General features: G+C 35.2%; 373 protein-coding genes, 8 tRNA genes and 8 pseudogenes (2 of these 389 running past the window's edge). 212 read left to right on the forward strand and 177 right to left on the reverse strand.

What is annotated here, in order from left to right:
• From FAF07_RS08905 to FAF07_RS08935, 8 genes and pseudogenes are all read left to right on the forward strand, one after another.
• Positions 1-1,335, forward strand: partial view of a glycoside hydrolase family 3 protein gene (locus FAF07_RS08905; RefSeq protein WP_142784775.1) — the 3' portion only. The gene continues 357 nt to the left of window position 1, outside the view; only the last 1,335 of its 1,692 coding nucleotides appear in the window; the start codon falls outside the window, past its left edge; it ends in the stop codon at positions 1,333-1,335.
• 47 nt (positions 1,336-1,382) lie between these two features.
• The gene (locus FAF07_RS08910; RefSeq protein ID WP_142784776.1) at positions 1,383-2,852 is read left to right on the forward strand and encodes a glycosyl hydrolase family 18 protein; all 1,470 of its coding nucleotides are present in this window, start codon (positions 1,383-1,385) and stop codon (positions 2,850-2,852) included.
• A 30-nt stretch (positions 2,853-2,882) separates the two neighbouring features.
• The gene (locus FAF07_RS08915) at positions 2,883-4,103 is read left to right on the forward strand and encodes an exo-beta-N-acetylmuramidase NamZ family protein (protein WP_142784777.1); all 1,221 of its coding nucleotides are present in this window, start codon (positions 2,883-2,885) and stop codon (positions 4,101-4,103) included.
• An 11-nt stretch (positions 4,104-4,114) separates the two neighbouring features.
• Positions 4,115-7,033, forward strand: a complete 2,919-nt coding sequence (locus FAF07_RS08920) for an FAD-binding and (Fe-S)-binding domain-containing protein (protein ID WP_142784778.1) — start codon at positions 4,115-4,117, stop codon at positions 7,031-7,033.
• A gap of 51 nt (positions 7,034-7,084) precedes the next feature.
• Positions 7,085-8,410: a sugar MFS transporter gene (locus tag FAF07_RS08925; protein ID WP_142784779.1), complete on the forward strand. Its 1,326-nt coding sequence runs from the start codon at positions 7,085-7,087 to the stop codon at positions 8,408-8,410.
• 42 nt (positions 8,411-8,452) lie between these two features.
• On the forward strand, positions 8,453-10,381 hold the full coding sequence (nagB, locus tag FAF07_RS08930; RefSeq protein ID WP_142784780.1) for a glucosamine-6-phosphate deaminase: 1,929 nt from the start codon (positions 8,453-8,455) through the stop codon (positions 10,379-10,381).
• Positions 10,382-10,504: 123 nt separating this feature from the next.
• The gene (locus FAF07_RS18540) at positions 10,505-10,651 is read left to right on the forward strand and encodes a hypothetical protein (RefSeq protein ID WP_185956547.1); all 147 of its coding nucleotides are present in this window, start codon (positions 10,505-10,507) and stop codon (positions 10,649-10,651) included.
• A pseudogene (locus FAF07_RS08935) lies at positions 10,650-10,946 on the forward strand (transposase); the annotation flags it as partial. The gene FAF07_RS18540 and the pseudogene FAF07_RS08935, both read left to right, overlap by 2 nt.
• A 336-nt stretch (positions 10,947-11,282) precedes the next feature.
• Here the strand turns inward: FAF07_RS08935 and FAF07_RS08940 are convergent.
• Positions 11,283-11,364: transfer RNA gene (locus tag FAF07_RS08940), tRNA-Leu, on the reverse strand.
• A gap of 146 nt (positions 11,365-11,510) precedes the next feature.
• Between FAF07_RS08940 and FAF07_RS08945 the strand changes: the two genes are divergently transcribed.
• From FAF07_RS08945 to pth, 3 genes are all read left to right on the forward strand, one after another.
• Positions 11,511-12,452, forward strand: a complete 942-nt coding sequence (locus tag FAF07_RS08945) for a ribose-phosphate pyrophosphokinase (protein WP_142784781.1) — start codon at positions 11,511-11,513, stop codon at positions 12,450-12,452.
• Between the two features lie 88 nt (positions 12,453-12,540).
• Complete coding sequence (locus tag FAF07_RS08950; RefSeq protein WP_142784782.1) at positions 12,541-13,200, forward strand: 50S ribosomal protein L25/general stress protein Ctc; 660 nt, start codon at positions 12,541-12,543, stop codon at positions 13,198-13,200.
• Positions 13,201-13,291: 91 nt separating this feature from the next.
• The gene (gene pth, locus FAF07_RS08955) at positions 13,292-13,918 is read left to right on the forward strand and encodes an aminoacyl-tRNA hydrolase (RefSeq protein ID WP_142784783.1); all 627 of its coding nucleotides are present in this window, start codon (positions 13,292-13,294) and stop codon (positions 13,916-13,918) included.
• Positions 13,919-13,925: 7 nt separating this feature from the next.
• On the opposite strand, the gene FAF07_RS08960 is transcribed toward pth, so the two are convergent.
• Complete coding sequence (locus tag FAF07_RS08960; RefSeq protein ID WP_185956548.1) at positions 13,926-17,369, reverse strand: zinc-dependent metalloprotease; 3,444 nt, start codon at positions 17,367-17,369, stop codon at positions 13,926-13,928.
• A 79-nt stretch (positions 17,370-17,448) separates the two neighbouring features.
• Here FAF07_RS08960 and FAF07_RS08965 point away from each other — a divergent pair, with 79 nt between their 5' ends.
• From FAF07_RS08965 to FAF07_RS09005, 9 genes are all read left to right on the forward strand, one after another.
• On the forward strand, positions 17,449-18,384 hold the full coding sequence (locus tag FAF07_RS08965; RefSeq protein ID WP_142784785.1) for a bifunctional riboflavin kinase/FAD synthetase: 936 nt from the start codon (positions 17,449-17,451) through the stop codon (positions 18,382-18,384).
• Entirely contained in the window at positions 18,377-19,705 is a 1,329-nt protein-coding gene (locus tag FAF07_RS08970) for an HTTM domain-containing protein (protein ID WP_142784786.1), read from the forward strand. Before FAF07_RS08965 ends, FAF07_RS08970 begins: the two co-directional genes overlap by 8 nt.
• A 127-nt stretch (positions 19,706-19,832) precedes the next feature.
• Positions 19,833-21,104 (forward strand): serine--tRNA ligase, encoded by a 1,272-nt coding sequence (gene serS, locus FAF07_RS08975; RefSeq protein WP_142784787.1) that lies wholly within the window; start codon positions 19,833-19,835, stop codon positions 21,102-21,104.
• Positions 21,105-21,625: 521 nt separating this feature from the next.
• Positions 21,626-23,401, forward strand: coding sequence for a tetratricopeptide repeat protein (locus FAF07_RS08980; protein ID WP_142784788.1), 1,776 nt, complete (start codon positions 21,626-21,628; stop codon positions 23,399-23,401).
• Positions 23,402-23,472: 71 nt separating this feature from the next.
• Complete coding sequence (locus tag FAF07_RS08985) at positions 23,473-23,796, forward strand: DUF4286 family protein (RefSeq protein WP_142784789.1); 324 nt, start codon at positions 23,473-23,475, stop codon at positions 23,794-23,796.
• Between the two features lie 71 nt (positions 23,797-23,867).
• Positions 23,868-24,662, forward strand: coding sequence for a 16S rRNA (adenine(1518)-N(6)/adenine(1519)-N(6))-dimethyltransferase RsmA (gene rsmA, locus FAF07_RS08990; protein WP_142784790.1), 795 nt, complete (start codon positions 23,868-23,870; stop codon positions 24,660-24,662).
• A 9-nt stretch (positions 24,663-24,671) separates the two neighbouring features.
• Positions 24,672-26,054, forward strand: coding sequence for a magnesium transporter (mgtE, locus tag FAF07_RS08995; RefSeq protein WP_142784791.1), 1,383 nt, complete (start codon positions 24,672-24,674; stop codon positions 26,052-26,054).
• A gap of 135 nt (positions 26,055-26,189) precedes the next feature.
• Positions 26,190-26,555, forward strand: coding sequence for a cupin domain-containing protein (locus FAF07_RS09000; RefSeq protein ID WP_142784792.1), 366 nt, complete (start codon positions 26,190-26,192; stop codon positions 26,553-26,555).
• Positions 26,556-27,491: a 2-hydroxyacid dehydrogenase gene (locus FAF07_RS09005; RefSeq protein WP_142784793.1), complete on the forward strand. Its 936-nt coding sequence runs from the start codon at positions 26,556-26,558 to the stop codon at positions 27,489-27,491.
• A 275-nt stretch (positions 27,492-27,766) separates the two neighbouring features.
• Here FAF07_RS09005 and FAF07_RS09010 read toward each other — a convergent pair whose 3' ends face one another.
• Positions 27,767-28,993, reverse strand: a complete 1,227-nt coding sequence (locus tag FAF07_RS09010) for a serpin family protein (RefSeq protein WP_185956549.1) — start codon at positions 28,991-28,993, stop codon at positions 27,767-27,769.
• 110 nt (positions 28,994-29,103) lie between these two features.
• Between FAF07_RS09010 and FAF07_RS19020 the strand changes: the two genes are divergently transcribed.
• From FAF07_RS19020 to FAF07_RS09045, 7 genes are all read left to right on the forward strand, one after another.
• Positions 29,104-29,559: a response regulator transcription factor gene (locus FAF07_RS19020; RefSeq protein WP_142784795.1), complete on the forward strand. Its 456-nt coding sequence runs from the start codon at positions 29,104-29,106 to the stop codon at positions 29,557-29,559.
• Positions 29,560-29,622: 63 nt separating this feature from the next.
• Positions 29,623-29,994 carry a VOC family protein gene (locus FAF07_RS09020; RefSeq protein WP_142784796.1) on the forward strand — a complete coding sequence of 124 codons (372 nt, stop codon included), beginning with the start codon at positions 29,623-29,625 and terminating at the stop codon, positions 29,992-29,994.
• A 17-nt stretch (positions 29,995-30,011) separates the two neighbouring features.
• Complete coding sequence (locus FAF07_RS09025; protein ID WP_142784797.1) at positions 30,012-30,518, forward strand: DUF4199 domain-containing protein; 507 nt, start codon at positions 30,012-30,014, stop codon at positions 30,516-30,518.
• A gap of 6 nt (positions 30,519-30,524) precedes the next feature.
• Positions 30,525-30,983 carry a DUF1801 domain-containing protein gene (locus tag FAF07_RS09030; protein WP_142784798.1) on the forward strand — a complete coding sequence of 153 codons (459 nt, stop codon included), beginning with the start codon at positions 30,525-30,527 and terminating at the stop codon, positions 30,981-30,983.
• Positions 30,984-31,073: 90 nt separating this feature from the next.
• The gene (locus tag FAF07_RS09035; RefSeq protein ID WP_142784799.1) at positions 31,074-31,460 is read left to right on the forward strand and encodes a VOC family protein; all 387 of its coding nucleotides are present in this window, start codon (positions 31,074-31,076) and stop codon (positions 31,458-31,460) included.
• Between the two features lie 148 nt (positions 31,461-31,608).
• Positions 31,609-32,418, forward strand: a complete 810-nt coding sequence (locus FAF07_RS09040; RefSeq protein WP_142784800.1) for a sulfite exporter TauE/SafE family protein — start codon at positions 31,609-31,611, stop codon at positions 32,416-32,418.
• A gap of 65 nt (positions 32,419-32,483) precedes the next feature.
• A complete protein-coding gene (locus FAF07_RS09045; protein ID WP_142784801.1) occupies positions 32,484-32,900 on the forward strand; it encodes a TM2 domain-containing protein in 417 nt (138 codons plus the stop codon).
• 323 nt (positions 32,901-33,223) lie between these two features.
• On the opposite strand, the gene FAF07_RS09050 is transcribed toward FAF07_RS09045, so the two are convergent.
• From FAF07_RS09050 to FAF07_RS09065, 4 genes are read right to left on the reverse strand one after another with little or no spacing between them, the layout of a single operon-like run.
• Positions 33,224-34,270: a carboxypeptidase-like regulatory domain-containing protein gene (locus FAF07_RS09050; protein ID WP_185956550.1), complete on the reverse strand. Its 1,047-nt coding sequence runs from the start codon at positions 34,268-34,270 to the stop codon at positions 33,224-33,226.
• Positions 34,257-36,089 (reverse strand): GNAT family N-acyltransferase, encoded by a 1,833-nt coding sequence (locus FAF07_RS09055; protein ID WP_142784803.1) that lies wholly within the window; start codon positions 36,087-36,089, stop codon positions 34,257-34,259. Before FAF07_RS09055 ends, FAF07_RS09050 begins: the two co-directional genes overlap by 14 nt.
• Before the next feature lie 22 nt (positions 36,090-36,111).
• Positions 36,112-37,362 (reverse strand): aspartate kinase, encoded by a 1,251-nt coding sequence (locus FAF07_RS09060; protein WP_142784804.1) that lies wholly within the window; start codon positions 37,360-37,362, stop codon positions 36,112-36,114.
• The gene (locus FAF07_RS09065; RefSeq protein ID WP_142784805.1) at positions 37,363-37,842 is read right to left on the reverse strand and encodes a GNAT family N-acetyltransferase; all 480 of its coding nucleotides are present in this window, start codon (positions 37,840-37,842) and stop codon (positions 37,363-37,365) included. It lies immediately after the preceding gene.
• A gap of 122 nt (positions 37,843-37,964) precedes the next feature.
• On the opposite strand from FAF07_RS09065, the gene fbp reads away from it, so the two are divergent.
• Positions 37,965-38,984, forward strand: a complete 1,020-nt coding sequence (fbp, locus tag FAF07_RS09070; protein ID WP_142784806.1) for a class 1 fructose-bisphosphatase — start codon at positions 37,965-37,967, stop codon at positions 38,982-38,984.
• 37 nt (positions 38,985-39,021) lie between these two features.
• Here fbp and FAF07_RS09075 read toward each other — a convergent pair whose 3' ends face one another.
• Entirely contained in the window at positions 39,022-40,488 is a 1,467-nt protein-coding gene (locus tag FAF07_RS09075) for a glutamate synthase subunit beta (protein WP_142784807.1), read from the reverse strand.
• 4 nt (positions 40,489-40,492) lie between these two features.
• Positions 40,493-44,992, reverse strand: a complete 4,500-nt coding sequence (gltB, locus tag FAF07_RS09080; protein ID WP_221930777.1) for a glutamate synthase large subunit — start codon at positions 44,990-44,992, stop codon at positions 40,493-40,495.
• A 463-nt stretch (positions 44,993-45,455) separates the two neighbouring features.
• On the opposite strand from gltB, the gene FAF07_RS09085 reads away from it, so the two are divergent.
• From FAF07_RS09085 to FAF07_RS09095, 3 genes are all read left to right on the forward strand, one after another.
• A complete protein-coding gene (locus tag FAF07_RS09085; RefSeq protein WP_142784808.1) occupies positions 45,456-46,460 on the forward strand; it encodes an outer membrane beta-barrel protein in 1,005 nt (334 codons plus the stop codon).
• Positions 46,461-46,541: 81 nt separating this feature from the next.
• Positions 46,542-46,880 carry a P-II family nitrogen regulator gene (locus FAF07_RS09090; RefSeq protein ID WP_142784809.1) on the forward strand — a complete coding sequence of 113 codons (339 nt, stop codon included), beginning with the start codon at positions 46,542-46,544 and terminating at the stop codon, positions 46,878-46,880.
• A 26-nt stretch (positions 46,881-46,906) separates the two neighbouring features.
• Positions 46,907-48,121, forward strand: a complete 1,215-nt coding sequence (locus FAF07_RS09095; protein ID WP_142784810.1) for an ammonium transporter — start codon at positions 46,907-46,909, stop codon at positions 48,119-48,121.
• 515 nt (positions 48,122-48,636) lie between these two features.
• On the opposite strand, the gene FAF07_RS09100 is transcribed toward FAF07_RS09095, so the two are convergent.
• Positions 48,637-51,228: a phosphoenolpyruvate carboxylase gene (locus FAF07_RS09100; protein WP_142784811.1), complete on the reverse strand. Its 2,592-nt coding sequence runs from the start codon at positions 51,226-51,228 to the stop codon at positions 48,637-48,639.
• 582 nt (positions 51,229-51,810) lie between these two features.
• On the opposite strand from FAF07_RS09100, the gene FAF07_RS09105 reads away from it, so the two are divergent.
• Entirely contained in the window at positions 51,811-52,269 is a 459-nt protein-coding gene (locus tag FAF07_RS09105; protein WP_142784812.1) for a hypothetical protein, read from the forward strand.
• 5 nt (positions 52,270-52,274) lie between these two features.
• Here FAF07_RS09105 and FAF07_RS09110 read toward each other — a convergent pair whose 3' ends face one another.
• Complete coding sequence (locus tag FAF07_RS09110; protein ID WP_142784813.1) at positions 52,275-53,444, reverse strand: DUF3095 family protein; 1,170 nt, start codon at positions 53,442-53,444, stop codon at positions 52,275-52,277.
• Positions 53,445-53,608: 164 nt separating this feature from the next.
• On the opposite strand from FAF07_RS09110, the gene FAF07_RS09115 reads away from it, so the two are divergent.
• The 6 genes from FAF07_RS09115 to FAF07_RS09140 all read left to right on the forward strand — a co-directional run bounded on the left by FAF07_RS09115 (position 53,609) and on the right by FAF07_RS09140 (position 59,005).
• Positions 53,609-53,905 carry a hypothetical protein gene (locus FAF07_RS09115; RefSeq protein ID WP_142784814.1) on the forward strand — a complete coding sequence of 99 codons (297 nt, stop codon included), beginning with the start codon at positions 53,609-53,611 and terminating at the stop codon, positions 53,903-53,905.
• 90 nt (positions 53,906-53,995) lie between these two features.
• Positions 53,996-54,550: a helix-turn-helix domain-containing protein gene (locus FAF07_RS09120; protein WP_142784815.1), complete on the forward strand. Its 555-nt coding sequence runs from the start codon at positions 53,996-53,998 to the stop codon at positions 54,548-54,550.
• Positions 54,551-54,562: 12 nt separating this feature from the next.
• Positions 54,563-55,009, forward strand: a complete 447-nt coding sequence (locus tag FAF07_RS09125) for a response regulator (protein WP_142784816.1) — start codon at positions 54,563-54,565, stop codon at positions 55,007-55,009.
• Between the two features lie 6 nt (positions 55,010-55,015).
• Complete coding sequence (locus FAF07_RS09130; RefSeq protein ID WP_142784817.1) at positions 55,016-56,803, forward strand: CHASE3 domain-containing protein; 1,788 nt, start codon at positions 55,016-55,018, stop codon at positions 56,801-56,803.
• Positions 56,804-56,952: 149 nt separating this feature from the next.
• Positions 56,953-57,519 carry a hypothetical protein gene (locus FAF07_RS09135; RefSeq protein ID WP_142784818.1) on the forward strand — a complete coding sequence of 189 codons (567 nt, stop codon included), beginning with the start codon at positions 56,953-56,955 and terminating at the stop codon, positions 57,517-57,519.
• 469 nt (positions 57,520-57,988) lie between these two features.
• Entirely contained in the window at positions 57,989-59,005 is a 1,017-nt protein-coding gene (locus FAF07_RS09140; protein WP_142784819.1) for a helix-turn-helix domain-containing protein, read from the forward strand.
• 184 nt (positions 59,006-59,189) lie between these two features.
• On the opposite strand, the gene FAF07_RS09145 is transcribed toward FAF07_RS09140, so the two are convergent.
• Positions 59,190-61,574 (reverse strand): hybrid sensor histidine kinase/response regulator, encoded by a 2,385-nt coding sequence (locus FAF07_RS09145; RefSeq protein WP_185956552.1) that lies wholly within the window; start codon positions 61,572-61,574, stop codon positions 59,190-59,192.
• A 150-nt stretch (positions 61,575-61,724) separates the two neighbouring features.
• Complete coding sequence (locus FAF07_RS09150; protein ID WP_142784821.1) at positions 61,725-62,057, reverse strand: single-stranded DNA-binding protein; 333 nt, start codon at positions 62,055-62,057, stop codon at positions 61,725-61,727.
• Between the two features lie 183 nt (positions 62,058-62,240).
• On the opposite strand from FAF07_RS09150, the gene FAF07_RS09155 reads away from it, so the two are divergent.
• Together FAF07_RS09155 and FAF07_RS09160 are read left to right on the forward strand one after the other, a co-directional pair.
• Entirely contained in the window at positions 62,241-62,630 is a 390-nt protein-coding gene (locus tag FAF07_RS09155; RefSeq protein ID WP_142784822.1) for a DUF1801 domain-containing protein, read from the forward strand.
• A gap of 5 nt (positions 62,631-62,635) precedes the next feature.
• On the forward strand, positions 62,636-62,986 hold the full coding sequence (locus FAF07_RS09160; RefSeq protein ID WP_142784823.1) for a hypothetical protein: 351 nt from the start codon (positions 62,636-62,638) through the stop codon (positions 62,984-62,986).
• A gap of 8 nt (positions 62,987-62,994) precedes the next feature.
• On the opposite strand, the gene FAF07_RS09165 is transcribed toward FAF07_RS09160, so the two are convergent.
• Positions 62,995-63,462: a CBS domain-containing protein gene (locus FAF07_RS09165; RefSeq protein WP_142784824.1), complete on the reverse strand. Its 468-nt coding sequence runs from the start codon at positions 63,460-63,462 to the stop codon at positions 62,995-62,997.
• A gap of 225 nt (positions 63,463-63,687) precedes the next feature.
• Between FAF07_RS09165 and FAF07_RS09170 the strand changes: the two genes are divergently transcribed.
• Positions 63,688-64,401: a hypothetical protein gene (locus FAF07_RS09170; protein WP_142784825.1), complete on the forward strand. Its 714-nt coding sequence runs from the start codon at positions 63,688-63,690 to the stop codon at positions 64,399-64,401.
• A gap of 68 nt (positions 64,402-64,469) precedes the next feature.
• Here FAF07_RS09170 and FAF07_RS09175 read toward each other — a convergent pair whose 3' ends face one another.
• Both FAF07_RS09175 and FAF07_RS09180 read right to left on the reverse strand, forming a co-directional pair.
• A complete protein-coding gene (locus FAF07_RS09175; RefSeq protein WP_142784826.1) occupies positions 64,470-66,560 on the reverse strand; it encodes a M13 family metallopeptidase in 2,091 nt (696 codons plus the stop codon).
• Positions 66,561-66,701: 141 nt separating this feature from the next.
• Complete coding sequence (locus tag FAF07_RS09180) at positions 66,702-67,220, reverse strand: hypothetical protein (RefSeq protein ID WP_142784827.1); 519 nt, start codon at positions 67,218-67,220, stop codon at positions 66,702-66,704.
• Between the two features lie 163 nt (positions 67,221-67,383).
• Between FAF07_RS09180 and FAF07_RS09185 the strand changes: the two genes are divergently transcribed.
• From FAF07_RS09185 to FAF07_RS09205, 5 genes are all read left to right on the forward strand, one after another.
• Positions 67,384-68,355 carry an NAD-dependent epimerase/dehydratase family protein gene (locus tag FAF07_RS09185; RefSeq protein WP_142784828.1) on the forward strand — a complete coding sequence of 324 codons (972 nt, stop codon included), beginning with the start codon at positions 67,384-67,386 and terminating at the stop codon, positions 68,353-68,355.
• 35 nt (positions 68,356-68,390) lie between these two features.
• Positions 68,391-68,981, forward strand: a complete 591-nt coding sequence (locus tag FAF07_RS09190; protein ID WP_142784829.1) for a HupE/UreJ family protein — start codon at positions 68,391-68,393, stop codon at positions 68,979-68,981.
• 232 nt (positions 68,982-69,213) lie between these two features.
• Entirely contained in the window at positions 69,214-69,645 is a 432-nt protein-coding gene (locus FAF07_RS09195) for a deoxycytidylate deaminase (protein ID WP_142784830.1), read from the forward strand.
• A complete protein-coding gene (locus FAF07_RS09200; RefSeq protein ID WP_142784831.1) occupies positions 69,645-71,234 on the forward strand; it encodes a S41 family peptidase in 1,590 nt (529 codons plus the stop codon). Before FAF07_RS09195 ends, FAF07_RS09200 begins: the two co-directional genes overlap by 1 nt.
• Positions 71,235-71,554: 320 nt before the next feature.
• On the forward strand, positions 71,555-72,916 hold the full coding sequence (locus tag FAF07_RS09205; protein ID WP_142784832.1) for an IS5 family transposase: 1,362 nt from the start codon (positions 71,555-71,557) through the stop codon (positions 72,914-72,916).
• A 91-nt stretch (positions 72,917-73,007) separates the two neighbouring features.
• On the opposite strand, the gene FAF07_RS09210 is transcribed toward FAF07_RS09205, so the two are convergent.
• From FAF07_RS09210 to FAF07_RS09230, 5 genes are all read right to left on the reverse strand, one after another.
• Positions 73,008-74,591 (reverse strand): IS1634 family transposase, encoded by a 1,584-nt coding sequence (locus FAF07_RS09210; RefSeq protein ID WP_142783905.1) that lies wholly within the window; start codon positions 74,589-74,591, stop codon positions 73,008-73,010.
• Between the two features lie 143 nt (positions 74,592-74,734).
• Positions 74,735-77,701: a TonB-dependent receptor gene (locus FAF07_RS09215; RefSeq protein ID WP_142784833.1), complete on the reverse strand. Its 2,967-nt coding sequence runs from the start codon at positions 77,699-77,701 to the stop codon at positions 74,735-74,737.
• Between the two features lie 17 nt (positions 77,702-77,718).
• Positions 77,719-78,714 (reverse strand): FecR family protein, encoded by a 996-nt coding sequence (locus tag FAF07_RS09220; protein ID WP_142784834.1) that lies wholly within the window; start codon positions 78,712-78,714, stop codon positions 77,719-77,721.
• A 95-nt stretch (positions 78,715-78,809) separates the two neighbouring features.
• Complete coding sequence (locus tag FAF07_RS09225; RefSeq protein WP_142784835.1) at positions 78,810-79,385, reverse strand: RNA polymerase sigma factor; 576 nt, start codon at positions 79,383-79,385, stop codon at positions 78,810-78,812.
• Positions 79,386-79,813: 428 nt separating this feature from the next.
• A complete protein-coding gene (locus FAF07_RS09230) occupies positions 79,814-82,777 on the reverse strand; it encodes a TonB-dependent receptor (protein ID WP_142784836.1) in 2,964 nt (987 codons plus the stop codon).
• Between the two features lie 338 nt (positions 82,778-83,115).
• On the opposite strand from FAF07_RS09230, the gene aspS reads away from it, so the two are divergent.
• The 3 genes from aspS to FAF07_RS09245 are packed head-to-tail and all read left to right on the forward strand — an operon-like array spanning position 83,116 to position 86,966.
• On the forward strand, positions 83,116-84,870 hold the full coding sequence (aspS, locus tag FAF07_RS09235; protein ID WP_142784837.1) for an aspartate--tRNA ligase: 1,755 nt from the start codon (positions 83,116-83,118) through the stop codon (positions 84,868-84,870).
• A 47-nt stretch (positions 84,871-84,917) separates the two neighbouring features.
• A complete protein-coding gene (locus FAF07_RS09240) occupies positions 84,918-86,705 on the forward strand; it encodes a chloride channel protein (RefSeq protein WP_142784838.1) in 1,788 nt (595 codons plus the stop codon).
• A gap of 24 nt (positions 86,706-86,729) precedes the next feature.
• Complete coding sequence (locus FAF07_RS09245) at positions 86,730-86,966, forward strand: hypothetical protein (protein WP_142784839.1); 237 nt, start codon at positions 86,730-86,732, stop codon at positions 86,964-86,966.
• 62 nt (positions 86,967-87,028) lie between these two features.
• On the opposite strand, the gene FAF07_RS09250 is transcribed toward FAF07_RS09245, so the two are convergent.
• The gene (locus FAF07_RS09250; RefSeq protein WP_142784840.1) at positions 87,029-87,478 is read right to left on the reverse strand and encodes a nucleoside deaminase; all 450 of its coding nucleotides are present in this window, start codon (positions 87,476-87,478) and stop codon (positions 87,029-87,031) included.
• Between the two features lie 42 nt (positions 87,479-87,520).
• Between FAF07_RS09250 and dxs the strand changes: the two genes are divergently transcribed.
• The gene (gene dxs / locus FAF07_RS09255; RefSeq protein WP_142784841.1) at positions 87,521-89,281 is read left to right on the forward strand and encodes a 1-deoxy-D-xylulose-5-phosphate synthase; all 1,761 of its coding nucleotides are present in this window, start codon (positions 87,521-87,523) and stop codon (positions 89,279-89,281) included.
• Here dxs and FAF07_RS09260 read toward each other — a convergent pair.
• Together FAF07_RS09260 and FAF07_RS09265 are read right to left on the reverse strand one after the other, a co-directional pair.
• Positions 89,254-89,967 (reverse strand): fibronectin type III domain-containing protein, encoded by a 714-nt coding sequence (locus tag FAF07_RS09260; protein ID WP_142784842.1) that lies wholly within the window; start codon positions 89,965-89,967, stop codon positions 89,254-89,256. The two genes, dxs and FAF07_RS09260, sit on opposite strands and share 28 nt — an antisense overlap.
• A gap of 34 nt (positions 89,968-90,001) precedes the next feature.
• Entirely contained in the window at positions 90,002-94,000 is a 3,999-nt protein-coding gene (locus tag FAF07_RS09265; RefSeq protein WP_142784843.1) for a thrombospondin type 3 repeat-containing protein, read from the reverse strand.
• Positions 94,001-94,128: 128 nt separating this feature from the next.
• On the opposite strand from FAF07_RS09265, the pseudogene FAF07_RS09270 reads away from it, so the two are divergent.
• A pseudogene (locus FAF07_RS09270) lies at positions 94,129-94,960 on the forward strand (transposase).
• Between the two features lie 78 nt (positions 94,961-95,038).
• Here the strand turns inward: FAF07_RS09270 and dgt are convergent.
• Positions 95,039-96,379 (reverse strand): dGTP triphosphohydrolase, encoded by a 1,341-nt coding sequence (gene dgt / locus FAF07_RS09275; protein ID WP_142786577.1) that lies wholly within the window; start codon positions 96,377-96,379, stop codon positions 95,039-95,041.
• 187 nt (positions 96,380-96,566) lie between these two features.
• Here dgt and FAF07_RS09280 point away from each other — a divergent pair, with 187 nt between their 5' ends.
• The 3 genes from FAF07_RS09280 to FAF07_RS09290 all read left to right on the forward strand — a co-directional run bounded on the left by FAF07_RS09280 (position 96,567) and on the right by FAF07_RS09290 (position 101,351).
• Positions 96,567-96,953, forward strand: a complete 387-nt coding sequence (locus FAF07_RS09280) for a carboxypeptidase-like regulatory domain-containing protein (RefSeq protein ID WP_142784844.1) — start codon at positions 96,567-96,569, stop codon at positions 96,951-96,953.
• Positions 96,954-97,256: 303 nt separating this feature from the next.
• Entirely contained in the window at positions 97,257-100,100 is a 2,844-nt protein-coding gene (locus FAF07_RS09285; protein ID WP_142784845.1) for a TonB-dependent receptor, read from the forward strand.
• A gap of 48 nt (positions 100,101-100,148) precedes the next feature.
• On the forward strand, positions 100,149-101,351 hold the full coding sequence (locus FAF07_RS09290; protein WP_142784846.1) for a multidrug transporter: 1,203 nt from the start codon (positions 100,149-100,151) through the stop codon (positions 101,349-101,351).
• A gap of 69 nt (positions 101,352-101,420) precedes the next feature.
• On the opposite strand, the gene FAF07_RS09295 is transcribed toward FAF07_RS09290, so the two are convergent.
• Positions 101,421-101,735, reverse strand: coding sequence for a toxin-antitoxin system YwqK family antitoxin (locus tag FAF07_RS09295; RefSeq protein WP_142784847.1), 315 nt, complete (start codon positions 101,733-101,735; stop codon positions 101,421-101,423).
• 383 nt (positions 101,736-102,118) lie between these two features.
• On the opposite strand from FAF07_RS09295, the gene FAF07_RS09300 reads away from it, so the two are divergent.
• The 3 genes from FAF07_RS09300 to FAF07_RS09310 all read left to right on the forward strand — a co-directional run bounded on the left by FAF07_RS09300 (position 102,119) and on the right by FAF07_RS09310 (position 106,781).
• The gene (locus FAF07_RS09300) at positions 102,119-103,321 is read left to right on the forward strand and encodes a porin (protein ID WP_142784848.1); all 1,203 of its coding nucleotides are present in this window, start codon (positions 102,119-102,121) and stop codon (positions 103,319-103,321) included.
• Positions 103,322-103,397: 76 nt separating this feature from the next.
• Positions 103,398-105,695, forward strand: a complete 2,298-nt coding sequence (locus tag FAF07_RS09305) for an inorganic phosphate transporter (protein WP_142784849.1) — start codon at positions 103,398-103,400, stop codon at positions 105,693-105,695.
• A gap of 255 nt (positions 105,696-105,950) precedes the next feature.
• On the forward strand, positions 105,951-106,781 hold the full coding sequence (locus FAF07_RS09310) for an OmpA/MotB family protein (RefSeq protein WP_142784850.1): 831 nt from the start codon (positions 105,951-105,953) through the stop codon (positions 106,779-106,781).
• 67 nt (positions 106,782-106,848) lie between these two features.
• Here the strand turns inward: FAF07_RS09310 and FAF07_RS09315 are convergent, their stop codons facing one another.
• The 4 genes from FAF07_RS09315 to FAF07_RS09330 form a co-directional block, all read right to left on the reverse strand.
• A complete protein-coding gene (locus tag FAF07_RS09315; protein ID WP_142784851.1) occupies positions 106,849-108,615 on the reverse strand; it encodes a Na/Pi cotransporter family protein in 1,767 nt (588 codons plus the stop codon).
• 133 nt (positions 108,616-108,748) lie between these two features.
• Positions 108,749-111,226 (reverse strand): ribonucleoside-diphosphate reductase subunit alpha, encoded by a 2,478-nt coding sequence (locus FAF07_RS09320; RefSeq protein ID WP_142784852.1) that lies wholly within the window; start codon positions 111,224-111,226, stop codon positions 108,749-108,751.
• Between the two features lie 205 nt (positions 111,227-111,431).
• Positions 111,432-112,412 carry a ribonucleotide-diphosphate reductase subunit beta gene (locus FAF07_RS09325; RefSeq protein WP_142784853.1) on the reverse strand — a complete coding sequence of 327 codons (981 nt, stop codon included), beginning with the start codon at positions 112,410-112,412 and terminating at the stop codon, positions 111,432-111,434.
• A gap of 382 nt (positions 112,413-112,794) precedes the next feature.
• Entirely contained in the window at positions 112,795-113,355 is a 561-nt protein-coding gene (locus FAF07_RS09330; protein ID WP_142784854.1) for a DUF3109 family protein, read from the reverse strand.
• Positions 113,356-113,469: 114 nt separating this feature from the next.
• Between FAF07_RS09330 and FAF07_RS09335 the strand changes: the two genes are divergently transcribed.
• From FAF07_RS09335 to FAF07_RS09350, 4 genes are all read left to right on the forward strand, one after another.
• Complete coding sequence (locus FAF07_RS09335) at positions 113,470-114,057, forward strand: MarC family protein (protein ID WP_142784855.1); 588 nt, start codon at positions 113,470-113,472, stop codon at positions 114,055-114,057.
• A 9-nt stretch (positions 114,058-114,066) separates the two neighbouring features.
• Positions 114,067-114,270 carry a hypothetical protein gene (locus FAF07_RS09340; protein ID WP_142784856.1) on the forward strand — a complete coding sequence of 68 codons (204 nt, stop codon included), beginning with the start codon at positions 114,067-114,069 and terminating at the stop codon, positions 114,268-114,270.
• Positions 114,270-114,875 (forward strand): FAD-dependent oxidoreductase, encoded by a 606-nt coding sequence (locus FAF07_RS09345; protein WP_142784857.1) that lies wholly within the window; start codon positions 114,270-114,272, stop codon positions 114,873-114,875. The genes FAF07_RS09340 and FAF07_RS09345 overlap by 1 nt, the downstream gene beginning before the upstream one ends.
• 85 nt (positions 114,876-114,960) lie before the next feature.
• A complete protein-coding gene (locus FAF07_RS09350; RefSeq protein ID WP_142784858.1) occupies positions 114,961-115,797 on the forward strand; it encodes an IS5 family transposase in 837 nt (278 codons plus the stop codon).
• 104 nt (positions 115,798-115,901) lie between these two features.
• Here FAF07_RS09350 and FAF07_RS09355 read toward each other — a convergent pair.
• Positions 115,902-116,096: pseudogene (locus tag FAF07_RS09355) on the reverse strand (transposase); the annotation flags it as partial.
• Between the two features lie 57 nt (positions 116,097-116,153).
• On the opposite strand from FAF07_RS09355, the gene FAF07_RS09360 reads away from it, so the two are divergent.
• The 3 genes from FAF07_RS09360 to FAF07_RS09370 all read left to right on the forward strand — a co-directional run bounded on the left by FAF07_RS09360 (position 116,154) and on the right by FAF07_RS09370 (position 121,612).
• Entirely contained in the window at positions 116,154-117,737 is a 1,584-nt protein-coding gene (locus tag FAF07_RS09360) for an IS1634 family transposase (RefSeq protein ID WP_142784860.1), read from the forward strand.
• Positions 117,738-117,978: 241 nt separating this feature from the next.
• Entirely contained in the window at positions 117,979-120,783 is a 2,805-nt protein-coding gene (locus FAF07_RS09365; protein ID WP_142784861.1) for a TonB-dependent receptor, read from the forward strand.
• 208 nt (positions 120,784-120,991) lie between these two features.
• Entirely contained in the window at positions 120,992-121,612 is a 621-nt protein-coding gene (locus FAF07_RS09370) for a short chain dehydrogenase (RefSeq protein WP_142784862.1), read from the forward strand.
• A gap of 72 nt (positions 121,613-121,684) precedes the next feature.
• On the opposite strand, the gene FAF07_RS09375 is transcribed toward FAF07_RS09370, so the two are convergent.
• The 5 genes from FAF07_RS09375 to FAF07_RS09395 are packed head-to-tail and all read right to left on the reverse strand — an operon-like array spanning position 121,685 to position 128,800.
• Positions 121,685-125,179: an efflux RND transporter permease subunit gene (locus FAF07_RS09375; protein ID WP_142784863.1), complete on the reverse strand. Its 3,495-nt coding sequence runs from the start codon at positions 125,177-125,179 to the stop codon at positions 121,685-121,687.
• 13 nt (positions 125,180-125,192) lie between these two features.
• Positions 125,193-125,570 carry a four helix bundle protein gene (locus FAF07_RS09380; RefSeq protein ID WP_142784864.1) on the reverse strand — a complete coding sequence of 126 codons (378 nt, stop codon included), beginning with the start codon at positions 125,568-125,570 and terminating at the stop codon, positions 125,193-125,195.
• A gap of 33 nt (positions 125,571-125,603) precedes the next feature.
• Positions 125,604-126,773 (reverse strand): efflux RND transporter periplasmic adaptor subunit, encoded by a 1,170-nt coding sequence (locus tag FAF07_RS09385; protein ID WP_142784865.1) that lies wholly within the window; start codon positions 126,771-126,773, stop codon positions 125,604-125,606.
• A 2-nt stretch (positions 126,774-126,775) separates the two neighbouring features.
• Entirely contained in the window at positions 126,776-128,191 is a 1,416-nt protein-coding gene (locus tag FAF07_RS09390) for a TolC family protein (RefSeq protein ID WP_142784866.1), read from the reverse strand.
• Positions 128,192-128,194: 3 nt separating this feature from the next.
• Positions 128,195-128,800, reverse strand: a complete 606-nt coding sequence (locus FAF07_RS09395; RefSeq protein ID WP_142784867.1) for a TetR/AcrR family transcriptional regulator — start codon at positions 128,798-128,800, stop codon at positions 128,195-128,197.
• Positions 128,801-128,925: 125 nt separating this feature from the next.
• On the opposite strand from FAF07_RS09395, the gene FAF07_RS09400 reads away from it, so the two are divergent.
• The 6 genes from FAF07_RS09400 (at position 128,926) to FAF07_RS09425 (ending at position 133,265) form a co-directional block, all read left to right on the forward strand.
• On the forward strand, positions 128,926-129,900 hold the full coding sequence (locus FAF07_RS09400) for a polyprenyl synthetase family protein (RefSeq protein ID WP_142784868.1): 975 nt from the start codon (positions 128,926-128,928) through the stop codon (positions 129,898-129,900).
• Positions 129,900-130,247: a hypothetical protein gene (locus FAF07_RS09405; protein ID WP_142784869.1), complete on the forward strand. Its 348-nt coding sequence runs from the start codon at positions 129,900-129,902 to the stop codon at positions 130,245-130,247. The genes FAF07_RS09400 and FAF07_RS09405 overlap by 1 nt, the downstream gene beginning before the upstream one ends.
• 68 nt (positions 130,248-130,315) lie before the next feature.
• Positions 130,316-130,750, forward strand: a complete 435-nt coding sequence (locus FAF07_RS09410) for an RrF2 family transcriptional regulator (RefSeq protein WP_142784870.1) — start codon at positions 130,316-130,318, stop codon at positions 130,748-130,750.
• 48 nt (positions 130,751-130,798) lie between these two features.
• Entirely contained in the window at positions 130,799-131,530 is a 732-nt protein-coding gene (ric, locus tag FAF07_RS09415) for an iron-sulfur cluster repair di-iron protein (protein ID WP_142784871.1), read from the forward strand.
• Between the two features lie 90 nt (positions 131,531-131,620).
• Positions 131,621-132,811 (forward strand): hypothetical protein, encoded by a 1,191-nt coding sequence (locus tag FAF07_RS09420; protein ID WP_142784872.1) that lies wholly within the window; start codon positions 131,621-131,623, stop codon positions 132,809-132,811.
• Positions 132,804-133,265, forward strand: coding sequence for a hemerythrin domain-containing protein (locus FAF07_RS09425; RefSeq protein WP_142784873.1), 462 nt, complete (start codon positions 132,804-132,806; stop codon positions 133,263-133,265). The genes FAF07_RS09420 and FAF07_RS09425 overlap by 8 nt, the downstream gene beginning before the upstream one ends.
• 215 nt (positions 133,266-133,480) lie before the next feature.
• Here FAF07_RS09425 and FAF07_RS09430 read toward each other — a convergent pair whose 3' ends face one another.
• The 22 genes from FAF07_RS09430 to FAF07_RS09535 form a co-directional block, all read right to left on the reverse strand.
• Positions 133,481-133,714: a cytochrome C oxidase subunit IV family protein gene (locus FAF07_RS09430; RefSeq protein ID WP_246067674.1), complete on the reverse strand. Its 234-nt coding sequence runs from the start codon at positions 133,712-133,714 to the stop codon at positions 133,481-133,483.
• Between the two features lie 96 nt (positions 133,715-133,810).
• Positions 133,811-134,392, reverse strand: coding sequence for a cytochrome c oxidase subunit 3 (locus tag FAF07_RS09435; RefSeq protein ID WP_142784874.1), 582 nt, complete (start codon positions 134,390-134,392; stop codon positions 133,811-133,813).
• Between the two features lie 11 nt (positions 134,393-134,403).
• Positions 134,404-136,179, reverse strand: a complete 1,776-nt coding sequence (locus FAF07_RS09440; protein WP_142784875.1) for a nitric oxide reductase activation protein NorD — start codon at positions 136,177-136,179, stop codon at positions 134,404-134,406.
• A 90-nt stretch (positions 136,180-136,269) separates the two neighbouring features.
• Complete coding sequence (locus FAF07_RS09445) at positions 136,270-137,043, reverse strand: CbbQ/NirQ/NorQ/GpvN family protein (protein ID WP_142784876.1); 774 nt, start codon at positions 137,041-137,043, stop codon at positions 136,270-136,272.
• A 304-nt stretch (positions 137,044-137,347) separates the two neighbouring features.
• The gene (locus FAF07_RS09450) at positions 137,348-138,619 is read right to left on the reverse strand and encodes an alginate export family protein (protein WP_142784877.1); all 1,272 of its coding nucleotides are present in this window, start codon (positions 138,617-138,619) and stop codon (positions 137,348-137,350) included.
• Between the two features lie 14 nt (positions 138,620-138,633).
• The gene (locus tag FAF07_RS09455) at positions 138,634-139,974 is read right to left on the reverse strand and encodes a cbb3-type cytochrome c oxidase subunit I (RefSeq protein ID WP_142784878.1); all 1,341 of its coding nucleotides are present in this window, start codon (positions 139,972-139,974) and stop codon (positions 138,634-138,636) included.
• A gap of 113 nt (positions 139,975-140,087) precedes the next feature.
• Positions 140,088-140,522, reverse strand: coding sequence for a c-type cytochrome (locus tag FAF07_RS09460; RefSeq protein WP_142784879.1), 435 nt, complete (start codon positions 140,520-140,522; stop codon positions 140,088-140,090).
• A 23-nt stretch (positions 140,523-140,545) separates the two neighbouring features.
• Positions 140,546-141,151 (reverse strand): SCO family protein, encoded by a 606-nt coding sequence (locus FAF07_RS09465; RefSeq protein ID WP_142786579.1) that lies wholly within the window; start codon positions 141,149-141,151, stop codon positions 140,546-140,548.
• A gap of 110 nt (positions 141,152-141,261) precedes the next feature.
• Positions 141,262-142,041 (reverse strand): formylglycine-generating enzyme family protein, encoded by a 780-nt coding sequence (locus tag FAF07_RS09470; protein WP_142784880.1) that lies wholly within the window; start codon positions 142,039-142,041, stop codon positions 141,262-141,264.
• A gap of 16 nt (positions 142,042-142,057) precedes the next feature.
• Positions 142,058-143,521 carry a copper-containing nitrite reductase gene (nirK, locus tag FAF07_RS09475; protein WP_142786580.1) on the reverse strand — a complete coding sequence of 488 codons (1,464 nt, stop codon included), beginning with the start codon at positions 143,519-143,521 and terminating at the stop codon, positions 142,058-142,060.
• Positions 143,522-143,660: 139 nt separating this feature from the next.
• Positions 143,661-145,214 carry an L-aspartate oxidase gene (gene nadB / locus FAF07_RS09480; RefSeq protein WP_185956409.1) on the reverse strand — a complete coding sequence of 518 codons (1,554 nt, stop codon included), beginning with the start codon at positions 145,212-145,214 and terminating at the stop codon, positions 143,661-143,663.
• The gene (gene nadA, locus FAF07_RS09485; protein WP_246067676.1) at positions 145,211-146,173 is read right to left on the reverse strand and encodes a quinolinate synthase NadA; all 963 of its coding nucleotides are present in this window, start codon (positions 146,171-146,173) and stop codon (positions 145,211-145,213) included. The genes nadB and nadA overlap by 4 nt, the downstream gene beginning before the upstream one ends.
• 596 nt (positions 146,174-146,769) lie before the next feature.
• The gene (locus tag FAF07_RS09490) at positions 146,770-148,581 is read right to left on the reverse strand and encodes a hypothetical protein (RefSeq protein WP_142784881.1); all 1,812 of its coding nucleotides are present in this window, start codon (positions 148,579-148,581) and stop codon (positions 146,770-146,772) included.
• Between the two features lie 637 nt (positions 148,582-149,218).
• Positions 149,219-150,001: an ABC transporter permease gene (locus tag FAF07_RS09495; RefSeq protein ID WP_142784882.1), complete on the reverse strand. Its 783-nt coding sequence runs from the start codon at positions 149,999-150,001 to the stop codon at positions 149,219-149,221.
• A complete protein-coding gene (locus tag FAF07_RS09500; RefSeq protein WP_142784883.1) occupies positions 149,994-150,701 on the reverse strand; it encodes an ABC transporter ATP-binding protein in 708 nt (235 codons plus the stop codon). The genes FAF07_RS09495 and FAF07_RS09500 overlap by 8 nt, the downstream gene beginning before the upstream one ends.
• On the reverse strand, positions 150,695-151,882 hold the full coding sequence (locus FAF07_RS09505) for a nitrous oxide reductase family maturation protein NosD (RefSeq protein ID WP_142786583.1): 1,188 nt from the start codon (positions 151,880-151,882) through the stop codon (positions 150,695-150,697). The genes FAF07_RS09500 and FAF07_RS09505 overlap by 7 nt, the downstream gene beginning before the upstream one ends.
• A 52-nt stretch (positions 151,883-151,934) precedes the next feature.
• Entirely contained in the window at positions 151,935-152,228 is a 294-nt protein-coding gene (locus tag FAF07_RS09510) for a cupin domain-containing protein (protein WP_142784884.1), read from the reverse strand.
• A gap of 7 nt (positions 152,229-152,235) precedes the next feature.
• On the reverse strand, positions 152,236-152,670 hold the full coding sequence (locus FAF07_RS09515; protein WP_142784885.1) for a nitrous oxide reductase accessory protein NosL: 435 nt from the start codon (positions 152,668-152,670) through the stop codon (positions 152,236-152,238).
• Between the two features lie 31 nt (positions 152,671-152,701).
• Positions 152,702-153,316 (reverse strand): hypothetical protein, encoded by a 615-nt coding sequence (locus tag FAF07_RS09520; RefSeq protein ID WP_142784886.1) that lies wholly within the window; start codon positions 153,314-153,316, stop codon positions 152,702-152,704.
• 165 nt (positions 153,317-153,481) lie between these two features.
• Entirely contained in the window at positions 153,482-155,443 is a 1,962-nt protein-coding gene (nosZ, locus tag FAF07_RS09525) for a Sec-dependent nitrous-oxide reductase (protein ID WP_142784887.1), read from the reverse strand.
• Positions 155,444-155,467: 24 nt separating this feature from the next.
• Entirely contained in the window at positions 155,468-156,043 is a 576-nt protein-coding gene (locus tag FAF07_RS09530; RefSeq protein ID WP_142784888.1) for a fasciclin domain-containing protein, read from the reverse strand.
• Between the two features lie 6 nt (positions 156,044-156,049).
• Positions 156,050-156,553, reverse strand: a complete 504-nt coding sequence (locus FAF07_RS09535) for a c-type cytochrome (protein ID WP_142784889.1) — start codon at positions 156,551-156,553, stop codon at positions 156,050-156,052.
• A gap of 119 nt (positions 156,554-156,672) precedes the next feature.
• Between FAF07_RS09535 and FAF07_RS09540 the strand changes: the two genes are divergently transcribed.
• Entirely contained in the window at positions 156,673-157,104 is a 432-nt protein-coding gene (locus FAF07_RS09540; protein ID WP_142784890.1) for an RrF2 family transcriptional regulator, read from the forward strand.
• Here the strand turns inward: FAF07_RS09540 and FAF07_RS09545 are convergent.
• Positions 157,101-157,610, reverse strand: coding sequence for an alpha-ketoglutarate decarboxylase (locus FAF07_RS09545; RefSeq protein WP_142784891.1), 510 nt, complete (start codon positions 157,608-157,610; stop codon positions 157,101-157,103). The genes FAF07_RS09540 and FAF07_RS09545 overlap by 4 nt on opposite strands.
• A gap of 175 nt (positions 157,611-157,785) precedes the next feature.
• Between FAF07_RS09545 and FAF07_RS09550 the strand changes: the two genes are divergently transcribed.
• The gene (locus FAF07_RS09550) at positions 157,786-160,527 is read left to right on the forward strand and encodes a 2-oxoglutarate dehydrogenase E1 component (protein WP_142784892.1); all 2,742 of its coding nucleotides are present in this window, start codon (positions 157,786-157,788) and stop codon (positions 160,525-160,527) included.
• Positions 160,528-160,589: 62 nt separating this feature from the next.
• Complete coding sequence (gene odhB, locus FAF07_RS09555; protein WP_142784893.1) at positions 160,590-161,801, forward strand: 2-oxoglutarate dehydrogenase complex dihydrolipoyllysine-residue succinyltransferase; 1,212 nt, start codon at positions 160,590-160,592, stop codon at positions 161,799-161,801.
• 449 nt (positions 161,802-162,250) lie between these two features.
• On the opposite strand, the gene FAF07_RS09560 is transcribed toward odhB, so the two are convergent.
• Both FAF07_RS09560 and FAF07_RS09565 read right to left on the reverse strand, forming a co-directional pair.
• A complete protein-coding gene (locus FAF07_RS09560; RefSeq protein WP_142784894.1) occupies positions 162,251-162,883 on the reverse strand; it encodes a response regulator in 633 nt (210 codons plus the stop codon).
• 40 nt (positions 162,884-162,923) lie between these two features.
• Positions 162,924-163,367, reverse strand: a complete 444-nt coding sequence (locus FAF07_RS09565; RefSeq protein ID WP_142784895.1) for a retropepsin-like aspartic protease — start codon at positions 163,365-163,367, stop codon at positions 162,924-162,926.
• A gap of 72 nt (positions 163,368-163,439) precedes the next feature.
• Between FAF07_RS09565 and FAF07_RS09570 the strand changes: the two genes are divergently transcribed.
• The 8 genes from FAF07_RS09570 (at position 163,440) to FAF07_RS09605 (ending at position 168,625) form a co-directional block, all read left to right on the forward strand.
• Positions 163,440-164,219 (forward strand): TatD family hydrolase, encoded by a 780-nt coding sequence (locus tag FAF07_RS09570; protein ID WP_142784896.1) that lies wholly within the window; start codon positions 163,440-163,442, stop codon positions 164,217-164,219.
• 3 nt (positions 164,220-164,222) lie between these two features.
• Entirely contained in the window at positions 164,223-165,254 is a 1,032-nt protein-coding gene (locus FAF07_RS09575) for an asparaginase (protein WP_142784898.1), read from the forward strand.
• Positions 165,255-165,324: 70 nt separating this feature from the next.
• A tRNA-Ser gene (locus FAF07_RS09580) sits at positions 165,325-165,412 on the forward strand.
• Positions 165,413-165,490: 78 nt separating this feature from the next.
• Positions 165,491-166,264 (forward strand): MotA/TolQ/ExbB proton channel family protein, encoded by a 774-nt coding sequence (locus FAF07_RS09585; protein WP_142784899.1) that lies wholly within the window; start codon positions 165,491-165,493, stop codon positions 166,262-166,264.
• Positions 166,265-166,284: 20 nt separating this feature from the next.
• Positions 166,285-166,722: a hypothetical protein gene (locus FAF07_RS09590; RefSeq protein ID WP_185956410.1), complete on the forward strand. Its 438-nt coding sequence runs from the start codon at positions 166,285-166,287 to the stop codon at positions 166,720-166,722.
• 2 nt (positions 166,723-166,724) lie between these two features.
• On the forward strand, positions 166,725-167,330 hold the full coding sequence (locus FAF07_RS09595; RefSeq protein WP_142784901.1) for an ExbD/TolR family protein: 606 nt from the start codon (positions 166,725-166,727) through the stop codon (positions 167,328-167,330).
• A 26-nt stretch (positions 167,331-167,356) separates the two neighbouring features.
• Positions 167,357-167,833, forward strand: a complete 477-nt coding sequence (locus tag FAF07_RS09600; RefSeq protein ID WP_142784902.1) for an ExbD/TolR family protein — start codon at positions 167,357-167,359, stop codon at positions 167,831-167,833.
• Positions 167,834-167,911: 78 nt separating this feature from the next.
• On the forward strand, positions 167,912-168,625 hold the full coding sequence (locus FAF07_RS09605) for a porin family protein (RefSeq protein ID WP_142784903.1): 714 nt from the start codon (positions 167,912-167,914) through the stop codon (positions 168,623-168,625).
• Here FAF07_RS09605 and FAF07_RS09610 read toward each other — a convergent pair.
• The 13 genes from FAF07_RS09610 to FAF07_RS09665 form a co-directional block, all read right to left on the reverse strand.
• Positions 168,620-169,225: a hypothetical protein gene (locus tag FAF07_RS09610; protein WP_142784904.1), complete on the reverse strand. Its 606-nt coding sequence runs from the start codon at positions 169,223-169,225 to the stop codon at positions 168,620-168,622. The genes FAF07_RS09605 and FAF07_RS09610 overlap by 6 nt on opposite strands.
• Positions 169,225-170,685: an RNA polymerase factor sigma-54 gene (rpoN, locus tag FAF07_RS09615; RefSeq protein WP_142784905.1), complete on the reverse strand. Its 1,461-nt coding sequence runs from the start codon at positions 170,683-170,685 to the stop codon at positions 169,225-169,227. The genes FAF07_RS09610 and rpoN overlap by 1 nt, the downstream gene beginning before the upstream one ends.
• Before the next feature lie 79 nt (positions 170,686-170,764).
• The gene (gene asnS / locus FAF07_RS09620) at positions 170,765-172,198 is read right to left on the reverse strand and encodes an asparagine--tRNA ligase (RefSeq protein WP_142784906.1); all 1,434 of its coding nucleotides are present in this window, start codon (positions 172,196-172,198) and stop codon (positions 170,765-170,767) included.
• 48 nt (positions 172,199-172,246) lie between these two features.
• Positions 172,247-174,640, reverse strand: a complete 2,394-nt coding sequence (locus FAF07_RS09625; protein WP_142784907.1) for an efflux RND transporter permease subunit — start codon at positions 174,638-174,640, stop codon at positions 172,247-172,249.
• Between the two features lie 46 nt (positions 174,641-174,686).
• Positions 174,687-175,961, reverse strand: a complete 1,275-nt coding sequence (locus tag FAF07_RS09630) for a hypothetical protein (RefSeq protein ID WP_246067677.1) — start codon at positions 175,959-175,961, stop codon at positions 174,687-174,689.
• 59 nt (positions 175,962-176,020) lie between these two features.
• On the reverse strand, positions 176,021-176,578 hold the full coding sequence (gene frr, locus FAF07_RS09635; RefSeq protein WP_142784908.1) for a ribosome recycling factor: 558 nt from the start codon (positions 176,576-176,578) through the stop codon (positions 176,021-176,023).
• Positions 176,579-176,625: 47 nt separating this feature from the next.
• Entirely contained in the window at positions 176,626-177,333 is a 708-nt protein-coding gene (pyrH, locus tag FAF07_RS09640) for a UMP kinase (protein WP_142784909.1), read from the reverse strand.
• Between the two features lie 233 nt (positions 177,334-177,566).
• Entirely contained in the window at positions 177,567-178,538 is a 972-nt protein-coding gene (tsf, locus tag FAF07_RS09645) for a translation elongation factor Ts (RefSeq protein ID WP_142784910.1), read from the reverse strand.
• Positions 178,539-178,622: 84 nt separating this feature from the next.
• Positions 178,623-179,576 carry a 30S ribosomal protein S2 gene (rpsB, locus tag FAF07_RS09650; RefSeq protein WP_221930748.1) on the reverse strand — a complete coding sequence of 318 codons (954 nt, stop codon included), beginning with the start codon at positions 179,574-179,576 and terminating at the stop codon, positions 178,623-178,625.
• A gap of 193 nt (positions 179,577-179,769) precedes the next feature.
• Positions 179,770-180,156, reverse strand: a complete 387-nt coding sequence (rpsI, locus tag FAF07_RS09655) for a 30S ribosomal protein S9 (RefSeq protein ID WP_142784911.1) — start codon at positions 180,154-180,156, stop codon at positions 179,770-179,772.
• Positions 180,156-180,611: a 50S ribosomal protein L13 gene (rplM, locus tag FAF07_RS09660; protein ID WP_142784912.1), complete on the reverse strand. Its 456-nt coding sequence runs from the start codon at positions 180,609-180,611 to the stop codon at positions 180,156-180,158. The genes rpsI and rplM overlap by 1 nt, the downstream gene beginning before the upstream one ends.
• Before the next feature lie 280 nt (positions 180,612-180,891).
• Positions 180,892-181,038: a hypothetical protein gene (locus tag FAF07_RS18550; protein ID WP_185956411.1), complete on the reverse strand. Its 147-nt coding sequence runs from the start codon at positions 181,036-181,038 to the stop codon at positions 180,892-180,894.
• A gap of 231 nt (positions 181,039-181,269) precedes the next feature.
• Positions 181,270-182,898 carry an FAD-dependent oxidoreductase gene (locus FAF07_RS09665; RefSeq protein ID WP_142784913.1) on the reverse strand — a complete coding sequence of 543 codons (1,629 nt, stop codon included), beginning with the start codon at positions 182,896-182,898 and terminating at the stop codon, positions 181,270-181,272.
• A gap of 113 nt (positions 182,899-183,011) precedes the next feature.
• Here FAF07_RS09665 and FAF07_RS09670 point away from each other — a divergent pair, with 113 nt between their 5' ends.
• Positions 183,012-184,964 (forward strand): YgiQ family radical SAM protein, encoded by a 1,953-nt coding sequence (locus FAF07_RS09670; protein ID WP_142784914.1) that lies wholly within the window; start codon positions 183,012-183,014, stop codon positions 184,962-184,964.
• 198 nt (positions 184,965-185,162) lie between these two features.
• On the opposite strand, the gene FAF07_RS09675 is transcribed toward FAF07_RS09670, so the two are convergent.
• Positions 185,163-185,528, reverse strand: coding sequence for an endonuclease domain-containing protein (locus FAF07_RS09675; protein WP_142784915.1), 366 nt, complete (start codon positions 185,526-185,528; stop codon positions 185,163-185,165).
• A 262-nt stretch (positions 185,529-185,790) separates the two neighbouring features.
• The gene (locus FAF07_RS09680) at positions 185,791-186,822 is read right to left on the reverse strand and encodes an IS630 family transposase (protein ID WP_142784028.1); all 1,032 of its coding nucleotides are present in this window, start codon (positions 186,820-186,822) and stop codon (positions 185,791-185,793) included.
• Positions 186,823-186,863: 41 nt separating this feature from the next.
• Here FAF07_RS09680 and FAF07_RS18975 point away from each other — a divergent pair, with 41 nt between their 5' ends.
• Both FAF07_RS18975 and FAF07_RS09685 read left to right on the forward strand, forming a co-directional pair.
• Complete coding sequence (locus FAF07_RS18975) at positions 186,864-186,992, forward strand: hypothetical protein (RefSeq protein WP_262710923.1); 129 nt, start codon at positions 186,864-186,866, stop codon at positions 186,990-186,992.
• Positions 186,971-187,363 (forward strand): hypothetical protein, encoded by a 393-nt coding sequence (locus FAF07_RS09685; RefSeq protein ID WP_142784916.1) that lies wholly within the window; start codon positions 186,971-186,973, stop codon positions 187,361-187,363. Before FAF07_RS18975 ends, FAF07_RS09685 begins: the two co-directional genes overlap by 22 nt.
• On the opposite strand, the gene polA is transcribed toward FAF07_RS09685, so the two are convergent.
• Positions 187,316-190,180 carry a DNA polymerase I gene (gene polA / locus FAF07_RS09690; RefSeq protein ID WP_142784917.1) on the reverse strand — a complete coding sequence of 955 codons (2,865 nt, stop codon included), beginning with the start codon at positions 190,178-190,180 and terminating at the stop codon, positions 187,316-187,318. The two genes, FAF07_RS09685 and polA, sit on opposite strands and share 48 nt — an antisense overlap.
• Positions 190,181-190,282: 102 nt before the next feature.
• On the opposite strand from polA, the gene FAF07_RS09695 reads away from it, so the two are divergent.
• Entirely contained in the window at positions 190,283-191,212 is a 930-nt protein-coding gene (locus FAF07_RS09695) for an isoaspartyl peptidase/L-asparaginase family protein (RefSeq protein ID WP_142784918.1), read from the forward strand.
• Positions 191,213-191,476: 264 nt separating this feature from the next.
• Here FAF07_RS09695 and FAF07_RS09700 read toward each other — a convergent pair whose 3' ends face one another.
• Positions 191,477-192,340: a cyanophycinase gene (locus FAF07_RS09700; RefSeq protein WP_142784919.1), complete on the reverse strand. Its 864-nt coding sequence runs from the start codon at positions 192,338-192,340 to the stop codon at positions 191,477-191,479.
• A 106-nt stretch (positions 192,341-192,446) separates the two neighbouring features.
• On the opposite strand from FAF07_RS09700, the gene cphA reads away from it, so the two are divergent.
• Positions 192,447-195,080: a cyanophycin synthetase gene (gene cphA / locus FAF07_RS09705; RefSeq protein ID WP_142784920.1), complete on the forward strand. Its 2,634-nt coding sequence runs from the start codon at positions 192,447-192,449 to the stop codon at positions 195,078-195,080.
• An 80-nt stretch (positions 195,081-195,160) separates the two neighbouring features.
• Here cphA and FAF07_RS09710 read toward each other — a convergent pair whose 3' ends face one another.
• Positions 195,161-195,526 carry a VOC family protein gene (locus tag FAF07_RS09710; RefSeq protein WP_142784922.1) on the reverse strand — a complete coding sequence of 122 codons (366 nt, stop codon included), beginning with the start codon at positions 195,524-195,526 and terminating at the stop codon, positions 195,161-195,163.
• A 522-nt stretch (positions 195,527-196,048) separates the two neighbouring features.
• Here FAF07_RS09710 and FAF07_RS09715 point away from each other — a divergent pair.
• On the forward strand, positions 196,049-197,281 hold the full coding sequence (locus tag FAF07_RS09715; protein ID WP_142784923.1) for a metallophosphoesterase: 1,233 nt from the start codon (positions 196,049-196,051) through the stop codon (positions 197,279-197,281).
• A 138-nt stretch (positions 197,282-197,419) separates the two neighbouring features.
• On the forward strand, positions 197,420-197,716 hold the full coding sequence (locus FAF07_RS09720) for a thioredoxin family protein (RefSeq protein WP_142784925.1): 297 nt from the start codon (positions 197,420-197,422) through the stop codon (positions 197,714-197,716).
• Here the strand turns inward: FAF07_RS09720 and FAF07_RS09725 are convergent.
• Both FAF07_RS09725 and FAF07_RS09730 read right to left on the reverse strand, forming a co-directional pair.
• On the reverse strand, positions 197,713-198,360 hold the full coding sequence (locus FAF07_RS09725) for a polysaccharide deacetylase family protein (RefSeq protein WP_142784926.1): 648 nt from the start codon (positions 198,358-198,360) through the stop codon (positions 197,713-197,715). The two genes, FAF07_RS09720 and FAF07_RS09725, sit on opposite strands and share 4 nt — an antisense overlap.
• Positions 198,361-198,363: 3 nt before the next feature.
• Positions 198,364-201,663, reverse strand: coding sequence for a glycosyltransferase family 117 protein (locus FAF07_RS09730; RefSeq protein WP_142784929.1), 3,300 nt, complete (start codon positions 201,661-201,663; stop codon positions 198,364-198,366).
• A gap of 151 nt (positions 201,664-201,814) precedes the next feature.
• Between FAF07_RS09730 and FAF07_RS09735 the strand changes: the two genes are divergently transcribed.
• Positions 201,815-201,887: transfer RNA gene (locus FAF07_RS09735), tRNA-Gln, on the forward strand.
• Between the two features lie 156 nt (positions 201,888-202,043).
• Entirely contained in the window at positions 202,044-202,778 is a 735-nt protein-coding gene (locus tag FAF07_RS09740) for a DUF2927 domain-containing protein (protein WP_142784931.1), read from the forward strand.
• 45 nt (positions 202,779-202,823) lie between these two features.
• Here FAF07_RS09740 and FAF07_RS09745 read toward each other — a convergent pair whose 3' ends face one another.
• Positions 202,824-203,648 (reverse strand): universal stress protein, encoded by an 825-nt coding sequence (locus FAF07_RS09745; RefSeq protein WP_142784932.1) that lies wholly within the window; start codon positions 203,646-203,648, stop codon positions 202,824-202,826.
• Between the two features lie 136 nt (positions 203,649-203,784).
• On the opposite strand from FAF07_RS09745, the gene rimP reads away from it, so the two are divergent.
• From rimP to infB, 3 genes are read left to right on the forward strand one after another with little or no spacing between them, the layout of a single operon-like run.
• Positions 203,785-204,246 (forward strand): ribosome assembly cofactor RimP, encoded by a 462-nt coding sequence (rimP, locus tag FAF07_RS09750; protein WP_142784933.1) that lies wholly within the window; start codon positions 203,785-203,787, stop codon positions 204,244-204,246.
• Positions 204,247-204,259: 13 nt separating this feature from the next.
• A complete protein-coding gene (gene nusA, locus FAF07_RS09755) occupies positions 204,260-205,492 on the forward strand; it encodes a transcription termination factor NusA (RefSeq protein ID WP_142784934.1) in 1,233 nt (410 codons plus the stop codon).
• 29 nt (positions 205,493-205,521) lie between these two features.
• A complete protein-coding gene (gene infB / locus FAF07_RS09760) occupies positions 205,522-208,341 on the forward strand; it encodes a translation initiation factor IF-2 (RefSeq protein WP_142784935.1) in 2,820 nt (939 codons plus the stop codon).
• 82 nt (positions 208,342-208,423) lie between these two features.
• Here infB and FAF07_RS09765 read toward each other — a convergent pair whose 3' ends face one another.
• Complete coding sequence (locus FAF07_RS09765; protein ID WP_185956412.1) at positions 208,424-208,813, reverse strand: SPOR domain-containing protein; 390 nt, start codon at positions 208,811-208,813, stop codon at positions 208,424-208,426.
• A gap of 298 nt (positions 208,814-209,111) precedes the next feature.
• Here FAF07_RS09765 and FAF07_RS09770 point away from each other — a divergent pair, with 298 nt between their 5' ends.
• The 14 genes from FAF07_RS09770 to queG all read left to right on the forward strand — a co-directional run bounded on the left by FAF07_RS09770 (position 209,112) and on the right by queG (position 231,719).
• Positions 209,112-210,404: a c-type cytochrome gene (locus FAF07_RS09770; protein ID WP_142784937.1), complete on the forward strand. Its 1,293-nt coding sequence runs from the start codon at positions 209,112-209,114 to the stop codon at positions 210,402-210,404.
• Positions 210,405-210,479: 75 nt separating this feature from the next.
• On the forward strand, positions 210,480-213,575 hold the full coding sequence (locus tag FAF07_RS09775; protein ID WP_142784938.1) for a TAT-variant-translocated molybdopterin oxidoreductase: 3,096 nt from the start codon (positions 210,480-210,482) through the stop codon (positions 213,573-213,575).
• Positions 213,576-213,660: 85 nt separating this feature from the next.
• Complete coding sequence (gene nrfD / locus FAF07_RS09780) at positions 213,661-215,112, forward strand: NrfD/PsrC family molybdoenzyme membrane anchor subunit (protein WP_142784939.1); 1,452 nt, start codon at positions 213,661-213,663, stop codon at positions 215,110-215,112.
• An 8-nt stretch (positions 215,113-215,120) separates the two neighbouring features.
• Positions 215,121-215,651, forward strand: a complete 531-nt coding sequence (locus tag FAF07_RS09785; protein WP_142784940.1) for a DUF3341 domain-containing protein — start codon at positions 215,121-215,123, stop codon at positions 215,649-215,651.
• A gap of 16 nt (positions 215,652-215,667) precedes the next feature.
• Positions 215,668-216,222 (forward strand): c-type cytochrome, encoded by a 555-nt coding sequence (locus FAF07_RS09790; RefSeq protein ID WP_185956413.1) that lies wholly within the window; start codon positions 215,668-215,670, stop codon positions 216,220-216,222.
• Between the two features lie 22 nt (positions 216,223-216,244).
• Positions 216,245-217,804, forward strand: coding sequence for a quinol:cytochrome C oxidoreductase (locus tag FAF07_RS09795; RefSeq protein ID WP_246067678.1), 1,560 nt, complete (start codon positions 216,245-216,247; stop codon positions 217,802-217,804).
• A gap of 29 nt (positions 217,805-217,833) precedes the next feature.
• The gene (locus FAF07_RS09800) at positions 217,834-218,901 is read left to right on the forward strand and encodes a cytochrome c oxidase subunit II (protein WP_142784941.1); all 1,068 of its coding nucleotides are present in this window, start codon (positions 217,834-217,836) and stop codon (positions 218,899-218,901) included.
• A gap of 28 nt (positions 218,902-218,929) precedes the next feature.
• Complete coding sequence (locus FAF07_RS09805; RefSeq protein WP_142784942.1) at positions 218,930-220,720, forward strand: cytochrome c oxidase subunit I; 1,791 nt, start codon at positions 218,930-218,932, stop codon at positions 220,718-220,720.
• Between the two features lie 229 nt (positions 220,721-220,949).
• Complete coding sequence (locus FAF07_RS09810) at positions 220,950-224,609, forward strand: gliding motility-associated C-terminal domain-containing protein (RefSeq protein WP_142784943.1); 3,660 nt, start codon at positions 220,950-220,952, stop codon at positions 224,607-224,609.
• Between the two features lie 118 nt (positions 224,610-224,727).
• Complete coding sequence (locus FAF07_RS09815) at positions 224,728-225,684, forward strand: PorP/SprF family type IX secretion system membrane protein (RefSeq protein ID WP_142784944.1); 957 nt, start codon at positions 224,728-224,730, stop codon at positions 225,682-225,684.
• A gap of 110 nt (positions 225,685-225,794) precedes the next feature.
• On the forward strand, positions 225,795-227,681 hold the full coding sequence (locus tag FAF07_RS09820; RefSeq protein WP_142784945.1) for an OmpA family protein: 1,887 nt from the start codon (positions 225,795-225,797) through the stop codon (positions 227,679-227,681).
• 474 nt (positions 227,682-228,155) lie between these two features.
• A complete protein-coding gene (gene ruvB / locus FAF07_RS09825; RefSeq protein ID WP_142784946.1) occupies positions 228,156-229,178 on the forward strand; it encodes a Holliday junction branch migration DNA helicase RuvB in 1,023 nt (340 codons plus the stop codon).
• A gap of 161 nt (positions 229,179-229,339) precedes the next feature.
• On the forward strand, positions 229,340-230,683 hold the full coding sequence (locus FAF07_RS09830) for a cytochrome-c peroxidase (protein ID WP_142784947.1): 1,344 nt from the start codon (positions 229,340-229,342) through the stop codon (positions 230,681-230,683).
• Positions 230,684-230,801: 118 nt separating this feature from the next.
• Entirely contained in the window at positions 230,802-231,719 is a 918-nt protein-coding gene (gene queG, locus FAF07_RS09835) for a tRNA epoxyqueuosine(34) reductase QueG (RefSeq protein ID WP_142784948.1), read from the forward strand.
• Positions 231,720-231,724: 5 nt separating this feature from the next.
• On the opposite strand, the gene FAF07_RS09840 is transcribed toward queG, so the two are convergent.
• The gene (locus FAF07_RS09840) at positions 231,725-232,759 is read right to left on the reverse strand and encodes a LacI family DNA-binding transcriptional regulator (protein ID WP_142784949.1); all 1,035 of its coding nucleotides are present in this window, start codon (positions 232,757-232,759) and stop codon (positions 231,725-231,727) included.
• 171 nt (positions 232,760-232,930) lie between these two features.
• On the opposite strand from FAF07_RS09840, the gene FAF07_RS09845 reads away from it, so the two are divergent.
• The 6 genes from FAF07_RS09845 to FAF07_RS09865 all read left to right on the forward strand — a co-directional run bounded on the left by FAF07_RS09845 (position 232,931) and on the right by FAF07_RS09865 (position 240,115).
• Entirely contained in the window at positions 232,931-235,558 is a 2,628-nt protein-coding gene (locus tag FAF07_RS09845) for a TonB-dependent receptor (protein ID WP_142784950.1), read from the forward strand.
• 202 nt (positions 235,559-235,760) lie between these two features.
• Positions 235,761-235,862, forward strand: a complete 102-nt coding sequence (locus FAF07_RS19070) for a glutaredoxin family protein (protein WP_185956414.1) — start codon at positions 235,761-235,763, stop codon at positions 235,860-235,862.
• Positions 235,863-235,882: 20 nt separating this feature from the next.
• Positions 235,883-236,011, forward strand: a complete 129-nt coding sequence (locus FAF07_RS18980) for a hypothetical protein (RefSeq protein ID WP_262710924.1) — start codon at positions 235,883-235,885, stop codon at positions 236,009-236,011.
• Between the two features lie 13 nt (positions 236,012-236,024).
• Positions 236,025-237,371 carry an MFS transporter gene (locus FAF07_RS09855; RefSeq protein ID WP_142784952.1) on the forward strand — a complete coding sequence of 449 codons (1,347 nt, stop codon included), beginning with the start codon at positions 236,025-236,027 and terminating at the stop codon, positions 237,369-237,371.
• Between the two features lie 60 nt (positions 237,372-237,431).
• Positions 237,432-238,370 (forward strand): carbohydrate kinase family protein, encoded by a 939-nt coding sequence (locus FAF07_RS09860; protein WP_246067679.1) that lies wholly within the window; start codon positions 237,432-237,434, stop codon positions 238,368-238,370.
• An 11-nt stretch (positions 238,371-238,381) separates the two neighbouring features.
• Positions 238,382-240,115: an alpha-amylase family protein gene (locus tag FAF07_RS09865; protein ID WP_246067680.1), complete on the forward strand. Its 1,734-nt coding sequence runs from the start codon at positions 238,382-238,384 to the stop codon at positions 240,113-240,115.
• A gap of 117 nt (positions 240,116-240,232) precedes the next feature.
• Here FAF07_RS09865 and FAF07_RS09870 read toward each other — a convergent pair whose 3' ends face one another.
• A complete protein-coding gene (locus FAF07_RS09870; protein ID WP_142784954.1) occupies positions 240,233-242,059 on the reverse strand; it encodes a hypothetical protein in 1,827 nt (608 codons plus the stop codon).
• Between the two features lie 308 nt (positions 242,060-242,367).
• On the opposite strand from FAF07_RS09870, the gene FAF07_RS09875 reads away from it, so the two are divergent.
• The 8 genes from FAF07_RS09875 (at position 242,368) to FAF07_RS09910 (ending at position 257,450) form a co-directional block, all read left to right on the forward strand.
• On the forward strand, positions 242,368-244,665 hold the full coding sequence (locus tag FAF07_RS09875) for an NADP-dependent malic enzyme (RefSeq protein ID WP_142784955.1): 2,298 nt from the start codon (positions 242,368-242,370) through the stop codon (positions 244,663-244,665).
• 50 nt (positions 244,666-244,715) lie between these two features.
• The gene (gene ruvA, locus FAF07_RS09880; protein WP_142784956.1) at positions 244,716-245,297 is read left to right on the forward strand and encodes a Holliday junction branch migration protein RuvA; all 582 of its coding nucleotides are present in this window, start codon (positions 244,716-244,718) and stop codon (positions 245,295-245,297) included.
• A gap of 6 nt (positions 245,298-245,303) precedes the next feature.
• Positions 245,304-252,524, forward strand: coding sequence for a T9SS outer membrane translocon Sov/SprA (sov, locus tag FAF07_RS09885; RefSeq protein WP_246067681.1), 7,221 nt, complete (start codon positions 245,304-245,306; stop codon positions 252,522-252,524).
• A gap of 69 nt (positions 252,525-252,593) precedes the next feature.
• Positions 252,594-252,974, forward strand: a complete 381-nt coding sequence (gene gcvH, locus FAF07_RS09890; RefSeq protein ID WP_142784957.1) for a glycine cleavage system protein GcvH — start codon at positions 252,594-252,596, stop codon at positions 252,972-252,974.
• Positions 252,967-253,344 carry a VanZ family protein gene (locus tag FAF07_RS09895; RefSeq protein WP_142784958.1) on the forward strand — a complete coding sequence of 126 codons (378 nt, stop codon included), beginning with the start codon at positions 252,967-252,969 and terminating at the stop codon, positions 253,342-253,344. The genes gcvH and FAF07_RS09895 overlap by 8 nt, the downstream gene beginning before the upstream one ends.
• 61 nt (positions 253,345-253,405) lie before the next feature.
• Complete coding sequence (locus tag FAF07_RS09900; RefSeq protein ID WP_142784959.1) at positions 253,406-254,125, forward strand: energy transducer TonB; 720 nt, start codon at positions 253,406-253,408, stop codon at positions 254,123-254,125.
• Between the two features lie 320 nt (positions 254,126-254,445).
• On the forward strand, positions 254,446-255,231 hold the full coding sequence (locus FAF07_RS09905) for an energy transducer TonB (RefSeq protein WP_142784960.1): 786 nt from the start codon (positions 254,446-254,448) through the stop codon (positions 255,229-255,231).
• 119 nt (positions 255,232-255,350) lie between these two features.
• A complete protein-coding gene (locus FAF07_RS09910) occupies positions 255,351-257,450 on the forward strand; it encodes an energy transducer TonB (protein WP_142784961.1) in 2,100 nt (699 codons plus the stop codon).
• A gap of 6 nt (positions 257,451-257,456) precedes the next feature.
• Here FAF07_RS09910 and FAF07_RS09915 read toward each other — a convergent pair whose 3' ends face one another.
• Complete coding sequence (locus FAF07_RS09915) at positions 257,457-258,317, reverse strand: MBL fold metallo-hydrolase (protein WP_142784962.1); 861 nt, start codon at positions 258,315-258,317, stop codon at positions 257,457-257,459.
• Between the two features lie 214 nt (positions 258,318-258,531).
• Between FAF07_RS09915 and cyoE the strand changes: the two genes are divergently transcribed.
• From cyoE to tsaB, 14 genes are all read left to right on the forward strand, one after another.
• Positions 258,532-259,359, forward strand: a complete 828-nt coding sequence (gene cyoE / locus FAF07_RS09920; RefSeq protein ID WP_394344974.1) for a heme o synthase — start codon at positions 258,532-258,534, stop codon at positions 259,357-259,359.
• A 1-nt stretch (position 259,360) separates the two neighbouring features.
• Positions 259,361-259,942 (forward strand): cytochrome c oxidase subunit 3, encoded by a 582-nt coding sequence (locus FAF07_RS09925; RefSeq protein ID WP_142784964.1) that lies wholly within the window; start codon positions 259,361-259,363, stop codon positions 259,940-259,942.
• A gap of 360 nt (positions 259,943-260,302) precedes the next feature.
• Positions 260,303-261,283, forward strand: a complete 981-nt coding sequence (locus FAF07_RS09930; RefSeq protein ID WP_142784965.1) for a cytochrome c oxidase subunit 3 — start codon at positions 260,303-260,305, stop codon at positions 261,281-261,283.
• Positions 261,284-261,301: 18 nt separating this feature from the next.
• A complete protein-coding gene (locus tag FAF07_RS09935; RefSeq protein ID WP_142784966.1) occupies positions 261,302-261,682 on the forward strand; it encodes a cytochrome C oxidase subunit IV family protein in 381 nt (126 codons plus the stop codon).
• A gap of 122 nt (positions 261,683-261,804) precedes the next feature.
• Positions 261,805-262,521: a hypothetical protein gene (locus tag FAF07_RS09940; protein WP_142784967.1), complete on the forward strand. Its 717-nt coding sequence runs from the start codon at positions 261,805-261,807 to the stop codon at positions 262,519-262,521.
• Between the two features lie 32 nt (positions 262,522-262,553).
• On the forward strand, positions 262,554-263,300 hold the full coding sequence (locus FAF07_RS09945) for an SCO family protein (protein ID WP_142784968.1): 747 nt from the start codon (positions 262,554-262,556) through the stop codon (positions 263,298-263,300).
• Entirely contained in the window at positions 263,293-263,826 is a 534-nt protein-coding gene (locus FAF07_RS09950) for a DUF420 domain-containing protein (RefSeq protein ID WP_142784969.1), read from the forward strand. The genes FAF07_RS09945 and FAF07_RS09950 overlap by 8 nt, the downstream gene beginning before the upstream one ends.
• A gap of 33 nt (positions 263,827-263,859) precedes the next feature.
• Positions 263,860-264,087: a hypothetical protein gene (locus FAF07_RS09955; protein WP_142784970.1), complete on the forward strand. Its 228-nt coding sequence runs from the start codon at positions 263,860-263,862 to the stop codon at positions 264,085-264,087.
• Positions 264,088-264,155: 68 nt separating this feature from the next.
• Positions 264,156-264,857, forward strand: coding sequence for an ABC transporter ATP-binding protein (locus tag FAF07_RS09960; protein ID WP_142784971.1), 702 nt, complete (start codon positions 264,156-264,158; stop codon positions 264,855-264,857).
• A complete protein-coding gene (locus tag FAF07_RS09965) occupies positions 264,850-266,079 on the forward strand; it encodes an ABC transporter permease (RefSeq protein WP_142784972.1) in 1,230 nt (409 codons plus the stop codon). The genes FAF07_RS09960 and FAF07_RS09965 overlap by 8 nt, the downstream gene beginning before the upstream one ends.
• 2 nt (positions 266,080-266,081) lie before the next feature.
• Positions 266,082-267,326: an ABC transporter permease gene (locus FAF07_RS09970; RefSeq protein ID WP_142784973.1), complete on the forward strand. Its 1,245-nt coding sequence runs from the start codon at positions 266,082-266,084 to the stop codon at positions 267,324-267,326.
• Positions 267,327-267,427: 101 nt separating this feature from the next.
• Positions 267,428-268,549 (forward strand): efflux RND transporter periplasmic adaptor subunit, encoded by a 1,122-nt coding sequence (locus FAF07_RS09975; RefSeq protein WP_142784974.1) that lies wholly within the window; start codon positions 267,428-267,430, stop codon positions 268,547-268,549.
• Positions 268,530-269,891, forward strand: coding sequence for a TolC family protein (locus FAF07_RS09980; RefSeq protein WP_221930749.1), 1,362 nt, complete (start codon positions 268,530-268,532; stop codon positions 269,889-269,891). The genes FAF07_RS09975 and FAF07_RS09980 overlap by 20 nt, the downstream gene beginning before the upstream one ends.
• Positions 269,891-270,562, forward strand: coding sequence for a tRNA (adenosine(37)-N6)-threonylcarbamoyltransferase complex dimerization subunit type 1 TsaB (tsaB, locus tag FAF07_RS09985; RefSeq protein ID WP_142784976.1), 672 nt, complete (start codon positions 269,891-269,893; stop codon positions 270,560-270,562). Before FAF07_RS09980 ends, tsaB begins: the two co-directional genes overlap by 1 nt.
• Here tsaB and FAF07_RS09990 read toward each other — a convergent pair.
• The 5 genes from FAF07_RS09990 to FAF07_RS10010 all read right to left on the reverse strand — a co-directional run bounded on the left by FAF07_RS09990 (position 270,559) and on the right by FAF07_RS10010 (position 275,156).
• The gene (locus FAF07_RS09990) at positions 270,559-271,374 is read right to left on the reverse strand and encodes a mechanosensitive ion channel family protein (RefSeq protein WP_142784977.1); all 816 of its coding nucleotides are present in this window, start codon (positions 271,372-271,374) and stop codon (positions 270,559-270,561) included. The two genes, tsaB and FAF07_RS09990, sit on opposite strands and share 4 nt — an antisense overlap.
• Before the next feature lie 85 nt (positions 271,375-271,459).
• Positions 271,460-271,813: a DUF1304 domain-containing protein gene (locus tag FAF07_RS09995; protein ID WP_142784978.1), complete on the reverse strand. Its 354-nt coding sequence runs from the start codon at positions 271,811-271,813 to the stop codon at positions 271,460-271,462.
• Positions 271,810-273,846, reverse strand: coding sequence for a thioredoxin domain-containing protein (locus FAF07_RS10000; protein ID WP_142784979.1), 2,037 nt, complete (start codon positions 273,844-273,846; stop codon positions 271,810-271,812). Before FAF07_RS10000 ends, FAF07_RS09995 begins: the two co-directional genes overlap by 4 nt.
• A gap of 142 nt (positions 273,847-273,988) precedes the next feature.
• On the reverse strand, positions 273,989-274,189 hold the full coding sequence (locus FAF07_RS10005) for a dodecin family protein (protein ID WP_142784980.1): 201 nt from the start codon (positions 274,187-274,189) through the stop codon (positions 273,989-273,991).
• A 64-nt stretch (positions 274,190-274,253) separates the two neighbouring features.
• Complete coding sequence (locus FAF07_RS10010) at positions 274,254-275,156, reverse strand: NifU family protein (RefSeq protein ID WP_142784981.1); 903 nt, start codon at positions 275,154-275,156, stop codon at positions 274,254-274,256.
• A gap of 164 nt (positions 275,157-275,320) precedes the next feature.
• On the opposite strand from FAF07_RS10010, the gene FAF07_RS10015 reads away from it, so the two are divergent.
• The gene (locus FAF07_RS10015; RefSeq protein WP_142784982.1) at positions 275,321-276,325 is read left to right on the forward strand and encodes a PorP/SprF family type IX secretion system membrane protein; all 1,005 of its coding nucleotides are present in this window, start codon (positions 275,321-275,323) and stop codon (positions 276,323-276,325) included.
• A gap of 369 nt (positions 276,326-276,694) precedes the next feature.
• Positions 276,695-277,210, forward strand: a complete 516-nt coding sequence (locus FAF07_RS10020; RefSeq protein WP_142784983.1) for a gamma carbonic anhydrase family protein — start codon at positions 276,695-276,697, stop codon at positions 277,208-277,210.
• A gap of 101 nt (positions 277,211-277,311) precedes the next feature.
• Here FAF07_RS10020 and murI read toward each other — a convergent pair whose 3' ends face one another.
• From murI to FAF07_RS10060, 8 genes are all read right to left on the reverse strand, one after another.
• On the reverse strand, positions 277,312-278,091 hold the full coding sequence (gene murI / locus FAF07_RS10025; RefSeq protein WP_142784984.1) for a glutamate racemase: 780 nt from the start codon (positions 278,089-278,091) through the stop codon (positions 277,312-277,314).
• Between the two features lie 78 nt (positions 278,092-278,169).
• Positions 278,170-278,676 carry an OmpH family outer membrane protein gene (locus FAF07_RS10030; RefSeq protein WP_142784985.1) on the reverse strand — a complete coding sequence of 169 codons (507 nt, stop codon included), beginning with the start codon at positions 278,674-278,676 and terminating at the stop codon, positions 278,170-278,172.
• Positions 278,677-278,706: 30 nt separating this feature from the next.
• Positions 278,707-279,708, reverse strand: coding sequence for an OmpH family outer membrane protein (locus FAF07_RS10035; protein ID WP_142784986.1), 1,002 nt, complete (start codon positions 279,706-279,708; stop codon positions 278,707-278,709).
• Between the two features lie 432 nt (positions 279,709-280,140).
• Positions 280,141-282,792 carry a BamA/OMP85 family outer membrane protein gene (locus tag FAF07_RS10040; RefSeq protein WP_142784987.1) on the reverse strand — a complete coding sequence of 884 codons (2,652 nt, stop codon included), beginning with the start codon at positions 282,790-282,792 and terminating at the stop codon, positions 280,141-280,143.
• The gene (locus tag FAF07_RS10045; protein WP_142784988.1) at positions 282,725-283,465 is read right to left on the reverse strand and encodes an isoprenyl transferase; all 741 of its coding nucleotides are present in this window, start codon (positions 283,463-283,465) and stop codon (positions 282,725-282,727) included. The genes FAF07_RS10040 and FAF07_RS10045 overlap by 68 nt, the downstream gene beginning before the upstream one ends.
• A gap of 1 nt (position 283,466) precedes the next feature.
• Positions 283,467-284,153, reverse strand: coding sequence for a type IX secretion system protein PorG (gene porG, locus FAF07_RS10050; protein ID WP_142784989.1), 687 nt, complete (start codon positions 284,151-284,153; stop codon positions 283,467-283,469).
• Between the two features lie 98 nt (positions 284,154-284,251).
• The gene (locus FAF07_RS10055) at positions 284,252-285,136 is read right to left on the reverse strand and encodes an NAD kinase (RefSeq protein WP_142786590.1); all 885 of its coding nucleotides are present in this window, start codon (positions 285,134-285,136) and stop codon (positions 284,252-284,254) included.
• A gap of 3 nt (positions 285,137-285,139) precedes the next feature.
• A complete protein-coding gene (locus FAF07_RS10060; RefSeq protein WP_142784990.1) occupies positions 285,140-285,799 on the reverse strand; it encodes a CBS domain-containing protein in 660 nt (219 codons plus the stop codon).
• Positions 285,800-285,888: 89 nt separating this feature from the next.
• Here FAF07_RS10060 and FAF07_RS10065 point away from each other — a divergent pair, with 89 nt between their 5' ends.
• The 6 genes from FAF07_RS10065 to clpX all read left to right on the forward strand — a co-directional run bounded on the left by FAF07_RS10065 (position 285,889) and on the right by clpX (position 291,517).
• Complete coding sequence (locus FAF07_RS10065; protein ID WP_142784991.1) at positions 285,889-286,602, forward strand: pyridoxine 5'-phosphate synthase; 714 nt, start codon at positions 285,889-285,891, stop codon at positions 286,600-286,602.
• Positions 286,603-286,663: 61 nt separating this feature from the next.
• Positions 286,664-287,443 carry an alpha/beta fold hydrolase gene (locus FAF07_RS10070; protein ID WP_142784992.1) on the forward strand — a complete coding sequence of 260 codons (780 nt, stop codon included), beginning with the start codon at positions 286,664-286,666 and terminating at the stop codon, positions 287,441-287,443.
• An 11-nt stretch (positions 287,444-287,454) separates the two neighbouring features.
• Complete coding sequence (locus FAF07_RS10075; RefSeq protein WP_142784993.1) at positions 287,455-287,799, forward strand: phage holin family protein; 345 nt, start codon at positions 287,455-287,457, stop codon at positions 287,797-287,799.
• Positions 287,800-288,034: 235 nt separating this feature from the next.
• Positions 288,035-289,366, forward strand: a complete 1,332-nt coding sequence (tig, locus tag FAF07_RS10080) for a trigger factor (protein ID WP_142784994.1) — start codon at positions 288,035-288,037, stop codon at positions 289,364-289,366.
• 168 nt (positions 289,367-289,534) lie between these two features.
• Positions 289,535-290,209 carry an ATP-dependent Clp endopeptidase proteolytic subunit ClpP gene (clpP, locus tag FAF07_RS10085; protein WP_142784995.1) on the forward strand — a complete coding sequence of 225 codons (675 nt, stop codon included), beginning with the start codon at positions 289,535-289,537 and terminating at the stop codon, positions 290,207-290,209.
• Between the two features lie 75 nt (positions 290,210-290,284).
• Positions 290,285-291,517 carry an ATP-dependent Clp protease ATP-binding subunit ClpX gene (gene clpX / locus FAF07_RS10090; RefSeq protein ID WP_142784996.1) on the forward strand — a complete coding sequence of 411 codons (1,233 nt, stop codon included), beginning with the start codon at positions 290,285-290,287 and terminating at the stop codon, positions 291,515-291,517.
• Between the two features lie 562 nt (positions 291,518-292,079).
• On the opposite strand, the gene FAF07_RS10095 is transcribed toward clpX, so the two are convergent.
• Entirely contained in the window at positions 292,080-293,594 is a 1,515-nt protein-coding gene (locus tag FAF07_RS10095) for a GH3 auxin-responsive promoter family protein (protein WP_142784997.1), read from the reverse strand.
• Between the two features lie 42 nt (positions 293,595-293,636).
• Here FAF07_RS10095 and FAF07_RS10100 point away from each other — a divergent pair, with 42 nt between their 5' ends.
• The gene (locus tag FAF07_RS10100; RefSeq protein ID WP_142784998.1) at positions 293,637-294,431 is read left to right on the forward strand and encodes a DUF2797 domain-containing protein; all 795 of its coding nucleotides are present in this window, start codon (positions 293,637-293,639) and stop codon (positions 294,429-294,431) included.
• A 108-nt stretch (positions 294,432-294,539) separates the two neighbouring features.
• Here the strand turns inward: FAF07_RS10100 and rpsU are convergent, their stop codons facing one another.
• The 4 genes from rpsU to FAF07_RS10120 form a co-directional block, all read right to left on the reverse strand.
• On the reverse strand, positions 294,540-294,734 hold the full coding sequence (gene rpsU / locus FAF07_RS10105) for a 30S ribosomal protein S21 (protein WP_142784999.1): 195 nt from the start codon (positions 294,732-294,734) through the stop codon (positions 294,540-294,542).
• A 31-nt stretch (positions 294,735-294,765) separates the two neighbouring features.
• Complete coding sequence (locus FAF07_RS10110) at positions 294,766-295,629, reverse strand: sigma-70 family RNA polymerase sigma factor (RefSeq protein ID WP_142785000.1); 864 nt, start codon at positions 295,627-295,629, stop codon at positions 294,766-294,768.
• A 109-nt stretch (positions 295,630-295,738) separates the two neighbouring features.
• A complete protein-coding gene (locus FAF07_RS10115; protein WP_142785001.1) occupies positions 295,739-298,429 on the reverse strand; it encodes an AsmA-like C-terminal region-containing protein in 2,691 nt (896 codons plus the stop codon).
• Between the two features lie 110 nt (positions 298,430-298,539).
• A complete protein-coding gene (locus FAF07_RS10120; protein WP_142786591.1) occupies positions 298,540-299,244 on the reverse strand; it encodes a queuosine precursor transporter in 705 nt (234 codons plus the stop codon).
• A 141-nt stretch (positions 299,245-299,385) separates the two neighbouring features.
• On the opposite strand from FAF07_RS10120, the gene folK reads away from it, so the two are divergent.
• Positions 299,386-300,516 (forward strand): 2-amino-4-hydroxy-6-hydroxymethyldihydropteridine diphosphokinase, encoded by a 1,131-nt coding sequence (gene folK, locus FAF07_RS10125; RefSeq protein WP_142785002.1) that lies wholly within the window; start codon positions 299,386-299,388, stop codon positions 300,514-300,516.
• 317 nt (positions 300,517-300,833) lie between these two features.
• Here folK and FAF07_RS10130 read toward each other — a convergent pair whose 3' ends face one another.
• The 3 genes from FAF07_RS10130 to FAF07_RS10140 form a co-directional block, all read right to left on the reverse strand.
• Complete coding sequence (locus FAF07_RS10130) at positions 300,834-301,601, reverse strand: hypothetical protein (protein ID WP_142785003.1); 768 nt, start codon at positions 301,599-301,601, stop codon at positions 300,834-300,836.
• A 180-nt stretch (positions 301,602-301,781) separates the two neighbouring features.
• A complete protein-coding gene (locus tag FAF07_RS10135) occupies positions 301,782-302,399 on the reverse strand; it encodes a class I SAM-dependent methyltransferase (RefSeq protein ID WP_185956416.1) in 618 nt (205 codons plus the stop codon).
• A 47-nt stretch (positions 302,400-302,446) separates the two neighbouring features.
• A complete protein-coding gene (locus FAF07_RS10140; protein WP_142785005.1) occupies positions 302,447-302,980 on the reverse strand; it encodes an RNA methyltransferase in 534 nt (177 codons plus the stop codon).
• A 393-nt stretch (positions 302,981-303,373) separates the two neighbouring features.
• Here FAF07_RS10140 and mutS point away from each other — a divergent pair, with 393 nt between their 5' ends.
• The 4 genes from mutS (at position 303,374) to FAF07_RS10160 (ending at position 307,494) form a co-directional block, all read left to right on the forward strand.
• On the forward strand, positions 303,374-305,986 hold the full coding sequence (mutS, locus tag FAF07_RS10145; protein WP_142785006.1) for a DNA mismatch repair protein MutS: 2,613 nt from the start codon (positions 303,374-303,376) through the stop codon (positions 305,984-305,986).
• 97 nt (positions 305,987-306,083) lie between these two features.
• Positions 306,084-306,155 (forward strand) — tRNA-Gly (locus FAF07_RS10150).
• A gap of 22 nt (positions 306,156-306,177) precedes the next feature.
• Positions 306,178-306,261, forward strand: a tRNA-Leu gene (locus tag FAF07_RS10155).
• Positions 306,262-306,420: 159 nt separating this feature from the next.
• Positions 306,421-307,494: a hypothetical protein gene (locus FAF07_RS10160; RefSeq protein ID WP_142785007.1), complete on the forward strand. Its 1,074-nt coding sequence runs from the start codon at positions 306,421-306,423 to the stop codon at positions 307,492-307,494.
• 335 nt (positions 307,495-307,829) lie between these two features.
• Here the strand turns inward: FAF07_RS10160 and FAF07_RS10165 are convergent, their stop codons facing one another.
• The 9 genes from FAF07_RS10165 to FAF07_RS10205 all read right to left on the reverse strand — a co-directional run bounded on the left by FAF07_RS10165 (position 307,830) and on the right by FAF07_RS10205 (position 316,754).
• Positions 307,830-309,677, reverse strand: a complete 1,848-nt coding sequence (locus tag FAF07_RS10165; RefSeq protein ID WP_142785008.1) for a P-loop NTPase fold protein — start codon at positions 309,675-309,677, stop codon at positions 307,830-307,832.
• 328 nt (positions 309,678-310,005) lie between these two features.
• Positions 310,006-311,163 (reverse strand): hypothetical protein, encoded by a 1,158-nt coding sequence (locus FAF07_RS10170; protein WP_142785009.1) that lies wholly within the window; start codon positions 311,161-311,163, stop codon positions 310,006-310,008.
• A gap of 186 nt (positions 311,164-311,349) precedes the next feature.
• Positions 311,350-311,958, reverse strand: a complete 609-nt coding sequence (locus FAF07_RS10175) for a hypothetical protein (protein ID WP_142785010.1) — start codon at positions 311,956-311,958, stop codon at positions 311,350-311,352.
• 33 nt (positions 311,959-311,991) lie between these two features.
• The gene (locus FAF07_RS10180) at positions 311,992-312,288 is read right to left on the reverse strand and encodes a hypothetical protein (protein WP_142785011.1); all 297 of its coding nucleotides are present in this window, start codon (positions 312,286-312,288) and stop codon (positions 311,992-311,994) included.
• Between the two features lie 8 nt (positions 312,289-312,296).
• The gene (locus tag FAF07_RS10185) at positions 312,297-312,572 is read right to left on the reverse strand and encodes a helix-turn-helix domain-containing protein (protein ID WP_142785012.1); all 276 of its coding nucleotides are present in this window, start codon (positions 312,570-312,572) and stop codon (positions 312,297-312,299) included.
• A 79-nt stretch (positions 312,573-312,651) separates the two neighbouring features.
• Positions 312,652-313,311 (reverse strand): hypothetical protein, encoded by a 660-nt coding sequence (locus FAF07_RS10190; protein WP_142785013.1) that lies wholly within the window; start codon positions 313,309-313,311, stop codon positions 312,652-312,654.
• Between the two features lie 11 nt (positions 313,312-313,322).
• Entirely contained in the window at positions 313,323-314,645 is a 1,323-nt protein-coding gene (locus tag FAF07_RS10195; RefSeq protein ID WP_185956417.1) for a tyrosine-type recombinase/integrase, read from the reverse strand.
• A gap of 486 nt (positions 314,646-315,131) precedes the next feature.
• Positions 315,132-315,380 (reverse strand): hypothetical protein, encoded by a 249-nt coding sequence (locus FAF07_RS10200; RefSeq protein WP_142785015.1) that lies wholly within the window; start codon positions 315,378-315,380, stop codon positions 315,132-315,134.
• Between the two features lie 111 nt (positions 315,381-315,491).
• Positions 315,492-316,754 carry a 3-deoxy-D-manno-octulosonic acid transferase gene (locus tag FAF07_RS10205; protein WP_246067682.1) on the reverse strand — a complete coding sequence of 421 codons (1,263 nt, stop codon included), beginning with the start codon at positions 316,752-316,754 and terminating at the stop codon, positions 315,492-315,494.
• 126 nt (positions 316,755-316,880) lie between these two features.
• Here FAF07_RS10205 and FAF07_RS10210 point away from each other — a divergent pair, with 126 nt between their 5' ends.
• The 7 genes from FAF07_RS10210 (at position 316,881) to FAF07_RS10240 (ending at position 327,947) form a co-directional block, all read left to right on the forward strand.
• Positions 316,881-318,035 (forward strand): DegT/DnrJ/EryC1/StrS family aminotransferase, encoded by a 1,155-nt coding sequence (locus FAF07_RS10210; protein WP_142785016.1) that lies wholly within the window; start codon positions 316,881-316,883, stop codon positions 318,033-318,035.
• The gene (gene galE, locus FAF07_RS10215) at positions 318,028-319,053 is read left to right on the forward strand and encodes a UDP-glucose 4-epimerase GalE (RefSeq protein ID WP_142785017.1); all 1,026 of its coding nucleotides are present in this window, start codon (positions 318,028-318,030) and stop codon (positions 319,051-319,053) included. The genes FAF07_RS10210 and galE overlap by 8 nt, the downstream gene beginning before the upstream one ends.
• 288 nt (positions 319,054-319,341) lie before the next feature.
• Complete coding sequence (locus tag FAF07_RS10220; RefSeq protein ID WP_221930750.1) at positions 319,342-320,817, forward strand: helix-turn-helix domain-containing protein; 1,476 nt, start codon at positions 319,342-319,344, stop codon at positions 320,815-320,817.
• A 232-nt stretch (positions 320,818-321,049) separates the two neighbouring features.
• On the forward strand, positions 321,050-324,211 hold the full coding sequence (locus FAF07_RS10225) for a SusC/RagA family TonB-linked outer membrane protein (protein WP_142785019.1): 3,162 nt from the start codon (positions 321,050-321,052) through the stop codon (positions 324,209-324,211).
• Between the two features lie 11 nt (positions 324,212-324,222).
• Entirely contained in the window at positions 324,223-325,713 is a 1,491-nt protein-coding gene (locus FAF07_RS10230; RefSeq protein WP_142785020.1) for a SusD/RagB family nutrient-binding outer membrane lipoprotein, read from the forward strand.
• A gap of 27 nt (positions 325,714-325,740) precedes the next feature.
• Positions 325,741-326,670, forward strand: a complete 930-nt coding sequence (locus FAF07_RS10235) for a hypothetical protein (protein WP_142785021.1) — start codon at positions 325,741-325,743, stop codon at positions 326,668-326,670.
• A gap of 65 nt (positions 326,671-326,735) precedes the next feature.
• A complete protein-coding gene (locus FAF07_RS10240) occupies positions 326,736-327,947 on the forward strand; it encodes a hypothetical protein (protein WP_185956418.1) in 1,212 nt (403 codons plus the stop codon).
• A 146-nt stretch (positions 327,948-328,093) separates the two neighbouring features.
• Here the strand turns inward: FAF07_RS10240 and lspA are convergent, their stop codons facing one another.
• From lspA to FAF07_RS10260, 4 genes are all read right to left on the reverse strand, one after another.
• Positions 328,094-328,579 (reverse strand): signal peptidase II, encoded by a 486-nt coding sequence (gene lspA, locus FAF07_RS10245; RefSeq protein WP_142785023.1) that lies wholly within the window; start codon positions 328,577-328,579, stop codon positions 328,094-328,096.
• A gap of 9 nt (positions 328,580-328,588) precedes the next feature.
• Positions 328,589-329,470, reverse strand: a complete 882-nt coding sequence (fabD, locus tag FAF07_RS10250; RefSeq protein ID WP_142785024.1) for an ACP S-malonyltransferase — start codon at positions 329,468-329,470, stop codon at positions 328,589-328,591.
• Between the two features lie 223 nt (positions 329,471-329,693).
• Positions 329,694-331,250 (reverse strand): NAD(P)/FAD-dependent oxidoreductase, encoded by a 1,557-nt coding sequence (locus FAF07_RS10255; RefSeq protein ID WP_142785025.1) that lies wholly within the window; start codon positions 331,248-331,250, stop codon positions 329,694-329,696.
• Positions 331,251-331,369: 119 nt separating this feature from the next.
• Entirely contained in the window at positions 331,370-332,302 is a 933-nt protein-coding gene (locus FAF07_RS10260; RefSeq protein ID WP_142785026.1) for a dihydrofolate reductase, read from the reverse strand.
• A 287-nt stretch (positions 332,303-332,589) separates the two neighbouring features.
• Between FAF07_RS10260 and FAF07_RS10265 the strand changes: the two genes are divergently transcribed.
• Positions 332,590-332,886: an isoamylase early set domain-containing protein gene (locus tag FAF07_RS10265; protein ID WP_142785027.1), complete on the forward strand. Its 297-nt coding sequence runs from the start codon at positions 332,590-332,592 to the stop codon at positions 332,884-332,886.
• 51 nt (positions 332,887-332,937) lie between these two features.
• Here the strand turns inward: FAF07_RS10265 and FAF07_RS10270 are convergent, their stop codons facing one another.
• The 5 genes from FAF07_RS10270 to FAF07_RS10290 all read right to left on the reverse strand — a co-directional run bounded on the left by FAF07_RS10270 (position 332,938) and on the right by FAF07_RS10290 (position 338,327).
• On the reverse strand, positions 332,938-333,762 hold the full coding sequence (locus FAF07_RS10270; protein ID WP_142785028.1) for a thymidylate synthase: 825 nt from the start codon (positions 333,760-333,762) through the stop codon (positions 332,938-332,940).
• A gap of 264 nt (positions 333,763-334,026) precedes the next feature.
• A complete protein-coding gene (locus tag FAF07_RS10275) occupies positions 334,027-335,778 on the reverse strand; it encodes a nucleoside transporter C-terminal domain-containing protein (protein ID WP_394344955.1) in 1,752 nt (583 codons plus the stop codon).
• Positions 335,756-336,379 carry a bifunctional nuclease family protein gene (locus tag FAF07_RS10280; RefSeq protein ID WP_142785030.1) on the reverse strand — a complete coding sequence of 208 codons (624 nt, stop codon included), beginning with the start codon at positions 336,377-336,379 and terminating at the stop codon, positions 335,756-335,758. Before FAF07_RS10280 ends, FAF07_RS10275 begins: the two co-directional genes overlap by 23 nt.
• 120 nt (positions 336,380-336,499) lie before the next feature.
• On the reverse strand, positions 336,500-337,459 hold the full coding sequence (locus FAF07_RS10285) for an electron transfer flavoprotein subunit alpha/FixB family protein (protein ID WP_142785031.1): 960 nt from the start codon (positions 337,457-337,459) through the stop codon (positions 336,500-336,502).
• A gap of 121 nt (positions 337,460-337,580) precedes the next feature.
• The gene (locus FAF07_RS10290) at positions 337,581-338,327 is read right to left on the reverse strand and encodes an electron transfer flavoprotein subunit beta/FixA family protein (RefSeq protein ID WP_142785032.1); all 747 of its coding nucleotides are present in this window, start codon (positions 338,325-338,327) and stop codon (positions 337,581-337,583) included.
• A 212-nt stretch (positions 338,328-338,539) separates the two neighbouring features.
• Between FAF07_RS10290 and FAF07_RS10295 the strand changes: the two genes are divergently transcribed.
• Both FAF07_RS10295 and FAF07_RS10300 read left to right on the forward strand, forming a co-directional pair.
• Positions 338,540-339,517 carry a pyruvate dehydrogenase complex E1 component subunit beta gene (locus tag FAF07_RS10295; protein ID WP_142785033.1) on the forward strand — a complete coding sequence of 326 codons (978 nt, stop codon included), beginning with the start codon at positions 338,540-338,542 and terminating at the stop codon, positions 339,515-339,517.
• A gap of 60 nt (positions 339,518-339,577) precedes the next feature.
• The gene (locus tag FAF07_RS10300) at positions 339,578-342,070 is read left to right on the forward strand and encodes a DUF5686 and carboxypeptidase-like regulatory domain-containing protein (protein WP_142785034.1); all 2,493 of its coding nucleotides are present in this window, start codon (positions 339,578-339,580) and stop codon (positions 342,068-342,070) included.
• Between the two features lie 185 nt (positions 342,071-342,255).
• Here the strand turns inward: FAF07_RS10300 and FAF07_RS10305 are convergent, their stop codons facing one another.
• The gene (locus FAF07_RS10305) at positions 342,256-342,759 is read right to left on the reverse strand and encodes an Imm63 family immunity protein (RefSeq protein WP_142785035.1); all 504 of its coding nucleotides are present in this window, start codon (positions 342,757-342,759) and stop codon (positions 342,256-342,258) included.
• Positions 342,760-342,855: 96 nt separating this feature from the next.
• Positions 342,856-345,090, reverse strand: coding sequence for a M1 family metallopeptidase (locus FAF07_RS10310; protein WP_142785036.1), 2,235 nt, complete (start codon positions 345,088-345,090; stop codon positions 342,856-342,858).
• A gap of 236 nt (positions 345,091-345,326) precedes the next feature.
• On the opposite strand from FAF07_RS10310, the gene FAF07_RS10315 reads away from it, so the two are divergent.
• The 3 genes from FAF07_RS10315 to FAF07_RS10325 all read left to right on the forward strand — a co-directional run bounded on the left by FAF07_RS10315 (position 345,327) and on the right by FAF07_RS10325 (position 349,488).
• Entirely contained in the window at positions 345,327-345,854 is a 528-nt protein-coding gene (locus tag FAF07_RS10315) for an inorganic diphosphatase (RefSeq protein ID WP_142785037.1), read from the forward strand.
• 131 nt (positions 345,855-345,985) lie between these two features.
• Positions 345,986-348,412: a sodium-translocating pyrophosphatase gene (locus tag FAF07_RS10320; protein WP_142785038.1), complete on the forward strand. Its 2,427-nt coding sequence runs from the start codon at positions 345,986-345,988 to the stop codon at positions 348,410-348,412.
• Positions 348,413-348,489: 77 nt separating this feature from the next.
• Complete coding sequence (locus FAF07_RS10325; RefSeq protein ID WP_142785039.1) at positions 348,490-349,488, forward strand: App1 family protein; 999 nt, start codon at positions 348,490-348,492, stop codon at positions 349,486-349,488.
• A 3-nt stretch (positions 349,489-349,491) separates the two neighbouring features.
• Here FAF07_RS10325 and FAF07_RS10330 read toward each other — a convergent pair whose 3' ends face one another.
• From FAF07_RS10330 to FAF07_RS10345, 4 genes are all read right to left on the reverse strand, one after another.
• Positions 349,492-350,106, reverse strand: coding sequence for a deoxynucleoside kinase (locus FAF07_RS10330; RefSeq protein WP_142785040.1), 615 nt, complete (start codon positions 350,104-350,106; stop codon positions 349,492-349,494).
• 4 nt (positions 350,107-350,110) lie between these two features.
• Complete coding sequence (locus FAF07_RS10335) at positions 350,111-350,830, reverse strand: hypothetical protein (protein ID WP_246067683.1); 720 nt, start codon at positions 350,828-350,830, stop codon at positions 350,111-350,113.
• A 93-nt stretch (positions 350,831-350,923) separates the two neighbouring features.
• Positions 350,924-351,607, reverse strand: coding sequence for a response regulator transcription factor (locus FAF07_RS10340; protein WP_142785042.1), 684 nt, complete (start codon positions 351,605-351,607; stop codon positions 350,924-350,926).
• Complete coding sequence (locus FAF07_RS10345; RefSeq protein ID WP_142785043.1) at positions 351,600-353,078, reverse strand: sensor histidine kinase; 1,479 nt, start codon at positions 353,076-353,078, stop codon at positions 351,600-351,602. The genes FAF07_RS10340 and FAF07_RS10345 overlap by 8 nt, the downstream gene beginning before the upstream one ends.
• Positions 353,079-353,199: 121 nt before the next feature.
• Between FAF07_RS10345 and FAF07_RS10350 the strand changes: the two genes are divergently transcribed.
• From FAF07_RS10350 to FAF07_RS10365, 4 genes are all read left to right on the forward strand, one after another.
• Positions 353,200-354,015, forward strand: coding sequence for a GLPGLI family protein (locus FAF07_RS10350; RefSeq protein ID WP_142785044.1), 816 nt, complete (start codon positions 353,200-353,202; stop codon positions 354,013-354,015).
• Positions 354,016-354,164: 149 nt separating this feature from the next.
• A complete protein-coding gene (locus tag FAF07_RS10355; protein WP_142785045.1) occupies positions 354,165-355,040 on the forward strand; it encodes a GLPGLI family protein in 876 nt (291 codons plus the stop codon).
• A 44-nt stretch (positions 355,041-355,084) separates the two neighbouring features.
• Entirely contained in the window at positions 355,085-357,823 is a 2,739-nt protein-coding gene (locus FAF07_RS10360) for a TonB-dependent receptor (RefSeq protein WP_142785046.1), read from the forward strand.
• A 107-nt stretch (positions 357,824-357,930) separates the two neighbouring features.
• Positions 357,931-358,012: transfer RNA gene (locus tag FAF07_RS10365), tRNA-Tyr, on the forward strand.
• 333 nt (positions 358,013-358,345) lie between these two features.
• Here FAF07_RS10365 and FAF07_RS19075 read toward each other — a convergent pair.
• Positions 358,346-359,124 (reverse strand): annotated as a pseudogene (locus FAF07_RS19075) (HpaII family restriction endonuclease).
• 164 nt (positions 359,125-359,288) lie between these two features.
• On the opposite strand from FAF07_RS19075, the gene FAF07_RS10380 reads away from it, so the two are divergent.
• On the forward strand, positions 359,289-360,329 hold the full coding sequence (locus tag FAF07_RS10380) for an IS4 family transposase (protein ID WP_246067684.1): 1,041 nt from the start codon (positions 359,289-359,291) through the stop codon (positions 360,327-360,329).
• Between the two features lie 120 nt (positions 360,330-360,449).
• Here the strand turns inward: FAF07_RS10380 and FAF07_RS19080 are convergent.
• Positions 360,450-360,662, reverse strand: a pseudogene (locus FAF07_RS19080) (HNH endonuclease); the annotation flags it as partial.
• Positions 360,663-360,688: 26 nt separating this feature from the next.
• Here FAF07_RS19080 and FAF07_RS10390 point away from each other — a divergent pair.
• The 4 genes from FAF07_RS10390 (at position 360,689) to FAF07_RS10405 (ending at position 362,480) form a co-directional block, all read left to right on the forward strand.
• Complete coding sequence (locus tag FAF07_RS10390) at positions 360,689-361,057, forward strand: TolC family protein (protein WP_142785049.1); 369 nt, start codon at positions 360,689-360,691, stop codon at positions 361,055-361,057.
• A gap of 157 nt (positions 361,058-361,214) precedes the next feature.
• Positions 361,215-362,039 carry a leucine-rich repeat domain-containing protein gene (locus FAF07_RS10395; RefSeq protein WP_142785050.1) on the forward strand — a complete coding sequence of 275 codons (825 nt, stop codon included), beginning with the start codon at positions 361,215-361,217 and terminating at the stop codon, positions 362,037-362,039.
• Between the two features lie 67 nt (positions 362,040-362,106).
• A complete protein-coding gene (locus FAF07_RS10400) occupies positions 362,107-362,289 on the forward strand; it encodes a CPXCG motif-containing cysteine-rich protein (RefSeq protein WP_142785051.1) in 183 nt (60 codons plus the stop codon).
• A 118-nt stretch (positions 362,290-362,407) separates the two neighbouring features.
• Positions 362,408-362,480, forward strand: a tRNA-Met gene (locus tag FAF07_RS10405).
• 494 nt (positions 362,481-362,974) lie between these two features.
• On the opposite strand, the gene FAF07_RS10410 is transcribed toward FAF07_RS10405, so the two are convergent.
• Positions 362,975-363,340 (reverse strand): winged helix-turn-helix transcriptional regulator, encoded by a 366-nt coding sequence (locus FAF07_RS10410; protein WP_142785052.1) that lies wholly within the window; start codon positions 363,338-363,340, stop codon positions 362,975-362,977.
• A 122-nt stretch (positions 363,341-363,462) separates the two neighbouring features.
• Here FAF07_RS10410 and FAF07_RS10415 point away from each other — a divergent pair, with 122 nt between their 5' ends.
• A complete protein-coding gene (locus FAF07_RS10415; protein ID WP_142785053.1) occupies positions 363,463-364,077 on the forward strand; it encodes an FMN-dependent NADH-azoreductase in 615 nt (204 codons plus the stop codon).
• 43 nt (positions 364,078-364,120) lie between these two features.
• Here the strand turns inward: FAF07_RS10415 and FAF07_RS10420 are convergent.
• From FAF07_RS10420 to FAF07_RS10445, 6 genes and pseudogenes are all read right to left on the reverse strand, one after another.
• A pseudogene (locus FAF07_RS10420) lies at positions 364,121-364,939 on the reverse strand (IS5 family transposase); the annotation flags it as partial.
• Positions 364,940-365,408: 469 nt separating this feature from the next.
• A complete protein-coding gene (locus FAF07_RS10425) occupies positions 365,409-366,020 on the reverse strand; it encodes a TlpA family protein disulfide reductase (protein WP_142785054.1) in 612 nt (203 codons plus the stop codon).
• Positions 366,021-366,029: 9 nt separating this feature from the next.
• The gene (locus FAF07_RS10430; protein ID WP_142785055.1) at positions 366,030-367,688 is read right to left on the reverse strand and encodes a bifunctional metallophosphatase/5'-nucleotidase; all 1,659 of its coding nucleotides are present in this window, start codon (positions 367,686-367,688) and stop codon (positions 366,030-366,032) included.
• 2 nt (positions 367,689-367,690) lie between these two features.
• Positions 367,691-368,116: a DsrE family protein gene (locus FAF07_RS10435; RefSeq protein ID WP_142785056.1), complete on the reverse strand. Its 426-nt coding sequence runs from the start codon at positions 368,114-368,116 to the stop codon at positions 367,691-367,693.
• Positions 368,117-368,122: 6 nt separating this feature from the next.
• Positions 368,123-368,521 (reverse strand): DoxX family protein, encoded by a 399-nt coding sequence (locus FAF07_RS10440; protein WP_142785057.1) that lies wholly within the window; start codon positions 368,519-368,521, stop codon positions 368,123-368,125.
• 121 nt (positions 368,522-368,642) lie between these two features.
• Positions 368,643-369,005, reverse strand: coding sequence for a hypothetical protein (locus tag FAF07_RS10445; protein WP_246067685.1), 363 nt, complete (start codon positions 369,003-369,005; stop codon positions 368,643-368,645).
• A gap of 355 nt (positions 369,006-369,360) precedes the next feature.
• Between FAF07_RS10445 and FAF07_RS10450 the strand changes: the two genes are divergently transcribed.
• Both FAF07_RS10450 and FAF07_RS18670 read left to right on the forward strand, forming a co-directional pair.
• Positions 369,361-370,590 carry an ISL3 family transposase gene (locus FAF07_RS10450; RefSeq protein ID WP_142785058.1) on the forward strand — a complete coding sequence of 410 codons (1,230 nt, stop codon included), beginning with the start codon at positions 369,361-369,363 and terminating at the stop codon, positions 370,588-370,590.
• 149 nt (positions 370,591-370,739) lie between these two features.
• Positions 370,740-371,000 (forward strand): transposase, encoded by a 261-nt coding sequence (locus FAF07_RS18670; protein WP_221930751.1) that lies wholly within the window; start codon positions 370,740-370,742, stop codon positions 370,998-371,000.
• Positions 371,001-371,115: 115 nt separating this feature from the next.
• Here the strand turns inward: FAF07_RS18670 and FAF07_RS10460 are convergent.
• A pseudogene (locus FAF07_RS10460) lies at positions 371,116-371,418 on the reverse strand (ATP-binding protein); the annotation flags it as partial.
• 414 nt (positions 371,419-371,832) lie between these two features.
• On the opposite strand from FAF07_RS10460, the gene FAF07_RS10465 reads away from it, so the two are divergent.
• From FAF07_RS10465 to FAF07_RS10500, 8 genes are all read left to right on the forward strand, one after another.
• Positions 371,833-373,113, forward strand: a complete 1,281-nt coding sequence (locus FAF07_RS10465) for a TolC family protein (RefSeq protein WP_142785060.1) — start codon at positions 371,833-371,835, stop codon at positions 373,111-373,113.
• Between the two features lie 17 nt (positions 373,114-373,130).
• Positions 373,131-373,955 carry an efflux RND transporter periplasmic adaptor subunit gene (locus FAF07_RS10470; RefSeq protein WP_142785061.1) on the forward strand — a complete coding sequence of 275 codons (825 nt, stop codon included), beginning with the start codon at positions 373,131-373,133 and terminating at the stop codon, positions 373,953-373,955.
• Between the two features lie 259 nt (positions 373,956-374,214).
• Entirely contained in the window at positions 374,215-377,214 is a 3,000-nt protein-coding gene (locus tag FAF07_RS10475) for an efflux RND transporter permease subunit (protein WP_142785062.1), read from the forward strand.
• Between the two features lie 6 nt (positions 377,215-377,220).
• Positions 377,221-377,451 (forward strand): patatin-like phospholipase family protein, encoded by a 231-nt coding sequence (locus FAF07_RS10480; protein WP_142785063.1) that lies wholly within the window; start codon positions 377,221-377,223, stop codon positions 377,449-377,451.
• Positions 377,452-377,553: 102 nt separating this feature from the next.
• Complete coding sequence (locus tag FAF07_RS10485; RefSeq protein ID WP_142785064.1) at positions 377,554-378,789, forward strand: IS4 family transposase; 1,236 nt, start codon at positions 377,554-377,556, stop codon at positions 378,787-378,789.
• Positions 378,790-379,027: 238 nt separating this feature from the next.
• Positions 379,028-379,387: a BlaI/MecI/CopY family transcriptional regulator gene (locus FAF07_RS10490; RefSeq protein ID WP_142785065.1), complete on the forward strand. Its 360-nt coding sequence runs from the start codon at positions 379,028-379,030 to the stop codon at positions 379,385-379,387.
• A gap of 2 nt (positions 379,388-379,389) precedes the next feature.
• Positions 379,390-381,000 carry a M56 family metallopeptidase gene (locus FAF07_RS10495; RefSeq protein ID WP_142785066.1) on the forward strand — a complete coding sequence of 537 codons (1,611 nt, stop codon included), beginning with the start codon at positions 379,390-379,392 and terminating at the stop codon, positions 380,998-381,000.
• Between the two features lie 492 nt (positions 381,001-381,492).
• On the forward strand, positions 381,493-381,969 hold the full coding sequence (locus FAF07_RS10500; RefSeq protein WP_142785067.1) for a hypothetical protein: 477 nt from the start codon (positions 381,493-381,495) through the stop codon (positions 381,967-381,969).
• On the opposite strand, the gene FAF07_RS10505 is transcribed toward FAF07_RS10500, so the two are convergent.
• Together FAF07_RS10505 and FAF07_RS10510 are read right to left on the reverse strand one after the other, a co-directional pair.
• Complete coding sequence (locus FAF07_RS10505) at positions 381,970-383,106, reverse strand: glycosyltransferase family 2 protein (protein ID WP_142785068.1); 1,137 nt, start codon at positions 383,104-383,106, stop codon at positions 381,970-381,972.
• Positions 383,103-384,038: a lysylphosphatidylglycerol synthase domain-containing protein gene (locus tag FAF07_RS10510; RefSeq protein WP_246067686.1), complete on the reverse strand. Its 936-nt coding sequence runs from the start codon at positions 384,036-384,038 to the stop codon at positions 383,103-383,105. The genes FAF07_RS10505 and FAF07_RS10510 overlap by 4 nt, the downstream gene beginning before the upstream one ends.
• Before the next feature lie 70 nt (positions 384,039-384,108).
• On the opposite strand from FAF07_RS10510, the gene FAF07_RS10515 reads away from it, so the two are divergent.
• The 9 genes from FAF07_RS10515 to FAF07_RS10555 all read left to right on the forward strand — a co-directional run bounded on the left by FAF07_RS10515 (position 384,109) and on the right by FAF07_RS10555 (position 390,443).
• Positions 384,109-384,756, forward strand: coding sequence for an outer membrane beta-barrel protein (locus tag FAF07_RS10515; RefSeq protein ID WP_185956423.1), 648 nt, complete (start codon positions 384,109-384,111; stop codon positions 384,754-384,756).
• Positions 384,749-385,351: a crossover junction endodeoxyribonuclease RuvC gene (gene ruvC / locus FAF07_RS10520; RefSeq protein WP_246067687.1), complete on the forward strand. Its 603-nt coding sequence runs from the start codon at positions 384,749-384,751 to the stop codon at positions 385,349-385,351. The genes FAF07_RS10515 and ruvC overlap by 8 nt, the downstream gene beginning before the upstream one ends.
• A 76-nt stretch (positions 385,352-385,427) precedes the next feature.
• Positions 385,428-386,558 carry a radical SAM family heme chaperone HemW gene (gene hemW / locus FAF07_RS10525; RefSeq protein ID WP_394344975.1) on the forward strand — a complete coding sequence of 377 codons (1,131 nt, stop codon included), beginning with the start codon at positions 385,428-385,430 and terminating at the stop codon, positions 386,556-386,558.
• Positions 386,559-386,569: 11 nt separating this feature from the next.
• The gene (locus tag FAF07_RS10530; RefSeq protein ID WP_142785070.1) at positions 386,570-387,319 is read left to right on the forward strand and encodes a cyclase family protein; all 750 of its coding nucleotides are present in this window, start codon (positions 386,570-386,572) and stop codon (positions 387,317-387,319) included.
• Positions 387,320-387,934: a DUF4230 domain-containing protein gene (locus FAF07_RS10535; protein WP_142785071.1), complete on the forward strand. Its 615-nt coding sequence runs from the start codon at positions 387,320-387,322 to the stop codon at positions 387,932-387,934.
• Positions 387,931-388,329 (forward strand): GNAT family N-acetyltransferase, encoded by a 399-nt coding sequence (locus FAF07_RS10540; protein WP_142785072.1) that lies wholly within the window; start codon positions 387,931-387,933, stop codon positions 388,327-388,329. The genes FAF07_RS10535 and FAF07_RS10540 overlap by 4 nt, the downstream gene beginning before the upstream one ends.
• 34 nt (positions 388,330-388,363) lie before the next feature.
• Entirely contained in the window at positions 388,364-388,726 is a 363-nt protein-coding gene (locus FAF07_RS10545; RefSeq protein WP_142785073.1) for an MmcQ/YjbR family DNA-binding protein, read from the forward strand.
• 182 nt (positions 388,727-388,908) lie between these two features.
• Positions 388,909-389,736, forward strand: a complete 828-nt coding sequence (locus FAF07_RS10550; RefSeq protein ID WP_142785074.1) for a hypothetical protein — start codon at positions 388,909-388,911, stop codon at positions 389,734-389,736.
• A 128-nt stretch (positions 389,737-389,864) separates the two neighbouring features.
• A complete protein-coding gene (locus FAF07_RS10555) occupies positions 389,865-390,443 on the forward strand; it encodes a PhnA domain-containing protein (protein WP_142785075.1) in 579 nt (192 codons plus the stop codon).
• 135 nt (positions 390,444-390,578) lie between these two features.
• Here the strand turns inward: FAF07_RS10555 and FAF07_RS10560 are convergent, their stop codons facing one another.
• Positions 390,579-392,714: a catalase gene (locus FAF07_RS10560; protein WP_142785076.1), complete on the reverse strand. Its 2,136-nt coding sequence runs from the start codon at positions 392,712-392,714 to the stop codon at positions 390,579-390,581.
• Positions 392,715-393,002: 288 nt separating this feature from the next.
• Here FAF07_RS10560 and FAF07_RS10565 point away from each other — a divergent pair, with 288 nt between their 5' ends.
• From FAF07_RS10565 to FAF07_RS10585, 5 genes and pseudogenes are all read left to right on the forward strand, one after another.
• Positions 393,003-393,455: a ferritin-like domain-containing protein gene (locus FAF07_RS10565; protein ID WP_142785077.1), complete on the forward strand. Its 453-nt coding sequence runs from the start codon at positions 393,003-393,005 to the stop codon at positions 393,453-393,455.
• A gap of 97 nt (positions 393,456-393,552) precedes the next feature.
• Positions 393,553-394,269 (forward strand): guanitoxin biosynthesis heme-dependent pre-guanitoxin N-hydroxylase GntA, encoded by a 717-nt coding sequence (gene gntA / locus FAF07_RS10570; RefSeq protein WP_142785078.1) that lies wholly within the window; start codon positions 393,553-393,555, stop codon positions 394,267-394,269.
• Positions 394,270-394,276: 7 nt separating this feature from the next.
• On the forward strand, positions 394,277-394,876 hold the full coding sequence (locus tag FAF07_RS10575; protein WP_142785079.1) for a DUF1989 domain-containing protein: 600 nt from the start codon (positions 394,277-394,279) through the stop codon (positions 394,874-394,876).
• 340 nt (positions 394,877-395,216) lie between these two features.
• Positions 395,217-395,609 (forward strand): tyrosine-type recombinase/integrase, encoded by a 393-nt coding sequence (locus tag FAF07_RS10580; RefSeq protein ID WP_246067822.1) that lies wholly within the window; start codon positions 395,217-395,219, stop codon positions 395,607-395,609.
• Between the two features lie 249 nt (positions 395,610-395,858).
• Positions 395,859-396,713: pseudogene (locus FAF07_RS10585) on the forward strand (IS982 family transposase); the annotation flags it as partial.
• A gap of 497 nt (positions 396,714-397,210) precedes the next feature.
• Here FAF07_RS10585 and FAF07_RS10590 read toward each other — a convergent pair.
• Complete coding sequence (locus FAF07_RS10590; protein ID WP_142785081.1) at positions 397,211-398,536, reverse strand: vanadium-dependent haloperoxidase; 1,326 nt, start codon at positions 398,534-398,536, stop codon at positions 397,211-397,213.
• A gap of 403 nt (positions 398,537-398,939) precedes the next feature.
• On the opposite strand from FAF07_RS10590, the gene FAF07_RS10595 reads away from it, so the two are divergent.
• From FAF07_RS10595 to FAF07_RS10605, 3 genes are read left to right on the forward strand one after another with little or no spacing between them, the layout of a single operon-like run.
• Entirely contained in the window at positions 398,940-400,913 is a 1,974-nt protein-coding gene (locus FAF07_RS10595) for a sialate O-acetylesterase (RefSeq protein ID WP_142785082.1), read from the forward strand.
• An 11-nt stretch (positions 400,914-400,924) separates the two neighbouring features.
• Positions 400,925-401,779 (forward strand): fumarylacetoacetate hydrolase family protein, encoded by an 855-nt coding sequence (locus FAF07_RS10600; protein ID WP_142785083.1) that lies wholly within the window; start codon positions 400,925-400,927, stop codon positions 401,777-401,779.
• Entirely contained in the window at positions 401,772-402,548 is a 777-nt protein-coding gene (locus FAF07_RS10605) for an SDR family NAD(P)-dependent oxidoreductase (RefSeq protein WP_142785084.1), read from the forward strand. Before FAF07_RS10600 ends, FAF07_RS10605 begins: the two co-directional genes overlap by 8 nt.
• A gap of 96 nt (positions 402,549-402,644) precedes the next feature.
• Here the strand turns inward: FAF07_RS10605 and FAF07_RS10610 are convergent, their stop codons facing one another.
• The 4 genes from FAF07_RS10610 to FAF07_RS10625 are packed head-to-tail and all read right to left on the reverse strand — an operon-like array spanning position 402,645 to position 406,338.
• Complete coding sequence (locus tag FAF07_RS10610) at positions 402,645-403,394, reverse strand: SDR family oxidoreductase (protein ID WP_142785085.1); 750 nt, start codon at positions 403,392-403,394, stop codon at positions 402,645-402,647.
• Positions 403,395-403,397: 3 nt separating this feature from the next.
• Positions 403,398-404,270: an SMP-30/gluconolactonase/LRE family protein gene (locus FAF07_RS10615; protein ID WP_142785086.1), complete on the reverse strand. Its 873-nt coding sequence runs from the start codon at positions 404,268-404,270 to the stop codon at positions 403,398-403,400.
• On the reverse strand, positions 404,270-405,277 hold the full coding sequence (locus tag FAF07_RS10620; protein ID WP_142785087.1) for a DUF4432 family protein: 1,008 nt from the start codon (positions 405,275-405,277) through the stop codon (positions 404,270-404,272). Before FAF07_RS10620 ends, FAF07_RS10615 begins: the two co-directional genes overlap by 1 nt.
• A complete protein-coding gene (locus FAF07_RS10625; protein ID WP_142785088.1) occupies positions 405,274-406,338 on the reverse strand; it encodes a mannonate dehydratase in 1,065 nt (354 codons plus the stop codon). The genes FAF07_RS10620 and FAF07_RS10625 overlap by 4 nt, the downstream gene beginning before the upstream one ends.
• A 55-nt stretch (positions 406,339-406,393) precedes the next feature.
• On the opposite strand from FAF07_RS10625, the gene FAF07_RS10630 reads away from it, so the two are divergent.
• Together FAF07_RS10630 and FAF07_RS10635 are read left to right on the forward strand one after the other, a co-directional pair.
• The gene (locus FAF07_RS10630) at positions 406,394-407,491 is read left to right on the forward strand and encodes a DUF5005 domain-containing protein (RefSeq protein ID WP_142785089.1); all 1,098 of its coding nucleotides are present in this window, start codon (positions 406,394-406,396) and stop codon (positions 407,489-407,491) included.
• A 3-nt stretch (positions 407,492-407,494) separates the two neighbouring features.
• A complete protein-coding gene (locus FAF07_RS10635; protein ID WP_142785090.1) occupies positions 407,495-408,694 on the forward strand; it encodes a DUF4185 domain-containing protein in 1,200 nt (399 codons plus the stop codon).
• A gap of 253 nt (positions 408,695-408,947) precedes the next feature.
• On the opposite strand, the gene FAF07_RS10640 is transcribed toward FAF07_RS10635, so the two are convergent.
• The 14 genes from FAF07_RS10640 to FAF07_RS10705 all read right to left on the reverse strand — a co-directional run bounded on the left by FAF07_RS10640 (position 408,948) and on the right by FAF07_RS10705 (position 433,728).
• The gene (locus FAF07_RS10640; RefSeq protein ID WP_142785091.1) at positions 408,948-409,958 is read right to left on the reverse strand and encodes a tetratricopeptide repeat protein; all 1,011 of its coding nucleotides are present in this window, start codon (positions 409,956-409,958) and stop codon (positions 408,948-408,950) included.
• A gap of 11 nt (positions 409,959-409,969) precedes the next feature.
• Positions 409,970-411,313: a sugar porter family MFS transporter gene (locus FAF07_RS10645; protein ID WP_142785092.1), complete on the reverse strand. Its 1,344-nt coding sequence runs from the start codon at positions 411,311-411,313 to the stop codon at positions 409,970-409,972.
• Between the two features lie 53 nt (positions 411,314-411,366).
• Positions 411,367-414,051: an ROK family protein gene (locus tag FAF07_RS10650; protein WP_142785093.1), complete on the reverse strand. Its 2,685-nt coding sequence runs from the start codon at positions 414,049-414,051 to the stop codon at positions 411,367-411,369.
• Between the two features lie 41 nt (positions 414,052-414,092).
• Positions 414,093-417,554: a VCBS repeat-containing protein gene (locus tag FAF07_RS10655; protein ID WP_142785094.1), complete on the reverse strand. Its 3,462-nt coding sequence runs from the start codon at positions 417,552-417,554 to the stop codon at positions 414,093-414,095.
• A gap of 17 nt (positions 417,555-417,571) precedes the next feature.
• Entirely contained in the window at positions 417,572-418,897 is a 1,326-nt protein-coding gene (locus tag FAF07_RS10660) for an acetylxylan esterase (protein WP_142785095.1), read from the reverse strand.
• 24 nt (positions 418,898-418,921) lie between these two features.
• Positions 418,922-421,741 carry a GH92 family glycosyl hydrolase gene (locus FAF07_RS10665; RefSeq protein ID WP_185956424.1) on the reverse strand — a complete coding sequence of 940 codons (2,820 nt, stop codon included), beginning with the start codon at positions 421,739-421,741 and terminating at the stop codon, positions 418,922-418,924.
• A 2-nt stretch (positions 421,742-421,743) separates the two neighbouring features.
• Positions 421,744-423,249 (reverse strand): RagB/SusD family nutrient uptake outer membrane protein, encoded by a 1,506-nt coding sequence (locus FAF07_RS10670; RefSeq protein WP_142785096.1) that lies wholly within the window; start codon positions 423,247-423,249, stop codon positions 421,744-421,746.
• A gap of 17 nt (positions 423,250-423,266) precedes the next feature.
• Positions 423,267-426,398, reverse strand: a complete 3,132-nt coding sequence (locus tag FAF07_RS10675; protein WP_142785097.1) for a SusC/RagA family TonB-linked outer membrane protein — start codon at positions 426,396-426,398, stop codon at positions 423,267-423,269.
• 19 nt (positions 426,399-426,417) lie between these two features.
• Positions 426,418-427,359 carry a DUF4961 domain-containing protein gene (locus FAF07_RS10680; protein WP_142785098.1) on the reverse strand — a complete coding sequence of 314 codons (942 nt, stop codon included), beginning with the start codon at positions 427,357-427,359 and terminating at the stop codon, positions 426,418-426,420.
• An 11-nt stretch (positions 427,360-427,370) separates the two neighbouring features.
• The gene (locus tag FAF07_RS10685) at positions 427,371-427,823 is read right to left on the reverse strand and encodes a DUF5004 domain-containing protein (RefSeq protein ID WP_142785099.1); all 453 of its coding nucleotides are present in this window, start codon (positions 427,821-427,823) and stop codon (positions 427,371-427,373) included.
• Positions 427,824-427,913: 90 nt separating this feature from the next.
• A complete protein-coding gene (locus FAF07_RS10690; RefSeq protein ID WP_142785100.1) occupies positions 427,914-428,669 on the reverse strand; it encodes a GntR family transcriptional regulator in 756 nt (251 codons plus the stop codon).
• 70 nt (positions 428,670-428,739) lie between these two features.
• Positions 428,740-429,867: a DUF4185 domain-containing protein gene (locus tag FAF07_RS10695; RefSeq protein WP_142785101.1), complete on the reverse strand. Its 1,128-nt coding sequence runs from the start codon at positions 429,865-429,867 to the stop codon at positions 428,740-428,742.
• Positions 429,868-429,878: 11 nt separating this feature from the next.
• A complete protein-coding gene (locus FAF07_RS10700) occupies positions 429,879-431,891 on the reverse strand; it encodes a hypothetical protein (RefSeq protein ID WP_142785102.1) in 2,013 nt (670 codons plus the stop codon).
• A gap of 691 nt (positions 431,892-432,582) precedes the next feature.
• On the reverse strand, positions 432,583-433,728 hold the full coding sequence (locus FAF07_RS10705; protein ID WP_142785103.1) for a prolipoprotein diacylglyceryl transferase: 1,146 nt from the start codon (positions 433,726-433,728) through the stop codon (positions 432,583-432,585).
• A 635-nt stretch (positions 433,729-434,363) separates the two neighbouring features.
• Here FAF07_RS10705 and FAF07_RS19085 point away from each other — a divergent pair.
• On the forward strand, positions 434,364-434,573 hold the full coding sequence (locus FAF07_RS19085; RefSeq protein ID WP_142786597.1) for a DUF1508 domain-containing protein: 210 nt from the start codon (positions 434,364-434,366) through the stop codon (positions 434,571-434,573).
• Here the strand turns inward: FAF07_RS19085 and FAF07_RS10715 are convergent.
• Positions 434,525-434,606: transfer RNA gene (locus FAF07_RS10715), tRNA-Leu, on the reverse strand. The two genes, FAF07_RS19085 and FAF07_RS10715, sit on opposite strands and share 49 nt — an antisense overlap.
• Before the next feature lie 100 nt (positions 434,607-434,706).
• Here FAF07_RS10715 and FAF07_RS10720 point away from each other — a divergent pair.
• The 5 genes from FAF07_RS10720 to FAF07_RS10740 all read left to right on the forward strand — a co-directional run bounded on the left by FAF07_RS10720 (position 434,707) and on the right by FAF07_RS10740 (position 440,472).
• Positions 434,707-436,095, forward strand: a complete 1,389-nt coding sequence (locus tag FAF07_RS10720; protein WP_142785104.1) for a dipeptidase — start codon at positions 434,707-434,709, stop codon at positions 436,093-436,095.
• Positions 436,096-436,228: 133 nt separating this feature from the next.
• On the forward strand, positions 436,229-437,095 hold the full coding sequence (locus tag FAF07_RS10725) for a DMT family transporter (RefSeq protein ID WP_142785105.1): 867 nt from the start codon (positions 436,229-436,231) through the stop codon (positions 437,093-437,095).
• A gap of 86 nt (positions 437,096-437,181) precedes the next feature.
• On the forward strand, positions 437,182-437,547 hold the full coding sequence (locus tag FAF07_RS10730; RefSeq protein ID WP_142785106.1) for a BlaI/MecI/CopY family transcriptional regulator: 366 nt from the start codon (positions 437,182-437,184) through the stop codon (positions 437,545-437,547).
• Positions 437,548-437,549: 2 nt separating this feature from the next.
• Complete coding sequence (locus FAF07_RS10735; protein ID WP_142785107.1) at positions 437,550-439,244, forward strand: M56 family metallopeptidase; 1,695 nt, start codon at positions 437,550-437,552, stop codon at positions 439,242-439,244.
• A 127-nt stretch (positions 439,245-439,371) separates the two neighbouring features.
• Complete coding sequence (locus FAF07_RS10740; RefSeq protein ID WP_142785108.1) at positions 439,372-440,472, forward strand: DUF4407 domain-containing protein; 1,101 nt, start codon at positions 439,372-439,374, stop codon at positions 440,470-440,472.
• A gap of 2 nt (positions 440,473-440,474) precedes the next feature.
• On the opposite strand, the gene FAF07_RS10745 is transcribed toward FAF07_RS10740, so the two are convergent.
• Positions 440,475-440,753 (reverse strand): hypothetical protein, encoded by a 279-nt coding sequence (locus tag FAF07_RS10745; protein ID WP_142785109.1) that lies wholly within the window; start codon positions 440,751-440,753, stop codon positions 440,475-440,477.
• A 226-nt stretch (positions 440,754-440,979) separates the two neighbouring features.
• Here FAF07_RS10745 and FAF07_RS10750 point away from each other — a divergent pair, with 226 nt between their 5' ends.
• A complete protein-coding gene (locus tag FAF07_RS10750) occupies positions 440,980-441,411 on the forward strand; it encodes a YybH family protein (RefSeq protein WP_142785110.1) in 432 nt (143 codons plus the stop codon).
• 3 nt (positions 441,412-441,414) lie between these two features.
• On the forward strand, positions 441,415-441,888 hold the full coding sequence (locus tag FAF07_RS10755; RefSeq protein WP_142785111.1) for a GNAT family N-acetyltransferase: 474 nt from the start codon (positions 441,415-441,417) through the stop codon (positions 441,886-441,888).
• Here the strand turns inward: FAF07_RS10755 and FAF07_RS10760 are convergent.
• From FAF07_RS10760 to FAF07_RS10790, 7 genes are all read right to left on the reverse strand, one after another.
• Positions 441,885-443,132 carry an NAD(P)/FAD-dependent oxidoreductase gene (locus FAF07_RS10760; protein ID WP_142785112.1) on the reverse strand — a complete coding sequence of 416 codons (1,248 nt, stop codon included), beginning with the start codon at positions 443,130-443,132 and terminating at the stop codon, positions 441,885-441,887. The genes FAF07_RS10755 and FAF07_RS10760 overlap by 4 nt on opposite strands.
• A 1-nt stretch (position 443,133) precedes the next feature.
• The gene (locus FAF07_RS10765; protein ID WP_142785113.1) at positions 443,134-444,144 is read right to left on the reverse strand and encodes a 4-hydroxyproline epimerase; all 1,011 of its coding nucleotides are present in this window, start codon (positions 444,142-444,144) and stop codon (positions 443,134-443,136) included.
• Entirely contained in the window at positions 444,137-445,867 is a 1,731-nt protein-coding gene (locus FAF07_RS10770; RefSeq protein WP_142785114.1) for a DUF885 domain-containing protein, read from the reverse strand. Before FAF07_RS10770 ends, FAF07_RS10765 begins: the two co-directional genes overlap by 8 nt.
• Positions 445,864-447,453, reverse strand: coding sequence for an aldehyde dehydrogenase (NADP(+)) (locus tag FAF07_RS10775; RefSeq protein ID WP_142786598.1), 1,590 nt, complete (start codon positions 447,451-447,453; stop codon positions 445,864-445,866). Before FAF07_RS10775 ends, FAF07_RS10770 begins: the two co-directional genes overlap by 4 nt.
• A 37-nt stretch (positions 447,454-447,490) precedes the next feature.
• On the reverse strand, positions 447,491-447,754 hold the full coding sequence (locus FAF07_RS10780) for a DUF1272 domain-containing protein (protein WP_142785115.1): 264 nt from the start codon (positions 447,752-447,754) through the stop codon (positions 447,491-447,493).
• A 109-nt stretch (positions 447,755-447,863) separates the two neighbouring features.
• A complete protein-coding gene (locus FAF07_RS10785; protein ID WP_142785116.1) occupies positions 447,864-448,778 on the reverse strand; it encodes a dihydrodipicolinate synthase family protein in 915 nt (304 codons plus the stop codon).
• 117 nt (positions 448,779-448,895) lie between these two features.
• Positions 448,896-449,789, reverse strand: a complete 894-nt coding sequence (locus tag FAF07_RS10790) for an IS1595 family transposase (RefSeq protein ID WP_142785117.1) — start codon at positions 449,787-449,789, stop codon at positions 448,896-448,898.
• 253 nt (positions 449,790-450,042) lie between these two features.
• Here FAF07_RS10790 and FAF07_RS10795 point away from each other — a divergent pair, with 253 nt between their 5' ends.
• A complete protein-coding gene (locus FAF07_RS10795; protein WP_142785118.1) occupies positions 450,043-450,630 on the forward strand; it encodes a helix-turn-helix domain-containing protein in 588 nt (195 codons plus the stop codon).
• A gap of 153 nt (positions 450,631-450,783) precedes the next feature.
• Here FAF07_RS10795 and FAF07_RS10800 read toward each other — a convergent pair whose 3' ends face one another.
• Positions 450,784-451,188: a DUF421 domain-containing protein gene (locus tag FAF07_RS10800; RefSeq protein WP_317130287.1), complete on the reverse strand. Its 405-nt coding sequence runs from the start codon at positions 451,186-451,188 to the stop codon at positions 450,784-450,786.
• Positions 451,189-451,746: 558 nt separating this feature from the next.
• Here FAF07_RS10800 and FAF07_RS10805 point away from each other — a divergent pair.
• Complete coding sequence (locus FAF07_RS10805) at positions 451,747-453,789, forward strand: transketolase family protein (RefSeq protein WP_142785120.1); 2,043 nt, start codon at positions 451,747-451,749, stop codon at positions 453,787-453,789.
• 10 nt (positions 453,790-453,799) lie between these two features.
• The gene (fsa, locus tag FAF07_RS10810) at positions 453,800-454,456 is read left to right on the forward strand and encodes a fructose-6-phosphate aldolase (protein WP_142785121.1); all 657 of its coding nucleotides are present in this window, start codon (positions 453,800-453,802) and stop codon (positions 454,454-454,456) included.
• 57 nt (positions 454,457-454,513) lie between these two features.
• Here fsa and FAF07_RS10815 read toward each other — a convergent pair whose 3' ends face one another.
• The 4 genes from FAF07_RS10815 to FAF07_RS10830 form a co-directional block, all read right to left on the reverse strand.
• Positions 454,514-456,040 (reverse strand): IS5 family transposase, encoded by a 1,527-nt coding sequence (locus FAF07_RS10815; RefSeq protein ID WP_142785122.1) that lies wholly within the window; start codon positions 456,038-456,040, stop codon positions 454,514-454,516.
• Positions 456,041-456,247: 207 nt separating this feature from the next.
• The gene (locus FAF07_RS10820; protein ID WP_142785123.1) at positions 456,248-456,976 is read right to left on the reverse strand and encodes a hypothetical protein; all 729 of its coding nucleotides are present in this window, start codon (positions 456,974-456,976) and stop codon (positions 456,248-456,250) included.
• Complete coding sequence (locus tag FAF07_RS10825) at positions 456,976-460,350, reverse strand: alpha-amylase family glycosyl hydrolase (protein ID WP_142785124.1); 3,375 nt, start codon at positions 460,348-460,350, stop codon at positions 456,976-456,978. Before FAF07_RS10825 ends, FAF07_RS10820 begins: the two co-directional genes overlap by 1 nt.
• A gap of 57 nt (positions 460,351-460,407) precedes the next feature.
• Positions 460,408-461,373: the 3' portion of a SusE domain-containing protein gene (locus tag FAF07_RS10830; RefSeq protein ID WP_142785125.1), read on the reverse strand. 690 nt of this gene lie beyond the right edge of the window; the window shows 966 of its 1,656 coding nt (coding positions 691-1,656); its start codon lies beyond the right edge, outside the window; the stop codon is at positions 460,408-460,410.

The raw sequence follows: 461,373 nt of genomic DNA on the forward strand, positions 1-461,373 counted from the left end.
TTAGATAGTACCGCTAGATTTCCATATAATATGACCTTGGGAGCGATAAAAAATGATGATTTAATAAAAAGAATAGGGCAACAAATAGGGAAACACTGTAAACGCTTAGGAGTTCATCTAAATTTTGCACCTGTGGTTGATATAAATACAAATTCAAAAAATCCCATTATAGGGGTGCGGTCATTTGGAGAAGATAAGTTGAACGTTACAAACAAAGCACTTGCATTTACTGAAGGGTTGCAAAGTGAGGGTGTGTTGGCTTGTGCAAAACATTTTCCTGGGCATGGCGATACAGATATGGATTCCCATAAAGCTTTGCCGACAGTTTCTTTTTCAAAAGAAAGAATTGATGCTGTGGAGCTTTATCCCTACAAAGAATTATTTAAAAAAGAAGTTGCAGGGGTTATGGTTGCACATTTAAATGTGCCAAGTTTAGAACCTACCGATGGGTTGCCGTCTTCGTTATCTTATAAAATTGTTTCAAATATTTTAAAAAAACAACTTGGCTATAAAGGATTGATTTTTACAGATGCTTTAAACATGAAAGGTGCTGCGAATTATAAAGAACCGGGAGATATAGACTTAGCGGCATTTAAAGCAGGTAATGATGTGCTATTATTTACAGAAGACGCTCCAAAAGCGATTTCAAAAATCATAGAAGCTTACGATAACAATGAAATAACAGAGGAACGGTTATCATATTCGGTAAAAAAAATACTTGCTGCTAAATACGACGTTCATTTAAATCAATTTAAACCTATCGAATTAAAAGGACTGATAGAAGATTTAAATGGAGACACCAATCTTCTTCTAAATGAGGAAGCGATTAGCAATGCCATTACCGTCATTAAAAATGAAGCACATATTTTACCAATTTACGCAAATAATAAAGAAAAAATAGCATTACTAAAATTGGGAGATGGCGATTCTGATGCTTTTTTATCTGAACTAAAATCAGGTATTAGTATCTACGAAGTTTCAGATGTTTCTCATAAAAAGATATTAAAGGAACTTAAGGGATATGATAAAGTTATCATTGGATATCATCGCTTGAATTACCGAGAGACTGAAGCTATATCTAAAGAAGATAAAAATCTGATTGAGAATATTTCAAAAAATAACAAAGTCATTTTAAATGTATTTGCGAGTCAGTATAGTTTAAAAGACGTTTCGCTTGGAAATATCGATGGAATAATTATCTCTTATGAAAATTCAGAATTGGCTCAAAATATTTCAGCCCAAATTATTTTAGGTAAAAAAGAAGCTATTGGTAAGTTGCCCACGTCTATAAATGATGAGTTCCAGCATAACAATAACTTTAAAATCACGGATTAGCATCGATACAACATATAGGAATCAGGTTAAATAACAAACAATATAAAATGAAAAAATATCTCATACTAGTATACATTATTTTTGGACTACTTGTAAGTCAAGATGTGTTATCACAGGAGTCATTATTAAAAGGGGCTCACCAATTACAAAAGGAAGAATTTGGTAGTTCAAGTAATAGCTATATGGAATCTTCAAATAAAGGAGAAAGTATCACGAGCCTACAAAAAAGGAAATTTAAGCCTTTGAATAAAATGGTTTTTGGATTTCTGCCCTATTGGGAGCAAAGTAATGGAGCACATGCCAACATTAGGTACGATTTACTATCACACTTAGCATGTTTTGACTTTTTAGTACAATTGGATGCTTCTATAAATACGCCCCCAGGTTGGCCATGGGCAACAGAAATTAACGCAGCACACGCCCAAGGTGTTAAAGTTGTAATGTCTGTAGTTAACTTTGGTGGCACAGATGGAGCAGACGCCGTAGCCTGGGAAATGATGACTAATCCTGCTAAGCAAACCATATTCTTTGCCAATATTAAAAATATAATCCAAACGTATAATTTGGATGGCGTTAATATGGATTTTGAAGGCATGACATCAGCTCACAGAGGTGCAGAATTAAATACGATGATGCAAAATTTAACGACTTATATTCATGCCGAACTTCCCGGTAAAGAAGTGTCTTTTGACGGACCTGCCGTAAATTGGGGCGGATGGATTATGGATGATTTGGTAAATAGTGTAGACTATCTTATTGTGATGGCGTACGACTATACGTCTGCAAGCAGTACTAATTCTGGTCCCATTGCTCCTTTGACACATCACACATCATGGAAAAGATTTGTTCAAAGAACCATTGAAACAGGAACTTATGCTACGCCAACCGTAAATAAACCTGAAAAATTGATTTTGGCAGTACCTTATTATGGCCAGCACTGGACAACGGCTACTAATGCTTCTGAATCAGCGACAATTTCGCATGTTAGCTCTACAAGATATAGAAATACTGTCACTGAAGCTGATACTCATGGAGGTTTTATTTGGAATTCAGATTTTGAATATCCTTGGTACACGTGGAATGATGGTACTGATTGGAATCAAGTATGGACAGATAATGAAGCAAGTATTTCAAAAAAGTTCGATTTGGCATTGACCAATAACCTAGGAGGTGTCGGCATGTGGGCATTAAATTATGATGGCGTTCGTCCAGAACTTTGGGAATTAATAAACACAAAATTTGGAGCGACTGCCTCGGTAAATGATGCATATATTAAAAACAATATTCGAGTTTATCCAAACCCAACTAAAGATTTTATTAAATTATCCAACGCTCAAGATTTAAAATTTAGTAATATAGAAATTTTTAATATTTTAGGTATATCCATCATAAAATCTCATCCTGAAACTGAATCTATTTATATAGGTCATTTAACCGAAGGAATCTATTTTTTAAGGGTTCAAGATAACTTGGGCAAGCAAGCAACCTATAAAATTGTAAAATCAAATAAAATTTAAAAATATTAATATCTAACTAAAATAGCCATTATGAAATACGCAATTATTTTAATTGTTTTTGCTTTGTTTTCGTGCAATTCAAATTCAGAAAAAAAGACAACTCCTAATAATGAGGTTGTAAAAGAAGTTAAAAATGATAGCCTAATTATGGTTGGTGCAAATCAAACCGAAGGGTATCTTTCTAAGTTAAAGGGTAAGACTGTCGGTATTGCCGCTAATCAAACGAGTGTTATTTTTAAGGGAAATACAAGTGACGACTACACGCACTTGGTAGATTCTTTACTTTCATTGAAAATAAATATGTCCAAAGTATTTGCGCCAGAACACGGATTTCGTGGTAAGGCTGATGCAGGTGAACACATAACCGATGGTGTAGATTTAGAAACCAATTTACCTATTGTGTCACTTTACGGCGTTAACAGTAAGCCCTCAAAGAAAAACCTAGAAGATATAGATGTAATGCTATTTGATATTCAAGATGTTGGGGTCCGTTTTTACACCTACCTTTCCACACTTCATTATATTATGGAAGCTTGTGCTGAACTAAATATTCCCGTTATAGTTTTAGACAGACCTAATCCTAACGGACATTATATCGATGGCCCTATGTTGGAGGAAGATGTTAAAAGTTTTGTGGGGATGCACCCTGTTCCTATTGTTTATGGCATGACAATTGGCGAGTATGCAAAAATGATCAATGGTGAAAAATGGTTAGAAAATGGGATCCAATGTGATTTAACAGTAGTGGCATTAAAAAATTATATGCATGATTCTGAATATGATTTACCAATAATCCCCTCTCCAAATCTTCCAAATGCAACCTCCATTAATCTATACCCAAGCTTATGTTTTTTCGAAGGAACGAATGTCAGTTGTGGACGAGGCACAGAAATGCAGTTTCAAATATTTGGCGCGCCTTTTTTGCCTGAACAATCTTTTGATTTTAGCTTTACTCCTCAACCAAATTTTGGAGCAAAAACACCTAAGTATCAAGGACAATTATGCTTTGGTAGGAATTTAACACAGACAAAAAAGTTAAGTGAAGTTAATTTAAGCTGGTTAATGGAGGCTTATAAATTAGCGCCTCAAAAAGAAATATTTTTTAATAAATTCTTTGCAAAATTAGCGGGAACTAAAAAATTACAGAAACAAATAGAAAACGATTTATCAATTGAAGAAATACGAGAAACTTGGCAGTCAGGATTAAATACATTTAGTAAGGTTAGAGAAAAGTATTTGTTATATAATTAACTAAAGGAAATATGGAAATCAGTGCAGTACAAAATTTTAAGGAATTATCAAGTGTTTTGGAAGGAGATCTTTTTAATGATTTACTGCACAGAACCATTTATGCTACAGATGCTTCAGTTTATAGAAAATTGCCTTTAGGCGTTGCTTATCCAAAAAATAATCAAGACCTAAAAATATTATTTGATTTTGCTTCAAATAACAAAATTCCTCTTATTCCCAGAGCGGCAGGTACTTCTTTGGCTGGTCAATGTGTGGGAGATGGTCTTGTTGTGGATATATCAAAACATTTCACAAAAATAATTGGTTTTGATGAAAAAAGTAAAACAGTCACCATCCAACCTGGAGTCATTAGAGATGAGTTAAATAATTTCCTGGCACCTTATAATCTTTTTTTTGGTCCCAATACCTCAACAAGCAATAGATGCATGATTGGGGGTATGGTAGGAAATAATTCTTCAGGAACTACCTCCATTAAATATGGTGTAACCAGAGATAAAGTAATAGAACTGAAAACTATTTTAAGTGATGGTTCTGAAGTTGTTTTTAATGATCTAAAAAGTGAAGATTTTTTGTTAAAAATGATTGGCGATTCATTAGAGAGCAATATCTATAAAACCATATACAACGAACTTAGTAATGTTGAAAATCAATTGGAAATCAAAAGGGAGTACCCAAAGAGTTCCATTCACAGAAGGAATAATGGTTACGCAGTTGATGAACTATTGAAATCAAAATTATTTGGAGGAAATGATTCGTTCATAAATTTATCCAAGCTATTAACTGGGAGTGAAGGGACGCTCGCATTCACAACTGAAATCAAATTACAATTAGATGAATTGCCACCTTCAAAAAACATCGTCGTTGCTGGTCATTTTAATAGTATTCAGGAAAGTATGGAGGCAGTAGTTATTGCTATGAAACACGATCTGTATACTTGTGAATTAATGGATAAAACCATTTTAGACTGCACTAAAAATAATAGAGAACAGGTTAAAAATAGGTTTTTTGTAGAAGGTGACCCAAAAGCCATCTTAATGTTTGAAATCTGTACAGATGATGAAGACGAATCTAACATGTTGGCTAATGCATTAATTGCAGATTTAAAAACAAACAAATTAGGCTATGCTTTTCCAAAACTAACAGGCACTGAAATACATCGGGCTTTAGAACTTCGTAAAGCAGGATTAGGTTTATTAGGAAATATTATAGGTGATAATAAAGCTGTTGCCTGCATTGAGGATACGGCTGTTGAAGTAAAGGATTTGCCAAATTATATATCTGAATTTTCTCATATGATGAAAGAATTTGGTCAAGAAGCTGTTTATTATGCCCATGCTGGTGCAGGCGAATTGCATTTACGCCCTATTCTTAATTTAAAAAAGCAAGAAGATGTTGTCCTGTTTAGAGAAATAACAAATAAGACGGCGCAACTGGTAAAAAAATATGGAGGGTCTTTTAGTGGAGAACATGGTGATGGTATTGTAAGAGCAGAATTTATTCCAAAAATGATAGGTGAGAAAAATTATGCCCTTCTAAAAAGAATAAAGCAGTCCTTTGACCCTAATAACATTTTTAATAGAGGTAAAATCATTGATCCATTTCCAATGGACAAAAATCTTCGATATGAAATTGATAGAGAAGAACCAGCAATTGAAACCATTCAAGACTTTTCAGATAGTTTAGGGATTTTAAGAGCTGCTGAAAAATGTAATGGCTCGGGTGATTGTAGAAAACTTCCCGAATCTGGCGGTACTATGTGTCCTAGTTATAGAGCAACAAAAAATGAAAAAGACACAACACGTGCCAGAGCAAATGCACTTAGAGAGTTTTTGACCAATTCTGAAAAGAAGAATAAATTCAATCATAAAGAGCTCCATAACGTATTCGACTTATGTATAAGCTGTAAAGCCTGTGCAAGTGAATGCCCAAGTAACGTTGATGTGGCCACTTTAAAAGCAGAATTTTTGCATCAATATTATAAAGAGAACGGTGTTCCATTTAGATCTAAAATATTTGCAAATAGTGTAAAATTAAACAAGATAGGAAGTCTTGTTCCTGGGCTTACCAATTATATATTGAATGCCAACATCACCAAGAAAGTATTGGGTATTTCACCAAAAAGAAGTATTCCAAAATTATCTAATTCAACGTTTCAAAAATGGCACAAAAAGAATAAAAAGAGATTTACAGATGTTCAAAATATAAAGGGTGAAGTATTTCTATTTATTGACGAATTTGTTAATTATTATGATGTTGGTGTTGGAAAAGATAGCATAGAGCTTTTAACAAAATTGGGCTACAAAGTGAATATAACCAACCATGAAGAAAGCGGCAGAAGTGCTATTTCTAAAGGGGTATTAAATAAGGCGAAAAAGCTTGCAGATATTAATGTCAATTTTTTTAAAGACCATATCACTGAAGATAAGCCATTAGTAGGAATAGAGCCTTCTGCTATATTAACATTTAGGGATGAGTATTTGAGATTAGCCACTGATAAGGCTTCTGCAGAAAAAATTGCAAAGAACACATTCACAATTGAAGAGTTTTTGTTACGAGAGTTCAAAAAGAACAATATTTTGCCCAACCAATTTACAAAGGAGTCAAGAGTTTTAAAAATACATGGCCATTGTCATCAAAAGGCTTTAAGCAGTATGGAACCCACATTTAAAGTATTGTCAGTTCCTGAAAATTATAAAGTAACGATTATTAATTCGGGGTGCTGTGGTATGGCAGGATCATTTGGTTATGAAAAAGAGCATTTTGATATAAGTATGAAAATTGGAGAAGATACTTTATTTCCAAAAATCAGGAATATAAATAAAGACATCGTTATTGTTGCTGCAGGGACTAGTTGCAGGCATCAAATAATGGATGGTACACGTAAAAATTCAAAACATCCAGTTAGTATTTTAAGAGAAGCTCTTGTGTAGAATTTATTTTGATGAATAATAGTTTTAAGTATAAGTTAACTAGTATAAAATATGAATGATAAACCAAAAACACCAACAACCAATAATTTGGTTCCAATTAGCATAATTGCAGGACTATTTTTCATCTTCGGTTTTGTTACTTGGATTAATGGAGCTTTAATACCTTTCATGAAAACCATAAACGAATTGACAGACGCACAGTCTTATTTAGTAGCATCAGCGTCCTATATTTCGTTTGTAGTAATGGCAATTCCTGCTTCTTATATTATTACAAAGGTTGGATATAGAAAAGGAATGTCTTTAGGCTTGATTATTATGGCTATAGGCGCTTTGGTTTTTATTCCAGCAGCTGAAGCAAGAACCTATTGGGTGTTTTTATCAGGAATATTTATTCAAGGCATAGGAATGACCTTATTGCAAACGGCAGCGAATCCATACATTACCATTTTAGGGCCTATTGAAAGTGGTGCAAAACGTATTGCTATCATGGGGATAGCGAATAAAATTGCCGGTGCATTGGGATCACTAATTTTTGGTGCATTACTACTTTCGGGAATTGATGATGTTAAAGAAAAAATTGGAAGTGCGACATTAGAAGAAAAGGGTGTTCTTTTGGACACCATGGCGGACAGTGTTTTTATGCCTTATCTGGTTATGGCTGCTGTGCTATTGATTTTAGGATTGTTAATTAGAAAAGCGCCCTTACCACACGTTGAAGCAGCAGAAGTTGATGAACCAGTAGTAGGTGCTAGCACTAAAACAAACATTTTTCAATTTCCACATTTATGGCTAGGTGTTTTAGCATTGTTTGTATATGTAGGCGCAGAAGTTATTGCAGGAGATACTATTATTGCATATGGAATCTCACTTGGGTTTTCGGCCGCTAAGGCAAAATTCTTTACCACGTTTACATTAATGGCTATGGTAGCAACTTATGCTTTAGGAGTGTTTTTAATTCCTAAGTATGTCAAACAAGGAACAGCCTTAAAGGTTAGTGCGGTTTTAGGAATTATTTTTAGTTTTTGCATTTTGTTTACCACAGGATTTACGTCAATAATATTCGTTGCATCCTTGGGCGTTGCAAATGCATTGGTATGGCCAGCAATTTGGCCTTTAACCTTGGAAGGATTAGGAAAATTTACTAAAACTGCTTCTGCTTTGTTGATAATGGCGATATCAGGAGGCGCTATTATACCACCACTATACGGAAGGATGGTAGATGCCAACAAGCATGATCTTATGGTTAATGGAATAAATGAGGCTGATGCTTTGTCGTCAGCAGCTACAAGCAGTTATTGGATTTTAATCCCCTGTTATACCATCATTCTAATTTTTGCTGTATGGGGGCATAAATACAAAAGTTGGTCAAGAAAATAATTTATAGAAAAAAATAAAAATATAGAATTAAAAAAAATAAAAATGTTAAAAAGTAATATAGATAAAGCAACAGGTTTCGAAAAACGATTTGAAAACATAGGTACCGTAGTTTTCGAAAATTCAACTACCGCCTCTAAAGCCGTCGCCAAAGAAATAGCATCCCTTATCAAGGTTAAACAATCTCAAAAGCAGCCTTGTATATTGGGGTTAGCAACAGGAAGTTCTCCAAAAGGTTTGTATGCCGAATTGGTACGCCTGCATAAAGAAGAAGGCTTGAGCTTTAAAAACGTAATATCATTCAATTTGGATGAATACTACCCTATGGAGCCAGATTCTGTAAATAGTTATGTTCGTTTCATGAAAGAGCAATTATTCAACCATGTAGATATATTACCAGAAAACTATCATGTTCCAGATGGTCTATTATCCAAAGAGGCCATTGCTGATTATTGTGACCAATATGAGGCCAAGATTGAAGCATTGGGTGGTATTGATTTACAGGTTTTGGGTATTGGAGGCAATGGTCATATCGGGTTTAATGAGTCGGGCTCGCTTCAAAATTCAAAAACACGTTTGGTCGCTTTGGATCATATAACGAGAGTGGCGGCCAGCGGTGATTTTTCAGGTCTGGAAAATACACCCAGAACAGCCATCACTTTAGGAGTTAAAAAAATTATGGAGGCTAAAAGAGTAATTCTTTTGGCTTGGGGAGAAAGAAAATCTAACATCATTAAAGCTTCGACAGAAGGCGAGGTCACTAGTCGTGTGCCGGCATCTTACTTGCAGGAACATCACAATGCCACCTTTGTTTTAGATCAAGCAGCAGCTTCAAAATTAACACGAATAGATTCGCCTTGGTTAGTTGAAAAAATTGTTTGGACAGACAAATCCATTAGAAAAGCAGTACTAAGTTTAGCGCTTCATCTAAAAAAACCCATTTTAATGCTAACGGATGCCGATTACATTGAAAACGGTATGAGCGACCTATTGGCAGATGCTGGTCCAGCATATGATATCAACATCAAAATATTCAACAAACTTCAAAATACCATTACAGGCTGGCCGGGAGGTAAACCCAATGCCGATGACAGCAAACGTCCAGAACGTGCAGAGCCCGCAAAGAAGCGTGTACTTATTTTTAGCCCACATCCAGATGATGATATCATTAGCATGGGAGGTACCTTTAAGAGGTTGCATGAACAAGGTCATGAAGTACATGTAGGGTATCAAACCTCTGGAAATATAGCTGTGACCGATGATGAAGCATTACGTTTTGCAAGTTTTGTGTGTGATTATAATGATAAGTTCGGGATAAAGAGCGAAGAAGCCGAAGACATATATAAAAAAGCAGTCACTTTTCTAAAAAATAAAAAATCCAGTGAAATTGATTCTAAAGAAGTACGATTTATAAAGGGCTTGATTAGAAAAGGGGAGGCAAGAGCCACCTGCCATTTTATAGGCATTCCAGATGAACAGATCCATTTTATGGAATTGCCTTTTTATGAAACGGGCGCCATAAAAAAGAATCCCGTAGGGATAGCGGATGTGAAAATAACTTCAGATTTAATAGAGAAAATTAAACCACATCAAATATATGCGGCAGGCGATTTAGCAGACCCACACGATACGCATAAAGTATGTTTGGATGCTGTTTTTGCAGCAGTAAAAGAACTAAAGCCTAAAAAGTTCATGAAAGATTGTTGGGTTTGGTTGTACCGAGGCGCATGGCAAGAATGGGGAATAGATGAGATAGACATGGCAGTACCTATGGGTCCAGACCAAGTTCTGGAAAAGCGAAAAGGTATTTTTAAGCACCAATCACAAAAAGACGGTGTTGTCTTCCAAGGAACGGATAGCAGAGAGTTCTGGCAACGTGCAGAAGACAGAAACAGAGAAACCGCTGATCTATACGATGAATTAGGATTATCACATTATGCGGCTATGGAAGCTTTCGTGAGATGGGAGTATTAAGAGTATTTATTTAGTTTGTTGAATTGTTTTTTAGTGCAGGACAGGTCATAGTGTTTTATTTTATAGTTGTTTTAGTTTACACTTTACCAGCTCTCAAACTAAAAAGGACGAATTATAAATAGAATGGACGACAAGATAAAAAACAATAATCCAATTTATGCGCAAGGCATAAAGCCACAATATAATTGGAGTAAAAAAGAGCCTATAATGTCCCTAGAGTTGTACAATAAGTTTATAAATTGGATAAACACTACAGAAAGCAATAAATAATGATGATTCTATAGTTTTTACAGATAAGAGCACATCATATGTGAACATCGCCGACTATGTAGATATACATATCAGCGAAAAGTCAAACGAACGAACAACAAAAGAGACCTTGAAATGGGTGCATATTGCTATAAGCAATGCAAAAAGGAACTTCGTGGGAACATATCACAAGATTAAAGCCAAATATTTACAGCTTTATTTAAATGAGTTCATTTATAAGCTCAATAGAAGATATTTTGGTGAAAATATTTTCGATAGACTTGTAATAGCTAGCATTACAGCTAATGGACATTAAACGGATATGCAATAACAAACATTTATTTTTACCTTATTCTGAAATATAATTATGGGTGGGGGTGTCTTTTTTTTGTTCCCCAACCCCCTCGTTTTATAGAGTTTTCCTTGCCTCATACATATAAAACACTAGGAGTCCCAAACAATAAAATTTTCTTTGATAGATAAGATTTTTTATTATAACTTGCAAAGACTTCAATTAACCTTCAAACCAGACAGGGCAAGGCTTTCAAAATATCATAAAATCTTTTATTTTGGGGGATATGTGGGGATTATGCAAATAAAAAATCCTCTAAAATACTCATTATAAGTAATTTAAAAGATTTTATTCGTTTCGTACTCAAGGTGGGAATCGAACCCACACTCCCGAAAGAACTGGATTTTGAATCCAGCGCGTCTACCAATTCCGCCACTTGAGCATTTTAATGCACTGCAAAAATAATTTTTTTTATTCAAATCACCTAAAATTAGAACACTTTATACTTTTTAGGTAAAAATAAATGTCTAAATTTGCACCCAATTAAAAATTAGATAGTGTTTATCGCTATAAAACAACACATTAGGTATGCCAAATGTTAATACAGATGCAAAAATATTTTCTTGCGGACAGAGTCAAGTACTTGCTCAGAAAATTGCATTGGCTTATGGTACACATTTAGGTAATGTTATAACATCGACCTATAGTGATGGTGAGTTTCAACCTTCTTACGAAGAGTCAATTCGAGGAACTCGAATTTTCATCATAGGTTCAACCAACCCAGGTGCAGAAAACCTTATGGAAATGTTATTGATGATAGATGCTGCAAAACGCGCATCTGCAAGACATATTACAGCTGTTTTACCCTATTTTGGTTGGGCTAGACAAGATAGAAAAGATAAACCCAGAGTACCCATTGCTGCAAAATTAGTAGCTAAAATGTTGGAAACAGCAGGTGCTACGAGGATTATCACTATGGATCTACATGCCGACCAAATTCAAGGATTTTTTGAAAAGCCTGTAGACCACTTGTATGCATCCACTATTTTTCTGCCGTACTTAAAAAGTCTAAACTTAGATAATTTAACTATTGCGTCACCAGATATGGGTGGATCAAAACGAGCGTATGCTTATTCTAAAGCTTTAGGTTCAGATGTGGTTATCTGTTATAAGCAACGTGCCAAGGCTAATGTGATTTCGCATATGGAACTTATTGGAGATGTTACTGGTAAAAATGTGGTATTGGTAGATGATATGGTGGACACCGCAGGAACACTAACCAAAGCAGCGGATTTAATGATGGAAAGAGGCGCACTTAGCGTGAGAGCTATTTGTACACACCCTTTATTATCTGGGGATGCCTATGAAAAATTAAAAAACTCAAAACTGGAAGAGCTTATAGTAACCGACTCTATTCCTGTAACACAGGAAAGTGATAAAATTAGAGTCTTAAGTTGTGCAGATTTATTTGCAGATGTTATGGACAAAGTGCATCACAATAAATCAATAAGCTCACAATTTGTAATGTAGTCCCATCTCTCCCAATAATTATCGGGATTCCCAAAGGGAAGGAGTGGTTATAATAATGAATAATAATAGTTAACTATAAATTTTTAAAATGAAATCAATTACAATCGACGGATCTCAAAGAGAAAGCGTGGGCAAGAAAGCAACAAAAGCCTTACGTAATGCTGGTCAGGTTCCTTGCGTATTATACGGAGGAGATAAGCCAGTTCACTTTTCAGCAAACGAATTAGCATTCTCAAAACTTGTATACACGCCTAATGCGCATACAGTTGTGATTGCTTTAGACAATGGTGAAACATTAAATGCCGTATTACAGGACATTCAATTTCACCCAGTAACAGACAGAATTTTACACGTAGATTTTTATCAATTATTTGAAGATAAAGAAATTGCGTTAAATATCCCTGTTAATCTTGTAGGAAACTCAAGAGGGGTTAAAAATGGTGGTGTTTTAAGAAGAAACAACAGAAAATTACGTATTAAGGCGCTTCCGGCAAACTTGCCAGATTTTATCGAAATAGATATTACGCCTTTGAAAGTAGGTGATAAAGTAGCAGTTGGCGATTTACCACGTGAAGACTATACGTTCTTACATACTGACAACACAGTAGTTTGTCAAATCAAAACAGCAAGAACAGCTATTGTTGATGAAGAAGATGAAGAAGAAGGTGTTGAAGGAGCTGAAGGAGCAACAGAAGCAGGAGATGTTCCAGCAACTGAAACGGATGATGTCGCAGCAGTAAAAGAATAAATTATTCTTAATTCATAATATTTAAAAGCATTCTGTCCCGATAGCTATCGGGATTAAGAATGCTTTTTTATTTTTACAAAAACAAACTTTTATGTGCGGGTTTTTACGCTATTTATTTAAGAAGAAACGGTATATAGAAGAAACAGATGCTATGAAAAAATTTTTAATTGTTGGTTTAGGAAATATTGGTGCTCAATATCATAATACACGGCATAATATAGGTTTTAAGATTTTAGACCATTTTGCATCTTTAGAAGATTTAAATTTTGAAACCCAAAAACTTGGTGATATAGCGACCTATAAACTAAAAGGAAGAACGTTTATATTTTTAAAGCCAAGTACATTTATGAATTTAAGTGGAAAGGCCGTTTTGTACTGGTTACAAAAAGAAAATATACCATTAGAAAATTTACTTATCGTTACAGACGACCTTAATCTCCCATTCGGAAATATTAGACTTAAAACAAAAGGAAGTGATGGTGGCCATAACGGTTTAAAAGATATTCAAGACAAATTGAACACCACCAAATACAACAGATTCCGCTTCGGGATTAGTGATGCCTTTAGTACAGGACGCCAAGTGGATTATGTTTTAGGAGATTGGACAAATGATGAGAATAGCAAGCTAAAAGAACGTCTTGACCTCTCCTGTGATCTTATAAAATCTTTTGCACTTTCCGGTGTCAATAATACTATGAATACTTTTAACGGAAAGTAAAAGGGAATTATTTCACAACCATTTTTTTAATGGCAGATTTAGTACCGTCACTTATTTTTAATACATAAACCCCCGAACTTAAATTGTAAAAATCCACCTGTTCTTTTAAATCTCCTGTGCCATTTAGTTTTATATTACCTATAAAATGTCCTCTTATATCAAAAACTTCAAGGGTAATGGCTCTTGTAAGTGAGCCATTTAATTTAATAGTGAATTGTCCATTATTTGGATTCGGAAATACTAATAAGTTTTCAAATCCGTTTGCTTCAATAGATTTGGTTGGTAGTATATATAAACTATAATCTTCAACCTCAGCTTCCAATCCATTTTCAGTGGGTAAAAGTTCTTGGTTTTGAAAATCGCCATTATATTTTGTAGCAATTCTCATGGTTGTTTTTCCTAAAACAGCATCAATTGGGATGTAGATTGTAAATGGGGAGTTGCTAGATGGGTTATTGTTAACATTGGTTGCTTCTCCTAAATTGTATTCTTCACCTGGATCTGTGAAATTATTATTTTGATTCCAATCGATCCAAGCCTTTGTAGCTGTTGTAAAATCTCTTTCGGTACTAACATTTACTGTCAAATCATATTCTTCATCTCTACTAACCTCGGTAGGTATAGAGGTATAATTACTATATTCTGAAGGTTTTTCAGATACTTGATTAATAGTGTTGAACTTAACTAAAGTTATAGAAGTATCATAGCTTAAATTTGACGATAAAACTGTAAGGGCATAATCTTCAACTTCTCCGTCAAAACCGCTCTCGCATGAAATAGGAACACCTTCACCATCCCATTTTGTGGAAATACGCATCACTATATTATCTAAAACGGCGTCAGCAGGGATAGTTATCGATAGAGGGGAATTAGAGGTTGGTCCATTAGTTACGTTAGTGGCAAAACCTAAATCATAAAGTTCATCCACATTATCAAAGCTACAATTTTTGTTCCAATCTATCCAAGCCACGGTATTTGTTGTAAAGGCTCCAGCGGTATTAACATTCACGGTTAAATTATAAGAACTGTTTCTATTTACATCTGTTGAAGTTGATCTATAATCACTATATCCAGAGGGTTTTCCTGAAGCATTATTTATGGTGTTAAATTGTACAAGCGTTGTACTTGTTGCATAATCAGTGTTTCCTTCAGAATTACAGACTTGATTAAAAAATGGAAAATTTATAGTTTCATTTTTCACTCTTGACATTGCGGTTCCTGTGAGAACTAAAGGATAATCACCTTGAGCTACAGAACCCAAATCGCTAATGACTATGGTTACATTGCCCGAAGAATTTAAATTACTTGGTAAAAAAGTGACTGTTGAACTTCCTGGGTTTCCGCTTAAACTAAACACTGTATTTTCAGAAAAACCATTGGACGCAACATAATCAAAATTATAGGTTGCTGTGGTGCCTTGACATGAAATAGGATCTAATACTGCATCAACCATAAAAAAATCTGGATTTGGTGATATTGAAAAATCAAAATCGGAAACATCATAAAAAATATTGTCTGCTGCTTCTATTAATAGTCGTGCTTTTGACGTATTTGAAATGCTTGGAACAGTATACATAAAAGAACCATCATTAGGTGTATTATTTGCTATGGTAGTAGGAAACGTTATACCGCTATCGGTTGATAATCTAATGTTTACATTTTGACAATTAATAGTACCATTTGTAGTTTGTCCAACTTCCCATTCAATTGTTTGGGTAGAACCTTGAGGCCAACTTACTGGGTTAGATACTGTGAAGGGAGCCACGTTTTCAACGGTTATTCGCATCCGGTCATAGCTTGACTGCCCACCTGTTGGTAATATCGGTGTTCGATCTCTAACAGTTAATGCCCAATTTAAGTCCCTCGCAACTGATGATGCCGTTTCCCAATCACTACCCAAAGTAGGGTTTGTTTGCGTTATGCTGCCTTCTAATACACTACTAAAACGGGGAATATATCTGTCTGGAGAACTTGTTGGAGGCAACGATCTGTTTATTGATCCAGAAGATAAATTAGGACCAAAATTTAAATAGTCGGTTTTACCACTATCAATTTGCTCCCAACAGTAGGTGAGATTGTCACCACCATTGGCATCAGTGGCAAATCCTTTTAAAATATATGGTGTACTGGCAGGAATATTATAATTGCTTCCAGCATTAGCAATAGGTGGGTTGTTAGTAATAGCTTCGGTTGTTTGGCAATTTTTTGTACTTAAGTTATCTAGTATTTGTTTAATACTGTGGTAATGGAAATAATCATCGCTATTTAACGCTACATTGTTTGGGCTATTCAACTCAAGTCCAGCATAGGCCATGACTGTTGATCCGTTACCAGGTTCTGAATTAACACCGAATCCTTCAGATTCAAAAGCCCAAGTATGGTTGGCTCCCATTTGGTGTCCTATTTCGTGTGCTACAAAATTTAAATCGAAAGTATCCCCCTCAGGGACACCATCTGCAGGAGAGGTAAAGGCACTACCTTTAGAACCGTCAGTACACACACAACCAATACAACCCGCGTTGCCACCGCCTCCAGTGGCTCCAAATAAATGGCCAATATCGTACGCTGCCTCTCCAATAGCGGTAGTTAAAGTGCTTTGAATTTCATTGCTCCATGCCCCATCAACACCTGTGCTTGCTGGAGAATAAGGATCTGTCGAAGCATCGGTATAAATTATATCCAGCGCATCTACCAGTTCAAATCTAACAGCCATATCGGTTTCAAATATTTCATTAACTCTATTTAATGAGGCATTGATAGCAGACAAAGCACCCATAACCGTTCCGCCATGATATACTGTATATTCGCCTGTTACAGAAATAGCTATTCTAAATTTTTGAAGCGTTTGATCATTTGCGCCACCTTCATCAATTTTTGAAGATGTAGCATTTTTATTAAAATTGGAGTTTAGTTCGTTTTCAGTTAAACATTTAAAACTTTTGGTCGATATTTTTTCTTCTCTATTATATAGCACATAGTTGTTTCTCTCTTTAACTACGGGTTGCATAAAAACTGTGGGCCTATCACTGTACGTAATCATCGTCTGTAATCCTTGAGGCGACATACTCATACGTAGTCGTGCCCCAGAATTAGTGGCACTTATACCTATATAGGATTTAATCTCGGGAAATTTTGCGCTTAAACTCGGAGAAAAAACAGGTGTCTCATAGATTTTAAAAGATTCTATTTGCCCATTAAGACCTGGTACGTTAACAATAGGAGGGCTTTTTTCTGAAAGCTTATTTCTTAATGGCGCCTTGGAAAGCTCATTTTTAAATAATGCCGTATTTAATTCAAAAACATGTGCTTTTTTTGAATTAATATTTAATTTTTCAATGACTTTTGCGTCCTTCGTGCTATTGACTTCTTTCCATAAATTATTTTGCGAAATCGCTGAAGATGTCATTAAAACTATGGCTAGTAATAAAACATGATGTAATTTTGCTTTCATGGACATTTAGGGAAATTTTATTTACACTATTAAGACAAATCTAACTTTTTTTGGTGAAATTAGCAATTGAACGTTTTTTATGAGTGAAGTAAAAAATATTGAAACTTACAAAGCCTCGGATGCTACCGTGGTTACCATTGGTACTTTTGATGGTGTTCATGTGGGCCATCAAAAAATAATTAACCGTTTAATTGCTACTGGCAAGGAGCACAACCTGAAGTCGGTTATCCTTACTTTTTTTCCACACCCGAGAATGGTGCTTCAAAAAGATTCCAATATCAAATTGATAAATACCATTCAAGAACGTCGCGATATTTTGGATGATTTAGGATTGGATTATTTATTGGTCAAGGAATTTACCAAGGAATTTTCACGGCTCTCGGCAGAAGATTTTGTTAAAACAATTTTAGTAGATACCCTTCATGCTAAAAAAGTGATTATTGGGTACGACCATAGATTTGGAAGAAACAGAAACGCTAGTATTAAAGATTTAAAGCATTTTGGAACGCTCTATAATTTCGAAGTTGAAGAAATTTCAGCTAAGGACATTGATGCAGTTGCTGTAAGTTCTACAAAAATTAGAAGTGCTTTAAGCATTGGCGATATTTCTAAAGCAAACGCTTTCCTGGGGTATAATTTTATGCTTCATGGGGAGGTGGTTAAGGGCAAAGGTTTAGGGAGACAATTAGATTTCCCAACGGCGAATCTTAACATTAAAGAAGACTATAAATTGATCCCAAAACAAGGCTCCTATATTGTGAGGGCTACAATAGCCAATAAGCTTGTTTATGGAATGATGAATATTGGGGTTAATCCAACAGTACATGGAGAAAAGGAAACTATTGAAATCCATTTTTTTAATTTTAGTAGCGATATTTATGGACGGTTTATTAAAGTAGAACTGTTAGAACGTCTTCGCGATGAGCAAAAATTTGACCATGTGGACGATTTAAAATATCAATTGTTAAAAGATAAGGAAATAGCACTTAAATACATCGCGCTGCACCATGCTTAATAAATGGCTTTTTAAACATATAGACAATTCGGCTTTAATTGTATTTCGTATTATTTTTGGGCTGCTTTGCTTTTTAGAGTCGGTTGGCGCGATCTTTACGGGATGGATAAAACGCACCTTAATAATTCCAGAATTCACATTTTCATTTATAGGCTTCGAATGGTTGCAACCGTTGCCTGGAAACGGCATGTACATCTATTATGCTATAATGGGTGTTTTCGGTTTGATGATCATGGTAGGCTACAAATACCGATTGAGCATGATAGGTTTTACTGTCATGTGGTCGGCAACGTATTTAATGCAGAAATCATCCTATAACAACCACTATTATTTATTGATGCTATTAAGTAGTATTATGGTGGTTTTACCAGCAAATAAATACGCTTCAATAGATGTAAAACAAAATCCAAAATTAAGAAGTATTTCTATGCCACAATGGTGCCGATTAATTTTTGTGGTTCAATTGTTTATTGTTTATACATACGCATCGGTTGCCAAGTTTTATCCAGATTGGTTGGATACCACTGTTATGGAGATTCTGATGAAAAGCAAAGCTGATTATTATGTAGTGGGCGATGTGCTTCAACTAAAATGGGTGCATTATATTTTAGCCTATGGAGGCATATTATTTGACGGCTTGATAATTCCGGCACTGTTATATAAGCGCACGAGAAAATATGCTTTTATAATATCTATTTTCTTTCATCTCTTTAATTCCTTCATATTTCAAATCGGTATTTTTCCTTATTTGTCATTAGCATTTACATTGTTCTTTTTCGAACCAAGAACCATTCAAAAACTATTTTTAAAGAAGAAACCCTTTTACAACGCGGATGAAATCATCGTTCCAAGTTATAGAAACAGTCTTGTTCTGGGTTTTTCAATCTATTTTATTTTTCAAATGCTTTTGCCTTTGCGGCAGCATGTTATTAAAGGTAATGTGCTTTGGACCGAAGAAGGCCACCGATTGTCTTGGCGCATGATGCTGAGATCTAAAAGTGGAGTTGCCAATTACAGGCTTGAAAATAAAACAACTGGTGAGACGAGCTATGTTAAATTGGATGAGTATTTAACTAAAAAGCAAATACGCACCGCAAGTGTAAAACCAGACGCGATTTGGCAATTCTCACAATACCTTAGAAAGGAATTTGAGGCGCAAGGGCAGGAGATATCGGTCTATGTAGACTGCCAAGTAAAAGTAAACGGGAGGCCTTATAAAAAACTCATTGATTCAGAAGTGGATTTAGCTCATGCGAAATGGGAAATTTTTAAGCACAATACTTGGATTTTGCCTTACAATCAAGGCCCTGTTAAAAATTGATACTTCATAAATTCTACAGGAATATGTCTTCTAAGATTGCTGTTATATAAAAGGCGGTAATCAAAGTAAAAAATAGTGCTTGACTCTCTTTGTAATTCGCTAAATTTGTGGCTTAAATTTTCCACAAATGTTACAAGTACCATTTATTAGAGAACATAGAGATTTGGTTATAACGCGATTGGCAAAACGTAATATAGATGTTACTGAAACCATTGATGAGGTTATTGCCTTAGATGAAGAGCGCCGCCGTATACAGACAGCATTAGATAATACCTTGGCAGAATCTAATGCATTGTCAAAGGAAATTGGCATGATGTACAAAAGTGGGGAAGTACAAAAGGCGAATCTTTTAAAAGAAAAAACAAGTCAGTTGAAAGAAGCATCGAAAACGCTTAATGAAGCACTTAATGCAACATCGGAATCGTTGACAGAGATACTTTATAAAATCCCCAACGTGCCACACGAAAGTGTTCCAGCAGGCAACACAGAGGAGGATAACGAAGAGGTTTTTAGAGAAGGCGAGATTCCCAAATTATTTGATGGTGCCATTCCGCATTGGGAGCTTGCAAAGAAATATGATATCATCGACTTTGAGTTGGGCAACAAGATTACAGGAGCTGGTTTTCCGGTATATAAAGGCAAAGGTGCAAGATTACAACGCGCATTAATTGCCTACTTTTTAGATAAAAATACTGAAGCTGGGTATACCGAATATCAGTTACCACTTTTGGTAAATGAAGCATCAGGGTTTGGTACAGGACAATTGCCAGATAAGGAAGGTCAAATGTATCACGTTACTGAGGATAATTTATATTTAATTCCTACAGCTGAGGTTCCGGGGACTAATATTTTTAGAGATACCTTACTAAATGAAATCGAGTTACCCATTGGTATTACTGGCTACACGCCTTGTTTTAGAAGGGAAGCAGGTAGTTACGGAGCACACGTAAGAGGCTTGAATAGATTACACCAATTTGATAAAGTAGAAATACTTCGCGTGGAGCACCCAAGTAATTCTTATAAGGCTATAGATGGCATGGTCGCACACGTAAAGTCCATTTTACAAGACTTAAAATTACCTTATAGAATATTGAGATTATGTGGCGGGGATTTAGGGTTTACCGCTGCATTGACTTACGATTTTGAGGTGTTTTCTACGGCACAGGATAGGTGGTTAGAAATTTCTTCGGTTTCTAATTTTGAGACATTTCAAGCAAATCGCTTAAAATTACGTTTCAAGAATAGCGATGGTAAAAATGAGTTGGCGCATACGCTCAATGGCAGTTCATTAGCACTTCCTAGAGTGCTTGCAGGCATCTTAGAGAATTACCAGATCGCTGACGGAATTGTTATTCCAGAGGTTTTACAAGCCTATACAGGATTTAGTAAAATTGATTAAATATTGATAAAAATCTTACATAATATATCTAAATTTGAATTTTTATCCGATAAAGTGTAAATAAAAAACGTTGTTCAACGATTTTTATTAAAAATCTTTTGCATTTCGACATATATTATAGAAGTTAGCAGGACCAAAATCTACTTAACCTACTAACCATGAAAAATGTAAAACGCATTTTGATCTTAATTACTCTTATTTTTTGCGCTAGTAAAATCTTATTTTCAGATTTCGAAATTGTCAAACCTGAAAATAAGACCGCAGCAATTAGAAGTAAATAGGGATTTATTTAATTTTTTAAGACTGTCCCCAATCGAGTGATTTATCGTTTTTTATAGAACGGTGGTTAATAGAAAAACTATTTTGGTTGGTTAGTGCCCGAATTATATTCGGGCATTTTTTTATCAAAATATTTGCAATATCTGCAAACTCTAAGTGTTATATTTACCATATAAAGGCATATCAATTCGTCAAAACTAGATCGGTTTGTACCAAAGCATTTAACATATAGCAATTATTTCATGAAATTTTTAATTCTTTTTTGCACATTAATAGCGCTTCAGCTCGGGGCGCAGGAAGATGCTGTTGCTAAGGAATACTTCAAAAATGGAGATTATGAAAAGGCTTTATTAGAATATAAAAAACTTTACGCGAAGTCACAATCCAATATTATTTATATAAACCAAATTGTTAGTTCCCATCAGCAGTTAGAGCAATATGATGATTCAGAAACATTTCTAACCACCTTGTTAAAACGTGTCAACTATCCAGCTTTTCTTGTGGAATTGGGATATAATTTCCAACTTAAAAATGATTTAAAAAATGCTAATATATATTACCAACAAGCTTTAGAAAGTATTGATAATAATGTGAGTAATGTATTCTCAGTAGCTAAAAATTTTCAGAACCATTCCCTTTTAAATGAAGCCATTATTGCTTATGAAAAAGCCATGGTTATTAAACCAGACTTTAATTTCTATTTACAGCTTGCACAAATCTATGGCGAACAAGGACATGTAGAAAAAATGTTTAACAGCTATCTCAATTTTGCAGAATCCAATCCCATTGCCATTAATAACATCAAACGTGCTTTGAATGATTTTATAAGTGAAAATGCTGAAAGTGAGAGCAATGTAATGTTGAGGAAAATGTTGCTTAAAAAAAATCAAAAAAAACCAAACATCCTTTGGAATGAAATGTTGAGTTGGTTATTTATTCAACAAAAAGATTTTAATAAAGCATTTATTCAAGAGAAAGCTATTTTTAATAGACAACCAGAAAGTTTAAGCAGAATTGTAGAATTAGGAACCATGGCATCTCATGAAAATGACCTTGAGGTTTCCAAAACAATTTTCAATTTCATTATAGATACCGCACAGGATTCAGACACACTTTTAAAAGCACATTATGCTTTGTTACAATTAGAAATAAAGTCTAATACTAAAGACAATTACAAGGACATAGATACCAAGTATTTGAATCTATTTAAAGAGTTTGGTACATTTTCGCAGACTTTAAAACTGCAAATTGCCTATGCGCATTTCTTGGCCTTTTATATGAATGAAACAGAAAGGGCAAAAAACTTCTTAGAAAAGACCCTTATGCTTCCCTTAACAGAATTACAAAAAGCAGAGGTGAAGTTAGAACTGGGGGATATTTTGGTCTTGCAAGAAAACTTTAATCAAGCCCTTATTTACTACACCCAAATTCAACGGAATCTTAAAAACAGTAGTATTTCTCAAGAAGCGAGGTTTAAAGTTGCCAAAGCGAGTTATTATAAAGGCGATTTTAAATGGGCAGAATCTCAACTTAAAATTCTAAAAGCATCCACATCGCAACTTATAGCCAATGATGCGCTTTATTTAAAACTGCTTATATCAGATAACAAATACGAAGATTCTTTACAAACCGCATTAAAGTTATATGCCAAAGCAGATTTGTTGGCATTTCAGAATAAGAACGACGAAGCGATTTCCATATTAAATACAATTCTTGAAACCCATAAAACCGAGCCTATTGTAGCACAAGCCTTGTTTATGCAGGCGCAATTGTATGAAAATAAACAGCAATATCAAAAAGCACAACATAATTACGAATCTATAATTGCCAACTATAGAGAAGGTATTTTAGCCGATGATGCCTATTTTAAACTGGCCGAACTTTATACAAGCTATTTAAATGCACCAGAAAAAGCCAAAGATTTATATCAAGAAATTATTTTCAACTATGCCGATAGTATTTATTTTGTTGAAGCTAGAAAAAAATATAGGGCATTACGTGGCGATGCGATTAATTAGAAGGTTAGATTTTTAGATTAATTAGAGCATATTTCAATTAAACAAATCAACAAAAAACAAATCAATATTAAATGTACATATACAACGTTACCGTAAATATTGAAGAATCGATAAAAGACGACTGGTTAATTTGGATCAAGAAACATATTCCTCAGGTATTGGCAACTGGAAAATTTGACAAAGCCACACTTACAAAAGTTTTGGTAGAAGAAGATATGGGTGGCGTCACTTATTCCATTCAGTACAGGTCGTATTCTCGTGAAGCTCTGGATGCGTATTATAAAGAAGATGCCGATAAATTAAGAAATGAAGGCATGAAAAAATTCGCCGATAAAATGCTCGCCTTTAGAACAGAACTTCAAATTATCGATGAGTATACGGTGGACTTTAAATAGCCAATCCTAATTGTGCAGGTAACAATCTATATTTAATAGGTTACTTTTGTATTCAAAATATTCAAAATTCCGTGAGAAACAACGACAACCGGCATCACGTCAAAGCAAAAAAATATTTAGGGCAGCATTTTTTAAATGATGAAGGCATCGCGCAGAACATAGCCGATTCCCTAACCTTAAAAGGCTATGATACCGTTCTGGAAATTGGTCCAGGTATGGGTGTGCTCACTAAATACTTACTTAAAAAAGACATCACTACCTACGTCATCGAAATTGATACAGAATCGGTGGAATATCTACAAGCCAATTATTTAAATCTAGCCCCAAGAATAATAGAACAAGATGTTTTAAAATATGATCTAAACACTGTTTTCAAAGACGAACCGTTCGGTATTATTGGGAACTTTCCCTATAACATTTCAACTCAAATTGTTTTTAAAACCCTAGACATGCGAAACCAAATCCCAGAGTTTTCTGGGATGTTTCAAAAAGAAGTGGCGCAACGCATTTGTTCTAAAGAAGGTAGTAAGGTTTATGGGATTTTATCAGTTTTAGTCCAAGCCTTTTATGAAGCCGAATATTTATTTACCGTGCCACCAAGCGTTTTTAATCCGCCACCAAAAGTAGAATCAGGTGTTTTGAGGCTTACTCGAAAGGAAAATTACACCTTGCCATGTGATGAAAAACTATTTTTTAAGACCGTTAAAACAGCGTTTCAACAGCGTCGAAAAACGCTTCGAAACAGTTTAAAAACCTTCAATTTATCAGATAATTTAAAAGCAAATGTTATATTTGGCAAACGTCCAGAACAATTAAGTGTTCAAGAGTTTATTGAGCTTACAAAATTGATTGAAAAAGACGTGTAGAATAATAAAATGCCACGCCATTTGTTAGAAGAAAAAGAGAACATACAATTCAAGCTCAACGATGCACTTATTCAGCAAGTAGAACAACTTCTTGAGACTAACGATGATAAGGCACTTCATAAATTATTAGACGATTTTCACTACGCAGATATTGCTGAAATTCTAGACGAGTTAGATTTAGACCAAGCGGTTTATATCATTAAATTGCTCGACTCAGACACGACTTCAGACATTTTAATGGAGCTCGATGAAGATAATCGAGAAAAAGTATTAAGAAATCTTTCATCCAAAGAAATTGCAGAGGAAATTGAAGAATTAGATACCGATGATGCTGCCGATATTCTTGCTGAACTTTCAGATGAGCGTCAGGAAGAAGTCATTTCTAATATTATAGATGAAGAGCACAAAGCAGAAATCACAGAGCTTTTAGCGTATGATGAGGATTCCGCCGGAGGCCTTATGGCAAAAGAACTCGTAAAGGTTTATGAAACGTGGACGGTGGCTGGATGCTTACGCAGAATTAGAGGGCAGGCAAAGGATGTGACAAGGGTGCATTCAATTTATGTGGTAGATAAGCAAGAAAAACTTATTGGGCGTTTATCCTTAAAAGATCTTATTGTTGCCAAAAGTGAACAAAAAATTGCCGATATTTTCATTTCAAGTGTCGACTCCGTAAATGTGAGTGAAAATGTAGAAGAAGTGGCTAAAATCATGACAAAGTACGATTTGGAAGCCATCCCAGTGGTAGACGATAACCAAATTCTTTTAGGTCGCATCACCATTGATGATATCGTAGATGTTTTAAAAGAAGAAGCCGATAAAGATTACCAACTAGCAGCAGGTATTACACAGGATGTTGAGGCAGATGATAGTATTCTGGAGCTTACCAAAGCACGATTGCCATGGTTAGTGCTAGGGCTTTTTGGTGGTTTAGGTAGTGTTTTTATCATGAAAGACTATGAGCACATCATGGAAACCGTGCCCTCATTATTTTTTTACACACCGTTAATTGCCGCCATGGCAGGAAACGTCGGGGTGCAATCCAGCGCTATTATAGTTCAAGGTTTAGCCAACGACAATGTGAAAGGAAGTTTAATAAATAGGCTGCTAAAAGAGGTTGGATTAAGTTTAATAAACGGTTTTGCACTAGCACTACTGGTCATGTTGTTTGGCTTCGTTATCGGGCAAAATGTCACAGAGAGTTTGGCCATTGCCATATCCATGATGACGGTCATTGTGGTAGCCGCCTTAGTAGGTACCTTTGTGCCTATCATTTTAGATAAACGCGGGATTGATCCCGCCATTGCCACCGGTCCTTTTATAACAACAAGTAATGACATTCTGGGTATTTATTTATTTTTTGTCATTGCTGGCGCTATTATCGGGTTTTAAATATTTTGGGCGTTCCCCGTTTAATGAAATCTATTCATTAAACCGGTCGGGCTTTCCGCTACAATCTTTTTATTCGTGCCTCATAAAAAGGATTTCCACTACAATCCCTAACGCAAAACTTTGTAATTTTACAATATGCATGCTATAAATATTAAAGAGAAGTTTTCCAAATTCAACAAAAATTGGCACCCGCATCAAATCGCCATTGTGGATGGTATGCAAGTCATACTGGCTAAATTAAAAGGTGAGTTTGTTTGGCATACTCATGATGATGAGGATGAGCTTTTCCAAGTCATTAAAGGCACTTTGTATATGCAATTCGCAGATAGAACCGAGGTGGTTCATGAAGGTGAAATTATCGTAGTTCCCAAAGGTGTGGCACATAATCCATATACAAAAAATGACGAAGAAGTTCATGTTTTGCTATTCGAAAAATTGAGCACAGCACATACAGGGCAGATAAAACATGAGAAAACCCAAACCCACTATCCTAAAATTTAAATGAAAATTCTTCATCTAGATACCAACCACCCGTTATTAATAAAGCAGTTAAACAGTTTTGGTTTTACAAATCATGAAGACTATACTTCTTCAAAAGAAGCGATTGAGGCAAAAATTAAACCTTATGATGGCATCATTATCAGGAGCCGTTTTTCTATTGATAAACGGTTTTTAGATGCCGCAAAAAACCTAAAATTTATCGGCCGTGTTGGTGCTGGTTTAGAAAATATTGACTGTGACTATGCAGCAGAAAAAAACGTACAGCTCATTGCAGCACCAGAGGGCAACAGAAATGCCGTAGGCGAGCATACTCTGGGTATGTTGCTATCGTTATTTAATAAACTAAACAAAGCAGATGCTGAGGTTAGACAAGGCAAATGGCTAAGAGAAGATAATCGAGGCATAGAGCTTGATGGTAAAACGGTGGGACTTATTGGTTATGGCAATATGGGCAAAGCATTTGCGAAAAAATTACAAGGTTTCGATATTGAAGTGCTGTGTTATGATATTAAGGCGGGAGTTGGAGATGCCCGAGCGACACAAGTCAGTCTATCAGAATTTCAAGAAAAAGTGGATGTGGTAAGTCTGCACACTCCTGAGACTCCATTGACATTAAATATGGTTAATAGCCAATTTATTGATCAATTTAAAAAGCCATTTTGGTTTATAAATACGGCGCGGGGTAAAAGCGTAGTGACTTCAGATTTGGTTTTAGCCTTGCAATCCGGTAAAATTCTTGGTGCTGGCTTGGATGTTCTAGAATACGAAAAAGCATCCTTTGAAAACTTGTTTTCTTCAGAATTACCAGAAGCGTTTCAATATTTAATTCAATCAGAAAAAGTCTTATTAACACCTCATGTTGCAGGTTGGACCATTGAAAGCAAAGAAAAATTGGCACAAACCATAGTTGATAAGATTATAGCGAAATTTTGTTAATTATAAAACATTATTGTCTGATTAAAGAATCAAGACCGCTTTGCTGTTAGAACCAAGAACAAAGACTTGATTGTAACTAATTGATAAACAGTAACCTTTAAATTCATAACTTTCTAAAAAATAAATTTTTTCAGTAATCGCAAAAAGCAAGCCCCTCTTTTTTATAAGCCTTTAAAACCTTGTGTTCGCAAAGGTTTTCTTTAAATGAACTATTTTTAATCGGACAACAATGATTGTAAAATATGAAAACCCTTTAAATTGAACCCATGACAATTTTATTCCTCGTACTCTGGAATCGCCACTTTCCCCATAAAACAAATGGAGCCAGTTTCCTTTTCTGTTATAACAAATACAAAAGGTCTATCTAATAAAAACTGTTTAGGGCCGTTGGTAGAAGTAACTTCTATGCCTACCACTGTTACTGCAGCAGCTTCCGTACCTGTTTCATTGACATCTATAAACGTTTTTTGTAATACAAATGAAATTTGTGTACCCATATCGCTTAAGCCACTAAAATTTGCGCTTCCAGTGAAAGCGATGCCAAGACCTAAATTAGTTAGAGCGTCGTTAAATAGTTTCTCATAGGAAAATGTAAACTTGGGCATGGTCATTTTTAAGCCTTGGACATTATAGTTGCCTTGCCACGCTTTCCAGTTTTCATTGTTCATGGTTCCAATCATGTCATTGACAGCTTTATTGGTATGTGGTAGCATTAGTGTCATAGAATATTTATCGTTTTTATAGGGAATTTTAACTGAAGAAAATACCGCATTGGAAAAGTACTCTAAATCTTGTTCCATAGACATCATATCTACTTGCTTTACAGTGCCATCATCTAGTTGAAAAGGTAGCGACTTGGTGTCTTCTTGGTTAAAACGATACTTCCAATCACTTTTAAAATAAAGCGCATTAATGGCATACAGGACTGCATCTGGCGAAATTTCATTTAGAACTTTAGGAATCTTTCCATAAGTTTTATTGGAAACCCAATTATTTATGGTTTCCAAAGTTTCTGGATCATTAAAGTCCTTGTTTTGTATTTCGGCAAAATAATATGCTTTGTTGGTTTCAATAAAAGTTTCCTTTACGGGAAAGGTATTGTTGACCCATATCGAATTCGCGATTTCGAATATTGTTCCAGAAGATGTGTTAATAAGGTTATTTATGATGTTTTGGTTTATCAAGTTAGTTTCCTCCAAAGTGACATTGCCATAGTTAAATACATCCGAAAAAGCCTGTTGGGTTTCGCCTGCGGCACCATTATAAACCATACCCAGAGCTAGTGAGGCGCTTGCAGGGGAAATCATGAAATTATTTTCGGCTTCGGCTTCGGATATTTCCTTGAACAAGGAAAAAGCAAATTGATTATTTGCAGCAACAACTTCACGTCCTTTGGCAACTGAATCAAAGGATTTTAGTGGGGTTTCATCTACTGCGCTACAGGATGTACAAACAATAATACATGTTAGAATTAAAAAAGAAAAAATGTTGGCTAATTTCATGGTTAATGGTTTTGGCACTGTATAGTATAGATGCAAAAAATCTAAAAGGTTGCGTTTAATTATAAATAAAATAAAATCTAAAAACTGCATAATTTTGTTAATTTTAAGCCATGAAGAAAACGATCATTGTTTTTTCACTACTCATTTTGGCGCTTGTACTCCTGTTTCAAATCAGCACGTATTCCATTACTTCTGGAAATTTGAAAACGGAAATCACAGTAGCTATTGTGGCGCTGGTGTTTTTAATAATTGGAATTTATATCAATAAAAAAAGTCTTCATAAAAATACAGATGCTTCAAAAGAAATTGATCAACAAAAAATTAGTGAGTTAGATATTACTACTCGTGAATATGAAGTGCTTCAGGCTATTTCAGAAGGGCTTTCTAATAAAGAAATCGCTGATAAACTATTTTTATCAGAAAGCACAATAAAAACCCACGTGTCCAATCTGTTGATAAAACTAAATGCCAAACGCAGAACGCAAGCCCTTCAAATTGCCAAAAATTATCAAATTATCAAATTATTTATACTTTTAGACTGTTGCACATATGTTTTGGTACTTTAGTATGAGCGCTATATCACTCGTATTTGTAGCTTTGAATAGGATATTAATTTAAATTATAGGAATATGGAACTAGGAGCATTTTCAGTCAGTTTAAGCGTAAAAGACCTAAAAACGTCCAAAAGGTTTTATGAAAATCTTGGATTTAGCGTTTTTGCTGGCGATATGGAAAAGAATTATCTCATTATGAAAAATGGCAACGCCTTAGTTGGTCTTTTCCATGGCATGTTTGAGCAGAATATTTTAACCTTTAACCCAGGTTGGGATGAAAGTGCAAATGCCTTAGGTGATTTTACGGATGTTCGGGAAATTCAGAAACATGTAAAAAGTAAGGGTATTGCACTCGACAGGGAAGCCGACGAAACATCCACTGGTCCTGCAAGCATGGTTTTATTTGACCCAGATAATAATGTGATTCTTATTGATCAACACGTATAACCAAAAATAAAATTAAAATGAAAAACACAATTATTAAGTATGGTTTTTTTGGCTTATTAGCGGGATTGCTTGTTTTTGCAGCTGCTGTTTTTTTTGGTAAAGGTCTAAGTTATTCTACACAGGAAGTTATTGGTTACACGGCCATGGTAGCTGCTTTATCTTTTGTCTTTTTTGGAATAAAGCATTATAGAGATCAAGTAAATCATGGAAAAATATCATTAGGAAAAGCCTTAGTGATTGGTTTGCTCATCTCCGTATTAGTGGGTATTGGTGTTGGCATTACAGATTATATATATACCACCATGATTAATCCAGACTTTGTTTCCGAATATTTGGAGGCGAACTTAAGCATGATGGAAAACACCTTGCCACCAGAAGAGTTTCAGGTTAAAAAAGTGGAACTCACCAAACAAATGGAAGATTACGGAAGTTCGAGTTTTATGGCCCTTCTAATGTGGTTTACTGTAGTGCTCATTGGCTTTATTATCTCCCTGATTTCTGGATTAATCCTTCAAAAAAAATAATATTCTATGCAATCAAACGCCACAACACCCCAGCAGTATCTTGATGAATTGCCAGAAAACAGAAAAGAACCTGTAAAAAAGCTAAGACAGCAAATTTTAGATAATCTCCCAAAAGGGGTTGAGGAAGCCATGAGCTATGGGATGTTGGGCTATGTTATTCCGCATTCCGTATATCCCAATGGCTATCATTGCAATCCTAAATTACCCTTACCTTTTATGAATTTAGCCTCTCAAAAAAACTTTATCGCCGTTTATAGTATGACGCTCTATACTAAAAATGAACTCTTAAATTGGTTTACATCTGAATATACTACATGTTGTAAATACAAATTAGATATGGGCAAAAGTTGCATCCGTTTTAAAAAAATGGACGATATTCCATTTGGGCTTATAGGTGAATTAACGGCTAAGGTGAGCACGGAAGAATGGATAGAAATTTACGAATCTACAATTAAAAATAAGTAAATGAAACATGCATTACTAGATTTTCGACACATAGCGGAATGATTATATGGATGTTACATCTAACAGATAAAAAACAATGAATATAAACAGATGAAAAATAGAGTAACGGGCATTGGCGGAGTATTCTTTAAAAGCAACAACCCAAAAGCATCAAAAGCATGGTACAAAAAACATTTAGGGTTCAATACCGATGATTATGGCTGTACGTTTTGGTGGAAGGACAAAGACGGGAATGATTGTTCAACCCAATGGGCTCCATTTCCTAGAGATACTGAATATTACGAACCCTCGAAAAAAGAGTTCATGTTTAATTATCGGGTAGAAAATCTGCATGAACTATTAAAAGTTTTAAAAGACGAAGGGGTGACCATTATTGGTGATGTGGAAGAATACGAATACGGTAAGTTTGGTTGGATTTTAGACAACGACGGGAATAAAATTGAGCTTTGGGAACCTGTAGATGCCGCTTTTTTGTAGCTTTGGCAATTAGCGTTTTAACCAAAAATAATTGTATTATACCAATTATAATTTAAAATGGGCTTGAAAAAATTTGAATTATAGTGTGCCCAGATGAGATAGAAAATCTAAGCATGGCCTTAGCTACGGTTTTATTTTATATTGATATATGGGTGCAATAGAAACTAATTTTAAGCATATTTTATGTTGTAATTGGTGTTTTTTAGATATACTCCAATCTTATAATTTAACGGCAATACAATGGATGGCCATTGGGGTTGCCGTGTTTTTATTGGGCCTATCAAAATCAGGAATAAAAGGGATAGGCATTATTATTGTTGTGATACTTGCGTTTGTTTTTGGGGAAAAGGCGTCCACTGGAATTTTATTGCCCTTGTTAATTTGTGCTGATATTTTTGCAGTGATATATTATAACCGGCATGCACAATGGAACATAATTAAAAAACTGATGCCTTGGATGATTGTGGGGGTTTTAGTTGGTGTCTGGGTAGGGAATGATATTTCGGAAGCTGTTTTTAAAAAAATGATGGCGATCATCATTATCGTATCCGTAGGGATTATGTTTTATTCTGAAAACAGAAAATCCCAATCCGTACCTAAGAACACATTTTTTTCAATCTCTACAGGTTTTTTGGCGGGGTTTACGACCATGATTGGAAACCTAGCAGGGCCTATTTCTAATATCTATTTTTTGGCCATGCGCTTTCCAAAAAATGAATTTATTGGAACCGCCGCTTGGTTGTTTTTCATTATCAATGTGTTTAAACTACCATTTCACATCTTCGCTTGGAAAACGGTTACCAAGGAGACCTTGATTCTAAATAGCATTTTAATACCAGTCATTATAGTAGGTTTTTTTGTTGGTGTAGCGATCGTTAAGTTAGTCTCCAATATTAACTATAGGCGTTTTATTCTCATCGTAACCGCTTTTGGTGGAATTCTTATGTTGTTTGGATAACAGTCAAATTATCTATTGGATTTGATTTTTTTGTACCTTTAATGCTGAAATTAAAAATCATAACCATGTCTGATGATAAAAATTTAAGCGATGACCTAAATGATATGTTAGGCGATGCTAAGGAAGGTGCTAAAAAAGCAGGTGAAAAAGCCAAGGAATTTGCACACGAGGCCAAGGAAAGCGCAGCAGAGTTTGCAGAAAGTGCTCGAGATACTTTTGATAAATCCAAGGGCGAGAACAAAAAGGTTTTAGCTGGGGTTTTGGGGATTGTATTAGGCTATTTTGGCATTCATAAATTCGTTTTGGGCTATAATAAAGAAGGGATAATTTTGCTCGTATTAGGGCTGTTAGGTTTTGTAACCTGTGGCATTACATCTGGTATAGCATGGGTGATCGGATTTGTAGAGGGGATTATTTACCTAACTAAAACAGATGAGGAATTTTATACAACCTATCAAGTTGGCAATAAGCCCTGGTTTTAGGGGAAAAGCTTAATCCATGAAATTCCCTGAGGCTCTACGTTGGGTATAGCAAACAGATTCAAGACTTTTAGAATCAAGAGCCAAAACAAAAACACTCTAGTTTTTTGACTCTTGTAGCGAAGCGGTGTTATCTCTGGTTTCTCTATGGCTCTACCTCAAGGATAGTTGGTTTCAAGAAATTCTTTTATTAGATTTTTTACATCATAATTTTTACGATCCCTCAAAGTTAGTGGGCACCGATAAAGAAAAGCATGTCGCTTTTTTAAAAGCACGGGAGGAAATTAAACTATATTTTAAGGATTTTGTACAAAAACACATATAAATTATGGACTTTCGAGTTCGTAATCTAAGGGTAAAAGGGTTGCAATGCGTTTAACTCCAAAATCACCAGAAAACAAAACTGCTGTAGGCGGTGAATGAATTCCGAAGCCGTCAATTTTAAATTCGGAGGCACCGTCTTGTGGAATTAGAGCAGATTGCCTGTTTTGATCATATTGAACAACTAATTTCTTAAAGTTCATGTTCACTTTTGTAAACTCAGCGTTATCATTTTTAATCAATAAATAATCGTAAGGGTTCACCGGGAAAAAGAGTTCAGATTTTGCGACGGTATCATTAATAAAGCATCGAAACTTTTTAGATTCCAAATTTTTTCTTGTAAGCGCTCTCATAAATTGCAATGAGGAACCCAAATATTCGATTTCTCTAGCCTTCAAATGGCGTTTTCTTGGTTTGTCGTTAAGTTCTTTAAATGCTGTAGAACCAACCAGATAAACACTCTCAGTAAACCGTAGTCCAGAAGTGCCCCTGGCAAATTGCACTTCAAAATCTACCAAGAGGTATCTGAGCTCATATCCTAAATAGCGATTCTTTATTACGATTGGATTTTCACAATGTGCGATTAACCGATTATATGAAGGCTGATAAATCAATTTGATATCCGCTTCATTCAAAATTCTGCAATCTTTTGCAGAGACTTCCCTTCCTAAAAATTCCCTTCTAAAAATGTTTAATTTTTTCTTCCTTGACCAAGGATCGACTTCCAAAACAACTGCATCAAGACTTAATGCGCTTTCCCTCAGAAAGATGGTATTACGCTCCTTTAATTGTTCTTGATTAAAATAGCGCGTCTCGTAACCTAAGTAGCTAATTACTATCGCTGCTTGTGTTGGAATATCATTTGAAAGGGAAAATTCACCCAATTGATTGGTAACTGTGCCAATAGTTGTACCATCATAGTATACTGAAACACTTTCAAGAGGTTGTTTAGAATATTCTTCCAATATCGTCGAAGTAATCGCCTGTGAATTTCCCGAAAATGAGAAAAGGGCAAACAACATCAAAAAAAAACTGTGTTTAGGTATGTCCATTTCCATTAGAGAATTTACGCTCCAGTTCCTCTTGAAACTCTTCCATAACAGGACGTACGGTGCTTTCAGGTAAATCAGCAATTTTAATATACATTAGGCCGTCTACGGCATTATTAAATAAGGGGTCTACATTAAACGCAACCAATCTTGCATTCTGTTTTATGTACTTTTTCAGGAGTACCGGTAGGCGCAAAGCTCCAGGTTCTATCTCGTCAATAATTTTGTCAAACTTATTTAAATCGGCTTCGGTTTCATCAAAAACAAAATCTTTGTCGGCGTCTTTTAGTTTAACTTTAAATTCTTTTTTGGGATGCACATATTGCGCAATATACGGGTCGTAGTAATGCGATTTCATAAACTCAATCATCAACGATTTTGAGAAATTTGAAAACTGGTTACTAATACTTACACCTCCAATTAAAAATTTGTGTTCTGGGTAGCGCAATGTAATGTGAACGATACCTTTCCATAATAAAAATAACGGCATGGGTTTTTGCTGATACTCCTTAATTATAAAAGCGCGCCCCATTTCTATGGACTGGCTCATCATTTTATATAATTCGGGCTCAAACCTAAACAGATCTTGAAGGTAAAACCCATCAATCCCATAGCGTTCAAAAATTTTAGAACCCAGTCCCATTCTGTAGGCACCGACAATTAATTTACGCTCGTTATCCCATAAAAACAGATGGTGATAATAGGTGTCAAACGTATCCAGATCTATGGCTTCATTAGTACCCTCACCAACTTCTCTAAAGGTGATTTCGCGCAAGCGCCCGATCTCCCTAAGAATATTAGGGATTTTATCTGCGGGTGCTAAAAAGACTTCGTAATTTTTGCTTTCTAATAATCGCGAATCAAACTCACGCAGCGTCTCTATCTCCTTTAACATGACGGCCGTATTAATAGGCGTCACAATGCGTTTTGGTATTTTGGGTGTTTTTAATGTGGATGAAATATTATCTAAAATCTTAGATTTATTTTCATAGGCATTAGAAAGCATGTACGTTTTTCGTCTTAGAAATTCTGAAAACTCATCAATGGTCGCATGTTCTTTTTGGTCGGAAACTGAAATAGGTTTCCCTATTCTAACCTTAATGGTTCGTCGCTTTTGCGTTAATACTTCCGAAGGTAATTTAGCGGTTCTAAACGTATCGCTTAATTTTGAAAGTTTATAAAAAAGTTTGCTGTTTTTAGCGTGAAAGTAAATAGGTACTACAGGGACTTCGGCTTTTTTAATGAGTTTGATGGCGGCTTCTTCCCAAGGCTTATCGACCACTAATTTCCCATCTCTATACGTGGAAACTTCGCCCGCAGGAAAAATTCCAAGAGGATGCCCATCCCTTAAATGCAGAATAGAATTCTTGAAACCCGTAATGCTCGACTTCACATCTTTTCTATCCTCAAAAGGATTTACAGGCATGATATAAGGTTTCATGGGCTCAATACGATGCAGTAAAAAGTTGGCTATAATCTTAAAATCCTTACGCTGTTCAAGCATCAATTTCAACAATAAAATGCCATCAATGCCACCTAGTGGGTGATTGGAAATTGTAATATAAGCGCCTTCTTTTGGGAGCCGTTTTAAATCTTCATCTGGTATTTCGAACTTGATTTGAAAATCGTCTAATATTGCATCTAAAAAGTCCAGTTCACTAAGATGCTTATGCCGTTTATATACTTTATTAATTGTAGATATTTTTAGAACTTTCATAAGAATCCAACCTATAAAAGTGCCTATAAAACCATACTTTTCTAGCTGAATGGCTTTTGCGACTTCTTTAGCGGTTACCAGTCCTGTATCTTGTTGTTTGGTCATGGTTGTAAATGTACTAAATAGTTTATTTAGTTACTACTTGAACGGTTTCTTGTGTTAATTGTTTTAAAAGTACATTTTTGCCTGTTTCAATTTGGCTTAACGCGCTGGCATTGTAATGCCGTATGGTATAAAGCGATACATTTTCATTATAGGTCACTCTAAATTTTGCTTTTAAATGAAGTAATAAAGCTTCTAAATTGTCATACATATTATCTACGCAAACTGAAAAACTGATGGCAGAGTTTTGAATAACATCAACCTTCATTTTATAAGCATGCAACAAACTGAAAATTTCACTAATATTCTCTTCTACGATATATGAAAAGTCTAATGAAGATAATGAAATAAGCACTTGATTTTTCTTAACGATAAAACAAGGCACGTTGGGGTCTAAAGATTTGTTTTTACCAATGGTAGTTCCCACATCCTCTGGGTTTAAAAAAGATTTTACATATAGTGGTATTTCTTTCCTTTGAAGTGGTTGTAGGGTTTTAGGGTGAATTACCGAAGCGCCATAAAAGGCCAACTCAATAGTTTCACGATACGATAACGTGTTTAGCAGTTGGGCGTTCTCAAAATATCTGGGGTCTGCATTTAAAACGCCTGGGACATCTTTCCAAATAGTGACACTTTCAGCATTTAAACAATAGGCAAAAATAGCTGCGGTATAATCACTCCCTTCTCTGCCAAGCGTAGTAGTAAAGTTGTTGGCATCACTGCCTAAAAATCCTTGGGTAATGTTTAAAACAGAACTTTTAAAACGGGATTTAATCTCACTTTGCGTGGCTTCCCAATTTACATTGGCGCGCCTGTAATAACTATCGGTTTTTATATAATGGCGCACATCCATCCACGAATTCTTTAACCCAATGGCATTCAAATACTCACTTATAATGGTTGTTGAAACCAATTCCCCAAAACCAATGGTTTGATCATAAACAAAATTATAATCGGGGGATTTGTTTGTTTTTAAAAAACTATTTAATTCATCAAAAAACGTGGATACTTTTTTAAAAGCGGGATGGATATCGGAATCAAATAAATCCAATAGAATGTCATTATGGTATTTTTTAACGTCTTGAATAGCACTTTGAAGCTCTTTCTTATTTTTGAAGTAATTCCTTACAACCCTTTCAATGGCATTGGTAGTCTTGCCCATGGCAGACACAACAACTAGTGTATTTTGATACCCAACTTTTTTAAGTACCGACGCTAGATTTTTAATACCATTGGCATCTTTTACAGAGGCGCCCCCAAATTTAAATACTTGCATTTATAATTTTGAAATATATTGTTTAATACCTGCTTCATTCAGTTGCACCACATTCCAGTCACGCAATACACGAGCGCCATTTTTTTCATAGAATTTTATTGCCGGTTCATTCCAATCTAAAACCTCCCAGTTTACACGTTTGACGCCCAGATTATTGGCGTATTTTATGACCTCATCCAAAAGGGCTTTGCCTAAGCCAGAACCGCGCATGTTTTCACTTACTATTAAATCTTCTAGATGTACCGCCTTTCCTTTCCAGGTTGAATAACGATTATAAACCAGCGCAATACCCTCAATGTTCCCAGCTACTTCTGCAACAAAACAATGAAACCTTGGGTGATCTCCAAAACCATCCTGCTGCAAATCCTTTATGGTCACCTCCACCGCATCGGGTTCTTTTTCAAAAACCGCTAATTCTTTAATTAATTGGAGCACTTGTGGCATGTCCTCTTGTCTCGCATTTCTAATTTTAAAATCCATAAGGCGTGTAATTATTTCAAATATAGTTTAAAGTTCAATATTTAAAGGCATTAATCTTTTGCGAAAACGTTGTAGTTCATTAAAAATTAACAGATATTTGTACAAAGCAAACTAATACACTTATGACCCATAAAAAGCAAACCTTAGGAGAATTTATTATTGAAAATCAAGCTTCTTTTAAGTATTCCTCTGGGGAATTATCAAGCTTGATAAACTCCATTAGGTTGGCGGCAAAGGTTGTAAATCATGAAGTTAATAAGGCAGGCCTTGTAGACATTATTGGTGTTGCAGGGGATGTGAATATTCAAGGTGAGGATCAACAAAAATTAGATGTTTATGCGAATGAAAAATTTATTCAAACGTTAACAAATAGAAATATTGTTTGCGGAATTGCTAGTGAAGAAGAAGATGATTTTATTGCGATTAACAGTCAAGATGAAAATCACCAAAATAAATATATTGTTTTAATAGATCCTTTGGACGGTTCCTCAAATATTGATGTGAATGTGTCTGTGGGGACTATTTTTTCTATATACCGAAGAGTTTCACCTGTTGGTACTCCTGTGTCCTTAAAGGACTTTTTACAAAAAGGAAGTCAGCAAGTTGCTGCGGGCTATGTGGTTTATGGGACGTCTACCATGTTGGTTTATACAACGGGAGATGGTGTAAATGGTTTTACATTGAACCCTGCTATCGGATCCTTTTATTTATCGCATCCCAATATGGAGTTTCCAGAGGATGGAAATATATATTCGGTTAATGAAGGCAATTATATTCATTTTCCACAAGGCGTTAAAAACTACATTAAATACTGCCAGCAGGAAGAAGGTGATCGCCCATATACCTCTAGGTACATCGGATCATTAGTGTCAGATTTTCATAGAAACATGATTAAAGGGGGAATCTATTTATATCCTAAAAGTTCATTAAATTCGAATGGTAAACTACGATTGTTGTATGAATGTAATCCCATGGCATTCATTGCTGAACAGGCTAACGGAAAGGCCAGTGATGGATTTACCAGAATTATGGATATTCAGCCCACAGAGCTTCACGAACGTGTACCATTTATCTGCGGAAGCAAAAACATGGTAGTGAAATGTGAGGAATTTATGTACCAAAATTCACTGGCTCAAAAATAACAGGGATTTAAACAATAATTTTTAGAGGCTGAAAGCTTTAGGCTCGTGGTAAATCGTTATCATCTTTAAGAGGTAAATCAGAAGATCCCATCAAATACGCATCAACATAATGAGCCGCTTGACGACCTTCAGAAATGGCCCAAACAATTAGTGACTGACCTCTGCGCATATCGCCTGCTGCGAAAACACCAGGAACATTGGTTGCATAACTATGCGTGGTGGCTTTTACATTGGTTCTAAAATCTGTTTCCAAGCCCAGTTGTTCTATTAAGGTTTTCTCTGGCCCAGTAAAACCTAAGGCTAGTAATACCATATCACAATCCCATATTTTTTCAGTGCCAGGAAGTTCTTTTAATTCTGGGCGTTGCCCTTTATTAAAAATCCATTCAACTTCAACTGTTTTTAACCCGGTTAGATTACCGTCGTTATCACCTAAAAACTCCTTAGTGGATATGCTAAAAAACCGTTCAACCCCTTCTTTGTGAGAAGAACTCGTGCGTAGACGCATCGGCCAATAGGGCCATGGTTGGTTTGCTGGTCTGCCCGTACTTGGCTTGCTTAAAATCTCGAAGTTTGTAACCGATTTAGCACCGTGTCTATTGGATGTGCCTATACAATCAGACCCTGTATCACCACCACCAATAACAATAACGTTTTTATCTTTTGCTGTGAGGATAACTTCAAAATCAGTCAGGCCATCAACACGCTGATTGTTTTGTTTTAAGAAATCCATAGCTTGATGCACGCCTTTTAATTCGGCACCTTTAACAGGGATTGGCCGTCTTATGGTTGCGCCACCACAAAGCACAATAGCACTAAATTCTTCTCTTAAGGTGTCTATACTAATATCCTTGCCAACGTGGGCATTGGTTTTGAAAATAATACCTTCTTCTTCCAAAACAGAAATACGTCTGTCTATAATATGCTTCTCAAGTTTAAAGTCTGGAATGCCATAACGTAATAAGCCACCTACTTTAGCATCGCGCTCAAACACAGTCACCTGATGTCCCGCTCTGTTTAATTGTTGTGCTGCTGCTAAACCAGAAGGGCCTGATCCAATAACAGCTACTGATTTTTCTGTTCTATTAAGTGGTGGTTGTGCTGTAATCCAACCTTCCTTAAAGGCTTGTTCTACAATATTTTTCTCAATATTTTCAATGGTTACGGGATCTTCATTAATACCTAAAACACACGCTTCTTCGCACGGTGCCGGACATAATCGGCCTGTAAACTCTGGGAAGTTATTTGTAGAATGCAAAATTTTTGCTGCTTCTTTCCATTTTCCTTTGTAAACATTATCATTAAAATCGGGAATTAGGTTTCCTAATGGGCAGCCGCTATGACAAAACGGAATCCCACAATCCATACACCGAGCACCTTGATTTCTCAACGCTTTTTCGTCCATGGGTTGGGTGAATTCCTTATAATTCGTTAAGCGCTTATCTACAGCGTCATACTGCTCAACCTCTCTTTGAAACTCCATAAATCCTGTTATCTTTCCCATAGTATTAAAGTGTTATAAGGTTTTCTTCTTCTAATCTAAGCAAGGCTTGTCTATATTCTTCTGGAAGTACTTTTATGAATTTTGGCAATTCCGTTTCCCATTTTTCGAGTATGCGTTGTGCTAGCGGACTTAATGTGGCATTATAATGATTTTCAATTAAATCTTTTAATGTCTGAATGTCTTCGTTTTCTGTTACAGGATCTAGGTTTAGGCCTTCGCTATTACAGTTACTTTTAAAAGTGTTGTTGGTATCATAGACAAAGGCGATTCCACCACTCATACCAGCACCAAAATTCCTACCAACTTCTCCCAAGATAACAGCAATACCACCAGTCATATATTCACAACCATGATCGCCAATCCCTTCAACAACTGCTTTCGCTCCTGAATTTCTAACACAAAAACGTTCCCCAGCTTTTCCATTAATATAAGCTTCCCCAGCGGTAGCTCCGTAAAGCGCAACATTGCCCACAATAACATTTTGCTCTGGAATAATAGTAGATTCTTCGGGTACTTTAATAATCAATTTGGCGCCAGACAATCCCTTTCCGAGATAATCGTTGGTATTTCCGCTTACCACTAGAGTTAGGCCTTTTGTGGAAAATGCCCCAAAACTTTGTCCTGCCGAACCAGAGAAGTTTACCTTCAATGTGTTTTCTGGCAGTCCCTGTGCACCATATATCTTCGAGATTTCATTACTTAAAAGGGCGCCAAAAGCACGGTCCATATTATTGATTTTGGATTCTAAAACTATTTTTTCCTTTCTGAAAATGGCAGGATGTGCTTGATTTATAATTTTGAAATCCAATGATTTTTCTAATTGGTGGTCTTGTTGGTCTGTATTATACAAAACGGTTCCTTCTGGAACAGTCACTTGATGCAAAATGGGAGACAAGTCAATACCCACAGCTTTGTAATGCTCAATGGTTTTACTTCGATTCAGTTTTTGTACCTGTCCGACCATGTCATTTACCGTTTTAAAACCGAGTTGTGCCATGATTTCCCTTAGCTCTTGAGCGATGAAATACATGAAATTTACAACGTGTTCTGGCTTACCCTGAAATTTTTTACGTAGTTCTGGATTTTGAGTGGCGATACCTACGGGACAAGTATTTAGATGGCATACACGCATCATAATACAACCCGAAGCTACCAACGGAGCTGTTGCAAAACCGAATTCTTCGGCGCCTAGTAGACAGGCAACGGCGACATCTCTTCCTGTTTTCAACTGACCGTCACACTCGACTACAATTCGATTTCTCAGGTTATTCATTACCAAGGTCTGTTGTGCTTCAGCTAAGCCCAATTCCCAAGGTAATCCAGCATGTTTTAATGAGGTTAATGGAGATGCTCCTGTACCGCCATCATGTCCAGAAATCAATACCACATCAGCCTTTGCTTTCGCAACACCCGCAGCTACTGTTCCTACGCCAACTTCAGAAACGAGTTTCACATTAATGCGTGCTTCACGATTGGCAGACTTTAAATCATATATCAATTGAGACAAATCTTCAATAGAATAAATATCATGGTGGGGCGGTGGGGAGATTAATCCCACATAAGGTGTGGAATTTCTGGTTTTTGCGATATCAGGATTCACCTTAGGTCCGGGCAATTGTCCGCCTTCACCGGGTTTGGCTCCCTGCGCCATTTTTATTTGAATTTCTGAAGCATTTGTCAAATAGTTTGACGTCACGCCGAAACGTCCCGATGCCACTTGTTTGATGGCACTATTTTTCCAATCACCATTAGCATCCTTATAAAAACGATCTTCATCTTCACCTCCTTCGCCAGAATTACTTTTTCCGCCAATTCTATTCATGGCAACCGCCAAATTTTCATGGGCTTCTTTACTGATGGATCCATAAGACATGGCGCCCGTTTTAAATCGTTTTACGATCTCTGTCCAAGGCTCCACTTCATCTATAGAAATAGGATCGTAATTTGTAAATTCAAACAAGCCTCTAATCGTCATTAACTGTTTAGATTGATTGTTTATTAATTCTGAGTATTCTTTGTAAGAACTGTGTTTATTGGTTCTAACAGATTCTTGCAGTTTTGCAATGGTTAACGGATTAAACATGTGATGCTCACCGTTTCTTCTCCATCTGTATTGTCCGCCTACCTCTAAATCTAAATCTGCAGCAATTTGCCGTTCTTTAAAAGCATTTTTGTAACGCTTACTAATTTCCTTTTCAATTTCATGCAATCCAATCCCTTGAATTCTTGTGGCTGTATTAGGGAAATATGTATTTACTACGGTGGTATTAATTCCAATACACTCAAATAATTGTGAACCTCTGTAGGAGTTAAGTGTTGAGATCCCAATTTTGTTCATCACTTTTAAAATACCTTTTCCAACAGCTTTGTTATAATTCTCGACCGCTTCCAAAGGTTCCATCGAAGTGTTTAAATCTTTAATTCTGTCTTCTATAATTTCATTAACCATATAGGGGTTTATGGCACTGGCTCCATAACCAAAAAGTAATGCAAAATGATGCACCTCACGCGGTTCTGCCGATTCAATAATGATGCTTACCCGAGAGCGCTTCCCTAAGGTTCTCAGCGCACTATTGATATAGGAACATGCTAATAAAGCGGGGATTGGTGCTTTATCCTTATTCACATTTCTATCTGAAAGGATTACGATATTAGTACCTTTATCAATGGCTTTTGAAACACAGGACAATGTATCTTCTAGAGCCTCTTCTAGACCATTGTGTCCCTTATTGATATCATAAAGTGTTGACACCGAGGTGACTTTAAAGTCGGGATTATGATAGCTTTTTATTTTGTCTAAATCCTGTTTTGAAATAACAGGATTATTAATTTTGAGCTTTTTACTGTGATCTTCATTGAAATCGAAAATATTCACATCGCTACCTAGAGTTAAACTAATATCTGTGATTAATTCTTCTCTAATACCATCTAATGGCGGATTGGTTACCTGAGCAAACAGCTGTTTGAAGTAGTTATATATAAGTTGAGGTCTTTCAGACAAAACAGCAAGTGGCGTATCGTTACCCATGGAGCCAATGGGTTCTTTGCCACCTTGTGCCATCGGTAGAATAATTGTGTTTATATCTTCTTCGGTGTACCCGAAAATAACTTGTCGCTTCGTTAAGTTTTCTTCATTAAAAAACACCGGACAATCATTATAAGGAATGTCTTTTAGATGTACTAAATTGTCATCTAGCCATTTTTTATAGGGATGTCTTGATGCGATTTCTTCTTTAATTTCTTCATCGTTAATAATGCGTCCTTGATTCATGTCTACCAAAAACATTTTACCAGGTTCCAATCTGCCGTGATATTCCACATTTTTAGGCTCAATATCAATCACTCCAGTTTCTGAAGACATAATAACATAACCGCCTTTAGTCACCGTATAACGCGAAGGGCGCAATCCGTTTCTATCTAATACAGCGCCTATATAATTGCCATCTGTGAAAGGAATAGAAGCAGGACCATCCCAGGGTTCCATAAGACAGGAATTAAACTCATAAAACGCTTTTTTAGCCTCAGACATGGCCGGGTTTTTTTCCCAGGCTTCTGGTACCAACATCATCATAACTTCGGGTAAAGAACGTCCTGTCATAAGTAATAATTCTACCACCATATCCATAGAAGCAGAATCTGATTTACCAGGAAGTACAATTGGTAAAATAGTTTTTATATCATCACCAAACCACGCACTCTGCATAAGCTCTTGACGTGAGTACATCCTTGCAATGTTACCTCTAAGCGTATTTATTTCACCGTTATGGCACATGTATCTAAACGGTTGCGCCAAATCCCAAGTTGGGAAGGTGTTTGTTGAGAACCGTTGATGCACTAAAGCCAATCTGGTTACAAAGGAAGAATCATTTAAATCTTTATAAAAAAGCTTGATATCCTCAGGGACTAAAAGCCCTTTGTAAATAATTATTTTTGTCGATAAACTAGGAAGGTAGAAGTATGAGCTTTCAGAAAGTTTTGAGCCTAGAATTTCATGCTCTGCTTTTTTTCTAGCGATAAACATTTTTAGATTGAATTGGAAATCGTCCTGCTCTGCATGTTCTTTTCCAATAAATATTTGTTTTATAAAGGGTTGTGTAGTAGCTGCAATTTCACCTAGTACGGTTTCATCAACAGGCACATTTCTCCAACCAATAACGGTAAGCCCCTGCGCTTCAATATGTTTTTCAAAGACATCAATACAATATTTTTGTTGATTTTCCTTTTTTGGTAAAAAAACATTACTCGTACCATATTGACCTGCTTTTGGTAATTTGAAACCGCAATTTTCTACAAAAAAATCATGAGGAATATCAATTAATATACCTGCGCCATCACCCGTTTTACCATCAGCACTAACCGCTCCTCGATGTTCTAGTTTTTCTAGAATTTCAAGGGCCTTGTGTATAATGTCATTGGACTTAATTCCTTTTAAGCTACAAATAAAACCTGCGCCACAATTATCGTGTTCAAATTCAGGCAGATACATTCCTTGTTTCTTCAGCATAATCATCAGTATTTTAATTCAAAAAAGCGACTCTACAGCTAAGATATGCAGGAGATTTAAAACTATAGCTATAGCCATTTCATTATTCCGATTTTTAAAGTGAAGTCAAGCGATTAGTAATTATCTGCTAAAATTTTTGCGGTTTTTTGATAAATGTTCAAACGTGAAATAATAAACAATATTTATGAATCTGTGAATTAAATTGAAAGAAAGCTGAATTTATTAAAAAGAAAGCTATTAAAAAATGGAAAAGACTGACAATAATTCATATTCCATTGTTGTTGATAAATCAATAAACAAACAAATAAACATAATACCTATAAAAAATTAGGGTAAAAAATATAAAATCTATAAAAATTAATCAATTACCCCTATTTTTTATGGGGGTTAAATGTTTTTGATATAGTTTTGAGCCATTCTTAAGTATGATAACCAAGAAATTAATTAACTAAAATTTAAGATTATGAAAAAAATTATTACACTTTCAATGCTTCTCATGGCGACAGTATTATTTGCTCAAGAAGAGGAGCCAGCAAAAAAAGTGTCTATTAGCGGTAGTGTAGATACGTACTACCAAACACTTTTGACTGCTCCAGATACCTCTGGACAATCCTTTGGTACCTCATTTGCAGATGAAACTGGTTTTGCTTTAGGTATGGCAAATATTATTGCCTCTTATGAAGGCGAAAAAACAGGCGTTGTTGCTGATGTGGTTTTTGGACCAAGAGGCGATGCTGCAATTGGTCAAGATCTAGGAATGGGAAATGAAGGTTACTATTTAAACCAATTGTATGCTTACTGGAATGTGTCTGAAGGAACGACGTTAACTATTGGACGTTTTAATACGTTTTTAGGGTATGAGGTGATCTCTCCAGTTGGAAATTTCAACTACAGTACATCTTATTTGTTTTCAAGCGGACCATTTTCGCATGTTGGATTAAAAGCTGATTTTTCTTTAAGTGAAGATTTTAGCTTGATGCTTGCTTTTATGAATCCAACGGATGTTAATAATAACATGACTGGTGGTTACGCTTTAGGAGCGCAACTAGGCTATGCAGGACAATTCTTAAATCTTTATTATGATGATGACGAGGTTTTAGGTTTTGAAATAGATTACACAGGTGGCTTCGATTTATCTGATGCGTTCTTCTTAGGTATTAATGGTGCATATCAAACGAGCGACGATGCTGGTTTCTATGGCGCAGCGTTATATCCTCAATTTGCAACATCTGATGCTTTTAGTATAGGATTAAGAGGAGAGCTCTTTGGATATCATGCAAAAGATGTTGATGATTTACCAAGTGTATTTGCTGCCACCTTAACAGGTAGCTATACTTTGGAAAACTTAATTATCAAGCCAGAAATTAGATTGGATTCTTGGAGTAATGATGAACCATATTTTGATTCTGATGGTGCTGCTTCAGAGAGTTTAGCTGCCTTTACATTAGCTGCTATCTACTCATTCTAAAAAATAAAAAAGAGAGAGCATAAAGCCTTGCGGCTCTATGCTCTTAAATACTAACGCTAAAAATTATAAAACATTAACATTATGAAAAAAATTGAAGCAATCATTAGGAAGTCAAAGTATCGTGTGGTTAAAGAAGCCCTTCACGATGTTGGCGTGAATTTCTTCTCCTACTGGGATGTTACCGGTCTAGGGAATGAAAAGGAAGGACATGTATATCGTGGGGTGACTTACAGCACTAGCGATATTCAACGCAGATACCTTTCTATAGTAGTGAATGATGATTTTGCAGAAAAGACTATTCAAGCCATTTTAAGTTCAGCTGCAACTGGAGATGTAGGAGACGGTAAAATTTTTGTATCAGATATAAACGAATGTTACCGAATTAGAACAGGAGCCAAAGGCGGAGAAACCTTAAAATAATAATCATCTAACATAATACTATAAACATGGAATTACTTACAACAAATAATGTATGGATGATGATCTGTACGGCACTCGTATTCTTTATGCATTTAGGATTCGCGTTCTTGGAAATAGGATTAACGAGGCAAAAAAATACAATTAACATACTTTTTAAAAATATATTTATTATTACCGTAGGGCTACTTTTATATTGCCTAGTAGGCTTTAATTTAATGTATCCAGGTGAATTTAACGGCTTTTTAGGTTTTGCAGGTTTTGGATTGGATGCAACCGCAGCGGCAGATTTAACTTATAATGAAGGCTATACCTATTGGACAGATTTCTTATTTCAAGGGATGTTTGCGGCAACTGCAGCTACCATTGTTTCTGGGGCTGTAGCCGAACGCATGAAGATTGTTCCATTTATGATTTTTGCAGTCGTATACGTAGGATTCGTTTACCCAATTGCCGGATCATGGAAATGGGGTGGTGGTTTCTTAGATGAACTAGGGTTTTATGACTTTGCAGGATCTACATTAGTGCACTCCGTTGGTGGATGGGCAGCGCTGGTAGCTGTATGGTTATTAGGGTCTAGAATTGGAAAATTTAAAAATGGTAAACCACAAGCCATACCAGGGCATAATATTCCAATCGCTACTGCTGGCGTACTTGTTTTATGGTTAGGTTGGTTCGGATTTAATGGTGGATCTGTGCTATCGGCAGATCCTGCGTTAACCTCATTGACCTTAGTCACCACGTGTTTAGCCGCCGCCGCTGGTGGTGTTGTAGCTATGCTGGTTTCAACAGCGCTATATAAAAACTTGGATTTAACTATGTTCCTTAATGGTATTCTTGGAGGCTTAGTCGGTATTACTGCAGGAGCAGATCAAATGGGCCCAACCGATGCCATTTTAATTGGTACTATAGCTGGGGCAATCATAGTGTTTGCGGTGAGTTTTATAGATAGAATAAAATTAGATGATCCTGTTGGAGCCATTGCCGTGCATTTAATTTGTGGTATTTGGGGCACATTAGCTGTTGGTATATTTGGTGAGTTGGCAGGCATGGATCAATTTGTGAGCCAATTAATTGGGGTTGGATGCTATGCTGCATTTTGTATTGTATCGTCATTCATTATTATATTCATTCTTAAGAAAACTATGGGAATCAGGGTTTCTGAAAGAGAAGAATTAGAAGGATTAGATACACACGAACACGGTATGGATGCCTATCCAGATTTTAGATTAAATGAACATTAAAATATAAAAATTTAGTTTAGTTAGTGTTAAAGGATGCCTTTGTTTAATTACAAGGTGTTCTTTTTCTTTTTGGGATAACAATAGAAATCCTTCTGGTAGCTATCAAAGGTTTTGCAATATAGTCGAATTTTTAAGCGAATTTTATATTGTAATTGGTGTTAGTTCTAGACCCGAGACCCGAGACAGATTAACCCCTAAGCAATAGTTGACATTCAATTTCAGTTACAAGATTACTTTTCTTTGTTCTTTTGCCTTGATGCTAAAGAACCAAAAGACCAAAACGATTTATTGGGAAATTGCTGCGCAGCATTCGCCAGTACATGCTTGATTTTAGTTTTTAAAGATGTTTATGTATTCCATCCTAAATTGAACTGTTTTACTTTGCCCTTAGCTCATTATTTCTGAAAATCGCTGATTCCGACCTCAGGGGGAACTCCAAGTAGCAAGGATGGTTCGGTCTTCAATTTATAAAAACCAAAAAAGTTTATTGGATGGCTTCTTTTAAGTTAAATGATTTAAGCCGAATTCCTACTGGCATTGATATTACCAAATAAGGAACGGGTTACAATTTTCTCAAATATTTTGATCTGTTCGTCATCTTTAACCTCTGCTTTTTCTAACTCTTGAATTTTCTTTAAAGCATACTGTTGTATAGTAAGCAATGGTAAAACGATAGATTCCCGTACTTCAATAGAGGCTTTTCCTGAGGGTTCATTTTCCATCAACTCGGTATAACCAGTAAGTTTTAAAAGTAATCGCTTAGTAGTTAAATACTCATCGTAAATAATATTCCAAAAGGTGCCAAATTCCTCGTCTTTAGACATGTACTTCGTCAAATCAAAAAAGGATTTGGTTAAAGACATCATACTATTTTCGAGTAAGGTTTTAAAGAACTTCGAGTTATGATAGAGTTGTTCTACTTTGTAAAATTCGTCATGGTCTTCATACTTTTTTAATGCGGTACCAACCCCAAAAAATCCGGGAACGTTTTGTTTTAATTGACTCCAAGAACCAACAAACGGGATGGCGCGCAAATCTGAAAAAACTAGGCCCTCAGAATTATTAGATCGTTTTGAAGGCCTGCTGCCTATATTGGTTTTAGCGTAATATTTTAAGGTGCTCATTCTCTCTAAATACGGAATGAACATGGGATGATTCTTAAAATCTTTATACGTTTGGTAGCTGGTTTCAGCTAAATTGGTCATCACTACTTTATCGTCTGAAAACATGGCCGTTCTATCTTTCCCTAATCGATTATTGATGCCAGAACTTATTAATTGTTCTAAGTTATACTGTGAAGAATCCAAGGTTCCAAAATTGGAACTAATCGTTTGCCCTTGTATCGTAAGTTGTACTTCTTTATCCTCAATGGTAGGCCCCAAAGACGCATAAAACTGATGTGTTTTTCCGCCGCCTCTCGCCGGAGGGCCGCCACGGCCATCAAAAAATATTGCTGTAATATCGTATTTTCTAGACATTCCGGTAAGCAATTCCTTCGCTTTATAAATCCCCCAGTTGGCCATTAAATACCCGCCATCCTTAGTGCCGTCAGAGAACCCTAGCATGATGGTTTGTTTATTGCCGCGATTGTTTAAATGCGCTTTGTAGGTTGGGTTTGAATAGAGTTGTTCCATAACCGCTGGTGCATTTTCCAAATCTGTAATAGTTTCAAAAAGCGGCACAACATCTACCGTTAATTCATCTTGAAATGCTACTATTTTAAGCATTGCAAAAAGCTGCATCACATTTAAAGCAGTTTGGTTGTTGCTTATAATGTAACGATTTGCACCAGCTTCACCGTTCGAAGCTTGAATCTCTTTAATGCCTTCAATGGTTTTTAAGGTATTAAATACCATTTCATCCTTAAATATATTGACATCGATAGACTCATTTTCTACTTCAGAAAGAATTTTAATTTGAGCTTCTTCAGTTAAATCATGATAGTTTTTAGGGAACGATTTACTGCCATTTTCAATCAATTGATCAATTACGGTGGTAAAAACGGCATGGTGTATTCTGCTATCTTGCCTAATATCTAAAGTTGCAAAATTATACCCAAAAAGATGTACTCGGTTTATCAAGTTATTAATATCGTTAACGTACAACGACTGATGTTCTTTAACAATAAGATTTCTTATACTTAATAATTCCCTAATTAATTCCTTTGCTGAGATCGCATTGGGTGTGCTTAAATTAATACTGTAATTATATAAAATGGTTTCTAATCTTACAATGCGTTCTTCAACCCCTTTAAAAGTAAGTTTGCGCCTTAGATTTTTAAGGTCGCCGTAATATTTTTTCAAAATAGCTTGCTTTAATTTTTTTGCTACTTTTATAGTGGTGTCTGGTTTTACAAACGGGTTTCCATCACGATCGCCACCTGGCCAAAAACCAATATTTATAATCTCATTGTGTTTTTTACTGTCGTCATAAATATTTTGTTGAATGTAGTTGTAAATGTTTCCGAAGGACTCATAAAACACATTTTCTAAATACCAGATCAAGCTTATTGCTTCATCGTAAGGCGTCGGCTTTTCCCTTTTAAAGAAAGGTGTTTTTCCTAATTGTCCAAAAAGGTTATTAATTTTAGATAGATTATTATCCTTAATAGCCTGAGTTAAATCTGTGATTATTCCTAAAACTGAACCTGGATAAAATTGAGTGGGATGCGCCGTTAATACAATGCGAACTTTAAATTCTTCAAGGTAATTCTGTAAATCTTCCAATTTGTTTTCTGCGGTAGCCGATTCTTTAAGGTTCCTTAGCGTGCCAATTCCTTCCATATTATTAACAACTGGAAACGCAGCATCTTCAATGGCATCAAATAAAACCACTTGACGTTCAATATACTGAATGAATCTAAACAACAAATTTATTTTGCTCTCCTCGTTACGTCTGGCTTGGTATTTTTTGAAAAACGTGTCTACAATAGTTGTCGGGTCATCTCCTTTTGCAAATCCATTTTTACAGGTTTCGTGAAATAGCGGCAAAAGTACCCCGGTTTTGGTAATAGTATCAAAAGGTAAGGTCATAAATATACTATTGTATATTTGATATTTAGACAATACATTTTGCTTAAATCGTGTTAGTTTTGGCTCTACAGACATGGTAATAATCTAATGAAAATTAACTATAAATGTAGTAAAGCTTAGGTTAAGGAACGCAGGTGTGTAAAAGATTTATTGAATTTTTTGGTTTGATGAATTCTTATTAGGAATAATTAAAAAAAACTAGCGGATTACTCCAATCTTGGTAATGTATTTTTGATTTATTAGGGCGTTTGACTTTATCAAACTATTATGTGGATGCTATAACATAATATGAGTATTATTATAGGATTTTTTAAAGCCCAGAGTGAAAATCAACATTTATATCCAGAAAGTTATTTTTTAACGTGCTTGAATTGATGACTTGCAGTGGACTTTTTATAATGCCAATTGATTATAACTTTTTTTCAAAAACCTTAAAATCTTATAACTTTCAATTAAAACTATATAAATCGACGAACGGTAACTTGTACTAGATTTGTATCAAATAATATATGTCCTCAAAGCATAGAACTTAAAATTTTATAATTATGATTAATGTAGCAATTGGGATGCTATTGGGATGGTTCCTTTTTAAAGTTATTAAGACCATATTTAAAGAAACTTTGCATCTAGATTTAGAATAAAACTAATAATAGCCTTATGAAAACCAGTAAAGTAGTAAAACAGGAAATTAAGTCTTTGCAGAACGTTATCAATGCAAGTATGGAAGCTGAGTTTGCTTACGAAACATTGAAGTTAAAGACGGATAATACACGCTTATATTATTGGCTAGACATTAAACAAGACATTACTACAGATTTTATATTATCAGCCTTAAATTACTTGGAAGAGCTAACAGATGTGTATTCATTAAGACCTACTAATAGGCAGAAATTAGAGAATGAAAGTTATTCTCCTAAAACCTTATCTGTTTCAATACATGATCAAGTAATTGAGAGCGAATGCGGTAAAATTGATGAAGGTTTTTGGCGTCTTGTTATTACAGAAATGGCTACCAATACAGTAAACTCTAAAACCTATGCCATATTGAATAAACAGTTAGGCAAAATTAACACATATCTTAAACTAGAAGATAGCACACCATTATTAGTGGGGTAGTTGCCTTAAAAGTAGGTGTTCTTATTTTTAAATTTTCTAAGTAAATGTAATTCGGCGGCTGAATGACCTCCATCTGCACCATCAATAAAATGAATATGGTTTTCATTTCTATCTTGCACATAGCAGGACATGATGGATGCACGAGTAATGTGCATGCTATATTCAATAGAATTTTTAGATTCTAAATTATCCAAAAATATAGTGAGCTTATTTATTTGTTTTGGATGACCAGAAATAACAGTACTAATGGTGCCATCTAGTTTTAAAGTGTCGGATAACTGTGTTATTTTGTGCAAATAATGTTTTCCCTTGGTGAAAAATTTAAAATAATAGGTACTAAAGAAGGTAATTAACCAATTGCTTACTAGGTAATTATTATTATGTCCTATTCTAACCAGCATCTCCTTTTTTATCTTACCAATAGATTTATCTAATCTTAAATTAGATGTAGTAATTGGATTTCTTGTGTTTAAATCACCAAACAAATAATCTATTTCGCCAATTATTTTTCCAAATGTTTTTGCCTGCTCTTTTTCATCGTGGCACTTTACCAGTAAACAAATTATTTTGTTTTCAGGATTAGCGGGTAAAATTTCATCCCATCTGCATTCTAAACCATCTAAATTTAAATCTTCTCTACTGTTTTCGTTTCTTTTAAAGAATTCAAATCCTTCTTTAATTTTATTTTCCACTAGTTTTAAGCCATTTCCTAATATTACCGGTGTGGTTAGAAATTCATTATGTCTTAGTTTTGCAATTCTGATGGAATGATCTTCATCACAAACCTCACAACTTGGAGCATGTCCAAAATCTAAGTGGAAATCTAATATTTTCTTAATGTGATTTTTATAGCTTTCCAGGGCGCTTAAAATGGAAGCTAATATAGTATCTGGAATTATAAAGGTAGAGGAGCTTCCGCTAAAAAAATAAGGAATAGTTAAATTGATATCAAGTCGCTTCAATGTATTAAGCACTGTAATAATTGTTCCAGTAGTAGTAACGTTTACGTCTTTATAATGATTTTGTGTTAGGCTTGTTGAAATTGGTTTCACACAGATATGGATAACATGCCAACTTTCTGGCACGGTTTTAAAGAAACTTTCATTTCTGTATAAATCTATAAGACTTATAGAATGTTTTGGCAATTCGGTATAAAATCCATCTAAGCCATTCATCTGCTTGTTATTAGGGGCGGTTACAAAACTATAGCATTCAATCTATTAAAAAGGACTCTATCGAAATTATAATTATATAATAAGCCTCTTTAATTGTGTAACAAATAAAGAGGGATGTCTTTCTATCTTTGTATGAGAATGTTAATTATAAAATCCTAATCGTTATGAAATCAATTTTAATACTTATGAGTGTTGTTACCCTTGCCATTACTCAACCTAAAGATGTATCTGTTGATACTGATAAAACATCAACCATTACTGCAGTATTTGATGCCTACGAAGGGGAAATATTCTTTTTTACAAATACAGAAAACAATGAACCTCTTACGCTTTATGTTACAGATACATCTGTGGTAAAAGACTTCCGTTTGATAGAGGGAGAAAGTATAGGAGAGACTTTTGAATTAACAATTTTAGAAGAAAAAGATAAAGCACTTATTAAAAGCTTGTCTAAACTATGATTTACGTTTAAGGGTCTGCATTTAAACCCATTATAACGATCCTGTTTTTTACATCATTTTTTTATGCTAAATTGCGGCATAAATGTTAGCATGGTAATAAACATTAAATTTGATTTTAATGCCGTTTGTAAAGCGGTTTTAGAAGAAAAGCTCAACGAGTTTAACATACCTCACAAAATTATTGGTTTTGGAGAAGTAGAGTTGCTACAAAAAATTTCACCAGAAACCTATAATGCCTTTGTTAGTGCTTTAAACGAATACAACATTACTATTGTAGAAAATCAAAAAAGTATACTCGTGCAGAAAATCAAGGACACTATTGTAGATATGGTGTTTAACGATGATACGGTGGTAAATGTGAAAAGTTCTGCTTATTTAGCAGAAGCATTAGGGCATAGTTATGGCTATCTTTCAAACCTTTTTACAGAGGTAACTTACACATCTATTGAAAACTTTACCATTCTTCAAAAAATAGAACGCACAAAACAACTTATTATTAAGGAAAATTTGAGTCTTACCGAAATTGCATTCAGGCTCAATTATTCTAGTGTAGCACATTTAAGCTCACAATTTAAAAACACGACAGGCATAACACCTTCGGCATTTCAGCGTATTATAACTAAAAGGCGTGAACTAAATCAGTAATAAAACAAAGTTATGGATTCAGATTATATAAAAGTAATTTTAGCAGATGATGATGAAGACGATAGATTATTTTTTACCGATGCATTCGATGAATTAAAGATCACTACTAAAGTGAACACCTTTAATGATGGGGTTTATTTAATGGATTATTTAAACGGAGACGATGTCGTGTTACCACATGTTCTGTTTCTAGATTTAAACATGCCAAGAAAAAATGGGATAGAATGTTTAAAAGAGATTAAGGATAATCCTAAGTTTAACGACATATCAGTTGCCATTTATTCAACATCGGCCTCAGAAGAAGACATTGAAAAAACCTTTGTTTTGGGTGCCAACATCTACATTAAAAAGCCAAGTGATTTCAAAACACTTAAAAAAGTATTATCAGAAGTGGTCACCATTAATTGGCAATACCACACTAACGGACTCAATAAAGATAATTTTTTATTAAGATTGTAAATTCTCATGTTTAAGAAGTTATATTTTAAATCTTGGTTTATAAAAGCCGTTTTCTACGTTTGTACACTAATCATATTATTTGTAGGGTCTATCGCATATGTTAATGTTAAGTCCTTGTTTGAGTCTTCAGAATTAGTTCGAGAAAACTTTGAAGTAAATGTAGAAATAGAACAACTGTTCTCTCATATAAAAGATGCAGAAACTGGGCATAGAGGTTTCGTTGTAACTAAAGATTCTAGTTTTTTAAAACCTTATACACTAGGAAGGGAAAATATTAATAACTCTTTTGCAGAATTAAAAACACTGACAAAGGACGACCCTAAGCAGAAGGAAAATTTACAGGCTTTAAACAATCTGATTAATTTGAAAATGGAGAGTTTTCAAAAATCGTATAAATTAGCCTCTACAGAAGGTATAGAAAGCAAAGGTTTTAAAGCAAACCTTATCGATGGCAGTATCATCATGGATGCCATTCGTGCCAAGGTTAAGAACATGATCAATTATGAAAATAAACGGTCGATTCAATTGCAAAAAGCGCATCAAGATAACCTAAGCTTGACTCCTAAATTTTTGTTTTTTGTTTTATTGCTCACTTTAATACTCATGTTTGCTGCGTATTCGAAAATCGCGAGTAATCTGAGAAAATTAAAAAAGACCAATCAACAATTGGAAATTTTCAAAGAATCTGCAAGTATGGCGGAGATAGTGAGTCGCCACGGTAGCTGGGTTTGGAATGTAGAAGAAAATACGTTTGAATATTCCGATAATTTATATAGGCTGTTAGGAGAAAGCCCAAAATCCTTTGAACCCACAATTGAAAATTTTATGGCATTCGTGCATCCAGAAGACTTAGAATATCTAAATGCTGAGGTCAACAAAATGCTTACAGAAGAAGACCTGCCGTATATTAATTATAGAGTCGTTCATAAAGATGGCATCATCAAACACCTAAAAGCTTACGGAAAAACGATTGTGAATGAAGATGGTAAAAAACGTCTTTTAGGAACGACAACCGATATAACTGACGAAATTGATAATTTACAAAGACTGGAAGAACGAAACTTTGAATTAGAAAGAAATAACAAAGAATTATCGGCATTTAATTATGTAGCCAGTCATGATCTGCAAGAACCACTTAGAAAAATACAAACCTTTTTATCTCGTTTAGAAGATAAGGAAGGCGACAAGTTTTCAGAATCTGGTTTCAAGTATATGGAGCGTATTAATGCGGCGGCGGCTAGAATGCGTTTATTAATTGATGATTTACTTCAGTTTTCCAGGACAAATAAAACAGATAAGGTTTTGGAAATGGCCGATTTGAATGCCCTTTTGGAAAACGCAAAGCAGGATCTATCTAGTGTTTTAGAAGATGAAAAGGCACTTATAAATGTAGAAGAATTACCAGTTATTAAAGTCATTCCGTTCCAAATACAGCAACTTTTTACAAACCTATTGGGAAATTCCTTAAAGTACCGATCTGCTGAAAGGTCTCCCGTGATATCAATTTTATACACAAAAGTCCTGGCTTCTGACGAGGAGCGATTGCCTTCTAAAGCAAGTGCCACATTTTATCATAAGTTCACCTTTGAAGACAATGGCATTGGATTCGATAATGAGTATTCTGAAAAGATTTTTATCCTATTTAATAGACTTCATAACAAGGATGATTATACTGGTACGGGAATAGGGTTATCCATTTGTAAAAAAATTGTTGAAAACCATAAAGGCTATATTTTTGCAGACGGGATTCCAAATAAGGGTGCCATCTTCACGATTTACTTACCTAGAATCTAGCGATTTTTTAAATTTTGCTATTATTTTAATATGTTGTAAATCTTCAGAATATGAAAATTGTATAAGCTTTCATTATAATCTTATAATTAATTCATTTTGAATTGGTTTTATATTTGCATTATAAAGTTTATTGGTAATTAAATAATTATATGATGAATAATGTAACACCGAAAATAATACAAAGCATATTTGTATGTGTTGCTATGCTTACCCTTACTCGATGTGATTTTATATTTACAGATGATAATAAGACCACTGATGAAGAGCGGATTGAAAATAATGAAATTGCAATACAAAAAGACGAAGCGAAATTATTAGTTGAAGCTGCCCAAGATAATTTAGACATTATAGAATTGATTAATGTTGTTAAAGAAGTTGAAACAGATTCTACTTCAAAGCATATCGCTTCAATTATAGAAAAAAATCAATTGGAAATTATTGAGGAATATAATAAAACAGCAAAAGAGAATGTGATTTCTATTCCAAACTATCCTAACATTAATAAAAAAGAAATATTGGCAAAGGAGTCTGTGCCTGTGAACGATGTTTTACATACTATAAGTGTTAAGCTAAATAAGCAGATTGATGTACTAAATACATTATCGTCTAATACTAATAATAGAGATTTTAAACAATTGGCCGTTCAAGCTAACAAAAAACTGTATACCAGTTTAGACAAGACATTAAAACTTAAAAATAGAATTGTTACCCAATAAATAGAATAATTATAAATTTTTTTCCTTCTCCCTAATAGAATTATTACTAGTAGAACAGCATAGAGCCTTCGTTATAAACGGAGGCTTTATTTTTTTAACACGCTCTTTTTTTAGGTATTTTGTACAATCGTTTTAAGCTTCACGATTAGTTTTTGTTATAAAATTTTATAACAGATCGCCAAAATTATGTAATACAAAAACAAGAAAACAGTGTCATCTTTGTATAAGTCAATAACCAAAACAATTTTAACCATGACAAAACAATTTTCAAGAGTAGGAAAAACCGTGCCAGCAAACCTTTCAAAATATAATCATCAATTCTCAAAGGTAGGTAGCAGAGGAACTTCAAATTTTTCTATGTCAAGAACAATTGGGTTTACAGGTGGTAAAATTTAGTAATGCAAGTCATGTTCCTATAAGGGTTCATCAAAAAATATTTTTTAATTATTCACACTAACTAGATAAATAAATGGAAACTTTAAATATTGATTTACAACAGTTCAAAAATTCAAATCTTAACAATTTACCTGCCAGTCATTACAATACTGTAGAAGATATTAAAAGTACTACTGTGAATGAAGCTGCAGTTCAAGGTAGCGTTTCATGTCAAAATGTTTCTAAGCAAATATATCTTTTCAATTTAGAGCTTTCTGCGTCAGGCGAACACGATATTATTTTGTCTAAAGGGAAGAGACAACCTTTGAGTTTTATTTATTGCCATAGTGGTGAAGCAGATATTGTGTTTTCCGAAAACAGTAAATCTCAACGGCTATCAAAGTTTCAAACTGCTATAATATCTGGTCAAGGAGATGAAGATGTGACCTTGGAAATTACATCAAAAGAGTCCTGTAAGCTTACTATGATTATGATTGATAGAGAGTTTTCAGATTTGGAAGGTGACACCTCAGATGTTATTCAAAGCTTAACATATTTAATCACAGATGGGGATAATGATGCACGCATTAATAACATATGTAGCAGAAATTTAAGAATCTCAATTGCTTTAGAAGATTTAAATAATCTAGAGGAAGAAGGCATTGTGCGGAAATTAATTATGGCTGGAAAAATTAGAATGATTTTAGCCATGGAGTACCAACAATTGTTAGATGATATGAATTCTGTAAATAAGGGGGGATGTTCATTAACTCAAACAGAAATGCAAAAAATTTATGAAGCCACCAAATTGATTAAAAGTGAATTAGATAGAGATTTTACTGTAACCTCATTAAGTCGAGAAGTATTGCTTTCTGTAGTGAAGTTGCAGGAAGGCTTTAAAAGTATGCACGGTAGAACAGTAACAGATTATATAAGAAACGTAAGATTAGAAGAAGCGGAACGTTTATTAAAAACTACAGATTATAACATTTCTGAAGTGGTTTACACCGTAGGGTTTTTAAGTAGAAGTTACTTCTCAAAAATATTTAAAATGAAATATAACTGTAACCCTAGTGATTACAAAAACGAATTTCGCAGTCAAGTAGCATAACATAAGATTACAAGGTTTTGGTTAAGGTCTAAAAGGCGTATCATGGATACGTCTTTTTTAATAGGTATGGGTGATCCATTTTGGAATATGCATGCAGAAAGTAGAATTGTTTTGTAGACATGGGAGTTGCACGATTTCCTTAATCTTTAAAGAATGCCTTTTGTTATTAGATAAGATTTAACGGTTAGGCAATTCTTAAATTTTCAGAATCGGTATCCTTACTTTTTTTATCAAAATCAAAATGGCAGGCGTATATTTTCTCGAATAATAACTCTTTAATTACGGGTTTGGTCATATAATCATTCATTCCTAAACCTAAAACACGATGTTTTGTTTCTTGCATCGCATCAGCAGTAACGGCAATAATTGGAATGTTGTTTATTGAGCTGCCCAAGTCACCACTTCTAATAATCTGCGTAGCTTCATAACCATCCATAATAGGCATTTGTAAGTCCATTAAAACAATATCATATACATCTGCCTTTAAGGCATCAATAGCTTCTTGTCCGTTGTTGGCAATTGCAAAACTAATGTTGGATGAGCTACTTAAAATTTTTTGCATGACCAGTTGGTTAAGTTTATTGTCTTCGACCACAAGAATATGTAAAGGGATTTCATGACCAGTTTCAGAAACTTCTACCACGCGCTCCTGGGCTATACTTTTAAGTGTTAAATCTATAAAAATATCAGTGCCTTTACCAAGCTCGCTTTCAATTTTTATAGTGCCATTAAAAAGTTCAACAATATGCTTTACAATGGTTAAGCCCAAGCCAATACCACCAAATTGTCTTTTATGGTCCTTTTTCATTTGGCTAAAGCTTTCAAAAATATTTTTTTTAGCCTCTGGGGTTATACCCATTCCGGTATCTGATATTTGAAAAGAAAAACGATAGAGATTATTAGGTTGCTTTAGGCAGGTAAGCTTAAAATAAATATTGCCCTTTTCTGTGAATTTTATAGCGTTGGCTAAAACATTATTTATTATTTGAATAAAACGCGTAGGGTCTGCATAGATATGTGATGGTATTTCCGGATCCATCTCAAATTTGTAATTCAATCCTTTTTTAATCGCCTCAGCTTTCCAATTACTGCTTATTTGATTTAATTTTACGGAAGGGTTGAATTTTGAACTGTTTAATTCAAGTTGGTTGTTTTCAATTTTTTCATAATCAATAATATCATTGACGTTGCTTAATAAACTTAGTGAAGCATTTTTTATTATCTCATAAGGTTTTCTACTCTCATTGTTTTTTAATGTTTCCAATTCATTTTCAGCTATTCCCATAATAGCGTTAATGGGCGTTCGTAATTCATGACTCATATTGGACATGAAATAGGTTTTTAACTGACTTATTTCTTCTGATTTTTTAAGGGCTTCTTCTTGCGAGGTTTCTTTTTCCAGTCTTAATTTTTTAATTAAGTTAGTCATGGATAATGATAGGAATATCACCTCAAAACCTGCACCGAATTTCGCACTATTAAGTGTGTAGAAATTATTAGGTAACAAGCTTAAATTATTCATTATAAAACCTAAAAGACCTATAACTAAGCACAAAATCCCAATTGAAAAATAAGCATCTGTTTTTATGCGTTTGTAACGCATGGTAAACATGGTTACTAAAATTAAAACTAAGCTCAATAAACCATTTAAGTTGCTTAAAGGATAAGCTATCTTAAGGGTTGTTGGGTTTATAAAAAGTAAAGTTGACGTGACTGCTAATATGATGTAAATTATGTTAAAGTATTTTATAAAACTTTTTACATGTATGTTAACCTTTAAAAAGTGCTCGCAATATTTTAATAAAAAGAAGATTGAACACACTGCAGTTATTAAAACAGCTCTATTATTTAAATAGGCTGCTTCAGGTAAAATAAACTCGTGGATGAAACCATCTAAGGCCGCTTGCAATAGTCCGATTGAAAACACATATATTCCATAATATAAAAATGCTTTTTCCTTTAAACTGGTATAGAAAAACAAATATATAATACCCGCTATAAATAATAAGCCATAAAACAAACCAAGAAACAGTTGCTGCTTATAGTTCATCAACCAAAACTCAGATTCTGTATAAAGGTTTAACGGAAGATTTATAGTTTCTCCATCACTTTTATAGTGTATATATATTTCTTGAACTTCTTGCGATGGTAAGTTTAATTTAAATATTGAAGATCTGTGCTTAACCTGTTTGTCATTAAAAGGGATGGCATCACCACTTTTAAAACGTTGGATTTCTCCGTTACTTTTTTGATATAAATCTACAACATCTGTTATAGGACGTGCTGTCTCTAAATAATATGTCTGTCGTTGATGTGTGCTATTTTTTAATTTAAAACGAACCCAGTAATTATCGGAAGTAAACCCGACACTATGGTTTTCAGATTCTAAACTATTATATTCTAATCTATCGGTCGTTGTAACTTCAGTGATACTTAAACTTAAAGGACCTGAGGTTGTAAATTCGGCGTACTCATACAGCTCTCCTTTACTTTTTTGAAGATCAAAAACACCCTCTTGGGCATACAGACCACAACTTAATATGTAAGTTAATAGCAGTAAATGTTTCATGTTTGGAGATGTAAACATTCTCAAACATAAGTAAATTCACTCTATAATGTTGCCTTTTACTTAGTAAATATAGTATTTTGACTAAATAAAATGCATTTCATCGATAAAAAAGAAAAACGGTAGCGATTAAGCTACCGTTTTCCCCATTATTTATTTACCTAGCATAAGCAATTCATTACAAACAACTTCTGTAACATAACATTTGTTTCCTGTTTTGTCATCGTAACTTCTAGAGGTTAATTTCCCTTCAATAGCAACTTCTTTGCCTTTAGTGACATATTTTTCAATTATTTCAGCCGTTTTACCCCAAGCCACTATATTATGCCACTGGGTATCTGTCATTTTTTCACCTTTGTTATTGGTATAACTCTCATTGGTCGCCATACTAAATTTTGCTAAAGTTTTTCCTGATTCTAAATTGATGATTTCTGGGTCATTCCCTAAGTTACCAATCAACTGTACTTTGTTTCTGAGTGTGTTCATAATTTTAAATTTTATCGTTAAACAGTTAATACTATCGAGTTCCTATGTTTCGACACTGCAAATATGAAACGGCTTGCCAACTTTATTCGGTTGTTAACTGTTTAAAATCGTTTGTAAATGTTTGTAGTCATTTGTAAACGGTAATTTTCCCTTATATTTGGCATTGATATACAGTGATTTACCATGGATGTTTTAGACATAATTGATGCCATAGATAATAAAGAACGGAGATTGGATTGTTTGAGCTTGCTAGACTTTATGAAAGAGGTTACAAATGAAAGCCCTCAAATTTGGAGATCAAAATTAATTGGATTTGGAAGTTACCATTATAAATACAAATCTGGAACAGAAGGCGATTGGTTTTTAACGGGCTTTTCTTCTACCAAGCAACATATAAGTATTTACATTGTGGCTGGCGTTAATAATTACCCCGAAATAGTAAAGAACCTTGGTGAATTTAAATCGAGTACGGGATGCCTTTACGTTAAAAAACTATCAGATATTAATCTCGTTGTTTTAAAAGCATTGGTTGTAAAGTCCATGGAAGATTTAAGAGCAAAATATTCAAATTAGAAATTATGGAGAAAGTCTGTTTAGAATGTGGTGACAAAATAGTTGGTAGAATTGATAAAAAGTTTTGTAGCGATGGTTGCAGAAATTCATATAACAACAACATTAATAAAGACCATAAAAATCTAATTAGGAATATAAATAACAGGCTTCGAAAAAACTATAGGATTTTGGAGGCTTTAAATCCAGACCAGAAAACAAGAACATCAAGAGCCAAAATGATTGAGGCTGGTTTTGATTTCAATTACTTCACTAGCATCTACACCACGAAAGCAGGAACTGTGTATTACTTTGTGTATAATCAAGGCTACTTGCCACTAGAAAATGATTTTTATGCTTTAGTAAAACGTGAAAATTGAAGTGGGTGCTATTTCCAGGTATCTCCTTTTAATTTCATGGCGGCCTTTAAAACATCTTTCTGACTTATTTGACCGACTAATTTACCATTTTCAATAATTGGAAAACGACGTCTTTTTGCTTGTATAAATTTACTGGCCGCATCCAATATATTCATATTGCCATCAATGGTTTCCACATTTTTGGCCATATGGCTTTCAATCGTTTTATCACCCATTGGCATATTATAATAACGACTCTCACTTATTTGCTTGATGCAATCGCCTTCAGAAATTATCCCTATCAACTCATTTTTTTCATTAACAACGGGACCACCAGAAATTCTGTTCTTAATAAGAGACTGCATAACGCTCTCAATCGTTTGGTCTGGCGTAAAGGTTATCAAAGTCCTCGTCATATAATCACAAACCCTTAGAGGGGCGCTGCCAGTAGCCTTTGTTTTTTGCCTTCTGGCACCTATAAAACTTTTTATTCCCATGATAATTTTTTTAATAATACTAAATGTACTTATTTTTTTCTGTTTTTCCTAGAAGTATATTTTTCAGATGATTACGTTTCTAGTAATACCTATTGCTATACTTTGTATTCAAATGGTTGTGAATTTGAATGATTTCTAATTTGCTATCAACGAAATAATTAGCATTCTTTTAAGAGATTACATGGTATTTTTTTATAGTTTTGACGCTTTAAATCATATAGAAAAATGAAACGAATTTTAATACTATTTTTACTAATTGGCGCTTTCCAACTGAATGCGCAAAGTAACTCCGATTTAATAAAACATTATGAAGCGTATTACAAGCAAATGCGTTTTCAAGGCGATGTTCAGGGCATTATAAATGGGATGACACATTTAAATATTTTAGCACCTTCTCAAGCCAGAAAAGATACATTGGCCTATTTATATATGAGTGAAGATAGATATGTACAGGCATTAAACACCATTGGTGTAGAAAAATCTGCTACAGACTCCGACATTGCGGTTGAGGTTAAAGCCGTATCGTTAAAGGCAGTAAAGCGTCCGGAAATGGCGATTGGCCATTTTGAAGAAATGTTCAAGAGAAACCCAAATGCCATTATTGCTTATGAGTTGGCTGAACTTAATTTACAAACCAAAAAATTTATTGAGGCAGAAAAGCATATTAATTATGGGTTAGCTAATGCCAAAGACGATATGAAGAAGCCTTTTTACGAGACACAAGTACCTTATGAAGTATCGTTAAAATCAGCTTTTATGTACTTAAAGGCCTTATTAACTTATAATAAAAACCCACAAGAAAATATTGACGATGCGGTTGATATTTTGGATGCTACTTTAAAAATAGCTCCTAATTTCAGCTTAATTCAATTATCTAAAACGGAATTATTAAGACAGAAACAAGCGCTACAAGCTCAAAAGGATATCCCGAAAAATTAGTAATTGGTATAAATCATGTTAAAATAAAAAGGCTGTTTCCTAAAGAAACAGCCTTTTTTACTAGTTTACTACCAAATCTTAACCCTATCTTCAGGGGCAATATATAGTTTGCCACCTTCTTGAATATTGAACGCTTTATAAAACGCATCAATATTTAATAAGGGTTGTACCGCTCGGTTCATACCAGGTGAATGCGGATCTGTTTTAATTCTGGTTTTTAAAGCGTCGTCTCTCATCTTAGACCTCCAAACGGTTGCCCAACTCATAAAGAAACGTTGCTCTGGTGTAAATCCATCAATATTTTCAGGCCTTCCGTTTTCTTTAAAACTCAACTGTAAAGCATCAAAGGCGACATTGACACCTCCTAAATCCCCTATGTTTTCACCAAGTGTAAAAGCACCATTAATAAAAACATCTGGTAAAACCTCCAATGCACTGTATTGTTCCGCAAGGTCTTTTCCTAAAGCTTCAAATTCTTTTAAATCTTCATCCGTCCACCAATTGTTTAGATTTCCATTTTTATCATACCGCGATCCAGAATCATCAAAACAGTGTGATATTTCATGTCCTATTACGGCTCCAATACCACCGTAGTTCACAGCGTCATCGGCAGTAAAATTATAAAATGGCGGTTGTAAAATGGCCGCTGGAAAAACTATTTCATTGAATGATGGGCTGAAATAAGCGTTCACTGTTTGCGGAGCCATGCCCCATCGGCTTTTATCAACAGGTTTGCCTAGATCATCTAAGTTTCTTTGATGATTCCATGCACTCACATTCAACATGTTCTGCAAATAAGACCCATTGTCTTCTAGTCCATTAATTTCAAGATTTGAATAATCCTTCCATTGGTCTGGATATGCAATTTTAACATTTAAAGCCATAAGTTTTTCTATGGCTTTTTGCTTGGTCTCATCAGTCATCCAAGATAAAGCTGAAATTCTGTTCTTAAATGCTAAGATCACATTATCAATCATTTTTTCAGCTTTGATTTTCGCTTCAGGCGGAAAATTTCTATCGACGTATAATCTACCTAGAGCTTCACCAATACTGCCATTTAAAACCTGTAAGGCTCTTTCTTCTCTCGGTCTTTGGGCTTTTGCACCACGTAATTCCTTACTGTAAAAATCCCAATTGGCCTTATCTAATTCCGAATTTAAAAGTCCTGAAGCACGTCTAAATGCATTCCAGCGTAAATAAGCTTTCCAATCGGTAACATTATTTTCTGATAAAATGGTCTGCAAAGCGCCCATATATTTAAGCTCGCTCACTATCACGGTATCAAGTTCTTTCACACCAATACCTTTAAAATAAATTTTCCAATTAAAGGCAGGAACCATTTTTTCTAAGTTTGAAATGGATCTAGGGTTATATCTTTTACGTGCATCCCTTCGGTCTACCTTATCCATTTTTGATTCCGCTAAACGCGTTTCAAAAGCCAGAATTTGTTTTGCTTCAGAATTGGCAGCTGCTTCGTCATTCCCTAAAAATTGTAGCATTTTGGTTATGTGATTCACATACTTTGCTCTTTTTTCTTTAGAATCCGTATCATTTTTAACGTAATAGTCGCGGTCTGGAAGGCCTAAACCTCCAGCACCTAAATAGGCCACATTTTTGTTGCTATCTTTAGGATGCGACCCCACGGCAAAACTGATAAAACCCGCGCCACCTTTTGGCTCCATTTCAATTAAATAAGCCTGTAAATCGTCAATGTTTTTAATGGCTTCAATTTTAGCGAGATAAGGTTTTATAGGTTTTAAGCCTTGTTCTTCCCTGCTAACAGTATCCATAATGGTCTGAAATAATTTTACCGCTTTATCTTGATCTGAACCAGGTAAGACTTCAATGTTCTGAAAATCTTTATTATTGGACAAAGCAGCTTTCAAAATATCCAAGGCATCAGTATCTGTTTTTTTTCTGAGTTCATCAAAACTCCCCCATCTTGTCCTGTCATCTGGAATTTTGTTAGTGTCAAGCCATTTCCCATTTACATATCTAAAGAAATCATCATTGGGTTTGGCTTCAGTATCCATAAACTCCAAATTAATTGCTGGAGTTTCTTCGACCATAACAGTTTCTTTTTCTACATCCTTTTTACAAGCGACCAATGATATTAGAGCAATTGCAGTTAGAAAAGAAGAAGTTAATTTAGTTTTCATTATAAATTGATTTAGTTTTAGCTAAACAATTTAATGTTATTTAGAGGTATAGTTACGAGAACTGTTTTTAATTAACAAAAAATTAATAAAAAGCGGGTGCTCCTAATTAGGAGCACCCGCTTTTATTTCTATTTATATACTTTACGGTTTTTCAATTTGCTGATTGTCCTTTTCTAATTTTTTATTCATCTGAAAATTTAAATTAGAAAAAGTTTCTAAAAACTCCTCTATGGTAGTCTTTAGTTTTTTTTGAGTTGTGGTTTGCAAATTAGATAAGCTCTGAAGCTTAAATAATTTAGTTTCTAAAGCGGCAATTCTAGCCAATGTGGCATCGGTATTCACCTGATCAGGAATATTGTCTTTTAAGTTTTTTAGCAATAGTAAAATAGCATCGTTGTTATCATTAAAAAAACTGAGGTCGCCCTTTTTTACATTGATAATAACATCATTCAACTGATAGTAATCTTGCCAATCTTGTATAGCGAGTTCTGTTTTTAGATCTAAGACATACTCCACAAACTTCAACTTTTCTAAATCACTTTTCATAACCTCTTGAGAATTGATAGATTCATCTTTAGTACCGATATTTGCCTTGCTATTTTTTTTGCAGGCAGTGAATGACATTAAAACAATCAAAATAGTTAAAAACAGGTGGCGCATCGCTAATTTTTTAAACAGAAACCACAAAGATATGGCAATACTTTATTTTAACGCCTATGGTATAAATTATTATCTAAAAACAGGCAAAACATTTCGGTTTTAAAATATGAAATTATCAATTAAATCTTTCTATTTTTGAAGAATTCATAGAAATACCTGATAAATGAACTCTAAAATTTTGATTATTGGAGCCTGCGGACAAATCGGTTCTGAGCTAACATTCAAATTAAGAAGCCTATACGGTGATGATAACGTTATTGCCAGCGATATAAGTTACAGTAATTTAGACATTGTTAATTCTGGTATTTTCGAGATTGTTGATGCACAAGACTACGCAAGCATCAAAGTATGCGTAGAAAAATATAATATAGATACGGTGTATTTAATGGCTGCTATGTTAAGCGCTACAGGAGAGAAATACCCCATGAAGGCCTGGAATTTAAATATGACCTCACTGTTTAATGTCCTTAATTTGGCCCGTGCTAAATTTATAGAAAAGATATTCTGGCCTTCGAGTATTGCTGTTTTTGGACCAACGACCCCACGGGAAGACACACCGCAGTATACCGTTATGGAGCCTAGCACCGTCTACGGCATTACCAAACAAGTGGGAGAGCGCTGGTGCGAGTATTATCATAAAAATTATGATGTCGATGTAAGAAGCTTGCGCTATCCTGGTATTATTAGCTGGAAAACCTTGCCTGGAGGTGGCACTACAGACTATGCCGTTGAAATTTATCATAAAGCCATTACAGGTAAAGCCTATGAATGTTTTTTATCTGAAAACACCGCCTTGCCCATGATGTTTATGGATGATGCTATTAAGGCAACGGTAGATATCATGACAGCTGATACCAATGCTGTTAAAATCAGGTCATCTTATAATTTATCAGCCATGAGTTTTACACCTAAAGAGGTAGCGGCATCTATAAAAAAACACATTGCAGACTTTGAGATAAGCTATAATCCAGATTTTAGACAAAGTATCGCAGATAGCTGGCCGTCTAGTATTGATGATGCACAAGCGAGGGAAGATTGGGACTGGAGTTCAGATTTTAATTTGGAAGCCATGACCAACGAAATGCTGATTCAATTAAGCAAAAAGTACGCTACTTCAAATAAGATAATTGAATAAATTGTATATTTGGTTCCCCCTAAATCTTAAATATTATGCTCGAAAACTTCTGGTTTAATGTAGAATATGGCATCAATCACGTGTTGGATATCAATGCTTACGACCATGTTCTGTTTCTTATTGTCTTAACAGTACCCTACATATTCCGTGACTGGAAACGCGTCTTTTTGCTGGTTTCCATGTTTACGTTGGGTCATACCCTTTCACTGGTTATGGCAGTTTACGGTGTTGTAAGTGTGAACGCAAGTGTGGTCGAATTTTTAATACCCATCACTATTTTAATTGTGGCGCTGTTTAATGTGTTTACATCTGGAAAAGGCGCCCAAAAAGAAAAGGTAGGTGTACTGTTCTTATCAACGCTATTTTTTGGATTAATTCACGGTTTAGGCTTTGCACGTGAATTTAAAATGTTGTTAGGTGACTCAGACAGTAAAATTGGGTTACTTCTAGAATTTGCTTTAGGCATTGAAATCGCTCAAATCATTATTGTTTTCTTGGTGCTCTTTTTGGGTTATTTGGTGCAAACATTGTTTAGGTTCTCCAAACGGGATTGGATCATGGTCATTTCTGCTATAGTCGTTGGATTGGTCATTCCTATGTTGATTAACAGCGATTTTTTATCATAACAACGCGTGTAATTTGATAAAACTTTAACGAACTTAGGTTGTTATTAAAATACGAACCAAGTATCTTCGTTATAAGGTCTCGTGTAAAAGATTGCAACAGCATCATCGTTTTAGGTGTATATAAAACAATTAGTTCACGCAAACTATTCATATGAAAGCTTGACCTAATATAATTAAGAGGTTTCGTATTAGAAATCTTTTAATGAAAGTCATGTGATAATTGAAGGATTTTATGCCAAAAAGGAAACAGCTTAAGTACGATAAAGCATATTTACGAATTGCCGAGGAGTGGGGAAAGTTGTCATATTGCAAACGCAGACAAGTTGGCGCGCTTATAGTAAAGGACAGAATGATCATTTCAGACGGCTATAATGGGACACCCTCTGGATTTGAAAATTTTTGTGAGGATGATGCAGGATATACCAAATGGTACGTACTACATGCCGAAGCGAACGCTATTTTAAAAGTGGCCGCATCTACGCAATCTTGCAAAGGGGCCACGCTTTACATCACCATGTCACCTTGTAAAGAATGTAGTAAATTGATTCACCAATCAGGGATTGTAAAGGTGGTTTATAATCAAGCCTATAAAGACGATTCTGGTTTACGTTTTTTGAAGAAAGCAGGAATTGAACTAGAACTAATTGAAGATTTAACAGCATAATGCCATATAATAAGAAATACTTACCGTTAATTTTGGGGACTGCTATCGCTGCAGGGATCTTTATTGGAGGGAAATTAAATTTTACGGATTCGCCAGATAGACTTTTTTCTACAAATAGTAAAAAGGATAAGCTCAATAGATTGATTGATTATATTGATTACGATTATGTAGACGACGTGAATACCGATAGCATCGTGGATGTTACGGTAAACGGCATTTTGGAAAACCTAGATCCGCACTCTGTATATATTCCTAAGGAAGATATGGAACGTGTTACCGAAAACATGAAGGGTGATTTTGTTGGTATAGGTGTGAGTTTTTATCCTTATAAAGATTCTATAGCTGTCATTCGCCCTATTGAAAATGGTCCAAGTGCGAAAGTCGGTATTAAAGGTGGTGACCGCATTTTGATTGCTGATGGTGATACCCTTTATGGAGATAAACTGCTGGACAACGATATGGTCAAAAAATTAAAAGGCCCAATAAACACCAAAGTCAAATTAAAGGTTTTTAGAAAAGGCGAACCAAAACTTCTAGAGTTCACCGTGAAGCGGTCTAATATTCCTATCAAAAGTGTAGATGCCGCGTATATGCTAACAGACAAGTTGGGCTATATAAAAGTGAATCGCTTTGCGGAAACAACCTATAAAGAATTTAAAAAAGCCTTAAATAAATTAAAAGCGCAAGGTGCCACCGAAATTGCACTAGACTTAAGAGATAACCCTGGTGGATTTTTAGGTATCGCAGAACAAATGGTAGACGAATTTTTAGAAGACGATAAACTGATTCTTTTTACCAAAAATAAAAGAGGAAGCATCGACAAGAGTTTTGCGACAAGCAAAGGCGTGTTCGAAAAAGGGAAGGTGTATGTGCTTATTAATGAGAACTCCGCATCAGCCAGCGAGATTGTCGCAGGGGCATTACAGGATAACGATAAAGGGCTTATCGTGGGCAGACGCTCTTACGGAAAAGGCTTGGTACAACGCGAGATGGACTTAGGTGATGGTAGCGCTGTACGCTTAACCGTTTCCAGATATTATACGCCTACAGGGCGTTCCATTCAACGACCCTATAAAAACGGGAATAAGGATTATTATGATGAATATTTTGCCAGATTGGATAGTGGCGAATTGTTAGATCCGGATAAAATAGAGGTGGCCGATTCGTTAAAATTTACCACGCCAGGAGGTAAGATTGTCTATGGCGGGGGCGGCATTATACCCGATGTATTTGTGCCCATAGATAACAGTATGCAAAATGAAACCTTAACGTATTTACAACGTCGCGGATTTATCGCCTATTTCGTTTTTGAAGAGCTTGAGCATGACAGAAAAAAATATGACGGGATTTCCAGAAGCGAGTTTATAGACCATTTTGATATTGGAGACGATTTGGTATTTGCTTTTCAGGATTATTTAAATGTGAGAACCGATTCCGAGGTTACTTTTGTGGCCTACCATACCGAGGTGAAGCAATATCTTAAGGCTACGCTTGCAGATCAACTCTATGGAGAAGGCACTTTCGAGGAAATTTTCAATCAGCGTGATATCATGATTGATGAGGTGATTAAGTTGAGTGATGGGGAGTAGCCGTCATGCTGAACTTTTTTCAGCATCTCATAATTTGTCATTCCCTCGAAGGAGGGAATCTCATAAATAAAACCATAGCTCGGTCTTAGGTTAACTAACCTAAAACAAGATGCTTTACAAAGCTTTTAATTAAAAATAATCTAAGTTTCTTCAATAAATAAAAAGACATACGGATTTAAGGTATAGCTTAGCGGTAGCGGGGAAGAAACTATTTAGGGTCTCCTCATTCTTTCCTAACTAACTGAATTTTAACATAATAAATCACTTTTTATTATTCTTTAAGGCAAAGTTATTTATATTTTTACAAAATAACTTTGCATATGATAAATTATGTATCCCAACACCAGCTCAAATTTGAGAAATTTGGTAATCTTTACCAAATGAAATTAAGTGCCAATAACAGATGGGTAAAACTTGCCCACCACTTCCCTTGGGACACATGTGTGAAAATCTTTATCAGGCACTTTCCTGATTCTGGTCGAACCGCCATCAATCCCCGAATTGTAATTGGCAGCTTGACCATCAAGCATAAACTCAACCTTAGTGATGAGGAAACTGTCCGTATTGTCGAGGAAAACCCTTATATGCAGTATTTCTTAGGGCTAGATGAATTTGCCCCTGCACCATTGTTCTCTCCCACGCTTTTCGTGGAATGGCGCAAGAAATTGGGAAACGAAACCTTCAATGAATTCTCCAATGCGCTGTTTACTATTCCTTATGGTGATAAGATTAAAAAAAACGAAGGAAAGCCCATTGAGAACAAGGGCAAGCTCAAGTTGGACGCCACCGTTGCCGACCAAAACATTGCCTATCCCAATGATCTGGGACTGTTGAACAAGGCCCGGGAGAAAACCGAAAAGATAATCGACACCCTCTTTGATAGGGCAAGGGACAAAATGGAGGTAAAACCCAGAACCTATCGGATAACGGCCAGAAAAAAATACTTGGCAGAATCCAAAAAAAGGCAAGTAAACAAAAAGACCCTACGCAGTGCCATACGCTGTCACCTGAACTGTTTGGACCGTAACATCAAAAGTATCGATGGGCTATTGGACATCGCTGGCGAAGATGCCATATCGCACAAATTAAGGCGTGACCTTTGGGTCGTCCAGACTCTTAACAAACAGCAAAGGGAAATGTACGACCAAAAGTCAAACACTTGCCCGAACCGTATCGTAAGTATCTCCCAACCTTATGTTCGCCCAATTGTGCGGGGCAAGAACGGGAAAAAAGTAGAATTTGGGACCAAGATAGGACTTGTCCAGATCGATGGGTTTGCAAAAGCGGAAACCTTAAGCTGGGATGCTTACAACGAGTGCGCAGACCTGATTCCCCACGCAGAGTCCTATAAAAAACTGAAAGGCTGTTATCCCGAGCTCATCCAGGTGGATAAAATCTATGGTACCAATAAGAACCGTAAGTGGTGCAGCGAGCGAAACATCCGTATGACGGTTGCCTCAAAAGGGAAAAAAGCAGAGCTCACAGCCTACCAAAAGAAAAAAAGGCGCGATGAATTCAATGAGCGGAACCATATAGAGGGTAAGTTCGGACAAGCCAAGCAAGGCTATGGACTTAATGATATCAAAGCAAAACTAAGTGATACTTCATTCTCATGGATAGCCAACATCATATTCATAACCAACTTGGTTAAATTTGCAGAATTGAATAATTTTCAATTCTGAGTTTCTGAGGAAACCCTAAATATATGCAAGTAGCTCTTGGTAAGTTTTTTTTGCCTGTTCTTTCCTGTTTTGTGACTTGAGGCACCCAAGATCAAAATTTCATAATTTCAAGAATCTTAGTTTTGCTTTCAGATAGTTGTAGCAGTTTAGATTTGACTTCCTTTGACCGTGGAAGTGCATAGGTTAATTGTTGTATATCGTTGATTTCTAAAATTGCTTTTTCGATAGAGATGCCTGTTTTATTTAGACATAGTCTTCTTTCAAGTTCCTTGTATAGTGTGTAAGCCATGAAGCATATGCATATGTGGGCCTTTATACGACCATTTTTTCTGTGATATATTGGTCTTGCCCGTAGGTCTGATTTCGATATTCTAAATGCTTTTTCCACAGTCCATAAATTAGCATAAGCCTTTATTACTTCTTTAGGGTCTAAGTCCGTGTTGGTGTTGTATCCTTTCAGCCCATCCCATTTACTATCCGCTTTATATCTATCATAATCAATTTCAACCTTTGTGTCCCCTTCTAGTTTGAGATACTTATTGTAGCCCCGGTTATTGATACTTTCCTTTGTTAGCTTTCCCGTGGCTACCTTCTTCTTCAGTTTTGTTAGACCTCGTTTCCTATTAAACTCATCTTTTCGCTGCCGTTTGGTGCTGAATGAGACTACTAAGCGTCCTTTACTTGTTATAAAATCGTGAGGCTTGGTTTCTGGGATGTTCGCTTCTAATATCAAGTTTCTGATATCTTCTTTTTCACTTTTTACCCGACCGCCTAAAATATATCGAAAACCTTCTTCTTCAAGTTTCTCAATGTTCTTTTTTGAAAGTAAGGCAGCATCTGCAACGACTATGGGTTTTGCTATCGCGTAGCGTTTACATATCTGTTCAATGGCAGGTACCAGTGTTTTAGTCTCAGCTGTATTACCTTCAAAAACTTGATAAGCAATCGGGTAACCGTTCGTACTCACCAAAAGACCAATCATGATTTGAGGGTGCTGGTGTTTACCGTCTTTGGAATACCCTATCTTTCTTAACTGATCTTCTTTGTCTGTTTCAAAGTACAATGTGGTCATGTCGTAGAATACTAGACCGATCTGATTGTTCAATATTTTCTTGGTGTAGTTAAATGTGATGCCCTGTATTATATTGATGACAGGTTCAGTAAGCTTGTCCATGTACCTATAAATTGCATGCACTCCCACATCAACCTTTGCATGTCGATGCAGGTACTCTACAGTACGCAACTTGCTACCGGGCATGACAAGGCGGCTGATGACAAGTGCTTTTAGATACTCTGTATCCTTAAGAGAACTTTCATAGCCCACAGTGTTGAACAACGAACCGAAAACCAAATCCGGTCCTATCAACTGGATATTTTCATTGTATAAAGAGGAAACAAATGCATCAATTGTAAGATCTTCCGATTCAATGAATAATGAAGGTTGTTGGCTTAGCTTGTCTATCTCAAAATTAGCAATCCGTTTAAGCAAATCTACCTCTTGGGATGTCCGTCCGACTCCAACAGTTTGCAATATCTTATTTCTTCTCCCCTCTTTTTTAAGAATCTGAATACTAAACGAGCCACTTTTATTCTTTTTCTGACGTACAAACATGTCATAAATATACACATTTGAACGGGCGAGGCACCCATAACAATCATTTGAAAATTGTAACATAACTCATTGTTAGATAGTTACAACTTATTAATTTGGATGGTCACAAAACAGGAAACCTTATTATATACTCGCTGAAGTTTAACTATTTTTTAACTTATTGATGAAATTTATTTTAAATAACTGACAATCAATGTGTTATATTTCTAAAATTTATAAGTAATATTTGAATAGAAGAATGTGCCATTGGTACCCATTTGTACAGAATCCCAATAACCACCGCTATCTGTCCAATCATTTTGCTGAGCGGTTGGGTATATGTTAAAAAGATTATTGGCACCAAGCCTAAATGCCATTTTATTGGTAAAGGCATAACCAATATTTATATCTGTAGTTAATTTAGAATTGTATATATCTGTAGCTTTATTTAACCTGTCTGCTTCATTGATGTATTCTGAAGTAGGATCTTCAACAGCGATAGCCTGATAGATTTGCCAATCTATTAATCTTACTTTACTAAAACTGGTAAGCGTTAGGTTTGTATTAAATTTTTTGTTTGAGTAGTTAAAATTTAAATTAAACTTACTTTTTGGAGCAGATGCCAATAAGAAATATTGGTCGCGGATGCCAAAAAAGGTGTCTTCCTCTAAAGTTCTGTTTTTTATTTTATCAATAGTCATTCTATTAATATTTCCTGCAAAAGACATTAAAAAACAATGGTCTTCAATATTCTTTTTCCATGTTAGTATTATGTCCAGACCCAATGTGCTTGTGTTTACACCATTAGCAAAAAACTGAACATCGTTTACATTCAAATCAAGATTAGAAGCATCAAAGTTTCCTGTTAAAATAATTCTATCTTTAATATTCACATAGTAGGCATCTACTGTTGCTTTAAAATTGCCCATTTTTGCTGTAAAACCAAAGCTTCCGTTAATCGCTTTTTCTTCTATTAACTCACCTATCCCAAAACTTCTGGTAATGGAGCTATCGTTTAGTTCTAATAAAGATTCTGATGGTTCACTACCAATAAAATTGGTGAATTTTAAATTATAGTAAATTTGGGCTAAAGAAGGCGCTCTAAATCCTGAGCTAAAAGAACTACGCAAATTAAAGCTGTTGCTAACCTTATATCTAGACGATAGTTTAATATTAAATGTATTACCAAAATCACTGTATTTTTCATATCTCCCAGCAACACCAAACATAAATTTGTTAGTAAAATCAAATTCTGTATCTACATATAATGCTAAGTTTGATCTGGTTTGGTCTACTTCATTTTCAGGCGCATATCCAGGGAATCCTTGAGATCCTCTTGGGCGCGAAAAACCATTGAGCATGACTATATCACTTGATGGTGTATTTTGATTGACAACGTTCCCGTTAATGTCATAAGCAGCATAAGACCCTGTTTCTCCTGCAAAAATTTTATAATTTTCTATTCTATATTCTGTTCCAAATGCGATATTCATGCCATTAAAAATACCTTTATAAAACCTCGCAAAACCTGCACTAGTGGTGTTTTGATTTAACACATGCCCTCCTGCATCAAAATTTGTAGACGACTTAGATAGTAAAGTTGCATTTAATGTTTCTTTGATAAAATAGTGAAAATTATTATTGCCGAATGTGTTATTTATATCTAACTGCCAGCCATTAAACTTGGTTTTAAAACCTGCAGAAATGGAGTTGTCTTTAATTTTGGCTGTTATTAGCGGATTGAATCCATTGGGATAAATTTCAAGTACATTTCTAGGGCTATCTGCTGGTCTTGTAAAGGCGTAAGATTCAGAATCCCTGAAGCTATAGCCGCCAAAAGCGTAGAAATTTGAATTGTTATTTATAGGGATTTCGGTATTTATAAAAACACTATATTCATTCAATCCTGCCTCACCATATTTCTCTCTAAAATTGGCTCCAGGTCTCAACGTTTTATCTTTTGATAAATATTCTGTAGTTAGGTTTATAAATCCTTTTTCAAAAATTTTAATACCATAATTACCCGATAGTTTCATGGTATTACCATCGGTTCCAGATGTAGGATTTGTAAAGTCTCCTTTTGCATTTGCATTATGAAATCCGTAGGTTATGTTTCCGTTAAATGTATCCACTGCATTTTTTAGAACAATGTTTATGACACCTGCAATTGCATCGGATCCATATTGAGCAGACGCCCCATCACGAAGCACTTCAATTTTTTCTATAGCTGATGCTGGTATAGCGTTTAAATCTGTGCCAGAGTTTCCTCTTCCCCGTGTTCCATATAAATTAATTAAAGACGATTGATGTCTCCTTTTTCCGTTAATTAAAATTAAAGTTTGGTCTGGCCCCAAACCTCTTAATGTGGCTGGAACAACATGATCTGCGCCATCTGCACCAGATTGTTTTGAAGCATTAAAGGAAGGAATGACAAATTGAAGTATTTGGTTAATTTCTATTTGCCCCGTTCTGTTAGTTGCCTCTTCTAATTGAACAACATCTATGGCTGAAGGTGTATCTAATACTGATCTGTTTACATTTCTTGAACCAACTATTTGAACTTCGCTTAAAGGTTCCCCAGAATCTAATGTTATGGTTATATTATTTCCATTTTGGAGACCCATAACTTTGGTCGTATAACCAATATAACTTATAGTAACGAATAGGTTTTTGAATGAATTTACAGGCAATGTAAAATCTCCATTTATGTCTGTTGTTGTTCCATTAAGAGAGCCTTTTTCAATAATGTTAGCATCAGCTAGCGGGTTATTAAAAATATCAACAACTTTACCTTTTATTACAAATTGGGATTTAACATTGGAATTGGAGATTGTGGCTATAGTCTCATTTAATCGTTTTTTTGCAATTTCCAATGTGGCCTTCCCTTGTTCGCTATCATTATAGATTACGTAGTAATTATTGCCTAAATTATCAAAAAGCAATTTGGTTTCAACTCTTAAATAATCAATTATAAGTTGTAAATCTGAATTGTTTAATTGATTTGCATTTATATCAATATTATTAAGCAAATCAACATCATAAGTAAAAAACACCTGATGTTCTTCACTTAATTTAGATAAAAATTGGGTTAATTTTATTTTTTGATTTTCAGTATTCTGTGCATTTAAACCAAGACTATAACTTATAACCAAGACAAAAATCAAGATTACTTTTGAAGATCTATACGAATACATTTTATGTAAATTAGAATCTAATTTTTGTGAATGTATAACTTATTATTTTGGTTTATAATAGTTACTTGTGCAGATTTTTCAATTGTTTTAATGCAAATTTCCAGATTTTGAGTAGGTACTGCACCGGTTATTAATATGTTTTTACTGGCATTATCTTCAAAAACAGCATGAACACCATATGTATCTTCAATTTTACGCATAGCAGAAGCTAAGGTTGAGCGATCGAAAATCAAAGACCCATTTTTCCATGATGTTTGTAATTCTGGTCTAAGAATTCTTTTTTCTTCAATAATTTTATCCGTTTTATAGGAGTACGAAACTAAATCTCCTGGAACCATTTTCTTTTGTATCCCATTATTTAATTTTAGAGCTATTTTTCCTTCTTCCAAAAATACTTGGGTTCTTGTATTGCGGTTATTAACATTGAATGATGTGCCATAAACTTTAACCTTTAAATCATCTGTTATAACTAAAAACTTAGCCTGTGTTGATGGCTTTTTTTCAACATTAAAAAAGGCTTCTCCTTCTAAAACCACCTTTCTAACATCATCATTATTATAAGATAGCACAGAATTTGAGTTTAATTTAACTTGAGTTCCATCGGGTAGACTGATATCGAGTATTTCACCATAAGCGGTTTTATGGATAAATGTTGTAGGTTTATTGGTAAAATAATAGGCAGAAATGGCAATAAACAATAGTATAGTAGCTGCAATGCTTTGAAACTTTATTTTTTTATAAAACGGAATCTTATAAACGTTTTTTTCGGGAGTAATCCTTTTTTCAAATTTTTCCCACGCATCTAGTGTCTTCTGTTCAGAAATAAAAACCTTATTAAACTTAACGCCAATAAGAATATCTTTTGCATCAAGCACGAGTTGCTTTTTATCTGGATGCTCTAAAAGCCAATTATTCCAAAAATCAACATCGGCCATTTGTTTTTTATGTACCCAATTAACAAACGATGCATCGTTTACCAAATCTTCTGTTGTTGTGTATGTTCTATTTTTCATAAACCGAATTACTATTCAGTAATTTTCTTTGCTTTACTTATTATAAGAGTCTTTTGCAAATTATATACTCGCTTTTATAAGTATATATTTATAATTTATATAATATCTTTTAACAAGGTATTAAGTGATACATCTTGACGTAATTTTTTAATGCCCTTGTGTATCAAATTTATAACACTTTGGTAATTTATTCCTAAAACTTTAGCTATGTCGTTAGCATTTAAATCGCTATAATATTTTAAGTACAACACTTCTTTTTGCCTATTGGGTAATTCGTTTAAAAGCTTCGCTAGGTTTTCTTCCTTTAAAGCGTCAATTTCTTGTTGAATAATAACATCTTCAGCAGAAAAGTTGATATCAATAAAAAAGTTTTCCTTTTCATCATAGTTAACGGTTTTCGAGGCCTTTTTAATTTCACGAAATAAACTTCTTCTAAATGACACATACAAATATGGTTTTATTGAATCTAAGTCGGCTAAATTTTCTCTATGTTCATAAACGTATAGAAAGAACTCCTGCAAGCAATCTTCTGTTAATTGCTCATTATAATTGGAAAGTTTTAAGCCATAATTATGCAAAAGCGGATAATAAACCTTAAACAGCGTAGAGAATGCTTTTAAGTCACCACTTTTAAGCGATGCCCACAAATCATAATCAAGCAAGTTTTTCATAATATCAACAATCAAATTAGCCCGTAAAGTTAACTTCAGCTTTGACAAATATATATTATTTTTTAAACACCTTGGAAATGTAGTTCCTACTTATTTAAAACAGGGAAATAGCTAATACCATTTCCGACTTAAAATTACTCACTAAAATTTGCCCTTTTTCACCTATGCTTCAAAATAAAACTTAATCGTAGCTATGGCTATGCTTGCGTTTTCTTTTTCGCCTAGGCAAAAAATTGCTGTGTTTTATTTGAGTAATTCTAAATCAGAACTGGTATAATAGATTTCTTAATACAAACTACTATCTTTACACTTCAATTTTACAACCATATATAGAAGTTATAATTGTGGTGAATTAAGAGCCTTTTGGATTAATAAATAAAAAAATCTCAACAGTTGTTGAGATTTTTTTATTTATTAAAGTATTCTTACTATTTTAATTTAAAACTTAATCTAGCAAAAAGGAAACGCCCGCCAACGCCAAACTGTTGAGAACGTCTTGACCAATCAAAACGCCCACTGCTTCGGTTAGCTTCAATAGCTCTATCTGGATAAACATCCAATAGATTATTTGCTCCAATAGTTAATGTTAAACTTTCAGAAGCTTTATAGCCAAAAGATAAATCGGTTACTAATTTAGATCCGAAAACCTGCTGATTAGCTATGCTAGTTGTGGCTTCAGAAACTTCACCAAACCAAACATTTCTTAAAAACACATTCCATTTACCTGTAGATAAGTTGTTAGTTAAATTCACTTTAGTTCTTGGTACAGCTTCTTCAAGGTAAATTCTACTATCTTCTGGAAAATAGGTCCCCACTAATCCTGCATCCTCTAAAACCTTAGAAGCTTTAATAGCTCCAACTTGTTTTGTTTTAGAGAACGTTCCTGATAAGTCTGATTTCAATCTTGCATTTGTTCCCATATTCGCAGTATGAGTTAATACAATATCCAATCCTTTAGATTCCGTATCAATAGCATTTGCAAAAAATGATGCTGCTGATGCATTAGCTTGAGAAAGCAAATTTGCTAATTCTTGATTAGCTGCATCAATTGGATCTCCATTAGAGTCACGTTGTGGAGCAAATTGACCTGTATAAACCACTCTGTCATCAATACTTACAAAATACCCATCAACTGTTAAAGTTAAATTTGCATCGGGCAATTTCGCCGTAAACCCTAAGCTGATACTTCTTGAAGTTTCTTCCTTTAACTTCGGAATTCCTAAAAGCTTTGCTGCTCTACTGTCATTTGAAAACGTACCGACCTCAACCGGGATACCGTCTTGAAATATGGTAGAAGTGGAATTAAAATTTAATTGATGTAATGAGGGCGCTCTAAAACCTGTATTTAAAGCCGCTCTTATATTAACATTTTCACTAGCTTTTAATCTGGTCGCCAATTTAAAATTAATGGTCGATCCGAAATCTGAATAGTTTTCAAAACGCGTTGCAAAACTCATTAAAAATGTTTCGGAGAAATCAGCTTCTAAATCAACATAACCAGCTATACTACTTCTATCTCTTGACAATTCATTAGCTGGACTAAATCCAGGAAATACTTGAGAGCCTCCTGGACGTGCTCTTCCAAAAAAGTCTCTAGCTGGATCTTGAGAAGGCAATGTAATTAACTCTCCTGCTTGAGTATATTGTCCATAAGATGCTTCTTCACCTGCTACAATTTGATAATTTTCTAAACGGTATTCTGCTCCAAAAGCTACATTTAAACCACTAAAAGTATCATCAAAAAATTGATTAACATCTAAGTTTACTGTATTTTGACTAAAGTTAAAACCACCCGCATCAAAAGTAGTTGGTGATGCATTTTGGCGTGATGCATTAAATGTATTTCCTATGGTATATAAAAACCCATTTTTACCCCAAGAATTACTTAAATCAATATTCCAATCACTTATCTTTCCTTTAATACCAACGGCGAGCGATTTATCTGTAATTGTTGAATTGATTTCAGGTAAAAACCCATTGATGTATGCCGGTGTATAGGTTCTGCTTTGGTTTGGTAATCTATAAAATCCAGCCGAATTTCCTTTTCTAGAACTCATTCCTGCAAAAGAATATAACTCTGTTCCTGCATCATCTAATGGTAAAGACATATTTGCAAAAAAGCGACCTCCTCTAACTTGAGACTGACCAACGCGCATATTATAATCACTTCTTTGTTGTCCTCTAGCTAAAAGTTCTGCTGTGGTATTGTCTATTGGAGTTACTCCTGTTGGAACTCCACTACTATTTAGTGTTAATCGTGTTAGAATACCTGCAACCGAATTTGCTCCATCAGAAATACCTATTAAATCTTCCTTTGTTGCCCCAGGACTTATTCCTAATCCAGCAGCATTTCCATACTGAATAACATCAGATAAATCATCATCTAACAAATCAGACAAATTATAACCATCTGCTGCTGCAAATCTTTCAATGGTGTTATACAAATTAAAAACATCACCTTCCCATTCTTTCATTCTACTGTAATCTTCACGATAATCAAAATCACCAGTAAAATTGATGTAACCACCTTTATCACCTAAAGCTACGCCATAATTCGCACTAATATTTACCGTTTCTCCATCAACACCTCCAGTTTGATCATTCGCGTTTTTTGCAAAATTCGCACCAGTAGTCATATTTAAAGTCAGTTCATTAACACTTGTATTTAATACTATATTAATTACACCCGCAATAGCATCTGATCCGTATTGTGCCGCAGCACCATCTCTCATCACTTCTAATCTTTGTATGGCTCCTGATGGAATAGCATTTAAATCTGTACCAACACTACCTCTACCAAATGTTCCATTTACATTGACCAAAGATGAATTGTGTCTTCTTTTTCCGTTAATTAAAACCAATACTTGATCTGGCCCTAAACCTCTCAAGGAAGCAGGATCTATATGATCCGTTCCATCTGAAATAGTTTGTGTGTTTGATGTGAACGAAGGTGCTACGAAATTTAAAATTTGATTTAAATTTACTTGAGGCCCTGCTGATGTGAGTTCAGATATATCAATAACATCTACTGGTACCGGCGTATCTACTGCTGTTCTACTTGGGTTTCTCGAACCAATAAGTACCACCTCATCTAATGCAACACCAGATTTCATTGTAACATTCAATATATTTCCAGTAACTTTTAATTCTTGTGTATCATAGCCAACATAGGAAAAAACAAGTATATCTCCATTATTGGCATCAATTAAATAGTTCCCGTCAAAATCTGTCGTGGTTCCTGTTGTAGTTCCTTTAACTACAACTGAAACACCAGGTATAGGGCCTGAAGTGTCGTCAAGAACAGTTCCTTTTACTTCTTGCGCATCCATTGAATTTAATGATGCTAAGAGCATAAAAATCATAAAAAGCTTAAATGTTAGTAATTTGTACATAATTTATTTTTTGAGTTAGTTATAGCTAAGATATACATATTATACACCAAAACTATGCGTGCATAATATTATTTTTCAAAGAAAGTGTTTATTTTTTGCGTTATTAATAAAATTTTTCTTAAAATATAATAATTAAGCTATTTATCTAATTTGTTCATAATAACCATTGAGATTAGATTAAAATACATGAGTAAAAATTATATTTTTCTACACCTATTAAAACTCAAAAAAAACAAAATATCGTTTCCTCTTTTATGACAATAGATACTGAGTAAAAAAGACACGAAAAAATTTGAACTCCATTCTATTTCACTAAATTTGCACATTAAAATTTTTCTATGTACAGAAGTCATAATTGTGGTGAATTAAGAGCCACAAATATAAATGAAGAAGTAACCCTAGCGGGCTGGGTTCAAAAATCGCGGGATAAAGGATTTATTGTTTGGGTAGATTTACGCGATAGATACGGCATAACACAGCTCGTGTTTGACGAAGAGCGCACTCCAAAAATTATGATGGAGCAAGCGCAGAAACTAGGACGTGAATTTGTGATTCAAATAACAGGTACTGTTATTGAGCGCGCTTCAAAAAACCCAAATATGTCTACAGGCGATATTGAGATTTTGGTTTCCAAGCTGAGCATTTTAAATGAATCGTTATTACCACCTTTTACTATTGAAGATAAAACAGATGGCGGTGAAGACATTAGAATGAAATACCGTTATCTGGATATTCGCCGAAACCCTGTAAAGGACAATTTGATATTTAGGCATAAGGTGACTCAAGAAGTCCGTAACTATTTATCAAAAGAAGGATTTATTGAGGTTGAAACACCTTATTTAATTAAATCAACTCCAGAAGGTGCACGAGATTTTGTGGTGCCATCACGCATGAATGAAGGTCAGTTTTATGCCCTTCCCCAATCGCCTCAAACCTTTAAGCAATTGCTTATGATTGGTGGTATGGATAAGTATTTTCAAATTGTAAAATGCTTTCGCGATGAAGATTTGCGTGCCGATAGACAACCCGAATTCACACAGATAGACTGTGAAATGGCCTTTATTGAACAGGAAGATATTTTAAATGCTTTTGAAGGATTGACGCGGCATTTACTTAAAGAAGTGAATGGTGTTGACATTGAAAAATTTCCACGCATGCTGTATGATGACGCCATGCGCCTCTATGGAAATGACAAACCAGACATTCGTTTTGGAATGGAGTTCTGCCCCCTAACCCCCAAAGGGGAGGATTTTGGTTTCTCTGTTTTTGATGATGCCGAATTAGTTGTTGGTATTTCTGTGAAAGGTTGTGCCAATTACACAAGAAAACAGATTGACGAATTAGTAAACTGGGTTAAAAGACCGCAAATAGGAGCCACTGGATTAATTTGGATAAAACACTCTGAAGATGGCACTTTAACATCTTCAGTCAATAAGTTTTTTGATGAAGATTATTTAAACCATTTTTCAAATAAAATGAAAGCTGAAGCTGGTGATTTAATGTTAGTTTTAGCTGGCAACACCGATAAAGTGCGTACACAGTTAAGTGCTTTACGGATGGAATTGGCCGATCGTTTAGGTCTAAGAAATCCTAAAGAGTTTGCACCCCTTTGGGTCATGGATTTCCCATTATTGGAATGGGATGAAGACACAGAACGCTACCACGCCATGCACCATCCATTTACATCCCCTAAACCAGGACAATTAGAATTATTGAAAACAAATCCAGGAGACGTAAAAGCCAATGCTTACGATTTGGTATTGAATGGCAATGAAATTGGCGGAGGTTCTATTAGAATTCACGATAAGGAAACCCAAGCTTTAATGTTTGATTATTTAGGCTTTACTCCAGAAGAAGCCAAAGCGCAATTTGGTTTTTTAATGGATGCTTTTCAATATGGCGCACCGCCGCACGGTGGTCTAGCCTTTGGGTTGGATAGGTTAGTTGCCATTTTAGGCGGCCAAGAAACCATTAGAGATTTTATTGCGTTTCCTAAAAATAACAATGGTCGCGATGTAATGATAGACGCACCAGCACCTATTGATGATAAACAATTAGAAGAATTAAGTTTGAAACTTAATTTAAAATCATAAACAAATAAAATCCTGCAAAGCGCAGGATTTTTTATTAGTTTTATAACATGCGCATAACCTATAAAAGCTTACTCAGAAAGTTTTTAATCTGGAAATATAAACATATTTCTGAGCGTCAATTTGTGTATTTACTAAGTATCCTTGTTGGGTTTTTGGCAGGTTTAGGAACAGTATTACTTAAAAATCTAACCCATTATATCAAACTGCTTTTCGAATTGGATTTGTTTAATAACTATCAAAATTCACTTTACTTTATTTTTCCTATTATTGGATTGCTCTTGGTGTTCATTATCAAAAAAATATGGCTCAAAAAACATATTGGCCACGGCATCTCATCAACACTTTATGCCATTTCAAAACTTAACGGCATCATTCCCAGGTATAATATTTTCGCAGCCTTAATAACCGCGCCTTTAACCGTGGGCTTTGGAGGATCTGTGGGTTTACAAGGCCCTGCTGTAAGTGTAGGATCTGCATTAGGCTCAAATGCCGCGCGTTTGTTTCATATGAATACTAAAACACGCATGCTTTTAATTGGCTGTGCAGCAGCGGCGGCCATGTCCTCTATGTTTAAAGCGCCCATTGCAGCCATCATTTTTGCTGTAGAGATATTTAGTCTAGATATCGCATTTGCTTCATTAGTACCTTTGCTATTGGCATCCGTTTCGGCAGTTATTACCTCTTATTTTTTCCTAGGGACAGATGTGTTACTTCGGTTTGAACTGGTAGATAAATTTGAAATCAACGACATTCTATTTTATATTATTTTGGGTATCGTAACGGGGCTGGCATCGGTATATTTTTCTAAAGTGTTTTTTGCCATCACCAACTTTTTTAAACAATTTGAAAGCAGATTAATACGCCTTCTCATTGGAGCTTTAGCCATTGGCACCATGCTATATTTTATACCACCACTTTACGGTGAAGGCTATGGTATTATGAACAATTTATTGAAAGGAGACCATTTGGAAGCAATTGGTGTGACCCCATTTAAATTAGATTTAACCAATATATGGATTGTTATTGGGCTTCTTTTAGGCATAGCTATCTTTAAAGCTATAGCCATGACGACGACCTTCGGTGCAGGTGGTGTAGGTGGTGTGTTTATTCCAACCCTAGTCATGGGAAGCGCTCTAGGAAATGCTTTTGCTAAAATAATTAATAATATAGGTCTAGATTTTAATGTTTCTGAATCTAATTTCACACTCATAGGAATGACTGGTCTAATGGCTGGCGTACTGCATGCGCCACTTACGGCGATATTCCTTATTGCTGAAATTACTGGTGGTTACGAATTATTTGTACCATTAATGATTGTTTCTGCAATATCGTTTACCATTACTAAATATTACATCTCGCATTCTATCTATACCTTGAAATTGGCCGAACGCGGAGAACTCATGACACATGATAAAGACCAAAATGTGCTGATGGTGTTAGATATTAATAAAGTGATAGAACGTAATTTTATTGTACTTAAACCCGATATGAAATTGCGTGCCATTTTAAAAAATGCCGTCGCCAAATCATCAAGAAACCATTTTCCAGTGGTGAATGATAATCATGAATTTTTAGGCGTTATCCGATTGGATGATATTAGGCACATTATGTTTGACACCGAACTTTATGATACTGTTGATGCTGCTAGCCTTATGCATGCAGATGCTGGTATTATTGATTATGACCACGATTCGATGCATATCATCATGGAGAAATTTAAAAGCAGTGGCGCTTGGAATTTACCTGTTATTAAAGGTGGTAAATATTATGGCTACATTTCAAAATCTAAATTGCTCACCGCCTACAGGCAACAACTTATTAATTTTACAAAATAGATTTAAAAAACGCATTTAAGAATTATGAAATATCTTATTCTAGTAATAACTATTGCTGCACTCGCAAGTATTATTATAGGGTTTACAATACGTCTTGATTATTCCGAAAAGCTTATTGGTTTTGGCGTATTGGGATTGTTTTTGATCGTATTTCCGCTATTCTCTTACCACCGCTGGAAAGGTAAAAACCCCAAAGATTATATACTTAGCAAAGAAAATCTAGATAAAATGCGCGACAATCAAAAGCGAAAAAAAACATAATCCATATTTGAGCATTACTTACCCGATAGACATCTGGAAATAGGTTCGCTTTAAATTCTGTATTAATTTAAATTTCGTCTTTCAATAAAAAATCGCTTTAATAAGGCTGTGGCTTCCTCTGCCAAAATTCCACCAGTAATAATTGTTTTAGGATGTAATTTAGTGTTTAAATGAATGCATCCGCGCTCCTTATCGCGAGCGCCATAAACGATTTTAGGAATCTGACTCCAGTATAGTGCGCCAGCACACATTTGGCAAGGCTCTAGGGTGACATACAAAGTGCAATTTAAAAGATACTTACCACCCAAAAAATTACTCGCAGCAGTAATAGCTTGCATTTCTGCGTGGGCTGTAACATCTGTTAAGGTTTCGGTTAAATTGTGGCATCTAGCAATAATTCTGTTTTCAACTACAATTATAGCCCCTACAGGAATTTCGCCTTTTTCAAAAGCAACCTCAGCTTCCTGAAGTGCTTTTTTCATAAAATACCTATCATCAAAAGGTTCAATCATAACAACAAAAATACAATTTCAAAATATTACATTTGTAAATTAATGAGCAATCTTTTAAATACCATAAACTCACCCAAAGAACTCCGTCTTTTAAACCAAAAAGACTTACCTCAGCTTGCACAAGAATTACGAGAATTCATCATAAATATTGTGGCCACTAAAGAAGGGCATTTAGGCGCTAGCTTAGGTGTTGTAGAATTAACCATTGCACTGCATTATGTATTTAACACACCTAAAGACGAACTGATTTGGGATGTTGGTCATCAGGCTTACGGGCATAAAATTTTAACCGAAAGACGAAATAAATTTCACACCAATCGGCAACTTGGTGGGTTAAGCGGATTCCCAAAACGTAGCGAAAGTAACTATGATGCCTTTGGTGTTGGACACGCTTCAACTTCTATTTCGGCTGCATTGGGTATGGCTATTGCATCAAAACTAAAAGGTGATTTTGAAAAACACCATATCGCAGTAATTGGAGATGCTAGTATTGCTAGCGGTATGGCTTTTGAAGGGTTGAATCACGCTGGTGTTACTGACGCTAATTTATTAGTGATTTTAAATGATAATGCTATTGGCATAGACCCAAGTGTTGGGGCTTTAAAAATGTATTTAACTAATGTAAAGAATGGCACTCAAAAGCGAAATAACATTATCAAAGCTTTAAATTTTGATTATTCTGGACCTATTGATGGACATGATATTGATAAAATTATTTCTGAATTAAAAAGACTAAAAAAAGTAAAAGGCCCTAAGTTTTTACACGTCATAACTACCAAAGGGAAAGGTTTAAAACAAGCCGAAACCGACCAAGTTAAATATCATGCACCTGGGAAATTTGATGCTAAAACTGGGAATCTTTATCCTAAACCCATAACTAATGAAGCCCCCAAATATCAAGATGTTTTTGGGCTTACCATTGTAGAGCTCGCTAAAGAAAATGAGAACATTGTAGGTATTACACCCGCTATGCCCACAGGGAGCTCTCTAAAATATATGATGGCGGAAATTCCAGAACGTGCTTTTGATGTAGGGATTGCTGAACAGCACGCCGTAACATTGGCAGCAGGTATGGCAACACAAGGGTTAATTCCGTTTTGCAATATTTACTCCACGTTTTTACAACGGGCTTACGATCAAATAATTCATGATGTAGCAATTCAAAAACTACCTGTTGTTCTTTGTTTAGACCGTGCTGGTTTAGTTGGAGAAGATGGTGCAACGCATCATGGGGTTTTTGATTTATCATTTTTAAGATGCATCCCGAACCTCATCATTTTTGCACCCAGAAACGAAATAGAGTTACGCAATATTATGTACACCGCTCAACTTGGGCTGGAATTACCTATTGCTATTCGGTATCCACGTGGTCGCGGTATAACTGTTAATTGGAAACAAGCGTTTTCTAAAATTGAAATAGGAAAGGGTGTTCAGCTTAAAAAAGGTGGTAATTTAGCCATTTTAAGCATTGGGAGTATTGCTAAAAATGTTTCAGAAGCTATCTTAAACTTAGATGTTTCTCATTATGATATGCGTTTTGTAAAACCTCTTGACGAAAAACTACTTCATAGTATCTTTAAACAGTATAATACAATTATTACTATTGAAGATAACGCTGTAAAAGGTGGTTTTGGAAGTGCAGTTTTGGAATTTGCATCTGCAAATAATTATAAAAATGACATTACCCTTCTAGGGATTCCTGATTCTTTTATTGAGCATGGTACGGTTGATGAATTACAATACTCCCTTAATATAGATACTGAGAGTTTAAAAAATTATATCACATTAAAACTCCAGATTTGACCAATAGTTTTTGCTCCAAAATTATCTAAGGTATTAATCTTCCAATAATAAGTTTTCCCAGACTCTACAATAACATCCGAAGTTTCAGCAGTTAAATCAGACGATACCAATGGAGGATCGGTTGCTTCTCCAAAAAACAATTCATAAGTCAATATGTCTTCTGTATTTGTATCAGCGCCTTTCCAATTTAAACTTATTGTACCAGCACTTATAGTACTATTTATATCTGGACTAATAATTTCGGCAGTAAACGGCGCATAGTTTGACGCTCCAATTCCCTCAGTATAAAATGCAAAAACAGAACTGGACTCTCCAATATTATCCTTAAGATCCTCAGGAGTTATTCTCCAGTAATATGCTACACCATTTTCTAAAGTAATATTTATTGTTGTTCCAGAAACCACGCGATCTTCAACAAGATCTGTTAAGCTTCTATTTTTTGCAATTGTAATTTTATACTTTACAACATCATTTTCAGGATCTACGGATTGACTCCAATTAAACGCAATTAGGTTATCAATACACAATAAATTTTCAGAAGGATAAATTAAATCCACTTTAGAGGGCGCCATATTTACAGGATCAACAATTTCTTCTTTTGGAGGATTATCATCGCCTCCGCTACAAGCAAAGAAAAATACTAATGTTGTAATTACAAATATAAATGTTTGAAATTTCCTTTTCATCTTAAACCATATTAGGCTATAAAAAATAGCATTATTATTTTTTAAATACTTTAAATACTAAGGGTTTATCAATATTAACCTTTACAAAATACACACCCTTGCTTAAAGCCTCAAAAGGAATATTTACAAAAGTTGATGCTCCTTTATCTACAACTCGATCATATAATAACTGTCCGCTTAAATTGTATATTTGAACAGGTATTTGATTTTGATTTATTGAAGGAAGAGTCACTCTTAAAACATCAACAACAGGATTAGGGCTTGCAGTAAATTTGTCAAAATTATTACTGTCAATTACTTTTGAAATTTTTCCTTCGCAGGCTTTAGAAGATGATATTTCCAAAACTCCAGACTGTGACGTTTGTATTTCAAATGATTTTTCACTTGTTGTTCTTATAATCTCTCCATTGAAAGTGATATCAAATGGAGGCGTTCCTTTGTTTATAGTGATAAATGTAGTAGTATCAGAATCTGTGTTAGCTCTATTATCAAAATCAACATCTATTACAGCTGCGGGTGCTATATTAATCTCAAAGCATTGTTCAAATGTTGTGTTTTCAACGGATACGCAAACCAAATATGAACCAGCAACTAAATTTTCAAATGTTACAGTGGCGTCAAAACCTTCACTTAAACTTATCCCTTCACCATTTAATATTGCATTATAAGTGATATACGTTTCCTTTGTTGTTATAATAATTTTTCCATTCTCTGAACCCTCACAAGTTTCTGAAACTATTTCTAAAGAAATATTATCGGGGTTTTCATAACTGGTATCGCACGCATCTCCAACACCATTTCCATTAGTGTCTTGCTGATCTGAATTCGCAGTTGTTAAACAATTATCCTCAATATCAATTACACCATCGTCATCTACATCTTGACAGCCATCTCCAATACCATTTCCATCAGTATCTATTTGATCTATATTAGAATTTTCCGGACAATTATCATTAACATCCAAAATAGTATCATTATCTGAATCTTGACAAACATCTCCAATACCGTTTGCATCTACATCCGCCTGATCTGCATTGGCAACTTGAGGGCAATTATCAACTTCATTAAGTATTCCATCGCCATCAATATCTTCATCAGGAACTAATTCAAAAGCTCCCGAAAATACGCCTCTACCATAAGTTGATGCAAAAACCATATTATCATCTCTTACATCCATATCTGTAACTTTTACATTACTCATTCCGTTGTAAGCCTGATTCCATTCTGGTGAAGCTGTTGAGAAATTAGTTGTAAACCAAACCCCAAGATCTGTTCCTATAATAACCTCATTATAATTTAATGGGTTTTGTAAAATTGTATTTACTGGTAAATCTGGTAAATCACCTTCTTTGTTTTGCCAACTTGCACCGCCATCGTTTGTATACCAAATATTAACAACCCCATAATTATGCATGGTAACAAATATTTCGTTTTCATTGGCTCCAAATTCAACATCCGATACACTTCCAACAAAACTTGATCCACTTATGTTTGTCCAGACAGGGTTATCGCCATCAGCATTTTCTACTTTAAGAAGATCTCCTAAAACAGTCCCTATATATAGTTTTGTAGATCTTGATGTATAAGGAGAAACCCTGAATGCTGTTGGTCTTGATGTAAGCAAAGCATCTGTTAAATCTGTCTTTACAATAGTAGCTTGAGATTTAATTCCTGAATATCTTTTAATTAAACTATTGCCTGCAGAAGAATAATTTGAATATAGTATATCTAGATGAGAATCTAAGCCCTGAGGATTTATAAAAGACCCATTAGAATCTTCTTCATCGTTTATTATAATATACTCTCCTTCTATATAATCATATAAAACAACAAATGTGTTATAAAATACATTTGCAACAAAATAAGCATCACTACCATCTTGATCAAAAAAGCTATATCCTCCGTCTCCGCCAACAACCTCTAGAGAATTATCCGGCGCATTTACAATTGCATCTTGAAATATCTGAGTCCCATTATCTTGAGCTCCAGCTATAAAATAATCGCCTTCAAATACACTTTCCGGTCCAACTCCAATGCTATAAAACTGTGCAGTTATAAAACCGTTATTACGGTCACTAATTGTAGAACCAGCGTTACTTGAATAATAAATTCCCCCATCATTAGCGAAAAGCACTTTACTATTGTCATTGTTTCCATAGGCAACCCTATGCTGATCTGCATGAACTAAGGGTTCACTTAGATCTGCTAAGTTGTTATTATTAGACCATTTTGATATCTGATTCCAAGAATCTCCTCCATTTGTGGATTTAAATAAATCAATACCGCCAGTATAAACAACATTATCATCTACAGGGTCTACAGATATTGTTAAATTATAAAACGCTTGATTCCTTGTAAAATCATTAGTAGGGATACCTGTATCAGCATCATTTGGCAAAGCCAGACTTATTGTAGAGGCAAATCCATCATCAGTTCGCTCTAATATAATGGGTGCATTGTCCGATCCTTCGGCTAAAACATACAATTTTTGAGCATCGCTTCTAGATGAAGATATTTGTGTTCTAACACCATTATCTATTTGATAACTATTTGTAAAAACATCACCGTCAACAGAGGACAAAACTGCTCCTCCTCCATCACCAAATAGTACACTATTGGTAGTAGCAACCCAAATTTTATTATCTATTCCTATCTCAATATCATTTGGGCAATGTTTATTGCCATTTGAAGTTAATGGAAGTGAAACTTCAACCCAATTTGTGCCACCATCAACAGATTTATACAATCCAAATTCTAATCCTCCTAATGAGGTAAATATATTGGCTTCACTATAAAAAGAATCTCCAGCAGCAACATAAATTTCTGAAACTCCAGCGTTATTTCTAACCACTACATCGTTAATATGTTGTATTCCAGGAACAAGCAACCCATTAAAAACGCCTGCTCTTGGGTTTAAAGAAACATTAACTATTTCTGTACTTAATGTGTTTTCAATGGCATCCCCATTTGCTTTAGAAATAAAAACTGAAGGTATTGTAATTGAAGCATCATCACCTGACATGTTTACAAGGTTACCAGTAGTATTATCAGTCACTATTACTGCTATGGCTCCAGCATCCTGTGCATTTTTTACCTTTAGCGTAAAATTACAATCCCCTCTTCTTATTAATGCTATTTTACCAGCCATTTCAGAACTATTAGTAAAAGCTTCACATCCTAAAGTTGGAGATGCTGTCCCGTCGTTTGCTAATACTACATCGGCAGTGATAACCGAATTTATTATCGTCCCAAAACTTGTTGTGCGTTGATAAGATATGTCTCCAGTTATAGATACTGGTGAATTTATTGTTATAATACTAGTAGATGTTTGTACGGAACTATCTCCGCTTGCACCTCCAAAGATTTTTACCCATGTTTCTCCGCTATCTTCAGATTTCCATAATCCATCTCCGTTAACATCGCCACCAACATAAGATTCCCCTGTTCCCATATAAAAAATATTAGAATCATTACGATCATACGTTAAAGATGAAACGGCTAAATTTTCAGGAATTGCTACTCTTTCCCATTGAGAATTTGCACTAGATATATTAGAATTTTTCCATAAACCACCACTTATACCGCCTGCAAAAACTATCTGGTTGGTAGCATCATTGGGGTCAAACATAACAGCTCTAGATCTACCACCTACATTGTTTGGCCCTCTTTCAACCCAAGAATTTTCAGCCTTTTCGCCAGGTACAACCTTACCAAAAGCTCCATTTTTTAAACCTCTTTGGTTTAATAGTTCTTTCTGAATCTTGCGTAAATTTTCTGTTGTTGGTCTGCCCAAAGCTGGGTTCATTGTTAGCTCCCATCGCTCCTCAAAATACTTGTTTGGAGGCAGCCCGTTATTTTTTCTTTCCTCTTTTGTATACTCAAGTGTTTCTTTGAATGGACTATTATTCAAAAAGTCTTCATGCTTTTTTTTTAAATCGCTTATTTGATTTTCTGGCGCTTCTTGTTTATTAAATAAGAAAACAAGCATTCCTAAAAATAAAACACCTATTAGTAGAAGTATTATTCTTTTCATTCCAATTTTTTAACAAATATACATTTTTAGTATTGATATACATTTTTAGTATTGAACTCATTTAAAGTCTTTGAAAATAAAAAAGGGCTGTATAAATTTGCGTTGCGAAACATAAAAAACACAACCCTATGTACCAAGTACCGAGCAAAGATATGATAGAAATGGAAATAGTCCCATATTTACCAATAGGAAAGCGGGACCCAAAGCCAAAAGCCCCATTGGCCGAGATCGTAAACTGTATTTTGTATAAGTTAAAGACGGGCGTTCAATGGGAATTCTTGCCAATAAACAGTTTGTTTGGGCAATCTGCCCTAAATTATCAATCTGTATTCCACCATTATCGCAAATGGTGCAGGTCAGGGGCTTGGAAATCTTGTTGGATCCACTTATTGTCTTCCCACAAATCAAAACTTGACCTGTCCAGTGGCGACTTGGATGGCAGCCATACCCCGGCATTAAAAGGAGGGGAACAGGTTGGCTATCAGGGTAGAAAAAGGCGCAGGACCACAAATGCCCTGTACCTTACCTAAAGATAGGGCTTGCCATTGGCCATGTCCGAGCCTGTTTCGGGCATCCACAATGACCTGTTTGATATAGAGGTACAGTTTGAAGGGGGTTATTGGAACATTGGAAGAAGCAGGAATCAATGTGGATGGGTTATTTATAAATGCAGATGCAGGATTTGGTTGCCAAAAACTTAGGGATAAATGCGGGGCTAAAGGAATCATGGCCAATTTGGCAGAAAACAAACGGAACGGAAATAGCGAAAACGATTATTATTTTGACGGGAGATTATATAAAGAACGATATAGTGTGGAGCGCACCAATACTTGGATGGACAGCTTTCGCTCTTTGTTGAACAGGTTCGACACAACTATAGCCAGTTGGAAAGGCTTTAACTTTTTAGCCCTTATAGTAATTGCCCTGAAAAAATTCTATCCCAATAAAAACTTTAAATAAGTTCATTAAAAAAATACTACCAATCTATAACATCCCTTACATTTTATAACGATAAATAGAGTTTACTTTCATATTGAATTAAAAATTAATCCCCTTTATTTTCTTATAATCTAAAATGGCTTTACTATCCGACAACAAGGACACATAGTAGCACACACTAGATAAACGTTCATACAAACTGGATTGACTCACATCGATTGATTTAGGCAATACTTTTAAAATAAGCTTGTCATAATTTGAAGCCCTATTGTGAAAGCAATTATTAATGGCATTGGTATAGGTTTTTAATAAGGTATTTATAACACCGTATCCCGCAATTTCTTTATCCACCACCTCAGCAGATTGATAAATATTTTCAACACTAATTTTTATAATGTCTTTAATCTGTGCTTCATATTTGCTTTTATCGAGTAACGACGAATCAAAATCACCACTTAAAATAGCCTCTTCATACGTCATAAAAAGATTTACAGCCTCATCAATTAACGTCCCGATGGCTAGCGCTCTTAAATAACTTACGCGGTCTTCTTTACTTTTTAGAGCGTAATAATTTTCAGTTTTAATTCGATCTCGCACAAGATTGATTAAGTATTCTAATGCAAATTCTTCTTGAATAAGCCCTAAATTTATACCATCTTCAAAATCAATAATGGTATAGCAAATATCATCTGCAGCCTCTACCAAATAAGCCAAAGGGTGTCTTGAATAACTGATATCTGTTTTGCTGCGATTCACTAAACCCAACTCCATGGCCACATCTTGAAATGCCTCTTTATCACTTTGGAAAAAACCGTATTTCTTATCTGCTATATGAGTTGTGGGCTTTTTAGGAAGCGACTCTTTGGGGTATTTTGTAAAAGCACCCAGTGTGGCGTAGCTTAAACGAAGACCGCCTCTTCTACCCGCCCTACTTTCGGTTAAAATTTTAAAGCCATTTGCATTGCCTTCAAAATCACACAAATCTTGAAACTCTTTGTCGCTTAGTTCGCTTTTGTATTTAACGCCTTCACCTGTTTTAAAAAATTCACCTATGGCCTTTTCACCGGAATGTCCAAAAGGCGGATTGCCGATATCATGCGCTAAGGCAGCCGCAGCTACAATGGCACCAAAATCATTTGGCTGATAGCCATGAATATTTTGTAAGTGCGGATGTTTTTCTAACAATTTTTTACCTACGCGCCTTCCTAGTGAACGCGCAACCACGCTGACCTCCAAACTATGTGTGAGCCTGGTGTGTACAAAGTCTGTTTCAGATAAGGGAATCACTTGCGTTTTGTCTTGCAAGCTTCTAAATTCGGAAGAAAAGATAACGCGATCATAGTCCACTTCAAAACCCAATCTGGTTTCATCTTGTTCTTTTCTTAACCTTTTATTAGTATCGCCAAAGCGCTTTAAGGATAGTAGTTGTTCCCAGTTCATCATATAAATTTAAGCGACGACAAGATACTTAAATTCGTTAAAAGACCTGTGGTTAAAACAGCTTCTTCGAATTAATTTTTTTGATAACATTAAGGTAACCTTTTAATCACGGTTGTTTAATATTTAGGTAACCTTCTGGTTATAATTAAGATTTTTATTTGCATAAGCATTAATTATGATTATTTGAATGAAACAAATTCTATTCATATTGGCCGTTTTAGCATCAGCATTTTCTTTTGCTCAGCAGCAGCATTCAATTAATGGTAGGCTACTGGATCTTGAATCTGATAATTCCGTATTAGTTTATGCCAAAGTAGTAATTGAAGAAACGGGAGATGAAACCCTATCTGATGACAAGGGATTCTTCCAATTCGAAAATTTAAAAGCGGGCACCTACAACTTAATCTGTAGCTTTGTTGGTTACGAGTCTAAAACATTGCAAGTCACATTAGCTTCTAATAAAACAGCACATATTGAACAGTTTTTAGGAGCAAGCACGCTCTCATTAGATGACCTCATGTTAACCATGGCAAGTGCAGATAAATCAGAAAATCCGGTTAGTTCAAATAACTAGCATCATAAAATTATAGATAAAAAATCGCCGTTCCCTTAAATTAAGGGAACGGCGATTTTTTATGCAACAACCATTCCTAGATACTGAATAATTAAGCGAATGCTTTTTCATTTTCATTACTACAGCGCTAAAAAGATTCCTTTTCAATGGTGCTCCAATGTTAATTAATTGTAATCACCTCACATTTCAAGCAACGTTAAGGTAACCTTTAGCTAACGCTTTTATTACGGTTCGTTAATCTTAACATAACACCTTATTTCCAAAGTGATGGTTTCTTTGCCATAGGAAATTATGAGAAAATCGATGAAGAAATTTATACTATTATTTATACTGTTAGCAACTACTGTTACTTACGCTCAGAACAGGGATTCTATAATAGGACAGTTAACAGATAAAGAATATAACAACGAACCATTAGCCTTTGCGAACGTATTGGTAAAAGGGACGACTACAGGAACAACATCTGATATTGATGGTTTTTATAGATTTGATAATCTAGAACCCGGAAATGTGATTCTGAGTTTTAGTTTTGTGGGCTATGAAACACAGGAAATACCTGTTCAAGTTATAGCAGGAAAAGAAACAGAGCTTAATGTTATTATGAATGCCAGTGCTGCCTCATTGGATGAAGTCGTCATTACAACAACCACCAAAAGAGAAAGTGAAACAGCTTTATTACTAGAACAGAAAAAAGCAGTTGAGATCAAACAAAGTATAGGTGCCGAAGAATTATCTAGAAAAGGCATTAGTGATGCCGCAGGCGCTGTTGCAAAAATTTCGGGGGTTTCAAAACAGGAAGGATCAAGCAACGTCTATGTTCGAGGTTTGGGCGATCGGTATCTAAATACAACCATGAATGGTTTATCCTTACCTTCAAACGATGTCAATAAGAAAAATATTGATTTGGATTTATTTGCCTCTGATGTTATTGAGAATGTCTCCATTAGTAAAGCATATGCATCTAGATTTTATGGTGATTTTGCTGCGGGCAATGTCGATATTTCTTCTAAGGATTATAATGGTAATGGTTTTCTTGATGTTTCTGTTGGCTCTGAGATTAACACCAACGCCATTGGCAAAGATTTTGTTAGAAGCGAAGGCACAGGATACTTCGGCTTCTATAATAGATATGCCCATAATCCTTTCGCGGTAATATTGTCTCATGGGTTTGACCCTGTTGATGTAGGCACGCCTATAAACACAAGTTTTGGTGGTGCTTTTGGGAAATCTTTTCATTTCGAAAATGGGTCCAAATTAAGTTTTTATGCTACGGGAGCTTTCGGAAATGATTTTCAATACAGAAAAGGGTCAAATGTAGATTATACCAATGTTGAGAAAAAAGCTTTTGAAGAAGCTGAAGAGTTTGAATATGGCACGACCACAACTGCTATGGCGTCCATCAATTATAAAATAGATAACTCCAATACTATTAAATTCAATTCTTTATTCGTGAATAGTTCTTCCGATAAAATTGGATATTTCGGTATAGATGGCAAAGGAAGAAATAGAGATGCTATTTTAAATACGGATGAAGGTTTTTATCAGCAAAACATTCAATTCAACCAGAATCTTATTTATGTCAACCAACTTATGGGCACCCATAAATTTGAAAAACTAGAAGTTGAATGGGGCGTTGGTCACAACTTTGTGAATGCACATGAACCTGACAGAAAGCGATTAAGTTTTGAAAATTACCAATTTGCATTGGATAATGACCCTAACACCAATCCTGTATTTTATAGTAATGTCGATTTTGATAACCAACGTTACTTTCAGAATATACAAGATGAAGAGTTAAATGGCCGCTTAAACTTAGCTTACCACCCTTCAGAAACCATAAAGGTGAATGTAGGCTACAATGGCCGTAATAAAGAACGTAGATTTGACAATATTAGATACGGTTATGACATTGTTGATAATAGCGGCGTTACTAATGTGAACACGCTTGATAATATCTTCACTTTAGAAAACCTAAACCTTACTAGCAATGAAGGTGTTTATGAAATAAAAGTCATTAAACCTACACCAACCTTAAGCAACACGAACAGACCCGGTGTACCAGAAAACACATATAATGGCACATTAGATATATATGCTGGCTATCTAAATGCTGAAATTACAGTGGCCGATAAATGGCTTTTTGTACCAGGACTTAGAGTAGAGTCTTTTGACCAATATATTGAGTACGACGTCATTAATTTAGGGGTTAATGGTAAAAACAATGTAAGTGCATCAGCCGTGGTTTACTTACCTAGTTTAAGTGTTAAATATGCTTTGAATGATGATCAAAATCTGCGTTTTTCAGCCAGTAAAACAATCTCTCTACCAGAATTTAAAGAAGTGGCACCTTTTGTTTACGAAAGCGTGTCGCAACGTATTGGCGGGAATCCAGATTTATTAGGGCAGAAACAAGGCTTTAACTATACCAATGTAAAAGATGTGTCCTATTCTAAAATTCTAAATCTCGATTTAAAATATGAATGGTTTGTAACCAAATCTGAAATCATTTCCTTAGGAGCATTCTACAAACAGATTGAAGACCCTGTTAACCAAGTAGTCGCTTTTGATGCCACAGGAACACAACGGTTTTTCAGAACAGGAGAAAAGGCACAGATTCTTGGTGTAGAAGCAGAAATACGTAAAAATATCATTACGAATGAAAATAATGATGCAGAACTTTCAGTTGGACTGAACGCTACATACATGCATACAGAGCAAGATTTGTATTCAGATATCGTAGGGAGCAATTTTAATGTGAGTTTTGTAGAAGATAAGCAAGAACTGCAAGGCGCTTCTCCTTTTATAATGAATGCAGATATTAACTATTCGCCAAAATCATTTCAAAATTATGAGCCAATTGCCACATTAGCATTCTCTTATTTTTCCGATAGAATTGATGCTTTAGGTTCGGGTCAATTAGGCAACGTAATTGAAAAGGGTATTCCAACATTAGATTTTATTCTTAAAAACAAAATAGGTGCGTATTTCGAAATTAATCTATCCGCAAAAAATATTTTAGATCCAACAATCAAATTTGTTAGGAACACCACAGAAGGTAAAATTGTTGTGACCTCTCCTAACGGAAAAGATGTTTCAAATTACAAAAAAGGAATGAATCTAGGATTACAACTAAAATACAGTTTTTAAAAACACTTTTAACCAATAAAATATAAACAAACATTAAACTTAGAAACGATGAAAAATAATTTATTATTAGGATTAGCAATTACAATATTGCTTTTTAACTCCTGCGCTTCAGATGATACTGCCGATATCTATATCACAGATAACAGCGTTATTAACAACAACGGTGGCGGTGGTAGTACTGATGAAGACATTCCAATTAGTGCAGCAGAATACGCTTCAGATTTAGTTCTAGATGCCAATAAAACCTACACCATAAGTGGCCCGGTAATTATGGCCGATGGTGCCAATTTAATTATTGGTGAAGGGGTTACCATTAAAGCGGTTACCACTGGAGCCGACGTATATATTGCTATCTCTCAAGGTGCTAGAATTATTGCCAATGGTACTGCTACCAACCCAATTGTGATGACTTCTGGATCTGCAAATCCATCAGCTGGTGACTGGGGCGGTTTAATAATTTTAGGAAAAGCCCCAATTAACTCAGTAACTGGTAGTGCAACCTCGACTTCTGAAATTGGTAGCTTGCCTTACGGCGGAACTGAAACCGCAGACAGCTCAGGAATTATTCGTTACGTACGCGTAGAGTATTCTGGAGGTGCTGCAGATGGATCTTCAGAAAATAACGGATTTTCATTTTACGGTGTAGGTGCAGGTACGACGGTAGACTATATTCAAGCTTATGAAGGTGCAGACGATGGGATCGAGTTTTTTGGTGGTAGCGTCGCGGTAAATCATGCTGTGGTAATTAATTGTCAAGATGATTCCATTGATTGGACTGAAGGCTTTTCAGGCTCGGTTACCAATGCCTATGTAAAACATGGTGCAGATCATGATAAAGGGTTTGAGTGTGATGGATATAATACAGATATTGGAAATTTATCCAGTCCTAAATTTTGGTCTAAACCTACGGTGAAAGATGTTACTATTATTGGTTTAGGTTCAGGAACTGGTAGCGAAGCTATTAGATTAAGAGCAGGCACTCAAGGATTGTTTGATAATATTTTAATTGAAGGTTTTGAAGAAGGCTTTGATCTTGATGGTGATGCTGGAGCAGGTAGCGATAACCCAACAGGAACCGGTGTTTTAAATGGAGATTTGGATGTCACCAACGTCACGTTTACCGATGTTACCACAAAATTTAAAAATGATACCGGAGAAACTTTTGTAGAAGTAGATTTTATTGCCGGAATTGGTCTTGGCACAGGGACAGACTATGCCACTTGGGGAGCAAGCTGGACCGTAGGAAACTAATAATCTATAACCTATTATAATCAAAAAAGCATCCTAAATTAGGATGCTTTTTATGAATTTTTATTTCTTTTATAGTGAAGCTACATGCTTTGTGTAATCAACTTCTTTTAAAGCTCCATCTATTAAATAAATCCACTTGCCGACTTTTTTTCCATTATCATAATTTGCAGAAACGATTTTTTCACCTTCTGTATTAAAGCTTAACCACGCACCCTGTAATTTACCATCTACCGTGTAAGACCCTGTTTGGCTTACAACACCATTGTCATGATAATAAACAACATCAATTAAGTTTGTGTCTTTATTAAGTTTTAAATCTCTCTTTTGTTGAGCAAAAGAGACCACAGTAATTAAAAAGGCAAAAAGTAAAAATAACTTCTTCATAATTATGGGGGTTTAACATTATACTATAAATATACAAATTACATAACATTAAAGCAACTATTACGTAACACTAAATTAACATTAAATTGATATTTGTCTGATTTTCAATATTTTGATATAAAAATATAACATGGCATTATTAATAAATAATTAATATTAAGATGACATTCAGATGACCTTAAATCTTGATATTTGCTTTGTCTTAAGACAAAACAATTAGTATTTCATATAATCTATTAGTTTTTGTCGACTACATTATCATGATTTCTAATGGGACTGCCTTAGGCCAAGGCAGTCTTTTTTTGTTTTAATATTTAACAATTAGGAAACATTCGGTTAACATTTCTGTTAGTTCTTTGCATCGACAAAAACTAATAATGAAAATGAGACTTAAACTTTCATTGGTACTTGCCCTGAGTACTTTACTTACTATTCATGCACAAGAAATCAGTGACACTTCATTTGGAAAAGGCTTGATTAATTTTGTAGCCAAAGACAGTTCATTCAGTATAAAATTTGCACCCCGTTTTCAAGTACGCTCTATTTCATCTTGGGATCATAATGACAGTTCATATGAAAGTCCTGAACACAACTTTATTGTAAGACGGGCACGCTTAAAATTTGACGGCTTTGCATACAGTCCTAAATTGAGATACAAATTAGAATTAGGCTTATCCAATAGGGATATTTCTGGTGCCAACCAATTTAACCGTAATGCGCCAAGGTATATCTTGGATGCGGTTATTATGTGGAATTTCGCCAAGAATTTTGAACTGTGGGCAGGTCAGACAAAATTACCAGGTAATGTGGAGCGTGTCGTATCTTCTGCAAACCTGCAATTAATAGATCGCTCCCTATTAAATAGTGGCTTTAATATTGATCGTGACCTTGGTATACAGTTACGTCATAAAACAAAAATAAGTGGTAACTTTTTAATGCGAGAAAAAATTGCCATTTCTCAAGGTGAGGGCCGCAATGTTACCGAAGGTAATGAAGGTGGTTTACAATATACAGCCCGTTTGGAATTTCTACCTTTTGGAACATTCCAATCAAAAGGGGATTATAGTCAATCGGATTTAAAAAGAGAAGCGACCCCAAAGTTAATGTTAGGATTTACTTATGATTTGAATGAAGATGCTGTTAAAGAACGTAGTGTTTTAGGCGATTATATGTTTAAAAGTGATGGTTCACTATACCAAACTGATATTACCACCATATTCGCAGACGCCATGTTTAAGTACAATGGGTTTTCTTTTATGGGCGAATACGCGAAACGAACTGCAGACAACCCAATAGCTACAGATGTTGATGGTGTTACCCCTACTGATGATATTGTTTTAATAGGAAGCGCCTTAAACCTACAGGCTGGATATTTATTTCCAAGTAATTATGAAATTGCAGGCCGTTTTACTACCGTAGACTATGAAACAGTTACGAATACATTGCCTTCAAAACAATATACCTTAGGTGCTTCAAAATACATCGTCGGGCATAAACTGAAAGTACAAAGCGACCTGAGTTATACAACATTAGATGGTAATGAAGACAATATCACATTTAGACTTGGTTTTGATATTCATTTTTAATTTAAAAAATAACAATTCGGTAACACGTTAATTATAAAAACTCATGATATTTGCAAACATTTTACAATTAAACCCTATGGATAATATTTACTTATTTATGTTGATTGCCATTACAATTCTAGCAGTTGTAGATATTGTAGTTGGCGTTAGCAATGATGCTATTAATTTTTTGAACTCTGCGATTGGTTCTAAGGTGATTTCTTTAAGAACCATTATGATTGTTGCGAGTATAGGAATATTCATAGGAGCAGTGTTTTCAAGCGGAATGATGGAAGTGGCTAGAAAAGGAATATTTATGCCTGCTCAATTTGAGTTTTCTGAAATTATGCTCATTTTCATGGCTGTAATGATAACAGACATCTTATTATTAGATTTTTTCAACACACTTGGCCTTCCAACATCTACTACGGTTTCTATAGTATTCAACTTATTGGGTGCAGCTGTAGTCATGTCTTTAATCAAAATAAGCGCCTCAGAGACTGAAACATTTGCCGAATTAGGAAACTACATAAATACAGAAACAGCACTAACCATTATCAGTGGCATATTGCTATCTGTCTTAATTGCGTTTACCGTTGGTGCATTTGTACAATGGGTATCACGTCTTCTTTTTACATTCAACTACGAAAAACGTATTAAGAGCTTTGGAACAATTTTTGGAGGTGTTGCCTTAACAGCTATTACCTATTTTATTTTCTTAAAGGGATTAAAAGGAACACCTTACTATAATGAACTTAAAGGTTTATTAGAAGGTAACGAAATCTTTATTATACTTGGAAGTTTTGTTTTCTGGACATTGTTCTCTTATTTATTCGAGTTAATCACTAAGAAATCAGTATTACTTTTTGTTATCGGGGTTGGAACTTTTGGATTAGCATTAGCTTTCTCTGGAAACGACTTAGTTAACTTTATAGGTGTACCTATGGCTGCGTATCATTCATATGAAGCGTATATTGCTGGAGGCATGGATGCTACAATGTCTATGGCCGTATTACAAAAAAAAGTCCCCGCAGAACCATTATTATTATTCATCGCTGGAGGTATCATGGTTTTAACTTTATGGTTTTCAAAAAAAGCTAAATCTGTTGCAGAAACAGAGATTAGTTTATCTAGACAAGGTGAAACACATGAAAAATTTGAGCCAAACAGACTCTCTAGAAGTGTTGTTAAAGGGACAACTCAACTTTCCAGTTACTTTAGCGTAATAATACCTCAATCTGTGCAAGACAGTATTAGCAAAAGTTTTAACAAGCCAGAAATCTTATTGTCAAAAGACCAAAGTATTGATGCACCTGCATTCGACATGATTCGAGCCTCGGTTAACCTAATGGTCGCTGGCGTATTAATAGCCATTGCTACATCAATGAAATTACCTTTATCTACTACTTATGTTACTTTCATGGTGGCCATGGGAACATCTTTAGCAGATCGAGCTTGGGGAAGAGAAAGTGCTGTGTATCGCGTAGCCGGAGTATTAAACGTTATTGGAGGGTGGTTTGGAACCGCTATTGGAGCCTTTGTAGCATCTGGGATTGTGGTGTTTTTGATTAACTGGAATCCAAAAGTTATGACGCCAATATTGTTGCTTTTAACCGTTATATTATTATACAGAAATTACAAATCCCATAAGAATAAATCGAACAAAACTTTAGAAGAAGATAGCTTAATTAAAGCCGAAAGCAGTTCTGTACAAGGTGTTATTCATGAAAGCGCCGCCAATATTGCCAACGTTGTTAAACGTGGAAACAAAATTTACACGAACGCCATTAATGGTCTCGCTAAACAAGATTTAGACCTACTTAAGAAAAATAAAAAACAAATTATCAAACTCTCACAAGAAGTTGAAGGTTTGCGTGATAATATATTCTATTTTATTAAAAATTTAGATGAATCTAGTGTTGGTGCAAGTAATTTCTATATTAATATTTTAGGATATTTACAGGATATGACACAGTCTTTAGAGTACATTTCTAAGGTGAGCCATAAGCATGTAAACAATAATCATAAGAAATTAAAATTTAGTCAAATTAAAGAATTAAAAGAAATTGATGAGTCTCTTGATAAATTGTTTAACGATACTAAAGATGCTTTTAGTTCACGCTCCTTTGAACAAATAGGAAATATTTTAAATAGTAAAGAAGAAGTTTTTAAAATTCTTTCTGAAAAAATTCAAAAGCAAGTTGAACGGACACGCTCGGAAGAATCTAGTCCAAAAAATACCACTTTGTATTTTGGAATACTATTAGAAACTAAAGACTTATTGAAAGGCACAATGAATCTTCTTGAAGAATATCATGATGCTCATGATGCCAACGTACCAATAGCAACCATACCTGTTGTAGATGCGGTTGTTGAAAAGGATAATATTCTATAAAAGAAACCTAAATAAATAGACTAAAAACACCTCTTTCAAGGTGTTTTTTTGTTCGTGCTATATTTTATATACTCTATTATTTTATTTTTTCGAAAAACTTTTACAAACAACTATTTTATAAAGACTTTTTCTAAGATGTGTGGACATTATTGAAACCGTTTAACTTCGGATATCAGAATTGCAAAAAAATAAACTGTAAACATCTTTTTAATGATTTGTTACGTAAATGTTTTAAACCTAAAGACAAACATTATTATGAAGAAAATTTCAGTTTTAATAGTACTAGTTGTAATTACCCTGTCATGCGTTTCAAAGAAAAAATACATTGCTTTGGAGCAAGAGAACGGAGAGATTAGAAGCGAATTACAAAAAACAAGAGTTGAAAAAGAAGATTTAGAAGCTAAATTTGACAAAATTCAAGCTCGTGTTGAAGCATACAACAGTAAGATTATGTCTCTTAAACAAGAGAACGACTCTAAATTAGAAGTGGTTGAAAACGTCGCTGTTATGTCTAATGACACAAAAGAAAAGATGAGAGAAACTTTAAAAAATGTTGATGCAGCAAAATTAAGCGAGGCAAAAACATTAAAAGACTCTATGAATCTTGCGGTGGCTTACAATCTTGAAAAAACGATAAGCGAAAGTAACATGAATGAAGATGATGACTTTGCTGTTAATATTAATGAAACTGTCGTGATGATATCTATTGCGGACAATATGCTTTTTAATAGCGGAAGCTACAGATTAAGCTCTAAAGCTGATAATGTATTACAAAAATTAGCTGATGTCATTAACTCTGAACCAAGTTTAGATGTTATGGTTGAAGGTCACACCGATTCAAGAACCATAAATACAGTTAATATGTCTGATAACTGGGATTTGAGTGTTTTGAGAGCGACATCTGTGGTGCGTAAACTACAGGAAAAATATAATGTAGCACCAGAAAAAATGATTGCTGCGGGTAGAAGTAGCTACCAGCCGCTTGCAGAAAACGACTCTAGGGAAAATATGGCAAAAAACAGAAGAACACGTATTATCATTCTTCCAAATATTGACAAATTCTTCGCTTTAATGGCTAATGACTAATGACTAATGACTAATATTTAAAAAGTCATATAATAAATTAAAAAAGCACCTCATCCGAGGTGCTTTTTTATTGATTACCGTTTTCATCCAATAAAGAATCCATTCTACCATAAAGTAATTCGGCAACATCAATAAGTTTCTTAATCATATCGTTTACGTTGGTATAATCATTAAACAATGATGAAGCCATTTCTGCGGTAATTAAATTTTTTCTGATTAATTTATCTATCGATTTATTGCTATGTCTCGCATTCGCTTTTGCTTCCTTCTTTAATTGGTTTAATTGTAAAGCATATTTTTCGGTATCATTCTCAGTTCTAAACAAATATATAATTCTTAAAACCTTTGTTATTTTTTTTCTATAGCTATCATATTCATCCTGTAAATGTTCATTTTCCAAATGTAAAACATGGGATATGTTTTTATTCAATTCTCTAGAGTCCTTAATAATTTCCACCATTTTTCTGTTGGCAATTTTTATATCTGTTATGGCTTTTATTTGTTTACTATTCAGTCTTAATGTGCTTTGAGCTATGGAAGCATATCTTATTATTTCTCCATAAATTGTTTTCACCTTTTTATAATATAGCCCTTCAATATCGGTTTCAAAATCTGTTTTAGATTTCTCAATGACATGCTTAAGCTTCTCACCAGATTTTATGTCTTCTCTATGAATGTTTAAGGAATGAGCTACAATTTCGAATACACTTTTCTTAAATAAATATTTAGATTCTTTAAATAACGCTGAAATCGCAGAAGCTGGAAACTCTAATACGGCTTGATTTAAATATTTAGGTTCATCGATATCTTTATATATTTTTTCCTTAAAGAAACGGAGTAAAAAGCGTTCTAATTTTTTAATAAAAGGAAGCATTAAAATAACTCCTAATACATTAAATATAGTATGAAACAGTGCCAGTTTCAATGTGTAATTATCAGTCGCTATTTGAAATACTTCTGATAAAATATTAACTAATCGCGCCAACGGAAATATTAAGAACATAGCCACCATACCCGTTATAATATTAAAGATAAAATGCGCAGTAGCCAGTCTTTTACCGGCACTATTGGAGCCTAAAGCCCCTAAAACGGCCGTAATGGTGGTGCCAATGTTTGCCCCAATTGCCAATGCCAGTGCATTTTCATATTCAATTTGGCCTGCGGCTAATGCGGTTAAAATCAATGCTAGGGTGGCACTACTGGATTGTAAAATTGTGGTAATGATTATTCCAACCCCTGTATAAATAACAACGCCCAAAAACCCTGAAACGGCATATTGGGACAAATCAATGTATTCTTTAAAAACATCAAAACCTTCCTTCATATAATGAATACCGAGAAAGAAAAACCCCAATCCAGCTAAAACATTTCCCATGCCTTTAAGCGACATCCTTTTTTGAAAGGAAAAAATAATTCCAAAAACAAGCATGGGCATTGCCAAAACAGAGATTTTTATTTTAAGACCAAACCCTGCAACTAGCCAAGCCGTAGCAGTGGTGCCTATATTTGCTCCGAAGATTAAGCCCAACCCGCCTTGTAAGGAAATCAATCCAGCACTTATAAACGATATTGTAATAACTGAAACTAGCGAACTCGACTGTATGAATGCTGTTGTAACTGCTCCTGCTGTAATGCTTTTATAAAGCTTATTTGTCGCGTTTTTTAAAATGTTTTCTAAAGGACCTTTAGTAAAAACCCTAAATCCTTCTTCTAGCATAATCATGCCAAAGAGTAGAATAGCAACCCCAGCAGAAATTGTTTTAAAATTTGGATTTAGATAAAGTAAAATCCCTAAAACAATTAAAAATCCGTAGAAAAAAGACTTTTTAACCATAAAAGATGAATTAAATAGATTATGAAGATAAAAAAACTATAGGGTGTTTAAAAACTAAATAAAATAATCCGAATGTTTTTAAATAAAAAAAGCACCTCTTTCGAGGTGCTTTTCATGATATAACACTTAAATATTAAGAACCACACATTAAACAGTCGTCCCCTTCTGCTTCTTTAGCTTGAGCTATAAGTGCTTTCATTTCTTCAGCACTCATGGGCTCTATTTCTGGAGCTTGCTGTTGTGCAAACTTAGCCGCATTTTTGGCCGCCATTTGTTGTTTCTGTTCTTGTGGCCCGACTTGATTCACAACCGCTACCACTTCGACAGATGGCTCCTCTTTTTTGGTGGTTTGCAAGGTGAATTTAATGGCATCAACGGCACTCTTGGTACGCAAGTAGTACATACCTGTTTTTAAGCCACTTTTCCAAGCGTAGAAATGCATCGAGGTTAATTTTGCCATCGTAGCACCCTCTAAAAACAGATTTAGCGATTGTGACTGATCTATAAAATATCCTCGCTGACGTGACATATCTATAATATCTTTCATACTCAGCTCCCATACGGTTTTATAAAGCTCTTTAATGTCTTGGGGAATGGTATCGATACCTTGTACAGAACCATTGGCTCTCATAATATCTTGCTTTAAACTATCGTTCCATAAGCCGAGTTCTACTAAGTCTTCTAATAAATGCTTGTTCACGACAATAAACTCGCCAGATAATACACGACGGGTGTAAATGTTAGAGGTGTATGGTTCAAAACACTCATTATTCCCTAATATTTGCGAGGTTGAAGCCGTAGGCATCGGTGCTACCAACAATGAGTTACGCACCCCGTGTTTAAGGACTTGCTTACGCAATTTCCCCCAATCCCAATTTCCACTTAAATCTTCATCTTTTAAACCCCAAAGATTATGCTGGAATTTCCCTTCACTTATTGGAGAACCTTGATAAGTTTGGTAAGGTCCGTCGGCTTTAGCTTCCTCCATACTAGCTGTTACAGCTGCATAATAAAGTGTTTCAAAAATATCTTGATTGAGTTTCTTAGCTTGATCACTTGTAAATGGCAGTCGCAATTGAATAAAAGCATCTGCTAAGCCCTGCACTCCTAAGCCAATAGGTCTATGGCGCATGTTCGAGTTCTCTGCTTCTATTACCGGATAGTAATTTCTATCAATAACACGGTTTAAGTTTTTTGTAACGCGCTTGGTAATGCGAAACAATTCCTTGTGATCAAACTCCCCGTTTTTAATAAACATGGGTAAGGCGATGGACGCTAAATTACAAACCGCCACCTCATCTGGAGAGGTGTATTCTAAAATCTCTGTACATAGATTAGAAGAACGGATGGTGCCTAAATTTTGTTGGTTAGATTTGCGATTGGCCGCATCTTTATACAACATATAAGGCGTACCCGTTTCAATTTGAGATTCTATTATTTTCTCCCAAAGCTCACGTGCTTGAATGGTTTTACGGCCCTTCCCTTCAGCTTCATATCTCAAATATAATTCTTCAAAGGCTTCGCTATGGACTTCATCCATTCCTGGACATTCGTTAGGACACATTAAAGTCCATTCTCCATTTTCTTCAACACGTCTCATAAATAAATCTGAAATCCACATCGCATAAAATAAATCGCGTGCGCGCATTTCTTCTTTACCGTGGTTTTTCTTTAGGTCTAAGAAATCAAAAATATCGGCATGCCAGGTTTCAATATAAATCGCAAAGCTTCCTTTTCGCTTTCCGCCACCTTGATCTACGTAACGAGCGGTATCATTGAAAACCTGAAGCATGGGCACAATCCCATTCGACGTCCCGTTAGTTCCCGAAATATAACTTCCCGTGGCGCGTATGTTGTGAATAGCCAACCCAATACCTCCTGCAGACTGGGATATTTTTGCTGTTTGCTTAAGGGTATCATAAATACCTTCAATACTGTCATCTTTCATGGTTAAGAGAAAACAGGACGACATTTGCGGCTTTGGTGTACCAGAATTAAATAGTGTTGGTGTGGCGTGCGTAAAATATTTTTTGGACATTAATTCGTAAGTCTCAATAGCAGCATCTAAGTCATTTAAATGAATTCCTATTGAAACACGCATTAACATATGTTGCGGGCGTTCAGCAATTTCGCCGTTTAACTTTAAAAGGTAAGACCGTTCTAAAGTTTTAAAACCGAAATAGTCATACCCAAAATCACGGTTATAGATAATGGTTGAGTCTAAACGTTCTTTATTGGCCATAATGACCTCATAGACATCATCCGCTAAAAGTGGTGCATCCTTTCCTGTTCTTGGGTTCACATATTTATGCAAACCCTCCATCACGTCACTGAACGTTTTTTTGGTGTTTTTATGCAGATTAGAAACGGAAATACGAGCCGCTAAACGTGCATAATCAGGATGTGCAGTCGTCATAGTTGCAGCAATTTCTGCTGCAAGATTATCAAGTTCACTAGTGGTTACGCCATCATAAAGACCTTCTATAACACGCATGGCCACTTTTAATGGATCCACCAATTCGTTAAGTCCGTAACACAATTTACGAACCCTTGCGGTGATCTTGTCAAACATGATTTGTTCTTTCCTACCGTCTCTTTTTACTACATACATACTGATAATTGTTTTTTTTATTTTCTGACACACCTTCAGAAAAATGGGTTAATAGCTGTTCTAAAATTCTGAACTGGTGCCACCTAGCTCAAGCTTAGTTATAATTGGTTAATAATTAATAAAAGCATTAAATTATTCCCGATTACTGAGGGAAACCTATGTGAATCGGGGTATCAAAAGTTTCCTTTTGATGGATTGATTTTATTTAAAAATCGGCATCAAACTTGAATTTGTCCTTTTCTTCTTCTTTGTTAAGCACGCCTGCTTTTTGATATTCAGATACGCGTTTTTCGAAGAAATTGGTTTTTCCTTGTAACGAAATCATGTCCATAAAATCGAAAGGATTCGTTGAGTTGTAAACTTTATCACAACCAAATTCACCTAATAATCTATCCGTTACAAACTCTAAATATTGTGTCATTAATTTAGCATTCATTCCAATCAAACTTGCTGGAAGTGATTCTGTAATAAATGACCGTTCAATATCTAAGGCATTGGTTAAAATCTGAGTGATTCTTTCTTTTGGCACTTTATTTACAATATGATTTTCATGTAAATGCACAGCAAAATCGCAATGCAAGCCTTCGTCTCTTGAAATAAGTTCGTTAGAGAAGGTTAAACCAGGTAATAATCCTCGTTTTTTAAGCCAAAATATAGAGCAAAAACTACCTGAAAAGAAGATGCCTTCAACTGCTGCAAATGCAATTAAACGTTCTGCAAAACTTGGTGAATCTATCCATTTAAGTGCCCAATCTGCTTTTTCCTTAATAGCTGGAAATACTTCAATAGCATTAAACAAGGCGTCTTTTTCTTTATCGTCCTTTACGTAAGTATCAATTAATAATGAATACACTTCAGAATGAATGTTTTCCATCATAATTTGAAACCCATAAAAGAACTTAGCCTCTGAGTATTGTACTTCAGATACAAAATTTTCAGCTAAATTTTCATTTACGATACCATCACTAGCCGCAAAAAATGCCAAAACGTGTTTAATAAAATAACGTTCGTCGTCATTTAATTTATTGTTCCAATCGTTAAGATCTTGATGTAAATCAATTTCTTCAGCAGTCCAAATACTAGCCTCTTGCTTTTTATACCATTCCCAAATATCATGATGTTGTATTGGAAAAATAACAAAACGATCTTTGTTTTCTTGTAAAATGGGTTCAATAGCCTGTGACATGGTGACTTGGAGTTTTAAATGAATATTAGACGAAAAATTCTTTCGATTTGGGTTAACAAAGATTCAAAAAAGCACTTGAAAAAGAAAGGCATAGTTATAAACATTGTCAACAAGTTTTTAACAAATCTTAACATTTTCAAAGTTTTCCTCTTGAATTTGATGAATTCTTAAATAATTGATAATCAGTAAATTGTAATAACAAAAATCGTGGCAGACACTATAAAATAAGGATTTTCATTTTTAGTGAAAACAAAAAAATGTGCTCATATGAAACGAGCATGCTAAAAACTTTATCACCCAATGGAATGATTAATAGCGAACAGCATGTGTCCTATAAAAAACAGTACATATAAACACATGAAATTGTAAAAAATAAGCGGTTTTAAGAATTTGCCACCTTTTCCAATTCCATGTACCAATCTTCACCAAACTTTCTAATTAAAGCCTCTTTTACGAATTTATAGATAGGAATTTGCAGTTCTTTGCCCAAAGCGCAAGCATCATCACAAATTTCCCATTGGTGGTAATTTACTGCAGAAAATTCGCTGTAATCTTTCACCCTAACGGGATATAAATGACAGGAGAGTGGTTTTTTCCAATCTATTTCGCCCTGGTTATAAGCTTCTTCAATACCACATAGCGCTATCTGTTTTTCATCGAAAATAACATAAGCACAATCGGCACCATTTATTAGTGGCGTTTCTAACTCGCCATCATCAGACGTGGTGTAGGCGCCTTGAGCTTCAATAGCAGCTATACCTGCTTTTCGTAAAAAGGGTTTCACCTTGGAGTAAATAGCCTCTAGAATCTTTGCTTCATCTTTTTCTAAGGGCGCCCCAGCGTCGCCATCAACGCAGCAAGCGCCTTTGCATGCCGATAGATTACACATGAAATCCTTTTTAATAATATCTTCGGATACAATCGTTTTTCCTATTTGAAACATAACACTGACATGGACTGATACATATCTTGCAAAAATAGACAAACTTTAGGGTTCTATAATGACGATAATATCTGATAATCATCTACTTTTGCCGAAAATTTAAACAACAAACGTATGCAATTGAATCTCAAGGAAATATTTACCGCTTTCATGGTACTATTCGCGGTTATTGATATTGTAGGTAACATTCCTATTATTATCGATTTAAGAAAAAAAGTGGGACATATTCAAAGTGGAAAAGCCTCAGTAATTGCAGGCGCTATTTTAATAGTTTTCTTGTTTTTAGGAAAGAGTATATTAAATCTTATTGGTATAGACGTGAATTCTTTTGCCGTGGCAGGTTCTTTTATATTGTTTTTTATTGCTTTAGAAATGATTTTAGGGATCACCTTATATAAGCAGGAAGAAAGCACAGCTATGACAGCCTCTGTGTTTCCTTTAGCATTTCCTCTTATAGCAGGTCCTGGTAGTTTAACGACCTTACTTTCGCTAAGAGCGGAATTTAGAACCGAAAACATTATAGTCGCCGTTATTTTGAATGTTGTTATTATTTTTATAGTTTTAAAAACATCGGGCAAAATTGAACGCTTTCTAGGAGCGAATGGTATTAACATTATTAGAAAAGTGTTTGGTGTGGTGCTACTTGCCATTGCTGTTAAGTTATTTGCGCATAACATTAAAGCCTTATTTGAAATTATTTAAATTTGTTTTATGAAAATTTTAACCACCTTATTAAGCCTTGTTGCCATTGGATTAATCATTTTCAATTTGACCCAAATTGATTATAACGCACCGTTTGAAGGCGCTAGTATTGTCGCCCTTATCACCATACTCGCGTCATTGTGTGTCGTCGTGATGATGCTTATTTTGAGAACATCCAAACGTATCGAGCAAAAAGTAAAAGAGCAGCGCTAATGTATGATGCCTTAATTATAGGCGGTGGTGCCGCAGGCTTATCGTGCGCTTTGGTATTGGGTTCTGCTAAGCATAAACCTTTTGCCGCCACGAAGCGTATTGGCATCATCACGCATCAAAAAACATCCCATTTACAAAATGCATTATTTAATAATGTGCTTGGGTTAGATCCTGGAACTACGGGTGTTTCTATTTTAGAGAGCGGCAAAAAGCAATTGTCCGACTTATACCCTCACGTTGCTCAAATAGAAAAAGAAAAGGTTTTAGAAATTTCCAAAGCCAATTTTGACTTTAATATTAGAACGAACAAAAGCAGTTATCAATCTAAAATTGTAGTGATTGCGGTTGGCTACACCAATTTAATAACTATTAGCGGATTAGAAGAGTATATTGAAGACCACCCAAGAGCAGCCATTGAAAAAAAACGGATTTGGTTGAAAAACACCGATCACCTCATTGAACCCAATCTTTATGTGGCTGGCACTTTAGCAGGATGGCGCAGTCAGTTTGCTATGGCTTCTGGGAGTGGTACGCATGTAGCAACTGATATTCTAACGCTGTGGAATAGTGGGAAGGATGTTAAGGTGCATGATAAGTTTATATAGAAGTGATTTAAACTTTTTAAAGCCATCAAAAAAGGGTTGCCGATATTTGCGTTACCATACGTAAAATATCAAAAAGCAACCCATTATGTACACAGTACTTGACAAAGATACGATAGAAATGGAAATTATTCCACACATACCATTGCCAAAACGGGGATTTCCCCCAACAGTCCCTTTGGTTGAGATTGTCAATGCCATTCTCTACAAACTCAAGACAGGCGTGCAATGGCACCAATTGCCCACGCAGGTATTTTTTAAGAAAAAGCCATTATGTTGGGAATCCGTCTATTACCATTACCGAAAATGGAGCGTCAACGGAGTTTGGAAGACCTGTTGGATAGGCATACTGGACAAGCACAGATCAGAGCTGGACCTTTCCAGTGTGGATCTGGACGGAAGCCATACGCCGGCGATTAGAGGAGGGGAACAAGCGGAATATCAAGGAAGAAAGAAGCGAAAAACCACTAATGCGCTCTATTTGAGCGATAGGCAAGGGTTGCCCATTGCAATGTCCGAGCCTTTAGCGGGCAACCATAATGACCTTTACGATATTGAGGTGCAATTTGAAGTGGTTACCGGAACACTGGAACAGGCCGGTATTTCCGTAGAAGGCCTGTTTCTCAATGCCGATGCGGGATTCGATTCAAAAGATTTTAGAAAATCCTGTGATGCCAAAGAAATCAATGCCAATATATGTTTTAACAAGCGTAACGGAAATGCAGATAGGGACGAATATTTTGACCAAGACCTATACGGCCAAAGGTATGCCATAGAACGGACAAATGCTTGGATGGACAGCTTTCGATCACTGCTCAATAGGTTTGATACGACGGTAGCTAGCTGGTTGGGATTTAACTATTTGTCATTCATTGTCATAGCTCTAAAAAAATTTAAAAAGAAAAAAATAGAAAAGTTTAAATGACTTCATAATGATTTTTTGAACATAAAGAACAGGCAAAAAAAACTTACCAAGAGCTACTTGCATATATTTAGGGTTTCCTCAGAAACTCAGAATTGAAAATTATTCAATTCTGCAAATTTAACCAAGTTGGTTATGAATATGATGTTGGCTATCCATGAGAATGAAGTATCACTTAGTTTTGCTTTGATATCATTAAGTCCATAGCCTTGCTTGGCTTGTCCGAACTTACCCTCTATATGGTTCCGCTCATTGAATTCATCGCGCCTTTTTTTCTTTTGGTAGGCTGTGAGCTCTGCTTTTTTCCCCTGTTTTGTGACCATCCAAATTAATAAGTTGTAACTATCTAACAATGAGTTATGTTACAATTTTCAAATGATTGTTATGGGTGCCTCGCCCGTTCAAATGTGTATATTTATGACATGTTTGTACGTCAGAAAAAGAATAAAAGTGGCTCGTTTAGTATTCAGATTCTTAAAAAAGAGGGGAGAAGAAATAAGATATTGCAAACTGTTGGAGTCGGACGGACATCCCAAGAGGTAGATTTGCTTAAACGGATTGCTAATTTTGAGATAGACAAGCTAAGCCAACAACCTTCATTATTCATTGAATCGGAAGATCTTACAATTGATGCATTTGTTTCCTCTTTATACAATGAAAATATCCAGTTGATAGGACCGGATTTGGTTTTCGGTTCGTTGTTCAACACTGTGGGCTATGAAAGTTCTCTTAGGGATACAGAGTATCTAAAAGCACTTGTCATCAGCCGCCTTGTCATGCCCGGTAGCAAGTTGCGTACTGTAGAGTACCTGCATCGACATGCAAAGGTTGATGTGGGAGTGCATGCAATTTATAGGTACATGGACAAGCTTACTGAACCTGTCATCAATATAATACAGGGCATCACATTTAACTACACCAAGAAAATATTGAACAATCAGATCGGTCTAGTATTCTACGACATGACCACATTGTACTTTGAAACAGACAAAGAAGATCAGTTAAGAAAGATAGGGTATTCCAAAGACGGTAAACACCAGCACCCTCAAATCATGATTGGTCTTTTGGTGAGTACGAACGGTTACCCGATTGCTTATCAAGTTTTTGAAGGTAATACAGCTGAGACTAAAACACTGGTACCTGCCATTGAACAGATATGTAAACGCTACGCGATAGCAAAACCCATAGTCGTTGCAGATGCTGCCTTACTTTCAAAAAAGAACATTGAGAAACTTGAAGAAGAAGGTTTTCGATATATTTTAGGCGGTCGGGTAAAAAGTGAAAAAGAAGATATCAGAAACTTGATATTAGAAGCGAACATCCCAGAAACCAAGCCTCACGATTTTATAACAAGTAAAGGACGCTTAGTAGTCTCATTCAGCACCAAACGGCAGCGAAAAGATGAGTTTAATAGGAAACGAGGTCTAACAAAACTGAAGAAGAAGGTAGCCACGGGAAAGCTAACAAAGGAAAGTATCAATAACCGGGGCTACAATAAGTATCTCAAACTAGAAGGGGACACAAAGGTTGAAATTGATTATGATAGATATAAAGCGGATAGTAAATGGGATGGGCTGAAAGGATACAACACCAACACGGACTTAGACCCTAAAGAAGTAATAAAGGCTTATGCTAATTTATGGACTGTGGAAAAAGCATTTAGAATATCGAAATCAGACCTACGGGCAAGACCAATATATCACAGAAAAAATGGTCGTATAAAGGCCCACATATGCATATGCTTCATGGCTTACACACTATACAAGGAACTTGAAAGAAGACTATGTCTAAATAAAACAGGCATCTCTATCGAAAAAGCAATTTTAGAAATCAACGATATACAACAATTAACCTATGCACTTCCACGGTCAAAGGAAGTCAAATCTAAACTGCTACAACTATCTGAAAGCAAAACTAAGATTCTTGAAATTATGAAATTTTGATCTTGGGTGCCTCAAGTCACAAAACAGGGGGATTCTGTACAAATGGGTACCAATGGCACATTCTTCTATTCAAATATTACTTATAAATTTTAGAAATATAACACATTGATTGTCAGTTATTTAAAATAAATTTCATCAATAAGTTAAAAAATAGTTAAACTTCAGCGAGTATATAATAAGGTTTGTGTGCTTATACCCTATATAAGTACCTAATACTTTATTAATAACTAACAACTCATTTATGAAAAACACAATTCTTTTATTTTTATTAATTTTTAGTGTCTCATTTACTTTTGCACAACAAAATGTAACAGGAAAGATTACCGACCAAAATGGTATAGGTATTCCTGGTGTAAATGTTATAGAAAAAGGCACAACTAATGGCACAACGACTGATTTTGATGGAAATTACACCATTACAGCAGACAGCAATGGCACTTTGGTATATAGTTATGTAGGCTATACTACCAAAGAAGAATCTGTAAACGGAAGAGCCCAAATTAATGTGACTTTATCTGACGGTGAGGCGCTAGATGAAGTTATTTTAGTAGGATCACGTACTGCTCCAAGAAGTAATGTAGATTCCCCACTTCCAGTTGATGTTGTTGGTGTTAAGGAATTAACATCTACAGGTCAAATTTCTTTCGACAAAGCTTTACAGTATAGAATACCATCATTTAACACGGTACAAACACCAGTAAATGATGCAACATCTTTATTAGATCCTTATGAAATTAGAAATATGGGACCGAGTAGAACTTTAATCCTTATTAATGGAAAACGTAAAAACTTAAGTGCTTTATTGTACACACAAACCTCTCCAGGTCGTGGTGAAACAGGTGCTGATATTTCTGCCATTCCAACGGATGCTATCAAGCGTGTAGAGATACTTCGTGATGGTGCTTCTGCACAATATGGCTCTGATGCCATTGCTGGGGTTATGAATATTGTTCTTAAAGACAATGCAAACCTTGGTTCAGCAACTCTTAGAACAGGTATGACTTCTGAAGGCGATGGTGAAATGTTTGGTTTAAGTGTGAACAATGGTTCTGTTATTGGAGATGATAATGGATTTATTAACTATACCATAGACTTTTCAAAAGTAAATCTAGCAAACAGACCAGGTACGGTTGATGCTGCTGGTGAAGCTGGAGATTTTGATGCTAATATAGCTGATGTTCAAGAATTCTTATCACGTAATCCGGATGCTAATAATATTAATGGTTCACCAGAAACAGCTTCTTCTAAGTTCTTAATAAATGGAGGATACGATTTAAGTGATAATACAGAAATGTACTTTAATGCGGCTTATGTTTATAAAAAAGTAAACAGTTTTGCGAACTATAGAACACCTTATTGGAGAACAGTAGATGCTTTTCCTTATTTAGCAGATTTCTTTCCTGGAGACAACCCTAATACCGCAGGCGGATATGATGGTTATGTGCCAACATTTGAAGGTTTATTAAACGATTATAACGGTACTGTTGGTATTAAAACAAAAATTAACGACTGGAATGTTGATTTAAGTTATACTACAGGTGGAAATACACAAACATATACGGTAAGTCAATCGCATAACAGAAATGAAGTGTTTTCCCCTTCTACCTGGATAGATTCTAATAATAACGGAACTGTAGATGATGGAGAAATTTCAGAAGGATCTCCATTATACCAAGCTAACAGTCAGCAATCATTCGATCCAGGAGGAACTAAATTTACTCACAATGTAGGTAACATTGATATCTCAAGAATACTTTCTGATAAAGTAAGTATTGGTTTTGGTGCTGAGTTCAGAAACGAAACCTTTGAAGTTATTGAAGGTGAATTAGCTTCTTATGACGGAGGTGGTGCCGATTCTTTTGCAGGTAACAGTCCAGAAAATTCAGGAAAATTTAACCGTTACAATATTGGTGGTTACTTTTCTTTAGATTTTGATGTAAGTGATGCTTTTTTAGTGAGCGGAACCATCAGAACTGAAAACTATTCAGATTTTGGTAACACGTTTGTATATAAATTAAGTTCTCGTTTAAAATTAAATGATAAACTGACTGCTAGAGCGTCTGTTTCTACAGGATTTAGAGCACCAACGTTACATCAAATCTATACTCAAAAAGCGCAATATAGCTTTGTACCTGGCCAGGGTATTCAAGTGGGTGGTTTAATTAATAATGTGTCTACGCAAGCTAAACTTTTAGGTATTCCAGAATTGGATGCTGAAACGTCTAATAACTTTACTATTGGTTTAGGGGGAAAATTAACGAATACTTTAAGTTTCACAGTAGATTACTATAACATATCGGTAAAAGACCGTATTGTTTTAGGATCTGAAATTGGAGGAACTGAATTTGATGACGATGGTAACAATATAGGTACAACAGCTCTTGATGATATTTTAAGAGATAACAACTTAAGTGATGTGAGTTTCTTTTCTAATGCTATAGATACCAGAACTTCTGGTCTTGATGTGGTAATTAGCCAGAAAAATATCACGATTGGAAGCGGAGAATTGGATTTAAATTTATCTGGTAACTATACCATTCAAAACGAAAGAGATGGAGCTGTAAAAGACATTCCTTTAGTTGCGGATTCTGGACAATCTGTTGTTAATGCGACGCAAGAAGCTTTATTCTTTACGTCTAGACCTGAAACAAAATGGATTTTAGGTGCTAATTACGATATTGGTAAATTCGGTTTCAATTTAAACAACACCTACTTTGGAAAAACGACTTTCAAACAACAAGGCATGAGTACTGATTTAAGAACAGAATTCACGCCTAAAATTGTAACCGATTTAGGTATTAACTTTAATGCTACAGAGAAATTGACATTATCATTAAACGTCAATAACTTATTAAATGTATTACCAGAATGGAGTTTTAAAGCTGAGAATGGCGCAGGATCTGCTCTATTGGCAGACGCTGCTCAAGTTAAAAATCAATCTAACCTAATAACGTTTAACCAACGTTATTCGCAAATGACTTATGACGGTTATCATTTTAGCCAATTAGGGACAATGTTTAACCTGTCGTTAAACTACAGGTTCTAATTTGAACGGTTTATTTTGAATTATATAAAAGCTGCTCTGTTTTAAACAGGGTAGCTTTTATCATTTAAATAGGTTGTAATAATTCGGTTATTATTAAATTGCTAGAAATTAAACGCATATGAAACATCCATAACTAAAACTTGATACCCAAGTGAAATGATTAAATGGATGTCACATGTGACCAATAAAAAACAATAAACATAAACACATGAAATTATTGATTATTGGAGGTAACGGTACTATTGGAGGTAACGGTACTATTGGAAATAAGGTCACGTCTCATTTTGCGAAAAACAATGAGGTTCTTGTTGCTGGAAGAACTGCTGGAGACGTTCAAGTAGATATAACTGACAGCAACTCTATAAAAGCCATGTTTGAAAAAACAGTTCCGGTAGATGCTGTTGTTTGTATTGCAGGAGAAGCCAAATGGGCACCGTTTAATGACCTTACAGAAGACGATTATTACATAGGGTTAAAAAGCAAACTCATGGGGCAAGTCAATCTCGTTCGAATTGGACAACATTATTTGAACCCAAACGGGTCTATAACCTTATCAACAGGAATATTAGCAGACGACCCAGTTGTTAAAACCACTAGTGCGGCCATGGTTAATGGAGGAATACATAGTTTTGTGCAAGCGGCAGCACTTGAAATTCCTTCTGGTATGAGATTGAATGTGGTGTCTTTAGGAATGGTGGAAGATGCTTATGAAAACTATAAGGATTATTTTCCGGGTCATAACCCTGTTCCAATGAAAAAGGTTGTCAATGCATATGTTAGGAGTGTGGAAGGAAAAACAAATGGCAGTATCATTAGGTATTATGAGTAAATGGCTAAAAAATATAATAAAGAAGCCTCAACATCTGTTGAGGCTTCTTTCACTACTAACCAAACTAACCTACTATGATGCTTCATTAAGAAGCACTTCCTTTTCACGCGATTTACCTATAAAACGCATTTTGAGTTTCGTAATTAAATAAAATAATATGGGGACGACAATAAGCGTTAAAAAAGTTGCGATGAGCAGACCGTAAATCACAGTCCACGCTAATGGACCCCAAAAGATCACATTATCACCACCCATATAAATATTAGCATCAAATTCGCTAAATAATGTAAAGAAATTAATATTTAAACCTGTTGCTAGAGGGATTAACCCTAAAATTGTCGTGATAGCTGTTAAAAGTACAGGGCGTAAACGGGCTTTTCCGCCTTTAATAATGGCTTCCAATAAATCGTTGTCTTCTAAATACTCATCATCATCCAAATTGCGTTCCACCTTTTTTCTGTCTATTAATAACTGCGTGTAATCCAGCAAAACCACACCATTGTTTACTACAATTCCTGCTAAGGATATAATGCCCATCATGGTCATCATAATAACGAAGGAACTGCCCGTAATCACAATACCACCAAACACACCAATTAAACTTAAAAAGATAGCTATCATGATAATGGCGGGTTTAGATACCGAGTTAAATTGGAAGATTAATATAAAAAATATTAAACCCAAACCTGTAAAAAATGCACCCATCAAGAATGTCATTTGTTTGGCTTGCTCTTCAATCTGTCCCGTATAATCAATACTCACGGCTTCTGGTTTATCAGAAAAACCCTGCATTTCGTTTTGTATTTGGGAAACAATAGCTCCTGCATCGGTAAATCCTGGTGCTAATGCTGAATATAAAAGTACGACACGTTTGGTGTCCTGGTGCTTGATGGCACTAAAACCGGATGAATTGTTTTGTTTCACAACGGTAGATACGGGCACTTCTTTTATTTGACCTGAAGCCATATCCCTAAAGGTTATTCTCTGATTGAAAATGGCACTAGTATTATATCTGTTTGCTTCATTAAAACGCACATAAATATCATAGTCTTCACCATCTTCTTTATAAACCCCAGCTTTAGCCCCAAAAATGGCATTCCGTAATTGCTGTCCTACCTGTCCTGAAGTTACGCCCAATTCACCAGCTTTTTTTCTGTCCACTTCAACTTGCATGGATGGTTTTGATTTGTTAACGTCAACCTTCAATTCATCAATCCCTTGAATATTTTTCGAATTGATGAAATCCTTCATTTTTTCGGCAGTTGCAATCAATTCAGAATAGTCTTCACCTTCCAATTCAATATTGATGGGGTATCCTGCAGGTGGGCCAACAGCATCCTTTTCTACAGAAATAGCAACACCCGGATAAATATCTTTTAAATCTTCCTGAACCTTTTTAAGCAATACATTACTATCGGCACCATCCCTAAACTTATATTCGCGCATAGTAGCCGTTATTTTGGCACGATGTGGCATTTCTGCAGCAGAACCGCCATCAGTTTGAGGATTGCCTGCGCCTTCACCAACTTGAGATACGGCACTTTCGGTTAAAAAGTTAAAATCACCATTTTTATAAGCATCGTCATTTATAATTTTATAAACACGCTTTTCAATAGCTTCTGTAATGGCATTGGTTTTTTTAATGTCTGTGCCTTCTGGATATTCTATATAAACGATGATCTGATTGGGTGTATTGTCTGGAAAGAACTCGACTTTAGTACGTTGACTTCCAACAGAAGCGCCAAAACCGATAAATGCTACAATAAGTAATATAAAAGTACCAACTGTTATGAAGATTGGTTTCCTTTTGTTCAAAGCACTCCTCAGCGATTTTTCATAGGCGTTTTCCCATTTTGGCAAAACATTATTTTGAAATCCGTTGGACCATTTTCTTAGAAACAGTCTATATATCCAAAGGAGAAAAACGGTAACTATCATTAATGAGCCCAAGCCTCTGTAGCTACCTCCAAAAACAAGAATAAGCAAACCAATACCGCCCATGATTACGGAAATTTTAATGATTTGTTTTAGTGGCATGTTCTTATCTTCCGTAGTCATAAATTGGGATACCAATACCGAGTTGAAAAAGATAGCCACAAATAATGAGGAACCTAAAACAACGGATAGTGTGATTGGAAAATAGATCATGAATTGTCCCATAACACCTGGCCATAAGCCTAGCGGAATAAATGCCGCTACAGTTGTTGCTGTAGAAATGATGATAGGAAATGCAATTTCACCAATTCCTTTTTTTGCAGCTTGTACGCGTGTCATGCCTTCATCTTCCATTAAACGGTACACATTCTCAACGACAACGATACCGTTATCTACTAACATACCAAGCCCCATAATGAGTCCGAAAAGAATCATGGTATTCATGGTATAGCCCAAGAGATTCAAAATCATGAGTGACATGAACATAGACATGGGAATGGCAAAACCTACAAATAACGCATTCTTAAATCCTAAGAAAAACATCAATACCGTGACCACGAGAATGATTCCAAATATGATGTTGTTTACCAAATCGTCCACTTGACCAATGGTTTTTGAAGATTGATCATTAGCAATGCTTACTTTTAAATCTGGAGGGAATGTATTCGCAATAGCATCATCTACAATTACTTGAATCTGTTCTGCCGCTGCTACCATGTTTTTACCAGCACGCTTTTTAACGTCTAGCATCACAACAGGCTCCCCAAATTCTCTAGCATACGTTGTTCTGTCTTCATCTTTAAAAGACACTTTAGCAATATCACGAAGGTAAATGGCGTTATTGTTTTCCGATTTCACTACAAAATCTTCAAGATCCTTTGGGTCTTCAATTTCACCAATAACACGAATAGTTCGTCGTTGACCACTAGAAATTAAATTACCAGCGGACATGGTCATGTTTTCTCTGCTAATGGTATTGATAACATCATCAAAACTAACCTGGGCGGCCATCATTTTGTAGATGTCTACCGCCACTTCAACTTCTTTTTCCTGAGCACCACGAATATCAACTTGCTTGATTTCTTGCAGGCTTTCAATTTTATCTTCAAGATATTCACCGTATTCTTTCAACTTATCAACGGGGTAATCTCCAGAGATATTAATGTTCAAGATCGGGATCTCTTCAGACATACTTAAGTCGAAAATATTTGGCTCTACTTTTGCGCCATTAAAGGTTGGCCAATCTTCACCAGAGGTTTCAGAATCTACTTCATCTTTAACTTTCTGCTTTGCAGCTTCTACTGAAATATTTTCGTCAAATTCAACCACAACAATAGAATAGTCTTCTTGCGATGTTGAGGTAATTTCAACCACATTACTAACGGTTTTTAGCTTGTCTTCAATGGGGTCTGTGATAAGCTTTTCAATATCTTCTGCTGTGTTTCCTGGATAAACAGAACTAATATAAATTTTAGTTTCTTTTATTTCCGGAAAGCTTTCACGAGGCATACTAAAATAGGCGCTTGCGCCGAGAAATAGGATAAGTGTGATGAGCACATACATGGTGGTTTTGTTATTAATAGCCCATGATGATAATACAAACTCCTTATCTACCTTTTTTTTATCAGTCATTAGTTATTAGTCTTTAGTTGTTAGTGTTATTAGACTTCAAATATTTTTGAAGACTTGATGTCATTTTAGACAACTCTTCAAGTAATAATCGGTTATTATAATCATCTTCATCACTTAAGTAATTTAATCTTTTGGCAATAGTTGAACAAACGACACATTCTTTTATAGAGCCATTGGAAATATTTAAAAACCTGTTGAACTGAGCGTTGCTATCTCCAGAACCTTCCGCAATATTTAGTGCAATAGAAATTGATGCTCTTCTAAACTGGGAACTTAAAGCGTAATCTTCATTTTTAGGGAAATTTTCTGTCGCCTTATATGTAATGTCAACAAAATCTAGTGCTTTTTGATAAACTTTTAAATCTTCGAAGTTGAATTTAATCTCTTTCATAATTGTAAATTGTTACGAACTAATGTCTAAAAACTATTGACTAATTAAGATCTTAATGGTTTGACCCTCTTTTACACTACGGGCACCTTCATTAATAATTTCGTTACCGTTATCTAATCCAGAAACAACTTCTATATAATCGCCTTTTGTTTTCCCTGTTTCTATAATGACACGTTTTGCTTTGGCGATGTCACCATCTTTATCTGTAATGGTGTAAACATATTGTTCGCCTTCAGCATTTTCAGAAATGATGCTCTGTGGAATTAATATGGCTTTATCATTGGTGTAATCGTTTATTTTTAATTTCGCTGTCAAGTTTGGTTTGATAGTCTCATTCTTATTATCGACATCTACTTGTATTTTAAAAGTTCTGTTTGCAGGGTTAATAAAACTTCCAGCTTGGCGTACTTTGGCATCGACTTCTTTTCCTAAAACAGGAAACTCAACTTTAACATCTTTACCCTCGGTAATTTCAGAAATATAGAGTTCTGGCACGTCCGTTTCTATATACATATCCTGAAGATTTACCAATCTGAAAAGTTGCGATTGCCCCGGAACAACTACGGTACCTTGATCTGCAATAATAGCATCAACAGTTCCAGAAAACGGTGCTCTTACAACTGTTTTTGATACTTGCTGTTGTAATTGATTAATAGCTTGTTGCTGTGCTTCATAGTTGGCTTTGGCTTGTAAATATTGAATCTCACTCCCAATTTTCTGATTCCAAAGACGCTTTTGTCTTTCATAGGTTGTTTTTGCTAATGCAGTCTGTATGTTTAATTGTGCTACTTGTTGGCTTAATCCGCCATCATCAATTTTTGCTAGAATTTGACCCTTGTTTACTTTTTGCCCTTCCTTCACATAAATTCGTGTCAACAACCCTGAAAACTCAGGAGAAATAACAATATTCTGTTTGGTACTAACACTTCCTTGAAGTTCTACAAAATGCGTAAATACGTCTTCCTTGGCTGTAAAGGTTGTGATTAATGGGATACGCTCTTGAGGATCTAAGCTTTTAATTTTGGCTTCTAAAAGTTTTAACTCTGCGGCGAGTGCTTGCTCTTTAGCGTCTAGTTCTATTTTTTTGGTTCTTATCTTTTCTAAGTCGTTAGTTTCAATAATATCTTCAACAGATTTATTTTTGTCGCCACTACATGAGCTTAAGATTAGGGATGCTATTACTAGGGTAATTATATTTTTCATTATTATTGGTTGTTTAGTGTTTGATTTAATGCCGTTTCTAAGGCGGCTTTATTATTGATGACATCCAACATCGCTTGTAGAAATTCTTGCTGTGCTGTATATAATTGAATTTGAGCTTGTCTTAAGTCAAAACTTGAAGCAATACCTTCAAAGAACTTGGTTTGATTTTTTTGCTCAATACGTTCGGCTAAATTTAAATTTCGTTTTTTGTTTTCGTAATCTTCAATTGAGAATTGATAATCGCTTTTAGCAGTGGCTATTTCCAGTTTAATGCGCTGTTCGGTTTCGGTTAAATCATCTTTAGCTTTTTCGAGATTGATACTGGCACGTTGTGTAGATGCACTTCGCATGCCCGAACTGAAAATGGGAATATTCATTGTTACGCCAATTAATGAAGACCCAAACCATTTCTGATTTTTTTTTAAGAAATTAAAATCGTCACTATTACCGTTATACCCGGCATTTACAAATGCACTTAGGTTTGGTAATGCTTTACTTTTTTCTAGTTTGAGTAATAACGCTTTTGCTGTTTTATCATTTTCTGCAATGAGGTAATCTATAGTGTTTTCTACCATAAACGGACTATTCATGATGCCTAAATCTATATTTTGAGCCGTCAAGGTTTCTAAATTATCATATAAGTTCACTTCTGTATTAATGTCAATACCTAAAACCATATTTAACATTTGATAGGCTACTTTTTTTAATCGGGTGGTATTGTTCAGAGTGCTTTCTATACTGGAAAGTGTTATTTTTAATTGCTCAACACTTTCTTCTTCCTCTAAACCATTTTCATAAATTCTGGTAATCTCATTGAGGTTTTTTTGAAGAGCTGCTCTGTTTCGGTCTAAAATATTGACACTCTCTCTAGTTAAAAGTACATTGCCGTAGGCATTTATTGCAGATTTCCTGACCTCTAAATCTGTTTTTATCTTTGCATTTTTAGAGATTTCTAAAAACACTTTGGCAGATTGCAGTCCTACAATATAAGAGCCATCAAAAATTAATTGACTTAAAGTAACAAACGCATTCATGGTTTGTTTGGTCCCAAAGCGTACGGGGATAAAGCCGTCAGCAGAATTTACATCAAAGTTATTTTGATTGGCATCAAAATAATCATTCACAACGTCTATAATACTTTGAGTATTATCAAAAGCAGAGGCAGGTAATAATGATACTTGTTGTTTTAACCAATTTTGATAGTCTATATTTCCGTTAATTTGTGGTAAACCGGTGGCTATGGTTTCCCATTTTTGCTTATAGGCTGCATCCACATCTCTTGTTGCGTTTTTGGCGGTACGGTTATTTATTAATGCAAAATCTATAGCCTCTTGTAAAGTTAAATTTTGCAAGTCTTGTTGCGAAAACAAGACGAAAGAGCATAATAAACTAAAGGTTAAAATTAGTTTGTTCTTCATTATTTATGATTGATTTGATGTTATAAAATTATTCATTATTTTAAAGCCCTTTTCTGTGACAATGGCTCTGAGGTGATATTCTAAATAGCTTTCCATTAAATAGTCCATGGTGTAGGTTTCTGTTGGGAAAAACATATTGTCTTTTATGCCTGTCATACCCGTAAAGTACATTCTTGAAATAAAATCAACATCTATGGTATCCCTGAAAACCCCTGTATCTACACCATGTTGTAAGCTTTCTTGTACCGAGTCGTGCATCTTTTCAAATTGTTTGAATTTTAATGCCTTGTGAATTTGCGGATAGTACTTTTTTAACTGATAATGTGGGGAGGCTTTTTCATTATTTAAATGATGCATAACGAACATTTTAATGGCATATAATTCTTCAATGGGATTGTTTGAGCTACCACAAATAGTATCAATGCCGTCACATATAGTATCAAATAAATGGAATGTCACGGCTTCCACCAATTTAGTTTTATTAGCAAAATGTACATAAATGGTTTTTTTAGAAATGCCCATCTCTTGTGCAATATCATCCATAGTGACACTTTTAAAACCTAGTGTCAAAAATAATTCAGCTGCTTTATATATAATTTTTTCTCTCATAATCCGGCGCGAAAGTACGTATGGAAACTTTAAAAACAAAAAAAGTTTCCAAGGTTTTACAATTATTTAACATTAATTGTAAATTCGTGTCTTTTTAATACCTTGAATTACTTTATTTTTGTCCAATGCTTTCAATAGAGAATTATCGTAAACAATTTGTTGCGTATTTAGATAAATATTCAACTGTTAAAGAACCAGAAAATCTTTATTTACCAATTCAATATATTTTAAAATTGGGAGGGAAACGATTACGTCCCGTCTTGACTTTGATGACTGCCGAAGTGTTTAATTCAGACTATAAAATTGCATTAAATGCCGCATTAAGTATTGAGGTATTTCATAATTTTTCGTTGGTGCATGACGATATTATGGACGCAGCGCCTTTGCGTCGTGGGCAGGAAACCGTGCATGAGAAATGGGATGTTAACGCTGGAATTCTTTCAGGTGATGCCATGCTTATTATGGCGTATCAGTTGTTTGAAACTTATGATTCTGCTACCTTTCAACAGCTTGCTAAATTGTTTAGTAAAACCGCTTTAGAAGTTTGTGAAGGGCAACAGTACGATGTTGATTTTGAAACTAGAGATGATGTTAGGGTAGAAGAGTACTTAAAAATGATTGAGTACAAAACGGCTGTATTGGTTGGTGCTGCTATGAAAATGGGCGCAATTGTAGCAGGTGCTTCTGAAGATGATCAACGTAATATTTATGAGTTTGGTAAAAATTTAGGCATCGCTTTCCAATTGCAAGATGATTATTTAGATGCGTTTGGAGATCCTGAAACCTTCGGAAAACAAGTTGGTGGCGATATTATTGAAAATAAAAAAACCTACTTATACCTGAAAGCTTTAGAGTTTGGTTCTGAAAATGAGACTTCTCAACTTTTACATTTGTTCAGTTTGAATACCAATCAGGTTGAGGATAAAATTCAAACAACTAAGAAAATCTTTGTTAATTCTGGTTCTGCTGAAGCCACCAAAACGGCCATAGCGCACTATACCATGATGGCTTTTTCTGTATTAGAATCGTTGAATATTTCAACAGATAAAAAGGCGCTTCTTAAAAATTTCGGCGAAAGCCTAATGAATAGAACGGTGTAATGGAATGGCCTGTGAATTTTGACGATGTTATTGAAAAAGCAAATCAATTAGATTTATATAAAAAGCTTGTCAATCAGTTAAACAAGGACTTGCTTTTGGCTAATATAGACTTGGCTTTTCATGAGAATATTTTGCCGACTAGTTTAAAGATGATGCTTCACGAAACCATTTTTAAATTGCTTCAAGATAAGTTTATGGATTATCTCAACTTGCTCTATATTATTGATGTTTCGGAAGAAGAGGTAAAAGCTTTGGATGGTAGTGATACATTAAAACTTTCAGAAGAAGTATCTTTTTTGATTTTAAGGCGGGAATGGCAGAAAGTGTGGTTTAGAAATCTTTACTGAAATTTAAATAGGATAAATTTGTCCTATTTAAAAATTCTTTATATTTTTGTCTAAAATAAAGGAACTAAATGTTTTCAAAAGCTTGTGAATATGGTATTAAAGCTGCAATTTTTATTGCTATAAATTCTTTTGAAAATAAGCGTGTGAGCCCAAAAGCTATAGCTAAAGAAATTAATTCACCCGAAGCGTTTACTGCTAAAATATTACAAGATTTAGTTAGGCATAACATAGTTTATTCTATTAAAGGGGCTTATGGCGGGTTTGAATTAGATAAAAAAAATATCGGCTCTATTAAAATATCGCAAATTGTTAAGGCCATTGATGGGGATAAAATTTACAATGGCTGTGGATTAGGCTTAGAGATTTGTGATGAAAATCACCCATGTCCAGTACACGATAAATTTAAAATTGTAAGAGATCAACTAAAACATATGTTAGAAAACACAAGTCTTGAAGAATTGGCACTTAATATTAAATCGGGTTCTTCGTTTTTGAAAGTTTAAAAAAATTTGAATATAAATAGGATAAAATTATCCGAAATAAATAACATTATGGAAGTATTAAATAAAGATTTAGAAAAACAAATCGGACAATTTGTTGCAGACGATTTTAGAACTGCAGCGGTATTTAGTAAATATGGCATCGATTTTTGCTGTAAAGGCGATAGAACCGTGAAAGAAGTTTGCAATAAAAATGAAATAGAAGTTAATACGCTTTTAGATGAATTACATAACGTTTTAAACTCTAAAACAGATCAATCTATCGATTATAAATCCTGGCCATTGGATTTATTGGTAGAATATATCGAAAAGAAGCACCACCGCTATGTGGAAGAAAAAATACCTGTACTACGTCAGTTTTTAAATAAATTATGTAGTGTACATGGTGAAAGACATCCAGAATTGTTTAAAATTAATGAACTCTTTACAGCATCAGCAGGAGAATTAGCAGCACATATGAAAAAAGAGGAGTTGGTTCTTTTTCCAGTCATAAAAAAAATGGTGAATGCGAAATTAGAAAATGGCGCTATACAATCGCCACAGTTTGGCACGGTTGAAAACCCAATAGCCATGATGATGCAAGAGCACGATAATGAAGGCGAACGTTTTAGACAAATTGCCGAACTTAGTAATAATTACAATCCACCAGCAGATGGCTGCAATACCTATCAGGTAACTTATGCTATGTTGGATGAATTTGAAAAAGATTTGCATTTGCACATTCATTTAGAAAATAATATTTTATTTCCTGAAGCTGTTAAGCTAGAACAACAATTTGGTTAATTTTGGTTGGTAACCTTAAACTCCGGGATGTTTATTAATTAAATGTTCTGGAGTTTTTTTATTCTTATATTATGAGCCTAAAAGTTTCATATGCCTAAACTAAAGGTTATTATATGTTTAGTGAATTTTTTAATTGCTGCCCTAATGGGTTTAGCATTACGATATGGTTCTTTAGACTCTTTAGGAATTAATTATAGGTATTTAACCCATGCACATTCGCATGTTGCTATGTTGGGTTGGGTATATTTAATGTTATATACTTTTTTAGTGCATCATTTTGTTCCCAATAAAAAACCTATATATAGTCGTTTATTTTGGATAACCGAGTTTGCTGTACTTGGTATGATGCTAAGCTTCCCGTTTCAAGGTTATGCCGTAGTTTCTATTTCGTTTTCTACATTACACATTTTTTGTAGCTATTACATTATATACCTAGTCTGGAAACATCATAAAACCGAATCAACGGTAACTCATTACTTATTACGAACCTCACTTCTATTTATGCTCTTATCTACCATAGGTGTTTGGTGTTTAGGACCAGCAGTTTCTTTGCTTGGGCAAGCTTCGGCATTTTATCAAATAGCGATACAGTTCTTTTTGCATTTTCAGTTTAACGGCTGGTTTTTAATAGCCGTCATTGCTATATTTTTTCATGTATTACAACTCAAAGATTCAAAACAATTTAGGCTGTTTTTTGTTCTTTTAGTCATATCAACGGTGTTAACATTGGCTTTGCCAATATCTTGGTTTGCACCGCACATCGCTTTATATTGGATTAATGGACTAGGCGTTTTTATTCAACTTTTAACATTGATCGTATTTTTAAGGCTTATAAAGCCTTACCAGTTATTTCTCTTAAAAAACAATGCGAAACTTACTATTTACATGTACGTTTTTGCAATTTCTAGTTTGATTATAAAAATAGGGATACAATTATTGTCGCTTATTCCCGAAGTATCAGAAGTTGCTTATCAACATCGAAATCTTATCATTGGTTTTATTCATTTGCTTATGTTGGGCGTAATCACAGGATTTTTATTTGGTTTCATTTTGCAGAACAAGTGGGTTACTTTTAATGCGTGGTTAAATTTTGGAATCTATACCTTTGTTTTAGGTTTTGCTTTAACAGAATTGTTCTTAATCCTTCAAGGCAGTATGTTTTACTTTAATAAGGGAATGCTGCCAAACTATTATCTTTTTCTGTTTCTTTCTAGCGTGTTTTTGCCATTAGGAATAGGAAGTATTATCATTAATATTTTAAAAACCAAAACCGATGGATAATAAACCACAGAAACGACATAAAGCATTGCAACCACTAAGTAGAGAACATCATCATGGATTACTTTTATCATGGAAAATAAGATCTGGATTTAGTAAAAATATTGAACCAAAGCGGATAAAAATTTATGCCGATTGGTTTTTTGAAAATCATTTGATTCCTCATTTTGAAATGGAAGAAAATCATATTTTCACTATTTTAAATGAAGGCAATGATTTTATTAAAAGAGCCTTGGCAGACCATAGGCGTTTAAAACGTTTGTTTACAGAATCGGGCGATGAGACTAAAGCCTTAAGCAAAATTGAAGAGGAATTGGATAAGCATATTCGTTTTGAAGAACGCGTGCTGTTTCCTGAAATCCAAAAAGCAGCAACCAAAGAACAATTAGCTTTAATTGAAGACATACATCAAGAAGATGATTTTATCGATAAAGTTGATGATGAGTTTTGGCGATAGGTTTTTTACGTTTTATGTTTAAATAGTTACCAAGCTGAGCTTGACTAATAACCAAATTGGACTGAGTTGAATTTCAATGATATATGATTAATATGGTCTCCTGCAAGGTCTTGTTTTAACCTTGTAGGTGTTAAAACGAAACAACGAAACAACAAAACAACAAAACAACAAAACAACAAAACAAACCTACAAGGTTTTTAAAATCTTGCAGGTTCTTAGGCTACCAATAGCCCAATACCAAACAGGAAAATAAATACAATAATTAGTGTTTTCCAAAAAGAATGTGCTTTTTTTATTTCCATAAATTGAAACGCAATTCCCAAAAACTTGAATACTGCCAGTATTAAAATCATCACTACAATATAGGCTCCTTCAAGTTTAGAAATAAGTGCAGAAACGATTGTAAGCACTATTAAAATAATCCAAGTTATGGTTGCTGCTTTTTTCATCTATTTAAAAATCTAAAATTAACTGTTGTTCCATGTTTTAATTATTTAAGAGGGTATGGGTCTTTTTTTGCCAAATGCCCATTATGGGCTTTCATATTAAAAAAGTAAATAGATAATAGGAAAAAGTAAAATCCATATTAAATCGCACATATGCCAAAATGCAGCACTGGCCTCTATATCTTCGATTTTAGTGCTCGCCTTTTTATTTTTTACCCCGAAGTAAACAGAGGTTAGAATCACCAAACCAACAAGTACATGAATCACATGAAATAGGGTTAGCATCCAATAAAACGTGAAAAAGGTGTTATAGCCCATATAAAGACCTTCACTAAGTTTTTCATAATATTCAAAACCCTTTAAGCATAAAAACAACATCCCAAAAAACATGGTTATAAGCAAAAACTTTTTAAATCGTTCGGTATGGTCGTTTTTTAGTTCGGCTACTGAAATTGCCATAAAAAATCCACTGGTTAACAAAAACACTGTGTTTACCATACCATAGGTCACATTTAATTTTAAACTTGAAGTATGAAATAGTTTTGGTTCTTGATTTCCGTAAAACACCATGGCTATTAAAGCGGCACCAAAAGTGAATAGTTCTAAAAAAATGATAATCCAAATTAAAATACCACCTGGAGGATAATAAATATTCTTATGGTTTATCAACGTATTATCCATTGTGGTATTTATTAAGACTGATGTTTTATTTTTTCATACAATTTGACCAAAGATTGTAACAGTGCTACTGGCGTGGTAAGAATTTGGTAATGGTTTTGCCCGAACATTTGAGGCAGGTAATATTTAGCGTTGGCTTCAATGGCCAATGCGTAAGAATTTATCTGGCGCTCGTTTAATTCACGGAGGGCTTGCTTTACATCGTTGATACCGTATTTACCTTCGTATTTATCGTAATCGTTTGGTTTCCCGTCGGATATTAAAATCACCCATTTATTTTTAGTGTCGCGCTTGTCCAATAAGACTCCCGAATGGCGTAAGGCAGCGCCAATACGTGTATATCCACTTGGCTCTATAGCTCCTATTCTATACTTGGCCGTGTTCCAATTGTCGTCAAAACCTTTAAGTGTTAAATAGCTAGAATGATTTCGTGTTTTGGAATAAAAGCAATCGATAGAAAAGTCGATATTAAATTCCTCTAAAATTTCACCAAATAAAATAGACACCTGCTTTTCTACATCAATTACTCTATTTCCAGCCGCATAACCATCGCTTGAGAGGCTAATATCCAACAACAATAATATGGATAAATCTTTCTCCTTTTTTCGTTTTGAGAGGTATATTTTTTCTGAAGGTGTATGGCCTGATTTTATATCTATAAACAAATCGGTAATGGCATCGATATCAAACTCATCGCCTTGTGTTTGTCTACGTTGTTGCTGATATTTATTGTTAACGGTGCTCAACATTTTACGCAGTCCGACTAAGGTTGAGCGGTTATCATTTAGTGTTTTTTTATAATAAGGCACATCCGATTTTAACTGTGTTTTCGGATAAACCTTGCAAAAGTCTTCTTTGTAAGAGCGATTGGTGTAATTCCACTCGTCGTATTTTATAAAACTGCCATTACTTTCGCTTTCTGCACTTTCTGCAATGGTCGTATTTTCAGTGAAGTCTGCTTGATATACAGAATGTGCTGTATCATCCACCCGAACGGTATGTTTCATTTTTACCTCATCCAACGCGTTGGAATGATTATCCAGTTCGTCGTCACCATCCATATCCCTAAAATTTCCGCCAAATTCTTCGGCCGTTTCCACTTTTTCAAATTGGTGTTGTAACACAGCATCATCCAATTGTTTTTGGTCTATTTGTACAGAAATAATTTCTTCAACAGCTTTCGATTTTATAATCGTTTTGGGCAGCTCTTGGTTGGCTTGTTTTACCTTATCCGTAAAATTCCTCAGTTGTTTTTCTGAATCGTTATATGGCGTATTACGCATCCACTTACCATAAATAAAACTGTAATCCGGAGCTTGTTTTTCAGTAGCCTTCTCTCTATAAAATAAAATGAATTTTTGATGATAGATTTCCGTAATGGGAAATTGAGCAAACAGTGAAGCTAATACCTCAGCTGAAGTAGCTTTTGACTGTTGCTGAGATTCTATAGGGTCGTGTTCCTTATCATCGTTCCAGTTTAAATCCAAATTCTTTTGAACAGATAAATACAAAACCCTAAATAGATAAAATGAAATGTTCTCCTCTACGGTTTGAAAATCTGAAAACCTTGATGGCAAGAAAAAGTTGTTGTTTCTATAACCACCCTCTCGCTCTGCTTCAAAAATTTCAATGGATTCTCCAGTAATAGCACGTGCAAAAATGGTTAATCGGGATTTTACCTCACTTAAATTTACGGTGTGTTTGAGTGCTGCTTCTTTTCTTTTTTTTTCTTTTTTAAAAAAGAAAGCAAATTTGGTAAATATATATTCGTCTGGTTCGAACTCGAACATCTTTTTTAGTTTTCAGTCGCAGTCTCAGTCGCAGTCTCAGTCGCAGTTTGCATTGCTGGAAACTGTGACTGAGACTGGAAACTGATTTTTTTATATCATTAAGTCACTTAAATCTTTAAGTGCTTGTATCACCTCTAAATCATCAGTCAAAGGTTCAATCACGGCCACATGTACCGCCAAACGCTTTGGTAGCCCTACATGAATTAATTTTGCGGCATCTACCAATAATCTGGTAGAAACAGTTTCAGTTAAGCCTAACTCTGTTAGGTTTCTGATTTTTGTAGCAATATTCACCAATTTTTTGGCAATTCCTGATTCGATTCCTGTTTCGAAAACTAAAATTTGTGCTTCGATTTTCGGTTCTGGATATGCGAAGGAAACGGACACAAAACGCTGCCTAGTTGATGGTTTTAATTCTTTAAATCCGCGTTGATATCCTGGGTTGAAAGACGCGACCAACATAAAGTTGTCATGCGCTTTTATGGTTTCGCCTAATTTATCTATAAACAATTCGCGTCTGTGGTCTGTTAACGAGTGAATTGCCACAATAACATCCGGTCTGGCCTCTGCAATTTCGTCGAGATACAAAATACTCCCTTCTTTAACAGCGGTGGTTAAAGGGCCATCCAACCAAATTGTTTCAGCACCTTTAATAATAAACCGGCCAATTAAATCTGTAGATGAGGTTTCCTCATGACAAGAAATGGTAATCAATTTCGTGCTCAGTTTATGAGCCATGTGCTCTATAAACCGAGATTTACCCGTGCCTGTAGGTCCTTTTAATAAAAAAGGAAGTTTACATTTATAGCCATATTCAAAAACATCAACTTCTTTCCCAATGGCTTGATAATACGGTGTATTCATTTTATTTTTTGTTTATAAATAATCATTGTTCCCTGTTAAAAGAATCAAGACCGCTACGCTGTTAAAAGATAGATTCAAGACTTGATTTTAACTAACTGTAAATCAATTTATAATAGATTTGTAGTTTAAGAAAGCCTATGTTTTTCACCTTTTCTTATAGCAAGGGGTACATCTCAAAAAAATCTTTTAACCCATGCCTTATATATAGTTCGGACGGTTTTACAAATTTTAACCGGACACTATTGATAAAAAGCCAGAGCTACAAACTCTAAACATTAACTCTGGTTTAATAACTAATAAATCTTTATTGCACGGTATGAGTAAACAAACGAGGTTTGAAAGTAACCATCACCCATGCCCATGAGTTATTTTCATCTTTGTCACCGCCTTTTAAAATTTCCATAGTGTTTGTTGCAAACATTTTTGAATATCCTGCATTTAGGTTAATGTCTTTAACAATTTTATAGCCGATTGTTAAATCTATTTCAGTTCCTAAATTATCATCCATTTTATATGGGCCATCAAATACACCGGCTCCGGCCGAAAAGAAATGCGGAATTACCTTAGCTGAAAATTTATTCTTAGCATAAGCCAATGTTAAATAAATATCTGTTAAACCTACATTGTTGGCGTGGTTTCCGACATAAAAATAATCCATCCAACCATTAAATTTATGGTTCGTGCCAAACAGCGGAGCAAACGATTTAACATCGGTATCTGTATCGTCCATAGCTTTACCTGAAAGTACTTCAATACCAGCTCCCACTTTAAATTCATCGTTTATTTTATAACCCAAATTGCCTGTAAAATAAGATGCACTAACATCTTTATTTAAGGACATTCCTGTTTGTAGATATACCGCCCCATTCGCATCAAATTTACCCGATTTATAAGTAAGCCTTGGCCCCATAGTTTGCATATAATCGATAGTTTGGGATTCATTGGATAATCCTGTATTTTCTAAATATTCGATTCCAGTATTCAGTAATAATAAACTCAAACCAAATTTATCGAAATCGCCATGATACCATGCATACTGAAACGCTTTGTATCCGGCAGCATTGCTATATAAATTATCAACTCCAGATTGTGAATCGGCATTTAAGGCAAAACCTACATCTAATATATTGTTTGCATTCGGTGCATATTTAAATAAAAAGGCGTCATGGCTTCGTGCTTGCTGCGCCCAACCTACATTACCAAAAATTCTATGGTCATCATAGACTATTTCTTGGCGTCCTAATTTAAACGACACTTTGTTATTTAAGATATATGTTGCCCAAGCTTCATGCAAAGCTGTTGCTTTATCGTCACTAGACAAAGTACCGACATCTCCCCAAACCCTGACATTTTGCATCACCACTTTTAATTTCAAATTTTTATTCTTGAACTCGAAATTTAAACGTGTACGTTGCGATATAAAATTAGATCCATCGGCATCCTTTTCAATTAATGTTTGGTATCCATGTTTATTCTCATATCGAGGTCTAAGCTCAGCAGAGAGATCAAACTGTTGCGCATGGGTGCTAAGCATCGTTAAGGATGCGATAGCAACTATTAATACGTGTTTCTTCATTATTTTGAATGCTATTAATTTGACGAAGCTTCTAATGCTTCATCTGTAGGTCTTCCGTGCTTATAGAAATCAATCATATAAAGTGTAATACCCAATAAAAACAATGTTGCACAGATGATTAAAACCATAAAATGAACTTCAATTTCTTTTTGAACTTCCATAAATTCCATTTTCAATTTACGCTCTAAATATACTTGTACTACACCAGCAACTCCAAAAGCAACCGTCATTCCTATCATGCCAATATTCGACATCCAAAACGCCATTCGGCCTCTGGTACTTTCGTATAATTTTCTACCTGTCATATTTGGTAAACTATAACTAATTATGGCTAATACAATCATAGCATAAGCGCCCCAAAACGCAAGGTGACCATGCATTGCAGTTACTAAGGTGCCGTGGGTATATAGGTTTGTCTGTGGTAAAGTATGAGCAAAACCTAAAAGTCCGGCGCCTATAAATGATACAATAGCTGCGCCAAGTGTCCAGTATAAAGCCAGTTTATTTGGATGCTTCTTTTCACCTTTTCTATACATGTTAACAGCAAATAATGCCATGGCTAAAAAGGCTAACGGTTCTAGCGCAGAGAAAATACCACCAACAATTAACCAAATCTTATTAACACCAATATAATAGTAGTGATGTCCTGTTCCTAAAACACCTGATAAGAATGTTAGTCCAACAATGACATAAAGCCACTTCTCGATAACTTCTCTATCAACACCGGTTAGTTTAATTAATAAGAATGATAAAATACCTCCCATAATCAATTCCCAAACGCCTTCAACCCAAAGGTGAACAACCCACCATCTAAAAAATGAATCTTTTACTTGACTATCAAATGGAAGCATTCCTGGTAAATATAATAAGGCTGCAAATAATAGTCCCATAGAAAGCACTAGTGCTGTTGTGGTTCTTCGTTTTCCTTTAAATAGCGTTGTTAAAATAATACCTAAAAACAGGAGTACATTCACAACAACCAAATAATCTAACGGTCGAGGAATTTCCAAAAATTTACGACCTTCCCAATAATTAAAGTGGTATCCAACAATGGCTATAACACCAACTACTGCTAAACTTATTAATTGAACATAGGCCAGTTTTACACTTACCAGTTCGCGTTGCGCTTCTTCGGGGATTATATAGTATGCAGCTCCCATAAATCCGGATAACAACCATACAACTAAAAGATTAGTGTGTACTGCTCTGGCTGTGTTAAACGGGATAGCACTATGCAATCCATCAAACCCTGCATGGGCAAACCCCATTATAAAACCGTATATAATTTGTAGCCCAAATAATAACATGGACAGCGCAAAAAACCAATACGCTACTTTTTGTGATTTATATTTCATTAGTTCTCTTTTTATGTTTTAAAATTGTCAAATGTAATTCACATAGTAAAACCCTCGTTCCAATATTTCGGAAGTATTGAAGTTTTAGTTATGCTCATTTCATGATTTTTAGCTTAGTTTTCGTCTTTTGCTAATGGTGAAACAACGGTATCAAATCCGTTTAAATCGATGTCTCCAATCCAATTAAAAAAGGCGATGACATCTTCAGCCTCTTCTTGTGAAAATCCGTAGGCAACCATTTTTCTTCCGTTAGGTGCCCAATCAACAGGGGTCATTAATACGGCTTTGATGTAGCCTTCACCTCTACGTTCAATGACTTTTGTTAATTCAGGAGCATAATAGGCGCCTTCTCCTAAAATGGTGTGGCAACCCATACAATTATTTTCTTCCCAAATCTGCTTTCCTCTTACAACTGCTTCTGTAATATTTCCATCATTTGATTGATCTTGAGCTTTACTAAAAGAGTAAATGGTAAGACCAATAAATATTAAAAAAGTAACTACAGTACCCCCAAGAAAAAAGGCTCGTGCTTGTTTTTTTGATAACATATTATTTAGTTTTGATTAGTATTCTATTTACTTGTTAAATCAAGAATGGTTTGTATGGTTTCTTTATTATCCACACCCAACCCTTCTTGTTGATGCATTAATTCGCCACCGGAATTAAACACACTGATGATATTGGAGTGTGAAAAATCCATAGGAGAAATTTGTTTATATTTTACGGCCAAAACATTGGCAAATTCTCTAACACTGCTTGTTGTTCCTTGTAAAAATGTCCATTGCTCGCCATCCATAAAGTTTTCTTTGGCAAAGGCTTTTAGGCGTTGTGGTGTATCTGTTTCTGGGTCTATGCTTACTAATACAAATTGTAAATTTTTTAAATTTTCTTTTGGGATTTTTGCCTCAATATTTCGCATATCTGCCACAAGTCTTGGGCATGCCGCTTTACAGGTGGTGTAAATCATGACTATGACTAATGTTTTTCCTTTTAAATCTTCAAGTTGGATGGTTTCTCCTTCTTCTGTGTTCCATTTTGTAGTTAAATTGAAAATGGATTCCTCTGAAATTTCATTGTTACTTAATTCTTTAGTTGATTTTTGTACTGGTTTTAAGTCCATTTTACAAACTGGACAACTTCCAGAATGGTTATAGGTTTTTTTACCTTCACACTTCATAGGGCATTGGTATACAGCAACATCACTTATGTAGATATTGGATTTATCATTTTTACAAGATGTAAACAATCCTGTAAAGACTAGTAAAATAAATATAGATTTAGGGTATTTCATTGTTCTTCAATTATATCTTTAACACATCTAAATCCTAGATTTTTCATGGCATATTTTGCTTTTAAACTGCCTCTTGTTGCGTATCGCATAAATGCTGCATAGTTCATTAAATCGGTTGCGCCAATGGCAGCACTTCCGCAGAAAAGGTTACTGTCATTATCAACATCTTTTCTGGATTCACCTGAAACCAATACCGAATTAAAATCTAATGTCCATTCCCATACCAAACCGTGTAAATCATAAACTCCCCAATAGTTTTTAAAAGTGTAACCAACCTCATTATTGAAGGTTTTTGGTTTTTCATACCAACCCAGTATGTACTTGTTATAATCTTCTAATTGTCTGGCGTCTGGCATGGTTTTATTTGCCATAGCCACATATTCCCACTCGTCAATGGTGGGTAGCCTTTTTCCTTGACATTCACAATAATTACTAGCTGCAAACCATGAAATACTCGTAATTGGTGCATTTACAGATTGCTTTTTTCCTAATTCGGTATCAGAAGTCCAACCGATTAAATAATTACCGTCTGCAAATATTTTTTTTACTTGAGAGCGTTGCCACTTTGGGTATTTTTTCACAAACTCTAAAAAGGCTTTGTTGGTGACTGGGTATACATCCATTTGAAAATCTGAGATGGTAACTTGTAATGAATCTCTTCCGTAAAGTGGTGTATATGTACCACCTTTAATAGGAACCATTTCAGACTGACAATAAGTTGTTGATAGGTATGAGATGAACAAAATTCTCGTTGCCAGTCTTAAAATAGTTTGCATTTTTAATTATATATAATCAGTGACCGTTTTTTACAGCATCAACTTGAGCCGTGGTAACATTGGTTTTATTGTTGCCCCAAGAATTGTATACGTAAGTCAATACGTCAGCAATTTCTTGATTACTAATTGCCTGTCTAGTCATAACACTATTGTATTTTTGACCATTTACCGTAATCTCACCTGTTTTTCCTTTAAGTACAATTCCAATAGCACGATTTACATCGGCATTTAAGTAATCTGATTTTGCCAACGGCGGAAATGCATTGGGTATACCTTGTCCTTCGGCTTGGTGACACGCAAAACAGGTTTGCATATAGATCTGTTTTCCCGAAATCATTTTTTCTTCTAAACTTTTATTGGCTGTTGAAACTTCTACTTTAACCACATCGCCTTCTGGCATTTCCTGAATACCACCACCTTCTGGATGGTAAATACCTTCTTGTACAATACCCGAATAGATTTTCTTGTTTTCTTCACCTTCAACTTTAAGCATGCCTAAAGCCCCTTTATTAAAGGCTCTGAATATAGAGTGATCTACCAAAATGAACGTTCCTGGAACATCAACTCTAAATTCAGCTATGGCAGCGCCACCAGCTGGAACTAATGTGGTTTGTACGTTTTCGTTAATTGTTGAACCACCTTCAACATGTACTTTATCGAAAATTTCTCCAATAACGTGGAATGAAGACACCAAGTTTGGCCCACCATTACCAACATATAAACGAACCGTTTCGCCAACACTTGCAGTAATAGCATTATCGCCCGTTAAAGAGCCCACACTCCCATTAAAAACCACGTAATCAGCATCTTCATCAACAGCTTTTTGCATATCGAAAGCTTGTAAACCCGGTTCTCCATTTTCCCCTTTTGTATAGAAATCACCTTGCATGATGTAGTATTCTTTATCAACTTGTGGTAAACCACCTTCTGGCTCTACTAGAATTAGACCATACATACCGTTAGCTATGTGCATACCTACTGGGGCAGTGGCACAGTGGTAGACATATAAACCTGGGTTTAAGGTTTTAAAACTGAACATTTTCTCATGCCCTGGGGCCACAAAAGACGATGTTGCACCTCCACCTGGACCAGTAACCGCATGTAAATCTATGTTATGGGGTAATTTATTGTCTGGATGGTTAGATAAGGTAAACTCAACTTCATCACCAACACGTGTTCTAATAAAGCTTCCGGGAACTGAGCCTCCAAAGGTCCAATAGTTATAGGTTGTACCATCAGTCATGGTGCCTTCCTGTTCAAGGATTTCCATATTTACTATAAGCTTTTTTGCTTTACGTCTTCCAACTGGGGTTGGCACATTAGGAGGCGATGTTAATTCTGCTACCATTTCTCTACTTACAGGAATATCTGCTGCATCTGCATATTCTTTCTTTTCACTGTCAATGCATCCTGAAAATAAGAGCGATAGAGTGGTAAGTACTACCAATGATTTTATCAGTTTTGTTTTTTTGTTTGCCATCATGATTTAGTAATTAGTTGTTTGATCCATAAAAAAGATATTTTTGTCTTCTTTATGGATCAAAAATACCCTTTAGGAAATTTTAAAAACATGACTTTTGTCAGTTAAATACAAAAGATTCTACTTTGCTGAAGAAAAATTACATATTATCTATATTGTAGTAACCTCCTTTATTTATTTTCCTTTGTATAGATTGATTGATTATTAAATGTGATACATTGACCATATTTCGAAGTTCACATAAGGATATTGAAATTTTAGATTGTTTATAAAGTTCTTCGACTTCCTTATAAATTAAATCTAAATGCTTGATTGATTTTTTTAGACGACTGTTGCTTCTAGCGATCCCAACATAATCTCGCATTAAAGCTTGTAACTGTCTTAAATTATGCTGAATTAAAATATGTTCTTTTGCAATGCATGTCCCCTCATCATTCCAATTTGGAATATTTAATTCAATCGTTTTGCAATCATGCCCACTTTGGTATTTAAAAATATTATGCGCATACACCAAAGCTTCCAACAAGGAGTTTGATGCTAATCTATTGGCGCCGTGTAATCCCGTTCTAGAACATTCACCACATGCAAATAAATTATTAACCGATGTTTTTCCGTCTAGATCTACAATAATACCGCCACATAAATAATGTGCTGCTGGCACTACAGGAATCCAATCGGTCTCAATGTCTATATACTGTTCTTTACATTTTTGATAAATATTAGGAAAATGCTTTTTAAACGCATCAATATCCAAATGCGTACAGTCTAAAAAAACGTGCGTATCGCCCGTTTTCTTTAATTCATTATCTATACTTTGCGAGACAATATCCCTGGAAGCTAATTCTGCTCTTTCGTCGTAACCGAGCATAAACCGGTTTCCTTTTTTATCGCGTAAATAAGCTCCAAAACCTCTAACAGCTTCCGAAATTAAAAAAGACGATTCGCCTTCAACTTCATATAATGCTGTTGGATGAAACTGAACAAATTCCATATCCTTAATCTGTGCTTTAGCCCGATAAGCCATCGCAATACCGTCGCCAGTTGCAATTACTGGATTGGTAGTATGCCCGTAAACACGACCAATCCCACCTGAAGCCAATAAAGTGCTATCTGCTTTTATGGTGAAAATAGTTTCAGATTTCTGATCTAATACATAAGCTCCAAAACAGGAATTCGCTTTAGCTTTTGAATCTGTTATATGGTGATTTGTAATTAAATCGATTGCAAAATGATGCGGTAAAATGGTAATATTGGGTAGTTGGTGTGCACGTTGTAACAAAGCGCGTTCAATTTCCGCGCCTGTAATATCTTTATGGTGTACCACGCGGTATTCTGAATGTCCCCCTTCTTTTCCTAAATCTAAATTCCCACTTTTATCAACATCAAAATTAGCACCCCAATTCATTAACTCTTCCAATCGCTTCGGCCCCCCTTTAATTACCAATTCAACAACCGCTTCATCACATAGTCCATCGCCCGCAATTAAAGTGTCTTGAATATGTTTTTTAAAGGAATCTTTTTTAGCATTCAAAACAATCGCCACACCACCTTGGGCATATTTAGTGTTAGATTCTTCTTCGTTAGATTTAGTAATAATAACGACCGTTCTTTCAGGGAATTTTTCAGCGATTTTAACCGAAAATGTTAAGCCGGCAATACCAGAACCAATGACCAAATAATTTGCATTCATCATAACGACTTAGATAATTCCAACATGCGCTCAATAGGCACTAATGCTTTTACCCTGATGTCTTCGGGCACATCAATTTGTGGCCTTTCATTTAACAAGCAGTCATACAATTTTTGCATGGTATTCACTTTCATAAAACCACACTCGCTACACGCGCAAGTATTATCTTCTTTGGCCGGGGCAGGCACCAATTTGGTGTTTGGCACTTCTTGTTGCATTTTATGCAAAATACCCGCTTCAGTAGCTACAATAAATTTTTGATCGGCATGTTCTTTTACATAATTTATCATTCCCGAAGTAGAACCAATATAAGTGGCTGTTTGTAAAATATGCTCTTCAGATTCTGGATGTGCAATAATTTTATAGTCCGGATATTTTTGATGGAGTTTAATTAGTTTTTCTATTGAAAAGGCTTCGTGAACAATACAACTCCCATCCCACAATAGCATATCCCTACCTGTTTTTTTGCTGATGTATTTACCCAAATTTCTATCTGGGGCAAAAATAATGGGGGTGTCTTTTGGAACGGATTCTACTATTTTTAAAGCATTTGAAGATGTACAGACAATATCGCTTAAAGCTTTAATTTCGGCAGAACAATTTACATAAGTAATCACCACATGATCTGAGTGTTTTGCCGTGAATGCCTTAAAAGATTCTGGCGGACAGGAATCTGCTAACGAACAACCTGCTTCTAAATCTGGCAACACAACCATTTTATCCGGACTCAAAATTTTAGCGGTTTCTGCCATAAAATGCACACCAGCAAATACAATAATATCGGCATCGGTTTCGGCTGCTTGTTGAGACAAGCCCAAACTATCACCTACATAATCTGCAACGTCTTGAATTTCTGGATACTGATAATAGTGTGCTAAAATAACGGCATTCTTCTCTTTTTTAAGTTGCGTGATTTTTTCTTTTAAATCCATTTTAAATATCTGGTATTCTTTGGAACTCATTAAAAATTAAGCAAATATCCTAATTTAATTTTTATTGAAGATTAAAACATCTTTTTTTATTATGTTTGAAAATAAAAACAATTTATGCTTTCTAGCACTTGTAAATATGCCATTCGTTCTATGAACTCATCTTGACTTTTTCTATTTCCTAAAAAATGGCCGAAATCTGCCCATATTTCGTTACTTTTTTTATCCGTAGCGATGCTATGCCTTTCAAAAAGTGCCTAATCTGGAAAAATTTCATCTCATTTTCGGTTAAACACAAAAAATCAAGATGAGTTCTATATTATATTTAGCCATTCATACTGATGTAGACAATAAAATTGGAGTAAAAAAATTGCTGCCGAATTAGAAACACTTCAATTTTTTTTAGCAAAACTTTTACAGCAACTTACCAAAAGCGGATTGGTTTCTTCAACAAAACAAAAGGATCTCGTGGGGGTTTTTATTTATCTGAAAAAGTTATTAATAACACCCTTTGGGCTTTCAAAATGTGGTGATGAAAATCCTTGTCCTGTTCATATTACTGTCTCTCCCTTTAAGGAAAGTATCTTAAAAACTTTGATGCTTTATTAGGTTCTATATGATGACGTGGTTTAAGACTTCACTAAAGTTAGTCTGTCAATTTCCAAATGAATGCTGTGTAATGCATTTGCGCCTACTTCCAATTCATTTAAAACAGTTACTTTAATATCTTTAAAACTGTCTTTTAAATTACTAAATAAATGATGGTAATACGCTACGCCTTCATTCATGTTTTTAGTAAAGGTTCGTAAATATTTCTCCTCCTTTTTACTCATAGAAATTTTGGATTCTTCTAGCTTATTTTTTAGATAATCGATATAAATATGCAATTCCTTAATAAATAAATTGGGTCGGTCGTTTCTTGTAATGACATTATCCCTTCCGTAAATATGATCGGTAATATTATTTAAACTCATTACTTGGGAATAGTAAGCCATATTTGGCCCCGGGCAAATAGAAACACCGGTTCCTTCGGTTTTGGTATCCAAACCATAAGCTAATAATGCAGAAGTACCAAGACCTACGCAGGTACAAGATTTTTCAATAATTTTATTGAATTTAGTTTGGTACACTTCTAAAGGCATCTCTTGAGCATCTAATTCCTTAATTTTTAAATGCTGATATTCTCTCGACGCCGTACAAATGCCTGTTTCCTTAAACTCCTTATTTAAAGCCACAAACTTTTTCGGACATGAACTCCCAGGTCTTCCCTTATTAATTCGCAGCTCTTTTTCGGCATCTTTTGTATTGTCCTTAAGGTTATTAAACGGAATTCCCAAAGGCGAAATATCACTTAAATACAAATCGTCTTCTTTAGCCAAAACCAATTTGTCTAAAGTTTTTTCATCGACAGTAGTAGCCTCTGGAACTAATAAAAAGGGTGTTCCCCAACCTATGGAATCCAGATTATAATGATTTATTAAAAACTCATGCTCTTCTTCGGTACCAACACCGCCTTGCGCTGTAATCTCTATGTTTAATCCTTGTTCAGGAACCACACGTCCTTGATTTGACAATTCTTGAATTAACAATTCTTGAATAGACGTTCTTAATTCTTCTCTTTTTTCTTTAAACTCTGCCAAAACAGGCCCTAAAAGATACCCATCGGTAGCAAAAGCGTGTCCACCACAATTTAGCCCCGATTCAATTCTATATTCTGAAACCCATAGACCTTTCTTAGCCAAAAATTTTCCTTGAATCATAGCCGAACGATAATCGCTCACCTTCAAGATGATTCGTTTATTAATAGCGCCATTTTTATCTGGATAGAAATCATCAAATTTCCCCATATACGCATACAATCTAGGATTCATTCCTGCAGAAAGCACCACCGAAGAATTTAATTTACTATTTGCAAACCCGCGAAGTGCTGCATGCGCATCGTTATATTCTACAGGCAGTTGTTCTTTTTTAATATAGTTGTCTTTATCAACTTTTGTCATGATATTAACATCTATACTTCCCATTTTTAAATTTTTGGAAGCCCAACTTTTAATTTCAGAAAAATTAAACCCTGTTTCGGTTAGCTTTTTAAATTCTGACTTTAATGTAGAACTGTCTGGAAGCATATTAACATAAGCTTTTAACTCATCACTTTTTTCTGCAGTGACGTTTTTTAAAGCTTCAAATTTTTTGTCGGCTAAATCGCTAATTAAATTTAAATAAGAGGTGATTCGTTTTGCTCTAAAGTCATCAATCTTATCGGTGATTTCTTGATACGGTACTTCAAATTTCTCACTGTACATTTTTCTTAATTTTTCCAGTAAAATATCGTCTACCAAAGAAATTACAGAATCCATACCATATTGTGCCACCTTTAATGGCGTATCTATGGTAAAACCGATTCCCATTACTGGAATGTGAAATGAATGTGTTTTTTGCATCTATATTTTGTTTAAATACTTGTTAATATTACTGTTAAAAAGAGCATTAAAACCCATTTAGGAGTCTATTATATATTGAACTCATCTTGACTTTTTCTATTTCCTAAAAAATGGCCGAAATCTGCACATATTTCGTTACTTTTTTTATCCGTAGCGATGCTATGCCTTTCAAAAAGTGCCTAATCTGGACAAATTTCATCTCATTTTCGGTTAAACACAAAAAGTCAAGATGAGTTCATTTTTAATATGTTTTTGTTAGCTCTATTTAAGAATTTTAGAAACGTCTCTCTTTTCGTCTGCCTAAAATAATTTACAAAAGTATTACATTCATTTAAACTCAAATATGACTTTTATCATGTATTGACTTTATAGCAATTTAGTATGGTTTTAGTAGGGGAAACTTGATTAAAAATCATTATTGTCCGATAAAAGAATTAAGACCGCTACGCTGCTAGAACATAGAACCAAGACGCGATTTTAACTAATTAATAATCAGCGTATAACATATTTTTCATTTCAGAAAGGATACCATTTTTTATTTGTTGTAAAAGCAAGGTGCAAATCTAAAAAAAATCTTTTAACCCATACCCAACGTATTATTCGGGCTGTTTTACAAATTTTAATCGGACATCATTGATTAAAAATCTTTCTTTTTAGCTTTAAAAACAATTCTTAAAACAGGTAAAACCACCCAAACAGTAAGCATTGTAAATGAAATTATTAAACCGAAATTAGTTCCAAAAAACTTTTTAAAGATAGCACCCGTATAGCCTAACAGTGCCGAAATGTCTAGTTTCAACAAAATGAGCGTGCGGGATAAATCGATAGGGTTTAACATCGTACCAACTAAAGATAGTTTGTCCAGCGGATAATCTTCAAAAAGCACTAAAGACATTAAAAACAAACCATCATAAATAATAGCTAGGAATAGCCAAAGTAAAATGGCATACCCAAAACCTTTAATTTTATTCTCATTAGATAAGGCAATATTAAAGGCTAATGCTGTAAATATTAGGGTTAAAAAAGCGCCTGTAATGAGCAATAATGAAAAGTCCCATATAGCACTACTCTCAAATAACCCGTAAAAAACAAATGGAATACCCAATCCTAAAATAAGGCTCATTGTTAATGACAAAGCAACACCAAAATACTGTCCTAAAAAGATAGACGAACGTTTTAAGGGTTGTGCCAATAAGAGTTCAGTAAACTCTTTGGAATTATAATAGTACATCACACCAAAAATGGTTCCTATTAAAGGTACTAAAATAATAATAACATTCATTAAGGTTATGACTGCTTTTGATAAATCATTATTTAAAAACAACAAGACAACACCTAGTAATAAATAAAATGAAAAATACACATAGCTCCAGCGACTGCGCATTAAATCGTAAAAACTATATTTTAATATTTTAAGCATGATTTTCAGTTAAAATGGATGCAATAGCATGTTCAAAATTGGGCTGCTTTGTTTTGGTTTTTAATTCTGAAATAGAGCCTTTAAAATAAATTTGCCCTTCTAAAAGAAATACAATTTCATCTGAAACTTCTTCAACAAAACTCATGATATGAGAGGTGATTAATATGGTTTTTCCTTTAGCTTTTTCTGCCTGAATCAATTCCTTTAATCGAATGAGTGAAATAGGATCCAATCCAGTTGTAGGTTCGTCTAAAATAATTAACGGACTATCGAACATAAAGGTTAAAACAATATTAACTTTTTGCTTTGTTCCGCCAGAAAGGTTTCCCAATTTTTTATCTAAAAAAGGGTCTAGTGTAAACAAACGTATTAAGTGTTCATCATTTGTTGTTTTCCCCCGTAAATCCTTAATCATGGTAATGAGTTCCTTGACTTTAAGGTTACTTGGAAAATTGGCAATTTGAGGTAAATAATCAATTTTATGCCTGTAACTAGAACTTGCTTTAATATTGTTCCCAAGAACAGAAATAGCGCCTTTATTAGGAATAACCATGCCTAAAATAGACTTGATAAGTGTGGTTTTACCCGAGCCATTTGGACCAAGAATAGCAAAAATACCGCCTTCAGAAATACTTAAATTGATCCCGTTGAGCACCACATTTTTACTGAATTTTTTATGTAAATTTTCAATGCTTACCATACTATTCTTTTTGTCAATGGGTTGTTGTCCAATAAATTATCTGGTGTAAAAACAGGTGATACTTTTTCGGAAAAATCGATGATATCTATAAATAAACTACGCATTAAAATGATGGTTTCCGGCGTTCTGTTTACTATATAAGAGAATAATTTTACAGGCCTATAAGGTACATCTCCAATACCATTTTTATCTAAATCGTAACCTGTGTAGCTACTCCAATAATTTTTGTCAAACTCATTGTCGTTAACCTTGCTGTTATAGGCAATGTCAAAGGAATTGTATAAAAAATTATTTTCTGTAAATATATTGGTGTAGCAGGCACCACGCACTTTAATAGCCCAACCGTTATTTTTAAAATTGTTGTGTTTGTAATTAATGCGGTTAGACCCTTCTACGTTAATACCAATGGTGTTGTCTGCAAACGTGTTGCCTTCAATTTCGGCATCGTTGATTTCCTTAAGTAACAAGCCATAAGATGCAGTTCCCCAATTTTCTTTAAAAATGTTGTTGTACATTTTAATACGTTTTGAAAACATTACAGCAACACCTGCACCATTATTTTCAAAGGTATTGTCCTCATAAGTATCATCGTTAGAGAACATGAAGTGCAATCCGTAACGTACATTTAAAGCACTTACATTGTTTTTAATGATGCAATCATCAGAGAATTCTAAATAAATACCATCACGAACGTGTTGAACAAAATTATGTTCAATTTGAACATTTTTACTGTACCAAAGTTGAATACCGTTTCCAGAATTATATTCTTCCACAGCTTCACCCACAATTTTATTGTGAAACACTTTTCCGTCTCTTGATTTTTCGATATAAATGCCAAAAAACAACTTTTCTAAAACCAAATTCTGAATCAGAAAATTTTTGCTGTTTTTAACTCGAATAGCTGCATAATCTTCAGTATAACTGTTACCAACATTTATAATGAATAACCCATCAACCGTAACATGATCTGATACTATGGTAATAATTTCGCCTTTTAACTCGCCATCAATAACGGGATAATTTTTACCAATAATAGTTAGTGGTTTATCTACTAGAATATTATGTTCTTTATAAGTGCCCTTTTTTATAACAATAGTATCAAAATCTTTTGCAGCAGCAATAGCTTCTTTTAAAGTTGAAATTTTGCAGCTTTTACAAACCTCAATAGTTTGTGCGTGCATAATTAATGGCACAAGGCATAAAATTAAAAAGGCAGCTATTGTCTTGTTCACTTTATCTTATTATAAGAAATTTAGAGTCCGCACTAGCTTCTACCCAATGCTCTTCGTGTTCTGGAAAGTTGAAAATTTGATGTTTAGTTAGTTTATATTCTAAATCATTAATAAAAAAAGAGATAGCCCCTTCAAGCACCAATAAATTGGCATTAGTCGGCGATGTATGCTTAGGAAAAATGGCATCTTTTTCTAAGCTTATATGAAGAATTTCTTTGGCATTGATGTCTAGTAGCTTTCCTGCTTTTAGACCGTTATATTCGGTTAAATTTATAGCGTCGTTAATGTTATACATACTATTATTACTTTAAATGTGCTAATAATTCTTCCCAAGTGTAAAGGGTGCCTCCCTTGTCTGACTGCGTTTTTATAGCATCTGCCTTAGTTTTAAATGCAGATAAATAGGCGCCCATCGGGCTTGGAATATTTTCACTAATTAGAAACGTCGCTTGAGTGGCATCAATTAAGGCCTCGGGCTCTGAATAATTGTTTGACAAGTATAATTTAACTTCTGAAGTATCGAAATCTTTCAAAAAATCAACCATGCATTCGGTGGCATCAAATTTATAGACTTTGCCTTTTTTTGTAACAATTTCCGCAGCATGTGTTTTATCTACAATCGTCATTTTACAAAAATGGCAGCCATCACTTCCGTAATTTATTTGTTTTGGTGATACATTACAACTGAAAAACAACAGCAATAATGCAATAATTGAATAGTGTTTTAGTGTTTGCATTTTTTAGTGTTTTGAAAGTACAAAGTTACTGTTATATTTTCTTCAAGCTTGCTTTTCTGCCTAACCAAAAAGCAACGAGCGTTAAAGACATGCCAACAAACATGAGGTAGCCTCCTGTATGCGGTAAAGACGTGACATCAAAATTTAATAGTTTTTGAAAACCAAATAATGGCGGTTTGTAAGACATAGGTGTGCCATCTGGATTGGTTACTTTTATTATGGCATGCGGATCTAAATTACTACCATAATCGATTAACCAGCTATTAAAATCGTACATACCTAAAACTCCCAATATTGACATTAATATAAACCAACCTAAAAAAAACTTGTAACTTATTTTTTTGAAAACTCCTAGTGAGCCAATAGTAACGCCCAATATTACCATTGCTAAAATAACCTTTGGAAATACTGAGAACTCCCACATTTCATCTGGTTTGGGAATGGTCTTCATACCTATATAGTGATTTAATCCATCAATATTCTGTAAGTCAAATTCCGATACCCCTTGAATACCGTTAATATAAATATTCATTCCAAGTGGGTCTGGATATTGTGGTGCACCAAGCATAATGTTCCATAATGGAAATTTAAAAAGTCCTAATAACAGTAATGAACCTATAATCATTATAATGCTAGCCTTTTTCATCTTAATTAAATATTGATAATTGATGTGCGGTTTAAGGTTTCTGCCTAAGCAGACTTTAATATTCTAAAAAGAAAGGCGAGAGCGAAATATCAACTCTCGCCTTATATTAGGAAAATAAACACTAAAACAAAATCTCCCTAAATTTATACGTGTGTGAACTAATTATTAATCGTCACCTAAAGACCAAGACAACTCTATATTTGAGCTTGCAGGAGATACACGAACGTATCCTTGCATTTCTTGATGTAATGCAGAACAGAAATCTGTACAATAGAATGGCCAAACACCTACTTGCTTAGGTTCCCAAGTTAACGTTCTGGTCTGTCCTGGTCCAATTAACAATTCAGCATTATTAGCACCAATCATTGCGAAACCGTGAGGTACATCGAAATCTTGTTCTAAGTTAGTTACATGGAAGAATACTTTGTCTCCTACTTTAACACCTTCAATATTATCTGGTGAGAAGTGACTACGTATCATGGTCATGTAAACATGAACGTTTTTACCATCTCTAACTATCTTGACCTCAGCATCATTTGTTGCTTTTCTTGGATGTTCGTTTTCAGCTAGCCTATAGATTTTTTTCGAATTATTTTTAATAATTTCTGCTGGAATTGCTGCTGCATAGTGAGGCTCACCATGTGTAGGGAAATCTAAAAGTAATTCCATTTTATCTCCAGAGATATCATAAAGTTGTGCAGAGTGTTCCATTTCTGGGCCTGTTGGTAAATACCGGTCTTTTGTTATTTTGTTCATAGCAAACATATATTTACCAAAAGGTTTTGCAGAGTTTCCTCCAGGAATTGTTAAGTGACCAACAGAATAATACGTTGGTTTTCTGTCAATAACTTCCCAAGTACCCAATTTCCATTTTACAACTTCAGAAGAAATAAAGAAGGTCGTATAGGCATTTCCTTTACCATCAAATTCGGTATGTAAAGGTCCTAAACCTGGTTGCTCTACAGAACCTGCCAAAACATCTTCGAAGTTTAAAATTGGAATACCATAAGCATCACCTGCAAATTTTTTGTTCTCAATAGCATCAAGCATTTTTGTAAATGAGTGTACTGTTAAATTAGCTGAAAGTTTACCGTTACCAACAATATATTCTCCCGATGGATCTACGTCACAACCATGAGGTGATTTTGGAGTTGGTAATAAATATACAGCTCCAGGAACTTCTGAAGGATTCACCACACGTACTTCTTTTTTCATAGTAGACGTTGCAGTATGTGTTGCTTCATCATATACGTTATGCGCATAATTTGCTGGCATCATTGTACCACCACCATTATTTACGTATTCTTCAATTTTTTTCCAGTTTATAGCAGCAATAAAATCTTTATCGTTTTGAGAAGCATTAACCTCTAATAAAGTATTGGCTTCTTCTGTATTATAAGTGGTAAAGAAGAACCAACCATGGGATTTTCCACGTCCAGGATGCGATAAATCATAGTTGAAACCTGGCATTAGTACTTGGAATTTAATATCCATATGACCATGTTCTGGATCTACAGAGATAAAAGATAGCGCCCCTTTAAAGTTTCCTTTATAGTCTTTAATAGACATGTCTTTTTGTGGGACTGGTACAGAAAAACGTGTCCCCGCTACGACATACTCAGTATTTTCTGTAATAAAAGATGAACTGTGGTTTCCTGCACTATTTGGAACTTCAATAATTTCTTCAGTTTCAAAAGTTGTTAAACTAATTCTTGCAATACGAGGTGTATTGTTTCCATTAATAAAAATCCAACGACCATCTAATTCTCCTTTAGTTTGAGAAATGTCTGGGTGATGCGAATCATCCCAAGGTACAAAACCATAAGATGTCTCTAACATAGGTTTGGTTTCTTCAGAATAGCCATAACCATTTGTTGGAAATTGAGAGAATACCGGAATTTCTTTAAACATTCTGCCTGACGGTAAGCCGTAAACCGTAAGGTTACCACTATATCCTCCAGAGATAAATGCGTAATGCGAATCGTGCTCACCAGGAGCTACATACACCTTTTCTGCGTTGTTACTAGATAAGGCTCCAGAGTTATTGGACTTACCTGAGTTATTACAGCTTGTAAATGCGACAAGAACCGCTACAATTGCAATAGTTGATGTTAATATATTTTTCATTTTAATATAAATTTGATTAGTGTTTTATTCATCAGTTGGTGGCAATAATACTTTATCTATGACATGCACAATACCATTACCAGCTTTTACACTGCCAAGTATTTTTGCACCTCCAATCATTGGTTCTCCATCAACAATTTCTATCTGTACATATTGGTTGTTCGCTTGACCTAACTTTTTAAACTTCTTTAAAAACTCTTTAGAGTAGTTTCCAGGAGTAACGTGATACTTTAAGATATTAGCTAAAGCATCCTTGTTTTCTGGCTTTAACAAATTTTCTACAGTGCCTTCTGGTAATGCTGAAAAGGCTTCATTAGTTGGTGCAAATACCATTAAAGGTCCTGCATTTACTAAAACATTTTCTAATTGAGCAGCTTGTACCGCAGCAACCAAAGTTGTATGATCTTTTGAGCCAATGGCTATTTGTAATACATTAGGTGTAGATCCATCATCTTCAATAAAGGCCTGACCTTGTTTTTCGTCAGTTTGTTCAGTAACTGTTGTTGCCGGCTCTTCTGTTTGATCGTCTTTATTATTCTTACAGTTAAAGAACAATACAACAAGAAGTGTGGTAAATAGGATTTTAAGGTTAGTTTTCATATGTAATTATTTTAATGTTCTAAAATATTCTAAAACTGCTCTGGCTTCTTCTTCGGTAAGATTTTGGTTAGCCATAGGCGAGCCATTAAATTCCATTAACAACTCTTTTGCCAAAGGATCTTTTTGTACCATTTCATCTGGATTTAAAATCATGTTCATAACCCATTCCGGTGTTCTACGTTCTAAAATCCCTGTTGGAGCTGGACCAATAAATTTTTTATCTGCTCGGTGGCAAGCGGTACACATTTTTTTATAGATATCAGCACCGTGGGCTGCCATACTTTGGTCAATTTCGGCAGGTAAGTCAATAGATGTGATTGGACCAATGCCTTTGTTGGATAGGGCTACTTTTTTTGAGGCCGGAACTTTTTCGGCACTACTAGTTGCTTTTTGTTCTGTAGGCGCTTTTTTTTCATAAGAAAAGCCCTCTTTCTTTTTTTCTTCTTTACCACCACAACTTATTAGCAGTATTGCAAAAAAGGCCATAACAATGTTTAGTGTTTTTTTCATGTTTAATTTAATTTAGTGGTGCAAATTTAAAACTAGATACCGCAATATAATATGATAAAAATCATTTTTAGGATAAAAACATCTTTTTTATATTTGTGCTGGATTTATTATATTCGAAAATGCTTTCAAATTCATCAAAATACGCTATTAAAGCCGTACTATATCTGGCTTTAAATTCCAGTAAAAACAATAAGGTAATGGTTAAGGACATTGCTAAACCTATAAATGTGCCGCAGGCTTATATTGCAAAATTGTTGCAAGCATTGGTTAAAGAAAAAATAGTAACATCTGTTAGAGGGGTGAATGGGGGGTTTTATTTAGATGAAAAAAATAAAAACCAAACCATATTAAGTATTATTGCGGTAATAAACGGGAAAGAACAATTTAATACGTGTATGCTAAGTTTAGAAAAATGCGACGAAGACAAACCTTGTCCGTTACATAACATGCTAAACCCTTCAAGAAATGACATATTAAAAAATTTAAGGTCCAAAACCATTAAAGATCTTGTTAAGGATGTTGAATTAGGAAATACTTTTCTTCCGCTTTAAAAATAGAATCTAACAAACGGCGCCCATGGATCTATATAAATACTCTTTTCTTTATCATAAAGTAAATCATAACGCAAACCGAATGTTACATTTCCGCTTCTGTAACCCGCGCCAATAAAGAGTGCTGGAGACCAGTAAGTGTCATTTTCAATATTCAGACTCTCATCGTAATTCCTTTTAACATGAAGTTGCTCAAACTCTGATGACAATTGGATTTCATTAATCACATTAAATAAGCCAATGATGCTACCACCTAAGATGGTCGACTTATAAACATTTTTCTGGTTGTTTATAGTGCCATTTAAACCCAAACCAATTGCAAAGTTTTGGTCAATTTCATAAATGGCACTTGGGGCTAAAGTGCCACTAAAAAAACCATCCCCAAAACTCAGTCCTATCCCGCCACCAAAACGTACATGGTCCCAAAATTCATTATTCTGTTGAGCCGAGAGGCAAATAACAGTCGAGAAAAAAAATATGATTATTGTAAATGAAACTTTGTTCATAATGTTCATTAATATGGGGTTATAGTGAAAATCGTTATGAATCAACACAGGGAAATCAATGACAAATCTAAAAATTAATTATGTGATTATAAATATAGTGAAAGCAACTTTTAATTTTACTAAATGTTGTATTTTTGATGAAATTTTGACTTAGCGACATTATATTACAATAATAATGGATAAATTTTCTTTTTTAAACGCCGCACACACAGCTTATTTTGCTGATTTATACGATCAATACATACAAAACCCTGATGCAGTTGAACCTAGTTGGAGAGCTTTTTTTCAAGGCTACGATTTTGGGAGTGAAAATTATGGTTTAGATGGCGAAATAGTAGAGGGAGTAGTAACCCAAATCCCTGAGCATATTCAAAAAGAGTTTAGTGTTGTAAAACTTATTGATGGGTATAGAATGCGGGGGCACTTGTTTACCAAAACAAATCCAGTTCGCGATAGAAGAACCTATAAACCCAATTTAGATCTAGTAAATTTTGGTCTCTCATTAAACGATTTAGATACTGTTTTCAATGCTGGGGAAACCATAGGTATTGGGGCACAAACCTTAAGAGAAACCATTGTTCATTTAGAGCGTATTTATTGCAGCTCTATCGGGGTAGAATACATGTATCTTCGTAACCCGGATGTGATTAAGTGGTGGCAGGGGAGATTAAATGAAAATGATAATCACCCTAATTATTCAATAGAAACCAAAAAATACATTCTTTCAAAATTAAATCAAGCGGTGACGTTCGAGAACTTTTTGCAGACCAAATATGTGGGGCAAAAACGATTTTCTTTGGAAGGTGGCGAAACTCTAATTCCTGCCATTAGCAACGTCATGTATTATGCTGTAGAAAGATATGGTGTAAAAGAATGTGTGCTAGGAATGGCACACCGCGGACGTTTAAGTACGCTGGTCAACATTTTCAGAAAGCCTTTAAGCGAGCTTTTTAGTGAGTTTGAAGGGAAGGATTTTGAAGACGAAAACATTGATGGTGATGTAAAATATCACTTAGGGCTAACTTTAGATAAAACCTATTTAAACGGGAAGTCTATCAAGATGAACCTAGTGCCCAATCCATCACATTTAGAAACGGTAGGCCCTGTAGCAGAAGGGATTACCAGAGCTAAAATAGATAATGATTACGAAGGCGATAATTCTAAAATACTACCCATTCTAGTACATGGTGATGCAGCAATAGCGGGACAAGGTATTGTTTATGAGGTCGCGCAAATGAGCCAGTTAAATGGCTATAAAACAGGTGGGACGATTCATATTGTAGTAAATAATCAAATTGGTTTTACTACAAATTATTTAGATGGTCGTTCGAGTACCTATTGTACAGATGTTGCGAAGGTTACTTTATCGCCAGTCATGCATGTGAATGCAGATGATGCTGAGGCGGTGGTTCATGCCGTCGAAATGGCTTTAGAATACAGAATGCGATACAGGAAAGATGTTTATATTGATCTTTTGGGATACCGAAAGTATGGACACAACGAAGGTGATGAGCCTCGATTTACACAGCCTAAACTGTATAAAAAAATTGCAAAACACGATAATCCATATAAAATATATTCAGAAAAGTTAATAGCTGAAAATTCTATTGATAAGGCATACGTAGAGAAGATCACAGCAGATTTTAAAGCGACTTTAGAAAAGGAATTCACCAAATCCAAAAATGCAGATGCGAGTATAGTACGTGAATTTATGGGGGAGCGCTGGACGGATTTTGAACGTCAAGGTGTTGATGCCATGCTAGAATCGGTGGACACGTCGTATTCAAAAGAAAAATTAAAAAACATCTCAAAAGTAGTCTCTACTGTGCCAGAAGGTGCTAAATTTTTACGTAAGGCAGAACGAATTCTAGAAGGCCGTTACAAAATGGTATTTGAAAGTGACACTTTAGATTGGGGCATGGGCGAAACTTTAGCTTACGGAAGTTTAATGGAAGAAGGCTTTAACGTTCGTATGTCTGGCCAAGATGTAGAACGCGGTACCTTTAGTCACCGTCATGCTATTTTAAGAGATGAAGTTTCAGAAAAGCGTATTAATTTATTAAATACCAATCCTGCGAATACAGGTAAAATGGATATTTATAATTCATTGTTATCAGAATATGGTGTTTTAGGTTTTGATTATGGGTATGCCATGGCCAACCCGAACACCTTAACCATTTGGGAAGCTCAGTTTGGTGATTTTAGCAATGGTGCTCAAATTATATTCGATCAATATTTATCTGCAGCTGAAGATAAGTGGAAATCCCAAAATGGGATTGTGGTTTTATTACCGCATGGTTACGAGGGCCAAGGTTCAGAGCACTCATCGGCAAGAATAGAGCGCTACCTGCAACTTTGTGGCGATGATAATATGAATGTTGCCAATTGTACAACACCTGCTAATTTTTATCATTTGTTACGTCGTCAAATGAAACGCGATTTTAGAAAACCGCTGATTGTGTTTACCCCTAAAAGTTTATTGAGATTGCCAAAGGCAACATCATCAATAGATGAATTAGCAAAAGGATCTTTTCAAGAAGTAATTGATGATACGGTAAATCCGGAGAACATCAAAAAACTCGTATTCTGTTCAGGTAAATTTTATTACGATTTATTGGAAGAGCGTGAGCAACATGGAAATGACTCGGTTGCCTTGGTTAGAGTAGAGCAACTATTTCCATTGCATAAAGAAAAATTACAAGGCATTATTGATCGCTACCCGAATGTTGAACATTATGTATGGGCACAAGAAGAACCAAAAAATATGGGCCCTTGGAGTCATATGGCGCAGCGATTTGATTTGGTTAAATTAGAAGTCATTTCAAGACCATACAGTTCGGTTCCAGCACCAGGTTCCAGCACTAGAGATAAGCGCAGACAAAGGCGGGTTATCAATGCTGTTTTTGATCAATCTTAAGATTATAATTAATAAAAATATTTAAATAGATAGTAATTCATATACCATTAAAATTATAAAGAATGATTTTAGAAATGAAAGTGCCTTCTCCAGGAGAATCCATTACAGAAGTGGAAATAGCAACATGGCTAGTTGAAGACGGAGACTATGTAGAGAAAGACCAAGCCATAGCAGAGGTGGATAGCGATAAGGCAACCCTTGAGTTACCAGCAGAAGCGAGTGGTGTTATTACACTTAAAGCGGAAGAAGGTGATGCAGTAGAAGTGGGTGCGATAGTGTGTTTAATAGATACGAGTGCTGAAAAACCAGAAGGTGATGAAGTTGCAAAAGAAGAAAAGAAAGCCGATGCTCCAAAAGCTGAACCTGCTAAAGAGGCGAAACCTGAGTCTTCAACTTATGCTACAGGTACAGCAAGTCCAGCTGCAAAAAAAATACTGGCAGAGAAGGGTATGGATACATCCACAATTTCTGGAACAGGAAAGGATGGAAGAATTACGAAGGCGGATGCTGTAAATGCAGTGCCCTCTATGGGAACGCCAACGGGCGGAAGCAGAGGAACTTCACGTAGTAAAATGTCAATGCTGCGCCGTAAAGTAGCAGAACGTTTAGTAGAAGCTAAGAATACAACCGCGATGTTAACCACATTTAATGAGGTGGATATGTCGCAAATATTTGCTTTAAGAACTGAGTACAAAGAAACGTTTAAGGCAAAACATGGTGTAAGTTTAGGCTTTATGAGTTTTTTCACCTTAGCGATAGTAAGGGCGTTAAAAATGTATCCTGCTGTTAATTCGATGATTGATGGAAAGGAAATGATTTCTTATGATTTTTATGACATAAGTATTGCTGTTTCTGGACCTAAAGGACTCATGGTTCCCGTGATGCGAAATGTGGAAAACTTGAGCTTTAGAGGTGTAGAGTCTGAAGTAAAGCGATTGGCTATTCGTGCTCGTGATGGACAGATTACTGTTGATGAGATGACTGGGGGTACGTTTACCATTTCTAACGGAGGTGTTTTTGGGAGTATGCTATCTACTCCAATTATCAATCCGCCACAAAGTGGTATTTTAGGGATGCACAATATAGTGGAACGTCCGGTTGCTGTTGATGGTAAAGTAGAGATTCGCCCAATTATGTATGTGGCCTTATCTTACGACCATAGGATTATTGATGGAAAGGAGAGCGTAGGATTTTTAGTGGCTGTAAAAGAGGCTTTAGAAAATCCTGTAGAATTATTGATGAACAATGATGTTAAAAAGGCTTTAGAACTTTAAATATTCAATTGAAATAAGTTAAAAAAAGGGTGCTATCAAATCTTCTTATAGCACCCCTTTTGCAATTAGATACTAACTAAAACATTAATTGTAATCACTATAATGACTAGTATAAATAATCCTATTGCGAAGTACTTCTTTAAGAGGTGATTGTCCATTTGTCCACTGTTTAAGTAGGTTGACTTTTCCAAATACATTAGTTTTAAACTAATTGAGGTATATAAAATCTCAATTTTTTTGTTGATTAATAGCATTGTAAATTTAAGAGAGAATATTGAGAAATGAAATACGCACTTCTACGTATTTTTTAGAAAGAAGTATTATAATTAAAATGAAAACTCCAGATCATTACAACCTGGAGTTTTCTTAATTCTCCCTAAGAACTAATTAATAGCACTGTAAAGGTATAGTATAAAAAAGTTATAAAAAATACGCACTTCTACGTATTTTTACAAATAGTCTTTATTTATATTGGCCCATATAGAAAGGGATGTCGGTTTATTATCAAGTTGTAGTTTAGCTACGATATTGCTTCTGTGCTTATCTACAGTTCGAACAGATATGGAGAGGTCGTCAGCAATATCCTGACTTGTTTTATTTTCAGAAATCAGTTTAACTATTTTTAATTCAGATTTAGTCAAATCATTTAGGCCTTCTATTATATGTTCTACAGAATTAGCTTTTAAATAAGTTTTTATTTCTTGACTAAAGTAACGCTTGTTATTAATTGCATGATCGATGCAAGTTTCGATTTCTTCAACAGCAAATTCCTTCAAAATATAACCGTAAACGCCATGTGTTTGCGCTTGATTGTACAATTCCTGTTCTTTATCAAAAGTTATGAGAATTATTTTGGTGGTCAGGTTATTCTTTTTACAAGCTTCGGCAATTTCAAGACCTGTTTTATGGGGCATTCTTATATCAAGAATGGCAATATCTGGTTTTAAGGTCACAATGAGTTTATAAGCAGCATTGCCATCTTCGGCACTGCCTATAATATTATAGCCTTTTGAAGTAAGAAAACCTGAAAGACCACGCAACAACAACGGATGGTCGTCAGCAATTACAATGGATATGTTCATTTTAAGCGGGCTAGGGAAAATTAATACGTTAATAAATGTGCTATTCTAGCTTTAAATATAAATATTTTCTTTCATAATCAATAATGGCTTTAGACTTTTTTAATATATCAGCTCCAATTATTCCATCTACGGGTTTCGAGTCATGATTAATAAGTGCCGTATTTACATGGCTTAAGTTGAATAAAACCAACACAATTTTTTTATCTTTCCACTTCCCAATTTTCACGGTATTCTTTTTTGATGTTTTCGTATCCATATCTATGGCGCCAGCACCAGCAGCTTTTATCAACGAGTCTTCTGCCAATAGATTAAAATTTTTAACAGCTTCGAAACCAACACAGGAATTAGAAGCTCCAGTATCTAAAATAAATAAACCTTTTACACCGTTAATTGTCGCCTTAATCTCAAAATGATTGGTTTTGGTAAGGTGAAGTTTAACCTTTGTATAGTTGCGTACTAACAAAAATTCTTGAAGCGTTTCCATGTAAATGTGTTTTAAGCAAAGATAATCATGTAAAACGATTATTTTTACGGCATAGAGTAACTATAAAATGCCATGTTGAAAGATTTAATAATTACAGATACCCATACCCATTTATATAGCGAAGCATTTGACGAAGATAGAACTGAAATGGTGCATCGATCCATTAAAGCAGGGGTTAAGCGTTTTTTTATTCCAGCTATAGATTCTACATATACGGCGTCCATGTTCGACCTAAAAAAGAATTTTCCAGAGCATGTGTTTTTAATGATGGGCTTACACCCAACCCATGTAAAAAGTAATTATAATGACGAATTAACTCATGTTAAAGAAATGCTTTCTAAACATGAATTTTGTGCTATTGGAGAAATAGGAATTGATTTGTATTGGGACAAAACCACATTAGCAATACAGCAAAAGGCTTTTAGGGATCAAATTAAATTGGCAAAACATTACAAATTACCGATCGTAATACATTGTAGAGACGCTTTCGATGACATATTTGACATATTAGAAGAAGAGAAGGGAGCAGATTTACACGGTATTTTTCATTGCTTTACAGGAACTTTAGAGCAAGCCCGTCAAGCCCTTTCTTATAACATGAAATTGGGTATTGGTGGCGTGGTCACCTTTAAGAATGGCAAAATAGATCAGTTTTTGAAACACATCGATTTAAAACACATCGTTTTAGAAACAGACTCACCCTATTTGGCTCCAGTACCGTATCGCGGCAAGCGTAACGAAAGTAGCTATATTATTAATGTACTGGAGAAATTATCAGAAATATATAAGCTACCCATTGAAGAGATTGCACATATAACGACGGAAAATTCTAAAGCCGTTTTCAATATTTAAAACATGAGCAAAATGCAACCTAATATTTTATTGATTTATACTGGAGGAACCATTGGGATGGTTAAAGATTTTAAAACTGGAGCATTACGTGCATTCAATTTTAAGAATTTATTAAAAAGTATCCCAGAATTAAATTTACTCGATTGTAAAATAGAGTCGGTGTCCTTTGAAACCCCAATAGATTCGAGTAATATGAATCCTGATTATTGGGTGAAAATCGCCAAAATTATAGAGATCAATTATGACAATTTTGATGGATTTGTTGTTTTACATGGCAGTGATACGATGAGTTATACAGCTTCTGCTCTTAGTTTTATGTTAGAGAATCTAGCAAAACCAATTGTTTTTACAGGGTCTCAATTGCCCATTGGCGATTTAAGAACCGATGCTAAAGAGAATCTGATCACCTCTATCCAGGTCGCATCGCTACAATATAGAAATAAACCAGTTATCAAAGAGGTTTGTTTGTACTTTGAGTATAAATTATATAGAGCCAATAGAACTACTAAAATCAATGCTGAGCATTTTGAAGCATTTTCATCACCTAATTACCCAGATTTGGCAGAGTCTGGGGTACATTTAAAAGTAAACAAAAATCAGCTTTTTAGTCCTAACCTTAGAAAAAAGCTTACCGTTCATAAAAAACTGAATAATAATGTAGCTCTTATTAAGTTGTTTCCGGGGATTTCTGAAACACTTTTGGAAAGTATTTTTAACACACCTAATTTAGAAGGCGTTATTTTAGAAACCTATGGTTCTGGAAATTGTACTACCGAGGCCTGGTTTATCGATTTACTTAAAACAAATATTATAAAAGGCATACATATTATAAATGTGACACAGTGCCCCAGCGGCAGTGTCATCATGGGGCATTACGAAACGAGTAGTCAATTAAAAAAGATAGGAGTTATCTCAGGAAAAGATATTACAACTGAGGCCGCTATTAGCAAACTTATGTATTTACTTGCCAATAATGTTTCAAAAGATGTGTTTAAGATTGTCTATGAAACACCGCTTAGAGGAGAAATGACTTAAAAATTAACCTTTAAAGTTTTAAGGTTTGAAGTTTTTTTTGTTATTTCATCCCCTGTTAATTAAAAAATTTAGAGAGGTGGCCGAGTGGTCGAAGGCGCACGCCTGGAAAGTGTGTATACCTCAAAAGGGTATCGAGGGTTCGAATCCCTTCCTCTCTGCTGTTATTTTTATTTTTTAATTACTTTTTTTTTATATCTTTAACACTTTAACTAATTAATTAAATTAAGATCGAGAACATGAAAAGATTATTTTCTATCCTTGCCATTTCAGGAATTATGGCATTCGGAACCGCAAATGCAACAACCATTGCAAGCACGAATACAGCTGTAACTACGGTAGCTAGTATTACCCAAGATGATGTAGAACCTGTTGAAGAGGAATTAGGGTTCCATCAGGAATTAAAAAAACGATTTATTGAAGGCGGACCAGGATTTATGGGAATCGTACTTTTATGTTTAATCTTAGGATTAGCGATTGCTATAGAAAGAATTATCTTTTTAAATTTATCGACTACAAATACTAAAAAATTAACCCAAAATGTTGAAGAAGCTTTAGCATCAGGAGGCGTAGAGGCTGCCAAAGAAGTTTGTAGAAATACTAAAGGACCAGTAGCATCCATTTACTATCAGGGTCTAGATCGCGTTGATGAAGGTTTAGATGCTGCCGAGAAAGCTGTTGTAGCTTATGGTGGTGTTCAAATGGGACAATTAGAGAAAAACGTTTCTTGGATTTCGTTATTTATCGCATTAGCACCTATGTTAGGGTTTATGGGAACGGTAATTGGTATGATTCAAGCATTCGATAAAATTGAAGCTGCTGGAGATATGAACCCATCACTTGTTGCGGGTGGTATTAAAGTAGCCCTTTTAACAACGGTATTTGGTTTAGTTGTTGCCATTATACTTCAGATTTTTTACAATTACATTATTGCTAAAATTGATAGCATCGTTAATGATATGGAAGATGCTTCTATCACGTTAATGGACTTGTTAATTAGAAACAAGAGGTAATAATAATAAAAACTGAAAAGATGAATTCAAAAAAAATATTATCCATACTACTGGGTATTGTTGGAATAGCTTCCATAGCGCTTCTAATGGTTATCATTAGTACTGGAGATGAATCAATAAAAGCAGGTGAAGCTTCGAGTACAGTAAATTTATTTATGTACGTGGCTTACATCGTGCTATTGCTAACCTTAGTATTCGTAGTCGTATTCACTTTGAAAAACATGTTTGCAAATAAGCATACTTTAAAGAATACGTTGATGTCCGTTGGAGCGTTTATTGTATTAGCAGTAGTTTGTTACTTTTTAGCAACAGGCGTTGAAACACCTTTAAAAGATGGCGACACATTATCTGCTAACGGATCTCAACTTATTGGAGGCGGATTATATTTGTTTTACGTTCTAATTCTAATTGCTGGAGGTATCATGTTAGTTTCAGGAGTTAAAAAAATGACTAAATAATTATGGCAAAACGATCGGCACCAGAAGTTAATGCGGGCTCGATGGCCGACATAGCTTTCTTGTTACTAATATTTTTCTTAGTAACAACAACCATTGAAAAAGATTCCGGTATCAACCGAAAGCTTCCTCCTATAGAAGAATCTGAAGAGGATGTTATTATAAAGCAAAAAAACATTTTTACGGTTTTATTGAACAAAAATGACCATTTGCTTGTTGAAGATGAGGTTATGGAATTGAAAAATTTGAGAAAAGCCGCTGTTGAATTTTTAGATAACGGTGGTGATGGATCCTGTACATATTGTAAGGGGAAGAAAAACCCGTCCTCATCCGATAATCCAGATAAAGCGATCATCTCTTTGAAAAATGACCGTGAAACGTCATACTCTGCATATATATCCGTTCAGAATGAGTTGGTTGCAGCGTATAATGTGTTAAGAAATAGAAGGGCTCTAGAAATAGGCGCACAAAAAGGATTTCCTAAAATGAACTTTATCGACATGCAAGACAACTATAAAGATGTTAGGTGGAACGGTAATAAGGAAAAACTTAAGGATGTCATTGATCAAATCAAAACGGAGATTCCTCAAAAGCTTTCAGAAGTACAATAATTTAGAATTAAATAATATAAAAAATCATGTCTAAATTTAAGAAGAAAAAAGAAGGAGGTTTAGCTCCAATTAATACGGCATCTTTACCAGATATTGTTTTTATGTTGTTATTCTTTTTTATGGTGGCCACTGTAATGAGGGAAGATACATTGATGATTCAAAATGCCTTACCCGTAGCAAATCAAATTGAAAAACTTGACAAGAAAAACCCTATAAGTTATATTTACATTGGAAAACCAAGTGCTAATTATAAGAAGTTCGGTACCGAAGCAAGAATTCAATTAAATGATAAATTTGCAGACCTTGGAGAAGTTGGTACTTTTATTAATGCTGAAAGAGCAGCACTTAGAGAGGAATTAATTCCTTTTTTAACAGTGTCTTTAAAAGTGGATAAAGAAGCAAACATGGGTATTGTTGGTGATGTTAAGCAAGAACTGAGAAAAGTGAATGCATTAAAAATAAACTACACAACCGGTAGTGGTGATGCATTGACAAATAAATAGTATAATCTTAATTTGTTAAAATAAAAAAGGTATTCTCTGTAGAATACCTTTTTTTTATCTTTTAAAAGTATTTTCTGTATGTCAAAAAAAAGTTGGTATAGAACGTTCATTACAGGTGTTATTTGTGGTTTTTTAGGATTATTTAGTACTCAAGCACAAGAAACCATTATTAAAGAAATAGATTCGCTTTACAAGGAAGATCAATTCTATGTGGGTGTGACTTATAATCTACTGGGTAAAAAGCCAAATGATGTTAAGCAAACCGGTTTTTCAGCTGGAATACATATGGGGTTTATTAAAGATATGCCCATTAATAAGAATCGTAATGTAGCGATTGGTATTGGCTTGGGCTACTCTGCAAATTCATACAATCAGAACTTGCTTGTTAGTAAGGATGATTTAGGCAATTTTAATTATTCGGTACTTCAGGACACAGAAACCTATTCTAAAAATAAATTTTCAGCGCACTTTGTTGAAATGCCTGTGCAATTAAGATTGCGGACCTCTACACCGACGGGTTACAAATTCTGGCGTATTTACACGGGATTTAAGGTGGGATATATGTTTGCGCACACCACAAAGTATAGCGGCGAGTTAGGTGATTTAAACTATACGGATATTGATGATTTTAATAGACTGCACTACGGATTAACATTGAGTGCTGGGTATAATACCTGGAATTTCTATATGTATTACGGCTTGAATCCTATTTTCTCAAATGAGGCTCAAATAGATGGAAGCCAGATAGACATGAATACGATTAAGGTCGGTTTAATGTTTTATATTCTATAGCCAATAATTGACCAAAATTAATTGGGGCAAAAAGCCAATTGAAAAACCAATGATCAATTCAACGGGGCTATGGGCTTTCATATGCAGTCTGGAAGTAGCTACAGCGCCAATAATAATAGTCATTAGAGCTAACGTGCCATTTATATTAATACTAAAATGAATGCTCAATGCTAAAAAAAACATAAAGACACCCGCTACCGAAATCATATGAATACTGGCCTTAAACTTCGCAATGGCCAAAAGCAGACAGGTTAATGTAGAGATTAAGATGCCAACAAAAAAGTAGTAAAGTTCGATAACCTGAGTAGGTGTGACGATGCGCTTTAATATAATAAGGAGAACAATACAGTTTAATAATAACGGAACGATACGTTCACTCGTGGTTTCCAAATTAATGGTATTAACCTTTCCCAATGTTCTTAAAAGAAAGAAAAGTAAGATTGGTAAAACAATGGTAAGTATCGATAAAGAAATGAGTTTCGCCTGAATTATTTCTATAGGAATATATCTTGGAGACTTTGAAAAATAGAACATAACCCCAACTATTGGCATTATCAACGGATGAAAAACGTACGATATACTTTTTAAGAGACGATTCATTAAAGCTTTTTACGAAGTCTTGCTACAGGAATATCTAATTGCTCTCTGTATTTGGCAACTGTTCTTCGGGCTATTGGATAGCCTTTGTCTTTTAATATAGACGCTAAAGTTTCGTCTGTTAGCGGTTTCTTTTTGCTTTCGTCCTCTATCACAGTTTCCAGAATTTTCTTTATTTCTCTGGTCGATACATCTTCGCCTTGATCATTTTTCATAGATTCTGAAAAGAATTCCTTAATTAACTTCGTGCCATAAGGCGTGTCTACATATTTGCTATTTGCAACTCTTGATACGGTAGAAACATCCATGGAAATTTCATCAGCAATATCCTTAAGGATCATTGGTTTTAAATTGCGCTCATCCCCTGTTAAAAAGTACTCCTTCTGGTAGTGCATAATGGCACTCATGGTAACAAATAAGGTCTGCTGACGTTGTTTAATAGCTTCTATAAACCACTTGGCAGCATCTAATTTTTGCTTAATAAAAATGACGGCATCTTTTTGGGATTTCGATTTATCTTTAGCATCCTTATAGCCCTTAAGCATATTATTATACTCTCTAGATACGTGAATTTCTGGGGCATTACGTCCATTCAAGGTGAGTTCTAGTTCACCATCAACAATTTTAATGGCGAAATCGGGGACCACATGTTCTGTAATTCGGTTGTTACCGGCATAGGAGCCTCCGGGTTTCGGATTTAAATGTTCAATCTCAGAAACGGCATCTTTTAATTGAATTTCTGTTATATCAAATTTTTGAATTAGTTTTTTATAATGCTTTTTTGTAAACTGATCAAAGGCATTGTCAATAATATTAATCGCTAATTCAGTATCTGCAGTTTTTTCTTTTCTGTGAAGTTGAATACTTAAACATTCCTGAAGATTTCGTGCCCCAACACCAGCAGGATCTAGTTGATGCACAATCTTTAAAACGCGCTCAATCTTATCTTCGGTAGTGTAAACACTCTGTGTAAATGCCAAGTCGTCCATAATATCTGAAACGGATCGACGGATATAGCCACTTTCATCAACGCTACCCACCAAAAATTCGGCGATATCTCGCTCTTCATCAGAAAGGCGGTACGTATTTAATTGACTTATTAAATGTTGTCTAAATGAGGTGCCAGCGGCATAAGGCATCGTTTTTTCTTCGTCATCGCTACTGTAATTATTAACCTGCGTACGGTAATCTGGAATTTCATCATCACTTAAATACTCATCGACATTGATGTCTTCCGTATTAATGGTTTCGTTATCTTCGAAATCATCAGAGGTATTATCAAGATCTGAATCAAAATCGCTATCGTCCTCTTCCTTTCCGCCTTCCAATGCTGGGTTTTCTTCTAGTTCCTGTTTAATACGTTGCTCGAAAGCTTGCGTAGGCAACTGGATCAATTTCATTAATTGAATTTGTTGCGGCGACAATTTTTGCGACAACTTAAATTGTAAATGTTGCTTAAGCATAATTAAAATTTGGTTTCAGATAAAAGTATTAAATTTCTTTTTATCCCTATGTTACCTTATTACATTTCTTTTTTAACCTTTAGAATTCTGCATTTTGAGGTGTTCTAGGAAACGGAATCACATCTCTAATATTGGTCATTCCTGTAGCGAACATGACTAAACGTTCGAAACCAAGACCGAAACCGGAATGCACTGCGGTACCGTATTTACGTAAATCGAGATACCACCATAATTCTTCTTCAGAAATATCTAAAACGGCCATTTTCTCTTTTAAAACCTCTAAACGTTCTTCACGTTGTGCACCACCAACAATTTCACCTATTCCTGGAAAAAGTATATCCATAGCCCTTACCGTTTTACCATCTTCATTTAAACGCATGTAAAAGGCCTTTATATTTGCAGGATAATCAAATAAAATCACAGGACATTTAAAATGTTTTTCAACTAAAAAGCGCTCATGTTCACTTTGTAAATCTGTTCCCCATTCATTTATGATGTATTTAAACTTCTTCTTTTTATTGGGTTTGCTATGTCGTAAGATGTCAATAGCCTCAGTATAGCTTACCCGCTTAAAATTATTTTCGGTAACAAACTTTAGTTTTTCAATTAAAGACATGTCACTGCGTTCGGCCTGTGGCTTCGTTTTCTCTTCATCTAGCAATCGCTTGTCAAGAAATTCTAAATCTTCCAAGTTATGTTCAAGCACATATGCGATTACCGATTTCAGAAAATCTTCGGCAAGATCCATATTACCTGCTAAATCCATAAAAGCCACCTCAGGCTCAATCATCCAGAATTCTGCTAAATGGCGAGACGTATTGGAATTCTCAGCTCTAAACGTAGGGCCAAAAGTATATACTTTACCTAGTGACATGGCATAAGTTTCTGCTTCTAACTGACCAGAAACCGTAAGATTGGTTTCTTTTCCGAAAAAATCCTTAGTGTAGTCTACTTCACCAGCGTCATTTTTTGGCGCGTTTTTGGTCTCTAAAGTTGTTACCCTAAACATTTCGCCAGCACCTTCTGCATCACTTCCTGTAATAATTGGGGTGTGCATGTAGTAGAAACCATTATCGTTAAAATATTTATGAATGGCGAACGAGAGCGTTGAACGTAAACGCATCACGGCACTAAAGGTATTGGTTCTGGTGCGTAAATGTGCCTGTTCCCTTAAAAACTCAAAGGAGTGTTTTTTGGGTTGAATTGGGTAGGTTTCAGAATCGGAATCCCCTAAAATATCAATGGAGTTCACCTTGATTTCAACCTTTTGACCTTTACCTTGGCTTTCAACCAACTCACCTTTGATATGAACTGCCGCACCCGTTGTTATACGTTTTAAGAGCGCCTCATCAAACTTTTCAAAATCTACCACGCATTGGATATTATTTAAAGAAGAGCCATCATTTAATGCTATAAATCTATTTGCTCTAAACGTTCTTACCCAACCTTTAATATCTACTTCGGGCAATATAATATCTTCAGATAATAATTCTGAAACAGTACGTAATTTCATGTGTCGTTAAATTTAAAATGCAAAGATAAATTTTTATCTCTATTGGCGTTACTTTTCTTTGATATCATCTCCTTTAGGAATGATATTTATAGCAGGTTTTTTAAGCACTTTTTTATTGGCAATAAGGCGTTCCAATGATAATAATAGAGAAGGCAGAAGTAAAAGGTTAGAAAGCATGGCGAATAATAATGTGGCAGATACCAAAGCGCCCAATGCTACGGTACCGCCGAAACTTGAAATGGTAAATACCGAGAACCCGAAAAACAAGACGATAGACGTATAAAACATACTCACGCCCGTTTCTTTTAAAGCGGCATAGACCGATATTTTTATTTTCCAATGGTTTGCCTGTAGTTCTTGACGATATTTGGCCAAAAAGTGAATGGTATCATCTACCGAAATCCCAAAAGCGATACTAAAAACCAAGATGGTCGAGGGCTTAATGGGCACTCCCAAATAGCCCATCAATCCCGCAGTAACCAACAGCGGTAATAAATTGGGAATCAATGAGACAATAACCATTCTACCAGACCTGAACATATAAGCCATAAAAAGGGAAATTAAAAGTATGGCTAAAGACAGTGAAATGGCTAGGTTTTTAACCAAGTATTTTGTTCCTTTTTGAAACACCAATGCCTTCCCAGTCATTGTCACACTATATTTTTCCTTTGGAAAAACCTTATCGATTTTGGTTTGAAGATTCTCTTCGATACGTTCCATTTTATCGGTACCAATATCCTTCATAAACGTGGTGATTCGCGCGTATTGCCCTGTGCTATCTACAAAATTTTTGAGCAAGTCAACATTTGAAGATGAGTTTTTAGCGTATGATAGGATAAAACTATTTTCTTGTGATGTGGGTAGCTGGTAATATTTAGGGTTGCCGTTATAATAGGCTTGTTTAGAATATTTAACTAAACCTACCACTGAAACGGGTTTTGATAAATCTGGTGTTTCGATAATTAAGTCTTCAAGCTCGTCCATACGTTTCAAGGTAACGAGTTTCATAACGCCTTTCTTCCGTTTGGTGTCTATCATGATTTCTAACGGCATGATACCATTGAATTGGTCTTCAAAAAAACGAATGTCATTTACGAATTCAGAATCCTGAGGCATGTCTTCAATTAAACTGCCTGAAATCTTAATTTGATAAATACCTATAATACTCAGTGCTAATAATACAACTGAAGTAATATAAATGGTAATGCGTTTGTGGCGTACCATACGTTCCATCCAATCTACAAAACCACCAATCCAGCGCTTGTTCAAATGCTCTAAGTGTCTCGTTTTAGGGTAAGGTAATACCGTGTAAATAATAGGAATTATTAATAAACAGAGTATAAAAATGGCGAGAATACTTAAAGAGGCCACAATACCAAATTCCTTAAGCAACTTACTTTCTGTTAATATAAATGTGGCAAATCCAGAAGCGGTAGTCACGTTAGTCATTAATGTCGCATTTCCAACTTTTGTAATCACGCGTTGCAACGATTTGACTTTATTACCATGAAGTTTGACCTCATGCTGGTATTTGTTAATCAAAAAGATACAATTGGGAATCCCTATAACAATAATTAGCGGTGGAATAAGTGCCGTTAAAACGGTTATTTCATAATTTAAAAGACCTAAAATACCGAATGTCCACATGACACCTATACACACAACCACTAGTGAAATCAACGTCGCCCGGAAAGATCTAAAAAACAAAAAGAAAATAAGCGAGGTGACTAGTAATGCGGCTGTAATAAATAAGCCAATCTCATCTACAATATTCTGGGAATTCAGGGTACGGATATAGGGCATCCCAGAGATTCTAACATCTAAATTGGTCGCGTTTTCAAACGTATTTATAATGGGGGTTAACTCGTTAATTACAAAGTCTTTTCTAGCTTGGGTGTTTACAACATCTTTTTTCAGGTATAGCGCCGTTCTAATAGTTTTTGTTTCTTTATTGAATAAAAAATTATCGTAAAAAGGATATTGATTAAACAGTTGTTCTTGTAGGCTGTCAAGTTGATCTACTGTTGCAATGGAATCTTTTATAAAAGGTTCTAATATAAATTTCTCGTTAACATCATCTTTCACCAGTTTTTGTAAATCCTTGATAGATACGACCGTTTCTATTTCTGGAAAGGCTTTAAATCTGTCAGAAAGACGGTTCCAGGCATTTAATTTTTCTACGGTAAATAAGGATTCGTCTTGAACGCCAAGAATGATAAGATTTCCTTCTTCACCAAAGGTATTTAAAAATGCATTGTATTTTAAATTTACCTCATGATCATCGGGTAACAGATTCGCTTCGGTATATGTAAAACGCATGTTCTTCCATTGCATACCAAAGAATATAGTAGCCATTAGAATGCCCGCAACAATGACAATTTTATTCCTTAAAATCAATCTCGCGGTAACGTCCCAAAAATCTGCTGTAAAATGTTTAAACATGCCTTATTTAAAGATGGGCAAAGGTAGAAAAAAGGACTGTATTAAGTTATAATGTGACGTTAAAAGTAAACTTAAAAGCAACATTATCACCTATTTCAGGTAAATGATAGGCACCGTATCTATAAGTGAAGCTAAGACCAAAACCAAATAGCAATTTATTGATTTCGAAGCCAGACTCTGTATAGCCTTTTTTTAATGATTTAAAAGTGACGTTTTGATGCCTCTCAGGTTCATTAATATCGCCAATTCCATATCTGGTAATCAATACTAACTGGGGTTTGTACTGTGGTGATATATTAAATGGTTTTAAGTAATGCTTAAGTTGAAGCGTTGCAAATTTATCTGAAAAGAACTCATTAAAAAACATGGTTTCAAAACTGTTGGTTCCAGCTACTGAAAACCGTTGCAAAATAGTTTCCTTATTAATATTATTAGGATAGGCGTGATACAAATGGGTAAGGGGCGTGTCGCCATTAGCAATACCGGAAACTAGGGTGATTTCAGAAAAATCAGCATCTTCTTTGCCAAATTGATAGATGGTTCTAAAATCTACCTTTGAAAAATTGAAGTCACCCTGAATAACGTTTTTAAAACTTTTTGTGTACTGCAAAGTGAATTTTGGAAAGCCATCTTTGGTCTCCATAAGTGCGTTATCCTTAAATTCGAAACGACTAAAGGGGCTCCACTGTAACGCAATTTTTCCTGTGCTTATATGAAAGTTACTTAATACATCATTATCTAAAACATAGCCATACTGGTAAGTAGGATCTATTTTACTTGCGGCAAATTCTGTTTCGGTAAGTAAATGTGAAGATAGCCGGTGCTCTAACGAAACAGATTTTGTAATGTGTTTATGAAATAAATCAATGTTCAGCAATCTGGGCTCGAAAAATTGAAAGAACCGTTTATCCGTTAAAAAGTTAGTGCTTCCTGTTTCCTGTAAATCATCTGTATACGCAACGTTTAACCAAGTGCCGGTACTATTTGAAAGCCGTAAGCCTCCACCAATGCTATATTTAAATCTATGGTCCCTAAACCCATAAACAAGATAGGAGTTAATTCTGAATTTATCAGATAGCGCCTCATTGGTCACACCACCAACACCAGTTCTTACACCTTCATATTGATTATATTTTATAAGATAACGCAGATCAAAATTAAAATATTTGGTGGGGTAGTAGCCATTCCCGATAGAATTTAAAAGTTCGCGCTTTTGTACAGAATCTTGTTTGGGCTCAATGGACGTTTCAGAAAAGGATTGTTGTGATTGTACCTGAATAAAACAAAACAGAAAAAAAAATAAGATAAAGGGTCTTAGCATATTGAATTTTAAAGGCAAGAAATTAACATAAAAAAAGCGACAATTCAGTCGCTTGAAAATTATATAGTCATGATTTCTCTTTCCTTGTTATCGAAAATGTCATCAATCCTTTTAACGTAAGTATCTGTCATTTGTTGCACATCTATCTCTGCATTCTTCTTAAGATCTTCTGATACGTCATCCGATTTTTTAATCTCATTATTGGCATCTTTACGCGCCGTACGAACGCTGATTTTAGCATCTTCAGTTTCAGATTTTGCCAATTTTGCTAAGTTTATGCGACGCTCTTCTGTTAGTGGAGGCACATTTATAATGATAGTATCACCATTATTCATGGGATTAAAGCCTAGGTTGGCAAACATAATACCACGCTCAATTTCTTGAAGCATATTTTTTTCCCAGGGCTGTACGGTAATGGTTCTGCCGTCAGGCGTATTCACATTGGCCACTTGACTTAATGGTGTTTGAGAACCATAATAGTCTACCATGACGCTGCCCAACATAGCAGGGCTTGCTTTTCCAGCTCTAATGTTGATTAACTGTTTTTCTAAATGTTTGATGGCATTATCCATCGCTTCTTTAGTGGTATCTAGTATAAATTGTATATCGTCGTTCATCGTTATTAAACTTTAATATGTGTCAATATGCAAATAGTTTGCCAATGTTATATGTTAACTTCTGTTCCAATTTTTTCCCCAGAAACCACTTTGAGTAAGTTTCCTTTTTTGTTCATGTCAAAGACAATAATGGGTAACGCATTTTCTTGACTAAGTGTAAAAGCTGTGGTGTCCATAACTTTTAATCCCTTACGCAAAACATCATCAAAAGATAAGAAATTAAATTTAATCGCATCCTTATTTTTTTCAGGATCTGTGTCGTAAATGCCATCCACGCGAGTTCCTTTTAAAATCACATCGGCTTCTATTTCTATAGCGCGTAAAACGGCTGCAGAATCTGTAGTGAAATAAGGGTTTCCAGTACCGCCTCCAAAAATAACTACACGTCCTTTTTCTAGATGGCGCATGGCACGTCTTCTTATAAAGGGTTCAGCCACTTCGTTAATTTTTATGGCACTTTGTAGTCTTGTTGGTATGCCTGCATCTTCTAGAGCACCTTGTAAGGCTAATCCGTTTATGACTGTGGCAAGCATCCCCATATGATCGCCTTGAACGCGGTCCATGCCTTTGCTGGCTCCTGCAACACCTCTAAAAATATTCCCGCCACCTATAACTATAGCCACTTCAATACCTTGGTCTGTAATCGTTTTGATGTCTTGAGCATATTCTGCTAAACGTTCTGGGTCAATACCATATTGGCGCTCTCCCATTAAAGCTTCGCCAGATAGTTTGAGAAGTATTCTTTTATATTTCATGAGTTGATTTATGAGGTGTTTGCTTTCGCGGAAACAAAAGTTTAGCAAAACTACATAAATTTTTGTGTTTTACCGAAAGCGTATTTATTAAAATGCTAATTGTCTAGAAAAGCCTGATCCTAATAAAACCTGAAAGTCAAAATATCAGGAATAAAAAAACCACCATACTTATAAAGTATAATGGTTTTTAAATTTTTTATAAATCGCTAAAACAGGATTTAATTAGATGATTTTTATCCTACTGTTACACGTTTGAAACCTGTAATTTGAACATCACCGTATGAATCAACATATTGAGCAACCGTTTGTTTCTCATCTTTGATGAATTTCTGGTCTAATAAACACTTTTCTTGATCTAAAGTCGTATTGTCAGAAATGAAACGTTCCATTTTTCCTGGTAAAATCCTGTCCCAGATTTGTTCTGGTTTACCTTCAGCTTTTAATTCTGATTTGGCCGCTTCTTCCGCTTGAGCAATAACTTCTGGAGTTAATTGCGCCATAGAAATATATTGAGGTACATTTTTAAGTGTTTTACCTAAACGCCCTAATTCAATATTGTCTTTTTCAATAACGGCAATTCTAGCTTCAGTTTCTGAGGCGATGAATGCAGGATCAAAATCTTTATAAGACAATGTGCTTGCTCCCATGGATGCTACTTGCATAGCCACATCTTTAACTAGAGTGTCCGCTTTGTCTACTTTTGTAGACAAACCTACTAAAGCAGCAATTTTGTTAATATGCACGTAAGTGCCAACAAAAGGGGCTTGTAATTTTTCAAAAGCAGTGATGTCTAGTTTTTCACCAATAACACCAGTTTGCTCAATTAGTTTTTCGGCAACGGTCATTCCTTCAAAATCAGCAGTTAAAAAGGCTTCTTTAGAATCATGGTTTAATGCGATTTCAGCCAATTGATTTGCTAGTGCTACAAAGTTTTCATTTTTACCAACAAAATCAGTTTCACAACCCAAAACAATAGCAACACCTTCAGTCTGGTCTGCATTGATTTTTGAAATCGCTGCACCTTCAGATGACTCTCTGTCTGCTCTTTTTTCTGCTACTTTTTGTCCTTTTTTACGTAAAACGTCAATAGCTTTGTCAAAATCGCCTTCGGCTTCAACTAATGCTTTTTTGCAGTCCATCATCCCTGCACCTGTAGCTTTTCTTAATTTATTTACTTCAGCAGCTGTTATTTTTATAGCTTCCATATTATTTTAAAATTTAAAAAAGTCGTTTAATTTATTTCTTAAAAGAAAAGATTAAACGACTTTAAAATGGTGTATTAATGTTATTTATTCTTCTTCTTCAGCTGCAGCTTTTTTTGCTGGAGCCGCTTTAGCTTTAGGCGCATCCTTTTCAGTTGCCACCTCTGGAGTTGCTTCTACAACTTCTTTTTTAGCTTTAGGCGCTTCTTTTTTAGTTGCTGCCTCAGGAGTTGCTTCTACAACTTCTTTTTTAGCTTTAGGTGCTTCTTTTTCGGTGGATACCTCTGGAGTTGCTTCTGTAGCTGCTTTATCAGCTTTAGGCGCTTCTTCTTTAGCGGTAGCCGCGTCTTTTTCAGCTTTACGTTCAGCTAAACCGTTAGATATAGCTTCTGTAACATGAGTTAAAATCTTATCGATCGATTTAGAAGCATCATCATTTGATGGTATAACGTAATCAACTTGACGTGGGTCTGAGTTGGTATCTACCATTGCAAAGATTGGAATGTTTAATTTTTGAGCTTCTTTAATCGCGATGTGCTCACGTTTAATATCTACAACAAACAATGCTCCTGGTAAACGCGTCATATCGCTAATAGAACCTAAGTTTTTTTCTAACTTAGCCCTTAAACGATCGACTTGTAAACGTTCTTTTTTAGAAAGTGTCATGAAGGTACCATCTTTCTTCATTCTATCGATAGAAGCCATTTTCTTAACCGCTTTTCTAATAGTAACAAAGTTAGTTAGCATGCCACCTGGCCATCTTTCTGTAATGTAAGGCATGTTGATTGCACCTGCTTTTTCAGATACAATATCTTTTGCCTGCTTTTTTGTTGCAACAAATAAGATCTTACGACCAGAATTAGCAATTTTGCTTAATGCTGCACCTGCTTCATCTATTTTTGCCGCTGTTTTATAAAGGTTGATAATATGGATGCCATTACGCTCCATATATACGTAAGGTGCCATATTTGGATCCCACTTACGTGTTAGGTGACCGAAGTGTACACCTGCTTCAAGTAATTCTTTTACTTCTACTGCCATTTTGTAATAGTTTACGTTCTGTTGAATTAGCAATGTTCCATTTAGCTTTTGGCTTTTGGCTTCATTTAGATGCTAAACTAAATCCTGTCTTTTGGACTAGGACAACAATAACTTGTTTAATTTTTATTTTGTTTTGAAATGCACTTCGACTGCGCTCAGTGTGACACAGGCAAAAGCAATTCGATAGATAATATTAACGTTTAGAGAATTGGAATTTTTTACGCGCTTTTTTCTGTCCGAATTTTTTACGCTCCACCATTCTTGGATCTCTTGTTAATAAACCTTCTGGTTTAAGTATTAATCTGTTTTCAGCATCGATCTCACACATAACGCGAGAAAGGGCTAAACGAACAGCTTCTGCTTGCCCGGTTATACCACCTCCAAATACATTTACTGTAATATCAAAGTTGTCGTCATTGTTAGTCAAAACTAAAGGCTGCTTTACTTTGTACTGTAAGGTTGCTGTAGTAAAGTAGTTAGCTAAGTCTTTTTTATTAATCGTAATGTTTCCTTTTCCTGGAGAAACATAAGCACGAGCAACAGCCGTCTTTCTACGGCCAATTTTGTGAATTACTTCCATTAATGAAATTCGTTTAAGTTAATTGTCTTTGGTTTTTGCGCTGCATGTGCATGTTCAGAACCAACAACAACTGTTAGGTTACGGAATAAATTTGCACCTAATTTGTTTTTAGGTAACATTCCTTTTACTGATTTTTCTACTAATCTTGCTGGATCTTTTCCAAACATTTCTGTAGCAGTTAAACTTCTTTGACCACCTGGATAACCTGTGTGACGAATGTACGTTTTGTCATTCCACTTGTTTCCTGATAAGTTGATTTTTTCAGAATTGATAACAATAACGTTATCTCCGCAATCAACATGTGGTGTGAAGCTAGGCTTGTGTTTACCTCTTAAAAGTATTGCAACTTTAGAAGCTAAACGGCCCAAAGTTTGACCTTCAGCATCCACTAAAACCCACTGCTTATTTACAGTAGCTTTATTGGCTGAAATCGTTTTGTAGCTTAATGTGTCCACGTTTTAATTTATTTTTATTAAACATTCCTCTCTAAAAAAAGAGTTTGCAAATTTACGATTATATATTTGATTACCAAATAGCATGGCGCAATATTTTTAGACTAAAAATCAGGTAGTTTCGTGTTACATAAATAGAAGGCAATAAAAAATCTTATTAAAAATCACAAATGGTGAAAAATTAATAAGGTTTTATATCATTCTCGCTGCTCAATATTAGATGAAAAGCGAGATTTTTTTATGTGCTTTTAATGAACCTAAAGCCATTAAGACTATAGATGAGCTATTCAATTCTAGGTTTTTCGTGCATTTTTCGTGCTTTTACATAAGCATATAACATGATGGCTAATTTTAAACTGGCCAATGCTATTCTAGATCGCCTTCCCTTAAGGAAAAAGCCAGTGAGTCCGAGTATTTTAGATGTTATCATTGATTATATTTTTTATTTAATAAACAATTATGCGTTATCACGAGGTTGGTGAATGTCTTGTCTTTGATCTTGCTGATGATTTATCATTTTTCATTAATTTTATATTGTATTACTGTAAATATAAGCCAATTACAGGTTTTTTTTAACGCAAATAAAGGAATGATTGACTTAAATAAAATAAATCTTAATTTTATCAAATTGATTTTTACAATGGAATAAGAAACGGTTTGTTTAGGATATGTCACTCAAATAACGATGCACTTGACTCACGGCCATAGAGCCTTCACCAACAGCAGAAGCCACACGTTTTACAGAGCCTTGGCGTGCATCTCCAACTACAAAAAGCCCAGGCAAGCTAGATTCTAAGGATTCTGGTTCTCGTGATTTATAAATTCCACAATCGGGTAAATCTTCTTTTTTAAGAGAAGCGCCCGTGCAAATAAATCCTTTATTATCTGTTATAACTAGTCCGTCCATCCATTTGGTGTTAGGTTGTGCACCTATAAAAGAGAAGACATTAGAGGTGCTTATTTCTTTTTTCTCATCTTTAGTTCTAATGGTTATGGATTCTAAATGATGATGGCCTTCCAGTTTTACAATTTCGGTTTCAGTCTGTAAATGAATATTTGATGCTGCTTCAATGCGTTGCACTAAATAGTCACTCATTTTATCTCCCAAATGATTACCACGTATCATAATATGCACATCTTTTGCAGAATTGGATAAAAACATAGCCGCTTGACCTGCCGAATTACCACCACCTACAACTACAATAGGTTGGTCTTGACAATTCTGTACATCCATACCTGTCGCTGAATAATAAATACCACTACCTTCGTAGTCGTTAATATTATCTAATGGCAGCTGTTTATAATCTGCACCAGTCGCCACAATGAGCGCTTTCGATTTAATGACTTTATCGTTAGTAGCGCAAACCGTGAAGCAACCCTTACTATGCTCTAAGCTTTTCGCACGGTGCGGAATGGAAATATTGCAACCAAATTTTTGTGCTTGTACATAAGCACGGTTAGCCAAATCGCCTCCTGAAATCCCTGTAGGGAACCCCAAATAATTTTCAATTTTAGAACTCTTACCTGCTTGACCTCCAGGAGCTTCGCTGTCTATAGTCACAACGCTTAAACCTTCAGATGCGGCATAAACACTGGCAGCTAAACCAGCGGGGCCAGCACCAATAATAAGGACATCAAAAACCTTGTCTTCAAAATCCATTAATACGCCACTATATCGTCCCAGTTGTTCAATAGTTGGTGTTTTACATACTTTAGAATCGCTATTTATTAAAAATGGCAAATCTTTTTCTGAGAGGCTAAAATGGTTTAATAGCGATCGGGCTTCTTCTTCTGTATCAACATCAATAAAATTGTGCCAAATGTGATTCTTTTCTAAAAACTCCCTAATTTCATAAGTTTCATTAGACTTTCCTGAGCCTACCACTTTTAAGCCTCCCGAAATGTCGTTGAGAACGGTTTGCTGTCTTAGTAAAAAAGCGTTTAATAAAACATCATTTATATCGCTCAGTTTAGAAATAGCTTCTTTCAACTTGTCTGGTTTAATACGTAACAAGCTGGTGTTTGGAATAGTAACCGCATGAAACTGTGATGCTCTATCGGAAAGCATGCCGCTATCTCCGGTGAACTCATATTTTTTATGAGTTGTTATCGTATTATTATTGTATGGGTCTTCAATATTAATGGCACCTTTTAAAACCACAAAAAAATCATAAATATTATCGCCTTCTGAAAATATTTGAGTTTTATCCTCAAAATGTTCTATACTTCCGTAATCTTTAAGTAGCGTAACTTGGGTGTGCTTAAGTTCTGGGAAACGAGGATCTTTCATTTGATTTTTTTTCAACTTACAATATACGACAGATTCTTTGATTATATTGCTTGGACTTTGATTGACTGATTAATAATGCTTAAGCGGTGTTTTTTGTCTATTTTTGCAGCGCTATGCAAGAGTTACAACTTTCAGATTGGTTGCCTACCACAAATAAAGAGGTTAAAATACGCGGTTGGGATGCCCTAGACGTGATATTGTTTAGTGGTGATGCCTATGTAGATCATCCATCGTTTGGACCTGCGGTTATCGGTCGTATTTTAGAAAGTTATGGCTTGCGGGTTGCCATTGTGCCGCAACCTAATGTCAATGATAATCTTCAGGATTTTGTAAAGCTAGGTGCTCCAAAATTGTTTTTTGGTGTCACGGGTGGTTGTATGGATCCCATGATTAGCAATTACAATGCGAATAAAAAGCGTCGGGATAAAGATGCCTACACACCAAATGGTGATATTGGGTTTAGGCCCGATTATGCGACTACAGTGTATTCCAATATTTTAAAAGAAAAATGGCCAGATGTCCCCGTGTTAATTGGAGGCATTGAAGCGTCTTTGCGTCGTGTAACGCATTACGATTATTGGAGTGATAAGCTGATGCCTTCTATTTTAGAAAGCTCTAAAGCAGATATGTTGGTTTACGGGATGGGTGAACAACCCCTTCGTGAAGTGGTGCGTTTGTTGCAAAAAGGCGTGCCATTTAGTAGTATAACAACCATAAAGCAAACGGCGGTTCTTGTAGATAAAGATGCCAAGATTCCAAAGAACAGTAATTGGGAGGATGTTGAAATTGTATCGCATGAAACCTGTTTGAAGGATAAAAAGAAGTTTGCCTCTAACTTTAAAGTTATAGAGCAAGAATCTAATAAATTGGCAGCAAGACGCATTTTTCAGAAAGTTGGAGAGAAGACGTTAATGATTAATCCGCCGTACCCAACGATGACCGAAGACGAGATCGATGCGTCTTTTGAGTTGCCTTACACAAGATTACCACATCCAAAATACGATAAGCGCGGACCAATTTCCGCCTATGAAATGATTAAGTTTTCCATTAATATCCACCGTGGGTGTTTTGGAGGTTGTAGTTTTTGTACCATATCTGCTCATCAAGGAAAATTTATCGCATCTCGAAGTCAAGAATCTGTGCTGCGTGAGGTTGATACCGTAGCAAATATGCCTGATTTTAAAGGCTATTTATCAGATATTGGTGGGCCAAGTGCTAACATGTATAAAATGAAAGGGAAAATACAGTCTATATGCGATAAGTGTGTGGCGCCTTCTTGTATTTCGCCAGTAATTTGCAGTAATTTAGATACGTCCCATAAACCCTTAACCGAATTATACCAAGCCGTTGATAGTCACCCGAAAGTTAAAAAATCGTTTATTGGCAGCGGTATTCGTCATGATATGTTGGTACCAGAATTCAATAAAAATGCAGATCCAAAGGAGTTAGACGATTACACCGAAGAGGTGATGACAAAGCATGTTTCTGGACGATTAAAAGTAGCGCCAGAGCATACCAGCGATCCTGTTTTAAAATTGATGCGGAAACCATCGTTTACCTATTTTCATAAGTTTAAAGAGCGCTTTGATAAGATTAATATTAAGAAAGGTTTGAAACTGCAATTGATACCTTATTTTATATCAAACCACCCTGCTTGCGAAGTAGAAGATATGGCCAATTTAGCTGCCGAAACCAAAGACATGGGTTTCCAGTTAGAACAAGTGCAAGGGTTTACACCAACACCTATGACGGTGGCTACGGTAATTTATTATAGTGGTTACCATCCTTACACGCTTAAAAAAGTAAACACACCAATATCTCGGAAGGAAAAAGACGAACAACATCGTTTTTTCTTTTGGTATAAAGATGAAAACAAAGCTTGGATTAAAAACACGTTGAATAAACTCGGGCGTCAAGATTTATTAAAAGTACTGCTACCTGAAAAAACGGAGAAGTGGCGCAAAAATAAACCAAACGGCGAAGCGAAGCATACGTTTGATGATGCGATCCCTTTTAATCAACGCAGGAATAAAACTAAATTTAGGTCTAAGAAGAAACGACGGTAGGTTGTTTTTTTTACTTTTTTACTCGAACACCCCTAAAGTCCCCTCAAGGGGACAATCCAAATCAAGAAACCTTATTACAAACTAATGTTGTTGAGATATATTAAGCAACTAATATTTGAGCCACTAGCAAAGATATGCCGTTATAATTGTCCCCTTGAGGGGACTGCGGGGGTGTTTTTAGAGGATTGGTTTTTTAAATTATTCCATTAGTTCTTTCACGGTCTCTTCAATGACCAATAGAACACTAAACATATTCTTTTTGACTTCATCATTTGAAAACCTCAAGAATGTAACACCATAAACTTCCAATTCACCTTGTCTTTTTGCATCGTATAAAAAATTGTGATCATGACTGCTTCCATCAATTTCAATAGCTAAACCAATTTCATGACAATAAAAATCAACAATATAATTAAGCATAGGTACTTGCCTGTGAAATTGAACACCATAAGCGCGTTGTTTAATGTTTTGCCATAATAAAACCTCTGGTAACGTGCTGTTTTTTCTAAGTTGCCTAGCTAGTGATTTTAATTCTGGATTGTATGGAATTATTTTGTTTTTCATGGTTTGCATTTTGTACTCTGACACCCCTAAAGTCCCCTCAAGGGGACATCCTCCGATTAAACTTAGTAACTAATACCCCATTGAGGGGATTACAGGGGTGTTTTTCAGTATAAATTTAAAACAATATAATTAGTTAATAGCTCACTAAAATAAATGTAGTTTTCTTGTTTTTTGTATAAAATAAAATTCATGTCGAAAATACTGAATAATCTGCCTATTGAAGATTTATTAATCGTTAGGTTATTTAGTTCTTATAAGATTGTCAGGCAGCATATCTGGCGTGTCTGTGATGAAAATATTTTTTCACTTGTGGTTTGTCCTTTTTTCTTTTGTTCATAAAATCATTGATATTTTCCTTTAGCTGTTCCTTGTTGATCGCCCTTTTCTTGCCGATAATATTGGTCTTCAGATCTTGGTTGACGTATTCCTGGGGATTCAGTTCCGGGGAATAGGGCGGGATGAACAATACTTCGATCTTATCATTGTTCTCCTCTAGCCATTGGTCAAGTTTGATGGTCTTGTGGGCGGGATGGTTATCGGTAATGAAAAATATCTTTTTATTGCTATACTTTATCATCAGTAGCAAGAACATCTTAAAGACCTCGCTGTTGAAGCCCTTCTCCATCAACATGAACTGCAGATGCCCCCTGTTGCTTATTGCGGAGATCATATTGACCGTGTATCTTTTCCCCGTTGCCTTTATTATAGGCGTTTTTCCTTTAGGGGCATAGCTCTTGCCTGCCTGGTGGTCGCTCCTGCAGCCCGTCTCGTCCCCAAAGTATATTATCGCTCTTTCTGCCTTTGCCCTTTTTTCTATCGCCGGATATTCTTCCTCCAGCCATTTCCGTACGTTTTCCGGCTTTTGCTCGAACGCCTTTCTTATGGGCTTTTGGGGAGTGTACCCCCATTTTTTCAGGTAGCGCCCTACCTGCCAGCGCGACAGCTCGACGCCGAACTTCTGCGATATCAGCTGCTGTACGGCTTCCCTTGTCCAAAGTCCGAAGGGGAGCTTCAACTGCTCGGGAAGTTTTTCCCTGATAAGTTCCCGCACCTTATGGGCCTGGTCCTTCTTGAGTTTCATGCCGCCCTGCACACCACGTTTCCTGCTGCACAGCGCGCGCTTGCCGCCGGCCCTGTACCGCGCCCATATCTTGTTTACCGAACGCTCGGTGATACCGAAAATCTCGGCGGCCTGTCTCTGGGTGCCCAATTTCTTGCGGAGATAATCGGCCACACGCAACCGTGTTTCCTCTTGGGCATCTTGGTTCTTACGCTTCTTCACCTTTGTTTTCATACAATAAAGATACGTAAAATTTTCAGAATAAGAACTAATTTATGCTCTTATTAATAAATGAAGATAATGACTATCTGGGAATTATTGATAAGGGTCAAATTATAAAGACGTTTTTAGAAAGTAATACGGATGAATTTAAGGACATAAAATGTTTTCACTTTATGGTGTAATGGGGAAGAGGAAAAAGCGCATTGATGAAATACCTTCAAAAGAATTAAAAGTGAGCTTTAATACTTTCTTTTTTGAGGCTTGGAAATTTGAAAAGGATGATAATCTACCTGTATCGCTTCTTGAATTTCTTTTACACAAAAGTAACACAGTAACCGAAGAATTTTATGATGATATTTTAAAGTATGGTGGAAAAATATTGATAGGTTTTGGCAATTCAATAAAATTCAATGTTCCTTTATATCCAAAAGGACCTAGTATAAGAGTCGATCCTTCAAAATTTGTCGATGAATTTACATTTGAGGAGACTTTAGTGAGTTGTTTTTTAATGCGCCTCCAACCAATTCAATCCTGTGTCCACTTCAACATCTAATGGCACATCCATTTTAAAAGCACTTTCCATTTCGGTTTTAATTAATGTTTGCATGTCCCCAAGCTCTGGTTTATAAACATCAAACACCAATTCATCATGCACTTGCAATAACATTTTGGTTTTATAATTACCTTCTTGAAGTTTGTTATAAATATTAATCATAGCAATTTTAATAATATCTGCTGCACTACCTTGTATGGGTGCATTCACTGCGTTACGTTCTGCAGCACCACGAACCACAGCATTACGTGAGTTGATATCTTTTAAATAACGGCGACGCCCCAAAACGGTTTGTACGTAACCATTATCGCGAGCAAAATCGACTTGCTCACTCATGTACGCTCGAAGTTTTGGATAGGTGGCGTAATAGGTTTCAATAAGCTCTTTGGATTCACTTCTAGATAAATCGGTTTGATTGCTTAATCCGAAAGCAGAAACACCGTAAATAATACCGAAGTTTACCGTTTTGGCATTGCTACGTTGTTCGCGAGTGACTTCATCTAATGGCACATTAAAAACTTTGGATGCTGTGGACGCATGAATATCTTCACCATTTTTAAACGCTTCAATCATGGTTTCCTCTTTACTTAAAGCAGCAATAATACGGAGTTCTATTTGAGAATAATCGGCAGCTAATAAAATATAGTTTCCATTTCGAGGAACAAATGCTTTTCGTACTTGCCGCCCGCGTTCGGTCCGTATGGGGATATTTTGAAGATTGGGGTTGTTACTGCTCAATCGGCCAGTAGCTGCAACGGTTTGCATATAATCTGTATGGACGCGACCTGTTGATGGTTCTACCTGTGTTGGTAAGGCATCTACATAAGTGCTTTTTAATTTTGCTAAACCACGATAATCCAATATGTTTTGAATAATCTCGTGGTCTTTCGCTAAATAGCTTAAAATATCCTCGCCTGTTGCGTACTGTCCCGTTTTGGTCTTTTTAGGTTTGTCTACAAGCTTTAATTTTTCAAAAAGAATAATCCCTAATTGTTTAGGCGAAGCGATGTTAAATTCTTCTCCAGCAGCTTCATAAATTTTGGTTTCTAATGAAACGATGTCTTTATTGAGGTCTTCAGATAAAGAATTTAAGAATTTTTTATCCAAATTAATACCTTCTATCTCCATAGCCGCCAACACACGAAGCAACGGAATTTCAATATCATCAAATAGTTTTTGGGTATTGGCCTCGCCCAATTCTTTTTCAAAATGTTCTTTGAGTTGAAGGGTAATATCGGCATCTTCAACGGCATATTCGGTTTGTTTTTCTAAAGGAACATCGCGCATCGATAATTGGTTTTTTCCTTTTTTACCGATCAATTCCGTTATAGAAATAGGCGTGTAATTTAAATAGGTTTCCGCCAGTACATCCATATTATGGCGCATATCTGGATTAATCAAATAATGTGCTAACATGGTGTCGAATAATTTGCCTTTAACGTCTACATGATATTTTGCTAATACTTTAATATCGTATTTTAAATTCTGACCAATTTTTTCAATTGTTTCACTTTCAAAAAACGGACGCAATTGCTCAATCAGTGCTTGGGCTTCATTTTTATCTTCTGGAAACGGTAAATAAAAACCTTTCCCCACTTCCCAAGAAAAAGCTATACCTACTAATTCGGCAGTTAACGGATTTAATCCTGTAGTCTCTGTATCAAAACACACTGAAGTCTGATTCATCAAATTTTTAATAAACAGTTTGGTAGCCATTCCAGGTGCGACACTTTGATAAAAATGTGAAGTCGTTTCTGCTGTTTTTCGAGTGAATTCAGAAACAGTTTCTGTTTGAGTTGCACTTGAAGGGTCAGCTCCAAATAAGGAAAATTGTCCAGCACCAGCAGATTGCACTTCTTTTGGGGTGGCCTTTGTGCCTGTATTCTCTGAAGGTTTTGAAGTTCCATTTGATTGACCAGTCGCGACTTGATTTTCAGTTGCAAATGTCTTGAGGAAATTATCCGTTAACCTTCTAAATTCCAATTCTTGAAAAATATTTTTGACCGCTTCAATATCTGGATGGTCCAATTCAAAATCTTTTGCGTTAAAGGTCACAGGAACATCCAACATAATCGTGGCAAGTTCTTTAGACAACATACCCAGTTCTTTAGATGCTTCCACCTTTTCGCGCATTTTTCCTTTTAATTGATCGGTGTTGGCCAGCAGGTTTTCCATGCTCCCAAACTCCTTGATAAATTTTTTGGCAGTCTTTTCGCCCACACCTGGTAATCCTGGAATGTTATCACTAGAATCGCCCATCATACCTAAAAAGTCAATCACTTGCATCGGGGTTTCTACTTCAAATTTTTTCTTTACTTCTGGGATTCCCCAAGTTTCATAACCACCTCCAAAAACAGGGCGATACATAAATATATTGTCGGTAACCAATTGTGCAAAATCCTTATCGGGCGTCACCATAAAGGTTCTATAGCCTTCTTTTTCCGCTTGACGCGACAGGGTGCCAATCACATCATCGGCTTCATAGCCTTCTTCCACCATAATAGGAATGTGCATGGCTTCAAGAATATTGTAAATATGTGGAATAGCGGTTCTTATACCTTCAGGCGTTTCATCTCTATTCGCTTTGTATTCCGAATACATTTCCACACGGTCTACACTGCCGCCCTTATCAAAACAAACCGCTAAATGATCTGGTCGCTCACGTTTAATAACGTCTAATAAGGAGTTCATAAAACCCATAATAGCCGAGGTGTCTTCGCCTTTAGAATTAATTCTTGGATTTTTTATAAAAGCATAATAGCCACGAAAAATAAGGGCATAGGCATCAACTAAAAAAAGGCGTTTTTGATCGGACATGTAGATAGTTTTGATAGAAAATCAAATCTACAAAAACTTATCACCTAATTGAAATTAATTGAAATGCAATTTGTAATTTTCAAATCTTAAATATAAAGAGGCATGACGAAATTTTCAATAGCCATTCATGGTGGTGCGGGCACTTTAGTTAAAGGAATGATGACCCCCGAACTAGAACTTCAATACAAAGAAGCACTAACCTGTGCTTTGAATGCGGGATATCAACTTCTAGAAGCGGGTAAATCGGCTATTGATGCGGTTGAAGAAGCTGTAAAAATATTGGAAGATTCGCATTTGTTTAATGCAGGAAAAGGATCGGTATTTACGGCAAACGAAACACATGAAATGGACGCTAGTATTATGGATGGTAAGACATTAAATGCGGGTGCTGTAAGTTTAATTTCAGGAATAAAAAACCCGGTGAGTTTGGCTCGGGATGTGATGGAAAAAAGTGAGCACGTTTTTTTAGCCGGAGATGGAGCCATGCAGTTTGCAAAGGTCCACGATTACATACTAGAAGAGGATGCCTATTTCTATGACGATTTCAGGCACAAGCAATGGTTAGACATAAAGGACACCGATAGTTTTCAATTGGATCATGCCACTAAAAAGGATTCAAAATTTGGAACGGTTGGGGCCGTGGCGTGTGATCAAAACGGTGATATTGCCGCAGCCACGTCCACAGGTGGAATGACCAATAAAAAATGGGGTCGCGTGGGTGATTCTCCTATGATTGGATCTGGGAATTATGCGAACAATAAAACCTGTGCCATTTCTTGTACGGGAAGTGGTGAGTTTTTTATTCGTGGTGTGGTAGCTTACGATGTGGCCTGCTTAATGGAGCATAAAGCCATGACGCTTGAAGGAGCTTCAAACGAAGTGATTCATAAACGTATCTTAGAAATTGGCGGTGATGGTGGATTAATTGCTGTTGATGCTGAAGGCAACATAGCGATGCCTTTTAATACCGAAGGCATGTATCGCGCTAGTAAAACTTCTAATGGAGAACAAGCTGTTTCTATTTATAAATAAATCGTGATTGCGAATCCCATTTTTTCGGGATGTGCCATCTGTTTATTAATCTAAAAATTCTCCAATGGCTCTGCCTCGGAGTTTCCAGGTGAGGCAAAATATAAAATTTCGGGTTTTGGTCACTTCAGACAAAATAAAACCGGCTAGCCGGCAGGCTGTTATCCTTGCGGCTTGCCTTGGGGATAGTCGGTTTCAAGAAATTTTTTATTACTTCGAATTATTGTTGAAAAGATTACCACGTGATTTGGTTCCCAGTAATGACAACTAAATAAAAGGAGATTCAATAGGCAATACGGATACGCTTCTGTTTTGGATGTCGTACATGTCTCCATTTGATAACACATGAACCCTAAGGTTGGCCATCGTCATGGGCGTGCCTTCATCTAAGACTTTTTCGTTATTGTGGGTAAGTTTACTGCCGTCAAAAACAATAATCATCCCAGAACCTATAACCGTGCAATTGTTACCATTTTTAATGATCAGCCCCGTATCTTCTGCCAATCCAATACCAATAAGATTGGGGAATTTTGCCACTGCTTCAGATTGTCTGCCAAAACGTCCTCTCCTTATAAAATGAGTGTCTATGATTAATTCAGGAATAAAGCCCAAACCTTTGTACATACTTACGGCGCCTTTGATAAAAGCTTCTTTTGGGCTGCCACCAGAAATCATTTCATGGGTCATAGCCATGGCACCCGCACTGGTGCCCGCAATCACAAAACCAGTTTCGTTTTTATAGCGATCTAATAAAATAGTATGAATGGTGGTGGTGCCTATAAAATTGGTGATTTTAGATTGATTACCACCAGAGAACATCACGCAATCGGCATTTTTAATTAAAGCAATAGCATCCTCTTTTTCTGCATCTTCTTGACTTCGAATATCCAAAATGGTAACATTGTTACATCCTAAGGTATTAAAAGCCGTTAAATAATTCTTTCCTATTTCAACAGGGATACTGGATGCTGTTGGTATAACCACAATTTTGGCATCATGCCCGCCAGCTTCTTCTACAACGTAAGCGAGTATCCCTTCGTCAATAAAGTCTAGGGTATACATTTCGTTTTCTACAATGCCTTTATCTTCATTTCCTCCAATAGGAATTAGGGTTCCTTTTATCATCGACATACAATCTCTATCTTGAATTTAATTTAGAGGCAAAAATAAGTTAAATTTTTAACGAAAATGCATATATTTATAATCTTTCCTTTTTAATAATCTTAAAAAAATCAATATGAAAATCATCGATATCAATGCCATGAGAGGCCCTAATTACTGGTCTGTTAGACGTCACAAACTAATCGTTATGGTATTGGATTTGGAAGCTATGGAAGCTTACCCAACGAATAAAGTGCCAGGATTTAGTGATCGTCTAAAAGCCATGTTTCCTAGCATGTATGCACATCGATGTTCTGAAGGTTGCGAAGGTGGTTTTTTTATGCGGGTAGATGAAGGTACCTGGATGGGTCATGTTATAGAACATATTGCTTTGGAAATCCAGAGTCTTGCAGGCATGGATACAGGATTTGGTCGAACTAGGGGTTATGGTGAAGAAGGGGTCTATAATGTGGTGTTTTCGTATATCGAAGAAAGTGTAGGGCGTTATGCTGCTGAGGTATCTGTTAAAATATGTGAAGCTTTAATTGCGGCTAAAGAATATGACCTTGATTACGATATACAACATATGCGTGAACTCCGTGAATCTGAACGTTTAGGGCCAAGTACTGGGTCTATTGTAGAAGAAGCCGACAGTAGAGGCATTCCGTGGATTCGATTAAATAAATATTCCTTGTGCCAATTAGGTTATGGTGCCAATCAAAAACGCATTCAGGCCACAGTAACTAGTGAAACCAGTAGTATAGGTGTGGAATTAGCCTGTGATAAGGAGGATACAAAATACTTATTGGAACAAGCCGAAGTAGAAGTTCCCCGAGGTGATATTATTAGTAAAGAGAGCAGTCTTGAAGATGCTTGCAGATATGTTGGTTTCCCTTTGGTAATAAAACCTATTGATGGGAATCACGGTCGAGGGATCACTGTAGATGTTCAAAATTATGAGGATGCTTTGGTTGGCTTTCATGCCGCTAGGGAAGTGTCTAGACGAGTTATTGTTGAAAAATATATTACTGGCGAAGATTATAGGCTATTGGTTATTAATAATAGGTTAGTTGCTGCGGCAAAACGAACACCAGCACATGTTGTTGGGGATGGTGAATCTACTGTAGAGCAATTGATTGATCGCATTAATAGAGATCCCCGAAGAGGGTATGGGCATGAAAAGGAACTTACTCAAATCACCATAAACGATTTAACAAAAACCATTATTGCTGATGCGGGTTATGCTTTGGATTCGGTTTTAGAAAAAGATGAAAAACTAATTTTAAAAGACACAGCCAATTTAAGCACAGGAGGAACGGCGGAAGATGTGACCGATATTCTACATCCGGCTAATGTCTCCATGGCAGAGCGTATTTCAAAAATCATAGATTTAGATATTTGTGGTATAGATGTCATGACCACAGATATTACACAACCCTTGTCTGAAACTGGTGGTGCTATTTTAGAAGTGAATGCGGGCCCTGGGTTTAGAATGCACTTAGCACCAACCACGGGTTTGCCGCGTAATGTGGCAGCACCTGTTATCGATAAATTATTTCCTCAAGGTAATACAGGCAGAATTCCCATTGTTGCCATTACAGGAACTAACGGAAAAACCACAACCTCACGATTAATAGCCCACATTGCAAAAATGAAAGGCTATCGGGTGGGCTACACGACAAGCGATGGGGTTTACATTCAAAACCGTTTGCTCATGAAAGGCGATTGCACAGGACCATCCAGTGCAGAGTTTGTTTTAAAAGATCCTACAGTAAATTTTGCCGTTTTAGAATGTGCGCGCGGTGGTTTGCTTCGTGCCGGACTTGGGTTTTCGCATTGCGATGTTGGTATTGTTACCAATGTTGCCGCCGATCATTTGGGGTTAAAGGGGATTCACACCGTAGGGCAATTAGCCAAAGTGAAAGGGGTTATTCCTGAAACAGTTTTGCCTAGTGGTTATGCGATTTTAAATGCCGATGATGATTTGGTTTACGATATGAGACGTTCCCTAGAGTGCAACGTCGCTTTGTTTTCTATGGATGAAGAGAATCCAAGAATAAAAGCCATGCAGCGATTAAATGGGGTTACGGCTGTGTTTGAAAATGGTTATGTCACCATTTGTCGTGGACAATGGAAAATGAGGATTATGAAAGTTGAAAATATTCCATTGACTTATGGTGGTAAAGCAACCTTTATGATTCAAAATGTATTAGCGGCAATTTTAGCAGCGCATGTACAAGGCATAAGTATTGAAGACATGAAAGCGGCATTGGAAACTTTTATTCCATCCGCATCCCAAACACCAGGGCGACTTAATTTATTTGAATTTAATGATTTTTCCATATTATTGGACTATGCGCATAACCCAGCAGGAATGCGTGCCCTTCATAAATTTATGGATAATTTGAATGCCACGGTTAAAGTGGGAATTATAGCAGGGATAGGTGATAGGCGCGTGGAGGATAATAATGAAATGGGCAGTATTGCAGCAGACATGTTTGATGAAATTATTATCAGACAAGACAAGCATTTGCGCGGAAAGACGGAAGAGGAACTTATTAAAATGCTTGACGACGGTATTAAAATGAGAGATCCCAATAAAAAGACAACGATTATTCCATCAGAAAAAGAGGCTATAACGTATGCGGTAAAGAATGCTGTTAAAGGGTCGCTTATCGTATTATGTAGTGATGTTATTCCCGATGCTTTACAATTGGTACAAGAATTGAAAGATAAAGAAGCCAAAGGGGAACTGATGTTCAGCGAATAGTATATTTAGCTTTTAGATGAATCCAATCAGAATATTCAAATAAACAATAATCTGATTGGATTTTCTTATTTGTAAAAGGATTAGTTAGTATCAAGTTCTTGTCCGAATTGTAATTTGTAGCCATTACAATCGTAAATAGTAAACTCGCGCATCCCATGATCTAAACTTTCAATAGGATTACAGATATCGACCTTATCTTTTAAGATTTGCCAAAGTACATCAACATCATCAGATTGAATAAACAAACTACCCGTTAGTTTTGTCTCTGGACTCGTTTCTTTATCTGTTCGATTGGAAAACATAATGACCACATCATCTTTCTGAATAACTGCCCATTCATTTTTTACACGATCTAAACATTGAAAATCCAGATTGATTTCGTAAAAACGTATCGTTTCGTCCATGTTATCAACTTCTAACATTGGGGTCAGGTGGTTAAAGGCCATATTGATTTTTGATTGTTTTATTGCCAAACAATTGAGCGTCGACGTTCGATCGCTTGTCTGGTGAGAGATTCTTCAATCCATTAGGAATGGTAATATTGGAATACCTATGATAATTAACAATTATTTCTGTATGTAGTTTAACAGAATGGAGGAGGTGGCAATCCTTTTGTGTTGAAAGAATTAACATCTCTTTTATGCAAGAAAGAAATAAGATACTCGACAAAAGAGAAAAAGCTAATACAGGATTCATTATAAATACATGCTTATCATGAAGCTCCTAATATACTAAAATACAATACAAACCAGTAATTTGAATAAAGCTAATTCTGAAAACCATTGTAATTTCGAAATTTGTAAGCTTTTCTAATAGAGTTCATTTTAAAAATAGTAACCTAAAATATGCATATTAATAATATTATTGCAAACCATGCGTATTGGGTTCATTATAAACCGAAAAGCGTTAACAGTTTTTTTAGATAATCCTTAGATTGAATCACTAACTTTACCCCATAATAAAAAAGTATGCTACGTTGGATTATTTTTGCCCTATTTTTTATAGTTACTACATTTTACGGGTTTCAAGCTCTAAAAACAGTCACTAAAGGCAACTGGTTTCATTATGTTTTTTTTGCAATTGCTTTGGTAATTGCTGGGAATTTTATCGTGCAGTTCGCCATGTCTTCAGAGGGTCGCGTATTAAGCCCGTCAAAAAGTTATGCCTTTGGGTTTCTTTTAGCGTTTTTATCTTTCAATTTGGTAATCATACCCATTTTACTTGGTGAAGACATCGTACGCCTCGTTTTAGGCTTATATGATAGATTGGTCACCACAAACGAAAAATTTGATATTCCATCAAGACGAAAGTTTATTAGTCAAATAGCTTTAGGTTTGGCTGCCATTCCATTTACATCTTTACTATATGGCATGTATAGAGGGAAATATCAATTTAGGGTATTAAATTACACCTTACATTTCGAAGATTTGCCAGATGCCTTCGATGGTTACAAGATTACACAGGTGAGTGATATTCACTCTGGGAGTTTTGACAACAGGGAGAAAATTGAATATGGCGTGGAGCTTATTAACCAACAACAATCTGATGCTATATTATTCACGGGAGATTTGGTGAATAATAAAACCTCTGAAATGATCCCATGGAAAGCATTGTTTGGTACCCTAAAAGCTAAAGATGGTGTGTTTTCAGTTTTGGGAAATCATGATTATGGCGATTATATAGATTGGCCATCACCAGATGCCAAGGCTCAAAATCTAGTCGATTTGGTCGAACTTCAAAAAGAAATGGGCTACGATGTGCTTTTAAACGAAAGCCGATTCATTGAGAAAGATGGGCAACGTATTGCTATTATTGGTGTAGAAAACTGGGGCAAAGGCGGTTTTAAAAAAGCTGGAGATTTAACAAAAGCGGCAGCACAGGTGACTCCAGATGATTTTAAGATATTAATGAGTCATGACCCAAGCCATTGGGAAGAGGTAGTGATTAATGATGATTACCATTATCACTTAACGCTTAGCGGCCATACGCACGGGATGCAATTTGGGATAGAAATTCCAGGCTGGATTAAATGGAGTCCTGTAAAATGGCGCTATAAATACTGGGCAGGAATTTATAAAGAGTTGGGGCAATACATAAATGTAAATCGAGGATTTGGATATTTAGGATATCCAGGACGCGTTGGAATTTGGCCAGAGGTGACTGTTATTGAACTTAAAAAAGGGAAATCGACAGAGGCTTAATGTGTATTATAGCTTGCGTTCTAGCCGAAAATATTTATTTTTAAAAATAGATAAAAAGGTCTATATTGAGGTGTTGAATAACAAATCAAAATAAAATTGTAGGTTTGTAATAGAATGTTTCAATTAAAGCATTAAAATATGTCAAAATTTGGGGAACTTATTGATGTGGATGTTCCTGTTCTGTTAGACTTTTTTACAGAATGGAACGAACAATCTACATCTATGCATCCAGTGCTTCGCGATGTTGCTGCGGCACTTGGTGATAAGGCTAAAGTGATTAAAATTGATGTAGAAAAAAATGAAGAGCTTGCCGAAGCTTTGCGTGTAAAAGGACTGCCTACGCTCATTATCTATAAAGATGGTGAAATGAAGTGGCGTCAAAGCGGTGAACAAGATGCAAATACACTTATTGGTATTATTCAGCAGTATGTTTAAAGAGATAATTCTTTAAAAACATACCCTTTCTTAGAGTAATAGTCCAAAACCTTTGGTAAAGCATATTGCATATTCTTTGATGCTTTTATACTATCATGAAATACCACAACACTCCCTTTTGTAGCTTTTGATATAACATGATTAAGGCACGTTTCTGGTGTCACATTTTTATCCCAGTCAAAAGATAACACATCCCACATGATAATCTTATAGCCCATTGCTATGAGTTTTTTACCTTGAATGGGTGTTATCTGTCCGTAAGGTGGTCGAAATAAATTTCTGTTATTTATTTTTTGATTATGGTGGTCAATAATAATCTGAGCATCAGAAACATTCTTTAGATAATCAGTGGTATTCGTTTTCCAACCTTTTATGTGATTGTGTGTATGATTGCCAACGGCATGACCATCATTCACTATGTTCTGAAAGATTTCAGGATACTTTTCAATGTTATTACCAATGCAAAAAAAAGTAGCTTTTGCATGAAACTCTTTTAGAACATCCAAAGTCCAGTTGGTAATATTAGGCGTAGGGCCGTCATCAAAACTGAGATGGATAATTTTTTCATCCGTTGTCATGTCCCAAGTATAGTTTGGGAACATGGTCTTTACTAATACCGGTGTTTTAATAGGTATTAAGCCCATACATTAATTGGCTACATCTATACTATCTGCCGTTGGAAGATCTTTTTCAATACGAGGTGTCTCTTGTTGTGGTTCATCACCATAAAAATGCTTGAACAGCTTTAGGTAATTATTAAAAATATCACCTTCGCTTTTTGCGAATTCCTCTTCGTAATTAATTAGTACATCAACCAGTCCTTTGTAACGCTGTATATCGGTATAAATCTCCTCAAAAAAACGTTCTTGATTATCGGTTTTTAAACTACTGTAATAACTTAAATTTTCTTGATATTTGGTAGCGACTTCCTTGAAAAGTTGCTGTGCTTTTTCTTTGGCTCCTACTTCGTAATACGCACTAATATAAGGTTCCAGTAAAGTGTAATAACCAAAATGTTCAACAGGCATATTGGTCATGGCTATGTCTGCAATTTCTTCAGCTTTGTCGAGCTTATCTTCATTAATAAGTTGCTCGATTAAACGCGCTAAGTTACCTCGATAGGTGATGGAGTTTTTACGGGTTTCCACATCATGGTAGATGTCCGGATCGCCACTATTTCCCCAATCCCATTTAACAACCTTACTGTACATTAAATCGCTGTCTACGCGACCCATATCAAAAGGGTTTGCTCTATCTACCGGCGTTTTAATAGGGACTAACTTATAGCACATCCCATCCAATTGTAGGTAGTCTTTCATCCATAAATAATCGTCATCGCCAAAGCTACCGCCAGTAAAATAAATGGGCCGTTTCCAATCGTTGTTGGCCACAATATCTAGCATAAGCAGCCTGTTTTTATAGAGTGCATTTTCTTTTATTCTGATGATTATATCATCGACTATTTGGTCTGTATCTTCAGGCTTTACAATGCCATACTTTAAAGCATTTTCTTTATTTACAGGAATTCTCAAAAACTCCGTTGGCAAATAACTCATTTTTAGATCTTGGGGTCTAACTTGAGACAGATCAACTTTCTGTTGTTCTAAAATATATTTATATTTTGTTTTCGGATTATCGCTAGCAAGAAAATCAAGAAATTGTTTGACGTTTAAAGTGTCCTGAACGATGGCTTCCTTTATAATATAGTCATTGGTGCCATATTTATACAAATCATGGGTTAATTGAGAGGGTACAGGCTCACTTTCGTAAGCCTTACGTTTCATTTGGTCGATGTACCAATCCGTTTGAAATAAACTGGTATTCACCACACGAACATCTGTCCTGTAGCCTTCAATTTCTTGGGCGTACCATAAAGCAAACGTATCATTATCTCCAATGGAAAATAAAATGCCATTTTCATCGCAGGAATCTAAATATTTTTTAGCCATAGCTCTGGCCGTGTATTTATCAGAACGATCATGATCGTCCCAATTGTTCGCTAAAAGAATGCCTGGAACTAAAATTAAACATACCAAAGTAATTATTGGGGCTGCCATTTTCTTTGGGAGTTGTTTTTTAAGCAAATCAAATAGGGCATACACACCAAAACCAATCCATAATGCAAATACATAAAATGAACCGACCACAGAGTAGTCACGTTCTCTTGGCTCAAATGGTCTAACGTTGGTATAAAATTGAATGGCTAATCCTGTAAAAAGGAAAAATACGAGCATTACCCAGAATAACTTTCGGTCTTTGTTGAATAAGAAGAAGAATCCGAAAAGCCCAAGAATGAGTGGTAAAAAATAATAGGTGTTTCGTGCTTTATTATTTTCAACGTCTGATGGTAAATTGTCCTGCGAATAGCCCAAGTGCCATTCATCAATAGGTTTAATCCCACTGATCCAGTTTCCATGATTGTCGTATTTTCCTTGAAGATCGTCCTGCCTTCCAACAAAATTCCACATAAAATAGCGCCAATACATATAGCCCAATTGGTACTCTAACATATAGGCAATATTGCTGGCTAAAGACGGTTTTTCAATATCGATATAATTTTTAAATTGCTTTAAAAAATTATTGTAATCTTCATAATCTATATTGCCTTGGGCCACATCATTTTTAAAATTAGTTACTGCTGTGCGCAACTCGTTTTGCATTTGGTAATCTGGCTTTAGTTTGAAATCTAAAAAACCAGAAAACATCATGTAGTTCTCGGCATGCTCTGCACTCCACATCCTCGGCAATACAGACGCGTGCTTAGAGTTGTAATTTTGCTTCGCGTTTTTGTAGTCGTTTACTATAACATACTCGCTTTTTGTTTCGTCCTTTTCATACTTGGGTTTGTCATCCACATATGGATTATTGTCATCTAAATAGGCGTATTGGTCGGTAAACTGGGGGCCATAAAAAAGATGTGTTTCAGGGTACTGCTCTAGATTGTAATAGGCCAGGAGTTCTCGGGCACTTGAGGGATTATTTTCATTTATAACAACCTGGGCATTGGCACGAATAGGAAGCATAAGCCAAGAAGAAAACCCGATAATGATAAAAGATAAGCACAAGATTCCCGTATTAAGATGGATATACTGTTTTTTTCTAGTAAATTTTAAGGCGTAAAAAATAATAGAAACCAATAATAAACCTGCAATAATAGACCCTGAATTAAATGGAAGTCCTATGGTGTTAACAAAGAATATTTCGAAGGCACTGAAAATCTTGAGTATATTAGGTGCCAATAACTTAAAAACAAATAACAAAATGCCTATGGAAAGCACATTTGCAATGATGAAATTTTTGACCGTGACATCTTTATAATTTTTGAAATAGTAAATAAGTCCAATGGCAGGAATAGTCAATAATCCCATAAAATGGACTCCAAATGACAATCCGATAACAAATGAAATTAAAATAAGCCAGCGGTCACCCCGAGGTTTGTCCATATCCTGTTCCCAGCGTAAGCCTAACCAAAATAACACAGCCATGATTAATGTGGCCATAGCGTACACTTCGGTCTCTGCAGCATTAAACCAAAAAGAATCAGTAAATGCGAACGCTAAACTCCCTACTAAACCGCTACCTAAAATAGCCAGTTTTTGCTGCTGTTTTAAACCGTCTTTGTTGGCTACTAGCTTTTTAAGTAAAAGCGTGATGGTCCAGAACATGAAGAGGATAGTAAAGGCACTAGCTACAGCACTCATCATATTCATCATAAAACCAACCTGTGATGGTTCTAAGGCAAACATAGAGAAAAAGGCCCCCATCATTTGGAAAAGCGGTGCTCCTGGTGGATGGCCTACTTGTAGCTTTGCCGAGGTTAAAATATACTCTCCAGCGTCCCAAAAACTAACCGTAGGTTCCACTGTTAAGCCAAAGATTATAAAGGCTATTAAAAAACAAAACCATCCTAGAATGGTGTTCCATTTTTTAAAGTTTAAATGTGTCATGTAAATTGCAGTTTGTTTGCTTTGGCGAATTTAATAATAAATATGTTATTGGTATGGATTTTAAGTAAACGTTAAGTCTTCCATATTATTTTTTAAAAAAATACTTGTGCAAAGAAAATATTGTATTAAATTTGCATCCTCATTACAAGAATGGCCCATGGTGTAACTGGCAACACGTTGGTTTTTGGTACCAAAGAGTCTAGGTTCGAGCCCTAGTGGGCCAACAAGTAATAACAAATCCTAATCAATTTTTGGTTAGGATTTTCTTTTTATATCACTTAAGTATAAAAACCTATCTTCTTTTTTATCTTAATTAAGCAATGAATTAAAGCAAAACGTTTTTAATTGATTTTTTTGATTAATTTTAAAAATAAAAATACATGGGCTTTAAATTAAATAGAAAAGCGATTAATGTTAGTGGACATCTGAAGAATTATGGCCTACTAATCTTAGTTTTTTTTGTTTTCGCTTGTTCTACTGAAAGGCTTGACAGTGTAAGCTGTGAAAATATTGATACATCGACATTAAATTTCAAAGAGACCTTATTTTTAGATTTAGCATTTAATCAGGAATTTGGTGGTGGTAGTGAGGAGCTTAGAAAATGGAACAACGATATTTCTATATATATTGTAGGCAATGCACCAACGGAAACGATGAATGAGATAAATGTTATTATATCCGAAATATCCGACTTAAATACGGATTTAAAAGTGCGTCTTGTTCAAGATATGGATAATGCCAACTTGATTCTGTTTTTAGGATTAAAACCTGATTATATAGTAGATATTGAACCCAGTGCTTTGGGTTTAGCTGAAGATGCTCGTGGATTTGCTAACATACTTTGGAATACTTCTTTTGAGATCGTGAAGGCTAGTATTTGTATTGACGTTATAAATAATCCAGATTTAAGCACTCAAAAGCATATTATAAGAGAAGAGTTGGGACAGGCATTCGGACTAATAAATGACACTGTTTTGGATGATACAAGTATGTTTCATGAAACCATTGAAAATTCTAATTATAGTGAAACTGATTTGGAGTTTATGACTTTAATGCTCAGCAACAGTCTCGAACCAGGCATGTGCCAAAGTGAGGCTTTAAAATTTATAAATTAATTGTTATTGCTTTAATCTAGATGAGTATACTATTTTAAACAGGTGTCAAATCTTAAAAGTCATCACAGGGCGTTTGGCATGATTTACTAAATCTTCACTCACACTACCGTTAAAAAAATGAGAAATGCCTTGTCTACCATGGGTGCTCATTGCAATTAAATCGGCGTTTATAGAAGCTGAAAAATGCATAATGCCCTTTTCAATAGTAGCATCATTATAAATATGAACCTCATAGTCTAGAGCTTTTCGCATTGATATAAAATCTTGAATCCTCGTGTTTGCCTCTTCAGTAGATAAAAATTTAGTAGGCGTATTTACCATCAACAAATGCATTTTGGCTTTAAATAATTTAGCGAAATGCAATGCTTTTTCAAAAGGCTTCTTGCTTTCCTCTTTAAAGTCAGAAGCAAATACAAAATCCTTAATTTGGAAGCTGTCATGCTTGTTTTTAATCACTAACACGGGGGTTTCAGAGGTGCGAACTACCTTTTCCGTGTTAGACCCAATAAGCATTTCCCTTAGACCACTTACGCCATTAGACCCCATAACAACTAAATCAATATGTTGCTTTTTGCAAACTTGAAATACGCCTTTAAATATGTCATGAAATTCCACGTGCTCGTATACCTCAATACCGTTTAAATCACTTTTGGATCTTAATGTGTCAAACTTTTTACGAGCCAATTTCATAAAAAACACGGCTTCTGGTAAATCGTTATATGTGCTTAAGGCATCCACTTTATGCAGTGGCAGTTCCAAAACATGTAAAAGGTGAAGTTCGCATTGGTTTTTTTTTGCCAATTGTACAGCGACATCTAGGGCATTATCGGCCTGTAAGGAAAAGTCTGTGGGCACTAGTATTTTTTTCATGTATAGCCTATTTAGTATGCTTATAAATTTATAGATTAATACTTTAAAAATCAATAAAAATAGTATATATTTGCACCGTTGAAAGGCGAAACAAGAAAATGAGGGGACGGGAAGTCCCCTCTTTTTATACTAAAAAATGTTCAAAACTACGGTCCAAAATTTATTAGACGCTGCTCTTGTTGAGCGGCCAGATTTATTTCTGATAGATTTTTCTATCCAAGCAGATAATAAAATTAAAGTCATCATAGATGGCGATAACGGGGTATTGGTAGAAGATTGTATGTTTATAAGTCGAGCCATTGAGCACAATCTTGATAGGGAGGAAGAGGATTTCGCTTTAGAAGTGATGTCTGCTGGGGCAACAGCGCCCATAGTGCATAAAAGGCAGTATAAAAAAAACATAGGACGGTTGCTTGAAGTAAAAACGGCTTCGGATGTATTGGAGGGAACCATTACAGATGCAACGGATACTATGATTTCATTAGAATGGAAAGTTAGAGAACCAAAACCTATAGGTAAAGGTAAGGTGACTGTAAAAAAGCAAGTAAACATTGCTTATGAAGATATTGTAGAAGCAAAAGTTATGATTAAATTTTAATTCAATAAGAGTTATGGAAAATGTAGCGTTAATTGAATCTTTTTCAGAATTCAAAGACGATAAGCTCATTGACAGAGTCACGTTAATGGCAATTTTAGAAGATGTATTTAGAAGTGCCTTAAAAAAGAAATATGGGGATGATGATAATTTTGACATTATTGTTAATCCAGACAAAGGGGATTTAGAGATTTGGAGAAATAGAATTGTGGTTGCCGATGGTGAAGTTGAAGAACCAAACCAAGAAATATCGCTGACCGAAGCCCGTAAAATAGAACCAGATTTCGAAGTAGGCGAAGATGTATCAGAAGAAGTCAAACTTATCGATTTAGGAAGACGGGCCATTTTAGCGTTACGCCAAAATTTAATTTCTAAAATCCATGAGCATGATAACACAATAATCTATAAGCAATTTAAAGATTTAGTAGGCGAAATATATACAGCAGAAGTACACCATATTCGCCACAGAGCTGTTATTTTATTAGATGATGAAGGCAATGAAATAGTATTGCCAAAAGACAAACAGATCCCTTCAGATTTCTTTAGAAAAGGTGATAATGTAAGAGGTGTGATAGACAGCGTAGAGCTTAAAGGAGCAAAACCAACGATTGTCATGTCTAGAAGTTCCCCAGCATTTTTAGAGAAATTATTTGAACAGGAAATACCAGAAGTTTTCGATGGGTTGATTACCATAAAAAAAGTGGTTAGAATACCAGGTGAAAAAGCCAAGGTAGCGGTTGATTCTTATGACGATAGAATAGATCCAGTTGGAGCATGTGTAGGTATGAAAGGCTCAAGAATTCATGGTATTGTACGTGAATTGGGTAACGAAAATATTGACGTTATTAATTACACCAATAACTTGCAGTTATTTATTACGAGATCATTAAGCCCTGCTAGAGTAACGTCTATAAAAATCAATGAAGAAACTAAACGTGCCGAGGTTATTTTAAAACCAGAGGAAGTTAGTAAAGCAATTGGTAGAGGAGGTCACAACATCCGTTTGGCCGGTCAACTAACTGGTTATGAAATCGATGTATTTAGAGAAGGCGCAGAGGAAGATGTGGAATTAAGAGAATTCTCTGATGAAATTGAAGGTTGGATTATTGATGAGTTTAGCAAAGCTGGATTAGATACCGCTAAAAGTATTTTAGAGCAAGAGGTTGTCGATTTGGTTAAGAGAACAGATTTAGAAGAAGAAACAATTACAGACGTTATTCGAATTCTGAGAGAAGAATTTGAAGAATAACATATATTTGAGTATTTTAAAGGCGATTTATGGCTGAAACAATTAGATTAAATAAAGTATTACGCGAGCTTAATATCTCTTTAGATCGCGCTGTAGAATTTCTAGATTCTAACGGTGTCGAAATAGAGAAGCGTCCCACTACAAAAATTTCAGAGGCAACTTATAAATTGCTTTCTGATGAATTTGAAACAGATGCAAATAAAAAAGTAGCCTCTCAGGAAGTTAGCGAAGCAAAACTTAAAGAGAAGGAAGTGTTGCGTGAGCAACGCGAGCGTGAACTTGAAGAAAGACAAAAGCAGGCAGCCAAAAGAGATGAAGTTGTTAGAGCAAGCAAAGTACTTTCGGGTCCAAAGCAAGTTGGTACAATTGATTTAAATCCTAAGAAGGCAGAAGCTAAAAAGGATGTTTCAAAAGCAGAAGAGCCCGTAAAAGAGCTTGAAGTAAAGGAGGTTAAAGCAGAAGCTGTTAAAACTGAAACGCCCAAGACTGAGGAGGTTAAAGCTGAGACTCCACAAGCTAAAGCTCCTAAAACGGCGAAGCCTAAGGCTAAAGAAGAAAAACCAAAGGCAAATGCGCCTAAATCAGATAAAAAACCTGCAGATCCTTCAAAAGAAGAGTCCAAGGAAATTATAATTGATGGCGATACTGTTACCGAGGAAAAATTAAAAACACAATATAAAAAACTTAGCGGTCCTACTATTGCAGGCGATAAAATTGATTTATCAAAATTTAATAAGCCTAAAAAGAAGAAAGACGATAAAAAGACGGATGCTAAGGCAGGATCGTCTGATGCCAATAAGAAAAAGAGACGCCGCATAAGTAAAGTTGGTGGCTCACAACCTGGAAATGGACCAAGTAGAGGTGGCGGACCAAGAACTGGAGGAAACGACAGATTTAGAGGAAAACCAGGTCAAGCAAGACGTCCTATTGTTAAAGAAGAGCCTAGTGAAGAAGATGTAAAGAAGCAGGTAAGAGAAACACTTGAGAAATTACAAGGCAAATCTAACAAAGGTAAAGGCGCAAAATACAGAAGAGATAAAAGAGATCAACACAAAGAGCAATCAGAAATTGATCAAGAAATAGAAGCAGCAGAAAGCAAAACACTTAAAGTTACAGAGTTTGTAACTGCGAGTGAGGTGGCTACCATGATGGATGTTGGCGTAACTGAAATTATTTCAGCATGTATGTCTTTGGGCATGATGGTAACAATGAATCAGCGTTTAGATGCTGAAACTTTATCTATTGTTGCTGAGGAATTCGGTTATGAAGTTGAATTTGTAAAAGCTGATATTGAAGAGTCTATAGAGGAGTTCGTAGACAAACCAGAAGATTTAAAACCACGTGCTCCCATTGTAACGGTAATGGGTCACGTAGATCATGGTAAAACATCGCTTCTAGATTATATTCGTCAAGAAAACGTTATTGCCGGAGAGTCGGGAGGTATTACACAGCATATTGGTGCTTATGGCGTAGAGTTAGAAGGGGGTCAAAAAATCGCTTTCCTTGATACACCAGGTCACGAGGCCTTTACAGCCATGCGTGCGCGTGGTGCTCAGGTTACAGATATTGCTATAATTGTAGCAGCAGCAGATGATGATATTATGCCACAGACTAAGGAGGCCATATCGCATGCTCAGGCAGCAGGAGTCCCTATTGTTTTTGCTATTAATAAGATAGATAAACCAGATTCGAATCCAGAAAAGATTAAAGAAGGTTTAGCACAAATGAACCTATTAGTTGAAGATTGGGGTGGAAAAATTCAATCGCATGATATTTCGGCTAAAGTAGGAACAGGCGTTAAAGAATTGCTTGAAAAAGTATTGCTGGAAGCAGAATTGTTAGAGCTGACAGCAAACCCTAATAAGCCAGCACTTGGAACTGTTGTTGAAGCGTTCTTAGATAAAGGTCGTGGTTACGTATCCACTATATTAGTTCAGGCGGGAACCTTAAAAGTTGGTGATTACGTATTAGCGGGTCAGCACAGTGGTAAGGTAAAAGCGATGCATGATGAGCGTGGTAATGATGTTGAAGCAGCAGGACCGTCAACGCCAGTATCTATTTTAGGACTCGATGGAGCGCCTCAGGCAGGTGATAAATTTAATGTATTTGAAGATGAGCGTGAAGCGAAACAAATTGCAACAAAACGTGCACAATTACAACGTGAGCAATCGGTAAGAACGCAACGTCATATTACACTTGATGAAATTGGTCGTCGTATCGCATTGGGTGATTTCCAGGAATTGAATATTATTCTTAAAGGTGATGTAGATGGTTCTGTGGAAGCATTAACAGATTCATTCCAAAAACTATCTACTGAAGAAATTCAAGTGAATATTTTACATAAAGGTGTAGGTGCCATTACAGAAAGTGATGTATTATTAGCGTCTGCTTCTGATGCCATTATTGTTGGATTTAATGTACGTCCAGTTGGAAATGCCAGATCAATTGCTGATAAAGAAGAAATTGATATTAGAACATACTCCATTATATATGATGCTATTAACGATCTTAAAGATGCGATGGAAGGTATGTTGTCTCCAGAGCTTAAAGAAGAAATAACCGGTACGGCTGAAATTAGAGAGATCTTTAAAGTCACCAAAATTGGAAGTATTGCTGGTTGTATGGTCACCAATGGTAAGATATTTAGAAACTCAGGTATCCGATTAATTCGAGACGGTGTAGTTGTTTATACAGGTGAGCTGGCTTCGTTAAAACGATTTAAGGACGACGTTAGGGAAGTCTCTAAAGGTTACGACTGTGGGATGCAAATTAAAAACTACAACGACATTAAAGAAGGTGATATCATAGAAGCCTTCCATGAAGTTGAGGTTAAAAAGAAACTTAAGTAATGCACAAAATAAAGTTTATATTAAAAAAAGAGCGACTATTCATTCAATTTAGTCGCTCTTTTTTATTATTATATGTGTACCGTCAACTCTGAGCCTTTTTAGGCTTAAATATAAAAGCACTAGGAAAAACCCGTTTAATGCGCAATAAAGCGCGGTCTGCTTCTAAGCGCGTGCCAAAACTCCCAGCCCACACTTTAAAATTAGGAGATTCAAATTGTACGGTAGGGCGAAACCCCGAAAAGGAGCTATAAAATGAGCTTTGTGCAGATTGTGCGCCAGATCGGTTGCCTGAATAAATCTGAATTTTATAACGATTGGACTCGTTTTCATCTTTATTCATATCCTTTTTAACATTCAGGAGTCTCGGGATGTTTTTATTTTGATTTATGGTGACATGGCCTTGCTGTGAAAAACCATAATTGCAGGCCAAAGCAAAACAAAAAACACCTAATATCTTAATTTTCAAATTCATCGGTTTTATTTTTAAATGTATTTATGCAAATGTATTAGTTATAAACTATATAGCATGCTGTTTTATTATTTAGAATCCCTCTAAATTAGCAATTAACAGTTCTCTACATTTCTCAAATCGACTTTAAGTATTACTTTTGCGTGAGTTTTGCGACTGTTTTTTCTTGTCATATTCTATATGAAAAAACCGTACCAAAGTTGAGAAGTTTATATAACCAATAATATGAAATGAGGAATAACAGTGTTATAACTGTTAATATAGATTTGCATCTAACCTCTAAAAAAATAAATATTAATAGATGAGACAGGTGATTCACCGTAAATTGAGCAATACCATTCTTCGTTTTAGCTTAATGATTTTATTAGCGTTTACAACCTCACTTTCAGCTCAGGAAGGAGATCCAACAAAAGGAAAATCTTTATTTAATGCCAATTGTGCCGCATGTCATAAATTAGACAAGAAAATGACGGGGCCTGCTTTACGTAATGTAGAAACGCGTTTAGCTGAACAGGAAGGCTTGGGTAGAGACTGGTTAGCAGCATGGATTCGTAATAGCGCTGCAGTCATTGCATCAGGAGATGCTTACGCAAACAAGATTTTTAAAGAGTATGGAGCAGCTATGACAGCTTATCCGTCATTTTCAGACCAAGATATCAGCGATATATTAGCGTATACAGCTGAGGAAAAAGCAGCACCGGTTGCAGCAGCAGATGGTACTGGGGCTACAGCTCAAGGGGCTACAGCTTCAAACGGTATTTCTAATGAAATCATTTTAGGAGCACTAGCTATTTTATTTGCGCTTTTAGCAATTGGTTTATATTTAGTAAACAAAACATTACGTCGTTTTGCAACTGCTCAAAATATTGAAATTGAAGCGGAAACTAAAAGAACACCGCTTTGGAAAGCTTTCGTGCAAAATCAATTTTTAATGATTGTTGTATCTATATTCTTTTTGTTAGCCAGTGCATATTTTGCGTTTGGTTATTTTATGCAAATTGGTATTGATCAAGGTTATGAACCTGTGCAACCTATTCACTATTCGCATAAAATCCATGCAGGGGATAATGGTATCGATTGTAAATACTGTCACTCTTCAGCAAGGGTGAGTAAGCATTCGGGTATTCCGTCTTTAAATGTGTGTATGAACTGCCACAAATCTATTTATGAATACACCGGTGAAACCTCTGCAGAATATACTAAGGAGTTTTACGATGGTGAGATTAAAAAATTATACAAAGCGGCCGGTTGGGACGATGCCGAACAAAAATATACAGGGGAAACACAGCCAGTAAAATGGGTGCGTATTCATAATCTTCCAGATTTTGTGTATTTCAATCACTCGCAACACGTTACTGTAGCAGGTGTGGAATGTCAAACATGTCACGGTCCAGTTGAGGAAATGGAAGTCATGTATCAACATGCGCCATTAACTATGGGGTGGTGTATTGACTGCCACAGAACAACAAATGTGAATGTAAAAGACAATGCTTACTATACCAAAATACACGAAGAATTATCTAAAAAATATGGTGTAGATGAATTGACCGCAGCTCAAATGGGCGGCTTGGAATGTGGTAAGTGTCATTATTAATTTAAAAAGTAAAGTTTTAGTTTTTTAGAGAGATACTAATAACTAATAACTAACAACTAATAACTAGTAAACAATATGTCATCAAACAAGAAATACTGGAAAAGTGTTGAAGAGCTAAACGAAAATAGCTCTATTGTTGAGACGCTTAAACAAAACGAGTTTGTAGAGCAAATTCCTACTGATGAATTTTTAGGTAATAAAGAGACATTAGAAGCAACGGCTACAACGCGTCGCGATTTCTTAAAATACGTTGGTTTTAGTACAGCAGCAGCGTCATTAGCTGCTTGCGAAGGACCAGTAATTAAATCTATTCCTTATGTAGTTCAACCTACAGAAATTATCCCTGGTGTTGCAAATTATTATGCCACAACCATTGCTAATGGATTTGATTTTGCTAGTGTTTTAGTAAAAACTCGAGAAGGGCGTCCTATTAAAATTGAAAACAATGCCATGGCAACTGCCAACGGTGGTGCTAATGCCAGAGTGAATGCATCCGTTTTAGGACTGTACGATAGTTTAAGGATCCAAGGGCCTAAAAAAGATGGTGATGCTATTTCTTGGAGTACGTTTGATGCGGATACAAATCAAAAATTAACCGACTTAAAAGTTGCTGGTAAAGAGATTGTGTTATTAACACAAACCTTTGCAAGTCCTTCAACCAGTAAATTAATTTCCGAGTTTAAAGAAAAATATGGAAACGTACGTCATGTTATTTATGATGCCGTTTCAGAATCTGCTACATTAGATGCTTATCAAGCGAAGTACGGTGAGCGTGGTTTAGCGAATTATGATTTCGGAAAGGCCATGACCATTGTATCTGTTGGTGCAGATTTCTTAGGAGATTGGCAAGGTGGCGGTTATGATTCCGCATATTCAAAAAACAGAATACCAGAGCAAGGTAAGATGTCGCGTCATATTCAGTTTGAATCTAATATGTCGCTTTCTGGAGCAAATGCAGATAACCGAATCCCATTAACACCAACACAACAAAAAATTGCGTTGGCAAAACTACACAGTTATATTGTAGGAGGTTCTGTAACAGGAAACTTACCAGATCATATAGAAGCGGCAGTTAAAAGCGCAGCTTCAGAATTAAAGAAAGCAGGAAGTAAAGGTTTGGTAATTACAGGCATTCAAGATGTGAATGCGCAAACTGTTGCTCTTGATATTAATGCTTCTCTAGGAAGTCAGGCTTTTGATAAATCGGCACCAGTTAAAACAAGACAAGGTAATGATAAGGCCGTGGCTAAGTTAGTTACAGATATGAAAGCTGGAAACGTTGGGGCAATCATCATGAGTGGTGTAAACCCAATGTATACTTTACCGAATCCTTCAGAATTTACTGAAGGACTGAGTAAGACAGAATTATCAATTGCATTTTCCATGAAAGCTGATGAAACAGCTTCAGCAACACAATATATTGCAGCAACGCCGCACTATTTAGAATCTTGGGGCGATGTTGAAATCAGAAAAGGGCATTATGGGTTAACGCAACCTACTATTCGTCCATTATTTGATACGAGACAATTTCAAGACGCATTACTATTGTGGACTGGAAATGATATGTCTTATTACGATTATATCAAGGAAGCTTGGAACGGTGGTATTTTAGGCGGTAATTCCTTTAATCAAGCCTTGCATGATGGAGTTTATGTTGGCAGTATTTCTACTGAAACAGCAGATACTACAGAAGCAGAAGTTACAGCAGAAACACCTTCAGGAAATGTGGCGAATGCATTAGCTGCGTCGTCCAAATCGGAAGGCTTTGAATTAACATTATATACCAAAGTAGGTATGGGTGACGGGCAACAAGCCAACAATCCATGGTTACAAGAATTTCCAGATCCTTTAACTAGAGCTTCTTGGGATAACTATTTAACCATGTCTAAGGCAGATGCAGACCAATTAGGTTTGGTAAATGTGCATGTTGCCAATGGTGCATTAAATGGTAGTTATGCCAATGTTACAGCAAATGGAAAAACGATTACAGTACCAGTCATGATCCAGCCGGGTCAAGCAAATGGTTCTGTAGGTTTGGCTTTTGGTTATGGAAGAACAGAAGGTTTAAAAGAAGCCATGCAAACAGGTGTTAATGCCTATGCATTATATAATAATTTTAATAGCGTTCAACATGTAACTATTGAAGCTGCAGCAGGCGAGCATGAATTTGCTTCTGTACAGCTACATAATACATTAATGGGTCGTGGTGACATTATTAAAGAAACCACTTTAGAGATTTTCAATACCAAAGATAAAGAGTATTGGAACCCAATTCCTAAAGTATCTTTAAATCATGTTGAGACTCCTGTGACATCGCCCGATGTAGATTTGTGGGATGAGTTTGATCGTTCTATTGGGCATCATTTCAACTTGTCCATTGACTTGAATGCGTGTACCGGTTGTGGTGCTTGTGTTATTGCGTGTCATTCTGAAAACAACGTACCTGTAGTTGGTAAAACTGAAGTACGCCGTAGCCGTGATATGCACTGGTTGCGTATTGATAGATATTATTCGTCGGAAGAATCATTTGAAGGAGATAATGCTAGGAAGGAAAATTCGGAAGGATGGTTTACCGGAACGAAACAGGCATTAAGGGAAATGGAATCTGGTTCTGAGAATCCACAAGTAGCATTCCAACCAGTTATGTGCCAGCATTGTAATCATGCACCTTGTGAAACGGTTTGTCCTGTGGCAGCAACGTCTCATGGTCGTCAAGGTCAAAACCATATGGCTTATAACCGTTGTGTGGGTACAAGATATTGCGCAAACAACTGTCCATATAAAGTACGTCGTTTCAACTGGTTTTTATATAATGGGAATGATGAGTTTGACTATCATATGAATGATGATTTAGGTCGTATGGTATTAAACCCAGATGTAGTTGTGCGCTCTCGTGGTGTGATGGAAAAATGTTCTATGTGTATTCAAAAAACACAAAAGACCATTTTAGATGCAAAACGTGATGGTCGCCTCATTGAAGATGGTGAATTCCAAACAGCCTGTTCGGCAGCTTGTAATAATGGTGCCATGACTTTTGGAGACATTAATGATAAAGATTCAAAAGTTGCAAAGCTTTTAAAAGATAATCGTATGTATCACTTATTAGAGAGCGTGGGTACTAAGCCAAATGTGCAGTACCAGACTAAGGTGAGAAATACAACCGAAGCATAAATAAGTAAAAAGTTTAATGGTTTAAAAGTTAAAAAGGATTATAATTTTTAAACAAGTAAGCAAATAAACAAATAAACAATAAAAAATGGCGTCTCATTACGAAGCACCTATTAGAAGACCTTTAGTTACAGGCGAAAAATCATATCACGATGTTACTGTGGATGTGGCACGCCCTGTTGAAGGAAAGGCAAATAAATCTTGGTGGATTGTATTTTCAATTGCACTGGCAGCTTTCCTTTGGGGAATAGGTTGTATTATTTATACCATATCGACAGGTATCGGAACTTGGGGTTTGAATAAAACCGTAGGTTGGGCTTGGGATATTACCAACTTTGTTTGGTGGGTAGGTATTGGTCACGCAGGAACACTTATTTCTGCAGTACTTTTATTATTCCGTCAAAAATGGAGAATGGCGATTAACCGTTCTGCGGAAGCGATGACTATTTTTTCGGTAATACAAGCCGGATTATTTCCAATTATTCACATGGGTCGTCCGTGGTTAGCATATTGGGTATTACCAATTCCGAATCAGTTTGGTTCACTTTGGGTAAACTTTAACTCACCATTGCTTTGGGATGTATTTGCGATTTCAACGTATTTATCAGTTTCAATGGTTTTCTGGTGGACAGGTTTATTACCAGATTTTGCCATGCTTAGAGATAGAGCTATTAAACCTTTCCAAAAGAAAATTTACTCACTATTGAGTTTCGGTTGGTCTGGTCGTGCAAAAGATTGGCAACGTTTTGAAGAGGTGTCTTTAGTACTTGCCGGTTTAGCAACACCTTTAGTGCTTTCTGTACATACTATTGTATCTTTTGATTTCGCAACATCGGTAATTCCAGGTTGGCATACAACTATATTCCCGCCTTACTTTGTTGCTGGTGCGGTATTCTCAGGATTTGCTATGGTAAACACACTTCTTATAATCATGAGAAAAGTATGTAGCCTAGAGGATTATATCACCGTACAACACATCGAGTTAATGAACATCGTAATTATGATTACGGGTTCTATAGTGGGTGTGGCATATATTACAGAATTATTCATCGCCTGGTATTCTGGTGTAGAATACGAACAATACGCTTTCTTAAACAGAGCAACAGGGCCTTATTGGTGGGCGTATTTATTAATGATGAGCTGTAACGTGTTTTCGCCGCAATTCATGTGGTTCAAGAAATTAAGAACAAGTATTATGTTCTCATTCTTCATCTCTATTGTCGTAAATGTTGGGATGTGGTTTGAGCGTTTTGTAATCATTGTAACCTCCTTACATAGAGATTATTTACCATCTTCATGGACCATGTTTTCACCAACATATGTGGATATTGGAATATTTATAGGAACTATAGGATTCTTCTTTGTGTTATTCTTATTGTATTCAAGAACATTCCCAGTAATTGCGCAGGCAGAGGTTAAAACAATATTAAAATCATCTGGAGAGCGGTACAAACGCATTAGAGAAGGTGGAGAAAGTTTAGCAGGGACAGCTGTAGATGCTAGAACTTCTGAAGATACTAACAACGAAACAAAAATTTAAAGTAGCATATGGAAGCTTCAAAAGTAATTCACGCTATTTATACTGATGATGATGTATTAATGTCTGCTGTTAAAAAAGTAAAGGCAGAAAGATATCACATCGAAGAAATATATACACCATTCCCCGTACACGGACTGGACAAAGCTATGGGATTAGCGCCAACACGTATTGCCATAACCTCATTTATGTATGGCTGTATAGGATTAATCGTTGCTATTTTAATGATGAATTTCATTATGATTGAAGACTGGCCACAAGACATTGGTGGTAAACCAAGTTTTAGTTATTTGCAAAATATGCCGGCTTTTGTACCTATCATGTTCGAGTTAACGGTGTTCTTTGCAGCGCACTTAATGGTTATCACCTTTTACTTACGCTCTAGAATGTGGCCTTTTAAAAACGCGGAAAACCCAGACCCTAGAACCACAGACGACCATTTTTTAATGGAAATCACCGTTAATGATAACGAAGCTGAATTGGCAGCATTGCTTAAGGATACGGGAGCTGTAGAAGTAAATTTAATTGATAAAGCGCATTAACAATAGAAATTGACAAATGAAAAGCTTAATTAAAATATTAGTATTAGCCGTTGTATTAGTAGCCATGTCTTGTAAAAAAGATACGGCGCCTAATTATCAATTCATGCCTAATATGTATGAACCTGTAGGTTATGAAACTTATGGGGAATCCAATGCATTTGCAAATGGCGTTGAAGCACAGCTACCAGCAAAAGGGTCTGTGCCAAGAGGCCATACACCGTTTGATATTGACAATGATATAGAAGGCTATGACCTTGCAAAAGCAACATTAAAAATGCCACTGGATTCAATGAAAGTAGATGCGGCCAGAGGAAAGGAATTATACGATATTTATTGTGGAATATGCCATGGTAACAAAGGCGATGGTCAAGGTAAATTGGTACAGCGCGAAAAGATATTAGGGATTCCAAGTTATGATGATGCAGGAAGAGCTATAAACGCAGGAAGCATATACCATACTATTTATTACGGTAAAAATGCCATGGGTTCTTATGCTAACCAGCTCAATGAAGAAGAGCGCTGGCAAGTCGTATCCTATGTGTTAAAATTGAAAGCAGATTTAGAAAAGTAAGATTGATAAGATTATTATAGATATGTATACATTTTCAAATAAATTAAAGACATTTTCTTTTATTCTAATGATTTTAGGAGCATTGGGTGTAGGATATGGTTTTATGACATCTCATAAATCTTTAGACGAAGTAAAAGCAATGCTTGAAGCGGAAGCTGCTGAACACGGTGGAGGGCATGGTGAAGAGACTATGGCACATGTTGTTGCTGGTGATGAGGTTCATTCAGATAATGCGCATGAAGTAGATACGCATGGTGCATTAGAAGATTTGCATAAAACTGAAGAACATAACGATGTACAAGAGGCAGACTCTATGGTCGTTGCCGAAACACAAGTGTTGGACTCTACAGAAGTAGCGCATGCTGAGGAAACATCTCATGATGTTGCTGAAGTGCATGACACTATTCAAGAGTCGGAAGAATTCTCAGGTTTTGGAGCTACAGATATTAACCTAGCAAAAGAACATCATGGTGACGAACATGCAGAACATGTACAACACCAAATAGCAAATAGACCATGGTCTGCACTATACGTAGCGGCATTTTTCTTTATGATGATTGCACTGGGTGTGTTGGCTTTTTATGCCATTCAAATTGCATCACAAGCAGGATGGTCTCCAGTATTGTTTAGAGTTATGGAAGGTATTACGGCTTATGTGCTTCCGGGAGCCTTAATTGTATTATTAATTGCAGTAGCTTCTGGAACTATAGGACATTATAACCTGTTCATATGGATGGATCCTGAAGTGGTTGAACACGACAAGTTAATTCAAGGAAAATCAAGTTTTTTAAACCTGCCTTGGTTCATCATTAGAGGATTGATATTCATCGCAGGATGGGGTTTATACCGCCATTTTGCACGTAAATTCTCAATTGCTCAAGATACTGCTGAAGATAGAAGTAACTTTAAGAAAGGTTTCCGCATTTCAGCAGCCTTCTTAGTATTTTTTATCTATACAGAATCAATGATGTCCTGGGATTGGATTATGAGTGTAGATCCACACTGGTTTTCAACATTGTTTGGATGGTATGTGTTTGCAAGTATGTTTGTGAGTGGTATTACAGTTATTGCTTTAATCACCATTTATTTAAAATCTAGAAATTATTTAGAGTTTGTAAATGAAAATCATTTGCACGATGTGGCTAAATATATGTTTGCCTTCAGTATTTTCTGGACCTACTTATGGTTTTCTCAATTCATGTTAATTTGGTATTCTAACATTCCAGAAGAGGTGACGTATTTTGTAACCCGTTTCCAAGATTATCAATTACCATTTTTAGGAATGGTAGCCTTGAATTTTATATTTCCAATATTGATGTTAATGAATGCCGATTATAAGCGAATTCCTTGGTTTGTTGTAATGACAGGTCTTGTTATATTATTCGGTCATTATATTGATATATTTAATATGATTATGCCGGCAACAGTTGGTGACAGATGGTTTATTGGAATTCCAGAAATTAGCTCGGTGATGCTTTTTGCAGGGTTATTCATATTTATTGTGTTTACTGCTTTAACAAAAGCACCATTATTAGCAAAAGGAAACCCGTTTGCTAAAGAGAGTAAAGAATTTCATTATTAATAAATATTAAATAAAGACGAACGACAACAATGACTGCTTTATTAACAATTATAGTTTTAGTATTTATATTAGTTGCCATTTGGCAAATGGTGAAAATTTTCGATTTGGCGCAAGCTAAAAACGAAAATACACAGGTTGCCACAGATAAGGATAATACCATTAATGGATATTTAATGATGGGTTTTTTAGCCTTCATATATCTTATTACTATTGTATCTTTTGTAAAATGGGGTGACTTACCTTTGGTTTCAAACTCTGCATCAGAGCACGGGCCAACCATTGATAATTTAATGCTTATCTCTATGGCTGTCATTTTCTTTGTACAGACCATCACACAGTTTCTATTGCATTATTTTGCTTATAAGTATAAAGGAGAGAAAGGCAAAAAAGCATTATTCTTTGCAGACAATAATAAGTTAGAAGCCATTTGGACTATTATTCCTGTGATTGTTTTGGCTGGCTTAATTATATACGGATTGAATACCTGGATTAATATTATGGGTGTTGATGAAAGTGACGATCCTTTAGTAGTAGAACTTTATGCGCAACAGTTTAACTGGAAAGCGCGTTACGGTGGTGCAGATAATACTTTAGGAAAAGCAAATGTACGTTTAATAGATATCGACCGTGCTAACGTATTAGGTTTGGATGAAGCAGATCCGAATGCCCAAGATGATGTGATTACAACAGAATTGCATTTACCTGTAGGTAAACCTGTATTGTTTAAAATGCGTTCACAAGATGTATTGCATTCTGCATACATGCCACACTTTAGAGCACAGATGAACTGCGTTCCTGGTATGATTACGCAATTTGGTTTCACACCAACAGTAACTACTGTTGATATGCGACAAACCCCTGAAATGCAGGAAAAAGTGACTAGAATTAATAGTATAAGAGTTGATAAGAGTAAAGCACTTGTGGCTAAAGGAGAAGAAGCTCTAGAACGTTATGAATTCGATTATTTGTTATTATGTAATAAGATTTGTGGAAAGTCGCACTATAACATGCAAATGAAAATAATAGTAGAAACCCAAGAAGAATACGATGCTTGGATACAAGAACAAACCGTATTCAAGAACACTCTAATTAATTAAATTAAAAAAAGAAAATCGATATAAGATTATGTCAGCACACGAAGATACTCACGCTCACGACGACCACGGACATCATCATAAAGAAACGTTTGTAACTAAATATATATTTAGTCAAGACCATAAAATGATTGCCAAACAGTACCTAGTTACAGGTACCATTATGGGTGTTATTGGGGTTTTAATGTCTATGATGTTCCGTATGCAAATTGCATGGCCGGAAGAACCTAATGTGCTCTTTGAAGCGCTATTAGGGAAATGGGCTCCAGACGGTGTTATGGATGCAGATATTTACCTCGCTTTAGTGACCATTCACGGTACGATCATGGTATTCTTTGTATTAACAGCAGGTTTGAGTGGTACATTTAGTAACTTACTAATTCCATTGCAAATTGGGGCACGAGATATGGCCTCTGGATTCCTTAACATGGTATCGTACTGGTTGTTTTTTACGTCTAGTATTGTTATGGTGATTTCATTATTTGTAGAAGCAGGTCCTGCAGCTGCAGGCTGGACCATTTATCCACCCTTAAGTGCTTTACCAATGGCTCAAGGCGGATCAGGCATGGGGATGACCTTATGGTTGGTGTCTATGGCAATCTTTATTGCATCTTCGTTATTAGGATCATTAAATTATATAGTAACCGTCATCAACTTGCGTACAAAAGGAATGTCTATGACCAGACTTCCATTAACAATTTGGGCATTTTTTATTACTGCGGTTATTGGTGTCGTATCATTTCCTGTATTATTATCAGCAGCCTTATTATTAATAATGGATAGAAGTTTTGGAACCTCATTCTTCTTATCAGATATATTTATTCAAGGTGAAGTATTACATTATCAAGGGGGTTCACCAGTTCTGTTCGAACACTTATTTTGGTTTTTAGGTCATCCTGAAGTTTATATTGTTATTTTACCAGCCATGGGTCTTGTATCCGAAATTATGGCATCCAGTTCACGTAAACCTATTTTTGGTTACCGTGCTATGATTGCTTCGATTTTAGCCATTGCCTTTTTATCAACCATCGTTTGGGGGCATCATATGTTTATCTCGGGAATGAATCCATTCCTAGGATCTGTATTTACATTTACAACTTTACTTATTGCCATACCGTCTGCTGTAAAAGCATTTAACTGGATAACAACCCTTTGGAAAGGTAATTTGCAATTAAATCCTGCTATGTTATTTTCAATAGGTTTTGTATCTACCTTTATTACTGGAGGTCTAACAGGAATTATTCTTGGAGACAGTGCTTTAGATATTAATGTGCACGATACGTATTTTGTGGTAGCACACTTCCATTTAGTTATGGGTATTTCTGCGCTTTATGGTATGTTCGCAGGGATCTATCATTGGTATCCAAAAATGTTTGGACGTATGTTAAATAAAAATTTAGGGTATATCCATTTCTGGGTAACGGCAGTTTGTGCCTATGGCGTATTTTTCCCTATGCATTTTATTGGAATGGCTGGATTACCTCGTCGTTATTACACAAATACAAACTTTCCGTTGTTTGATGATTTGGCGAATGTAAACGTGATTATTACTATTTTTGCTTTAATAGGTGGTGTTGTTCAAATCTTATATTTATATAATTTCTTTATCAGTATGTTCTACGGAAAGAAAACAACCCAGAATCCATGGCGATCGACTACTTTAGAGTGGACCGCACCAATTAAGCATATTCATGGTAACTGGGAAGGGGAGATTCCTCATGTACATCGTTGGGCTTATGACTATAGCAAGCCCGGCCATGACGACGATTTTGTACCACAAAATGTTCCCTTAAAAGAAGGAGAAGAAGAATTGCAGCATTAAATTGCAATCAATTTATAATGAAAAGCCCATCTATTTAGATGGGTTTTTTGTGTTTATATATATTGAAAAGAAATTATTTTAAAAAAAAAATTAAAAAATTCGATGAAATACAAAATAATCCGTTAAATTGCAAATTGAAAAATTAATTTGATATATTCTTCTTACGAAGTGTGATCAAATACTGATTTTAAGATTAAGCTGTTAATTATAAACCTAATCAACCAAACCTATGGAAACAAAATCCCTTTTTAGGAACGGCATTAAGCTGGCTTCCTTTATAATGGTCTTTCTTTGGACATCGATGAATGTTATGGCGCAGTGCCCTACTATTAGCGACCCCACACCGCCTGCAGTATGTGATGCTTCTGGCTTCACTATTGATGATTTAAATGCTTACGCCACCGATCCAGGTGGAGGTATTGTCTGGTATAATGCTGAAACAGATGGAACTGCATATAGACCTAATGAATTGCTGCTAGATGGAATCTATTATATAGATGACAACGCTGGAAGTTGCCCTAGCCCAAGACAATCAATAACTATAACTTTTCAAGTTAATACAGTGCCTTCTGGGGTTTCTTTAGATAAGTTTTACTGCAGTAACGAAAATGCAACTATTCAAGATTATATTGATGATACATTAACACCTTATATTCCTTCTGGAGTTAATATCTTTTACGATGTCGATTTAACGAACCAAGCGAATACCACAGATATTATATCTGAAGGATTTGTAAATTATTATATTGTTTTCACAGATGGAGGCGGGTGTGCAAGTCAGATTAATTTTGGAACAACTATAGTTTCAGTTTCACCGGCTGACCCTACGCCAGCTAATCCGCAAGTATTGTGTTCTGATACAAATCCAACCATTGCAGATTTAGATCCTGGCACAACAGCAGCATTCAGTTGGTATCAAAATGTTGATGGTTCTGAAGATCCCGTCCCACCAGCATTGCCAGCATCGCAACTTTTAGTGGATGGAAGCACCTATTATGTGCAAATTGATGATGTCTTTTGTGATAGCAATGCCGTACCAGTAACTGTTAATATCGATAATCCTAATGATCCTGGAGCTTCAGCAAATTTAGACTATTGTACAGATAATGTTCCTGCTGGCTTTTTTAACCTCTATGATGAGCTAGGCGGTACTGCCGATACAACAGGAAGTTGGTCTGGACCACTAACGACTTCTAACGGACATTTAGGAACGGTTGATATTTCAACCTTAACCACTCCTGGAACATATACATTTACATATACGGTGCCAGATAATGGTGCATGTCCTGCAAGCAACTCAAGCGTGACTGTTGTTATTTATGATATTTTTAGTTCGGGGATACTTTCTGTCAATAATCCGGCTTCATTTTGTGAAGCAACCCTACCGACTTCGTTTGATTTATTTACTTTGATCGAAAATTACGATCCAGATGGACAATGGATTGAGGGAACTACAAGTAGTGGAATTATAGTAGCGGATCCAATGAGTTTAAATTTAACAGGCTATACACCTGCAACATATAATTTTACCTATACGCAAAATAGTTTACCCAATCCGTGTCCTGAAGAATCAACTACAGTACAAGTTATTGTATTGGCAGACCCCAATGCGGGAACTGCTTTAAATGCAGTCTTTTGCGAAAATGATTTAGCGGCTAAGTCACCATTCAATTTATTTGATGCATTAGATGGCTCCCAAGACAATAATAGCGGTACATGGACAGATAGTAGCAACGCTACTATTTCGAATACCATAGATATTACTGGTTTTACAGTTGCAGGAAGTCCTTATAGTTTTGACTATACTATTGATAACGGAACCTGTTCTGATACAGAAACCATAAGCATAACCATCGAGCCAGCACCAGAATCGGGCACAGTTAACGCACCGGTTGCATTTTGTATAGCAGATATAACCACAGACCAGACTTATGATTTATATGATTTATTAACCGACGAAGATCAAACAGGTTCCTGGAATGATGATGATGGTTCAACAGCATTATCAGGAAACCTCGTGACTATCGATGGTTTACCAGAAGGTACATATAACTTTACATACGATGTGGCGGCTATAGATACTTGCGATGATGTTATTGTAACCGTTAGTATCATCATTAATGATACGCCAGCTCCTGCGGCAGCTGCAACACAAATGTTTTGTAACTCAGCACTTATTTCCGATTTATCGGTAACTGGTAACACAATTATTTGGTATGATGCGCCAACTGGAGGTAATGCATTAATAGGCACCACCGCTTTGGCTGATGGTCAGGTATATTATGCAACTCAAACAGATGCCACCACAGGTTGTGAATCTTCAAATAGAACAGCAGTTTCAGTAACCATATACCAATCACCAAATGCAGGAAATATAAGTACATCTCCTATCGCTGCATGTAACGATAATGTAAGTATCGATTTAAATGACGGATTAGATGGTACGCAGGATTCAGGAGGGCAATGGCAAAATGATGATAGTGTTGGTACCCTGATGGGCAATATTTTTAATGCCACAGGTCTTCCGGCAGGAGCTTATAATTTTACCTATCTCTTGACCGCTTCTGCGCCATGCTTAGATGCTAGCACTACTATTTCTGTAATTATCGAAGAACCCTTGAATGCAGGTACTGATGGCGCTCCATTAGATCTCTGTAGTAATGACGGAACGATAGATCTATTTACACAATTGGGCGGAACTCCTGAAACTGGAGGAACATGGTCTCCGGCATTGGTAAGTACTACGGGCGTTTTCGATCCGTTAGTAGATGCTCCTGGAACATATACATATTCGCTTACTAATGCTTGTGGGACAGCATCAAGCGATGTTGCGATTTCTGTAACCCTAGCACCTAACGCTGGTTCAGATAATACTGTGTTAATTTGTGTAGGTGATGGTATTACAGATTTATTTCCCTTATTAGGCACTTCAGCGCAAAGTGGAGGAGTCTGGTCGCCAGCTTTACCAAGTGGTACAGGCGAGTTCGATCCAGCTTCAGATGCCGCTGCAGTGTATACGTATACCGTTACCACAGTGTCACCTTGTACAACAGATGCGTCAGCTCAAATAACAGTTACTGTTGATGATACACCAACCCCAACGGTTAGTAATACTAACCCAGAATTTTGTGCAGTAGACAATCCAACGGTTTCTAACTTAGATAGCGCTATTACATCTACAGGAACAATCAATTGGTACGAAGATGCTGCATTAACCATAGTAGCCAATGCAACAGATGATTTAGTAGATGGTGAAGATTATTACGTAATCCAAACGAATAGTTCAGGTTGTGAATCATCGCAAAGCACTGTTGTTAATGTTGCTATTAATGACACCCCAACACCAACCTTAGCAAATGCAAATTTAGAGTTATGCATCAATGATGACCCGACATTACTTGAACTAGAACTTAATATTGTTGAATTTAATGCAAGCTCAAATAATATTGCTTGGTATGATGTTGAAACTGGCGGAGCAAGTATTTCTAACAATGCAAGCTTAAGCAATGGCACAACCTACTACGCCGCTTTGATTGATGCAACAACAGGATGTGAAAGTAGTGTAAGATTACCGATTACTCCAGATTTAACATCATGTGGTAAATTAGTACTTCCAGATGGATTCTCTCCAAATGGTGATGGCGTAAATGACACGTATGATATTGACAACCTTCAGATTTTATATCCAAATTTCGAATTGGAAATCTATAATCGTTATGGAAATATAGTCTATAAAGGAACGGCTTCAACACCACAATTTGATGGCACATCTAACCAGTCCAGAACCGTTGTCGATGGTGATTTACCAGTAGGAGTATATTTCTATATTTTCAACTTCAACGATGCTGAGAATAAACCGGAACAAGGACGCTTATACTTAAGTAGATAGTTTTCAATAAAGCAAAATTTAAGAAACAATGAAATGAGCCATGGTAGTTTTTTAAAATTAATTAAAGGATTTTTGGCGAATTACATCTGACAGATGAAAAATAAATAAATAAGAACAGATGAAACATTTAAATATATATCATAGAATAGTTGCTTTGTTAGGTTTGACGCTTCTGTCATTTCAAGGCTTCTCACAGCAAGACCCTCAGTTTACACAATATATGTACAACATGAGTATAATCAATCCTGCCTACGCTACAGCAGAAGAAGGCATTTTAAATTTAGGAGGTTTTTATAGAACCCAATGGGTTGGTTTAGAAGGCGCACCCAAAACAGGAAGCTTTTTTGCCCACACGCCCATTAATGAAAAGATAGAATTGGGATTGTCATTCACAAATGACAATATTGGTGATGTGGTCAACGAAAATAATATCTATGCAGATTTCGCATATGTTTTACCGGTAGGTCTTGAGAGTAATATCTCTTTTGGCTTAAAAGCGGGCTTTACATTTTTTGACACCAACTTTAATGGTTTTGTATTGCAATCTGGGAATACCAGTACAGATGTTGCTTTTAACGAAAACATTACCAAAACGTTCCCCAACTTAGGCATAGGTGCATTCTTTTTTACCGACACCTATTATTTAGGGCTATCGGCACCAAACATGCTTTCAACAAAACATATTGAAAGTGAAAACGGTATTAAGGCGACAGGAGTCCAAAATGTACACTATTTTTTTACAGGAGGTTATGTTTTCGATATCAATGAAAATATAAAGTTAAAGCCTGCCTTCATGGGAAAATCGGTTAAAGGCGCTCCCTTGGCATTAGATCTTACCGCAAATGTGTTAATTAACGAAAAACTAGAAGCTGGTTTAGGATACCGAATAGGAGATGCGTTAAGCGCTTTGGTCAATTTTAAGATCACGCCAGAATTAAGGATTGGCTATGCCTATGATTATACCACAAGTAATTTAGGTGACTTTAATTCAGGATCACATGAAATATTTATTTTATTTGATGTGGACTTGTTCGGATTTAAAGGAGGGTACGATCGTTCACCAAGATTCTTCTAAACTTAAAATGACTACAATTGTGAAATATCCATTACCAAATGTTCAATACCAAAGAACATATATTCTATGGATGTTACATGTGACAGTTTAAAAACAATAAAATTTACCACATGAAAAAACATATATACATATTGGCGAGCCTTTTAATGGTTAGTGGGATTGCCTTGGCACAAAAAGGAAATTTAAAACGGGTGAATAAGCTTTTCGAAATGAGAGCCTATACCGAAGCCGCTGAAACTTATGAAACTAAAGAACGTACCCAAGAAGTACTTCAGAATTTGGCAGATTCATACTATTTTAATGTCAGCTTGCAAAAGGCTATAAAAACATACCGTGAGTTATTTGTAACTTATGGCGATTCCATAGATATAGAGTATCACTTTAGATTTGCACAGGCTTTAAAGGGCGTAAAAAACTATAAGGAAGCAGATAAACACTTAAGCATGTATTACAACAGAAAAGTAAATACCGATGCGTTTATGGAACATTTAGAAAAAACAACACCACATACATTCACGTTGGAGCAATTGCAAAACGAAGGCTCGAATAGTGACTTCGGTTTAACTTTTTATGGGGATGATAAAGTGGCTTTTGCATCTGCAAGAAATACGGATAATCCATCTTATTCGTGGAATGAATTGCCCTATTTAGATTTGTATAATGCTACAATGACTAATGAAGGGATGCTTAAAAATATTCAACCATTTTCTGATGCCATTAATACCGATTCGCACGAAAGCAATGCGGTATTTAGTAAAGATGGTAAAACCATGTATTTTAATAGAACCAATTCAACCCGTAAAAAAACAGATGAACAACGCATTGCGCACATTAAAATATACAAGGCAGAACTTATAGATAGTGTATGGACCAATGTTACGGCATTACCCTTTACATCCAATGCATACAGCACAGAACACCCAGCATTGAGTAAAGATGAAAAGACGCTATATTTTGCAAGCGATATGTCCGGGACCTTAGGAAGTTTTGATATTTATAAAGTAGCGATAAATGAGGATGGTACTTACGGAGAGCCAGAAAACTTAGGTGCAACCATCAATACAAAACACCGAGAACAATTTCCATATATTAGTGATTATGATGTGTTGTATTTTTCATCCATCGGTCATGAAGGCTATGGCGGTTTAGATGTCTTTAGAAGTAATATGGTTAATGGCCAGTTCGATAAACCTGTCAATCTGGGAAGTTCCATCAACAGCAATTTAGATGATTTTGCCTATACCGTTAGAGAAAAGAATAACGTTGGTTATGTGTCTTCAAATAGAACCGGTTACGATCGTATTTTTGGTTTCGCTAGAGAAGACAACATGCTTACAAAGTATCAAGTAGAAGGTATTGTACAAGACAAAAACAGCCAAGAGCTACTTACAGGCGCTTTGGTCACCTTGTTTAATGAATCTGGAAATGTGATTCAAGACACACTAGTTGGTGATGATGCCTATTATATTTTCAAAATAGAACCGAATAAAAAGTATAAGGTAAGAGGCACACGAAAAGCCTATATTCCGCAAGACGTAGAATTTTCAACAGATAGCAAAGGCAAAGTGCAACATAATATCTACTTGTCTTTAGAATCTTTTGCCGATGCTGAAGAGCGTGTTAAGGAAAACGAAAAAGGCGATGTTCAAGTGCAGTTGGATAAAATTTATTTTGATTTTGATAAATCGAATATTCGAAAAGATGCAGCAACAACTTTAAATGTACTGGTAGATTTAATGAAGAAATATCCATCTATGGAAGTGGAAGTGTCGGCACATACCGATGCGCGCGGACCAGATCAATACAACTTAGATTTATCTAAACGGAGAGCCGCATCCACTTTAGAATATTTAGTAAGTCAGGGCATTGATAGAAACCGATTAAAAAGTATCGGGTATGGTGAAATGCAACCACTAAACGACTGTGTTAAAGAAGACATCTGTGAAGATGAAGAGTATGATATTAACAGACGATGTGAATTTACAATATTGAATTAACCAAAAGTCTAAATAACCAAAATTATTTAAAAGACCTTTCCAATTTGGAAAGGCTTTTTTTATGCTGAATTTGTTTCAGTATGCTTATATTTGAATATAAATAAACAACTTTATGTATTTTTAAAATAGATAAAGAAAACCTTATGAAATATGATTAAGTTTTGGATTTTAACAATTTGTATATTTTTAATTCTGGCTTACTTTCTGAACAAAGTAATTTATAAGCATATTAGGGGTAATGAAAAAAAGGATAAAAGACTATGGAACATATATTATTGGGAAGGGTTAGTTGCCTTAAGTTCAGGATTAACATTTGTTATATTGTTTATTTTGAAATCGACCAATTTTTTGCCTTTTTAAATCTTGTCATTCCGGAGTTTATACTGAGCGCAGTCGAAGTAAACAAGAAACTAAATTCATAAGTATCAAAATACTATAAAATGTCACCCTGAGCGCAGTCGAAGGGTCTTTAATATGAACGAAAATCTAGACACAACAAACGAGAATTTTTCACCAGAAGAAATAGAGGTTGAAAAAAAGTTAAGACCCTTATCATTTGATGATTTCACCGGTCAGGATCAGGTATTGGAAAATCTTCAAATTTTTGTTCAAGCCGCTAATTTAAGAAGCGAAGCTTTAGATCACACACTTTTTCATGGCCCTCCTGGATTAGGAAAAACCACCTTAGCACATATTTTGGCTAACGAACTTAGTGTTGGCATAAAAGTAACCTCGGGTCCTGTTCTGGATAAACCCGGGGATTTAGCGGGATTGTTAACCAATTTAGAAGAACGCGATGTATTGTTTATTGATGAAATACACCGTCTAAGCCCTATCGTAGAAGAGTATTTATATTCGGCTATGGAGGATTATAAAATTGATATCATGATTGAATCTGGACCTAATGCAAGAACGGTTCAAATCAATCTGAGTCCATTTACTTTAATAGGTGCCACGACACGTTCGGGTTTGCTAACAGCTCCCATGCGTGCCCGTTTTGGGATTCAAAGTCGCCTACAATATTATAAAACGGATTTGCTAACGACCATTGTGCAACGTAGCGCTTCCATTTTAAATATGCCAACAAGCATGGAGGCCGCCATTGAAATTGCTGGAAGAAGTCGGGGCACGCCAAGAATAGCCAATGCCTTGTTAAGACGGGTTCGTGATTTCGCCCAAATTAAGGGTGACGGCACTATTGATATTAAAATCGCCAAATTCGCCTTAGAGGCGTTGCATGTGGATGCTCATGGTTTAGATGAAATGGATAATAAAATCCTGATGACCATTATAGAAAAGTTTAAAGGTGGCCCCGTTGGTGTTTCTACCATTGCCACGGCAGTCAGTGAAAGTACCGAAACCATTGAAGAGGTTTACGAGCCGTTTCTAATACAACAAGGTTTTATCATGCGCACGCCTCGAGGAAGAGAAGTTACGGAACTTGCCTATAAACATTTGGGAAAAATAAAAGGCTCTGTTCAAGGGGGTTTGTTTTAGAACAATCTAAATTAAAAGATAACAGACTAATTGATTATTAATGAGCATCTTGTGTCTTCTAACCGTATGACTAATAAATCGGACTTTTAACTATAATTTTAGAAGAGAATTCTTGTTTTTTTTACTTTTCGCGTGAAATAGATAACCCAAATCTAATTGAAATGAAACACACATGCTTTTTAAAAGTTATCGTTCTTGGTGTTTTTTTTACACTCAGTTCCTGTGTTACAGATCAAGACGATTATGTAAACACACCAGTTGAATCCAATTTAGAAAAGCGTCTTGCAGAACTATATGGCTCTAAGTCAGCGCTCATATTGCCAGCTTCTAACGACTTTTCGAAAATTCCTAGTGATGCGAATAATCCAATAACCCAGGCTAAAGTAGAACTGGGTAAATTTTTATTTCATGAAACGGCTCTAGGTGAAAACCCGAAATTGGAACAAGGAAGGGATACCTATTCTTGTGCGAGTTGTCATCATGCAGATGCTGGTTTTCAAAGCGGGATAATCCAAGGTATTGGAGAAGGTGGCATTGGCTTTGGAATAAAAGGGGAAGGACGTATAAAATCAACAGAATACCGAGAAGAAGATTTAGATATGCAACCCATAAGAAGTCCTAGTATTTTAAATACGGCGTATCAAGACGTCATGCTATGGAATGGTCAATTTGGAGCGGTAGGTACTAACGCAGGTACCGAAGCCAGTTGGAAAGCGGGAACGCCTATAGAGAATAACACCTTAGGATTTGAAGGTTTAGAAACTCAGGCTATCGCCGGAATTGAAGTTCATAGAATGGTATGCGATCCGGACTTTGTTGCCAGTTCACCTTATAAAGATTTGTTTGACAATGCTTTTCCAAATACGCCAATTGAAGACCGTTATACGCGAATAAAAGCAGGTCTCGCTATTGCGGCCTATGAAAGAACTGTTTTATCTAACCAAGCGCCTTTCCAAGACTGGTTAAAAGGGGATTATACGGCTATGGCTGAGGAGGAAATTGAAGGTGCGATGTTGTTTTTTGATAAAGGCCAATGTTACAGCTGCCACTCAGGGCCAGGTCTAAATGGTATGGAATTTCACGCATTGGGTATGAATGATTTGGCAGGTCCAAATGTGCTCACCGTGGTTAATGATGCTACAAAAAGAGGACGTGGTGGATTCACAGGTAAAAGTGAGGATGATTATAAGTTTAAAACGCCACAATTATATAATCTTAATGATGTTAATTTTTTCGGTCACGGCGGCAGTTTTACATCGGTGGAAGCTATTGTTCGATACAAAAACAAAGCGAGACATGAGAACAATGGTGTGCCCTCGGATAAACTATCTCCAAAATTTGAGCCCTTAAATTTAGATGAGGCTGAAATTCATGCCCTGACTTTATTTATAGAAAAATCTTTATACGATCCGTATTTATCGCGGTACAAACCAGAGCGTTTGCCATCGGGATTCTGCTTTCCTAATGCAGATTCCCAATCGTCCTTAGATATGGGATGTAATTAAACGGTATACACTCATTTAGATTATAAGAACTATATTGTAGCTTATACCGTTTATAATTTAAAATGGGTTTGAAACAATTTGAATTGTAATTGGTATTAATTGTTTCAGACTGGTGCTAATGAAAAACACAACCCACACAAACCTCATAAAAACCGAAGCCAAACGCCTCGGTTTTTTATCTTGTGGTATAAGTAAAGCCGAATTTTTAGAAGAAGAAGCGCCAAGGTTAGAAAAGTGGTTGAACAAAAATATGCATGGGCAAATGCAATATATGGAAAATCATTTCGACAAGCGCTTGGATCCCACAAAACTCGTTGAAGGCTCTAAAAGTGTGATTTCATTATTGCTCAATTACTACCCTAACCAAGAGCAAACAGCTAATAGCTATAAGCTGTCAAAGTACGCCTACGGCACCGATTACCATTTTGTGATTAAGGATAAATTAAAATCACTTCTAAATTTTATTCAAGACAAAATAGGCGAAGTTCATGGGCGGGCTTTTGTAGATTCTGCGCCCGTTTTAGATAAAGCTTGGGCAGCCAAATCTGGATTAGGTTGGATTGGAAAACACAGTAATCTATTAACCCAACAGGTGGGCTCATTTTACTTTATTGCTGAACTTATTATTGATCTAGATTTAGAGTACGATTCGATAACTACAGATCATTGTGGCTCATGTACAGCATGTATTGATGCCTGCCCAACAGAAGCTATTACAGAACCATACGTTGTGGACGGAAGTAAATGTATTTCCTATTTTACCATAGAATTAAAAGAAAATATTCCCACTGAGTTTAAAGGAAAAATGGATGATTGGATGTTTGGTTGCGATATCTGTCAAGATGTATGCCCATGGAACAGGTTTTCAAAATCGCATAGCGAACCACTGTTTAATCCGCACCCCGAATTGTTATCCATGACTAAAAAAGATTGGGATGAGATAACTGAAGGTACTTTTAAAAAAGTTTTTAAAAATTCCGCAGTAAAACGGACTAAATTTTCAGGGTTACAAAGAAATATTGATTTTTTGGGATAAAATTATTAGATAATCTCTTTAGTAGATTCCCTTTTTATCAAAGCCGTTTCAAGTGTAATAATTTTTGGTGCTTTAGGCTTTTTGTCTTTAATTGCTCTTATCTCCTTATAAAGTTGTTTAAAAGCCGTTCTTCCCATTTGGTAACCAGGTTGGTCAATGGTAGTTAAAGTTGGAGATATTACCGAAGACATGAACCAATTGCTAAACCCAACGATACTAATATCATCAGGAATTTTAACCCCTTGTTTGTTAAATTCTGTCATGGCACCAATGGCTACTAAATCGGTATTTATAAAAATACCATCTACATCGTTATGGTCTTTTAATAATTGTTGCGCATTTCTTTTGCCTTCTTCAAAACTCATATCTCCGCATTCACATATATAAACTAAAGAGGGGTCGTACGCTAAATTATTATCCAATAAAGCTTTCTTGTAACCAAGAAACCTGTCTATGGAATTTTGAGGTAAAAGCGCACCCCTAAAATGTGCAATACGTTTGCAGCCTATATCTATTAAATGCTGTGTCGCGATGTAGGCAGCTTTACGATCATCAATGATTACTTTAGAGCATCTTACTATTTTGGCAATCTTATCAAACATAACCAGTGGTTTGTCTTGAGCTAAAACCTCATTTAGGTGATTAAAGTCTGCTGTTCCATTTGCCAACGATATAAGTATGCCGTCAACACGCTGGCTTAACAATAAGTCGATTTGTTTTTTTTCTAACTCATAAGATTCATTAGATTGAAGAATGATTACCAAGTATCCTTTTTTTTCAGCCTGCGAGATAATACCTTTAATTACATTTGAAAAGAAATGATGAACAATAACTGGAATTATTAAACCAATGGTTTTTGATTCTTTGGTTCTTAGGTTAACGGCAAACGTATTAGGCTTATAATTTAGCGTTCTTGCTAATTCTTTTACTAGCCCTTTTGTTTTTTTGCTCACATCGGGATAATCTTTTAAAGCTTTTGAAACTGTTGTAACAGAAATATTTAATTGTTCTGCAATTTGTTTTAATGTAACTGGTTTCATAAAAGTTCATCTAAATTTATAAGGATAAATATAGTTAAAAATTTAAATCGAAAACGTTTTCGTTAAAATCGAAAACGTTTTCGTTATCAAAATCATTTTTTTTATGAGCTACAAATGTAAATTAGTCAAAAATTAACTAAATATTTTATTAAATAACTAAATTAAGACAAAATGAATTTAACAAAGACAAAATGGGGTTTCGTGCTCTTAATGTTATTTTCTGTATCAGTAGTTTTTGCGCAATCAACAATTTCTGGAACAGTAAACGATCAAAGTGGAGTGCCGCTTGGGGGTGTGAACGTAATTTTAGACGGTACTTCTAAAGGATCTGTTTCTGATTTTGATGGGAACTATTCAATCAGTAATGTGGAAGATGGTACGTATACATTAACAGCGACTTTTATAGGGTATAAAACCTATACTGAAAGCGTAACTGTTCAAGGGGTAGATATTACTTTAAATTTTCAATTGGCAGAAGATGCTGCATCTTTAGATGAGATAGTGGTAACAGGAGTTGTTAACCCTAAATCTAAATTAGAATCTAGTGTTTCTGTTTCTACAATGGATGTGAAACTTATTGAACAAGCTTCTCCAAGAAGTGCAGGTGAGCTTTTTAGAAATATACCAGGTATTCGTGCTGAATCCTCGGGAGGAGAAGGGAATGCTAACTTTAACGTTCGTGGTGTACCAGTATCTTCTGGTGGGTCAAGATATTTTCAAATACAAGAAGATGGATTGCCATTAAACTTATTTGGTGATACGTCATTTGGAAATGCTGATAACTTTTTAAGAATTGATTCCAACATTGGCAGAGTTGAGGCAATTAGAGGTGGCTCTGCATCAACACAAACGTCCAATGGCCCAGCAGGTATTATTAACATGATTAGTAAAACAGGTTCTACAGAAGGGGGTTCTGCAGGAACTACTTTTGGTTTGGATTACCAAACTAGTAGACTGGATTTTGAATATGGTACACCATTAGGTAATGGTTTGTCTTATCACATAGGTGGATTTATGAGAACTGGTGAAGGGCCAAGGGAAATAGGTTATCAAGGTAATAAAGGAGGGCAATTTAAAGCGAACCTTACAAAAAGATTTGAAAATGGATATGTACGTGTTTATACTAAGTTTTTAAACGACAAATCTGTAATGTATTTACCAATGCCTATGCTATTGGAAGGCGATAATGCAAATCCTACCTTTTCAAATTTACCAGGTTTTGATATTACTAACGATGCGGTGCAGTCTGCTTATTTACAACAAAGTGCAGGGACTTCACCTTTTGATGGAACAAGACATGTAAATGATGTTAGAAATGGAAATAATCCTATTTCTAAATCTTTAGGCGCAGAGTTTTCTTTTAGCTTACCAAAAGATTGGAAGGTAGCTGGTAAAGCTAGATATTCTAATAATAGTGGCGAATGGGTGGCACCGTTTACTGCCGCGGTTGGTACAATTTCTGAAATTGAAACAACTGCAAGGGATGCTTCAAATGCCACAGGCGCTTTAGTTTATGCCGATGGAGATAGAGAAGCTTTTGCTCCAGCAAACGGATTGGCTCAGATTATACATATGTTTGATGTTTCAGTAGAAGATTTAAGCAACTTTTTTGGTGACGTAAAAGTAAGCAAGAAAATTAGTGATAATGTTGGGTTTACAGCAGGTTTATTTACGGCTACTCAAAATACTAAAATTGGATGGCAATGGAATTCTTTTCTATCTGAAGTCAAAGGAAGAGGAGAAGCGAGATTAGCAGATTTTGATGGTTTCTCTAGAGGAGGTCAATACGCTTATGGTACACCTGTTTGGGGTAACTGTTGTCAACGTAAATACAATACCGTACATAATGTAAATTCTCCTTATGTAGGTATTGATGCTGATATAAATGATAAGTTAAACTTTGATGGTAGTGTGCGTTTTGAAAATGTTCGTGCAAATGGTAACATACAAGGCGGTCCAACGAGTCAAGGGAACTTTGATTATGATGGAAACGGAACTATTGAAGGTATTGAAGAAAGTGTACCAGTAATTATTGGTAACGCTGGACAAATTGTTGATGATAAATATAATTTTGTTTCTTATTCTGCGGGACTTAACTATAAATTAAATGAGGGAGCTGCTGTGTTTGGTAGATATAGTTCAGGTGCTTCAGGGAGAGCTGCTGATAGAAATAATTATGGAACTAATGGTAAAGCTGATGTACAATATGATGAAGTATCTCAATTAGAAGTTGGTTACAAGAAAAGACTTAAAAATGGAGTTCTTAACTTAACTGGATTTATGAGTAATACTGACGAAGGACTAAGCAACGAGTTAAATAGATCTGTAGGTAATCCATTCAAAGCTTTAGGTTTAGAGGCAGAAACGGCTTTAGCTTTTGGAGATAACTTCTCTTTTAATGGCTCTTTTACTTATACAAAAGCAGAAATTGATGGCGGGGACAATAAAGGAAATACGCCTAGAAGGCAAGCCGATTTGGTTTACAACTTATCTCCATCTTATAATTTTGGAAACAGTAGCCAGCATAGTTTGGCATTGAGTGTATTAGGGACGTCAAAATCGTATGCTCAAGATGATAACGATTTAGTGATGCCTGCTTATGCATACTTTAATTTAATTGGTAGAGCAGGTTTAACAGACGGACTTTCTGTAGTGTTAAGTGTAAATAATCTCTTTGATACTATTGGTATCACAGAAGTTGAAGGTAATGGAGATGGTGCTTTTGGTTCGGATCGTTTAGTAAGAGCTAGATCAATTAGCGGTCGTTCTTCTACAATATCTTTGCAATATAAATTTTAAAGAATAAGTTTAATTTAATTTGAGTTTGTTAACTAAAGAGTTGAGGGCTTTATGCTAAGTTCCAACTCTTTTTCACACAATTTTTTATACACATATGCGAGCTTTTATTTTTTCAATAGTATTTATTGTTGCCTTGACTAAAGTCAGTTTCGGTCAAGTTTCGGAGTCAGTTTCTTTAACTACTAAAACTGAATTAAAAAAGATGATATTATATGGTAGTGATACGTGTCACTATTGCCTTGATACCAAGGCCTATTTAAGAGAAAGAAAAATAGATTTTATATATTTTGATGTAGAGATCTAAATTTAGAAAAGCAACAGGACATGTTAGTGAAACTTCAAAAGGCAAAAATTGGTGTTTCCAGCTTGAATTTACCCGTCGTTGATAAGGAAGGCGACATATTTACAAATGGAGAAGATTTCGAGAAGTTTCTTAAAAGAATAATCCAATAAAATCAAAGTTGTAATCATGCTAAAAAAACCAAATTTAAGTTTCTGGCAAATTTTTAATATGAATGTAGGATTCTTAGGGATTCAATTCAGTTTTGGTTTACAGCAAACAGCCGTTAATCCTATATTTTCATTTTTAGGAGCGCACCATGAAGATTTACCTTTACTAAACCTTGCTGGTCCTGTAACTGGATTGATTATTCAACCTATAATTGGGGCCATATCAGATAAAACTTGGTCGCCAAGATGGGGAAGACGCAAGCCGTTCTTTTTAATAGGTGCAATAATAGGTAGTTTATGCTTATTTGCCTTTCCTTTTAGTCCAACACTTTGGTTTGCTGTTGGTTTATTGTGGATTCTTGATGTGGGCAATAATATGGCTATGGAACCTTATCGTGCCTTTGTAGGTGATAAATTACCCAACAAGCAATTAAGTTTTGGTTATCAAATGCAAAGTTTGTTTGTTGGTGCGGGCATTGTTTTGGCAAATGCCTCCATTTTTCTGTTTCAAGATTGGTTTGGTGTTGCAGAAACAGTTGAAGCGGCTAGCGGTATTCCTAAGTGGTTATATTATTCATTCTTTATCGGTGCTGTATTATCGGTATCTACCATATTATGGTCCGTTTTAAAAACACCTGAAATTCCACCATCAGATGAAGAATTTGATGAGATCAAAAAACACAATGCGTTGCCATTTGCAAAACGCGTTAGGACGCCCTTTATAGAAATTGTTCAAGCCATCAAAGATATGCCCAAGTTTATGTGGAAACTATCCGCTGTTTATCTGTTTCAATGGTATGCCCTATTTGTGTATTGGCAGTTTATAGCGCCTATGTTTAAAGAAAGTATGGGATTTAACAGTTCAGAGGCCTTAAGTCAAGCTGCAAAAATGAATACGACATATAATCTTTCTACCATTGTTTTTGCATTGGCATTGGTGCCATTAGCGCTAAAATTTGGAGGTAAAAAAGTATATGTGTTTAGTTTGTTCTTAACGGGAATCGCCATGCTAAGTATACCATATATTCAAGATCCGTTTTTGGTTATTTTACCAATGATTTTGTTTGGTATAGGTTGGGCAGCTATGATGGGTATTCCATATTCAATGGTATCTAAAATAGTACCTCAAGAACGCCGTGGTGTATACATGGGAATATTAAATATGATGATCGTTATCCCTATGGGAATTCAAACGTTAACCTTTGGTCCTGTAGTAAAAAATCTATTGAATAATAGCGCGGTTAATGCCATATTATTTGGTGGTGTGTTTTTTATCATAGCCGCGGTTTTAGCATTGCGTCTAAAAGAGCCTAAAACAAATAATGAAGAGGAAAATATTGTTGTCACAGGCGACGGGCACTAATTTTATAAACTTTAGACCTAATTAAATTAAAAATCAGGTCAAATACCAAATACATTTATTTTGAAAAAAAAGATAAAAGAGATAGATATTTTATGTGTTGGCGAAGTGCTTGTCGACTTCATTGGGCATCAAACAGGAGTACTTATCAACAATACAAGAGATTACCACAGGTATTTAGGAGGTTCTCCAGCAAATGTAGCTATGAATTCGGCAAGATTAGGATTGAAATCCGTCATGGTAGCTACCGTTGGGGATGATGGTTTTGGAGATTACATTTTTGAAAGACTTAATGAAGTTGGTGTAAATACCAATCACATAAAAAAAATAGACAGCAAACCTACAAGCGTCATTTTTGTTTCTAGAACAGAAAGTACGCCCGATTTTATTCCGTTTCGAAAAGCTGATTCTTGCATTCAAGAAAATCAAATGCCATCAGACTTACTTTCAAAAACAAATATTTATCACACAACCTGTTTCGCTTTAAGTAAAAATCCTGCACAAGCTACCATTTTAAAAAAGGCTGAAGAGGCTTTTAATTTGGGATGTAAATTAAGTATCGATGTCAATTATGCTAAAAAATTATGGAATAGCCAAGAAGAGGCATTAAAGGTTATTAAGGCGTATTGCAAATTTAATCCTCTAGTGAAGATTAGTGAAGATGATATGTTGAGACTTTTTGATAAAGAATTACCTCACGAAGATATATTTAATTTTTTCCATTCGGAAGGGGTCGCTACAGTGTGTTTAACTCTAGGAAGTAAAGGTGTTAAACTATCTCAAAAAGGTAAAAAGGTTATTGAGTTACCAGCAATAAAAATAGATGTGGTACAGGATGCGACTGGAGCAGGCGATGCCTTTTGGTCTGGGTTTTTGTTTGCTTATATTAAAGAAAAACCTATTGAAAAATGTTTAGAAGTGGCATTGCAAATAGCCGCTTTAAAACTTCAAAATGTAGGTAGGTTACCGGACAACATTAACATATTATCAAAGCTTCTCTAAAACCTCAAATGATGTCAAAAGATTCTAATATCACGAATGGGGTCATGCTAAATGCATATCCCGATAGCGTTGGAACCAATTTAAATGAAATGATCAGTATGTTGCAAAGGCCTCAATTCAAGGATGTTTTTTCGTTGTTTTATGTGCTCCCAACATTTTTTAATAGTGATTTAGATAGAGGATTTTCAATTATAGATTACAACCTAAATAAAAACTTAGTTTCTCAAGAAGATTTAAAAGCACTCGAAAAGCTTGGTATACAGTTGAAATTTGATATCGTTTTAAATCATCTATCAGTAGCATCACCTCAATTTAAAGATTTACTTAAGCGCGGTGATAAATCAAAATATAAAGATCTTTTTATTAATTGGAATACATTTTGGGAAGGGAATGGCACCATGGGAGATGATGGTGTTATCATTCCAAAAGACGAGTTTCTCAATAAATTGTTTATGAGAAAATCTGGATTACCCATATTAAAAGTGCTTTTCCCCGATGGCTCTGAAAAACCTTATTGGAATACGTTCTACCAAGAAATTACATATAATAAGATAAATAGTGAAGATTTAATTAAAGTTGAGGGATTAACTCTAGAAAAAACTGAATGGATCTGTAATAAAGTCAATTCAGCAATTGAAGAAAATAAAGACTTCACCACGATTGATTTCGAAGATTGCAATCATTTAAAAGGTGAGGTTTTGGAAATTATAAATCGAAATCGTTCCTATTTAGGGCAAATGGATGTGAATGCCAAATCTGAATTGGTTTGGGATTTCTATGAAGAAACCTTAAAAAAAGTCAGTGATTTTGGCTGTAAAATATTGAGATTAGATGCTTTTGCCTATTTGCATAAAGACATTGGTCAGTCCAATTTTTTTAATAAACCAGGAACTTGGGAATATTTAGAGCGAATAAAAAAAATAGCGCAAAAAAATAATTTAACCCTTTTGCCAGAAATTCATGCCGAATACGGAATGCATTTACACGATGAGGTTGCAAACGAAGGCTATTATATTTACGACTTTTTCTTACCAGGGTTAACTATTCATACCATTGAAAGCACTAATAGCAAAGCACTTTTAACGTGGGCCAAAGAAATTATTAGCAAAGGTTACAAAACGGTAAACATGTTGGGATGTCATGATGGTATTCCTGTTTTAGATTTAAAAGGTAAAGCCATTAACGGTACTTATAACAAAGGTCTGTTGGAAGATGATGAGATTGAAGCCATTATGAATAAGATCATGGAACGTGGGGGTAGAGTAAAAAACCTTTACGATCCATCTGGAAATAAAATATCCTATTATCAAGTAAACGCAACATTTTTTAGTGCATTAGGGGAGAGTGAGCAAAAATTATTGTTAGCTAGAGCTATTCAAATGTTCATGCCAGGGATTCCGCAAGTATGGTACTTAGATATTTTTGCAGGGAAGAATAATTATGAAGCTGCTGACAAGGGAGGAAGCGGCGGACATAAAGAGATTAATCGTACCACACTTACAGTACATGATATTAAAAACGGTTTAAAAAGAGATATTGTTCTTAATCAGCTTGAACTATTAAAATTAAGAAATACATCTAAAGCGTTTTCAGGTACCATAAAGATTAATAAAACTTCAGATAAAGAAATTGATATTAAGTGGGTGAATCAGAATGAGATTGCACATTTAAAGGCCAATCTTAAAACGCAAACGTTTCACATAGATTATACAGAAGGCGGGGTTGCCAAGACAATGACATTTTGATGTTTTGCATTAAGAAGGCTCATGTTACCTTCATTAAAAACCCAAAGAAATTCTCAGACTTAGAAAAAACATCAACTTTTTGAAAGAATAAAAATTTAAACGAGTTCAGTGTAAATACTAGTGATACCAAACGGTTCTAGGTTTTCCCAGTTCAATATTATGAAAACCGAAATCTTCACTTTCAAATGCATTTGTTTTAAATAGATTACGGCCTTGACCCGGGATGCTTGGATAAAATGACAGCGACAATTGAAAAGAGCTAAATACTAAATAATCATTTCTAATTATAAAACCAATTCCTAATGACGGATACACTTTACTTTTAAAAAGTTTTTGCTCCGCATCACCTAGCATGCCAGCAGAAAAATTTAAATAAGGATTTAATCTGAACCCTAAGATATTCCAAGGGGAGTAAAATTGCGTTTGAAAAGAGATAATCATTTTTTTCGTGCCTGTAATATCACTATCAAATCCAGATAAGCCAGAGTCCAAATAAGGCTCATAATCATTACCAGTAAAGCCAAGTAGAATAGGTCGGTCATTAAGTGTTAATCTATCCGCAAGAGTATTCAGCCTGTGGGTTCCTATTAGTAACTGAGGCTTTACAAATTGACGTAATTTCCAATTGCCTCCAAGGTCCATTAAATTGGTAAAATAATTTAATTCGAAATTATATGTTGTTTGCTCGCGTTGGGAACCATTTAAAAACGTACCATACTCTGCCTTTGCGCTTAGATAGCCCCATTTAAAATAATCGCCAATGGTTGCCTGCGCCCCCAAATAGGTTCTGGTTTGTTTATTTTTTCTTTGAAATCCAGAGGTTACGGCTCCAGAAAAGCCAATAGGAACATCCTCAATAATGCCCAAATTAAAAATATATTCATCCTCAACAAATTGCCTCGATGCTATTCCAATACTGCCAAGTACAAAGGATTCGTTCGAAAAATATCGTATCGAGTCATAAGCGATATCTGGTCTGTCCTTATACTCGGCATGTGTAAATCGGGCGGCGGCAATTAAATTTGTTGTTCGTTCTTCATCAGTGACACCATCCAATACGTTCAAGGCATGACCCAGCCAAAAATCTTGAGTTTGATATTTAAAATTTTGTAGATCAAATTCGCGTTGGACGTTTTGTAATGAATCTTGTCTAAAATGTTCAGCTAAAAAAATGCCTCCTGCCCAATGGGTTAAAGGGGAAAAGAAATTTCGTTCGATATTTAATCGCTTCTCATAAAAACCATTTAACTCATTTTTATAGGCTATAGACGTTCTAATATAGCTGTTCTTAATAGTAGGAACAGCATATTCTATATCATACGCAGAACGATCGTCTTTTAAGCTATTGGTAAAGCTTTGATTAATTTGATGGCCAAACCCTAAAAAATTACGTTCCCTGAATTGTAAATTAAATCTGGAACTAGACGCAGAGCCTTGTGGTATGATGCTCCAGGAATCTAAAACACGTACGGTAACATCTATAGAATCTGAGGTTTTTGCTGTTTTATTAGCTCTAATCGCAACACTTCTTATAAAGTTTTGAGAACGCATGAGCCTTTTCGATTCATTAACTAAAAGTGTGTCAAAACGTTTGTTTTCTTTAAATAACAATAAATTTCGAATGGCGAATTGTTTGGATTTTATATGGATGCTATTGCCAGCTTTTCCTAGCCAGTTTTTAGGTCCTTTTAGGGTGTCATAAATTGAAAAACCAAAGGGATCAAGCGTCACAATATCTATATGTCTGATAATTTTACCTTGATAAAGTCTATAATTTTGATGCTTTGCTTTTTTTAAACGAATGCGTTGTTTTTTATTGGTAGATTTAAAAATTAATTTGTGAAGTGTTTTTGTGAATTTATTCTTTTTGGAATAGATCTCTATTTTTTTATAGATTTCAGTAGAGTCTTTTTCAGTTTCATTTTCTTGACCATTTACCGACATTGATATGGTTAGATGGATAAGAACAAATAAAACGTATTTAGAATTCAATGGTATAAATGTCAAGAGATTTTCGAAAATGAAAAGTAAGCATGTTTAAAATACTAGTAGGACGTTTTTGTATTTAAATTTAACTCAAATGTACCGCCTTGGCAAGTTACATGTAAGAAATTAAAACTTGTAATACCCAAGATATTGCGTTTTTATATCCACAGATCTATAATTTCAAATGAAATTTCAATTTTTTAAAAGAATAGCGGCTTCCTTAGTGGGATTATTATATTTTTACGGTTACCTAATTATCCATTTTTATGAGCGAAGAAAGCAAACGTCGAGAAGCCCTAATATATCACGCCAAACCAACTCCAGGAAAAATAAAAGTAGTCCCAACCAAAAAATATTCGAGCCAGAGAGATTTGTCACTGGCATATTCCCCAGGAGTTGCAGAACCGTGTTTAGAAATAGAAAAGGACAAAAATAATGCCTACAAGTACACAGCTAAAGGTAATTTAGTTGCTGTAATCACAAACGGTACAGCTGTATTGGGACTGGGTAATATTGGTCCTGAAGCCTCTAAACCTGTTATGGAAGGTAAAGGTTTACTGTTTAAGATTTTTGCTGATATTGATGTGTTTGATATTGAAGTGGATACAGAGAATATCGACGAATTTATTCAAACCGTAAAAATGATCGCCCCTACATTTGGCGGGATTAATTTAGAAGACATCAAAGCCCCTGAAGCTTTTGAAATTGAAAGACGCTTAAAAGAAGAATTGGATATACCGGTGATGCATGATGATCAACATGGTACGGCGATTATTTCTGCGGCGGCTCTTTTAAATGCCTTGGAGCTTTCAAAGAAAAAAATTAATAAGGTAAAAATTGTAATAAGTGGCGCAGGAGCAGCGGCCATTTCTTGTTCGCGATTGTATCAAGCTTTTGGTGCAAAGCGAGAAAATATGGTGATGCTGGATAGTAAAGGTGTCATTAGAAACGACCGCGAAAATTTATCTATAGAAAAAGCAGAATTCTCTACCCATAGAAAAATTGATACGCTAGATGAAGCCATGAAAAATGCCGATGTTTTTATTGGTCTATCCATGGCCAATATCGTAACAGCAGATATGCTAAAAGCGATGGCTAAAAACCCCATCGTATTTGCTATGGCCAATCCAGACCCAGAAATAAAGTACGACATTGCCATCGCCGCGAGAAAAGATATCATCATGGCTACTGGGCGTAGCGATCATCCTAATCAGGTAAATAATGTTTTAGGATTTCCATTTATTTTTAGAGGCGCATTGGATGTTCGTGCTACAAAAATTAACGAAGCGATGAAAATGGCGGCGGTTAAAGCCTTGGCCAATTTAGCAAAAGAACCCGTGCCTGAACAAGTGAATATTGCTTATGGCGAAACCCGCTTAACTTTTGGAAAAGAGTATATCATTCCAAAGCCTTTCGATCCAAGATTAATTGCAGAAGTGCCTCCAGCAGTTGCAAAAGCAGCCATGGACAGTGGTGTCGCAAAAGAACCGATAATAGATTGGGATAAATACAAAGAATCTTTAAGAGAACGTCTGGGCTCAGATAACAAGGTGGTCAGGCTTTTGCTTAACAGGGCAAAATTAGCACCCAAGCGGGTGGTATTTGCAGAGGCCGATCAATTGGCGGTGCTTAAAGCAGCTCAAATTGTCCACGAAGAAGGCATTGCGTTTCCTGTTTTATTAGGTAGAAAGGAAACGATTAAAGCCTTAATGAAGGAGATTGAATTTGATGCAGATGTGCCTATTATCGATCCGAAAGAAGAATCAGAAAACGATACGAAAAATAAATATGCCAAAGTGTATTGGGAGCAGCGCAAACGTCGCGGAGTAACGTATTATTCTTCGCAGCGTTTAATGCGAGAGCGTAACTATTATGCGGCCATGATGGTGAATGAGGGCGATGCTGATGCCCTTATCTCGGGGTATTCTCGTAGTTATCCAACCGTATTAAAACCTATGATGGAACTCATCGGGCTGGCACAAGGCGCTTCAAGAATTGCAACCACCAATGTGATGATGACAAAACGTGGCCCCTTATTCTTAAGTGATACCTCTATTAATATAGATCCTACTGCAAAAGATTTAACGCGCATCGCTCAAATGACCTCAAAGGTTATTAAAATGTTCGCTTTAGAACCGGTTATGGCTATGGTCTCGTATTCAAATTTCGGCTCGTCACCTAACGAAAAAGCATCGAAAGTGCGGGAGGCTGTTTCCTATTTGCATAGGCATCATCCGGATTTAGCGGTAGATGGTGAACTTCAAACAGATTTTGCATTAAATGACGACATGCTTCGCGAAAAATTCCCGTTTTCTAAACTGGTGGGTAAAAAAGTAAATGCACTTATTTTTCCAAATTTGGATGCCGCAAATATCACGTACAAATTACTAAAGGAACTACACGATGCAGATTCTATAGGGCCCATTATGATGGGGATGCGTAAACCCGTACATATCTTGCAATTAGGAGCGAGCGTTGATGAAATTGTAAACATGACAGCCGTGGCGGTTATCGATGCACAACATAAGGAAAAGTGGGAATCAGAAAAGGGTAAAGCAAAGTAAATTAGTGACAATAATTTTATTACATTTGGTCGGGCAACGAACTACAATTCATGATAACACATATTCAAGGGAAACTTACTGAAAAAAATCCAACACATGTAGTTATTGATTGTAACGGCGTGGGCTATATGCTTCATATTTCATTACATACCTATTCGCAACTACCTAATAACGATAACCTCAAATTATTCACACATCTTCAAGTCAAAGAAGATTCGCATACATTATATGGGTTTTCTAGTGTGGCAGAACGTGACATTTTTAGATTACTCATTTCAGTTAGTGGTATAGGGTCGAGTATTGCACGTACTATGTTATCATCACTAACTCCAAAGCAGGTAAGGGAAGGTATCGCAAACAATGATGTGGCTTTAATTCAATCTATAAAAGGAATAGGTACTAAAACCGCACAGCGCGTTATTATAGATTTGAAAGATAAAATTCTAAAGATTTATGATATTGATGAAGTTTCTATTCCTAGAGGCAATACCAGTAAAGATGAAGCGTTATCTGCATTAGAAGTGCTTGGTTTTGTGAAAAAACAAGCAGAGCGCGTCGTCGAAAAAATTATGATTTCTCACCCTGAGGCTGATGTTGAAACCATTATAAAACAAGCTTTAAAAAATTTATAATAGATTTTGAGTAAAACAAACCAACGTTTTTATAAATCAAATGGGCATTACGCTTTTCTAATTTTCACCATACTTTGTTCTTTTTATGGGTGGTCACAGCAACCCGTTCAGGATTCAATAAAACCGGGATATAATGCGGGTTCTATAAAAATGCCAGATCCCAATAGTGTAGAGGCCAAATACATTTACGACCCGATTACCAATCGTTATATATATACTCAAAAAATAGGAGATTTCAATATTAATTATCCTGTTATTTTAACGCCTAAAGAGTACTATGCCTTAGTTGCTAAAGAAAATATTAAAGCATATTATAAAGAAAAAATTGATGCCTTGTCTGGGAAAAAGGATGGCGCCGAAGACACTCAGAAGAATTTATTGCCAGAGTTTTATGTAAAATCAGATTTTTTTGAAACTATTTTTGGAAGCAATACCATCGAAGTCGTCCCGCAAGGATCGGTTGAAATGGATTTAGGCGTGTTGTTTTCTAAACAAGACAATCCGTCATTTTCACCTAGAAATAGAAGTAATTTTACCTTTGATTTCGATCAGCGCATCAGTTTGAGTCTACTCGGAAAAGTGGGCACAAGACTTCAAGTAACTGCCAACTACGATACACAGTCTACTTTCGATTTTCAAAACCTCATCAAATTGGAGTACACACCAACTGAAGATGATATCATTCAAAAAATTGAAGTGGGTAATGTGAGTATGCCTTTAAACAGCTCTTTAATTACAGGCGCTCAAAGTTTATTTGGAGTCAAAGCGCAGTTGCAATTTGGTAAAACCACTGTAACGGGGGTGTTTTCTGAACAAAAATCACAAGGCAATACCGTAGTGGCACAAGGCGGTGGCACCTTAGAAGAATTTGAACTTTTTATTAGGGATTATGATGAAAATAGGCACTTCTTTTTAGCACAATATTTTAGGGAAACCTATAATAAAGCATTAAGGACCTATCCATATTTAGACACACGTGGTTTGCAAATCACTAGAATGGAAGCGTGGGTAACCAATAGAAGCAACCGTACAGATAACGTTAGAAATGTGGTGGCACTGCAAGATTTAGGGGAATCTACGGTCATAGGATTGCAATCACCTCCAGGTGGCTTTGTAAATGTGGGTGCCGGCGCTGTTCCAGATAATGGAAATAATGATTTTGATCCCACAAATATTGGCGGTGCAGGTTCGCAACTTACTGAGGCTATCCGGGATATTGCTACCGTAAAAGCAGGCATTTTGGTTCCCAATGTGAATGAGGGCTTCGATTATGCAAACTTGGAAAATGCTAGAAAATTAATTAACGGACAAGAATATACACTAAATACAGAGCTTGGTTATATCTCATTAAACCAACGCTTGAATAATGATGAGGTATTGGCGGTGGCGTTTCAATTTACTTTAGGAGGAAATGTATACCAAGTGGGAGAGTTTGCCAATGATGGGGTGAATGCTACAGATGTTGAAACTAGCGGTGGGCAAGTCACCTCAGTGACAAATAAAAATTTAGTATTAAAATTATTGAAAAGTAGCATCACCAATGTGAACCAACCTGTGTGGGATTTGATGATGAAAAATATCTATGATACCGGTGCTTATAATCTGAGTCAGGATGATTTTAAATTAAACATTTTTTATAATGAAGCATCGCCTCTTAATTTTATTTCGCCAGTAGGAACAACCCCTTTTCCAACACCTGGACCTGATGAAGACCCTCTGAACGAAATACCTCTACTACGGGTTTTCAATTTAGATAAGTTAAATTTTAATAACGATCCACAATCGAACGGGGATGGTTTTTTTGATTTTGTACCGGGCATCACAGTTATGCCGCAAAACGGAAAAATCGTGTTTACCAATGTAGAGCCTTTTGGGGAATACCTCTTTAATACGCTCTCACTTAACGCCGGCGAAGATTACGAAAATGATGCTACCTACAATGAAAATCAAGAAAAATATGTTTACGACATTCTTTATAAGAGTACAAAAACAGCCGCTTTAGAAGAAGTTGAAAAAAATAAATTTAAGTTAAAAGGGCGTTATAAGTCTTCGGGTGGGGATGGTATTCCTATTGGTGCCTTCAATGTGCCAAGAGGTTCGGTAAGGGTTACGGCTGGCGGACGTGTTTTGGTAGAAGGTATAGACTATACCGTTAATTATCAGTTGGGTCGAGTTCAAATTTTAGACGAGGCTTTAAAAGCATCCAATACACCTATAGAAGTTTCCACAGAAAACAATGCCGTATTTGGTCAGCAGACCAGACGTTTTACAGGGATTAATATTGAACACCAATTCAATGAAAATTTTGTTTTGGGCGGTACGCTTTTAAATCTTAATGAACGCCCCATAACCCAAAAGGCCAATTATGGCACAGAGCCTATTAATAATACTATTTTTGGCTTAAATGGTAATTACTCTACACAAGTACCATTTTTAACACGGTTGGCAAACAAGCTCCCTAATATTGATACGGATGTGGAATCTAATTTATCACTAAGAGGGGAATTTGCATACTTAGCACCCGGCGCACCAAAAGGCACCGATTTTAATGGCGAAGCCACATCTTACGTGGATGATTTTGAAGGTTCACAAAATGGTATCGATTTACGGTCACAACAATCTTGGTTTCTATCGAGTAGACCAGTAGACGTAGATGGAGATGGAAATGAGAACGAAATTGAGGATGGCACTGGTATTGAAAATGGCTACGACCGCGCCTTATTAAATTGGTACACTATTGATCCTATTTTTTATAGTAGTCAGCGTCCTGATGGCATTTCAGATAATGATATGTCGAGCTTATATACAAGTCGTGTTTTTATTAATGAATTGTTCCCAGAAAGGGATTTGGTGCAAGGTCAAAATTCCGTATTGTTTACACTTGATTTGGCTTTTTACCCTAATGAAAGAGGGCCCTATAATTTTGAACCCACAGCAGCAGATGGTATAATTGATAATCCTCAAAACGCCTGGGGAGGGATCACACGGCAGTTAACGTCAACTGATTTCGAACAGCAAAATGTGGAGTATATTGATTTCTGGTTGCAGGATCCTTTTCAAGATAACCCATCAAATCCAGGCGGAAAATTAGTCTTTAACCTAGGGAATATATCTGAAGATATTATTAAAGATGGTAGAAAATTATATGAAAATGGATTGCCTCAAGATGGGAATGTAGACCTTCTGCCATTAACAGAATGGGGAACCGTAGTGCCACAGAATCAATCATTGATTTATGCTTTTGATACCACTGGGCAAGAACGTACGAATCAAGATGTAGGCTATGATGGCTATGACGATGCAGAAGAAGCAGTAGCTTTTGGTGCTAATTTTGGGGAAGACCCGGCAAATGACAACTACTCCTTTTTCTTAAACGCGAGTGGTAATATTTTTGATCGCTATAAAAAATACAATGGTGTAGAAGGAAATACACCCGATACCTTTACAGATACACAGCGCGGTGCCAATACCCAACCCGATGTCGAGGATATTAATCGAGATAACACGATGAACACTATTGACAGTTATTTTGAGTATGAAATAGAATTAACCCCTCAAAACCTGCCTACATCCCAATCTGATTTTGAGAACCTTCCTGATAGTAATCCGCTCAAGGAATTCCTAAGGGATTTTAAAGATAGACCACGGGCACTTCCTAATGGCGATACTAGAAATGTACGCTGGTATCAGTTTAGAATACCGGTTCAAGGGAGTCACGTAAAAGCGATTGGTGGGATAAATGATTTACGATCTGTTCGTTTTTCAAGAATTTATTTGAAGGAGTTTGTTCAACCTGTAGTGTTTAGATTTGGTACGCTCGATTTAGTGCGAAGCGACTGGAGGCGCTACACCAGAGCTTTGGATAAAAACGATCCGACCCCTGATGACCCCCAAACCGAATTTTCTGTAGGCATCATTGGGACAATTGAAAACGATGGCAGTTACGATAGACCCCCTGGAATTGATCCTGAGGAACTCTATAATAACAATACAGTGGTGAGACAAAACGAGCAATCTTTGGTTGTTAAGGTTTGTGATTTAGAACCACAAGATTCAAAAGCGGTCTATAAAAACATCAATATTGATATGCGCCAGTATAAACGTTTACGGATGTTTATGCACGCCGAAGCTGGCGAAACAGGGAACCTTACAAATGATGATTTGGTTGGGTTTATTCGTATGGGTAACGATTTAACAGAGAATTATTATCAAATAGAAATTCCACTTCAGGTGTCTAATTCAACAACTCGTGAAGGACTTTGGCCGACCGAAAATGAGATTAATATACCTGTAGAAATTCTAGGTAAAATTAAGGCACAAGGTATTTCGGACATGACCTTAACCAATGAAGACCCAACATTCTATGATGTTGTAAATAATGATATAGTAGCGGTGAGTGATCCATTTTCAGGCTATGTTATTGGACAGCATCGTGTAGGGATAAAAGGAAACCCGAACTTTGGGGATGTAAGAACACTCATGGTTGGTGTTAAGAATGCGACCTCCAACGATTTATGTGCCGAAGTGTGGTTTAACGAACTCCGGTTATCAGATTTAGATAACGAAGGCGGTTGGGCAGCTGTTGTGAGTATGGATACCAATATTGCCGATTTCGCTAATATTAGCGCTACAGGCAGGCAGAGTACCTCTGGATTTGGTGCCCTAGAGCAGGGACCAAGTGAGCGTAGTTTGGAGGATGTTAAGCAGTACGATGTGGTAACCAATATTAATGTGGGGCAGCTATTGCCAAAAAAATGGGGACTTCAAGTACCCTTTAATTATGCGCAGAGTGAAGAACTTATCACGCCTAAATACGATCAATTTTATAAGGATTTAACCTTAGAATCTCGATTGGATGCTGCCGATTCCAATGCGGAACGCGAAGACATCAAAGAGCAATCGGAAGATTACACAAAACGTCAAAGCATTAATTTTATTGGTGTAAGAAAAACTAGAACTACCGATGCTAAACCACGTTTTTATGATGTTGAAAACCTGACTTTAAACTACTCTTATAATAAAGTGGAACATCGCGATTTTGAAATAGAAAAATCGATTAATAAAACAGTGCGGGTTGGGGCTAATTATGCTCATAACTTTAACCCGATAAGAATAGAACCTTTTAAAAACAATGATTCGCTATTTACGGGAAAATACTGGAGAATCTTAAAATACTTCAATGTTAATTTATTGCCGACAAGCTTCACGGTGAATTCAGATATTAACAGACAATTCAATAGTCAGAAATTTAGAGAGATTGATTTGGGTGGCTCAAATATTGGTATTGAAGAATTATATCGAAGAAATTACACCTTCGATTTTCAATATGCTATTAATTATAATTTAACTGATGCGCTTCAATTAAACTTTACAGCCGCAAATAATAACATCGTTCGTAATTATTTTAAAGATAATATCCTCAACGGCGAACAAGATCCATCCTTAGATGTTTGGGATGGCTTTTTTGATGTAGGTGATCCCAACAGGCAAACCCAGCAGTTAGGCCTTACTTATGAATTACCACTAAATAAGATTCCAGCATTAGCTTTTATTAGCAACGCGACCTACCAATACACAGGAAACTTTCAATGGCAAAAAGGCTCTGATTTATACGGAAATTTAGAATTGGATGGCGAGACTTACGATTTAGGGAACAACATTCAAAACTCCAATACCCACAATTTGAATACGTCTTTAGATATGAATAGGCTGTATAAGTTTATAGGCTTGGTTAAAAAACCTGTTAGAACTATAAGAAGTCGAACGCCCCAAGCGGCAGGGACTCCACGTGGAGAAAATGCAGATACACCTACCAAAACAAAAAGTAAAAGTAAAACGGGAACTAAATTCTTGAATGCAGGGATCGATATTTTAACGAGTGTAAAACGGATTCAGTTTAATTATTCAGAAAATAGCGGGACATTTTTACCAGGATACCTACAAACACCAGGCTTTATTGGGACTTTAAAACCCACATTAGGCTATACATTTGGAAGCCAAAGCGATATTAGGGATTTAGCTGCCAGACGGGGTTGGCTAACGGTGTATCCAGATTTTAACCAACAATTCACGTCCACAAATACCAAGCAGTTTGACTTCTCGGCGAATTTAGAACCGGTTAGGGATTTAAAAATAGACTTGGTTGGGAATAGGGCCTATTATGAAAATTATACTGAAAATTATAGAGTAAATGATACAGGAAGTTCGCTTCAGTATGAATCTTTAACTCCAAATACCTTTGGCAACTTTAATATTTCAACAATTCTGATTAAGACTGCATTTAGCCAGAGTGACGAAAATATATCAGAAGCCTTTAACGATTTTCGAGCAAATCGGCTCACAATCGCAAGACGATTAGCAGCAAAAAATGGGGCAGATCTTAACGATGTCGATGCAGATGGCTATCCTAAAGGTTACGGTAAAAACAGTCAATCTGTATTATTGCCAGCGTTTCTTTCAGCGTATTCTGGTCAAGATGCGAGTTCTGTTAAACTTGGTGCATTTAGGGATGTCCCAATCCCTAATTGGGACTTAAAGTATACCGGCTTTATGAAGTTTGCCTGGTTTAAAAAGAAATTCAAACGGTTTTCATTAACGCACGGGTATCGTTCCACCTATACCATCAATCAATTTCAAACCAATTTAGATTATAATCCTATTATTCAAGGAACGAGTTATGAGGATCAACCTAACAACACGAAAGACCAATCAGGTAATTATAAAAATGCACAATTATTCAGTAATATAAATCTTAGTGAACAGTTTAGTCCTTTGGTTCGCTTGGACTTTGAAATGAAGAATTCAATAAAAATCCTAGCTGAAATTCAAAAGGACAGATTGTTATCCATGAGTTTTGATAATAATTTACTAACCGAAATTAAAGGAAACGAGTATATTCTTGGTTTAGGGTATCGCATCAAAGATGTGCGTATCAAATCAAAAATTGCTGGACCAAGAAAGCGTGTGGTTAGCGATTTAAATATGAAAGCAGATGTTTCGGTAAGAGACAATAAAACGATTATTAGATATTTAGATTTAGAGAATAATCAAGTCACTTCGGGTCAAACCATTTGGGGCTTAAAATATTCAGCCGATTATGCATTCAGTAAAAACTTAACCGCCATATTTTATTTTGATTATTCATTTTCAGAATATGCCATTTCTACGGCATTTCCTTTAACCACAATAAGATCTGGTTTCACATTACGATATAATTTCGGGAATTAAACAGATAAGTATTTGAAATGATAAATTGAATAAATACATTTGTCAATATAACAATCTAAAAGAATCAAAATGAATATTCCATCAGAATTAAAATACACTAAAGATCACGAATGGGTAAAGGTAGAAGGCGATGTAGCTACTATTGGCGTGACCGATTTTGCTCAAAGTGAATTAGGCGATATTGTTTATGTAGAAGTAGAAACGGTTGATGAAACTTTAGATGCTGAAGAAATTTTTGGAACGGTGGAAGCTGTTAAAACAGTATCAGATTTGTTCTTACCACTTTCTGGTGAAATTATTGAGTTTAATGAATCGCTTGAAGATGAACCCGAGAAAGTAAATAGCGACCCCTACGGTGACGGTTGGATGATAAAATTAAAATTCTCTGATGCTTCACAGCTTGATACTTTAATGTCTGCCGATGATTACAAAGCTTTGGTAGGTGCTTAAAAATGTAGCCCTACTTATTACCTTAATATATTCTACAGCCTTACTAACGGTAAGTTTGCTTACTTTAAAGGATCTGCCAAATATTGGTGTTAGTTTCGCGGATAAAATCTTTCACTGTGGGGCATATTTTATTTTGGGGGGCTTATGGTTTGCAACTTTTGCTTTTAATTTTAAAATACCATCTAGAAAAAGTATGGTGTATGCGGCGCTCATCTCTATAACGTTTGGTATAATTATTGAAGTACTTCAAGATACCATGACGGTTTCAAGAGCCTTAGATGTTTATGATATACTTGCTAATACAGCTGGTGTTTTACTAGCCATTGGGCTTTGTTACTTGAAATATGGTAAGAAAGTTAAAAAGACTTAAACGCTTGCATGTTTAATAAATAAATAGTTAATTTAGCAATCCTGTGTAAAACGAGAAAATTATGGAAACTAAAAAAAACCCTAAAGCAAATGTTGGACGTAACAGTTCATTGTACTTTGCTATTGGCTTAATGTTAATGTTATTTTTAACAAATTACGCCATTAATTACAAAACATACGATAAATCGAATATAGATATCGGGCAATTGAATTTAGACGAATTGGAAGATGAAGAAATTCCAATTACAGAACAAATTCAAACACCACCGCCACCGCCACCGCCACCAGCAGCTCCAGAAGTGATTGAGATTGTAGAAGACGAAGAAGAGGTTGAAGAGACTGTAATTGAATCTACTGAAACCGATCAGGAGGAAGAAATTGTTGAGGTTGAAGCCGTTGAGGTTGAGGAAATGGATGAAGACATTGAAGTACCGTTTGCGGTTATTGAAAATGTTCCAGTATTTCCAGGTTGTGAGAGCGGAAATAATGAAGCTAAGAAAAAATGTATGTCTGAAAAAATTCAAAGTTTTGTTCAGAAAAAGTTCAATACAGAATTGGCTAGTGACTTAGGTTTATCAGGAAGACAACGTATCAATGTGATTTTTAAAATTGACAAAACAGGAAATGTTGTTGGTGTGCGTTCAAGAGCGCCGCATCCCGGTTTAGAAAAGGAAGCAGCAAGAGTGATTAATATGTTGCCAAAAATGAAACCAGGAAGACAACGTGGTAAAGCAGTAACTGTGCCATACTCATTACCTATCGTGTTTCAGGTACAAGATTAATTTCCGTTTATTCCATTTCGGAATCTATAATATAAAATCCCGCTACAATAATTGTAGCGGGATTTTTTTTTGGTATACTTATTGTGATATTAACCTAATTTCGATTAATAAATTTTTAACTAGAACTAGTTATTAAAATCCTGCAAGATTTTGAAAACCTTGTAGGTCTATTTTGTAATTCTAAATACCTACAAGGTCAAAATAAGACCTTGCAGGATATGAAAAAAAATTATTTGTTGTTGAAATTCAAGTTGTTGGATTTTGAATATTAATCAAAATCAGTTCATTGTAATTGGTGTCACGTTTAAATTATAAATAATATGAGCAATCCTAAAAATCCTCACAAACGCATTCGGAAAAATAAAGAAATTGTAAAAAAATCTAAAAAGCATGACGCCAATTTACAAAAAAACACCACTATTTATTTTCAACTGGGTTTAATCGTATGTTTGCTCATGGCCTATGGTTTATTTGAAATGACTTTTGAAACGACTATTCCAAAAGATTACGTTCAGAATATTAAGGAGGATGCTTTTATGGTGTCACCACCATTAATAAAACCAGAAGAACCAGTATTTGAAGAATCTATTGAGCGAAAAAAAATAGAACAGCCCAAAGATTATAAAGAAGTGCCCGATAATGTTACAATAGAGCCTTTAAAAAAGGATTTTACTGAACCACAAATGGATGCTCCAGCGTTAGACCCAGATGCTATTGCGCCATTGGTTAAAAAACCAGAAGAGATGAATGTTCCCATTGCTTTCATTGAACATGTACCTATATACCCAGGTTGTGAAAATGAAAAGACGAATGACAACAAGCGTAAATGCATGTCTGATAAAATAGGCAAACTCATTCAAAATAAGTTTGATACAGATATAGGCAGTGATTATGGGCTTTCGGGACGACAAAAAATCGATGTACAGTTTAGAATAGACAAAACGGGACGTGTTACAGATATAAAGACCAGATCGCCTTATCCAAAATTAGAAGAAGAAGCCGTTAGGGTAATTAGTAAAATACCAACGATGACTCCGGGCAGACAACAGAATAAAAATGTAGGTGTTATATATGCCTTACCCATCATTTTTAGCATTCAGGATTAAACACTGCAATTTTGATAAACCTAAACCGTTAATTTCTATGAGATAACGGTTTTTTTAATGGCTCTTATGTATTAAAATTATAGTATCTTTCAAGCTTATTTAAACATTTATTATTTCTTATGAAGCAATGTTTTGCTCTACTAGCTTTACTTGTTTATTTCAATACATTTTCACAAAATATTGATTTTTACGAAAAGCCTCCTGTATTCCCATCATGTGAATATATAGATATTTTAGTGTTGCAAGCATGTTTTGATACTCAGGTCTACGAAACTATTTATGACAATTTTAAAGTGCCTAATATAGCTTTAGAAGATAATTACAAAGGCGAGATGGTTATCCTTTTTGAGGTCGATAAAGAAGGGCGCTTCAGAGTAGTGTACGTGGATGCCATGTATCAGGAATTAAAGGAGGAAGCCATCCGCGTATTTGCATTGTTTCCAAAAATTCAACCAGCCACCTATAATGGAAGAGCAACATTTAAACAATATTCCATTCCCATTAATATTCCTTTAGTAAGACAATCAGTGATTACTCAGCAGCTATCAAAAACGAATAAAGGCGTTGTGGATATTCAGCATGCAATAACAGAACTTGATAGTATAAACGAATCGTTAATTGAATTTACCAATAACCGGTACTCAAGTCAGTTAAATATTCCATTTGTACATGATGATTATGCTAGATTTGACAGACAGATGAATAGCGTTGGCACCAATAGTCACACAGCTTCAAAACCTTTTTTATATGATGATGTTTCAAAATATTATGATTTTGATGCTGAAAAGAAAAAGCTAAACAAGAAAACATCTAATTGGGCAGGTGAAAGACTATGGAATACCCATTTAGTGCAATTACAAACAAAGGATTATTGGTTTACGCTTGATCCTATTTTTGATTTACAAGTTGGAACCGATTCCGACGCGGAGTTTAATTCAACATATAATAATACAAGAGGGATTTTGATTCAGGGTGGGCTAGGAAAGAAATTGAATTTTTATGCCTCTGTTTTTGAAAGTCAAGGGCGGTTTGCGCAATATGTAAATACCTACGCAGAAAGTTTAAAAGCCTTTGGTGCAGATCCTGCTATTATACCAGGCAGAGGTATTGCCAAACGTTTTAAAACAGATTCGTATGACTACCCTGTGGACGAAGCTTACCTGTCATATACGCCAGCAAAATTCATAAATATCCAATTTGGGCATGGTAAAAATTTTATTGGCGATGGATATCGCTCATTACTGTTAAGCGATGTTACAAGTCCGCACCCATTTTTAAAGTTAAACACCAAATTCTGGAAAATTAAATATACGAATACCTTCATGTGGTTAAAAGATGTACGACCAGAAGTGACTGAAGGTGGAGCATTTCTAACCAAGTATATCGCAAACCATTATTTGAGCTGGAACGTGTCCAAAAGATTTAATTTAGGACTGTTTGAATCTGTGGTCTGGTCAAACTTAAACGATAGGGGTTTTGATGTTAATTATTTAAATCCCATTATTTTCTACCGTGCCATTGAGTTTGAAACTGGTCAAGATGCCGGAAATGCCATTTTAGGAGCTACGGCAAAATATAAGTGGAATAATAATATCAATCTATACGGTCAGTTTATTCTGGATGAATTTTCACTTAATGATATCAAAGCAGGTGAAAAAAGTTGGAAAAATAAATTTGGGTATCAATTAGGGGTAAAATATTTTGATGCTTTTAAAGTAAAAAATTTATTACTTCAGTTTGAGTACAATAGAGTACGGCCATATACCTATTCACACAATACGATCGCTACAAATTATGGGCATAACAATCAATCCATGGCACATTTATGGGGTGCTAATTTTAGTGAAGCCATTCTTATAGGTCGCTATCATAAAAACCGTTGGTTTGCGAATGCCAAATTCATTTTTGGGTCTCGTGGCCTAGATTTTAATGATGGCACTGATAATTTTAGTTACGGTGCCGATATATACAGAAATTATAACGATAGGCCTTTTGATACTGGTGTAGAAGTAGGTCAAGGGATCAAAACCAAAATATTTAATGCCAACCTGCAAGGGGGTTATGTAATAAACCCTGCGTCTAATTTGAAGATTTTTTCAGACTTAACGTTTAGAAATTTTAATCCAGAAGCCCTTAGCGCTATAACGTTTAAAAGTAATACCGTTTGGTTTTCTGTAGGCCTTAGAACGGATTTGTTTAATTGGTATTTTGATTATTAAACGCCCTTATTTTTTCAAACTTTTATAAAAAGTACGTCTTATTTTTTCACTGGTTATAAAATTCCAGCTATAGCCTAAATCATCATAGGTTTTTGTTAGGGTTTCATTTGAAGCTACGTCCTCTTCAGATGCGCCATTGTTTATTTCAGCTAGAATATTATTCTTAAGGGTTTCCATCATCTTCAAAAAGATTTCATATTCCGCTTTATTTGATAGCTGCCCGTGGCCAGGAATAATCTTTGTGTCCTCGTCTATCGTCATTAAGCCCACCTTTACAGCTTCAATATAGCCATCAACACTACCTTTAGAAGTTAAATCGATATAAGGATACCGATTGCTAAAAAACACATCACCGGTATGCAATACATTACTTTCTGTAAAGTACAACATACTATCACCATCGGTATGGGCATTGTCTAAATGAAATACGAGCACCCTTTCGTTATTGATAAATAAACTGAGCTTATCATTAAAGGTAATCACAGGAAGCATGTCTTTTTCTTTATCAGTTTCTAAACGTGACCTTACATTATCGTGTGCTATGATGGTAGCTCCTGCCTCAGCTAAATTGGCATTGCCACCAGTATGGTCGCCATGATGATGGGTGTTGGCCACAAAACGAATGGGTTTAGCACTAATTTTTTTAATGGCAGCAAGTATTTTAGGAGTGAGGCGCGCAAATTGATCGTCTATAATCAGGACGCCGTCGTCGCCAACAGAAAGACCTATATTTCCACCTTGGCCCTCGAGCATATAGACGTGATTTGATAATTGGGTCGTTTTGATAGTAATATTATCATTCTGTCCGCAAGCCTGCAAGACCATAGTAAACATAAAAATACGAGCAAGTGTTTTGTATAAAGCCATAATTAAATACTTGAAAAGTGAACCTTATAAAAATACAAAATCTTTCATGCATAATCCATTATAAATTTAGCACTTAAAAGGATTGTTCAAAATGCTTTTATAGAGTATCTTTGCACTCGCATCATAAAGCGACCAATTTAATATCACATTGAGTTATTCAAAATCTTCATTAGCAACACATTCTGTTATTTCAGATTTTAAGGAAATCACAAAAATGCGCCTTGCATTAAGCGTGGTGTTTTCCTCAATTGCCGGATATTTATTAGGGGTTGATACCGTTGATTTTAAAACCTTGATCTTATTGGCATTGGGTGGATACTTTATGGTGGGTGCATCAAACGCCTTTAATCAAATTATTGAGAAGGATTTAGATGCGTTAATGAACCGCACAAAAAACAGACCCATACCAGCCGGCAGAATGTCTGTCCAAACCGCATTCATTGTTGCGTCTGTATTTACCTTGTTGGGTGTTATCATATTATACACCATCAACAAGCAAACGGCCATGTTTGGTGCTATTTCCATTTTCTTATACACATGTGTCTATACGCCTTTAAAAACTAAAACACCGCTTTCGGTATTTGTGGGAGCTATTCCAGGCGCTATTCCATTTATGTTGGGATGGGTTGCTGCAACTGATGATTTTGGTATTGAGCCAGGCACCTTATTTGCTCTACAATTTTTTTGGCAATTTCCTCACTTTTGGGCAATTGGCTGGTTTTTATTTGAAGATTATAAACGCGGTGGCTTTTTCATGTTGCCGACAGGAAAACAAGATAAGGGCACCGCAGTACAAACTATTATGTATACCATTTGGACGCTCCTAGTATCCATAATTCCAGTATTTGGGTTTACGGGGAAACTCCAGTTGTCCATTATAGCAGCGATAGTCGTATTTATTTTAGGATTGGGAATGCTTTATTATGCCATTCAATTATTTAAGAAGATGACCGAAGTCGCAGCGAAACAATTAATGTTAGCTAGTGTGTCCTACATAACATTGGTTCAAATTGTATATGTAGTCGATAAATTTATAAGATAACATGGATTTAACTCAAGGAACTTTAGAAGAAAAAAATAACAGAGCTAAAAAAATGATGCTTTGGTTTGGGATTATTTCCTTAATCATGTCTTTTGCAGGATGGACAAGTGCCTTTGTGGTGAGTAGTTCTAGACCAGATTGGTTAAAGGATTTTCAGTTGCCAAATGCGTTTATAGTTAGTACCATTGTCATCATATTGAGCAGTATCACCTTTCTGTTGGCAAAACGTGCTTTAAAAAAAGGAGATAAAACACAAACTTCAGGATTTCTTTTAGCCACATTGGTGTTAGGAATTGTATTTATTTTCTATCAGTTTTCAGGTTTTCAGCAAATTATAGATTTGGGATATAATTTTACGGGACCAACCAGTAATGTGACCATGTCTTATATTTATTTGATAGCTATGGTGCATATTTTGCATGTGGTTGTTGGTTTAATCTGCTTGATAGTAGTCATATATAATAATTTTAAACAAAAATATAGTCCAGCAAAAATGCTAGGTTTTGAATTGGCTGCGACTTTTTGGCATTTTATAGATATCTTATGGGTGTATCTCTTTTTGTTCCTGTATTTTATTAGATAATAGTCATTGTTGTTCGATTACAAATAGTTCGTTTAAAGAAAACCTTTGCGAACACAGGGTTTTCAAGGCTTATAAAAAAGAGGGGCTTGCTTTTTGCGATTACTGAAAAATTTTATTTTTTAGAAAGTTATGAATTTAAAGATTACTGTTTATCAATTAGTTACAAGCAAGTCTTTGTTCTAACAGCAAAGCGGTCTTGATTCTTTAATCGGTCAATATGGGTAATAGTAATGATCCTAAAGGTCTAAGGCTACTTAGATATAGAACTTTATTTAGAGTGTATATAATTTAGGGCAGGATGTTTTATTAGATAAATAAATTGATTATTTTTGTCCAACTTAAAAAAAACAACCATTACATATGAGTACTACAGTTGTAAATGCTGGAACAAAAGGTAAAACTTGGGGAGGAGGCAACCAGCCTTTAAACGCAAGTTATGGAAAAATGATGATGTGGTTTTTCATTGTTTCAGATGCTTTAACATTCTCTGGGTTTTTAGCGGCCTATGGTTTTTCAAGATTTAAATTTATTGATTCATGGCCAATTGCCGATGAGGTGTTTACGCACGTACCATTTTTACACGGTCAAGAATTACCGATGATTTATGTGGCATTCATGACCTTTGTGCTTATCATGTCGTCTGTAACTATGGTATTAGCCGTAGATGCGGGACATCATTTAAATAAGGCGAAAGTGACTATTTATATGTTTCTGACCATTATTGGCGGTTTGATTTTTGTTGGATCGCAAGCCTGGGAATGGGCAACTTTTATTCAAGGCGATTATGGTGCGGTGCAAACTAAAGGTGGAAATATTTTGCAATTTGTTGACACAGATGGAAACCGCGTGGCTCTTAGAGATTTTGTGACGGTTGAACATAAAGATAGAACGGCTCATGAGCGTAAAAACGGTATTTGGTTTTTAGATGAAGGAACTTTACCAACCTATTCTATTAACGAAGTAGTAAAAGGATTAGAATCTCATGATAATATTTTAGTACGGACTCAGATTATTAATGAGGAAGGTGAAAAGACGGTGCTTTCTAGAGCAGCCTCTTTAGAGCAAATTAAAAATAATGGTATCGCGGTCGTAGAAGGTGCTAATTTGCATGTTAATGAATACGGGTCTCCGCTATTTGCAGATTTCTTCTTTTTCATTACTGGGTTTCACGGATTTCACGTGTTCTCTGGAGTTGTAATTAATATTATCATTTTCTTTAATGTGATTTTAGGAACTTACGAAAGACGCAAAAACTACGAAATGGTCGAAAAAGTTGGTCTTTACTGGCACTTTGTAGATTTAGTTTGGGTATTTGTTTTCACATTCTTCTACCTCGTTTAAAAATTTTAAAATTAAGACATGGCACACGAACATAAATTAGCAATATTCAGAGGTTTAGTTAAGTTTAAATCAAACACCCAAAAAATCTGGGGTGTTTTAATTTTCTTGACCATTGTAACGGGTATTGAAGTTGCACTGGGTATTTACAAACCAGAAGCTTTAATGGCTAAGTTTTTAGGCATGAAAATCTTGAACTGGATTTTTATTGTATTAACCATTGTTAAAGCATATTATATCACATGGGATTTTATGCACATGCGAGATGAATTAAAAAGTCTAAAACGTATGGTAATCTGGACTGCAGTTTTCTTAATCCTGTATTTAATTTTCATCTTATTGCAAGAAGGCGGTTATATAGAAAGCGTATATTCTTCAGGATATGTGAAAAGAGATTTTTAAATCTGACGCGCAACAATTATAAGACACTAAATATGTGTTAAAAGATAACATGAAGGTGGTTTTAATAACCACCTTTTTTATTTTTGCATAAGTTATAATTTCAAAGGAAACACGCCCAATTAATGGATTATAAAAAAATTAGTAGATATGTGGTTTTAGGGATTTTGTTTTTCCTTCCTGTAACGTTTTTGTTATTTCTATATCCGGCAACGCATAACTACACACCGCTTGATATTGTTAATGAAGGGGTTTCGGATTTAGAAGCATTTGTGTCAGATTCTGATGAAAAGGTTTTGTTAGAAGACCATATTACCGTGTTAGGGTTTTTTGGAGACAAACCTATGGAAAAGGTTATTTCAGCTTCAAATTTAAAGGAGTTGGTCTATGATAAGTTTAAAGGTTTTAAGCGTTTTCAGACTGTTATTGTTATGCCACTGGGAACAGAGCGTGACGTTAAAGCACTTAAGAGCGAAATTAGCTCTTACGAAGACCTAAGGTTTTGGCATTTTGTTTTTGGCAATTCAAACGATATTCTAAATATATTCAACAGTTTAAAGAATAATGGCAATTTAGATGCAACCTTAGCAACAGACCAGGTATTTGTTATTGATAAAGATCTAAACCAACGGGGCAGGTTAGATGATAGAACGGATAATGAGATAGGGAAGAATAAACCTATTTATGGTTTAAATGCTTATGACTGTATTGAGGTCTCCGAAATAAAGAATAAAATGAGCGAAGATGTACGTATTTTATTTACCGAGTATAGACAAAAACGAAAAGGCGAATTTAATTCTGATACAAGAAGAGCCAGCGATATAAATAACAATCAAAATTAAGTTCAAATCTGATTGAGCACAATTTTAAAGAGATGAATAAAAAAACAAATTACTCATACATAGGAATAGCCCTTGTTATTCTAGTTTTTGGGATTATTTTTATTCCGAAAATAATGGATAGAATTTCTGAAGGAGATATAATCAGAAAGGAGAGCAGAAGCGATTTTGCTAAAGAAGAAAAAGGAAAAAAATCAAACTTGGTTTTCATTGAAAATGATGGGGTAAAACGAAAAGTTCCAGATTTTAGTTTTACCAATCAAGATGGCAAATTAATAACCAATGCCGATTATTTAGGAAAAGTATATGTTATAGAATTCTTTTTTACAACCTGCCCAACCATTTGCCCAAGAATGAATGCGAACTTAGTACAAGTTCAAAATACATTTAAAGACTTTGAAAATTTTGGTGTCGCCTCGTTTACCATCAGTCCAGAGATTGATACTCCAGAAGTGCTAAAAGCGTATGCTGAAAAATATGGCATTACAAACCCCAATTGGCATCTTATGACGGGTGAAAAGGAAGCTATATACAAATTAGCTAACGAAGGGTTTTACATTTATGTCGCCGAGAATGACACTATTGATGGTGGTTTTGAGCATTCAGGAAATTTTGCGCTTATTGATAAAAACGGGTTTATTCGTTCTAGAATAGACGAATACGGGAATCCTATAATCTATTACAAAGGCATTGTATCGGAAACTGAAAAAGTAGATGATGATGGCGTAAAAGAAGAGATTTCAGCATTAAAAGAAGATATTAAATTATTGCTTAATGAATAATTCTAAAGAAATTTTAGACGATAAAAAATACAATAAGCTCATTGTCATATTGTCAATTGCCATTCCAGTGGTTGTTGCTATATTATTTGGAGTTAAAATTGATGCAGAACTCCCCGTTTTTTTACCCCCAATTTATGCTGGTATAAATGCTGCTACGGCATTGGTACTTGTGCTTGCATTTATGGCTATTAGAAATAAAAAAATAAAACTTCATGAACGATTAATGAAGTTTGCCATTATATTATCCGTCGCTTTTTTAGCTATGTATGTGGCATACCATATGACCAGTGATTCTACACAGTTTGGTGGCAAGGGTGCAATAAAATATATGTATTATTTCATTTTGCTAACACATATATTACTATCTATTATTGTAATTCCGTTTGTATTGATTACGTATGTTAGGGCAATAACCAATAATATAGAAAAGCATAAAAAAATTGCAAGAATCACATTCCCACTATGGTTGTATGTTGCCGTTACAGGTGTTATTGTTTATATTATGATTTCACCTTACTATATTTAATGCTATTCTGAACAATGCGTAAGAAGCTGTAAAATGAAAAATAAAATAATCTTTTCGATCTTCTCTATTTTCATTTTTCTAGAAAGTAACGCCCAATGCGCCATGTGTAGAGCGGTCTTAGAAAGTGAAGAAGGACAAACGACAGCAGAAGGCATTAATGATGGGATTGTGTATTTAATGGCCATTCCTTATATTCTTGTCGGTGGCATAGGTTATTTTATTTACAGAAAGTTTAACACAGCCAAAAAACAAAAAAAGTAGATTTTCTTGTAACATTTTCACGCCTTAAGTGTCTTACTCATGGAGCTTAACCATTTACATTTTTAAATATGTTAGAAATTCGGCAATTGCACAAATCTTATCCTATAGGAGATTCAAGTTTACATGTACTAAAGGGTATTGATTTAAATGTAGAAAATGGCGAAATGGTTGCCATTATGGGATCTTCAGGATCAGGGAAATCGACCTTGCTTAATATTATTGGCATGTTGGACGAAGCAGATTCGGGAGAATATATTCTGGATGGGCTACCCATTAAAAACCTTACCGAAAAAAAAGCAGCCGTTTACAGAAATAAATTTTTGGGGTTTATTTTTCAATCATTCAATTTAATCAATTATAAAAATGCCCTCGAAAATGTAGCGCTTCCACTGTATTACCAAGGAATGAAACGTAAAGAACGCCAAGAAAAAGCCATGTTCCATTTAGAGAAAGTAGGATTGACAGATTGGGCCAAACATTTGCCTAAGGAACTTTCAGGCGGGCAAAACCAACGTGTGGCCATAGCCAGAGCACTTGCTGCAAATCCTAAATTATTGTTAGCTGATGAGCCCACGGGGGCATTGGACACGACAACGTCTTATGATATTATGGCATTTATTCAGCAATTGAATGATGAAGGCAAAACGATTTTAATGGTAACCCATGAAGAGGATATAGCCAACATGTGCAAACGCATCGTACGCCTTCGCGACGGTGTTATTATGGAAGATAAAAAAATAAATCAAGTTAGGGTAAAACAGTATGTTTGATTTAGATCTTTGGCGTGAAATATTTCAGAGTATAAATAAGAATAGAACCAGAAGTTTACTGTCTGGTTTCACAGTGGCTTTTGCTATCTTATTGTTTACTATTCTTTTCGGTATTGCAAATGGGTTGGAAAATACGTTTAAAGAAGCATTTGGTACCGATGCTAATAACTCGATTATTATTTTTCCGGGAAAGACCACGAAAGCACATAAAGGCCTTCAGGCCGGAAGGCAAATTCAGTTTAAAAATGAAGATTATGAATTCATATTAGATGAATTTGGAGATAAGGTGCAGTACATCACTTCTAAGGTAAACAGAAATGTCACGGTGTCTTTTAAAGGTGAAAAAAATAATTATCAGCTTAGGGCGGTTCACCCTGAATATATGTTTATTGAAAACAATAAGATAAGTGAAGGCCGATATATCAATCAAAATGATTTAAACAATATAACAAAAGTAGCAGTAATTGGCAGAATTGTTAATGATGAATTATTCGCAAAAGAAAACGCCATTGGAAAGTATATCAGTTTAAATGGCATTTCTGTTAAAGTAGTTGGTGTTTTTACTGATGATGAAGGAGATAACGAGGAACGCGTTGTTTACATACCATTAACTACAGCCCAATTTTTATATGGGAACAACGATTTTATCGATTTTATGCATTTAACCTACAGCCCAGAGATGAACAGTGATCAAGCACTTTCCTTTGGAACACAGATTACTAAAACCTTAAAAGACCGCTTCTCGGTAGCAAGAAGCGATCAAAGAGCTATTCGTGTTCGGAACATGGCGCAAGAGACTAAACAAGTGGATATGTTGACATCTGGTTTAACCGTAATCATTTTAGTAATAGGCTTTGGCACTTTAATAGCGGGTATAGTAGGGATTAGTAATATTATGATTTTTATAGTAAAGGAGCGTACCAAAGAAATTGGTATTAGAAAAGCTTTGGGGGCTTCTCCAAGATCCATCGTGTCCATTATCCTTATAGAGTCTATGCTGGTTACTGCTATTGCAGGATATATAGGATTACTGATAGGTGTAGGTGTGTTGGAATGGATTGGTCCAAGCTTAGAAGACTATTTTATAACAAATCCTGGGGTCGATAATGGTCTGGTAATAGGAGCGACCGTTACTTTAATTTTGGCTGGTGCCATTGCTGGTTATCTACCTGCTAAAAAAGCATCAAGAATTAAACCTATTGTGGCCTTAAGAAACGACTGATTATGTTTAGATTTTTATTAGATAGAGATACTTGGCAAGAAGTTTTCGATAGCTTTAGTAAAAACAAACTAAGATCCATTCTTACAATGGTTGGAGTTTGGTGGGGTATATTATTGCTTATTGGATTGTTGGGTTCGGCTAGAGGTTTAGAAAATTCGTTTAATCGTTTGTTTGGTGATTTTGCAACAAACAGTGTCTTTTTTATGGGGAATGTTACTGGCAGACCTTTTAAAGGATTTCAAGAAGGAAGACGCATCCAATTGACTATTCCCGATATTAAAAAAGTAGAAGAAAATGTTGAGGGTATTGAGTTTATTGTGCCCAGAAATATGAATCCGTCTGTGGTTACTAAAGATTTTCTTTCAGGTTCTTTTAATGTTTTTGGTGATTATCCCTTATTGGACCGTGTTCAAAAAAAGAAATTGATCCATGGCAGATTTATAAATCAAAATGATATCGATGACACCAAAAAAGTGGCTGTTATTTCAGAAGACATCTATAAGCAATTATTTGAAAAAGATGAAGTGGCCATTGGATCTTATATTCAAATCAACAGTATAAACTATATTGTGATAGGGGTTTATGATGCCGGTAATGTTAATTTCGGACCAAGTGAAGACATTCATGTTCCGTTTTCAACATTCCAACGCGTGTATAATAAAGGCGACAAAATTGATTTTATGATGATTACTGGGAAACCAGAATTTGATATTGTACAGATCCAAAAAGATGCTGAGTTAATGCTCAAAAACTTAAATGATATTCATCCTAAAGATAAACGTGCATTCAGAAGCTTTAATCTTGGGAAAGAATTTGCAAAACTCACTGGATTTTTAGGAGGGATGCAATTTTTAACGTGGTTTGTTGGTATTGCGACTTTAATTGCAGGCGTGTTCGCCATCGGGAATATTTTATTGATTACCGTTAAAGAGCGTACTAAGGAAATTGGTGTAAGACGTGCATTAGGTGCTACACCTTTCGAAATTAAACGGCAAATAGTTGTGGAGGCCGTGTTTTTAACGCTAGTGGCTGGTGTATTCGGTATTATAACAGGCGGATGGATTTTAATAGCTTTAGATGCCACATTCGGGCAGGGAGATGAGGCCACAATAGTCAACGCCTCGGTATCCATTGGCGTCGTATTTATAGCCTTATTAATATTAATTGTTTTAGGAACATTAATAGGTTTAATACCAGCGTTTAAAGCAACCAGCATAAAACCAATAGAAGCATTAAGAGAAGAATAAACAATCAAAAAATGAACCTTCTATATCGTTAATATTGTTTTCTGTACTAAATTAAATATAGAAGCACCATTTGACAAATTAGAAACAATAAGGATAACCAAATGAATAAAACAGTAAAAATTATTTTAGTATTAGTTGCTATCATAGCATTGGCATTCGTGTTAAAGTATTTTAAAGATGCTAACTCAAAGGATATTATAGATTATAAGGTGGAAGAACCGTTTTATACTTCTATTAATACAAAAGCCGTGGCAACAGGTAAATTAAATCCAGAAGAAGAGATAGAGATTAAACCTCAAATTTCAGGAATTGTTGATAAAATACTTGTTGAAGAAGGCGATATGGTTAAAAAAGGCGATTTAATCGCTATCATTAGAGTAGTGCCGAATGAGCAAAATTTAGTGGGCGCAAAAAGTAGAATAGCAACTACTAAATTATCATACGATAACGCAAAAGTCTTATATGAAAGAAATAAATCCCTTTTTGAAAAAGGTGTGATATCGCAGCTAGATTTTGAGAATAGCGAGTTATCTTTTTATCAAGCAAAAGAGTCTTTAGTACAGGCCCAAAACGATTATCAAATTATTAAACGAGGTTCTATTTCTGGGGGGAGTTCAGCAAACACGAATATCATTGCGCAAATTCCGGGCACTGTATTGGAAATTCCTGTTCGTGAAGGGGATCAAGTTATTCAAAGTAATAATTTTAATGCAGGGACAACCATTGCTACCATAGCCGATATGAGTTTGATGATATTTGAAGGTAAAGTTGATGAAGCCGAAGTTGGAAAACTTAAAGAAGGCAAAGAAATTAAAGTCATTTTAGGCGCTATTAAAGATAAAGAGTTTCCTGCTAAACTTACCTTTGTCGCACCAAAGGGGGTCGAAGAAAATGGCACGGTTCAGTTCGTTATTAAGGCGGATGTAAAAATTGATTCTACCACAAATGTAAGGGCGGGATATAGTGCTAATGCAGAAATAGATATTGAAGCAAAAGACAGCGTTTTAGCTATAAGGGAAGCATTGTTACAATACAATAGAATTACAGAAAAGCCTTTTGTTGAAATTTTAGATGGCGATAATACTTTTAAAAAGGAAAATGTAGAATTAGGAATCTCTGATGGTATTAATGTTGAAGTTACCGAAGGCGTTGAAGAAGGCGATAAAATTAAGGTTTGGAATAAAGCATCAAAAGATAATGAAGATGAAGACAATGATGAATAAGAATGATATTAAATCATCCATAAAATATTACAGTATCACAATCTCATTATTGTGCAGTGTTAGTGTTACTTTTGGCCAGCAAAAAACCTGGTCATTACAAGAATGTGTCAACCACGCATTAGAACATAATATTTCTGTGCAACAAGGGGTAAATACGATTTTAATCAACGAGCAGGATATTATTGCGTCTAGAGGTCAATTTTTACCTTCGCTTAGCGCTAGTGCCGCTCATAACATAACCATTGGTGGTTTAGAAATAGATCCTGGAGTCTTTGTAGATCAAACCTTCAACCAGTCAAGAGTGGGTATTAGCGTATCTCAGAATATTTTTAACGGATTTAGAACGCTCAATCTGTACAAGCAATCCCAACTTACCAAGGAAACGAATGCCTTAGAGCTGGATCGGATAAAAGATGATATTTCACTTAATGTGGTTAATGCCTACCTGAATGTATTGTTTAATAGAGAAAATTTAGAAACGGCTTTAGCCCAATTTGAATTCAGTGAAAAACAGTTGAAGCAGGTCACTAACCTAGTAGATGCTGGCGTGCAACCTAGAGCGAATATTTATGATGCTGAAGCGACGCTTAGTAGAGATGAACAAAGTGTCACTATTGCCGAAAATAATTTGAATCTAGCCTTGCTTAATTTATCTCAATTGTTACAAGTACCTTATGAAGGGTTTGCGGTTGAAGGTATAGACTTGAATGAACCATCTGAAGCATTACTTTACAAAGATTTTAAACCTATTTTAAATTATGCTCTGGAAAACAGGGTTGAAATTAAAGTGGCTGAAAAAGGTATTGAAAATGCCGAATTAAATACTGAAATCTCTAAAAGTGGCTATTTCCCGACTTTAAATTTTACATACGGGTACAGTTCAAGGGCATCGTATACTAATTTAACCGATTTAGAAGCGTCCTTTTTCGATCAAATAAATGATAATAAGGGCCATAGCTTTGGTTTGAATTTGAATATTCCCATCTTTTCAAGATTTCAGAATAAAACGGCGGTTGCGAAATCTAAAATCCAAGAAGATAATAGTCGTCTCAACTTGGCGCAGCAAAAACTAAACATTGAGTCCAACATACAGCGTACTTTTACAGATGCCCAAGCGGCATTTAGAGCTTTTGAAGCTGCTAAAAAATCGTTGGAAGCACAAGAACTGGCATTTAATAATTCAAAAGAACGATTTAATTTGGGTGCTATGACGGCTTTTGAATTGGAGCAAGCACGTGTGGCTTTGATAAATGCACAATCATCTTTAATAAATGCGAAGTATGATTTTGTTTTTAAGACAAAAGTTTTGGATTTTTATATGGGTAAATCGTTAACTAACTGATGGCATTAATACTAAATATAGAAACGGCAACAACCAATTGTTCTGTGTCGCTTTCAAAAAATGGTGAAACCTTGATTTTGAAAGAAGATTACGGTGCAAACTATTCCCATGCTGAACGTTTGCACGTTTATATTGATGACGTCCTGAAAGAAGCAAAGGTACGTCGTGAGGATATAGAGGCTATTGCCATAAGCAAAGGCCCCGGATCTTACACAGGCTTGCGCATAGGCGTTTCCTCAGCAAAAGGACTTTGCTATGCCTTGGACATACCACTTGTTTCAGTTGCCACATTAACGGCTTTAGCGTATCAAGTGAACGTAAATGAGGGTTGTATTGTTTCGATGCTCGATGCTAGGCGTATGGAAGTGTACTCAGCAGTTTTCGATTCTAATCATAAACAAATAAGAGATACACAAGCGCAGATTCTAGAGGCAGACGCTTTTCATAATTATCTAGAAAAAGGAAAAGTATATTTTATTGGTAATGGTGTTCACAAAACAAAAACGCTTATTAATCATCCCAATGCGGTTTTTATTGAAGGTAAACTGCCATCAGCCAACGAGATGAGCGCATTGGCGTTTAATAAATTCAAAATAAGCGACATGGAGGATGTCGCTTATTTTGAACCTTATTATTTAAAAGATTTCGTGGCATTAAAGCCTAAATCTTAAGCTTCTTTTTTAATATGTACTTGGTGTGGATATGGAATGTCTATGCCAGCCGCATCAAGCGCTATTTTAACATTTTCGGTAATACCAAAATATACAGCCCAATAATCTTCAGCATGACACCAGGGCCTTACGGCAAAATTTACCGAACTATCGGCTAACTCAGAAACATTTACTGTGGGTTCTGGTGTTTCAATAACTTTTGGATGCGATTTTAAGACATTCATTAAAACGTCTTTGGTTTTTTTAATATCAGAATCATAACCAACGCCAATGATTAAATCTACACGACGCGTGCCCTCAGTAGTGTAATTGATAATATTACCATTGGACAGAGCACCATTGGGAATAATAATTTCTCTGTTGGAAAGACCAGTTAGCTTGGTTGTAAAAATTTCAATCTCTTTTACCACACCAACCTCACCTTGAGCTTCAATTAAGTCGCCAATTTTGATTGGTTTGAAGATCATGAGTAAAACACCTCCGGCAAAATTACCTAAAGACCCTTGTAAAGCCAAACCAATAGCTAAACCAGCCGCGGCTAGAATAGCAGCAAAGGAGGTGGTTTCTACACCTACAGTACCAAGAACTACGATGATCAAAACAATTTTTAAAATCCAACTTAATAAGTTTAATAAGAACTTTTGAAGGCTAGCATCATAATTTGCTTTTTCCATCCCTTTACGGGTTACTTTAATCAGTTTCTTAATAACCCAAGCACCAATAATCCATATTACTATGGCCCCAAGTATTTTAAGTCCATATTCTAAAGCCAGTTCAAGCCATTTTTCTGTGTCAATATTTTCTAAATCCATAATTTATATTAAAGTAATGAGATGTGCAAAATTAAGACTATTACACACTATCTGTATTGATTTATGTAAAAAATAAGTTAAGTTTTTATAAAAAACAGCTTATCAGTGCTATGATAGCAGGGATTCCTTGGAAGTAAAATAGCTTTATTTGCTTTGTAGAATAAGCCCCGTAAACACCTGCGATAGTCACACAAATAAGGAAAAATATCGCAATTTTTAAATCTTTTTCGATAATGGAGAATATTAGTCCCGCCGCCAAAAAACCATTATATAGTCCTTGGTTTGCGGCCAATACCTTGGTGTCTTTTGCAAATTGCTTGGATTTTATTCCAAATGTTTTTATTCCTTTTGGTTTGGTCCACATAAACATTTCTAAAATCAAAATATAGATATGTTCAAAAGCAACGAAAGCCACGAGTATGATGGTTAAAATGGTCATTCTTTTAAAAGTTTTATCGCTGCATCAACTTGAGAAACGGGAAGTTTACACGCTTTGTTAACACAGACATATATGAATGTTTCGTTAGGGTTAAATCTATTTTCTAAAAGCGGTAAGTTGTTCTCAGAAGTACTTCCGGCAATTAATTTATTGGGAATGTAAGTTTTGTTCAATGCTGCTATTTTTTGTTTTGCAGCTTTTCCAACGACAGCTACCTCATAATATGGATGTGTATAATTAAGCATTAAATCCAACCAATTAGAGTAACCAGAGGGGTAATCTTGCATTTCGGGTTTGACGTTGTTTAACATGCTTATCGCAGTTTTGCTGTAATGCTGATTATCGAAATAATGTGAAAGTTTAAAAAGATTTTTCGCCATAATGGAATTGCTCGCCGGAATGACATTGTCACGATATTCTATACTTCTAGAGACCAAGGCTTTGTCTTGATTTGACGTAAAATAGAACATGTTACTGTTCGTGTCAAAAAAATGATCAAAGGTATAATTGATTAAATCCCGCGCTGTTGTGAGCCAGGTTTCATTCAATGTATTTTCATAGAGTGCTAAAAAAGCATCAATAGTGGCCGCATAATCTTCAAGATAACCGTTAATGGTGCTCACACCGTTTTTAAAGCTATGATTCAAACCACCGTCTTCTTTCAATTGGTTGTTTAATATGAAATTAGCATTTTTTTCCGCGGCAGCGAGATAATCAGGATTGCCAAATGCACGATAGGCATCTACATATCCTTTGAGCATTAAGGCATTCCATGATGTGAGGGTTTTATCATCTAATCTGGGCTTGTCTCTTTTATTGCGTTCTGAAACAAGTAAAGCCTTCCATTCCCTTTTCTTATTTAATAAGGCTTCTTTAGTTAGCTCATGCTTTTTAAGGAAACTGGCATCATCTTCATTTCTAATGAGTACATAATTACCATGTTCCCATAATCCGTAATTATTAATATTATAATAGTCTGAAAACAGATTAAAGTCCTGATCAATAATTGCTTTTAATTCGTCTTTTTTCCAAACATAAAATGCACCTTCCTCTAATTCACCTTCTGGGGTATTGCTGTCTGCATCAAGTGAAGAGTAAAATGCGCCGTTTGTGGTAGTCATTTCATTTTGAATATACTCAAGTGTTTCGGTTACAATATCCTTGTACAGTTCATTTTTGGTAATTAAATAAGCATCAGAATATAGACTTACCAATTGAGCGTTGTCGTAGAGCATTTTTTCAAAATGGGGCACATGCCATTTCGTATCTACTGAGTATCTTGAAAAACCACCACCTATCTGGTCGAAAACACCACCATAGGCCATTTTGGTTAGTGTCAGGTTAACGTATTCTTTAAGCTTTTCATCTTGAGTTTGATAAGCATATCTTAAAAGAAAATGATAATTGTTGGGCATCATAAATTTTGGTGCCCTATTCATGCCACCAGCATTATTATCAAATTGTTTTGACCAATTCTGAAGCGCTTCAGAAATAAACTGCTTTTCAAATACAGGTTCGTCCGTATTAAGTTCCACGACATCCAAAGCTTTAATACCTTGTTCCAAATTATCGGCATACTCAATAAGCTTTTCAGGTTTTTCAACAAATAATTTAGATATTTGATTTAAAGCATTTACCCATTGTTCTTTTTGAAAATAGGTACCACCCCAAACAGGTCTGCCATCTGGCAAGGCAACCACATTTAGTGGCCAGCCACCTTGTCCGGTCATGAGTTGCACAGCGCTCATGTATACTTGATCGACATCTGGTCGTTCTTCCCGGTCTACTTTTACATTAATAAAATTTGTGTTCATCACTTGGGCCACAAGACTGTCTTCAAAACTTTCATGTTCCATAACGTGGCACCAATGGCAAGCCGAATAACCTACGCTTATAAGCAACAACTTGTTTTCAGATTTCGCCTGTTCTAATGTGGTTTCACTCCAGGCCTTCCAATTAACAGGGTTGTGCGCATGTTGTAGTAAATAGGGGCTGGTTTCATTAATTAAGTCATTGCTATATATGTGTTCCATAGTTTTGGTGTTCTGACCTTTACAACTTATTAAAATAATAAATAAAAGACATTGTACATACTTCATAAGTCAAAGTTAGCAAAATTAAATCATAAAAAAAGCGCCCTAATGAAGGCGCTAATATGGGTGTTTTGAAAATAAATTAATTGACTTCAAAAGTGATTTTTACGTTCACTCGAAAATCAGTTACCTCACCATCTGTTACACTGGCGCTTTGCTCTTTTACATAAACCGAACGTATATTCTTAACGCTTTTAGAAGCGTGTTTTACAGCTTTTTTAGTTGCATCTTCCCAACTGCTATCAGAATTTGCTAATATTTCAATTACTTTTAGTACTGCCATCTTTTTTTAAGTTTAAATTAATAATTAGTCTGAAACATAAAGATAGACAAATAAAATTGGAATTTTAGCCATTTATAGCTTCAACTGTTTCTACTTTGTTAGGCATCATTTCCTTTAACATATTTTCAATCCCACTCTTTAAGGTATATGTTGAAGATGGGCAGCCACTGCAAGCCCCTTGTAATAACACGCTAACATTTTTAGTGTCAGCATCGTAAGCTATGAATTGAATATTACCACCATCACTGGCTACGGCTGGTTTTACATATTCCTCTAAAATATTTATGATTTCTTTAGACGTATCATCTTGCGCCTCGTAGTGATTGTCTTGCTGTTTAGCTGTTTTTTGTAAGTTTTCTGCAGCTTCAGGAAGCACAACGTCTTTACCGTTTTCAATATAATTTCTAATAAATTCACGCAACTCTAAAGTGATATCCTGCCATTCGGCCATGTCATACTTCGTTACCGACACGTAGTTTTCATCAATGAAAATACTTTTAACAAAAGGAAAATGAAACAATTCCGTAGCTAAGGGCGATAATTTTGCATCGTCAATAGACGTAAATTCGAAAGTGGACGTTACAATTTTTTTGTTTGCCACAAACTTCATTGCGGATGGGTTTGGTGTGCTTTCTGCGTACACAGTCACAGGGACTTTTTTAGATTCTGCAGTTGTTTCTATAATGGTACCGTCATCATTCAAATAAGTTTGAATTTGCTCGGCTACTTCATCTTGTACATCGCTCCACTCTACAATATCATAGCGCTCAATGGCTATAAAGTTGCCTGAGATATACACCTTTTTAACAAAAGGAAGGTAGAACAATTGCTGGGCCAAAGGTGATGCTTTCGCCTCGTCTATATTATTGAACTCAAAACTTTGATGCTGAGTTATAAATTGATTTAACTCGAATTTAATTATCGCGTTATTTGATGTTTCATGCACAGAAACCTTGAAAGTGTTCATTTCAGCTAATTTTAGGCAAAAATAGCAAAAGAAAACTTTAGATATCCATATATTTGAGTTTTGTTGCCTATTTGGTAGGCTTTAAAATAAAGGATTGCTTTATCTATTTTGATATAATTTTTTTAAACCCGAAGCGTTTGTATAACACGTTTTGAAACTAGTTTATGGCATTGAAAAAGATCTTACTTATATTTATGGGTATTATGTTTGCTCAACTTGTGAGTGCACAGGAAGGGCTTCCCATATATACAGATTATTTAACAGACAATTATTACTTGATCCATCCATCAATGGCGGGAGCCGCTAATTGTGCAAAGATTAGAATGACAGGTCGCCAACAATGGTTTGGTCAAGACGATGCACCAAAGTTGCTAACCCTTAGTGCAAACGGACGAATTGGCGATACACAATCGGCAATAGGAGGTATTTTGTATACCGATAAAAATGGGTACCATTCTAATTCTGGGGCGTATTTAACCTATGCCCATCATTTATTATTTTCTAGAAGTGAGGTGGATTTAAACATGTTATCCTTTGGCTTGAGCGCTGGCTTTATTCAATATAAATTAGATGAAACAACGTTCTTATTTGACGGACCTGACCCAATTATTGATGGTATTGTACAAAGCGAAACTAATTTTAATATAGATTTAGGGTTTTCATATCAGTATTTAGATTTTTATGCACATGCGACGGTTAAGAACGTATTAAATAATGCAGGAGTTAATAACGATATTGAAATTACCAGTAATTTAAGACGCTATTTACTTTCTGTTGGAAGTGTATTTGGAAAATATGGAAGCACCTGGAGTTATGAGCCTTCATTTATGTTTCAATATAAAGACGGTACACAAGAGGCATCTATCGATATAAATGCCAAGGTTTATAAAAGTATGGAGTTCGGAACCATTTGGGGCGGTCTGTCGTATAGGACCAGTTTAGACGGTGCCGAATTTATAAATAGCTCTAACAACGTCAGCAGCCAAAAACTGCAACAGATTACACCCATATTGGGCATAAATATTAAACAGTTTATGTTTGCCTATAACTATACCTATCAGTCTAATTCCTTAGTATTTACTAACGGCGGTTTCCATCAATTTACATTAGGTTATAATTTTAATTGCAAACGTGAGCGTTACGACTGTAACTGTCCTGCTGTGAATTAACTATTATAGGCTCTAGTTTATTAGTGCGTTGTTTTAGTAATATGTATTCAACATAAACATGTTTGACACATTAGATAATTAAAAGTAAGCCTACTTGCAGGAACGATCGTAAATCTGAGGATAATAGATAAGAAATTAAAGTATTAAGCCACGAATTACACTAATGATCACGAATAGAAAAATCTAAAGATTTTTCTATTCGTGATATCATTTTTGTCAATCATTCCACGAATTTTAAATGAGCTAAGCTCATTTATTCGTGCTAATTAGTGTAATTCGTGGCAAAAACCAATAATATCAACGCACTAATAAACTAGAGTCTTATTATATAATATTAATTAGATACGATTTAAATTCTCAATTGATTACATGCCCATCATAAAACCTGTAAACGATAAAGTGCCGCAAATTCCAGAAGATTGTTTTATAGCTGAGAATGCCACAATAGTTGGAGAAGTTTCTATGGGCAGTCAATGTAGTGTTTGGTTTAATGCTGTTATTCGTGGCGATGTCCATTTTATAAAAATGGGCAATAAAGTGAACGTGCAAGATGGTGCGGTGATTCACGCGACATACCAGAAATCACCGACTGTTATTGGGAATAATGTTTCTATAGGTCATAACGCTATTGTTCACGGGTGTACCATTAAAGACAATGTGCTTATAGGTATGGGTAGTATTGTTATGGATGACTGTGTTATAGAAAGCAATAGTATCATTGCCGCTGGTGCTGTGGTCACTAAAAATACTAGAGTAGAGGCAGGGAGTATATACGCAGGTGTTCCTGCCAAAAAAGTAAAGACTATTAGTCAAGAACTAATTTCGGGAGAGATTGATAGAATAGCTGAAAACTATACAAAATATTCAAGTTGGTTTAAAGACTGAATATGATATTACTATCGATTTTTTTTTGAGGCTTTTAATGCAACGACTTCTAATTTGTAACTTCTGCCAACAGTTTTCGAGAATCTAATGCAAATTCCTGTTTAAAAATCTAAGAATTTAGCATCAAAATGTTTGCCTAAAAGTTCCGACATAATTTTAGGGTTTCCATTACTATAAAATTTATGTTTCGGATGGGTAAATTCAGTATTAATTAGGTTCTGTTCTTCTAAAACAGCTTTTGTCTGTCTAGCAACGGCTTCTCCAGAATCTATAATCTTGACATGGTTAGGAAGCAAATCAACTAAAGTAGGCATCAAATAGGGGTAGTGCGTGCATCCTAAAACCAGATAATCAATATTTGCCGCTATCATGGGCTTTAAATAAATTTTCAATAGATCTCGCATCTCGCTAGAATCCAGTTTGCCCATTTCAATTAAATCGACTATTCCTTCGCCTACAGTTTCAATGACTTGGATATCCTTAGCAAACAATGTTGAAGTTTTAGAAAATAATGCACTGCTTAAAGTCCCTTTAGTCGCTAATATGCCAATGGCATTGTTTTTAGTGTGCAAAGCGGCAGGTTTAATGGCAGGTTCAATACCAATAAAAGGGATCTTATAATGAGTTCTTAAATAATCAATGGCATTGGTGGTAGCCGTATTGCAGGCCACTACAATAAGTTTACAGTGTTCTGAAATGAGATACTCTGTGTTTTTAATACTCAATTGTAGTATGGCGTCTTTTCCTTTTAGTCCATATGGTGCGTTTTTGCTATCTGCAAGATAGATTGTGTTCTCATTAGGTAAAAGGTTGTGTATTTCCTTCCAAATGGATGTCCCACCTACGCCAGAATCAAAAAGACCAATGGGTTGTTTGCTCATAAGGCTAAATTTAATTAATAAAAGTAGAAAAGCCACCTTATTTAAGGTGGCTTTTTAATAATATAATTTCAGAAGGTATTAAATACCTAAGTCTTTTTTCACGTCATCTAAAAGATTTTTACCATCTGCTAAAATAGTAACCCCTTGCGCAGAATCAAAAACATAATCAAAACCTTGGGCTCTTGCTACTTTTAAAATAGCAGCCTTTGCTTTTTCAGTGATAGGTTGTAATAAATCAATTTCCTTTTTTTGCAAATCTTTTTGAGCATCTGCTTGAAATTGTTGAATGCGTTGTTGTTTCTCTTGAATTTCCTGTCCTCTTTTTGCGTTTTCTTCTTCAGTTTTAGTAGAAGCTTCAGCTTCGTACTGTTTTAATAAGGTTTGAAATTCAGTTACCGAACTTTGAATGTCTGTTTGATACGTTTTACTTAAAGTTTCAAGTTGTGCCTGTGCGGCCTTCATCTCTGGCATGGCCGTAATTAATTCCTGCGTATTTATATGAGCAACTTTACTTTGAGCTTGTGCGAAACTTAGTGTTCCAATACATAATGCTGTTGCTAATAAGAGAGTTTTAAATTGTTTCATTTTTAAATAGTATTAGTGTGTTATAAATTATTAATTGTTGTTTATACTGTCTTTTGCCTTTTGGCGGTCTTCTAATATTTTCTGTTTTCTGGCTTCTAATTCTTTTTTTCTAGCTTCACGATCTTTTAATTTTTTTTGTCTGTTTTCCTCAATCAATTGCGCTCTTGTCTTGGTCTCGGCACTTTCATTTGCATCGGCAGGTTTTGCTGCATCTTCATCCCCTTCTGCTGTTGGGGTTTCTATAGTTTGCTTTCTTGCATCAAGTTTAGCTTGTTTCGCTTTTGCGCGATCCTCTAATATTTTCTGCCGTCTTGCTGCCGCTTCCTGTTTTTTTGCTTCACGAGACTCTAAAATTTCCTGTCTGCGTTTTTCAACAGCACTTTCACGAGCTTGTTTTTTCTCTTCAAGGGCTTTTTCGCGCTCCTCTAACTCGTAATTAATCTCAGGTAACAATTCTTCATCTTCCGCAGCTTTACGTTCTGCTTTAGATTGGGCTTGGTTTCGTTTTGCCGATCTTGTGATACTTCTAATAATTTGATCGCTCAAATCCAGTTGTTTCGCTGAATATAACATAATCCCATCTGTCGATTTATCAAGAATAATATCATATTTTCTAGACGATGCCAAATCTTGAACTGCTGCAAATATTTGATCTTGAATAGGTTGCATTAACTGTTTCTTTTGAAGCATTAAATCGCCGTTAGGTCCAAATCGCTTTTGCTGATAGTCTAATATTTCTTTTTCTTCAAAAGTGATGTCTTCCTCACGTTCGTTGATTAGCTCTTTTGTTAAAAGAACTTTCTCATTGCTTAGATCTTTTCGCTTTTGCTCAACCGTTCCCAATTTCACCTCAATTTCATTTTTCCATTTCTGGGCTTTTTGATCTAATTGCGAATTTGCTTCCTGATATTCTGGAACATTCTCTAAAATATACTCCGTATCTATATAAGCAATTCTAACACCGCGTTGTGCGTGGAGCGAGTAGCTTAGCATAAAAACCAATGTCAGTAAAAAAAGAACGTTATGTTTCATGTGATATTTTTTATTTTTCTTAATGGTCACATGTAATATCCATATAAGCTTCTCTCTATATGATTGAATTTTCAGTAATGGATGTTTCATCTGTTAAATATTTTTATCATTTAATATACATAAACTCTAAAAAAGACAGATGATTTTACGAATTCTGTCACTTCTATGAATTTGTCATTTCAAAATTAACGAAAATTAATCTGAAAAATTTCAATTCATATTCAAATCATCAATGGGTTATTAGAAAATATCGTGCCAAAATTAATTCTTAGATAACTTTTGATTATTAATCATTTGCATAATTATGAAAATAATTTAAATTTATGTACAACTAACTGATTCATTTTATAACATTAAATTCATTAATACTTGATTTCGCAAGAATGCTATTTGATATATTCAAATAATTTAAGTGTTGAATGGCTTTATGAATTAAAATTGCTGTCCGATAATAAAGTGAGTTTCCCAACCATGTTTAACTGTTTCACCAGGTAAGGCATCAAAACCATGACCGAAATCGATACCTAATAATCCAAAGGCAGGCATAAAAATACGAATCCCTAAACCAGCAGATCGTTTAATATTAAATGGATTGTAATCTCTAAAATTAGTATAAGATGCTCCACCTTCTAAAAACCCTAAGGCATAGATTTTTGCAGAAGCTTTAAGCGTGATAGGGTAACGCAATTCTAAAGAGAACTTATTATACACGGTACCACCATCTTGATTTGATAACGATTGGTTTGGATAGCCTCGTAATTGAATTACCTCACGGCCATCTAGACTATAGTTTCCAAGACCATCGCCTCCAAGGAAGAAACGTTCAAAAGGAATCACGCCACGATCATTGTTATAGGCGCCTAGAAATCCAAATTCTACACTTGGCCGTAATACCAAATCTTTGGCAACTTGGGTGTACCAATCACCTTTAAAATTCACTTTGTAAAATTCTAACCATTTAAAACGTTTCTGATCTATTTCGCCAATTCTTTCAGATGCATTATTTCTTGCAGTCGTTGTTTGTGACACATCACCAATAATAACTTCATTTTGTTCACGTTCTTCTTTTAATGCTGTATAGTCTACATCGTTAAAAAGGGAATAGGGTAGTGAGAATTTACCTGATATTGAAAAATTAGAACCACCTGTTGGATAAATGGGGTCTACACGTGTATTATTTCTGGTTAAACCAATGGTGTAAGATAGATTATTGGCACTACCATTACCAAAGGTGAATAAGCCCGTGTTATAATTCTTTAAATCGTAATGTTGAAAGCTGACCGCTTGAGACAATGTAAAGAAATCATCTGGGACTGTTAAACGTTTTGCTAAACCAACAGAAAGCCCAGTAATATTAAATCTCTTAGATTTATCAGCATTTCTAGTGACCGGATTATATAAAAACTGCTTGGTATGTGATAACGATGTTGAAAACTGCACGGGTCTTTTTCCTCCCAACCAAGGTTCGGAAAATGAGAAACTATAGGTTTGAAAGAAGCGACTGGCCTGTAAGCGTAAAGAAAGTTTTTGGCCATCACCCATAGGGATAGGTTTATAAGCGTCTTTTTTAAAGATATCTTTAATGGCGAAATTGTTAAACGACAGCCCTAAAGTACCAATGAAACCACCACCGCCATAACCACCTTGCAATTCTATTTGACTGGAGCCCGTTTCTTTTACGGCATATTCCATATCTATGGTGCCTTCAACGGGGTTTGGATTGTTAAAGTTTGGCGAGATCTCTTGGGCATCAAAAAAGCCCAATTGCCCCAATTCACGAACTGTTCTTACTACGTTAGCTTTGCTGTATAATTGTCCAGGACGGGTACGCAGTTCTCTATAAATAACATGGTCATTGGTTTTGTCATTTCCAACAACGCTCACCTCGTTAAAATAAGCAGGCTTGCCTTCAGAAATTCTAATTTCCATATCAATAACGTTCCCATCAGCACCAACTTCAACAGCATTGATACTGGAAAACAAATACCCGCTATTTTGATAAAGGTTTGTAATGTCGTCTGCGTCTGGTTTAGAATCATCAGCAATACGTTTTTGTAGTTCTATACCATTATACGTGTCCCCCTTTTTAATACGAAGCATTCTTGCTAGTTGCGCATTCGTATACACCGTATTACCAATAAAGGTTACATCTCCGAAGGTGTATTTTTCACCCTCCTCTAAACTGATATCCAAGGTGACGGTTTTATTATTATTATAAATGATGCTATCACTTAAGATTCGAGCATCTCGATAGCCATTCTCCTTATATTTATCTATAACACTAATAAGATCTTCATTATAGTCTGCTTCAATGTATTTTGAACGTTTTAATAATCGGATACGGTTGATTTTCTTAGTATTTTTCATGCTCTTTCTAAGTTTTTTATCACTTAGAATTTCATTGCCGCTAAACACAATATCTTTAACTTTTACTTTTTCACCTTTGTCAATATTAACGACCATATTCACTTTCGCACTTCCTGTAGAATCCTTTGCTACATCAATAAGATTGATATTAACTTTTGTATTTAAGAAGCCGTCTTTTTGATATTTCGTTGTGAGGTAGTTTTTAGTAGTTGTCACTAAGTTTTCGGTAACCTTAGTGCCTTTAACAAGTTTGTTATCATCAATAATACCTTGTTTTTTCCCTTTTTTAACGCCGTTTATTTTTAACTCGTTAAGCTGTGGTAAATCTGATAGTTTTATTTCTAAAAAAGCGACGTTGTCTTCTACTTTGGTAATGTATATTTCAATATCACTAAACAGTTTAGAGTTCCAAAGTTTTTTTATGGCCGTACTAATATCCTCACCAGGAATCGTCATTTCTTTGCCTTTTCTTAGACCAGAATAAGTAACAATAGTCTGTTCGCTAAATGAGGTGTTGCCAGAGACCGTAATGCCGCCCAGTGTGTATTTTTTACCGTTACTATAATCTAAATCTTGAGCATAACTATGGGATGCAAATAGAATAAGGACTAAGGCAATACATTTTGTAAATAATGTGATAGGTGAGTTATTAGCTAAGTTGTTCACTTGTTTTCCCAAATCGTCGTTCTCTTTTTTGATATTCAATAATAGCTTCATACAAATGTTGCTTCGTAAAATCTGGCCATAAAACCTGTGTAAAATATAATTCTGCGTAGGCAATTTGCCAGAGTAAAAAATTACTTATTCGTTGCTCTCCGCTTGTTCTAATAAGCAAATCTACATCTGGTAAATTTCGCGTGTAAAGATGCTCATTTATAATTGATTCATCAATTTTTTCTACCGAAATTATATTATTTTTAACTTTAATACTGATTTCTTTAACAGTGTTTAGCAATTCTTCTCTTGACCCGTAACTTAAAGCCAAGGTTAGCGTCATGTGCGTATTGTGTTTTGTGTTATCTATAACTTCATGAAGCTCTTTGTATACTTTTTTAGGTAAGGTGCCTAAGTTTCCTATAGCGGTAAGTTTTATGTTATTGTCCTGAAGTGTTTTAATTTCTTTTTTTAATGAGGAAACCAATAATTTCATGAGTGTCTGTACCTCCAATTTTGGTCGGTTCCAGTTTTCTGTAGAAAAAGCATATAAGGTTAAATTTTGAATCCCCAGTTCTGCCGAAGCTTCCACCACTTGTCTAACAGACTTGGTGCCATTTTCATGACCAATGGCTCTAATTAATCCTTGTTGTTTAGCCCAACGGCCATTGCCATCCATTATTATCGCGATGTGCTTTGGTAATTGTTTGAGTGCTATGTGTTCTTTTAAATCCATTTTAGTTTGGGCAATAACACGGGTTTTCTCCAAAGGTATACGTTAAAGTTAAACCAGAGAACACATACCAGTCATTATTATTTATATTTCCAAATTTATTATTTAGTCTTGAACTGTTTTTTGGCACACTACCGTCAATACCGTCTGTAAATGTATAACGTGCACCAACTTCTAGTCCTAATACAAAGCTATTAATAAAAGTTGTTTTAAACCCCAGAACCATAGGAATACCGAAAGCCCAACTGGATGTGTTTTCGGCAAGTTGGACACCATTATTAAAATACAGGTCATCAAACTTCACTGCACTAATTCCTGAATATATATATGGTGTTGCCTCGGTCCTTCCTGAGTGTAAATCGAAATCCCAAAAGTTAAATTCCATGCCTGCTGAAACTTCTAATAAATTTGAGTTAAAGCGGTAATCCCTTTGAATACGTTTTGGGTCGTCTGATCTAAAGTCGTACCCTATTAAATCTGAATAAATTACTGAAGCCCTCCAAGAGTGCCTACTGCTTTTATTCCATTTAAGTAACAATCCCAATGCCGGCGCATCTGGCGATATGTAGTCTGTTTTACCAACATCGCCAATAAAGTTGCTTCCACCAGCAAAACCCCCGATTTCAAAAATTTGGGAATAGCTTAAATGAATGCTTAAAATACTCAATATCAATACGGTTACATGCCTCATAAATATTCAAAAGTTTGCAAATATAATAAATAAGATTAGCCCAAAATAATTTGAGCCAATTAGATGTATGTAAAACAGGATTTATACTAAATTATTGTCTAATTGCGCTTGTCTTCGCCCCAAAGTAATTTTTTGCGAAGGGTGTCTAAAAAGCTTTGGTTAAATAGATCGATCATCTTAATTTTAAACGGGGCCTTTTTAATGGTGATCAGTGTGCCGTCTTCTAAGGTAGCAATTCTTGAATCTAAAGACACTAGGTGATTGTCTTCACGACCATGAACCCGTAATTGTATTTCGGTGGCATCGGTTATTATCAATGGACGTGCACTTAAATTGTGAGGCGCAATAGGGGTTAATACAAAGCTATTGGTGTCTGGTGTAATTACGGGACCGCCACAACTTAATGAGTAGCCTGTAGAACCTGTGGGTGTTGATACGATTAAACCATCACTCCAATATGAGGTTAGATATTCGCCATTTAGGTGGGTTTCCACCGTTATCATCGAGGTTGTGTTTTTTCTGCTTACCGCAATTTCGTTAAGCGCGAAATTAAAGGGTGTGATGTCCTCATTTTCTGGTGTGGTTTCAATAGCTAGTAAGCTACGTTCTGAAATTTTATATTTTCCATCAATAATATTTTGAATGGCCTGTTCTATTTCATCAACTTGAATGGTAGCTAAAAATCCTAAACGTCCTGTGTTTATGCCAATAATAGGGATGTCTATATCCTTAACAAATGTAATGGCTCTTAAAATAGTGCCATCGCCACCCACGCTTACTAATAAGTCGAAACTGGTGTCTAGTGTGTCAAAGGTTTTAAAGGTACTGTAATATTGATTATTGGATGTCTTGTCCTTAATAAGATGAAAAAACTCTGTTTCTATATAGGCATCGACATCCTTTTTAAGCAAGTAATTAAAAAGTGTTTCAACTGAAATGGATGTGGTGTCATTGTAAAATCGTCCAAAAACTGCAACCTTCATCATCTACATATTTAAATATTTATTCAAATAATCTGAACGCTCTTTTAAACTTTCAATATAACCATCCTCTTCATGCCCTGAGATGATATTATAACTGTATCGTCTAAATGTATGAATGAGACTGCTAAGTCCGATATTACCTATTTTCAAAGTGACCTGAGCCAAATCACTATTGCTTTTAGATACAAAGGCCCCAAGTAGTTTGCCGTCATTAGATTCGACAATTTGGCTAATTTCACTAAAAGAATAATCATTTATCCCCTTTTCAACCACGAGTATGCCCCCAGCTTCAGAGAAAAATGGCGACTCGCTGAACAAACTAATTATATCATTTAATTCATAGTACCCTAAATAGTCATTCTTGTCATTAAGAACAGGCATAATATTCGTGCTGTTTTTAGCGAAAATTTCCAGAACATCTAACCACATGGTACTATCGCGAACAAAAAAATCTTCGAGAGCAGATTTATAGTCACCAATTAACTTATTGCTTTCAAAGCAATGGGCATCATTTTCAGAAAAACTACCTAGATAGGTATGGTTCTCATCCTCAATAGGAATATGTGAGTAGGTCAGTTGATTGAACAGCAATTGCAATTCACCTATTTTACTGGTTATAGGTAAAGGTTTAATGTCATTTATTAAGTATTCTGAAAGATTCATTTTATCAACTTATGGATTATGCAAATTAATCAAAAAAATAGGATATAAGGGTGTTCTACTTTGTATTTTTGTGATATAAAATGAGATGCATGACAAAGCTAAGTGTAAATATTAATAAGATAGCCACATTACGAAATTCTCGAGGTGGCGATTTACCTAATGTGGTACAGTTTGCCAAAGATGTACAACGATTTGGTGCCCAAGGGGTCACCATTCATCCAAGACCCGATGAGCGGCACATTAGATATCAAGACGCCCGAGATTTAAAAAGTGAAGTTTATACCGAATATAATATTGAAGGCAATCCTGTAGATTCCTTTATGGAATTGGTGCTAAGTGTAAAACCAACACAGGTCACGTTGGTGCCAGATGCCGTGGATGCTATTACGAGCAACGCAGGATGGGATACTATAAAACACAAAGATTTTTTAGTTGATGTGATTAAGGAGTTTAAGCAAAATGGCATTAGAACATCCATTTTTGTCGACCCGGTTTTAAAACAAATTGAAGGCGCCAAAGCAACAGGAGCAGATAGGATAGAATTATATACCGAAGCGTTTGCGCACCAATATGGACTGGGCAATAAAGATGCGATAAAACCATTTACAGCAAGTGCTGATTTGGCAAATGAGTTGGGTTTGGGTATCAATGCAGGTCATGATTTATCTTTAGATAATGTTAAATTTTTTAAGGATAAGATTCCTGAATTGTTAGAGGTTTCCATTGGGCATGCCCTGATTTCAGAAAGCTTGTATTTAGGTGTGGAGAACGTGATTCAAATGTATTTACATAAACTTAAATAAGTTGGTTTTATTCAGTTGGCAGTGAAAGCCATTTGTTTTCAAAAATTCAAACAATTAATTCATGTCAAAAAAAAATATTTTATATTCAAATATTATTGGAGAAGGTAAGCCATTGGTTGTACTTCACGGGTTTTTGGGTTCGAGTGATAATTGGAAAACACTTGGAAAGCAATTTAATGAGCAAGGCTTTCTTCAGGTGCATTTAGTAGATCAACGAAATCACGGACGTAGTTTTTGGGATGACCAGTTTAATTACACGTTTCTAGCTCAAGATTTAAAAGCGTATTGTGAGTTTCACAATCTATCAGAAATTATATTAATTGGGCATTCTATGGGCGGAAAAACAGCCATGTTGTTTGCAACCCTATTCCCAGAAATGGTTTCTAAATTAATTATCGCAGATATATCGCCACGTTATTATCCTACTCATCATGATGCTATTTTAGCTGGCTTAAGTGCCATAAACTTTGAAGCGGTTAAAAGTCGAGGAGAAGCAGATACGATTTTAAGTGATTATGTCTCCGATTTTGGAATCCGCCAATTCTTGTTAAAAAACCTGTATTGGATAGAAAAAGGAAAATTGGCATTGCGCATTAATTTAGAAGTTTTAAAACGACAGGTAGAATCCATTGGAGAAGCCTTACCTGAAGATGCAAAGTTTACTGAAAACACGCTATTTATAAAGGGTGCGAAATCTGACTATATTAAGAGTGATGATGAAGTATTGATTAAAAAACATTTTCCCAACGCCACTATAGAAACCATAAAAAATGCTGGTCATTGGTTGCACGCCGAAAATCCAAAAGATTTTTATAATATTGTTATGCAATTCATTAACTAAAAACTATTCATATGAAACTTATTATCAAACTTTTATTAAATGCCATCGCCGTAGTTATACTAGCTAAAGTGTTATCAGGCGTCCATGTCGATTCCTATGTAACCGCCATAATAGTGGCTATTGTGCTATCTGTATTAAATCTGTTGGTAAAGCCTGTTTTGGTGCTTTTAACCTTGCCAATTACCATTGTAACTTTGGGTTTGTTTTTACTTGTAATCAATGCATTGATCATTTTACTGGCAGATAGCTTAATAGGTGGTTTTTCGGTGAGTAGTATTTGGATAGCGCTTCTATTTAGTATTTTGCTCTCTATCCTACAATCCATTCTGCATTCGCTTATAAAAGAGGATAAATAAAACTTAAATTCAACCTGTGCTTCAATTAATTCTGACAACGAATAGGGTATTTACGAATTAGATGAGATCATTGAAAAGGAATAAAGGAAATCGCATAAAATCAAGCGATTAAAAACTTTGTTGGGATGCAAAAATATTATATTTTTGCATCCCAATTTTAGTTACATAAATTATAGGTTTTTAAAAGAGACCTTTTTTGTTAAATGCCTAAGAATAGGCTATATATCATTTAAAAATGAACATTACAAGAGAAAACGTTGATGCATTAAACGCTGTAGTAAAAGTGGATATTGCAAAAGAAGATTATAGTGACACCGTCGAGAAAATTTTAGCAGATTACCGTAAAACGGCAAATATACCCGGTTTTAGAAAAGGGCACGTGCCTATGGGCATGGTTAAAAAGCAATATGGTAAAGCGGTATTGGTTGATGAGGTCAATAAGTTATTGCAAGATGCATTAAACAAATATCTTACTGAGGAAAAGTTGGATGTATTGGGGCAGCCGCTTCCAAAAACTCAAGATGAAATTGACTGGGAGGCTGATAGATTTACCTTTGAATTTGAATTAGGGCTTGCACCAGAATTTGATGTAAATTTAAAGAGCAAAAAAGCCATCACTCAATATACTATTGTAGCTGATGATAAAATGATAGATGAGCAAATTGAACGCATTCAAAAGCAATATGGCAAAATCATATCGCAAGAAGCTGTCGAGTCAGATAGTGAAATTACAGGGGTGTTTGCAAATGAAGAAAAGGAAATAAATAACACAGTAACGGTAACCTTAGATAAATTTAAAGGAAAGGCAACTGCAAAACAATTTGTAGGAGCAAAGGTAGGTGATGTTATTGTTCTAAAAACAAAGGGGTTATATGAGGATGATCATGAACTGATGCACGCCTTGAAGTTAGAGCATGATGCTATTCACGGTTTGGATATTGAAGTGTCTTTTACCATCACCGAAATTAACAAACGCGAACTGGCAGATTTAGACCAAGAGTTGTTTGATAAATTGTTTGGTAAAGATGCTGTAACGTCTGTAACAGAACTAAGAGCGAAGATTAAGGAAGATGCTGAAAAACAATTTGTACAACAAGCAGATCAGAAACTTTTAAATGACGTGACAGAATATTTAGTGGAGAACACGAAATTTGATTTGCCAGCAGAATTTTTACAGAAATGGATGCAACAGGCTGGTGAAAAACCACTTGACAAAGATGAAGCTAAGGAGGAGTACGAGAAATCTGAGAAAAGTTTACGTTACCAGTTAATTGAAGGGAAACTTATTGAAGAAAATGATGTGCAAGTGACCATGGATGATATAAAAAATCATGCTAGGGAAATGATAAAAGGGCAAATGGCACAGTTTGGGCAAATGGATCCTTCAGACAAAGAGTTGGATGATATCGCTGCACGAGTATTGTCAAATCAAGATGAAGCGCGCCGTATTTCAGAACAACTTATCAGTCAAAAATTAATTGGTTTGTATAAGGAAAAAGCAAACTTAAAATTAAAGGAAATGAGCTATGAAAATTTCGTAAAGGAAGTTTATGGCGATAAAAAATAGTCACTTCTTTTAATTATTATTATCTTTAGGCGCCTTAACATATCTGTTAAAAGCGCCTAATTAATTTATAAGATTTAATGCTCAATATGATTAGAGATTCATCTTTAGAATGAATCACGAATAGTCGATTGATAATTAGGTTTTTAACTTAAATAATTATAAAAAAATATGAATTACGCAAAGGAATTTGAAAAATTTGCAATAAAAGACCAAGGGATTAGCAGTACATATTATAACCAGATTTTAAGTAGCATGTACCCAACAAATTTAACGCCCAATATTATAGAGGAGCGTCAAATGAATGCTGTAGCTATGGACGTATTTTCTCGTTTAATGATGGACCGTATCATTTTTATGGGAACCGGAATTAACGACCAAGTGGCAAATATTATTCAGGCGCAATTATTGTTCTTAGAAAGCACAGATGCCTCTAAAGACATTCAAATTTACATCAATTCACCTGGAGGTAGTGTATATGCCGGTTTAGGGATTTACGATACCATGCAGTTTATTAAACCAGATGTGGCTACTATTTGTACAGGTATGGCAGCTTCTATGGGCGCCGTGTTGTTGTGTGCGGGTACTAAAGGAAAAAGAAGCGGTCTAACACATTCTCGTGTAATGATCCATCAACCCTTAGGCGGTGCGCAAGGGCAAGCGAGCGATATAGAAATTACAGCGCGTGAGATTTTAACTTTGAAAGAAGAATTATATAAAATTATAAGTAAGCATTCGGGTCAAGATTACGACAAAGTGTATGAGGACAGTGATAGAGATTACTGGATGAAAGCGGACAAAGCCAAGGAATATGGCATGATTGACGAAATTTTAACACGAAGTTAAGATAATAATTTGTAATTTTAAAAAATTGTTTTAGAGGGATTTAGAATAAATTACTTCATAAAAAGATAACGATTAATGGCAAAAGAAGAATTGGAGTGTTCGTTTTGTGGTAGAAAAAAACCAGAGACTAACCTATTAATAGCAGGATTAGATGCGCATATATGTGATAGGTGTATAGAGCAAGCGCACGGTATTGTTATTGAAGAATCTAAGCAGAGTGATAGTAATGATTTATCGGCGGAATTAAAACTTCGCAAACCCCAACAGATCAAAAAATTTCTTGACGAGTATATTATTGGTCAAGATATGACTAAAAAAGTCATGTCTGTAGCCGTATATAATCACTACAAGCGTTTGTTACAGCCAGTTACCAAGGACGATATTGAAATTCAAAAGAGTAATATCATTATGGTGGGTCAAACAGGTACCGGTAAAACCTTGATGGCAAAAACCATCGCTAAAATGCTTAACGTCCCATTGGCTATTGTTGATGCGACGGTTTTAACAGAAGCGGGCTATGTAGGTGAAGATGTAGAAAGTATTTTAACACGCTTATTACAGGCGGCAGATTATAGCTTAGAGAAAGCTGAAAAGGGGATTGTTTTTATTGATGAAATTGATAAGATTGCCCGTAAAAGTGATAATCCTTCTATAACTAGAGATGTCTCTGGTGAAGGTGTGCAACAAGCGCTATTAAAGCTTTTAGAAGGTACGGTTGTTAATGTGCCACCTAAGGGCGGACGTAAACATCCAGATCAGAAATTTATTGAAGTCAATACCGAAAACATTTTGTTCATCGCAGGTGGTGCTTTTGATGGGATCGATCGGGTGATCTCAAAACGATTGAATATGCAGGCCGTAGGTTATAGCGCATCGATGTCTGATGACGTGGTTGATCAAGATAATTTACTTCAGTACATCATTCCTAAGGATTTAAAGGATTTCGGATTGATTCCAGAAATTATTGGGAGACTTCCAGTGTTAACCTATATGGACCCTTTGGATGCCGATACCTTAAGAGCCATTCTTACCGAACCAAAAAATGCCATTATTAAACAATATAAGAAATTGTTTTCAATGGATAATATTGAATTTACCATTACAGACGGTGCACTCGATTTCATAGTAGGCAAAGCCATTGAGTATAAATTAGGTGCGAGAGGTTTACGTGCCCTATGTGAGGAGATTTTAACAGATGCTATGTTCGACCTTCCTAGTGGTGATGAAAAGAAATTGAACGTGACTAAAATGTATGCTGAAGAAAAACTAACAAAAACAACGATTAAGAAGTTGAAGGCTGTTTCTTAAAACAGAACTCAAGATGTTTACATAAAAAAACCACGCTAACTCGCGTGGTTTTTTATTTATGGATTAATTTAATTAATAAAGGACATTATGGATGAGAATTGTTATTCTCTGTGTTAAAAGTATACCTAATTAATCAACTCACAAAGCGTTTATTTCTATTTTAGACCACTCGGTTGAAATACTCGTTTAAAAACTTTTATCAACGTATTTGGTCGATATTAAATCAATCTTCTATAACAAACTCCACACGTCTATTAGCTTGTAAATCGTCATCAGAACAGGTCGTCTTGCAATCTGCTAAGACTTTGATTCACCATGGCCTGTGTTTTTGAACCTGTCCTTAGCAGCCATTGTTAATTAAATAGTGTACGGCAGACGCAGCACGTTTTTGAGATAGTGCTAAGTTAGAGATGCTATACCCGCATCTCATTTAAAAGCGGGTTAGGATTAATTATGAGATAAATATAGAAGGTGTCTAGAGTGTTGAAAAATTTCTTCAATAGTCGTTAAATTCGTCAAGTCTTTGTTTTCGTGTTGTTTAAGAGGTGTCGCTTTACTTAGACTAGGAGTTAAGTTTTAGTAGTGATTCTAAGTAACTGCGGGAGTTAGACAGCCTTGGTACTTTATGCTGCCCACCTAATTTATTGTTAGATTTAAGCCAATCGTAAAATAAATGTTGGCGAGCCACATGAATTTTTGGTTTGTTAAGCGTCATATTATTATAGCGTTTAGCCTCATAATCAGAATTGAGAGATTTTAAAGCATTGTCGAATAATTCATTAAAATAATTTAAATCCTGAGGAGGGGTTTTAAATTCTATCAACCATTCATGAGCCCCTTTTTCTTTGTCCTTCATATAAATAGGTGCGGCAGTATAATCTACAATTTCTGAATTGGTGCGATGACATACTTTTTTCAAAGCATCTTCGGCATTTTCAATGATGAGTTCCTCGCCAAACACATTGATATGGGATTTGGTTCTACCAGAAACTTTAACTCTATAAGGGCTTATCGATGTAAACCTGACGGTATCGCCAACCTTATAACGCCATAGGCCGCTATTTGTGGTAATAATAATGGCATAGTTTTCATGAAGTTCCACAGCACTTAGCGGGATGGCTTTTTCCTCTGGCGTATCGTAAACTTTCATAGGGATAAACTCATAGAAAATGCCGTAGTCCAGCATCAGTAATAATTCATCTGAATCATTTTGATCTTGAATCGCAAAAAAACCTTCCGAAGCATTAAAAATTTCATAGTACTTAAAATCTTTTGCTGGGAGGATTTTTTTGTATTGATCCACATAAGGCGTAAAGCTGACACCGCCATGAAAATAGACTTCTAAATTAGGCCAGACATCATGTAAACTAGTTTTACCCGTAGTTTCCAATACATTATTAAGGAGTACGAGCATCCATGAGGGGACACCCGTAAGGCTGGTGACATTTTCATTGATGGTTTCGTCAACAATGGCCTGCATTTTAAATTCCCAATCGCTCATTAAGGACACCTTGTTACTGGGCGTGCTACTAAACTCGGCCCAAAAGGGCATATTATCGATTAGAATAGCAGATAAATCACCAAATACGGTACCATTCTCCTTGTAGAGTTCTTTACTACCTCCTAAACGTAAACTTTTACCATTAAATAACTGAGATTCTGGATTATTATTGAGGTACATACATAACAAATCTTTTCCAGCAGCGTAATGACAGTCTTCAAGTGATTCTGCACTCACGGGAATAAATTTACTCTTTGATCTGGTGGTACCACTGGATTTTGCAAACCACTTAATGGGTGTGGGCCAAAAAATATTATTTTCACCTTTACGGGAGCGTTCAATCATGTCCTGATGCTCTTCGTAGTTTCTAATGGGGATACGTTCCGAAAATGTTTTGTATGTTTTTATCGAAGCAAAGTCATACTGCTTGCCAACCTGAGTGTCCTTAGCAAAATCTATTAAGCTGAAAAGCAGTTCGTTCTGCACTTCATTGGGGTATTTTAAAAACAATTCAATTTGGTGAAATCGCTTTTTTAAAAACCAAGAAGCAATAGAATTTACTAAGGGAATTGGCATATTTATTTTATATTTAAGAGCTTAAAAATAATACTTTTTTTTATGACCTACCATGGTGTTTTAACAAAAATGCAAACCGAGTTTTCGCAGCCCATTCAATACTATTTAGTATTTGAAAATGATTTTCTGAATATGAATCAGTTACTGGATAAAACGGTCAGTATTCGGTTTGTTAAATTTCAATGTTTAAACTGCGGATTGGACAAACCTATTTACAGACAAGGGTTTTGCAAAAGTTGTTTTTTTGAAATCCCTCAGGCTGCCGATTGGATCATGCGACCTGAATTAAGCACGGCACATCTAGACAAAGAGGATCGTGATCTGGACTATGAAAAGAAAGTGCAATTGCAACCGCATATCGTGTATTTAGCAAATTCCAGCAATGTGAAAGTGGGCGTGACCAGAAAAAGCCAAATCCCAACACGTTGGATTGACCAAGGGGCACATGAGGCTATTGAAATTGTTGAAGTGCCAAATCGGTATTTAGCGGGTATTACTGAATTGGCTCTAAAGGATCATGTTGCCGATAAAACCAATTGGCGTACCATGCTTAAAAATGATATTGCTGACGAAGATTTGGTAGTATGGCGCGAGCGTTTAATGCCCTATATCCCTGATGAGGCTAAAGTCTACTTTATTGCGAACAATTCAGAAACGCATCTAGAATTCCCCGTGCATAAGTATCCAGAAAAACCCAAAAGTCTGAACCTGAAAAAGGAGTTGAACTACACTGGAAAACTGACAGGTATTAAAGGACAGTATCTTATTTTTGAAGACAATACGGTTTTTAATATTCGCGCCAACGAAGGTTTGGTCGTCGATATTTCCATAACATAAAAAAATCCCAATCTATAACCATATAGATTGGGATTTATTCTGAAGTGGTTTAAACTTTTTTCAATTGGCTGCAAAATGTTTAAACCACTTCTCTAATTTGAGTTCAATTTAAATATCTTCTTGATCTCTTATATTTTGAATATATTCAGCTTTCTGAATTTCTCTACGTCTTTTTATAGACGGCTTTGTGAAAAATTGAGATTCTCTTATGTTTTGCATAATTTTTACGTTACGGTGTTTACGTTTGTAACGTTTTAAAGCACGGTCTATATTTTCGCCGTCTTTTATAATAATTTTAATCATAGTTCTTTTTTATAGTGTCAAATATTTAGGACTATCCTAAATAAGTTTGTAATACTTTACTTTTTGAGGTATGACGTAAGCGCCGTAATGCTTTTTCTTTAATTTGTCTTACACGCTCTCTAGTCAAATCGAAATTTTCACTAATCGCTTCCAGGCTCATCGGGCGTTTTCTATTTATGCCGTAATACCACTTTAATACATCCGCTTCCTTTTCAGATAAGGTGTCTAATGCTCTGTTAACTTCTACGTTTAACGATTCTTGCATAAGGTCTTTATCTGGACGGGGCGATTCACTAGACTTTACAACATCATATAAATTAGACGTTTCTCCTTCTTTAAAAGGTGCGTCCATGGACACGTGTCGTCCCGAAATGCGCATAGATTGCTTAACTTCCTTTAAACTAAGGTCTAAATTGTTAGCAATTTCCTGTGCACTTGGTGGTCTTTCATGCGTCTGCTCTAAGAACGAATAGGCCTTATTAATTTTATTAATAGAACCAATTTTGTTCAAAGGTAATCTAACTATTCGAGATTGTTCAGCAAGTGCCTGTAAAATTGCTTGTCTAATCCACCAAACAGCATAGGATATAAATTTAAATCCTCTGGTTTCATCAAAGCGTTTCGCAGCTTTTACTAAGCCAGCGTTGCCTTCGTTAATTAAATCTGGCAGTTTTAAGCCTTGGTTTTGATATTGTTTTGCTACAGAAACTACGAAACGTAAATTGGAGGTGGTAAGTTTATCTAAAGCTTGTTGGTCTCCTTCTCTTATCCGTTGTGCCAATTCGACTTCTTCGCTGGCCGTTATTAAGGGTATTCTACTTATGTCTTGGAGGTATTTGTCTAATGATTTGGATTCTCTATTGGTAACTTGTTTCGTAATTTTTAATTGGCGCATGTAGTATATTTAAGATTTATTGTTGAACATCCATAACTTAACGTTTTTATTGCAAAAACCTAATAAATTAGTTATTATTTTTACCAAACACGAAAAAAAGAACAATTATTTAATTAATCGTGTCTTTTTTCGCTCTATTTCTAATTAAAGCACCCAAAACCTTTCTTAAACCTTCTTGGGTAGAAGCGCTTGTGGTATCTGCTTTTTTAACTTGGGTAGAATCTGTCTGAGCCTTATTGCCTTTAAGAATATCCACAAAAACCTCTTTTATGGGATTCTGCTTTTCCTTATCCATAATAGAATCACTTTTATTTTTATTACCTGAAATAATATCACCAAGCATGCCCTTCACTTTATCTTTACCTTGATCTATCAATTTTTGTTTTTCGATTTCAATAAGTTGCTTGGTAAGATTAGCGACCCCGCTGGTTAAATCTGTTGATACATTGGGATTATTATAAGTACCAGAGATAATCGCCGTCACAGGTATGGAAATGGTATTTGCTTCTTCCGTATCAATTTTACCAATAAGTCTGTTCACTTCACTTCCCAAGTAGGACGCAGGAATATTAAATACAGCATTATAGTTCATGGTCTTATCAAAACCATGGGTTCCAAAAACATCAATAACGATATCCTTATATTTAAACTGAAAGGGTTTAACGCTTACTTGTCCGTTAGAAAATTCCAATTGTGTTTTTAAATCCTTTAAATCCAACCTATCAAAGTCTATAAAGCTTAAAGCGCCACCCAATTTACTTAGCACCTTACTCTGATTGGCACTAATACTGGTGGTCAATAATTCGGCTAAGGCTTTTCCGGACACTGAACTGAGATCTAAAGAAAAATCATCATTTAAATTACCCGAAAGCCCAATGCTCGTATTTAATTTTCCTTGAAGAATTCTAGCCACGGGAGCCAAATTTTGAAGCAGTTCCAATTCATTGAACGATTTTGAAATATCAAATTGATCGGCGACCAGGTTTAAATTAAACTTTGAAACATCATTATTGGCGATAACGTCTCCCGCAAGTGCTAAGGTCCCGTCAAACAAGCTAGAGGTGACGTCGCGGAGTGCCACTTGTTCATCTTTAATGGAAATTACGCCTTTAACATCCTGCAATTTAAGATCATCATAAATTACAGTATTGGCATAGGCGCTCACTGTGCAATCCAGAAATGCTGGAATTTTAAGCGATTCCGAGGTCTTATTAGTTGCTTTGTTTTCGCCAGTAGCTTCTTCTTCTGTCATAAAATCACTCACCTTAAAGACGTTAGAATTCAATGTGAAATTACCTTTTAGCGTATTATCGCTAAACATAAAGCCAAGTAGGTTTGTAATGGTTCCGGTAGCGCTAATGTCACTTTCACCGGTTTTAGCTTTAAAGGATTTTAAATTGACATTACCTGCGTTTAAAGTCATATTCGCTTCAGAAATTTGCATCGGCATATTAAATGCGTCGTTAGCAAATGTAACATTACTCACGTTGGCATAACCATCACTTTTAATTCTTGAATAGGCATTGGTTTCAATGGCATTCATATCAAAAGCCGTATTTATTTTTCCTTTTAAAATCCCTGTCAAGTTTTGTTCTAAATCAATTGGGTAGGCTTGGCTCAGATTGGCCAAATTCAATGTGCCGTCAACCGTCGCATCCACCAGCATATTTTTTGTTAAATTTCTCAATGTAGCAGACGATTTGAAAACGTCCTCATCAATTTTAAAATTTAAGGTTTCAATATCTATATAGGTGTCATCGGCATTTCCTGTTGTGTTTTTAATGCCCATGTTTATAGAAATATTATCGACACGTTTCGGAAGGTCTGGGTATTTAAATGAGGCATTATTTGAAGTCACGTTGATATCTAAGGTAGGAATCGTGTTATTGGTCATCTGGCCTTTTATAAGACCTTTAATTTTAAAATCGCCACTGGTCTCTACGTTTTCTATATTTTTTGAATAGGCTTCAGGAATAACAGCCAAAAAATGTTTAAAGGATGACGAAGGATTTTCAAACGAAATGTCAATGTCTTGACCATCATCCAACATTTGAACATAGCCTGTAAACTCTAAAGGTAATTGATTGATGTAACCTTTATTTTCTTTAAAGGTATACTTATAATTGGTTAAATCCAATCCTATGAGCGCATCAAGTTTAACGGCATTATTATCTAAATAATTAGTACTGTCTATGGTAATACTGAGGTGGGCGTCGCTAGTGGTCTGTAATTCTGACTGGTTTGCAGAAAAGAGGCCTTTTCCTTGATGATTTAATTCTGAAATATGCACTATAATGTCTGAGGCTTCATCAATATAAGTTAGTGCGCTTTTGTTGATCTCGTAATTTTTTAAATCGAATGAAAAGTACGTACTGTCGGTCGCTGCATTTTCCTTTTCAATAAGGATGTCATAGTTATCGTTGCCAAATTTATTGGTTTTTAGCGTTAGCAGTGCCTCGTTAATTTCAATGGCATTGACAACAATAGGGTCGCCACTACTGGTTTTAAAAAGCTCTTTTACGGGCATGCTAAAGGCAATATCTTTAGCCGTCGCTAATGTTTCATCTTTAAAGGGTTCAAAATTGGTAATCACCAAATTACTCACATTAATATGGGCGTTTGGGAAATCCCTAAAAAAACTTAAGTTCACATCGCTAAACTCCACGTTCGCATTCAGGTTATTGTTTATAAAGTTTTTGACCATGGTTTTAATTTGACCTTGAAACGCAAACGGAATAACCAATAACAGCGCCATGATAATTAGTATACTGATGCTTGTTATTTTTAATGTTTTTTTCATGAGAATTTTTATGCTAAAATGTGTGGAACAATCGAAGTCTAAGTAAATGAATATTCTTTAAAGTGAATGACTCATAACATTTATTTATTGCCTCATTATGAATACTTTAACTAAATGAGCTCAATTTCTTCGTTAATAGCTAGTTTGAACCGTTTTCTGAATAGATAAACCCCCAAGTATAAAAATGGCGTATCACAGGCCGCAATAAGCACTTTGAATAAAAAACCAGCGATTAGCAGGCCTAAAAATTTATCCCAAGCTATAATGCTGAAGGCGCACAACAAAATGAGCACGGTAAAGGTATCTACAAACTGAGATAAAAAGGTTGAAAAGTTATTGCGCAACCACAAGTGTTTGCCTTTGGTAAGTCGTTTCCAGAAATGATAAATTTGAATATCGACAAACTGCGCAAACAAATAGGCCATCATACTGGCAAAAACAGCAAGCATGGTATTGCCAAAAACGGTAGAGAACATGCTGTCGGTTACGGGAGACCATGCTGTTGCGGGTACTGCATTTGATACAGAAATAATCAATAATGAAAAAAGCGATGCAAAAATACCAGCAACCACTACTTGGTTCGCGCGTTTTTTACCGTAAATCTCGCTGATTAAATCTGTAATTAAAAAGGTAATGGGGTAGGGCAAGATGCCCACGGAAAGTTCAAAAAGCTTCGTCCCAAACAATTCGATGTCTAAAGGATACCAGTAAAAGAATTTTTGAAATATTAAATTAGAAACCACTAAGGAGGTAATAAATAACGAGCCCAAAAGTAGATAGATACGTTGGGCAACAAGTTGGTCTTTAATGGTCATAGAGGCGGTAAAAGATTTAAATAATGGCAGCATATGTATCACGGTTCCAGTTAAAACAGTATGAAGAACTAAAATTGTGAATAAATAGCTTGTTGTAAATATAAAGTAAACCATTTACTTTTCATTATTTTGCTTTCACTTATGATGCACCCAAAAATTTTCCACATTGCCTTAGGCAGTAATAAAGGCGATAAATTTAAAAACTTGCAGCAGGCCTTAGAGGTCTTGCATCAAGATGTGGGTACTATAACCTCGATTTCGAGAGTGTATAAAGCCCCCGCAGTCGGATTTAAGGGCGATGATTTTTATAACGCCTGTATTCGTATTGAAAGTCATTTAGAGCCTGAGCAGCTTTTAAAAACACTTTTGGACATCGAAATTAAAATGGGACGCACCCGAACATACCATAATACCTATGAGGCTAGAACCATTGATTTGGATATACTTTTAGCTGAAGATACCATTATAGATACAGCACCCCTTCAAATTCCGCATCCTGAAATGCATAAGCGTAGGTTTGTGTTGCAGCCGCTACAGGATATTGCGCCCAAAGTGGAGCACCCCGTATTAAAGCAGGACATGGTGGCATTGTTAGAAAATTGTAATGATTCTTCGGTTTTAGAACCTTTAAATATTTGGCTAAAAAACCCAAGTAAGTCCTGCGATTTTTCTAAATACAGTTACATCGCCATTGAGGGGAATATTGGTGCTGGAAAAACCAGTTTAGCTACAAAAATTGCGCATGACTTTAATGCCAAACTCATTTTAGAACGCTTTGCAGACAATCCGTTTTTGCCTAAGTTTTATGAGGATGCCCAACGGTATGCGTTTCCATTGGAAATGTCGTTTTTGGCAGATCGTTATCAACAAATTTCGGATGATTTAGCACAATTGGATTTGTTTAAAGACTTTATTGTAAGCGATTATGATGTGTTTAAATCGCTTATTTTTTCTAAAGTCACCTTGTCTGCTGATGAGTTTAATTTGTACCGCAAGTTATTTTACCAAATGTATAAAGATTTGCGTACTCCAGATTTATATGTATATCTCTACCAAAATACCACAAAACTTCAAGAAAATATAAAAAAACGTGGGCGCGATTACGAACAAAATATTGCCGATGAGTATTTAGAAAAAATAAATACAGGGTATTTAGGGTTTTTAAAAACCCAAACTGATTTTAACGTCAAAATTATTGATATCTCTGACAGGGATTTTGTAGATAATCGCGCAGATTATTTATGGGTTTTGGGAGAGATTTGTGGGGAGTGATTTTTGGGTTGTGCTTATCGTTTATGTATATCTTGAATAGTGCGGTTTTGTGTGCGAGGATTTTCCGAAGGAAAATCGGATGCAAGCAAACAAAGCAACTTACATTGGTTAGGCTAAAACTAGCAATTTTTTATATACTGTTTTGGCTTTTAGTGCTTTTACCTTTTAATAATTCATTTTAAATTCCCAATTTATATATCTAATTCAAATTGAAACTGGTTTGATATTCTTTTCTAAGAATTTAATATTTGTGTATATTTCCTTTGATAGAAAAAAATCATAAATAAGCCTATTTTTCAATATGTTTTTTTTATATCTTATTTATTGTAAATGTAAGTATATGTTCTTGTATTATTATTAATGTCTGTATAAGTTGATTTAATTAAAAAGTCATCGTTATCATAATCATTTAAGTAATTTATTGTTCTTGTAATGACACCACTTTCATAATATTCGATTTTACTAATATTATTAACATTTAATGACATACCAGCAGCCGTAAGTTCTTTTAAAATGTAAGGGATATTTGTATATGGAGACTTTTTATTGTCAAATGTATATATTTCAAATGCATCTGATACCGTCCTTTGTGTTCTTTTTAGAGAGTTTTCAGTAGCATTGTATTCGTAATCATAAAACCGGTTAGAATTATTAACTATACCAATAATATTTCTTGTTAAAAGTATATTTTCAGAACTATAAGTATATAAGAAATCATATCTTATATTGTCATCGGTGTCGTATTGTGTTAGCCTTTTAATTTTATTTTCACCATCGTATTCAAGTAATGTATATGCTATTGATACTATAGCGTTATCATCATAAGATCTATTAATCCGAACAACATTTTCATTATTATAAACATATTCGTCTTCATTGTTTAATGCATCTGTTCTTTTTTGTTTAATTAATTTCTTTGCCTCATTATAAACAAATTCATAGCCAACACTATTTTCTCCATTATATGTAGAAGTAGTATTTGTTAATAATTTAGGAACAACAATTATACTTCCTTCATTATCATCAGAAGAACAAGAAGTTAAAATTAAAAATATTGTAAAGGTTGATAAAAAAATATTTTTCATAATAATTTGTCTGTTTAGTCTATTTTTTCGTGCATTAAAGCCAACGATCATGATTTGAAATCGTTTGATAAGCAAAGTTAGAATTTTATAAGTTTAGAATCAAGTTAAATAATCTGTAAAAACTTTCAAAAAAACAAATTTGTCATCCATACCTTCTTAATAATAATAAAACGATACACATTAAAACATCCTAAATAACGTCGTCACAAGACGCCCTTTTCCGTCTTCCAAAATATGCTCTCCCAATTGTGTTTGGTCTTTAATTTTTAAATTAAAAGGCGGTTCTAATATATTAACCCCACTGTTTTGTTTTAATCTAATGCCTTGGCCAGAAATTATGTCTTTATTTGGTTCAAAATTGCCCAAAGGAATGTGTTCGGTTAGGATGATGTATTTATAAGCGGCTAATTTCTTAGTTACTTTTTCTATGTCCGTATTAGACAAATGTTGTAACACCTGTCTTAATATAATGCAGTCTGCTGGCGGAAGGTCATCTTCTATAATATCTATGCAATGGAATTCTAAGTTGTGTTCCTTGTATAATGTTTTGTTCCTATCAATAAGGTTTTCAACAATATCCATAGCCATATATTTTTTGGAGTGTTTGGTAAGATGTTTTCCAATATTAAAATCGCCACAGCCTAAATCGCAAACGACTAAGGATTTATTGTGAGATTCTAAAAAGGCCTTTATAGTTTGTAGATATGGTATGGTGATTTTTGGGTCGTGGGATCCAACCCCAGAATAAAAATCGAATGCTGCACCACCCCAAAGATGCATGTCGTAAATCTGGTACATCACAGCTTTGGTAGGCCAGGGTTTCTTCGGAGTTTTTCTCACCTATTTCAGAATTCAGATAGCTTATTAAACACATCCCAAACGACTACCCCGCAACTCACCGAGATATTCAACGAATGTTTGGTGCCAAATTGCGGGATTTCAATCACCACATCACTGGCATTTACGACATCTTGCGACACACCTTTTACTTCATTTCCAAATACTAATGCGTAAGTTGTTTGTTGTTTAGGTTTGAAGTCGTTTAGCATGGTGGCGTTTTCAGCTTGTTCAATAGCGCAGATTTTTACGTCATCAGCTTTTAGTTTTTTAATAAGGTCTAATGTGTTTTCAACGTGCTCCCAGTTTACAGTATCGGTACTTCCCAAAGCGGTTTTATGAATATCCTTGTGCGGTGGCGTTGCCGTAATGCCACAGAGGTAAATTTTTTCAATAAGAAAGGCATCACTGGTTCTAAAAACCGAACCAATATTATTTAAACTCCTAATATTATCCAATATAATAATGATGGGTGTTTTTTTAGCTTCTTTAAAGCCATCAACACTTAATCTATCTAATTCGCTGTTTTTTAGTTTGCGCATATTGTTTCTTGTTTTCGTCATTGCGAACGTAGTGAACCAATCTGTTCGTTTTTAGCTCCAATTAAACAGATTACTTTTGTCCTTCTTCCTCAGAAATGACGTTTGCATTGTTGAAATCTATATACTATTGTAGATAACTTCTAAAAAATCAACTTCATAAAACATGAAATTTATGGTACATTGCATGCTACAATTTTGACAAAAATAATGAACTAGTTTAAACTTTTTTTATTGAAGCGAAAAATAATGATTTTTTGCTCAATTGAAGGCTTTTTTGAACTGCATAGCATCGCTACGGAGTAATAAAAAGACAATAGGTGATTGAAAAATAACATTTTGCAGCCCATTCAAAAAGTTTAAACCAGTTCAACATTAAATAAATCCACATTCTCATTGGCTAAAAAAACAAAAAAAGTAACGCCTTTAATGAAACAATATAATGCCATCAAGGTCAAGTACCCTGATGCGCTGCTGTTGTTTCGTGTAGGTGATTTCTACGAGACCTTTGGTGCCGATGCTATTAAAACAGCAGGTATTTTAGGGATTATTTTAACCAAACGGGGCGCGGGTAGCGAAAGTGAAATTGAATTGGCAGGATTTCCACACCATTCCTTAAACACCTATTTGCCAAAATTGGTCAAAGCAGGTGAGCGTGTGGCTATTTGCGACCAACTTGAAGATCCAAAACTAACCAAAACCATTGTAAAACGTGGCGTAACTGAATTGGTAACCCCTGGTGTGGCTTTTAATGATGAGGTTTTAACATCAAAATCCAATAATTTTTTATGCTCCGTCTATTTTGATAAAAAATATATTGGCATTTCGTTTTTAGACATTTCAACGGGCGAATTTTTAACCTCTCAAGGAAACGCAGAATATATTGATAAACTGCTTCAAAATTTTAATCCGAGTGAAGTATTAGTATCAAAACAAAAGCGTACCACATTTAATGAGACCTTTGGGAGCGATTTCCATACCTTTTATATGGAAGACTGGGTGTATCAAACAGATTATGCCTACGAGACTTTAGTAAAACATTTCGACACAAAAACATTAAAAGGCTTTGGTATTGAAGATTTATATGAAGGCATTATTGCATCGGGCTCTATCTTGCATTATTTAGGCGAAACCCAGCATCATAAGTTGCAGCATATTACATCTATTTCTAGAATCGCAGAAGATGCCTATGTGTGGATGGATAAGTTTACTATCAGGAATTTAGAGCTTTACAATTCAACCAATCAAAATGCGGTAACGCTATTAAACGTCATCGATAAAACTATTTCGCCTATGGGCGGAAGGATGTTAAAACGCTGGTTAGCATTGCCTTTAAAAAACGTTGAAAAAATAAAAGAGCGTCATGAGGTGGTTGATTTTTTAACAGGTGAAAACACCACGCTTCAAAAGATTCAAAATCATGTAAAGCATATAGGCGATTTAGAGCGTTTAATTTCTAAAGTAGCCACTGCAAAGGTGAATCCGCGAGAAGTGATTCAGCTTAAAAATTCCTTAGAAGCCATTGTGCCCATAAAAGGATTGGCAACTCAATGTACTAATGAATCCCTTAAAATTATTGGAGACAAATTGCAGGGTTGCGATGTGCTCCGTGAAAAAATTAAAGAAACCCTTAATGAAGATGCGCCTGTAAACGTATTAAAAGGGCATACGATTGTGGCTGGGTTTTCTTCAGAATTAGATGAATTAAGAGGCTTGTCCAAATCAGGTAAAGACTATCTAAATGGGATGCTCGAACGTGAAAGTGAGCGCACTGGGATTACATCACTTAAAATAGCATCCAACAATGTATTTGGATATTATATTGAAGTACGTAACACCCATAAAGATAAAGTGCCCGAAGAGTGGATTAGAAAGCAAACTTTGGTAAATGCGGAGCGCTACATTACAGAAGAACTTAAAGAATACGAAGCCAAAATTTTAGGAGCTGAAGACCGTATTCAAGCCATTGAGCAGCAGCTGTTTTCTGAGTTGGTGATGTGGCTTCATCAATATATAAAACCTGTGCAGCAAAACGCCTATTTAATTGGGCAATTAGATTGTTTGTGTGGGTTTGCACAATTGGCAAAGGATAATAATTATGTCTATCCGCTTATTGACGAGTCGCATAAATTAGATATTAAAAACGGGCGCCACCCCGTTATCGAAAAACAATTGCCTATTGGGGAGCCGTATATTGCTAATGATGTGTATTTAGATCGAGCAACCCAGCAAATCATCATGATTACGGGACCCAACATGTCTGGTAAATCGGCTATTTTACGTCAAACGGCTTTAATCGTGTTACTGGCTCAAGTGGGAAGTTTTGTGCCGGCCAAGTCTGCGAGAATTGGTTTGGTAGATAAAATTTTTACGCGAGTCGGAGCCAGTGATAATATTTCTATGGGGGAATCTACCTTTATGGTAGAAATGAATGAAACAGCGTCTATCTTGAATAATATTTCAGATAGAAGTTTAGTATTGCTTGATGAAATTGGTCGAGGCACAAGTACGTATGACGGTATTTCCATTGCTTGGGCCATTAGTGAATATTTACATGAGCACCCTGCAAAGCCAAAAACACTTTTTGCAACGCATTATCACGAGCTTAATGAAATGACTGAAACCTTTAATCGCATTAAAAACTTTAATGTTTCGGTGAAGGAATTAAAAGATAACGTGCTTTTTTTAAGAAAATTGGTTGAGGGCGGAAGTGCGCACAGTTTTGGAATTCATGTCGCTAAAATGGCGGGGATGCCTCAACAAGTTTTACATCGTGCTAACGCTATTTTGAAGAAATTAGAGCAATCACATTCTAGTGAAGCGCTGACAGATGGGGTCAAATCAATTAAAGATGAGATGCAATTAAGTTTTTTCAATTTAGACGATCCGTTGCTTGAAAATATAAAAGAAGAGATTTTACATATTGATATTGATACACTTACGCCGGTTGAAGCGCTTATGAAATTGAATGAAATAAAGCGGATGTTAGTCAAGAAAAAAAGAGCATAAAAATTAAATGTATTATTTTGTAAAAAAGCCTTTGGTTTTAGTAGAAATATTTTAAATTTGCATCCGCAATAGCGATATTGTACGTTCATTATAAACTGCGAAAGTAGCTCAGGGGTAGAGCATCACCTTGCCAAGGTGGGGGTCGCGGGTTCAAATCCCGTCTTTCGCTCTGATACTTTAAAACATACCAAGCTGAAGTGGTGGAATTGGTAGACACGTTGGACTTAAAATCCAATGTCCATTAGGACGTACGGGTTCAAGTCCCGTCTTCAGTACTTAGAAAAACCGTAAACGATTATTAATCAATTGTTTGCGGTTTTCTTGTTTAATAAATAGTCAACATCTAGTCAATAATCTTCAAAATTTATTTTTATTACGTAGTCTTTTCTTACTGTTTTGTGTTTATATTATTATATTTATTTAAATAACATTATATGAATATAGAAGTACAAAAGGCAATTGAGAACGTCAGATTGGTTGATGCAGATAGAAATTATTGGTTTATAAGGTCGTATGGCGGTCAAATGTTTCAAGATTTCGTACAAAGAAAATATGTTGGAATTGGTTTAAATGAAGTGCCATTTGAGTATCTAAATGAATATAAGGAAGCTGATGATGATAACAAATCATATAATCGGATAAGAAATTTTATTGAAAAAAATACTGCATATAAAGATGGCGAAGCTACCAAATGGGCGAACCAGCTAATAAATTTTCAACACAAAGCAAAAAAGGGGGATTTAGTAATAGTGCCAAATAAAAATTCCTCTTATTTTCATATTGGTGTAATAGAAAGTGAAGTTTATCAAGTTAATGAAGACCTTACTTTTTTTCATAATAAGAAATATGAAAAATTCCCTGACAAGAGAAGGGATGTTAGATGGGAAAAATTAATCAGTCGCCATGACGTAAGGGCTGATTTAAGAGGAATGACTTCAACCCACCAAGCAATAACACTTGTTAATAAATATTCAGAAGGAATTGAAGGTCATATTTCGAGTATTTACATTAAAGAAGATAAAATGCACCTTGTCATCAAGGTTAATCAGGATGAAGATATTAACGCTTTTGACCTTAAAGATTTTTTATCTAGTATTACGTTTTTTTACAAAGAATTTTGTGCCGAAGAAGGTATAGATGTTGAAGATTTAACAATAAAAATTAAATTACAATCTAAAGGGAAATTAGCATTAAAAGCAGCTGTTTATGGTGGTGTATTTGGTATTGCAAGTCTCATTCTGCTATCAAATGATAATGAATTTAAGGCAGAAGTTGCTGGACAAAAGATTGAATTTAAGACTGGCGATGGGCTATTAAAAAGTATTTCTGATTTCAAAGATGCGAGTCAAAAGAGAAAAATGGAATATGAAATCTTTAAAAATAGTATGAAGAATTTAAAGGTAAAAGTGGTTGATGAAAAGGATGATGAGTTAAATAATGATGTTGCTAATGATTCTATAGAAAATGGGGAAGCTGATAATGGAAAGAATAATAGTGCTAATGATTAGAATCCAAACTAATTTTTTGTCTTCTATCTTTTTTTCTATATGAAAAACCTCGTATGATATTAGGTATAATGGGACATAGAAAAGCATAAACTCGACTAAAAAGATACTGATATAATATAGTATAAATAACTTTTCCATTCTAGGCAGTAAATATATTAATAATATAACGATTTAATATTTTACGTAGTATTTTTTTTATGATTTAATATTTAAGTGCTGATAAGATAGGCTAAATCTAGTTTAATTTTTTTGATAAAAATTCTTTTTATTTCTGTCCTTTTTAAAGATGTATTAACTAAAATATTAAAAATGCAAAAAGATTAATTCTAACGTTGTTATCGCTCTCTTTTTCTTTCAATAATTTCATTAAAACCATTGATGACAACATCTATACGAGCTAAAAGTTCCGTCATAATAATCTTTTTTGGGTGTTTCAATTCGTTATCATTACAGTAAGCCGTAATAAGTTCCTGTAGAGTAGTAAAAAAGGGTAATTCGTTTTCAGGAAATTCAAAATGATAAACTTTATATCTATCAAAAAGGGAGTTACTAAATACTAGTAGGTTTTTGTTTTTTAACCCTTTTAATTTTTCAAAAAAATCGTTTGGGTCAATAAACTCGAAAAAACTATTTTCAGAACTCAATATTTCGCTAAAAAAATCATCGAATTCAACCAATTCCTTATCTATTGCTTCAAAGATTTTATTCGCTTTCGTACTTTTCTCATTGCTTCTTTTTTCATTATGGAATTCAAGAATTTTCTTTTCGATAATATTTAAATCTTCTTCTTTTTTAAAATGTAGAATGTTAGCAATTTGACTAGTATTTATTTCAGAAGTATGTTTTGAAATATCCAACCCTTTTGTTAATAGAGAAACCAAATCTTCTTCTGTAATGTTTAAAGACCCAATTTCTCTATGATATTTAAGGTTGTTGTAAATTGTCTCGTAAGAGTACATGGTATATTTTCCTTGTTCTGCGAAGTTCAAAATTTTAGAAAGAGCAGTGTCTAGCTCATTATTTTCAAGAATTCTAAAGTTATATCCCATAAGAGTATTGAACGCTTCATATTCTTCAGTATTATTGATTTTTCCATTTCTGGAGTTAATTTCATTTTTTAATTTTTCTACATCAAGAAATCCTGTTAAAACAAACTCATAAATAGAATCTGAAAATATATATATATCTTTTTCGTTTTGACTGCTTAAATATTTATCTGCAAACTTATCTCTATAGCTTTTTTCTTTTTCCTCTTTTGTTTTCGATTTAATTATCGGTGTGCCTATTTTGTCATCATCATCTAGGTCAATAAATAACAAAAAATTATCAATACCTTGCTTGTCTTTTAAATTGGAAATTGTTAATTCACCATTTTTAAATTCATTACTGATTATTGCGGTGAAGAAAAGCATTCTATCAATTTCCCTATCGTTTTCATCTTTATAGTAGTTATACAGCTGACTTAAATTCTCCAAATAGAATCCGAAAGTCCTTAAATTTTCAATGTTATGGCTTCTAAAGAAGTGAATAACGATTTTTTCCTTACTAGCTAGAAATTCGTGAAATTCTGTATCAGTAATATTTTTTATATAACTATTAAATAGCTCATTATAATTAGCAGTATAATTTAATATTCTACCTATAACTTTTTCCTTTATTCTGTTATAGTCACTTTCCTTATTGATTTCTTCTTCTGCGGAAAAGATAATTACTTTTGCATTTTTATGTTCGGTATATTCATTTATCAAACCTAGAATTTTTTCAGGAGCTACAGCGCACCTTTCTAAATCATCGAAACACAATACAACTTTTGACACGTCGAGATTGATTTTTATACCTTTTGTGAAGTCGATTAATTGTGTTCCCCGTGCAAAAATTTTACCAACAACGTTAGCTGTATTTCGTAACAACTTGATAGTGTTTTTAATTTCTTTATTCTGCAGTTTATCCGAAATGGGTAATATGCTACTAAATAAAAGACTTTCAGCATCTTTGATACTTTCAATACCATTAAGAGAAATATAAATTGGTCTAAATCCTAATTCTGTAGCCTTTTTTTCAAGTACATTTTTCCATAAATAAGTTTTACCGCTTCCCCATTTTCCACTAATTAGCAAAGCATAAGTGGTTAGTTTTTTATTTAGATAGTCCTTAAATATTGATTCTATTTTTTTTGATTCCATTGCATAATGATTTGAACATAAAAATAGTTTAACTGTGCGAAATAACATCAATAAAAAGTGAAATGGTTATTGGTAGTTACACTTTGGTTACAAAAGGTTACAGTGTAACGCTAATGATAGATTATTTTTATTGGTTTTTAGGTTGTTTAATCATCATGATTCAAATAAATCGAATGTTATTGAAAAGAAACAATGAAAACGATGGCTTTTGTTAAAAATAACGGCTTTTTTAAGTGTAACGTTACAGTGTTACACTTAGCGTTACAGTTGGTCAAAAAAGGGTAATGCAAAAATAAAATGGAGTGCGCAACGTATTCCATTGGTAAGCCTAAAGTTTTACAGTACCTTTTTTGTTTCTCTTTAACTTCTTCTTCCGGGCTTCGTAATTGTTTCTATTATTACATGACTTACTGCAGTACTTTGTGCCGGCTCTTTTCTTTGTGATGCTAGTTTTACAAACCACGCATTTACGTCGTTTAATAGGCACTTTTTTAGGGACAATTTCTTTGTGTATTTTAACATCATCAGAAAGGTAACGTTTTACGTCTTTATCTAAATGCGTAAAGCGTTCACTTTTACTTTCTGAAAAGTTCCGTAATGCGTTACCATTTATAAGACGGTTATTAGCTGATAAAACTTCTAGCTTTTGTACTAATAATTGTAATACGTCTGCCTGGGTATTAGAGGTGCAAAACTCATGCTTTAATTCATGAAATGTTTTTTTTGCTTTGAATCGTTGCGCTCTTGAAAAGGTTTCCCAATTAGTGGCATCACATAGGAAAAGCCATTTTTGGCGTTGTCGAGGTGTCATTTTACGAAGTTTTGCGCCTTTATCATAAAATATCATATCACGCCACACACTAATCAATAATAGTTTAATACTGTTTAGGTTTTCAGGTTTTAGTATATCTGCTAAAACTTTAATATTATGTTTTCTGCCTAGTTTAGTGCTTTTGATAGCTAACTCTATTCTTAAAAGGCTTTCAGTGTCTTTAGGTGTTGCAATACCTTTATCATAAACTTTAACGTTGTACTCCTGTCTTTTGAGTTGTTTGCCATCAAATATTTCTTCGGTTTTTAATTGCCCAAAAGAACTATTTTGATAGGCTCTAATCCCTCTAATTATTGATTTAATGGGTTTGTCAGGTTTTATATTAGCACCTAATTCAAAGTTTTGTAAGATGGCTTTATTAGGATTAACTTTAAATGTGTTTTGAAGTTCTTTAACAGTTTCTTTAAGCATATTCATATCAAAGTCAAATGCATTATGCTCTCCATTATTGTAATATTTGGCTAATGAGCCACGAATAATTAAATGATGGTGCTTTGAAACGGTAGATGGTACTATTTTAAAAAACAATCCCTTGTAAAAGGCGTATTTGGCCTCACTTATTTCTCCTGTATTTTCATTTAGCTTCGATTGAAATTGTAGCAATGGGTTATGCTCCCAATCATGGGGAGTAGTACCAATACATAGTATTTTCACACCGTCTATGATAGCAAAGAGATTTTTTGTAGTTTTGGAATGGTTTGAAACTTGTTGCTAGGTTTGAAACTAACATTTGAACAAAAAAATAGAGGGCTTTAAAAGGTTCTCTTTTTTGTTTTATTGTAGAAAAAAGCACGACTTCTAAATCGTGCTTAATCCAATAATAAATAACTAGAACAAAACTTATAGTCTTCTTATTTTTTCATAATTAGGTCGAAAACCCTCATTGTCCAAAGGGGTTATACCATAGCTTAAAAGTTTATTTGTACTTTTTATAATATCTTTTATCTGATTTTTATAAATTACCTCATTGTCAATAGCTTCATTTAAATCATTAGTTATTCTAGTAATAATATCCAATTTCTGATTTTGAGCTTTACTGGTAGTGTAATAAGTTCCCTTATCGTCTAAATCCTTAAGATATTTATCGCTCAACTCTACACCTGTTTTTTTAATTATGAAGATATTATCAAGAAATTTTGAAGAGTGTTCAATTAGAGTTTTTTCTGCCAAAGAGCCATCTTTGCCTAAAAGTTCTAGTAAGGTCTGTATTTTTGCATTTGGGAATTGTGAATCTTTGCGTAGCATTTCAGTAACCTTTTTCCAGCCAAATTGTAGAATTTCGGTTTTCTCTATAATGGTTAATTCTTTATCGAATAGCTTTTGAACCTCGATTAAGCATTCATTTAAAAAAGGTATCTTTTCTTCGTTGTATTTGCGATTTTTTTTGATGAAATCTCCATCGCAGTATAAAAATTTTGGAGTGAATTTTGTTGCTAGATTTTTACTCATGATTACTGATTTTATTTATTGGTTTAATTTTATTTAATGAATTCCTGAAGCAGAAACCTTCATTTTTAAGGCTATGCGTTCTTTTAATTTGTTTGAAATAGGAAATGATTGTGATAGTGCTGAATTGAGAAATTCGATTGTCTTTCTGGAATCTGAATTTTCATCAGGAAGCTGTTTTACCTGGTCCAATAATTGTTCTGCTAATAACTCTGGGTTAACCTTTAGTTTTTCAGACAGTTTAATTATTAACCTTGCTGGTATTGGCTTGCTGTGAAAGCAATATTTTAGCGCATTTATAAGATGTGCGCTTTGCGTTGATTGAACCTGCATAGCTTTAGTTATTTAAGTTCAACTAATGCAGCTTCTACATCTACTCTACGAAAATATACTCTATTCCCAATACCTAAAGGCTTTAGTTTTTTTGATTTACACCAATTGTGAACTGTGGATAAATCAATAGATAGCATTTTTGCGACCTCATTTCGAGTAAGGTATTCCGTGGGTTGCTTTGGTTGGAACTCTTTTTTAAGTTCGTCTAATTGGTGTTTAACGCCCTTAACTATAACCTCTGTAAGTTCATCAGGGGTAACTTGAATGAATTGAATATTTGCCATTTCTAATTGTATTTATGGCAAATATTTCTTTGAGAAGTGTATTTTATTTAATCCAAAAAGGTATTATTTTAAGTACGTGCTAACTTTTTTGTCTGTAAATAGAATCTTTTAAATCTATATAGCGTTTATTTCGATTCTCAACAGTTTTAGTTTCTGCTACATATTTAGATTTTATTTGAATTAGTTTTTCATATTCTTGGTTTAGCCAAGCGGTAAAGTCTTTGTTTGAGCAATCAATATATTTGTCATCTTTCATTTTATGAAACATAAAACTTAAGAACCTTGCATTGCTAGGGTTTTCATTATAAATTTTATCCCATAATTCGTATGCTTTTTCATTATTACCTGTAAAAATCTTTGGGAATGGGTTTGTGTTTATTAACCTTTCATTAGTTGCTATTTCTTTGTCTAACTTTCTCAATTGTTTCCAAAAAAACTTATCGAGTGCATCCAATTCATTTGCGCAATGGAAAAAAGTTGATGCTTCCTTATTATAATCACTAGAGTTTAAAAACTGTTTTATAGCTATTTTGGCATAAGCAAGTTGATAAACAGATGTTTCCAAAGAAGATATTCTTAATGGCACTAAAGAGTTAAGGTGTTCTTTATATTTAACATTTAATTGAATTGGAAGATTTAATAAATAAGTTTTTGTTTCTTCAATTTGGTTAAGATTACGGGTCTTTTTATCTTCTAACCAATTGTCAATTTCTTTATAAAAATCTTTAACTTTATTCATTTGAAATGTTTTTAGTTTTGATTAGAAACCTTTTTGTCTATTATACTTAAGTGGCTCTCTTTTTTTTCTTTTAAGGCTTGCAATGTGTAAAAGTCTGCAATTTGTTGAGCATAATCTAACGAGTTTTTGCCAATATAATTTAGTAGCATTTTTTCTGATGAATGAGCAGTTATTTGCATAATTAAAGGTGTCGGAAGTGTTCCGTATAAATTAGTTGCAAAAGAACGACGGCAAACGTGTGAAGACATCAATTCCCATTTTTTATATGTACCGTTAATTTTACGTTTTTGTTTGTTGCCTTTGCCTTTTTCGGTTACGGTTATTTTACTGCCTTGTATCATTTCATCAATTTCAGCAAGTTTGCAAATTTCTTTTATATGCTTATTGAATTTCTGAATTGATATTTTATAAGGCAAACCACTTTTGATAATATCCTTTGTGGTTTCCAAGACAGGAATAGTTACATTCTTTCCTGTTTTTTGTTGTTTTAGTTCTATTACATTTAAGCCGTTTCGAGTTACAAAACTGTTTTTGTTGAGGTTTAGTAAATCGCCACCTCTTTGACCAATATTGCAGCCTAATAAAAGCCATTTCCTAGCATTTTTATGCGCTTCATTAAGTAGATTAGTCTTTTTAATGGAGTTAAGTTCAGTAGGTGTTAAATAAAGTATGTTTTCATTTTTGGATTTAGTGCTATCAATTTTTTTGAACTGTATGTTTGTTTCAATACCGTTTAGTTCAGCATCATGGCAAACCGTTTTTAAATCTGCTATTTTTTTTAGAGCATAACTTTTTTGATAGCCTTTTGTTTTTAGTAGATAATTTAGAAAGTCTTTTGCGAATTTTATATTTACGTCTTTAACCTTAAATCTGTTCGTTTTTTGATATTCTATTATCATTTTTTTTAATGACGAATAAGCGTTTTTTCTACTTTTTGATAAGCCAATACCGCCTTTAGCGTTTTTTCTTGTATCAACTTCATCAATAATACTTTGTATAGCATCGGTTAGTAATTCGCTTTGTTCTGTTTCATTAATTCTTTCAAAATGTAAATCGATTTGGTGTAACAGCCAATCCCCACTTATTTCATTTCCTTTAGTATTAGCTTCATTAAGTTTTTTGAGTATTGCAGTTTCTAAATCTTTTAATTCAGTAAGGAGGTTTTTGTTATCTGCATTGTTTTGTTTTGGTAGTCCAGTATCATTACTCCAATTCTTTGGGTTGATATTTAAGCCAGTTTTTCTTTTTATTACATTATTTCGACCTAATGAAAGTCTTAGGTAAATAGGAGTGCTTATAGACTTGCCTTGAAGTAAAAATTTAATAGTTGCCATAAATTGAATATTTGAACGTTCAAATCTAATCAAAAAATAGGAGTTAGTCAACATCTAGTTAACATTTAGTCAACCATATTCAATAGTATAATACTTTATTCAATAATTTGTTAATGAGGATTGTTTACTGTTTTTGTTGAGTTTAAAGGGTTTTGTGTGTTTTTGTTGAGGATGAAAAAATGCTTTATTGAATGGTTTCAAGTCCCGTCTTCAGTACAGATGAAAAGTCGAAACGAAAGTTTCGACTTTTCTGTTTTAAGAATGGCTTTGAGAGTAAAGTTCTCAGCCATTCTTAAAACAGAAAAGCAATCCAACTCTTTGGGTTGGCTTTTCCCAACATGTTGATATGGGACTCGACGGAATCACTTCCCGTCTTCAGTACAAAGCCTTTACATGATTTCTTGTGAAGGGTTTTTATGTTAAAATTGGTCATAAAAAAACCCGTTCTTAAAAGAACGGGTTTTTTATAAAATGATAATTTAATGCTTAGTTATCATCAGTAGCTTCATCAATAGCATCTTCTGCTGCTTCTGCTGCTTCTTCTGTTTCTTCAACAGCGTTATCAATAGCTTCGCCAGCTGCTTCAAAACCACCTTCTACTGCTTCTCCAGTTTCTTCAGCTGCATTTTCAATAGCTTCACCTGCATTTTCTGCATCGTTTTTTGTTTCTCTACATGATGTGAATGATAATCCTAATGCGACTAATAATACACCGCTTAATAATACTTTTTTCATTGGTTTGTGTTTTAGTGTTAATTGTTTAAAATACTGATTACGAATTTAGTGACTTTATATAAATCCACCGAAAATTATATTAATTTTTTTAACATAATTTGCGTATTAAAGTTATATACGTAGATAATCGAGAATATGGATGACGGCACCCTTGTTTTTTTTAATATAAGTGGCATTTTTACGGCCCATTTCTGTGCGTTTTGTAGCGTTAATCACTAATTCCTTTAATGTTTTATTAAACTCGTCCTGATTTGAAACAGATGCCATCCCACCATGCTTGATTAATGCGCTGGCTTCTGGGAATTTATCATGATTATTACCAATTATAACTGGAACACCAAATACTGCGGGTTCCAGTATGTTGTGTAACCCACTATTTCCCATGGCGCCACCAACGTAAGCCATATCGGCATAACTATATATTTTGGTAAGTATGCCAATAGTATCCACAATAAAAACTTGAGCAGACGCTAAATCTTGATTTTCCATTTCAGAAAAAAGTACACCGCTAGATTTGATTTTTTCTTTGAGCTGTTGTATTTGTAAGGCTTTTATTTGGTGCGGTGCAATTATGAATTTGAGGTCTTTCGAAGCTTCATGATTCAAATAATTAATAAATAAGGTTTCGTCTTCAGGCCAAGTACTACCAGCAACCACACATAATCGATTGTTTTTAAAAGTTTCAATAAAGGCTAGTGTATTGTCTTGGTCTAATTGACTGGTTACACGGTCAAACCGTGTATCACCAGATACCGTGGCGTTTGTATAATCAATAGACTCCAGTAAGGCTTTAGACGCTTCGTTTTGAGTAAAAATATGATCAAAAGTAAACAGGGCTTTTCTTAGAGTACTGCCATAAAATTTAAAGTACGATTGGTTTTTTCTAAATGCAGCCGAAATTAATATAGCTGATAAATTCTTGTTTTTTAATGCTTTCAAATAATTAGGCCAAATGTCATATTTAACGAATATGCTGAGTTCTGGATTTACAATATCGATAAATTTTTTTGCGTTCCGTAGCATATCAATAGGCAAATAAACCACCACATCTGCGATTGGTGAGTTTTTTCGAATGGCATAACCTGATGGTGAAAAAAAACTCAAAACAATTTTGTGAGCTTTATAGTGCTTTCTTAATTCTTTAAACACCGGAAGCCCTTGTTCGTATTCACCTAAAGATGCACAATGAAACCAAAGCGTTTTGCTTTCAGGAGTTAAATTGGTGGTTAATATGCTGAAGGTATTGCGTCTTCCATCGACACCAAGTTTAATCTTGTTATTAAATGGTGCGATGCATTTCAGAATGAAATCGACAATAAAAATTCCTAAACTATATAAAATACCCAATTCTAATTCTTTGGCGCTAAAATACATTTCTTTAAAATAAAACCATTGGTAAGCTGTCCTAATTTTGTAATTTCGTGATTTAGATAAGTCTAGATTAGTATGTTAGTTTCCTTATTTTTACATGCAAATTATTTCGACTATAAAATTTTTTAGATGAAGAAAATTCAAATGGTAGATCTTAAAGGTCAGTATCAAGGTATAAAGGATATCGTGAATCCATCCATACAGGAAGTTATAGAAACTACAGCATTTATAAATGGCCCAAAGGTTCATGAGTTTCAGAAGAATTTAGAAAGGTATTTAAATGTTAAGCATGTTATTCCTTGTGCAAATGGAACCGATGCCTTGCAAATTGCCATGATGGGGCTGGGTTTAAAACCCGGCGATGAGGTCATAACTGCAGATTTCACGTTTGCCGCAACGGTAGAGGTTATTGCGCTTTTAAATTTAACACCCGTTTTGGTTGACGTTAATGAGGATGATTTTAACATTAATATCGAGGCCATCAAAAAAGCCATTACACCAAAAACAAAAGCCATAGTTCCAGTGCATTTATTTGGCCAATGTGCCAATATGGAGGCGATTATGGAGATTGCAGATGCTAACAATTTATTTGTTATTGAAGATAATGCGCAAGCCATTGGATCTACATACACTTACAAAGATGGCCGAAAATTGAAAGCAGGAACCATTGGTCATGTGGCTTCTACATCGTTCTTTCCTTCAAAAAATTTAGGTTGTTATGGTGATGGTGGTGCTATTTTTACTAATGATGATGAGTTAGCACATCGTATTAGGGGTATTGTAAATCATGGTATGTATGAGCGCTATCATCATGATGTGGTTGGTGTTAACTCAAGGTTAGATAGTATTCAGGCCGCTGTTTTAGACGCAAAGTTGCCGCATTTAGATGCTTATAACAAAGCCAGAAGACATGCTGCAGGAAAGTACAATAAGGCTTTCAAGGATATAGAGAGTATCATCACCCCTAAAACAGTTAATGGATGTGATGGCATCTGTGATACCTGCGATTGTCATGTATTTCATCAATACACATTACGGGTAAAAGGCGTAGATAGAGATGCGTTGGCAAAACATTTAAATGAGCATGATATCCCATGTGGTGTATATTATCCAATTCCACTCCATAATCAAAAGGCGTATGTGGACTCTAGATATAATGAAGCAGATTTCAAAATAACCAATCAGTTAGTGAAAGATGTTATTTCTTTGCCCATGCACACAGAATTAGACGATGAACAAATAGAATTTATTACTTTAACACTTATAAAATTTATAAATGGATAAAATATTAGTTACTGGTGGATTGGGATTTATTGGGTCGCACACTGTTGTAGAACTACAAAATGAAGGCTATGAAGTTGTTATAGTAGATGATTTATCAAATTCGTCTATCGATGTTTTAGATGGTATTACAGCAATTACTGACAAGAAACCATTGTTTGAAAAATTAGATCTAAAAGACAAGACTGGTGTTGAACGTTTTTTCGCAAAACATCAAGATATAAAGGGCGTCATACATTTTGCCGCAAGTAAAGCCGTTGGTGAGAGTGTTAATGAACCTTTGCTCTATTATGAAAATAATCTGAGCACCTTAATTTATATTTTAAAAGAACTTAAGAAACTCCCAGAAGCGAGTTTTATTTTTAGTTCATCTTGCACAGTGTACGGGCAAGCAGACGAATTGCCAATTACAGAAAATGCACCTGTAAAGCAAGCTGAGTCCCCATACGGCAATACAAAACAGATAGGTGAAGAAATCATCGGTGATACGTGTAAAGTGACACCAACTTTAAAAGCGATTACACTTCGCTATTTTAATCCAATCGGGTCACATGAATCAGCAAAAATAGGTGAGCTACCCATTGGAGTTCCTCAAAATCTAGTGCCTTTTATTACGCAAACCGCTATTGGTTTACGCGAACAGCTATCTGTTTTTGGTGATGATTACCCAACGCATGATGGTACCTGTATTCGGGATTATATTCATGTGGTTGATTTAGCGAAAGCACATGTGGTGGCCTTGGGTAGATTGCTTAAAAATAAAAATGGTTCAAATTATGAAACCTTTAATTTAGGAACGGGTAAAGGAAGCACGGTACTCGAAGTGGTTCAATCTTTTGAGCGTGTTTCTGGTAAAAAGTTGAATTATAAAATTGTAGGCAGAAGGGAAGGCGATATTATTTCTGCCTATGCCGATACTAATAAAGCGAACAATGTTTTGGGGTGGAAAACGCAGCTTAGTTTGGATGAGGCGATGCGATCTGCTTGGTTGTGGGAACAGAAGGTTAAAAGTAGTAAATAATATTTTATTATAAAAAAGTAAATACAAAAGAGCCATTCCTATTAAAACGGAGTGGCTTTTTACTGTCTTATACATATGGTTATTAAGGTAAAAGATTATCGGATATTACCTTTTTAAGAAAGTTTTAAGAGTTTTAACCGACTTTATTTATAATTTCATAAAAGTTAAGAAGGTCTTAAAAATATCTTTTTTACATTTTCAAATCAATCAAATCAATCAATCCGCTCTGTGAATTATTACTCGAAAATATTGCTTTTCGCATATTGCTTATTTTTTACCTCAATAGAGGTGACTGCCGATCCTGCAATAAAGACAATTACCCAAATTCAAATTGATAGTTTAATTAAGGAAAAAAGCATCGATAACGATATGACACAATTGGAGTTATTGATACTTTATGAAAATGCCATAAGAGAGAAACATCAAGATTCTATTAATATTTTTAAAACTTTGGCTATTCTTAATGCACATTTGGAGCAGCCGGCAGATGCCTTTAGTTTTACAGAGAAATATATAAATAACACATTAGATTTTTTAATTTTGGATGATTCTTCATATGATGCTATAAATGCTACTAAAGAATATAAGGCATTGAAAAACAGGTATATGATTAAGCTGAATGTGCTCACATTTCTTTATTTATACATAGCTTTAATAGGCTTTTATTTTGCCTTTGTTATATATTTTTCAAAAAAGGCTCATGCCGCTACTAAAATATTTATTGGTGGATTTGTTGCTGTGCACTCCTTGTTTATTTTAGAATTTGTTTTATACATGTCTAATTTACAATATAAGATTCCGCACACTTATTTGATGGCATCGACAGGAGCCTTATTATATGGGCCATTTTTATATTTTTATTTTAAAGGTGTTAGTCTGAAATATAAATTTAGAAAAGTAGACTTGTTACACTTTTTGCCATCCTTGTTGTTACTCATATTTCTAACCCCATTATATTCATCCTCAGCATCAGAAAAAATTAGAATGATGCTAGATTTAGATGTATCATACAAGTTTTTTAGTTATACCGTATTCATTTTAAAAACGAGTTCTTTAATTATATATGCGTTTTTAATTAGAAGGCTTTATTATAAATATAAATCTAGCGAAAGTAAAACACCAGTATCATCGTCTATAGAAAGTTGGAAGAAAAATCTTTATAAAATTCATTTGGCTTACGTGCTGTCTTATGTCATATATGGTATATCAAGTACAAGTATAATGGGTGATTTGGGTAGCTTGGTTAACCATGCACAAGTAGGTCTCATGTCGGTCATGGTGGTTTACATTGCTCATATGGCTTATGTTCAACCAGATATTTTCAGTAATAGTTATGTGTCATTAAAAGACAAGTTATTTCTCAATAAATATAAGCATTCTGGACTTACGAATGCCCTCTCTGAAGAGTTAAAAGAAAATTTGATTAATTTGATGGTTCAAAAAAAGGTGTATAAGGACAACACCATTAACTTGGAGTCGCTTTCAACACAATTAAATACCACAAGGCATAATGCGTCTCAAATTATAAATGAACATTTTAATATGAATTTTTTTGAACTTATTAATACCTTTAGAGTTAAAGAGGCTATAAATATGTTTAAAGAAGATACCCATGGCAACCTCCACATTATTGATGTGGCTTACGAAGTGGGGTACAATAATAAGGTCACTTTCAATAAAGCGTTTAAAAAGGAAACTTCACTCACGCCTTCAGAATTCATTCAAGCGCTAACAAATAAAAGAACCTACGTAAATCCTGAGTAAACATTCATCGGAAGAGTAAAGTATTATAGGGATTACCAATATTTACGTACACTATTCTTTTTTTTACTCTGCAATTGTAAAAGGTAAGGTGGTAAATGCGCTTTACTTAAATAATAGATTTCTCTAAACTTTGATTTCACTGTAAAGTATAATTTTTTGAATTAGTCACTTAAAAAAACTTTACCGCCTGCCTTTTTACAATCTGCATAGACTAATTCAAAACAATTTATTTATGAAAGTAAAAAACTCCTATTTAATTCTGGCGTTTTGGCTATTGGGTATTTCCATAGGCTTTGCGCAAGAAAAAACAGTTTCAGGGAAAGTTGTAGACAACAACAACATGCCCCTGCCTGGTGCCACAGTGTTAATCAAAAACACTGCCACCGGAGCATCAACAGATTTTGATGGAAATTATTCTATAACCGTTAATCAGGGCAATACTCTGGTTTTTAGTTATTTAGGATATATTCCAAAAGAAATTTTGGTTGGCGCATCTAATACCATTGATGTGGTTTTAGAAGACGATGTAGAATCTCTACAAGAAGTCGTTGTGACGGCATTGGGGATTAAGCGTAAACCAAAAGAATTGGCTTATGCTACTACGGTAATAAGCCAAGAAGCTTTGGTGCAAGCTGCACCTGTTGATGCTACATCGGCGCTTGTTGGTAAAGTGTCTGGTTTGAACATTAACTTCAGTGACAATGGTGTTAGACCTAATGCCACTGTTAGATTAAGAGCTTCTACTTCCATTAACGGAAATAATGACGCATTGATAGTAATTGATGGTGTCCCTCAATCTAGTAGTGCACTGTCAGACTTAAATCCTAATGATATTGAATCAATTAATACACTTAAGGGAGCTTCTTCCGCAACCTTGTATGGTTCTGCTGGAGCAAATGGAGCTTTAATTATCACTACAAAAAGAGGTAAAAACAATGGGAAAATTAGTATTTCTGTTAATTCTGCTGTTACTTTTGAAGTGCTAAAGTTCTTCCCCGAAACGCAAAGCAAATATGGTAGTGGTTCTGATGATGTTTTTACTTATACACCAGATGAAAATGAAAGTTGGGGTGCTAGATATGATGGTACTATTCGTCAGATTGGCCCTGTACTACTTGATGGGACTTTCCAAACAGGACGATATGCTCCAGTTAAAAATGGTAGAGAAAACTTCTTCGAGACAGGTATTGGAATTCAAAACGGAATTTCTATAAGTGGAGGAGACGATACTTCTACCTATTTCTTTTCAGCACAAAGAATAGACAAAACCGGTATTACTCCAGGCGATAAATATTTTAGAGATAACTTTAGATTTAATGCTACTAAAAAATACGGTAAACTTGAAACGGGAACCATAGTATCTTTCTTTCAAGATAAAGTAGATGCAGCTGGACCTAGTCCAACAGATGGTAGTTTTTATAGAATCTTATTAAATACACCTGCCCATATAGATTTGCAGAAGTATAAAAACTGGAGAACAGATCAATATGCTACACCAGACACTTACTATAATGCATTCTTTAAAAATCCATACCAAGTTGTAGATCAAAATAGAGACACGAATAGAAGAAATCGTTTACAGGCGGTTGCGAATTTTAAATACGCATTTAACGACTGGCTCTCTGCAACCTATTCTTTAGGGGGGACATGGTCTAATAGAGAAACTAAAAATACGCAAGAAGCATTTGCCTATGTTCCAAACACACCATACTCAAGACCTTCTGACGAAGTAAATGCTGTAGCAGATGGAACTAGTAGTGACTTTAGATTAAACTCGGATCTTTTATTTAATATAGAAAAGCAATTATCAGATGATTTTAGTTTAAGAGTTATTTTGGGAACACACTTAGAGTCTCGCAGAAATAATCAAATGAATATTATTGGTAATAATTTATTTACTAATGAAATTTTCAATGTAAATGTAAGACAAGGAAATTTAGCATTTAACACAACTAATTTTGCTTCTCCGCAAAGTACATTCCAAAAGCGATTATACTCTTATTTAGGGGATGTAACTTTAGGGTTTAAAGATTATTTATTTTTAACTGGATCATGGAGACAGGATACGTCTTCTACCCTTCCTGCTCAAAATAACACTTATCAATACTATAGTAGTGGTCTATCATTTATAGCAACTGATGCTATTGAAGGTTTAAAAGGAGATATTTTAGATTTCTTAAAGTTTAACGTAAGTTATGCTAAAGTAGGTAAAGATGCAGATATTCAAGATACTAATGAAAATCTTATTGTTCCAGTAGGCTTTCCATTTACTAATCCAGGTTTAAGACCTACTACTATTGCAGTAGATCCAAATTTAAGTCCTGAGTTTACAACTTCAATTGAGGCAGGATTTAGAGCTGAGTTTTTAAGAAAAAGAATAACACTTGATGCTAATTATTATGTTGCTAATTCTGAGGATCAGATTAGTAATGCAGCTGCTTCAAGAGCTTCAGGAGCTACTTCTTTTTTAACTAATGTAGGTGAGATTCAAAATAAAGGAATTGAAATTGATTTAAATTTAATTCCTCTTCGAACTGAACACTTTCAATGGGATTTAGGCTTCACTTTTTCAACCAATGATTCAGAAGTAATTGCATTGAGTGATGGTGCCGATAGAATTCAACTTGGAACAGCAATAGCAGACACTGCTGGAATATTTGCTGTAGTAGGTGATCAATATCCATCTTTATTTGCACCTGCTTATGTAAGAGATCCACAAGGTAGAATAGTTGTTGGTGCTGATGGTAATCCATCTCCAACTAGTGAATTTGAAAATTTGGGAAATACAGTTCCTAATATTATAGCTGGTGTAACAACTAAATTAAGCTATAAAGGTTTGTCCTTAAGAGCTGTAGCTGATTATAAAACGGGTCATGTATTTTATAGCACAGTTGTTGAGGCCCTAGAATTTGCTGGATTAACAAAAAACAGTGTGTCTACAGATAGACAACCATTTATTTTTCCAAACTCTGTATATGAAACAGCACCTGGTTCTGGAATATTCGTTGAGAACACAGACAGACCCACATCAGACGGAACAAGAAACTTCTGGCAAACTTCCTATAACGAAATTAAAGAAAACTATGTAGTGGATGCCTCTGCTATCAAAATTAGAGAAATTGCATTAGACTATACATTACCTTCTAAATTTTTAGAAAAGACACCTTTTGAAGCAATCACTGTTGGTTTTGTGGCAAATAACTTAATTATGTGGAGAGCCGCAGAAAACATTTATACAGACCCAGAATTTTCACTTAACTCTGGTTTTGGTCAAAATATTGGTATTGGTGCAGGCAACAATTCAACGGTAACAAACGGAACAACAGGTATTGGAACATCTGCTCAAGCTCCACCAAGTGGAACTTATGGATTTAAAGTTAATGTGAAATTTTAAAAAATTTGAAAATGAAAAATATAAAAAATTTAATTCTCCTTTCGATATTGATGTTTTCGGTATCATGTAGCGATGATTATTTAGATGTTAATGGAAGTTCTGCAAACCCTTCTTCTTCGACACCTGATTTAGTCTTACCCGCAGCACAAAAGAATTCGGCCGATATGCTTTATGATGCAGATAAGCTGAATGCTTCTGGAGACTCTTTTAATAGAATTGGAAGCATACATGCAGGTGTTTTAGCTGATGCTGGAGATCGTGTTTGGTATCAACCTGAACAACAGTATTTAATTCTTAATAGTACCTATTCTAGAATATGGGAAAACACCTATACGCTAACGCTTTTTACCTATAACTTTATAGAAACTTTTGAAGCGGATGGATATGACAATTACAAAGCCATTGCTAAAATCATGAAAGCATTTCATATTGCTATGCTGGTAGATACTTATGGGGATATTCCTTATAGTGAAGCCTTTGGTAGAGGAAGTAATACACAGCCAGCTTACGATGATGACCAAGAGGTATATGATGCGATTTATAATGAACTAAATACAGCCATTAGCATGATTGACAATGCGCCTCCGGGAACTTTGACAGCTTCTACGGATGCTATGTTAGGTGGAGATATGGATGAGTGGAAAAAGTTTGCAAACACACTTAAATTAAGGATGTTGCTACGCCAAGTAAATACAGGTGCTAGTTTAGCTGCTAAGTATAGTGAATTAATAAGCAATGGTATTGGATTTATTGATGCCACAGTATCTGTTAATCCTGGTTATGCAAATCAAGCCAATCAACAAAATCCTTTTTATACTGTATTTGGATTAACTCCTGGAGGGAATCCTACAAACAATAATCAAGCTGCACGTGGTAATGAGTTTTTTGTTGAATTTCTAAAGGATAGTGACGACCCAAGGCTTACACAACTTTTTGTGCCTGCCGCTTCAGATGGAGAGATTCGTGGAATTCCACAAAATAATTATACCAATGCATTTAGATCTGATGCCACATCGCCTTTAGGCCCTGGGCTTTTAGTCGATAGCACTCAAGACCTTCAGGTTATGCTCGGTTCCGAATCTTTGTTTTTACAAGCAGAAGCTGCTTTTAGAGGTTTAATTCCTGGCGATCCAGCTTCATTGTATAAATCGGGTATAGCTGCTTCTTTTAGTGAGTTAGGAGCAACAGGCGCTACTGCATACGAGGCTGATTCTTTTAACAATAAAATCAATTGGGCTCTAGCTTCTTCGTCTGGAAACGAACTTGAGGCTATTATAACTCAAAAATGGATTGCTGGTGGTTTTATTTCTGGATTTGAAGTATGGATGGATCGCGTTAGAACAGGTTTTCCTTCTGGGATACCTATTCCTGTAGGTGCTTTTTCTCCCATATTTCCATCTAACTTATTATACCCAACTTCAGAAATAGCTACGAATTCAGCTAATGTTCCTGATCAAGGTGATAATGCTGCTTTTGACAGACATACATTTTGGATGCAGTAATAAATTAATTTAAAAAATATCATATATATGAAAAATATAATAAAATCTATTACATTATTAATAGTAATGTGTTTGTCAATAACGTCGTGCATCTTAGATGATGACAATCTTGCTGACACGTTTAATGACGGTCCGAATTTTGTAGGTTTTACAGCGGCAACTGTTAATGCATCTGCTATTGCAAATGGAGAAGAATCAGAAGTTTTCTTACCAATAATTCTAGAAGGTCCATCCTCTAATGATTTTAATGGAGAAATTACAGTGGCATTATCAGTAGATCCTTCATCTACAGCTATTGAAGGGGTACATTATAGACTGGATTCCAAGACGGCCACTATTTCATCTGCTAATAATAATCTTGCATCTATTCCATTAACCGTAATTACAGACGGAATCGACCCACCGTTAGATGAGAACCCTAAGCTGATTTTAAATATTACTGAAATTTCCGATGATTCTGTTATAGTAAATGGTCGTACTAGTTCAATAGCAATTACGGTCGAATACTTATGTTTCTCAGATATCACAGGAAAATATAGAACCTTAGATGCTGCATATTATAGAATCGGATCATTTAATGATACAGAAACTTCTTGGCCAGCTGAAATTGAAATTCAATATATCTGTCGTGATACATATAGAGTCATTGAATTCTTTGGATTTTTTAATGGTAATGAGTGGTATTTTAAGGTAGACCCTGAAACAGGTGTTATTACCTATCCAGCTTTGACTCCCGAGGGAGATGGACAACTTGGAAACGGACAACCTGTTATAACCTGTCAAACCAACCCTGCTGAGATGACCAATGTTCCATGTGGAGCGTCTGTAACTAATTTTGTTGTACGTGATAATGATCTTGTAACCTTATACATGACCTTTGGGTATTTAACCCCAGGTTCTGATGGGAATGAAGGCCCTAGAGAGTTTTATCAAGTATTGGAAAAAATTATAGAATAATTCAAATTTAAAAATTAAATAAAATGAAAAAAATATTTTATATATTAAGTAATTGTGTACTCTTAGTGTTACTCCTTATTAGTTGTAACTCTGACGATGATTTGGCTCTCGTGGGTAGTACGGCAAATTATCCTACGCCAACATTTAGTTTAAGACCAGGTCCAACTTCAGTTAATGAGGCAGGTGAAACGGTAATTACTTATGATATTGTTACAGATAGACTTACCAATACAGATCTCATCTTTAGTTTTAAACAAGTTGGCGGAAACGCAGAGCTTGGTTCAGATTATGAAGTTTCTGTTGGCACAGTTGAAGCCCTTACCACTACTGGTGAAATGAGTGTTACGATACTCAATGATGTACTTGTTGAGAATACCGAAACTTTAGTTTTAGAAATTGAAAGTGGCCCTGCTGCTACAAGTGCATATTTGGTAAATCCAAATACGGAATACCCTTCTCCTTTAACAATAAATATTGAAAACTCTGTGGGATTTGATCTTACAATTGGAATGGAATGGGATGCGGATAATGGTTCTGAATCTTCACCAACCGAACTTGCGGATTTAATATTATTAGTTACCGATGCTGTTTCTCCTTATACTAATATAATTGATGGTGCAGATGGTGCCGATTTTGAGGAATTGACATTAGGGGCTGATACTCCAGATGGCGATTATTTTGTTGTGGCCGATGTATATGCCCTTGATGATTCTGATTTTGATATAGATATAGATTTATCTTTCAATCAGCCTGGTGTTATTGACGATGTGCTTAATTTTTCGGCTGCATTAAATTCAAGAATTCTTTGTAATAATTATGTTGTTCTAGCCAAAGTATCCAAATCTGGAGAAAGTTGGTCAATTACATCAGAAAATGCAACTTTGACGAATGATGGCTCTCCTGATACAAGCATGGCTGGCCCCTTCATTGGAACTTCTACAGTTGTAACTGATGATTGGGCTGATTATGCCGTAGGTGATACGGTTGAAATAGAAGCAGGGACAAGTGCCAATGAATTTTGGATAAGAAATTATACCAATCCTGCGATTGCAAATACTGACACTGCATACCTGATTGTAACTATCGACGATGTTTGTGGTAATGTAACAGTAATGTCGAATGAAGATTACCAATATGGTTGTCCTACAGGAGTTGTTACAGGTTCAGGCACACTTGATCTGGCTTCTAAAACAATTGATATAACCAATACATTTGCACTTGGTGAAGCTTGTGGTGGAGATTATCCAGGACAACAATTCGTACTTCAATTGCCGTAATTTAATTTATATATAAAAAGAAGATTTACTTGATATAAAACTAAAAACCACTCTAATGAAGAGTGGTTTTTTTATACCTTTTAGCCCCCAATGGTAAACCAAACACAAATCGTCGGATTATGAGTCATTAAGATTTGAAACCCTTTCTATTTTTTCTTCCTAAAGCTCACAACAACAAGTATGATCATACCTGTAGTAACAAATAAATCGGCAATGTTAAACACACCCGTTCTAAATACACCACCAAGATCTATATGCAAAAAGTCGGTCACGGATCCATATACAATGCGGTCGTAAACATTTGCCAAACCGCCACCAATAATAGCCGCAAATGCAAATAAAGACAAGTTATCTAAAGATTTATCCTTAAAAATATGCACCAATACAAATCCTAAAACCACGATGGGTAAAATGAGTAATAATAAAATTCTAAGAGTGGGGTTTAGGTCGCTACCCATTCCTAAAAATGCTCCAGCATTCTCTACATTATGAAGTGTAAAATACTCACCAATTATAGATGATCTTTCTGAAGGGTTAACATGGACTCTAACGATCGTTTTTGAAACTTGATCTAAGGCTATGGTGATTATAATGACTAAAAGTATGTAGGCGGAACGTCGCGATAATTTCATGAAATGGTTTTATATGGTTGCCGATTCGGTTTGTGCGTCTCTATTTATTTTTTTAACTAAGCCTTGAAGCACTTTCCCAGGACCAACTTCAGTAAACAAAGTAGCACCATCCGTAATCATTTGCTGTACAGATTGTGTCCATCTAACTGGCGCTGTTAATTGTGAAATTAAATTAATTTTAATAGCCACTTCATTCATAATCGCACTAGCGGTAACATTTTGGTAAATAGGGCATTGAGGTTTACTAAAGGTAGTGTTCTCAATAGCCGCAGCAAGCTCTTCTCGTGCAGGTTCCATAAGTGGCGAGTGAAATGCGCCTCCAACAGGTAAAACAAGCGCACGTCTTGCTCCAGCTGCTTTCAAGGTTTCACAAGCTCTATTTATGGCCTCAAGTTCACCAGATATGACCAATTGTCCTGGACAGTTATAATTAGCAGCAACCACAATGCCTTCGGTTTTTGCGCAAACATCTTCAACAATATGATCGTCGAGCCCCAAAACGGCAGCCATCGTGCTAGGTTCTATTTCGCATGCCTTTTGCATCGCCAATGCACGTTGTGAGACCAACTGTAAACCATCTTCAAAAGTCAATGTGCCGTTTGCGACCAAGGCTGAAAATTCACCTAAGGAATGGCCAGCAACCATATCTGGTTTAAAGCGATCACCCATTGTTTTGGCAAGAATAACAGAATGCAAAAATACTGCTGGCTGGGTGACCTTGGTTTCTTTAAGATCATCTGCAGAGCCTTCAAACATGGTATCTGTAATGTTAAAGCCTAAAATGGCATTCGCTTTTTCGAAGAGTTCTTGGGCTAAAGGAGCGTTTTCATAAAGGTCTAAGCCCATCCCTGTAAATTGAGCCCCTTGGCCAGGAAAAATATATGCGTTCATGTTGGTTAATTTTTTAATGTGGCAAAAATAACAATTTTATAAGACTTTAATCCTTAGAAGAATTAATTGTTGCACGGAGCGACGCGGAGAGCCACAGAGTAGCACAGCGCGTTTTTTATTAAAATTGAACGCGAGGTTTTTTAATTTACAGAACACACCCACAAGTTAGCACTAATTTCTCAGTGAATCTCGGTGTAACCTCTGCGTTTCTCTGTGAAATAAGCTATAATCCAACAGTTGCCGCTTCGGCACATTGTTCCCCATCCATAGCGGCAGATACGATACCACCAGCATAACCACCGCCTTCACCACAGGGAAATAAATTAGATATTTGTGGATGTTGCAACAAGCCATTTCTAGGAATCGATACTGGTGATGAGGTTCTAGATTCAACACCGACAATATTAGCCTCCTCTGTATAATAGCCTTTCATTTTTTGTCCGAAGTATTCAAAGCCCTTTCTCAATCGGCTGCCAATCAATTTCGGAAGTAATGAATGCAATGGTGCCGACTTTAGACCAGGTTGGTATGATGTGGGGTTTAAATTTGAAGACAGTTTACCTTGGACAAAATCTGTTAAACGTTGTGCAGGAGCCGTCTGACTTCTTCCGCCAGCCGTATAGGCTAACTTTTCTAGATTTTTTTGATATTCTAAACCTTTTAAGGCTCCAAAATGCGCGTATTTCTTTAAATCTATATCGGCGTTAATTTCAACAACAATACCCGAATTTGCAAACAGATTATTTCGTTTAGACGGGGACATGCCATTTACTACCACTTCGCCACTGGCTGTAGCTGCAGGCACAATAAATCCACCTGGGCACATGCAAAAGGAATACACCCCACGGTCGTTTACTTGCTGCACCAAACTGTAGGATGCGGCTGGTAACAGTTCGTTTCTATCGCTAGAGCAATGATACTGAATGCTATCAATAATATGCTGTGGATGTTCGATACGAACACCCATAGCGAAAGATTTCGCTTCCAAATGAATCTCTTTTTTTTGCAATAGATAAAAGATGTCTCTTGCAGAATGCCCCGTGGCTAAAATTACCTTTTCAACGGACATTTCATTACCGTTATGCATTTGGATAGTCTTTATTTTGCCGTTTTGTATGACAAAATCTGCAACGCGTGTCTCAAAATGAATCTCACCGCCATACTTTAAAATGGTTTCTCGAATATTCTGAACTACTTTAGGGAGTTTGTTTGTCCCAATATGCGGGTGTGCGTCTATTAATATTTGCTCGGTAGCACCGTGAAATACTAAGTTTTCAAAAATCCGGCGAACGTCGCCACGCTTTAAGCTACGTGTGTAGAGTTTCCCATCACTGTACGTGCCTGCACCTCCTTCTCCAAAACAATAATTGGAATCTTCATCTACAATATGGTCTTGATTAATAGCTTTTATATCACGCCTGCGGTCTTTTACATTTTTACCACGCTCCAACACAATGGGCTTAAAACCAAGTTCAATACAGCGCAGTGCTGCATACATGCCTGCGGGACCAAAGCCGATGATATGTATGGGTTTCGCCTTTGAAACGTCTTTATAGTCAAACAGATAACTCGATTGTTCTGGCAACGGCTCTTTGATGTAAACAGCAATCTTATAATTGAAATAGATTTTCGGTTTTCTGGCATCAATGGATTTTCTTAAAATTTTAATCCCAGTGATTTCAGAAGTATTAATCCCTAAAAAACGCGCTGATTTTAAAGTTAAAATAGCATCAATTTTTTCTTCCTTAAGGCTAATACGTAACTGAATGTCTTTTACCATGCTGCGAAATTATGGAAAATTGAGATAAGCGTTTAAAAAAAGAAGGTTGAATATTTATGTAATTAGTATAATTGCTTTTTAAATGGATTTGTTAATCTTGCTGACAAAGTCAAGTAGATTCAAGTCTTCACATACGTTATAAAAGAAAAGTCATAGTCATTATGTACGTCTTTATTATGAAATCGATTAGCTATTTCTTTCCAAGCTATAGTATCGATTTCAGGAAAAAACGTATCGGCTTCAAAATGGGCATGCACACGAGTGAGTTCTATTTTATCTGCAAGATACATGGCTTGCTTGTAGATTTCACCACCACCTATAATAAAAGGTTGGGAGTCACTTTTGGCAGCATCTATAGCATCTTCTAAATTCGTAACAACAATAACACCATCGGGAGCTGAGTAATTGGGTTGTCTGGAAATGACAATATGTGTTCTATTTGGTAATGGTTTAGGGAAACTTTCGAAGGTTTTGCGTCCCATGATGATATGATGCCCGTTTGTTAGTTGTTTAAAGCGTTTTAAATCATCACTTAAATGCCAAATGAGTTGGTTGTCTTTTCCGATGGCATTATTTTCGCTGGTAGCTACAATTATGGTGAGCTCACTTTTTTTTTTTGAAGAAGCATCGGTAATGACATTTTTTGGTGCCTCATTATAAACTTCGGTTTGTGCTATTAATGCTTCCTCTTTTATAAAATCTTCTTTTAACTTTTCTATTCGCTCTTGCTGCTGTGAAACCAATTTTTTTAATTGCTGCTGTTTCCAGGCTTCACCCATGAATTTATGGGTTACAAAAACATTGAACAGATGATACAGGAAAAGAAACAACCAAAATAAAATAGCAAAGACGAACCAGTCTAAGTTGAAAATTTTAAAGTCCTCGGCAATACCTAAAACGGTATTTGCCACAATAATAAAAACGGCTCCTATTAAGAAAACAACAAAGTGTATGTATAAACGTTTTTTTTGTTTAATCCGTTTTTGTGCATTTTGAATAAGCTCCAACTGATCCTTATCTATTTCTGGTATGGCTTTCTTTTTTCCGAACATAATCCTCTTTTAATTATTGTAAAGTTAAAAATTTTTAATGATTCCACTGAATTTGTTTTTACAGTTCTATCCGCAAACGTTTTCGTTTAAAACGCATTGAAAATCAAGACAAAAGGCTGTTTTTTTATTCATAATATTACAATGAATGGTCATTTATTTTTTCTATGATTGAAATATAGGGAGTGCCCATTGTCAATTTGATAATTCTTTATGCAAAACGGTTTCAAAGTTTAGAGTCTGAGATTTTGTTTTTAAATTTGTAATACTATAAACAACACTATATTATTATGGCTATTACAAAACAATACTTAAAAAGCAAACCTATTTGCAAGGTTACCTTTTCTATACTTGCCAAAGACGCTACAACCGTATCGGTAGTTGGAAATTTTAATGACTGGAATGCGTCGGCTACGCCACTTAAAAAATTAAAGAACGGCACCTTTAAAGGTACTGTGAATTTAGAAAAAGATAACTCTTATGAGTTTAAATACGTTGTTGATGGCACCTATGTCAACGATAATGCCGCAGATGCTTACACATGGAGTGAGTTTGCATCGGCAGATAACAGCGTCGTGAACGTTTAGTTATTTCTTAACTTAATAAAAAGCGTTTTCCTATCCGGAGAAGCGCTTTTTTTATACCGCTACAATACCCTTTATATGGGGATGTGGATTATAATCCACAAGTGTAAAATCTTCAAACCTAAAATCAAAAATATCATTGACTTCAGGATTGAGTATCATTTTTGGAAGTGGCCTTATATCTCTTGAAAGTTGAAGCTCTAACTGCTCAAAATGGTTGCTATAAATATGCGCATCACCAAAGGTGTGAATAAATTCTCCAGCTTCGTATCCGCAAACTTGAGCCATCATCATGGTAAATAGGGCATAAGAGGCTATGTTGAAAGGCACTCCTAAAAATATATCGGCACTACGTTGATAGAGCTGGCAGGATAATTTCCCATTAGCTACATAAAACTGAAAAAAAGCGTGGCACGGAGGAAGCGCTGCTTTTCCATTGGCAACGTTTTCTTCAAACGATTTGGAAGTATCTGGTAATACGGAAGGATTCCAAGCAGACACCAACATTCTCCTACTGTCTGGATTCGTTTTTAAGGTCTCAACAATATCTTTAATTTGATCAATCTCATCACTGTTCCAATTCCGCCACTGGTGTCCGTAAACAGGTCCTAAATCACCATCGTCATCCGCCCAGTCATTCCAGATTCTTACGCCATTCTCTGTTAAATACTTGATGTTAGTATCGCCTTTCAAGAACCAAAGCAGTTCATGAACTATAGATTTTAAATGCAGTTTTTTGGTGGTAACCATGGGGAAGCCCTCGCTTAAATCGAACCGTATTTGGTATCCGAAAACACTTTTAGTTCCAGTGCCTGTACGGTCTTGCTTTTCATTTCCATGCTCTAATACATGCTTAACTAGGTCGTGATATTGCTTCATAGTTGTCATTCCTGCAAAGGCAGGAATCTCATAATTAATTAAAAAATTAGCTGCAATTTAAGATAAAATTTTGCTGAAACGAATTTAAGTAAAATGATGTTTGTGAGCTTATTTTTAATAATAATAAATATCAAAAGTTATTAACGGATATTGAAAACGAGAAATGGATCTTAACTTATATTTAAAAAGATGGCAGAGTATATTTTTTTAAGATGTTATACTGTTACTGTAATACTAAGAGATTCCTGCCTTTGCAGGAATTGATTACCCAATGATCATACCCGCAATAGTCGCAGAAATTAGAGAAGCAATCGTACCACCAAGTAACGCTTTCATGCCAAACTTAGATAGGTTTTTTCTTTGTCCGGGCGCCAAAGAACCAATTCCTCCAATTTGAATACCTATCGATGCAAAATTCGCAAAACCACAAAGCATATAGGTAGCCATGATGATGGATTTTTCATAATTCAGGTGAATAGCATTTGAGACATTTTTTAAATCGGCCAATTGAATATATCCTATAAATTCACTAGCTGCCAATTTAATGCCTAACAATTGTCCCATCAGTGCCATGTCTTCCCTAGCGACGCCAATAAGCCACATTAAAGGGGCAAACACATAGCCTAGAACAAACTCCAATGATAAGGCGGAGTAAGGCGTGTTATTGGCAACCCAACTGTTTAATGTGGACACGTCGCCAACCCATCCTAAAATACCATTAAACATGGCAATGAACGCTACAAATACCAAAAGCATGGCACCGACATTTACTGCGAGTTTTAAACCTTCTGTGGTACCATTTGCAATGGCATCTAAAAAGTTAGAGCCTATCTTTTCTTGTGAAACCTTCACGTCATTATTTACTTTTTCGGTTTGGGGATATAATATTTTTGAAATCACAATAGCTCCTGGGGCTGCCATCACAGAGGCTGCCAACAAGTGTTTCGCATAAAAAAGTCTTAACCCCACATCGTCACCGCCTAGAAAACCAATATATGCTGCTAAAACAGCACCGGCAACGGTTGCCATACCACCAATCATGACCAGTAGTATTTCGGACTTGTTCATTTTTTCTAAATATGCCTTAATTAAGAGCGGGGCTTCCGTTTGACCTAAAAAGATGTTTCCTGCAACACTTAAACTTTCTGCACCAGATATTTTTAAGGCTTTTGAAAGTAACCAAGCCATAGCTTTCACAACCCTTTGGATAATACCTAAGTAAAAAAGAACAGAGGTTAGTGCAGAGAAAAATATTATGGTTGGCAGCACTTGAAAGGCAAAAATAAAGCCGAAAGTATCCATGTCTACCACCAATCCTTCGAATAAAAATTTACTACCAGCTCTGGTAAAATCCAAGACATTGATAAATAAACCACCAATAAACTCAAAAATACTTTTAATAAATTCAACCTTTAATACACCAATAGCTATTAGTAATTGAAAAGCTAGTCCAATACCTACTATTTTCCAATCTATGGCCTTCCTATTGTTACTGAATAGAAAAGAAATAAAGATTAAAGTGATCATTCCTAATACGCCACGCCATAAGCTGGTGATAGAAAATCCCTGATTTGGAACAATGGGTGTAGCGCCTTCTGCAAGAACACTATTTTGTTGAAGTTCTTGTTGCGCCTTGAATTTATAAATACTATTGTTTTCTGAAAAGACTAGAGTAGAATCTGTTAATTCTGAAATTTTGAATTTTTTAATAGTGTCATTAGGTGTATTGAAGTAAAACACCAATAAATTATTTTGATAAATAAAATCACCTGCATAATTATTGTTTTCTGCATCAACGGCATAATTAAATTCGCCATTATCTAAAACCAAAATACCCGAATCGGAGGGTTCAAATGTATTAGACACACTATCGTTAGCGTTTTCAATGGCATCAAATAACCAGGTTTTATTAAGGTCTTGTGCAAAAAAAGTAGTTGTAGATACAAGAAAAAGAGTGACTACTAAAAACAGTGATTTCATAAAGGTGGGCGTGTTATTCTCTTTTCGAGATTTCATCACGAATATGTGCTGCTCTTTCGTAATCTTCGTTCGAGACTGCTTCGTCTAAAAGATTGTGAAGCTCTTCAATGGTTTTACCTTTTAAATTTTCTTTCGGTGATGCTGGTTCCAACTCATTAGCTATCAAATCGTCCACTAAAATACTATCTCGGTTTTCATCATCTTCATCCTCCTTTTTAGGATTTACCTTTAAGTAAATACCCGCTTTATCCAGAATGTTTTTATAAGTGAAAATGGGCGCTTGAAAGCGTAAAGCCAAGGCTATGGCATCACTTGTACGAGCATCAATGATTTCTTCAATTTTATCGCGTTCGCAAATTAAACTTGAGAAAAACACGCCATCCACCAATTTGTGAATAATGACTTGTTTGACGACAATATCAAAACGGTCGGCAAAATTTTTGAATAAATCGTGGGTTAGCGGTCGTGGTGGGCTAATTTCTTTTTCCAAAGCAATGGCTATCGATTGTGCTTCGAAGGCACCAATAACTATAGGTAATTTTCTGTCACCATCTACTTCATTTAATATCAACGCGTAGGCCCCATTTTGGGTCTGGCTGTAAGAGATTCCTTTTATGTTTAATTTTACTAAACTCATATCTTTTAAAAACGCAAAGAACTGTTTAAATTAGAACTTTACCAAACCGGCTTATGCAGATTTATAAATAAAATGCTAATTAAGCAGTTCTGTACTACCACACAATTTATAAAAAATTATTTATTGTTGTGCTTTAAAGGTCTTTAATTTTTCTATAAGTTGAGGAACCACTTCAAAAGCATCACCAACTACACCGTAATCTGCAGCCTTAAAAAATGGCGCTTCAGGATCTGTGTTGATAACCACTTTAACTTTAGAGGCGTTTATACCTGCCAAATGTTGAATGGCACCTGAGATACCAATAGCAATATACAAATTGGCTGCTACGGGTTTTCCCGTTTGCCCAACGTGCTCACTGTGTGGCCGCCATCCCAAATCTGAAACCGGTTTAGAACATGCTGTGGCAGCACCTAAGACATCGGCTAATTCTTCAATCATACCCCAATTTTCTGGGCCTTTCATACCACGACCTGCTGATACAACAATTTCTGCATCGGCAATAGACACTTTATCGGTAGCTTTATCTACAGATTCTACGGTCACTCCTAAATCTGGAATGGATGGCGAAAAGTCTTCCGCAGCAGCGTTACCTGTATTTTCAACCAATCCGAATGAATTGTTAGACACACCAATGACTTTTATATCGGTATTAATTTCTGTCATTTCAAAAGCTTTATTGGTAAAAGCCGTGCGTTTTACCGTGAACGGAGCTGTACTAGTGGGTGCCTCAATAACGTTTGAGGCATAACCCGCCTGTAAACCAACAGCTAAAATTGGCGCCAAATATTTACTGTCTGCGCTAGAACTTATAACAACCACTTTAACACTTTCTTTTTCAGCAGCTTGCTGAATGGCATTGGCGTATGCTTTGGCATTAAATGTTTCTAACTGTGCATTATTAACTTTTAGAACCTTATCTACGCCATAATGTCCTAACTCTGAAGCATCCTCTACATTAATGGTAATGGCCGTTACAGTAGTTCCCATGTTGTCGGCAACTGCTTTGGCATAAGAGGCAACTTCTAAAGCTACTTTTTTAAATTTTCCTTTTTCTGATTCGGTATATACTAAAACTGACATATTTAATATTTTTTTGTCATTCCCAACAAAGGTGGGAATCTTAAATTTGTTTTTGGTCTCCCCTCAAGGGGAGACTTAGAGGGGTGTATAACAGTCCCCTAGTTCCCTTCCTTCGGAAGGGTTATATAACTTTTGCTTCGTTATGAAGTAAGCTAATTAATTCGTCTAAATTATCTGGAGATACTAAGGTAACAGCGCCTTTTGCTGCTGGCTTTTGAAAACCAACCGAAGTTGTAGCTGCCTTTGCATTTACAGATTCTAAAAGGGTTAATGGTTTTTTTCTGGCCATCATAATACCACGCATGTTCGGGATACGTAAATCGCTCTCTTCTACCAGTCCTTTTTGACCACCAATAACTAAAGGAAGTGTTGTCGATACGGTTTCTTTACCACCGTCAATTTCTCTCACCGCTTTAGCCTTAGTCCCATCAACTTCTAAACTAATGCAATTATTTACAAAGTTAGCGTTGGTTAAGGCTGCAAGCATTCCCGGAACCATACCACCATTGTAATCTATAGATTCACGTCCAGCAATAACCAAATCATAACCACCATCTTCTACAACTTTAGCCAATTCTTTAGCAACAGAAAAACCATCGGTCGCTGCCGTATTCACACGAATAGCCGTATCTGCTCCAATAGCCAATGCTTTTCGTAACGTAGGTTCGGTTTCTGCACCACCAACATTAACTACAGTAAGCTCGGCACCTTGTTTTTCCTTAAACCACATGGCACGTGTTAAACCGAATTCATCATTTGGGTTAATTACAAATTGCACCCCATTGGTGTCAAATTTTGTGTCGTTCTCTGTGAAATTAATTTTAGATGTTGTATCAGGAACATGACTAATGCACACTAATATTTTCATAAGTTTTATGATTTTTTAGAGTCTGAATATGTTTTGAATCCTTTAAAAATTGAAGTCGTAACACATATAAAGACCAATCGTTTAGTTGAGGTCACGAAGTTAATTATTTTATTCTGATTTTTTACTATGCGTGCATAGTAAATTTTAAATAAATCTTTTAAGAGTGTGTTTCATTTATTGTTATTTTTGCAATTCGATTTAAAACACACTTAATGAAGACTATTCAATTTAGAGAAGCTATTTGCGAGGCGATGAGCGAAGAGATGCGCAGAGATGAAAGCGTTTATTTAATGGGTGAGGAAGTTGCAGAATATAACGGGGCTTATAAAGCATCAAAAGGGATGTTAGATGAGTTCGGTGCAAAGCGTGTTATCGATACTCCTATTGCAGAGCTTGGTTTTGCAGGCATCGCTATTGGCTCTACAATGACGGGTAATCGTCCTATTGTGGAATACATGACTTTTAACTTTTCTCTAGTTGGAATCGATCAAATTATAAATAATGCAGCGAAAATAAGACAAATGTCTGGTGGGCAGTTTAAGTGTCCCATAGTATTTCGTGGCCCTACGGCTTCTGCCGGACAATTGGGTGCAACACACTCCCAAGCGTTTGAAAGTTGGTTTGCCAATACACCGGGTTTAAAGGTTGTGGTACCTTCTAATCCTTATGATGCCAAGGGTTTATTAAAAGCGTCTATTCGTGATGACGATCCGGTTATCTTTATGGAGAGTGAGCAAATGTATGGTGACAAAGGCGAAGTGCCAGAAGGAGAATACACCATTCCTTTAGGCGTTGCCGAAATTAAACGAGAAGGTACCGATGTGACGATTGTCTCTTTCGGGAAGATTATAAAGGAAGCTTACAAAGCTGCTGATACACTTGAAAAAGAAGGCATTTCTTGTGAGATTATCGATTTGAGAACCGTTCGCCCAATGGATAGAGAGGCGGTTGTGAAATCGGTTAAAAAAACCAACAGACTTGTTATTTTAGAAGAGGCCTGGCCTTTTGGAAACGTAGCTACCGAAATCACGTATTTAGTGCAATCTGAAGCTTTTGATTATTTGGACGCCCCAATTGTAAAATTGAATACGGCGGATACGCCTGCGCCATACTCGCCAGTGCTTTTGGACGAATGGTTGCCAAATAGCGATGATGTTATTAAAGCTGTTAAAAAGGTTTTATATAAATAAATTTTTAATTTTTACGTTATACAAACTTCATTGGCATCTTGTTGATGAAGTTTTTTTATTATGAATATAAGATTTTTTACGACCCTGTTTTTTTTCGGAACAATTTTCGGAATAGCTCAAACCAAAGTGAGCGGTTATGTTTTTGATGAATATAAAGAGCCTGTGGCCTTTGCGAATGTGATTTTTAAAGGCTCTACACAGGGCACAATTACTAACGAAGATGGTAGGTTTTATTTGGAATCTGATGACACTTGGGATGCCATTACGGTGTCTTTTATCGGTTATGAAACCATAGATTTTCCATTGGAAAAGAAGGTGACCTACAATTTGGAATTCACACTCAAGGAATCTGCATCCCAATTAGATCAAGTATTGATTGTTACAGGCAATCAGTCTAAAAAGAATAACCCTGCTATAGATATTCTTAGAAAAATTTGGGCAAACAAGCGCAAAAACGGATTAAGACAGTTTAAACAGTTTGAGTACGATAAGTACGAAAAGGTAGAATTTGATCTCAATACCATTGATAGCACCTTGATTAAAAGCAAGTTGTTTCGAGGTATGGAATTTGTTTTTGAAGAAGTGGACACATCGCGCGTAACGGGTAAAACCTACCTGCCCATTTTTATAAATGAAGCGGTTTCAAAAGTATATGGTGATAATGTTATTAAGGAGGAAAAGGAAGTTTTGGAAGGTAATAAGAATTCGGGTTTTAGTAATAATCAGGTCATTATTGATTTTGTAGACGATTTGTATAATGACTTCGATGTTTACGAAAACTACTTAAAGTTCTTTGATAAAAGTTTTGTCAGCCCATTATCTAAAACCGGGATCAACACCTATAATTATGTTTTATCAGACAGTACATTCATAGATAATAAGTGGTGTTACAATATCATTTATTATCCCCGCCGAAAAAATGAGCTCACTTTTAAAGGCGATTTTTGGGTAGCCGATACAACCTATGCCATCAAAGAAATAAACCTTCAAGCTTCAAAAAGCGCGAACATTAACTGGGTGAAAGAAATTTATATCGAGCAGGAATTTGAAGTTTTAAATGACTCATTATTCCTAGTAAAACGCGATTATATGATGTCGGATTTTGCATTTAATAAAAAGGAAAAATCCAGAGGCGTGTATGGCAAACGAACTACACTGTATGATAATTATAAATTCGATATAAAAAAAGACAAGGACTTCTATGATATAGAAGTCTATAATTATGATAAAGATGTTTACGATAGGGATGATGCTTTTTGGGAATCCAACCGTTTAGAAGCTCTAAATAAAGATGAAAAAGGCGTTTATAAAATGTTGGACACCTTGAAAACCGTTAAAAAGTTTAAGCGTCTTTATAATCTAGGAAGTATTTTGGCTTCAGGTTATATTGAGTTTAATGAATTGCCTTTAGATTACGGTCCCATATTTTCAACATTTGGATTTAATGAAGTAGAAGGTCTGCGTTTAAGAGCTGGTGGGAGAACTTATTTTGGACGCAACGATCTTTGGCGATTAGAAGGTTTTTTAGCCTATGGTTTTAATGATGATAAATTTAAATATGGTATTTCTGGTAAGTGGCTTTTGGATAAGAAGAGACGTCTGATTATTTCTGGTGGAAACCGTCGTGATGTCGAACAAATAGGAGCAAGTTTAACCACGTCAACAGATGTGTTAGGGCGGAGTCTAGCCTCCTCTTCCGTGGTGGGTACGGGTGCCAATGATAAATTAACCAATATCAATTTAACCAGTTTAGGGATTGAAGCAGAACCTTGGCGAAATTTAGTTTTAAGAGTAGGTAGTAATTACAGAACTCTAGAATCTGCCTCACCCACGTTTAGTTTAGATTATAATACCCCAACGGGTGTAGAATCTGAAGTGAAACAATTTGAGTCTACAGTATCGGTATCTTATTTCCCAACACGAAAAATGACAGGTTTTGGTGTGGAACGTAAAGAGGCCAATGATGGTTTTCCGCGTTTGTTTGCGCAAGTGAGTCGGGGTGATAAGAGTATTATGAACAGTGATTTTGATTATACAAAAGTGCAGTTTTCATACGTACAGCCATGGCAAATTGGCGGTTATGGGAGATTGGTTTCTACCGTTGAAGCTGGTAAAACATTTGGTGAAGTGCCTCTAGGTTTGTTAAGTGTTATACCGGGAAATCAAACCTATTTCTCCATTTACAATACGTTTTCACAATTGGATTTTTACGAATTTGTGTCAGATACCTATGCCTCGGTGCATTTAGAACATAATTTTAACGGGCGTTTGTTTTCTAGAATTCCATTTTTACGAAAACTGAATTTACGGGAAATTATCAGTGTACGTGGCGTGTGGGGTGAGGTGTCTGATGAAAACCGAGCACTCAACGCCTCTGGACTTATTTATAAGGCACCAGATGAAAGGGCGTATTACGAATACAGCTTTGGTATTGGCAATATTTTTAAAGTCTTTAGAATAGATTTTAATTTTAGAGGAAATTATAAAGATGCTACGCTATACCCAGATGCCAGAAAGTTTGGTATTACGGGTAGTTTTGGGTTTTATTTTTAGGTGTTTTGTTTATCATGTTTGTGAATGATTTCGTTGCGGAAAATCCGTAGGATTCTTTCCGATGAAAACCAAATATAGCAAAAGTACGAGGGTATTTAGAAGGAAAATTATAAGTAGCAAAAGAGTACTAACACCAATTATGCACCAGATTTAGCATTAATTATAATCTTTGATGTGTATAATTTTTATGGTTCAGGATATTTTGCATAAGCTTTTTGGTCAATTTCTGGTTCCGAAAGCCCTTTCGCTCTCAATTTTCGACAATAGCTAGCTCTTAGCCTAGCTAAATCGTCATAAGGATGTTCTTTTAATATTTCGTTGTGTTTTTTAATAGTTTTCTCCTCCCATATTTTATTTAGCAAACTCATTAAATAAGTTTGGCGTTCAAATGCAATTCTTCTGCAATCTTGTTCTTCTATTCTGTTTTTTAGCTCATAATGAAAAGCCATTGAGAAAGTTATACTATCAAAAATCCAATAAAGTATTTCGTCAAAGTCTGTTGTAATTTTGTCAAATGAAATTTGGCCTTTCTCTTTTGCCGAATAGTGAAGATAATTTTTATAATCTTGAAAAACATAGGGTTTTTCATCATAATCAGAAGGCCCAAAATTCGGTTTAAGTCTTTCGGGAACTGCTATTTTTTTGGAAAGCCTATTAAATTCCTTTTCTAATAATTGAACTTGACTCATTTTTCAAATTATTTATGGCCTTTAAATATTTTAAGTTAATCCTTAAACGAATTCAGTATATTTTTCATCAAAACCAAGTGGTATTATTATCGCAACCTAATTACCAGTCTTTTTATCCTTAAACGTATCGAATTCACTTTTATCAGCAACTTTAGGAAATGTATTGTTCGTCATATCGGTATCGGCGAACTCAAAGTTGGGGTCTAGATTTACTTTTTTAACGTCTTTTGCTTTTATAAAGGTTTTGGTAATTTCATATTCATTACGTCGCCATAGATCTGCTGGAAGTCTGTCCATTTCTGTAGTGCCGTCGGTATATTCCCATTCTATGGTCACGGGCATAATGAGTCCGCCGACGTTTTTAATGGTTACCTCATAGACATTTTTACCAGAAAGTTGTTTTCTGACTTCAGGTTCATCTAAACGTGATAAGAATCCACCATAAGTATTTTCTGGGGTCGGAATCATAGTGACCACATTGGGGCCACTTGAAAAATCTTTTGCTGCATCTTGAGCGTTATCGCCCGTAGCTCCAATTTTAATTTTCGACTTGGTGTTTTGATCTTCAATATTGGCATCTTCTTCATAGACCTTAAACCATTTGACATTGGATAATTCCATATCCACATGGCCGGTAGTGAAAAACCAACCTCTATAAAACCAATCGAGATCGGCAGCAGTAGCATCTTCCAAGGTTCTAAACAAATCCCCAGGATTCGGGTGTTTAAATTTCCATCTATTGGCATATTCTTTAAAGGCCTGATCAAATAATTCTTTGCCAATAATGGAATGACGTAACATTTGTAGCCCCACAGTGGGTTTCATATAAAAGTTAACACCAAACTGTTGCAGCAGTTCATTATCAGAAGTGGTCATCACAGGGCGCATGATGCTCTTATCTCCACTCATAAAGGGCACGATACTTTTAGGGGTTACATGCTTATATTCAGGATAGCGTTCTGCCACGGTACGTTGGTGTATAAAGGTGTTTAAGCCTTCATCCATCCACATCCATTTACGCTCATCAGAACTCACGATCATAGGAAACCAATTGTGTCCCACTTCATGAATAATGGTTCCCACCATACCTTGCTTGGCAGCCTCGCTAATTTTTCCGTTTTTTGGGCGACCTCCGTTAAAACTGATCATGGGAAATTCCATACCAATATTTGAGGTGTTTACCGAAATGGCCACAGGATACGGATAATCAAATGTGGCTTCAGAATACACTTCCAAGGCATGTTTGACAGCGTTGGTGGATTCTTCTTGCCAAACAGGAAGGCCTTCCTTTGGATAAAAAGACATGGCCATTACGGTGTTGGTCGGTAATTTGACGGCCTGGGCGTCCCAGATAAATTTTCGTGATGATGCAAATGCAAAATCGCGTACGTTGGTGGCGCTAAATTTCCAGGTTTTTAAGGTGGTGGATTTTGTTTTTTCAGTGGCTTCAGCTTCTGCTTGAGTAATAATGAGTATGGGTTTGTCAAATGATTTCCGAGCGTTCTCCAAGCGCTGTCTTTGTGTTTTGGTTAACACATCATTGCTATTTTTGAGTTTTCCAGTTGAAGCCACAATATGATCTTCAGGAACGGAGATTTCAACATCATAATTACCAAACTCTAAAGCGAATTCACCTAACTTTTGAAACTGTTGGTTCTGCCAACCTTCGGTATCATTATAAACAGCCATTCTGGGAAACCAGTGTGCAATTAAGTACACGGTGTTATCATCTTCTGGAAAATATTCATAACCTTCTCTAGACAGCAGGTACATGCTTCTGTCTGTAATGGGATACGACCAGCCCATAGAAAAACTCATGGAAGCACCAGATTTTAATGGTTGGGGAAGCAGTACTTTCATCATGGTATTGTTAACCAATGACTTGATGGTTTTTCCGTTGGTATCCTTAATATACTTAATGGTGTATCCTGCGGGAAAATCAATGGCTCTGGTTAAAAATTGCATTTGGCGGGCATTGATAGAATCTTTCATGGCATTAGCTATACCACCAAAATCTTCGTTTTCCTTTTTATTCACATTTTGCTCCAGCTGAATCCATAAATAGCTTAAATCATCTGGAGAATTATTGTAATAGGTAATGGTTTCATCACCAGTAATGGTATTTGAAACTTCATCTAATGTGACCTTAATTTTATAATCTGCACGCTGTTGCCAGTAAGCTTTTCCAGGAGCACCACTTGCAGACCGGAAACTATTTGGCGGACTGATCATATTATCAATAGGCTCAAATTTTCCTTGCCACGGTTGGTTTTGTCCTTGAATAAATGACATGGACAATAAGGAGATAAGAAGTAGAGTGAAGTAACGCATGACTTTTTTTGATTTAATGAATAATGATATGCAAGATAGCGAATAAAAAAAATCAATAATATTTTAAAAAATAAAGGTTTAGTTGTAGGTATTTAACGCTTTTTATATTAAAACTTGTGTTTTTCTTAAAAATTTAGTCTTGGCATTATAAGGTTTAAAATCCCATCAAAACAATTCAATATAAGTTGTGTAAGGTGGTGTGGTTAAGTATATTTGCAACCCAAAATATTAAGAACATGAGCAAGATAGAAGACTTAACATTTGATGTGTTAATTGAAATACCAAAAGGAAGTAGAAATAAATATGAATACGATTTCACCTTGCATAAAATCCGTTTTGATCGTATGCTGTTCTCATCGATGATGTACCCTGGTGATTATGGATTTATTCCAGAAACCTTAGCTTTAGATCAAGACCCACTGGATGTACTCGTTTTAGGAGCAGAACCTACCTTTCCAATGGTAGTTATGGAAGTAAGGCCTATTGGGGTGTTTCATATGACTGATGAAAAAGGGCCTGATGAAAAAATTATTTGTGTCCCAGTATCAGATCCTATTTGGAGTAATAATCGTGATATTGAGGAATTGAATCCACACAGACTTAAGGAAATTGAACACTTTTTTCAAGTGTATAAAGATTTAGAGAAAAAGAAAGTTGATGTTGGTGGTTGGGGAAATGCTGCTGAAGCCATAGAGATTTATCATAAATGTGTAGCGCGTTATGACGCCAGTGAACACAAGAAAAAAAGAACCTTTACTATTTAAAAGTAAGATTCATAATATTTTCGTTAAAAAACTGAACCATCTTAAATATAAGGTGGTTTTTTTTATCACTTATATTTCCCTATTTTTAGCCCCGTTATAAAAAAATCAATTCATTAACTTAACTAACTAATATGGAATTAATAGTAAAATTTTTGCCGCTTTTCGGTGTTATAGCCTTAGCGTTTGTATTTATTAAAAGTGCCTGGGTAACCAAGCAAGACCAAGGGGATGCTAAAATGGTAAGAATTGCCAAGAATATCTCAGATGGTGCGATGGCATTTTTAAAAGCCGAATACAAAGTTTTAGCCATTTTTGTGGTCGCTGTGGCAGTCTTGTTGTTTTTTAAAGGCAGCTCTGAATATGGTGAAGAAACAAGTGTGCACATTTCGCATTGGATGGTAGCCATATCATTTATTGTGGGCGCTATTTGTTCTGCACTTGCTGGATTTATAGGCATGAAGGTAGCCACCAAAGCAAATGTTAGAACAACCCACGCTGCAAGAACATCTTTAGGCAGAGCGTTAGAAGTTGCTTTTGCAGGGGGATCGGTAATGGGATTAGGTGTTGTAGGTTTAGGTATTCTAGGTTTAAGCGGCCTATTTATGATATATCAAAACATGTGGCCGGGAGGAGAAAATTTGGCCATGGTATTAAATGTGCTTTCAGGATTTTCCTTAGGAGCATCATCTATTGCTTTATTTGCACGTGTGGGTGGCGGTATTTATACCAAAGCTGCCGATGTTGGAGCCGATTTAGTAGGGAAGGTTGAAGCTGGTATTCCAGAGGATCATCCCTTAAATCCAGCTACAATTGCCGATAATGTTGGAGATAATGTTGGGGATGTTGCTGGTATGGGAGCCGATTTATTTGAATCGTATGTAGGTTCAATCATTGGTACGATGGTATTGGGAGCTTTTATTTTAACACCCGATTTTGACGGACTGGGAGCAGTATATTTACCATTAGTTCTTGGAGCTGTCGGAATTATAATGTCTATTCTAGGAACGTTTTTTGTAAAAGTTAAAGATGGAGGAAATCCACAAACAGCACTAAATATTGGTGAGTTTGGATCTGCAGCTTTAATGGTTGTAGCCTCTTATTTTATTATTAATGCATTGATTCCAGAATCGGTTGAAGGCTTACCTTTTGGCGCGATGGGTGTGTTTTGGGCAACCATAGCCGGTTTAGTTGCTGGTTTGGGTGTTGGTAAAATAACTGAATATTATACGGCTACAGGTAAAAAACCTGTTATGTCCATAGTAAAGCAATCTGAAACAGGAGCAGCAACAAACATTATTGCAGGATTAGGTGTTGGTATGATGTCTACCATGATTCCTATTTTGTTAATTGCAGCAGCCATTATGGTGTCGCATCATTTTGCAGGCTTATATGGGATTGCCATTGCAGCAGTAGGGATGTTGGCAAATACAGGAATTCAATTGGCCGTAGATGCTTACGGACCAATTTGTGATAACGCTGGTGGTATTGCTGAAATGGCTGAATTACCAAGTGAAGTACGCGAGCGTACAGATAAATTAGATGCTGTTGGTAATACAACTGCTGCTGTTGGTAAAGGCTTCGCGATTGCTTCTGCAGCATTAACGGCTTTGGCTTTATTTGCTGCTTTTATGAAAACGGCAGGTGTTATTGCCATTGATGTATCTCAGCCTAAAATTATGGCTGGATTATTAGTAGGAGGTATGTTGCCATTTGTGTTTTCTGCCTTATCTATGAATGCTGTTGGTAGAGCTGCTATGGCCATGATTGAAGAAGTGCGTCGTCAATTTAGAGATATCCCTGAGCTTAAAGCAGCTTTAGGTATTATGAGAAAATATGATTCAGACATGACCAAAGCAACTCCAGAAGATCGAGCTGTTTTTGATGCAGCCGATGGCGTTGCAGATTATGGAAAGTGCATTGATATTTCTACTAAAGCATCCATTAAAGAAATGGTATTACCCGGTTTATTGGCAATCGTTGTGCCCGTAGCCGTTGGGTTTTTAGGTGGCGCCGAAATGCTAGGTGGCTTACTTGCAGGTGTTACAACTTGTGGTGTGCTTATGGCCATCTTCCAATCGAATGCTGGAGGTGCTTGGGATAATGCTAAGAAAACTATAGAAGAAGAAGGGAGAAAAGGAACAGATGCCCATAAAGCCGCTGTTGTTGGTGATACGGTTGGAGATCCTTTTAAAGATACTTCAGGGCCGTCCTTAAATATTCTTTTAAAATTGATGTCGGTAGTCGCTTTGGTAATTGCACCAAGTATTGCCTTATCTTCAGATGATTTATCTGCTTATGCCGAAGGGACGAATGGCAATGCATTAACAGAAGTTAAAAAAGAAGTTAAAATAAATATGACCGCTAATGATGATGGAACCTATAAAGCAGTTGTAACGACTGTTGCCACTAAAAACGGGAACGCCTCAACAACTTACGAAACGTTTGAAGGTACAGAAGCCGAAGTAAAGGCGAGCATTGCTGCTTTAGAAACCTCTAAGTCGACTAAAAAGAATATTGAAAAAGTAGTTGATGGAATTGAAATAGAAACTCAGAATTAAATGAGTTAACATCAAATGTATATAAGCCACGCCTAGCGTGGCTTTTTTTATAATTTTATTTAAAATCAATATCAGGTATGTTCAAAAAAGATCCACTTCAAATTATAGCCTTTCAAACCTACGGCAGCTCTAAACATTTGTATTTAAGAGGACGGGCTATTGAAGATGAAAATATAGATTTAGAACATAAAGGTGTTTTCAAATTGCTTTCCAATGCGTGGAAACGTTTTGAAACTGATGAGATAAGGCATACCGATCTTCAAATTAAAATTGGTGATGAGCGCTTCTTTTATACGAAAACAGATGAGCAGGGTTACTTTTTATTTGATGAAAAGGTTGATGATTTGTCTGAATATATCAACGAAGAAGGCTGGCTGCATATAGAATTCTCATATAAAGATGTAAACCCAGAACGCACGATTCAATCTAATAATAGATTCCCTGCGGAAATGGTTGTGCCTTCAGAAAAGACTTCATTCGGTGTTATAAGTGATATAGATGACACGATTTTACACACAGGTTTGGTCTCTACTTTAAAATGGCGCGTGCTCTTTAATACCCTGCTAACCTCCGCCGGGAAAAGGTTGCCTTTAGAAGGCGCCTCTGAATTTTATCATATGTTGCACCGTGGTGCATCTGGAAAAGAGGCTAATCCCATATTTTACGTGAGTCATAGTCCGTGGAATTTATACCGGTATTTAGAATACTTTTTAAAGAAAAATAAATTTCCTAAAGGACCAATTATTTTAAGAGGCTTTCCTAGTCCTTTTGCTAAAAAAGAAAAGGATGAAAAACCACAAAAGCAAAAGGAGATTATTAATTTATTGCAGGCCTACCCCAATCTAAAATTTATTTTAATTGGAGACAGTGGGGAGCACGATCCAGATATATATTTGGAAATCGCTGAGTCTTATCCAGATCGAATTTCTGCTATTTATCTAAGAAGTGTAAAACATAAAAAGAAAATGTTACGGGTGGAGGGCTTATATAAAACCTATAAAATAACACCAGCTTTATTGGTAGAAAGCAGTGAGCAGGCTATCGAGCATGCCAGAACATATGGGTTTATTAGTTAGTATCTAAAATAGCCCATTAATTTCAGCGTCAATCGTATTGATGATACTGCCTAAGTCTTCGGGATTGTCCACAAAGTTTAAATTATCAACATCTATTATTAATAATTTACCTTTGTCATAGCCATGAATCCATGCTTCGTAGCGTTCGTTCAATCGGCTTAAATAATCAATACTTATCGAGTTTTCATAATCTCTGCCACGCTTGTGTATTTGGGAGACTAAGTTTGGAATAGTACTTCTTAAATAGATAAGTACATCGGGCCCTTGAACTAAAGATTCCATTAAATCGAATAAGGACTTGTAATTTTCAAAATCCCGATTGGTAAGCAAACCCATGGCATGTAAGTTGGGTGCGAAAATGTGTGCATCCTCATAAATGGTCCGGTCCTGAATAATATCCTTTCCACTTTGGCGAATTTGTAAAATCTGCCTAAAACGACTGTTTAAAAAATAGACTTGCAGGTTAAAACTCCAGCGCTCCATCTGGTTATAAAAATCGTCCAAATACGGATTGTCAACGACATCTTCCAGTTGAGCTTCCCAGTTATAATGTTTTGCTAGTAATTTTGTAAGTGTTGTTTTTCCAGCACCAATATTTCCCGCAATGGCAATATGCATAATGTCAGTTGGTTTTTATTTCAAATTTATGAAGAAATTCATGGTCGTAAATATACAAGGTTTCATTGGTTACAAAAAACTGTTTTATCAATAAATCTGGTAATATAATGGGGATTACTTTTTCGGTGTTTTCCTTTAAAAAAAATAGTGAATTTTCCTTTTTTAAAATAAGATTTTCATCATTTTCATATAACCCCGTGTAGCCATCATTTTTCATCATTTTAACCAAACTCCCAAAGTAATTATAGACGTATAAAAATTTTTCTGTAAGAAGCCAGCAGAAGTTATAATTGCTTTTTAGATCGAGCAATTCACTTTGTATAGGCAGCGTTCGCACTTTGGTTTGTTTTAATTTATAATCATACAATTCCAATTGTTGAAGGTCTTGATTAAACAGCCATAAAAAATTATCGTAGCCTGTTGATATGTGCGAGACATTTTTATAAGGTTGGATTTGGTTAAAATCAAGCTTGAATATTTCAGCCAATCGATTATCTAAAATAATAACCGTATTAAAGTCTTGATAAAAGAGGTTTGTTTTTAAAGGATTACTAGCATTGGCTGTAGTTAGATGGCCTAATTGTAAATTGTTGTAGGTGATTGTTTTTTCGGTATTTGATTTACTAAATACATGATTGGTGATACTATACATAGTTCCAAAATCATCAATAGCCACCAGAGTTTCTAGCGTCATTGGCGTGGTTGCAACAAGAGAAGCCTCCATAGTATTTTGCCCTAGAACAGACAGGGAAATAAATAAAAAAAGTATAGGTGCATATTTCATTCTAATTTGAAAAATACAAAAATCAAACCACTTTTAACAGATTAATTTATAACCATAACCACGAACGTTTATGATTTGGATGGACGCGTCCAGAATTAATTTTTTTCTAAGTTTTGAAATAAACACGTCCATACTGCGCGCACTAAAAAAATCGTCGTTGCCCCAAAGGGTATTTAAAATGAGACTACGGTCTAAAAGGGCATTTTTATTTTTAATTAAATGAAACAATAAGTGCGCTTCACGATGTGTTAATTGGCTAGGATCATTGCCTTTGTATTGAAGAAGTTGTTTTGGGAAATTAAACGTATAATCACCTAATTTTAAAGTATGCGTTATTTTTTGAAGTTGGTTTCGGTTTAACAGATTATTAATTCTAACAATTAATTCTTCCATGCTAAATGGTTTCTTTAAATAATCATTGCCGCCAGTTGTAAAGCCTTCTACCACATCTTGAGTTTGCGATTTCGCCGTCAAGAAAATGATGGGAATGGTTTCATCAATAACCCGAACTTCCTTCGCTAGTGTGAAACCATCTTTAATAGGCATCATAACGTCAAGTACCAATAGTTCAGGTTTTTCCTTTTGATAAACTTCAAGCGCTTTTGCTCCATTCTCGCAGAGTAACACTTTAAACCCACGCGTTTCTAAACTCTCCTTTATAATTTGTCCTAAGGCAGGTTCGTCTTCGGCTAATAAAATGGTTCTTAGTTTATTCATTAGGAAGCGATAGATTAAAAGTTGTCAAGTTATTTTTTAAATCTAATTGAATGGAACCGCCATGTTTTTCTATAATTTTTTTGGTATAATATAAACCAATCCCAAACCCTTTGACGTCATGTGTGTTTCCTTTTGGTACCCGATAAAATTTTTCGAATATTTTATCTTTACTTTCTTGCTCCAATGTGTTTCCATTGTCTGAAATAGAAATACGGAATGCATTTGGGTTTTGATTAAGGCTGATTGTTATAGCATCACCACCATATTTTATGGCATTATCCAAAATATTATTAATAGCATTTTCAAAATGAAAAGCATCTACTTTAGCCATGACAGGGTGCTGCGAATGCAAATAAGTTATTGATTTTATATCTGTTTGAATTTCATGTTTTTTCGCAATGGTAGTTAATAGTAAATTAATATCCATCGCTTCTTTAATTAGATGCAGGTTTTCACTGTCTAAAGTAGCCGTTTCCAGAAGCTTTTCTACCATGACATTCAGTTTAGACAATTGGTTGGTAGACATATCTAAATAGCGTTTTGTTTTTTCGGGATCATTAAGAACACTAAAATTTTTAATGCTTTCTAAAGCCACACCAATAGTGGCGATCGGAGTTTTAAATTCATGAGTGATATTATTGATTAAATCATTTTTTACTTCAGCCAACTGCTTTTGTTTATTTATAATTATTAAAAGATAGAACAGACAACTTACTATCGCAATAACAAATAATAAAGAGAGCAGAATACTCAATAAACTTCTTTTTAATATGATTTTTGTAGCATTAGGATAAAGGAGTTCTAAGGTTTCGTTTTGTTTTAAAAAGGTGGATTTGGATGCTGTTTTTAAGAACTCAGGATTTATAATGTCTGAATTAAAGCCATTGATGATACTATCCTTTTTGTAGTGTTTTAAGGCAAATTCAAAATCCAATTGTTTTCTTTTAAATTCCTCATACATGATGGGTTTCAATTTTTGAAAATCTAAAGTGTCATTTTGAATAGATATAAAAATAGATTTAATGCCTTTAACCAGTTTGATGCTATCGGATGCTTTTTTGCCTTTTAATACTTTTATTTGGGTGATCTTATTTTGACTTTTGGAATAGGTGAAGCCACTATCATTTCCCGTAATTTGTGTAAAACCTGACATATCTAAATTACTATCTGATTTGATTTCATGCTGAATTTTTAAGAATTTTAAGAATATGGAATCCGCCTTGTTATTATAAGATTCGTTCTTAAACTTCAAACTATCAGATTCTATATCGATAAATGTCATTTGATTCGACTCCGCAAGGTCTGCGTAATAGGTGTCGAGGGCATTATCAAAACTTATTTGGACCTGATTTATAAAATTTTGTTTGTTCCGTAAATAATTTTTGTAATTCCAATAGCCTTGAACCACTATGGTTAAGGCAATTGTGCTTACAATAATATATAAGAGCCACCTGTATTTTGAGGTATTCATAACTTCAAAAATATATCTTAATTGGTTGATAAACTAATCGGTTAACACTCGTTAACACTCATTAACGCTTTAAAAATAAATTGTTTATCATATTTGTACACGCATTAAAAACACATCAATCATGAAACGAACAGTTATTGCATTACTCATTATTTTTTCTGCCAACGGCTTATGGTCACAAAATTTTGAAGGCATGGCCACTTACAAATCCCACAGGAAAGTCGATTTAAAAATAGATGAGGACAATGAAAATTCAGAAATGAAAAGACAGATTCAAGACCAATTACGAAAGCAATTTCAACAGGAGTACACCTTACACTTTAATCAATACGAATCTATCTACAAGAAAAATGAAAAATTAGAAGCTCCAACTCCGATACAATCTGGGATTAGAATTCAAGTGTCCGAAGGGTCAGATATCATGTATAAAAATAATAAGGAAAATCGCTATACGAATAAAACAGAAATTTTTGGAAAGCTATTTCTTATCAAGGATACTTTGGCGAATAGAAGATGGGAATTCGTAAATGAAACTAAAAACATAGGGGATTATAGTTGCTTTAAAGCTATTTATAAAGATTCAATTACCACGCAAACACTGAGCGAAAAGGGCGATATTGAAAAGATTAAAGAGGAGCGTATCACCACCGTTTGGTACACGCCTCAAATCCCTGTAAACAATGGGCCAGCAGAATATTACGGTCTTCCGGGGCTTATATTGGAAGTAAACGATGGGGATTTAACCTTGGTCTGTACTAAAATTGTTTTAAATCCCAAAGACGCTTTTAAAATTGTTGAGCCAGATCATGGCAAAGCGGTCACACAAAAAAAGTTTGATGCCATTATGGAAAAGAAGAATAAGGAAATGATGGAACAATTTCGCTCAAGACCTGGTGCTGATGATGGCGAACGGGTCATGATAAGAATAGGCGGTTAACTTTAATTTTTTTTTAACGTTTAGGGTCTAAACCATTTTCAGAAGACTAAGTCTAAATGAATAACGAAATTCAGGTTAATTAATAAAATTTATTAAATCAATATTTATTGTTTAAATTTTAATTAATTTCGTTAGACAAAATAAGCTTCATGAAGACTATAGTTTCAATAATTACGTTCATCACGGCATCGTTCTTATTTTCAAACCCTGTAAACGCACAAAAAGATTTCCAAGGCAAAGCCTACTATTTTTCAAAAACACCCATGGAATTAGGACGTTTTGGAGCCAATATGAGCGAACAACGTAAAAAACAAATCGAGGCACGTTTAAAGAATAGGTTAGAAAAAACCTATATTTTAACGTTCAACCGAGAGGAATCGATTTATAAAGAAGATGAGAAGTTGGATGCTATTTCTGGAGCAACCGACTCCTGGGGAGCTAATTTTACACCAGGACCTCAATACAAAAATGTGAAAAAAAATAGTTTTTTGCAAGAACAAGAATTCTATGGGAAGCAATTTTTAATAAAAGAAGACTTGAAAGCGCTAGGTTGGAAAATGGGTACGGAAACAAAACAAATCGGGAATTATACTGCTTTTAAAGCGACTTGTAAACGGCCAGTGTTCGATACGTCTTGGTTTAATTTTTCTTGGGAAGGAAATAGAAATAGGGATGATAACGAGAAAAAATCTGATTCTACTGAAACTGTCGATACAGCAAATTTAGACGCAGAACCCGAAGAAGAAGTCATCGAAATGATAACGATTGAGGCATGGTACACGCCAACAATTCCCGTGAGTCAAGGTCCTGGAGATTATTGGGGACTTCCCGGGTTAATTCTCGAAGTTAGCGTTGGTAACACCACATTACTATGTTCTAAAATTATCATGAATCCTGAGGAAAAGATCAAAATTAAAGAACTAGATAAAGGCAAAGAAGTAACAAAAAAGGAATACAAGGACATCATTACCGAAAAAATGAAAGAGTTTAGAGAGAACCGTGGTAGAAGAAGAAACAGAGGCTAATTACGCGATCCCACATTAATCAATCATATATCACAACTAATATTATGAAGATAGTATATTTTGTTCTGCTCTGTCTAGCAGTTAACATATCCTTTGCCCAAATTAAAGTAGAAGGTGTGGTTAAGGACAGCATAGGTAATGCTTTAGAATTGGCCAATGTTGTCGCTATAAATCAAGAAACAAAAACATTGGATTCTTATGGCATTACTAATAGTGATGGGCATTACAAGCTTAGTTTAAGCAAAAACAGCAACTACAAACTGCAAGTGAGTTATATCGGTATGAAAGCGGGAGAAGTACTGCTGGAAACAAAGGATGTACCCATTACAAAAGATTTTATTCTAGAAAATGATAATGCGTTAGATGAAATAGAACTGGTGTACGAAATGCCAGTAACTATAAAGGGAGATACCATTGTTTATAACGCCGATTCTTTTAATAAAGGTACAGAACGAAAACTGGAAGATGTGCTTGAAAATTTACCTGGAGTAGAAATTAATGAAGATGGCCAAGTAGAAGTAGAGGGTAAAGTAGTTAATAAACTCATGGTTAATGGCAAGGATTTTTTTGATGGTGACACCAAATTAGCCACAAAGAACATTCCGTCTAATGCGGTGGATAAGGTTCAGGTATTGCGAAATTATTCGGAAGTGGGACAGTTAAGTAGCGTTACCAATAATCAGGATAATGTAGCATTAAATATTAAGCTAAAAGAAGGCAAGGAAAATTTTTGGTTTGGCAATGTTACTGTAGGAGGTGGCGCATCACCAGATAATGAATTGTATTTAGTTCAACTAAAACTCTTCTATTACAGTCCAAAATTCAGTCTTAATTTTATAGGGGACTTAAATAATACTGGCGAATTGGCTTTGACGCGTCGTGATATTAGAGGTTTTGGGGGTGGTTTTAGAGCCCCAAGTAGAGGTAGCGGCACCACTATTAATTTAGGGGATAATGGTCTTAATTTTTTAACCAATCAAAATAATGCTTTAGAAATTGAAAATAAATTGGCAGCTTCAAATTTTAGCTACTCGCCAAATAAAGCCTTAGATATAAGCGGATTCGCCATCTTTAATAGTAGTCGAATTTTGTCAAAGGAAAAGAGTTTTGTACAGTATACAGATGCCGATTTAGGAATTCCAGATGAAACGACAGAGCAAAATAGTAAAGAGCGCTCCAATCAAGGATTGCTTAAACTAAGCACTTCTTATAAGCCAAATGCTAGCAATCAATTGGATTACGATATTTTAGGTCGTTTTTCAAAAGACGTGCAAACTCAAAACCTGTTCTCTTCAGTAGTTGGAAATACAAATCAGTTAGATGAGGTCACGCCATTTAGCATTAATCAAAATCTTAATTATTATTATACACTCAACGAGACAAATATCTTCGCTTTTGAAGCGCAGCATCTAATAAAAAATGAAGACCCGTTTTACAATGCCTTATTGGTAAATAATCCTTCAAATAATGATGACACAGATCCAGAAGACAGGGATGCCTTTGATAATACGGCCGATGCTTTAGGTTTAAATACCACATTAAACAATTATGATTTAGGGCAAAACAGGCATATAAAGTCCAATCAGCTCGATGCCAAGTTAGATTATTACAATATCCTTAATGCAAAAAGCAATATCAATCTCACGCTTGGGACCATCTTAAGTCGTCAGGAATTCAACTCCAATATTTTTCAGTTTTTAGAGGATGGTTCGCAGTTTAATCCAACACCAACATTTAACGAAGGTCGCGCTACAAATGACACAGAATATAACTTTAGCGATGTATATGTAGGCATGCACTATACCTTAAAAACAGGCAAATTTACATTTACACCTGGGTTTTCTTTACATGCTTACGGAAACAAAAATAGTCAGTTTGGAGACGCGTTTAAAGATAAATTTTTTAGGTTTTTACCAGATTTTGAAACCCGCATTCAGTTTAAAAAGAGTGAAAGTCTAACCTTGCGCTATACCATGCAAAACCAGTTTACAGATGTCACCCGTTTAGCACAAGGTTTGGTCTTAAATAATTTTAATAGTATTCAATTTGGCGAACCTGATTTGCAGAATGCCCTATCGCACAATGTCAGCTTGTTTTATAGCAGTTTTAATTTGTTTAATTACACCAATGTGTTTGGCCGTATTTCCTATTCTAAAAATATAGATCAGATTAGAGGGTTGACCAACTTCGAGAATGTCATTAGAACCAGCACCTTTTTTAACTCTAATTTTGCTGACGAAAATGTCTCGGCCAATGGGCGTGTGCAGCGCACGTTTGGTAAATTAAGAGCCAGTTTATCGGCCAACTTTAATTACAGCAAAAGTAATCAATTTATTCAGGGCAGACAATCGTTAAACGAGCGTTTTACGCAAGGTTATACCCCAGAGTTGCGCACAAACTTTAGAATCGCACCCAATGTCAGGCTAAGGTATCGATACAGTGTTTCGGATAATAATTTAGGCACAACATCCAATACCTTTGTTACCAATGCGCCCTCTATTGAGTTTGACGCCTACATATGGAAGGCACTCACCTTTCGAACAGAATATACATACACCAATCAAGATAGCGATACGCAGCCATCGCAGTCCTTTGAAACTTGGGATGCCACCCTGCAATACCGTAAAAATCAAGATGCTAAATGGGAATACGAAATTAGGGCCAGCAATTTATTAGACATAGACTCTCGGGTTAGAAATAGTGCCAGTAACATAGCAGTATCCAATTCAGAAACTTTTATTCAACCCCGTTTTGTGTCGTTTAGGGTGCGTTACCAACTATAGATTTTAAAAACTCAAAATACCTTAAATAATTTTGGACGTATTTGCAGAAGTAATCGCTGAATTGTTTTGCAGAATTAACAAACAATAATATATTTGCCAACGGTTTTGGGGAGATACTCAAGCGGCCAACGAGGGCAGACTGTAAATCTGCTGACTACGTCTTCGCAGGTTCGAATCCTGCTCTCCCCACTTTAACTCGAAAAGTTTGCATGGTAATGCAAACTTTTTTTATTTCAAAAAGTTTGAGAAATTTATTTCGGAAAACCTTTTGAAATAAAAAAAGTGCACTGCGCTAGCGGTGTTACTTTTCATTTTCACGAATGGGGAACTAGGATATTCAATCCTGCTCTCCCCACGAATAAATAGAAAAAGCAAGCAAAACAAAATGCTTGCTTTTTTGTTTCTAAGTTCTGATTGATTTTGAGCGTTGGCAGAGCCATCTCCTTTTACAGTTTGGGCGAGGCTTGGATGAAGCGACTGTAAATGTGTATGGCTCGTAGCGTTGGCTTTCCACAATATTAACTATGCTTTTATTTGAAAATTCAATTTGATAAATGAACCATTATAATCTTTATATACTGTACCATATCCCATTTTAGAACCTGATGGATTATCAAGTCTTGAAGAATTTTTCAAGTATTGTTTAAACTTGTTAAAATCGATTAAATGGTAACAAAGCATTTCAGCATTTGGTTTGATGATTATTATTCCACCTACTGTATCATACTTTCCAGACCATACTGATTTTGAGGTCATACCCAAAGCGGCTTCAACTAAGAAATTCACTATTCGATATTCATAAAACTTATGTCCTTGGCTAAGGTCATAATTCATGGGGTTGTCTTCTCTAATTTTTTTAATTACTTTATTAATTTTCACTATACTACTAACATACTTATCTTCACAATATGAGCGACTATTTCTGGTAAATCACTATCAATTACTTGAAGATTCAACTTGAAAGTATCGTCATCAAAAGAGTCAAAATTTACTTGGTAACCTAATTCAGCTAATTTTGAAATCCTTTTTATGTACTTATGACCTTTAGTAATTGAATTTACCTCAATTAAATCATCATCTGAAATAGGTAGATTATTATCCTCAATAATTTTAAAAGTGATATTTGTATTTAACTTATCATCGAATTGAATATATTCATTTCTTAAAATAGTATTACCAAAGTTTTTTGCTGAAATTAAAATTGGATTTGTTTCCCCAACTATAATATTAATACCTCTATTGTTAATCAATAGCGTCCTAAACGTTTTAAAAAAATAAGAGGATAAAGTCAAGTATCTCAAATATTTTTGAGTTGCACAACAAAACCCATCCTCTTATGGTAAATGTAGCTCTATTTTCACAAATAATTTCAAAATTAGACCGTTCTAAATTTAAAAAGCTAGTTAAATTTCATCAAACAGATAAGCACTAGAAAGGCTTTAATAGTTGGTCTCACTTGGTCACTATGCTTTTTTGTCAATTTGCAAAGAGCCAGTCGCTCCGAGATATTAGCAATGGCTTACGTTCTGCAACTGGTAATCTCAATCATTTAGCCATGGGCAAGACACCGTCAAAATCTACGGTTGGCTATCAAAACCAAAACAGAAGTTGGGAGCTTTTTAGGGATTACTATTATGTTCTGCTAGAAAGTTTAGGACAGCAGGCTCATATGAAGCGTACAAAATTCAAGATAAGATCAAAAATATTCTTGCTGGACGCTACCACGATAAGTCTTTGTTTAAGCTTGTTCGATTGGGCAAAATACAAAACAAAAAAAGGTGCGGTAAAAATGCATACTCTACTTGACTACGATGGACATTTACCAGCGTACGTAAACATTACAGATGGCAAAACAGCGGACAACAAGGGCGCTTATGATGTTCCGCTCCTAAGAGGAAGCGTTATAGTTGCCGATAGGTTTTACAATGATTTTTCACTCTTGAATGCCTGGGACAGCAACGGTGTTTATTTTTTGGAAAGGCACAAGGATAACATTAAATTTAAAACCCTAAAAGAACTAGAACTGCCTGAAAAAAGGCATCAGCACGTCCTAAAAGATGAAATTATCGAACTCACAGGTAACAAAACCAAGGACAAGTACCCTAGAAAACTGCATCGAGTTGCGCTATGGGACGATAAAAACCAACAAACCATTGAGGTCATTGCCAATCAAATGTCTTGGACAGCAAACACCATAACCGAACTGTACAAGGCTAGATGGGAAGTGGAAATTTTCTTTAGGGACATAAAACAGCAGTTGCACCTCAAATCTTTTATAGGCACAGGCCAAAACGCAGTAATGATACAAATCTGGACAGCACTTATAACGATATTGATTTTAAAAGCCCTAAAAACACAAGCAGAGCACGCTTGGTATTTATCTAATCTGGTCGCGTTTATTGGGCTAAATCTTTTTGTTAAAGTAGGACTACACAGTTGGCTGGATAATCCATTTGCAAAAGAGCAACCTCCTCCAAATAAAAATATACAAGGGGTTCTTTTTTGAAAATCTATAAAATAAAGTGGTTAAGCCAGTAAAATGGCTAAATTTATTGTGCCTAAATTTTATTTAGGACAGGATTGATTGTTAATAGAAGAATTGTCAATTTTAGAAATGTAAAGGTTATTAATTATACTCATTTTTGCGATAATTGAAATAATGTTGTTCTATAAATTCAATTTTAGGAAAAAACTTATCAGGTAAATTTATTTTTTTATTGTTGAAATTTGAAAAACAAGTGTCTTTTCTTTCTTTTTCATATTCCAATAGATATTTAGAAACTGAAATATTGTAATCTGTGTCAACACTAATTAACCCTTTGTCAAAAGCTTTATCGTGAAGATTGTTTAGACAAAGTCCGTTTTGTGGATTCGTTCAGCGGAAGCACGATAACCCGGGTAAAAAATGCAAAAATCAATCTAGAAGCTCAAAACATTCAAAAAGAACAGTTTTTAGTTGCTTTGGAACGGGATTTTAATAATGCTTGGGATGATTACCAGAATAAATTAAATATCTACAGGCTACAAGAAGATAATATTAAAACGTCCCAAAATAATTTTAATAGAACAGAGGAAAAATTTAAACTTGGCCAACTAAATTCTATAGAATTTCGACAAGCCCAAATGAATCTTTTTAATGCTGAATTAACTAGAAACCAAGCAAAATATTCTGCAAAATTAGCAGAATTGCAATTACTTCAAATAAGCGGAGAAATTTTAAGTATTAATTTCTAATTTAAAAAATAAAGACCCTTATACCAAGATCTCTTTTTGCTCAAGTTGCATTTTATTTGATGTATTTGTTAAAATTTAATGCATTTCATCGATTAAAATAGTTTTTTATCTTATTTTAAAGTAGATTCGTGAGAGAATTAATCCCAAATCAATTCTAATGAAAGCTTTAAAACTTACTATACTATCCCTATTTCTTACCGCTTACGCTTTTGCTGAAATTTCACCAATTGAGAAATCCGCATTAGTAGCACTATATAATGAAACCAATGGTGCCAATTGGACCGCTCAATGGAACCTTGAAGACGATGTCAGCACTTGGTACGGTGTCACTATTGAAGATGATAAGGTAGTTGGAATTAATCTACAATTCAATAATCTAAACGGTATACTTCCAATGGCTATTGGTGATTTAACGAATTTACGTCATATGAATTTGGGGTTTAATAAATTATCAGGAGTCTTACCAAAGACTTTGAGTAAATTAAAAAACCTGAGATCACTTGAGTTGTTTATGAATAGTTTTGAAGGCACTATCCCTAATGAATTAGGCGAACTTGAAAATTTAGAATCATTAAAGTTATACAGTAATAAGCTATCAGGAACTATTCCGGAAACCTTAATGCAATTAACGAATTTAAAGGAACTACTTTTAGGAAGTAATTTTTTAACAGGTACTATCCCTAATGATATTTATGCATTGTCAAACCTGCAAAAATTGAGTTTAATGGATAATCAGTTAACTGGAGAAATTCCAGTGGAAATTGCACAACTTAATCAATTAGAAGAATTACTGTTGTCCACAAATCAACTTACAGGGGATTTACCTGCTGAGTTTATGAACTTAACAAACCTGAATACCTTTATGGTAAGTGATAATAACCTAAACGAAGAGTATATTAGCGTTTCAGGAAAGAATCCACCAAGTTTGATGCGTTTAGAAATGCAAAGTTCTACAGCAACAATGGATCTTGAAAAAGAATAAGAATGGCCAATTCCTCATAAATTGATTAGACAGCCAGTAAGTGCTGTCTTTTTTTTAGTTTTGCATTATGCTAGAACATCACTTTACATGTCCGCATTGTTGGCAAAACATCTCCATGTTATTAGACACAGCAGTAACTTCTCAAACTTATATTGAAGATTGTGAGGTCTGTTGTAATCCTATTCAAATTTCTGTAAAATTTTCTTATTCCGAAATCATGGATTTTCAAGCAAATAGTATTGATCAGTAATTTTTTTAAATTAATTCTTGTAGTATTTAAAAAGGGTTGTATATTTGCAGTCCGAAATAATTTGATTGGTATTATGAGCCACAAGTTAAAAGCTAAGTAAGTTATTTCAATTATATATCGCGGGATAGAGCAGTAGGTAGCTCGTCGGGCTCATAACCCGAAGGTCACTGGTTCGAGTCCAGTTCCCGCTACTAGTAAAATCAAGCCTTCACAGAAATGTGAGGGCTTTTTTTATAACTTGGGTACAACATAGGTACAACATTTAAGTGTTTTAAGAGCAACATTCTTATTGATGCCTATTGCCTCTTTTTATGTTTAAACCCTATGAATTCTTAGATGAAATAATAAATTTCAAGAAGTTGCAACTTCATTTCTTCGTTAGAGGGGTTTATTATCATACAATATGACCGCAATTTGAACTCGTAAAATACTTCCATCAAAAGACTTCTAGTAACTATTCATTAAAAGGTCTTGGACACAATGTCAAAGATTGCGATTTCCATCTTTGAAATAAAGTCCGCTTTAAATCCTACTTCTAGAGGATAATCCATTTTTTAGCCTGTTAAGCACATTAACGCTTTTCAAAAAAAGCAACGCATCATCTTTTAATTCGAAATGTTAAAAATAAAATGGCAACTTAAGGGAAAAGAATCGGTACTTTTCATAGAATTCGGGTAAGGCATAGTTATTCATTCATTATTTTATTTCTATGTGTTAGACCCCAATCCCTCATTGTTTCAATTACTTTGTCTAATGACTTTCCATAATCGGTAAGGCTGTATTGAACAGTAACTGGCATAGTATTAAAGACATCTCTATTGACCAATCCATTTATTTCTAAATCCTTTAATTCTTTCGATAGCATTCTTGGAGTAATTCCTTCAATTTGTCGCTCTAACTCTTTAAACCTATGAATTTTAAAAGAGAGCGTTATAATTATTGGTAACTTCCATTTTCCACCAATTAATTCGATAACATCCCGAACAGGAAGAATAAATTTTTTGCATTCTGTTGGGGTATAAGCATTCGTTTTGTTTTTTACAGAGTTCATCTAAAAAGGCTTTGTTATATAACAACTATACTAAAATATACTGGTATACATTAGTATAGTGATATGCTTTGTATAGCAAATTTAATATAAATTTGACATTATAAATAAAAGTAGGGTAGAAAATGAATAAAACATTAATTATAAGTTATACTCCAAGAGATAATTCAAACACTAAAAAAATGGTCGATTATTTTATAGAAAAGAATAAAAGAAAAACCCGAATAACGTTTCTTGATTTAACTGAAGAGACTCCAGATTTATTGTTAAAAGAAAATTTAAATCTATATGTTAATCGAAACTTTGGAGGAATGGAACTAAATGATGAGCAACATAAAATATTATATAAGAATGACAAAATGATGAATCAGTTATTGGCTACAGACTTTCTTGTTTTGGCAAGTCCTATGTATAATATGTCATTACCAGCAACAGTAAAAGCTTGGGTTGACGCAGTGGTACAGGCTGGAAAAACCTTTGAGTCAACTGAACAAGGACCTAAAGGCTTATGTGAAAATAAACAAGCATTGGTACTTATGACCAGTGGAAGTGATTTCGGAACAGAGCCATTGAAAAGTATGAATTTTGCAACACCTTTGTTAACTGCCTGTTTCGGTCTTATGGGAATTCCTACTGAAGCCATCAACGTATTTGGAATACAACAGTATCCTGATATAGCTGAAGAAATGTTAGAGACTTCAAAAAATGAAATTGAGTTATTAAGTAAAAAATGGTACTAATTATGCAACTAGCCATATTGAACTCATTTAAACTTTTTGTATTTCTTTTTTTTTTAAATTTTTTGAGAGCTATAACAATGAATGGCAGATAATTAAATCCTAACCAGCTAGCGACCGTTGTGTCAAACCTATTTAGCAGTGATCGGAAGCTATCCATCCAAGCATTGGTTCGTTCTATGGCATACCTTTGGCTGTATAGGTCTTGGTCGAAATATTCGTCCCTTTCTGTATTTCCGTTACGTTTGTTAAAACATATATTGGCATTAATATCTTTATTGCTACAGGATTTTCTGAAATCTTTTGAATCAAATCCTGCATCAGCATTGAGAAATAGACCATCTACAGAAATTTTCGCTTGTTCTAGTGTTCCGGTAACCACTTCAAATTGCACTTCGATATCATAAAGATCATTGTGGTTGCCCGCTAAAGGTTCAGACATTGCGATGGGCAACCCTTGTCTGTCACTCAAATAGAGCGCATTGGTGGTCTTTCGCTTTTTCCTGCCTTGATATTCCACCTGTTCGCCTCCTCTGATGGCTGGTGTATGGCTACCATCTAAATCCACACTAGAAAGGTCTAGCTTTGCTCTGTGCTTATCTAAGAAACCTATCCAACACGCCTTCCAGACTCCGTTGACACTCCATTTTCGGTAATGATAATATACGGATTCCCAACATAACGACTTTTCCTCAAAAAACACCCGCGTTGGTAATTGGTGCCATTGAACACCTGTTTTCAGCTTGTAAAGAATGGCATTAACAATCTCAACCAAGGGGACCGTTGGTGGAAATCCTCGTTTTGGTAATGGTAGGTGTGGAATAATTTCCATTTCTATTGTATCTTTGTCTAGTACTGTGTACATAAGGGGTTGCTTTTTAATATTTTTCGTATGGTAACGCAAATATCGGCAACCCTTTTTAATTTGCTTTAAAAAGTTTAAATCACTTCATTAACTCATAAATATATTTTTAACTTCAAGTACCTTTAGATTAATTCATCTTTGAAGTTATTTATTACATCCAATTTAGTCCATTTCCCTGCATTCCGCAGAAAAAGCTTCATTGCGGTAAATGCGCTTCATTGTGCAAGGTCTTGGACATAATATCAAAGATTTCGATTTCCATTATACTAACCCTGCCAAAAAAAAAGGCATGGATACTTCATTCCCAATCTACATCTTTGAAATTAAGTCCGCTTTACTTCCTACGGAGAAGGAAAATCCATTTTCATAATCCAGTCAGTACATACCTCTGTAGTCTAAGAAAAGCATCAATCCGAATATAAGCTTTGCAGTAAAATTTTTGTAAAAATTACTCTAAATTCGGAGTGTACTATTTCAGACTTCTTAAAAATTCCTTAAAATCTGCTGCACCATAGTCGGCCATACCATTATGTGTTAATGCTAAATTTCCATCGGCATCTATGATATAGGTAGTGGGGATTGAGGAAGATTGGTACATCGTAGGAAGGTTACTTGCCGGGGCATAAATAGGAAGGCTGTACCCTTTGCGTTTAGAAAAAGCCTTGGCCTTTTCAAAATCTTGGTCAAGCGACAGCATTACAAAAGCAACTTCATCACCCATTTCTTCGTACAGCTTATCGATGCTTGGCATTTCGGCAACACAAGGCGGGCACCACGTTGCCCAAAAATTCATAAATATTACCTTTCCTTTTAAGTCTTTCAACGATTTGGTATTGCCTTCAGTATCAAGCAACGTTAGGTTAAAATCTGCTTTGGTTATCATTGGCGCGTTATCTTTCTCAAGAGTATGGTTTCGCACTTGTGATATTTCTTCGATATCAGGATTCATCAGTCCGGTAGCTAAAACCCCGCGCTGCATAAAACCAATGACTTCAGTGTGCAATCCAGTGGCGTATAGTATGATGGCTACAACAGCAAAAATTCCGTTTTGTATCCAAGTTTTCTTTTGCTTCTTGTTCATAATTTTTTCTTAATGAAATTTATATTCGGTTTTGGGTACGGTTGAAAACGAATACCTACCGAGATATTCGCAGTATGCCCTCCCTTCCAAGATGGGCGATACGGGAGAATTCTCTTTTAGGTATTCTTCTACCACATCGTGTATGGTGTAATCCATTACTTCAACTTCCTTTACATTGGGCATTCTGCACAGATTGTCCATCGGGTCGCCAGGTCGTACACAGGCAGAGATAGTATAATGCTGTGTGTCTTGCATAGGTTCGCCATTAATTGTTATGCTACTGATGCGATGACCTTTTTCATTCTGACTTTTAAAATCTACTTTCATCCCGGAAAATCGCACCAGCCAACCACCGAAACGTTCGGTAGGGTTTTGGGAAAAGGCATTGTGCATTTCCTTTTCCAACCAGTCCTTGATTTGTTTTCCTGTTACTTTTCCAGTTTTGACCTTTTCGTTTACAGGAAGGAGGTTCCATAAGTTTGCCCTTGTGATGGGGGCAGGTTTTCCTTTTTCTGGAACAATGGGATTACCAAACCGGAATCCGTTTGAAATGGAGATATCCACACCAGTTTTCCAGCGAGCAGCATCGGTAATCATATTATCCATAGGGTTTTCAACGGTCAGGTATCGGTAAATGGGTGTTTCGGTATAGCCTATAACCGTTTCCAGGTGTTCTTTGTACGGTGCTTTGGCAGTATCTACAAGAGCCTGTATCTTCTTATCTGCCGGGAATACCTCCGGGTCAACTTCGATAAGTTTGTAAGCATCTCCGACCAACTTTCCATCTACAAAATTAAGTGTAAGTTTCCCCACAAAGGAACCAAAAGCACCCGGTTCGGTAACCTTGGCATATTTGCCCTGAATGGGTTCGCGTACCCTTTCGTGGGTATCGTTGCCCAAGATATAATCTGCATTTTCAGAGATGGGACTATTGGCGAGCTCTACCTGTTTAAAAATCCCTATGTGTGTGACCAAGAACAGTACATCTACTTTTTCTTTAATCTTGATATCATCCACCATTCCCTTCAGTTTATCGTCAAGTCCGCTAAAAGTAATTCCTTCACTGAAAATTGGATTTTGCCGTACGGGAACATCGGGGTCGTTAATCCCTATAAAACCGATACGCACCCCTTCAATTTCCTTTATCCAATAGGCAGGAAACAGTGATTTTTCATTTTTTTCGTGAAACATATTTTGAGCGATTACATTAGTATTATAACTTTGCATCACGTCCATCATTATGTTCTTACCATAGACGACTTCCCAATTACCTGGTATTATTGCGTCATAGCCCATATTTTTTATGATTTCGGGCATTACTTTTCCCTCTGACAATGCTGCATAGCCACTCCCTTGAATAAGGTCGCCGCCATCGACGATGATGGTTCTATTAGGATTTTTCTTGCGTTCTCGGTCAAAAAGTGTCTTAATGTTGGCAAGACCGCCACGGTCTTTGAAGACTATTTCGTCATCTTCCCAAAATAGTTCGGGATGTGTATCGAGTTGGCCGTGTATATCGGCAGTTTGCAACACGGTAATGCTCAAGGTGTCCTTTGTCTTTATACTGGTTTTTATTTCGTTCGATTTTTCAGTTTTACAGGCAACCAAGAATACCAATAGTACCAAAATGGAAATAATTGCCAGAAATTTTTTCTTCAATTTTTTCATAATTAAAGACTAATGTTTTTATATCCCTTTTTCTGAAGCTGAAAATTGTAGAGAATACCGTTTTCCACTACCTTCATTTCCTTGGGGACTTTTGTTTTATCGACTTTGAATTTATTGAGCGAAAAACCGCAGGCAACAAGATGCACTCCAGCCTTTTCTGCTTTTTCAATAAAAGCAGCTATTTTTTCGGTATCGGTAATATCACCTATTTCCTTACCACAGATGATGACCTGAAAATCGCCAAAAGCTTTGCCATCTTCTTCTTTGAGTGCTTCGGCCGTTAACAGTATAGGTTGCAGTTGCGGTATTTTTTTGGTAAGTACCACGTAATTGTTTTTGCTGTTATTGACGTTTTGCTGAGCCTGTAAGTTAGCGGTACTAAACAACGTGAGTAAAAAAAGGATTGAACTAAAAATGTATGTTTTCATTTTGATTTATTTTAAAAGGTTATCGGTGTCGTTCAGTACAAAAAAAAGAAGTCCACCTAAAATGGCAATGTTTTTAAATAGTGGTCCAAGTGTGGTGATCTGTCCCACCTGAACCGTTAATGTGATTGGGATGAGTACCATCATTAAGATGATTGCCGCCCATTTTGTTTTGAATCCTATCAAGAATAAAAAACCAGCCGTAACCATTATGATGCCAGATACAACAATAAGCAGTTGAGGCTCGCCAAAAAAATAAGCGATCCCTTTAAAACTAGCTTGTTCTATCCGTTTGGCTGTCTTTTCAATATTCAGTACATGGTTCGTTCCCGCAACCAAGAATATGCCGCTCACCAAAACGCGTAACAGTTGTATGGAACGACGGTTGATTAAAATTTTTGTCGTCATTATAAATGATGTTTAAAGAAAATTTGATTTGTGCGGTGCCTACTGAAATATAGTATCAGTTTGTATTTTTCTCTAAAAAAATACTAGTGTAACGCCTACTTTAAATGTTGTGGAATGATTATTAAAACAAGCGTGGAGGCGGGGAAACATTATCCAAGTATAGATAACTCAATCTTGAAGAAAAATGTTTGTTGTAAGTTGCATTGGGTTCGGAAGTACCCGTTTTCCAAGAGAATAGCTCCAAGTGAAACTGAGAATTACAAAACCCCGTTAGACTAATGACCTGATCAGAAGAAATTTCAATATTCGAAAAATTAATGCTGTCTTTAGATAATTTTGGAGAATTTTTCTTTTTACATAAAGGCTTAACAAATGAAATGTTACTCCCATTAAATAGTACGCTTAGACCATTGGCATCTATGGTAACAAATTTTACCAAGAAAATACAAACCAATGCTAGTGCGATGTTTCTATTTAACTTCATTCAGGTTTCAAATATAATATTCTTTACACGAATTGAGTGTAACCAAAGTTACATAATAGCATTAACACATTTTGAGGATATTATATATTTGGTATTAATGAGTACAGATTTAGAGAAATTCAGCCCATTCCCCTGAAATTCCACAGAAAAAGCTGCATTTCGGGCAAAATGCTTCATTACAAAGGTCTTGGACACAACTGGATAATCCGGTAAGAGTGGTTCTTCCTCATATTTGGGGAAATCCACAAACATTGGTTGGCGTCTTATATTGTTGATAATCAGATAAATAAAAGCATATTCTTTTGTTTTGTAAGACCATATTTATTATCTTTAAGTAGTTATCAGACAACTGCTTATGACCATAAAACAACTGATTGGCATGCCTGTGCTAATTGTAAATAATATTGATTACTCTTGCTCCATTGTTAAAATATACGCATCAGTAAAAGCTAAGCGATCAAAATGTCCGAAATGTGAAAAATATAGCAATAAAGTTCACGATCATTATACCCGAACACTATCAGATCTTCCAGTATTTCAAAACAAAACCACTATTATCCTAAAGACGCGCAAATTTAAATGCCAAAACCCACAATGTAACCGAAAAGTATTCTCAGAACAAACACCATATATTCTGAGGTATTCAAGAAGAACAAAAAGGGTATCAAAGATACTGGATGCCTTGTCAATTGAATTAACAGGAAAACTGGGCAGTATACTGTCTAAACAACTACTAATTTCGGTTAGCAGCTCAACCGTTACACGAATAGTCCACAGACAACAACTACCACCAATAATACAGCCAAAGGTGCTTGGCGTTGATGATTTTGCATACCGAAAAGGGATAAGTTACGGAACCATCCTCATTGATATGGAGACTTCAAAGCCTATTGATATTTTACCTTCGAGACAGGGCAAAGCGTTAAAAAAGTGGCTGTCAAAATATCCTGATGTGAAAATTGTTACCAGAGACAGGGCCAGTTCGTATGCTTCTGCTATCAATGAAGTTTGTCCAAATGCTGAACAGGTCGCGGACCGATTTCATTTATTAATGAACCTATCCGATGCTTTGGACAAGTATTTCAAAAGTGTGAATCCAAAAATTAAAAAGCTTATTAAAGATAAAAGCAATGGGCTTTTAAATATGTCCGATGGTCAGAATGCAGGCTGTGATAAGGGAAAAAAGTCGCAACCATTATCAAAAGTCCAAAAAATAGTTGAAATAAAAGTAGACCAGAGGCAGGATACCTTCAATAAGGTTAAGGAATTACAGGCTAAGGGCATATCTAAACGAAAGATTGCAAGGGATTTGCGCATAAGCCGTAATACTGTTCATTCATATCTCCCACTAGAATCATTACCTCCCAGAATAAGCTCTAAGTCAACCAATATTGAGTTATTTGCCCAGCACATTGTTGCTCGATTAAATGACCAAGGATATATGATGAAAGATATAATAGACGAGATTTATGAATTGGGATACAAAGGAAGTAGAACGCAGGCTTACCACAATATAAATATCATAAAGGAAAGATTTGAAATATCCACGCCGGATTTTGCACAAATTCAAAAATCCCCTATATAAAACCCTTAAGTTCAAGGACACTGGCTAAATATATTGGTTCTTGCTTAACTGTTATTAAAGATCCTGATGAGCGAAAGTATCCACAAACACTATTAGATAATATATCAGAACTACAGGTCATTCGAAAATTGGTGCAGATTTTCAAAACGATGTTAAAAAGAGGATGTGGCAATATAAACCGATGGATTGAATTTATAAAACGCTCAAAATACAAAATGCCGGGCTTAACCTCTTTTGCCAATGGTTTATTGAGGGATATTAAAGCCGTTAAAAACGGAATTAACATGCCCTGGAGCAATGGTGCTGTGGAAGGCCATGTAAACCGGATAAAGAGTATAAAAAGACAAATGTATGGCAGGGCTAGCTTTGATCTATTGCGTAAGAAGGTGATATTATCTCAAACTGGTTGATGTTTCCCCAAATATGAGGAAGAACCGTAAAAGTGGTAAAAGTGAACCACCTATTCCGGATTAAAGTGAGCAGGGTAAAACAGGTGTTGAAATTCGATTCATTTGTGGTTTAAAATTAGTGATTTTTCTTTAATTTTTTTCTCATTGACTCACCCTTAAGGTTAATTCTATGGGCAGAGTGTACAATTCTATCCAAAATGGCATCAGCAATAGTTTGCCCTCCAATGATTTGATGCCATGCTTCCACAGGTAATTGTGAAGCAATTATAGAGGCTTTCTTACCATGTCTATCTTCAATAATTTTCATAAAAAAGCATCTGTTAACACTGCCTAGTGCTCTAAGTCCAAAATCATCGAGTATCAATAAACCTTGTTTTTCCAGCTTACTAATTTCTTTCATATCAGAGCCATCAGCTTTTGATGTTTTTAATAGCATTTGATTTGGTTTCATTTAGGATTTCATTCCTTTTTTACTTTAGTGAAAGTATAACCGTATGGCTCATTTTACAAGGAGGTATTATAAAAACGAGTCTTTTCCATTGATTAGCAGATATTTATACGCACTCTCTATTCTTAGCTCATGAAAAGTTTAAGCGAATAATAGCACAAAATTCTTTAAACAATCTTTAGATTTCACAAATACATTTACCATAAATTATAAGTTTAGAAGTGTTTTTAAATTAAGCCCTGTAAGAGAAGGAGTAATAATTTTGGTTGGTTATGATAACTCCTTCTCTTGTCAGGCACAATTGGAACTTCAGAACTTATTCTTCACTTAAAAAGTGTTTTTAAATTTATAATCATCTAAAAGACTAATCTTAATAATTTTATATTGAAGCCATTAATATTTTTTGCAATAGCTTTTTTAATAAGCTTAATTGTTACTGCTCAGGACAAAGTTACTCTTAATTATTTTGTAAATAAGGCAAAAGAAAATGCGCCTGTACTACGAGAAAATTACAACCTTCTCAAGATTGGAGAACTTCAAGGTAGTATAATTACAGCTCAGAATAATGCTTTTCAAGTCAATGCCACTTCAGAGGTGTTCGTAGCTCCTTATTTTGATAATAATGGAAAGGTTATAGAGATTACTACAACACCTTCCAATACTGCTTTTGGATATGACGTGGGTATAACAAATGGAGGTTTATATTCTACGCAAATCAATGTGACCAAAAACTTATTTAATCAAGCGGTCACAGATAACTTATTGTTTCAAAATAAAATAAGCAACAATACGATTTCACTTTCTTCCGAAGAAATCACACATAACATCGTTAAAAATATAACGGATGCCTATGTTATGGCATACCAATTACAATTGCAAGAGGCTTTTACAACCGAAATTCTTAAAGACCTCGAAAAGCGAGCACAGGTTGTAGAGTTATTAGTAAAACGTGCTGTTTTAATGGAAAGTGATTATTTGTTGTTGCAATTGGATATGGACGGTAAGAAATTAGAATTGCAACAAATACAAAACAACCTGAAAGTAGCCATTGATCAGCTCTATAATTTGAGCGGTACTGAAATTGGCGAGATTGACAAATTAGAACAACCTGATTTTCTTAACAATCAAAATCCATCAAAGTTTTTCTACGAGAAAAGATTTCAAAATGATAGTCTGCAAATTGTTGCCAATCAAAGAGTTTTTGAGAATCAATACAAACCACAGGTAACTGCATACGCAAATACAGGGCTAAATGCCGTTGAAATTCCTAATATATACAGAAGGTTTGGTGCAAGTGCTGGACTGCGGTTAGCGATTTCTATTTATGATGGAAAGCAACGCAAGTACAATGCACAGCAAAGTCTTTTAAAAGAAGAGAGTTTAGAGTTTTACAGGGAGAATTCAAAAGTGCAGATAGATAACAGTATTAAGAGTATCGAACAACAAATACAAGCACTGGAAATAGCTATGCAATTGCTGGAAGAACAATTGAAACGGCAAGAAACTATATTAGAAATCTACAAGGGCAAATTGGTTCAAGGGCAAGTATCTATTGTAGATTACTTAAACGTCATTCAGAATTACAAACTAAATGCTTACACAAAACTTCAAATGCAAACCAACTACTGGTTATTACAAAGCCAGTATAACTTTATAAACTGGTAATTGATTATGAAACGAGCATGTTAATAGCATTATCGCCTAACGGAACGATTAATAGCAAACAGCATGTGTCCTTAAAAAACAATAGAAAAAAACACATGAAAAAACAATACTTTAAATATATAGCCACTTTATTACTAGTTATAGATTTTTCTGCTTGTAAGAAAAACGTTGATGCGGTTTCAGAAAAAAAAGCACCAATTAGTGTTGGCGTTGTTGCTGTTCAACAAAACAATATTAAAGAATACCTCACGTTTAATGGCGTTACCCAATATCATGAAAAGGAAAATATCCGCTCTAATGTAACCGGTTATATTTCTTGGATGAAATATAAAATTGGGGATAACATTCATAACGGACAAACATTTGCATCGGTTAGAACTAAAGAACAAGACGCACTTAAAGAAGCTGCGAAAATAGACAGTTCGTTATTAAAATTTGTGAGTCCAATTACCATAAGAAGTAATGCTTCAGGCGTTTTTACAGTACTCAATATCACTTCCAATGATTATGTAGCTGAAGGAGATATATTGGCAACTGTGGCACAACCAAAGTCGTTAGTAATACAAGTAAATGTACCTTACGAATATGAAGACGCCATTCAAATAGGGTCATCGTGTGAAATTATTTTGCAAAATGGAGAAGTGTTGAATGCGAAAGTAACGGGAACTTTACCTACCATAGACCCAGTAGCACAATCACAGGTGTTTTTAATTGCTTTGCCAAAAGCGAATCTTCCTGAAAATTTAAATGTTCAGGTTAGGACCATTTACAAAGAAGATGCAACTGCAATGACTGTTCCCGAAATTGCTTTGCAGACCAATGAGTTATTGTCGGAATTTTGAGTAATGAAAGTAACCAATGACTCTCTTGCATTAAAACAAAAAGTAGTGCCACTGCTTAAGAACGATTCCATAGTTCAAGTAAAATCGGAAAGTCTTAAAGTCAATGATTTGGTGATTACAGAAGGTGCTTATCAAATGCAGGATTCAACAATTGTAAGCTTCAAAAAACAATGAAATGAGCAGATATAAATATTTAATCACAACCAACAAGTTATTAGGCGAATTCCATCTGACCTTTTTTAGAAAATAATACGAACAGATGAAAAAACTGCATTCCAATTATAAATTTCCGTTGCTTGCCATAGGTATTCTGATACTTATTGGAGGGTTTTTTACCTATCAGAATTTAAAGACAAGCTTATTTCCAGATATCACGTTTCCGAAGATTAAAGTGATTGCAGATGCAGGGCAACAGCCCGTGGACAAAATGATGACTACTGTGACGATACCTTTAGAAAACATCATCCGTCGTGCAGAAGGCTTGCAATACATACGCAGTACTACATCCCGTGGAAGTTGTGAGATTTCGGTCTTTTTAGATTGGAATATGGATATTAATACTGCCAAAGCGCAAATTGAATCTTTTATCAATCAGTCACAAGGAAGTATTCTACCGAACACCGTGTTTTCCGTAGAAAAAATGAACCCATCTATTTTGCCAGTTATGGGCTATTCATTAGAAGGAGAAGGCTTATCACAAGTAGATTTAAAGAAAATTGCAAAGTATCAGGTAAAACCATTTTTAGCTGCTACACCAGGCGTTTCAGACATCGCTGTAATAGGTGGTAAAGACAAAGAGTTTCAGGTTATTTTAAAACCAGATGTTATCAAGTCTTTGGGGATTTCTATATCAACAATTCAAAATACTGTAGTCAATTCAAATTTATTACAATCTAATGGCTACATCACAGATTTTAACAGAATGTATCTGACGCTTACCGATAATGCAGTGGATGATATTGAAGATTTACAAAATCTGGTTATCATAAATAGTCCCAATCGATTAATTCGGCTGAAAGATGTTGCTGACATTGAAGTCAGGGAGGTAAAGGAATACGTAAAAATCCTTGCCAATGGTAAAAATGTGCCAATTATCGCAGTAGTAAAGCAACCGAATGCGAATCTTATTGAAGTCAATAAGACCATTGAACAGAAAGTTGCTGAACTCTCAAAAATATTACCTACAGGCGTGGTGATAAAACCGTATTATAAACAAGCCGATTTTGTAAACACCAGTATTTCAAGTATCAAAGATGTGTTGTGGATTGGTTTGGTATTGGCACTGTTGGTGGTCATTCTATTCTTGCGCTCGTTTTCTGCAAGTATGGTGGTGCTGTTTACCATTCCTGTGTCTTTGTCCTTAACACTCATTATTCTTGACGCTATAGGCTATACCTTTAATATAATGACTTTGGGAGCTGTTGCTGCAGCCATTGGATTGATGATAGATGATGTGGTCATAATCATTGAACAAATACATAAAATAAGAGAAGAACATCCTGAAAAATCAATGCCTTGGGTTGCGCACGCAGCCATAACGCACTTATTTCCTGCAATGATAGGTTCTTCGTTGAGTACATTAGTGATTTTTATTCCTTTTGTTTTAATGACTGGCGTTGCTGGTGCTTATTTTAAAGTAATGGCATTCAGTATGATTATTGCTTTATCCGCTTCTTTTTTGGTCACTTGGTTGGTTGTTCCCGTGTTGTCAATTATATTTACAAGAGATAAATCGGTTAAGCGGAAGCATGAGCCGAAAACAAAATGGATTCATAGCATTTTGGGCAAACCAATTATAGGAATTTCTTTTTTGCTGATTTGTGTCGTTGTTCTTATAGTTATTCCTTCCAAATTACCTTCGGGTTTTTTGCCGGAAATGGATGAAGGAAGTATCGTTTTGGATTATAATAGTCCATCTGGCACCACATTGGAAGAGACCGATAGGATGTTGCAAATCGTAAACGGCGTTTTGGACACACAACCTGAAGTTGAAGCTTATTCAGCAAGATTAGGAACACAAATGGGTTTTTTTATTACCGAACCTAATCGTGGTGATTATTTGATTAAGCTGAAAGATAAGCGGAGTAAAACAACCGATGAAGTTTCTGACGAAATAAGAAAGCATGTTGAAGCAAAAGTGCCACAGTTAACGATTGATTTTGGTCAGGTAATTGGAGATATGTTAGGGGATTTAATGAGTTCAGTTCAGCCCATTGAGATAAAAGTTTTTGGAACTAACATAAATACCTTGGAAAGCTTATCGCAGGAAATTACCAAAGAAGTTGAAACTGTTTCAGGAACAGCAGATGTAAATGACGGTATTATTGTTGCTGGCCCAAGTCTATCCATAGTGCCTAACGCTCCCGTACTTGCACAATTAGGAATGACCGTTGCCGACTTCCAATTGCAGTTACAAACCCAAGTTGAAGGCACTGTAGTAAGCTCGATGATAGATAAAGAGCAAATGGTAGATATCCGTCTTATTTATCCTAATGCTAATAAGACTTCGGTATCTGATATAAAAAACACCGCTATTTTATTACCTAATGGTTCCAGTGTGCCTATCAATCAAGTGGCATCGATTGAAATGGGTAAAGGCGTGGCTGAAATCAATCGTGAACATCAAAAATCTATGGGTGTGATTACGGCGCGATTAAACAATCGTGATTTAGGCTCAATACTAAAGGACATTCAGAGCCATATAACAAAAAATATTTCGCTTCCTGCTGGTTATACTATTGAATATGGTGGAGCCTATAAAGAACAGCAGAAGGCATTTAAAGAATTGATGATGATATTAATATCTGCCATATTACTGGTGTTTATTGTGATATTATTTCTGTTTAGAAAAGTAAAGATTGCATTGGCCATCATTGTAATTGCAGTTTTAGGAGTTGCTGGAAGTTTATTGAGCCTCTTTTTAACAGGAACACCTTTAAATGTTGGAAGTTATACAGGTATTATTATGATTGTTGGTGTTATTGGTGAGAACTCAATTTTTACCTACAGGCAGTATCAGGAAAGTGATGCATCCTTATCTCATATTGAAAAAATTGAATACTCAATCGCAGCACGTTTACGTCCTAAAGTAATGACTGCTTTTGCTGCGATTATGGCACTGGTACCTTTGGCTTTAGGTATTGGCCCAGGCGCACAGCTACACCAACCGCTGGCAATTGCTGTTATAGGTGGATTGGTGTTTGCTTTACCGCTTCTGTTAGTTGTATTACCTACGATTTTGAAAATAATTAAAGAGTAGAAATTTATGGATGAAATTGGAATTGCACTTTTAGGTGGTGGAGTGCGTGGTGCAGCTCACATTGGTGTGCTACAAGCTTTGAACGAAAATAATATATTCCCAAACAGAGTCTCAGGTACTAGTGCAGGGAGCATCATTGGGGTTTTATATTGCGCTGGCCATACGCCAAAAGATATTTTAAAACTCTCTCACGAAAAAGCGTTTCTAAAAATTTTCAAAATAGGTTTTTTTAAATAAAGGATTAACAGAGCTTACCTAACTCAGTAGCATCCGAAAGTCGCTATTTTAAAAAGCCCTCAGAATCCCTTATTTTAGAGTTCTACGAAAAACTTTTCAAATATGGGACTCTTCAGGCGAAACAAAAATACCAATAAACCAATAATTCGGCAACTATTAGATTTAGTACCACCTTGGTTAATTAAAAGTTGCACAAATACTTACAAAACGGACAAAGGTGTTCATAAATACAGAACATACGATCAGTTTGTAGCACTAACTTTCGGACAGCTCAATAAGTGCCAGAGCTTGAATGATATATCGGCAGGGATCGGAGTAAGCGAAATTTTCATAAACGACTTGGGCCTGCGCCAAAGCCCTGCGCGTTCCACAATGAGTGATGGCAATAAAATCAGGGACTGGCGCGTGTTTGAGAGTTTGTATTATCGTTTATTGAGCCATTATAAATCAGTGCTGAAAGAACATCACAATACCCACATCATAAAAGAGATCAAGGGCAAGGTTGTTAAACTAATAGATAGCTCAACGATATCCTTATGCTTGGCCATGTTTGATTGGGCAGAGTTTCGGACAGCAAAAGGGGGCATTAAATTACATACAAGTTGGGATTACAATTTAATGATACCGGATGTGGTAAATATTACAGAAGCAAAGGTGCACGACAGATATGGGTTAAAGCAATTGATTTATCCTAAAGACACCATTATAGTTGAAGATAGGGCTTATTTTGATTTTGAACTGATGCTCAACAGGATAAAGGCAGAAAATGTATTTGTTACCAGGATCAAGTCCAATACGTTGTACCAAACGATAGAAGAACTAGAATTACCGGATAACGTTGACCAAAATATACTGAAAGATGAAATAATCCAACTGACTTCAAACAAGGCAATGGAAACAGGGATTTCAGAACAAAAACTAAGATTGGCACACGTCTATAAAGAAGATGAAAACAAAGTGATAGCCATTGTTACAAACCAACTTGACTGGGAGCACGGTACCATTGCGGAACTGTACAAGAAACGTTGGGACATAGAACTGTTTTTTAAAGCCTTAAAACAAAACCTACAGGTAAAGACCTTTTGGGGAACCAGTGAAAATGCAGTAAAGTCCCAAATATATGTAGCCCTGATAAATTATCTGCTCTTAGAGCTCATAAAACGAACTATCTCCAAAAAAGCAGTTGCTTTTTCCAATTTATCAGAAAAAATAAGATTCTGCCTGTATCATTATCTATCACTGGATTATGTATGCAATCACGTAAGAGAAGGCGTGCGTAAGGTCACGTTTACTACACAAAAGGAATGGGTGTTTGACGCAGACTTATTTTCTGGATAATCTAATATTTTAAACGAAAACATTGGGATAGACCTATGATTTCTGCTTTTCTCTAAAAACTTTCGGATGCTAGTGAAAAAAAATAAAATAACACCGTCAAATTCATTAATGGGAATTCACTTCTGATTATAATTTCAGTATTTATAACTAAAAAATTAGTTCAAACTAAATATTTAGTTATATTTGTAGAAAGTTTATGCTTATTATTTTATAGCATCAAACCGATAAATCGAAAACTATGAAACAATTGACAAAAGCCGAAGAAGATATCATGCAAATTTTATGGCAGTTGAAAAAGGCAAACGTTAAATCCATTATTGAGCAATTCCCAGAGCCGAAACCAGCATATAATACGGTATCGACCATAGTTAGGATTTTGGAAAATAAGGGGTTTGTCGATTATGAGAAGGAAGGCAAAGGTCATATTTATTTTCCGTTAGTAATAAAGCAAGACTATAGTAATCAATCGATAAATAAACTAGTTGATAATTACTTTCAAGGGTCTTTTAAGAGTATGGTGTCATTTTTTATGAAAAAAAATGATATCAGCCTAGATGAATTGGAATCCGTTTTAAAGGATATTAACAAAAATGAATAGCCATGATACCGTATATTATACAAACCGTCGTTTTTCAGCTTTTCTTCTTAGTGATTTATGATGCTTTTTTAAAAAAGGAAACATTTTTCAACTATAACAGATTCTACTTACTTATAACCACAGTCTTATCATTGATTATTCCTTTTATAAAAATCGATGGTTTTAAAAATGTGGTGTCAGATAACTTCATAATTGCATTACCCGAAGTGTTTATTGGTCAAAAAAGAATCATTGAAAATAACGCTGCTTCTTTAATTTCAAATTCAACGGCTACATCTATGCCGCTTTGGGAAATCGTCATGTATTCAGGAATGGCAGTGGCTGGTATAATTTTCTTGTATAAGTTTATTGAAATTGTGGCGCTAATTATCAATAACCCAAAAATATACGAAGGTAACTTCACCTTAGTGACGCTTTTAAAAAGCACTGTGGCTTTTTCATTTTTCAACTATATCTTTTTAGGAGAATTGATAGATACTAAGGATAAGGATGCTATTTTAAAACATGAGCACATCCATGCCAAAGAAAAGCACAGTTTAGATTTATTGTTTTTTGAATTCCTTAGGATCATCTTCTGGTTCAATCCATTAGTTTATATGTATCAACAGAAAATAATGACGGTTCATGAATTTATAGCAGATGCCAACGCCATTAAAAAACAAAATAAGCAGCACTATTATCAAAATTTATTGTCACAAGTCTTTGAGACTAAAAACGTCTCCTTTATCAATCCATTTTTTAAACAATCATTAATCAAAAAACGAATCGTTATGTTATCAAAATCAAAATCAAAACAAGTTAATTTATTCAAGTATGCTCTCTTAGTACCCATAATACTTGGGATGCTTATTTATACATCGTGCTCAGAAAACAGTAAGTCTGTTGATGAAAACTCCGCTATAAATGAAGAAGTGACTACAGAAATCATTGAGAAAATTAAAGCGGTAAAAAATCAAATTCAAATTCAAGGCGATATAAATGAAACCGAGGAACGTGGACTAGGTTTACTCACTCAAATTATGAAAGAAAGTGAATTAAATCCTGAATTAGTAAAATCTGTAAACGATTATAATGCCATGTCCCCAAAAACGGAATTAGTCAAAAAGATATCGGCCGTTTTTGACGAGATCCAAATCCATGGTGAATTATCAGATGCTGATGTGAAAGCCATAAAAGGGCTATTGGTATTAACGAATGAAAACGGACTCAATGATCCATTTTTTAGCGATGTGCTTAACGATGTCGATATTCCCTTCGGAATTATTGACGAAGTCCCCGTTTTTCCAGGTTGCGAGTCATTAACAAATAATGAAGAACGCAAAAAATGCATGTCGAGAAATATTTCTGACCATGTCAATAAAAATTTCAATATTAAGCTTGCAAATACATTAAACTTAACAGGTAGACAGCGCATCAATGTTATTTTTAAAATTGATAATCAGGGTAATATAACCGGTGTAAAATCTAGAGCGCCACATCCAGAGTTGGAAGCAGAAGCAATTAGGGTGATTAAAACATTACCGAAAATGATTCCAGGAGAACACCAAGGTAAAAAGGTGAATGTACCCTATTCGTTACCTATTATTTTTGAAATCGATGAGGGTAAGTTATGATTAGAAACATTCTACTACTTTTATTATCGTTTAATAAATTTTTAACTTAAAATCCTGCAAGGTTTTGAAAACCTTGTAGGTTTATCTTGAGTAATTCTAATACCTACAAGGTCAAAATAAAACCTTGCAGGATATAAAAAAGAATTATTTATTGTTGAAATTAAAGTTGGTTAAATTTTGAATATTAATCGAACTCAAGTTTATAATTTTTTTACTATGTATAACATTTAAATTAAACCCGAAGCGAAGTCTTCGGTTATATCTGTTGCTAATAAGTTTGTAATTAAATGGAAATTATAGTCTTGCCATTAGATATTACCAGCAACACGAAGATCAAGAAGCCGTGTATCCTAATTTGGCTTATGCGTTTACTTCTATTGCGAATCATCGCTTAGACGAGCTTAAAAAAGAACAATTTCTGAACGCCAATGAGAATGAAGAATAACACAATAATCTAAAAAAAATTGTACTTTTCGGTTTCAGTTGTAATCCATGAAACGAATTGTTTTTTTATTTATCATTAGCACGCTTTGGTCCTGTGACTATTTTAATGTAAAAAAAACATCTGCTGATGCGATTTTAGAAGAAGAGCTCAAAACTTTTAATTGGAATGAGGTCGATGTATATCCCAGTTTTTCTGAGTGTGATTCTTTAACATCCAATATAGATAGGAAAGATTGCTTTCAACAGATTCTTACTCAAGGGATTTCCAATTATTTGCAACAGGAACATATTGTAGTAACTGAAGATATCAACGATACCATTTATTTAAAATTTCATATTTCAGAAACTGGCGACTTGTCCATTTTAAAGTCTCAAATGGACAGTTTGACCCGACAAGAGATTCCAAATATCGAAAATTTACTTTTGAAAAGTTTAGATGAACTGCCTAAAGCATTTCCTGCGGTAAAACGTGGGCAACAAGTTAAGACAGAGTTTCAATTACCACTGGTTATAAGTGTGCAATAATCAGCGTTTAAAGTGTCTTCCTTTCCAAGTGTAGCTAGTAAACATGGATGCCATAGCTACAAATACAATGAAAAAAGGATAGATTATAAATGCTATGATATAATCTTTTAAATTCTGTTTTTGATCAAAGAACGTTGCTGATTTATAAATTAAATAGAAATCAATATTAAATTTAATCAACAAAATATAGAGCAGGACCTTGGCTTTAAATAGGCCTAACGTAAATAGTAATAAAGTAGCTATAATCAAGGCATTCATAAGTAAAACGATGAGTCCAACTAATTTCCCGAAAAGATTATTGGAAGTAGTTGTTTTAGACGCCCAGCGAATACGTTGGGATAGTATATTTTTCCAAGTAGGTTCTGGCTTTGTAGTCACCATGGCCTGTTCAGATTTTAAATAATGTGTAGATTCAGGATGTAGCTTAGACATCTTTTCCAACAGAAAGATATCATCTCCGCTAGCCACATCATCATTACCATTAAAACCTTTTAGTTCTATAAATACAGATTTTTTATAAGCAAAATTAGCACCATTGCACATAAAGGGTTTATGTATGCCAAAACCACCTATCGTCACGCCTTGCAAACTCACCACATCCAAGATTTGAAAACGATCTATAAATCGTGAAGTCCCCATCAGTTTTACTGGTCCAATAACACATTTTGCATTTGTGTTTTGAATGCATTCATCATAACTATCTAGCCAGAATTTAGGCAACATACAGTCAGCATCGGTAGTTATAATCCACTCGTACTTTGAATGCTTAATAGCTGTAGTAATAGCGTCTTTTTTCGGAGAATTGCTATGACGTTGGTTATTAATAAGTGAAATATGAGGCGAAAGTGGTGTGTGATCTGCATTTAAAAACGTATTTATAATCGCAACGGAGTCATCTTCTGAGGCATCATCAACCAAAATAATCTCAAATAAGTGATTGGGATATTGCAACTTGCTTAAAGATAACAACAAGGCAGGTAGGTTTTTAGCTTCATTTCTAAAAGGGATAACGACTGAGAATTTAGTTTTGCTAGGGAGGTCTTGCAAGGTAAAGACAGGAATTTTGTCGAAACCATAAACGAAACTTCCAATAAGGATGACATATAACACGGATATAATAATGCTAGCTAATATCATGTTGATTCTAAGTTTACAGGTAGTTTGAATTTCAGCACATACATGCTTCCTAAAATACTGGGAAATACAAAATTAAACAGCCACATGATGGTGATTGCGCTTAATATCACGAGGTCACTTATGCCAATAAGCGTGAACAAGTAAAGCGCAACACTTCCTTTTATAATAACGTCTAAGACAAAAATTGATGGTAATATAGACGATAATAAATAGGTGGATGAAATCACAACCATAGCATCATAATAGTTGAGTTCTGCACCTAAAATATGTAAGATAAAGTAAAATTGAAATGAAAAAATAAGATACCTAAAAACAGACAAGCCAAAACCTGCGAATGTATTCTTATTTGGATAATTTGAAATAAAAGACCTGATTTTAATCAATGAATAGCCTCTGATCGAGAGTTTCTTAAATCGAAACTGGATGATTAAAAAACAAAGGATTCCGGAAATTATTAAAATTGCTTTTAGGAATTGAGAGTAATTAAACTGAAGTGGATTTTGAGAAATAAAAATGCTAAAACCAATCATTCCGAAAAGTAGGGTTACAGACATTTGCAACATATTACCTAATAAATTAATCAGTAGAATCCGGCTTCTATTAAAGCGATCGGAAAACATGGCTTTTGCTCCATATTCACCAATGCGGTTAGGCGTCAATAATGAAGCCGTTAAAGATCCTAATGTTTGTTCTGAGGCTTGCGGAAAGATCAGTTTTTTAATAGGGTCAACCAAAATTTGCCATTTTAGAATTTCGAAAAACCAGTTAAAAAAACTTAATATCAATAAAAAGATGATGTTTTTTACTGAAAAAGCATCATTTTTGATTGTAAAACTATAAAAATCAGTAAAACTTAAAAGATCATTATTTATAAGGCGGTCGTAAATAAAATAAAAAGCACCAACCAGCACACCTATTTTTAGAAGTACCAAAAAGAATTGTTTAGTTTTGTAGGATAGCTTGTTATACATAATCATTTGTGCAATTAACCAATAATAATTTATGATTCCTACTTTTAAAATTTATAAAAATGTTCTGTTTTCAATAATTCTAATGGTATCGGGAATAATATGTACTTATGCACAAAATGCCACGAGCAGCATTAAAGCCCAAGTGGCTTTAGGATTAAATAACCCTTCCAGAGATGGTTTTGTGTCTGGTTTTGAGGGGCAAACCTATAATTTTCCAACAGTTAATCTTGGTGTGCAGTACATGTTTTCTAGGACATTGGGAGCAAAACTGGACTATGGGTTTAGTAGAATCTCCAATCAGAAATTTGCTCAAGATTTTAAATTGAATTACTCTAGGGTGAACCTGCAACTGGTCTATGACGCATCACAAATTTTTAATTTTTTGCCTTCAAGATTTGGAACTTTCGCTCATGTAGGCCCTGGGTTTTCTATGATTAAGCCACTTGGGAATTTCACCCAAAATGATACATCTTTTTTAAATGCCATGGCTGGAATTGAATTTCATTACGGCATTTCAGATAAATTAACCCTGTATTTGGATACCGCATATATTCTTGGATTTAGTGACGGGTTTAGCCCGATTTCTGAAGGTTTCGGATCATTCAATGGAAACCTTTTAACCTTAACTGTTGGAGCGTCCATATCGCTAAGTGGTTGTTATTATTGTGAAAATGAATAAAGAACGTATTATTTTAGGGATTGATCCAGGCACTACCATTATGGGTTTTGGTCTTATCAAGGTCACAGGTAAAACCATGACCTTTATGCAATTAAATGAGTTGGATTTAAAAAAATATAAGGATCATTATTTAAAGCTCAAACTGATTTTTGAAAGAACTGTTGAATTAATAGACACCCATAACCCAGATGAAATTGCTATTGAAGCGCCGTTTTTTGGTAAAAACGTACAGAGTATGCTCAAGTTGGGTCGAGCACAAGGGGTTGCTATGGCCGCGGGTTTAAGTAGAGAAATTCCTATTACAGAATATTTACCCAAAAAAATTAAAATGGCCATTACGGGCAATGGAAACGCAAGTAAGGAACAAGTGGCTAAAATGCTTCAAAGTTTATTAGGTTTAAAAACACTTCCAAAAAATTTGGATGCTACTGATGGTCTGGCCGCAGCAGTTTGTCATTTTTATAATTCTGGTAAAATAACTGTGGGTAAAAGCTATTCAGGTTGGGATGCGTTTGTAAAGCAGAATAGCCCCCCAGCCCCCAAAGGGGGAGCAAAAACAACTACTATTGTGGATCTACGCAAAAAGAAAAATTAGTTGCAATTCTAATAAAATCATATTGACCAAAAAGAAACTCAAAAACAACAGTGACAGTTCCTCCCCTTTGGGGAGGTTGGGAGGGGCTGGTATCTACATCCACATTCCGTTTTGCAAGCAAGCGTGCTTTTATTGCGACTTTCATTTTTCAACCTCATTAAAGAAGAAGGATGTATTAATTCAATCGTTGGTAAAAGAGTTGGAACTTAGAAAAGATGAGCTTCAAAACGACATTATCGAAACCATTTATTTTGGTGGTGGTACACCATCATTGCTGTCAAAATCTGAATTAGAGCTAATAATACATTCAGTTTATAAAAATTATGAAGTCGCTCCTAATCCAGAAATTACTTTAGAAGCTAATCCCGATGATTTAACAAATGATGTCATACTATACTTGTCTAAAAGTCCAATTAACAGGTTGAGCATTGGGATACAGTCATTTGTTGAAGACGATTTAAAAAGTATGAATCGGGCACATAATGCTAAAGAAGCGAAGGCATGCTTGTCCATGGCAAGTCAGCATTTCAACAATATAACCATCGATTTAATTTATGGAATCCCAGATATGACTTTGGAGAAGTGGAATACTAATATCGAAACAGCTCTTAGTTATGGCGTAAATCATATCTCTAGCTATGCCTTGACAGTAGAACCTAAAACGGCCTTAGATACCTTTATTAAAACCGGGAAATATCCACCTCTAGATGAAGTCTTGGCACTGGCGCATTTTAATCATTTAGTAAAAAAGATGGAAGCTGCAGGTTTTGTGCATTATGAAATTTCAAACTTTGGGAAGCCTAATTACTTTTCAAAACATAATACCAGTTATTGGCAAGGGAAACCCTATTTGGGTATTGGTCCTTCAGCACATTCTTTTTATGGAAATAAACGAAGTTGGAATGTGTCCAATAATTCAAAATATATACATGCACTTCAGAATAACCAATTACCGAATGAATCTGAAATCTTATCAAAAAAAGACCAATTTAACGAATATATCATGACGGGGCTGCGCACCATTTGGGGTGTATCACTTGAAAAGATAGACACCAATTTCGGGGCAAGCTATTCGGAACATCTTTTGCATGAGGCAAATAAATACATTGTAAAAGAGTTGTTAAGTCTCGAAGATCATAAATTAATAGTCACAAATAAAGGTGAATTTTTGGTAGATGGAATGGCTTCAGAACTGTTTATGATTTAGTATATTTGAGTATGATAGCCATAATAAAAAAAGACTTAAGGTCTTATAAGATTGATTTTTCAGAACCTTTAGATATTTCAATGCCGCTTAGAGCATCCAAAAATAATGTCAACGCGTGGTATGTCAATGAACCAAAAATAGAACCCGAAAAAGATGGGGAGTGGGTGGCAAGTGTAAAAGAAGGCGCCAGTATTAATTTCAATAATATCTATTTTAATCCGCATGCTCATGGCACACATACCGAATGTGTTGGACATATTACTGAGGAAGTATATTCCATAAATGAATATTTGAAAAAATTCTTTTTTCATGCCGAAGTCATTACCGTGGCGCCAGAAAATTATTTGAAAGACAAGGTGATTTCCAGAAAACAATTAGAATCTGCTTTAGGTGGCAAAAGACGGGATGCTGTGGTTATTAGAACCATTCCTAATACGAAGGATAAATTATCTAGGCAATATTCGCATACGAATTGGAGCTATTTTCAAGAGGATGCCATGAATTATTTAGTAAATAAAGGGATTAAACATCTGCTTATAGATTTACCAAGTGTAGATAGAGAAAAAGATGGAGGCGAATTGTTGGCGCATAAAATTTTTTGGAATTATGGAGGCAATCTACGGAAAAATTGCACTATTACAGAGCTTATTTATGTACCCAATAAAGTAAAAGACGGCGCTTATTTTTTAAATTTACAAATAGCACCTTTTGAAAATGATGCATCACCAAGCAAACCAATTTTATATAAAATCATAGCATAAATGGAAGGATTTTTAGGACTTATAGTTGGTGTTTTAGCTAGTTTGGGTGTGATTACCTATCTTAAATCACTTAAAAGAAAGGAGCTAGTAAATGCACAATCTGTGGTGCTTTTAGAAAAGATTAAAACCGTTTGTAAATTTATTACGGTGGAAGGCGACTTTGCTGAAATATACCACTACGAAAATGTAAAAGAACTCTTTTTAAAACTGGTGGCAAGTCGAAAAAAGGCACTGGTTGTTATAAATGCAAAAGCTCATATAGGCTACGATTTGTCTAAAATTAGATTAAAAGCCGATACCGAAAGAAAGCAAGTTATTCTCGAAGATTTTCCCCAACCGGAGGTTTTATCTATTGAAACAAATTTGAATTATTACGACAAAAAAGAGGGCTATTTTAATCGGTTTGCTGCTCAAGATCTAACGGGTTTGCAGGCCGAAGCCAAAGCACATATAAAGGCAAAAATTCCAGAAAGTGGCTTATTGCAACTGGCACAAAAAGAGGCCTTAGAAAGTATTTTGCTTATAGAAACCATTGTGCAAACCATAGGATGGAAACTGGATTATTCGGCGTTGAAGATTGATGAAGAAAGTATTAAAGAAGTAAAAGAGAAATGATTGAAATATCTATTGATAAAGGAAAGCTTCAAAAAGATATTATTCATAATTTTTTAAAAACAGCCTATTGGGCGAAAGGAAGGACACTTAAAGAAGTGGAAAGGTCTATCAATCATAGCTTGTGTTTTGGAGTGTATTTAAACGGAGCACAAATTGGCTTTGCCAGGGTGGTAACCGATTACGTTGTATTTGCATATCTTATGGATGTATTTATTTTGCCAGAACATCAAGGCAATGGGTATTCCAAGGAATTAATGAAAGCCGTTAATGAAGAACCAAAACTTCAGTCCTGTAAAGTTTGGATGTTAAAAACATCTGATGCTCATAATCTGTATCAACAATATGGCTATACGACAATTAAGCATTCAGAAAAAATAATGGAACGCCTGTTATAATCTATTAAATCAAACCGTTCATTAATTTAAAAACATGAATATAGAGCAATACAGAGATTATTGTTTAAGTAAAAAGGGAGTGACTGAACACTTTCCTTTTGATAAGGACACTTTAGTCTTTAAAGTGTTGGAAAAAATGTTTGCTTTGGCGTCCTTAGAAAAATGGGAAGCTGGAAATGGTTTTATCAACTTAAAATGTGATCCAGATTATGCTTTGGAACTCCGAGAGACCTATAGCAGCATAAAACCTGGTTGGCACATGAATAAGCAGCAATGGAACAGTGTTTATATTCACGAAGGTGAATTAAAGCCACAATTTATTTTGGAACTTATAGATCATTCTTACGATATGGTGGTAAAAGGCATGACTAAAAAGTTAAGGGATAGCTTAATATAGAAAGGTTTATTGCTTTTAGACAATAAGATTAGTTTATTGTTGTACATTTATATTCTCCTAATTCATAACCATGAATTTAATAGCGCATAAAAGATTGTTCTAAATCTTAGTTTTTTTGTTGTCCCAAATCTTAAAGTAGTATTCATTTATTTAATTTAATAAACTTTAATTTTTGACAAATTATGAAAACAACCAACCAATTTTTTACAGCAATAGTGCTTACGCTTTTGCTATTTAGTACAACTATTGTTGCGCAAGACGACGCTCCCAAAATTCCAGAGTTCATTACTGTGACTACCAATCATTGGAATATGGATAAGAAAGATTTTAAAATGTCTGAATGGAAAGCTGCTGAAAAAGAATATTTAGAAAAAGTAACCATGAAAAATGAATTTATATTGGGGTCTTCTATGTATTTACATAATATGACGGCGGACAATAGCGAGTTTCTTTCAGTACAAACGTTTGCCACTTGGGAAGATATGGGCAAGTTTGGAGACAGGAATGCCGAGCTGGAAAAAGCCGCATGGCCAGATGAAGCAAAGAGAAAAGTATTCTTAAAAAATCTAAATTCGTATTATGCAAATGAGCATTCAGATGAAATTTATGCGCCTATACCAGGAGGCAAATTTATGGACGAAAGACCAACAAAGGATATGGTTTGCTACGTGAAAAAAAGTTATTTTGCATTTCCTGAAGACGGCACAAATGAAGAGTTTAAAAAATTAAGAATGGAAGGAAATGCTACTATTGTACAAAAAAATCAATACGTTAAAGCATATTATCCAAATGTACATGCTTGGGGCTCAGATAAAACAGAGTATATCGAAGCTTTTTATTTGGATTCATTGGCAGATTTAGATAAAATGTTTGATAGAGATGACGAATTAATGGAAGAAGCCTTTCCAGATAATGAAGCCAATAGAGCAAAAGGAAAAGCTTGGGCTAAATATTTTACAGGTGTTCATGGTGATTATGTATACACATATATACATGATCTTTCCAAATAAATTACTGTAATAATTAATAGAAAAGGACGCTCAATGTGTCCTTTTCTTGTTTTAAAGAAACATCCCTAAACACAGACTTGTGAACCCTGCTTTTTAAATGTATTATTGCAAAATTAAAATAACAGCCCATGAGCGTATTGCACACATTACAAGAACGAAGCAACAACACCTGCGAATTATGTACGTCAACCGAAGGTTTAAAACAATATACCATTCCGCCGTCATTAAATGAAAACGTGGCGAATGACGTATTGGTTTGTGGTAATTGCTATGATCAAATTGAAGGCAATACAGATATGGATTCAAATCATTGGCGATGTCTAAACGATAGCATGTGGAGTGAGCATATTCCAGTTCAGATTATGGCTTGGAGAATGCTTCAAAGGCTGCGTAACGAAGGTTGGCCTAAAGATTTACTGGACATGATGTATTTAGATGATGACGCATTAGCTTTAGCGCGCGCCACTGGCGAGCATGAGGAGGCTGCCAACAAAATAATCCATAGGGATGTTAATGGTGTCATTCTAGAAAATGGTGATTCGGTTGTTTTAATAAAAGACCTAAAAGTAAAAGGGACAAGCTTGGTTGCTAAACAAGGTACGGCTGTTAGAAATATTCGGTTAGATTATGAAAATGCAGAATATATTGAAGGTAAAGTTGGGCCGCAACAAATTGTGATTATCACCAAATACGTAAAGAAAACTTAAGGACTCTTTTTATATTGTCTCGGACTCATCTGTTTACTGGATCTAAACTGTCTGTTGAAATTGGATTTACTGAATTGAATCAGGCTAGCCTTTACCAGATTGTCAATACGGCTTTTCAAAAAACTCAAAATTTCATTAAACCGCTATAGACTTGGTTGCAGGCATCCGCTCCCAATTTCTATGATTCGCTATTGCCTTAATAAAATCCTGAACTTCACAGTTGATGAATATGGCCTTATCGTCATCCAAATAGTCATCAATTCGTGTATTTCTGAGGTATGTTTCTCCTTCGTTATCTGCTGCAATGGCCTTGCAATGTTTAAAAGTCTCTAAAACAAATTTCTCGAATTTGGCAACTTTAGTCATAGCATCTATAGATTTTTTTCCACCAGGAATATAAATAGCATCAAAAAGAACACTCTCGGTCGTATCAATAGAGGTATCTACTTTGTGATCTTTTTTATTATCGCACTTTACAGTGCCCCCATGAGATGCCACAAGTTTTACTACAGCATTTTTATTCTCTAGTGCTTTCCGAACCTTGTCAAAATCTTCAAAAGAAAAACCATCGGATACTAAAACAGCCACCTGTCGGGTTGCAATAGATTCAAATTTTGTATTGCTCTGACTTAATGCTGGTGATTCATCAAGATAATTTTTGGCTTTTGAAGGTTGGAAATCCTTTACCGTGGCGTCTGCTCCAATTGCTTGATTGATGGGATTATCAATGGTTTTAGGAATTTTCATTCCTAAATTATCAGCGACGCTCTTTGCCAAGTCATTGTTAATTTGTTTTATCAGCCAAAGCATTCTACTCTTTATATGGTCATGATTTACTTTTCCTAATTCGAACGAGTAAGCGTCGATAACATGTTGCTGTTCCCATTCTTGTAAACTTCTGTAAAACAATGCTGGTTGAGAAAAGTGGTCGCTAAAGCTTGTGCTTCGGGATCTTATTTTTTTGGCATCTATCCGCTCTTCATAACTATGGAAAGCCCCTTCAGAAATTTTTGCTAAATGCGGACAGCCGCCTCCTAATGTGTTAGGAAAATAAGCTGTTTGTCCTTTAGATATTTCTGTTTGCATGTGACCGTCTCTTTGGTTGTGATGCGATTGAGCCAACGGCTTATTGATTGGGATTTGATGAAAATTAGGACTCCCTAATCTTGATAATTGCGTATCTCTATAAGAGAATAATCGTCCTTGTAATAACGGATCGTTGCTAAAATCGATTCCAGGAATAATATTCCCAGGTAAAAACGCCACTTGCTCGGTTTCAGCAAAAAAGTTCTCTGGGTTTCTATTCAATGTCATTTTGCCAACAATTTGTACGGGCACCATTTCTTCTGGAATTAACTTGGTAGGATCCAAAATATCAAAATCATATTTATGTTCATCTTCCTCAGGAATTATTTGGAAGCCTAGTTCCCACTCTGGAAACTGTCCCATTTCGATAGCTTCCCATAAGTCACGACGATGGAAATCGGGATCGGCACCATTGATTCTAACAGCCTCATCCCATGTCACCGAATGGACTCCTAATACCGGTTTCCAATGAAATTTTACAAAGTGCGATTCCCCTTTTTTATTTATAAGTCTGTACGTATGGATTCCAAAACCTTCCATCATTCGAAGACTCCTTGGGATGGCGCGATCGCTCATTGCCCAAATATGGTTATGTAGAGTTTCCGTTGTTAAAGAAATAAAATCATAAAATGTATCATGGGCAGAAGCCGCCTGTGGAATTTCATTATTGGGTTCTGGTTTCACAGCATGAATTAAATCAGGAAACTTCATAGCATCTTGAATAAAGAATATGGGCATATTGTTTCCTACTAAATCCCAAGTACCTTCTTCATTATAGAACTTCACAGCAAAACCTCTCACATCACGCGCTAAGTCTGGAGAGCCTTTGGATCCAGCAACAGTTGAGAATCGTACAAATACAGGCGTCTTCCTTTTAGTATCAGTAAACAGTTCAGCTTTTGTGTATTTATCTTGCGACTCGTAAAGTTCAAAAAAACCATGGGCTCCACTTCCTCTAGCATGAACGATACGCTCTGGAATGCGCTCATGATCAAAACTTGTTATTTTTTCTCTAAGCAGAAAATCTTCCAATAAGGTTGAACCCCGCTCACCAGATTTCAAGGAATTATTAGTGTCGTTTACTTTAACACCTTGCCGTGAGGTAAGTGTTTGATCTTTTCCATCTACAATAAAATCATCTAGTTGATCTTGCTTTTTAGAATTGCCTTTTTTTTTGCTAGCCATAGTTTCCGAGGTTTATTTTTATGTACGGAAAATTAAGAAAGAGTAAAACGAATAAATAACTCGATACCACCAATTTTTGTCTCTATCATACCATTTATCATTGTAAACAGTAAAATTTTAAATTCGATCTTTCAATATTTAAAACCCTTTTAATCTTATTATTCTTACGAGTCAAAATTTCTATTATTTGCGATAGTTTCCGATATACTTGACCCTTAATTTTGTATGGAACAAAAGATGTAAGCAATAAGCATCAATCATTTTGCTGCATAGAAAAAGAATTTAATTATGGGAATATTTAATGAGAGTACAGAGAATAAGCTAAACGATTTATTAGAGAAAGCTTACGACGCTGAAAAGGGATTTGAAAAAGCGTGTGAAAATGTTGATAGCACACGTTTAAAAAGTTTTTTCAAAAGTAAAGCTGAGGAAAGAAGGGGTTTTAGATCTGAATTAAGAAACAGTCTCGTAGCTAACGGTATGCAAGTTGAGGAAAAAGATGGGAGTGTTGCTGGAAGGCTTCATAGAGTTTGGATGGATACTAAAGCACTATTTTCTACAGACAACGAAGAGTCTATGTTAGAGGAAGTTCGCAATGGTGAAAAAGCAGCCTTAGAAGATTATGATGATGTTCTAGAAAGTTGCACGGTTGATTCTTCAACAAAACAAGTTTTACAAAAACAGCGTAGTGCTATCCAAGCAAGCTGTAATAAAGCAGATTACCTAGAAGACATTCTATAACATCCTATAAAGCTCAAAGACTGTATTAAAAGTATTTGGGCTTTTTAATTAAGCACATTTAGATACAGTAAAATATTTTAACTACGAGAATTATTTTATGCTTCCCTCTACAATTATAAAAAAACATAGTAATACGATACAAAATCGAACGGAAAGCGCATCTGGCAAAAACGTCGATGTGAAACAGATTATGAATGCATTTGTTGTGGATGCCGACCATCCTTGTGTTATGGCCCAATCCATGATAAAACAGGACAAATTAGCCTATGATACCTACGAAGACTTTAATTCTGAAGACACAGCGAAAAACTTACTAAAGAATATTCACAAATATATCGAAGGCTACGATTTTAAGACGGATCGTTTCGAATCTTATGCGGCCGCATTTCCTCAAATTTCATTTGATAGTGAAACACATTTTGAAGATACCTTGTGGGAACTTCTAACTTTGATTAATAGATATGACGATAAACCGTGGGACCCTACCGTATCTAATGATCCAAGTAATGTCGATTTTAGTTTTAGCATAAAAGGCCACGCCTTTTATATAATTGGCTTGCACCCCAAAAGTTCCAGAAAAGCAAGACAAACCGAATTCCCTATTTTGGTATTTAATTTGCATTGGCAATTTGAACGTTTAAGAGAACACGGTCTTTATAATAATGTGAGAAATCATATTAGAAAAAGGGATAAAGTCTTTAGTGGTTCTGTCAATCCAGTTCTAAATGATTTTGGCAAAATGAGTGAGGCCATGCAATATTCAGGAAAGCATAATGATGCTAGTTGGAAATGTCCATTTAGCGTAAAACCATAATTAAATTATGATAGAAAAACATATCATTCAACCTCAAAAAGGTGCTGCTTTCGAAATCAAAAAAGGCAGCCTTCTTACCGTAATCGATCCAAAGGGAGGTCAAGTGAGCGACATGGTTTTGTTTAATAGTGAACATATAAAAGAGAAAATTTCTTCTGGAAAAACTATGGATTTTGAAGAATCCATTCTCATAACAAAAGACAACTACCTTTGGAGCAACCGATCGAATAAAATGATGCGCATACTGGCGGATACCAATGGTAGAAACGACTTTCTTTTAGCTCCATGCAGTCCTGAGACCTTTAAAATTATGTACGATTACGAGGGCTATCATCCTAGCTGTTTTGAGAATTTATATAAAAATCTAGAGCAGTTTAATATAGAGAAAGATGATATCCCAAATGCCTTTAATATATTTATGAATGTGGTTTTTGATAATCAAGGCAAATTATCAGTCTTGCCGCCAACAAGTGTGGCTGGAGACTATATTCAATTTGAAGCTTTACAGAATTTAATTGTAGGGCTAACTGCATGCTCCGCGGAGGACAGTAATGGCGGTACGTTTAAGCCTATTGAATTTTGTATTGACACGAAACCAGACGTTTAAATCCAGCTATTCAATATATCTTACTTAATACATTTTCATACAGCCATTTCAAAAGAGGGGATGAACAAACACAATTCTATTTGTATTGGACTTATGGTGTGTAAACTGGATTTAACACTTTTCTTTACAGTAAACGGTGAGAATACGCACCTAAGTCTTCGCTAATTAAAAAACTAGTTATATAAAATACCCGCAGACTGTAAAAATTGGTCTTGATGGAGATAAAATTAAAAAAATTGAAGGCCTAGATTTAAAAGAAGATACACTTATATGACATACTAAAAATGTATTTCTCTTTTCCTTTTATTTGGCAGGAGTTCGAATTTCTGATGTTTTGAGAATGCGATGTAGCGATGTCATTGGTGATAGAATCCATTATAAAATGAGTAAAAACGACAAAGTGGATTCTTTAAAAATACCATTAGTAATTAATCAAATTATTATAAAGTATTATAAAGAAGATAAAAAGTCAAGCTCTAATTACATTTTTCTTGAACTTAAAACCGTTTCACATAAGGGTTCTAAAGACATTTACTCAAGAATAAAATCTTCAATTAAAAGATTCAATTCAAACCTTAAAACGATTTCAGAATTAGCTGAAATAGATAAAAAAATCACTAATCACATAGCTAGACATAGCTTTGGAAATATTGCTGGCGGCAAAGTTTCACCCCAAATGCTTCAAAAATCATATAGGCATACTCATCTTAGCACTACCAGGATATCAAGGTAATTTTATTCCTAAAAATGCAGATAAAGTTTTAGAGGCAATAATTGATTTTCTAAATAGTCAATAGTTAAATTGAACACTAAAAAATCAATAAAATTATTTTCATTTTTCCTCGCATATTTATTGAGTTTCTAGCTGAAGAACTATTCCAAAAAAATTATTGTTTAGAACCTGAGTTCGACGTAAGAAAAGCAAGTTTTTAGGATAGAAAAAGCAGAATATTTAACATATTAAATCATTGGAATTCAATACATTAAAAATAATTCTGCTTATGATTTCTGTCTTGTTTTTGATCCCGCTCTAGCAAAACGTCAACTTTCCACAGGAAAAAAGAGAAGAAAACGTAAATTTAAGATGTCTACTAGTGAGATAGTACCCATAACTGTTCTGTTCCACTTAAGTGGCATAAGAACCTTTAAGCACTTCTATGTTAACTATGTTCGAAAAGAACTTCAAGAAGAGTTTCCAATCACAGTTTCTTATAATCGTTTTGTTGAGTTAATGCAGTCCAATTTGCTGCCATTAACGCTATATATGAAGACCTGTTGTTTAGGCGAGTGTACAGGGATATCTTTTATAGATTCTACACCAATACGTGCATGCAATAAAAAAAGAATAAAGAAAAATAAGGTATTTAAAGATATTGCGACCATTGGTAAATCTACCATGGGTTGGTTTTATGGATTTAAGCTCAATATCATTATAAACGATAAAGGGGAACTGCTTGATTTTATTATTACTCAGGCTAATGTTGATGACAGAACTCCTCTGAAACAAGATAACTTCTTAAAGAATATATTCGGTAATTTATATGCTGATAAAGGCTATATATCCAAGCAACTCTCAGCATTATTGTTCGATCAAGGGTTGCATCTGATAACGGGCATTAGAAACAACATGAAAAATGTAATGATGACTATGAGAGATAAAATATTGCTTAGAAAACGATCCGTTATAGAGACTATAAATGACCAGCTGAAAAACATAACCCAGGCTGAACATTCTAGACATAGAAGTTTTGGCAATTTTATTACTAATTTGGTCGCTAGCCTTATAGCTTATTCGTTTCAAGAAAAGAAACCAAGCATTAAATTTGAAACAGAAAATACAGCGCAGTTAGCTCTTTTTTTACTAAATCCTTATGTCGAACTCAGGTTTAGAGTAAATCTATCCAGTTTTTATAGGCAACAGCAGATCGATTATAGCCGAATAGCTTTTATTCCCAATATTAACGAAGATCTATTCAAATTCTGACCGTGCTGAAATATACTCTCGAATAACTAAACTCATATAGTAATTCAGGATTATAATTATAAAATAAAGATGCACTTAAAGTGTGTATATAGATACATACAGTTTCATTGATGTTAATTATAATAAGCTACTATTAATACCTCATTATTAATTTATAAAGTACCAATATCATACAGATATGCTGTTCAATTAGCATAAGTGGTCTTAAATATGCTTAAATTCATTAGAATTAAACAATCATAAATGATATTTCTAGTTATTACTAGAACAGAAACCTGACAAAGAACCTTAAGGTAATGGCATGATCCGTCCTGGAAAAACATCAAAATTATTGATTGATAAAATAGTTATTAATTGACTTTCATTTTAAGGTTTTCAATCACAAAACCCCCTAAATTTCTACCCTGTCTTAGACCAACTTCAACTGCTTCTCTGTAATGAATACCTCCATACATTCTACTTATAGCAGCTTCATCAGCAGCTTTATTAAATGATTCAAAACTTCTTATAGGTAATCCATACTTCACTTCAGTATCATCATCAAAAGCAAAATTATCACCAAAAATTGAAGTTAATATTATTGCTGCAGCACCAGAAACTACAGAGTGCCCACTCGTATATTCAGGAAAAGGCGGCGTTTGTAGAATAGGTTTCCAGTTTTCATCAAAATGTTTATTGATTAATGTTTCTGGTCTCACTAAATTAGATCGGTATTTTTCATCCCAACAACTTATAAAAGCATCAGCAATAGCAATAGAAGTTTTAGTATAAGTAAAAATGGTATCTTCAAAACTTGAGTTAGACTCGTTACATGCAATCTTGCAAATACCAATCCAATGTGCTCCTGGAGTAATCTTTTTTACCGCAAACATTAAATGTCCTCTAGTTACAGAAACATAAGGGTTACAATCCCAAAATTGGGCAATTTCTACTTCTTCTGAAGCATCACCATTTTCTGTAATGGCATTACTTATATCATAAACTTCTTTTAATTCTTTGTAAAATAAAGAGCTTTTATCCATCGAAAATTCAGGTGGTGGAATAGGTTTAAACTGAGCTGAATAATCAATAACAAATGGTCTTAATTTATTCCAATGTGGCTCAATACCATCCATAAAAGCAGGTGGTGTTTTTTGCCATCGCGCAGGATTTTTTTGATTAACAACATATTGAGGCATTGTACGTGTTTCAGTATAATTATCTGTATTTTTCCATGTATTAATATGGTCAGCCACTTGCATCGCATAATTTTTTGAAGCCTCAAATTCCTTCTTGTTTTTTGACGACCATAACGTGTACAAACTGTCGCTGTAATTTTGCATTATATTTTTAGAATATACCAAAGTTTTACTGACTTCCAAATGAGCGATTAACGCTGCTAAATTATAATTCACTAATTCGCTATCTACTTTCGGAATAGATTTTAAATCTGTTATTTGACCTTGCAATGAGTTATAATTTGAATTGTTTTGAGCCATAATTTCATAGGCTGCAATATTAGGATACACAAAAATTCTGCTGGCAACTGGAGGTGAAAAGATATCGTTTACCATAATACCTACAACTTTATCTATGGCGCTATGAAGATCTTTAGGAGTTACATTAATAGGTTCTCTTTCTGCCTTACATCCCAAAAATAAGCACATAAACATAGAAAAAATTATAGCCTTTTTCATGAAATCTTGAATCATCAATTTATCTTAATAAAATGCCAAATTAAACAAAAACACACAAAAATATAAGTTCATTCATAAATTATTATTTAGTATGTATGTACATACCAAAAATTACTTATCTTAAACCCTCTAAAAGGCAATAGATTTGAAACATATAATTCATCGGAATTTCTTTCTGTTTTCAAGAATTTACATGGTTTCTTGTCAAATAGAAAATAAAGAAATAGAAGGAAGACCCAACATCCTTTTCATCATGTTAAACGAGCATTCATAGCAAACAAGGGGAATTTATGGTGGTATTCTCCATAATTATGTTCAAAATGAAAACAGAATTAATAAAACAACATGAACAATTAAGAAATACCAATGATGCTTTTCTTGAAATCAGAGAATTACTAATAAAATGAAATTACTAATAAAATACTTCTTATTAATTGCAATTATATCTCCAATTGTAACTTTCGGTCAGATAGAATTACCAAAAATATTTACTTCAAATATGGTATTGCCTCGCGATAAAGCCATTCCTATTAAAGGCAAAGCACAGCCCAATGAAACTCTTAAAATTACTATAAAAGATCAGGTGCACAAATTAAAAACTGATAAAAAAGGTGATTTTAACGTTGTTCTGAATCCTATGTCCTATGGAGGGCCGTTTACACTGTCCTTCAAAGGAAAAGAAAATAAGGTATTGGATAATATTTTGATTGGAGATTTGTGGTTATGTGCAGGTCAATCTAATATGCAGTATTCTATTAAAATGATAAATTATACCGAAAAGGACACGGCAAAAATGAAGTACCCAAAACTACGTTTGGGAGCTGTTGGCATTGGCACAGACTATTTGCCTAAAGATGATGTAAGTGTTGTGTATTGGTTAGAGGGCACTATAGAAAACGCTCAGAATTTCAGTGCAACAGGTTGGTTTTTCGGAAGGCATTTAGTCGAAAATCAAGATGTTCCTATTGGTTTGGTGAGCAGTAATTTAGGTGCCACCACTATTGAAACTTGGATGAGTTTAGGTGCGTTAAAACAGTTTTCGCAGTTTGATGAAGTTACCAACGATATTTCAAAAACAAATAAAAACTTTGAAACTATTAACAAAGAATTAGAGGTATTCAGAAAAGAATGGGATAAAAAACATTACCTAAAAGGAATTGGTTTAGATGAAAAATGGCACGCTGATAATTATGATGATTCCAATTGGAAAACTGTAAATATACCTGCGTTTTTTGAAGATTTTGGTTACAAAAATCATGATGGTAGTTTTTGGTTTCGAAGAACTTTCGATTTAAAAAAGGAACAATTTAAAAAAGATTTTACTTTAGGTTTATCTCAAATTGATGATTACGATATCACATGGGTAAATGGACAGAAAGTAGGCGAAACTTTTGGGAATATGAATTTTAGAAATTATGTAGTTCCAAAAGGTATTTTAAGAGAAAAAAGAAACACAATAGCGGTTCGTGTGTTTGATGTTGAAGGAAAAGGAGGCATGCATACCAATGCATTTTGGGGAAATAACATTAGAAATGGTGAGTGGAAATATAAAAAAGGACGAACTATTGATACATCAAAATTTCCAACGCCAAAAGTGGTAAATGGTAGTTTGTTTTCATACCCGACGCTGCTGTATAACGGTAGCATTGCACCGCTTCATGATTTACCAATTAAAGGTGTTATTTGGTATCAAGGTGAAGCTAATGAAAATCGCGCTGTGGAATACGAACAACTTTTAAAAACTATGATTACCGATTGGCGCACAAAATGGAACAATCCAAATATGCCTTTTTACATTGTGCAGTTGGCGAATTACAAACAAGAAGATACGCTACCAACAGATAGTAAATGGGCAGAAATAAGAGAAAGTCAAACCAATGCTGCAAAAATGGAACATGTTGATGTAATTACAACCATTGATATTGGTGCTGCAAACGATATACATCCAACCAACAAAATGGATGTTGGTAAACGATTGGGGCAATTAGTAATGTACGATAATTACAATGGTAAACTTTTAAGAAGCCCTTCTTATAAAAGTCATATTTCAGAAGCTGATAAAATTATTATTAAGATGAATACCTTTGGCAGTCAACTAAAAAGCTTGGATAAACATGGCTATTTGCGTGGTTTTGCCATTGCTGGTGAAGACGGTGTTTTTGAATGGGCTAAAGCTTATTTGAAAGAAAACAACGAAGTCATTGTGTTTTCAAAAAACATTAAAAATCCAAAATATGTACGCTATGCATGGTCGGATAATCCAGGGGACTTAGACTTAGTAAACACAGAAAAATTACCGGCGCTTCCATTTAGAACAGATACATTCAAATTAAGTACAGCAGACGCAAAATATTTTTTCAGTCCATATAGATTTTAAAAACTATCACTATGAAATTAATCAGATACGGAGAAAAAGGTTCAGAAAAACCAGGAATAGAAATACATGATAATCGTTACGATTGCTCGCAATATTTTGAAGATTGGAATCATAATTTCTTTCAAAATAATGGTCTTTCAAAACTAAAAGAAATCGTTTCAAAAAATCAGCAATCACTTCCTAAAATAAATAATTCTATCCGACTTGGAAGTCCTATTGCAAGACCAGGAATGATTATGTGTATTGGTTTAAATTATTCGGATCATGTAAAAGAATCTGGTATGGAAACACCCAAAGAACCTGTACTTTTTATGAAAGCTACAAATACGCTTTCTGGACCAAATGATGATATTTTTATTCCTCCAAAAAGCACCAAAACCGATTGGGAAGTCGAGTTAGGAATTGTTATTAATAAAGATTGTTATATGTTGAACAATGAAGCAGAAGGCGAACAGCATATTGCTGGTTATACTTTGGTTCATGATGTGTCTGAACGCGAATTTCAATTAGAAAAAGAAGGGCAATGGGTTAAAGGAAAATCTTGCCCTGGGTTTTCTCCAGTTGGACCTTATTTAGTACTAAAAGAAGATATTAATGATATATTGAATTTAGGCATGACACTTTCTGTAAATGGTAAATCTATGCAAAATGGAAACACCAAACACATGATTTTCAAACCTGATTATATTGTATATTATCTCTCTCAATTCATGCAACTAGAAGCTGGTGATTTAATTTCGACGGGAACACCTCCTGGTGTTGGGTTAGGATTTAATCCATCTATTTACTTAAAACGAGGAGACGAAGTGGTTTTATCCATTGAAGGATTAGGAACTCAACAGCAAAAGTTCGTTTCATATGATTGATTTAACTAATAAAGTAGCTATAGTAACTGGAGGAGGGAAGGGTATTGGCGAAAGTGTTTGTCATGTTTTAGCAAAACAAGGTGCCACCGTTCATGTTTTAGATATAGATAAAGAAAACGGAAAACGTGTTGCAAAAACGATTCAACAAAATAAAGCAAACGCCTTTTTTCATCATTGTGATCTAACCAATCATGAAAAAGTTGGCGAACTATTTCAAAGTATATTCAACCGATCAAAAAGTCTTGATATCCTTATTAATAATGCTGGTGTTGCTCATATTGGGAATGTTGAAAATACAACGCCACAAGACATGGATAAAATCTACAACGTTAACGTAAAAAGCGTATACAGTTGTTTGCACTTTGCTATTCCATTATTAAAAAAGTCTGGCGGTGGCTCCATTGTGAATATGGCTTCGGTAGCTTCATTGGTTGGTTTAGCAGATCGTTTTGCGTATACCGCAAGTAAAGGCGCTGTGTATTCTTTAACTTTTTCTATAGCAAAAGATTATGTTGCTTATAACATTCGCTGTAATGCTGTTGGCCCTGGTCGTGTACACACGCCATTTGTAGATAACTATTTGAATCAAAACTATCCTGGTAAGGAAACTGAAATGTTTGAAAAGCTATCTAAAACCCAACCGATTGGCAGAATGGGAAAACCTAATGAAATAGCTAGTTTAATTGCCTATTTATGCTCAGATGAAGCCGCTTTTGTTACAGGTAGCTTCTACCCAATTGATGGAGGTTTTTTAACATTAAATACTTAATTCTGATTGTTATTGAATAAGATTCAAAATAACAAAAAAGTATCAATCAGTCTTGATTATGGATTCTAACAGCAAAGCGATCTTTAATCTAAAAAATTAATTCCCACCAATATGAATACCCAATCCACCATCTACCCTAAATGCTTGCCCAGTAATAGAACCTGCTTTATCGCTTGCTAAAAACCCAACAAGAGCTGCAACTTCCTCTGGCGGGCAAATACGTTTGCTTAAATGCATATCTATACATTCTTGATACACCTTTTTTGGATTGTCACTTTCTTGAATGGCATCGCGAAGCATAGGCGTATCAACAGTTCCTGGGCAAACGGCAACGCAACGTATATTCGGCGCATAATCTATAGCAATACTTCGTGTTAAACCCAGCATAGCAGTTTTAGAAGTGGTATACGCAGCGACTCGCTCTTGACTAATAAACGCTTGAACACTCGATACATTTATAACCACACCTTTTCCTTTTTTATTCATAGAAGGAATCGTGTATTTAGCGCATAAAAAAGTACTTTTTAAATTAACATTCATCACTAAATCCCAGTCATCCTCTTCAGTTTCTGTAACTGATGAATACTTTTGAATACCTGCATTATTTATTAAAACATCTATCTCGCCAACCGTTTCAATCGCTTTTAAAATGGTTTCTTTTACAGCATTCCCATCTGATACATCACAAGTGAAACAATGTAAATTCTGGTGATCTGTTAGTTTTTTTAACGCCATTTCATCTTTATCTAAAGCAATAATACAATCGTTTTCATTCAAAAAATATTCTACACAAGCTTTTCCAATACCCTTTGCTGCTCCAGTAATAATTATATTTCTATTTGCCATAATTTAAGTTTTAAATCGTGGTTCTATTTGACCAACAACGTCTGTTTTATATAAAAAACAACGTCCAGCCATTGGATTTTCATCTTTTTCTTTATCGGAAAGATTTAAGTTAGATGTTGTAATCAACAAGGTTTTTAAATCTTCCCCACCAAAACAACAACTTGTAGTATGCAATACTGGCACATGAATATCTTCAATCCAAGTCCCAGATGCATCAAAATGGCTTACTTTACTACCCAACCACATGGCAACCCAAAAACCACCTTCACTATCAATGGTCATACCATCTGGATACTCATTTTTTTTCCACTGAATATGATTTCTTTTATTTGAGATTCCCCCTGTTTCAACGTCATAATCATAAGCATACATCACGTTTTTAAAGGTATCAATCATGCAATAGGTTTTTGCATCAGGACTCCACCCCATACCGTTGGTTATAAAAATTTGTTCTTCTAAACAATCCCAACTTTTATCGTGATGCAAACAATACAACTTTCCTGTTGCATTAGCACCATCGTATTCCATAGTTCCTGCAAAGAAACGTCCTTTAGGATCTACAGCGCCATCATTCATTCGTCTTTCAATAACCTCTAATTCAGGTGAATTATCAATTAATTTTAGTTGATTTGTGCTTTCATCATAAAACCCAAAACCATCACGAACACCAGCAACAATTTGTCCATTATCACATAAAGCCATGACCCCCAATTCTTGACCAACATTATATGTTTCAAAAGCTCCTGATTTAAAATCGACTTTATAATAATCGCCTTTCAATAAATCAACACAATAGAATTTTTGAGTTATTGGACACCAAATCGGCCCCTCACCATGTTGCGGTTTAATATCAAAAATTGGAGTTGCTTTTTTCATTAATGATCACAATTTGTGGTTAATTTGGTTTTAATGACCTGACGAGGTTCTAATTTTAGCCATTCTTTTTCCATGCGTTCCAAATCTGGTTTTGCCACCCATTTTGAACTCCATGGCTCTAACGCTGTAGCATACGTTTTCCCCCACCAAGGCGCATCTTGTGTGGCGTAGCGCTCTTGCCAATACCATAAGGATTTAAAAATAGATTTGTCCCAGTGTATTGAAAAGGACATCATATCGGTTTTAATTTTGTAATAAGCATCTTCAGTGAAATCACTTAAATATGCCAAATCACTAAATTTTTTATTAGTAGATTTTAATATCTTTTGAGCATCAATTTGTTTATCATCAATAGTTTTTACCATTGGAAAAACTTGAATTTCTCCAGGTTTAAACAGTCTGTGTTTTGGCATTGCTTCTTCTGCTAAAAATTTAGTCGCAGAGGTTTCAATAGTTGCACCTTCAGATAAAAAGGGCAATCCAAAGGCAATATGATGCCCCCACATAAGATGCAAATGCGTATCAGATTCATTGGTTAATGTTTCATCAATACATAGTTGCGAGCTTCCTTTTTTAAGAGTCAGTATTTTTTCAACTAATATAGGAAATCGTAAAGGGCGTGCCCATAATTTTACACGCACTTCATCTTTTGAAGCATTAATAATGTCATAATCCCAAGGAATTAAAGACACTTCTCCATGTTGCCCTAATTCTGCTCCTCTATAATTTATTGGTGCACTGTTGGGTAAAATTTCTTGCCAACCACCATAATAATAATCTTCAAATTGCGAATTAGTATCTCGTTTTTGCGAAAAAATATCACGAGGATTAATAATATCTTTATCCAATTTCAACATTAAATCAATTCCAACTGGCTTATAAATAAACTGAAAAATATCACTTCCCCTGCCAGCCAAAATTCCAATTTTGAGATACTCGTTTTCCATGATAATGGTTTTCATACCATTAATGTCTCCTTTATCATTTATGCGACAATCTTTACTCATACCGTATCAATTAGGGCTTTCATGTAACCCAAAGCATATGCCATACTTGCGTGCCAAGGCGCATCGCAACTCATGGCTGGACTATGGTCTGGAATTAAAATACCCTGATAATTGTTTTTCTTTAAAATACGGATGGCTTCTGCCATATCTAAATCGCCTTCATCAACAAAAACCTCACGATAATTAGGTACCTTCCCTTTTACATTTCTAAAATGAATATACCCAATATTATCGGCTGCACTATGCTTGTCAAGGGTTTCGAGCACATTGCCCTCGGTCATTTCTTGAAGGGTTCCCATGCAAAATTCAAAACCATTACTTGGACTATCTGATAAAGTCAATAGCTTTTCATACTCCTTTATGCTATGAAATAATCGCGCTGAATTTCGCATTTCTGGCATTGGCGGATCATCAGGATGTGCCACCATTTTAATGCTATACTCCTCTGCAACAGGCAAAATTTCTTTTAAAAACCAAGACAAACGTTCCCACATGTCTTCTCTCGTAATTTTAGGCAAATTTTCATGAGAAGCTTCGGTATCATAAGTCATATTCCAAACCATCCCCTTTTTAATGGGTTGATTAATATCTATATGATTTTCATTAAACCCAACAGTCATCGCATTTCCACGTCCAAAAGGTTTATTTGTCCAACCCCAAACACCGGCAATACTAAAATAATAACCAATAATTGGGATGCCTGCTTTTCCAATATTAGCAACCATATATTTAAGGTTGCTCATTTGTTGATCTCGTTTTGGACCGTCCAACAAAATATCAAACCAATGCGAAGGGTCAAAATTCTCAATAGCTTCCCAAATTAAACCATGAGATTCAATGTCCTTTTTCAATCGAATCAAATCATCATATTCCCATAAGTTTTTCTGATTTTTGGTAATTCCCCAACCATTCAGATAATTTTCAGAAAGCGTAGGATTTGAGCCTCCCTTTATATAATCTACCAACTGCACCACTAAATGCGTTGCTCCCGCTTGACGCGCAAACTCAAAGTTATTTTTTGTGAGTAAACTTTTGTATAAACCGAGTCCTAATTTAGGCATATTTATCAACAATAATATCTAATTAATTTGTATTTTTAAGTAAACTATTAAGTCATTGAAATTTAAGCATTTTATTTTAATTTTCTCAATATTTACAACTGTTTGCTGTAAAAAAAGTGTTGCTGAAAAAGGCATAAAAAACACAGATTCTGACTCCTGTTGGGATGCACATATTGAAGCCATTCCAAATATGCATTTTGACAGCTTATTTACTCGTAATAAAAATGGCTGGACAGGTGGTGACGCCACGTATTCTATCGTATTAAATGATTCAACCAATATTTGGATATTTGGCGATACTTTTTTAGGTGAAGTTGATGAAAACAGAAGTCGAAATTCTAGCGAACCACTTATCAACAACACCTTCATTCTTCAAACAAAAAACACTTTTAAAACTCTACATGGAGGAACTCTCGAAAAACCTGAAGCTTTTTTAAAACCACCAGAACCTAATTGGTGGTATTGGCCAGGGCATGGGCAAATTTATAATAACACCTTACAAATTATGATGTTTGCTTTAGGCAAGCCAGATGAAGATATTGGTATTGGTTTTGAATATAAGGCTGTTGATTTAGTAACACTTTCATTACCAGATTTTAAAGTTATTTCTACAGAGCGACGCATGCCTTTTCAAGGTATTAACTATGGCGCTTTCCTGCTTTTTGAAAATGGTTACACTTATATTTATGGCGCAAAACGAGAAGCTACTGCTAAATATTTACATGTAGCGCGTGTTAAAGGCACTGATATTTCACAGCCTTGGGAATACCTTTCTAAAGAAAATATATGGACTGAAACTTTTGAAAATAGTAAGCCATTGTTTGAAAGTGTTGCAGAGCAATTCAGTATTTTGAAACGAAATGATGATTTTTATTTAATGACACAAAACTATGATTTAGACCCAGAACTTTTTATATATAATGGAAAATCGCCTTTGGGACCATTTAAAAATAAGCAAACCTTATACTGCACACCAGAAACCAATGGAGACATTATTACCTATAATGCTTTTGTGCACGAACAATTTTCAACAAAAAATAATCTACTCATTTCCTATAATATTAACAGCTTAAAATTTGAAGACATTTTTAGTGATGCCGATAATTACAGGCCACGCTTTATTAATGTAGCAGGGTGGAATAAAACGAAATAAATTATGAAGTATTTAAATTTTGTCTCAATTGCTGTAATTGTGTTGCTTTTAGCTTGTAAAAATTCAGAAAAAAAGGAAACTATTGAAACTAAAAAAGAACCTTTAAAAGAATTAAATTTTACTGCCGAAGCTGCTCCAGAATGGACAGCACTTATGGAGCGCACATCTGGTTGGTTTGCTGCCGATGGTATTTTTACTATTCCACTTAACGGAAAAGAAGAACAACAAGTAAAAGACAAAAAAACCTTATTTATTTTTAGTGATACCTATATTGGTGAAGTAGAAAATGGAGTGCCAAAACCCGGAAATGTTATGGTAAATAATACTACGGCATGGATGCATGGTAACGAGCCTGATAAAGCAAAGATAGATTTTGAATTTAATACGGATGAAAACGGAAAACCGAAATCCTATTTTATTCCAAACAACGTATTGGCAAAAGAGAACGAATATTATTGGTTAGGTGATGGTTTCATTAATCATGAAAAAGAAAATGCATTATACATTTTTGCTTATCATGTGCATAAGACAGGTTCTAATGTTTTCGATTTTGAACAAACAAATATTAGTTTACTTAAAGTTAAAAACCCAACTAAGGAGGGAATAAAAACCCAAATTCAAATACCAACTGAATTAGGCTTTGTTCATGAAGATACTCAAAAACGTGCTTATTTTGGCTGTGGTGTTTTTGTGAATACCAAAGAAGCCAATGCGCCAAACCCTGATGGTTATGTTTACATTTATGGCGTTATTGAAGGTGATAAAAGTTTAGTAGCTGCACGTACGTTGCCAAAAAATATTGAAAATTTCGATTCTTATACTTTTTGGAATGGTAGCGACTGGGTAAAGGATAAACAGCAAATAGTATCATTAGCGGATGGTGTTTCTAATGAATTGAGCGTAACGCCAACTGGCGATGGTCGTTATTTATTAACGTTTCAAGTTTTAGGTATTTCTGATAAAGTGGGTATTCAAGTAGGAGAAAGTCCTATTGGCCCTTTTGGAAAAGTGCATCAAGTATATACTACTCCAGAATATGCCGAAAAGAATTTATTGCCTTATAATGCTAAAGCGCATTATCATTTATCGAAACCTGGTGAATTATTGATTAGTTATAACACCATTACTCTTAATTTTTGGGAAGATATTCAGAAGGATGCTACCATTTATCATCCACGGTTTATAAAGGTGAAATATGAATAAAATACGATACAATTCCGATGCATCGGAATTATTTGAAAAAAGAATTTAAGGTACTCAACAGCACTATAAACAATAGCCTTCATTTTTTTCCAAAATTCCCAGCCCAAATCGAATGAATTTGTGTCATTCCTTCAAAAACACTTTCTTATTTTGGGTCAATGTAAAACTGCGTGTTAAAGTAATCACCCCAACTATAACTTCTTGGTGAGTGCGCATCTTTTTTAGGCACACCATTAACATGACATTACCTTTTTTATTCAGGGAAATTCATTTTCTTCAAAATATCTTGAAAACGTTCATCTTTTCTAATAGGATCATACCAATGTTCTATTTGCATAAAAAGGAGAAACCAAGATTGTTCTTCATAAGCTTGTTCCAACAAATCAAGTGCTTTTTCGTTTTCACCAATACCCAAATGTATAAAGGCTCTTTGGCACGCTGGCAAATAATTTGTTTTTGCAGCTTCATTATAATAATTAGCCATCTCTTTTGCAATTTCATATTCGCCAGCTTCACCTAAAGCATGACCTAAACCGCCTCCAACTTCTACTGTACCATCAGATAGTTCAAAAGATTTAAAATAGGTTTCAAGCGCATCTTCATGCGCTTCTAAACCATTATATGCCATACCCAGCCAATCATATGTCCAAGGTATTGTAGAATCTTTTTCAATAGCTTTAAACATTAAAGGTTTCATTTTTTCGTAATCTTGAATGAAATAGAAAATGGAAGATCGAGCTATTAAATAATCGCCAGTATGATCCATTTCTGCCACCAAATCAGATTGGGCAAGCCCTTCATCAATACGCTTGATAGCCATAAGATATAAAGTGTACCAATGTCTTGCGCCTAAATTTGTAGAGTCTGCTTTTATAGATTTTCTAAATGATTGTTCAGCTACATTCCAATCTCTATCCATAAAACTTAATATGCCTGCTATTTTTTGAACATTAGAATCTAACGAGTCTAAAACAAACACTTTTTTTAACATGTGTTTTGCTTCAGGAATAGTTTGCTCTCTTGGCTTAAAACCAAAAGCATATAAAATGATGTTCGTTTCTGAAACACCTAAATAGTTATAAATATTTGTGGAATCTGAAGCAATTTTAGCTTTATAATCTTCAATTTTAGCAGTGAGTCCGTTGCGATGTTTTGCCCCTAATGCAGCAAGAATATTTTTATCTAATTGATAATTTTTATCTTTTTGGCAACTTATTAAAATAGCCAACAAAGCGATTAAAAGACAACATTTTAACGTTTTCATAAGCTAATAATTTAGTGCTTTTTCCAGCTTTGTTCAATTTCTTCTAAGGTTTTTCCTTTGGTTTCAGGAATAAATTTATAAGTAAATATTACAAGTATTATAGCATTTGCCATAAATATCCAAAACGTCATGGTTTCGCCCATTTCTAATAAAACTGGTGTGAATTGCGAAATTAAAACTACACCAACCCAAAGCACCATAATAGCTAAAGACATAGCAATACCACGTGTTTTTGTTGGGAAAATTTCTGAAATCAACACCCAAGGAATCGGCCCTAAAGACGTTGCAAAACAACCAACAAAGCCTAAAATTAGAATAAGCAACCAAGGTCCAGATGTTAAATCTAATTGATACAATAATCCTATGCCGAATAAACAAAGAGCCATACCAGTTACACCCCAAAGTAAGAGTGTACGTCTTCCTAATTTATCAATATATTTTATGGCTACAAAAGTGAAGATGGTATTAACAATGCCAATAATAACCGTTTGCATTAAAGCAGAATCTACAGCAAAACCTGCACTTTTTAATATTTCTGGCGCGTAGTACATGATGGCATTAATACCTGTAATTTGTGAAAACAATGCCAGAAAAACACCTATAATCATTGCCATACGTAAACCTGGCTCAAATAATTCTTTTAACGTTCCTTTTTCCTGACCTAAAGCTGCTTTAATTTCCTGGTGAACTTCTTTTGCTTTTTCTTCAGAATTTATACGAGATAAAATACTTAAAGCCTCATCATGTCTCCCTTCTTTAGATAACCACCTTGGGCTCTCTGGCACAAAAAATAATGCAATAAAAAACAGTAAAGCAGGAATAACTTCTGATCCTACCATATAACGCCAACCAGTTTCTATATTCCAAGCTTCAGTACTAAACTGCGCCACTTTATAGTTGAAAAAGAAAACAATATTTATTCCCAAAACAATGGCCAATTGATATAAGGATACTAAAGTACCACGTTTTTCTGCTGGAGCAATTTCCGAAATGTATAATGGTGATAACATAGATGCAGCACCAACACCAACACCGCCAATAATTCTTGCGACTACAAAAAACATATAACTATCAGCAATGGCAGACCCTATAGCCGAAACGGCAAACAAAAATGCTGTGATTAACAATGTTTTTTTTCGCCCTATTTTATCTGCTATATAACCCGCAATGGCTACACCTAAAATACAACCGAATATTGCAGAGGAAACCGCAAACCCTTTTTGGTTAACACCTAAACTAAATTTGGTTTCTAAAAAGCCTATAGCTCCTGAAATTACTGCGGTATCGTAACCAAATAGTAATCCGCCCAAAGCTCCTATAATGGTAATCTTTAATAAGTATTTTTTGTTTCCCATGGTATTTGTTTAGTTAGTGTTTATTAGTTCTTATCTTTCAAGAAAAAGAGTTGTTAAAATCTGGTACTACAAAAATCTGGCTTTACGTTAGATTGAATCACTTTTGCTTCGGTATCATCACCAAGATTTATTAAAGTATAGTTTTTGGTATTTGCAGGAATAACAAATGTTTCGGCATAATGAATTATCATACTTCTATAACCAGTTACTACCTTTATTTTAGTGCCTTCAACCAAATTTAGAATATGACATTGGTTGTTGGTTTGCATATACATTTCATTATGAAATTCAAATCTAAAAATCTCATAAAAATGCTTTGGATGTGTACTTAATTGTACTGTTTGCCAATCGTTTCCTTTATCTATTATACTTTCTTTTGAAATATATTCATCCTTAACCTTATCACCTTGACAATCAAAATTAACCACTTGCATACCACGTTCTATATTTAAAGGACGTGGGTTGCCATCTAAATCCAATCGCATCCAATCATACATCTTAAAGGTATAGATATAAGGTGTACTACTTATTTCCAGCACCAAATTATCTCTACCAGAACAATGAATAGTTCCGTTAGGGATTAAGAATAAGTCATGCTTTTTAGCAGGATGTTTCTGAATGTATTTTTCAGTATCCATCGTTTCGGATTTGTCATTACTTTCTTTTAAAGCCGCATGAAACTCTTCGCGTTGCACACCTTCTTTAAATCCAAGATATACTTGAGCTTCAGGTTCTGCTTCTAAAATATAATAGGTTTCATCTTGTGTGAACGTTTCACCAAAATTCTCTCTAATAAATTCTTGTGTTGGGTGACATTGTAAGGACAGATTTGCACCATCATACGTGTCCAGATAATCAAAACGAATAGGGAATTCGTATCCAAATGTTTCTGCTGCATCACCAAGCATGGCTTTATGATCGTTAAACATGAGCATATCAAAAGAGACTTCCAATCGTGTTTTGTTATTAGAGAATACCACGCCATTTTCTGGCACAATCAGTTCGAAAGACCACGCGTAGTTTACTACATCTTGCGATAATCCTACAATCTTATTTTTTATCCAATGTCCTCCCCAAACTCCAGCTTCAAACCAAGGTCTTGCTCTAAATACACTACGGGACATTTGATTAAGCCCATCTCTTAAGGCTTTTCCAGTAGCCCACGAGATATCTTCAAAATATTGTCCATCAACTATAATATCAATATCACTTAGTATATTTGCTTTGTGTTTGTTTAATGCCACCCAATCCACAAAATACATGCGCTTATATTGTAGTTTTGGTGGTAAAACTTCTTCTGCCCCAAGATTAAGAAGCGAGCCAGAACGAGATCGATATTGAATTTCGTTTTTAGGAATATCGACATAAATTGTTTTACTTCTCCAATTACTTAATGAAGCACCACAACCAAATATGATGCTTAATGTGTTGTCATCTTTTTGAATACTATTCAATTTTACTTCATCAAAGAAATCTTTTAATTCTCCAGTAAATACCCTACCAAAAACAGCATCATCTCCACCTAAAAAAGGTTCGATAAGCTTATCAATAGTTTCAACATCTTTATATGCAACATCAACAGAATACGTTATGCAATTAACCCCAAGAGTATTGAGCTCTTTGGTAAGATGCAATATAAAATCATCCCAGTATATTCCTATAAACCCATCTATAACCACCGATTTCTCAGTGGCTATTTGTTTTGCTAAACTCTTATAACCTTGATGAATGGAATCATTAATTTCAAAAGTTGGAAAAACTTCATAACCATCTTTTTCTTTGTCTTCACCATTAATTGGCATTAAAAACTGACTCGTATTTCTTTTATTTCTCAATTGTGTCTTACAGTTACTTATCATTTTTTGTACAGCTCCTAAAATAGCCGAATCTTCAGTATCTGTTGAAATCACAACTTTAGGAATTGTACCGTTTAAACTATTCTGAAAATTATCTCTAAACAAATTATAGCTTCTGGCAATATTTCCACCAATAAACAAATAATCGGTTTTAAAATCTTGAAGTAGTGGTGACAAAAAATCGCCTAAATGAGTTCCGAAATCCTCAAAAATTCGTTTTGCTTTGTTAGATATTTGAGCTTTATCAGCAATCACTTTAACATTATCTGCAGTGTGCCCCATTTTATTTTTATACGTTTCTAAAAACCAGTTGGTTCCCAACCAGTCTTCTCCACGCTTTCCTTTAAATGGCAGATTATAAATCTCGCCATTAGCTGGAACTTTATTCGCTTTATTAACTATAGCTCCGCCAGTCATAAAACCAGAACCAATACCTGTACCAAGTGTTATAGCAGTAACATTGCTTCCTGTTAATGAGTTTCTCCAAGCTTCGCCTAAAAGAAAACAATTGGCATCATTTACAAATACTATTTCATCTGGTGAATTGATGAATTTCTTTAAATGATTGTATATATATGTCTTAATATCTACACCAAAAAGTTTATTGTATTTATTACAGTTGAATATTTTAGAAATCCCTTTTTCATAATCTAAAGGTCCAGGAATTGAAATCCCAATGCCTCGAATAGTTTGGTTATGATTTTTAAGACATGTTTTCATACCTTCAACCATGGTTGACAATATAGTTAAAGCATCTTGCTGGCTATCAACAGCGATATGTATCTTACTATCTTTTACGATATTTTTATTGTTAATATCCACAATCGCAATTGCCAAATGGCTTCCTCCAATATCAATTCCTAATGCGAAATCAGTGTTCATATATTTTTATATTATAATTGAGATTGTGTTAAATTATCTCGTTAATTATTAAAAATTTTAATAGTGGCATCTTCTGGAATAGTAACTGTTTTAGAAGATTGCGATAAATAGCCTTCGCCATTATAAAATTCGATTTTACGTTTTTTTCCGTTTGATAAACTGATGATACCATACATAGCTTTAGCATCACGCTTTATTGTTTTGCCTTTAGTTTCAACTTTAAAAACCTTTAAATCGTCATTATTTTGGCTTGCTAAAACAAGGTTTCCGTTTGCTGTTGCCACTTGCACTAAAGCCCTAGCGTCGCCATCAACCATAAAACCTGTTGTATTAAAATTTTGAACTTGAAAATGTCCGTTTCCATCACCTTTTAAATACCATCCTAGAGATGCATCATATTGCCCATATCCTACTTCTGCATGATAAAAATTACCTACTAAAAGCACATCTAAATTTCCGTCTAAATCAAAATCGCTAATAGTTGTTCCCATTCCTGGAGCAAATTGTGCTTGTATTGGTAAATCGTAAATTTTAAATGCTCCATTTCCAGAATTTTCTACATAAACACTTTTTAAATTTGTTGTTTTAAGCGTGTTATAAGGTGTATCTAAAGCAATATCTTTAATCGTTGCTGATGCATATTGTTGATACGTACGAAACTTCTTTTTTACAAATACCATTTGATCTGCAAGTAAATCTCGTGAAGCAAAAGGGTAGCTCCTGTAGGCTCCATCTTCATCTTTAGAAAATATAGAAATTATAGGATCAATTTTTCGGTCATTATCAAAATCGCCCAAAGCCAGTGTGATAGGGTATGCTTCTGAAGCTTTAAAAACTGAATTCTCACCAAGATTTCCTATAATGTAATCGATGTCGCCATCGTTATCAAAATCGCCACCATTAACACTATTCCACCAACCATTCGAGTTTTCAAGTTCTATTTTTTTCAAGAATTTTCCGTTGTTATTCTTATAAATTGTAATTGGCATCCATTCGCCCACAAGCATTAAATCTATCCAACCATCATTATTATAATCTGTCCATAATGCTGAAGAAACCATGCCTAATTTTGTATTTCCAAACATTGAATTGGTAATGCCTTTAAACGTTCCTTTTTCGTTATTAAGCAAGTAACTTTTTGGTGATTCTCCATATTTTCCTGGTACTAAACGACCACCAACAAAAAGATCTAAATCACCATCTTTATCATAATCTGAAGCTATAACACAACTTCCGCTAGAATTTATTTCTGGTAAACTATTTGATTTTGAAAAATTCCCTTTTCCATCATTTATGTAAAGTCTGTCTTGATGATAGCCTTCATCAAAAATTTCGCTGCTGCCACTAACGACATACAAATCGTTATCTCCATCATTATCGGCATCAAAAAATAGTGATCCCATATCTTCGTGGCCTTTTTCAAAAGGCGTAGAAATGGAATCGAACGTGCCGTTAGCTTTTTGTTTAAAAAGCTTACCTGAATAATCAAAAGAGCCCCCAATATAAATATCATCAAGGTTATCTCCATTAACATCGGCGACAGTTATTGCTGGCCCATTGTTAGAATAATTTTGAGGGATTAAAGGTTCTCTTTTAAAATCTGGAAAAATTAATTCTTTTTGATTGAATTGAAGGGCACCCTCATTTGTGATTTCAGTAAAAAGAGGCTTTGAATACTCTTTATTTATTTTAGATTTAGCACTTGCGTTCTCATAATTTAAAACAAGCGTAGAATTTAAAGTAAGGTTTTTTAAAATTTGGCTTTTACCATCAAACCATGATACGTTTAAGCTGTCTATTGATGTGTGTTCAGGAAACCCAAAATGCAATTGAGGCGCCATTGCTGATTGAAATCCTCTGGTTGTATTATTTTCGGCAAACTGAATACTCCCATTTGAGTAAACCCATACTTTAGCGCCAATACCGTTTGGGTTATTTTTTGTACCGTTAAATTTTAATGTAAGGTACTTATTTTTAGATGTTTCAACTGTTGTGTTTTTTAGAACAGTGGCTTCTTCATTTAAGTTATTTGCTACAACATCCAAGTCACCATCATTATCTAAATCTACATAAACTGCTCCATTTGAAAAGGTTGGAGACGCAGAAATCCATTCTTTTGAAACATCTGTAAAAGTTAAGTCTCCGTTGTTTTTATAAAAATAATTTTGTTGCTTTATTTCTGGAAGTTTAATAATACTTGCCAAATACATACTATCGGATTTTTGCTTTGTTGTAAGCATAGAGTGCCGCTTTCTATAGACAATAAAGTCTAAATCCGTCATGTCTTTTAAATAGCCATTGGTAACATATAAATCTTTATTACCATCTAGATTAAAATCGGCAAAAAGACCTGCCCAACTCCAGTCTGAACTACTAATTCCCGATAATTGCCCTATTTCGCTAAAATGTGGTTTACTAGTATCTAAACCATTATTTAGTTGCAATGTGTTACGCATATATTGCGGCTGGTAGCCAATATATTTACCATATTCAAAGAAATCATAGTTTGGTTTACTAAGCATCGTTTTTTTCTTAGCATTGGTTGCTGGTAACATATCCATAACTAAAATATCTAAGAATCCATCGTTATTAATATCGGCTATATCATTGCCCATACCGTTATGACTTTGATGTTTTATGCTCGTATCGATTTCATTTTTAAAAGTTCCGTTGCCTTGATTGATGTACAAAATATCATTGGATACAAAATCATTAGACACATAAATATCTGGGTATCCGTCTTGATTGATATCGCTAATACCAACACCCAAGCCAAAACCTTCAATGGTAATACCAGCTTCTTTTGAAACGTCTTCAAATACAGGATGTCCATTATCACCTAAACCGTTATTTCTATACAACTTATCTGTGTTTTCAGATTCGCCATTAAGTTTTTTGTTCTTTGGTGTGTTTAAACCCTGCATTTCATGCATATGATTTAGTAAATACATGTCTAAATCACCATCTAAATCATAATCAAAAAAAGCGGATTGAGTAGAATATGATGTATCTGCTAAAATATAAGCCTCTGCCATTTCTTTAAATGTACCATCTTTTTGACTTACAAATAGCTGGTTTTTTCTTTTATTAGAATCTGTACTACCCGAAACGCAGACATAAATATCTAACCAGCCATCGGCATTAATATCAATCATTGCAGCACCAGATGACCAAGACGTTGTTCCTGTATTGGATCGTTTAGTAATGTCTTCAAATTGAAAATCCCCTTTATTTAGATACAATTTGCTTGACACTTGGTTTCCTGTAAAATATAAATCGACTAATCCATCATTATTTACATCGCCTGCTGCAACACCCCCACCATTAAAATAGTAGATATAATTTAAAATATTTAAATCGCCGTCTAATGGTAAATCGTTAGAAAAATTGATTCCTGTTTTATTATGTTTAAATATTTGAAATGTTTTATTGCTATTAGTGCTAGTTTTTTTGCAAGAATAGATTAAAAGAATGCTTAAAAAAAAGTACAGATACTTTCTCATTTATTTTTTTAATTCTTTTAGTTTGATAATAATTTTTCAAATAACCACTCATGCGCTTTATCCTTTTGTTCTTGGTAGCTAAAATGCCCTTCGTCTGGCATGATGTTCAAAGTTTTTGGAGCAGTTATTACATTATATGCTGAATACATTGAGGTTGGTGGACAAACAGCATCATTATAACCCCAACCGTAAAACCCTGGAGTTCTTAAAATTCGAGCAAAATTTACAATATCATAGTATTTAGAAGTTTCTATTCTGGCCGGCGTATTGTTTAGTGACGCATTTGTTTTATCAAATAAATGAGGCCATCCGCCAGCTCTTCCATGAAGGTAACCTGTTAAATCGCACAATGCAGGATAATAACTCACTAAATATTTTACTCTACTATCTAAAGCTGCTGTTACAATTGATAAAGCACCACCTTGACTTCCACCATATACCGCCAAATTTTCGCCGTCATATTTATCTAACGAACTAATAAAATCAACAGATCTTACACATCCTAAATACACACGTTTATAATAATAATGATCCTTGTTATCTAGATTTATATTCCAATAACCCCAAAGTGCACCATTCCATAAATCGCCATGTAAATTTGGTTCTTTACTTATTGTCGGAACGCCGTGAATACGAATTTCAAACGTAATAACGCCTTGCTTCACATGTTCATCCTGCACCATAAAATGTCCCCAAACACCAGCACCAGGAACTTTTAATACTGCTGGATATTTCCCTTCTTTTTTTGGAACACTCAAAACACCATAAACCTTAGCGTTGGAACGATAATTTCTGATATTTACATGGTAAACATCAATATCTCTATCGCTTAATTCGGGCACGAGTTCCATTTTAGGAAGCATAGGTATTTTTGCTGCTTCAGCTTTGGCATTATCCCAAAACTCAACAAAATCTTTGGGCATTGTAGTAGTTGGTTTGATCTTGTTGGCTTCAAATGCAGCAGTAGCTGTACCTGTATATGTTTGTCCATCTACTATTGCTGTAACAGCACACCTTAAAAAACCTGGTGTTTTCATTGTTCCGCCTTTGACTGTATATTTTCCTTCAGGTAGCGTAATAGTTTCAGATTGCCAAGGTTCCATTTTTTCGGGCATTACCTTATAAGCAATTTCAATATGCTTAACTGGATTGCCAAACTTCAAAACTGTAATATTAAAGTTTACATTTTCCCCTAATTTATAATTCCAGTCATCATGATCTGGTGCTACAATTACAGAAACAGGCTTATTTGAATATGCCCATTGCGCATTGACTGCAAATGTGCTTATGAAAAGAAGCGTTATTAACGAAATAAAATATTTAGTTCGACTAGAAGTTTTCATAACCTAAATTTATTGCCATAAATATTAATTTTCCTTACCCCAATTTTTATTTGGATTAGGCCCAAGAACAATCTCTAAATGGCCACCTTTTTGAAAATCATCGTGTAAAAACCAATACGTGTTTAACACTTTAGTATTCAATGAAGCACTTTGAATATACATGTTTTCGAGTGAATTATTTATCGTAGTAATTGTAAACTCTTTGCCTTTATAATACCTGTTATCTAACTCAATTTTTATTTCGTCAAATATAGGACTGGTTAATTCGTATCTAGGCTCTATGGCATTATTTCCTCTTAAACTAAATAACCCCATAGACATAAGGGCACTCACACCACTCATTTGTCCTTGGTCTTCGTCATGTCCGCCATAACCTTCATCTGGAGTGACACCCCCATAAGCTTGTTCATTGACTTTACGTACCCAATATTGAGTAAGCCAAGGTTTACCTGCATGATTAAATACGTGGGCATTTGAACATCCTGGTTGGTTAGCATAACTAATGTATCCATTGCTATACCCAAAAACAAAATCGTTAGGCTCCGCTTGCTCAAAAGCGTAGTTTAATTTTTCGGCAAGTTTGTCGTTACCTCCCATAATTTCTGAAAGCTTATCAATATCATGAGATACTTGCCATGTACCTTGCCATGCATTAGATTCTATCCAACCCTCTCCATTTAAAGGATCTGTATGCATCCAATTTCCTTTGGCATCTTTTGGGAGTACTAAACCTAATTCCTCATTAAATAATAAAGGCCAAGTTTTAGAACGCCTTAAGAATTCCTTATGATCTTTTTTCTTATTTAACTTTTTTGCCATTTGTGATAACGACCAATCTTGAAACGCCCATTCTAGTGTCTTACCTGCATTACCAGGACAGTAACCATTATCTATATAAAACTGAAGCTCTTCTGGATTATCTCCCATCATACCACCTGGCATATGATTTTGTTTAGTTAGTTTATAAGCATGTTTAGTATCCACTTTAGTCATCAAATCCTTCATCATCGTACTAGCAATTAAGTTACTTGCAGGCGTACCTGTCATAATATACGAATAGCCGCCAGCAATAGCCCCCCGAGGTAGTAAACCGCCATTATCTGCATACTGTACTAATGAGGCTGAAAAATCATCCATAATTTCTGGCCATGCGAGACCCCAAAGTATATTGAGGTTCCATTGCGATAGCCAAAGCGCATCAAAATTATACATATTGAATTTTGCCTTACCGTTAACCATTGGCAATTTTCTAACTTTTAAATCTACTACCGAAAAGTTATGATAACGATCTGTAGCTTGTGTATAATCTGGATAATCACCACTTACGTCATTAAGAATATGTCTACCTAATAAAACGTGCCATAAATCTGTATAGAATTTTGTTTGCTGATTATCTGAGCCTCCTTTAATTTTTATTTTTGAAAGTTTTTCGTTCCAAATAGCAATGGATTCATTTTTATATTTATTAAAATCCCAATGTATTGCTTCAGTTTGCATATTTTTTCTAGCATTATCAACAGAAGTATATGAGATGGCTACTTTCATTTGAATTTGGTCTCCAGCTTTTACATCGTATTTTGCCGAAACACCTGTTGTTGGTGCATTCCAATAACTTTGTGTGATTATTCCTGGAAAAACAATGGAATCACGACGTGTCATTTTCGAGATGCCTTTTAAGGCTGAAATGTTACTTAACTTTTCTTTTTCATTCCATCCGTCAAAAGACTTAAATGCTTTATCAAATTTTATTACAAAAAATATTTTAACTTTTTCTGGTCCGCCCCAAAATCGTCCTGCAGAATCAAAAGAACCTTCAAATTCTGTATCGCTTACTTTTTTAACATCTGCATTAATCATGGTCGAATTTCCTAAATAACCGCCCAAATTTGTTAAAATGTTAGCTTCATCATCCTTGGTATATCTAAAACGATATAATGCTGTTCTTTTTGTACTGGTTAATTCTGTCCAAACGTGATGATCTTTTAAATACAAACGCTGATATCCTGGCATTGCAATTTCATCATCGTGACTAAATTCAGATTTCCATGCTTGCGCACCTTTTGATGGATTTATGTCTCCTAAAGTTGGCATAATTTGAATTCCAGATAGGCACCAACCATGCACATTCCCAAAACCTAAAACCTCTGTGGAGTTATAATTATAACCACCACCATATTGATTTTTATTTCGTGTTACTGGTGCAGCAGCCACCATTCCCATTGGTCTTGCTCCTGGTGTAAAAAAGAAATATCTACCTTTAGCTGATTCAATGAATGGATTAACTTTTGAAACATAATCTGTGGTACTTTCTATTGAAGGGAATACTTCAATTTCAGATAAACCCAAATTAAATCCTTCGCCGTCTGTAACTACAAAACGCACCCATTTTACTTTTCTTTTTGAAAAGCAAATCGCTTTTGGAGCGCCATTATTTGGAATGGTAGTAACAGTAATTTCACTTCCATCGCTAAATTTTAGTTTTCCACCGGCAGTATGCTCGTTGTAACTTGGACGATCATATAACACGATTTTATTAATGGATTGCGGCGTGTCCCATTCTAATTGTATCCACGGTAATCTAGTCTCTCCCCATGCGCGCTTAAAACCCTCACAAGCCCATTCGCCTTGATTATCTATTCTAATAACACCATCATTTACATTATTCGCAGGGAAATTTGATTCTGAAGTAGAAACAGTAACTTTTGCTTTTGGAGCAATGTTATGAGGTGTAGCGTTTAATAGTTGAATACTGAATGCTATTATTATAACACTCAATATTCTTTCTATTTTCAATTTATTTTTGCTGTTATTTCCTCTATTTAATATTGAATTGGTTTTTACCATTTTTAATAGCCCGTATTTTGGTCCAGATTAGGATTTAAATCTCTTTCTCTTTGTGGTATTGGGAATAAATTATGTTTTGGTTCGGCAACTGGCAAACCTGGTTTTGCACTATTTACTTTTTCGGCAAGTTTACCATAGCGAACTAAATCAAACCAACGCTGACCTTCCCAAACAAATTCTTTTCTTCTTTCTAAGAGAATAGCATCTTTAAAATCCTCATAACCCATTGCTGTTAAATCTGGCAATGCTCCTGCATCCATTCTAGATCTGGCTCTTACTCTATTAATAGCATCTAAAGCTGGCTGTGTAGATCCATTGTTAATTTCATTTAAAGCCTCTGCATACATTAAAAGTACATCCGCGTATCGAATAAGTTGTAAATCGTTTGCAGTACCATTTACATCGAACTCATTTACTTGATCCCAGTATTTAACAACTCTAGGTCCTCCAAAATCAATAGTTTCTCCATTAATAATATCTTCTGTCATAAAAGTTACTTCCTTTCTACGATCGTTATCATCAAAAGCATTATATAAGTTAAGTGTTGGCTGCTCTCTTCCACCAGCATTTGGACGACCACCATAAACACTTGGTAATGTTCTAAAAACTAAATGACCTCCTTCCCATAAGGTTGAAAACACTTCAGATCCTTCGAAAAAACTAATTGCAAATAACACTTCCTTACCATTGTTATTTGGGATTAGAAATACGTCGCCAAAATCATCCCAAAGATCGAATTGACCACCAGATTGTATTCCAATTTCTTCTAACTTCGTTTTTGCTAATTGATAATTTTCGCTTCCTCCTTGTTGTAATGCTGCTTTTGCGATATATGCTTTTGCAGAATAGGATGTTGGTCGTCCATTATCTACTCCTACTTGTGCATCTGGTAATGATGTTTCTGCAATCGTAAAATCTAAGAAAATTTGTGTGTATACATCTGCTTTTGTACTTCTTGGCAAATAGGCACTTGATTCAAAGGTTGTTGTTGGTTCCAATTGTAAAGGGACTTCTCCAAAAAAACGAACCAACTCAAAATACAATAAACCTCTCATAAAATGGGCTTCACCTAAAAGAGCATCTTTTATATCATCATTCATATCGATATTTGGAATATTTAAAATCGCCAAATTAGCAGCGTTTATTCCCAAATAGATATTAGACCACATTTGCAGAACGATTGCATTATCCGGACCATGAGCCATAACAGAAATTTGATTAAACCCATCGCCTAAATTTAAACTTGTTACTCCTTCGTCTGAAGCTAGTGCATTAACAGTCCAATAATTAGTAAAGTAAATGCCATTGGCATTTAGAGCTCCATCAAAAGTAGCACCTAAATGTCCATAAATACCATTAATTGCAAGTCTTGCATCTTCTTCTGTTTGATAGAAAGTATCTTCTGTAAAAAATGTTTTTACCTTTTCATCTAAAAGACTTTCACAACCCCATACTAGCGTTATGGCTACTAGAGGTAAAATCATTTTTTTTAAATTATATATTTTCATAATACAAAGATTTTTTATTAAAAGTTTACATTAAAACCTAACAAGTAAGATTTAGATAAAGGGTAACCTCCAAAATCAGCTCCTGCGCTTAACGCGTTGTTTTGCCCTCCCCAACTTACCTCTGGATCGACTCCAGTGTAATTTGTGAAATTATATAGGTTCTTACCCGTTACATAAACTTTTACTTTGTTTATTTTAAGCTTAGATAAAAATTGAGATGAGATTGTATAAGCCAACGTCACCGACTTTAATCTCAAATAAGATCCGTCCTCAATATAAATATCTGAAAATCTATTTGTTCTAACACCAGTACTAGCTCTTGTATATGTATTGCTTGGATTTGTTGGCGTCCACCTGTTTGAAAACGCCTCTAATAACACATTGTTCCTTCCGTTTAAATCTTCTAAATTAACTCTGTTAAAATTAGCAATTTCGTTACCTGCAACTCCCTGCATGAATATGTTAAGATCGAATCCTTTCCAACTGAAGTTATTGTTAAATCCGAAAGTATATTCAGGAATTGGATTACCAATGAATTTTCTATCATTTTCAGCATCTAAAACTCCATCTCCGTTTAAATCTTTATATTTTCTTTCCCCCGGAATTACAACACCTCCATCTGTAGCAAATAATGGTGTGTTTGCAGGTGTATCCTCTAATTGCATAATACCATCTGAAACATATCCGTAAAATGCTCCTATTTCTCCACCTTCGACCAATTTCTGCCAACCAGTTATGCCAAGTATATTTCCTCCTGTGGGAATATCGTCTAGACCGCCTAAGTCTAAAATTTCATTTTTGTTGTATGCTGCGGTAATATTTGTATCCCATTTGAAATTTTCGGTATTAATATTACTTGTATTTATTGCCAACTCAACGCCTTGGTTTCTTACGCTACCAGCATTAACGATTGTAGTAATTGACCCAGTTTGTGAAGGAATCTGTAGCCCCAATAAAAGGTCGTTGGTATCTTTACGATAAACATCGGCAGTAATGTTTATATTATCATTAAGAAGTCTTACATCTATACCAGCATTAAATTGCTCAGTTCTTTCCCATTTTAAATCTGTGTTAGCGGGAGAGATAGGGTAAATCCCTACTGCTAAATTGTCATTAAAATAACCATATGTCGTTCCGAATCTAGATTGAGCTGAATAAGCAGGAATAGTTTCATTACCAATGACACCATAACCCAATCTGAATTTTAGATAAACATTGGAATTTTTCATAAAATCTTCATCTGATACATTCCAAGCGAAAGCTGCTGCTGGAAAAAAACCAAATTTATTTCCTGGACCAAATTTAGACGACCCATCGATCCTTCCTGTCAAGGTAAAAATATATTTGTCTTTAAACGCGTAATTTACACGTCCAAAGTAAGACAGTAATCGTGATTCGATTAAACTTGTTCCTGCTCCTTGGCTTTCACTATCATTAAGGCTATTTCCACCAAAGTTTTCTGTAAAGAAATCTTGACCTAATGCATTTAACTCTTCTGATTTAAAATCCTGAATTGAAGTACCAACTAATGCATTTACGCTATGGATGTCATTATATGTATTTATATAATTTAAAGTAGCTTCTGCCAATAGGTTATTAGAGACTCTTTTAGCCTCTGAACCAAATGCGGATCCTTCGTTACCGAAATCTAATGCTGCTGTTCTAAACAATGATTCTTCTTGAATATTAAAATCTGCACCTAGATTTCCTTTCAATGTTAATTTTGGCACTAACTCCCATTTAATTGAAAGGTTTTCTAGAAGCCTTGTAGCTCTACCACGGCTATCTAATAATTTTTGATAAGCTACTGGGCTTGCAAAATTTTCAATTTGTTCATTAGTATTGCTAATTTCATTTATAAAATCGCCATTATCATCCACCCTAAAATTTCCTTTAGTATATTTTCCTTCAGAATCGAAAACCGGTAATAAAGGGTTAAATAGATAAGCACCGGTGACCGCACTACTAACTCCTAAACCTCCATCTGTATTTGTCCTGGCTGTATTATAGTCGCTTCTGTTAACACTAAATGAATTTTCAATACTTAATTTTTCCGAAGCTTTAAAATCCAAATTCACTCTTAAGTTATAACGTTTAAAATTGGTTTCTATAATAGTCCCTTCTTGATCCATATACGATGTAGAAATAGCATACCTTACATTATCATTCCCCCCTTTAATTGAAAGGTCATGATTTTTTATAACTGCTGTTCTGAAAATTTCATCTTGCCAATCTGTTCCATTTCCAAAACCATTTGGGTCTGTATATCGCCTTGGTTGCCCACCATTGTATTCAGCTTCGTTCACATAATAAGCAAATTGAGAGCCATTCAAAACATCTAATTTTTTTGCCACTTCATTAAACGATACATAGGTATCATAATTAATTTGTGCCTTACCATTTACACCTCTTTTTGTTGTAATGATAATAACTCCGTTAGCCCCTCTCGATCCGTAAATCGCAGTAGCTGATGCATCTTTTAGTACATCAATAGATTGGATATCTGATGGACTTAATGTTGATAGAGCATTTAAATTAGGCCCTTCTGCTACGCTTCCTACTGAAACTACATCACTATTATTATCTACTGGGAATCCATCGATGACATATAATGGCTCATTTCCAGCATTAATTGAACTACTACCTCTAATTCTTATAGAAGTTGCAGCACCAGGTTGTCCAGAGGTTTGAGTTAGTAATAAGCCCGATACTCTACCTTGCATAAACTCATCTGCTGTAGTAGCTTTAACGGCCTCTATATCGACAGCTTTTATGGAAGAAACAGATCCAGTTAAATCTTTTCTTTTGGAACTGCCGTAGCCAATAAGCACAATTTCATCTAATCTCGATATGTCTTCTACTAATTGTACATCTATGGTAGTTTTAGACCCAACTGCAATTTCTTGATTTTGATAGCCTTGATAAGTAAACACTAAAATATCTGCGCTACTTGATACATTAATTGTATATCTTCCATCAAAGTCAGTTGTAGTACCTACATTTCCATTTTTAAAAAAAATATTTGTTCCAGGTAACGGTTGCCCATCTCCCTTCGCAGTTACTGTGCCAGAAACCTGCGTTTGTGCAAATGTCCATACATTGCACAGCAATGCAAATAATATGGAAACACTTATTGTTTTTAGTTTCATAAAGTTGGTTTTTTGATTGTTATTCGCAATTATCTGTTAGTAGGAAATCTTCATTTGTATTTGGATCTTGAATTACTATATCCCCCGCAGTATTTCTAAATGTAAACGACATGTCTGTAATCACTGCACTTGGAGATACACTAAAAAATGAATTAGGCCATATAGTTATATCCCATAAGTCATTACCAAGATTAGCCATTGTATTGATAGCGGCTGTTCCACAATTCTCTACCGCAACCCCATCAACCATAGCTTTACCACAAAAATAAACTTGGCTTGCACCAAACAAACCAGTATCTCCTTTTGATGCATCAAAATTTATTTTTATAATATCTTTTACCGTAAACGAGATTGGTTCGTATGTTACTGGGTAAGGCAGTGGCCCACAAAGATCGATAAGCGGATTTGCACCTCCAGAAACTTCCATGCATGGTGTAAAGAAAGATCCTATATCTCCAGCGGACACATACCCTGATGCTGCTGCAGCGTAACCAAGTTGTGTGTTTATATTTTCATTTCCGACGGTTAATGTTAATTGAACTTGTCCAGAAAACCCAACCCCGTTAACTCCAGTTACTTGTTCATTAGAAACAAATGCCACCCATTCAACTTCTCCATAATTTTCTCCAATTCCTAAAACAGCTTCAAAAGTATCGGCATGAGTTCCAGTATCTAGACTAAAGGTTCCGTTACCATTATCTGAAGTAAATGTAGCACTAGCGTTTGATGCTACATTCCAAGATACAGGAACTAACACACCAAATACAACATTATGAGAGGCGTCTTCTGCTGGGGCGACATTAACATCAACGGTAATGCTTATAGTTTCGCCTACAGTAGCCGATGTTGGCTGGTTAACACTAGGTATTGTAACACACATGGTAACCAGTAGCAAAAACCCAAACAAAAGTATAATTGACAAAAATCTGTATTTTGTTATTTTTTTAAATATATTTTTCATTTTGATTTCGTTTAGTTCTTTTTAAATGAATATACATATGTATTATCGGCACATCCTAACTGAAATTGCACTTTTAAACTATTTCCTTTTGATAAAAGTGGTATTTCAGCTAAACTAACTTCAACCATATTTCCTCCTCCATCCGTGAAATTTAACTTTGTAGGGTATGTTAAATCATCAAAAGTCCATGAGCCACTAGAAAAATCTATTCCAAAAGGAATACTTGTGTGTGGTATTGAAAAAGTAGATGGGTTAACACCATCATAATTCAGATCTAATGAAAACGATTGAAAATTTAATCTATTTGTAATATCTAAACCATTTTGAGTAACATTATCAATTATCCAACTGCCATTAATATCGACATTGAATTCTATAAATCCATCAGGATTTAATCTTATATCATCTTCACAACTTGAAAATACAAGTGAGAGACAACAAATCAGTATAAAAATTTTCTTCATAGTATGTAAATGTTTATATGTTTATACATAGTATAACATGGTTCTAAAAAAATATTGATTAATTCGCGATAATATTATGGTATATAAAAGTTACCTTCTAAGCTCAACTGAATAAATAAATTTCTCAGCCTTATAATATCCTATATTATATTCAAGAGCTGATTTCCCTCTATCAAATACAACGCGTTCACGTTTCAATACTGGATCACCTATTTTAATATTTAACTTTTTAGAAAGTTTTTCATTTGCTATAATCGCAGTAATCTCCTCTTTAGACATGTCTGCATAATAACCACACTCATTTTCAATAAGGTCGTATAGAGGAATAGAGTAATCGTAACTTTTTTTCAGCAAAACTTTGGGGTGGAAATAAGAAATAAAATAGACTTTAGATTCATCTTTAACCCCCCTAACACGAGAGAGTCTATACACCTTAGAATCTAAATCGATTCCTAATTTATTGCTTACATTTTTATCGGCCTTTACTTTTTTCAAATTAAACTCATAATTAACTAAAGTCTTACCTTGCTCCAACATTTCTTTACTAAAGCTAGACCAGCTATCAAGCTTGGTAACAACCATGTCTTTATTTACACGTGTACCAATTCCTTTTTTTCTAATAATTAGGTTTTTTTCAGACAATCTATTACTTGCTTGCCTTATAGTGCTTCTTGAAACACCGAGTGTATTTGCAAGTGAAACTTCTTTGGGGAGCAGTTTGCCATCAACATAATCTGGCAATTTTATAATGTCCATTAACAATTCTTCAACTTGAATATGCAAAGGAATAACACTATCGTGATTAACCTTTTTTAGTAAGTCTTGAATGTTGCTATGTCCATACATATAAACAAATATAATAAAACATATGGATATTACAAACCATCCGAGTTTATTTTTCAATCAAATCAATGACCTATTCTAAAATCATTTCCAGCGGCACCCAAATAAATCTTGGTCTATAAAAGCTTACGTCTTCATGGATACTAGGTACATTAAAACTATTAACACAATACGAAACCAACAACCTATTATCTTGAATATATTGCGGATGTGCCATGGCATTATAGGTAAAAATTTCATCTTCAGAGTTTTCCTGTTCTGTAGCATGATACAAATGCTTTTCATTATACCATGGTCCTGTTGGGGTATCTGAAATATACGAATAAATATTCCCTGTAAAAAGACCACGTTCCTGCATTACAAAAGCATATTTATCACTATGTTTAAATACAGAAAACTGCTCTGGTGTAAGCTTATTAATTCCTTTTAAAGGCTGTGTGTCTTTTGGATTTTCTGACCAACTTTCGCCATTAAAAAACTCAAAACGAGTTAGTTTATTGGTAGCATCGTTCATTTGTGCTCTAGCAACGTGTAAATTTGCATTGGCCTTATCATGCCATGTTCCATAAATATAGGTGTAATCGCCATCTTTTAAAATTGAATGACCGTAATGGACACCATTAATATTTGAATACGGGAAATTCTCTCTTGAAATAATATTATAAGTGTCTTTTTCTAATTTAAGATAATCTGTCCCTATGTATTTAAAATTCCAACCTCCATCAACAGGGTCAATATGAACAAATCTAGACATGAAAATATGCAATTCATTTTTATACTCATATCCATGCCCTGGCCAATAAAATTCATGGTTTCCATTATCTTGATTGGGTACTAACATCGTTTCTGGATCGTTAAAATCTCCTTTAAAAATAGCTTTAGATTCCTTTTTGTTTTTATCTAAAACAATAAATGTGTTGTTTATCATTTTACAATCAGGATTTCGTTTACCATGTTCAACCTTTGCTAAAAAAGAATCTCCCATCATAAATACCGATGAACCGTTAGATAATGGAAAAGAAATAACTCCGTCTGCTCCCGTAACACCTAAGTTATCTGGTATAATTAGCTTACTGAAAATAGTGTCTTTTTCAACGTTTCTGTCTAATTCTATATGGTTAGATTTAGATTTTTTATTTTCTTTTTTACAAGAAGAAAACCCTAAACATAGTACTAAAAAAAATCTTAAATATAACTTCATAACTAAATGTTTTAATAAATTGAAGGTGACTTAATCGGTTTTGTTTTAAAATCTAAAATCAAGTCTTTTGATGGATTTCTCCAAACTCTGCATAATGGCTCTTCACTTCTTGAAAACCCCGGTTTTTTAAAATTTTCATTTGTTGAATAATAGACTTCATTTGTTACGTTATTTTTAAAAACGTATAAATTCACAACTGATGGAGAGAATTTTGCCCACCATTTTCTTTCTCCTTTTAAAGAACCTTCCCATATGCCCTTAAATGTAGAGTTTTCCTTAGCCCAAGTACCCTTTAATTTTCCAGCACTAACGGTTGCTTTTAAATTATAAACACCTTCGCTATGATTTAATTTTGCATAAAGCGTATCGTTTATAATTCTGCATTTTATAATATTAAAATGCAACTTATTTGTAGCTACTTTTAATTCCTTGTTTTCAGACACTATCTTTAAATTAAATGCATTATCAAAATGTTCATAATGGATTTTGGATTCCCATGTTCCTAAAAATGGTTCTTGATTATTTTTTCTTGGGGGTAAAGCAAAAAACGCTGGCTTATTACTTGTTCTATTTAATGTTAACTCATTTTTATTAAAATAAACAGGCACTAAACCTTCAACTTTTCTATTAGAAGCCATGGCGAAAAAAGGAATTTCGTCAATCTGTGAAACATCGATTGGCTCTTTAAAAAATTCTTTTAATTGATATGTGTTTCCTGATTTATAAACAGGAGCTGGCAAATAAGTCTGCTCATTTTCCAAAGATAATTTATACATTATCTGGTTATAATCATAGTAAGGTACTTTTTCTTCATCACTAAAAAATTTAGTGAATGTGCCTTCGAAAAACACAGTCTTTCCGTTGTCTTTATCTAAAAAAGGATGCTGCGTTGGGTTATATAAAAAACTCAAATGTTCCGCTATTTTTTTAGCGTAAACCCATGGTCCCAAAGGCGTATCGGCTTCAGAATACCAGGTATCTGTAGCACCGGTTATTAGTACCCATTTTTTTCTGTAATCGTTATAAAATATTGAGCCTCTCCCAAAATACGGTTTGTTAGCAGTTTCAACATCTTCTAAATGAATCCATGCTTCAGAAATTTCTATTTTCCCTGATTTTATTAATTGATTCTGTCGCTCTAAATTTATATAATCGGTATTCTTTTTCCAGCTGTAATTAAGACTTCCATCTTTTTTTCTATCTAATTGAATAGTCTCTAAATCAAAGGATGTTCCTTCCTTTAAACATGTAAATGTTTCGTACTTTTTTGGATCGGCTAAAGAATCTAAATGTGGAACTATACGCTGAAAATTAAATTCATTGGTCAAATAAACATAGGATTTATTTTCAACTTTAGCTTTAAAAGGATGTTCGCAACGATGAAAATCTGGCATCCACTTTTCAACTTCTTTATAACGCTCAAAAATATTTTTATCATCATTAAATACGGCAATACCGCGCTCATAATTTAAAAAGAAGGAATTAACATTAGCATATTTTACAACCAATTGCTCGTCACCCTTTTCGTCCTTTATATTTAGCAACCAGTCGAACCAAACGTAACCAGGATTCTCTAAATTAATCATTGATTTTGATTCTCCTATTTCATTTTCAAAATACAGATAATTCATTCCTAATTCAGGATCTAACCCTCCATTTTTAGGAAAAGGTGTAGTTGCTGCCGCAACAGAAAAATTACCATGATATTCTGGAGGCAAAAAGCTATCGCCCCAAACCCAAAAAACCTCATCTTTATAAATAGTGGCTAAGTTAGAGTCTTGCCCCAAAACCTTTCCATTTAATAAAGGTTTTTCAAGTGGGATGTCTTCTTCTAACAAATAACTGTCTTTATAAATACCCAACCCTGTACTACGATACAACCTTTCTGCAACATTTGTTCTTGTCATCTTTACAATAGCACTATCTCCAGGTTTACAATGCATTGAAACCGCTCTTTTGCCGTCCTTTCCCATGGCATATTGGTAGCCTTCACATTTAATCTCAAAATAAACGGTTTCGTTCATTAACCCAGGCTCATTAAAGGCAATAAGCCCATTGCTATCTGTATAATATTTTTGTTGACTTAGGGGTATAAAACCAACCATTGGAATTCCCCGCCCTGTTTCATCATCAATAACCTTAATTTTAAAAAAAAATCTTTAGATGAATTATTATCCACACAACTTTGATTTGAGACAAATACGAACAAAATCATCAATAAGGCAACGATATTTCTAACAAAAAAAGGCTTGTAAATCATATTCATAATGAATAATATAAGATAAATATATATATAAACATTTGATAAAAAAATTATTTGTTCATATGTTCGTATATAAAGCTGTTTTATGTATTTGTTCATCCTAAATTGAACTTTTGGGGTTAAAAATTAAGAGCGTGTTTTACAAAGCTAATTAATGAATTAGAAATGTAGTAGCTTAAATCTCTTAATTAATTGCCCCTTTTTAGTTGCTAGTCCAGTTGAGCTATTCACGTTAAAAAGAACTCAAGAGCATTTAGTTTTAAAACTTTTATACTAAAATGAAAATAAACTATTTCATGAAAAATTAAGGGTGAAGGAAATAGGTTCACTAATAACTTTTCTAAAAGAAACATGATACTAATTTATGCCCACAACTTTATTTTTAATTGTGCAAAGCAATAAAAATTATGTCGCTTTTAAAAAATTTGGCATTGCATCTGTAATTTTGTGCTTTATCTGTATGAAGTTTCTTTTTTAGAAAAAATAGCAACAGATAAAATTATCAATCCTAAAACAATAAAAGGAAGACTCAATAGCTGTCCCATATTCAAAGACATTTGGTTCTCGAATGACACTTGATTTTCTTTAAAAACCTCATGAAAAATTCTAATTGAAAATAAAATCACCATAAACAATCCTAATAAAAATCCTGGTTGAAGCTTTTCTTTTTTTCGGTACCAGATCCAATAAAATAAAATAAAAATTAAAAGATTAGTAAATGATTCATACAATTGCACAGGATGCCGTACAACACCCACAGCTTCAAAACTAAGATAGAAGGCCTTATTTGTTCTTATAAACTTATACCCCAAATCAGATCCTTTAGGATTAATAACGTGTGAAGACTGTCCCTCTCTAGTGGGCATCATTTTTAAAAGTAAGCGATCAACTCCCGCCCGTATTCTCTGTTCATAATATTTTTGGTTTTTAAACTGTATCATTATATCTAATACAGGATAACCAGGCGACAAAAAACGTTCAGTTTTATTATACGTTGCAGCCTCTACAAATGGCAAGGTTTGCTTTAGTTTATCGGTAAAAGGATTTAATTGAATTACACCATAATTTGAAGCAGTTGGCTTACCTATAATTTCAGAATTTACAAAATTCCCGAAACGGATAAAAACCGCTCCAAGAGCTATAACTATGACCATTCTATCCAATACTTGAAGATAGGTGTTACCATGCTTCAATTTGTCCCTAATTTGTATTTTAAACCCTTTTATTTTAAGGGCATAAGAATAAAAAGACATAGAAAAAAGAACACCAAATGCCGTACCATGACTAGATAATCCACCTTTCCAAAATTTAAATAACTCGAAAAAATCAGAATAAAGAAGATTTGTTTGATAAAACAGTACATGCCCCATTCGTGCTCCTATTAAAGTGCCAATGACCATGAATATTAATTGTATATCTATGGATGGATGAAATTTTTGTTCCTTTTTATAAATATAAAAAATGATGAACCTTCCAGTAAAAAAACCAAGAGCAAAAAGAATTGAATACCATTTTAACTTAAAACCATCTATTTGAAAAATATAAATATTGGGTTCCCAAAAAAAATAATTTAAAAAAAAAAGTAAACTAAAAATCATAAACTCTATTTAATAAGTTTTCCTTAAACCCTTTTTCATCAAATACAATTATAAAAGTTTTATTTGAATTAATCATTAAGAATCCAAAAAGATAAACAATCTGTAATTTGAGATTTTAGGATATAACACTAAATATTAAGCTTATTTCCTTCTGAGCGTTTTTGGCTTATAATTTTCAAAAACAATAACTTAATTTTCTATTAAATTTATGACTTGGTTCGTTAATAGGTCAATCAAATTTATCAGATTGTAAAAAGCTTAAAAGGGATTAGTTCTTTTTCTGCATATTAAAAAAAGTTGTTGTCTGATGGAAGTATTATTCTATCAGGTGATTTAATTAGTAAATCGATTTAAAGCTTTTTTCCTTAAATTATGTCCTTTAATAATTTAAAACAAAATTATCTTTATCAAGGTAAAATTTGAAATTTACAAAGACAAAAGAAGGAGGGTTTAAATTTGGATTAAACGCAAGTAATGTTCAAAACATCCTTACAAATGAAGATATTCGGCTAAATCTGGTTATACTAATGGTATTAAGCCTTTAGAAAAAATTGAACTGATGATTCCAGACATCAAAGATTATAATCTAATAGTGGAAGCCCTTAGTTTAAAAGCTAGTAATTGAAACTAGTGAAATGTATTCATCTAAACGTGCCTTGGAAAATGGAATTAGTTCTTTAAAGAACAATGCATCTGGTGCAAGTGCTAATGTTTTGGACTTGATTCATGATTTGTGTTACCTATGTGTTACCCCAAATAAAAAAGCCAACTTTAAAAAGTCGGCTTTCCTTTACAGTACGGGCGGGGAGACTCGAACTCCCACACATTGCTGCACTAGATCCTAAGTCTAGCGTGTCTACCAATTCCACCACGCCCGCTAAAGGACTGCAAATATAAACAAGATTTTTAAATTGCAAACTTCAAACCATTAAAAACATTCTTTTTTTATACTTTTGAAAATAACTATACAAATACGACATGAATAATATTCAATCTTATATTTCAGAACACAAAGACCGGTTTTTGAATGAACTAATCGAACTACTGAAAATACCGTCTATTAGTGCCGATTCCGCATACAAATCAGATGTTTTAAAAACTGCTGAATCTGTAAAAACAAGTTTAAAAAGTGCCGGATGCGACACTGTAGAAATTTGCGAAACCGCAGGCTACCCAATTATATATGGCGAAAAAATAATCGATAAAAACTTGCCTACTATTTTAGTATATGGCCATTACGATGTGCAACCGCCAGACCCATTAGATTTATGGCATTCACCGCCATTTGACCCCGTGATTAAAAAAACAGAACTTCATCCCGATGGGGCCATTTTCGCTCGAGGTGCCTGTGACGATAAAGGACAGATGTATATGCACGTGAAGGCATTGGAATTCATGACATCTACCAATCAGTTACCTTGCAATGTGAAATTCATGATTGAAGGTGAAGAAGAAATAGGCAGCTCAAACTTGGCCATTTTTGTAAAAAACAATCGGGAGAAATTAAAAAATGATGTGATATTAATTTCAGATACCGGCATGATTGCAAAAGATGTCCCGTCCATAACTACCGGATTGCGTGGACTTAGTTATGTTGAAGTTGAAGTCACTGGTCCTAACAGAGATTTGCATTCCGGATTGTATGGCGGTGCGGTCGCAAACCCTATTAACGTTTTAACAAAATTGATTGCCTCACTTCACGATGAAAACAATCATATCACCATACCAGGGTTTTATGACAAGGTGGAAGAATTATCTAAAGGAGAGCGCAAAGAAATGGCAAAAGCACCTTTCAATTTAGAACACTACAAAAAAGCCTTGGATATTGATGCGGTTTACGGAGAAGCCTGCTATACCACGAATGAACGTAATTCCATTCGTCCAACACTGGATGTCAATGGCATCTGGGGAGGCTACACCGGCGAAGGCGCCAAAACGGTCATTGCCAGTAAAGCCTATGCTAAAATATCGATGCGCTTGGTACCAAATCAAGATTGGAAAGATATTACGGAGCTTTTTAAAACGCATTTCGAAAGTATTGCACCAAAAGGGGTAACCGTAAAAGTATCACCACATCACGGGGGTCAAGGTTATGTCACACCCATAGATAGTTTAGGGTATAAAGCCGCCTCGAAAGCCTATCAAGACACCTTTGGAAAGACCCCTATTCCACAGCGTAGTGGTGGCAGTATTCCTATCGTGTCCCTTTTTGAGCAAGAATTAAAAAGCAAGACCATTTTAATGGGCTTCGGTTTAGATAGCGACGCCATTCATTCGCCAAATGAACATTTTGGTGTGTTCAATTATTTAAAAGGTATTGAAACCATTCCTTTATTCTATAAATATTTTACCGAGTTATCAAAATAATTTGGGCGTTACCACCTTCTGCTATAATGCGCAGAAGGTGGTCGGGCTTTCCGTTTCAATCTTTTTGCTCGTGCCTCACAAAAAGGATTTCCACTACAATCCCTAACGCAAAGGGCATACTACATAACAGTCCATGAAAAACCAACACAGCAACCACTTACTTCTATTAGCCTTAGCAACCCTATTGATTAGTACCTCTGGTGCCTTAGGGAAATTTATAGATTTACCTACACCTGTTATTATATGGCTGCGTTGTGCCTTGGGCGCTTTATTTCTGTTTATATTTTGTTACTTTAAAAAGTTCAATATTAAGATAAACGCCAAAAAAGATATTCCAACCATTATTTTAAGCGCCCTACTTTTGGGCGCGCATTGGATATCCTATTTCTATGCGTTGAAACTATCTAATGTGGCCATAGGCATGTTATCGCTCTTTACCTTTCCGGTGATTACTGCCTTGTTAGAACCCCTATTTGGAAAATCTAAATTAGATCCTATTCATATTGTATTAGGCGTCATCGTACTCATTGGTATTTATATTTTGGCACCAGAATTCAATTTCGAAAGTGATCATGTTAAAGGTATTTTATTTGGATTGTTTTCTGCCATTTGTTATGCCTTACGTAATCTTATTTTAAAACAACATGTGCAACGCTATAATGGTACAGTCCTTATGATGCATCAAATCATGATTTTAAGTGTGATACTGCTTCCCGTTATGTTTTTAATGGACACAGGTAATATAAAATCGCAACTCCCGTATGTCATTATATTGGCCTTGGTTACCACAGCCATAGGGCACTCCTTATTTATTCACAGTTTAAAATATTTCACGGTGAGCACGGCCAGTATTATTGGTAGCGCACAACCCGTCTTCGGGATTATTATAGCCTTTATATTCTTAAACGAAATTCCCACTAGCAATACCTTTATTGGAGGTGCTTTAATTCTAGCTACCGTTGTTATTGAGAGTGTACGGTCAAAAAAGGCTCGTTCTTAATATTTCAAAAAAAAATCATCCTCTACACTTGTAGAATACAAATATTTGTTCTACATTTGTAGAGAACATTCTAAATATTTAGAAACATGCAACTCTCAAAAACAGAGGAGGATTTAATGAATTATTTATGGAGGCTTGAAAAAGCCTTCATGAAAGACTTGCTAGATGCTTACCCGGAACCTAAACCAGCGACCACCACAGTAGCTACACTTTTAAAACGTATGACGGACAAAGGTTTTATAAATTATAAGTTGTTCGGAAAATCTAGGGAATATTATCCGTTAGTAAAAAAGAAAGATTATTTCTCTAAGCACGTCAACGGTTTAATTAAGAATTTCTTTAACGACAGTGCCTCACAATTTGCCTCTTTTTTTACTAAAGAAACCAATCTTACAAAAAAGGAATTGGAAGACTTAAAAGCTTTAATCGATAGCGAAATTAAAAATAAATAATCATGCTTTTAATCCTATTAAAATCCAGCGCTTGCTTAGCTATTTTTATGCTGTTTTATAAATGGTGTTTAGAGAAAACCAGTGCGCATACCTTTAAACGGTTCTACTTATTGGCAGTTATTTTGATATCGATCAGTATTCCCTTTATTACATTTACCGATTACGTTGATGCCGAAACAACTGCGGTTTCAGCCGTGTCTCAATTCAATAGTTCAGAGTCTGTTAACATTTCTGAAATCACATTAATTCAAGAGTATTTACCGATGCTTTTATGGCATATTTATGTGTTAGGCGTCCTATTATTTTCAGTCAGGTTTTTTAAGAATTTAAATGCGTTAATTCAAAAAATAAAGGCGAATCCTAAATTAAAAAATGAAAATTTCATCAATGTGCTATTACAGGATTTAATACATCCGCATACCTTCTTCAATTACATATTCTTAAACAAAACCAAGTATGAATCTAATCAAATTCAACCTGAGGTTTTATTGCACGAGCAAACCCACGCCAAACAAAAACACGCTTTGGATATCCTGTTTATTGAACTTATACAAATCCTGTTTTGGTTCAATCCGCTACTTCATTTTATTAAAAAAGACATCAAACTAAATCATGAGTTTTTAGCAGATCAGGCGGTTATCGATCATGGTTTTAACACTCAAAATTATCAACACTTGTTATTAACGTTCTCATCAAACGCATCTCATTCATCTTTGGCAAATGCCATCAATTATTCATTAATCAAAAAACGATTTACAGTTATGAAAACACAAACCTCAAAAACAACACTTAGGCTCCGAAGCCTTATTATGCTGCCCTTATTGGCTATTTTAATTTACAGTTTTAGCACTAAAGAAACAAAATATGTTGCCCCCAATATTTTTATTGAAAGTGAAGCTCCACAAGAATTACGTCCTCAAGAAGGGTTGAATAATAATCCTGACCATATTAAAAATAAACTGCAAAACACGAGTTCAATCAAAATAAAACACGCTAAAAGCCAACAAAGAGCCACGCCAAAACAAATCTCAGAATACAATACACTTGCAAAAAAATATAATGCACAGTCTGAAGACAGGCGCATCATAAAACTAAAGGATTTAAATCGCTTAGAATACCTTTACAGATTAATGAGTAAAGATCAAAAAGCGAAAGCAGAACCTTTCCCAAATTGCCCACCGCCGCCTCCTGCTCCAAAAGCACCCGAAGCAAGTAAGGTGAGGCCACCAAAAGCTCCAGAGCCACCAAAACCGCCTAAAACCGGTTTTATTGAAATAGAAGGCAAAGATTATTTTTATTCAACTAATAATGGGGAAACCAAATACTATACCCGACAGGGCATAGAAGTAGATAAAAAGGGTAATAAGTTATCAACTAAACAATCAGATGGCAGTAAGGTGGTAGACAACCAAAGAATTACAAAAGTGTTTAAAAACAATAAAGTAGTCAGTGAGTTTAAAAAAAATTGGGATGATGAAAAAATCAACGACATCCCCACACCGCCTGAGCCAAAATCACCTCTGGATTATGTGATTGACATGTCTAAAAAAGGAGCTACCTTTTATTACAATGGCAAAAAAGTATCATCTGATAAAGCCATTGCTCTAATGAAGGCAGATAAAGACCTTAATATTTCGTCAAAAACAAATAATGGCACTCGTGTTGTAAAAATTCAAACAGAACCTATTTCATTTTAAATGTGCCTTAATATACTTCAGACCTGTCAGGTTTTAAAACCCTAACAGGTCTTTTTTTGTTTAAATGTGTAACAAATCAGCAACTTTAACGTTCTAATAACCAATCAATCAAAAAACAAATCAAATTATGTTAAAGCAATTCTTCATCATTTGCTCCGGCTCAGACACCGATATTTTAAATAACTGTTCCAAAGGCGAACAAAATAAGTATGCTGGTATTGGCGCTACCGTTTTCTTTACAGCCGTTATGGCATTCATAGCAGCTAGTTACGCGCTTTATACCGTTTTTGACAATCTCTATGCTGCTGTTTTTTTCGGACTTATTTGGGGATTATTGATTTTTAATTTAGACAGGTATATTGTTTCTACCATAAAAAAAACCGGAAATGTTATAGATGAACTCATTCAAGCTTCCCCAAGAATCATACTTGCTGTTATCATTGCAGTCGTGATATCAAAACCTTTAGAATTGAAAATTTTTGAAAAAGAAATTAATCAAGTCCTTTTAGAAGAAAAAAATGAGCTTACCCTTAATAATAAAGTACAATTAGCACAACAATTTACACCTTCAATTGAGGGCTTAAATAATGATATTCTCGTATTGCAACAGCAAATCGACACTAAGGAAGCAGAAGTAAATGGTTTGTACGATACTTATATTTCAGAAGCTGAAGGGACGGCAGGAACAAAGCTTTTGGGAAAAGGCCCTGTGTATAAAGAAAAGCGAGAGAAACACGATGCACTCTTAACGGAATTACAAATTTTGAAGACTGAAAATAAAGCCAAAATCATGGTTATTGAAAATAAGATTGCTGGACTTAATGGAGATTATGAAACGCAGATACTAAACACGCAGCCTATCATTAATAACTTTGATGGTTTAATGGCACGCGTAAATGCTCTGGGCAAACTACCGTGGTTGCCGTCATTTTTCATCTTTTTACTGTTTCTTGCCATTGAAACCTCTCCCATTTTCGCCAAACTACTATCCCCTAAAGGCGCCTATGATTTTAGACTCGAGGACCAGGAAACAGCTGTAAAAACAACGGTTCTCCAAAATACCAATCAAAGAGCGGCACTGCTAAAAACAGATTATGCCATTAACGATCGGATTTATGGTGATATAGAAAATGAAGAAGAATTGTATGCATACAAGCGCAAAAAAGCGAGGGAACTTATGCAGTTGCAAGCAGATGCCTTTTTCAAGCATCAAAAAAATGCGCTTTAATGTTATGCAGCAGATGCTGTTTTAAAATGGTTGTAAAGATCTTCACATCCTAAACCAATAATAGACAAGCTTTTATTCTTTTCTATAGCGCGATTGTGAAGTCCAGCTAAAGCATTTACACCAAAACGGTCTATACTTTCAATATCTTCAATACTGATAGTTAATGCATTTACTCTTTCAAAAATGTTCTCAAATTCACTTTGAAACACCTTCAGGCTCTTTTTGTTTAGAATGCCTTTTAATTTAAAGAAGTTGTTGCAATTCGTAATTCTTAATTCCATAATACATGTTTTAACGTTGAACAATAAATTTGGGTCTATAATCAATTGATTATGACATAAATGTATAACGCTATTTCCTAATTCCTACATTTTTTCGACCAATAGGATTGAACTATAGATTAAAAAAAGTTTCATGTCAAATTAATCGACGAGTAACATAAATTAAAATTAGATTTTACTATTTTTACTCGATTTGAAAACCATATAGCAATCCTAAATCCCCATTATGAAAAGACTTTTAGTAGTATTATGTTTTATCTCCGCCTTTAATTCTAGTGCCCAAAGTACCGATGACACAGACAAAAAAGAGATTCAAGCTTTACTCAAAGCACAACGTATCGCATGGTCTGATAACAATATTGAAGAATTTATGGCAGGTTACTGGAAAAGTGATTCCCTTAAATTTTATGGCAGCAATGGCGTTACTCATGGTTGGGAGAATACCTTAGAGCGTTATAAAAAAGCATATCCTACAGAAGACCATACAGGAAAGCTCAACTTTAAAATTAATGCTATTTCTAAAATTAGTGATGGTGCTTATTATGTTATGGGCGAATATCACTTAAAGCGCGAAGTCGGCAATGCAGATGGCATTTTTATGATTATTTTGAAAAAGATAGATGATGAATGGAAAATCATTGCAGACACGTCTTCGTAAGTTATGACACCTGTAGTTAGAAAAGCGACCTTAGATGATCTTCCCACGCTTTTAGCCTTCGAGCAAGAGCTTATAGTGGCTGAACGCCTTTTTGACCCAACTATTAAAGAGGACCCGGTTCGTTATTACGATATCGCCGAATTAATTACGAGTTCCGAGTCAGAAGTTTACCTTATTGAAATAGACGAAGTCATTGTAGCCTCTGGATATGCTAAAATTAAAACGGACAGGCATTACCTAAAACATGACAAACAAGGTTATTTAGGTTTTATGTACGTGTCTGAAGCACATCGAGGCAAGCAGTTTAATAGTTTGATTATTGATGCCTTATTGGCATGGTGCCAATCGCGTCACGTTTTCGAAATCTGTCTTGATGTGTATCAAGATAATTCATCAGCAGTTAAAGCTTATGAGAAAGTAGGATTTAAAAAACACATGATCAATATGCGTATGACTATTGAAAATAGAGATTTTTAAAATTTTCTATCTGGATGAAAAGCCTGTACATCCATTGATAATTTCTTATTTGATACCACTTCTGAAACTAGTTTTCCCGTTGCCGTACCCATAGTCCAGCCCATCATCGCATGCCCCGTAGCAATAATCAGATTGGTACATTTTTTGGACTTGCCAATATACGGTAGTCCATCTGCAGACAATGGGCGTAATCCGCAAGCCGCTAGACTTTTTTCCTCATCTGTTACTGTAATTTCTGGATAAAACCGTGTCACGGCATTAGCAATAGCATTTACCCGAACTCGATTAATAGTGTGGTTTATATTGGCAATTTCCATAGTCCCAGCAAAGCGTGTAAACCCGTTCATGGGTGTTACGGCTACTTTAGCTTCGGCTAAAATCGCAGGAATTTGGATTCGCGTTTCCTTTTCTTTATTAATCCTATAACCCTTTCCTGCTTGTAAAAGTAATTTTAAGCCCAATTTTTTACTTAACAAAGCACTCCAAGACCCTGCAGCCAATACAAATTCATCAGCCTTCAACGTTCTTTTTGATGTTTTAACAGATGATATCTTGTGATCGTCTATTTCCAAATCAACCACTTTTTCATTTAAATAAAATTGAACACCAGCAGCTTTTAAATGAATTTTCATCTCATTCATAAACTCATGAGGTGTAGTATGGGAATCACAGGTATAATATGTGGCTCCTTTAACATTTATTTCAACATTCGGTTCTAAGGCTTTAAGTTGATTGAGGCTAATTTCTGAAACATCTAATCCTTCATCTATAGCTAGACGTGCCGTCTTAACTTCTTCTTCTAGCATCTTTTCAGTTTGACACAGCATTAATAATCCTTTTTTTTCATAATGAAATGAAAAGTTTTCATCACGTTTAATAGCATCATATAAACCTTGACTTAACAGGGAAATATCTTTTATTGCTGACATGGATTTTTCTACGTGATTACGATTGCAAGATTTATTAAATGCCCATACCCATTTTAAAAAATCACTGTTTAAACGCGGTTTGATGTACAGTGGGCTTGACGAATTAAACATCCATTGCAACCCTTTTTTCATAACCCCAGGTGCTGCCAATGGCATAATATGACTGGGCGACACATAGCCAGCATTGACATAGGATGCACCGCCATCCATGTTAGATTGATCTATAACAGTAACCTGATGCCCCTCTTTTTCCAAATAATAGGCCGTGCACAAACCAATAATGCCGCCTCCAATTACAATTACCTTTTTACCCATTTTATATCACTTCAAATCCATGTGCGTACGGATCGTCATCCGTATCTATCGTAATGGTGTTATGTCCATATATTTTAGCCCAACCTGTTACACTGGGGATTATGGCCAGTTTCCCATTTAGCGAAGAAACCTCTTCAACGCGACCAATAAACGTACTGCCTATATAACTTTCATGTACAAAGTCTTCCCCTACCTTTAATTTGCCTTTTGAAAACAACTGCGCCATTCTTGCAGAGGTACCTGTACCACATGGGCTTCTATCAATTGCTTTATTACCATAAAACACGGCGTTTCTTGATGAGGATGTCTTATGCATAACATCACCCGTCCACATGATATGGGTCACCATTTTGATGCTTTCGTCCCCTGGGTGAATGAACTTGTTCGGGTACTTTTCATTGATTTTATCCCTTAAAATTTGAGAATATTGAATGATTTTTGATGCTGAAAAGTCTTGAATACCCGAGAAACTTGTTTGTGGATCTATTATAGCATAAAAATTGCCTCCATAAGCCACATCAAACCTTAATTCTCCCAATTCTGGACATGTTATCATTAATCCTTCGGCCGCCAAATAACTTTTCACGTTAGTTAATTTTACCCAATCTACTTTATGCCCTTTTTGATGATATTCAATATTAATTAATCCTGCTGGCGATTCCATTTTAATGCTTCCTGGCGTTTTTGGACTTATTAAACCTTCTTCAATAGCAATAGTAATGGCACCTATTGTGCCGTGCCCGCACATGGGCAAACATCCAGAGGTTTCAATAAATAATATGGCAAAATCGTTTTCAGGATTGTGTGGTGGGTATAGTATGCTGCCACTCATCATATCATGTCCCCGTGGTTCAAACATGAGTCCCGTACGAATCCAATCATAGTCTTTCAAAAAGTGCTGACGTTTATCACTCATGGTTGCTCCAACTAATTTGGGACCACCTTCCTTAATAAGTCTCACTGGATTACCACAGGTATGTGCATCAATACACACAAATGTATGTTTAGCCATTTTTTATTTTCTCAATATAATTATTCACTCTATTTTCTAATATCGATAGTGTGACCGTACCTTGTTCTAAAATAACTTCATGAAATTCACGAACATCAAATTTTGAACCTAATCTAGTTTCTGCCCTTTTACGTAATTCTCTAATTTTAAGTTCCCCCATTTTATATGATAATGCCTGCCCCGGCCACGAAATATATCGATCGGTTTCAGTATTTATTTCATGTAATGAAAGTGCTGTATTTGCCGACATATAATTAATAACTTGACTTCTTGTCCAACCTTTTGCATGAATTCCTGTATCTACAACTAAACGACAAGCCCTCCACATTTCGTAAGTCAATTGTCCGAATTTTTCGTAAGGCGTTGTATAAATACCCATTTCGTCTGCTAAAAGTTCAGAATACAAACCCCAACCTTCACCATAAGCCGATAAATAGAGGTTTTTTCTGAAATCAGGGATACTATCTCCTAATTCATTATTTAAACTGCTTTGTAAATGATGTCCAGGCACAGCTTCATGAACGGTAAGCGCAGGTAAAGTATAAACTGTCCTACTTGGCAAATTGTATGTATTTACCCAATAGTATCCAGGTTCGGTACTTTCTTTTGAAGTACCAATATACCTTCCAGCTGTGTATTTAGGAGCAATAGCATCTGGTACTGCGGCAACTCCATAAGGTTTGCGTGGTAATGTTTTAAAATATCTTGGTAATTTAGCATCTACTCTTTTCGCTATATCTCTGGCCATCATTAATAATTCGTTAGATGTTTTAGCATAAAACTGTTTATCTGTTCTCAAAAAATGAAAGAATGCTTCGAAGTTTCCTTTAAAATTTAACTCTTTAATAATCAATTTCATTTCAGACTTAATCCGAGCCACTTCTTTTAAGCCAATTTGATGAATATCATCAGCAGTATAGGAGTTACTTGTTGTATAAAAATTAATTCTGTTTTGATAAAAATTTGAGCCATTAGGTATATGTGAAACTCCTATTGGTGTTCTTGTATTGGGCAGATACTCTGTTTCGAAAAAAGTTTTTATGCGCTTAAATTCTGATATTACTTTGTTTTCAATGGCTTCTTTTGCTGCTATTAAAACTGAATCTTTTTGCTTTTTAGATAAATTGGAAGGCAAATTTAAAAAAGGTGAATAATAGTAACTATCCTGATAATTATCCACAATATTTACATTATAAGTGGATTCGTAACCCTCAAAAATAATTAACGGTTGAGAAACTCCCTTCTTTAACCCTTCGCGTAAATTGGAAAAATGTTGGTCTACAAAAATTGGGATAGCATTCAATTTACTCAAATAATCCTTTACGTCTTCATAACTGCTTAATGGTTTTACCATATAAGTCAAATTACTATGAAATCCGGCATCAGATAAAATAGGGTTTAAATACTGCTCAAAATGGTAATAATCAATTTTATCTTTTAATACAAAACTCAAAAGTTGCCTAGAAATTCGTTCTGTTTCGGTTAAACTTAAAGTGTCTACTTCGGACAATTCATTAAGAATCTTTTTGGCAAATTCAGCTTCAGATTCATAATATTTTTTCGTAAAAAGACCTAAAGGATATACTTTTTTATCATATCCTTCATGATTTTGATATTTTTTTATAATGCTGTCTAAGGTGGAAGATGGGTGCGGGTTTTTGCTTGCTTTGAAACCGAGAAAAGCAAGAGACGCAAACAAAATAATGACTTTTAAATACTTCACTTGTGTATGCTATTTTTAGTATCACAATTATTTACTACTCTAAAAACACCTAACGGGTTTTCATCCTTTAGTGCCTCAGGCAGCAAATCATTTGGCCAGTCTTGATAGCTCATTGGTCGCACCCAGCGTTTAATGGAATGGATGCCGACCGCTGTAAACCTGCTGTCTGTAGATGCTGGATATGGGCCACCGTGTGTCATGGAAGTACACACCTCAACGCCAGTAGGAACACCGTTAAAAATCAGTCGCCCTACTCTGTTTTGCAATGCGGATATAATTTTAGGATACTTATTAGCCTCACTGCTTTCGGCAATAATGGTGCCCGTAAGTTGTCCTTCTAAATTTGAAATGATTTTTTCCAATTGCGCAGCGTCTTCACACAGAACCACTATAGAATATGGCCCAAAGACTTCTTGGTGTAAGGTGGTGTTTTTTAAAAAGATGGCACCTTCAACGGTTGTCACGGTTTGTCTTGCAAAATTAGTTTGTACCTCATCTTCATAATCTGCCACAACTGTTATAGCGGATTGCTGCATCGCTTTTTCCTTGTTAGTATCGTATGCGCCTTTAATGTTAGGGTGCAGCATGCATGTGGGTTCGATTTTGATAATCTCATCTGATAATCGGTCTATAAAAGAAGAAAATGCATCACTCTTCAATCCTAAAATTAAACCTGGGTTTGTGCAAAACTGACCAGTGCCTAAAGTGATAGAACCCGCATAGGTTTTAGCAAGTGATTCCCCCTTCTCCTTTAAGGATTCTGGAAGAATAACTACTGGGTTGACGCTGCCCATTTCAGCAAATACAGGAATAGGCTCATCACGTTTTGCTGCCATATCATAAAGCGCACGCCCGCCCTTAATGCTACCCGTAAACCCAACGGCTTTAACACCAGAATGTTTAACAAGTTGAGCCCCCACATCAATATTAATCCCATTGAGATTTGAAAACACCCCATTGGGCATATTTGTTTTTTGTGCTGCTTTTATTACTGCAGATGCTACAAGTTCTCCAGTTCCTGAATGCATGGGATGGGATTTTACAATTACCGGGCATCCCGATGCTAAAGCCGATGCTGTATCTCCGCCAGCAGTAGAATAAGCTAACGGAAAATTACTAGCGCCAAACACAGCTACTGGTCCTAAAGGCACCATCATTTTGCGTAAATCAGGTTTTGGTTGTGGTTCACGGTTTGGTTCTGCAGTATCAATGGTCGCTTCAACCCAAGATCCTTCCTTAACCAAATCTGCAAACATTCTCAGTTGCCCGATGGTTCTTCCGCGTTCGCCCTTGGCACGACCTTCGGGCAAACCAGATTCTAAACAATAGGTTTTAATAAGTGTATTGTCCAATGCAAGAATTTCGTCCGCAATAGCATTTAAGAATTCAGATTTTTTAATACCTGAAATATTTTGAAATGATTTAAAAGCTTCAGACGCTAATGTCACTGCTGCGTCTATTTCTTCTGAACTCGCTTCAGTAAAAGCCTGTTCATTTTCAATATTCAATTGCGGATTAAAGGTTTTATAGATACTGTTCCCTTTTGCTGATAATTTGTTTCCGATATAATTTTTTCCTGTTATCATATTCTCATGTAAGTCTTCCAAAAAGGAAAACTTTTTATTAATTACTGATTCGTTTTAAATGCTTTTCTAAATCCACTGGTTTATGTATCTCTTTGGTGGATACGGGGTATTTCTTTAACATACCTTCTGGCCGAATGGGTCGCTTTTCAAAACCCCCACTACAATTTGGACATACCTGCTTTAAAACATCGTTGACACAATCTTTACAAAAGGTACATTCGAATGTGCAAATCATGGCCTCTTCTGAATCAAAGTGCAATGCTTTATTACAATGTTCGCAAGTTGGTCTTATCTCTAGCATCTGTTTGTGTTAAGGATTGAGGCATTTGTTTAAGCTCTCCCAGTTTTTTTACTGGGAAGCGAGTACCGAAAGCCTGACCACGCCAAAGCGTGGGAACACCCAAAATATGTTACAAATTTTTATATTCTGGTAGTTTCGGCCTTGTTTTTAAAGCGGCTTCGATAATTTGAATCACTTTTTCTCTTTCTGTTCCGTGGAGAGGCAAACGCGGTTTACGTACATTTTCGGTTCCTATTTGCGTGTATACTTCTGCCAATTTTATATTTTGTACTAATTTAGGATTTATATCTAACTCTAACAATGGTAAAAACCAGCGGTAAATTTCAATAGCTTCTTTAATACGTCCTACTTTTTGAAGTTCGTAAATAGCAACGGTTTCGGTAGGAAAGGCACACACTAATCCTGCAACCCATCCATCGGCACCCATGAGCAAACTTTCTAGGGCCACCGTATCAACGCCTGTCATTATTTTAAGGCGATTCCCAAATCGATTTTTGATACGGGTGACATTTGAGATATCCCTTGTAGATTCCTTTACGGCCTCAATATTATCGCATTTTAACAAGTCTTCAAACATATCTAAGGTAACTTCAACCTTATAGTCTACCGGATTATTGTACACCATGATTGGCAATGCTGTATTGTTTGCTACATCTTTAAAATACTGTACCGTTTCCCTTTCACCCGATTTGTAGCACATGGGCGGCAGCATCATAAGTCCGCTGGCGCCATCTTCTTCGGCCTTTTGAGCGGCAGCAATTGCCGCTTTGGTACTTTGTTCTGCAATATTAATCAGTACGGGGACCTTTCCTTTAACAATATCTACCGTTGTTGTGGTGAGTATTCTTTTTTCTTCATCTAAAAGGGTACTGGCCTCACCCAATGTGCCACCCAATACAATACCGTGAACACCAGCTTGGAGCTGTGAATTGATATTTAATTCAAAGGTTTTTAAATCTAGTTCGTCTTGGTCTGTGAACTTTGTGGTTACTGCTGGCATGACGCCTTTCCATTGCATATTCATAAATTGGTTGTTTTAAAGGAATAAATTTAGTTACTAGCAGTAGAACAAATTAATAGATTCTTATCCATAATTGATATTATATTCACCCGCTTAAAATTATATTTTAGAGGTCAGTATTTAGTTGCATATAATTTGATTGTGATGCACTTTATCTTTATCGACCATTTTTATTATTAAATTATTGAATATTGTGGCTTTGCTTTGTGAACGATTGACTCTGAAACAAAATTCATTAAAATATCTGTTGGTATTAAAGTCGCTTACCCAAGAGCAAGTTGTTCTTATCCAAGATTTAACTTGATGAATCATTGTATGTAGGGCTTTAAAATTTACACCTCCATTACTTTCAATCTGGGTAATGTTATAGGCTTTAGCAATAGGCCTGTAACCTCTCCATTTATCGGTTATCACTTTAGCCTCCCGACTTATATGATTCACAAAGATATATTGTAAAGAACTAGCAGAAAAATCTTCGATTCTCATCGCATACATTCTTTTTACTTTCCCATCTTCGGTTAGTCCAACAGCAGTTATGGCCTTCTTTTTCTTTGCATTATAACTTCTGCCTACTTTATCTTTTTCTCGTCCGCCAAGAACAAATCCATCAACATGGACAATGCCCGTCATCGGATTATTTCTGCTACTTACCATAGCTTCCCTGATTTTAGGCATAAATAAGCGTGCAGTCTTTTCAGTAACGCCAAAACGAACTGCAACATAGCTTGCAGAAAGACTTTTAGTACTTGTACTCATCTCAAAAACGATGAAAAAATTTTTTCTGACACCAAATTTAACCTTGTGGAAAAGCGTATTTGAAGTTGAGGGTTCTTGATGAGAGCAGATATTGCAGGTGCGCGAAAAATCTTTTCTTATTTCCGCCTTTTTATGACCACATTTAACACATTGAAAGCCGTCTTTCCATTTAATATCTGCCAAGTGCTCCTTGCAATTTTCATCGGTTTTAAACCGATCAGAGAACTCTAGAAGATTTTGTCCTTTAAAAATATTCATAACAACACTATATTTATCGACTTTAAAGATATGAATTTAACTACTGACCTCTATTATATTTAATTTAGATAGCGGATTTTATCATAAGTTTAGTAATGACATTGCGTGGCAAAATATTGATAGACACGATAGCGCTATCATAAGTAGTAGCAATCAAAATAATCACCAATTTCATATACCGAGGAATAAACCCATTTCGATTTTTAGTATTGAAATAAATAGATTACTTTTTCAGGAGAAGACCAAGCCATTTATGGATTCTTTTAATGAAGACACAAGAAGTATTTTTTCGGATACTAATGGCGAAAATAGTTTCTATAACGAAAGCAGATTCAGTATACGAACACTCAATTTAATACAGCGTATTATTGCTAAAAAAAGTTCCAGCTTTACGGATGCACTTTTAATAGAATCCAAATTGAATGAAATTTTATATAACAGGTTAACTTTATTTTCTAATAAAAAAGTACATCTGAGAAAGGAGTATGCGTTGCAGAGTCACCAAAAGGAGGCGGTTATGAAAGCATCACAATTTATAGTGGATCACTTAGACACGTATGAAAATGTTAGCAAACTTGCAGAAAATTTTGGGATCAACGCCGTTACACTTCAAAACGGTTTCAAAAAGTTCTTCAATAAAACGGTTAATGAATTCGTTATTTTAGCGCGATTGGAGAAGGCTCGAAGACTTTTTGAAGCAACTGACATGACTATTGGAGAGATAGGTTTTGATATTGGCATCACCAGTAAAAGCTATATCTCTAAAGTTTTTAAAGCGCGTTATGGTCTAACACCACGTGACTATAGAAATTCAAGAATAAAAACATTAGGTTTTTATTAGGCAACAAAATTTTTATAGCTCAATTTTTTTAATCTTTTTAATGGCAGGTTGCCACTTCTTAAATATATAATTGGTTTTATATGTTCCAAATCAACCAAGTGCTCCTATCTATTTTTAATGTATTAATTTGTAATCCTTCTTATAACTTTAAAATCAACTTCTGTTAACGCCTTCAAGAATCCAAGAATCTACTGACATATTCTCCTGATCATTATGGAGTACAGCGATATCACCAGTAGTTTCAAAAATGACTGCCTTAACTTGAGATATTTTTATAACATTGGCTTCTCTAAGTTTTGCTTTTAAATCATCTTCCGTAACCTTAGCTTTTTTCATGTTATCCCACAATATGTTTTCGCCATCCATGAGCAGCAAAGGGTTGTTGTCTACTAAGGATTTAAACACTTTAAACTGCCTCAAATACGCAGTTATCCCTTGAAGCGTATAAATAGAAAGCAAACCAAAAACACCTTCTATTAAACTAACACTTTTTGTAAGTAAGGTGGATGCTATAATGGATCCCATGGCAATGGTACAAGCAAAGTCAAAGCTTGACATTTTTGAAAAACTTCTTTTGCCAAATAGTCGAGTCAAGATAACTACAGATATGAATATACCAATAGTAGAAATTAAAATGAACATTAAGGTTTGTGAGTTTGAAAAAATCCAATCATTAAGCATGGCATTATAAATTAAAGGTTATGAGCATGTGTTTCGCAAGTTAGGCTCAAAAAACAACAGTATGTAGCGCTATTAAGGTAATCTTTACTCTTAAAGAATCTAGAGCAGAATTTTATTTTAAAACTAATCAGACTTACCATTTGATGAATAAAAAAATTAGGAAAATAACCAATATGAAATCAAATGAAGGCTTATTTTTCTTAAAAACACCTTGGTTTCAAAACAAGCTTTTTTATTGCTCAACTATTAGTAATTTGCTGACTTGATTGGATATTAACAATTCGTTCATAAATATCAAAAAACCACGTAATCATTGCTTTTAATTTCAATCAATTAAACTTACCTTTGGCGCGAAATTATGAAGGATTTCACACTGAAAATGTCCTTTTTCAGTTCCTAGTAACGCATATTTTAAAGTAAAAAACCAATTAAAACATGAACAAAAAGATTGATCAACAAGCCGCAGACAATATTAGAGCATTAGCTGTAGCCATGGTAGAAAAGGCTAACTCAGGACACCCAGGAGGCCCCATGGGCGGTGCAGACTATATGCATATTTTATATTCTGAGTTTTTCAACTATGATCCGTCAGATATGACATGGGCTTTTAGAGATCGGTTTTTCATGGATGCTGGACATTTATCGACTTTAATGTATGCACAATATTATCTGCTTGGGAATTATGAAAAGCAGGATATTGAAAACTTTAGACAATGGGGCTCTATTACGCCAGGGCATCCCGAAGTTGATGTTAAGCGTGGTATAGAAAACACCTCTGGGCCTTTAGGTCAAGGGCATACCATGGGTGTTGGTGCTGCTATTGCTGCAAAGTTTTTGGGGGCCAGATTTGGAGATTGGTTGAACCATAAGATCTACGGCTTTATATCAGATGGTGGCGTTCAAGAAGAAATATCTCAAGGTGCTGGTAGAATTGCAGGTCACTTAGGCTTAAGTAATTTTATCATGTTTTTCGATTCTAACGACATTCAATTGTCAACTTCTACCGATGCCGTGACCTCGGAGGATACAGCAATGAAATACAAGTCTTGGGGATGGAGCGTTATAGAAATAGATGGTCATAATCATAAAGAGATAAGAAAAGCGCTTAAAAAAGCCAATAATGAAACCGAAAAGCCAACCCTTATTATTGGTAAAACCATTATGGGTAAAGGTGCTGTTGCTTCAGATGGCAGTATGTTTGAAGGCTATTGCGAATTACACGGTCAGCCTATAAGCCATACCGGTGCAGATTATAATAAAACGTTATTAAACTTAGGCGCAAATCCTGAATCGCCGTTTGATAAATTTGATGAGGTTGACGATTTTTATAAAACTATTTTAGAAGAAAAGACAGCGAAAGCTGCCGATAAGAAGGCTGTCATTAATTCGTGGAGAGAAGAAAATAAGGAATTAGCGAGCAAATTAGATTTCTTTTTATCAGGGAAACTTCCAGAATTGGATTTTTCAACGATTGAGCATAAACCAGGATTAGCTACGCGTGTAGCATCGTCAAATGTATTGGCGTATTTGGCAGATCACGTAGAAAACATGATCGTGTCTTCTGCCGATTTATCAAATAGTGATAAAACCGATGGCTTTCTTAAAAAGTCTAGGGAAATTCAGAAGGACAATTTTTCTGGGTCTTTTTTACAGGCGGGTGTCGCCGAATTAACTATGGCATGCATTGCCAACGGTATCGCCTTACATGGCGGCGTTATTCCCGTAGTGGCTACATTTTTTGTGTTTTCAGATTATATGAAACCAGCCATTCGTTTAAGCGGTATCCAAGAATTGCCAGTTAAGTATGTATGGACACATGATGCCTTTAGAGTGGGTGAAGATGGTCCAACGCACCAACCCGTGGAGCAAGAAGCACAGATACGTTTATTGGAAAAACTGAAAAACCACAGTGGCAAAAACAGTTTCTTGGCGATGCGTCCAGCAGATTCCGCGGAGACCAGTGTGGCTTGGAAAATGGCTTTAGAGAACAACAGTACGCCATCTGGTTTAATTCTTTCAAGACAAGGTATAAAAGATATAGCCGCCCAAGGTGATTCAAGATATAAGGAAGCCTTGGGTGCAGAAAAAGGCGGTTATCTAGTAAAAAGTGTGGACAATCCAGATGTGGTTTTAATAGCCAATGGATCTGAAGTATCCACTTTAATAGAAGCAGCAAACATTTTGGAAGCTCAGGAACAACTCAAAGTGAGTATCGCGTCCATTATTTCAGAAGGGGTTTTTAAATCGCAAAGTCAAGATTATCAGAACAGCGTTATTCCGAAGGATAAACCCTTGTTTGGATTAACTGCAGGTTTACCAGTGAACTTAGAAGGATTAGTAGGTGATAAGGGGCACGTGTTTGGATTAGAACATTTTGGATACTCGGCACCGGCAAAAGTGCTGGACGAGAAATTTGGATTTACAGGAGCACAAGTCAGTCAAAACGTTTTAGAATATTTAAAAGCATATAACAACTAAATTATAAAGTATGAAATTTTTTATAGATACAGCCAACCTTGATGATATTGCCGAAGCACAGGCCTTAGGGGTTTTAGATGGGGTAACAACCAACCCATCGTTAATGGCAAAAGAAGGCATTACAGGTGCCGATAATATTTTACAGCATTATGTTAAGATATGCGATTTAGTTGAAGGCGATGTAAGTGCTGAAGTGATCTCCACAGACTTTGACGGTATGGTTGAAGAAGGCGAGAAGCTAGCTGCATTACACCCACAAATTGTAGTGAAACTTCCTATAATAGCCGATGGTATTAAAGCCTGTAAATACTTTTCAGATAAGGGCATAAGAACCAATGTCACGTTGGTGTTTTCTGCAGGACAAGCCTTATTGGCTGCAAAAGCAGGAGCCACTTATGTGTCACCATTTTTGGGAAGACTGGATGATGTCTCTACAGATGGTTTAAACTTAATTGCAGAAATACGTTTGATATATGATAATTACGGATTTGACACACAGATTTTGGCAGCATCCATTCGTCATACCATGCACGTGATTGATTGCGCAAAAATTGGTGCCGATGTCATGACGGGCCCTATATCGTCAATAAAAGGCTTATTAAAACATCCACTGACCGATATTGGTTTGGCTAAGTTTTTAGAGGATTATAAAAAAGGAAACCAATAATTTGAGTTAAATTATAATTGGTATAATTAGGGTTTGCTGAAAAAGTCAAGAATCGGATTAATTTTGTATGCTAAAATTTTTTCTATTATCTGTTTTCTGCATTGATATTTTGGTTAGCGTTGTTAGCTGTGCTAAAAACCGCTCCATTAGGCAGATTAAATCGTATGGTAAAGCAGAAATAGTTTTTATATACACATTTTTTTGATGGTGCATTAGGTTCATAACAAAAAAGATTGTGGCAATCCAACTCTCCGATGTCTTTTGGAGTGTAGCCCTTATTTGATTGAGGTTATAGCCATTTTTGCCCTGTCCAAATTTCCCTTCAATTCGGTTTCTTTCTGTAGCTTCTTTTTTTCGTTTTCTTTTTTTATAATAGGATTCTTCTTTTAGCTCCTTACTCTTGCGACCTAGTGGAGCTGCCGTTATTCGTATAGCTCTTTCCTTGAGCCATTTTCGATTTTCACGGGTAGCGTATATTTTATCTACTTGTACAAGCTCAGGGTAGTGACCGTGCAGTGTTTTGTAATGCTCCACCTGTGGGATCAGATCACCAGATTCATTATATACATCCCAGCTGAAGGTATCTATTCTGGCATAACCTTGATCTAAACTGACGCCTAATTTTGAACCAAATTCTATTTTTGATTTTGCTTTTCCTCTTGGGATTGGGCGAACGTGTGGCTGAAAGACACTTGCGATCCTGTCTTTACAGCTATTCGATTTTTGATCGTACATCTGTTTTTGTTGCATGTAGACGGCATGAATGACCCATAGCGTTTTTTGCTCTTTGTAACTTAATGGGAATGGCTTTTTGTCAGATTCAAAAATGTTCAGGAGTTTATCAATATGTTTTAGATCCCTATGAACACATTCGAGCAATTTACGGTTCATTTTTCGATACGCTGCTTTGGACTTGTTTTTCTTTTTTGAATAGGTCAAAAATTGTGCATCCATCTTTCTGCGATAGGTGCGCGGTTTGACCCCTTGCTTGTTGTTTTTTGCGTAGAGCTTGTCGATCATGCCTTCGCACTGTTTTCTACATTCATTCAAAATCTTACTATCGGTTGGGTAAGTGATGTATTGGTCAGCGACCGTAGCATCCAATTGTAGTTTGCCTTTGTTCGCAACTGGTGGATTTTGAGTGTCGTCTGTATCATCTGTAGGATCCTGGTCTTTCTCTTTACTAATAGCGCTTATCAGTTTGGTATTTAATAAATCAAAAATATCGGCTCCAACTCGTTTTCGCAGTTCTACAAATAAGGAGGGATCAAAAACTGGATAAGGAGTAAACTCTTTCAGTCCAATGAAAAACTGCATATAGGGATTTTCTGAAATGGCATCGATAACGCCTCTGTCGTCTAGTTTCTCCATATGCTTTATAATCAAGGCTCCTAAAACAATCCGTGGCGAAATCCCGGGACGACCCGTATTGGTGTTCATCATAGAAATATAGCTGGAAGCAAACGTGTCCCAAGGAACTATTTTACTAAGTACTACCCAACGATTATCTGAAAGAAGGGTGGTCTGAAAAGGAGTTTTAAATTCTTCAATACTCAATTGTCGCTCCGAAATATAATTGATCATAATGCAAACTTATTTGCCTAAAGTTAACAATAAGCTTGCATATTACCAATAGGTTTAGAAGTGGGCTATCAACATAATGAACTTAATAACAAATGGTTAAGTTTAGTAGGATAGTTTCTCAGCAGACCCTAATTAAAAAGCATCTCAAAATTTTGAGATGCTTTTTTCGTATAAATATTATACGTTTCGACTATCAAATTAATTCACTCAGTTTATTTTAAATTGAAATATTTCAGATTCCGAATTATTATTTTGTTCATCCTTGGTAATAACGCGCCAGTAGTAGGTGTTACCACCAGTTACATTTACAGATAAATTCATGGACTCCACGGTAGCTTGATTATTTGCTGGTGGATTAACAGTTCCGAAAAGGATATCATATTCGGTGATATCGCTATCAACATCGGCGCCAACCCACTGTAAATTTACGCTTGTCGTTCCACTGGATAGTGCTGTTCCCATGCTTGGGCTTACTAATTCAGCAGGAAAAGGAGCATAAGATGTTGTTGCTTCACCGGCATTGTAAAACTTCCAAGTAGGACTTTGAGCGGTTACTGTTCCGGAATTTTTAGAAATAACAGACCAAGAATATGGTGTCGCTCTTAATACTGTGATTGTTAATTGAGAACTGGAACTGCTGTAATTGCTCGTTGTTTGTGTCTCTAAATTTTTAAGGATAAGATCATAGGTTTCAGCGTTTAAAGCATCGCTCCAATCAAAAGTCACGTCACTTTCGGTACTCGTAAAATTAGTACCTTCTGTACATTCTGAGTTTTGATTCGGAAAACTCAAACTAGCCGCTACTGGGGGATCTACTACTTTTGGATCTGGATCTGGATCTGGATTGGGGTTATCATCGCCACCACCACTACTGCAATTAAACAGGACTAGCGATAAAAATGTACCAAACATTAAATATTTGAATATGTTTTTCATTAGTTCTTAATTATTTTAAAGCTTCTTTTTTCATTTTTGGTGTGTACATTTAAAATGTAAATACCTTTTGAAAAATTAGAAGCATCAATGTTTAAAACACTTTTGTTAGTTTCATTTGTATAAACTTGTCTTCCTAAGATAGAATACACGTTAATCTTAGCAGTTTCAGAATCCAAATCACCTAAATACACATGCAATGTATTGTTGGTTATAGGATTAGGAAATACTGACATTTCTACACCCGAGTAAATAACTTCTTCATACGTACCTTGACAATTTTTTTCGCCGGCAACCGTAATCATATTGCTTCCTGCCTGTAATTCTAAATTAATAGAGGATTGTGAGGTTTGAAATGTTTCACCATTAAGTGTTATCGTGTAAGAGGAACTGCCGCTCATTTCTAACTGTATGGACTTTTTATCATTTGAAGTTTTAGAAAAAACAGAAAGGTCTTCAGGCTCTGTTATGGTAATATTAAAGCACTGCTCGTAATCGGCCTGTCCTTCAACTTGGATACAAACTAAATAATCTCCAGCTTCTAAGTTATTAACCGTTAAATCGGTATTAAAGGTGTCATTTATAGTCGTCCCATTGCCTGTTATTTTAATACTATAATTTAAATTTTGAATGGCTGCAATACTGATACTTCCGTTGTTACTTGTTCTACAAGTTTCATTGGTAACCTGTAAAGCAAAATTATTGGATGGTAATGAGAAAACTTCACAACCATTTACATCGACTACAGCCCCAAAGGGCGTATTTGCACATAAATCTAGTGCATTAGGAACACCATCGTTGTCATCGTCAGGAATATTATTATCTGGGAATAAACTACTCTTATTATCTCCAAATATTCTAAACTCTCCAGGAGCCAATGAGATAGTGGATGAGGTATTGGTAACTTCATAATTTAAATTTCCATTTAGAAATTCATACCAAGTTCCGGTTTGTTGAAAATTAGGCACAATATCTTGGGGGGTAACTCCAAAATTTCCAATTATAGTTACATACTTTATTTCGTTCGACCCAGCTGAAGCCAATGATAAATGTATGGTTTTTAATCCAGTTGAACTTGAAGCATCAATTGTAAAATCTGTTGTTTCAAATATGGGTTCGTTTAATTTGAGGTTTATTAGGTCTGCCCAGGTATCGTAAATAGCTTTTCGTTCGGGTATAGTTACATATTCCCATCGAATAGGTTTATCACCCGTTCTTCCGTTAAATTCAATATCGACTTCATAACCTAATTCACCAAACTGCCAAATCATCTTAGGTCCTGGAACTGTAAAGAAAAATGCACCAGCTGCCTTCATTCGGTGTAATGCCGTGTTTAAATTTTTTACTGAATAGCTTCCGTTGGAGTTGCCAAATGTTAAGTTCTTATACATTAAACGTTGTTCATCATGACTTTCCATATAGGATACAGCCGAAGGGCCATCAAATCCTTTTACGGTATAAGAAACCCCAGAGAAATTAGATTTTCCGCCATCATGAAATCCCATGGTAGCTTCATTATATAGATCTGTTTGTTTATTCCACATCAGGATGCCTTTACCTTCGGTTGCACGATAGTCTGCCCATTGTTTTTCTTCTGAAATACCGCCTAGATGTTCAAAAATGACATAGAAATTAGGATCTACTTCCCATTGATAATCAGCATATGCTTTTAATACATCTACACGATCTTGCTGTAAACCATTCGTACAACCTTCATCATTAGAGGTGCAATTTTGTGTAAATCCTTTAGTTAAATCCCAACGGAACCCATCGATTTTATATTCTTCAAGCCAGTATTTAACGGTTCTTTCTACATATTGCTTTGTGGCATCCGATTGATGGTTAAAATCATTAAACACACTATAAGCGTGTGTAGCAGTGGCATTAAAAAAGGGGTTTTCAGCTGTTGCCTGACCTCCAAAACCGCCATTATCTGTATTCCACATGCGATAAAAAGGGTGCTGGCCAGACGCATGGTTATAAACCACATCCAGTATCACTGCGATACCTCGGCTGTGACATGCATCTATTAATTGTTTAAAAGCAGTAGCGGTACCATAATACTTGTCTAAAGCCATATGGAATGATGGGTTATATCCCCAACTTAAATTACCATCAAATTCGCTAACTGGCATCAGTTCAATAGCGTTAATGCCTAAATCTTCTAGATAGTCGAGTCTTGCTTTTACAGCATCGAAGCTATGTAATTCATCAAAATCCCGAACAAGGAGTTCGTAAATTACTAAATCGGTTTTTTCGGGTTTTTGAAAATTCGTCACTTGCCAATTGAAATCAGGATCACCAGTTCTTAAAAGTGTAATAGCCTCGGTTGTAAGGCCACTTGGGTAAACTGGAAGATTTGGAAAGGTTGTATTGTTAATAAAAGGATCGTCGCCCTCATCGAGGATCAAAGTGGAATACGGATCTGCTATATTAATTTCAAAATCAACAAGATATTGATACATATGATCAAATTGAGGTGTAAGACCAGTTAATTCAATCCAAAATCGATTATTGGCTGAATCTTTGTTCATCACGTAATTATCGTCGATTGTCCAATTATTAAAATCACCAATAACATGAACAAAAGTTTTGTTTGGAGCGTATAATACCAGCGTTGCTTTTGTATTGTTATTTGGATCTAAATTAATACCATCTTTTAGACCACTAGGTACTGGAGCTTCTGTTACTGTTGGTGAAACAACTGCTTGAAAGTTCTTGGACAATAAGTTGGTTCCTTCTGTGGCTTCTAATACAAACAAGGTATTTTCATTAACAACGAAATTATAAGTGTAATTAGTAATATTATTTTGCGCATCTACTTGTGTACCATTGGCTTTTAATACAAAGTTGGCAGTTAAGGAAGTTGTTGCATTTATGGATAGGCTTTCTCCAGCATTCAGTATTGTAATATCATCTGTAGGTGAGTTTAATGCCAATTGAAAAGCACCAATATTAATAAAGAAATCTGAACAACCATTATCTTTTAGTTCTTGGGTACCATCTTCATTCCTAAAAACCATGCCTAACATGGTGGCATTGCCAGCATCAACATCGCTTAAATTATAATAGGTCTTAGGCGTCATAGTGATACTCCATGTACCATCACCATTATTTGTCATTAACCCAATGCCATCGCCCTGTCCCCAGTTTCCCACGACGCTGAATCCCCAAGCATTTGAGTCATCTCCAATGCCCGAATGCATATAGACTTTTGAAGGACTTGCAAAGCCATTACAATCAGTTGCATTGCTATTAACGTCAACGGTAATTGTAATTGATTGTTCCACTTCAAAGGCAGATGGAGTTACTGTAATGACCTGACCAGAAGTAATTGTTGAAACGAACAGTAGTAATATTAAGTATAATTTCTTCATGTTATTAACGGAAAGGAAAAGGCCGTCTAAATAAGACAGCCTTTAATATGATACTATTTAATTAAGTGTAACCGAATACGTATAAGCTCTAGGTGTGCTAAGATCTAAAACTACGGTATAATTTCCATCTGTGGCAATAATTATATCACCACCACCATTTTCTAAGGATCCATCTGCCCCTGTATCACCATAATTCCAAGCCCAGGCATCATTAGCTCTAAATTTCATTTGCCCAGCGACTAAATCTAAAGTGATTGTCCAGGTGTCAGTATCAGGATCATAAGTCATATCTTGATCTTCTCCAGGTGTTCCATCGGGACTAGGAGGCCAACCTAATGGAGTTGCATCACCAGTTACTGCCCAATCATATTTGATTTCAGAATAGGTTAAAGCACCAGTATCAGCTGTTATAAAATAATGTCCAGGACCACTTGGGTTTTCAATATTTCCTTCGCCATCAACAGCCAATATTTGAGTAAAACTTCCATCGACACCTGATGCATCTCCCCAATCGGTATTTCCCCAATTAAAATCTCCATTACCATCTGGTCCTACAAATTTATGCTGACCGTCTAACCAAACATAACCTTCGTAATCTGTTGTAGATAATGAAGATGCCTCTAGTTGAGGTGCTGATGGAGGATCCCAACCTTGATGATTTCCAGGAACTGCAATTCTTGGGCTTTGAACTAATTCAACAAGAGTAAATGTTAATGTATTAAAATCGACAGTTATTTGGTAAGTGCCTGTAGGATACCCACTAACATTTTGTTCTCCATCTTGGATAATACTTCCTGGATTACCAGGGTCTTCACCCCAATCATCACTAAAATCTATATTTGTTGGGATAAATTTGAATTGATCACCATCAGCTAAAGCAACAACAATTGTAAAAACACCTTCACTAATTAAATTGAATGGTAATGAAGCGGTCGCATCCCATGCAGTTAAGCTACCTACTAAAAATAAATTAACAGGAATTATAACTTCGTCAATGGTAAAAGTATTCGTATTTAGATCTAC

This window comes from Changchengzhania lutea (genome assembly GCF_006974145.1).
Lineage (GTDB): Bacteria > Bacteroidota > Bacteroidia > Flavobacteriales > Flavobacteriaceae > Changchengzhania > Changchengzhania lutea.

Excerpts from the sequence above, each read along its gene's own strand:
- tig (WP_142784994.1), top strand. The coding sequence starts at position 288,035 with ATGAACATTACAAGAGAAAACGTTGATGCATTAAACGCTGTAGTAAAA.
- FAF07_RS08960 (WP_185956548.1), bottom strand. The coding sequence starts at position 17,369 with ATGAAAGCAAAATTACATCATGTTTTATTACTAGCCATAGTTTTAATG.
- cyoE (WP_394344974.1), top strand. The coding sequence starts at position 258,532 with ATGCGCCTTGCATTAAGCGTGGTGTTTTCCTCAATTGCCGGATATTTA.
- FAF07_RS09995 (WP_142784978.1), bottom strand. The coding sequence starts at position 271,813 with ATGACCATTTTAACCATCATACTCGTGGCTTTCGTTGCTTTTGAACAT.
- FAF07_RS09720 (WP_142784925.1), top strand. The coding sequence starts at position 197,420 with ATGTCAAAATTTGGGGAACTTATTGATGTGGATGTTCCTGTTCTGTTA.
- FAF07_RS10290 (WP_142785032.1), bottom strand. The coding sequence starts at position 338,327 with ATGAAAATATTAGTGTGCATTAGTCATGTTCCTGATACAACATCTAAA.
- dgt (WP_142786577.1), bottom strand. The coding sequence starts at position 96,379 with ATGAACTGGGAACAACTACTATCCTTAAAGCGCTTTGGCGATACTAAT.
- FAF07_RS09495 (WP_142784882.1), bottom strand. The coding sequence starts at position 150,001 with ATGCTTAAAATATTAAAATATAGTTTTTACGATTTAATGCGCAGTCGC.
- FAF07_RS09405 (WP_142784869.1), top strand. The coding sequence starts at position 129,900 with ATGGAATGGCCTGTGAATTTTGACGATGTTATTGAAAAAGCAAATCAA.
- FAF07_RS09360 (WP_142784860.1), top strand. The coding sequence starts at position 116,154 with ATGTTACAATTTTCAAATGATTGTTATGGGTGCCTCGCCCGTTCAAAT.
- FAF07_RS09095 (WP_142784810.1), top strand. The coding sequence starts at position 46,907 with ATGGAATTACTTACAACAAATAATGTATGGATGATGATCTGTACGGCA.
- FAF07_RS10130 (WP_142785003.1), bottom strand. The coding sequence starts at position 301,601 with ATGAAAAATATTTTTTTATCAACCTTTACAATATTTTTAATTTTAACT.
- FAF07_RS09190 (WP_142784829.1), top strand. The coding sequence starts at position 68,391 with ATGCTCGAAAACTTCTGGTTTAATGTAGAATATGGCATCAATCACGTG.
- FAF07_RS10730 (WP_142785106.1), top strand. The coding sequence starts at position 437,182 with ATGCAACTCTCAAAAACAGAGGAGGATTTAATGAATTATTTATGGAGG.
- FAF07_RS09280 (WP_142784844.1), top strand. The coding sequence starts at position 96,567 with ATGAAACAAATTCTATTCATATTGGCCGTTTTAGCATCAGCATTTTCT.
- FAF07_RS10235 (WP_142785021.1), top strand. The coding sequence starts at position 325,741 with ATGAAAAATATAATAAAATCTATTACATTATTAATAGTAATGTGTTTG.
- FAF07_RS10605 (WP_142785084.1), top strand. The coding sequence starts at position 401,772 with ATGATTGATTTAACTAATAAAGTAGCTATAGTAACTGGAGGAGGGAAG.
- FAF07_RS09785 (WP_142784940.1), top strand. The coding sequence starts at position 215,121 with ATGGAAGCTTCAAAAGTAATTCACGCTATTTATACTGATGATGATGTA.
- FAF07_RS09380 (WP_142784864.1), bottom strand. The coding sequence starts at position 125,570 with ATGAAAGAGATTAAATTCAACTTCGAAGATTTAAAAGTTTATCAAAAA.
- FAF07_RS10475 (WP_142785062.1), top strand. The coding sequence starts at position 374,215 with ATGAAAAAACTGCATTCCAATTATAAATTTCCGTTGCTTGCCATAGGT.
- FAF07_RS09375 (WP_142784863.1), bottom strand. The coding sequence starts at position 125,179 with ATGACTGATAAAAAAAAGGTAGATAAGGAGTTTGTATTATCATCATGG.
- FAF07_RS09515 (WP_142784885.1), bottom strand. The coding sequence starts at position 152,670 with ATGCAAACACTAAAACACTATTCAATTATTGCATTATTGCTGTTGTTT.
- FAF07_RS09165 (WP_142784824.1), bottom strand. The coding sequence starts at position 63,462 with ATGGGAATAAAAAGTTTTATAGGTGCCAGAAGGCAAAAAACAAAGGCT.
- FAF07_RS10195 (WP_185956417.1), bottom strand. The coding sequence starts at position 314,645 with ATGGCAACTATTAAATTTTTACTTCAAGGCAAGTCTATAAGCACTCCT.
- FAF07_RS10345 (WP_142785043.1), bottom strand. The coding sequence starts at position 353,078 with ATGAATACCTCAAAATACAGGTGGCTCTTATATATTATTGTAAGCACA.
- gntA (WP_142785078.1), top strand. The coding sequence starts at position 393,553 with ATGCTTCCCTCTACAATTATAAAAAAACATAGTAATACGATACAAAAT.
- FAF07_RS09245 (WP_142784839.1), top strand. The coding sequence starts at position 86,730 with ATGAAATATCTTATTCTAGTAATAACTATTGCTGCACTCGCAAGTATT.
- FAF07_RS10005 (WP_142784980.1), bottom strand. The coding sequence starts at position 274,189 with ATGGCAGTACTAAAAGTAATTGAAATATTAGCAAATTCTGATAGCAGT.
- FAF07_RS09520 (WP_142784886.1), bottom strand. The coding sequence starts at position 153,316 with ATGAAAAAGGCTAGCATTATAATGATTATAGGTTCATTACTGTTATTA.
- FAF07_RS09470 (WP_142784880.1), bottom strand. The coding sequence starts at position 142,041 with ATGCAAACTATTTTAAGACTGGCAACGAGAATTTTGTTCATCTCATAC.
- FAF07_RS09945 (WP_142784968.1), top strand. The coding sequence starts at position 262,554 with ATGAATAAAAAAACAAATTACTCATACATAGGAATAGCCCTTGTTATT.
- FAF07_RS09260 (WP_142784842.1), bottom strand. The coding sequence starts at position 89,967 with ATGAAAAGGAAATTTCAAACATTTATATTTGTAATTACAACATTAGTA.
- nadB (WP_185956409.1), bottom strand. The coding sequence starts at position 145,214 with ATGATGAATGCAAATTATTTGGTCATTGGTTCTGGTATTGCCGGCTTA.
- FAF07_RS10255 (WP_142785025.1), bottom strand. The coding sequence starts at position 331,250 with ATGGTAAAAGACATTCAGTTACGTATTAGCCTTAAGGAAGAAAAAATT.
- FAF07_RS10700 (WP_142785102.1), bottom strand. The coding sequence starts at position 431,891 with ATGAACGAAACCGTTTATTTTGAGATTAAATGTGAAGGCTACCAATAT.
- FAF07_RS10230 (WP_142785020.1), top strand. The coding sequence starts at position 324,223 with ATGAAAAATATAAAAAATTTAATTCTCCTTTCGATATTGATGTTTTCG.
- FAF07_RS09140 (WP_142784819.1), top strand. The coding sequence starts at position 57,989 with ATGGAAACTTTAAATATTGATTTACAACAGTTCAAAAATTCAAATCTT.
- FAF07_RS10740 (WP_142785108.1), top strand. The coding sequence starts at position 439,372 with ATGTTAAAGCAATTCTTCATCATTTGCTCCGGCTCAGACACCGATATT.
- FAF07_RS09115 (WP_142784814.1), top strand. The coding sequence starts at position 53,609 with ATGAAATCAATTTTAATACTTATGAGTGTTGTTACCCTTGCCATTACT.
- FAF07_RS09455 (WP_142784878.1), bottom strand. The coding sequence starts at position 139,974 with ATGAAATATAAATCACAAAAAGTAGCGTATTGGTTTTTTGCGCTGTCC.
- FAF07_RS09335 (WP_142784855.1), top strand. The coding sequence starts at position 113,470 with ATGCAATTGAATCTCAAGGAAATATTTACCGCTTTCATGGTACTATTC.
- FAF07_RS10165 (WP_142785008.1), bottom strand. The coding sequence starts at position 309,677 with ATGGAATCAAAAAAAATAGAATCAATATTTAAGGACTATCTAAATAAA.
- FAF07_RS09060 (WP_142784804.1), bottom strand. The coding sequence starts at position 37,362 with ATGCAAGTATTTAAATTTGGGGGCGCCTCTGTAAAAGATGCCAATGGT.
- FAF07_RS09385 (WP_142784865.1), bottom strand. The coding sequence starts at position 126,773 with ATGAAAAATATAATTACCCTAGTAATAGCATCCCTAATCTTAAGCTCA.
- FAF07_RS09220 (WP_142784834.1), bottom strand. The coding sequence starts at position 78,714 with ATGAAAAATAGAACATACACAACAACAGAAGATTTGGTAAACGATGCA.
- FAF07_RS10695 (WP_142785101.1), bottom strand. The coding sequence starts at position 429,867 with ATGAAGTTATATTTAAGATTTTTTTTAGTACTATGTTTAGGGTTTTCT.
- FAF07_RS10210 (WP_142785016.1), top strand. The coding sequence starts at position 316,881 with ATGAAGAAAATTCAAATGGTAGATCTTAAAGGTCAGTATCAAGGTATA.
- FAF07_RS09805 (WP_142784942.1), top strand. The coding sequence starts at position 218,930 with ATGTCAGCACACGAAGATACTCACGCTCACGACGACCACGGACATCAT.
- FAF07_RS08920 (WP_142784778.1), top strand. The coding sequence starts at position 4,115 with ATGGAAATCAGTGCAGTACAAAATTTTAAGGAATTATCAAGTGTTTTG.
- FAF07_RS10645 (WP_142785092.1), bottom strand. The coding sequence starts at position 411,313 with ATGGGAAACAAAAAATACTTATTAAAGATTACCATTATAGGAGCTTTG.
- FAF07_RS09560 (WP_142784894.1), bottom strand. The coding sequence starts at position 162,883 with ATGAACATATCCATTGTAATTGCTGACGACCATCCGTTGTTGTTGCGT.
- FAF07_RS09915 (WP_142784962.1), bottom strand. The coding sequence starts at position 258,317 with ATGGCTTTATACAAAACACTTGCTCGTATTTTTATGTTTACTATGGTC.
- FAF07_RS09325 (WP_142784853.1), bottom strand. The coding sequence starts at position 112,412 with ATGTCACAGGCTATTGAACCCATTTTACAAGAAAACAAAGATCGTTTT.
- FAF07_RS09765 (WP_185956412.1), bottom strand. The coding sequence starts at position 208,813 with ATGAATTTGAAAATTAAGATATTAGGTGTTTTTTGTTTTGCTTTGGCC.
- FAF07_RS10115 (WP_142785001.1), bottom strand. The coding sequence starts at position 298,429 with ATGAAAAAAACATTAAAAATAACAAGCATCAGTATACTAATTATCATG.
- FAF07_RS09120 (WP_142784815.1), top strand. The coding sequence starts at position 53,996 with ATGGTAATAAACATTAAATTTGATTTTAATGCCGTTTGTAAAGCGGTT.
- FAF07_RS10395 (WP_142785050.1), top strand. The coding sequence starts at position 361,215 with ATGAAAGCTTTAAAACTTACTATACTATCCCTATTTCTTACCGCTTAC.
- FAF07_RS10780 (WP_142785115.1), bottom strand. The coding sequence starts at position 447,754 with ATGCTAGAGATAAGACCAACTTGCGAACATTGTAATAAAGCATTGCAC.
- nusA (WP_142784934.1), top strand. The coding sequence starts at position 204,260 with ATGGAAAATGTAGCGTTAATTGAATCTTTTTCAGAATTCAAAGACGAT.
- FAF07_RS09135 (WP_142784818.1), top strand. The coding sequence starts at position 56,953 with ATGATGAATAATGTAACACCGAAAATAATACAAAGCATATTTGTATGT.
- FAF07_RS09030 (WP_142784798.1), top strand. The coding sequence starts at position 30,525 with ATGCAATCAAACGCCACAACACCCCAGCAGTATCTTGATGAATTGCCA.
- FAF07_RS09610 (WP_142784904.1), bottom strand. The coding sequence starts at position 169,225 with ATGAATCGTCTCTTAAAAAGTATATCGTACGTTTTTCATCCGTTGATA.
- FAF07_RS09530 (WP_142784888.1), bottom strand. The coding sequence starts at position 156,043 with ATGAAAACTAACCTTAAAATCCTATTTACCACACTTCTTGTTGTATTG.
- FAF07_RS09965 (WP_142784972.1), top strand. The coding sequence starts at position 264,850 with ATGTTTGATTTAGATCTTTGGCGTGAAATATTTCAGAGTATAAATAAG.
- FAF07_RS09680 (WP_142784028.1), bottom strand. The coding sequence starts at position 186,822 with ATGAAAACAAAGGTGAAGAAGCGTAAGAACCAAGATGCCCAAGAGGAA.
- FAF07_RS10450 (WP_142785058.1), top strand. The coding sequence starts at position 369,361 with ATGACCATAAAACAACTGATTGGCATGCCTGTGCTAATTGTAAATAAT.
- FAF07_RS09700 (WP_142784919.1), bottom strand. The coding sequence starts at position 192,340 with ATGTCGATGATAAAAGGAACCCTAATTCCTATTGGAGGAAATGAAGAT.
- FAF07_RS10825 (WP_142785124.1), bottom strand. The coding sequence starts at position 460,350 with ATGAAGAAATTATACTTAATATTACTACTGTTCGTTTCAACAATTACT.
- FAF07_RS09950 (WP_142784969.1), top strand. The coding sequence starts at position 263,293 with ATGAATAATTCTAAAGAAATTTTAGACGATAAAAAATACAATAAGCTC.
- FAF07_RS09145 (WP_185956552.1), bottom strand. The coding sequence starts at position 61,574 with ATGAAACATTTACTGCTATTAACTTACATATTAAGTTGTGGTCTGTAT.
- FAF07_RS09870 (WP_142784954.1), bottom strand. The coding sequence starts at position 242,059 with ATGTCGGTAAATGGTCAAGAAAATGAAACTGAAAAAGACTCTACTGAA.
- FAF07_RS09305 (WP_142784849.1), top strand. The coding sequence starts at position 103,398 with ATGGATAATATTTACTTATTTATGTTGATTGCCATTACAATTCTAGCA.
- FAF07_RS09085 (WP_142784808.1), top strand. The coding sequence starts at position 45,456 with ATGAAAAAAATTATTACACTTTCAATGCTTCTCATGGCGACAGTATTA.
- FAF07_RS10595 (WP_142785082.1), top strand. The coding sequence starts at position 398,940 with ATGAAATTACTAATAAAATACTTCTTATTAATTGCAATTATATCTCCA.
- pth (WP_142784783.1), top strand. The coding sequence starts at position 13,292 with ATGTGCGGGTTTTTACGCTATTTATTTAAGAAGAAACGGTATATAGAA.
- FAF07_RS10675 (WP_142785097.1), bottom strand. The coding sequence starts at position 426,398 with ATGAAACTAAAAACAATAAGTGTTTCCATATTATTTGCATTGCTGTGC.
- FAF07_RS10685 (WP_142785099.1), bottom strand. The coding sequence starts at position 427,823 with ATGAAGAAAATTTTTATACTGATTTGTTGTCTCTCACTTGTATTTTCA.
- FAF07_RS10540 (WP_142785072.1), top strand. The coding sequence starts at position 387,931 with ATGATTGAAATATCTATTGATAAAGGAAAGCTTCAAAAAGATATTATT.
- FAF07_RS10135 (WP_185956416.1), bottom strand. The coding sequence starts at position 302,399 with ATGTACCAGATTTACGACATGCATCTTTGGGGTGGTGCAGCATTCGAT.
- FAF07_RS10285 (WP_142785031.1), bottom strand. The coding sequence starts at position 337,459 with ATGTCAGTTTTAGTATATACCGAATCAGAAAAAGGAAAATTTAAAAAA.
- FAF07_RS10565 (WP_142785077.1), top strand. The coding sequence starts at position 393,003 with ATGGGAATATTTAATGAGAGTACAGAGAATAAGCTAAACGATTTATTA.
- FAF07_RS09110 (WP_142784813.1), bottom strand. The coding sequence starts at position 53,444 with ATGAATGGCTTAGATGGATTTTATACCGAATTGCCAAAACATTCTATA.
- rpoN (WP_142784905.1), bottom strand. The coding sequence starts at position 170,685 with ATGCTTAAGCAACATTTACAATTTAAGTTGTCGCAAAAATTGTCGCCG.
- FAF07_RS10260 (WP_142785026.1), bottom strand. The coding sequence starts at position 332,302 with ATGTTCGGAAAAAAGAAAGCCATACCAGAAATAGATAAGGATCAGTTG.
- FAF07_RS10225 (WP_142785019.1), top strand. The coding sequence starts at position 321,050 with ATGAAAGTAAAAAACTCCTATTTAATTCTGGCGTTTTGGCTATTGGGT.
- FAF07_RS09675 (WP_142784915.1), bottom strand. The coding sequence starts at position 185,528 with ATGAAAAACAAAATAATTCCATACAATCCAGAATTAAAATCACTAGCT.
- clpP (WP_142784995.1), top strand. The coding sequence starts at position 289,535 with ATGAATTACGCAAAGGAATTTGAAAAATTTGCAATAAAAGACCAAGGG.
- FAF07_RS09505 (WP_142786583.1), bottom strand. The coding sequence starts at position 151,882 with ATGCACGCACAAACTATTGAGGTTTGTAAAAGCTGCAAAATTTCAACT.
- FAF07_RS09800 (WP_142784941.1), top strand. The coding sequence starts at position 217,834 with ATGACTGCTTTATTAACAATTATAGTTTTAGTATTTATATTAGTTGCC.
- FAF07_RS10750 (WP_142785110.1), top strand. The coding sequence starts at position 440,980 with ATGAAAAGACTTTTAGTAGTATTATGTTTTATCTCCGCCTTTAATTCT.
- FAF07_RS09105 (WP_142784812.1), top strand. The coding sequence starts at position 51,811 with ATGAAAACCAGTAAAGTAGTAAAACAGGAAATTAAGTCTTTGCAGAAC.
- FAF07_RS09925 (WP_142784964.1), top strand. The coding sequence starts at position 259,361 with ATGGATTTAACTCAAGGAACTTTAGAAGAAAAAAATAACAGAGCTAAA.
- FAF07_RS09630 (WP_246067677.1), bottom strand. The coding sequence starts at position 175,961 with ATGCTAAGACCCTTTATCTTATTTTTTTTTCTGTTTTGTTTTATTCAG.
- FAF07_RS09425 (WP_142784873.1), top strand. The coding sequence starts at position 132,804 with ATGGATAATAAACCACAGAAACGACATAAAGCATTGCAACCACTAAGT.
- FAF07_RS09285 (WP_142784845.1), top strand. The coding sequence starts at position 97,257 with ATGAAGAAATTTATACTATTATTTATACTGTTAGCAACTACTGTTACT.
- FAF07_RS09740 (WP_142784931.1), top strand. The coding sequence starts at position 202,044 with ATGGGCTTTAAATTAAATAGAAAAGCGATTAATGTTAGTGGACATCTG.
- FAF07_RS09020 (WP_142784796.1), top strand. The coding sequence starts at position 29,623 with ATGGAACTAGGAGCATTTTCAGTCAGTTTAAGCGTAAAAGACCTAAAA.
- FAF07_RS10545 (WP_142785073.1), top strand. The coding sequence starts at position 388,364 with ATGAATATAGAGCAATACAGAGATTATTGTTTAAGTAAAAAGGGAGTG.
- FAF07_RS10640 (WP_142785091.1), bottom strand. The coding sequence starts at position 409,958 with ATGAAAACGTTAAAATGTTGTCTTTTAATCGCTTTGTTGGCTATTTTA.
- FAF07_RS19085 (WP_142786597.1), top strand. The coding sequence starts at position 434,364 with ATGTATTCATCTAAACGTGCCTTGGAAAATGGAATTAGTTCTTTAAAG.
- FAF07_RS09160 (WP_142784823.1), top strand. The coding sequence starts at position 62,636 with ATGGAGAAAGTCTGTTTAGAATGTGGTGACAAAATAGTTGGTAGAATT.
- FAF07_RS10400 (WP_142785051.1), top strand. The coding sequence starts at position 362,107 with ATGCTAGAACATCACTTTACATGTCCGCATTGTTGGCAAAACATCTCC.
- FAF07_RS09770 (WP_142784937.1), top strand. The coding sequence starts at position 209,112 with ATGAGACAGGTGATTCACCGTAAATTGAGCAATACCATTCTTCGTTTT.
- gcvH (WP_142784957.1), top strand. The coding sequence starts at position 252,594 with ATGAATATTCCATCAGAATTAAAATACACTAAAGATCACGAATGGGTA.
- FAF07_RS10350 (WP_142785044.1), top strand. The coding sequence starts at position 353,200 with ATGAAACGAACAGTTATTGCATTACTCATTATTTTTTCTGCCAACGGC.
- FAF07_RS09440 (WP_142784875.1), bottom strand. The coding sequence starts at position 136,179 with ATGTTCGAGTTCGAACCAGACGAATATATATTTACCAAATTTGCTTTC.
- FAF07_RS08925 (WP_142784779.1), top strand. The coding sequence starts at position 7,085 with ATGAATGATAAACCAAAAACACCAACAACCAATAATTTGGTTCCAATT.
- FAF07_RS09340 (WP_142784856.1), top strand. The coding sequence starts at position 114,067 with ATGAAAATTTTAACCACCTTATTAAGCCTTGTTGCCATTGGATTAATC.
- FAF07_RS10075 (WP_142784993.1), top strand. The coding sequence starts at position 287,455 with ATGAAACTTATTATCAAACTTTTATTAAATGCCATCGCCGTAGTTATA.
- FAF07_RS09600 (WP_142784902.1), top strand. The coding sequence starts at position 167,357 with ATGTCTAAATTTAAGAAGAAAAAAGAAGGAGGTTTAGCTCCAATTAAT.
- FAF07_RS09975 (WP_142784974.1), top strand. The coding sequence starts at position 267,428 with ATGAATAAAACAGTAAAAATTATTTTAGTATTAGTTGCTATCATAGCA.
- FAF07_RS10480 (WP_142785063.1), top strand. The coding sequence starts at position 377,221 with ATGGATGAAATTGGAATTGCACTTTTAGGTGGTGGAGTGCGTGGTGCA.
- fsa (WP_142785121.1), top strand. The coding sequence starts at position 453,800 with ATGAAATTTTTTATAGATACAGCCAACCTTGATGATATTGCCGAAGCA.
- FAF07_RS10045 (WP_142784988.1), bottom strand. The coding sequence starts at position 283,465 with ATGGATTTAAAAGAACACATAGCACTCAAACAATTACCAAAGCACATC.
- FAF07_RS10790 (WP_142785117.1), bottom strand. The coding sequence starts at position 449,789 with ATGAATATTTTTAAAGGACAAAATCTTCTAGAGTTCTCTGATCGGTTT.
- FAF07_RS10355 (WP_142785045.1), top strand. The coding sequence starts at position 354,165 with ATGAAGACTATAGTTTCAATAATTACGTTCATCACGGCATCGTTCTTA.
- FAF07_RS10040 (WP_142784987.1), bottom strand. The coding sequence starts at position 282,792 with ATGAAGCTATTATTGAATATCAAAAAAGAGAACGACGATTTGGGAAAA.
- cphA (WP_142784920.1), top strand. The coding sequence starts at position 192,447 with ATGAAAATCATCGATATCAATGCCATGAGAGGCCCTAATTACTGGTCT.
- FAF07_RS09265 (WP_142784843.1), bottom strand. The coding sequence starts at position 94,000 with ATGAAAAGAATAATACTTCTACTAATAGGTGTTTTATTTTTAGGAATG.
- FAF07_RS10185 (WP_142785012.1), bottom strand. The coding sequence starts at position 312,572 with ATGGCAAATATTCAATTCATTCAAGTTACCCCTGATGAACTTACAGAG.
- FAF07_RS10020 (WP_142784983.1), top strand. The coding sequence starts at position 276,695 with ATGCCCATCATAAAACCTGTAAACGATAAAGTGCCGCAAATTCCAGAA.
- FAF07_RS10655 (WP_142785094.1), bottom strand. The coding sequence starts at position 417,554 with ATGAGAAAGTATCTGTACTTTTTTTTAAGCATTCTTTTAATCTATTCT.
- FAF07_RS10035 (WP_142784986.1), bottom strand. The coding sequence starts at position 279,708 with ATGAAACATAACGTTCTTTTTTTACTGACATTGGTTTTTATGCTAAGC.
- galE (WP_142785017.1), top strand. The coding sequence starts at position 318,028 with ATGGATAAAATATTAGTTACTGGTGGATTGGGATTTATTGGGTCGCAC.
- FAF07_RS10490 (WP_142785065.1), top strand. The coding sequence starts at position 379,028 with ATGAAACAATTGACAAAAGCCGAAGAAGATATCATGCAAATTTTATGG.
- FAF07_RS10635 (WP_142785090.1), top strand. The coding sequence starts at position 407,495 with ATGAAGTATTTAAATTTTGTCTCAATTGCTGTAATTGTGTTGCTTTTA.
- FAF07_RS09040 (WP_142784800.1), top strand. The coding sequence starts at position 31,609 with ATGGGTGCAATAGAAACTAATTTTAAGCATATTTTATGTTGTAATTGG.
- lspA (WP_142785023.1), bottom strand. The coding sequence starts at position 328,579 with ATGAAATTATCGCGACGTTCCGCCTACATACTTTTAGTCATTATAATC.
- FAF07_RS09875 (WP_142784955.1), top strand. The coding sequence starts at position 242,368 with ATGAGCGAAGAAAGCAAACGTCGAGAAGCCCTAATATATCACGCCAAA.
- FAF07_RS10305 (WP_142785035.1), bottom strand. The coding sequence starts at position 342,759 with ATGAGTCAAGTTCAATTATTAGAAAAGGAATTTAATAGGCTTTCCAAA.
- FAF07_RS10575 (WP_142785079.1), top strand. The coding sequence starts at position 394,277 with ATGATAGAAAAACATATCATTCAACCTCAAAAAGGTGCTGCTTTCGAA.
- FAF07_RS10330 (WP_142785040.1), bottom strand. The coding sequence starts at position 350,106 with ATGCATATTGCCATTGCGGGAAATATTGGTGCTGGAAAAACAACACTT.
- FAF07_RS09195 (WP_142784830.1), top strand. The coding sequence starts at position 69,214 with ATGCCAAAAAGGAAACAGCTTAAGTACGATAAAGCATATTTACGAATT.
- FAF07_RS10660 (WP_142785095.1), bottom strand. The coding sequence starts at position 418,897 with ATGAAAACTTCTAGTCGAACTAAATATTTTATTTCGTTAATAACGCTT.
- FAF07_RS10610 (WP_142785085.1), bottom strand. The coding sequence starts at position 403,394 with ATGGCAAATAGAAATATAATTATTACTGGAGCAGCAAAGGGTATTGGA.
- FAF07_RS10425 (WP_142785054.1), bottom strand. The coding sequence starts at position 366,020 with ATGAACAAGAAGCAAAAGAAAACTTGGATACAAAACGGAATTTTTGCT.
- FAF07_RS09290 (WP_142784846.1), top strand. The coding sequence starts at position 100,149 with ATGAAAAATAATTTATTATTAGGATTAGCAATTACAATATTGCTTTTT.
- FAF07_RS09725 (WP_142784926.1), bottom strand. The coding sequence starts at position 198,360 with ATGGGCTTAATACCTATTAAAACACCGGTATTAGTAAAGACCATGTTC.
- rimP (WP_142784933.1), top strand. The coding sequence starts at position 203,785 with ATGTTCAAAACTACGGTCCAAAATTTATTAGACGCTGCTCTTGTTGAG.
- FAF07_RS10665 (WP_185956424.1), bottom strand. The coding sequence starts at position 421,741 with ATGGTAAAAACCAATTCAATATTAAATAGAGGAAATAACAGCAAAAAT.
- FAF07_RS10280 (WP_142785030.1), bottom strand. The coding sequence starts at position 336,379 with ATGAGTTTAGTAAAATTAAACATAAAAGGAATCTCTTACAGCCAGACC.
- FAF07_RS10650 (WP_142785093.1), bottom strand. The coding sequence starts at position 414,051 with ATGAACACTGATTTCGCATTAGGAATTGATATTGGAGGAAGCCATTTG.
- asnS (WP_142784906.1), bottom strand. The coding sequence starts at position 172,198 with ATGAAATTACGTACTGTTTCAGAATTATTATCTGAAGATATTATATTG.
- FAF07_RS10705 (WP_142785103.1), bottom strand. The coding sequence starts at position 433,728 with ATGATTTTTAGTTTACTTTTTTTTTTAAATTATTTTTTTTGGGAACCC.
- ric (WP_142784871.1), top strand. The coding sequence starts at position 130,799 with ATGGAAGTATTAAATAAAGATTTAGAAAAACAAATCGGACAATTTGTT.
- FAF07_RS09125 (WP_142784816.1), top strand. The coding sequence starts at position 54,563 with ATGGATTCAGATTATATAAAAGTAATTTTAGCAGATGATGATGAAGAC.
- FAF07_RS09180 (WP_142784827.1), bottom strand. The coding sequence starts at position 67,220 with ATGCGCCACCTGTTTTTAACTATTTTGATTGTTTTAATGTCATTCACT.
- FAF07_RS10615 (WP_142785086.1), bottom strand. The coding sequence starts at position 404,270 with ATGAAAAAAGCAACTCCAATTTTTGATATTAAACCGCAACATGGTGAG.
- FAF07_RS10435 (WP_142785056.1), bottom strand. The coding sequence starts at position 368,116 with ATGAAAACATACATTTTTAGTTCAATCCTTTTTTTACTCACGTTGTTT.
- FAF07_RS18980 (WP_262710924.1), top strand. The coding sequence starts at position 235,883 with ATGTTAGTGAAACTTCAAAAGGCAAAAATTGGTGTTTCCAGCTTGAAT.
- FAF07_RS10200 (WP_142785015.1), bottom strand. The coding sequence starts at position 315,380 with ATGAAAAAAGTATTATTAAGCGGTGTATTATTAGTCGCATTAGGATTA.
- polA (WP_142784917.1), bottom strand. The coding sequence starts at position 190,180 with ATGTCCGATCAAAAACGCCTTTTTTTAGTTGATGCCTATGCCCTTATT.
- FAF07_RS10325 (WP_142785039.1), top strand. The coding sequence starts at position 348,490 with ATGTTCAAAAAAGATCCACTTCAAATTATAGCCTTTCAAACCTACGGC.
- FAF07_RS09565 (WP_142784895.1), bottom strand. The coding sequence starts at position 163,367 with ATGGAAACGCTTCAAGAATTTTTGTTAGTACGCAACTATACAAAGGTT.
- FAF07_RS09410 (WP_142784870.1), top strand. The coding sequence starts at position 130,316 with ATGTTTTCAAAAGCTTGTGAATATGGTATTAAAGCTGCAATTTTTATT.
- FAF07_RS10380 (WP_246067684.1), top strand. The coding sequence starts at position 359,289 with ATGCTTTTTTGTCAATTTGCAAAGAGCCAGTCGCTCCGAGATATTAGC.
- FAF07_RS09810 (WP_142784943.1), top strand. The coding sequence starts at position 220,950 with ATGGAAACAAAATCCCTTTTTAGGAACGGCATTAAGCTGGCTTCCTTT.
- FAF07_RS18550 (WP_185956411.1), bottom strand. The coding sequence starts at position 181,038 with ATGATAACATCTAAAATACTCGGACTCACTGGCTTTTTCCTTAAGGGA.
- FAF07_RS10755 (WP_142785111.1), top strand. The coding sequence starts at position 441,415 with ATGACACCTGTAGTTAGAAAAGCGACCTTAGATGATCTTCCCACGCTT.
- FAF07_RS09795 (WP_246067678.1), top strand. The coding sequence starts at position 216,245 with ATGTATACATTTTCAAATAAATTAAAGACATTTTCTTTTATTCTAATG.
- FAF07_RS10415 (WP_142785053.1), top strand. The coding sequence starts at position 363,463 with ATGAATAAAACATTAATTATAAGTTATACTCCAAGAGATAATTCAAAC.
- FAF07_RS09350 (WP_142784858.1), top strand. The coding sequence starts at position 114,961 with ATGTACACAGTACTTGACAAAGATACGATAGAAATGGAAATTATTCCA.
- FAF07_RS09055 (WP_142784803.1), bottom strand. The coding sequence starts at position 36,089 with ATGACCAAACAACAAGATACAGGACTGGTAACCGCTAAAGAAGTCGCA.
- FAF07_RS09575 (WP_142784898.1), top strand. The coding sequence starts at position 164,223 with ATGAGCAAAATGCAACCTAATATTTTATTGATTTATACTGGAGGAACC.
- nosZ (WP_142784887.1), bottom strand. The coding sequence starts at position 155,443 with ATGAAAAATATATTAACATCAACTATTGCAATTGTAGCGGTTCTTGTC.
- FAF07_RS10410 (WP_142785052.1), bottom strand. The coding sequence starts at position 363,340 with ATGAACTCTGTAAAAAACAAAACGAATGCTTATACCCCAACAGAATGC.
- FAF07_RS09930 (WP_142784965.1), top strand. The coding sequence starts at position 260,303 with ATGAGTACTACAGTTGTAAATGCTGGAACAAAAGGTAAAACTTGGGGA.
- FAF07_RS09695 (WP_142784918.1), top strand. The coding sequence starts at position 190,283 with ATGACGAAATTTTCAATAGCCATTCATGGTGGTGCGGGCACTTTAGTT.
- FAF07_RS09210 (WP_142783905.1), bottom strand. The coding sequence starts at position 74,591 with ATGTTACAATTTTCAAATGATTGTTATGGGTGCCTCGCCCGTTCAAAT.
- FAF07_RS09130 (WP_142784817.1), top strand. The coding sequence starts at position 55,016 with ATGTTTAAGAAGTTATATTTTAAATCTTGGTTTATAAAAGCCGTTTTC.
- FAF07_RS10000 (WP_142784979.1), bottom strand. The coding sequence starts at position 273,846 with ATGGAACACATATATAGCAATGACTTAATTAATGAAACCAGCCCCTAT.
- FAF07_RS09000 (WP_142784792.1), top strand. The coding sequence starts at position 26,190 with ATGCATGCTATAAATATTAAAGAGAAGTTTTCCAAATTCAACAAAAAT.
- FAF07_RS18975 (WP_262710923.1), top strand. The coding sequence starts at position 186,864 with ATGCTCTTATTAATAAATGAAGATAATGACTATCTGGGAATTATTGAT.
- FAF07_RS10440 (WP_142785057.1), bottom strand. The coding sequence starts at position 368,521 with ATGACGACAAAAATTTTAATCAACCGTCGTTCCATACAACTGTTACGC.
- FAF07_RS08970 (WP_142784786.1), top strand. The coding sequence starts at position 18,377 with ATGCTTAATAAATGGCTTTTTAAACATATAGACAATTCGGCTTTAATT.
- FAF07_RS10505 (WP_142785068.1), bottom strand. The coding sequence starts at position 383,106 with ATGATATTAGCTAGCATTATTATATCCGTGTTATATGTCATCCTTATT.
- FAF07_RS10015 (WP_142784982.1), top strand. The coding sequence starts at position 275,321 with ATGGCATTGAAAAAGATCTTACTTATATTTATGGGTATTATGTTTGCT.
- FAF07_RS09970 (WP_142784973.1), top strand. The coding sequence starts at position 266,082 with ATGTTTAGATTTTTATTAGATAGAGATACTTGGCAAGAAGTTTTCGAT.
- FAF07_RS10010 (WP_142784981.1), bottom strand. The coding sequence starts at position 275,156 with ATGAACACTTTCAAGGTTTCTGTGCATGAAACATCAAATAACGCGATA.
- FAF07_RS08910 (WP_142784776.1), top strand. The coding sequence starts at position 1,383 with ATGAAAAAATATCTCATACTAGTATACATTATTTTTGGACTACTTGTA.
- FAF07_RS10620 (WP_142785087.1), bottom strand. The coding sequence starts at position 405,277 with ATGAGTAAAGATTGTCGCATAAATGATAAAGGAGACATTAATGGTATG.
- FAF07_RS09175 (WP_142784826.1), bottom strand. The coding sequence starts at position 66,560 with ATGAAAACTAAATTAACTTCTTCTTTTCTAACTGCAATTGCTCTAATA.
- FAF07_RS08945 (WP_142784781.1), top strand. The coding sequence starts at position 11,511 with ATGCCAAATGTTAATACAGATGCAAAAATATTTTCTTGCGGACAGAGT.
- FAF07_RS10495 (WP_142785066.1), top strand. The coding sequence starts at position 379,390 with ATGATACCGTATATTATACAAACCGTCGTTTTTCAGCTTTTCTTCTTA.
- aspS (WP_142784837.1), top strand. The coding sequence starts at position 83,116 with ATGTACAGAAGTCATAATTGTGGTGAATTAAGAGCCACAAATATAAAT.
- FAF07_RS10690 (WP_142785100.1), bottom strand. The coding sequence starts at position 428,669 with ATGTATGGACATAGCAACATTCAAGACTTACTAAAAAAGGTTAATCAC.
- ruvC (WP_246067687.1), top strand. The coding sequence starts at position 384,749 with ATGAATAAAGAACGTATTATTTTAGGGATTGATCCAGGCACTACCATT.
- FAF07_RS09010 (WP_185956549.1), bottom strand. The coding sequence starts at position 28,993 with ATGAAATTAGCCAACATTTTTTCTTTTTTAATTCTAACATGTATTATT.
- FAF07_RS09170 (WP_142784825.1), top strand. The coding sequence starts at position 63,688 with ATGAAACGAATTTTAATACTATTTTTACTAATTGGCGCTTTCCAACTG.
- FAF07_RS09790 (WP_185956413.1), top strand. The coding sequence starts at position 215,668 with ATGAAAAGCTTAATTAAAATATTAGTATTAGCCGTTGTATTAGTAGCC.
- FAF07_RS09240 (WP_142784838.1), top strand. The coding sequence starts at position 84,918 with ATGCGCATAACCTATAAAAGCTTACTCAGAAAGTTTTTAATCTGGAAA.
- FAF07_RS09815 (WP_142784944.1), top strand. The coding sequence starts at position 224,728 with ATGAAACATTTAAATATATATCATAGAATAGTTGCTTTGTTAGGTTTG.
- FAF07_RS09390 (WP_142784866.1), bottom strand. The coding sequence starts at position 128,191 with ATGAAGAACAAACTAATTTTAACCTTTAGTTTATTATGCTCTTTCGTC.
- FAF07_RS10060 (WP_142784990.1), bottom strand. The coding sequence starts at position 285,799 with ATGAATCTTTCAGAATACTTAATAAATGACATTAAACCTTTACCTATA.
- FAF07_RS09775 (WP_142784938.1), top strand. The coding sequence starts at position 210,480 with ATGTCATCAAACAAGAAATACTGGAAAAGTGTTGAAGAGCTAAACGAA.
- folK (WP_142785002.1), top strand. The coding sequence starts at position 299,386 with ATGATGCACCCAAAAATTTTCCACATTGCCTTAGGCAGTAATAAAGGC.
- FAF07_RS09595 (WP_142784901.1), top strand. The coding sequence starts at position 166,725 with ATGGCAAAACGATCGGCACCAGAAGTTAATGCGGGCTCGATGGCCGAC.
- FAF07_RS09940 (WP_142784967.1), top strand. The coding sequence starts at position 261,805 with ATGGATTATAAAAAAATTAGTAGATATGTGGTTTTAGGGATTTTGTTT.
- frr (WP_142784908.1), bottom strand. The coding sequence starts at position 176,578 with ATGAACGACGATATACAATTTATACTAGATACCACTAAAGAAGCGATG.
- FAF07_RS09230 (WP_142784836.1), bottom strand. The coding sequence starts at position 82,777 with ATGTACAAATTACTAACATTTAAGCTTTTTATGATTTTTATGCTCTTA.
- FAF07_RS09910 (WP_142784961.1), top strand. The coding sequence starts at position 255,351 with ATGAAGCAATGTTTTGCTCTACTAGCTTTACTTGTTTATTTCAATACA.
- FAF07_RS19070 (WP_185956414.1), top strand. The coding sequence starts at position 235,761 with ATGATATTATATGGTAGTGATACGTGTCACTATTGCCTTGATACCAAG.
- murI (WP_142784984.1), bottom strand. The coding sequence starts at position 278,091 with ATGAGCAAACAACCCATTGGTCTTTTTGATTCTGGCGTAGGTGGGACA.
- FAF07_RS09330 (WP_142784854.1), bottom strand. The coding sequence starts at position 113,355 with ATGTTTCAAATAGGAAAAACGATTGTATCCGAAGATATTATTAAAAAG.
- FAF07_RS08965 (WP_142784785.1), top strand. The coding sequence starts at position 17,449 with ATGAGTGAAGTAAAAAATATTGAAACTTACAAAGCCTCGGATGCTACC.
- FAF07_RS10100 (WP_142784998.1), top strand. The coding sequence starts at position 293,637 with ATGACCTACCATGGTGTTTTAACAAAAATGCAAACCGAGTTTTCGCAG.
- FAF07_RS09065 (WP_142784805.1), bottom strand. The coding sequence starts at position 37,842 with ATGGATTTTAAAATTAGAAATGCGAGACAAGAGGACATGCCACAAGTG.
- FAF07_RS09310 (WP_142784850.1), top strand. The coding sequence starts at position 105,951 with ATGAAGAAAATTTCAGTTTTAATAGTACTAGTTGTAATTACCCTGTCA.
- FAF07_RS09430 (WP_246067674.1), bottom strand. The coding sequence starts at position 133,714 with ATGAAAAAAGCAGCAACCATAACTTGGATTATTTTAATAGTGCTTACA.
- FAF07_RS09155 (WP_142784822.1), top strand. The coding sequence starts at position 62,241 with ATGGATGTTTTAGACATAATTGATGCCATAGATAATAAAGAACGGAGA.
- FAF07_RS09050 (WP_185956550.1), bottom strand. The coding sequence starts at position 34,270 with ATGGACATACCTAAACACAGTTTTTTTTTGATGTTGTTTGCCCTTTTC.
- FAF07_RS10530 (WP_142785070.1), top strand. The coding sequence starts at position 386,570 with ATGATAGCCATAATAAAAAAAGACTTAAGGTCTTATAAGATTGATTTT.
- FAF07_RS10320 (WP_142785038.1), top strand. The coding sequence starts at position 345,986 with ATGGAATTAATAGTAAAATTTTTGCCGCTTTTCGGTGTTATAGCCTTA.
- FAF07_RS09665 (WP_142784913.1), bottom strand. The coding sequence starts at position 182,898 with ATGAAAGATCCTCGTTTCCCAGAACTTAAGCACACCCAAGTTACGCTA.
- FAF07_RS09990 (WP_142784977.1), bottom strand. The coding sequence starts at position 271,374 with ATGGATTTAGAAAATATTGACACAGAAAAATGGCTTGAACTGGCTTTA.
- FAF07_RS10805 (WP_142785120.1), top strand. The coding sequence starts at position 451,747 with ATGAACAAAAAGATTGATCAACAAGCCGCAGACAATATTAGAGCATTA.
- FAF07_RS09345 (WP_142784857.1), top strand. The coding sequence starts at position 114,270 with ATGTATGATGCCTTAATTATAGGCGGTGGTGCCGCAGGCTTATCGTGC.
- fabD (WP_142785024.1), bottom strand. The coding sequence starts at position 329,470 with ATGAACGCATATATTTTTCCTGGCCAAGGGGCTCAATTTACAGGGATG.
- nirK (WP_142786580.1), bottom strand. The coding sequence starts at position 143,521 with ATGGCAAACAAAAAAACAAAACTGATAAAATCATTGGTAGTACTTACC.
- FAF07_RS09845 (WP_142784950.1), top strand. The coding sequence starts at position 232,931 with ATGAATTTAACAAAGACAAAATGGGGTTTCGTGCTCTTAATGTTATTT.
- FAF07_RS09550 (WP_142784892.1), top strand. The coding sequence starts at position 157,786 with ATGGATAAATTTTCTTTTTTAAACGCCGCACACACAGCTTATTTTGCT.
- FAF07_RS09490 (WP_142784881.1), bottom strand. The coding sequence starts at position 148,581 with ATGCAAAAAACACATTCATTTCACATTCCAGTAATGGGAATCGGTTTT.
- mgtE (WP_142784791.1), top strand. The coding sequence starts at position 24,672 with ATGCCACGCCATTTGTTAGAAGAAAAAGAGAACATACAATTCAAGCTC.
- FAF07_RS09840 (WP_142784949.1), bottom strand. The coding sequence starts at position 232,759 with ATGAAACCAGTTACATTAAAACAAATTGCAGAACAATTAAATATTTCT.
- FAF07_RS10275 (WP_394344955.1), bottom strand. The coding sequence starts at position 335,778 with ATGAAATCTCGAAAAGAGAATAACACGCCCACCTTTATGAAATCACTG.
- FAF07_RS08950 (WP_142784782.1), top strand. The coding sequence starts at position 12,541 with ATGAAATCAATTACAATCGACGGATCTCAAAGAGAAAGCGTGGGCAAG.
- FAF07_RS10140 (WP_142785005.1), bottom strand. The coding sequence starts at position 302,980 with ATGCGCAAACTAAAAAACAGCGAATTAGATAGATTAAGTGTTGATGGC.
- FAF07_RS09205 (WP_142784832.1), top strand. The coding sequence starts at position 71,555 with ATGATAAATTATGTATCCCAACACCAGCTCAAATTTGAGAAATTTGGT.
- FAF07_RS09500 (WP_142784883.1), bottom strand. The coding sequence starts at position 150,701 with ATGGTAAGCATTGAAAATTTACATAAAAAATTCAGTAAAAATGTGGTG.
- FAF07_RS08915 (WP_142784777.1), top strand. The coding sequence starts at position 2,883 with ATGAAATACGCAATTATTTTAATTGTTTTTGCTTTGTTTTCGTGCAAT.
- FAF07_RS10190 (WP_142785013.1), bottom strand. The coding sequence starts at position 313,311 with ATGAATAAAGTTAAAGATTTTTATAAAGAAATTGACAATTGGTTAGAA.
- FAF07_RS10550 (WP_142785074.1), top strand. The coding sequence starts at position 388,909 with ATGAAAACAACCAACCAATTTTTTACAGCAATAGTGCTTACGCTTTTG.
- FAF07_RS09300 (WP_142784848.1), top strand. The coding sequence starts at position 102,119 with ATGAGACTTAAACTTTCATTGGTACTTGCCCTGAGTACTTTACTTACT.
- FAF07_RS10340 (WP_142785042.1), bottom strand. The coding sequence starts at position 351,607 with ATGAATAAACTAAGAACCATTTTATTAGCCGAAGACGAACCTGCCTTA.
- fbp (WP_142784806.1), top strand. The coding sequence starts at position 37,965 with ATGACCCATAAAAAGCAAACCTTAGGAGAATTTATTATTGAAAATCAA.
- FAF07_RS10720 (WP_142785104.1), top strand. The coding sequence starts at position 434,707 with ATGAATAATATTCAATCTTATATTTCAGAACACAAAGACCGGTTTTTG.
- FAF07_RS10445 (WP_246067685.1), bottom strand. The coding sequence starts at position 369,005 with ATGAAGTTAAATAGAAACATCGCACTAGCATTGGTTTGTATTTTCTTG.
- FAF07_RS10760 (WP_142785112.1), bottom strand. The coding sequence starts at position 443,132 with ATGGGTAAAAAGGTAATTGTAATTGGAGGCGGCATTATTGGTTTGTGC.
- FAF07_RS19020 (WP_142784795.1), top strand. The coding sequence starts at position 29,104 with ATGAAGAAAACGATCATTGTTTTTTCACTACTCATTTTGGCGCTTGTA.
- FAF07_RS10175 (WP_142785010.1), bottom strand. The coding sequence starts at position 311,958 with ATGAGTAAAAATCTAGCAACAAAATTCACTCCAAAATTTTTATACTGC.
- FAF07_RS09865 (WP_246067680.1), top strand. The coding sequence starts at position 238,382 with ATGTCAAAAGATTCTAATATCACGAATGGGGTCATGCTAAATGCATAT.
- ruvA (WP_142784956.1), top strand. The coding sequence starts at position 244,716 with ATGATAACACATATTCAAGGGAAACTTACTGAAAAAAATCCAACACAT.
- FAF07_RS09685 (WP_142784916.1), top strand. The coding sequence starts at position 186,971 with ATGTTTTCACTTTATGGTGTAATGGGGAAGAGGAAAAAGCGCATTGAT.
- FAF07_RS10725 (WP_142785105.1), top strand. The coding sequence starts at position 436,229 with ATGAAAAACCAACACAGCAACCACTTACTTCTATTAGCCTTAGCAACC.
- FAF07_RS09225 (WP_142784835.1), bottom strand. The coding sequence starts at position 79,385 with ATGAAAAACTTGCTTGATTATGATTTGTGGGCATCGCTTAAAAGTGGT.
- FAF07_RS09730 (WP_142784929.1), bottom strand. The coding sequence starts at position 201,663 with ATGACACATTTAAACTTTAAAAAATGGAACACCATTCTAGGATGGTTT.
- FAF07_RS09605 (WP_142784903.1), top strand. The coding sequence starts at position 167,912 with ATGTCAAAAAAAAGTTGGTATAGAACGTTCATTACAGGTGTTATTTGT.
- FAF07_RS10295 (WP_142785033.1), top strand. The coding sequence starts at position 338,540 with ATGAAGACTATTCAATTTAGAGAAGCTATTTGCGAGGCGATGAGCGAA.
- FAF07_RS09075 (WP_142784807.1), bottom strand. The coding sequence starts at position 40,488 with ATGGGAAAGATAACAGGATTTATGGAGTTTCAAAGAGAGGTTGAGCAG.
- FAF07_RS10310 (WP_142785036.1), bottom strand. The coding sequence starts at position 345,090 with ATGCGTTACTTCACTCTACTTCTTATCTCCTTATTGTCCATGTCATTT.
- FAF07_RS09395 (WP_142784867.1), bottom strand. The coding sequence starts at position 128,800 with ATGAGAGAAAAAATTATATATAAAGCAGCTGAATTATTTTTGACACTA.
- clpX (WP_142784996.1), top strand. The coding sequence starts at position 290,285 with ATGGCAAAAGAAGAATTGGAGTGTTCGTTTTGTGGTAGAAAAAAACCA.
- FAF07_RS09935 (WP_142784966.1), top strand. The coding sequence starts at position 261,302 with ATGGCACACGAACATAAATTAGCAATATTCAGAGGTTTAGTTAAGTTT.
- FAF07_RS10070 (WP_142784992.1), top strand. The coding sequence starts at position 286,664 with ATGTCAAAAAAAAATATTTTATATTCAAATATTATTGGAGAAGGTAAG.
- ruvB (WP_142784946.1), top strand. The coding sequence starts at position 228,156 with ATGAACGAAAATCTAGACACAACAAACGAGAATTTTTCACCAGAAGAA.
- serS (WP_142784787.1), top strand. The coding sequence starts at position 19,833 with ATGTTACAAGTACCATTTATTAGAGAACATAGAGATTTGGTTATAACG.
- FAF07_RS10815 (WP_142785122.1), bottom strand. The coding sequence starts at position 456,040 with ATGATCAATTATATTTCGGAGCGACAATTGAGTATTGAAGAATTTAAA.
- FAF07_RS10485 (WP_142785064.1), top strand. The coding sequence starts at position 377,554 with ATGGGACTCTTCAGGCGAAACAAAAATACCAATAAACCAATAATTCGG.
- FAF07_RS10795 (WP_142785118.1), top strand. The coding sequence starts at position 450,043 with ATGGATTCTTTTAATGAAGACACAAGAAGTATTTTTTCGGATACTAAT.
- nagB (WP_142784780.1), top strand. The coding sequence starts at position 8,453 with ATGTTAAAAAGTAATATAGATAAAGCAACAGGTTTCGAAAAACGATTT.
- infB (WP_142784935.1), top strand. The coding sequence starts at position 205,522 with ATGGCTGAAACAATTAGATTAAATAAAGTATTACGCGAGCTTAATATC.
- FAF07_RS10500 (WP_142785067.1), top strand. The coding sequence starts at position 381,493 with ATGAAACGAATTGTTTTTTTATTTATCATTAGCACGCTTTGGTCCTGT.
- FAF07_RS10315 (WP_142785037.1), top strand. The coding sequence starts at position 345,327 with ATGAGCAAGATAGAAGACTTAACATTTGATGTGTTAATTGAAATACCA.
- FAF07_RS09045 (WP_142784801.1), top strand. The coding sequence starts at position 32,484 with ATGTCTGATGATAAAAATTTAAGCGATGACCTAAATGATATGTTAGGC.
- FAF07_RS09185 (WP_142784828.1), top strand. The coding sequence starts at position 67,384 with ATGAACTCTAAAATTTTGATTATTGGAGCCTGCGGACAAATCGGTTCT.
- FAF07_RS10745 (WP_142785109.1), bottom strand. The coding sequence starts at position 440,753 with ATGGAATTAAGAATTACGAATTGCAACAACTTCTTTAAATTAAAAGGC.
- FAF07_RS10055 (WP_142786590.1), bottom strand. The coding sequence starts at position 285,136 with ATGAAGGTTGCAGTTTTTGGACGATTTTACAATGACACCACATCCATT.
- FAF07_RS09025 (WP_142784797.1), top strand. The coding sequence starts at position 30,012 with ATGAAAAACACAATTATTAAGTATGGTTTTTTTGGCTTATTAGCGGGA.
- FAF07_RS10590 (WP_142785081.1), bottom strand. The coding sequence starts at position 398,536 with ATGAAAAAGGCTATAATTTTTTCTATGTTTATGTGCTTATTTTTGGGA.
- FAF07_RS09960 (WP_142784971.1), top strand. The coding sequence starts at position 264,156 with ATGTTAGAAATTCGGCAATTGCACAAATCTTATCCTATAGGAGATTCA.
- FAF07_RS09400 (WP_142784868.1), top strand. The coding sequence starts at position 128,926 with ATGCTTTCAATAGAGAATTATCGTAAACAATTTGTTGCGTATTTAGAT.
- FAF07_RS09625 (WP_142784907.1), bottom strand. The coding sequence starts at position 174,640 with ATGTTTAAACATTTTACAGCAGATTTTTGGGACGTTACCGCGAGATTG.
- FAF07_RS09545 (WP_142784891.1), bottom strand. The coding sequence starts at position 157,610 with ATGAACAAAGTTTCATTTACAATAATCATATTTTTTTTCTCGACTGTT.
- pyrH (WP_142784909.1), bottom strand. The coding sequence starts at position 177,333 with ATGAAATATAAAAGAATACTTCTCAAACTATCTGGCGAAGCTTTAATG.
- FAF07_RS09420 (WP_142784872.1), top strand. The coding sequence starts at position 131,621 with ATGCCTAAACTAAAGGTTATTATATGTTTAGTGAATTTTTTAATTGCT.
- FAF07_RS08985 (WP_142784789.1), top strand. The coding sequence starts at position 23,473 with ATGTACATATACAACGTTACCGTAAATATTGAAGAATCGATAAAAGAC.
- FAF07_RS09320 (WP_142784852.1), bottom strand. The coding sequence starts at position 111,226 with ATGTATGTAGTAAAAAGAGACGGTAGGAAAGAACAAATCATGTTTGAC.
- FAF07_RS10110 (WP_142785000.1), bottom strand. The coding sequence starts at position 295,629 with ATGCGCCAATTAAAAATTACGAAACAAGTTACCAATAGAGAATCCAAA.
- FAF07_RS09100 (WP_142784811.1), bottom strand. The coding sequence starts at position 51,228 with ATGTCTGTAGAGCCAAAACTAACACGATTTAAGCAAAATGTATTGTCT.
- FAF07_RS10270 (WP_142785028.1), bottom strand. The coding sequence starts at position 333,762 with ATGAAGCAATATCACGACCTAGTTAAGCATGTATTAGAGCATGGAAAT.
- FAF07_RS10800 (WP_317130287.1), bottom strand. The coding sequence starts at position 451,188 with ATGTCAAGCTTTGACTTTGCTTGTACCATTGCCATGGGATCCATTATA.
- FAF07_RS09295 (WP_142784847.1), bottom strand. The coding sequence starts at position 101,735 with ATGAAGAAGTTATTTTTACTTTTTGCCTTTTTAATTACTGTGGTCTCT.
- FAF07_RS10515 (WP_185956423.1), top strand. The coding sequence starts at position 384,109 with ATGATTCCTACTTTTAAAATTTATAAAAATGTTCTGTTTTCAATAATT.
- FAF07_RS09215 (WP_142784833.1), bottom strand. The coding sequence starts at position 77,701 with ATGTATTCGTATAGATCTTCAAAAGTAATCTTGATTTTTGTCTTGGTT.
- FAF07_RS08980 (WP_142784788.1), top strand. The coding sequence starts at position 21,626 with ATGAAATTTTTAATTCTTTTTTGCACATTAATAGCGCTTCAGCTCGGG.
- gltB (WP_221930777.1), bottom strand. The coding sequence starts at position 44,992 with ATGCTGAAGAAACAAGGAATGTATCTGCCTGAATTTGAACACGATAAT.
- FAF07_RS10555 (WP_142785075.1), top strand. The coding sequence starts at position 389,865 with ATGAGCGTATTGCACACATTACAAGAACGAAGCAACAACACCTGCGAA.
- FAF07_RS09585 (WP_142784899.1), top strand. The coding sequence starts at position 165,491 with ATGAAAAGATTATTTTCTATCCTTGCCATTTCAGGAATTATGGCATTC.
- FAF07_RS09955 (WP_142784970.1), top strand. The coding sequence starts at position 263,860 with ATGAAAAATAAAATAATCTTTTCGATCTTCTCTATTTTCATTTTTCTA.
- FAF07_RS10095 (WP_142784997.1), bottom strand. The coding sequence starts at position 293,594 with ATGCCAATTCCCTTAGTAAATTCTATTGCTTCTTGGTTTTTAAAAAAG.
- FAF07_RS09090 (WP_142784809.1), top strand. The coding sequence starts at position 46,542 with ATGAAAAAAATTGAAGCAATCATTAGGAAGTCAAAGTATCGTGTGGTT.
- FAF07_RS10735 (WP_142785107.1), top strand. The coding sequence starts at position 437,550 with ATGCTTTTAATCCTATTAAAATCCAGCGCTTGCTTAGCTATTTTTATG.
- FAF07_RS09445 (WP_142784876.1), bottom strand. The coding sequence starts at position 137,043 with ATGAATACACCGTATTATCAAGCCATTGGGAAAGAAGTTGATGTTTTT.
- FAF07_RS09820 (WP_142784945.1), top strand. The coding sequence starts at position 225,795 with ATGAAAAAACATATATACATATTGGCGAGCCTTTTAATGGTTAGTGGG.
- FAF07_RS09900 (WP_142784959.1), top strand. The coding sequence starts at position 253,406 with ATGGAAACTAAAAAAAACCCTAAAGCAAATGTTGGACGTAACAGTTCA.
- FAF07_RS09715 (WP_142784923.1), top strand. The coding sequence starts at position 196,049 with ATGCTACGTTGGATTATTTTTGCCCTATTTTTTATAGTTACTACATTT.
- FAF07_RS10180 (WP_142785011.1), bottom strand. The coding sequence starts at position 312,288 with ATGCAGGTTCAATCAACGCAAAGCGCACATCTTATAAATGCGCTAAAA.
- FAF07_RS10560 (WP_142785076.1), bottom strand. The coding sequence starts at position 392,714 with ATGGCTAGCAAAAAAAAAGGCAATTCTAAAAAGCAAGATCAACTAGAT.
- porG (WP_142784989.1), bottom strand. The coding sequence starts at position 284,153 with ATGAGGCATGTAACCGTATTGATATTGAGTATTTTAAGCATTCATTTA.
- odhB (WP_142784893.1), top strand. The coding sequence starts at position 160,590 with ATGATTTTAGAAATGAAAGTGCCTTCTCCAGGAGAATCCATTACAGAA.
- FAF07_RS10820 (WP_142785123.1), bottom strand. The coding sequence starts at position 456,976 with ATGAAAAACATATTCAAATATTTAATGTTTGGTACATTTTTATCGCTA.
- FAF07_RS09535 (WP_142784889.1), bottom strand. The coding sequence starts at position 156,553 with ATGAAAAAAACACTAAACATTGTTATGGCCTTTTTTGCAATACTGCTA.
- FAF07_RS09905 (WP_142784960.1), top strand. The coding sequence starts at position 254,446 with ATGAGCAATCCTAAAAATCCTCACAAACGCATTCGGAAAAATAAAGAA.
- FAF07_RS10580 (WP_246067822.1), top strand. The coding sequence starts at position 395,217 with ATGCGATGTAGCGATGTCATTGGTGATAGAATCCATTATAAAATGAGT.
- FAF07_RS10785 (WP_142785116.1), bottom strand. The coding sequence starts at position 448,778 with ATGAATATGCAATGGAAAGGCGTCATGCCAGCAGTAACCACAAAGTTC.
- FAF07_RS09745 (WP_142784932.1), bottom strand. The coding sequence starts at position 203,648 with ATGAAAAAAATACTAGTGCCCACAGACTTTTCCTTACAGGCCGATAAT.
- rpsI (WP_142784911.1), bottom strand. The coding sequence starts at position 180,156 with ATGGAAGTAATTCACAAAATTGGCCGTAGAAAGACGGCTGTTGCTCGT.
- FAF07_RS09435 (WP_142784874.1), bottom strand. The coding sequence starts at position 134,392 with ATGGATAATACGTTGATAAACCATAAGAATATTTATTATCCTCCAGGT.
- FAF07_RS09460 (WP_142784879.1), bottom strand. The coding sequence starts at position 140,522 with ATGTTATCAAAAAAACAAGCACGAGCCTTTTTTCTTGGGGGTACTGTA.
- FAF07_RS09315 (WP_142784851.1), bottom strand. The coding sequence starts at position 108,615 with ATGGTTAAAAAGTCTTTTTTCTACGGATTTTTAATTGTTTTAGGGATT.
- FAF07_RS09370 (WP_142784862.1), top strand. The coding sequence starts at position 120,992 with ATGAAATTATTGATTATTGGAGGTAACGGTACTATTGGAGGTAACGGT.
- nrfD (WP_142784939.1), top strand. The coding sequence starts at position 213,661 with ATGGCGTCTCATTACGAAGCACCTATTAGAAGACCTTTAGTTACAGGC.
- FAF07_RS09005 (WP_142784793.1), top strand. The coding sequence starts at position 26,556 with ATGAAAATTCTTCATCTAGATACCAACCACCCGTTATTAATAAAGCAG.
- FAF07_RS09035 (WP_142784799.1), top strand. The coding sequence starts at position 31,074 with ATGAAAAATAGAGTAACGGGCATTGGCGGAGTATTCTTTAAAAGCAAC.
- FAF07_RS09450 (WP_142784877.1), bottom strand. The coding sequence starts at position 138,619 with ATGAAGAAACACGTATTAATAGTTGCTATCGCATCCTTAACGATGCTT.
- FAF07_RS09830 (WP_142784947.1), top strand. The coding sequence starts at position 229,340 with ATGAAACACACATGCTTTTTAAAAGTTATCGTTCTTGGTGTTTTTTTT.
- FAF07_RS10680 (WP_142785098.1), bottom strand. The coding sequence starts at position 427,359 with ATGAAAAATATATTTAAAAAAATAACAAAATACAGATTTTTGTCAATT.
- FAF07_RS09570 (WP_142784896.1), top strand. The coding sequence starts at position 163,440 with ATGTTGAAAGATTTAATAATTACAGATACCCATACCCATTTATATAGC.
- queG (WP_142784948.1), top strand. The coding sequence starts at position 230,802 with ATGAAAAACACAACCCACACAAACCTCATAAAAACCGAAGCCAAACGC.
- FAF07_RS09465 (WP_142786579.1), bottom strand. The coding sequence starts at position 141,151 with ATGAAGTGTGAAGGTAAAAAAACCTATAACCATTCTGGAAGTTGTCCA.
- dxs (WP_142784841.1), top strand. The coding sequence starts at position 87,521 with ATGAGCAATCTTTTAAATACCATAAACTCACCCAAAGAACTCCGTCTT.
- FAF07_RS18540 (WP_185956547.1), top strand. The coding sequence starts at position 10,505 with ATGGACGACAAGATAAAAAACAATAATCCAATTTATGCGCAAGGCATA.
- FAF07_RS09670 (WP_142784914.1), top strand. The coding sequence starts at position 183,012 with ATGCAAGAGTTACAACTTTCAGATTGGTTGCCTACCACAAATAAAGAG.
- FAF07_RS10600 (WP_142785083.1), top strand. The coding sequence starts at position 400,925 with ATGAAATTAATCAGATACGGAGAAAAAGGTTCAGAAAAACCAGGAATA.
- FAF07_RS10430 (WP_142785055.1), bottom strand. The coding sequence starts at position 367,688 with ATGAAAAAATTGAAGAAAAAATTTCTGGCAATTATTTCCATTTTGGTA.
- FAF07_RS10265 (WP_142785027.1), top strand. The coding sequence starts at position 332,590 with ATGGCTATTACAAAACAATACTTAAAAAGCAAACCTATTTGCAAGGTT.
- FAF07_RS10300 (WP_142785034.1), top strand. The coding sequence starts at position 339,578 with ATGAATATAAGATTTTTTACGACCCTGTTTTTTTTCGGAACAATTTTC.
- FAF07_RS09980 (WP_221930749.1), top strand. The coding sequence starts at position 268,530 with ATGAAGACAATGATGAATAAGAATGATATTAAATCATCCATAAAATAT.
- FAF07_RS09150 (WP_142784821.1), bottom strand. The coding sequence starts at position 62,057 with ATGAACACACTCAGAAACAAAGTACAGTTGATTGGTAACTTAGGGAAT.
- FAF07_RS10625 (WP_142785088.1), bottom strand. The coding sequence starts at position 406,338 with ATGCCTAAATTAGGACTCGGTTTATACAAAAGTTTACTCACAAAAAAT.
- rpsB (WP_221930748.1), bottom strand. The coding sequence starts at position 179,576 with ATGGCAGTAGAAGTAAAAGAATTACTTGAAGCAGGTGTACACTTCGGT.
- FAF07_RS10030 (WP_142784985.1), bottom strand. The coding sequence starts at position 278,676 with ATGAAACAATTTAAAACTCTCTTATTAGCAACAGCATTATGTATTGGA.
- FAF07_RS09540 (WP_142784890.1), top strand. The coding sequence starts at position 156,673 with ATGCTTTCAAATTCATCAAAATACGCTATTAAAGCCGTACTATATCTG.
- FAF07_RS09590 (WP_185956410.1), top strand. The coding sequence starts at position 166,285 with ATGAATTCAAAAAAAATATTATCCATACTACTGGGTATTGTTGGAATA.
- FAF07_RS10160 (WP_142785007.1), top strand. The coding sequence starts at position 306,421 with ATGAATATAGAAGTACAAAAGGCAATTGAGAACGTCAGATTGGTTGAT.
- FAF07_RS10335 (WP_246067683.1), bottom strand. The coding sequence starts at position 350,830 with ATGGAGGCTTCTCTTGTTGCAACCACGCCAATGACGCTAGAAACTCTG.
- FAF07_RS10065 (WP_142784991.1), top strand. The coding sequence starts at position 285,889 with ATGACAAAGCTAAGTGTAAATATTAATAAGATAGCCACATTACGAAAT.
- FAF07_RS10120 (WP_142786591.1), bottom strand. The coding sequence starts at position 299,244 with ATGACCATTAAAGACCAACTTGTTGCCCAACGTATCTATCTACTTTTG.
- FAF07_RS18670 (WP_221930751.1), top strand. The coding sequence starts at position 370,740 with ATGTTAAAAAGAGGATGTGGCAATATAAACCGATGGATTGAATTTATA.
- FAF07_RS10670 (WP_142785096.1), bottom strand. The coding sequence starts at position 423,249 with ATGAAAATATATAATTTAAAAAAAATGATTTTACCTCTAGTAGCCATA.
- rpsU (WP_142784999.1), bottom strand. The coding sequence starts at position 294,734 with ATGATTAAAATTATTATAAAAGACGGCGAAAATATAGACCGTGCTTTA.
- FAF07_RS10535 (WP_142785071.1), top strand. The coding sequence starts at position 387,320 with ATGGAAGGATTTTTAGGACTTATAGTTGGTGTTTTAGCTAGTTTGGGT.
- FAF07_RS09365 (WP_142784861.1), top strand. The coding sequence starts at position 117,979 with ATGAAAAACACAATTCTTTTATTTTTATTAATTTTTAGTGTCTCATTT.
- tsaB (WP_142784976.1), top strand. The coding sequence starts at position 269,891 with ATGGCATTAATACTAAATATAGAAACGGCAACAACCAATTGTTCTGTG.
- nadA (WP_246067676.1), bottom strand. The coding sequence starts at position 146,173 with ATGAGTTCCAAAGAATACCAGATATTTAAAATGGATTTAAAAGAAAAA.
- FAF07_RS09250 (WP_142784840.1), bottom strand. The coding sequence starts at position 87,478 with ATGATTGAACCTTTTGATGATAGGTATTTTATGAAAAAAGCACTTCAG.
- FAF07_RS10765 (WP_142785113.1), bottom strand. The coding sequence starts at position 444,144 with ATGGCTAAACATACATTTGTGTGTATTGATGCACATACCTGTGGTAAT.
- FAF07_RS10360 (WP_142785046.1), top strand. The coding sequence starts at position 355,085 with ATGAAGATAGTATATTTTGTTCTGCTCTGTCTAGCAGTTAACATATCC.
- FAF07_RS10470 (WP_142785061.1), top strand. The coding sequence starts at position 373,131 with ATGTTAATAGCATTATCGCCTAACGGAACGATTAATAGCAAACAGCAT.
- FAF07_RS10775 (WP_142786598.1), bottom strand. The coding sequence starts at position 447,453 with ATGATAACAGGAAAAAATTATATCGGAAACAAATTATCAGCAAAAGGG.
- FAF07_RS10205 (WP_246067682.1), bottom strand. The coding sequence starts at position 316,754 with ATGTATTTTAGCGCCAAAGAATTAGAATTGGGTATTTTATATAGTTTA.
- tsf (WP_142784910.1), bottom strand. The coding sequence starts at position 178,538 with ATGGAAGCTATAAAAATAACAGCTGCTGAAGTAAATAAATTAAGAAAA.
- FAF07_RS09510 (WP_142784884.1), bottom strand. The coding sequence starts at position 152,228 with ATGTATAACATTAACGACGCTATAAATTTAACCGAATATAACGGTCTA.
- FAF07_RS09200 (WP_142784831.1), top strand. The coding sequence starts at position 69,645 with ATGCCATATAATAAGAAATACTTACCGTTAATTTTGGGGACTGCTATC.
- FAF07_RS09710 (WP_142784922.1), bottom strand. The coding sequence starts at position 195,526 with ATGGCCTTTAACCACCTGACCCCAATGTTAGAAGTTGATAACATGGAC.